The organism is Caulobacter sp. DWR2-3-1b2 (assembly GCF_049896345.1).
In the GTDB taxonomy this organism is placed as follows: Bacteria; Pseudomonadota; Alphaproteobacteria; order Caulobacterales; family Caulobacteraceae; genus Caulobacter.
In genome coordinates this window covers 607,791-1,050,166 of the sequence record NZ_JAFCUC010000001.1, presented here as the reverse complement: position 1 = coordinate 1,050,166, position 442,376 = coordinate 607,791, and the positions used below count along the sequence as shown (strand labels likewise).

The 442,376-nt window shown below is 66.9% G+C and carries 438 protein-coding genes, 4 tRNA genes and 6 pseudogenes (2 of these 448 cut by a window edge); 261 read left to right on the top strand and 187 right to left on the bottom strand.

The window, feature by feature from the left end; translation table 11 throughout:
- Both ACP694_RS05140 and ACP694_RS05135 read left to right on the top strand, forming a co-directional pair.
- Positions 1 to 917 carry the 3' portion of a magnesium transporter CorA family protein gene (locus tag ACP694_RS05140; RefSeq protein ID WP_426010937.1) on the top strand. The gene continues 43 nt to the left of window position 1, outside the view, so only the last 917 of its 960 coding nucleotides appear in the window; its start codon lies beyond the left edge, outside the window; it ends in the stop codon at positions 915 to 917.
- Between the two features lie 69 nt (positions 918 to 986).
- On the top strand, positions 987 to 2,258 hold the full coding sequence (locus tag ACP694_RS05135; protein ID WP_426010935.1) for a pentapeptide repeat-containing protein: 1,272 nt from the start codon (positions 987 to 989) through the stop codon (positions 2,256 to 2,258).
- A gap of 294 nt (positions 2,259 to 2,552) precedes the next feature.
- On the opposite strand, the gene ACP694_RS05130 is transcribed toward ACP694_RS05135, so the two are convergent.
- Complete coding sequence (locus tag ACP694_RS05130; protein ID WP_426010933.1) at positions 2,553 to 3,407, bottom strand: crotonase/enoyl-CoA hydratase family protein; 855 nt, start codon at positions 3,405 to 3,407, stop codon at positions 2,553 to 2,555.
- A 99-nt stretch (positions 3,408 to 3,506) separates the two neighbouring features.
- Between ACP694_RS05130 and ACP694_RS05125 the strand changes: the two genes are divergently transcribed.
- Positions 3,507 to 4,298 (top strand): SH3 domain-containing protein, encoded by a 792-nt coding sequence (locus ACP694_RS05125; RefSeq protein WP_426010931.1) that lies wholly within the window; start codon positions 3,507 to 3,509, stop codon positions 4,296 to 4,298.
- Between the two features lie 131 nt (positions 4,299 to 4,429).
- Here the strand turns inward: ACP694_RS05125 and odhB are convergent, their stop codons facing one another.
- From odhB to ACP694_RS05090, 7 genes are all read right to left on the bottom strand, one after another.
- Positions 4,430 to 5,665, bottom strand: coding sequence for a 2-oxoglutarate dehydrogenase complex dihydrolipoyllysine-residue succinyltransferase (odhB, locus tag ACP694_RS05120; protein ID WP_426010930.1), 1,236 nt, complete (start codon positions 5,663 to 5,665; stop codon positions 4,430 to 4,432).
- 60 nt (positions 5,666 to 5,725) lie between these two features.
- Complete coding sequence (locus ACP694_RS05115) at positions 5,726 to 8,689, bottom strand: 2-oxoglutarate dehydrogenase E1 component (protein ID WP_426010929.1); 2,964 nt, start codon at positions 8,687 to 8,689, stop codon at positions 5,726 to 5,728.
- Between the two features lie 168 nt (positions 8,690 to 8,857).
- Positions 8,858 to 9,742 carry a succinate--CoA ligase subunit alpha gene (gene sucD, locus ACP694_RS05110; RefSeq protein ID WP_426010927.1) on the bottom strand — a complete coding sequence of 295 codons (885 nt, stop codon included), beginning with the start codon at positions 9,740 to 9,742 and terminating at the stop codon, positions 8,858 to 8,860.
- The gene (gene sucC, locus ACP694_RS05105) at positions 9,743 to 10,942 is read right to left on the bottom strand and encodes an ADP-forming succinate--CoA ligase subunit beta (protein ID WP_426010925.1); all 1,200 of its coding nucleotides are present in this window, start codon (positions 10,940 to 10,942) and stop codon (positions 9,743 to 9,745) included.
- A 242-nt stretch (positions 10,943 to 11,184) separates the two neighbouring features.
- Positions 11,185 to 14,541: a glycosyltransferase gene (locus ACP694_RS05100; RefSeq protein WP_426010923.1), complete on the bottom strand. Its 3,357-nt coding sequence runs from the start codon at positions 14,539 to 14,541 to the stop codon at positions 11,185 to 11,187.
- 87 nt (positions 14,542 to 14,628) lie between these two features.
- The gene (locus tag ACP694_RS05095; RefSeq protein ID WP_426010921.1) at positions 14,629 to 15,333 is read right to left on the bottom strand and encodes a TetR family transcriptional regulator; all 705 of its coding nucleotides are present in this window, start codon (positions 15,331 to 15,333) and stop codon (positions 14,629 to 14,631) included.
- Positions 15,334 to 15,412: 79 nt separating this feature from the next.
- A complete protein-coding gene (locus tag ACP694_RS05090) occupies positions 15,413 to 15,967 on the bottom strand; it encodes a DUF2306 domain-containing protein (RefSeq protein WP_426010919.1) in 555 nt (184 codons plus the stop codon).
- An 86-nt stretch (positions 15,968 to 16,053) separates the two neighbouring features.
- Here ACP694_RS05090 and ACP694_RS05085 point away from each other — a divergent pair, with 86 nt between their 5' ends.
- Positions 16,054 to 16,869: a LytTR family DNA-binding domain-containing protein gene (locus ACP694_RS05085; RefSeq protein ID WP_426010918.1), complete on the top strand. Its 816-nt coding sequence runs from the start codon at positions 16,054 to 16,056 to the stop codon at positions 16,867 to 16,869.
- A 16-nt stretch (positions 16,870 to 16,885) separates the two neighbouring features.
- On the opposite strand, the gene ACP694_RS05080 is transcribed toward ACP694_RS05085, so the two are convergent.
- Together ACP694_RS05080 and polA are read right to left on the bottom strand one after the other, a co-directional pair.
- Complete coding sequence (locus ACP694_RS05080) at positions 16,886 to 18,814, bottom strand: methyl-accepting chemotaxis protein (protein ID WP_426010916.1); 1,929 nt, start codon at positions 18,812 to 18,814, stop codon at positions 16,886 to 16,888.
- Positions 18,815 to 19,108: 294 nt separating this feature from the next.
- The gene (gene polA / locus ACP694_RS05075) at positions 19,109 to 22,039 is read right to left on the bottom strand and encodes a DNA polymerase I (protein ID WP_426010914.1); all 2,931 of its coding nucleotides are present in this window, start codon (positions 22,037 to 22,039) and stop codon (positions 19,109 to 19,111) included.
- Positions 22,040 to 22,178: 139 nt separating this feature from the next.
- On the opposite strand from polA, the gene ACP694_RS05070 reads away from it, so the two are divergent.
- Positions 22,179 to 23,528, top strand: a complete 1,350-nt coding sequence (locus ACP694_RS05070) for an energy transducer TonB (RefSeq protein ID WP_426010913.1) — start codon at positions 22,179 to 22,181, stop codon at positions 23,526 to 23,528.
- On the opposite strand, the gene ACP694_RS05065 is transcribed toward ACP694_RS05070, so the two are convergent.
- On the bottom strand, positions 23,525 to 24,328 hold the full coding sequence (locus ACP694_RS05065; RefSeq protein ID WP_426010911.1) for an isocitrate lyase/PEP mutase family protein: 804 nt from the start codon (positions 24,326 to 24,328) through the stop codon (positions 23,525 to 23,527). The genes ACP694_RS05070 and ACP694_RS05065 overlap by 4 nt on opposite strands.
- A 279-nt stretch (positions 24,329 to 24,607) precedes the next feature.
- Between ACP694_RS05065 and ACP694_RS05060 the strand changes: the two genes are divergently transcribed.
- The 10 genes and pseudogenes from ACP694_RS05060 to ACP694_RS05015 form a co-directional block, all read left to right on the top strand.
- A complete protein-coding gene (locus ACP694_RS05060) occupies positions 24,608 to 24,802 on the top strand; it encodes a hypothetical protein (RefSeq protein WP_426010910.1) in 195 nt (64 codons plus the stop codon).
- A 55-nt stretch (positions 24,803 to 24,857) separates the two neighbouring features.
- Positions 24,858 to 25,595: a tRNA (guanosine(37)-N1)-methyltransferase TrmD gene (gene trmD, locus ACP694_RS05055; RefSeq protein WP_426010909.1), complete on the top strand. Its 738-nt coding sequence runs from the start codon at positions 24,858 to 24,860 to the stop codon at positions 25,593 to 25,595.
- 3 nt (positions 25,596 to 25,598) lie between these two features.
- Positions 25,599 to 25,994, top strand: coding sequence for a 50S ribosomal protein L19 (gene rplS, locus ACP694_RS05050; RefSeq protein ID WP_426010908.1), 396 nt, complete (start codon positions 25,599 to 25,601; stop codon positions 25,992 to 25,994).
- A 402-nt stretch (positions 25,995 to 26,396) separates the two neighbouring features.
- Entirely contained in the window at positions 26,397 to 27,329 is a 933-nt protein-coding gene (locus tag ACP694_RS05045) for an iron-containing redox enzyme family protein (protein WP_426010907.1), read from the top strand.
- Positions 27,330 to 27,473: 144 nt separating this feature from the next.
- Positions 27,474 to 28,928: a 3-isopropylmalate dehydratase large subunit gene (gene leuC, locus ACP694_RS05040; RefSeq protein ID WP_426010906.1), complete on the top strand. Its 1,455-nt coding sequence runs from the start codon at positions 27,474 to 27,476 to the stop codon at positions 28,926 to 28,928.
- The gene (gene leuD / locus ACP694_RS05035; protein WP_426010904.1) at positions 28,928 to 29,536 is read left to right on the top strand and encodes a 3-isopropylmalate dehydratase small subunit; all 609 of its coding nucleotides are present in this window, start codon (positions 28,928 to 28,930) and stop codon (positions 29,534 to 29,536) included. The genes leuC and leuD overlap by 1 nt, the downstream gene beginning before the upstream one ends.
- A 4-nt stretch (positions 29,537 to 29,540) precedes the next feature.
- Complete coding sequence (locus ACP694_RS05030) at positions 29,541 to 29,843, top strand: putative quinol monooxygenase (RefSeq protein WP_426010902.1); 303 nt, start codon at positions 29,541 to 29,543, stop codon at positions 29,841 to 29,843.
- Between the two features lie 12 nt (positions 29,844 to 29,855).
- Positions 29,856 to 30,908, top strand: a complete 1,053-nt coding sequence (gene leuB / locus ACP694_RS05025; RefSeq protein ID WP_426010900.1) for a 3-isopropylmalate dehydrogenase — start codon at positions 29,856 to 29,858, stop codon at positions 30,906 to 30,908.
- A 111-nt stretch (positions 30,909 to 31,019) separates the two neighbouring features.
- Positions 31,020 to 31,376, top strand: a complete 357-nt coding sequence (locus ACP694_RS05020) for a hypothetical protein (protein WP_426010899.1) — start codon at positions 31,020 to 31,022, stop codon at positions 31,374 to 31,376.
- Between the two features lie 67 nt (positions 31,377 to 31,443).
- Positions 31,444 to 31,778, top strand: a pseudogene (locus ACP694_RS05015) (AMP-binding protein); the annotation flags it as partial.
- 171 nt (positions 31,779 to 31,949) lie between these two features.
- Here ACP694_RS05015 and ACP694_RS05010 read toward each other — a convergent pair.
- Positions 31,950 to 32,582, bottom strand: coding sequence for a lysoplasmalogenase family protein (locus ACP694_RS05010; RefSeq protein WP_426010897.1), 633 nt, complete (start codon positions 32,580 to 32,582; stop codon positions 31,950 to 31,952).
- Positions 32,575 to 32,997 carry a YkvA family protein gene (locus tag ACP694_RS05005; RefSeq protein WP_426010896.1) on the bottom strand — a complete coding sequence of 141 codons (423 nt, stop codon included), beginning with the start codon at positions 32,995 to 32,997 and terminating at the stop codon, positions 32,575 to 32,577. Before ACP694_RS05005 ends, ACP694_RS05010 begins: the two co-directional genes overlap by 8 nt.
- Before the next feature lie 55 nt (positions 32,998 to 33,052).
- Between ACP694_RS05005 and ACP694_RS05000 the strand changes: the two genes are divergently transcribed.
- On the top strand, positions 33,053 to 33,835 hold the full coding sequence (locus ACP694_RS05000; RefSeq protein WP_426010894.1) for an SDR family NAD(P)-dependent oxidoreductase: 783 nt from the start codon (positions 33,053 to 33,055) through the stop codon (positions 33,833 to 33,835).
- Between the two features lie 42 nt (positions 33,836 to 33,877).
- Here ACP694_RS05000 and ACP694_RS04995 read toward each other — a convergent pair whose 3' ends face one another.
- From ACP694_RS04995 to ACP694_RS04985, 3 genes are all read right to left on the bottom strand, one after another.
- Positions 33,878 to 34,504, bottom strand: coding sequence for a CC0125/CC1285 family lipoprotein (locus ACP694_RS04995; protein WP_426010892.1), 627 nt, complete (start codon positions 34,502 to 34,504; stop codon positions 33,878 to 33,880).
- Between the two features lie 99 nt (positions 34,505 to 34,603).
- Complete coding sequence (locus tag ACP694_RS04990) at positions 34,604 to 35,236, bottom strand: LysE family translocator (RefSeq protein ID WP_426010890.1); 633 nt, start codon at positions 35,234 to 35,236, stop codon at positions 34,604 to 34,606.
- A gap of 43 nt (positions 35,237 to 35,279) precedes the next feature.
- Positions 35,280 to 35,684: an MAPEG family protein gene (locus ACP694_RS04985; RefSeq protein WP_426010888.1), complete on the bottom strand. Its 405-nt coding sequence runs from the start codon at positions 35,682 to 35,684 to the stop codon at positions 35,280 to 35,282.
- 164 nt (positions 35,685 to 35,848) lie between these two features.
- On the opposite strand from ACP694_RS04985, the gene ACP694_RS04980 reads away from it, so the two are divergent.
- From ACP694_RS04980 to ACP694_RS04970, 3 genes are read left to right on the top strand one after another with little or no spacing between them, the layout of a single operon-like run.
- On the top strand, positions 35,849 to 36,049 hold the full coding sequence (locus ACP694_RS04980; RefSeq protein ID WP_426010886.1) for a KTSC domain-containing protein: 201 nt from the start codon (positions 35,849 to 35,851) through the stop codon (positions 36,047 to 36,049).
- Positions 36,050 to 36,096: 47 nt separating this feature from the next.
- Complete coding sequence (locus ACP694_RS04975) at positions 36,097 to 36,312, top strand: cation transporter (RefSeq protein ID WP_426010885.1); 216 nt, start codon at positions 36,097 to 36,099, stop codon at positions 36,310 to 36,312.
- 15 nt (positions 36,313 to 36,327) lie between these two features.
- Complete coding sequence (locus tag ACP694_RS04970; protein ID WP_426010883.1) at positions 36,328 to 36,774, top strand: hypothetical protein; 447 nt, start codon at positions 36,328 to 36,330, stop codon at positions 36,772 to 36,774.
- A gap of 84 nt (positions 36,775 to 36,858) precedes the next feature.
- On the opposite strand, the gene ACP694_RS04965 is transcribed toward ACP694_RS04970, so the two are convergent.
- Together ACP694_RS04965 and mtgA are read right to left on the bottom strand one after the other, a co-directional pair.
- Complete coding sequence (locus ACP694_RS04965) at positions 36,859 to 37,404, bottom strand: GNAT family N-acetyltransferase (protein ID WP_426010882.1); 546 nt, start codon at positions 37,402 to 37,404, stop codon at positions 36,859 to 36,861.
- A gap of 9 nt (positions 37,405 to 37,413) precedes the next feature.
- Positions 37,414 to 38,121: a monofunctional biosynthetic peptidoglycan transglycosylase gene (mtgA, locus tag ACP694_RS04960; protein WP_426010880.1), complete on the bottom strand. Its 708-nt coding sequence runs from the start codon at positions 38,119 to 38,121 to the stop codon at positions 37,414 to 37,416.
- Between the two features lie 77 nt (positions 38,122 to 38,198).
- On the opposite strand from mtgA, the gene ACP694_RS04955 reads away from it, so the two are divergent.
- Together ACP694_RS04955 and ACP694_RS04950 are read left to right on the top strand one after the other, a co-directional pair.
- Complete coding sequence (locus ACP694_RS04955) at positions 38,199 to 38,864, top strand: nitroreductase (protein WP_426010878.1); 666 nt, start codon at positions 38,199 to 38,201, stop codon at positions 38,862 to 38,864.
- 73 nt (positions 38,865 to 38,937) lie between these two features.
- On the top strand, positions 38,938 to 39,681 hold the full coding sequence (locus tag ACP694_RS04950; RefSeq protein WP_426010876.1) for a copper homeostasis protein CutC: 744 nt from the start codon (positions 38,938 to 38,940) through the stop codon (positions 39,679 to 39,681).
- A 265-nt stretch (positions 39,682 to 39,946) separates the two neighbouring features.
- Here ACP694_RS04950 and ACP694_RS04945 read toward each other — a convergent pair whose 3' ends face one another.
- Positions 39,947 to 40,969: a WD40 repeat domain-containing protein gene (locus tag ACP694_RS04945; protein ID WP_426010874.1), complete on the bottom strand. Its 1,023-nt coding sequence runs from the start codon at positions 40,967 to 40,969 to the stop codon at positions 39,947 to 39,949.
- A 223-nt stretch (positions 40,970 to 41,192) separates the two neighbouring features.
- Between ACP694_RS04945 and ACP694_RS04940 the strand changes: the two genes are divergently transcribed.
- The gene (locus tag ACP694_RS04940) at positions 41,193 to 41,642 is read left to right on the top strand and encodes a biopolymer transporter ExbD (protein WP_426010872.1); all 450 of its coding nucleotides are present in this window, start codon (positions 41,193 to 41,195) and stop codon (positions 41,640 to 41,642) included.
- 154 nt (positions 41,643 to 41,796) lie between these two features.
- Positions 41,797 to 42,231, top strand: coding sequence for a biopolymer transporter ExbD (locus ACP694_RS04935; RefSeq protein ID WP_426010870.1), 435 nt, complete (start codon positions 41,797 to 41,799; stop codon positions 42,229 to 42,231).
- Positions 42,232 to 42,307: 76 nt separating this feature from the next.
- On the opposite strand, the gene ACP694_RS04930 is transcribed toward ACP694_RS04935, so the two are convergent.
- Both ACP694_RS04930 and ACP694_RS04925 read right to left on the bottom strand, forming a co-directional pair.
- A complete protein-coding gene (locus ACP694_RS04930; protein WP_426010869.1) occupies positions 42,308 to 43,420 on the bottom strand; it encodes a CobW family GTP-binding protein in 1,113 nt (370 codons plus the stop codon).
- A gap of 183 nt (positions 43,421 to 43,603) precedes the next feature.
- On the bottom strand, positions 43,604 to 44,230 hold the full coding sequence (locus ACP694_RS04925; RefSeq protein WP_426010868.1) for a hypothetical protein: 627 nt from the start codon (positions 44,228 to 44,230) through the stop codon (positions 43,604 to 43,606).
- A 208-nt stretch (positions 44,231 to 44,438) separates the two neighbouring features.
- Here ACP694_RS04925 and rplU point away from each other — a divergent pair, with 208 nt between their 5' ends.
- From rplU to ACP694_RS04910, 3 genes are all read left to right on the top strand, one after another.
- Positions 44,439 to 44,954, top strand: coding sequence for a 50S ribosomal protein L21 (rplU, locus tag ACP694_RS04920; protein WP_426010867.1), 516 nt, complete (start codon positions 44,439 to 44,441; stop codon positions 44,952 to 44,954).
- A 79-nt stretch (positions 44,955 to 45,033) separates the two neighbouring features.
- On the top strand, positions 45,034 to 45,306 hold the full coding sequence (rpmA, locus tag ACP694_RS04915; RefSeq protein ID WP_426010866.1) for a 50S ribosomal protein L27: 273 nt from the start codon (positions 45,034 to 45,036) through the stop codon (positions 45,304 to 45,306).
- Positions 45,307 to 45,508: 202 nt separating this feature from the next.
- Positions 45,509 to 46,042 carry a GNAT family N-acetyltransferase gene (locus ACP694_RS04910; protein ID WP_426010865.1) on the top strand — a complete coding sequence of 178 codons (534 nt, stop codon included), beginning with the start codon at positions 45,509 to 45,511 and terminating at the stop codon, positions 46,040 to 46,042.
- Between the two features lie 4 nt (positions 46,043 to 46,046).
- On the opposite strand, the gene ACP694_RS04905 is transcribed toward ACP694_RS04910, so the two are convergent.
- Entirely contained in the window at positions 46,047 to 47,006 is a 960-nt protein-coding gene (locus ACP694_RS04905) for a hypothetical protein (protein ID WP_426010864.1), read from the bottom strand.
- A gap of 214 nt (positions 47,007 to 47,220) precedes the next feature.
- Between ACP694_RS04905 and obgE the strand changes: the two genes are divergently transcribed.
- The 12 genes from obgE to ACP694_RS04845 all read left to right on the top strand — a co-directional run bounded on the left by obgE (position 47,221) and on the right by ACP694_RS04845 (position 59,740).
- A complete protein-coding gene (gene obgE, locus ACP694_RS04900; RefSeq protein WP_426010862.1) occupies positions 47,221 to 48,285 on the top strand; it encodes a GTPase ObgE in 1,065 nt (354 codons plus the stop codon).
- Positions 48,286 to 49,446: a glutamate 5-kinase gene (proB, locus tag ACP694_RS04895; RefSeq protein WP_426010860.1), complete on the top strand. Its 1,161-nt coding sequence runs from the start codon at positions 48,286 to 48,288 to the stop codon at positions 49,444 to 49,446.
- Between the two features lie 445 nt (positions 49,447 to 49,891).
- Positions 49,892 to 51,199 carry a glutamate-5-semialdehyde dehydrogenase gene (locus ACP694_RS04890; protein WP_426011297.1) on the top strand — a complete coding sequence of 436 codons (1,308 nt, stop codon included), beginning with the start codon at positions 49,892 to 49,894 and terminating at the stop codon, positions 51,197 to 51,199.
- Positions 51,165 to 51,830, top strand: coding sequence for a nicotinate-nucleotide adenylyltransferase (locus tag ACP694_RS04885; protein ID WP_426010858.1), 666 nt, complete (start codon positions 51,165 to 51,167; stop codon positions 51,828 to 51,830). Before ACP694_RS04890 ends, ACP694_RS04885 begins: the two co-directional genes overlap by 35 nt.
- Positions 51,831 to 52,099: 269 nt before the next feature.
- Positions 52,100 to 52,543: a ribosome silencing factor gene (gene rsfS / locus ACP694_RS04880; protein WP_426011296.1), complete on the top strand. Its 444-nt coding sequence runs from the start codon at positions 52,100 to 52,102 to the stop codon at positions 52,541 to 52,543.
- 68 nt (positions 52,544 to 52,611) lie between these two features.
- The gene (rlmH, locus tag ACP694_RS04875; RefSeq protein WP_426010856.1) at positions 52,612 to 53,076 is read left to right on the top strand and encodes a 23S rRNA (pseudouridine(1915)-N(3))-methyltransferase RlmH; all 465 of its coding nucleotides are present in this window, start codon (positions 52,612 to 52,614) and stop codon (positions 53,074 to 53,076) included.
- 100 nt (positions 53,077 to 53,176) lie between these two features.
- Positions 53,177 to 54,220 carry a murein hydrolase activator EnvC family protein gene (locus ACP694_RS04870; RefSeq protein WP_426010855.1) on the top strand — a complete coding sequence of 348 codons (1,044 nt, stop codon included), beginning with the start codon at positions 53,177 to 53,179 and terminating at the stop codon, positions 54,218 to 54,220.
- Positions 54,221 to 54,331: 111 nt separating this feature from the next.
- Entirely contained in the window at positions 54,332 to 55,726 is a 1,395-nt protein-coding gene (locus ACP694_RS04865; RefSeq protein ID WP_426010853.1) for a S41 family peptidase, read from the top strand.
- A 118-nt stretch (positions 55,727 to 55,844) separates the two neighbouring features.
- Entirely contained in the window at positions 55,845 to 57,032 is a 1,188-nt protein-coding gene (locus ACP694_RS04860; protein WP_426010852.1) for a divergent polysaccharide deacetylase family protein, read from the top strand.
- Entirely contained in the window at positions 57,029 to 57,529 is a 501-nt protein-coding gene (locus ACP694_RS04855; RefSeq protein ID WP_426010850.1) for an RNA pyrophosphohydrolase, read from the top strand. The genes ACP694_RS04860 and ACP694_RS04855 overlap by 4 nt, the downstream gene beginning before the upstream one ends.
- 28 nt (positions 57,530 to 57,557) lie before the next feature.
- On the top strand, positions 57,558 to 58,946 hold the full coding sequence (locus ACP694_RS04850) for an alpha/beta hydrolase (protein WP_426010849.1): 1,389 nt from the start codon (positions 57,558 to 57,560) through the stop codon (positions 58,944 to 58,946).
- 44 nt (positions 58,947 to 58,990) lie between these two features.
- The gene (locus ACP694_RS04845) at positions 58,991 to 59,740 is read left to right on the top strand and encodes an alpha/beta fold hydrolase (RefSeq protein WP_426011295.1); all 750 of its coding nucleotides are present in this window, start codon (positions 58,991 to 58,993) and stop codon (positions 59,738 to 59,740) included.
- 25 nt (positions 59,741 to 59,765) lie between these two features.
- On the opposite strand, the gene sugE is transcribed toward ACP694_RS04845, so the two are convergent.
- The 14 genes from sugE to ACP694_RS04775 all read right to left on the bottom strand — a co-directional run bounded on the left by sugE (position 59,766) and on the right by ACP694_RS04775 (position 69,903).
- Positions 59,766 to 60,089, bottom strand: a complete 324-nt coding sequence (gene sugE, locus ACP694_RS04840) for a quaternary ammonium compound efflux SMR transporter SugE (RefSeq protein WP_426010848.1) — start codon at positions 60,087 to 60,089, stop codon at positions 59,766 to 59,768.
- 227 nt (positions 60,090 to 60,316) lie between these two features.
- Positions 60,317 to 61,072: a hypothetical protein gene (locus tag ACP694_RS04835; RefSeq protein WP_426010846.1), complete on the bottom strand. Its 756-nt coding sequence runs from the start codon at positions 61,070 to 61,072 to the stop codon at positions 60,317 to 60,319.
- Between the two features lie 156 nt (positions 61,073 to 61,228).
- Complete coding sequence (locus tag ACP694_RS04830; protein WP_426010845.1) at positions 61,229 to 62,191, bottom strand: metallophosphoesterase; 963 nt, start codon at positions 62,189 to 62,191, stop codon at positions 61,229 to 61,231.
- A gap of 11 nt (positions 62,192 to 62,202) precedes the next feature.
- Positions 62,203 to 62,463, bottom strand: a complete 261-nt coding sequence (locus tag ACP694_RS04825) for an ATP synthase F1 subunit epsilon (protein WP_426010843.1) — start codon at positions 62,461 to 62,463, stop codon at positions 62,203 to 62,205.
- Complete coding sequence (locus ACP694_RS04820; RefSeq protein WP_426010841.1) at positions 62,463 to 62,714, bottom strand: hypothetical protein; 252 nt, start codon at positions 62,712 to 62,714, stop codon at positions 62,463 to 62,465. The genes ACP694_RS04825 and ACP694_RS04820 overlap by 1 nt, the downstream gene beginning before the upstream one ends.
- A gap of 59 nt (positions 62,715 to 62,773) precedes the next feature.
- Positions 62,774 to 63,034 carry an ATP synthase F1 subunit epsilon gene (locus ACP694_RS04815; protein ID WP_426010840.1) on the bottom strand — a complete coding sequence of 87 codons (261 nt, stop codon included), beginning with the start codon at positions 63,032 to 63,034 and terminating at the stop codon, positions 62,774 to 62,776.
- Between the two features lie 5 nt (positions 63,035 to 63,039).
- Entirely contained in the window at positions 63,040 to 63,615 is a 576-nt protein-coding gene (locus ACP694_RS04810; RefSeq protein WP_426010838.1) for a hypothetical protein, read from the bottom strand.
- Positions 63,615 to 65,228, bottom strand: a complete 1,614-nt coding sequence (atpD, locus tag ACP694_RS04805; RefSeq protein WP_426010836.1) for a F0F1 ATP synthase subunit beta — start codon at positions 65,226 to 65,228, stop codon at positions 63,615 to 63,617. Before atpD ends, ACP694_RS04810 begins: the two co-directional genes overlap by 1 nt.
- A gap of 58 nt (positions 65,229 to 65,286) precedes the next feature.
- Positions 65,287 to 66,165, bottom strand: coding sequence for a F0F1 ATP synthase subunit gamma (locus ACP694_RS04800; RefSeq protein ID WP_426010835.1), 879 nt, complete (start codon positions 66,163 to 66,165; stop codon positions 65,287 to 65,289).
- 7 nt (positions 66,166 to 66,172) lie between these two features.
- Positions 66,173 to 66,802, bottom strand: a complete 630-nt coding sequence (locus tag ACP694_RS04795) for a pseudaminic acid biosynthesis-associated methylase (protein WP_426010833.1) — start codon at positions 66,800 to 66,802, stop codon at positions 66,173 to 66,175.
- A 9-nt stretch (positions 66,803 to 66,811) separates the two neighbouring features.
- On the bottom strand, positions 66,812 to 68,344 hold the full coding sequence (atpA, locus tag ACP694_RS04790; protein ID WP_426010832.1) for a F0F1 ATP synthase subunit alpha: 1,533 nt from the start codon (positions 68,342 to 68,344) through the stop codon (positions 66,812 to 66,814).
- Positions 68,345 to 68,395: 51 nt separating this feature from the next.
- Positions 68,396 to 68,950 carry a F0F1 ATP synthase subunit delta gene (locus ACP694_RS04785; protein ID WP_426010830.1) on the bottom strand — a complete coding sequence of 185 codons (555 nt, stop codon included), beginning with the start codon at positions 68,948 to 68,950 and terminating at the stop codon, positions 68,396 to 68,398.
- 212 nt (positions 68,951 to 69,162) lie between these two features.
- Positions 69,163 to 69,414, bottom strand: a complete 252-nt coding sequence (locus tag ACP694_RS04780; RefSeq protein ID WP_426010828.1) for a hypothetical protein — start codon at positions 69,412 to 69,414, stop codon at positions 69,163 to 69,165.
- A gap of 153 nt (positions 69,415 to 69,567) precedes the next feature.
- Complete coding sequence (locus tag ACP694_RS04775) at positions 69,568 to 69,903, bottom strand: CC_3452 family protein (protein WP_426010826.1); 336 nt, start codon at positions 69,901 to 69,903, stop codon at positions 69,568 to 69,570.
- Positions 69,904 to 70,223: 320 nt separating this feature from the next.
- Here ACP694_RS04775 and ACP694_RS04770 point away from each other — a divergent pair, with 320 nt between their 5' ends.
- The 6 genes from ACP694_RS04770 (at position 70,224) to ACP694_RS04745 (ending at position 75,634) form a co-directional block, all read left to right on the top strand.
- A complete protein-coding gene (locus ACP694_RS04770) occupies positions 70,224 to 71,516 on the top strand; it encodes an acyl-CoA dehydrogenase family protein (RefSeq protein WP_426010824.1) in 1,293 nt (430 codons plus the stop codon).
- A 186-nt stretch (positions 71,517 to 71,702) separates the two neighbouring features.
- Positions 71,703 to 72,365, top strand: a complete 663-nt coding sequence (locus ACP694_RS04765) for a LemA family protein (protein ID WP_426010822.1) — start codon at positions 71,703 to 71,705, stop codon at positions 72,363 to 72,365.
- Positions 72,366 to 72,489: 124 nt separating this feature from the next.
- The gene (locus tag ACP694_RS04760; protein WP_426010821.1) at positions 72,490 to 73,260 is read left to right on the top strand and encodes a TPM domain-containing protein; all 771 of its coding nucleotides are present in this window, start codon (positions 72,490 to 72,492) and stop codon (positions 73,258 to 73,260) included.
- Positions 73,260 to 73,955, top strand: a complete 696-nt coding sequence (locus tag ACP694_RS04755; protein WP_426010819.1) for a TPM domain-containing protein — start codon at positions 73,260 to 73,262, stop codon at positions 73,953 to 73,955. The genes ACP694_RS04760 and ACP694_RS04755 overlap by 1 nt, the downstream gene beginning before the upstream one ends.
- A 101-nt stretch (positions 73,956 to 74,056) precedes the next feature.
- Positions 74,057 to 75,244 (top strand): acetyl-CoA C-acyltransferase, encoded by a 1,188-nt coding sequence (locus ACP694_RS04750; protein WP_426010817.1) that lies wholly within the window; start codon positions 74,057 to 74,059, stop codon positions 75,242 to 75,244.
- A gap of 255 nt (positions 75,245 to 75,499) precedes the next feature.
- Positions 75,500 to 75,634: a hypothetical protein gene (locus ACP694_RS04745; RefSeq protein ID WP_426010816.1), complete on the top strand. Its 135-nt coding sequence runs from the start codon at positions 75,500 to 75,502 to the stop codon at positions 75,632 to 75,634.
- A 12-nt stretch (positions 75,635 to 75,646) separates the two neighbouring features.
- On the opposite strand, the gene ACP694_RS04740 is transcribed toward ACP694_RS04745, so the two are convergent.
- Positions 75,647 to 76,111: a COG3650 family protein gene (locus tag ACP694_RS04740; RefSeq protein ID WP_426010815.1), complete on the bottom strand. Its 465-nt coding sequence runs from the start codon at positions 76,109 to 76,111 to the stop codon at positions 75,647 to 75,649.
- A 16-nt stretch (positions 76,112 to 76,127) separates the two neighbouring features.
- Between ACP694_RS04740 and ACP694_RS04735 the strand changes: the two genes are divergently transcribed.
- The 3 genes from ACP694_RS04735 to ACP694_RS04725 all read left to right on the top strand — a co-directional run bounded on the left by ACP694_RS04735 (position 76,128) and on the right by ACP694_RS04725 (position 78,837).
- Entirely contained in the window at positions 76,128 to 77,270 is a 1,143-nt protein-coding gene (locus ACP694_RS04735; protein ID WP_426010814.1) for a DNA cytosine methyltransferase, read from the top strand.
- An 80-nt stretch (positions 77,271 to 77,350) separates the two neighbouring features.
- Positions 77,351 to 78,337: a cysteine synthase A gene (cysK, locus tag ACP694_RS04730; RefSeq protein ID WP_426010813.1), complete on the top strand. Its 987-nt coding sequence runs from the start codon at positions 77,351 to 77,353 to the stop codon at positions 78,335 to 78,337.
- 50 nt (positions 78,338 to 78,387) lie between these two features.
- The gene (locus ACP694_RS04725; protein WP_426010811.1) at positions 78,388 to 78,837 is read left to right on the top strand and encodes a very short patch repair endonuclease; all 450 of its coding nucleotides are present in this window, start codon (positions 78,388 to 78,390) and stop codon (positions 78,835 to 78,837) included.
- Here the strand turns inward: ACP694_RS04725 and ACP694_RS04720 are convergent.
- The 3 genes and pseudogenes from ACP694_RS04720 to ACP694_RS04710 form a co-directional block, all read right to left on the bottom strand.
- Positions 78,834 to 80,489 (bottom strand): ATP-binding protein, encoded by a 1,656-nt coding sequence (locus ACP694_RS04720; protein ID WP_426011294.1) that lies wholly within the window; start codon positions 80,487 to 80,489, stop codon positions 78,834 to 78,836. The genes ACP694_RS04725 and ACP694_RS04720 overlap by 4 nt on opposite strands.
- Positions 80,490 to 80,849: 360 nt before the next feature.
- Positions 80,850 to 81,112 (bottom strand): annotated as a pseudogene (locus ACP694_RS04715) (DUF167 domain-containing protein).
- Positions 81,081 to 81,383 (bottom strand): YggT family protein, encoded by a 303-nt coding sequence (locus ACP694_RS04710; protein WP_426010809.1) that lies wholly within the window; start codon positions 81,381 to 81,383, stop codon positions 81,081 to 81,083. The pseudogene ACP694_RS04715 and the gene ACP694_RS04710 overlap by 32 nt, the downstream one beginning before the upstream one ends.
- Before the next feature lie 115 nt (positions 81,384 to 81,498).
- Here ACP694_RS04710 and ACP694_RS04705 point away from each other — a divergent pair.
- From ACP694_RS04705 to ACP694_RS04685, 5 genes are all read left to right on the top strand, one after another.
- Positions 81,499 to 81,574, top strand: a tRNA-Ala gene (locus ACP694_RS04705).
- A 341-nt stretch (positions 81,575 to 81,915) separates the two neighbouring features.
- Positions 81,916 to 82,410: a hypothetical protein gene (locus ACP694_RS04700; RefSeq protein WP_426010807.1), complete on the top strand. Its 495-nt coding sequence runs from the start codon at positions 81,916 to 81,918 to the stop codon at positions 82,408 to 82,410.
- Positions 82,411 to 82,791: 381 nt separating this feature from the next.
- Positions 82,792 to 85,005: a penicillin acylase family protein gene (locus ACP694_RS04695; protein ID WP_426010805.1), complete on the top strand. Its 2,214-nt coding sequence runs from the start codon at positions 82,792 to 82,794 to the stop codon at positions 85,003 to 85,005.
- Positions 85,006 to 85,066: 61 nt separating this feature from the next.
- Positions 85,067 to 85,516 (top strand): hypothetical protein, encoded by a 450-nt coding sequence (locus ACP694_RS04690; RefSeq protein ID WP_426010803.1) that lies wholly within the window; start codon positions 85,067 to 85,069, stop codon positions 85,514 to 85,516.
- 11 nt (positions 85,517 to 85,527) lie between these two features.
- Positions 85,528 to 85,914 (top strand): hypothetical protein, encoded by a 387-nt coding sequence (locus ACP694_RS04685; RefSeq protein WP_426010801.1) that lies wholly within the window; start codon positions 85,528 to 85,530, stop codon positions 85,912 to 85,914.
- Positions 85,915 to 85,984: 70 nt separating this feature from the next.
- Here ACP694_RS04685 and ACP694_RS04680 read toward each other — a convergent pair whose 3' ends face one another.
- The 4 genes from ACP694_RS04680 to ACP694_RS04665 form a co-directional block, all read right to left on the bottom strand.
- Positions 85,985 to 87,214, bottom strand: coding sequence for an argininosuccinate synthase (locus ACP694_RS04680; protein ID WP_426010799.1), 1,230 nt, complete (start codon positions 87,212 to 87,214; stop codon positions 85,985 to 85,987).
- Positions 87,215 to 87,320: 106 nt separating this feature from the next.
- Positions 87,321 to 87,683, bottom strand: a complete 363-nt coding sequence (locus ACP694_RS04675; RefSeq protein WP_426010797.1) for a hypothetical protein — start codon at positions 87,681 to 87,683, stop codon at positions 87,321 to 87,323.
- Positions 87,680 to 88,021, bottom strand: a complete 342-nt coding sequence (locus ACP694_RS04670) for a hypothetical protein (protein ID WP_426010796.1) — start codon at positions 88,019 to 88,021, stop codon at positions 87,680 to 87,682. Before ACP694_RS04670 ends, ACP694_RS04675 begins: the two co-directional genes overlap by 4 nt.
- The gene (locus tag ACP694_RS04665; protein ID WP_426010794.1) at positions 88,022 to 89,998 is read right to left on the bottom strand and encodes a potassium transporter Kup; all 1,977 of its coding nucleotides are present in this window, start codon (positions 89,996 to 89,998) and stop codon (positions 88,022 to 88,024) included.
- Positions 89,999 to 90,202: 204 nt separating this feature from the next.
- Between ACP694_RS04665 and ACP694_RS04660 the strand changes: the two genes are divergently transcribed.
- Positions 90,203 to 90,646 (top strand): Rrf2 family transcriptional regulator, encoded by a 444-nt coding sequence (locus ACP694_RS04660; RefSeq protein WP_426010792.1) that lies wholly within the window; start codon positions 90,203 to 90,205, stop codon positions 90,644 to 90,646.
- A gap of 1 nt (position 90,647) precedes the next feature.
- Here the strand turns inward: ACP694_RS04660 and ACP694_RS04655 are convergent, their stop codons facing one another.
- Positions 90,648 to 90,953: a hypothetical protein gene (locus ACP694_RS04655; protein WP_426010791.1), complete on the bottom strand. Its 306-nt coding sequence runs from the start codon at positions 90,951 to 90,953 to the stop codon at positions 90,648 to 90,650.
- 210 nt (positions 90,954 to 91,163) lie between these two features.
- Between ACP694_RS04655 and ACP694_RS04650 the strand changes: the two genes are divergently transcribed.
- The 4 genes from ACP694_RS04650 to ACP694_RS04635 all read left to right on the top strand — a co-directional run bounded on the left by ACP694_RS04650 (position 91,164) and on the right by ACP694_RS04635 (position 94,745).
- On the top strand, positions 91,164 to 91,553 hold the full coding sequence (locus tag ACP694_RS04650; protein ID WP_426010789.1) for a flavodoxin family protein: 390 nt from the start codon (positions 91,164 to 91,166) through the stop codon (positions 91,551 to 91,553).
- A 141-nt stretch (positions 91,554 to 91,694) separates the two neighbouring features.
- The gene (locus ACP694_RS04645) at positions 91,695 to 92,495 is read left to right on the top strand and encodes an SDR family NAD(P)-dependent oxidoreductase (protein WP_426010787.1); all 801 of its coding nucleotides are present in this window, start codon (positions 91,695 to 91,697) and stop codon (positions 92,493 to 92,495) included.
- 260 nt (positions 92,496 to 92,755) lie between these two features.
- On the top strand, positions 92,756 to 94,411 hold the full coding sequence (locus tag ACP694_RS04640) for a lysine--tRNA ligase (RefSeq protein ID WP_426010786.1): 1,656 nt from the start codon (positions 92,756 to 92,758) through the stop codon (positions 94,409 to 94,411).
- Positions 94,412 to 94,535: 124 nt separating this feature from the next.
- Positions 94,536 to 94,745: a hypothetical protein gene (locus ACP694_RS04635; protein WP_426010785.1), complete on the top strand. Its 210-nt coding sequence runs from the start codon at positions 94,536 to 94,538 to the stop codon at positions 94,743 to 94,745.
- 17 nt (positions 94,746 to 94,762) lie between these two features.
- Here the strand turns inward: ACP694_RS04635 and ACP694_RS04630 are convergent, their stop codons facing one another.
- Entirely contained in the window at positions 94,763 to 95,398 is a 636-nt protein-coding gene (locus tag ACP694_RS04630) for a S24 family peptidase (RefSeq protein WP_426010783.1), read from the bottom strand.
- A 189-nt stretch (positions 95,399 to 95,587) separates the two neighbouring features.
- Between ACP694_RS04630 and ACP694_RS04625 the strand changes: the two genes are divergently transcribed.
- The 4 genes from ACP694_RS04625 (at position 95,588) to ACP694_RS04610 (ending at position 99,494) form a co-directional block, all read left to right on the top strand.
- Positions 95,588 to 96,067: a MerR family transcriptional regulator gene (locus tag ACP694_RS04625; RefSeq protein WP_426011293.1), complete on the top strand. Its 480-nt coding sequence runs from the start codon at positions 95,588 to 95,590 to the stop codon at positions 96,065 to 96,067.
- A gap of 102 nt (positions 96,068 to 96,169) precedes the next feature.
- Positions 96,170 to 97,960, top strand: coding sequence for an acyl-CoA dehydrogenase C-terminal domain-containing protein (locus ACP694_RS04620; protein ID WP_426010782.1), 1,791 nt, complete (start codon positions 96,170 to 96,172; stop codon positions 97,958 to 97,960).
- 2 nt (positions 97,961 to 97,962) lie between these two features.
- Positions 97,963 to 99,126 carry an acyl-CoA dehydrogenase family protein gene (locus tag ACP694_RS04615; RefSeq protein WP_426010780.1) on the top strand — a complete coding sequence of 388 codons (1,164 nt, stop codon included), beginning with the start codon at positions 97,963 to 97,965 and terminating at the stop codon, positions 99,124 to 99,126.
- The gene (locus ACP694_RS04610) at positions 99,126 to 99,494 is read left to right on the top strand and encodes a hypothetical protein (RefSeq protein ID WP_426010778.1); all 369 of its coding nucleotides are present in this window, start codon (positions 99,126 to 99,128) and stop codon (positions 99,492 to 99,494) included. The genes ACP694_RS04615 and ACP694_RS04610 overlap by 1 nt, the downstream gene beginning before the upstream one ends.
- 11 nt (positions 99,495 to 99,505) lie before the next feature.
- Here the strand turns inward: ACP694_RS04610 and ACP694_RS04605 are convergent, their stop codons facing one another.
- A complete protein-coding gene (locus ACP694_RS04605) occupies positions 99,506 to 100,438 on the bottom strand; it encodes a hypothetical protein (RefSeq protein WP_426010777.1) in 933 nt (310 codons plus the stop codon).
- Between the two features lie 81 nt (positions 100,439 to 100,519).
- On the opposite strand from ACP694_RS04605, the gene ACP694_RS04600 reads away from it, so the two are divergent.
- The 3 genes from ACP694_RS04600 (at position 100,520) to ACP694_RS04590 (ending at position 104,748) form a co-directional block, all read left to right on the top strand.
- Positions 100,520 to 101,725 (top strand): acetyl-CoA C-acetyltransferase, encoded by a 1,206-nt coding sequence (locus ACP694_RS04600; protein ID WP_426010775.1) that lies wholly within the window; start codon positions 100,520 to 100,522, stop codon positions 101,723 to 101,725.
- An 18-nt stretch (positions 101,726 to 101,743) separates the two neighbouring features.
- Positions 101,744 to 103,930 carry a 3-hydroxyacyl-CoA dehydrogenase NAD-binding domain-containing protein gene (locus ACP694_RS04595; RefSeq protein ID WP_426010774.1) on the top strand — a complete coding sequence of 729 codons (2,187 nt, stop codon included), beginning with the start codon at positions 101,744 to 101,746 and terminating at the stop codon, positions 103,928 to 103,930.
- A gap of 191 nt (positions 103,931 to 104,121) precedes the next feature.
- Positions 104,122 to 104,748 (top strand): hypothetical protein, encoded by a 627-nt coding sequence (locus ACP694_RS04590; protein ID WP_426010773.1) that lies wholly within the window; start codon positions 104,122 to 104,124, stop codon positions 104,746 to 104,748.
- A gap of 54 nt (positions 104,749 to 104,802) precedes the next feature.
- On the opposite strand, the gene ACP694_RS04585 is transcribed toward ACP694_RS04590, so the two are convergent.
- The 7 genes from ACP694_RS04585 to hemC all read right to left on the bottom strand — a co-directional run bounded on the left by ACP694_RS04585 (position 104,803) and on the right by hemC (position 112,126).
- Positions 104,803 to 106,821, bottom strand: coding sequence for a TonB-dependent receptor plug domain-containing protein (locus ACP694_RS04585; protein ID WP_426010771.1), 2,019 nt, complete (start codon positions 106,819 to 106,821; stop codon positions 104,803 to 104,805).
- A gap of 26 nt (positions 106,822 to 106,847) precedes the next feature.
- A complete protein-coding gene (locus ACP694_RS04580; RefSeq protein WP_426010770.1) occupies positions 106,848 to 107,327 on the bottom strand; it encodes a hypothetical protein in 480 nt (159 codons plus the stop codon).
- A gap of 511 nt (positions 107,328 to 107,838) precedes the next feature.
- Positions 107,839 to 107,914, bottom strand: a tRNA-Thr gene (locus tag ACP694_RS04575).
- Positions 107,915 to 107,987: 73 nt separating this feature from the next.
- Positions 107,988 to 109,535, bottom strand: coding sequence for a heme biosynthesis protein HemY (locus ACP694_RS04570; protein WP_426010768.1), 1,548 nt, complete (start codon positions 109,533 to 109,535; stop codon positions 107,988 to 107,990).
- Positions 109,532 to 110,416, bottom strand: a complete 885-nt coding sequence (locus tag ACP694_RS04565) for a COG4223 family protein (RefSeq protein ID WP_426010766.1) — start codon at positions 110,414 to 110,416, stop codon at positions 109,532 to 109,534. The genes ACP694_RS04570 and ACP694_RS04565 overlap by 4 nt, the downstream gene beginning before the upstream one ends.
- 44 nt (positions 110,417 to 110,460) lie before the next feature.
- Positions 110,461 to 111,168 carry a uroporphyrinogen-III synthase gene (locus ACP694_RS04560; protein ID WP_426010765.1) on the bottom strand — a complete coding sequence of 236 codons (708 nt, stop codon included), beginning with the start codon at positions 111,166 to 111,168 and terminating at the stop codon, positions 110,461 to 110,463.
- Positions 111,169 to 111,172: 4 nt separating this feature from the next.
- Positions 111,173 to 112,126 carry a hydroxymethylbilane synthase gene (hemC, locus tag ACP694_RS04555; protein WP_426010763.1) on the bottom strand — a complete coding sequence of 318 codons (954 nt, stop codon included), beginning with the start codon at positions 112,124 to 112,126 and terminating at the stop codon, positions 111,173 to 111,175.
- 71 nt (positions 112,127 to 112,197) lie between these two features.
- Here hemC and tsaD point away from each other — a divergent pair, with 71 nt between their 5' ends.
- From tsaD to ACP694_RS04525, 6 genes are all read left to right on the top strand, one after another.
- Positions 112,198 to 113,316, top strand: a complete 1,119-nt coding sequence (gene tsaD / locus ACP694_RS04550) for a tRNA (adenosine(37)-N6)-threonylcarbamoyltransferase complex transferase subunit TsaD (protein ID WP_426010762.1) — start codon at positions 112,198 to 112,200, stop codon at positions 113,314 to 113,316.
- The gene (locus ACP694_RS04545) at positions 113,313 to 114,308 is read left to right on the top strand and encodes an NAD(P)H-dependent glycerol-3-phosphate dehydrogenase (RefSeq protein ID WP_426010760.1); all 996 of its coding nucleotides are present in this window, start codon (positions 113,313 to 113,315) and stop codon (positions 114,306 to 114,308) included. The genes tsaD and ACP694_RS04545 overlap by 4 nt, the downstream gene beginning before the upstream one ends.
- A 62-nt stretch (positions 114,309 to 114,370) precedes the next feature.
- Entirely contained in the window at positions 114,371 to 114,652 is a 282-nt protein-coding gene (locus tag ACP694_RS04540; RefSeq protein WP_426010758.1) for a YciI family protein, read from the top strand.
- Positions 114,653 to 114,658: 6 nt separating this feature from the next.
- Complete coding sequence (locus tag ACP694_RS04535) at positions 114,659 to 114,943, top strand: YciI family protein (protein ID WP_426010757.1); 285 nt, start codon at positions 114,659 to 114,661, stop codon at positions 114,941 to 114,943.
- On the top strand, positions 114,940 to 115,290 hold the full coding sequence (locus tag ACP694_RS04530) for a Rieske (2Fe-2S) protein (RefSeq protein ID WP_426010756.1): 351 nt from the start codon (positions 114,940 to 114,942) through the stop codon (positions 115,288 to 115,290). Before ACP694_RS04535 ends, ACP694_RS04530 begins: the two co-directional genes overlap by 4 nt.
- Positions 115,291 to 115,493: 203 nt before the next feature.
- The gene (locus ACP694_RS04525; protein ID WP_426010755.1) at positions 115,494 to 116,276 is read left to right on the top strand and encodes a class I SAM-dependent methyltransferase; all 783 of its coding nucleotides are present in this window, start codon (positions 115,494 to 115,496) and stop codon (positions 116,274 to 116,276) included.
- Positions 116,277 to 116,327: 51 nt separating this feature from the next.
- Here ACP694_RS04525 and ACP694_RS04520 read toward each other — a convergent pair whose 3' ends face one another.
- The gene (locus tag ACP694_RS04520) at positions 116,328 to 117,077 is read right to left on the bottom strand and encodes a creatininase family protein (RefSeq protein ID WP_426010754.1); all 750 of its coding nucleotides are present in this window, start codon (positions 117,075 to 117,077) and stop codon (positions 116,328 to 116,330) included.
- 155 nt (positions 117,078 to 117,232) lie between these two features.
- Between ACP694_RS04520 and acs the strand changes: the two genes are divergently transcribed.
- The 3 genes from acs to ACP694_RS04505 all read left to right on the top strand — a co-directional run bounded on the left by acs (position 117,233) and on the right by ACP694_RS04505 (position 122,861).
- Positions 117,233 to 119,191 carry an acetate--CoA ligase gene (gene acs, locus ACP694_RS04515; RefSeq protein WP_426010752.1) on the top strand — a complete coding sequence of 653 codons (1,959 nt, stop codon included), beginning with the start codon at positions 117,233 to 117,235 and terminating at the stop codon, positions 119,189 to 119,191.
- Positions 119,192 to 119,327: 136 nt separating this feature from the next.
- On the top strand, positions 119,328 to 119,921 hold the full coding sequence (locus ACP694_RS04510) for an SRPBCC family protein (protein ID WP_426010751.1): 594 nt from the start codon (positions 119,328 to 119,330) through the stop codon (positions 119,919 to 119,921).
- A 90-nt stretch (positions 119,922 to 120,011) separates the two neighbouring features.
- The gene (locus ACP694_RS04505; RefSeq protein ID WP_426010749.1) at positions 120,012 to 122,861 is read left to right on the top strand and encodes a M16 family metallopeptidase; all 2,850 of its coding nucleotides are present in this window, start codon (positions 120,012 to 120,014) and stop codon (positions 122,859 to 122,861) included.
- Between the two features lie 36 nt (positions 122,862 to 122,897).
- On the opposite strand, the gene mscL is transcribed toward ACP694_RS04505, so the two are convergent.
- From mscL to aroA, 5 genes are all read right to left on the bottom strand, one after another.
- Positions 122,898 to 123,317: a large-conductance mechanosensitive channel protein MscL gene (gene mscL / locus ACP694_RS04500; RefSeq protein WP_426010747.1), complete on the bottom strand. Its 420-nt coding sequence runs from the start codon at positions 123,315 to 123,317 to the stop codon at positions 122,898 to 122,900.
- 7 nt (positions 123,318 to 123,324) lie between these two features.
- Positions 123,325 to 123,609, bottom strand: coding sequence for an integration host factor subunit beta (locus ACP694_RS04495; protein ID WP_426010745.1), 285 nt, complete (start codon positions 123,607 to 123,609; stop codon positions 123,325 to 123,327).
- Positions 123,610 to 123,818: 209 nt separating this feature from the next.
- A complete protein-coding gene (gene rpsA / locus ACP694_RS04490) occupies positions 123,819 to 125,531 on the bottom strand; it encodes a 30S ribosomal protein S1 (protein WP_426010744.1) in 1,713 nt (570 codons plus the stop codon).
- 133 nt (positions 125,532 to 125,664) lie between these two features.
- A complete protein-coding gene (gene cmk / locus ACP694_RS04485) occupies positions 125,665 to 126,315 on the bottom strand; it encodes a (d)CMP kinase (RefSeq protein WP_426010742.1) in 651 nt (216 codons plus the stop codon).
- A gap of 159 nt (positions 126,316 to 126,474) precedes the next feature.
- A complete protein-coding gene (aroA, locus tag ACP694_RS04480; protein ID WP_426010740.1) occupies positions 126,475 to 127,806 on the bottom strand; it encodes a 3-phosphoshikimate 1-carboxyvinyltransferase in 1,332 nt (443 codons plus the stop codon).
- A gap of 115 nt (positions 127,807 to 127,921) precedes the next feature.
- Between aroA and ACP694_RS04475 the strand changes: the two genes are divergently transcribed.
- Both ACP694_RS04475 and ACP694_RS04470 read left to right on the top strand, forming a co-directional pair.
- Entirely contained in the window at positions 127,922 to 128,392 is a 471-nt protein-coding gene (locus tag ACP694_RS04475; protein ID WP_426010738.1) for a TIGR02300 family protein, read from the top strand.
- 186 nt (positions 128,393 to 128,578) lie between these two features.
- Positions 128,579 to 128,654: transfer RNA gene (locus tag ACP694_RS04470), tRNA-Ala, on the top strand.
- A 192-nt stretch (positions 128,655 to 128,846) separates the two neighbouring features.
- Here the strand turns inward: ACP694_RS04470 and cysQ are convergent.
- Together cysQ and ACP694_RS04460 are read right to left on the bottom strand one after the other, a co-directional pair.
- A complete protein-coding gene (gene cysQ, locus ACP694_RS04465) occupies positions 128,847 to 129,623 on the bottom strand; it encodes a 3'(2'),5'-bisphosphate nucleotidase CysQ (protein WP_426010736.1) in 777 nt (258 codons plus the stop codon).
- Complete coding sequence (locus ACP694_RS04460; RefSeq protein WP_426011292.1) at positions 129,623 to 129,811, bottom strand: DUF3553 domain-containing protein; 189 nt, start codon at positions 129,809 to 129,811, stop codon at positions 129,623 to 129,625. Before ACP694_RS04460 ends, cysQ begins: the two co-directional genes overlap by 1 nt.
- Positions 129,812 to 129,873: 62 nt before the next feature.
- Here ACP694_RS04460 and chpT point away from each other — a divergent pair, with 62 nt between their 5' ends.
- From chpT to ACP694_RS04445, 3 genes are all read left to right on the top strand, one after another.
- Positions 129,874 to 130,575 carry a histidine phosphotransferase ChpT gene (chpT, locus tag ACP694_RS04455; protein WP_426010734.1) on the top strand — a complete coding sequence of 234 codons (702 nt, stop codon included), beginning with the start codon at positions 129,874 to 129,876 and terminating at the stop codon, positions 130,573 to 130,575.
- A gap of 84 nt (positions 130,576 to 130,659) precedes the next feature.
- On the top strand, positions 130,660 to 131,037 hold the full coding sequence (locus tag ACP694_RS04450) for a response regulator (protein ID WP_426010732.1): 378 nt from the start codon (positions 130,660 to 130,662) through the stop codon (positions 131,035 to 131,037).
- Positions 131,034 to 131,861 (top strand): CheR family methyltransferase, encoded by an 828-nt coding sequence (locus ACP694_RS04445; RefSeq protein WP_426010730.1) that lies wholly within the window; start codon positions 131,034 to 131,036, stop codon positions 131,859 to 131,861. The genes ACP694_RS04450 and ACP694_RS04445 overlap by 4 nt, the downstream gene beginning before the upstream one ends.
- An 83-nt stretch (positions 131,862 to 131,944) precedes the next feature.
- On the opposite strand, the gene ACP694_RS04440 is transcribed toward ACP694_RS04445, so the two are convergent.
- From ACP694_RS04440 to ACP694_RS04425, 4 genes are all read right to left on the bottom strand, one after another.
- Positions 131,945 to 132,079 (bottom strand): entericidin A/B family lipoprotein, encoded by a 135-nt coding sequence (locus ACP694_RS04440; protein ID WP_426010729.1) that lies wholly within the window; start codon positions 132,077 to 132,079, stop codon positions 131,945 to 131,947.
- A gap of 68 nt (positions 132,080 to 132,147) precedes the next feature.
- Positions 132,148 to 133,857 carry a sensor histidine kinase gene (locus tag ACP694_RS04435; RefSeq protein ID WP_426010728.1) on the bottom strand — a complete coding sequence of 570 codons (1,710 nt, stop codon included), beginning with the start codon at positions 133,855 to 133,857 and terminating at the stop codon, positions 132,148 to 132,150.
- The gene (locus tag ACP694_RS04430) at positions 133,854 to 134,459 is read right to left on the bottom strand and encodes a sigma-70 family RNA polymerase sigma factor (RefSeq protein ID WP_426010726.1); all 606 of its coding nucleotides are present in this window, start codon (positions 134,457 to 134,459) and stop codon (positions 133,854 to 133,856) included. Before ACP694_RS04430 ends, ACP694_RS04435 begins: the two co-directional genes overlap by 4 nt.
- A 3-nt stretch (positions 134,460 to 134,462) precedes the next feature.
- Positions 134,463 to 134,648, bottom strand: a complete 186-nt coding sequence (locus tag ACP694_RS04425; protein WP_012284186.1) for a NepR family anti-sigma factor — start codon at positions 134,646 to 134,648, stop codon at positions 134,463 to 134,465.
- Positions 134,649 to 134,900: 252 nt separating this feature from the next.
- Here ACP694_RS04425 and ACP694_RS04420 point away from each other — a divergent pair, with 252 nt between their 5' ends.
- Complete coding sequence (locus ACP694_RS04420) at positions 134,901 to 135,701, top strand: response regulator (RefSeq protein WP_426010724.1); 801 nt, start codon at positions 134,901 to 134,903, stop codon at positions 135,699 to 135,701.
- 88 nt (positions 135,702 to 135,789) lie between these two features.
- Here ACP694_RS04420 and ACP694_RS04415 read toward each other — a convergent pair whose 3' ends face one another.
- The 4 genes from ACP694_RS04415 to ACP694_RS04400 form a co-directional block, all read right to left on the bottom strand.
- Positions 135,790 to 136,041: a hypothetical protein gene (locus ACP694_RS04415; RefSeq protein ID WP_426010723.1), complete on the bottom strand. Its 252-nt coding sequence runs from the start codon at positions 136,039 to 136,041 to the stop codon at positions 135,790 to 135,792.
- Positions 136,042 to 136,052: 11 nt separating this feature from the next.
- Positions 136,053 to 136,259, bottom strand: coding sequence for a hypothetical protein (locus ACP694_RS04410; RefSeq protein ID WP_426010722.1), 207 nt, complete (start codon positions 136,257 to 136,259; stop codon positions 136,053 to 136,055).
- 306 nt (positions 136,260 to 136,565) lie between these two features.
- Positions 136,566 to 137,030, bottom strand: a complete 465-nt coding sequence (locus ACP694_RS04405) for an OmpA family protein (RefSeq protein WP_426010720.1) — start codon at positions 137,028 to 137,030, stop codon at positions 136,566 to 136,568.
- Positions 137,031 to 137,114: 84 nt separating this feature from the next.
- Positions 137,115 to 137,456: a YMGG-like glycine zipper-containing protein gene (locus tag ACP694_RS04400; protein ID WP_426010719.1), complete on the bottom strand. Its 342-nt coding sequence runs from the start codon at positions 137,454 to 137,456 to the stop codon at positions 137,115 to 137,117.
- A gap of 132 nt (positions 137,457 to 137,588) precedes the next feature.
- Here ACP694_RS04400 and ACP694_RS04395 point away from each other — a divergent pair, with 132 nt between their 5' ends.
- Together ACP694_RS04395 and ACP694_RS04390 are read left to right on the top strand one after the other, a co-directional pair.
- A complete protein-coding gene (locus tag ACP694_RS04395; RefSeq protein WP_426010717.1) occupies positions 137,589 to 138,437 on the top strand; it encodes a diacylglycerol/lipid kinase family protein in 849 nt (282 codons plus the stop codon).
- Positions 138,434 to 139,285, top strand: coding sequence for a metallophosphoesterase family protein (locus ACP694_RS04390; RefSeq protein WP_426010716.1), 852 nt, complete (start codon positions 138,434 to 138,436; stop codon positions 139,283 to 139,285). The genes ACP694_RS04395 and ACP694_RS04390 overlap by 4 nt, the downstream gene beginning before the upstream one ends.
- Positions 139,286 to 139,299: 14 nt before the next feature.
- On the opposite strand, the gene ACP694_RS04385 is transcribed toward ACP694_RS04390, so the two are convergent.
- The 3 genes from ACP694_RS04385 to ACP694_RS04375 form a co-directional block, all read right to left on the bottom strand.
- The gene (locus tag ACP694_RS04385) at positions 139,300 to 139,917 is read right to left on the bottom strand and encodes a superoxide dismutase (RefSeq protein ID WP_426010714.1); all 618 of its coding nucleotides are present in this window, start codon (positions 139,915 to 139,917) and stop codon (positions 139,300 to 139,302) included.
- 76 nt (positions 139,918 to 139,993) lie between these two features.
- Positions 139,994 to 140,395 carry a hypothetical protein gene (locus ACP694_RS04380; protein ID WP_426010713.1) on the bottom strand — a complete coding sequence of 134 codons (402 nt, stop codon included), beginning with the start codon at positions 140,393 to 140,395 and terminating at the stop codon, positions 139,994 to 139,996.
- Positions 140,392 to 140,766 (bottom strand): hypothetical protein, encoded by a 375-nt coding sequence (locus ACP694_RS04375; RefSeq protein WP_426010711.1) that lies wholly within the window; start codon positions 140,764 to 140,766, stop codon positions 140,392 to 140,394. Before ACP694_RS04375 ends, ACP694_RS04380 begins: the two co-directional genes overlap by 4 nt.
- A gap of 185 nt (positions 140,767 to 140,951) precedes the next feature.
- Between ACP694_RS04375 and ACP694_RS04370 the strand changes: the two genes are divergently transcribed.
- Positions 140,952 to 142,868, top strand: coding sequence for an HWE histidine kinase domain-containing protein (locus ACP694_RS04370; RefSeq protein ID WP_426010710.1), 1,917 nt, complete (start codon positions 140,952 to 140,954; stop codon positions 142,866 to 142,868).
- A 32-nt stretch (positions 142,869 to 142,900) separates the two neighbouring features.
- On the opposite strand, the gene ACP694_RS04365 is transcribed toward ACP694_RS04370, so the two are convergent.
- Positions 142,901 to 144,097 carry a CaiB/BaiF CoA transferase family protein gene (locus tag ACP694_RS04365; protein WP_426010708.1) on the bottom strand — a complete coding sequence of 399 codons (1,197 nt, stop codon included), beginning with the start codon at positions 144,095 to 144,097 and terminating at the stop codon, positions 142,901 to 142,903.
- 121 nt (positions 144,098 to 144,218) lie between these two features.
- Between ACP694_RS04365 and ACP694_RS04360 the strand changes: the two genes are divergently transcribed.
- A complete protein-coding gene (locus ACP694_RS04360) occupies positions 144,219 to 144,824 on the top strand; it encodes a DUF4142 domain-containing protein (RefSeq protein ID WP_426010706.1) in 606 nt (201 codons plus the stop codon).
- Positions 144,825 to 144,830: 6 nt separating this feature from the next.
- Here the strand turns inward: ACP694_RS04360 and ACP694_RS04355 are convergent, their stop codons facing one another.
- The 3 genes from ACP694_RS04355 to ACP694_RS04345 are packed head-to-tail and all read right to left on the bottom strand — an operon-like array spanning position 144,831 to position 149,756.
- Positions 144,831 to 145,253 carry a PaaI family thioesterase gene (locus ACP694_RS04355; protein ID WP_426010705.1) on the bottom strand — a complete coding sequence of 141 codons (423 nt, stop codon included), beginning with the start codon at positions 145,251 to 145,253 and terminating at the stop codon, positions 144,831 to 144,833.
- Complete coding sequence (locus tag ACP694_RS04350) at positions 145,250 to 148,867, bottom strand: M1 family aminopeptidase (protein WP_426010704.1); 3,618 nt, start codon at positions 148,865 to 148,867, stop codon at positions 145,250 to 145,252. Before ACP694_RS04350 ends, ACP694_RS04355 begins: the two co-directional genes overlap by 4 nt.
- A gap of 10 nt (positions 148,868 to 148,877) precedes the next feature.
- Positions 148,878 to 149,756, bottom strand: a complete 879-nt coding sequence (locus ACP694_RS04345) for an ABC transporter ATP-binding protein (RefSeq protein ID WP_426010702.1) — start codon at positions 149,754 to 149,756, stop codon at positions 148,878 to 148,880.
- A 206-nt stretch (positions 149,757 to 149,962) separates the two neighbouring features.
- Here ACP694_RS04345 and ACP694_RS04340 point away from each other — a divergent pair, with 206 nt between their 5' ends.
- Genes ACP694_RS04340 through ACP694_RS04330 form a run of 3 tightly spaced genes read left to right on the top strand, consistent with a single transcriptional unit; the run spans position 149,963 to position 151,918 of the window.
- Complete coding sequence (locus ACP694_RS04340; RefSeq protein WP_426010701.1) at positions 149,963 to 150,649, top strand: fumarylacetoacetate hydrolase family protein; 687 nt, start codon at positions 149,963 to 149,965, stop codon at positions 150,647 to 150,649.
- Between the two features lie 8 nt (positions 150,650 to 150,657).
- Positions 150,658 to 151,299 carry a maleylacetoacetate isomerase gene (maiA, locus tag ACP694_RS04335; protein WP_426010699.1) on the top strand — a complete coding sequence of 214 codons (642 nt, stop codon included), beginning with the start codon at positions 150,658 to 150,660 and terminating at the stop codon, positions 151,297 to 151,299.
- Complete coding sequence (locus tag ACP694_RS04330) at positions 151,292 to 151,918, top strand: carbonic anhydrase (protein WP_426010698.1); 627 nt, start codon at positions 151,292 to 151,294, stop codon at positions 151,916 to 151,918. The genes maiA and ACP694_RS04330 overlap by 8 nt, the downstream gene beginning before the upstream one ends.
- Before the next feature lie 13 nt (positions 151,919 to 151,931).
- Here ACP694_RS04330 and ACP694_RS04325 read toward each other — a convergent pair whose 3' ends face one another.
- From ACP694_RS04325 to ACP694_RS04315, 3 genes are all read right to left on the bottom strand, one after another.
- The gene (locus ACP694_RS04325) at positions 151,932 to 152,918 is read right to left on the bottom strand and encodes a hypothetical protein (RefSeq protein WP_426010696.1); all 987 of its coding nucleotides are present in this window, start codon (positions 152,916 to 152,918) and stop codon (positions 151,932 to 151,934) included.
- A gap of 138 nt (positions 152,919 to 153,056) precedes the next feature.
- Complete coding sequence (locus ACP694_RS04320) at positions 153,057 to 153,323, bottom strand: VirB3 family type IV secretion system protein (RefSeq protein ID WP_426010694.1); 267 nt, start codon at positions 153,321 to 153,323, stop codon at positions 153,057 to 153,059.
- Between the two features lies 1 nt (position 153,324).
- A complete protein-coding gene (locus ACP694_RS04315; RefSeq protein ID WP_426010692.1) occupies positions 153,325 to 153,597 on the bottom strand; it encodes a TrbC/VirB2 family protein in 273 nt (90 codons plus the stop codon).
- Positions 153,598 to 153,969: 372 nt separating this feature from the next.
- On the opposite strand from ACP694_RS04315, the gene ACP694_RS04310 reads away from it, so the two are divergent.
- The 6 genes from ACP694_RS04310 to ACP694_RS04285 are packed head-to-tail and all read left to right on the top strand — an operon-like array spanning position 153,970 to position 162,686.
- Complete coding sequence (locus ACP694_RS04310; RefSeq protein WP_426010690.1) at positions 153,970 to 155,316, top strand: TolC family protein; 1,347 nt, start codon at positions 153,970 to 153,972, stop codon at positions 155,314 to 155,316.
- Positions 155,313 to 156,311 carry a hypothetical protein gene (locus ACP694_RS04305; protein WP_426010689.1) on the top strand — a complete coding sequence of 333 codons (999 nt, stop codon included), beginning with the start codon at positions 155,313 to 155,315 and terminating at the stop codon, positions 156,309 to 156,311. Before ACP694_RS04310 ends, ACP694_RS04305 begins: the two co-directional genes overlap by 4 nt.
- A gap of 3 nt (positions 156,312 to 156,314) precedes the next feature.
- Positions 156,315 to 159,428, top strand: a complete 3,114-nt coding sequence (locus ACP694_RS04300; protein ID WP_426010687.1) for an efflux RND transporter permease subunit — start codon at positions 156,315 to 156,317, stop codon at positions 159,426 to 159,428.
- Complete coding sequence (locus ACP694_RS04295; protein WP_426010685.1) at positions 159,403 to 160,074, top strand: winged helix-turn-helix domain-containing protein; 672 nt, start codon at positions 159,403 to 159,405, stop codon at positions 160,072 to 160,074. Before ACP694_RS04300 ends, ACP694_RS04295 begins: the two co-directional genes overlap by 26 nt.
- Complete coding sequence (locus ACP694_RS04290; protein WP_426010683.1) at positions 160,055 to 161,464, top strand: sensor histidine kinase; 1,410 nt, start codon at positions 160,055 to 160,057, stop codon at positions 161,462 to 161,464. The genes ACP694_RS04295 and ACP694_RS04290 overlap by 20 nt, the downstream gene beginning before the upstream one ends.
- Positions 161,454 to 162,686, top strand: coding sequence for an MFS transporter (locus tag ACP694_RS04285; RefSeq protein ID WP_426010682.1), 1,233 nt, complete (start codon positions 161,454 to 161,456; stop codon positions 162,684 to 162,686). The genes ACP694_RS04290 and ACP694_RS04285 overlap by 11 nt, the downstream gene beginning before the upstream one ends.
- A 102-nt stretch (positions 162,687 to 162,788) precedes the next feature.
- Here the strand turns inward: ACP694_RS04285 and pyrC are convergent, their stop codons facing one another.
- Complete coding sequence (pyrC, locus tag ACP694_RS04280) at positions 162,789 to 163,880, bottom strand: dihydroorotase (protein ID WP_426010681.1); 1,092 nt, start codon at positions 163,878 to 163,880, stop codon at positions 162,789 to 162,791.
- Positions 163,877 to 164,812: a LysR family transcriptional regulator gene (locus ACP694_RS04275; protein WP_426010679.1), complete on the bottom strand. Its 936-nt coding sequence runs from the start codon at positions 164,810 to 164,812 to the stop codon at positions 163,877 to 163,879. The genes pyrC and ACP694_RS04275 overlap by 4 nt, the downstream gene beginning before the upstream one ends.
- A gap of 107 nt (positions 164,813 to 164,919) precedes the next feature.
- Here ACP694_RS04275 and ACP694_RS04270 point away from each other — a divergent pair, with 107 nt between their 5' ends.
- The 7 genes from ACP694_RS04270 (at position 164,920) to ACP694_RS04240 (ending at position 170,724) form a co-directional block, all read left to right on the top strand.
- On the top strand, positions 164,920 to 166,479 hold the full coding sequence (locus ACP694_RS04270; protein ID WP_426010677.1) for an NADH-quinone oxidoreductase subunit L: 1,560 nt from the start codon (positions 164,920 to 164,922) through the stop codon (positions 166,477 to 166,479).
- 61 nt (positions 166,480 to 166,540) lie between these two features.
- Positions 166,541 to 168,919, top strand: a complete 2,379-nt coding sequence (locus ACP694_RS04265) for a YbcC family protein (protein ID WP_426010675.1) — start codon at positions 166,541 to 166,543, stop codon at positions 168,917 to 168,919.
- A 3-nt stretch (positions 168,920 to 168,922) separates the two neighbouring features.
- On the top strand, positions 168,923 to 169,150 hold the full coding sequence (locus ACP694_RS04260) for a hypothetical protein (protein WP_426010674.1): 228 nt from the start codon (positions 168,923 to 168,925) through the stop codon (positions 169,148 to 169,150).
- The gene (locus ACP694_RS04255) at positions 169,101 to 169,439 is read left to right on the top strand and encodes a phosphoadenosine phosphosulfate reductase family protein (RefSeq protein ID WP_426011291.1); all 339 of its coding nucleotides are present in this window, start codon (positions 169,101 to 169,103) and stop codon (positions 169,437 to 169,439) included. The genes ACP694_RS04260 and ACP694_RS04255 overlap by 50 nt, the downstream gene beginning before the upstream one ends.
- Before the next feature lie 56 nt (positions 169,440 to 169,495).
- A complete protein-coding gene (locus ACP694_RS04250; RefSeq protein WP_426010673.1) occupies positions 169,496 to 169,756 on the top strand; it encodes a hypothetical protein in 261 nt (86 codons plus the stop codon).
- A gap of 79 nt (positions 169,757 to 169,835) precedes the next feature.
- Complete coding sequence (locus ACP694_RS04245; protein WP_426010672.1) at positions 169,836 to 170,282, top strand: DUF6671 family protein; 447 nt, start codon at positions 169,836 to 169,838, stop codon at positions 170,280 to 170,282.
- A gap of 106 nt (positions 170,283 to 170,388) precedes the next feature.
- Entirely contained in the window at positions 170,389 to 170,724 is a 336-nt protein-coding gene (locus ACP694_RS04240; RefSeq protein WP_426010671.1) for a DUF6671 family protein, read from the top strand.
- 193 nt (positions 170,725 to 170,917) lie between these two features.
- On the opposite strand, the gene ACP694_RS04235 is transcribed toward ACP694_RS04240, so the two are convergent.
- Both ACP694_RS04235 and ACP694_RS04230 read right to left on the bottom strand, forming a co-directional pair.
- Positions 170,918 to 171,025 (bottom strand): hypothetical protein, encoded by a 108-nt coding sequence (locus ACP694_RS04235; protein WP_426011290.1) that lies wholly within the window; start codon positions 171,023 to 171,025, stop codon positions 170,918 to 170,920.
- A 242-nt stretch (positions 171,026 to 171,267) separates the two neighbouring features.
- On the bottom strand, positions 171,268 to 171,897 hold the full coding sequence (locus ACP694_RS04230) for a YoaK family protein (RefSeq protein ID WP_426010669.1): 630 nt from the start codon (positions 171,895 to 171,897) through the stop codon (positions 171,268 to 171,270).
- A 281-nt stretch (positions 171,898 to 172,178) separates the two neighbouring features.
- Here ACP694_RS04230 and ACP694_RS04225 point away from each other — a divergent pair, with 281 nt between their 5' ends.
- The 4 genes from ACP694_RS04225 to ACP694_RS04210 all read left to right on the top strand — a co-directional run bounded on the left by ACP694_RS04225 (position 172,179) and on the right by ACP694_RS04210 (position 174,369).
- The gene (locus ACP694_RS04225; protein ID WP_426010668.1) at positions 172,179 to 173,198 is read left to right on the top strand and encodes an Acg family FMN-binding oxidoreductase; all 1,020 of its coding nucleotides are present in this window, start codon (positions 172,179 to 172,181) and stop codon (positions 173,196 to 173,198) included.
- A complete protein-coding gene (locus ACP694_RS04220) occupies positions 173,195 to 173,392 on the top strand; it encodes a hypothetical protein (RefSeq protein ID WP_426010667.1) in 198 nt (65 codons plus the stop codon). The genes ACP694_RS04225 and ACP694_RS04220 overlap by 4 nt, the downstream gene beginning before the upstream one ends.
- Positions 173,393 to 173,539: 147 nt before the next feature.
- Entirely contained in the window at positions 173,540 to 173,974 is a 435-nt protein-coding gene (locus ACP694_RS04215; protein ID WP_426010665.1) for a hypothetical protein, read from the top strand.
- On the top strand, positions 173,944 to 174,369 hold the full coding sequence (locus ACP694_RS04210) for a hypothetical protein (RefSeq protein WP_426010664.1): 426 nt from the start codon (positions 173,944 to 173,946) through the stop codon (positions 174,367 to 174,369). The genes ACP694_RS04215 and ACP694_RS04210 overlap by 31 nt, the downstream gene beginning before the upstream one ends.
- Before the next feature lie 12 nt (positions 174,370 to 174,381).
- On the opposite strand, the gene ACP694_RS04205 is transcribed toward ACP694_RS04210, so the two are convergent.
- A complete protein-coding gene (locus ACP694_RS04205) occupies positions 174,382 to 174,768 on the bottom strand; it encodes a response regulator (RefSeq protein WP_426010662.1) in 387 nt (128 codons plus the stop codon).
- Between the two features lie 290 nt (positions 174,769 to 175,058).
- On the opposite strand from ACP694_RS04205, the gene ACP694_RS04200 reads away from it, so the two are divergent.
- Genes ACP694_RS04200 through ACP694_RS04190 form a run of 3 tightly spaced genes read left to right on the top strand, consistent with a single transcriptional unit; the run spans position 175,059 to position 178,212 of the window.
- Positions 175,059 to 177,575, top strand: a complete 2,517-nt coding sequence (locus ACP694_RS04200; RefSeq protein ID WP_426010661.1) for an ATP-binding protein — start codon at positions 175,059 to 175,061, stop codon at positions 177,573 to 177,575.
- Entirely contained in the window at positions 177,572 to 177,955 is a 384-nt protein-coding gene (locus tag ACP694_RS04195; RefSeq protein WP_426010659.1) for a response regulator, read from the top strand. Before ACP694_RS04200 ends, ACP694_RS04195 begins: the two co-directional genes overlap by 4 nt.
- Entirely contained in the window at positions 177,952 to 178,212 is a 261-nt protein-coding gene (locus ACP694_RS04190; RefSeq protein ID WP_426010657.1) for an Hpt domain-containing protein, read from the top strand. Before ACP694_RS04195 ends, ACP694_RS04190 begins: the two co-directional genes overlap by 4 nt.
- Positions 178,213 to 178,312: 100 nt before the next feature.
- Here ACP694_RS04190 and ACP694_RS04185 read toward each other — a convergent pair whose 3' ends face one another.
- Positions 178,313 to 178,681: a response regulator transcription factor gene (locus ACP694_RS04185; protein WP_426010656.1), complete on the bottom strand. Its 369-nt coding sequence runs from the start codon at positions 178,679 to 178,681 to the stop codon at positions 178,313 to 178,315.
- 436 nt (positions 178,682 to 179,117) lie between these two features.
- Here ACP694_RS04185 and ACP694_RS04180 point away from each other — a divergent pair, with 436 nt between their 5' ends.
- Positions 179,118 to 182,744 (top strand): PAS domain S-box protein, encoded by a 3,627-nt coding sequence (locus tag ACP694_RS04180; RefSeq protein WP_426010655.1) that lies wholly within the window; start codon positions 179,118 to 179,120, stop codon positions 182,742 to 182,744.
- Positions 182,745 to 183,980: 1,236 nt separating this feature from the next.
- On the opposite strand, the gene ACP694_RS04175 is transcribed toward ACP694_RS04180, so the two are convergent.
- Positions 183,981 to 184,724, bottom strand: coding sequence for an RHS repeat-associated core domain-containing protein (locus ACP694_RS04175; protein ID WP_426011289.1), 744 nt, complete (start codon positions 184,722 to 184,724; stop codon positions 183,981 to 183,983).
- A complete protein-coding gene (locus ACP694_RS04170; protein ID WP_426010654.1) occupies positions 184,625 to 184,960 on the bottom strand; it encodes a hypothetical protein in 336 nt (111 codons plus the stop codon). Before ACP694_RS04170 ends, ACP694_RS04175 begins: the two co-directional genes overlap by 100 nt.
- Positions 184,961 to 185,117: 157 nt before the next feature.
- On the opposite strand from ACP694_RS04170, the gene ACP694_RS04165 reads away from it, so the two are divergent.
- Complete coding sequence (locus tag ACP694_RS04165) at positions 185,118 to 186,272, top strand: IS30 family transposase (RefSeq protein ID WP_426010652.1); 1,155 nt, start codon at positions 185,118 to 185,120, stop codon at positions 186,270 to 186,272.
- Between the two features lie 298 nt (positions 186,273 to 186,570).
- On the opposite strand, the gene ACP694_RS04160 is transcribed toward ACP694_RS04165, so the two are convergent.
- A complete protein-coding gene (locus ACP694_RS04160; RefSeq protein WP_426010651.1) occupies positions 186,571 to 187,284 on the bottom strand; it encodes a DUF1223 domain-containing protein in 714 nt (237 codons plus the stop codon).
- 167 nt (positions 187,285 to 187,451) lie between these two features.
- Positions 187,452 to 190,139, bottom strand: a complete 2,688-nt coding sequence (gene acnA, locus ACP694_RS04155) for an aconitate hydratase AcnA (RefSeq protein WP_426010649.1) — start codon at positions 190,137 to 190,139, stop codon at positions 187,452 to 187,454.
- Between the two features lie 193 nt (positions 190,140 to 190,332).
- Between acnA and ccmA the strand changes: the two genes are divergently transcribed.
- Positions 190,333 to 190,962 (top strand): heme ABC exporter ATP-binding protein CcmA, encoded by a 630-nt coding sequence (gene ccmA / locus ACP694_RS04150; protein WP_426010647.1) that lies wholly within the window; start codon positions 190,333 to 190,335, stop codon positions 190,960 to 190,962.
- The gene (gene ccmB / locus ACP694_RS04145; RefSeq protein ID WP_426010645.1) at positions 190,959 to 191,624 is read left to right on the top strand and encodes a heme exporter protein CcmB; all 666 of its coding nucleotides are present in this window, start codon (positions 190,959 to 190,961) and stop codon (positions 191,622 to 191,624) included. Before ccmA ends, ccmB begins: the two co-directional genes overlap by 4 nt.
- A gap of 40 nt (positions 191,625 to 191,664) precedes the next feature.
- Here the strand turns inward: ccmB and ACP694_RS04140 are convergent, their stop codons facing one another.
- Both ACP694_RS04140 and ACP694_RS04135 read right to left on the bottom strand, forming a co-directional pair.
- Positions 191,665 to 192,552 (bottom strand): DMT family transporter, encoded by an 888-nt coding sequence (locus ACP694_RS04140; protein WP_426010644.1) that lies wholly within the window; start codon positions 192,550 to 192,552, stop codon positions 191,665 to 191,667.
- Positions 192,553 to 192,592: 40 nt separating this feature from the next.
- Positions 192,593 to 192,943 carry a DUF3147 family protein gene (locus ACP694_RS04135; RefSeq protein WP_426010642.1) on the bottom strand — a complete coding sequence of 117 codons (351 nt, stop codon included), beginning with the start codon at positions 192,941 to 192,943 and terminating at the stop codon, positions 192,593 to 192,595.
- Positions 192,944 to 193,100: 157 nt separating this feature from the next.
- Between ACP694_RS04135 and ACP694_RS04130 the strand changes: the two genes are divergently transcribed.
- From ACP694_RS04130 to ACP694_RS04110, 5 genes are all read left to right on the top strand, one after another.
- Positions 193,101 to 193,649, top strand: a complete 549-nt coding sequence (locus ACP694_RS04130; protein WP_426010641.1) for a Spy/CpxP family protein refolding chaperone — start codon at positions 193,101 to 193,103, stop codon at positions 193,647 to 193,649.
- 49 nt (positions 193,650 to 193,698) lie between these two features.
- Entirely contained in the window at positions 193,699 to 194,445 is a 747-nt protein-coding gene (gene ccmC / locus ACP694_RS04125; RefSeq protein WP_426010640.1) for a heme ABC transporter permease CcmC, read from the top strand.
- A gap of 4 nt (positions 194,446 to 194,449) precedes the next feature.
- On the top strand, positions 194,450 to 194,629 hold the full coding sequence (gene ccmD, locus ACP694_RS04120) for a heme exporter protein CcmD (protein WP_426010639.1): 180 nt from the start codon (positions 194,450 to 194,452) through the stop codon (positions 194,627 to 194,629).
- Positions 194,626 to 195,153 carry a DsbE family thiol:disulfide interchange protein gene (locus ACP694_RS04115; RefSeq protein WP_426010638.1) on the top strand — a complete coding sequence of 176 codons (528 nt, stop codon included), beginning with the start codon at positions 194,626 to 194,628 and terminating at the stop codon, positions 195,151 to 195,153. The genes ccmD and ACP694_RS04115 overlap by 4 nt, the downstream gene beginning before the upstream one ends.
- A gap of 81 nt (positions 195,154 to 195,234) precedes the next feature.
- Positions 195,235 to 195,504, top strand: a complete 270-nt coding sequence (locus ACP694_RS04110) for a hypothetical protein (protein WP_426010637.1) — start codon at positions 195,235 to 195,237, stop codon at positions 195,502 to 195,504.
- Between the two features lie 142 nt (positions 195,505 to 195,646).
- Here ACP694_RS04110 and ACP694_RS04105 read toward each other — a convergent pair whose 3' ends face one another.
- The 5 genes from ACP694_RS04105 to ACP694_RS04085 form a co-directional block, all read right to left on the bottom strand.
- Positions 195,647 to 196,960: a bifunctional folylpolyglutamate synthase/dihydrofolate synthase gene (locus ACP694_RS04105; RefSeq protein WP_426010635.1), complete on the bottom strand. Its 1,314-nt coding sequence runs from the start codon at positions 196,958 to 196,960 to the stop codon at positions 195,647 to 195,649.
- A 140-nt stretch (positions 196,961 to 197,100) separates the two neighbouring features.
- Positions 197,101 to 198,027 carry an acetyl-CoA carboxylase carboxyltransferase subunit beta gene (locus tag ACP694_RS04100; RefSeq protein WP_426010634.1) on the bottom strand — a complete coding sequence of 309 codons (927 nt, stop codon included), beginning with the start codon at positions 198,025 to 198,027 and terminating at the stop codon, positions 197,101 to 197,103.
- Positions 198,028 to 198,038: 11 nt separating this feature from the next.
- Positions 198,039 to 198,866, bottom strand: a complete 828-nt coding sequence (trpA, locus tag ACP694_RS04095; RefSeq protein ID WP_426010632.1) for a tryptophan synthase subunit alpha — start codon at positions 198,864 to 198,866, stop codon at positions 198,039 to 198,041.
- A 12-nt stretch (positions 198,867 to 198,878) separates the two neighbouring features.
- Entirely contained in the window at positions 198,879 to 200,111 is a 1,233-nt protein-coding gene (gene trpB / locus ACP694_RS04090) for a tryptophan synthase subunit beta (RefSeq protein WP_426010630.1), read from the bottom strand.
- 15 nt (positions 200,112 to 200,126) lie between these two features.
- Positions 200,127 to 200,768: a phosphoribosylanthranilate isomerase gene (locus ACP694_RS04085; protein WP_426010628.1), complete on the bottom strand. Its 642-nt coding sequence runs from the start codon at positions 200,766 to 200,768 to the stop codon at positions 200,127 to 200,129.
- 215 nt (positions 200,769 to 200,983) lie between these two features.
- Between ACP694_RS04085 and ACP694_RS04080 the strand changes: the two genes are divergently transcribed.
- Together ACP694_RS04080 and ACP694_RS04075 are read left to right on the top strand one after the other, a co-directional pair.
- Positions 200,984 to 201,913 (top strand): hydrogen peroxide-inducible genes activator, encoded by a 930-nt coding sequence (locus ACP694_RS04080; protein WP_426010626.1) that lies wholly within the window; start codon positions 200,984 to 200,986, stop codon positions 201,911 to 201,913.
- Positions 201,914 to 201,953: 40 nt separating this feature from the next.
- Positions 201,954 to 202,943: a TraB/GumN family protein gene (locus ACP694_RS04075; RefSeq protein WP_426010624.1), complete on the top strand. Its 990-nt coding sequence runs from the start codon at positions 201,954 to 201,956 to the stop codon at positions 202,941 to 202,943.
- A 383-nt stretch (positions 202,944 to 203,326) separates the two neighbouring features.
- On the opposite strand, the gene ACP694_RS04070 is transcribed toward ACP694_RS04075, so the two are convergent.
- On the bottom strand, positions 203,327 to 203,614 hold the full coding sequence (locus ACP694_RS04070) for a hypothetical protein (protein ID WP_426010622.1): 288 nt from the start codon (positions 203,612 to 203,614) through the stop codon (positions 203,327 to 203,329).
- Positions 203,615 to 203,886: 272 nt separating this feature from the next.
- On the opposite strand from ACP694_RS04070, the gene ffh reads away from it, so the two are divergent.
- The 4 genes and pseudogenes from ffh to ACP694_RS04050 all read left to right on the top strand — a co-directional run bounded on the left by ffh (position 203,887) and on the right by ACP694_RS04050 (position 207,004).
- A complete protein-coding gene (ffh, locus tag ACP694_RS04065) occupies positions 203,887 to 205,422 on the top strand; it encodes a signal recognition particle protein (protein WP_426010620.1) in 1,536 nt (511 codons plus the stop codon).
- Positions 205,423 to 205,432: 10 nt separating this feature from the next.
- Positions 205,433 to 205,951, top strand: a pseudogene (gene rpsP / locus ACP694_RS04060) (30S ribosomal protein S16); the annotation flags it as partial.
- Between the two features lie 273 nt (positions 205,952 to 206,224).
- Positions 206,225 to 206,803 (top strand): ribosome maturation factor RimM, encoded by a 579-nt coding sequence (gene rimM / locus ACP694_RS04055; protein WP_426010619.1) that lies wholly within the window; start codon positions 206,225 to 206,227, stop codon positions 206,801 to 206,803.
- A gap of 3 nt (positions 206,804 to 206,806) precedes the next feature.
- Entirely contained in the window at positions 206,807 to 207,004 is a 198-nt protein-coding gene (locus ACP694_RS04050; protein ID WP_426010618.1) for a hypothetical protein, read from the top strand.
- 1 nt (position 207,005) lies between these two features.
- Here ACP694_RS04050 and ACP694_RS04045 read toward each other — a convergent pair whose 3' ends face one another.
- Positions 207,006 to 207,860, bottom strand: a complete 855-nt coding sequence (locus ACP694_RS04045) for an acyl-CoA thioesterase (RefSeq protein ID WP_426010617.1) — start codon at positions 207,858 to 207,860, stop codon at positions 207,006 to 207,008.
- A gap of 79 nt (positions 207,861 to 207,939) precedes the next feature.
- Between ACP694_RS04045 and ACP694_RS04040 the strand changes: the two genes are divergently transcribed.
- Positions 207,940 to 208,857, top strand: coding sequence for a histone deacetylase family protein (locus ACP694_RS04040; RefSeq protein ID WP_426010615.1), 918 nt, complete (start codon positions 207,940 to 207,942; stop codon positions 208,855 to 208,857).
- A 269-nt stretch (positions 208,858 to 209,126) separates the two neighbouring features.
- Here ACP694_RS04040 and ACP694_RS04035 read toward each other — a convergent pair whose 3' ends face one another.
- From ACP694_RS04035 to ACP694_RS04025, 3 genes are read right to left on the bottom strand one after another with little or no spacing between them, the layout of a single operon-like run.
- Positions 209,127 to 209,297 carry a DUF2256 domain-containing protein gene (locus tag ACP694_RS04035; protein WP_426010613.1) on the bottom strand — a complete coding sequence of 57 codons (171 nt, stop codon included), beginning with the start codon at positions 209,295 to 209,297 and terminating at the stop codon, positions 209,127 to 209,129.
- Between the two features lie 9 nt (positions 209,298 to 209,306).
- Positions 209,307 to 209,726 carry a PaaI family thioesterase gene (locus ACP694_RS04030; RefSeq protein WP_426010611.1) on the bottom strand — a complete coding sequence of 140 codons (420 nt, stop codon included), beginning with the start codon at positions 209,724 to 209,726 and terminating at the stop codon, positions 209,307 to 209,309.
- Positions 209,723 to 210,223, bottom strand: coding sequence for a PaaI family thioesterase (locus tag ACP694_RS04025; protein WP_426010610.1), 501 nt, complete (start codon positions 210,221 to 210,223; stop codon positions 209,723 to 209,725). Before ACP694_RS04025 ends, ACP694_RS04030 begins: the two co-directional genes overlap by 4 nt.
- A gap of 41 nt (positions 210,224 to 210,264) precedes the next feature.
- On the opposite strand from ACP694_RS04025, the gene ACP694_RS04020 reads away from it, so the two are divergent.
- Positions 210,265 to 211,275, top strand: a complete 1,011-nt coding sequence (locus tag ACP694_RS04020) for a ligase-associated DNA damage response exonuclease (RefSeq protein WP_426010608.1) — start codon at positions 210,265 to 210,267, stop codon at positions 211,273 to 211,275.
- Positions 211,276 to 211,432: 157 nt separating this feature from the next.
- Here the strand turns inward: ACP694_RS04020 and ACP694_RS04015 are convergent, their stop codons facing one another.
- Positions 211,433 to 211,849 carry a PaaI family thioesterase gene (locus ACP694_RS04015; protein ID WP_426010607.1) on the bottom strand — a complete coding sequence of 139 codons (417 nt, stop codon included), beginning with the start codon at positions 211,847 to 211,849 and terminating at the stop codon, positions 211,433 to 211,435.
- A 94-nt stretch (positions 211,850 to 211,943) separates the two neighbouring features.
- On the opposite strand from ACP694_RS04015, the gene ACP694_RS04010 reads away from it, so the two are divergent.
- Together ACP694_RS04010 and ACP694_RS04005 are read left to right on the top strand one after the other, a co-directional pair.
- Complete coding sequence (locus ACP694_RS04010) at positions 211,944 to 212,666, top strand: hypothetical protein (RefSeq protein WP_426010605.1); 723 nt, start codon at positions 211,944 to 211,946, stop codon at positions 212,664 to 212,666.
- A gap of 36 nt (positions 212,667 to 212,702) precedes the next feature.
- On the top strand, positions 212,703 to 214,307 hold the full coding sequence (locus ACP694_RS04005) for a cisplatin damage response ATP-dependent DNA ligase (RefSeq protein ID WP_426010603.1): 1,605 nt from the start codon (positions 212,703 to 212,705) through the stop codon (positions 214,305 to 214,307).
- 38 nt (positions 214,308 to 214,345) lie between these two features.
- On the opposite strand, the gene ACP694_RS04000 is transcribed toward ACP694_RS04005, so the two are convergent.
- The 4 genes from ACP694_RS04000 to ACP694_RS03985 form a co-directional block, all read right to left on the bottom strand.
- Positions 214,346 to 215,569 carry a multidrug effflux MFS transporter gene (locus ACP694_RS04000; RefSeq protein ID WP_426011288.1) on the bottom strand — a complete coding sequence of 408 codons (1,224 nt, stop codon included), beginning with the start codon at positions 215,567 to 215,569 and terminating at the stop codon, positions 214,346 to 214,348.
- Positions 215,570 to 215,714: 145 nt separating this feature from the next.
- Positions 215,715 to 216,599: a hypothetical protein gene (locus ACP694_RS03995; RefSeq protein ID WP_426010602.1), complete on the bottom strand. Its 885-nt coding sequence runs from the start codon at positions 216,597 to 216,599 to the stop codon at positions 215,715 to 215,717.
- The gene (locus tag ACP694_RS03990; protein WP_426010600.1) at positions 216,599 to 217,372 is read right to left on the bottom strand and encodes a hypothetical protein; all 774 of its coding nucleotides are present in this window, start codon (positions 217,370 to 217,372) and stop codon (positions 216,599 to 216,601) included. Before ACP694_RS03990 ends, ACP694_RS03995 begins: the two co-directional genes overlap by 1 nt.
- A 62-nt stretch (positions 217,373 to 217,434) precedes the next feature.
- Positions 217,435 to 218,595 (bottom strand): DegT/DnrJ/EryC1/StrS family aminotransferase, encoded by a 1,161-nt coding sequence (locus tag ACP694_RS03985; protein ID WP_426010598.1) that lies wholly within the window; start codon positions 218,593 to 218,595, stop codon positions 217,435 to 217,437.
- Between the two features lie 142 nt (positions 218,596 to 218,737).
- Between ACP694_RS03985 and ACP694_RS03980 the strand changes: the two genes are divergently transcribed.
- Positions 218,738 to 219,721 carry a mechanosensitive ion channel family protein gene (locus ACP694_RS03980; protein WP_426010597.1) on the top strand — a complete coding sequence of 328 codons (984 nt, stop codon included), beginning with the start codon at positions 218,738 to 218,740 and terminating at the stop codon, positions 219,719 to 219,721.
- Here ACP694_RS03980 and ACP694_RS03975 read toward each other — a convergent pair.
- The 7 genes from ACP694_RS03975 to ACP694_RS03945 all read right to left on the bottom strand — a co-directional run bounded on the left by ACP694_RS03975 (position 219,651) and on the right by ACP694_RS03945 (position 224,570).
- Complete coding sequence (locus ACP694_RS03975; protein ID WP_426010595.1) at positions 219,651 to 220,826, bottom strand: cystathionine gamma-synthase; 1,176 nt, start codon at positions 220,824 to 220,826, stop codon at positions 219,651 to 219,653. The genes ACP694_RS03980 and ACP694_RS03975 overlap by 71 nt on opposite strands.
- Positions 220,827 to 220,838: 12 nt before the next feature.
- Positions 220,839 to 221,144 (bottom strand): type II toxin-antitoxin system RelE/ParE family toxin, encoded by a 306-nt coding sequence (locus ACP694_RS03970; RefSeq protein WP_426010593.1) that lies wholly within the window; start codon positions 221,142 to 221,144, stop codon positions 220,839 to 220,841.
- A 1-nt stretch (position 221,145) separates the two neighbouring features.
- On the bottom strand, positions 221,146 to 221,406 hold the full coding sequence (locus tag ACP694_RS03965) for a type II toxin-antitoxin system ParD family antitoxin (RefSeq protein WP_426010591.1): 261 nt from the start codon (positions 221,404 to 221,406) through the stop codon (positions 221,146 to 221,148).
- A 52-nt stretch (positions 221,407 to 221,458) separates the two neighbouring features.
- Positions 221,459 to 222,859: a pyridoxal-phosphate dependent enzyme gene (locus ACP694_RS03960; protein ID WP_426010589.1), complete on the bottom strand. Its 1,401-nt coding sequence runs from the start codon at positions 222,857 to 222,859 to the stop codon at positions 221,459 to 221,461.
- A 68-nt stretch (positions 222,860 to 222,927) separates the two neighbouring features.
- Positions 222,928 to 223,170, bottom strand: coding sequence for a hypothetical protein (locus ACP694_RS03955; RefSeq protein ID WP_426010587.1), 243 nt, complete (start codon positions 223,168 to 223,170; stop codon positions 222,928 to 222,930).
- A 131-nt stretch (positions 223,171 to 223,301) separates the two neighbouring features.
- Positions 223,302 to 223,955 carry a fructose-6-phosphate aldolase gene (fsa, locus tag ACP694_RS03950; RefSeq protein WP_426010585.1) on the bottom strand — a complete coding sequence of 218 codons (654 nt, stop codon included), beginning with the start codon at positions 223,953 to 223,955 and terminating at the stop codon, positions 223,302 to 223,304.
- 36 nt (positions 223,956 to 223,991) lie between these two features.
- Positions 223,992 to 224,570, bottom strand: coding sequence for a D-glycero-alpha-D-manno-heptose-1,7-bisphosphate 7-phosphatase (locus ACP694_RS03945; protein ID WP_426010584.1), 579 nt, complete (start codon positions 224,568 to 224,570; stop codon positions 223,992 to 223,994).
- A gap of 109 nt (positions 224,571 to 224,679) precedes the next feature.
- Here ACP694_RS03945 and ACP694_RS03940 point away from each other — a divergent pair, with 109 nt between their 5' ends.
- Entirely contained in the window at positions 224,680 to 225,837 is a 1,158-nt protein-coding gene (locus ACP694_RS03940) for an AGE family epimerase/isomerase (protein ID WP_426010582.1), read from the top strand.
- Here the strand turns inward: ACP694_RS03940 and ACP694_RS03935 are convergent.
- Complete coding sequence (locus ACP694_RS03935) at positions 225,821 to 227,137, bottom strand: mannose-1-phosphate guanylyltransferase/mannose-6-phosphate isomerase (RefSeq protein WP_426010580.1); 1,317 nt, start codon at positions 227,135 to 227,137, stop codon at positions 225,821 to 225,823. The genes ACP694_RS03940 and ACP694_RS03935 overlap by 17 nt on opposite strands.
- A gap of 103 nt (positions 227,138 to 227,240) precedes the next feature.
- A complete protein-coding gene (locus ACP694_RS03930) occupies positions 227,241 to 229,277 on the bottom strand; it encodes an NAD(+) synthase (protein ID WP_426010578.1) in 2,037 nt (678 codons plus the stop codon).
- Positions 229,278 to 229,454: 177 nt separating this feature from the next.
- On the opposite strand from ACP694_RS03930, the gene tkt reads away from it, so the two are divergent.
- The gene (gene tkt / locus ACP694_RS03925) at positions 229,455 to 231,419 is read left to right on the top strand and encodes a transketolase (protein ID WP_426010577.1); all 1,965 of its coding nucleotides are present in this window, start codon (positions 229,455 to 229,457) and stop codon (positions 231,417 to 231,419) included.
- Between the two features lie 86 nt (positions 231,420 to 231,505).
- Entirely contained in the window at positions 231,506 to 232,666 is a 1,161-nt protein-coding gene (locus ACP694_RS03920; RefSeq protein WP_426010575.1) for an AGE family epimerase/isomerase, read from the top strand.
- Here the strand turns inward: ACP694_RS03920 and ACP694_RS03915 are convergent.
- Together ACP694_RS03915 and ACP694_RS03910 are read right to left on the bottom strand one after the other, a co-directional pair.
- On the bottom strand, positions 232,663 to 233,802 hold the full coding sequence (locus ACP694_RS03915; protein WP_426010574.1) for a hypothetical protein: 1,140 nt from the start codon (positions 233,800 to 233,802) through the stop codon (positions 232,663 to 232,665). The genes ACP694_RS03920 and ACP694_RS03915 overlap by 4 nt on opposite strands.
- A 12-nt stretch (positions 233,803 to 233,814) precedes the next feature.
- Positions 233,815 to 234,768 (bottom strand): NAD-dependent epimerase/dehydratase family protein, encoded by a 954-nt coding sequence (locus tag ACP694_RS03910; RefSeq protein ID WP_426010573.1) that lies wholly within the window; start codon positions 234,766 to 234,768, stop codon positions 233,815 to 233,817.
- Between the two features lie 154 nt (positions 234,769 to 234,922).
- Here ACP694_RS03910 and ACP694_RS03905 point away from each other — a divergent pair, with 154 nt between their 5' ends.
- On the top strand, positions 234,923 to 235,852 hold the full coding sequence (locus tag ACP694_RS03905; RefSeq protein ID WP_426010572.1) for an NAD-dependent epimerase/dehydratase family protein: 930 nt from the start codon (positions 234,923 to 234,925) through the stop codon (positions 235,850 to 235,852).
- A gap of 50 nt (positions 235,853 to 235,902) precedes the next feature.
- On the opposite strand, the gene ACP694_RS03900 is transcribed toward ACP694_RS03905, so the two are convergent.
- Positions 235,903 to 236,967 carry a DUF4915 domain-containing protein gene (locus ACP694_RS03900; protein WP_426010571.1) on the bottom strand — a complete coding sequence of 355 codons (1,065 nt, stop codon included), beginning with the start codon at positions 236,965 to 236,967 and terminating at the stop codon, positions 235,903 to 235,905.
- Between the two features lie 202 nt (positions 236,968 to 237,169).
- Here ACP694_RS03900 and ACP694_RS03895 point away from each other — a divergent pair, with 202 nt between their 5' ends.
- The 6 genes from ACP694_RS03895 to ACP694_RS03870 are packed head-to-tail and all read left to right on the top strand — an operon-like array spanning position 237,170 to position 244,027.
- Positions 237,170 to 238,225: a glycosyltransferase gene (locus ACP694_RS03895; protein ID WP_426010570.1), complete on the top strand. Its 1,056-nt coding sequence runs from the start codon at positions 237,170 to 237,172 to the stop codon at positions 238,223 to 238,225.
- A gap of 37 nt (positions 238,226 to 238,262) precedes the next feature.
- Positions 238,263 to 240,464, top strand: coding sequence for a hypothetical protein (locus ACP694_RS03890; RefSeq protein WP_426010568.1), 2,202 nt, complete (start codon positions 238,263 to 238,265; stop codon positions 240,462 to 240,464).
- A gap of 41 nt (positions 240,465 to 240,505) precedes the next feature.
- A complete protein-coding gene (locus tag ACP694_RS03885; protein ID WP_426010567.1) occupies positions 240,506 to 241,456 on the top strand; it encodes an NAD-dependent epimerase/dehydratase family protein in 951 nt (316 codons plus the stop codon).
- A 36-nt stretch (positions 241,457 to 241,492) separates the two neighbouring features.
- Positions 241,493 to 242,563, top strand: a complete 1,071-nt coding sequence (locus ACP694_RS03880; RefSeq protein ID WP_426010565.1) for a kinase — start codon at positions 241,493 to 241,495, stop codon at positions 242,561 to 242,563.
- The gene (locus ACP694_RS03875) at positions 242,563 to 243,114 is read left to right on the top strand and encodes a dTDP-4-dehydrorhamnose 3,5-epimerase family protein (RefSeq protein WP_426010563.1); all 552 of its coding nucleotides are present in this window, start codon (positions 242,563 to 242,565) and stop codon (positions 243,112 to 243,114) included. The genes ACP694_RS03880 and ACP694_RS03875 overlap by 1 nt, the downstream gene beginning before the upstream one ends.
- A 16-nt stretch (positions 243,115 to 243,130) precedes the next feature.
- Positions 243,131 to 244,027 carry a GNAT family N-acetyltransferase gene (locus tag ACP694_RS03870; protein ID WP_426010561.1) on the top strand — a complete coding sequence of 299 codons (897 nt, stop codon included), beginning with the start codon at positions 243,131 to 243,133 and terminating at the stop codon, positions 244,025 to 244,027.
- A gap of 18 nt (positions 244,028 to 244,045) precedes the next feature.
- Here the strand turns inward: ACP694_RS03870 and ACP694_RS03865 are convergent, their stop codons facing one another.
- The 3 genes from ACP694_RS03865 to ACP694_RS03855 all read right to left on the bottom strand — a co-directional run bounded on the left by ACP694_RS03865 (position 244,046) and on the right by ACP694_RS03855 (position 246,371).
- A complete protein-coding gene (locus ACP694_RS03865; RefSeq protein ID WP_426010559.1) occupies positions 244,046 to 244,267 on the bottom strand; it encodes a hypothetical protein in 222 nt (73 codons plus the stop codon).
- A gap of 204 nt (positions 244,268 to 244,471) precedes the next feature.
- Positions 244,472 to 245,173: a TylF/MycF/NovP-related O-methyltransferase gene (locus ACP694_RS03860; RefSeq protein WP_426010557.1), complete on the bottom strand. Its 702-nt coding sequence runs from the start codon at positions 245,171 to 245,173 to the stop codon at positions 244,472 to 244,474.
- A 100-nt stretch (positions 245,174 to 245,273) separates the two neighbouring features.
- Positions 245,274 to 246,371, bottom strand: coding sequence for a DegT/DnrJ/EryC1/StrS family aminotransferase (locus ACP694_RS03855; RefSeq protein ID WP_426010555.1), 1,098 nt, complete (start codon positions 246,369 to 246,371; stop codon positions 245,274 to 245,276).
- A 161-nt stretch (positions 246,372 to 246,532) separates the two neighbouring features.
- Between ACP694_RS03855 and ACP694_RS03850 the strand changes: the two genes are divergently transcribed.
- Both ACP694_RS03850 and ACP694_RS03845 read left to right on the top strand, forming a co-directional pair.
- On the top strand, positions 246,533 to 247,312 hold the full coding sequence (locus tag ACP694_RS03850; RefSeq protein WP_426010553.1) for an ABC transporter permease: 780 nt from the start codon (positions 246,533 to 246,535) through the stop codon (positions 247,310 to 247,312).
- 7 nt (positions 247,313 to 247,319) lie between these two features.
- Positions 247,320 to 248,072, top strand: coding sequence for an ABC transporter ATP-binding protein (locus tag ACP694_RS03845; protein ID WP_426010551.1), 753 nt, complete (start codon positions 247,320 to 247,322; stop codon positions 248,070 to 248,072).
- Positions 248,073 to 248,091: 19 nt separating this feature from the next.
- Here the strand turns inward: ACP694_RS03845 and ACP694_RS03840 are convergent, their stop codons facing one another.
- Together ACP694_RS03840 and ACP694_RS03835 are read right to left on the bottom strand one after the other, a co-directional pair.
- On the bottom strand, positions 248,092 to 249,360 hold the full coding sequence (locus ACP694_RS03840; protein WP_426010549.1) for an HAD-IIIA family hydrolase: 1,269 nt from the start codon (positions 249,358 to 249,360) through the stop codon (positions 248,092 to 248,094).
- Positions 249,357 to 250,484 carry an NAD(P)/FAD-dependent oxidoreductase gene (locus ACP694_RS03835; protein ID WP_426010547.1) on the bottom strand — a complete coding sequence of 376 codons (1,128 nt, stop codon included), beginning with the start codon at positions 250,482 to 250,484 and terminating at the stop codon, positions 249,357 to 249,359. The genes ACP694_RS03840 and ACP694_RS03835 overlap by 4 nt, the downstream gene beginning before the upstream one ends.
- Positions 250,485 to 250,590: 106 nt before the next feature.
- On the opposite strand from ACP694_RS03835, the gene ACP694_RS03830 reads away from it, so the two are divergent.
- A complete protein-coding gene (locus ACP694_RS03830; RefSeq protein ID WP_426010545.1) occupies positions 250,591 to 251,793 on the top strand; it encodes a threonine ammonia-lyase in 1,203 nt (400 codons plus the stop codon).
- 102 nt (positions 251,794 to 251,895) lie between these two features.
- Here the strand turns inward: ACP694_RS03830 and ACP694_RS03825 are convergent, their stop codons facing one another.
- Complete coding sequence (locus ACP694_RS03825; protein ID WP_426010543.1) at positions 251,896 to 252,570, bottom strand: DUF1796 family putative cysteine peptidase; 675 nt, start codon at positions 252,568 to 252,570, stop codon at positions 251,896 to 251,898.
- Positions 252,571 to 252,637: 67 nt separating this feature from the next.
- The gene (locus ACP694_RS03820) at positions 252,638 to 253,507 is read right to left on the bottom strand and encodes a UTP--glucose-1-phosphate uridylyltransferase (RefSeq protein ID WP_426010541.1); all 870 of its coding nucleotides are present in this window, start codon (positions 253,505 to 253,507) and stop codon (positions 252,638 to 252,640) included.
- 198 nt (positions 253,508 to 253,705) lie between these two features.
- Here ACP694_RS03820 and ACP694_RS03815 point away from each other — a divergent pair, with 198 nt between their 5' ends.
- Positions 253,706 to 254,215 carry an FKBP-type peptidyl-prolyl cis-trans isomerase gene (locus tag ACP694_RS03815; protein ID WP_426010539.1) on the top strand — a complete coding sequence of 170 codons (510 nt, stop codon included), beginning with the start codon at positions 253,706 to 253,708 and terminating at the stop codon, positions 254,213 to 254,215.
- Between the two features lie 99 nt (positions 254,216 to 254,314).
- Positions 254,315 to 255,496 (top strand): acetylornithine deacetylase, encoded by a 1,182-nt coding sequence (argE, locus tag ACP694_RS03810; protein ID WP_426011287.1) that lies wholly within the window; start codon positions 254,315 to 254,317, stop codon positions 255,494 to 255,496.
- On the opposite strand, the gene ACP694_RS03805 is transcribed toward argE, so the two are convergent.
- Positions 255,456 to 256,475, bottom strand: coding sequence for a glycosyltransferase family 2 protein (locus tag ACP694_RS03805; RefSeq protein ID WP_426010537.1), 1,020 nt, complete (start codon positions 256,473 to 256,475; stop codon positions 255,456 to 255,458). The genes argE and ACP694_RS03805 overlap by 41 nt on opposite strands.
- Positions 256,476 to 256,547: 72 nt before the next feature.
- On the opposite strand from ACP694_RS03805, the gene ACP694_RS03800 reads away from it, so the two are divergent.
- On the top strand, positions 256,548 to 257,867 hold the full coding sequence (locus ACP694_RS03800) for a glycosyltransferase family 4 protein (RefSeq protein ID WP_426010535.1): 1,320 nt from the start codon (positions 256,548 to 256,550) through the stop codon (positions 257,865 to 257,867).
- Positions 257,752 to 258,366: pseudogene (rfbC, locus tag ACP694_RS03795) on the top strand (dTDP-4-dehydrorhamnose 3,5-epimerase). The gene ACP694_RS03800 and the pseudogene rfbC overlap by 116 nt, the downstream one beginning before the upstream one ends.
- Before the next feature lie 62 nt (positions 258,367 to 258,428).
- Here rfbC and queG read toward each other — a convergent pair.
- The 5 genes from queG to ACP694_RS03770 form a co-directional block, all read right to left on the bottom strand.
- The gene (gene queG, locus ACP694_RS03790) at positions 258,429 to 259,577 is read right to left on the bottom strand and encodes a tRNA epoxyqueuosine(34) reductase QueG (RefSeq protein WP_426010533.1); all 1,149 of its coding nucleotides are present in this window, start codon (positions 259,575 to 259,577) and stop codon (positions 258,429 to 258,431) included.
- Positions 259,558 to 260,244 (bottom strand): glutathione S-transferase family protein, encoded by a 687-nt coding sequence (locus ACP694_RS03785; protein WP_426010532.1) that lies wholly within the window; start codon positions 260,242 to 260,244, stop codon positions 259,558 to 259,560. Before ACP694_RS03785 ends, queG begins: the two co-directional genes overlap by 20 nt.
- Before the next feature lie 150 nt (positions 260,245 to 260,394).
- Positions 260,395 to 261,852 carry a D-glycero-beta-D-manno-heptose-7-phosphate kinase gene (gene rfaE1, locus ACP694_RS03780; RefSeq protein ID WP_426010530.1) on the bottom strand — a complete coding sequence of 486 codons (1,458 nt, stop codon included), beginning with the start codon at positions 261,850 to 261,852 and terminating at the stop codon, positions 260,395 to 260,397.
- Between the two features lie 66 nt (positions 261,853 to 261,918).
- Entirely contained in the window at positions 261,919 to 262,857 is a 939-nt protein-coding gene (locus ACP694_RS03775; RefSeq protein ID WP_426010528.1) for a cation diffusion facilitator family transporter, read from the bottom strand.
- A gap of 158 nt (positions 262,858 to 263,015) precedes the next feature.
- Complete coding sequence (locus ACP694_RS03770; protein WP_426010526.1) at positions 263,016 to 264,101, bottom strand: citrate synthase/methylcitrate synthase; 1,086 nt, start codon at positions 264,099 to 264,101, stop codon at positions 263,016 to 263,018.
- A 75-nt stretch (positions 264,102 to 264,176) separates the two neighbouring features.
- Here ACP694_RS03770 and ACP694_RS03765 point away from each other — a divergent pair, with 75 nt between their 5' ends.
- A complete protein-coding gene (locus ACP694_RS03765) occupies positions 264,177 to 265,325 on the top strand; it encodes a citrate synthase (protein ID WP_426010525.1) in 1,149 nt (382 codons plus the stop codon).
- A gap of 25 nt (positions 265,326 to 265,350) precedes the next feature.
- Here the strand turns inward: ACP694_RS03765 and gltB are convergent, their stop codons facing one another.
- Together gltB and ACP694_RS03755 are read right to left on the bottom strand one after the other, a co-directional pair.
- Positions 265,351 to 269,877: a glutamate synthase large subunit gene (gene gltB, locus ACP694_RS03760; protein ID WP_426010523.1), complete on the bottom strand. Its 4,527-nt coding sequence runs from the start codon at positions 269,875 to 269,877 to the stop codon at positions 265,351 to 265,353.
- A gap of 149 nt (positions 269,878 to 270,026) precedes the next feature.
- Entirely contained in the window at positions 270,027 to 271,472 is a 1,446-nt protein-coding gene (locus ACP694_RS03755) for an NAD(P)-dependent oxidoreductase (protein WP_426010521.1), read from the bottom strand.
- A gap of 248 nt (positions 271,473 to 271,720) precedes the next feature.
- Here ACP694_RS03755 and ACP694_RS03750 point away from each other — a divergent pair, with 248 nt between their 5' ends.
- Positions 271,721 to 272,530 carry an undecaprenyl-diphosphate phosphatase gene (locus ACP694_RS03750; protein ID WP_426010519.1) on the top strand — a complete coding sequence of 270 codons (810 nt, stop codon included), beginning with the start codon at positions 271,721 to 271,723 and terminating at the stop codon, positions 272,528 to 272,530.
- Between the two features lie 36 nt (positions 272,531 to 272,566).
- Here ACP694_RS03750 and ACP694_RS03745 read toward each other — a convergent pair whose 3' ends face one another.
- Positions 272,567 to 273,523 carry a complex I NDUFA9 subunit family protein gene (locus ACP694_RS03745; protein ID WP_426010517.1) on the bottom strand — a complete coding sequence of 319 codons (957 nt, stop codon included), beginning with the start codon at positions 273,521 to 273,523 and terminating at the stop codon, positions 272,567 to 272,569.
- Between the two features lie 143 nt (positions 273,524 to 273,666).
- Here ACP694_RS03745 and ACP694_RS03740 point away from each other — a divergent pair.
- The 10 genes from ACP694_RS03740 to ACP694_RS03695 all read left to right on the top strand — a co-directional run bounded on the left by ACP694_RS03740 (position 273,667) and on the right by ACP694_RS03695 (position 280,844).
- A tRNA-Leu gene (locus ACP694_RS03740) sits at positions 273,667 to 273,753 on the top strand.
- Between the two features lie 223 nt (positions 273,754 to 273,976).
- Positions 273,977 to 274,594 carry a ribonuclease D gene (locus tag ACP694_RS03735; RefSeq protein WP_426010515.1) on the top strand — a complete coding sequence of 206 codons (618 nt, stop codon included), beginning with the start codon at positions 273,977 to 273,979 and terminating at the stop codon, positions 274,592 to 274,594.
- A gap of 9 nt (positions 274,595 to 274,603) precedes the next feature.
- Positions 274,604 to 275,242 carry an LPS export ABC transporter periplasmic protein LptC gene (gene lptC, locus ACP694_RS03730; protein WP_426010514.1) on the top strand — a complete coding sequence of 213 codons (639 nt, stop codon included), beginning with the start codon at positions 274,604 to 274,606 and terminating at the stop codon, positions 275,240 to 275,242.
- 15 nt (positions 275,243 to 275,257) lie between these two features.
- Positions 275,258 to 275,836, top strand: a complete 579-nt coding sequence (locus ACP694_RS03725) for an LptA/OstA family protein (RefSeq protein ID WP_426010512.1) — start codon at positions 275,258 to 275,260, stop codon at positions 275,834 to 275,836.
- Between the two features lie 18 nt (positions 275,837 to 275,854).
- A complete protein-coding gene (gene lptB / locus ACP694_RS03720) occupies positions 275,855 to 276,613 on the top strand; it encodes an LPS export ABC transporter ATP-binding protein (protein WP_426011286.1) in 759 nt (252 codons plus the stop codon).
- Positions 276,614 to 276,849: 236 nt separating this feature from the next.
- Positions 276,850 to 278,358: an RNA polymerase factor sigma-54 gene (gene rpoN / locus ACP694_RS03715; RefSeq protein ID WP_426010510.1), complete on the top strand. Its 1,509-nt coding sequence runs from the start codon at positions 276,850 to 276,852 to the stop codon at positions 278,356 to 278,358.
- 69 nt (positions 278,359 to 278,427) lie between these two features.
- Positions 278,428 to 279,039, top strand: a complete 612-nt coding sequence (locus ACP694_RS03710; RefSeq protein WP_426010509.1) for an exopolysaccharide biosynthesis protein — start codon at positions 278,428 to 278,430, stop codon at positions 279,037 to 279,039.
- 51 nt (positions 279,040 to 279,090) lie between these two features.
- Positions 279,091 to 279,735, top strand: coding sequence for a ribosome hibernation-promoting factor, HPF/YfiA family (gene hpf / locus ACP694_RS03705; RefSeq protein ID WP_426010508.1), 645 nt, complete (start codon positions 279,091 to 279,093; stop codon positions 279,733 to 279,735).
- Between the two features lie 101 nt (positions 279,736 to 279,836).
- A complete protein-coding gene (locus tag ACP694_RS03700) occupies positions 279,837 to 280,307 on the top strand; it encodes a PTS sugar transporter subunit IIA (RefSeq protein WP_426010506.1) in 471 nt (156 codons plus the stop codon).
- Positions 280,308 to 280,388: 81 nt separating this feature from the next.
- Positions 280,389 to 280,844, top strand: a complete 456-nt coding sequence (locus ACP694_RS03695; RefSeq protein WP_426010504.1) for a hypothetical protein — start codon at positions 280,389 to 280,391, stop codon at positions 280,842 to 280,844.
- Positions 280,845 to 280,932: 88 nt separating this feature from the next.
- Here the strand turns inward: ACP694_RS03695 and ACP694_RS03690 are convergent, their stop codons facing one another.
- From ACP694_RS03690 to ppa, 3 genes are all read right to left on the bottom strand, one after another.
- The gene (locus tag ACP694_RS03690) at positions 280,933 to 281,199 is read right to left on the bottom strand and encodes a DUF1150 family protein (protein WP_426010503.1); all 267 of its coding nucleotides are present in this window, start codon (positions 281,197 to 281,199) and stop codon (positions 280,933 to 280,935) included.
- 81 nt (positions 281,200 to 281,280) lie between these two features.
- Entirely contained in the window at positions 281,281 to 281,706 is a 426-nt protein-coding gene (locus tag ACP694_RS03685; protein WP_426010501.1) for an Hsp20 family protein, read from the bottom strand.
- Positions 281,707 to 281,966: 260 nt separating this feature from the next.
- On the bottom strand, positions 281,967 to 282,500 hold the full coding sequence (gene ppa, locus ACP694_RS03680) for an inorganic diphosphatase (RefSeq protein WP_426010499.1): 534 nt from the start codon (positions 282,498 to 282,500) through the stop codon (positions 281,967 to 281,969).
- A 153-nt stretch (positions 282,501 to 282,653) separates the two neighbouring features.
- Between ppa and ACP694_RS03675 the strand changes: the two genes are divergently transcribed.
- The 12 genes from ACP694_RS03675 (at position 282,654) to pnp (ending at position 296,357) form a co-directional block, all read left to right on the top strand.
- Positions 282,654 to 283,118, top strand: coding sequence for a hypothetical protein (locus ACP694_RS03675; RefSeq protein ID WP_426010498.1), 465 nt, complete (start codon positions 282,654 to 282,656; stop codon positions 283,116 to 283,118).
- 169 nt (positions 283,119 to 283,287) lie between these two features.
- A complete protein-coding gene (rimP, locus tag ACP694_RS03670) occupies positions 283,288 to 283,905 on the top strand; it encodes a ribosome maturation factor RimP (RefSeq protein WP_426010496.1) in 618 nt (205 codons plus the stop codon).
- Between the two features lie 2 nt (positions 283,906 to 283,907).
- On the top strand, positions 283,908 to 285,608 hold the full coding sequence (gene nusA, locus ACP694_RS03665; RefSeq protein ID WP_426010494.1) for a transcription termination factor NusA: 1,701 nt from the start codon (positions 283,908 to 283,910) through the stop codon (positions 285,606 to 285,608).
- Positions 285,609 to 285,750: 142 nt separating this feature from the next.
- On the top strand, positions 285,751 to 286,401 hold the full coding sequence (locus tag ACP694_RS03660; RefSeq protein ID WP_426010492.1) for an RNA-binding protein: 651 nt from the start codon (positions 285,751 to 285,753) through the stop codon (positions 286,399 to 286,401).
- A 108-nt stretch (positions 286,402 to 286,509) separates the two neighbouring features.
- The gene (gene infB / locus ACP694_RS03655) at positions 286,510 to 289,656 is read left to right on the top strand and encodes a translation initiation factor IF-2 (protein WP_426010490.1); all 3,147 of its coding nucleotides are present in this window, start codon (positions 286,510 to 286,512) and stop codon (positions 289,654 to 289,656) included.
- 390 nt (positions 289,657 to 290,046) lie between these two features.
- Positions 290,047 to 290,562: a DUF2939 domain-containing protein gene (locus ACP694_RS03650; protein ID WP_426010488.1), complete on the top strand. Its 516-nt coding sequence runs from the start codon at positions 290,047 to 290,049 to the stop codon at positions 290,560 to 290,562.
- A gap of 8 nt (positions 290,563 to 290,570) precedes the next feature.
- Positions 290,571 to 291,116 (top strand): hypothetical protein, encoded by a 546-nt coding sequence (locus tag ACP694_RS03645; protein ID WP_426010486.1) that lies wholly within the window; start codon positions 290,571 to 290,573, stop codon positions 291,114 to 291,116.
- A 245-nt stretch (positions 291,117 to 291,361) separates the two neighbouring features.
- A complete protein-coding gene (locus tag ACP694_RS03640; RefSeq protein WP_426010485.1) occupies positions 291,362 to 292,150 on the top strand; it encodes a dienelactone hydrolase family protein in 789 nt (262 codons plus the stop codon).
- Positions 292,151 to 292,259: 109 nt separating this feature from the next.
- Complete coding sequence (gene rbfA, locus ACP694_RS03635) at positions 292,260 to 292,745, top strand: 30S ribosome-binding factor RbfA (RefSeq protein WP_426010483.1); 486 nt, start codon at positions 292,260 to 292,262, stop codon at positions 292,743 to 292,745.
- On the top strand, positions 292,746 to 293,678 hold the full coding sequence (gene truB, locus ACP694_RS03630) for a tRNA pseudouridine(55) synthase TruB (protein WP_426010481.1): 933 nt from the start codon (positions 292,746 to 292,748) through the stop codon (positions 293,676 to 293,678).
- A 14-nt stretch (positions 293,679 to 293,692) separates the two neighbouring features.
- Positions 293,693 to 293,962, top strand: coding sequence for a 30S ribosomal protein S15 (gene rpsO, locus ACP694_RS03625; RefSeq protein ID WP_056437057.1), 270 nt, complete (start codon positions 293,693 to 293,695; stop codon positions 293,960 to 293,962).
- Positions 293,963 to 294,206: 244 nt separating this feature from the next.
- Positions 294,207 to 296,357: a polyribonucleotide nucleotidyltransferase gene (gene pnp / locus ACP694_RS03620; RefSeq protein WP_426010479.1), complete on the top strand. Its 2,151-nt coding sequence runs from the start codon at positions 294,207 to 294,209 to the stop codon at positions 296,355 to 296,357.
- A 73-nt stretch (positions 296,358 to 296,430) separates the two neighbouring features.
- Here pnp and ACP694_RS03615 read toward each other — a convergent pair whose 3' ends face one another.
- Both ACP694_RS03615 and ACP694_RS03610 read right to left on the bottom strand, forming a co-directional pair.
- The gene (locus ACP694_RS03615; RefSeq protein ID WP_426010478.1) at positions 296,431 to 296,646 is read right to left on the bottom strand and encodes a hypothetical protein; all 216 of its coding nucleotides are present in this window, start codon (positions 296,644 to 296,646) and stop codon (positions 296,431 to 296,433) included.
- A gap of 525 nt (positions 296,647 to 297,171) precedes the next feature.
- A complete protein-coding gene (locus ACP694_RS03610) occupies positions 297,172 to 297,888 on the bottom strand; it encodes a ribonuclease T2 (protein ID WP_426010476.1) in 717 nt (238 codons plus the stop codon).
- Positions 297,889 to 298,133: 245 nt separating this feature from the next.
- Here ACP694_RS03610 and ACP694_RS03605 point away from each other — a divergent pair, with 245 nt between their 5' ends.
- From ACP694_RS03605 to ACP694_RS03590, 4 genes are all read left to right on the top strand, one after another.
- Positions 298,134 to 300,560, top strand: a complete 2,427-nt coding sequence (locus tag ACP694_RS03605) for a TonB-dependent receptor (protein ID WP_426010474.1) — start codon at positions 298,134 to 298,136, stop codon at positions 300,558 to 300,560.
- Positions 300,561 to 300,644: 84 nt separating this feature from the next.
- Positions 300,645 to 301,328, top strand: coding sequence for a Fe2+-dependent dioxygenase (locus ACP694_RS03600; protein ID WP_426010472.1), 684 nt, complete (start codon positions 300,645 to 300,647; stop codon positions 301,326 to 301,328).
- Positions 301,329 to 301,418: 90 nt separating this feature from the next.
- Entirely contained in the window at positions 301,419 to 303,773 is a 2,355-nt protein-coding gene (locus tag ACP694_RS03595) for an ATP-binding protein (RefSeq protein ID WP_426010470.1), read from the top strand.
- Positions 303,774 to 303,976: 203 nt separating this feature from the next.
- Positions 303,977 to 305,629 carry an MFS transporter gene (locus tag ACP694_RS03590; protein ID WP_426010468.1) on the top strand — a complete coding sequence of 551 codons (1,653 nt, stop codon included), beginning with the start codon at positions 303,977 to 303,979 and terminating at the stop codon, positions 305,627 to 305,629.
- A gap of 9 nt (positions 305,630 to 305,638) precedes the next feature.
- On the opposite strand, the gene ACP694_RS03585 is transcribed toward ACP694_RS03590, so the two are convergent.
- Positions 305,639 to 306,535, bottom strand: coding sequence for an NAD(P)-dependent oxidoreductase (locus ACP694_RS03585; protein ID WP_426010466.1), 897 nt, complete (start codon positions 306,533 to 306,535; stop codon positions 305,639 to 305,641).
- Between the two features lie 145 nt (positions 306,536 to 306,680).
- Between ACP694_RS03585 and ACP694_RS03580 the strand changes: the two genes are divergently transcribed.
- From ACP694_RS03580 to ACP694_RS03545, 8 genes and pseudogenes are all read left to right on the top strand, one after another.
- A complete protein-coding gene (locus ACP694_RS03580) occupies positions 306,681 to 307,232 on the top strand; it encodes a (2Fe-2S)-binding protein (RefSeq protein ID WP_426010464.1) in 552 nt (183 codons plus the stop codon).
- The gene (locus tag ACP694_RS03575; protein WP_426010462.1) at positions 307,229 to 309,421 is read left to right on the top strand and encodes a molybdopterin cofactor-binding domain-containing protein; all 2,193 of its coding nucleotides are present in this window, start codon (positions 307,229 to 307,231) and stop codon (positions 309,419 to 309,421) included. The genes ACP694_RS03580 and ACP694_RS03575 overlap by 4 nt, the downstream gene beginning before the upstream one ends.
- A 118-nt stretch (positions 309,422 to 309,539) precedes the next feature.
- Positions 309,540 to 309,719 (top strand): annotated as a pseudogene (locus ACP694_RS03570) (helix-turn-helix domain-containing protein); the annotation flags it as partial.
- Between the two features lie 124 nt (positions 309,720 to 309,843).
- Positions 309,844 to 310,107: a hypothetical protein gene (locus ACP694_RS03565; protein ID WP_426010460.1), complete on the top strand. Its 264-nt coding sequence runs from the start codon at positions 309,844 to 309,846 to the stop codon at positions 310,105 to 310,107.
- A 5-nt stretch (positions 310,108 to 310,112) separates the two neighbouring features.
- Positions 310,113 to 310,250, top strand: coding sequence for a hypothetical protein (locus ACP694_RS03560; RefSeq protein ID WP_426011307.1), 138 nt, complete (start codon positions 310,113 to 310,115; stop codon positions 310,248 to 310,250).
- A 71-nt stretch (positions 310,251 to 310,321) separates the two neighbouring features.
- Positions 310,322 to 310,669 (top strand): hypothetical protein, encoded by a 348-nt coding sequence (locus ACP694_RS03555; protein ID WP_426010459.1) that lies wholly within the window; start codon positions 310,322 to 310,324, stop codon positions 310,667 to 310,669.
- Positions 310,666 to 310,884, top strand: coding sequence for a hypothetical protein (locus tag ACP694_RS03550; protein ID WP_426010457.1), 219 nt, complete (start codon positions 310,666 to 310,668; stop codon positions 310,882 to 310,884). The genes ACP694_RS03555 and ACP694_RS03550 overlap by 4 nt, the downstream gene beginning before the upstream one ends.
- 84 nt (positions 310,885 to 310,968) lie before the next feature.
- On the top strand, positions 310,969 to 311,397 hold the full coding sequence (locus tag ACP694_RS03545; RefSeq protein WP_426010455.1) for a hypothetical protein: 429 nt from the start codon (positions 310,969 to 310,971) through the stop codon (positions 311,395 to 311,397).
- Positions 311,398 to 311,401: 4 nt separating this feature from the next.
- Here the strand turns inward: ACP694_RS03545 and ACP694_RS03540 are convergent, their stop codons facing one another.
- The gene (locus ACP694_RS03540) at positions 311,402 to 312,007 is read right to left on the bottom strand and encodes a nucleotidyltransferase family protein (RefSeq protein ID WP_426010454.1); all 606 of its coding nucleotides are present in this window, start codon (positions 312,005 to 312,007) and stop codon (positions 311,402 to 311,404) included.
- Between the two features lie 28 nt (positions 312,008 to 312,035).
- On the opposite strand from ACP694_RS03540, the gene moaA reads away from it, so the two are divergent.
- From moaA to moaC, 5 genes are read left to right on the top strand one after another with little or no spacing between them, the layout of a single operon-like run.
- Positions 312,036 to 313,082: a GTP 3',8-cyclase MoaA gene (gene moaA, locus ACP694_RS03535; protein ID WP_426011285.1), complete on the top strand. Its 1,047-nt coding sequence runs from the start codon at positions 312,036 to 312,038 to the stop codon at positions 313,080 to 313,082.
- Positions 313,083 to 313,084: 2 nt separating this feature from the next.
- On the top strand, positions 313,085 to 313,324 hold the full coding sequence (locus tag ACP694_RS03530; RefSeq protein WP_426010452.1) for a MoaD/ThiS family protein: 240 nt from the start codon (positions 313,085 to 313,087) through the stop codon (positions 313,322 to 313,324).
- Positions 313,321 to 313,761 (top strand): molybdenum cofactor biosynthesis protein MoaE, encoded by a 441-nt coding sequence (locus ACP694_RS03525; protein WP_426010451.1) that lies wholly within the window; start codon positions 313,321 to 313,323, stop codon positions 313,759 to 313,761. Before ACP694_RS03530 ends, ACP694_RS03525 begins: the two co-directional genes overlap by 4 nt.
- A 10-nt stretch (positions 313,762 to 313,771) precedes the next feature.
- Positions 313,772 to 314,326, top strand: a complete 555-nt coding sequence (moaB, locus tag ACP694_RS03520) for a molybdenum cofactor biosynthesis protein B (RefSeq protein ID WP_426010449.1) — start codon at positions 313,772 to 313,774, stop codon at positions 314,324 to 314,326.
- On the top strand, positions 314,323 to 314,793 hold the full coding sequence (gene moaC, locus ACP694_RS03515; RefSeq protein WP_426010447.1) for a cyclic pyranopterin monophosphate synthase MoaC: 471 nt from the start codon (positions 314,323 to 314,325) through the stop codon (positions 314,791 to 314,793). The genes moaB and moaC overlap by 4 nt, the downstream gene beginning before the upstream one ends.
- 6 nt (positions 314,794 to 314,799) lie before the next feature.
- On the opposite strand, the gene ACP694_RS03510 is transcribed toward moaC, so the two are convergent.
- On the bottom strand, positions 314,800 to 315,813 hold the full coding sequence (locus ACP694_RS03510) for an XdhC family protein (RefSeq protein ID WP_426010446.1): 1,014 nt from the start codon (positions 315,811 to 315,813) through the stop codon (positions 314,800 to 314,802).
- An 89-nt stretch (positions 315,814 to 315,902) separates the two neighbouring features.
- Here ACP694_RS03510 and ACP694_RS03505 point away from each other — a divergent pair, with 89 nt between their 5' ends.
- Together ACP694_RS03505 and ACP694_RS03500 are read left to right on the top strand one after the other, a co-directional pair.
- Positions 315,903 to 316,778 carry a bifunctional regulator KidO gene (locus tag ACP694_RS03505; protein WP_426010445.1) on the top strand — a complete coding sequence of 292 codons (876 nt, stop codon included), beginning with the start codon at positions 315,903 to 315,905 and terminating at the stop codon, positions 316,776 to 316,778.
- A 63-nt stretch (positions 316,779 to 316,841) separates the two neighbouring features.
- Positions 316,842 to 317,546: a glycosyltransferase family protein gene (locus tag ACP694_RS03500; RefSeq protein ID WP_426010443.1), complete on the top strand. Its 705-nt coding sequence runs from the start codon at positions 316,842 to 316,844 to the stop codon at positions 317,544 to 317,546.
- A 684-nt stretch (positions 317,547 to 318,230) separates the two neighbouring features.
- On the opposite strand, the gene ald is transcribed toward ACP694_RS03500, so the two are convergent.
- Positions 318,231 to 319,343, bottom strand: a complete 1,113-nt coding sequence (ald, locus tag ACP694_RS03495; RefSeq protein WP_426010442.1) for an alanine dehydrogenase — start codon at positions 319,341 to 319,343, stop codon at positions 318,231 to 318,233.
- A 120-nt stretch (positions 319,344 to 319,463) separates the two neighbouring features.
- Here ald and ACP694_RS03490 point away from each other — a divergent pair, with 120 nt between their 5' ends.
- From ACP694_RS03490 to ACP694_RS03460, 7 genes and pseudogenes are all read left to right on the top strand, one after another.
- A complete protein-coding gene (locus tag ACP694_RS03490; protein ID WP_426010440.1) occupies positions 319,464 to 319,937 on the top strand; it encodes an Lrp/AsnC family transcriptional regulator in 474 nt (157 codons plus the stop codon).
- Positions 319,938 to 320,019: 82 nt separating this feature from the next.
- Complete coding sequence (locus tag ACP694_RS03485; protein WP_426010439.1) at positions 320,020 to 320,841, top strand: carbonic anhydrase; 822 nt, start codon at positions 320,020 to 320,022, stop codon at positions 320,839 to 320,841.
- Between the two features lie 230 nt (positions 320,842 to 321,071).
- A complete protein-coding gene (locus tag ACP694_RS03480; protein ID WP_426010437.1) occupies positions 321,072 to 326,108 on the top strand; it encodes an alpha-2-macroglobulin family protein in 5,037 nt (1,678 codons plus the stop codon).
- A gap of 139 nt (positions 326,109 to 326,247) precedes the next feature.
- Positions 326,248 to 328,305: a penicillin-binding protein 1C gene (pbpC, locus tag ACP694_RS03475; protein WP_426010435.1), complete on the top strand. Its 2,058-nt coding sequence runs from the start codon at positions 326,248 to 326,250 to the stop codon at positions 328,303 to 328,305.
- Between the two features lie 312 nt (positions 328,306 to 328,617).
- Positions 328,618 to 329,666: pseudogene (locus ACP694_RS03470) on the top strand (IS630 family transposase); the annotation flags it as partial.
- A gap of 326 nt (positions 329,667 to 329,992) precedes the next feature.
- Positions 329,993 to 330,550 (top strand): hypothetical protein, encoded by a 558-nt coding sequence (locus tag ACP694_RS03465; protein ID WP_426010434.1) that lies wholly within the window; start codon positions 329,993 to 329,995, stop codon positions 330,548 to 330,550.
- Between the two features lie 579 nt (positions 330,551 to 331,129).
- Positions 331,130 to 331,456 (top strand): DUF2794 domain-containing protein, encoded by a 327-nt coding sequence (locus ACP694_RS03460; RefSeq protein ID WP_426010432.1) that lies wholly within the window; start codon positions 331,130 to 331,132, stop codon positions 331,454 to 331,456.
- 82 nt (positions 331,457 to 331,538) lie between these two features.
- Here the strand turns inward: ACP694_RS03460 and ACP694_RS03455 are convergent, their stop codons facing one another.
- Positions 331,539 to 332,285, bottom strand: a complete 747-nt coding sequence (locus ACP694_RS03455) for a Bax inhibitor-1/YccA family protein (protein ID WP_426010430.1) — start codon at positions 332,283 to 332,285, stop codon at positions 331,539 to 331,541.
- Between the two features lie 147 nt (positions 332,286 to 332,432).
- Here ACP694_RS03455 and ACP694_RS03450 point away from each other — a divergent pair, with 147 nt between their 5' ends.
- From ACP694_RS03450 to ACP694_RS03435, 4 genes are all read left to right on the top strand, one after another.
- Complete coding sequence (locus ACP694_RS03450) at positions 332,433 to 333,485, top strand: aldo/keto reductase (RefSeq protein ID WP_426010429.1); 1,053 nt, start codon at positions 332,433 to 332,435, stop codon at positions 333,483 to 333,485.
- 157 nt (positions 333,486 to 333,642) lie between these two features.
- Positions 333,643 to 334,179, top strand: a complete 537-nt coding sequence (gene thpR, locus ACP694_RS03445; protein WP_426010428.1) for an RNA 2',3'-cyclic phosphodiesterase — start codon at positions 333,643 to 333,645, stop codon at positions 334,177 to 334,179.
- A gap of 110 nt (positions 334,180 to 334,289) precedes the next feature.
- Positions 334,290 to 334,751 carry a DUF4126 family protein gene (locus ACP694_RS03440; protein WP_426010427.1) on the top strand — a complete coding sequence of 154 codons (462 nt, stop codon included), beginning with the start codon at positions 334,290 to 334,292 and terminating at the stop codon, positions 334,749 to 334,751.
- A 2-nt stretch (positions 334,752 to 334,753) separates the two neighbouring features.
- On the top strand, positions 334,754 to 336,151 hold the full coding sequence (locus ACP694_RS03435; RefSeq protein WP_426010426.1) for an FAD-containing oxidoreductase: 1,398 nt from the start codon (positions 334,754 to 334,756) through the stop codon (positions 336,149 to 336,151).
- Positions 336,152 to 336,190: 39 nt separating this feature from the next.
- Here the strand turns inward: ACP694_RS03435 and ACP694_RS03430 are convergent, their stop codons facing one another.
- The gene (locus ACP694_RS03430) at positions 336,191 to 336,571 is read right to left on the bottom strand and encodes a DUF2237 family protein (RefSeq protein ID WP_426010424.1); all 381 of its coding nucleotides are present in this window, start codon (positions 336,569 to 336,571) and stop codon (positions 336,191 to 336,193) included.
- 128 nt (positions 336,572 to 336,699) lie between these two features.
- Here ACP694_RS03430 and ACP694_RS03425 point away from each other — a divergent pair, with 128 nt between their 5' ends.
- Positions 336,700 to 337,578, top strand: a complete 879-nt coding sequence (locus ACP694_RS03425; RefSeq protein ID WP_426010423.1) for an HpcH/HpaI aldolase/citrate lyase family protein — start codon at positions 336,700 to 336,702, stop codon at positions 337,576 to 337,578.
- A gap of 13 nt (positions 337,579 to 337,591) precedes the next feature.
- A complete protein-coding gene (locus ACP694_RS03420) occupies positions 337,592 to 338,626 on the top strand; it encodes a hypothetical protein (RefSeq protein WP_426010421.1) in 1,035 nt (344 codons plus the stop codon).
- Between the two features lie 138 nt (positions 338,627 to 338,764).
- Here ACP694_RS03420 and ACP694_RS03415 read toward each other — a convergent pair whose 3' ends face one another.
- Positions 338,765 to 339,190, bottom strand: a complete 426-nt coding sequence (locus ACP694_RS03415; protein ID WP_426010420.1) for an HIT domain-containing protein — start codon at positions 339,188 to 339,190, stop codon at positions 338,765 to 338,767.
- Positions 339,183 to 340,232, bottom strand: coding sequence for a MaoC family dehydratase (locus ACP694_RS03410; RefSeq protein WP_426010419.1), 1,050 nt, complete (start codon positions 340,230 to 340,232; stop codon positions 339,183 to 339,185). Before ACP694_RS03410 ends, ACP694_RS03415 begins: the two co-directional genes overlap by 8 nt.
- A 146-nt stretch (positions 340,233 to 340,378) precedes the next feature.
- Between ACP694_RS03410 and mdh the strand changes: the two genes are divergently transcribed.
- On the top strand, positions 340,379 to 341,341 hold the full coding sequence (gene mdh / locus ACP694_RS03405) for a malate dehydrogenase (RefSeq protein WP_426010417.1): 963 nt from the start codon (positions 340,379 to 340,381) through the stop codon (positions 341,339 to 341,341).
- 104 nt (positions 341,342 to 341,445) lie between these two features.
- Here mdh and ACP694_RS03400 read toward each other — a convergent pair whose 3' ends face one another.
- Positions 341,446 to 341,880, bottom strand: coding sequence for a CBS domain-containing protein (locus ACP694_RS03400; RefSeq protein WP_426010416.1), 435 nt, complete (start codon positions 341,878 to 341,880; stop codon positions 341,446 to 341,448).
- 128 nt (positions 341,881 to 342,008) lie between these two features.
- Here ACP694_RS03400 and ACP694_RS03395 point away from each other — a divergent pair, with 128 nt between their 5' ends.
- The 4 genes from ACP694_RS03395 (at position 342,009) to xth (ending at position 347,199) form a co-directional block, all read left to right on the top strand.
- Complete coding sequence (locus ACP694_RS03395) at positions 342,009 to 342,515, top strand: DUF1993 domain-containing protein (protein ID WP_426010415.1); 507 nt, start codon at positions 342,009 to 342,011, stop codon at positions 342,513 to 342,515.
- 336 nt (positions 342,516 to 342,851) lie between these two features.
- The gene (locus ACP694_RS03390) at positions 342,852 to 345,275 is read left to right on the top strand and encodes a DNA translocase FtsK (RefSeq protein WP_426010414.1); all 2,424 of its coding nucleotides are present in this window, start codon (positions 342,852 to 342,854) and stop codon (positions 345,273 to 345,275) included.
- A gap of 203 nt (positions 345,276 to 345,478) precedes the next feature.
- On the top strand, positions 345,479 to 346,132 hold the full coding sequence (locus ACP694_RS03385; RefSeq protein ID WP_426010412.1) for an outer-membrane lipoprotein carrier protein LolA: 654 nt from the start codon (positions 345,479 to 345,481) through the stop codon (positions 346,130 to 346,132).
- A 260-nt stretch (positions 346,133 to 346,392) separates the two neighbouring features.
- Positions 346,393 to 347,199, top strand: a complete 807-nt coding sequence (gene xth / locus ACP694_RS03380; protein ID WP_426010411.1) for an exodeoxyribonuclease III — start codon at positions 346,393 to 346,395, stop codon at positions 347,197 to 347,199.
- Positions 347,200 to 347,313: 114 nt separating this feature from the next.
- Here the strand turns inward: xth and ACP694_RS03375 are convergent, their stop codons facing one another.
- The 6 genes from ACP694_RS03375 to ACP694_RS03350 form a co-directional block, all read right to left on the bottom strand.
- The gene (locus ACP694_RS03375; RefSeq protein WP_426010410.1) at positions 347,314 to 347,655 is read right to left on the bottom strand and encodes an endonuclease domain-containing protein; all 342 of its coding nucleotides are present in this window, start codon (positions 347,653 to 347,655) and stop codon (positions 347,314 to 347,316) included.
- 392 nt (positions 347,656 to 348,047) lie between these two features.
- Positions 348,048 to 348,764 (bottom strand): DNA polymerase III subunit epsilon, encoded by a 717-nt coding sequence (dnaQ, locus tag ACP694_RS03370; RefSeq protein ID WP_426010408.1) that lies wholly within the window; start codon positions 348,762 to 348,764, stop codon positions 348,048 to 348,050.
- A gap of 6 nt (positions 348,765 to 348,770) precedes the next feature.
- A complete protein-coding gene (gene coaE, locus ACP694_RS03365) occupies positions 348,771 to 349,394 on the bottom strand; it encodes a dephospho-CoA kinase (protein ID WP_426010407.1) in 624 nt (207 codons plus the stop codon).
- The gene (aroE, locus tag ACP694_RS03360; protein ID WP_426010405.1) at positions 349,391 to 350,254 is read right to left on the bottom strand and encodes a shikimate dehydrogenase; all 864 of its coding nucleotides are present in this window, start codon (positions 350,252 to 350,254) and stop codon (positions 349,391 to 349,393) included. The genes coaE and aroE overlap by 4 nt, the downstream gene beginning before the upstream one ends.
- Positions 350,251 to 350,850 (bottom strand): Maf family protein, encoded by a 600-nt coding sequence (locus ACP694_RS03355; protein WP_426010403.1) that lies wholly within the window; start codon positions 350,848 to 350,850, stop codon positions 350,251 to 350,253. Before ACP694_RS03355 ends, aroE begins: the two co-directional genes overlap by 4 nt.
- Complete coding sequence (locus tag ACP694_RS03350; RefSeq protein ID WP_426010401.1) at positions 350,847 to 351,749, bottom strand: pyruvate, water dikinase regulatory protein; 903 nt, start codon at positions 351,747 to 351,749, stop codon at positions 350,847 to 350,849. Before ACP694_RS03350 ends, ACP694_RS03355 begins: the two co-directional genes overlap by 4 nt.
- A 451-nt stretch (positions 351,750 to 352,200) precedes the next feature.
- Here ACP694_RS03350 and hemE point away from each other — a divergent pair, with 451 nt between their 5' ends.
- From hemE to rho, 4 genes are all read left to right on the top strand, one after another.
- Positions 352,201 to 353,229, top strand: coding sequence for a uroporphyrinogen decarboxylase (gene hemE, locus ACP694_RS03345; protein WP_426010399.1), 1,029 nt, complete (start codon positions 352,201 to 352,203; stop codon positions 353,227 to 353,229).
- Positions 353,226 to 354,284, top strand: a complete 1,059-nt coding sequence (gene hemH, locus ACP694_RS03340) for a ferrochelatase (protein WP_426010398.1) — start codon at positions 353,226 to 353,228, stop codon at positions 354,282 to 354,284. Before hemE ends, hemH begins: the two co-directional genes overlap by 4 nt.
- Complete coding sequence (locus ACP694_RS03335; RefSeq protein WP_426010397.1) at positions 354,281 to 354,748, top strand: CopD family protein; 468 nt, start codon at positions 354,281 to 354,283, stop codon at positions 354,746 to 354,748. Before hemH ends, ACP694_RS03335 begins: the two co-directional genes overlap by 4 nt.
- A 256-nt stretch (positions 354,749 to 355,004) precedes the next feature.
- Complete coding sequence (gene rho, locus ACP694_RS03330) at positions 355,005 to 356,426, top strand: transcription termination factor Rho (protein WP_426010395.1); 1,422 nt, start codon at positions 355,005 to 355,007, stop codon at positions 356,424 to 356,426.
- A gap of 91 nt (positions 356,427 to 356,517) precedes the next feature.
- Here rho and ACP694_RS03325 read toward each other — a convergent pair whose 3' ends face one another.
- Complete coding sequence (locus tag ACP694_RS03325) at positions 356,518 to 357,483, bottom strand: quinone oxidoreductase family protein (RefSeq protein ID WP_426010393.1); 966 nt, start codon at positions 357,481 to 357,483, stop codon at positions 356,518 to 356,520.
- A gap of 5 nt (positions 357,484 to 357,488) precedes the next feature.
- A complete protein-coding gene (locus tag ACP694_RS03320; RefSeq protein WP_426010392.1) occupies positions 357,489 to 358,202 on the bottom strand; it encodes a dienelactone hydrolase family protein in 714 nt (237 codons plus the stop codon).
- Positions 358,203 to 358,315: 113 nt separating this feature from the next.
- Between ACP694_RS03320 and ACP694_RS03315 the strand changes: the two genes are divergently transcribed.
- The 6 genes from ACP694_RS03315 to ACP694_RS03290 all read left to right on the top strand — a co-directional run bounded on the left by ACP694_RS03315 (position 358,316) and on the right by ACP694_RS03290 (position 364,369).
- The gene (locus tag ACP694_RS03315) at positions 358,316 to 358,573 is read left to right on the top strand and encodes a DUF6489 family protein (protein WP_426010391.1); all 258 of its coding nucleotides are present in this window, start codon (positions 358,316 to 358,318) and stop codon (positions 358,571 to 358,573) included.
- The gene (gene mnmE, locus ACP694_RS03310; protein ID WP_426010390.1) at positions 358,570 to 359,913 is read left to right on the top strand and encodes a tRNA uridine-5-carboxymethylaminomethyl(34) synthesis GTPase MnmE; all 1,344 of its coding nucleotides are present in this window, start codon (positions 358,570 to 358,572) and stop codon (positions 359,911 to 359,913) included. The genes ACP694_RS03315 and mnmE overlap by 4 nt, the downstream gene beginning before the upstream one ends.
- Positions 359,914 to 360,078: 165 nt before the next feature.
- Positions 360,079 to 361,935 carry a tRNA uridine-5-carboxymethylaminomethyl(34) synthesis enzyme MnmG gene (gene mnmG, locus ACP694_RS03305; RefSeq protein WP_426010388.1) on the top strand — a complete coding sequence of 619 codons (1,857 nt, stop codon included), beginning with the start codon at positions 360,079 to 360,081 and terminating at the stop codon, positions 361,933 to 361,935.
- A 4-nt stretch (positions 361,936 to 361,939) separates the two neighbouring features.
- Positions 361,940 to 362,593 carry a 16S rRNA (guanine(527)-N(7))-methyltransferase RsmG gene (rsmG, locus tag ACP694_RS03300; RefSeq protein ID WP_426010387.1) on the top strand — a complete coding sequence of 218 codons (654 nt, stop codon included), beginning with the start codon at positions 361,940 to 361,942 and terminating at the stop codon, positions 362,591 to 362,593.
- A complete protein-coding gene (locus tag ACP694_RS03295) occupies positions 362,577 to 363,389 on the top strand; it encodes a ParA family protein (RefSeq protein ID WP_426010385.1) in 813 nt (270 codons plus the stop codon). The genes rsmG and ACP694_RS03295 overlap by 17 nt, the downstream gene beginning before the upstream one ends.
- 86 nt (positions 363,390 to 363,475) lie before the next feature.
- Positions 363,476 to 364,369 (top strand): ParB/RepB/Spo0J family partition protein, encoded by an 894-nt coding sequence (locus ACP694_RS03290; protein WP_426010383.1) that lies wholly within the window; start codon positions 363,476 to 363,478, stop codon positions 364,367 to 364,369.
- Between the two features lie 261 nt (positions 364,370 to 364,630).
- Here ACP694_RS03290 and holA read toward each other — a convergent pair whose 3' ends face one another.
- From holA to ACP694_RS03270, 4 genes are all read right to left on the bottom strand, one after another.
- Entirely contained in the window at positions 364,631 to 365,683 is a 1,053-nt protein-coding gene (holA, locus tag ACP694_RS03285; protein ID WP_426010381.1) for a DNA polymerase III subunit delta, read from the bottom strand.
- An 11-nt stretch (positions 365,684 to 365,694) separates the two neighbouring features.
- The gene (gene lptE, locus ACP694_RS03280) at positions 365,695 to 366,207 is read right to left on the bottom strand and encodes an LPS assembly lipoprotein LptE (protein ID WP_426010379.1); all 513 of its coding nucleotides are present in this window, start codon (positions 366,205 to 366,207) and stop codon (positions 365,695 to 365,697) included.
- 3 nt (positions 366,208 to 366,210) lie between these two features.
- Entirely contained in the window at positions 366,211 to 368,796 is a 2,586-nt protein-coding gene (gene leuS / locus ACP694_RS03275; RefSeq protein ID WP_426010378.1) for a leucine--tRNA ligase, read from the bottom strand.
- 148 nt (positions 368,797 to 368,944) lie between these two features.
- The gene (locus tag ACP694_RS03270) at positions 368,945 to 369,472 is read right to left on the bottom strand and encodes a DUF3576 domain-containing protein (protein ID WP_426011284.1); all 528 of its coding nucleotides are present in this window, start codon (positions 369,470 to 369,472) and stop codon (positions 368,945 to 368,947) included.
- Positions 369,473 to 369,751: 279 nt separating this feature from the next.
- On the opposite strand from ACP694_RS03270, the gene ACP694_RS03265 reads away from it, so the two are divergent.
- Complete coding sequence (locus ACP694_RS03265) at positions 369,752 to 370,135, top strand: NtrZ family periplasmic regulatory protein (protein ID WP_426010377.1); 384 nt, start codon at positions 369,752 to 369,754, stop codon at positions 370,133 to 370,135.
- Here the strand turns inward: ACP694_RS03265 and ACP694_RS03260 are convergent.
- Positions 370,132 to 370,761 carry a thiamine phosphate synthase gene (locus tag ACP694_RS03260; protein ID WP_426010375.1) on the bottom strand — a complete coding sequence of 210 codons (630 nt, stop codon included), beginning with the start codon at positions 370,759 to 370,761 and terminating at the stop codon, positions 370,132 to 370,134. The two genes, ACP694_RS03265 and ACP694_RS03260, sit on opposite strands and share 4 nt — an antisense overlap.
- Between ACP694_RS03260 and ACP694_RS03255 the strand changes: the two genes are divergently transcribed.
- Positions 370,760 to 371,404: a YggS family pyridoxal phosphate-dependent enzyme gene (locus ACP694_RS03255; RefSeq protein ID WP_426010374.1), complete on the top strand. Its 645-nt coding sequence runs from the start codon at positions 370,760 to 370,762 to the stop codon at positions 371,402 to 371,404. The two genes, ACP694_RS03260 and ACP694_RS03255, sit on opposite strands and share 2 nt — an antisense overlap.
- Before the next feature lie 100 nt (positions 371,405 to 371,504).
- Here ACP694_RS03255 and ACP694_RS03250 read toward each other — a convergent pair whose 3' ends face one another.
- Positions 371,505 to 372,014 carry a L,D-transpeptidase family protein gene (locus ACP694_RS03250; protein WP_426010373.1) on the bottom strand — a complete coding sequence of 170 codons (510 nt, stop codon included), beginning with the start codon at positions 372,012 to 372,014 and terminating at the stop codon, positions 371,505 to 371,507.
- 64 nt (positions 372,015 to 372,078) lie between these two features.
- Between ACP694_RS03250 and ACP694_RS03245 the strand changes: the two genes are divergently transcribed.
- Positions 372,079 to 372,765, top strand: a complete 687-nt coding sequence (locus tag ACP694_RS03245; RefSeq protein ID WP_426010371.1) for a response regulator transcription factor — start codon at positions 372,079 to 372,081, stop codon at positions 372,763 to 372,765.
- 83 nt (positions 372,766 to 372,848) lie between these two features.
- Here the strand turns inward: ACP694_RS03245 and secB are convergent, their stop codons facing one another.
- Positions 372,849 to 373,343 carry a protein-export chaperone SecB gene (gene secB / locus ACP694_RS03240; RefSeq protein ID WP_426010370.1) on the bottom strand — a complete coding sequence of 165 codons (495 nt, stop codon included), beginning with the start codon at positions 373,341 to 373,343 and terminating at the stop codon, positions 372,849 to 372,851.
- 185 nt (positions 373,344 to 373,528) lie between these two features.
- On the opposite strand from secB, the gene timA reads away from it, so the two are divergent.
- Genes timA through ACP694_RS03220 form a run of 4 tightly spaced genes read left to right on the top strand, consistent with a single transcriptional unit; the run spans position 373,529 to position 376,457 of the window.
- Positions 373,529 to 374,128: a TIM44-related membrane protein TimA gene (timA, locus tag ACP694_RS03235; protein ID WP_426010368.1), complete on the top strand. Its 600-nt coding sequence runs from the start codon at positions 373,529 to 373,531 to the stop codon at positions 374,126 to 374,128.
- Positions 374,128 to 375,282, top strand: a complete 1,155-nt coding sequence (locus ACP694_RS03230; protein ID WP_426010367.1) for an MltA domain-containing protein — start codon at positions 374,128 to 374,130, stop codon at positions 375,280 to 375,282. The genes timA and ACP694_RS03230 overlap by 1 nt, the downstream gene beginning before the upstream one ends.
- 2 nt (positions 375,283 to 375,284) lie before the next feature.
- Positions 375,285 to 375,824, top strand: coding sequence for a Smr/MutS family protein (locus ACP694_RS03225; RefSeq protein ID WP_426010365.1), 540 nt, complete (start codon positions 375,285 to 375,287; stop codon positions 375,822 to 375,824).
- Between the two features lie 60 nt (positions 375,825 to 375,884).
- Positions 375,885 to 376,457, top strand: a complete 573-nt coding sequence (locus tag ACP694_RS03220; protein ID WP_426010363.1) for a DUF4337 domain-containing protein — start codon at positions 375,885 to 375,887, stop codon at positions 376,455 to 376,457.
- Between the two features lie 100 nt (positions 376,458 to 376,557).
- On the opposite strand, the gene ACP694_RS03215 is transcribed toward ACP694_RS03220, so the two are convergent.
- Genes ACP694_RS03215 through ACP694_RS03190 form a run of 6 tightly spaced genes read right to left on the bottom strand, consistent with a single transcriptional unit; the run spans position 376,558 to position 380,622 of the window.
- Positions 376,558 to 376,878, bottom strand: coding sequence for a phosphoribosyl-ATP diphosphatase (locus tag ACP694_RS03215; protein ID WP_426010361.1), 321 nt, complete (start codon positions 376,876 to 376,878; stop codon positions 376,558 to 376,560).
- The gene (gene hisF / locus ACP694_RS03210; RefSeq protein ID WP_426010359.1) at positions 376,875 to 377,657 is read right to left on the bottom strand and encodes an imidazole glycerol phosphate synthase subunit HisF; all 783 of its coding nucleotides are present in this window, start codon (positions 377,655 to 377,657) and stop codon (positions 376,875 to 376,877) included. The genes ACP694_RS03215 and hisF overlap by 4 nt, the downstream gene beginning before the upstream one ends.
- Entirely contained in the window at positions 377,657 to 378,391 is a 735-nt protein-coding gene (hisA, locus tag ACP694_RS03205) for a 1-(5-phosphoribosyl)-5-[(5-phosphoribosylamino)methylideneamino]imidazole-4-carboxamide isomerase (protein WP_426010358.1), read from the bottom strand. The genes hisF and hisA overlap by 1 nt, the downstream gene beginning before the upstream one ends.
- Positions 378,379 to 379,020: an imidazole glycerol phosphate synthase subunit HisH gene (gene hisH / locus ACP694_RS03200; RefSeq protein ID WP_426010357.1), complete on the bottom strand. Its 642-nt coding sequence runs from the start codon at positions 379,018 to 379,020 to the stop codon at positions 378,379 to 378,381. The genes hisA and hisH overlap by 13 nt, the downstream gene beginning before the upstream one ends.
- A 13-nt stretch (positions 379,021 to 379,033) precedes the next feature.
- Positions 379,034 to 379,624, bottom strand: coding sequence for an imidazoleglycerol-phosphate dehydratase HisB (gene hisB, locus ACP694_RS03195; RefSeq protein WP_426010355.1), 591 nt, complete (start codon positions 379,622 to 379,624; stop codon positions 379,034 to 379,036).
- A gap of 8 nt (positions 379,625 to 379,632) precedes the next feature.
- Positions 379,633 to 380,622, bottom strand: coding sequence for an adenosine kinase (locus ACP694_RS03190; protein WP_426010353.1), 990 nt, complete (start codon positions 380,620 to 380,622; stop codon positions 379,633 to 379,635).
- 104 nt (positions 380,623 to 380,726) lie between these two features.
- Here ACP694_RS03190 and ACP694_RS03185 point away from each other — a divergent pair, with 104 nt between their 5' ends.
- Positions 380,727 to 381,581 (top strand): ATP-grasp domain-containing protein, encoded by an 855-nt coding sequence (locus ACP694_RS03185; RefSeq protein ID WP_426010351.1) that lies wholly within the window; start codon positions 380,727 to 380,729, stop codon positions 381,579 to 381,581.
- A gap of 133 nt (positions 381,582 to 381,714) precedes the next feature.
- Here the strand turns inward: ACP694_RS03185 and nth are convergent, their stop codons facing one another.
- Positions 381,715 to 382,419: an endonuclease III gene (nth, locus tag ACP694_RS03180; RefSeq protein WP_426010350.1), complete on the bottom strand. Its 705-nt coding sequence runs from the start codon at positions 382,417 to 382,419 to the stop codon at positions 381,715 to 381,717.
- A gap of 65 nt (positions 382,420 to 382,484) precedes the next feature.
- On the opposite strand from nth, the gene ACP694_RS03175 reads away from it, so the two are divergent.
- From ACP694_RS03175 to ACP694_RS03165, 3 genes are all read left to right on the top strand, one after another.
- Positions 382,485 to 382,961 (top strand): DUF2244 domain-containing protein, encoded by a 477-nt coding sequence (locus tag ACP694_RS03175; RefSeq protein WP_426010348.1) that lies wholly within the window; start codon positions 382,485 to 382,487, stop codon positions 382,959 to 382,961.
- 52 nt (positions 382,962 to 383,013) lie between these two features.
- Positions 383,014 to 383,886 (top strand): methylated-DNA--[protein]-cysteine S-methyltransferase, encoded by an 873-nt coding sequence (locus ACP694_RS03170; protein WP_426010347.1) that lies wholly within the window; start codon positions 383,014 to 383,016, stop codon positions 383,884 to 383,886.
- 103 nt (positions 383,887 to 383,989) lie between these two features.
- Positions 383,990 to 384,355, top strand: coding sequence for a hypothetical protein (locus tag ACP694_RS03165; RefSeq protein ID WP_426010346.1), 366 nt, complete (start codon positions 383,990 to 383,992; stop codon positions 384,353 to 384,355).
- Between the two features lie 119 nt (positions 384,356 to 384,474).
- On the opposite strand, the gene hslU is transcribed toward ACP694_RS03165, so the two are convergent.
- Together hslU and hslV are read right to left on the bottom strand one after the other, a co-directional pair.
- Positions 384,475 to 385,773: an ATP-dependent protease ATPase subunit HslU gene (gene hslU / locus ACP694_RS03160; protein WP_426010344.1), complete on the bottom strand. Its 1,299-nt coding sequence runs from the start codon at positions 385,771 to 385,773 to the stop codon at positions 384,475 to 384,477.
- Positions 385,773 to 386,360, bottom strand: coding sequence for an ATP-dependent protease subunit HslV (hslV, locus tag ACP694_RS03155; protein WP_426010342.1), 588 nt, complete (start codon positions 386,358 to 386,360; stop codon positions 385,773 to 385,775). Before hslV ends, hslU begins: the two co-directional genes overlap by 1 nt.
- Before the next feature lie 31 nt (positions 386,361 to 386,391).
- Here hslV and ACP694_RS03150 point away from each other — a divergent pair, with 31 nt between their 5' ends.
- On the top strand, positions 386,392 to 387,144 hold the full coding sequence (locus ACP694_RS03150; protein WP_426010341.1) for a HesA/MoeB/ThiF family protein: 753 nt from the start codon (positions 386,392 to 386,394) through the stop codon (positions 387,142 to 387,144).
- Here ACP694_RS03150 and ACP694_RS03145 read toward each other — a convergent pair.
- Positions 387,134 to 388,120 carry a 2-hydroxyacid dehydrogenase gene (locus tag ACP694_RS03145; protein WP_426010339.1) on the bottom strand — a complete coding sequence of 329 codons (987 nt, stop codon included), beginning with the start codon at positions 388,118 to 388,120 and terminating at the stop codon, positions 387,134 to 387,136. The two genes, ACP694_RS03150 and ACP694_RS03145, sit on opposite strands and share 11 nt — an antisense overlap.
- Before the next feature lie 88 nt (positions 388,121 to 388,208).
- Here ACP694_RS03145 and ACP694_RS03140 point away from each other — a divergent pair, with 88 nt between their 5' ends.
- The 6 genes from ACP694_RS03140 to ACP694_RS03115 all read left to right on the top strand — a co-directional run bounded on the left by ACP694_RS03140 (position 388,209) and on the right by ACP694_RS03115 (position 393,839).
- Positions 388,209 to 388,736, top strand: a complete 528-nt coding sequence (locus ACP694_RS03140) for an SH3 domain-containing protein (protein ID WP_426010337.1) — start codon at positions 388,209 to 388,211, stop codon at positions 388,734 to 388,736.
- 94 nt (positions 388,737 to 388,830) lie between these two features.
- Entirely contained in the window at positions 388,831 to 389,346 is a 516-nt protein-coding gene (gene fabA, locus ACP694_RS03135) for a 3-hydroxyacyl-[acyl-carrier-protein] dehydratase FabA (protein WP_426010336.1), read from the top strand.
- A gap of 65 nt (positions 389,347 to 389,411) precedes the next feature.
- A complete protein-coding gene (gene fabB / locus ACP694_RS03130; RefSeq protein WP_426010334.1) occupies positions 389,412 to 390,629 on the top strand; it encodes a beta-ketoacyl-ACP synthase I in 1,218 nt (405 codons plus the stop codon).
- Positions 390,630 to 390,988: 359 nt separating this feature from the next.
- Positions 390,989 to 391,993: a hypothetical protein gene (locus ACP694_RS03125; protein WP_426010333.1), complete on the top strand. Its 1,005-nt coding sequence runs from the start codon at positions 390,989 to 390,991 to the stop codon at positions 391,991 to 391,993.
- Between the two features lie 55 nt (positions 391,994 to 392,048).
- The gene (locus ACP694_RS03120; RefSeq protein WP_426010332.1) at positions 392,049 to 392,951 is read left to right on the top strand and encodes a phytanoyl-CoA dioxygenase family protein; all 903 of its coding nucleotides are present in this window, start codon (positions 392,049 to 392,051) and stop codon (positions 392,949 to 392,951) included.
- 72 nt (positions 392,952 to 393,023) lie between these two features.
- Complete coding sequence (locus ACP694_RS03115) at positions 393,024 to 393,839, top strand: enoyl-ACP reductase FabI (RefSeq protein WP_426010330.1); 816 nt, start codon at positions 393,024 to 393,026, stop codon at positions 393,837 to 393,839.
- 37 nt (positions 393,840 to 393,876) lie between these two features.
- Here ACP694_RS03115 and ACP694_RS03110 read toward each other — a convergent pair whose 3' ends face one another.
- The 3 genes from ACP694_RS03110 to ACP694_RS03100 are packed head-to-tail and all read right to left on the bottom strand — an operon-like array spanning position 393,877 to position 397,220.
- Positions 393,877 to 394,485, bottom strand: a complete 609-nt coding sequence (locus tag ACP694_RS03110; protein WP_426010328.1) for a TetR/AcrR family transcriptional regulator — start codon at positions 394,483 to 394,485, stop codon at positions 393,877 to 393,879.
- Between the two features lie 17 nt (positions 394,486 to 394,502).
- On the bottom strand, positions 394,503 to 396,092 hold the full coding sequence (locus tag ACP694_RS03105) for a DHA2 family efflux MFS transporter permease subunit (RefSeq protein ID WP_426010326.1): 1,590 nt from the start codon (positions 396,090 to 396,092) through the stop codon (positions 394,503 to 394,505).
- A 24-nt stretch (positions 396,093 to 396,116) separates the two neighbouring features.
- Positions 396,117 to 397,220: an HlyD family secretion protein gene (locus ACP694_RS03100; RefSeq protein WP_426010324.1), complete on the bottom strand. Its 1,104-nt coding sequence runs from the start codon at positions 397,218 to 397,220 to the stop codon at positions 396,117 to 396,119.
- A 260-nt stretch (positions 397,221 to 397,480) separates the two neighbouring features.
- Here ACP694_RS03100 and ACP694_RS03095 point away from each other — a divergent pair, with 260 nt between their 5' ends.
- Positions 397,481 to 397,597 (top strand): hypothetical protein, encoded by a 117-nt coding sequence (locus ACP694_RS03095; RefSeq protein WP_426010322.1) that lies wholly within the window; start codon positions 397,481 to 397,483, stop codon positions 397,595 to 397,597.
- 17 nt (positions 397,598 to 397,614) lie between these two features.
- On the opposite strand, the gene dut is transcribed toward ACP694_RS03095, so the two are convergent.
- Entirely contained in the window at positions 397,615 to 398,073 is a 459-nt protein-coding gene (dut, locus tag ACP694_RS03090) for a dUTP diphosphatase (protein WP_426010320.1), read from the bottom strand.
- Complete coding sequence (gene coaBC, locus ACP694_RS03085; RefSeq protein WP_426011283.1) at positions 398,070 to 399,266, bottom strand: bifunctional phosphopantothenoylcysteine decarboxylase/phosphopantothenate--cysteine ligase CoaBC; 1,197 nt, start codon at positions 399,264 to 399,266, stop codon at positions 398,070 to 398,072. Before coaBC ends, dut begins: the two co-directional genes overlap by 4 nt.
- Positions 399,267 to 399,429: 163 nt before the next feature.
- Between coaBC and ACP694_RS03080 the strand changes: the two genes are divergently transcribed.
- Positions 399,430 to 399,993: a hypothetical protein gene (locus tag ACP694_RS03080; protein WP_426010318.1), complete on the top strand. Its 564-nt coding sequence runs from the start codon at positions 399,430 to 399,432 to the stop codon at positions 399,991 to 399,993.
- Between the two features lie 232 nt (positions 399,994 to 400,225).
- On the opposite strand, the gene ubiB is transcribed toward ACP694_RS03080, so the two are convergent.
- From ubiB to ACP694_RS03055, 5 genes are all read right to left on the bottom strand, one after another.
- Positions 400,226 to 401,731 (bottom strand): 2-polyprenylphenol 6-hydroxylase, encoded by a 1,506-nt coding sequence (gene ubiB, locus ACP694_RS03075; RefSeq protein WP_426010316.1) that lies wholly within the window; start codon positions 401,729 to 401,731, stop codon positions 400,226 to 400,228.
- Positions 401,732 to 401,945: 214 nt separating this feature from the next.
- The gene (locus ACP694_RS03070; protein ID WP_426011282.1) at positions 401,946 to 402,146 is read right to left on the bottom strand and encodes an RpiB/LacA/LacB family sugar-phosphate isomerase; all 201 of its coding nucleotides are present in this window, start codon (positions 402,144 to 402,146) and stop codon (positions 401,946 to 401,948) included.
- Positions 402,103 to 402,315, bottom strand: coding sequence for an RpiB/LacA/LacB family sugar-phosphate isomerase (locus ACP694_RS03065; protein WP_426010314.1), 213 nt, complete (start codon positions 402,313 to 402,315; stop codon positions 402,103 to 402,105). Before ACP694_RS03065 ends, ACP694_RS03070 begins: the two co-directional genes overlap by 44 nt.
- Positions 402,316 to 402,444: a hypothetical protein gene (locus ACP694_RS03060; RefSeq protein WP_426010312.1), complete on the bottom strand. Its 129-nt coding sequence runs from the start codon at positions 402,442 to 402,444 to the stop codon at positions 402,316 to 402,318.
- Positions 402,445 to 402,685: 241 nt separating this feature from the next.
- Positions 402,686 to 403,444 (bottom strand): class I SAM-dependent methyltransferase, encoded by a 759-nt coding sequence (locus tag ACP694_RS03055; protein WP_426010311.1) that lies wholly within the window; start codon positions 403,442 to 403,444, stop codon positions 402,686 to 402,688.
- A gap of 128 nt (positions 403,445 to 403,572) precedes the next feature.
- Here ACP694_RS03055 and mutM point away from each other — a divergent pair, with 128 nt between their 5' ends.
- The 5 genes from mutM to dnaA all read left to right on the top strand — a co-directional run bounded on the left by mutM (position 403,573) and on the right by dnaA (position 410,287).
- Entirely contained in the window at positions 403,573 to 404,451 is an 879-nt protein-coding gene (mutM, locus tag ACP694_RS03050; RefSeq protein ID WP_426010309.1) for a bifunctional DNA-formamidopyrimidine glycosylase/DNA-(apurinic or apyrimidinic site) lyase, read from the top strand.
- Positions 404,452 to 404,606: 155 nt separating this feature from the next.
- The gene (locus ACP694_RS03045; protein WP_426010308.1) at positions 404,607 to 407,213 is read left to right on the top strand and encodes an amino acid adenylation domain-containing protein; all 2,607 of its coding nucleotides are present in this window, start codon (positions 404,607 to 404,609) and stop codon (positions 407,211 to 407,213) included.
- Complete coding sequence (locus ACP694_RS03040; RefSeq protein WP_426010307.1) at positions 407,192 to 407,983, top strand: enoyl-CoA hydratase; 792 nt, start codon at positions 407,192 to 407,194, stop codon at positions 407,981 to 407,983. Before ACP694_RS03045 ends, ACP694_RS03040 begins: the two co-directional genes overlap by 22 nt.
- A 137-nt stretch (positions 407,984 to 408,120) precedes the next feature.
- Entirely contained in the window at positions 408,121 to 408,396 is a 276-nt protein-coding gene (gene rpsT / locus ACP694_RS03035) for a 30S ribosomal protein S20 (protein ID WP_426010306.1), read from the top strand.
- A gap of 421 nt (positions 408,397 to 408,817) precedes the next feature.
- Positions 408,818 to 410,287 carry a chromosomal replication initiator protein DnaA gene (dnaA, locus tag ACP694_RS03030; protein WP_426010304.1) on the top strand — a complete coding sequence of 490 codons (1,470 nt, stop codon included), beginning with the start codon at positions 408,818 to 408,820 and terminating at the stop codon, positions 410,285 to 410,287.
- 157 nt (positions 410,288 to 410,444) lie between these two features.
- Here dnaA and ACP694_RS03025 read toward each other — a convergent pair whose 3' ends face one another.
- Entirely contained in the window at positions 410,445 to 411,080 is a 636-nt protein-coding gene (locus ACP694_RS03025) for an alpha-ketoglutarate-dependent dioxygenase AlkB (protein ID WP_426010302.1), read from the bottom strand.
- 94 nt (positions 411,081 to 411,174) lie between these two features.
- Here ACP694_RS03025 and ACP694_RS03020 point away from each other — a divergent pair, with 94 nt between their 5' ends.
- The 3 genes from ACP694_RS03020 (at position 411,175) to dnaJ (ending at position 417,425) form a co-directional block, all read left to right on the top strand.
- Complete coding sequence (locus ACP694_RS03020; RefSeq protein WP_426010300.1) at positions 411,175 to 413,826, top strand: M1 family metallopeptidase; 2,652 nt, start codon at positions 411,175 to 411,177, stop codon at positions 413,824 to 413,826.
- 397 nt (positions 413,827 to 414,223) lie between these two features.
- Positions 414,224 to 416,119: a molecular chaperone DnaK gene (dnaK, locus tag ACP694_RS03015; RefSeq protein ID WP_426010298.1), complete on the top strand. Its 1,896-nt coding sequence runs from the start codon at positions 414,224 to 414,226 to the stop codon at positions 416,117 to 416,119.
- A gap of 154 nt (positions 416,120 to 416,273) precedes the next feature.
- Complete coding sequence (gene dnaJ / locus ACP694_RS03010) at positions 416,274 to 417,425, top strand: molecular chaperone DnaJ (protein ID WP_426010297.1); 1,152 nt, start codon at positions 416,274 to 416,276, stop codon at positions 417,423 to 417,425.
- Here dnaJ and ACP694_RS03005 read toward each other — a convergent pair.
- Positions 417,422 to 418,414 (bottom strand): virulence RhuM family protein, encoded by a 993-nt coding sequence (locus ACP694_RS03005; protein WP_426010295.1) that lies wholly within the window; start codon positions 418,412 to 418,414, stop codon positions 417,422 to 417,424. The genes dnaJ and ACP694_RS03005 overlap by 4 nt on opposite strands.
- Before the next feature lie 48 nt (positions 418,415 to 418,462).
- Between ACP694_RS03005 and mutS the strand changes: the two genes are divergently transcribed.
- From mutS to trpS, 4 genes are all read left to right on the top strand, one after another.
- A complete protein-coding gene (gene mutS, locus ACP694_RS03000) occupies positions 418,463 to 421,162 on the top strand; it encodes a DNA mismatch repair protein MutS (protein WP_426010293.1) in 2,700 nt (899 codons plus the stop codon).
- Positions 421,163 to 421,241: 79 nt separating this feature from the next.
- The gene (locus ACP694_RS02995; RefSeq protein ID WP_426010291.1) at positions 421,242 to 424,067 is read left to right on the top strand and encodes a [protein-PII] uridylyltransferase; all 2,826 of its coding nucleotides are present in this window, start codon (positions 421,242 to 421,244) and stop codon (positions 424,065 to 424,067) included.
- A gap of 1,573 nt (positions 424,068 to 425,640) precedes the next feature.
- On the top strand, positions 425,641 to 427,278 hold the full coding sequence (murJ, locus tag ACP694_RS02990; protein ID WP_426010289.1) for a murein biosynthesis integral membrane protein MurJ: 1,638 nt from the start codon (positions 425,641 to 425,643) through the stop codon (positions 427,276 to 427,278).
- Positions 427,279 to 427,535: 257 nt separating this feature from the next.
- Positions 427,536 to 428,570: a tryptophan--tRNA ligase gene (gene trpS / locus ACP694_RS02985; RefSeq protein WP_426010287.1), complete on the top strand. Its 1,035-nt coding sequence runs from the start codon at positions 427,536 to 427,538 to the stop codon at positions 428,568 to 428,570.
- A 117-nt stretch (positions 428,571 to 428,687) separates the two neighbouring features.
- Here trpS and ACP694_RS02980 read toward each other — a convergent pair whose 3' ends face one another.
- Positions 428,688 to 429,953, bottom strand: a complete 1,266-nt coding sequence (locus ACP694_RS02980) for a cytochrome P450 (RefSeq protein WP_426010285.1) — start codon at positions 429,951 to 429,953, stop codon at positions 428,688 to 428,690.
- Between the two features lie 135 nt (positions 429,954 to 430,088).
- Between ACP694_RS02980 and ACP694_RS02975 the strand changes: the two genes are divergently transcribed.
- From ACP694_RS02975 to trmB, 15 genes are all read left to right on the top strand, one after another.
- The gene (locus tag ACP694_RS02975) at positions 430,089 to 430,658 is read left to right on the top strand and encodes a NifU family protein (protein WP_426010283.1); all 570 of its coding nucleotides are present in this window, start codon (positions 430,089 to 430,091) and stop codon (positions 430,656 to 430,658) included.
- Positions 430,659 to 430,756: 98 nt separating this feature from the next.
- On the top strand, positions 430,757 to 431,344 hold the full coding sequence (locus ACP694_RS02970; protein WP_426010281.1) for a malonic semialdehyde reductase: 588 nt from the start codon (positions 430,757 to 430,759) through the stop codon (positions 431,342 to 431,344).
- 77 nt (positions 431,345 to 431,421) lie between these two features.
- Positions 431,422 to 432,066, top strand: coding sequence for a DUF1131 family protein (locus ACP694_RS02965; protein WP_426010279.1), 645 nt, complete (start codon positions 431,422 to 431,424; stop codon positions 432,064 to 432,066).
- 4 nt (positions 432,067 to 432,070) lie between these two features.
- Positions 432,071 to 432,733, top strand: a complete 663-nt coding sequence (locus ACP694_RS02960; protein ID WP_426010278.1) for a DUF1131 domain-containing protein — start codon at positions 432,071 to 432,073, stop codon at positions 432,731 to 432,733.
- Positions 432,730 to 433,371 (top strand): tRNA (adenosine(37)-N6)-threonylcarbamoyltransferase complex dimerization subunit type 1 TsaB, encoded by a 642-nt coding sequence (gene tsaB / locus ACP694_RS02955; protein WP_426010277.1) that lies wholly within the window; start codon positions 432,730 to 432,732, stop codon positions 433,369 to 433,371. Before ACP694_RS02960 ends, tsaB begins: the two co-directional genes overlap by 4 nt.
- Entirely contained in the window at positions 433,368 to 433,811 is a 444-nt protein-coding gene (gene rimI / locus ACP694_RS02950; RefSeq protein ID WP_426010275.1) for a ribosomal protein S18-alanine N-acetyltransferase, read from the top strand. Before tsaB ends, rimI begins: the two co-directional genes overlap by 4 nt.
- Positions 433,812 to 433,872: 61 nt before the next feature.
- Positions 433,873 to 434,280: a Fur family transcriptional regulator gene (locus ACP694_RS02945; RefSeq protein ID WP_426010273.1), complete on the top strand. Its 408-nt coding sequence runs from the start codon at positions 433,873 to 433,875 to the stop codon at positions 434,278 to 434,280.
- A 185-nt stretch (positions 434,281 to 434,465) separates the two neighbouring features.
- The gene (gene miaB, locus ACP694_RS02940) at positions 434,466 to 435,818 is read left to right on the top strand and encodes a tRNA (N6-isopentenyl adenosine(37)-C2)-methylthiotransferase MiaB (RefSeq protein WP_426010271.1); all 1,353 of its coding nucleotides are present in this window, start codon (positions 434,466 to 434,468) and stop codon (positions 435,816 to 435,818) included.
- Positions 435,815 to 436,759: a PhoH family protein gene (locus ACP694_RS02935; RefSeq protein ID WP_426010270.1), complete on the top strand. Its 945-nt coding sequence runs from the start codon at positions 435,815 to 435,817 to the stop codon at positions 436,757 to 436,759. Before miaB ends, ACP694_RS02935 begins: the two co-directional genes overlap by 4 nt.
- 17 nt (positions 436,760 to 436,776) lie before the next feature.
- Entirely contained in the window at positions 436,777 to 437,241 is a 465-nt protein-coding gene (gene ybeY, locus ACP694_RS02930; RefSeq protein ID WP_426011281.1) for an rRNA maturation RNase YbeY, read from the top strand.
- Positions 437,242 to 437,253: 12 nt separating this feature from the next.
- Complete coding sequence (locus tag ACP694_RS02925; protein ID WP_426010269.1) at positions 437,254 to 438,189, top strand: hemolysin family protein; 936 nt, start codon at positions 437,254 to 437,256, stop codon at positions 438,187 to 438,189.
- Positions 438,186 to 439,760 carry an apolipoprotein N-acyltransferase gene (gene lnt, locus ACP694_RS02920; protein WP_426010267.1) on the top strand — a complete coding sequence of 525 codons (1,575 nt, stop codon included), beginning with the start codon at positions 438,186 to 438,188 and terminating at the stop codon, positions 439,758 to 439,760. The genes ACP694_RS02925 and lnt overlap by 4 nt, the downstream gene beginning before the upstream one ends.
- Before the next feature lie 45 nt (positions 439,761 to 439,805).
- Positions 439,806 to 440,240, top strand: a complete 435-nt coding sequence (locus ACP694_RS02915; protein ID WP_426010265.1) for a helix-turn-helix domain-containing protein — start codon at positions 439,806 to 439,808, stop codon at positions 440,238 to 440,240.
- 126 nt (positions 440,241 to 440,366) lie between these two features.
- On the top strand, positions 440,367 to 441,590 hold the full coding sequence (gene metK, locus ACP694_RS02910) for a methionine adenosyltransferase (RefSeq protein WP_426010263.1): 1,224 nt from the start codon (positions 440,367 to 440,369) through the stop codon (positions 441,588 to 441,590).
- 118 nt (positions 441,591 to 441,708) lie between these two features.
- Positions 441,709 to 442,376, top strand: the 5' portion of a protein-coding gene (gene trmB, locus ACP694_RS02905) for a tRNA (guanosine(46)-N7)-methyltransferase TrmB (protein ID WP_426010261.1). Its footprint extends 13 nt past the window's final position; only the first 668 of its 681 coding nucleotides appear in the window; its start codon is at positions 441,709 to 441,711; the stop codon falls past the right edge of the window.

The window sequence follows — 442,376 nt, the reverse complement described above, 5'->3', positions numbered from 1 at the left end:
GCGGCTTAAAGCCCGACTGGCGGCTGCCCGACGACGCGGTGTGGATCGAGTTGGTCGATCCTACCCGCGCCGAAGAAGTGGCGGTCGAGAAATCGATCGGCCTGCTGCTGCCCACCCGCGAGGAGATGGCCGAGATCGAGGCCTCCTCGCGCCTCTATCAGGAGGATGGCGGCACCTTCATGACCGCCACGGTTCTGGCCCACGCCGACAGCGACCTGCCCACCGCCGCCCCCGTGACCTTCGTGCTGACCGGCCAGCGGCTGGTCACGATCCGTTATGTCGAGCCGAAAGCCTTCGCGGTGTTCGCCGCCCAGGCCGAGCGCCAGCCCAGCCTGTGCCCCAGCGGCGCCCAGACCTTCCTGGGCCTGCTGGACGCGGTGATCGACCGCACCGCCGACATTCTCGAGCGCACGGCGGGCGAGGTCGAGGTCCAGTCGCGGATCATCTTCAGCCGCCCGCGCGGCGCGGCGTTCGAGGCGATCCTCAACCGCTTGGGCCGGGCCCAGATCATCAATTCTAAGGCTCGCGACAGCCTGGTCAGTCTGGCCCGCCTGCTCAGCTTCGCCAGCCTGGCCGACCAGTTCGAGGGCGACCGGGAACTGCGCGACCACCTCAAATCGCTGCAACGTGACGTCCAGTCGATCACCGACCATTCCAACTACCTGTCGGGCAACATCACCTTCCTGCTCGATGCGGCGCTAGGCTTTATCAACATCGAGCAGAACGCGATCTTCAAGATCTTCTCGGTCTTCTCGGTGATGTTCCTGCCGCCGACCCTGGTGGCGGGGATCTACGGCATGAACTTTCAGCACATGCCGGAGCTCGCCTGGCTGCACGGCTACCCGTTCGCCATCTTCTTGATGATCGCCGCCGCCGCCGGACCGCTGCTGTGGTTCAGACGTCGCGGATGGCTTTGACTTTTCTGGGCAAATCGAACCTTTCCTTAAAGCCGACATGACAGGGTTCGGCGAAAAGAGCCCACCAGAATGTCCGCCGCCGCCCCCTCCGCTCAAGCCGGCCTGATCCGAACCCTTCCGCTTCGGGCGTTGAAGGCCATGGTCGAGGCCCACGCGCGCTACCTGAAGGGCCAGCCGGGCGGGACCCGGGCCAACCTCTCCTATGTCGATCTCGACAACGTCAATCTGGAAGGCGTCAATCTTTCGGAAGCCGACCTGACGGGCGCACGGCTGTCGGGCGCCCTGATGGCCCGCGCCGTCCTGACCCGCGCCACCCTCTACGGAGCCGACCTGCGCGACGCCGACCTGCGCGAAACCGACCTGTCACGGTGCGACCTGCGCGGGGCCTGCCTGCGCGGGGCCAACCTGTCGGGGGCCGACCTGTCGGGCTGCGACCTGCGCGAGGGCGTCACCGCCACCCAGGACGCCGCCGAGGGCTTCAAGATCCTCCAGCACCGCGCGCGGCGCGGCGAGTTGGACCATGCGGTGGCCCGCGGCGCCAACCTGGCCGGCGCCCAGATGAGCGGCGATTTCGCCCGGGCCGCCGACCTGACCGACGCCGACCTGACCGGCGTCAGCCTGCAGGGCGCGCGGCTCAACCACGCGATGCTGGACGGTGCCAACCTCTCGCGGGCCAATCTCTACAACGCCGACCTGAGCGGGGCCTCATTGCGCAAGGCCGTGCTGGTCGGCGCCGACCTGGCCGGGACCAGCTTCGAGGACGCCGACCTGACGGGGGTGCTGCGCGCCCCGCCGCCGCTGATCTATGTCGATGACGAGCCGCTGCACGACATTCTCGAACTGCACGAGTTGCACATCGCCACCCAGGGCCGCGACGGCGCGGCCGCCAGGATCCCGATGGTCGATTTCAGGCCGCTGAAGCGATTGAAGGGCCGCAAGCTCAGCGGTCTGTCGGCGCCGGGCGCGACCTTCTTCGGCATGGACCTTGAGGGCGTGCATCTGCAAGGCGCCAACCTGGCCGAGGCCGACCTGCGGGGCGTCAACCTGCGGGGAGCCGACCTGCGGGGCGCACGTCTGGTCGGCGCTCAATTGGCTCGGGCCGACCTGAGCGGCGCCAGGCTGGGTCCCCTGACCATCAGCCAGGGCCGGATCCTGCGCACCGACCTCAGCCGCGCCAACCTCCGTAACGCCAACCTGACCGGGGCCAGCGCCCGCCGCGCCCGCTTCATCGACGCCGATCTCGGCCGCTGCAAGCTGGACGGCTGCGACCTGACCAGCGCCGAGCTGCCGGAAGGGTTCGCGGGCTATCCGCCGCCCGATGCGGCGGTGAAGGCGCGCTGATAGGCGGGCCGCGCCCCCCCCGCGAGCGACATCGGCCGCCAGATTCGGACAGGCCTCCAGGATCCCCGATCCCGTCAATCTGCGCAGAGCGGTCACCATCATCCGGTCGCCAGCGCTGAAGACCCCGTCGAACCAGTCGCCGTCGTCCAGGCGCGCGGAAAGCTGGTTCAGCCGGTCACGGACGCGTTGATCGCGGCGTCAAATGCAGGCGGTTTCGGCAGTCCCGGATCCGCAGCTCTGCGGGCCTTGTCCGGGATGACAACCGTTACACGGCCTGAACAGCGCTCCCCAGAGCTACATGCGCTTTCGCAGCGGCACGAGGTCGGGATAGACCGGTTCGCGGCCCTGGGCCTTGGCCTGGAAGGCTTCCATCATGTGCGGCGGCGAGAACATGCCGGTCTGCCAGGTGGCGATATAGTCCAGCCCGTCCCGGATCGAATGGTCGCGGGCGTAGTTGATCATCACCTTGCTGCCAGCCACGGCCAGGGGCGACTTGCTGGCGATTTCGCGGGCGGTGGCCAAGGCGTGGGCGACCACCTCTTCGTGGGTGGCGAACACCTCGTTGACCAGGCCGATGTCACGCGCCCGCGCGGCGGGCAGCCGCCGGCCCGTATAGGCCAGCTCGCGCACCCAGCCCTCGGGGATCAACTTGCACAGGCGCGGGAAGGTGCCGACATCGGCGGTCATGCCGATATTGATCTCGTGGATCGTGAAGAAGGCGTCGGCGGTGGCGTAGCGAATGTCGCAGGCGCTGGTGAAGTCCACCGCCCCGCCGATGCAGCCGCCCTGGATGGCGACGATCACCGGCATCCGGGCCTCGTCCAGGCAGTTGAACGTGTCCTGCAGGTGATGCACGTGGCGGCGGAAGCTCTCGGCCGCCACGAAACGGTCGGCGGGTTCTCCCCCGGTCACCCCCTCACCGTCGGTGAACACCGACAGGTCCATGCCGGCGCAGAAATGCTTGCCGGTCGAGGAGATGACGATGCAGCGGGCGCGGGCGTTGTCATCGATGTCGCGAATGATCGCCGGCAGTTCGTTCCAGAACGCGCGGGTCATGGTGTTCAAGGCCTCGGGGCGCTTGAGGATCAGATGGGCGACACCCGCCTCGATCTCGACGTCAAAGCAGCTATAGTCCAACTTGTCGTGCACGTGCCTTCCTCCCTTATCGTTGATTAGTTGTATCACGAGAGCCAGGCGCGCCAACCAATCTCAAGCTTTCAACGCTTTTCAACCGAAGGAACATCGCCCATGACCAGACATCAAATCGCCGCCGCCCTCTCGGTCACGGCCATGCTCGGCTCGCTTGTCGCAGCCCCCGCCCCCGCCATGGCCCAGTCCAAAGGATTGGGCGGGCTGTTCTCCTGCGAAGGCTCGGGCAAGAAGCAAGAGGGCGGCGCCTTGGTCGGGGCCGGCCTCGGCGCTTTGCTGGGCAGCAAGATCAGCAAGAACGAAAAGACCCTGGGCGCCCTGGTCGGCGCGGCGGCCGGCGCGGCGGCGGGCTCCTATATTGGCTGCCGCATGCAGTCGACCGACACCGCCCTGGCCCAACAGGCCACCAAGCGCGCCCTGGAAGAGGGCCGCTCGCAGACCTGGAACAACCCGCGCACCGGGGCCTCGGGCCGGATCGACGTGGTGTCGTCGTCCTACGGCCCGCCGCTGAGCGGCGATGGCCTGCGCTTCGAGCGCAATGTCAAGGTGCTGGACAGCTATGACGCCGTGAGCGGCGACTATACCGCCCGCTCGACCGCCAACCTTCGGGCTGGCCCGTCCACCCGTTCGGCGGTGGTCGGCAAGCTGTCGGCCGGCGATCGGGTCGAGGTCCTGGGCGGCGTGCCGTCGAGCAACTGGCTGCTGGTCGGCCGCGGCGGCTATGGCGCCGGCTATGTCTCGACCTCGCTGCTGGCCCAGAATGGCTACGGCCCTGCCCCCGGCTGCCGGGTGATCGCCGCCTCGGTCAGCACCTCGGGCGATCGTCCGACCACGGAGCGCTACAGCGCCTGCAAGGATACGCGCGGCGAGTGGCAGCTGACCCAGGCCTAAAACTAGGGCCGCAGGCCCTTCTCTATCCGTCTTCCCGGCCTTCGCTGGGAAGACGGATAGAGGCAGACATGGAAACGGCGTGCGGGCCAGGCCCGCACGCCGTTTTCTTGATCAACCCTGAAGGCGGCCGACTACAGTTCGAGCAACAAACGCTGCGGATCTTCCAGGGCTTCCTTGACCTTGACCAGGAAGGTCACGGCGCCCTGGCCGTCGACCACGCGGTGGTCGTAGCTCAGCGCCAGGTACATCATCGGCCGGACCTCGATCTTGCCGTTCACCACCATGGCCCGCTCCTTGATCGCGTGCATGCCGAGGATCCCCGACTGCGGCGCGTTGAGGATCGGGGTCGACATCAGCGAGCCGTAGATGCCGCCATTGGTGATGGTGAAGGTGCCGCCCTGCATGTCGTCGATCGACAGCTGGCCGTCGCGGGCCTTCTTGCCCAGGGCGCCGATGGCCTTTTCGATCTCGGCCAGGCTCAGGGTGTCGGCGTCGCGGACGACCGGAACCACCAGGCCCTTCTCGGTGCCGACCGCCACGCCGATATCGTAGTGGTTCTTGTAGACGATGTCGGTCCCATCGATTTCGGCATTGACGTCCGGCACGGACTTCAGGGCGGCCACGACGGCCTTGGTGAAGAACGACATGAAGCCCAGCTTCACGCCGTGCTTCTTCTCGAAGATGTCCTTGTACTGACCGCGCAGGGCCATCACCGCCGTCATGTCGACCTCGTTGAAGGTCGTCAGCATGGCGGCGTTGTTCTGGGCTTCCTTCAGGCGACGGGCGATTGTCTGACGCAGGCGCGTCATCTTCACCCGCTCTTCGCGCTCATGGATGGCGCGCGGCGCGGCCGGGGCGGCGGCCGGAGCCGGGGCGTTGGCGCGGGTTTCGAGGGCGGCCAGGGCGTCGCCCTTGGTCACCCGGCCGTCCTTGCCGGTGCCGGCGACCTTCGACAGGTCCAGATTGTTCTCAGCGGCGATGCGGGCCGGGGCCGGGCTGACCGGGGCGACGGTGGTCGCAGCCGGGGCTGCGGCGGCGACCGGAGCGGGCGCCGGCGTCAGCGCGGGAACAGCGGCCGGAGCCGGAGCAGCAGCGGCAGGCGCGGCGGCGGCCGGAGCGGCGGTCGCGGCGGCGCCTTCGGTCACCACGCCCAGCACGGTTCCAGGAACCACGGTGGCGCCTTCCTCAGCGCCGATCGAGGACAACACGCCATCGGTCGGAGACACGACCTCGAGGCTGACCTTGTCGGTTTCCAGTTCGACGAGAAGTTCGTCCTTCTTCACCGCCTCACCGGCCTTCTTGGTCCAGCGCGCGACCGTCGCTTCGGTGACGGATTCGCCGAGGGCGGGGGTCATGATGTCGGCCATGTGGGGTTCCGATGTCTCTGGTTTGGTCGGCGGGTTCAGGGTCGAGGCGAAGCGAAGCGGTCAGGCGAACGCTTCGGTCAGGAAGGCTTCGAGTTCTTTCAGGTGGCGGCTCATCATGCCGGCGGCCGTGGAGGCCGAGGCGGGACGACCCACATAACGCGCGCGCTTGGCCTTGACGTCCAGCTTGGCCAGGCTGAGCTCGATCCACGGATCGACAAAGGTCCAGCCGCCCATGTTCTTGGGCTCTTCCTGGCACCAGACCAGCTCGGCGTTCTTGAAGCGGCCCAGCATGCCCAGCACCGACTTCAGCGGCCAGGGATAGAACTGCTCCAGGCGCACGATATAGACGTCGTCGCGGCCCGACTTGGCGCGAGCGTCGATCAGGTCGTAATAGACCTTGCCCGAGCAGAAGATGACGCGGTTGATCTGATCGTCGCTCTTCAGCTTGATCCCGCCGACGTCGCAGCCGGCTTCGGCCCCGTCGATCATCACCCGGTGGAAGCTGGAACCCTCGGTCATGTCGGCCAGGTTCGAGACGGCCTTCTTGTGACGCAGCAGGCTCTTGGGCGTCATGACGATCAAGGGCTTGCGGAACTCGCGGTGCATCTGGCGACGCAGGGCGTGGAAATAGTTGGCCGGGGTGGTGCAGTTGACCACCTGCATGTTGTCCTCGGCGCACGACTGCAGGAAGCGCTCGAGGCGCGCCGAGCTGTGCTCGGGACCCTGGCCCTCATAGCCGTGCGGCAGCAGCATGGTCAGGCCGCTCATCCGCAGCCACTTGCGCTCGCCCGAGCTGATGAACTGGTCGATGACCACCTGGGCGCCGTTCACGAAGTCGCCGAACTGGCCTTCCCAAAGGGTCATGGTGTTGGGGTCGGCCAGCGAGAAGCCGTATTCGAAGCCCAGAACCGCCTCTTCCGACAGGGCCGAGTCGATCACCTCGTAATGGGCTTGGCCGGGGCGGATGTTGTTGAGCGGCGTGTAATGTTCTTCGGTCGTCTGGTCGATGACGTCCGAATGGCGCTGGGTGAAGGTGCCGCGCACGCTGTCCTGGCCGGACAGGCGGACGGGGAAGCCCTCGTCGAGCAGGGTGGCGAAGGCCAGGTGCTCGGCCGTGCCCCAGTCAATGTTCTCGCCCTTCTCGATCGCCTCGCGGCGATTGTCGATCACGCGCTTGACGGTCTTGTGGGCGTTGATGCGGTCGGGAACGGTGGTGATCTGGCGACCGATCTCCAGCAGCCGGGTCGCGGCGACGTCGGTCTTGCCCTTGCGCTCTTCGTCCCCGGCCAAGGCCAGGCCCTTCCACTTGCCGTCCAGCCAGTCGGCCTTGTTGGCCTTATAGGCCTTGCCGGCGTCAAATTCCTTGTCGAGGAAGTTCTCGAACTCGGTGACCCAGCCCTCGGCCTCGGCCTGGGTGGCCACGCCCTCGGCGATCAGGCGGCGGCTATAGATTTCGCGGGTCGAGACGTGATCCTTGATCTTGGCGTACATCAAGGGCTGGGTCATCGTCGGGTCGTCACCTTCATTGTGACCGAACCGGCGATAGCAGAACATGTCGATGACCACGTCCTTGCCGAACATCTGGCGATATTCGGTCGAGACCTTGGCCGCGAAGACCACGGCCTCGGGGTCGTCGCCATTGACGTGGAAGATCGGGGCCTCGACCATCAGCGCCACATCCGAGGGATAGGGCGAGCTGCGCGAATAGCGCGGGTTGGTCGTGAAGCCGATCTGGTTGTTGACGATGAAGTGTATGGTGCCGCCCGTGCGGTAGCCCTTCAGGCCCGACAGGGTGAAGCACTCGGCCACCACGCCCTGGCCCGCGAAGGCCGCGTCGCCGTGCAGCAGCAGCGGCAGCACGTGGCCGCGGCCAGCGTCGGGCTGTTCGCGCAGGGCGAAGGCCTGCTTGGCGCGGGCCTTGCCGATCACCACCGGATTGACGATTTCCAGGTGCGAGGGGTTGGCGGTCAGCGACAGGTGGACGCTGTTATCGTCGAACTCACGGTCCGATGAGGCGCCCATGTGGTACTTGACGTCGCCCGAACCCTCGACGTCCGAGGGCAGGCTGGTGCCGCCCTGGAACTCGTGGAAGATCACGTGATAGGGCTTGCCCATCACGGCGGCCAGCACGTTGAGGCGGCCGCGGTGCGGCATGCCCAGCACGATGTCCTTCACGCCCAGCGCGCCGCCGCGCTTGATGATCTGCTCCAGGGCCGGGATGCAGGCCTCGGCGCCATCGAGGCCGAAGCGCTTGGTGCCGGGGAAGCGCTTGTGTAGGAAGCGTTCGAAGCCCTCGGCCTCGATCAGCTTCTTCAGGATGGCGATCTTGCCCTCCTTGGAGAACACGATTTCCTTGTCTCGACCCTCGATGCGCTCCTGCAGCCAGGCCTTCTCGGTCGGATCCGAGATGTGCATATATTGCACGCCGACATTGTCGCAGTAGGTGCGGCGCAGGATCGACAGGATCTCGCGGATCGACGAGATTTCCAGACCCAGCACGAAGTCGAGGAAGATCGGGCGATCGTAGTCGGCTTCGGCGAAGCCGTAGGTCGCGGGGTCCAGCTCGGGGGCCGAGGCCTTGGGCTCCAGGCCCAGCGGGTCGAGATTGGCGGCCAGATGGCCGCGCATCCGGTAGGCCCGGATCATCATGATGGCGCGCAGGCTGTCCAGCGTGGCGGCGCGAACGGCTTCCGACGACGAGCCCGGCGACTTGGCCTCGATGGCCTTGGTCATCTTGGCTTCGACGGCGGGCGCGACCGAGGGCCACTGGCCGTCGATCGCCGACAGCCATTCGGGACGCACGATCGGGGCGGCCTTGGGCGTCCAGGACGGATCCAGCGCGGCGCGCTTGACCTGGTCGGCCTGGTCCTGAAGCGTGGCGAAGAAGGCGGCCCAGGACGGCTCCACCGATCCGGGGTTCTCGGCCCACCGGGCATAGAGGTCCTCGACGAAGGCCGCATTGGCTCCGTAGAGGAACGAGGTCTCGGTCAAGACCTGATTGATGATACCCGCGTCGTCCGCCATCGTTTTCGCCTTAGATCCCTTACGGCACCGGTAGCCCAGGACCGTAAATATAGTCTCTCAATCACCCGGGCGCCCGCCATGTCCGGCGGGGCCCAGGTGATTTTTTCGGATCGTCGACTGGCGGTCGCAAAAAACCTGGGCCCCGCAGGGCGGGGTCTCGGTGTCGTTTTAGCCCTTGAGGACCTCAAGCAAGGTCTCGCCCAGACGGGCCGGCGAGGGCGAGACGCGGATGCCCGCGGCCTCCATCGCCGAGATCTTGTCTTCCGCGCCGCCCTTGCCGCCCGAGATGATCGCGCCGGCATGGCCCATGTGGCGGCCGGGAGGGGCCGTGCGGCCGGCGATGAAGCCGACCATGGGCTTGCTGCGGCCGCGCTTGGCCTCGTCGGCGATGAACTGCGCGGCTTCTTCCTCGGCCGAGCCGCCGATCTCGCCGATCATCACGATCGACTTGGTGGCTTCGTCGGCCAGGAACAGCTCCAGAATGTCGATGAACTCGGTGCCCTTGACCGGATCACCGCCAATGCCGACCGCCGTGGTTTGGCCCAGGCCCGCATTGGTGGTCTGGAACACCGCTTCATAGGTCAGGGTGCCCGAGCGCGAGACGACGCCCACGCTGCCGGCCGAGAAGATGCCGCCCGGCATGATGCCGATCTTGCACTGGTTGGGGGTCAGGACGCCGGGGCAGTTGGGGCCGATCAGGCGCGACTTGCTGCCTTGCAGGGCCTTCTTGACCTTGACCATGTCCAGCACCGGGATGCCTTCGGTGATGCAGATGATCAGCGCGATCTCCGCGTCGATGGCTTCCAGGATCGAGTCGGCCGCGAAGGGCGGCGGGACGTAGATCACCGAGGCGTCGGCGCCGGTGGCCTCCTTGGCTTCGCCGACCGTGTCGAACACCGGCAGGCCGATGTGCTGCTGGCCGCCCTTGCCGGGGGTGACGCCGCCGACCATCTTGGTTCCGTAGGCGATGGCCTGTTCGGAGTGGAACGTGCCCTGGGCGCCGGTGATGCCCTGGCAGATGACCTTGGTTTCAGAACCGATAAGGATCGACATTTAGCGAGCACCCTTCACGGCGGCGACGATCTTTTCGGCGCCGTCGGACAGATCATTGGCGGCGATGACGTTCAGGCCGCTTTCCGAGATGATTTTCTTGCCGAGTTCGACATTGGTGCCTTCCAGGCGCACCACCAGCGGAACCTGCAGGCCGACTTCCTTCACCGCGGCGATCACGCCCTCGGCGATGATATCGCAGCGCATGATGCCGCCGAAGATGTTGACCAGTATGCCTTTGACGGCCGGGTCGGCGGTGATGATCTTGAAGGCCGCGGTGACCTTCTCCTTGTTGGCGCCGCCGCCGACGTCGAGGAAGTTGGCCGGCTCGGCGCCGTACAGCTTGATGATGTCCATGGTGGCCATGGCCAGGCCCGCGCCGTTGACCATGCAGCCGATTTCGCCGTCGAGGGCGATATACGCAAGGTCATACTTCGAGGCTTCGATTTCCTTGGGGTCTTCTTCGCTCTCATCGCGCAGGGCGCGGATGTCCGGCTGGCGATAGAGGGCGTTGCCGTCGAACGACACCTTGGCGTCCAGAACCTTCAGGTGATCATCCGCCGTGACGATCAGCGGGTTCACTTCCAGCATGGCCATGTCCTTGGCCAGGAACGCCGTATAGAGCTGGGTGAGCAGGGTGGCGGCTTCCTTGGCCAGGCCGCCGGTCAGGCCCAAGGCCTTGGCCAGGGCGCGCGCGTGGGTCGGCCAGACGCCGGTCGCCGGATCGATCGAGAAGCTGTGGATTTTCTCGGGAGTGTCGTGGGCGACGTCCTCGATGTCCATGCCGCCTTCGGTGGAGGCGACCACCGAGACCATCGAGGTCTCGCGGTCGACCAGCAGCGACAGGTAGAATTCCTTGGCGATGGCCGCGCCTTCCTCGATGTAGAGGCGGTTTACCTGCTTGCCCTTGGGGCCGGTCTGGTGGGTCACCAGCACGCGACCGAGCATCTCGGCGGCGTTGGTCTTGACGTCTTCCACCGACTTGACGACGCGAACGCCGCCCTTGGCGTCGGGGCCCAGGCCCTCGAACTTGCCCTTGCCGCGGCCACCGGCGTGGATCTGGCTTTTGACGACAAACACCGAACCACCCAGCTTTTCAGCGGCGGCTACAGCCTCCTCGACGGTGAAGGCGGGGTAGCCGCGCGGAACGGGGACGCCGAACTCCGCGAGGACGGCTTTGGCTTGGTGTTCGTGAATGTTCATGAGGGACCGGTCTCGGGGCGACGGCTTCTGAAATGTGGCCGGGTTATAGGAGTGCTATTTGGCAGGCGCAACCGCGCGCGGACCGATTAGGCCGCTCATGTGAAAAAGTGGGCCGGCCTTGCCCAACCCCGACACGGCTTGGACTTTTCGGCGCACATCCGCTTTTCAGGAGGCCTGGCCGGTCCGCGGCGTCGCATAAAAGGTACCGCTACCAATAACTTGACCGAATGAAAACCTTGTCATCACCCGGCCCTCACCGTCGCCGAGCCCCGCCGCTCCAGCTTGCCCCAGCCGACCCGGCCGCCCCGCGCGGCGGTCAGCACCGACTTGACCACCACATAGTACATCAGCTGGCGATAGCCGAAGCGCTGCACGGGCAGGTACGGAAGGTCGGCCCAGGGCGCGCGCTTCTCCAGCGCCATGCCCAGCGCCCCGGCCGATAGGTCCACCAGGATGAACACCGCCCAATAGAGCAGGCCCCGGATGGTGTCGTCGGGTGACCATTCCACCGGGTGGGCGATGGCGCCGTACAGGCCGGAGATCAGCCCCCAGACCACCGCCAGATCAACCAGGGGGGCGGCGACGGCCAACAGGATCTGGAAAAGCCAGATCTGCGGCAGGGCCACAAAACCCAAGGCGGGTGTCTTGGGGCTGAACAGCGCCGCGCGATGCTTCCACACGCACTGAAGGGTGCCGAACGACCAGCGGAAGCGCTGCTTGAGCAGGCCCGCCACGGTGTCGGGGGCCTCGGTGAAGGCCTGGGCGGCGGGATCGAAGGCCACCTTCCAGCCGGCGCGCTGACAGGCGATGGTCAGGTCCTGGTCCTCGGCCAGGGTGTCCGAGGGATAGCCGCCCAGGTCGTCCAGCACGCTCTTGCGCCAGGCGCCGACCGCGCCCGGCACCACCGTCACCGCGCCCAGGGTCGCCAGGGCGCGGCGTTCGAGGTTCTGGGCGGTGACATATTCCAGGGCCTGCCAGCGGGTGACGGTATTGACCCGGTTGCCGACGATGGCGTTGCCGGCCACCGCTCCGATGGTCGGATCCTGGAACCAGCGCACCAGGCGCCCGATGGTCTTGGGCGGAAACAGCGTGTCGGCGTCCAGCGCCACCACATACTCGCCCTTGGCGACGGCCAGGCCGCGATTGACCGCCCGCGCCTTGCCGCCATTCGGAAAGCTCAGCAGGGTGACGCGCGGATTGTCGCCGTGGGCCTTGCGCACCTCGTCGGCGGTGGCGTCGGACGAGCCGTCGTCGAGCACCAGCACCTCGAGGTTCTTCCACTCCGACTCCAGGATCCGCGCCACCGAGGCGGCGATGACCTTCCCCTCGTTGAAACAGGGTATCAGCACGCTGACCAGCGGACCGGTTTCGGGATCGAGGTTCTGCGGGCTTTGATGCGTCGAGCGGTGAACCAGGGCCAGTCCCGCCAGGAACACCAACCGCGCCATGCCCAGGGCGATGGCGGTGATGAACAGGGCGGCCAAGCCCGCCTTCACCCCGCGAAACAGGCCAAAACCGACGCGGTCCAGCGCCAGGGCCACCGGGTCGCGATCGCTGACCGGCATGACCTGGGCTGGCGTCATCCCGGCCAGTTCGCCGACCGTCACCAGGCGGTAGCCCCGGGCGCGGATGGCGTCGATCAGGCCCGGCAGGGCCGCGACGGTCCGCGACCGGTCGCCGCCGGCGTCGTGCAGCAGCACCACCTGACCCGGCCGGTCGCCCGGATGGTCGAGCCGCTCCAGGGTGCGGTCGATGATCGTCTGGGGCGTTGGCTTCTGCCAGTCGTCAGGGTCGATGCGGAGGCCGGCGACCAGATAGCCCAGGGTCTGGGCGATCACCAGCGGCGCCACCTCGTGCGGGGTCGAAGGCTCGGCGTCACCGAAGAACGGCGGGCGGAACAGGCGCATCGAGCGGCCGGTGATCACCTCGAACAGGCGCTGGGTGGCGTTCAGCTCGACATCGGTCTGGGCGATCGGCGTCTCGCCGATATTGGGGTGGGTCCAGGTGTGGCTGCCCACGTCATGGCCCTCGGCGACCTCGCGCTTCACCAGATCGGGCCTCGTCTGCATGTTCTCGCCGATCACGAAGAAGGTGGCCGGGGCGTTCTTGTCCTTCAGGACCTTGAGGATCTTCGGCGTCCAGCGGCCGTCGGGGCCGTCATCGAAGGTCAGGGCCACCAGACCGGGCTTCTGGCCGTAGCGCTCGATCACATAGGAACTGGGTAGGGTGTCGTAGGTCTGGCCGGAGATCAGGCCGGTGTCGGGATCGAACTCCAGGGTGCGTTTGCCGGGCGTGGGCAGGGCCGAAACCCGCAGCACCTCGCCGCCGCCGTCGAAATCGACGCTCTGGCCGGCCGGGATGCGGGTCAGGCCGGCGGCCGAGACCTGCCCATAGGGCTTGCCCAGCACGCTCCAGACACCCGGATCCTCCATGCCCATCCGCCACAGGCCGTAGCCCCGCGGTCGCCACTGGTCGGTGACCTTGACCGCGTTGAACAGGGTGGTGGCGTCCAGGAACCAGACGACATGCTGGCCGCCGCCGTCGTCCTCATAGCCATAGGTCGGGTTCAGGGCGTCGTCGTCCATGTCGATGGTCGCGCCGGCGTCCTGGGCGTTGCGCATGGCCTCGTGGAAGGTGACCGCGTCACCGGCCGCCGGCTTGCCATCCTTTTTGATGGTCCAGTCGTAGCCATAGGCGCCCAGGGCCATGATCGTGCGGGCGGGATCCAGCTTGGCGAACCGCTTGGCCAGTTCGGACTCGTACCAGTCCTGGCCGGCGTTGGGTCCCGGATCGCCGAAGGCGTAGTGCTGGTCATAGGCCATCAGCACCAGGGTATCGGCGGCGTCCTGCAGACGCTTAAGCGGCCAGCCCTCCTCGTCGAACGGCGCGGTGACCCACACCTCGCGGCCCTGAGGCTTCAAGGCCGCGCGGGCCTCGTCCAGCAGCTTGGGATAGTTCGCCAGACCCTTGGGCCCCAGGTTCTCCAGGTCGAAGACATAGCCGCCATAGCCGCGCTTGACCGCCAGATCGGCCAGGGTGGTCACGAGCTTGTGGCGGGCGGCGGGATCAGCCAACAGGGCGTCGGCTAGCGGGCCGTTGAAGCTGGCATTGGCCGAGTTGTGGACCAGGGGAAGCACCGCAGGATGGTTGGGCGCGGCGGCGATCCGCGCCACGCCCTGCGGGTCGTCGTCGACTGTCACGTCGCCGGCCGAGCTCTTCAGCGCCACCCACTGGGGCGACACCACGTCCAGCTTGTCGATATTGCGCCGCAGGGACTCGCGGGAGTCCTCGTCCCAGCTGACATAGAAGCCGACGCTGATCGGCCGGGCCGGGCCGATCCCCGCCGCTGCGGCGGGGCGGGGAACCTTGCGCCAGGCCAGGGTGGGCTTCAGCCGATGGGCCGTTTCCTTGTGCAGCGACGACAGGATGTGCGGGTCCCGCAGGATCACCGACGGCAGGCGCGGGGCGAAGGCCAGGGTGGCCAGGAAGGCCGCGACGATCGCCGCCAGCGCCGACAGGCCGATCCCCAGGATCAGACGCATCCGCCGGTCCCGCTTGCCGGTGGGATCGTGGAAGATGTGCCGGTCGTCGCCGCTCATGGTCAGGGTTCCGCGTTCCTCAGCGCTCTTGTAGCCCGAAATGGGCGGAACGGTGGCGCTCCGTCGAACGGCGTCTATTCCGGAAAATCAAGGCTTCGCCGCCCGCGCGATCACCGCCTCGAAGCCGGCGGCGCAATAGGCGAACAGCCGGGCGCGTACCGCGCCGAGGTCGCTGGAATGGCACTGCCCCTCGGACAGCGAGTCGATGCGGCCAGTCTCCGACAGGGCCAGCATCATCGAGCCGGTCAGGAACTGGTAGCTCCAGTACAGGTCGCAATATTCAGCGTCCGGACGAACGACCTTCAGGGTTTCGACCAGGCGGTGGACGACGGGGTCGAAGAACCGCGCCATGGTCTCGCCGCCCCAGGCCGGAGTGTTGTTGACCTGGGCCACCAGGGCGAAATAGCTCTTCCAGCCCTGACCGCCGTCCTGCGAGATGCGCAGCAGCGGTTCGATGAAGGCCTCGATCACGCCCTCGACGGTCATATCGCCCGCATGAACCCTCTCATAGGCGTCCATCGACAGGCCGCGGGCGGTGTTGAGGATTTCGGCCCGGCGCAAGAACACCGCGTCGAACAGCTCGCGCTTGGCGCCGAAATAATAGTGGATCAGGGCGGTGTCGACGCCGGCCTCTGCGGCCACCTGGCGGATGGTCACCCCGTGGAAGCCGTGTCGCGCGAACAGCCCCTCGGCGGCGTCGAGGATGGTTTCCTTCAGGTCCCGGCCGGTGGCCTTGGAGGGACGGCCGCGCCCGGCCGTCTTGGCGCGAGGAGCTCGAACTGGCGACGTCATTTTTCTGCGATCCGCGCGTGGCTTGACCGTTCGTAGGCCCTGCCTTGGCCGGGTGGCAAGCGTGGCGCGCGCACCGTCCCTAGCCGAACACCATCTGCCACATCAGCCGACCGGGCAGGAAGGCGGCGGCCCCGGCGATCAGCAGGCCGCCGACGAACAGGCCGGTCATGGTCCGGCCGTGCAGGCGGACATTGTGCTTGCGGGCCGCGAACACCCCCATCGGCAGGGCGATCAGGGTCCAGCCGGCGAACAGATGCAGGAAGCTGAAGTTCCCGTTGGTGCGATGGATGAACAGCGACGAGATCGCCGCCGTGGCCATAGCGATGACCCAGACCCACCCGAGGGTGCGGTGCAGGGTGTCGCCCTTCAACCCCAGCATCAGCGCCACCCCCACCAACAGCGCCGTGCTGACCGCCGCGACATGAAGGCGGATCTGGATGGGCGCCATCGCCAGGAGCTCCAAATGCGGCGCATGCAGATGGCCTGGCAGGTGCAGGAAGCGGTTCGCGATGGCGGCGGGCCCGACGCCGTGGACCGCGCCGGCGGCGAGGATCAACACCACCGTAACGGCCAGGCCGATGAAGATCGTGCGCATGAAGTGAGCCGGACTGATGAACGGGCTTTGGTCGGACATCTTGTTTCTCCCGAAGCGATCAGGCCGTGGTAGGCCGATCAAGGCTGGTCCGGCTTAGGGCCAGCGGTTTGGGGGGTCATCGGCAGGTGCGTGAGAAAGCGTCGGGAGTTCGTGAACGGCGCCCGGGCGCCATTGGCGAAGCGCCAACGGACACCGCCAAGCATGGTCCGCTGGTCGCCTTCCTGAAGAGCTTCGCCCGGCCGATCGCCGTCGCGGCGGCGGCCGGCGCCTTCCTGGCCCTGATCGGCGCGCTCGGGAGCGGCGCCATGCCGATCGTCCCCCGCCTGGCCTATTGGATCGGCCTGTGTGTGCTGGGCGCGGTGCTGGGCAGCCTGGTCGCCCGTCTGGTCACGCGGTTGCGACCGGATATCGACGCGCCCTGGCTGCGGGGCCCTGTCATCGTCGCCGTGCTGACGCCGCTGTTCACCCTGCTGGTCTGGGTCGCCGGCGGTCGCCAGGCTCTGACCCCGCGCATCGTCGCCACCTATCTTGGCGCCACCCTGGTGGTGACCAGCGGCATGACAACCCTGATGCTGCTGGCCACCCAGCGGCGGGTCGAAACCCACGCCGCCCCGCCGGAAGCCGCCCCGCCCCGCTTCCTTGAACGCCTGCCGCCTCGCCTGCGCGGAGCCGAGATCCACGCCGTCGAGGCCGAGGACCACTATCTGCGGCTGCACACCTCCAAGGGACAGGACCTGATCCTGCTGCGCCTGTCCGACGCCGTGGCGGAGCTCGAGGGCATCGAGGGCGCCCAGACCCACCGCTCATGGTGGGTGGCCCGCGACGCGGTCGAGACCGCCAAGCGCGGCGACGGCCGCGCGACCCTCACCCTGAAGGGCGGCGTCGAAGTTCCGGTCAGCCGGGCCTATGCGCGGGGGCTGCGGGAAGCGGGATGGTTCTGAGTCTGACTTTGGCCGCCTAGAACTCTTCCCACTCGTCGGCCTTCATCGCGACGGCCGTGTTTCCGCGCGACGCGGGGGCGGAACGTCCTGGACGGACGGCCGTGTTGGGACGAGCGGGCGCCGGCGAGCGCCGGGCCGGTGCGAAGGCCGCTTCGGCGCCGACCTTGAAGCGCCCGACCAAGGCCGACAGTTCGGTGGCCTCGTCTTTCAGCGAGTGGGTGGCGGCGGTGGCTTGCTCGACCATGGCGGCGTTCTGCTGGACCACCTGGTCCATCTGGTTCACGGCGGTATTGACCTCGTGCAGGCCGGTCGATTGTTCGGTGGCCGAGGCCGAGATCTCGGTGACCAGGGCGTCGATCGACGCCACCTGCTCTACGATGCGGCGCAGGGCCTCGCCGGTCTGGCCGACCAGATTGACGCCGGCCTCGACCTGCTGGGTCGAGGTCGAGATCAGGGTCTTGATCTCCTTGGCGGCGTCGGCCGAGCGTTGGGCCAGGGCCCGCACTTCCTGAGCGACGACGGCGAAGCCGCGGCCCGCGTCACCGGCCCGGGCGGCTTCGACGCCGGCGTTCAGGGCCAGCAGGTTGGTCTGGAAGGCGATCTCGTCGATGACGCCGATGATCTGGGCGACCTGGGCGGACGAGGTCTCGATCTCGGTCATGGCGCTGACCGCCTGGCTGACGATCTTGCCGGATTTCTCGGCGTCGGCGCGGGCCACGGCGACCACGCTGGAGGCCTTCTTGGCGCCGGCGGCGGTCTTGCGGACGGTGGCGGTGATCTCGTCGAGGGCGGCGGCGGTCTCCTCCAGGCTGGCGGCCTGCTGCTCGGTGCGGCGCGACAGGTCATCCGAAGCGCTGGCGATCTCATCGGTCCCGCTGTTGACCCCGCCCGTGACGGCGGCGATGGCCTTCATCGCGTCCTGCATGCGGTCCGCGGCGGCGTTGAAATTGGCCTTCAGGCTCTCGGCCTTGGGCGAGAAGGGAATGACGATCCGGTGGGTCAGATCGCCGCCGGCCAGATGATCCAAGGCCTCGTTCAGGGCGCCGAAATTGACGGCGTCGCTGCGCTCGACCTGAGCCTTCTCGTCCGCCACGGCGGCGCGTTCGGTCTCGGTGGCGCGACGCTGGCTGGCGGCGGCGCCCTCGATGCCGATCTTCTCGATGGCGGCTTCCTTAAAGGTGAGGACGGCGGCGGCCATCTGCCCGATCTCGTCCTTGCGGCCGATCGCCGGAACCTCGACGCTGTTGTCGCCCGAAGCCAGGCGGCGCATGGCCGCGGTCATGGCGGCCACGGGTCCGACTATGGCGCCCGACAGCAGCAGGCCGCCCCCCAAGGCGATGGCGATGGTCACGGCGGCGCCGATGGCCAGGGCCAGGGTGGTTGCCAGCGAGGCCTTCTTCTGCGCGGCGGCCTCGGTGGCCAGCACGGCTTCGGAATCCTCGACGATGGCTTCGATGGTGTCCTCGACCGGCGTCACCGCCTGGTCGGCGACGCCGTCGTGCTTGACCAGTTCGACGGCCTGCGGGCGGGTCAGCGGATCGCGGCCCAGGGCCTCGCCCGGCTCGATGGCAAGCTTGCGATAATCGGCATAGGCGGCGTCGACCGCGGCGATGCGGGCCAGGTCGGACTCGTCGCCCTTGGCCAGGACGCGCAGCTTGTCGAGGGCGGCCATGAATTTCGGCTTATGAGCCTCTTCCAGGCGCTTGACGTAGTAATCGTCGCCAGAGAGCAGGAAACCGCGCAGCGAGTTCTCCTGCCGCGTCAGACGGAAGGCGGCGGTGTCAGCGGCGCGCAGCGACTCGTAGGCCTGCTCGGTGCGATCGACCGAGCTCTCGTACTCGTGCTGGTTCACATAGAGAGTGGCGGTCATCACGGCGATCGCGGTCAGCATGACGGCGAAAACCGTCATCAGCTTGTGGGGGATCTTTAAATCGCCAAAGTTCATGGCCGCTCTCCGGTGTTGGGCGGCGAGCACGGGAGCCTTCAGATCGACAGGTATCTAAACCGGCAGCTGAAGCGCCCGCGTCGCACGCCATTTGTGCGGAGAAGACGGTTTCCACGACCTTAACTGTACCGTGACCCAACGTCGCAGCGCCTGGTGGGACGGGTAGCGGAAATTACGATACCGGTAGCATTTCTATGTCTGAGCTTGCGTCTAGCGGGCATCGAGATTCCGCAGCGGAAGCACTCCACCCCAGGCGGTGAGGCGCACGTGCAAAAATAATTCGTGCAATAGCGCTTAGTGCGCCTCGTCCCAGTTGACGGCGGCTCTGGCCTCGACGGTCAGCGGCACCGAGATGTCCACCGCCGGCGCGGCCGCCCCCTCCATGACCTCGCGGGCGACAGCGATGGTGGCCTGCGCCTCGGCCTCGGGGGCCTCGAAGACCAGTTCATCGTGCACCTGCAGCAGCATCCGGGACGACAGCCCCGCGGCCGTCAGCGCGCTCGGCATGCGGATCATGGCGCGACGCATGACATCGGCCGCGGCGCCCTGGATCGGGGCGTTGATCGCCGCCCGCTCGGCGAACTGCCGGTGAGCCACCGACTTGCCGCCGATGTCGGGAATGTTGATCTTGCGGCCAAAGATGGTGGTGACATAGCCGTGCTGGCGCACAAAGGCCTTGGTCGTTTCCATATAGGCCTGGATGCCGGGGAAGCGCTCGAAATAGGTCTTGATATAGGCCCCCGCCTCGCCCTGCGGGATGGACAGCTGGTTGGCCAGGCCGAACGCCGAGATGCCGTAGACAATGCCGAAATTGATCGCCTTGGCCCGGCGGCGCACCTCGCTGGGCATGCCCTCGATCGGTACGTTGAACATTTCCGACGCGGTCATGGCGTGGATGTCCAAGCCCTCCTGGAAGGCGATCTTCAGCTGCGGGATGTCGCCGATATGGGCCAGCAGACGCAGCTCGATCTGGCTGTAGTCGGCGCTGATCAACACCTTGCCCGGCGCGGCCACGAAGGCCTTGCGGATCTTGCGGCCCTCCTCGGTGCGGATCGGGATGTTCTGGAGGTTGGGGTCCGAAGACGACAGCCGGCCCGTCGTGGTTGCCGCCAGGGCGTAGGAGGTGTGGATGCGATTGTCTCCGCCCGGCGCGATGGCGGCGATCAGGTTGTCGGTATAGGTGCCCTTCAGCTTCGAAAGCTGGCGCCAGTCGAGCAGCACGCGCGGCAGCTCGTGCTCCAGGGCCAGGCTTTCCAGCACGTCGCTGTCGGTCGACCACTGGCCGGTCGCGGTCTTCTTGCCGCCCTTCAGGGCCATTTCGCCAAACAGCACGTCGCCGATCTGCTTGGGGCTGCCGAGGTTGAACGGTCGGCCGACCAGTTCCTGGGCCTTGGCCTCGAACTGCGCCATGCGCATCGAGAACTCGTTGGACAGCCGGCGCAGGGTCTCGGGATCGACGCGAATGCCGTCGTTCTCCATGGCCGCCAGCACGGTGGGCAGCGGACGCTCCAGGGTCTCGTAGACCGTCAGCAGGCCCTCGCGCGCCAGGCGCGGCTTGAGCACAGTGTAGAGCCGCAGGGTGACGTCGGCGTCCTCGGCGGCATAGGCCGTCGCTTGATCGAGGGCGACGTGCTTGAAGCTGATCTGCGCCTTACCCGCGCCGGCCACCTGCTTGAAGGGGATCGGCTTGTGGCCCAGATGCAGCTCCGACAGCTCGTCCATGCCATGGCCGTGCAAACCGGCCTCCAGCACGTAGCTGATCAACATGGTGTCCTCGATCGGACCCACATTAATCCCGTAGCGCGCCAGCACGGCGATGTCGTACTTGGCGTTCTGGGCGACTTTCAGAACCGCGGGGTTCTCCAGCAGCGGCTTCAGCGCGGCGATCGCGTCTTCGAGTGAAACCTGCACCAGGTCGGCGGCGGCCTCCAGGGCCAGGCCGTCCTTCTCGCAGTGGCCGACTGGAATGTAACAGGCCTCGCCCGGCGAGATCGCCAGGGAGACGCCGCATAGGCCGGCCGTGGCCGAGGACAGGGCGTCGGTCTCGGTGTCGAAGGCGATGACGCCCTTGGCCGTGGCCTTGGCGATCCAGGCATTGAGGGTCTCCAGGTCCTGGATGCGCACATAGGCCGCGTGGTCGATGGACACGGGCTCGGCCACCGGATTGGCGGCCGCTCGCGCGGCGGCGGTCATGTAGGACACGCCCAGCACCGGCGCGGTCGGGGCGTTGGGGGGACGATCCCCAGATGGGCCCAGCGTACGCGGCGCGGCCGAGGCGTTGCCGTCGCCGACCCGGCGGGCCAGGGAGCGGAACTCCATCAGCTCCAGGAAGTCGGCCAGCACCTGCTTGTCTGGCTCGCGCACCGTCAGGTCGTCGATCGGCTCCGGCAAGGGCGTGTCGCAGTCGAGTTTGACCAGCAGGCGCGACAGGCGGATCTGGTCGGCATATTCGATCAGGGTCTCGCGACGCTTGGGCTGCTTGATCTCGCCGGCCCGTTCCAGCAGCGTATCGAGGTCGCCATATTCGTTGATCAACTGGGCGGCGGTCTTGATGCCGATACCGGGGGCGCCAGGCACATTATCAACGCTGTCGCCGCACAGGGCCTGAACATCCACCACCTTGTCGGGATAGACCCCGAACTTTTCGAACACCTGCTCGCGGTCGATGCGCACGCCCTTCATCGGGTCGAACATCGAGACGCCGTCGCCGACCAGCTGCATCAGGTCCTTGTCGGAGCTGACGATCACCGTCTCGCCGCCCAGCTCGCGCATCCGGCAGGCATAGGCGGCTATCAGGTCGTCGGCCTCGTAACCCGGCAGCTCGATAGCCGGCACGCCGAAGGCCAGGGTCGCCTCGCGCACCAGCGGGAACTGCGGGATCAGGTCCTCGGGCGGCGGCGGGCGGTGGGCCTTGTACTTGTCGTAGAGGGTGTTGCGAAACGTCTTTTCCGAATGGTCCCAGATCACCGCCAGGTGGGTGGGCGCGTCGCCCTGCATGTCGCGCAGCAGCTTCCACAGCATGTTGCAGAAGCCCTGCACCGCGCCCACCGGCAGGCCGTCGCTCTTGCGGGTCAGCGGCGGCAGGGCGTGATAGGCCCGGAACAGATAGGCCGAGCCGTCGACCAGGAACAGCCGGACGGTAGGACCGTCCTGGGTCAGGGGGCGGTCTGCCTCGGCCAGAGCGGCTTCAGCGGAGACGGCGGAATCGGCGAGCGTGTCGGTCATGGGGCCAAGATAGGCGGTCGAGAGGCGCGCGGGAACACCTCAGACGCCCAGCTTCATGCTGGCGCTTGCCGTGCCGACCGACTAGGCTCCACCCTAGGCTGCGAAACGTGGCGGCAGCTTAGCTCAACTCGGGGGATATATGAGGGCGGCACTTCTGACGGCGCTGGCCGTGGCGGCTTTGACGGGATTGGCGCCGACGCACGGCCGGGCGGCGGACGAGCCGCTAGCCCACCCTTCCTACATGCAGCGCGCCAAATCCGAGGATGTCGCCGCAGCCTATCCCAAGGCAGCCTTCGCCCAGAAGATTTCGGGCGATGTGGACCTCAATTGCACCGCTGACGCGGGCGGCCGATTATCCGGCTGCAAGGTGACCAAGGAAGAGCCCGCCGGCCTGGGCTTCGGTGACGCGGCCCTCGGGCTGTCGGCGAAGGATCGGGTCAAGGTCAAGGACGACAACGGCGCCGCGATTATCGGGCGACGGTTTGAGCGCAGCTACAGCTTCCTCGCGCCCGGCGATTCCAACCCCGACTGGCTGACCAAACCCTCCGCCGGGCAATTGATGGGCGTCTTTCCCGTCGCGGCGCGCGACAGGCCGCCGGCCAACGCCAGGGCGACAATCGTCTGCAAGGTCAATGAGGAAGGCTTCCTGCGCGACTGCAAGGTCGATCACCAGACGCCCGAGAACATGGGTTTCGGCGCGGCGGCGCTCGCGCTTTCGCCGCTATTTCGGCTGAAACCCAAGATCCGGGGCGGCAAGCCCGTGGAGACCGAGGCCACCATTCCCGTGGTCTGGGCAGGCTTCGAAAACATGCCCATGCCCAGCGGACCGGTCAAGAGCCTGGTGCTGGATCCGCCTTGGACCAGCACGCCATCGACTGCTCAGGTACGTGCGGCCTGGCCCGCCGACGCCAAAGGCGCGGTGACCGGCCAAGTCGCCCTGCGCTGCAACCTGAACAAAACCGGCGGCCTGACCTTCTGCAGCGTGCTGTCTGAAATCCCGACCGGCAAGGGTTTCGGCAAGGCCGCACGCTCACTGTCGCCGAACTTCAGGGTCGCCTTCGCCCCAGATCAGGTGAAGACGCTGAGCAGTTATACCGTCGATGTGCCGTTCCGTTTTCGCGATCCGGCGAGCCCCGACACCCGCAAGATCACCGCGCCCAAATGGACCCGAACCATGACCCCTGAGGGGATGGCGCTGGCCTATCCACGGGCGGCGATCAAGGCCGGGGTGAAGACGGGCCTTGGAGTGGTCGGCTGCGTAGTGGATATCCGAGGCGAGCTGACGGATTGTCAGGTGCGACACGAGGACCCTGTCGGTCTGGATTTCGGGGCTGCGGCGATCGAGGCGGCCAAGCTGATGGCGATGAATCCCTGGAGCAAGGAGGGCGAGCCGCTGGACGGCCTGCCGATCGTCCTGCCTATTCGGTTCAACTGGCAGGAGGCGGCTGCGGCGCCGCCTCCTGCCGCCCCGCCGGCCAAGAAGCCTTAGCCGAACCGCGCGTTGAGGTCGGGCAGGTCCCTGGCGAACGCCGCGTAGCCGGTGGTGTCGCCATCGACGAGGAAGGCCTTGGTCGCGCTCAGTATCGCGCCATAGGCCGCGCGGAACGGACCCGTCGCCGAGCTCAGCCGGCGCACGCCCAGCGCGGCGAGGCGCGTCGCCGGCGGCATGCCCGGTCGGCCCATGGCGTTCAGAGGCAGGGCGGTCGCGGCCGCGAGCGTCGAAAGCACGTCTTCCTCGATGGGCAGCGGCACGAAGATCCCGCTGGCGCCGGCCTCGGCGTAGAGCGCGGCCCGGCGCAACGTCTCGGCCAGGGCCGCCTCGCCCTGCGCCAGGCCGGCCAGATAGACGTCGGTGCGGGCGTTGATGAACAGCTTCACGCCGGCCGCCTCGGCGGCGGCCCGCGCCGTCTCGATCTTGCGGGCGTGGATGTCTGGATCGCGACGGCCGTCTTCGAGGTTGATCCCGACCGCTCCGGCCCCGATCACCGCCTTGACGGTCTCGGTCAGCTCGGTGAGGTCGTCGGTATAGCCGCCCTCGATGTCGGCGGTCAGCGGGACCTTGATCACCCGGCCGATGCCGGCGATCACATCGATCAGGGCCGAGACCGGCAGGGCGTCGCCGTCGGCATAGCCCCGCGCCCAGGCCACGGCGGCGCTGGAAGTGGCCACGGCGGCGGCCCCGGCGTCTTCCATCAGGGCCGCGCTGGCGGCGTCCCAGGCGTTGGGCAAGATCAGCACGTCCGGGCCGGCGTGCAGGGCGTGGAAACGGTCGGCGGTGGTCTGGGTCACGGGCGGGCTCACTGGCTGGACGGCGGGACTATGGTCCGGCACGGCGGCGTGCGTCTCGCGGAAATCGGACCCAATTGACCCGCTGCTGACAGGTTTCGGCGCCCTCGCCCGCCCTTGCGGCGCCGCCGCGAAATGCGGCGAACGCGTCGTAATGCCGCCTTGGCGAGGTCAATCGCTTCGCCTAGAGGCAGGAGGTCCGCCAAGGCCGCCTCCACGGGAACCTCCCCCGCTCCCGGGCTTTGGATTGAACGACCCGAAACGCAGGAAGACCCCTCGCCCATGATTTCATGGAAGAAGATCCGTGTCGGTGCGGCGCTCGCCGCCGCGACCCTGACCACCGCCGCCGTGCTGGCGGTGGCCCCCGTGCATCACGCCGCGCCGGCAGCCGACCCCACCCGCGAGCCGGTCAGGTTGACCCCGCCCTTGATGCCCGCCGAGGCCGGCAAGCCCCTGCCCAGGACCATCCTGACCTGATCGATGAGGGCCTGACCCTCTCGTCTTCGCGCACATGCGGCGCTACAGAGCGCCCATGCCGTTCACCGCCACCGTCTTGACCATGTTCCCCGAGGCCTTCCCCGGCCCGCTCGGCGTTTCGCTGATCGGCACGTCGTGGAAGGAGCAGGACCTGTGGCGTTTGGAAACACTGGACATTCGGGGCTTTTCCACAGATAAGCGCGGCTTCCTCGACGACACCCCCGCGGGTGGCGGCGCGGGAGCGGTACTCAAAGCGGACGTCATCGCCGCCGCGCTTGACAGCGTGGAGGTCGGTGAACGGCCGCTTTTGTACATGAGCGCCCGGGGTCGGCCCCTGACCCAGGCGCGTGTCAAGGAATGGTCGAAAGCTCCGGGCGTCATCGTCCTGTGCGGCCGTTTCGAGGGGGTGGACCAGCGGGTGCTCGACGCCCGGGGGTTCGAGGAGGTCTCGGTCGGAGACGCGGTGCTCGCCGGTGGCGAGGCGGCGGCGATGGTCGTGATCGAGGCGTGCGTTCGATTGGCTCCAGGGGTTCTGGGCAATTTCGAGAGCACGCAGGAAGAAAGCTTCGAGGACGGTCTCCTGGAGCATCCGCAGTATACCAGGCCGCGGACGTTCGAAGGACGGGATATCCCCGAGGTGCTGCTGTCGGGCGACCACAAGAAGGTGGCCCAGTGGCGGTCCAGTATGCGTGAAGAGACCACCCGCGAGCGGCGCCCCGATCTTTGGGAAGCGCATCTCGCCAATCAACAGGCAAAAGGCGGCCCGAAAACGGGTAAGCCCAAAGGAGATTGAGACATGGCTATCAATATCATCAAGGAACTCGAGCGCGTTGAATCCGAGCGTCTGCTCTCGGCCCGCGCCATCCCGGAATTCGAACCGGGCGACACCCTGCGTGTCAATGTCCGCATCAAGGAAGGCGAGCGCGAGCGCGTCCAGGCCTATGAAGGCGTCTGCATCGCCCGTTCGGGCGGCGGCATCCACGAGAGCTTCACGGTCCGCAAGATCTCGTTCGGCGAAGGCGTGGAACGTCTGTTCCCCCTGCTGTCGCCGAACATCGAAAGCATCGAAGTGAAGCGTCGCGGCGTCGTCCGTCGCGCCAAGCTCTATTATCTGCGCGACCGTCGCGGCAAGTCGGCCCGGATCGCCGAACGCGCCACCGTCCGCAAGGACAAGACCGTCATCGCCGAATAGGCCTGACCGTTTCTGCAAGATCGAACGAGGCCCCAGCGGAAACGCCGGGGCCTTTTTCTTCGAGCCCGCCCAAGGTCAAGCTTTAGTGCATCCGCACGTACATGTTGACAGAACATTGTTCTGGGGTGTTTGATGAATTACCCCCACCGCTTCGGCGACGGGCTTTCAGACCGCTCCCTTGCAGGGTGTGGCCGGCTTTAATGACCTCAGGTCTCGAAGCCAAATAACGATACGAGGGCGCGCCACCGAGCGCGCCCTCTTTCGTTGGCGTCTGCGACGCCGCCTCTGTCAGTCAAGTAACTCAGGAACACCTGGCCTGAAATCCCGTTACGTCTTCCCAAGATGAGTCTCGGCGCACCCTCGGTCGCCGTCTCGCCCCATGGATAGTCTACGGAGAGCAAGATGTTTGGTGGTCAACGCCTGGCGAACCTAGGTCTCTTCACCCCCGAATTTCCCGACGCCGAAGCCCTGCATCGCGGTCTGGCCCACTGGAACCATCGCCGAATGGCGGTGGCGACCCCCACCGCCGGCTGGCGCGCGGAAGTGGCTGAGGAAGCGCGCATGAAGCGGCTGGAAGGCGAGTTCGTCGAGCAGTTCCGCGCCTATATCGCGCCCATGGTCGCCGACCTGCCGACCGATCCTGACGGTTTCATCGGCTGGTTCGAGGACCTCAAGGCGTTTGGCCCCGGCCAAGGCGATCCACTGTTCGACTGGCTTGAGGTCGAGGCCAGCCTGGAGGACCTGAAGTGGTTCCTGACCCAGGAAGCCGCTGGCGAAGCCGGGTTCGACGACCTGGTCGCCCTGACCCAGGTCAAGCTGTCGGACCGCGCCAAGCTGGAACTGGCCCGCAACTACTGGGACGAGATGGGCCGCGGCAACGCCAATGGCATGCACGGCCCGATGCTGACCCGAACCACCGCGGTGCTCGGCCTGACGCCAACCATCGACTTCACCCTGTGGCAGTCCCTGGCCCTGGCCAACGCCATGACCGCCTTCGCCACCACCCGTCGCTACACCTACCAGTCGGTCGGCGCCCTGGGCGTGGTCGAGCTGACCGCCCCAGGCCGCGTGGCCCTGGTCGACGCCGGCCTCAAGCGGGTCGGCGTGGCGCCGGAGGTGCGCAAGTACTTCGCCCTGCACGCTGTGCTCGACGTCGAGCACTCCAAGGCCTGGAACGCCGAGGCCCTGATCCCGCTGGTCACCGAGAATCCCGACTGCGCCCGGCACATCGCCGAGGGCGCGGTGATGCGGTTGATCTGCGGCGAGCAGTGCTTTGATACCTACCGCGCCCACCTGTGGGCCCATGCCCACCCCCTGGTCTACGCTGCCGAATAGGCCATTCGAGGCAAGAAACTGCGCCACGGCGACTCGCACTGTGCCTCTGGGGGCACGAACGACCGCGAGCGCCGCGATCGACCTCGAATTTTGAGCGCTGGCCGCTTTACGCGCCCCCGCTCAAGGCCTAGACGCGCGGGTATCATGAGCTCCGCACCCAAGACCCTCCCCAAGACCCTCTACGACAAGATCTGGGACGCCCACGTCGTCAGTCAGCAGGACGGCGAGGCGATCCTCTATATCGACCTGCACCTGATCCACGAAGTCACCACGCCGCAGGCCTTTGCCGGCCTTCGCGCGGCGGGCCGCAAGGTGCGCCGACCCGACCGCACCCTGGCCGTGGCCGATCACAATATCCCGACGCAGGGCCAGGCCCTGGGCGTCGACGCGGTGACCGACGAAGAGGCGCGGCTGCAGCTCCAGACCCTGGCGCGCAACGTCCAGGACAACGGCATCGAGTTCTTCCCGATGGGCGACATCAGGAACGGCATCGTCCACGTGGTCGGTCCCGAGCAGGGCCGCACCCAGCCGGGCATGACCATCGTCTGCGGCGACAGCCACACCTCGACCCACGGCGCCTTCGGAGCCCTGGCCCACGGCATCGGCACCTCCGAGGTCGAGCACGTCCTGGCCACCCAGACCCTGCGCCAGGAAAAGTCGAAGAACATGAAGGTCCGCGTCGACGGCCAGCTTGGCCCCGGCGTCACGGCGAAAGATGTCGCGCTGGCCGTGATCGGCGAGATCGGCACGGCCGGCGGCACGGGCTATGTCATCGAATTTTCCGGCCCGGTCATCGAGGCCCTGTCGATGGAAGGTCGCATGACCCTGTGTAACCTGACCATCGAGGGCGGGGCCAAGGCTGGGCTAATCGCGCCCGACGACAAGACCTTCGCCTATATCCAGGGCAAGCCGTCGGCCCCCAAGGGCGCGGCCTGGGAGATGGCGCTGGCCCACTGGAAGAGCTTCGCCAGCGACGCCGCCGCCCATTTCGACCGCACCGTGGTGATCGACGGTTCGGCGCTCGTGCCGATGGTCACCTGGGGCACCTCGCCAGAGGACGTCATCCCGGTGACCGGCAATGTGCCCGACCCGGAAAGCTTCGCCACGCCCGGCAAGCGCGCCGCCGCCCACCGGGCGCTTGACTATATGGGCCTGACCGCCGGCCAGCCGATCAGCGCGGCCCGTATCGACCGGGTGTTCATCGGTTCCTGCACCAACAGCCGGATCGAGGATATGCGCGCCGCCGCTGCCGTGGTGCAGGAAGCCTTCCTGCACGGCCGCCTGGTAGCGCCCCACGTCACGGCCATGGTCGTGCCGGGCTCGGGCCTAGTCAAGGAACAGGCCGAGGAAGAGGGGCTGGACGCCATCTTCAAGGCCGCGGGCTTTGACTGGCGCGAACCGGGCTGCTCGATGTGCCTGGCCATGAACCCCGACAAGCTGCAGCCGGGCGAGCGCTGCGCCTCGACCAGCAACCGCAATTTCGAGGGCCGCCAGGGCCGCGCCGGCCGCACCCACCTGGTCTCGCCAGCCATGGCGGCGGCGGCGGCGATCGCCGGCCATCTGGTCGATGTGCGCACCTTCCTGACGGAGACCGTCTGATGCAAGCCTTCACTCGTCTCGACGGTCGCGCGGCGCCGCTGTCGCTGGCCAATATCGACACCGACCAGATTATCCCCAAGCAGTTCCTGAAAACCGTCGAGCGGGAGGGCCTGGCCAAGGGGCTTTTCTACGACTTCCGCTTCGACGGCGAGGGCCGCGAGAACGCCGACTTCGTGCTCAATCGGGCGGAATACAAGGGCTCGTCCGTGCTGATCGCTGGCGACAATTTCGGCTGCGGGTCGTCGCGTGAGCACGCCCCGTGGGCGCTGATGGACTTCGGCATCCTGTGCGTGATCTCGACCAGCTTCGCCGACATCTTCAACAACAACTGCTTCAACAACGGCCTGCTGCCGGTGGTGCTGAAGCCCGAGGAGGTCGCCCAGTTGATGGACGAGGCCAAGGGCGGCAACCACATGGTCAGCATCGACCTGGCCGCCCAGACGGTGATCTCGCCGTCGGGCCGGAGCTTCCATTTCGACATCGATCCCGTGCGCAAGGACAAGATGCTGCGGGGCCTGGACTTCATCGGCGAAACCCTGATGCACGGCGCCGATATCGATGTGTACGAAGGCAAGCGGGCGCTGGATCGGCCGTGGCTGGAAGCTTAGGGCAGTGACCCTGATCCTCGCCGGCACGATCCGCATCGCGCCCGAGCGCCTCGCCGACCTGCGGCCTCACCTGCAAGCCCAGGTCGAAGGCAGCCGAGCCGAACTCGGCTGCCTGGACTACGCCCTCAGCGAAGACCCGCTCGACCCCGGCCTGATCCGGGTCTACGAGCATTTCGTCGACGAGGCGGCCCTGGCCTTCCACCGCGCCAGTCCGCACATGGCCGCCTGGCGGCTAAGCTGCGCCGAGCTGGGCGTCCACGACCGCAACATGGCGTCCTTCGACGTCTCCGCCTATCGCGCCATCTAAGAGAGCCCTCCGATGTCCACGCTCCTGCTCCTGCCCGGCGACGGGATCGGCCCCGAGGTCTGCGCGCAGGTGCGCCGCGTGGCCACCGCCCTCACCCCGGATCTGAAGATTGACGAAGCCCTCTATGGCGGCGCCAGCTATGACGTGCACGGAACGCCCTTGACCGACGCGGTGCGCGACGCGGCCCTGGCCAGCGACGCGGTGCTGATGGGCGCGGTCGGCGGTCCCAAATGGAAGGACGCCCCGCGCCACCTGCGACCCGAGGCCGGCCTGCTGCAGCTGCGCAAGGAGATGGACGTCTATGCCAACCTGCGCCCGGCCTATTGTTTCGAGGCCCTGGCCGACGCCTCCAGCCTGAAGCGCGAGCTGGTTTCAGGCCTGGACATCATGTTCGTCCGTGAACTGACGGGCGGGGTCTATTTCGGCCAGCCGCGCGGCATCGAGGATCTCGGAAACGGCCAGAAACGGGGCGTCGACACCCAGGTCTACACCACCGCCGAGATCGAGCGCGTGGCGCGGGTGGCCTTCGAGCTGGCGCGCGGCCGAAGCAACCGCGTGGCCTCGGCCGAGAAATCCAACGTCATGGAAAGCGGCCTGCTGTGGAAGCAGGTGGTCACCGAGCTGCACGTCCGTGACTATGCCGATGTCGAGCTGGAGCACATCCTGGCCGACAACTGCGCCATGCAGCTGGTCCGCGCGCCCAAGCAGTTCGACGTCATCGTCACCGACAACCTGTTCGGCGACATCCTGTCGGACGCCGCGGCCATGCTGACCGGCTCGCTGGGCATGCTGCCCTCGGCTGCACTGGGCGCGGCGGGCAAGCCAGGCCTGTACGAGCCCATCCACGGCTCGGCCCCCGACATCGCCGGCCAGGGCGTGGCCAATCCCCTGGCCGCCATCCTGTCGTTCGAAATGGCCCTGCGCTGGTCGCTGGGCCGCCTTGAGGCGGCTGATGCGCTGCTGTCGGCGGTCAAGGCGGCGCTGGAAGGCGGAGCCCGGACACGGGACCTGGGCGGGGCGTTGACCACGGCTCAGATGGGTGATGCAGTGCTGCAGGGGTTCTAGGTTATGAAGCGGGCGCTAATGTGGATCGTTGCGGCGGCGGGCCTCGCCGGCTGCATCCGCGTTGAGGACGTCCGCCTGCCCCCCGACGCTGGAAGTCATGGAACGCCCGTCTTGTTCCAAGGCGCAGCCGACACGGTCTGCGTCTATGAGCCCCATCCGCCAGCGCTGGGGCGCCAGCTCAGCCATTCCGACCTCAAGGGCCTGCGCGCCCTGCTCGCCAAGCGATGCCCAGGCTGGCGTGACGAAGGCCTGACGGGTCATTGGGCGCCCTCGTTCGAGACCCTGGTCTTCCAGGTGCGCGACTGTCGGGTTGTCGCCACCCAGCGGGTCTTCGCCGGCGAGCGGATGATCGACACCGCGCAGGGGGACTTCTGCACATCCAAGGCCGATTTCGACATCGCGCCGACGGGCCAGCCTCCAACGCCAGTCTTCATCGACAAGGCCCGGGTTCGGCCTTACGCCGAATAGGCCCCAGGCCTTCCCTAACCTCTCCCAGGCCCCACCCTCCTCTCAACGATAAGAAGAGGGCGCGTCCATGATCCTGGGCCTGATGCAGACCACGCCGCTGCTGGTCAGCGGCATCCTGCGCTACGCGGCCAGCGCCCATGGCGGGCGCGAGGTGGTGTCCCATCTGATCGACCGCTCTGGCGCTACGACTATGAAAGCCTGGCCCGGCGCGCCGCCCAGGCGGCCAACGCCTTGACCCGGCTGGGCGTGAGGTCCGGCGACCGGGTCACCTCCCTGGCCTGGAACACCCACCGGCACCTGGAGCTGTTCTACGCCGTGCCCGGCCTGGGCGCGGTGCTGCACACCGCCAATCCCCGGCTGTCGGACGAGCAGATCGTCTTCACCATCAACCACGCGGCCAGCGTCCGGGCTGTGGGCGATCCAACGGTCGCCGTCGCGGGTCAGGTCCGCGCCAAGGCCGGCCGTCCATTTCGGGAAGGCTTCAGGCGGCTGAGCGAAAGCATAGACCTCGGCGGCAACCCGGGCGATCGATACGGTGATCGGACGGGCCTCGAACAGGGCCATCACGCTCTCCTACCGCAACATGCCGTAGGCGATCAGCGCCTGGCCGCCGAAGTAGAGGAACCATACCGCCCAAGCCGTCAATCGGGTCGATCCCGCAAGCTTGGCGCCCTTGAACAGGTCGAAGGACAGGACGGCGTCGGACGTCATGAAGGCCAGGGCCCCCAGCGCGGCGGGCCAGCGGGCGTGGGGCAGCAGCAGGCTCAGCGTCACCATGGCGACGATCGCGGCCACATAGGCCACGACCGCCGGCCGCAGCGCGCCGAGCGCGGGCCAGAGCCGCCACAGCATGACCGCTGCGGCCGCCACGACCAGCGGCGCCGTCGCCCAAAAGAGCGCGTCCACCGTCCCGCGCTCTTTCCAGAACAGCAGCGCATAGGCGACATGGCCAGCGAGGAAGGCGGCCAGGCCGAACGGCAGCCAGCGCTCGGGATCGCCGGCCAGGAAGGCGTCGCCCACCGCGCAGAGCGCCAGGGCGATGGCCAGCAGCGGTCCGCCACCCTGCCAATAGGCCAGCACCGCCAGGGCGCCAGTGGCCGCGGTTTTGACCACGGCGCGCATGAACGACGGCGGCCGCTCGACCAACAGCAGCCCATAGAAAAGCGCGCAGACGGCCGCCGCCGCCCACAATCCGCTGTCAGTCATCGTCGCCCATCTTGGTCAGGAAGGCCTTGGCAGCATCCTTGTGACGGGCCTTGAGGTTTCGGCCGACGATCGCGATGACCGCCGCGATCACTGCGGCGTCGTCGGTCAGGCCGACGGCCGGGAGGATGTCCGGAATGGCGTCGGTCGGCAGCACAAAATACGCCAGAGCGGCGAACATCATGCCCTTGGCCGAAGCCGGCGTCGTGGGATCCCGGGCGCACCACCAAAGCGACAGCGCCTCGGCCGCGAACGGCGCCTTGGAGGCCACCTTGCGGATCTTCGGCCAGAAGCCGCGCGTCACGCGCTGCTCATTGACCCGCACGGTCGCGGGGACCAGAGCCTTCCTGGGATCCAGCACGTCGTCCGGCTTGAAACCCGGATTGACGTCGGGGGATGGTTTGGCGTCGGCGCTCATCGGGTTAAACCGCTCCTCAAGGTTCCAGTTAAACGCAACCAAAGAGGAAACGTCCATGAAACTCGACAACACCGTCGCCGCCGTCGTCACCGGAGGCGGTTCGGGCCTCGGAGAGGCCACCGCCCGCGCCCTCGCCGCCCAGGGCGTCAAGGTCGCGATCTTTGACATGAACGAGACCACTGGCGAGAAGGTCGCCGCCGAGATCGGCGGCGTGTTCTGCAAGGTCAATGTCACCTCTGACGCCGACGTCGACGCCGGGTTCGAGAAGGCCCGCGCCGCCCACGGCCAGGAACGCATTCTCGTCAACTGCGCCGGCACCGGTAACGCCGCCAAGACCGCTGGCCGGGACAAGGCCACCGGCGAAACCAAACACTTCCCGCTCGACGCCTTCAACATGATCATCCAGATCAACCTGGTGGGCACCTTCCGCTGTATCGCCAAGTCGGCCAAGGGCATGCTGGACCTGGCGCCGCTGGAAGACGGCCTGCGCGGCGCGATCGTCAACACCGCCTCGGTGGCGGCGGAAGACGGCCAGATGGGCCAGGCGGCCTATTCGGCGTCCAAGGGCGGCGTGGTCGGCATGACCTTGCCGATCGCCCGCGACTTGATGAGCGAAGGCATCCGCGTCAACTGCATCCTGCCGGGCATCTTCAACACCCCACTGATGAACAACGCGCCCGAGGCGGTGAAGGCGGGGCTGGCGGCCTCGGTGCCGTTCCCCAAGCGCCTGGGCAACCCGGCGGAATACGCCCACTTGGCCCTGACGATGATCACCAACGACTATTTCAACGGCGAAGACGTGCGCCTGGACGGCGGCATCCGCATGGCGCCGCGATAGGCGCCAGCTTCCTTCTCCCCGCAAGGGGAGAAGGAAGGAAGGTTACTTCGCCACCGGCCGTTGAACGCTGGGCGTCAGGTTTTCCATGATCTGACGCGCGTCGTAGGCCCTCGGATCGCCACCCGGCTTGACGCCCTTGTGCATCACGATCTCGGCGCTGGCCTCGAACTTCTGGATGGTCCGGACCTCGGCCTGACTGGCGAAGAAGGGATCGCCCCAGTAGGGATCCCACGAACGCCAGCCACCGTAACCAGCGCCGTAATAGCGCCAGGCCGGACGCCAGTAGCCGTAGCCGCCGCCGCCGCCGCCGCCGCCGCCGTAATAGCCGAACGGACGGCCGAAGGGGTCACCTTCGATCACCGTGCGGGCGTCGCGATCGGTGCGGCGGTCGGCGGTCTCGAACCAGTCATAGCCCTGCTGGGTGGTGAGTTCGGCGGCCCGATACAGCAGATAGCGTTCGACGGTTTCCCGCGAGGTCAGGCTGTTGCCGGCGAAGGTGACCCGATAGCGGTCGCCCTCGAGGCGTTGGTCGGTGAAGCCGCCCGAGGCCGTCTGGCCGGGCAGGTTCGGCTGGTAGGGGGTGGCGGTGGCGCAGGCCGTCAAGAGGGCGGCGAGCGCCACGGCAGCGACCAGTCCGGCTTTTCCGGATATGGCCTTGCGAATCGTCATGGCGCGTTCCTTCGAAGGAGTCATTTCGTCCCATAAGACTCAATGCATGGCGCAGCTTTGTGGTTTCGCCAAGGCCGTAGCGTTTTAGCGACAACGCGATCAGCCGCGCGAGACGATCAGCCCGGCCGCCGTGATCAGCAGCACGCCGACCAGCAGGGCGAAGCCCCGGCGAAAGGTCGGCTCGTTCATCCGTGACGAAAGCGCCGCGCCGCCCAGGCCGTAAGCGCTCATGCTGATCAGGTCCATGCCAATGGTGGCCGCCGCGAACATCGCCAGTTGCGGAGCCAGCGGCCGATGGATGTCGATGAAGGGCGGCAACACCGCGCCGAAGAACAGCAGGATCTTTGGATTGGCGATCTGTACGGCGAAACCGTCGCGAAACGCCGAACGGCTCATCTGGAAGGCGCGATGCTGGCCGGTATGGTCCGCTGGCTTCAACCCCGACCGGATGGACCTGATCCCCAGCCAGACCAGATAGGCCGCGCCGGCCCAGGCCAACAGATGAAAGGCCTGGGGGAAGGCGATAATTAGGGTCGCCAGCCCCAGAGCCGCCGCAGCGAACCAGGTCAAGGTCGCGGCGTTCATGCCCGCCACGCCGAGCAGGGCCGCAGCCTTGCCCTTCTGCATTCCCGTGGCGATAGCGAACAGATTGGCTGGCCCCGGCGTGATGGCCATGACGAACATGGTCACCAGGAAGGCGCTGTAGCGGGCGGGATCGACGGGCAGAGGCATGGCTTGCCCTATAGCCAGACCGCGCCCGCCGGGAAAGCCGGCTCTAGTTGCCGACCACCATCAGGATCCAGATGACCCGACCCAGGGCGCCGAACAGCAGCACGGCGGTGGCCAGGGCCTGGATGGTGAACCCGGTCTCGCGCTTGCCCGGATCCGCCACATAGCCGATGGCGTAGACGATTCGCCCGACAATCCAGATCACGCCCAGCACAGCGGCGACCAGATCACTCCAATAAACGGCGAACAGCCAAAGCGACGGCAGGAACAGCGGCAGCCATTCCAGGGTGTTGGCCTGCACGCGGATATGCCGTTCCAGCACCGGATCACCGGTCATGGTGGGGGCGCTGATGCCGGTGCTTCTCCGGGCGCCCGCCACTCGCAGGACCATCCAGACATAGACGAGAAGAGCGACCAGCGTGACGATGGCGACCCAGGAATGCGGCTGCATGTGCGTTCTCTCCCCCAGCCCATCGAAGCGGGGCCTTGGCACCGGGGACTAGACCCTATTTCGCCGCGCCTTGCACCCTAAACGGCGCCAACCGTCCTTGGGAACCGCCGCCCTTCGCCGCGCGCTTTTATGGACAGACGCTCCTCATGCGGAGGCTTTCTGCCATGCGCGTTGACTCCACGGCGATCCGCCAAATCGACTACGAACCCGAGCACGGCAAACTGTTCGTCACGTTCAATGACGGCGACGAATACGTCTATGTCGGGGTGCCGCCCCGCGTCACCGAGGCCTTCGCCCGCGCCCCGTCCAAGGGTCGATTCTTTCAACGGATGATCCGCGACCGCTATCCCTACAACCGGGTGTAGACGCCGCGCTGACGGACCAGCGGCCCCCGCCGCCGCGTTCGGCCCGCATGGCCGCGACGGGATCTCATAAAGGTTCGACCACGGTCGTCTATGCGGCCTTGGCCGGGAACCTTGCGATCGCCGCCACCAAGTTCGTGGCCTTCGCCCTGACCGGCTCGTCGGCCATGCTGACCGAGGCCATCCATTCCAGCGTCGACACCGGCAACCAGGACTTGTTGCTCCTGGGCCTGGCTCGCGCGAAAAAGCCGCCTAGCGAGACCTAGCCGTTCGGCTACGGCATGGAGGTCTATTTCTGGGCCTTCCCGGTGCTGCTGGACGACGGAGCGGCCCTGGCCGGTCTGGCCATCGCGGCGATGGGCGTGGCCGGCTCGACCTATCTCCATCTGCCCTGGGCGGACGGGGCGGCCTCGGCGGCGATCGGGGTGCTGCTGGTGCTGGTGGCGATCTTCCTGGCCAGCGAAACCCGCAGCCTGCTCACCGGCGAATCCGCCTCGCCGCGCGTCGTCGAGGACGTCCGCGCCATGCTGGCCGCCGACCTGCGGATCGACAGCGTCGCCGGGGTGCTGAGCATGCATCTGGGTCCCAGCGAGATCCTGCTGGGCGTCACCCTGGACTTCTGCGACACCCTGACGGCGGTCGATATCGAGACAGTCGGGGATGATTTCGCCGTGGCGATCCGGGAAATCGATCCGAGGATCACGCGGGTGTTCGTGCGGTCGGGGTGAGCCCGGGCGGCCCATGCCCGGCCGCTGGAAGGCTGATTTTTACACCGCTCATCCCGGCATTCGCCGGGATGAGCGGTTCAGGGTTCAGCCGCGCTGCGCCTTCCACTCATCCGCCGTTTGCCCCCACAGCTCGATCGGCGCGTCCTGGAACGGCTCCGGCAGCCGTCCGATTTCCAGGAACCGCGAGCCGATCTTCTCCGCCACCCGCATCGAAGGCGTATTGGCCGGGTCGATGCAGTGGACGATCCGAGTCCATTCCAGCGTGTCGACCGCGAAGTCGACGGCGGCGACCGCGGCCTCCACGGCGTAGCCCTTGCCCTGGGCGCGGGGATGCAGGCTCCAGCCGACCTCGGTGCCAGGCCAGCCCTCCGGCGCCCACGGTCCGATCCGGCCCTGCCACAGGCCCGTGTCCTTCTCGATCACCGCGAACATGCCAAAGCCGTTCAGCGCCCACGACCCGGCCATGGTCGCCATGGCCCGCCAAGCCTGCGACCGGGTCATGACCCCGCCGATATAGCGAGCGGCCACGGGGTCGGCCATCAGTTCGGCCCAGCAGTCGAGGTCCTCGGCGGCCGGGGGCCGCAGGATCAGGCGTTCTGTCTCAAGGGTCGGCCCAGGGGCGATGGCCATGGCGTCCTCCTAGGCCACGCAGGCCGACAGGCCCTTGCGGCGCACAGCGCCGGAGGCCTTGCCGATCCGGCTGGAGCGTTTCTTGACATAGCGGCCGGGGTCGACCGCCTTCCACTTTAGTGGGCTAGGCAGGATGGCGGCCAAGCGCGACGACTGCAGCGGCGTCAACTGGTCCGCGCCGACCTTGAAATAGGCCTGGGACGCGGCCTCCGCGCCATAGAGCCCCGGGCCGTATTCGATGGAGTTCAGATAGACCTCCATGATCCGCTTCTTGCCCCACAGGGTTTCGATCAGCACCGTGAAATAGGCCTCCAACCCCTTGCGTACATAGGAGCGGCCCGGCCACAGGAAGACGTTCTTGGCGGTCTGCTGGCTGATGGTCGACCCGCCGCGAATCTTGCCGCCCTTCTCGTTATTGGCATAGGCCTTCTGCAGGGCCTCGATGTCGAAGCCATGGTGATCGCAGAACTGGGCGTCCTCGGCGGCGATCAGGGCGCGCGGCAGGGTCGGCGAGACCTGGTCGATCGAACGCCAATGGTGGCTCCAGCCCTTGCCCTGGATGGCGCGGATGATCATCAGCGGCGTGGCCGGCGGCGGCACGAAGCGATAGACGATCACCGTCAGCACCGGCCCAGCCACGAGCACGATGAACAGGGCCAGAAGACTGTTACGCATCAGAACCCGCACGGATCGCCTCTTGCCCAAGGGCTCTTGCATTGACGTTGCGGCCGGATGCTAGCCAAGCCGGGACCGTCTGTCGCGAGCCTTAGCGCGCATCGGCCAGGGAGCTCGCGATGAACGTCACCGAAGCCGTCGAACGCCGCATGTCGGTCCGGGCCTTCAAGCCCGATCCGGTGCCAGGCGACGTCGTCCGTGCGTTGCTGGAAACCGCCGCCCGCGCGCCCTCGGGCGGCAACCTCCAGCCCTGGACGGTGCACGCCCTCAGCGGCCAGCCCCTGGCCGAGTTCAAGGCCCTGGTCGCCGGCCGGCTGATGGACCGCGACGAGCCAGAATATGATGTCTATCCGCCGAACCTGTGGGAGCCTCTGCGCACTCGCCGCTACCAGGTCGGCGAGGACCTCTATGGCGCCCTCGGCATTCCCCGCGAGGACAAGCTGCGGCGTCTGCAGCAGTTCGCCTACAACGCCGAGTTCTTCGGGGCCCCGGTGGCGCTGTTCTTCTCGGTGCACCGCAGATGCGGGCCGCCGCAGTGGTCGGACATCGGCATGTACATGCAGAGCCTGATGCTCCTGGCGACGGAGCGAGGGCTGGATACCTGCGCTCAGGAATTCTGGTCGGTCTACGGCAAGCTGGTCGCCGACTTCGTGGCCTTGCCCGAGGACCACATGCTGTTCTGCGGCATGGCCCTGGGCTACCGCGACGAGGCCAATCCTGTGAATAACTGGCGTTCGCGCCGCGACCCGTTCGAGGCCTGGGGGGTGATGCGGGGGTTCGAATAGGGCCCCTCCCCGTTTCGCCCGGGTTGTGCTCCAAGAGGCCCTTCGAGAGTCCACCGGTCCTGACGAGGCGAAGATGTCCAAGCGCGTGATCCTGGAAGTCTGTGTTGATACGCCGGCCGGACTGGCGGCGGCGATCGCCGGCGGGGCCGACCGGATCGAACTGTGCTCGGCCCTCGCCCTGCAGGGCCTGACGCCCGCACCGAGCCTGATGGCCATCGCCGCCGAGGCCGAGATCCCGATCTATCCGATGCTCCGCCCCCGCCACGGCGACTTCGTCTATGACGACCGCGACCTGGACGCCCTGTTTCGCGACATCGACGCCGTCCGCGACGCCGGCCTGGCCGGGGTGGTGATCGGCGCCAACCTGGCGTCAGGTGAACTGGACGTCGAGGCGCTGTCGATGCTGGTCGCCCATGCCGAGGGCCTGGGCGTGACCCTGCACCGCGCCTTCGACCTGGTCCCCGACCAGGCCGCGGCGCTGGAGTCGGCGATCGACCTCGGCTTCGAGCGCATCCTGACGTCCGGCGGCGCCCACAACGCCCTGGCCGGGGCGGAGCGCATCGCCGCCTTGGTGGCGCAGGCGGACGGCCGCATCGCCATCCTGGCCGGCGGCGGGGTCAATCCCGCCAATGTGGCCGAACTGGTGGCGCGGACGGGGGTCACCGAGGTGCACGGCTCGTTCAGCGGGCCGATGACCATGGGCGTGGCCGGGGGCCATGACGGCCTGGCCTACAAGCTGGGCTTCGTGCCGGACGGACTAAGAGATACGCACGAGGCGACCGTGGCGGCGGTGGTGAAGGTGCTGGCGGGGCTGTAAAAAACACTCCGCTCAGGAGTGGAGGGGATTGGCGGCGCGTGAGGACCGGCGTATGCGCCTGTCCTCACGCCCTAGTGGTGAGATTCCGTCGCTTGGAACCCGCCCAAATCCTTCTCGGGAAAGGGATCGAGCGATTTCCAGAGGGACTCAAGCGTCGCGTTCTATCCACTAGTGGTGAGATTCAGTCGCTTGGAACCCGCCCAAATCCTTCTCGGGAAAGGGATCGAGCGATTTCCAGGGGGACTCAAGCGTCGCGTTCTATCCACTAGAACCGCGTGTCCATCGCCGGGATCGCGATGATACCCGCCTCGCCGTCCTCGTCGCCCCAGGCCAGCCTCGTCCCGTCGGCGGAAACGGCCAGCGAGCTGATCGCCGCGCCCTTCTCGGCCTTCAAGGTGTCGATACGGCCCGAGCGCATGTGCGCGCCCCAGATCTTGCCGTTGTCCTGGCCGGCGATGGCGACCGGCAGGGCCTCGACGCCCGCCACCTGCACCACCAATGAGTCGCGCGAGAAACCGATCTCGGCGGCCTCCTTGCCCATCGGACCGTTCGCGCCGGCGAACGGCCAGACCACCGCGCCATTGGCGCCGGCCGTGACCATCAGATTGCCCTTGTCGAAGAAGGCCAGGCTCTTGATCTTGGCCGGGTAGCCGCCCATCCGCATGTCCTTGCCGTCGCTCAGCCGCCAGCCATGCAGCTGGCTTTCCTGCATCGAGGAAACCAGGAACTTGCCGTCCGGGCTGAACATCGCGGCGATATGGCTGCCGGCCCACTTCATCACCGTCGGCTTCTGACACTCGATACGGGCCCACCACAGCGACACCCCGCCATAGCCGGCCGTGGCCAGGCGCTTGCCCTTCGGGTCGAAGGCCAGGCCCGAAACGGTCTTGTCGTGGGTGAACACCCGCAGGAACTTGGCGTCCGTCGCGTCGCGGACGTGGGCCTCCTTGCCGGCGGTGAAGGCGATCAGGTTGGAGGCGGCGCTGGTGGCGACATTCTCGATCCAGCGGCCCTTGACCTCGGCGATAACGGTGGCGACCACCTCGTCGCCCTCGACCCGGCTCCAGACCACCTTGCCGTCATCGCCGCCGGTGATCACGCCCCGGCCCGACGGGTGGACGGCGGCGGCCAGCACGGCGCCGTCATGGGCCTCGACGGTGACGAAACCGCTCTCCCCGTTTTCCTGGGCCTCCTCGAATCGAACGGTGCCGTCACCCAGGGCGAAGGTCGCGCGGTCGGCGCGGTCGAACAGGGCGGCGGTGACATAGGCGTCGAACGAATAGATCATCCGCGCGCCATACCCCGCCTCGCTCCGGGCGCCTAGTCGCGTGGAAAGCGAGCCGGGACCCGGCAAAGGCCCGCCTGAACGGTGTTCGGTTAAAAAGACTCACAAAAGGGGTTGCCATTGCGCCGCGTCGTCGGGCTTTACTTCGTCGCCCGTCTGAGCCAGACGTGGCCATCTAACAATTGCGGGACCGCGCCTGTTGCGGCCCTTGGGAGACAGTCAGGCTATGGCGGCTAAACTCTCCGGCGGTGGTGGCGGTCGCTACTCCCTGGGCCAGAACTCCGAAATCAACGTCACTCCGTTCGTCGACATCCTGCTGGTGCTGCTGATCATCTTCATGGTCGCCGTGCCGATGGCGACCGTGGCGATCAAGGTCGACCTTCCGCCGGCGGTTCCGCCGCGCCCTGAAGATCCGAAGCCGAAGGAGCCGGTCTTCATCTCGATCCAGAAGTCGGGCGCGCTCTATGTCGCGGAAAAGCAGACCAGCCTCGACACCCTGCAATACGACCTGGAAGGCAAGTTCACCGCGAACGGCCAAGGCGGCAGCAAGGAAGACCAACGCGTCATGGTTCGCGCCGACGCCGACGTCATGTACGCCGACTTCATGGGCGTGCTGAACCAGCTGCAGACCTCGGGCTGGTACAAGGTCGGCCTGATCAACGAAGACATCCACTAGGGTCCTTCGACGATCGCCTAAAATAAGAGGTCGGGCATCAGCGTCCGGCCTCTTTTATTTGCTTCCAGGTTTTTACGCCCGTAGTTTTATTGCTTTACAGGGTCTTGAAAGCGCTTAAACTACGCCTGTAAGTTCTTCTTGCAGGAGGCGGGCGATGGCGGCGAAACTTTCGGGCGGCGGCGGGCGGCATACGGTGCGCCACAACGCCGAAATCAATGTCACGCCCTTTGTGGATGTGCTGCTGGTGCTGCTGATTATCTTCATGGTCGCCGTCCCCCTGGCCACCACCGATATCCGCCTCGACCTGCCGCCAGCCTCCAACGAGCCCTCGCCGCGCGAGCCGGTGTTCATCGCCATCCAGGACGGGGGCGCGCTGTTCCTGGCGGGCCAGCCGACCAGCCTGAAGACCCTGGCCGGCGATCTCAGCGCGAAGTTCGTCGCCGAGGGTCAAGCCGGGGCCCGCAAGGAGCAGCGGGTGATGATCAGCGCCCAGGCCGATGTGCCCTATGAGGCGTTCATGGGCGTGATCAACGCGGTCCACACCGGAGGTTGGACCAAGGTCGGGATCATCAACGAGGATTTGCACTAGCCACTGGGATAGTGCGACGGCGCACTTGCCCCCACCTGGCGACTGCGTCGCCAGGTGGGGGCAAGTGCGTGAGCTACTAAGCCGCCGTCGCCTCGAACCCGGCCTTCAGCTCGGCCTCGTCCAGGTCGCGGCCGATGAACACCATCCGGCTGTAGCGCTTGTCCTTTTCCGTCCACGGCCGCTGGAAGTCGCCTTCCAGGATCATGTGCACGGCCTGGAACACCAGGCGGCGCTCCTCGCCCTGGACGTCGATGATGCCCTTGGCGCGCAGGATGTCGGGGCCGCGCTTGGCGAGCAGCTCGTTGAGCCAGACGGTGATCTTCTGGCCGTCGATCGGACGGTCCAGGGTCAGGGAGATCCCCTTCACGCCGTCATCATGGATGTCGCTCTTGGCGCCGTGGTCGTGATGGTCATGACCGCAATGCTCGTCATGCACGTGGCCATGGTCGTGCCCGTGATCATGATGGTCGTGACCGCATTGCTCGTCGTGAACGTGACCGGCCTCGCCATGGCCCGGGTTCAGAAACTCCGGCTCCAACTCGGTGATCCGCTCCAGGTCGAAGCTGTGCTTGCCGATGATGGCGTCCAGCGGGACATTGGAGCGTTGGGCGCGGTGGATCGGGGCCAGGGGGTTGATCCGCTTGATACGAGCCTCGACGTGGCGCAGGTCGTCCTCCGAGACGAGGTCCGTCTTGTTGAGCACGATCTGGTCGGCGAAGGCGATCTGCTCGACGGCTTCCTTGGAGTCGCCCAGGCGCAGCAGGATGTGCTTGGCGTCGACCACGGCGGTGACCGAGTCGAGATAGGTGCGGGCCTTGACATCCTCGTCGACGAAGAAGGTCTGGGCCACCGGGCCGGGATCGGCCAGGCCCGTGGTCTCGACGATGATGGCGTCGAAGCCGCGCCCCCCTTGTGTTTTTTGGCGCTTCATCAGGCCCTGCAGGACCCGGATCAGGTCGCCGCGCACCGTGCAGCAGACGCAGCCGTTGTTCATCTCGAACACTTCTTCATCCGCGCCGACCACCAGGTCGTTGTCGATGCCGACCTCGCCGAACTCGTTGACGATCACGGCGTATTTCTTGCCGTGCTCCTCGGTGAGGATGCGGTTGAGCAGGGTGGTCTTGCCGGCGCCGAGATAGCCGGTCAGCACGGTGACGGGGATCTTGCCGGAGGGAGCGGTGTTGGTCATGGGCGCTATTTAGGAGCTGTGAGGGCTGGGGGGAAGCGGTGGGCTCAATTGCCTGTCGTCGCCGCCCACATCCGTCTTCCCGGCGCAGGCCGGGACCCAGGTTCATCCCGAGCGTTTGGTGGGTTTCACCGGGGCCCCGGCCTTCGCCGGGGAGACGGAAAAGGAGTGAACCGATTGAGCCCTCTAGGTCTTCAGAAACGCCACCGCCGCGCCGATGGCGATCAGCGCCACGCCGAGGATGGTCTCCTCATACTGCTCCAGTCGCGCCAGGCCCAGGCGGTTGAATCCCGCCAGGCTCAGGCCCGTGAACAGCAGCATGCCCGCTGAGGTGGCCGTCAGCAGCACGGCGCTGAGCACCAAAAAGCCGGCCAACCCGTGCTGCATCCCCGCCAGGTAATAGGGGAGGAAAGCCTCGCAAGGCGACAGGGTCAGCAGGACCACCAAGGCGGTGATCGCCGCCTTGTCGGAGGCGAACTTGCGGCTGGCGTCAATCGTCGCGTGCCTGTGGCGGCCCCGCAGCAGATAGAAGGCCCCGAACGCCGCCATCAGCCCGCCGATGATCCAGTGGAAATAGCCGCCCAGATGAGGTTCGGCGACTAGGCCGGCGGCCACAACCGCCAGGCCCAGCACGATGGTCAGGCCCACATGGCCCAGGCCCGCCAGCAAGGTGACGCCCAGGGTGCGGCCCGTGCTCCACTTCTGCGCCCGCCCGACCAGCACGAATGGCAGCCAGTGCGTGGGCAGGGCCGCGTGCAGGAAGGCCACGGCGAAACCGGTGGCGGCGACGGAGGCGAAGAAGGTCGTATTCACCCCCGACCCTCTAGCCTGTTATATTGTAACACGCTAGCCTCAAATGACTCCCGCATCCCGCCCTCGGCGTTGCTAACCGGCCACGGGAATGTCTCATCTCGCCGTTGACTCAACGGGCGCCGGCTGTATAAGTCCGCCCCCTCGCCCGCTGGGTTTCCTGGCGGGCGTTCCCTATTTTGCGAACGCACGTTTCTTAAGGCGCTAACCTATGTACGCGGTGATCAAAACCGGCGGCAAGCAGTACCGGGTCCAAGCCGGCGATCTGCTGGTTGTCGAAAAGCTCGACGGTGAACCGGGCTCGGAAGTCGCTTTCAGCGAAGTCCTGATGCTTGGCGAAGGCGAGGCCGTGACGATCGGCGCTCCCCTGATTGAAGGCGCGGTCGTGACCGGCGCCCTGCTCGAAACCCGCAAGGGCGAGAAGGTCAAGATCTTCAAGAAGATCCGCCGTCAAGGCTATCGCCGGACCCGTGGCCACCGCCAGACCGAGTCGGTCGTGCGGGTGACCTCGGTCGCTGGCGGCGGCAAGGAAACCAAGTGGGAAGGCGTCATCGACCTGACCCCCAAGGTCATCCTCAACGCCCGCGCCCGCGGCCTGGGTGACGCCGCCGTTCCGGCGACGATCCCGACCATGCCGGTCAAGGCGCAAGCCGAAACCACCGCTCCCAAGCCGAAGCCCGCGCCGAAGACGGCCGCGACCGAAGCCGCCCCGGAAGCGCAAGCCTGAGACCCTCGCGGGTTTCAATAAACGATCAGCTCGATCAAGGTCTCATTTGAGAAACCGGATCAGGACCTAGGAGGCCACTATGGCTCACAAGAAATCAGGCGGCTCTTCGAGCAACGGCCGCGACTCCGCAGGCCGTCGCCTTGGCGTGAAGAAGTTCGGTGGCCAGAAGGTGCTCGCCGGCAACATCATCATCCGGCAACGCGGCACCAAGTTCTATCCGGGCGCCAATGTCGGCATAGGCAAGGATCACACCTTGTTCGCCCTGATCGAGGGCGCGGTGGGCTTTATCACCAAGCGCAATAACCGAACCTACGTGAACGTAGCGGCTCCGGTGGCCCAGGCCGCCGAATAGCGCGAACCGCGTAGAGACCGGGTCGCGCTTTCCTCAAGAAAGACGATCCGGACAGACGAACCCAAGCGGGGAGTCCGGAACGCCGGGCTCCCCGCTTTTGTTTTGTCCGCGCTGTGGATTTCCCCGCCCCAATTTGAACCCGGGTCTGAAATCCAGGCGTCACGGTCCTGACCTAGAAGGGCCGAGCACGGGAGGCGCGCTGATGTGCGTGATCGATAGAGGGCAGGTCATCAAGACATCGCGGCTGACGCTGCGCATGCCGATGATCGACGACGCGGCGCGGATCAGCGACCTGGCCGGTGACTTCGCCATCGCCCGGATGACCACCCGCATGCCCTGGCCCTACAGCCGCGGCGACGCCGATGGCTTCGTGGCCCGCTGCCAGTCCCAGGATCCCAAGCTGCACGCCACCTTCGCCATCGAGCTGGAGAACGAAGGCGTGGTCGGGGTGCTGGGTTTCTTCACGCCGGCGATCGGCCATCTGGAGGTCGGCTATTGGGTCGGCCGCCCCTACTGGGATCGCGGCGTGGCCACGGAGGCCGCTCAGGCCGCCCTGGCCTGGGCCAAGACCGACTGGCGCAAGAAGCTGGTCGTCGCCGGCCACTTCGCTGACAACCCGGCCTCGGCCCAGGTGTTGATCAAGGCGGGGTTCCTGTACACCGGCGTGGTCGAGCACAAGCCCTCGACGGCGCGCGGCGAGGTGGTGCCGACGCGGATGATGGTGTGGCTGGCTTAGCGGACTAGGCCGCCCGATGCGTCGCGACGACCTTCTGCGGGCCTTCGCGGAAGCGCTTTTCGGCGACGACGATGCGTTCGCAAAGGGCGTCCAGGTCGCTGAGCAGCGAATAGGTCGCGTAGATGGGGATCTCCATCATCGCCACCTGGGCCCTCGGCATGAACTCGCAGTACTTTTTCCAGGCGATGTGGGTGTCGCGGGCGTTCATGGCCCGCTGACCTAACGGGCTCCACAGGCCAAGGCCCATCAGTTCGTCCCGGCATTCCTTCATCACCGGCAGGGCGATGTAGAGGAACAGGAAGGTCGGGGTGGCGGCGCGGCCGAACTGCGGCTGCACCTGCATGTGCCAGATGCGGAAGGCCTCGAAGAAGCCGGCCTTGCGCGCCGAATCCGGCGGCAGCCACTGGAGGTCCTGGTTGATCAGATCCTGGGCCGAGCTGGCGCGCTTGAGCAGCTCGTCGGCGCTGCGGCCCTCGGCCATGGTCTTGGACAGGGCTTGGACCGGGATGGCCAGGCGCTTGGCGACATCGGGGAAGCTGACCTGGCGGCCGGCCATCGGCGTCCACTGGCCGAAATTGGGAGCATTCGGCGCCTTGGCCCGCTGGATCGCGGCGGCCTGGTGCAGGATCTGCATTTGCTCGCGGTTCCTCGACGCCTGGTTGCGATCGAATTCCGCTTCATGCGCCGCCTGTTCGTCCGGCGTCATCCAGCGCGCCCGGCCCGGGCCGTAGGTGCGCTCGTTGCGGTTCAGCAGGACAAGGCCGTGTTCAGGAGAGGGGCGTGGGCCGATGTCGGTGAGGAAGGATCGGAAGTCGCGCCAAGTCCCGGTCACGCCGGTGCCGCGGCTCATCAGGATGTTGCGATGCACCGAGGCTTCATTGGCGTACTTGCGGCAAAGAGTCGGCAGGGTCAGGTCAGCGAGATCCCGCTGCAATTCCTCTCTGACGTCCTGAATATTCGCCAACGCCAGCCTCCCTGCGCGATCGGACTCAGGCGGTTTCCCGCACAGGAACCTTTGTCGCACCGTCTGTTTTAATATTTCGTCACGACCGCGAAGGTCGGTTCGTGGGTCGCGGCGCCGCTTGCAGGCCGCGATTCTGGGTCGGCGAGGCCTTGGGAAGCCCACGAAAAGGCCGTTTCGGCTCGACGGGCAAGGCTGGTTGCGACAAAAGACGCTGATGAAATTCTTGGACCAGTGCAAAATCTATCTGCGCTCCGGCAACGGTGGCGGCGGGGCGGTCTCGTTCCGACGCGAGAAGTATATCGAATACGGCGGCCCCGACGGCGGTGACGGCGGCCGCGGCGGCGACGTCTGGATCGAGGCCGTCGATGGCCTCAACACCCTGATCGACTATCGCTACCAGCAACACTTCAAGGCCGGCACCGGCATCCATGGCATGGGTCGCGGCCGTCACGGCGCGTCCGGCGATGACGTGCTGCTCAAGGTCCCGGTCGGCACCCAGGTGCTGGAGGAGGACAAGGAGACCCTGATCGCCGACCTCGACACCGCCGGCATGCGCATTCGCCTGGCCAAGGGCGGCAACGGCGGCTGGGGCAATCTGCACTTCAAGGGTCCGGTCAACCAGGCGCCGAAATACGCCAATCCCGGCCAGGACGGTGAGGAGCTGTGGATCTGGCTTCGCCTGAAGTTGATCGCCGATGTCGGGCTGGTGGGCCTGCCCAACGCCGGCAAGTCGACCTTCCTGGCCGCCGCCAGCGCCGCCAAGCCGAAGATCGCCGACTATCCCTTCACCACCCTGACCCCCAATCTGGGCATGGTCGACCTGTCGACCAGCGAGCGCTTCGTGCTGGCCGACATTCCCGGCCTGATCGAGGGCGCCAGCGAGGGCGCGGGCCTGGGCACCCGCTTCCTGGGCCATGTCGAGCGCTCGGCGGTGCTCATTCACCTGGTGGACGGCACGCAGGACGATATCGCCTTGGCCTGGACCACGATCCGCGGCGAGCTGGAAGCCTATGGCGACGAACTGGCCGACAAGTCCGAGATCCTGGCGCTGAACAAGGTCGACGCCCTGGATCCCGAGACCCGCGAAGCCAAGCGTGCCGAACTGCAAGCGGTCTCCGGCGTCAAGCCGATGATGGTGTCGGGCGTTTCGGGCGAGGGCGTCACCGAGCTGCTGCGCGCCGCCTTCATCCAGGTGCGCATCCGTCGTGGCGAGACCCCCGTCGAGGCGGCGGTCGAAGAGGCGCCCGAAGCGGAAACCCCCGGCGGCTGGAACCCCTAGGTGTCGGCCCAAAATGCGACAGAGGGGGGGGGAGCGCTCAAGGCGGCCAGGCGGATCGTCTTCAAGGTCGGTTCGGCCCTGCTGGTCGACGCCGAGACCGGCGCGCCGAACCGCGCCTGGCTGAACGCCTTTTGCGGTGATCTCGCCGCCCTGCGGGCCCGGGGCCAGCAGGGGGTGGTGGTGTCGTCCGGCGCCGTGGCCCTGGGCCGCCGCCGCCTGGGCCTGACCTCTGAAAAGATGGGGGGACGCAAGTCTCTGACCCTGCCAGAGAAGCAGGCCGCCGCCGCCGCCGGCCAGTCGGTGCTGATGCGGGCCTGGGAGGAGGCGCTGGAGCCGCACGGCGTGGTCGCCGCCCAGATCCTGCTGACCCGCGACGACACCGAGACCCGTCGCCGCTGGCTCAACGCCCGCGCCACCGCCGAGACCCTGATCGCCCTGGGCGTGGTCCCCGTGGTAAATGAGAATGACACGGTGGTCACCGAGGAGATCCGCTACGGCGACAATGACCGGCTGGCGGCCCGGGTGGCCCAGATGGTCGGGGCCGACCTGCTGGTGCTGCTGTCGGACATCGACGGCCTCTACACCGCCGACCCGCGTCGCGACCCCGGAGCCCGCCATATCGAGCGGGTGACCGAGATCACCCCCGCCATCGCCGCCATGGCCGAGGGCGCCAACGCCGCCGCAGGCGTGGGCACCGGCGGCATGGCCACCAAGATCGCCGCCGCCCGCATCGCCCGAGCCGCCGGCTGCGCCACCCTGATCACCCTGGGCTCGCGCCCCCATCCCCTTCAGGCCATCGAGGCCGGGGCCCTGGCCACGGTGATCGAGGCCGTCGCGTCCCCCGCCGCCGCCTACAAGGCCTGGATCGCCGGGTCTCTTGCCCCCCAAGGCTGGCTGACCGTCGACGCCGGCGCCGCCGCCGCGTTGCAGACCGGCAAGAGCCTGTTGTGCGCCGGGGTCCGAGCCGTGGAGGGGCCGTTCGACAAGGGCGACGCCGTCCGGGTCCGCGACGAGACCGGGCGCGAGATCGCCCGAGGTCTGGTGCGCTATGACAGCGCCGACGCCCACCGCATCGCCGGCCTGCGCTCCGACGCCATCGAGGCCGAGCTGGGCTTCACCGAGGGCCCGCTGATCCATGCCGATGATTTGGCGGTGGGTTAACCGCTCGAGGCCCCCGCGAAGGGTCAGGCGGGGTAGGTGTTTTCTGGGCGCGCGCGCTCGTCCTGACGCGGTCAGCCGCGAGCATATGGAAAGGGTCGCGGAGCGCCGGACGACGTGGCTTACACAGGTCATGGCTCAAAGTGAGTCCGACGCGCGCGGTTGGGACCGTGAACACCGCTCCACATACCGCGCGGCAGCTCGCGAGTGGGCGGAACGGGTCAAGCGTCGTGCTTCTGCGCTTGAATTGACAAACGATGCGATCGCGACTGCCATATCTGCTTGCTGCCCGTTTGTTGGGGAAGACGTTATAGAGACCGCTTGATTTCGAGCCTGGCCTTGGCTCGGACCCATAGAGCTTTCCCCACCAGCCCCGCTAACACCCCCACCACCCTTTCCCCATTCCCCCACCGCCGCAAAGCGCCTAGGTAAGCCTCACTCTGAGCATATCGGGCGAGCCTATCCGGGATCGGATGAAGCGATGGACGACGCGGGCATGAGCTTGCAGGCGACGATGACGGCGATGGGGCAGGCGGCTCGGCAAGGGGCCGCGGCCCTGCGCGTCGCCACGCCGGACCAGCGCACCGCCGCCCTGCACGCCATGGCCGCCGCCATCCGCAGCGACGCCGTCGCGATCCTCGAGGCCAACGCGAAAGATCTGGCCAAGGCGGGAGCCGGCGGCCTGACCGCGCCGATGGTCGAGCGGCTGATGCTCAATCCCGAACGCCTCGAAGGCGTCGCCGCCGGGGTCGAGGCCGTGGCGGCCATTCCCGACCCGCTGGGCGTCGAGACCGCCCGCTGGACGCGGCCCAACGGCCTGGACATCGCCCGGGTTCGCACCCCGATCGGCGTGATCGCCATGATCTTCGAGAGCCGGCCCAATGTCACCGCCGACGCTGCGGCCCTGTGCGTGCGCTCGGGCAATGCGGTGATCCTGCGCGGCGGGTCGGAGTGCATCCACTCCAACCTCGCGATCCACGCGGCCATCGCCAAGGGGCTGAAGGCGGCGGGGATCTCGGCCGACGCGGTGCAGATCGTCCGCACCCCCGACCGCGACGCCGTCGGCGCCATCCTGTCGGGCCTGGACCGCACGATCGACCTGATCATCCCCCGGGGCGGCAAGAGCCTGGTGGCGCGGGTTCAGGCCGAGGCCCGCGTGGCGGTGCTGGGCCATTTGGAGGGATTGAACCACGTGTTCGTCCACGCCGCCGCCGACCCCAGGAAGGCCGTCGAGATCGTGCTGAACGCCAAGATGCGCCGCGTCTCGGTGTGCGGCTCGGCCGAGACCCTGCTCGTGGATCGGGCCGGGGCCAAGGCCCTGCTGCCGCCGATCGCCGACGCCCTGATCAAGGCCGGCTGCGAGCTGCGCGGCGACAGCCTGGCCCTGCAGATCGAGCCCGACATGAAGGCCGCCGTCGAGGCCGACTGGACCACCGAATATCTGGCCCCGATCCTGTCGGTGGCCGTGGTCGATGGGGTGGAGGGCGCGGCCGCCCACATCGCCGCCTATGGTTCGGGCCACACCGACGCGATCGTCACCGAGGATGAGGCGGCCGCCGAGCGGTTCATCGCCCTGGTGGACAGCGCCATCGTGCTGGTCAACGCCTCGACCCAATTCGCCGACGGCGGCGAGTTCGGGTTCGGGGCCGAGATCGGCATCGCCACCGATAAACTTCACGCCCGCGGTCCGGTCGGGGCCGAGCAACTAACGACATTCAAATATGTGGTTCGCGGGACCGGCCAGACTCGTCCCTGAGGCCGGCCGGCCCGCCGCGCAGAGGCTGGGGTTCCACTTGGAGCCCGGCATGCGCGTCGGCCTGTTCGGCGGCAGCTTCAACCCGGCGCACGAGGGCCACGCCCACGTCGCCGAGACGGCGCTGCGACGCCTGGATCTGGACCGGGTGATCTGGCTGGTTTCGCCGCAGAACCCGCTGAAGTCGGCGCATGAGACAAGGCCGCTGGCCGAGCGCCTGGCCGGCGCTCGGCGCTGGGCCCAAGGGGGCGGTTTGGGTGGCGGCATGATCGTCTCCGACGCCGAGACGCGTCTGGGCTCGAAATACACCATCGATACCCTACGGGTGTTGAAGGCCCGCTATCCGGGGGTGAAGTTCGTGTGGATCATGGGGGCCGACAGCCTGGCCACCTTCCATCGCTGGCGGGGCTGGACCCAGATCATGCGCGAGGTCCCGGTGGCGGTGATCTCGCGGCCCTGGGCTGCGCTGAAGGCCCGCACCTCGCCCGCCGCCCGCCGCTTCGCCTTCGCCCGACGTCCGGCCAGCGAGGCCGCGATCCTGGCCGACGCCGCGGCTCCGGCCTGGGTCTATCTGACGGGGCCCCTGAACTTCGCCTCGTCGACGGCGCTGCGGGGGCGGCAGACGCGGGGGTAGTTTCGTTCTCCCCTTGCGGGCGAGGGTGGCCTCGCGGAGCGAGGTCGGGTGAGGGGTCGATCGCCCTTTCGGCAGAAACGATCGCGCGCTCAATCGCGGCGGCTTTCGGTTGAGAGACCCCTCATCCGACCGCTTCGCGGCCACCGTCTCCCGCAAGGGGGAGAAGGACCATGACCGCCCGAATCGCCCCGATCCACGTTCCCCCTCATCTTTTCGAGTCATCCATGCTATGGGAGGGATTGCGCGACCCCCATCAAGGAGCATTTCCGCTGCGTAGCGACCCCGCGCCAAGTGCGCACGAGGACACGGCCTCCGCCGATACCTCGAAAAAAGCGACCTCGAGCACCGAGACCGCCCTGGACAAGAGCATCAAGGCGCTCGAGACCCTGATCCTGTCGCGTCTCGACGACGACAAGGCCCAGGACATCGTCCATATCGACCTGACGGACAAGAGCTCGGTCGCCGACAGCCTGATCGTGGCGTCTGGCCGGTCGCACCGTCACGTCGGCGCCCTGGCCGACCACATCATCCGTGCCCTCAAGGAAGAGGGCTTCGGCAAGGCGCGGGTCGAGGGCCTGCCGCATTGCGACTGGGTGCTGATCGACGCCGGCGACGTGGTGGTCCACCTGTTCCGGCCCGAAGTCCGCTCGTTCTACAACATCGAAAAGATCTGGGCCGTCGACGCACCGCACCGGATCGCGGCGGCAAACTAAGACGCCTCGCCCCTGACGTCACCGCTCGCCCGCCAAATCTCGCGTGTAGGGCGGTGACGGGATCGCCCATGAAGATCACCCTCCTCACCGTCGGAAAGCTTGGCCGCATGGTCGAGGCGCAGTTGGCCGTGGACTATGCGTCCCGGGCCACGGCGTCGGGCCGCGCCCTGGCGATCGGGCCGGTCGAGATCGTCGAGGTCGAGGCGCGCAAGCCCGGCAAGGCCGCCGAAGCCGAAGTGCTGCGCCCGCATCTGGAAGGCGCCCATGTCATCGCCTGCGACGAGCACGGCAAGGTGCGGCCTAGCCGGGCCTTCGCCGAGCACATCGGCCGGCTGCGCGACGACGGGCGCCGCAAGGTCGTGTTCCTGATCGGCGGCGCCGATGGCCTGGATCCCTCGATCCTGGCCGAGGCGAACGAGACCCTGGCCTTCGGGCCCCAGACCTGGCCCCACGCCTTGGCCCGCGTCCTGCTGGCCGAGCAGGTCTATCGCGCCGTCACCATCCTGGCGGGCTCGCCCTATCATCGCGATTGATTTTAATCCGCTGGTCCCGGCATTCGCCGGGATCAGCGGAGGTGGGGCAGGTCGGGAGAACCAGTTGTCGCTGCGACCCAATACAGGCATTGATCGGCCTATGCGCCGCGTCACGCTGATCACCACCAGCCTCCTGGTCGCCCTGCTGGGCGCCGGGGGTCTTGTCGCGGCCGCCCAAGTCGCTGGGGTCACCCAGCGCGCCAAGGACGAGCAGGCCGCCGCCGACACCCGCCGCGAGATCGTCGACCTGCGAGGCGAGCTGGACGCCCTGGGCCAGAGGCGCCTGGTCACCGGCGACGATGTCGGTGAGAAACGCGCCCGGCTGGAAGCCCTGCACCAGCGCGAATCGGCCCTGGTGGCCGAGCTGGGTCGCGATCGCGGGCAGCTGTCGCGGCTGCTCTCGGCCCTGCAGCTCTTCCGCCGTGATCCGCCGCCGGCCCTGCTGGTCAGCCCCGGTGACGCCCGCGACGCGGTGCGGGCCGCCATCCTGATCCGCGCCATGACCCCTGAACTCCAGAACAGGGCCGAAGGCTACGCCCGCCAGGCCCGCGCCGTCTCGGCCCTGCGCCGTGAGGCCGCGGCCGCCTCCGAGCAGCTGTTCACCGCCGAGAGCCTGGTCGCCGACCGCAAGGGCGAGCTGGAACGGATGATCGTCGAAAAGACCCAGCTGGAGCGCGCCTACGCCCAGGAGGCGATGACCGGAGACCAGGCCCAGCTGGGGGCCCTGACCGACGGCCTGGCCGTCAAGCCCGCCACGGGCCCCCTGGTGCTGACCGCGCCCACATCCGGCGTGATGACCCACCGGTTCGGCCAGGCCATGCCCCTGGGCGGCCGGGCCAACGGCCTGACGATCCGCACGGAAAAGGGTCACGCCATCGCCAGTCCCGCCGCCGCCACGGTCGAATACGCCGGACCGCTGAATGGCTGGGGCGTCGTCTTGATCCTGCGGGCTCAAGGCGCCTACCATCTGGTGTTGGCGGGAATGGACCAGATTTCCGTCGCCCCCGGACAATCTGTCGCGCCCGGTCAGGCGGTTGGCAGGATGGCCGGGCATGGATCTTCCGATCCGGAACTCTATTTTGAAGTGCGAGAAGATGGCGCTTCGGTCGATCCAGAGCGTTGGCTCAAGCAGGGGTCGCGATAAACGGCATTTTCAGCGATGATGGCCGTCAAATGAACAAAGGTTCCGCTACTACTGGCGGACAACAAGTTTGAACGCGGCGCGAGAGCGTCGTCAGGGAGCCTTCCAGGCCACATGCGCAAGTACCTGCTCATCGGTGTTTCGGCCTTCGTCCTCGGCGCGGGGACCATGGCCTATGTCAGCCCCATCGCCCAGGCGACCAACGCCACCAAGGGCGAGACCTACAAGATGCTCGAACTGTTTGGAGACGTGCTCCAGACGGTCGACACCCAGTACGTCTCCGAGGTCGACAACAAGAAGCTGATCGAGGCGGCGCTGGACGGCATGCTGACCAGCCTGGATCCGCATTCCGGCTATCTGTCGCCCGACAGCTTCGAGGACATGAACGACACCACCCACGGCGAATACGGCGGGCTGGGCATCGAGGTGACCAGCGAGGACGGCGTGGTCAAGGTGATCTCGCCGATGGACGGCACCCCCGCCGCGCGGGCCGGCATCCAGGCCGGCGACTATATCACCGCAGTCAATGGCCAGTCGGTGCTGGGCCTGACGGTCAACGAGGCGGTCAAGCAGATGCGCGGCGCGGCCGGCGAAGGCGTCACCCTGACCATCGCCCGCGACAAGACCGACCCGTTCGACGTCAAGCTGGTGCGCGAGGTGATCAAGCCCAAGGCCGCCATCGCCCGGATGGAAGGCGACTACGGCTATGTGCGCCTGCCGGGCTTCACCGAAAAGTCCACCGACGCCCTCAGCGCCTCGATCACCGACCTGAAGGCCAAGAACCCCAAGATGAAGGGGCTGATCCTCGACCTGCGCAACAATCCCGGCGGCCTGCTCGACCAGGCCCGGGGCGTGGCCGACCTGTTCCTGGACGGCGGCGAGGTGGTGAGCCAGCGCGGCCGCGACAAGCGCGACATCCAGCGCCTGAACGCCACCCCCGGCGACCTGCTGAACGGCCTGCCGATGGTGGTGCTGATCAACCAGGGCTCGGCCTCGGCGGCGGAAATCGTCGCCGGCGCCCTGCAAGACCGTCATCGCGCCGAGTTGGTGGGCATCACCAGCTTCGGCAAGGGTTCGGTCCAGACCGTGATCCCGCTGCGCGGCGGGGTCGACGGCGCCGTCAAGCTGACCACGGCCCGCTATTTCACGCCGTCGGGGCGCTCGATCCAGAAGACCGGCATCGAACCCGACCTGGAGGTGGCCCAGACCAAGGACCAGGCCCAGGACATCGCCAACCGCGTGTGGTTCAGTGAGGCCAGCTTCAAGAACGCCCTCAATGCCGACGAGGGCAAGACCCGCCAGGGCGTCCACACCCCGGCCGAGGCCCCGCCCCCCGGCTTCGACGAGAAGAAGGGCGACTTCCAGCTGGAACGCGGCTTGGCCGTGCTGAAGGCCGGCTCGGTCGAAGCCGTGCCCAAACTGCCCAAGCCCCAGGCCAAGATCGCCGAAGTCACGGCCAAGGCTGCGGCGGCGGCGGCGGGTAAAGGCCCGGCGGTGGAGAAGAAGTAGGGGGCTGGTTAAGAGACCCTCTCCCAGAAAGAGAGGGTTCCGAAATGGCCCGCTCCGCCCATTCCGTCGCACCCTTCGTTAACCATATATTCGGCGCTGACCGGCTAGCCTCGCGCCCATGGCCGTGTCGTTTTCCCGCAAGCCCGCCTTTAGCCACGCCGCCTCCGCCTTGGGCCGCGGTGACGCCCCGGACCTGCGCGCCAAGCTGCTGGCCGCGGCGGCCAATCCCTATATCGGGGCCAGCGCGGCGGCGTTCCTGTTCCTGCTGAGCCTGTGCGCCCTGATCCTGTTGACCGGCGACCCCAACAAGGGCTCGCCGCTGATCCGGGTGCAGCTGGCCAAGATCGGCGCCACGCTCAACGCGCCCCAGGGCTGGCGCGAGGCGCTGGTCAACGAATCCGACCACGAGGCGCCGCTGACGCCGGGCGCCCTGGACCTGTCGGCCCAGCCCTTCGCCGAGCATCCGGACGAGGCGACCATCACCGTGGCCGGCGACATCGCCGCGCCGCCGCCTGTCGCCGCGCCCGGGGGGCCGCTGCTCCAGGCCCCGTTCGCCGGCCTGTCGACGCCCGGTCCCGGCGGCGGCCTGCTGCCGGTGATCGCCGGCGACGGTCGCACCGCCGCCGAGGCCTATGCTCGCCCCTTCACCGCCGACGGGCGGCCGCGCGTGGCCCTGGTGATCGGCGGGCTGGGCCTCAACCCCCAGACCACCCGCGCCGCCATCGAGACCCTGCCGCCCGAGATCACCCTGTCCTTCGCCCCCTATGCCGAGGGCCTGCAGGGCTGGATCGACCTGGCCCGCAACCACGGCCATGAGGTGCTGCTGGAAGCCCCCATGGAGCCGGTCGACTACCCCGCCAATGATCCGGGCCCCTTCACCCTGATCACCGCCAATCGGCCGGAAGACACCGTCCGCAAGATGGAATGGCTGATGTCGCGGGCCACCGGCTATTTTGGACTGACCAACTATCTGGGCTCGCGCTTTGTCACCAATGACGCGGCCATGACCACCTTCACCCTGACCCTGAAGGCGCGCGGCCTGGCCTTCATCGACGACGGGCAGGCGTCCCTGCGCGGCGGTCCGATCCCCCGCGCCTCGGCCGACCGGATCATTGACGACGAACTGGCGGCAGGCGCCATCGACGGCCAGTTGAAGATGCTTGAGACCGGCGCGGCCGGGCGCGGCCAGGCCCTGGGCTCGGGGTTCGCCTATCCGGTGACCATCAACCAGGTGAAGATCTGGGCTGCGGGCCTGTCCGGGCGGGGTTTGCAACTGGCCCCCGCCTCGGCCATGGCCAAGCGATGAACGCCAGCCAGCCCGCCGACGACGCGTATCCCGATCATCGCCCCAATGTCGGCGTCGTGCTGTTTCATGCCGATGGCCGCGTTTGGCTGGGCAAGCGCCATAGGCAGCCCGCGCCATATAACTGGCAGTTCCCGCAAGGCGGCGTCGATGACGGCGAGGACCTGCTGGAGGCGGCGCGGCGCGAGCTAAAGGAAGAGACTGGCGTCGTTTCCGCCGACCATCTTGCCCAGACCGAGGGCTGGCTGATCTATGACTTCCCCACCGACTTCGCCTCGTCGAAGAAGGCGCGCGGGTTCAAGGGTCAGAAGCAGGTGTGGTTCGCCTTCCGCTTCACGGGCGAGGAGTCGGAGATCGACTTGGAGGCCGACGCCCACGTCGAGTTCGACGCCTGGCGATGGGCCACGCTCGACGAAACGCCCGAATTGATCGTACCCTTCAAACGCGCGGTGTACGAACAGGTCGTCGCCGCCTTCGGTGGGTACGCGCGCGGCGGCTGACGCCAGGCCGCGCTAGAGGTAGGGCGGCATGAGCAAGACCATTCTGATGATCCACGGCTTCGGCGCCGCCGGCGAAAGCTGGGCCCCGGTGGCAGCGCGCTTCAAGGCCGCCGGCTATGGCGTCGAAACCCCCACCATCCATGCCACCCTGCGCACCGTGGGTCCGCCGCCGGCCGGCCTGATCGGCAAGACCCTCGCCAACTATGTCACCGAGATGAGCGACCTGGCCCAGTCGATCGCCAAGCGCGACGGCGAAAAGCCGTTGGTGTTCGGGCACTCGATGGGCGGGCTGATCGCCCAGAAGCTGGCCGAGGCGGGGCTGGTGTCGGGAATCGTGCTGTTCGCCCCGGCCTCGCCGGCCGACGCGCGCAGCGGCCCGAAACTCGCGCCGATGTTCACCTTCCTCAACATCGCCATGACCTCCAGTCCCGAGACCAAGGCAGTCAAGATCTGGAAGATGGGCTTCAACTGGGGTGTGCTGAACCGGACGCCGCCCGAGCGCCACGAGGCGATCTTCGCCACCACGGTGCATGACAGCGGCCGGGCTCTTTCGGACCTGGCCTATCCCGATCGTGATCCGAACAAGACCGTGTCGATCGACTCCGCCAAGATCACCGCGCCGGTGTTGATCCTGGCCGGCGCCCGCGACCGCACCACGCCGATCGGGGACCTTCGCCTGGTCGGCAAGAAGTATGGCGGCGCCACCTTCAAGGAATATCCCGACAACGCCCACTGGCTGATCGACGAGCCCGGCAGCGACAAGATCCTGGCCGATGTGGACGCCTGGCTCGACGCCCGGGGCCTGGGCGCCCAAGCCCCGGTGACCAAGGCCCCGGTGACCAAGGCCGCCCCCGCGGCGAAGCTGGCCAAGGCTGAACCCGCCGTGACCCCGGCGCCCGCCGCCAAGCCCCTCGAGCCCCTCGAGCCCGCCCCGAGAGCCAAGGCGGCGCCCCAGGCCAAGCCCGTTTCCGCGCCCGCGCCCGCGCCCGCGACCGCGCCAGCGCCAGCGCCGCCCGCCCCCGCGCCGGCGGCCAAGGCGAGCCTAAAGGCTCCGGCCAAAGCCAAGTCGGTCGCCAAGCCCGCTCCAGCCCCGGCGTCCCCACCCGTCGCCAAGACTCCGCCCCCCGCCAAGCCGGCGCCCAAGGCTCCCGCAAAGCTCGCCGCGTCGCCTGTCCCCACGCCCGATATGACGGCCAAGCCCACGCCCGCCGCCAAGCCCAAGGCCGGGGCCAAGCCCGCCGCCGCCCCCGCTGTGACCAAGGCTCCAGCCAGGGCCGGCGCGCCGAAACCAGTCGCCAAGCCGAAGGCCGCCGCCCTCGCCAAGGCGCCGGCTCCGGTCAAGGCCGCCGCCAAGCCCAAGGTTCCCGCGACAAAGGCGACCGCCAAATCTTCACCCGCGCCGAAGAAGAGCGTGTAGGCTGAGCGTTCGGCGCTTTGGCCGAACGAGTGGGCGAGGCGCGCGTGGCGACTCCGGTGATCATGGTGCACGGCGCCTTCTGCGGCGGCTGGACGTTTGACACGTTCCGTCAACCGTTCGAGGCGGCGGGCCACGTCGTCCAGACCCCCGACCTGATCGGCCATGGCGACGGCGCCTCGGTCGCCGGCCGCTCGATGGTCGACTACGCCAAGCAAATCGCCGCCCTGTGCGAGTCCTGCGATGAGCCGCCCATCCTGATCGGCCACTCGATGGGCGGGCTGGTCGCCCAAATGGCGGCGGCCCGCGCCCCGGTGTCGCGCCTGATCCTGCTGGCCCCCTCGCCGCCCTGGGGCGTGACGGGCTCGTCGCTGGAGGAGGCCGCCTCGGCCGTCAGCCTCTATGCCCTGGGTCCGTACTGGCTACAGGCCGTGGCGCCCGATTTCGGCGTGGTTGAAAGCTACACGCTGGACCGCCTGCCGCGTGACGAGCGCAAGGCGCTGTACGCCAAGATGACCGCCGAGAGCGGCCGGGCGCTGTGGGAAACCCTGAACTGGTTCATGGACCCGTTCATGACCACCGGCGCCAGCCCCGTGGGCGTGCCGACTCTGGCGATCGCCGGCGGCAAGGACGTGATCCATCCGCCCGCCACCGTTCGCCAGACCGCCGCGCGGCTGGGCGGGTCCTGCGAGGTCTTCCCGACGATGAGCCACTGGCTGCCGGGCGAACCGGGCTGGGAAGCCGTCGCCGAAGCCTGCCTGGACTTCATTGGGCATGAAGGTCGCGTCGCGGCCTGACCTTCGGGGGATGTGGGCTTCGGCCTCAGTGGGCCGGCGTGAACAGCTTCAGCCCCAGTATGCCCGAGACGATGAGCCCCAGGCAGACCAGCCGGGCCGCCGTGGCTGGCTCCTTGAACACCACGATGCCGACGATGGCCGTACCGACAGCGCCGACCCCGGTCCACACCGCGTAGGCCGTGCCCAGCGGCAGGGACTTCAGCGCCCAGCCCAGCAGGCCCAGGCTGGCGACGAAACATGCGGCTGTCAACGCCATCGGGACCGGCCGGGTGAAGCCCTCGGTATATTTTAGGCCCACGGCCCAGCCGATCTCGAACAGACCCGCGATGAAGAGAATGATCCAGGCCATGACCGGCTCCTGAGTTCAGAGCGGGGTCGTCCCCGGAGACGCGAAAAAGGCGCGGGGTCGTCCCCGCGCCTTTCCTAGATAGTCTTGTCGCACTGGAGGGCAAGCCTCCGATCGGCGAAGGTCCTAGGGCATTTTTCGAGCGAAGTGGTTGCGGTTCGCGTGAAGAAAAATGCCTCAAAACAAAAGATGAGAGCTCACGGCCTGACGCAGTCAGGTCGGGAAATGCTCTAGCGGCTGGTGGTGCTGTAGAGCACCTGGGCCTGCTCGTAGTTCTTGCCCACCGAGCTGTCGTCCAGCTTCTTCAGGCGCATATAGACCAGGCCCGCGTGGCCGTCGGCCCAGGCGTCGTCCCACGAGACGGTGAAGCGCTTGAAGTCCGTGCCGATCGTCTGGTCGTTGCGGATCAGGCGCAGCTGCGGCTTGTTCTCCCAGGTCGCCCAGTCGTGCAGGGCGGTGGCGAGGGACTGGGCCTGCTCGACGGTCTGGGCGTACTGGATGGTGACGGTGCAGACGTTCTTGTTGGAGCCTGGATTGTCGATGGCGATCTGGTAGGGCTTGCCGATGTCGAGGACGAACTTCTCTTTCTTCTTCTTCATGCCCGCGGCCTTGGCCAGGCTCGGGAAGTCGCCGCCAACCACGAGGGGCTTGCAGACCCGGTCCAGGATGCTCAGCAGTTGCAGCGACACCGGATCGGTCGAGGGCGGCGGACGCACCGGCTCGACATAGGCCGGCTCGGCGCCGGCGACCGGGGCGGCGACCGGCGGGATGGCTTGGTCGGCCGGAGCGGGCGCGGCGGGGCTGGTGGCGGCCGGGGCCATCGGCATGGGCATGGGCATGGGCATGGGCGCAGCGGCCGGAGCCGGAGCCGGAACCGGGGTGGTCGCCGGCGCGGCGGTCGGAGCGGGCTGCTGGGCGACGGCGGTGGAGACCGCGCCCCCAACCAGGAAAATGGGTGCGATCAGGCTGGCGAGCGCGAGGCGCATGGTCGAGATATCCCCAATAGGCAAGAGGTCGGCATTAAAGCCGACAGGCGTTCCCTCGCAACCCTTATGGTGACCGATTAAGGCCGAGATTGGGTCACAGGTGTAATTTACTCGCCCAAGAGTGCGGCGTGACGCCTCAGGCGTGCAAACCAGGCGTCATTCCGATCGGAGGTCCTGGCCCTTGAGCGTGACCACGACGATCTCCGGTGGTGCGCGGAAACGTACAGGTAGGATCGACACACCCACGCCGCCCGTCACGAACAGGTTGCGCCCCCGATCAACATAGGCCCCGCAACCCCACTGGCGCGACGCCTGAGAGGCGTGGACCAGCCGCCCCATCACCGGCAGGTTGACCTGTCCGCAATGGGTATGGCCCGCGACGGTCAGGGCCACCCGGTCGGGCGCCTGGGCGAAGGGGTCGGGCCAGTGGCTCATAACCACCACCGGCTCGGATGTCGGCACGTTGGCCATGGCCACGGGATAGGACGGCGTCGCCCGCTTCGAATCCAGGTCGGCCAGACCTGCCACCCAGAACGGACCCTTGGTCCTGGCAACTCGCAAGGCGCGGTTCTCCAGCACATGAGCACCGGCCCGGACTAAGGCCTGCTCGGTCGCGCCGCCATCATACCACCAGTCGTGATTGCCCAGCACGGCGTAGACCCCCAGGCGGGGGTTGAGGCCCTGGAACGCGGAAATCCCGCGCAGGATTTCCGAACGCTGTGGCGCGGCCCGAGTGGCTGCGGACTCGTGACTGCCCGCATAGTCGCCCAGAAGCAGGACGACGTCGGGATGCTGCGCGTTCATCCGCGCCACCACCCGCGCAACGCGGGCCGGATCGACGTGGGGCGCGGCGACATGGGTGTCACTGATCAAGCCCAGGCGCACCGGCGGGCCGGTCCAGGTGCGCGACTCGATCGTCACCCTCCGCACGACCAGCAGATTAGGCTCGACCAGGAAGGCCCAGACCCCCAGCCCGTAGGCGACCAGCAACAGGCCAGCCACCGCCCAAGCCAGACGCAAACGGCCTGAGCGCCGCATGAACGCCCAGGCCGTGAAAACAATAGGTAATCCCGTCACCGCGCCAATCCAGGCCAGCAACATGATGCTGTGCCCGGTCATGCGTGAAACGCCTAGGCCGCCTCGACCGCGTGTTCGGCCAGGATGGTGAAGCCGTCCGGGCCCACGTCGGCGAAACCGCCCTGGATGTCGAACACTCGCACGGTGGAGCCGTCGCGAACCGTGACCTTGCCTTCGCGCAGGGTGGTCATGAACGGGGCGTGGCCCGGCAGGACGCCGAAATCGCCTTCCGCGCCGGGCGCATCGACCTGATCGACTTCGGCGGAGAACAGTTCGCGCTCGGGCGCGACGAGGGAGAAGTGCAGCTTGGCCATTATTCCACGATCTCCACGGCGCCCAGGGCGGCTTCGATGTCTTCGTCGGTCTGGATCTCGGTCCCGCAGAACGGGCAGAAGCGGATGGTGGCCAGCACGACGCCGCTCTCACCTTCCTCTTCGCGATGACCCAGGTTGAGCAGGATCAAACCGCTGTCATGCTCGATCAGCGAGGCCTCGGGGTCGGAAGACACCGCCTCCTCAAGCTCTTCGCAGCAGAAGTTCACGGTTTCGAATTCGGTGTCGGTCATGGGGTGGTCCATAGCATGAAGTCGGGATGTTTTCTTCTCCCGCGAGGGGAGAAGGAAGATCAGGCCGCTTCGACCGTGTGCTCGGCCAGTATGGTCAGGCCGCCCTCACCGACATCGGCGAAACCGCCTTGGATGTCGAACAGCTTGGTGCCGGCGCCGTTCTTCACGGTGATGCGGCCTTCGCGCAGCGTGGTCATGAACGGGGCGTGGCCCGGCAGGACGCCGAAGTCGCCTTCGGCGCCCGGCGCATCGACCTGATCGACCTCGCCGGAGAACAGTTCGCGCTCGGGGGCGACGAGTGAGAAGTGGAGCTTGGCCATGACGCTCAGCCGTAAGACATTATGGCGATCGTCACGGGGGCAGCGTCGCCCTCCGTCAAATCGCGCTTGAAGATCCGAATATTGATGTCCGAACCTGGACCAACCGATCGAGAATACATCCAGACCTCATTGCCAGCGCTCGGGCGCATATCCAGTTTCCAGCCCGAAGCGCCATCGCCTAAATGATCCAACAGCTTTTGTTCGATCCCTGGCGCATCATAGGCAGTCACCCGGCAAAAAGCCCGAGCGCCGCCCTGCACCGTCAAGAAACTGCTGCCGTAGACCTTGGCTTCCGTCGCTTCAAAAGTCTGAGAAAGAACCGAGCCCGAAAGAGCACGGGCGATCTCGGGATTTTTCTTGCCTGCCTTGGACTTGCTGAAGCCAGCCTTCTCGAACTGATCGCGAGCCTGCTCCGTGAACGGCGTGGGGCGTAGACCATCTGGGAAGGCCGCGAACGTCGCCTCGCACGCCGCGGCGCCCGAGATGAACGCATCCGCGCCTGAAGCCAGGTCCGCCGCGGATGCCGAACCGCCAGCCGCGAGAACCGCGACGACAGTCAGTATCCGGGCGAGGGCTCTCATCAGGCTTCGCCGGCCAGCTTTTCAGCCTTGGCCACCGCTTCCTCGATGGCGCCGACCATGTAGAAGGCGGCTTCCGGCAGGTGGTCGTATTCGCCGTCCACGATGCCCTTGAACGAGCGGATGGTGTCCTTCAGCGCGACGAAGGCGCCGGGGGTGTTGGTGAACTGCTCGGCCACGTGGAATGGCTGGCTCAGGAAGCGCGAGATCTTGCGGGCCCGGGCGACGGTCAGCTTGTCCTCTTCCGACAGCTCGTCCATGCCCAGGATGGCGATGATGTCCTTCAGCGACTTGTACTGCTGAAGCACTTCCTGGACCGAACGGGCCACGTTGTAGTGCTCTTCGCCAATGACCAACGGGTCCATGATCCGCGAGGTCGAGTCCAGCGGATCGACGGCGGGGAAGATGGCCTGGGCGGCGATGTCGCGCGACAGAACGGTGGTGGCGTCCAAGTGGGCGAACGAGGCGGCGGGCGCCGGGTCGGTCAAGTCGTCGGCGGGCACGTAGATGGCCTGGACCGAGGTGATCGAACCCTTGTTGGTCGAGGTGATGCGCTCCTGCAGGTTGCCCATCTCGGTGGCCAGGGTGGGCTGATAGCCCACGGCCGAGGGGATGCGGCCCAGCAGAGCCGACACTTCGGCGCCGGCCTGGGTGAAGCGGAAGATGTTGTCGACGAACAGCAGCACGTCCTTGCCTTCTTCATCGCGGAAATATTCGGCGATGGAGAGGCCGGTCAGGGCCACGCGGGCGCGGGCGCCGGGGGGCTCGTTCATCTGGCCATAGACCAGGGCGCAGCGGCTGCCTTCGGTGGTGCCGTTGATCTTTGGGTCCACATTGACGTTGGACTCGATCATCTCGTGATAGAGGTCGTTGCCTTCGCGGGTGCGTTCGCCCACGCCGGCCAGGACCGAATAACCGCCGTAAGCCTTGGCGATGTTGTTGATCAATTCCTGCATGGTCACGGTCTTGCCGACGCCGGCCCCGCCGAACAGGCCGATCTTGCCGCCCTTGGTGTAGGGGCACATCAGGTCGATGACCTTGATGCCGGTGACCAGCACTTCAGCGGTGTTGGTCTGCTCGGCGAAGGACGGGGCCTCGCGGTGGATCGAGCGGTACATGTCCGACTTGATCGGGCCCTGCTCGTCGATCGGCTCGCCGATGACGTTCATGATCCGGCCCAGGGTGCCGGGGCCGACCGGGACGCGGATCGAGTCTCCGGTGTCGCGCACGGCCTGACCGCGGACCAGGCCCTCGGTGGCGTCCATGGCGATGGCGCGGACGGTGTTCTGGCCCAGGTGCTGGGCGACTTCGAACACCAGGCGCTGGCCCGAGGCGATGTTGACGGTTTCCAGGGCGTTGAGGATGGCCGGCAGTTCGCCGGTGAATTCCACATCGACGACGGCGCCGATGACCTGCACCAGCTTGCCGGTGGCCGCGCCGATCGTGGCGGGCGCCTCACGGGTGCCGGCGACGGCGGGGGCGGCGGCCGGAGCGACGGGCTTGGCGGCCTTGGGGGCGGCCGGCTTGCGGGCCGGCTTGACGGTGGCGGCGACGGGGGCGCCCACGGTCACCGGGGTTTCGGCGGCGGCGGGAGCCTTAGCGGGGATCTTGGCCATGGCGTTCAGGGTCTTTCGTGCGGGCTCGTGCGGGCGTTTTTATGATTGGAAGTCAGGGTCAGACGGCTTCGGCGCCGGAGATGATCTCGATCAGCTCCTTGGTGATCTGAGCCTGACGGGAGCGGTTATATTCCAGGGTGTAGCGCTTGATCATGTCGCCCGCATTGCGCGTGGCGTTGTCCATCGCCGTCATCTGGCTGGCGTAGAAGCCGGCCATGTTGTCGAGCAGGGCCGACAGGATCTGGACCGTCAGGTTGCGCGGCAGCAGGGTCTCGAGGATTTCCTCTTCCGAGGGTTCGTACTCGTAGACCGCGCTGGCGCCGGTCTGAGCGGCGGCCCCGCCCTCGACGACGGCGGGGATCAGCTGCAGGGCGGTCGGGGTCTGGATGACCACTGACTTGAAGCGGCTGTAGAACAGGGTGACCACGTCCACGTCGCCGGCTTCATACAGGCGGGTGACGTGGTCGGCGATCGGCTGGGCGACCGCCAGGGTGAACTGGCGATAGGCCGACAGGTCGAAGTTCTCGACGATGCGGTCGGCATAGACGCGGCGAAGCTGGCCGGTCGCCTTCTTGCCGACGCAGACGATCTTCACGTCCTTGCCCTGGCGGATCAGGGTGTCGATCCGCTCGCGCGCGGCGCGGACGATCGACGAGGTGAAGCCCCCGGCCAGGCCGCGGTCGGCGGCGGCGACGACGATCAGGTGACGATCGTCGCGACCCGTGCCGGCCAGCAGCGGCGGCGCGCCGTCACCGGTCACGCTCGCCGCCAGATTGGCGATGACGTTCGACAGCCGGCGCGCATAGGGGCGCGCGGCTTCCGCAGCATCCTGGCTGCGGCGGAGCTTGGCCGCCGCGACCATCTGCATCGCTTTCGTGATCTTTTGCGTCGCCTTGACGCTTGAGATCCGATTGCGCATCTCCTTTAGGCTTGCCATCCGCCTATCAGACCTTCCTAAACAACCACCAGGTGCTGTCGTCCATCACGGTCGTTCTTCTCCAGAAGAACCCGTAATCGACCAACTGCAGATCTGGGAACATATCCATGTAGAGCGAGCCAAAATCGTTCTTGAACAGAAGATCTTGTTCGCCGCGGTAGGGTATCGTCTCGGCCTTCGGCGCGAAATACTCCGAGCAGAAGACGTACTTGGCGGCCACGCGATGCACTTCGCGCATCGTCGCTTCCAACTGGCTGGGATCGACGTGGATCAGGACGCCGGCCGTGAAGGCCATGTCCACAGCGCCGTCGGCCAACGGGATGCTGTGCCCGAAACCCTCGAAGAGCCGCTCGGCCGGCAGAACGCCGTTCTCGACCAGTTCCTTGCGGGCCGAAGCATTGGGCTCGATCGCCCACTGCTCCATGTCCGACACCGCCGCAAGGCCCAGGAGGTTGAGACCCACATTGGGCCCCACTTCCAGGACGCTCTTCGGCGGCGCGCCGACCATGCGCCGCATCACTTCACCCCAGACCCGCGCACGGCCGCGAACGGCCTCGGCGTTGGCGGCGCTACGTTGCGTGTAGCGGTCGCCAAATTCGCCGGACCATGCGTCCATGGATTTGGGGTGAGCGGCCATCGATCGCCTTTAGGCGAAGGTCGCCGAGAAGGTGTCGAGCACGCTTTTCAGCGTACCTTCAAGATCCTTGTCGAGGGCCTTCTTGGTGCGGATGCCGTCCAGCAGATCCTTGTGCTGGCTGTGCAGACGGGCCAGCAGTTCGCTTTCGAAGCGACGAACGCTGCTGGTCGGGATGGCGTCCAGATAGCCGCGGGTGCCGGCATAGATCACGCAGACCTGCTCTTCGACGGCCTGCGGGGAATATTGCGGCTGCTTCAGCAGCTCGGTCAGGCGCTCGCCACGGGCCAGCATCTTCTGGGTCGAGGCGTCGAGGTCCGAGCCGAACTTGGCGAAGGCGGCCATTTCGCGATACTGGGCCAGCTCGCCCTTGATCGCGCCGGCCACCTGCTTCATCGCCTTGATCTGGGCCGACGAGCCGACGCGCGACACCGAGATGCCGACGTTCACGGCCGGGCGGATGCCCTGGTAGAACAGGTCGGTTTCCAGGAAGATCTGGCCGTCGGTGATGGAGATCACGTTGGTCGGGATATAGGCCGAAACGTCGTTGGCCTGGGTTTCGATGATCGGCAGGGCCGTCAACGAGCCCGAACCATTGTCTTCGTTCAGCTTGGCGGCGCGTTCCAGCAGGCGGGAATGCAGGTAGAACACATCCCCGGGATAGGCTTCGCGGCCCGGCGGGCGGCGCAGCAGCAGGCTCATCTGGCGATAGGCGACGGCTTGCTTGGAAAGGTCATCATAGATGATCAGGGCGTGCAGGCCGTTGTCGCGGAACCACTCGCCCATGGCGCAGCCCGAGAACGGCGCCAAGTACTGCAAGGGCGCCGGCTCGGAGGCCGAGGCCACGACGACGATGGTGTAGTCCAGGGCGCCGCGCTCTTCGAGCGTCTTGACGATCTGGGCGACGGTCGAGCGCTTTTGGCCGATGGCGACATAGACACAATAGAGCTTGGCGCTCTCGTCCGTGCCGGCGTTGGCGATCTTCTGGTTCAGGATGGTGTCAATGGCGACGGCGGTCTTGCCGGTCTGACGGTCACCGATGATCAGCTCGCGCTGGCCGCGGCCGACCGGGATCAGGGTGTCGATCGACTTCAGGCCGGTCTGCACGGGCTCGTGCACCGACTTGCGAGGGATGATGCCGGGCGCCTTGACGTCGACGCGGCGGCGTTCGGTGGAGACGATCGGGCCCTTGCCGTCGATCGGCTCGCCCAGCGGGTTGACGACGCGGCCCAACAGGCCACGGCCGACCGGAACGTCGACGATCTCGCCGAGACGACGGACTTCGTCGCCTTCCTTGATGGCTTGGTCCTGGCCGAAGATCACGCAACCGACGTTGTCGCGCTCGAGGTTCAGGGCCATGCCCTTCACGCCGGCCTTCGGGAACTCGACCATCTCGCCGGCCTGGACGTTGTCCAAACCGTAGATGCGCGCGATGCCGTCACCGACGGACAAAACCTGGCCGACGTCCGAAACGGCGGCTTCTTCGCCGAAATTGGCGATCTGCGACTTGAGGATGGCCGAGATTTCGGCGGCGCGGATGTCCATGGCTGTCTTGGGCTCTCTGCGATTTTATATTTTGACGGCGCTTATAGAGGTTTAGGCGCGCTTCAGGGCGAATTTCAGGGAATCGAGCTTGCTGCGAAGCGAAGCGTCGAACAGGCGGGAGCCGACGCGCACCTTGATGCCGCCCAGGATGGACGGATCGACGAGCGTCGAGATTTCGGGAACCTTACCCAGCGAGGCGCTGACGGCGGCCGAGACGCCCTGCAGCTGGGCGGGGGTCAGGGCCTTGGCGGTGACGACCTCGGCGGTGACGACGCCGCGATGCTTGGCCGACAGTTCGATGAAGGCGGTGACGGCGCCCATCAGGTCGCCAGCCCGGCCGTTGAGGGCCACCAGGCCCAGGAACTTGGCGGTGAGGATCTGGAAGCCAGCCTTGGCGGCGACGGCGCGGAAGCCCTTGGCCTTGTCCTCGGCGGTGAAGGCCGGGCTATCGATCAGGCGGCGCAGGTCGGCGCTATCGGCCACCATCACGCGCAGCGATTTCAGGTCGGCCTCGACCTGGGTCAGCTGGTTGTTGTCGATCGTCAGTTCGAACAGGGACTGCGCATAGCGCTGACCCGCATCCGTCGCCTTGGTTTCGTCCGCCACTTGTTCCGCCCGGTGCGTTGCAAATCGCCGCGGACAAGAAGTTTAACCCTCATCCCGGCTTAAAGGCTTGAACGCGCTTTAGAAAAGCGCATTGAGGGCCGGCGCTGATGCGCCACCCCGTCCGAAGCCGCGAGCCTGATAACACGCGTCCTTCGCACTCGCAACCAAGGCCGATGCGTAAGGTTTGCGCATCCCTGGCAAAAGCGGCGAGGCTAGGTCTGGCTGACCCTGCGGAACACCGCCGAGGCCGCGGCGACCAGGGCGCCGTCGGCGGCGCGGACCTCGGCTTGGGCGAAAATCAGGCTGCGGGTCGAGCGCTCGATCCAGGCCTTGCTCGACGGCAGGTTCAACGCGTCCACTTGGGGCAGCCCGGCATAGTCGATGGTGATCGAGGTGGGCAAGGTCGCGGGGCCAGCGATCTCCCACAGGGCGTCTTCAAGCAAAGCAGCGGTTGAAACTGTCATGTAGCGTCCATGGCCCCGCTCCCTTTTAACCAAAAGGGGCACGCGAAGAAAAAGGGCGGCGGAACAGGCCCGCCGCCCCATCAGGCGAATGTTCGAGGAAATAGCCAGACAGGGCGAGCAAGCGCCCGTACGCGTCCAGGTACTGGGAAAAGCTTACTTGGCCGCCAGGGCGGAGCCGCCCTTGGCCGCGACATTGCAGCGGGTCAGGTCGTCGGCGTCCAGCGACTTGGTCTCGCCACCGAAGGCGGCGACGCGGCCGACTTCCTTGGCCAGGACCTTGCACGACCCGGCGGTCAGGGCCCGCGACGGGGCGGCGGTCGAAACGCATTCAGCGCCTTCGCAGACGAAGACCGCGCCGCCAGCGACGACCTTGGTCTTGGCGGCCAACGGGTTTTCCAGGGCGACGGCGATGCGGCCATCGGCCAGGGCGGCGCCGGCGAACATGGAAACGGACAGGGCGGCGCAAGCCGCCAGGGTGCGGAGCTTCATGATGAGCCCTCCAGACATGCGGGGAGTAGGAATGATCGATGATCGGCGAAAAGCGAGTTACTGGTCGTTCGATCCGGGGATGGTCAGCATCGGTATCCCCACCGGTGCTTCGGATCAGAACTAAGCACTGCTTAGATATCAGTGTTCAGGGATTGCGCAAGCGTATTTGTTTCGCATGAGCATTTTTTAATGAAACGGGCGTTTCAGTCCGGCGCCACTCGGCCAGCTGCCGCCAAGCCGGATGTTCCGCCACGTCAGGGTTGGCGGGGGAGCGTCGCGGGCGCACGTTCCGAAAAACGGCTTCTAAGGGAGGCGCCGCCATGGACTTCAACCTGCCGCCGGAACTGACGGCCTATCTGGCGACGCTCGACGCTTTCATCGAAGCCGAGATCGCGCCGCTGCAGGCCGAGCACGACAATGAGCGCTTTTTCGACCACCGCCGCGAATGGGCCCGCACCGATTGGGACGGCGGCGGCCTGCCGCGCCGCGATTGGGAGGAGCTTCTCGCCAAGGCGCGAGGCCTCGCCGACGCCGCCGGCCACTACCGCTTCGCCCTGCCCCGCGAATACGGCGGCCAGGACGGCTCCAGCCTGTGGATGGCGGTGATCCGCGAGCACCTGGCGGCCAAAGGCCTGGGTTTGTTCAACGACCTGCAAAACGAGCACTCGATCGTCGGCAACAATCCGTTCGTGCTGATGATCCGCGACTTCGGCCGGCCCGACCAGCAGCACCTGATCCCCGACATGCTGGATCGCCACGCCTTCCGCCCGACTTTCGGCCTCACCGAGCCCAACCACGGCTCGGACGCCACCTTCATGGAGACCCGCGCCGTCCGCGAGGATCACAACGGCGTCGCTGGCTGGCGGATCGACGGCGAGAAGATGTGGACCACCGGCATGCACGCCGCCACCCACTGCGCCCTGTTCGCCCGCACCAGCGGCGAGGACGGCTCGGCGCGGGGCATCACATGCTTCCTGGTGCCGGCCCATGCGCCCGGCGTGAAGATCGAGGAATATCTCTGGACTTTCAACATGCCGACCGACCATCCCAGGGTCAGCTTCACCAGAGTCTGGGTTGCGGACGACGCGATGTTCGGCGCCGAGGGCGGCGGCCTGGCCCTGGCCCAGCACTTCGTGCACGAGAACCGCATCCGCCAGGCCGCCTCCAGCTTGGGCGCGGCCAGCTTCTGCATAGAAGAAAGCATCAAGTACGCCCGCGCCCGCAAGCCGTTCGGCAAGCCGTTGGCCGAGAATCAGGCGATCCAGTTCCCGCTGGTCGAGCTGTCCACCCAGGTCGAGATGCTGCGCCTGCTGATCCGCAAGACCGCCTGGGAAATGGACCATATGTCCAAGCCCGAGGTGGAAAAGCGCCTCTCCGACAAGGTGTCGATGTGCAACTACTGGTCCAACCGCCTGGTCTGCGAGGCCGCTGACCAGGCCATGCAGGTTCACGGGGGCCTGGGCTATTCGCGTCACAAGCCGTTCGAGCACATCTATCGCCACCACCGCCGCTACCGGATCACCGAGGGGTCCGAGGAGATCCAGATGCGCAAGGTGGCCGCCTGGCTGTTCGGCTACATGGGACCGAGAAAAGCGGCGTTCGCGGACCTGTAGAGATGGGGACATGCCCTTGGGCGTGTCCCCATGCCGGGCGCGGAGCTTACGGGTGGGGACATGCCACAACGGCATGTCCCCACCCGCAGGTCGTCATCCTGTTTGCATCCACGCGCGCCCCGTTCTTAAGTGCGCTTCGACAAAGCGGCGCAATCGCCGCATCCAAACAGGCCTCGAGGGACTTCCATGCGGATGCTGAAAACGATCGCCCGTCTCGCCCCCGTCATTGCAACCGTTTTCGTGGGGGCCGCCCTGCTGGCCGGCTGCGGCGTCAACAAGATCCCCACCCAGGACGAGGCGACCAAGACCGCCTGGGCCGAGGTGCAGAACCAGTACCAGCGCCGGGCGGACCTGATCCCCAATCTGGTCGCCACTGTGAAAGGCTACGCCGCCCAGGAAAAGAGCGTGCTGGTCGAGGTCACCGAGGCCCGCGCCAGCGCCACCCAGGTCAAGGTTGACGCCTCGACGATCACCGATCCGGCCAAGTTCCAGGAATATTCCGCCGCCCAGGACAAGCTGTCGGGCGTGCTGGGCCGGCTGATGATGATCCAGGAAAGCTATCCGGACCTGAAGTCCAACCAGAACTTCCTGGCCCTGCAGAGCCAGCTGGAAGGCACGGAGAACCGCATCGCCATCGCCCGCCGCGACTACAATCAGACCGCCCAGGTCTACAACACCACCCTGCGCACCTTCCCCAGCGTGCTGTGGGCCAAGACCCTCTATAGCGGCCAGAAGCCGGCCCAGCTGTTCCAGGCCACGGCCACGGCCCAGTCCGCGCCCAATGTCGACTTCAGCGCCCCGCCGGCCCCGACGGTGAACACCGGGCCCGCGCCGGCCCCGGCCCAGTAAATTGCTTTCTTATTTCCACTCATCCCGGCGAAAGCCGGGACCCAAGCCGAGTCTCCGATCGGAGCGCCGCGTCACAACTGCCCGCCCGGCTTGGGTCCCGGCCTTCGCCGGGATGAAGGGATTTATGGGCGCGCTTTTGGCGGCGCTCGCCTTGCTCGCTGGACCCGCCCTAGCCGCCCCTACCTTCCCGGCCCTGAGTGGCCGTGTCGTCGATGCCGCCAATGTCCTGTCGCCCCAGGTCGAGACCGAGCTGACCACCAAGCTGCAGGCCCTCGAACAGACAACCGGCCGCCAGTTGGTGGTGGTCACTCTGCCCAGCCTCCAGGGCTACGACATCGAGGACTATGGCTACCAGTTGGGCCGGGCCTGGGGCATCGGCGAGAAGGGCAAGAACAGCGGCGTCATCCTTCTGGTCGCCCCCACCGAGCGCAAGGTGCGCATCGAGGTCGGCTACGGCCTGGAGCCAATCCTCACCGACGCCCTGTCCAGCGTCATCATCCAGAGCGCGGTCCTGCCGAAGTTCAAGGCCGGCGACCTGCAGGGCGGGATCGTCGACGGGACCGACGCCGTCATCCAGCAACTGGCCCTGCCCGAGGACGAAGCCAAGGCGAAAGCCCAGCAGGCCTTCGACGTGCCGGCCACCGAGCGGTCGAGCGGCGGCGGGTCGATCTGGCCGCTGATCATCGGCCTGTTCCTCGTCGTCTTCATCGTTAGCCGCCTGTTCCGAGGCCAGCGCGGTGGCCGGTCGTCCGGCCTGGGCGGCGCCCTGCCGTGGATCATTCTCAACGGCCTGCTGAGCGGCGGCGGAGGCCGAGGCGGCGGCGGCGGCGGCGGCGGCGGCTTCTCAGGCGGCGGCGGATCGTTCGGCGGCGGCGGATCGTCGGGGAGCTGGTGATGAAGACCCTTTCAGAAGCCGATCAGGCCCGCATCGCCCAGGCCGTGGCCGAGGCCGAGAAGACCACGGCCGGCGAAATCTTTTGTGTGCTGGCTCCCGAGGTCGGCGACGACCGTCAGCCGCCGCTGATCTGGGCGTTCGGCGCGGCGCTTCTTCTGCCGGCCCTGGCCCTGTTGGCCGGCTTCCGGCCCGAAATGCTGACCCGGCTGTTCGGCGGCTGGACCGTGGGACACGCCGCCGCCCATGACGCGGCGATCCTGTCGGCCCTGCTGACCTATGCCGCCCTGCAGGCGGCGACCTTCGTCGTGGCGGCCCTGATCCTGGCCATACCGCCGGTTCGCCGCGCCTTGAGCCCCGCCTCGGCCAAGGCGGCCCGCGTGCGCCAGGCGGCCATGGACTATTTCCTGGCCAAGGACCTCCACCTGACCCGCGACCGCACCGGCGTGCTGATCTTCGCCGCCCTGGCCGAGCACCGCGTGGAAGTGATCGCCGACGAGGGCATCTATGCGCTCGCGCCGAACGCCGTGTGGGACGAGGTGGTCGCCGACCTCACAGCCGGCCTCAAGCGCGGCGCGATCGCCGATGGCTTCGTGGCCGCCGTGGCGCGCACTGGCGCGATCCTGGCCGCTCACGTCCCGCCGCGTCCTGGCGACAGTAATGAGCTGCCAGACAGCTTGACGGTTCTGCCGCACTAAACGCCAAAGCACGCCTTCCCCAAGCGTCATCTTTCCCCCGCCCAAATCCGAGTCTAGGGTGGCCACAAATTCAAACTAACGTTTAAAGGGGAGTGCGCCCAATGCGCGAAGCGGTCATCGTCTCTTACGCTCGTACCGGTCTGGCCAAGTCCGCCCGAGGCGGCTTCAACAACACCCACGGCGCGGCCATGGCCGGCCACGCCATCCAGCACGCCGTGTCACGCGCCGGTCTGGAAGGCGCCGAGGTCGAGGACGTGGCCCTGGGCTGCGGCGGTCCCGAGGGCGCCACCGGCATGAATGTCGCCCGCAACGCCGCCATCTGGGCCGGCCTGCCGGTCACCACCTCGGGCCAGACCATCAACCGCTTCTGCTCGTCGGGCCTGCAGGCCATCGCCACGGCCGCCAACTATGTCCGCAACGACGGCGCCAATGTCGCGATCGGCGGCGGCGTCGAGTCGATCTCGCTGGTGCAGGGCGGCGGTCACATGAACCGCTTTCACATCACCGAAGAAAAGCTGATGCGCGAGAAGCCGGCCCTGTGGATGGCGATGATCGACACCGCCGACATCGTCGCCAAGCGCTACAATATCAGCCGCGAATACCAGGACGAATACGCCCTGCGCAGCCAGCAGCGGATCGCCGCCGCCCAGGCCAGCGGCCTGTTCGACAACGAGATCGTGCCGATGGCCACCAAGATGAAGGTGGTCGACAAGGTCACCAAGGAAGAGAGCCTCGTCGACTACGTGGTCACCAAGGACGAGTGCAATCGTCCCGAAACCACCCTGGAAGGCCTGGCCAGCCTGAAGCCGGTGATGGGCGACGGCAATTTCGTCACCGCCGGCAACGCGTCGCAACTGTCGGACGGCGCCGCCGCCGTGGTGATCATGGACGCCAAGGAAGCCGCCCGTCGCGGCCTGGAGCCGCTGGGCCTGTTCAAGGGCTTCGCCGTCGCCGGCTGCGAGCCTGACGAGATGGGCATCGGCCCGGTGTTCGCCGTGCCCCGTCTGCTGGAGCGCCATGGCCTGAAGGTCGACGACATCGACCTGTGGGAGTTGAACGAGGCCTTCGCATCGCAGTGCCTCTACAGTCGCGACCGCCTGGGCATCGATCCCGAGAAGTACAACGTCAATGGCGGCTCCATCGCCATCGGCCACCCCTTCGGCATGACCGGCGCCCGCTGCGCCGGCCACCTGCTGCTGGAGGGCAAGCGTCGCGGCGCCAAGCTGGGCGTGGTGACCATGTGCATCGGCGGCGGCATGGGCGCGGCGGGGCTGTTCGAGATCTTCTAGCCAGGGCGGGAACAACGATCGGGAACAGGCCGACGGGCATGTTCCCGATCCGTGAAAACGACGCCGCCGGGTTCGCGCCCGGCGGCGTTTTGCGTTTGGCTGTTCAAACCAAGGCCTGTTTCGTCAAGAGGAGAAGGCCGCGCGAGCGCAATTTTCCGGGGCGCGGCGGCGACCCTTGAACGCCGGATAATCGCAACCATCTTTGTTGCCGATCGACCATCCAACGTGGCCGAGGCACCTTCAGGACTCGCCGCCATGGCCGCCATCAAGTCGCTGTTCGCCCTGCTCGCCGTCGCCGCCGTGTCGATCGGCTTGCTGCTGCCGGTCCCCGGCGTCCACAAGGACGTCAACATGCAGGGCCGGTACGAGCTGATGGACGTGGCGAACTAGGCTCGCCGGCGCCTAGGGCTGCTGGGCCGCCAGCGCCGCCGGCCGATCCGCGCAGCCTTTCAGCACCTCGCCATTCAGCGTCGCCTCGGCGCGATAGGCGTATTTTCGATCCGACATGCCGTCCGAACAGGCCTCGGGCGTCAGCTTGATGACCATGTGGCCCACGCCCCACGCGCCGACGTCGTCCTCGACCTTCACGCCGGTGTTGGCCGCGGTGACCTCCGACTGATCGGGGCGCGACAGGCTCAAGCCGTCGGCCCTGATCTTTCCGCCCCAGAACGGCTCGGTCCCCACCAGGTTGAAGTCGCCGGAGAAGTCCGGGCCGGGCGGGGCTGTGGCTGGCGCATCGGCCGGAGCCGAGGACGCGCCCTCGGACGCCCCCATCGGCGCCTCACCGCACGCCGCAAGCAACAGGATCGAGCAAACGGCGACGGTGGGACGAAGCATGGTGGCGCTATCCTCATTGGGCCAGCTCACGCTAGACTCCTCCGCGATGAATCGGAACGGCTCTCCTACCTTCTACGAATTCTTCGCCGGCGGCGGCATGGCGCGCCTGGGCCTGGGCGAGGCCTGGACCTGCGCCTTCGCCAACGACTTCGACCCCGTGAAGGCGAAGACTTATCGCGAGAATCACGCAGACGCCGGCTCTTCCAATGGCGAGGGGCACTTCCACGAAGGCGACGTCTGGAAGATTGCGCCGGCCGACCTGCCCGGACAAGCCGACCTCGCCTGGGCCTCCAGCCCCTGCCAGGACTTCAGCCTGGCCGGGGCCCGCGCCGGTCTGCAAGGCGGCCGCTCCTCGGCCTTCTTCGGGTTCTGGAGGCTGATGGAGGCGCTGAGCGCTGAAGGTCGCGGCCCCGACACCGTGGTGGTCGAAAACGTGGTGGGCCTGCTGACCTCGCATGGCGGCGCCGACTTCACCACCCTGTGCCGGGCGCTGTCCGAGCAAGGCTACCGCTTTGGTGCGCTGGAGATCGACGCGGCGCGGTTCACACCCCAGTCACGGCCCCGGGTGTTCGTGATCGCCACGCGGCTGCCGGTCGAGGGCCTGTCCGGCGAGAGCGCCTTCCACACCCGCGCCGTGCGCGAAGCCCATGCCCGCCTGCCCGCCGATTTGCAGGGCGCCTGGACCTGGTGGGGCCTGGCTGCGCCGCCGGCCCGCAATACCGACCTGGCCGCCGTGCTTGAGACCGACGACCACATGGCCTGGCGAACCGACGTGGCCACCCGGACCCTCCTCGACCTGATGGCCCCAGCCCATCGCGCAGCCGTCGAGGCTCGCAGGGCCTCGGGCGAACGCGCGGTCGGCGCGGTGTTCAAGCGCATGCGCGGCGGCGAGCAGCGGGCCGAGGTGCGGTTCGACGGCCTGGCCGGCTGCCTGCGCACCCCGCGCGGCGGCTCCTCGCGCCAGACCCTACTGGTGATCGACCGGGGACAGGTCCGTTCGCGTCTTATCAGCCCCCGTGAGGGCGCCCGGCTGATGGGTCTGCCCGACAGCTATCGTCTGCCCAGGAGCCAGACCGCCGGCCTGCATGTGATCGGCGACGGGGTGGCGGCCCCGGTGGTGCGTTGGCTGGCGGAACAGCTTCTGACCCCGCTCGTCCTCAGGAAATCTGCGCGCCTCGCCGCCGAATGACCCGCTGACACGCCAAATCCCACGGCCTAAGGTGGGTTAAACCCAGGGCCGGCCCCAAACCTCCGACAGCGAGACTTCCCATGGACGACGCCTCCTCGACCTACGACGCAGCGCGGTTCAAGCGCAGCGGCCGCGGCAAGATTTACGACTCGATCCTCGATACGGTGGGCGACACGCCGCTGGTGCGCCTGCCCAACCTGACCGCCGAGCTGAAGCCCCAGGGCACGGTCGTGGCCAAGCTGGAATTCTTCAACCCGCTGGCCTCGGTCAAGGACCGGATCGGCGTGGCCATGGTCGAATATCTGGAGGCCAAGGGCCTGCTGCAGCCGGGCGGCGTCATCGTCGAGCCGACCAGCGGCAATACCGGCATCGCCCTGGCCTTCGTGGCCGCCGCCAAGGGCTACAAGCTGACCCTGGTCATGCCCGAGAGCATGTCGATCGAGCGCCGCAAGATGCTGCTGCTGCTGGGCGCCAAGCTGGAGCTGACCCCGGCCGAGAAGGGCATGCGCGGCGCCGTAGCTCGCGCCCAGGAGATCATCGACGCTACCCCAGGCGCGGTGATGCCCCAGCAATTTGAAAACACCGCCAACCCGTTGATCCACCGCGTCTCGACGGCGGAAGAGATCTGGAACGACACCGCCGGCGCCGTGGACGCCGTGGTCTCGGGCGTCGGCACCGGCGGCACCATCAGCGGCATCGGCCAGGTGCTGAAGGCCCGCAAGCCGGGCCTGAAAATGGTGGCGGTCGAACCGGAAGCCTCGGCAGTGCTGTCGGGCGGCGCGCCCGGTCCGCACAAGATCCAAGGCATCGGCGCCGGCTTCGTGCCGGGCATCCTGGATCGCGGCGTGATCGACGAGATCATCCAGGTCAGCAACGACGACAGCTTCGCCATGGCCCGCAAGGCGGCCGCCACCGAGGGCCTGCCGGTCGGCATCAGCTCGGGCGCGGCCCTGACGGCGGCTTTCGACCTGGCGATGCGCGACGAGTACGCCGGCAAGCTGGTGGTGGCGATCATCCCGAGCTTCGCCGAGCGCTACCTCTCGACCGCGCTGTTCGAGGGACTCTGATCTGACCCCGGGGGCGACGGTCGTCTGTCGCCCCCGCGCGTTACAAGGCCATGACCGCCACGACCACCGACGTTTATGACGCCGCCAAGCGCTCGGCGGTGATGGCGCGGGTGAAGAGCACCGGCACCAAGCCCGAGCTGCTGATCCGCCGGATCCTCACCGACCTGGGCGCGCGGTACCGCCTGCACCGAAAGGACCTGCCGGGCTCGCCCGACGTGGTGATGCCAGGACGCCGGCTGGCGATCTTCGTGAATGGCTGTTTCTGGCACGGGCACGACTGCGCGCGCGGGTCGCGAGTTCCCAAGGCCAATCGCGACTACTGGGTCGCCAAGGTGGCGCGCAACGTGGCGCGCGACCAGCGGAACCTCACTGACCTGACGGCGGATGGCTGGCGGGTGGAGACGGTGTGGGAGTGTCAGATGAAGGATCGGGAGGCGTTGGAGGGCAGGTTAGCGGAGGTGCTCAAGAAATCCTCCTCCTGTGGGGGAGGATTTGATTAAGCCGCCGCCGCGCTTATCACCCCCGCCGACAGCACTTCACTGAGCGCCGTATAGAGCTGGCTGGGGTCGATCGGCTTGGCGACGTGGGCGTTCATGCCAGCGGCGTGGCAGGCTTCCCAGTCTTTCGGCGTGGCGGAGGCGGTGACGGCGATCACCGGGATGTCGCGGTTGGGACCTTCGCTCGCCCGCAGTTGCCGGGTGGCGTCGCGGCCGCCCATGCCGGGCATGTAGATGTCCATCAAGATGACGTCGAACATTTCGGACTGCAGCAGCTCCAAGGCCCGCTCGCCGGATTCGGCCAGGGTGGGCTGGATGTCGAAGGATTGCAAAACCAGCTCGATGGCCCGGCGGTTGACCACGTGGTCGTCGACCACCAGCACCCGGGCGCCAGCGATCGAAGCGCCGGCGACGCGGTCGTCCGCGCGCTCGGCCGCTTCGACGCGGATTTCCAGCCGGAACTTTGAACCCTTGCCGGGCTTGCTGGTCACCGTCAGGTCGCCGCCCATCAGGCGCGCCAGCTCGCGGCTGATCACTAGGCCAAGGCCCGAGCCGCCATGCTCGCGCACCACGGCCGAGGCCAGTTGGTCGAACGGCGTGAACAGCCGGTCCAGTTGCTCTTCGCTCAGGCCAGGCCCGGTGTCGGCGACCACGACCTCGAAGATCAGCGCCTCGCCGTCTTCGCGCGCGGCCAGGCGCACGGTGACCGCGCCGCGCGGCGTGAACTTGATGGCGTTGGACAGCAGGTTGTTGAGTACCTGGCGCAGGCGCATGGGATCGCCGGCCACCCAACGCGGCAGATGCGCCGCGCCCTCGACCCGCAGACGCAGGCCCTTCTTTTGGGCGTCGGGGCGCCAAAGGCGCAGGGTGTCGGCCATCGATTGGCGCAGGTCGAACGGGACCTTTTCGACACCCATCCGTCCCGCGTCGAGACGCGACAGGTCCAGCAGGTCATTGAGCAGGGTGCGCATCATGGCGCCGGCGTCGCCGATCAACTGGGCGTGGGTCTTGGAGGCCGCGTCGGGCACGTCGCTGTGCAGGCGCGCGGCGCCGGCCAGGATGGCGCTGATCGGGGTGCGCAGCTCATGGCTGATCATCGCCACGAAGGCCGACTTGGCCGCCACGGCTTCCTCGGCCTCGTGCCGCCGACGCTCGGCCTCGTCCTTGGCGGCGGCCTCGGCATTCATGGCCTTCTCCAGGGTGCGGCCCGCCACCGCGACCGAGATGATCAGCAGGATGACGCCGAACCACAGGGCGTTGGCCAGGGGGGCGCCGGGATTGGCGGCCCTGGCCACGAACGGCACGATCATCAGATAGATCAGGTGGGGCGCGGCGGCCGAGATCGTCGCCGACCTCAGGCTGCTGTTGACGACGATGACATTGAGCAGGGCCCCGGCCAGCAGCAGGCCGCCCAGGGTGGGGGCGAAGCGCTCGTGCGAGGCGAACAGCGGCAAAGCGAGAAAACCGAAGATCGCCGAGGTGACGACCGGCATGATCCCCACCGCGATCCGCCGCCAGCCCTGGAAGCCGACCCCGGGATGCTTGATCGCCGCCTGGATCAGAAAAAGCTCCACCAGTTGGGCGCTCGCATAGACGCCGGCCCAGACCCAGGTCCAGGCGGCGCCGATGAAGACGTGCAACATCAGGGCGATCATCACGGTGGCGAGCACGCGCAGATAAACGTTGCCCCGCCGCGCGATCGCCGCCCGCACCTCACCCGACTGATGTTCGTTGATGCTCACGCCGCCCCCGGGTGATCCCGCGACCCCCGTCGCGCGATGGACCTAGCTCATAGCATAGAACGCTTTGACTAAGAGGGGATGAAAGCCGGCGTCTCATCGGCGCGCCTCTTGGCGCGTGGCGACCGAAACCAACCTGCTACGTTGCCCAACAGGGGCTTTTTGACCGCGAGCGCGACATAAGGTGAGATTCTCGACCGTTCCTTGTCCCGTGGTTCCAGACGGCGTGGCCGGGCGGACGCCGAACTTTCTCTGCAGCGACAACGGGTCGCAGCCTTAGATCTGCATCAGCTTAAGCCGCGCACCGGCGCCGGAGACAAGGGTGAGGGCCGATCCGGGCAGGTCCAGGGTCTTGGCGAGGAAGACCAGCAGGCCAGCGTTAGCGGCGCCCTCGACGGGCGGGGCGGCGACCCGCACCTTCAGATAGGGTCGTCCGCCGGCCTCGACCACTCAGCTGTCGACGCCGCTCTATCGCCGCGCGGGGTATGTCCGCACGGCGATGTGTGGCTAGCCCAGGACGAGGAGCGGCGGGGCCAGATAGACGTTGAACAGGATGCGGATCACCGTCAGGGCCAACCAGGCGACGACCGGGCTGAAGTCGATGCCCCCGAGCGGCGGGACCACGCGCTGGATCGGACGCAGCACCGGGTCGGTGACTCGCTCCAACATGGTCAGCACCTGGAAGACAAAGTGGTTGCGGGTGTTGATGATGTCGAACTGCACTAGCCAGCCGACGATCGCCCTGGCGAAGATGAAGAAGATGGCCATGCCGATAACGGTGTTGACCAACCAGACGATAGCCGAGCCCATGGGCGTTCCCTACGTGACGTTATGGAGACGCATGTAGCCCTTCGGCCGTATCGCGCCAAGGACGCAACACCGTGCTTGACGCATAAGCCGCCCCGCCGTATTCCCCCGCTTCCTTGGGGCCGTAGCTCAGATGGTAGAGCGCCTCGTTCGCAATGAGGAGGTCAGGGGTTCGATTCCCCTCGGCTCCACCAAGGACTGCTCTTAAGATACGAATTCTACTCAGCAACTCCATGCCAGGCGCTGCGCGATCCCACAGACTTCCCCTCATTTTTATCGCGCTAGAGTGACACCTCATGCGGCGGTTTGGAGCGGATAGGGGCCGGCGCCGTTCATCTATTGAGCTTGGCCGCGCAGCTTGGATTTAGTACCTTATAGACGAGCAGACACCTTTTCCTGATGCGCGGTCCCTCCAGGTCCGGGACGCTATCTCTGGCGCGCGCGCCACCATGGGCGGAACGGCCGTCACGAATTGTCGCGGGCGTCGATGCCATGCAGCCATTGAAGCCAAGGCGCGAGGACAGGGGCCGGCACGGTGACCACCGATCTTCTCTGGACGTTCGTCGCCTTGGCGCTGGCCCCCTGCATCGGGAGCTTCGCCGGCTACGGCGCCCTGGCCGCGATCGCGGTCGCCTACGAGAAGCTGCGCGGCCGGCAGGCATGGGGGACCGCGATCCGCGCCTCCTGGGCGCGATCGGCGCGTGGGTCGGATGGGGCGGACTGCCCTCGGTCTTGGTCTGGGCCTGCGGCGCCGGACTGGGCTTGGCGGCGTCGACATGACGCATCGTGGACAGAGGAGGCCTCGAACGGCCGATCCGCACACCTGTGGATTTCCACAGGCGCGTTGCCACTTCCTTCGGATGGCAGTCGCCCTTACTCGACGCTGCGGCGCGCCTGTTACGCAGCGACAACCGAAACAAAGAGGCTGCGCTGCTCCATTTCAAGCCTGTTCTCCAATGAAGCTGTATTGGTAACGGATTCGACGGGTCTGGATCGCGCCGAGGATGCGCTCGATCTCGACGAAGGTTAGTTCGAACTCAGCGTGCCGTTGGCGACGCAAGTGTCCGCACAGGGGATCGTACTTGGCCATCCATTCAGCATGACGGAACGCGCCATGCTCCCTAAGAGCGCCACTCGGCCGCAATGGTGGGCGAACGTGACTGACTCCGACATGACCCATTTTCAGCGCAAGGCCTGGCGCGAGGCGGGCTACGACGCCTTCCCTCGTCGGCGGGGATCGCGTGAGGTTTAGGCGATCGGGTCAGCGAGGCCCGGCAGTTCAGCATTTGCCCTCCTAGCTTCTCGCCCGCCGGTCGGCCGAACGCATCGCTGTCTGTTCGGTCTGGACAAGGCCCGCGCGGCGCCCGACCGTCCCTCGCCGGGGGCAGGGCCCAGGCTTGAGGGGTCTGTCGTGCATATCCATAAATTCCTGCTGATGACGACCGCCTGCCTGGCCCTGGCTGGCTCGGCCCTGGCGGCGCCCGGGACCGACCTGGCCCGCCAGCGCGCCATCGCCGCCCGGGTCGAGATCGTCCGCGACGACTGGGGGATCGCCCATGTCCACGGCAAGAGCGACAGCGATGCGGTGTTCGGCATGGTCTATGCCCAGGCCGAGGACGACTTCAACCGCGTCGAGACCAACTACCTGACCGCCCTGGGCCGCACGGCCGAGGCGCCCGTGGCGTTGGGGGGCGGCGAGAAGGCGGTCTGGCAGGACCTGCGGATGAAGCTGTTCGTCGATCCGGCCGACCTTCAGGCCCGCTACGCCACCAGCCCGCCCTGGCTGAAGGCGCTGATGGACGCTTGGGCCGACGGGCTGAACTTCTACCTGGCCACCCATCCGGCCACCAAGCCCAAGGTCATCACCCATTTCGAGCCGTGGATGGCGCTGAGCTTTACCGAAGGCAGCATCGGCGGCGATGTCGAGCGGATCTCGCTGGGCGAGCTGGAGGCGTTCTATGGCAAGCCCGTCGCCTTGGCCGAGACGCGGGCCCGAGAGGTCGCAGACGCCATGGCCTTCAAGGAGCCGACCGGCTCCAATGGGATCGCCATCGCGCCGTCGATCACGCAGGACGGCCACGCCCTTCTGCTGATCAACCCGCACACCTCGTTCTTCTTCCGCTCCGAACTCCAGATGACCAGCGACGCGGGGCTGAACGCCTATGGCGCGGCGACCTGGGGGCAGTTCTTCATCTATCAGGGCTTCAACGCCCATGCCGGCTGGATGCACACCTCCAGCACCGTCGATGTGGTGGATGAGTTTGCCGAGACGATTCAGAAGAAGGACGGCAAGCTGGTCTACCGCTATGGGACCGAGGAACGCCCAGTGACGGCAGCGACCGTCGAGGTCCCCTACAGGACCGCCAATGGTTTGCTGGCCAAGAAGACCTTCACCACCTACCGCACCCATCACGGTCCGATCGTCCGCGCCCAGGACGGCAAGTGGATCGCCTTCGCCATGATGTACCGTCCGGTCGAGGCGCTGCAGCAGTCCTATCTGCGCACCAAGACCAGCGACTATGCCAGCTTTCTCAAGGTGGCCGAGCTCAAGGGCAATTCGTCGAACAACACCCTGTTCGCCGACGACAAGGGCGAGATCGCCTATCTGCACCCGCAGTTCATTCCTCAGCGCGACGACCGCTTCGATTACACCAAGCCGGTCGATGGCGCCGACCCGGCCACGGACTGGAACGGCCTGCACACGCTGTCCGAAGCGCCGCATATGAAGACCCCACCCAATGGCTGGCTGATGAACACCAATAACTGGCCCTATTCGATGGCCGGCCCCTACAGCCCCAAGCAAGCCGACTTCCCGCGCTACATGGACACCGTGGGCGAGACACCGCGGGGCGTCCACGCCACCCTGGTGCTGAGCGGCCGCAAGGACTTCACCCTGCCCGGCCTGATCGCCGCAGCCTATGACCCCTATCTGACCGCCTTCGCCGAACTGATCCCGACGCTGGCCAAGGCCTATGACGCCACGCCCGACGGCGATCCGACCAAGGCCCGCCTGGCCGCGCAGATGGCGGCGCTGAAGGGCTGGGATTACCGGTGGTCGGCCACCTCGACCGAGACCTCACTGGCGGTCTTCTGGGGCGAGGCCCTGTGGGCGAAGTCGGCGGCCGAGGCCAAAAAGCAGGGCATATCGGCCTACAAGGCCATGGCCGAGGCGATGCCCGCCCAGAAGCTGGCGGCCCTGGCGGAGGCCTCGGATCGCTTGACCGCCGACTTCGGCGACTGGCGCACGCCCTGGGGCCAGATCAACCGCTTCCAGCGCAACGATGGGGCCATCGTCCAGACCTTCGACGACGCCAAGCCCTCGATCCCTGTGCCCTTCGCCTCGGCCCAATGGGGCTCGCTGGCCTCGTTCGGGGCCAAGCGCTATCCGGGGACCAAAAGGTACTACGGGACCAGCGGCAACAGCTTCGTGGCGGCGGTGGAGTTCGGCCCCCGCGTCAAGGCCATGGCCGTTTCGGCGGGTGGCGAGAGCAGCGATCCGGCCTCGCCCCACTTCGCCGACCAGGTCCCGCGCTATGCCGGCGGCGACCTGCGGGAGGTCTATTTCTATCCCGACCAGCTGGCGGGTCACACTGAGCGCCGCTACCGGCCAGGCGAAACGCGTTGACAACTTAGACTTGAGTTTGCCGCCTTAACATCTCATGATGGCAACTTCACAGGGGTTGCTCATGCTCGGCGCTCATGGATTCCGGATGGCCCTGGTCGGCTGCGCGGCGTTGGTCCTGGCCAGTTGCGCCGTGTTCGCCCCGCCTTATGACGCCACGCTCGACCAGAAGACCACCACCGCCTACGAGGGCGTGGCCAGGCTGGCGGCCGAGGCCGAGATGGGCCTCTATCAGGACAAGGCCACCTATACCGGCAAGATCGGAACCTATGCCGACATCCAAGCCGCCCTGGCTGTGGCGGCTATCCGCGCCGGCTCCGCGCCGGTCGGCGGCAAGCCGGCGGGGGAGGCACGCGACCTGACGGTGAGCTTTCTGAAGGGCTGCAGCGGCCAGGTCTCGGGCCTGGCGACCCTTCACAAGACCTTCGGTATCGTCACCGGCACGGGGGCGACGACGGCGATGATGGTCAGCTGCGACCAGGCGGCCAAGGCCGTCGGCGCGATGAAGAACTAAGGCGGGCTCCGATGACCGACTTCGCGTCCCTCGACATCGACAGCGTCGATCAGCTGGTCTCCGTGCTCGAAGATGAGCTGGGCGGCGTCTCGACCCAGTGGTGGAACACCAACAAGGGCGTGGTCGCCGGCTATCTGCGCAGCCTGGCCGAGGCGACGATGCAGACCCGGACCGCCCTGTTCAATCAGCAGATCCCGCCCGAAGCGGCCGACATGATCATCCACAACCAGGAACTGGCCTTCAACCAGACCCTGCAGTTCACGAAGTTCACGACCCTGGTGTTGGCGCAGCAGCTCCTGAACGCGGCGTTCAAGGTGATCGGCTGGGTGATCTTCAACAAGACGGGGATTAACCTGGCGCCCAACCTGGTGCAGCCGACGGATGGCGCCAGCGGCTGAGGCGCGCATGCTCCCTCTCCCAGAGGGAGAGGGAGAGGGCCCAGACGTTCGATCTATGCCCGAACCCGGCCTAGCCTTCGCGCTGGTCGCGCTTGGCCAGCACCCGCAGGCGCAGGGCGTTGAGCTTGATGAAGCCGCCGGCGTCGCGGTGGTCGTAGGCGACCTTGCCCTCTTCGAAGGTGACCAGGTCCTGATCATAGAGACTGTAAGGGCTTGTCCGGCCGATGATCGAGACATTGCCCTTGTAGAGCTTGACCCGCACCTGGCCGGTGACCTTGGCCTGGCTGTAGTCGATGGCCGCCTGCAGCATCTCGCGTTCGGGGGCGAACCAGAAGCCGTTGTAGACGAGCGATGCGTACTTCGGCATCAGCTCGTCCTTCAGGTGCATCGAGCCGCGGTCGAGGGTGATGCTCTCGATGCCACGGTGAGCCGCCAGCAATATCGTGCCGCCTGGGGTCTCGTAGACGCCGCGCGACTTCATGCCGACGAAGCGGTTCTCGACCAGATCCAGCCGACCCACGCCGTTGTCGCGGCCCAGTTCATTGAGCTTGGTCAGCAGGCTGGCTGGTGAAAGCGCCACGCCGTCGATGGCGACCGGGTCGCCCTTCTCGAAATTGATGGTGAAGACGTGCGGCTTATCGGGCGCGTCTTCTGGCGCAATGGTGCGCATGTGCACGAATTCGGGAGCCTCGACGGCCGGATCTTCCAGCACCTTACCTTCCGACGAGGAGTGCAGCAGGTTGGCGTCGACGCTGAACGGCGCCTCGCCGCGCTTGTCCTTGGTGATCTGGATCTGGTGCTTCTCGGCGAAGTCCAGCAGGGCCTCGCGCGACTTGAAGTCCCACTCGCGCCACGGGGCGATCACGTGGATGTCGGGCTCGAGCGCGTAATAGCCGAGCTCGAAACGGACCTGGTCATTACCCTTGCCGGTGGCGCCATGGCTGACCGCGTCGGCGCCGACCTTGCGGGCGATCTCGATCTGCTTCTTGGCGATCAGCGGCCGGGCGATCGAGGTGCCCAGCAGATACTGGCCCTCATAGACCGTGTTGGCGCGGAACATCGGGAAGACGTAGTCGCGCACGAACTCCTCGCGCACGTCCTCGATGAAGATGTTCTCCGGCTTGACGCCTGCGGCCAGGGCCTTGGCCCGCGCCGGCTCGATTTCCTCGCCCTGGCCCAGGTCGGCGGTGAAGGTCACGACCTCCGCGCCATATTCGGTCTGCAGCCACTTGAGAATGATCGAGGTGTCGAGACCGCCCGAATAGGCAAGCACGACCTTCTTCACGGGCTTGGCGGCCATGGGCGGGAGTCCTTTTAGAAAAACACAAAAGTCGGAGAAACAAGGCTCGCGGGGGCGTTTAGCGCGGTTTCGCGACGATTGAAACGCTAGCGTTGGCGCCAGACGCTCAGAGCTTGATCTGGCCTTCCTCGGCCAGCTGGTTGAGCGCGCGGCGGACCTGGGTCAGGTGGACCACCGCGAAGATCGCCGCCAGGATCGCCCGCACGCACAGCAGGATGATCGCCACGTCCAGCCCCGCCGGCTTGCGGCTCTCGGCCATCAGCCACAGGCTGAGCAGGAAGGTCGCGGCCGGCAGGGCGATCAGCGCCGCCCCGCGCGAGGCCCGCCACACCGTGGCCCCCGCCGGCGACCACAGCACCGGAAGCTTGACGTCCTTGCCGATCTTGCCCCAGGCCATCCGCGAGGCCCCGGCCATGATCGACAGCGACAGGATCCAAAGCACGTCGCCGATGACGCCCAGGAGGTTCACGAGCGTGTCTCAGCACGACGGGCTCTTTGACGTTTGACCGCCGCAAGCCATCCCGCTTGCATGAAGACTGTCCCAAACAGCCAAAAAATCACAAAGCCTGACGCGAGATCGAACGCCCCATCCTCACGGACGAAAGCAGGGATCAGGCCTCCACCCAGAACAGCCATCGAGAGCGGCCCCCAGATGTGAAGCCGGGAATTCTTTCGCGTGCACGATCCCCACTGGCGTGTCTGAATTTCCTCGAAGGGCTTGGTCAGACGCCACGCCTTGCCCGCCAGCATGGCGCACACCGCAACGACCGCGACCCAAACGCCTAGCAGGATCGCGCCTGCGGTCATCTAGACCGTCACCTGCGCGCCCAGCTCGACCACCCGGCCCGGCGGGATCTTGAAGAAGTCGGTCGGATTAGCGGCGTTCTTCATCAGGAAGATGAAGATCCGGTCCTGCCAGAGCGGCATGCCGCTATTGGCCGACGGCACGATCGAGCGGCGGCCCAGGAAGAAGCTGGTGGCCATGATGTCGAACTTCAGCCCCTGCTGCTTGCGCAACAAGGCCAGGGCCTTGGGCACATTGGGGCTTTCCATGAAGCCGTAGAAGATCTCGACCTTCTTGAAATCGGCGTTGATCGCCTGGGTGCGGATGCGGTCGTCCTCGGCCACCCGGGGGGTCTCGGCGGTACGGACGGTCAGCACCACATTGCGCTCATGCAGCACCTTGTTGTGCTTGAGATTGTGCATCAGCGCGACCGGGGTCATGTCAGGATCTGAGGTCAGGAAGATCGCCGTGCCGGGGCAGCGGTGCGGCGCGCGGGCCCGCAGGATCTCCATCAGGTCGACCAGGGGGACGGAGTCCCGGCGGGTCTTGTCGGTGAGGATCTGGCTGCCGCGCACCCAGGTGGCCATGATCGTGAACAGCGCCGCGCCGATCAACACGGGCAGCCAGCCGCCGGTGAAGAACCGCAAGGCGTTGGCTGACAGGAAGGTCAGGTCCAGCAGCATGAAAGGGATCAGGAAGGCCAGGGCGGCGGGGGTCTTCCAGTTCCACAGCCGGCGCATGACGATATAGGCCATGCAGGTGGTGACCACCATGGTGCCGGTCACCGCCAGGCCATAGGCGTGAGCCAGGGCCGACGAGGTCTGGAAGGTGAACATGATCGCCAACACTCCCAACAGCAGCATGGTGTTTAGCTGCGGCACGAAGATCTGGCCTGACTGGGTCTCCGACGTGCGCTTGATATCCTGGCGCGGCATCAAGCCCAGCTGGATCGCCTGCTGGGTCAGGGAAAAGGCTCCGGTGATCACCGCCTGGCTGGCGATGACGGTGGCCGCGCCGGCCAGCAACACCAGCGGCAGCCGCAGGAACTCGGGAGCCATCTCGAAGAACCAGTTCAGCTCCGGCATCGGCCGGCCTGCCGCTTCGGCGACGTCGAGGGTGTGGAGGGCGAAGGCGCCTTGGCCCAGATAGTTCACCGCCAGGCAGGGCAGGACGAAGAATAGCCAGGCGGCCTGGATCGGCCAACGCCCGAAGTGGCCCATGTCGGCCGACAGGGCCTCGGCCCCGGTGACGGTCAGGAACACCGCGCCCAGCACGATGAAGCCGGCCATGCCATGGTCGAACAGGAAGGCGACGGCGTAGTAGGGGTTGATCGCGGCCACGATGCCGGGATTGTCGGCCAGGTGATAGGCGCCCAGGACCAGCATCACCGCAAACCACACGGCGCAGACCGGGCCAAACAGCTTGCCGACCGTGGCCGTGCCCCGGCTCTGGATGAAGAACAGGCCCAGAAGCATCACGGTGGCGATGACCAGCACCACCTGGGTGGTGACGTGGGCCTCAAGCGCCGGAATGGTCCTCAAGCCCTCGACCGCCGAAAGCACGGAAATGGCCGGGGTGATCACCGCGTCGCCATAGAACAGCGCCGCGCCGGTGACGCCCAGCACGAAGACCAGCGTCGTGCGCCGCCCGATGGCCCGTTGCGCCAGGGCCATCAGCGACAACACCCCGCCTTCGCCCTTGTTGTCGGCGCGCATGATGAACAGCACGTATTTGACGGTCACGACGAGGATCAGCGCCCACAGGGCCAGCGACACCACGCCGAGAATCTCGGATCGGGTGATGCCGTCCTTGGCGGCGGCGTGCAGCGCTTCCTTGAAGGCGTAAAGCGGACTCGTGCCGATGTCGCCGAACACGACACCGACAGAGCCGACGGCCAGGGCCAGGAAACTATGACCTTTTACGGCATGGCTTGCTTGCGGAGGGACGTCACATGGGGCGGCGCTATTGGGAGCGGGTGCGCCAGAGGCTTCGGAAGCCATTCAATCCCTCCGGGGTCGCCCTCGCAAAACGCGGTGCGGAGCCCCATATCGGTCAAGCGGGGCGCGATACACCCAATCCTGCTCCGGTTCAATCGCGACCTGATCCGGTATAACAACGATAGTTTTCGCCCTAGGCGGTTTTTCGCCGCCGATAATTTTTGATTGAACGCGCGAGCGACGCCCTTAGGGTCCTGCCACAGAAAAATGTCCGACAGTCAGAAATTCCCCGTGGCGGCCCACGCCCTCGCCTATCTGGCGCACAAGAACGCCTTTTCGGCGGATCGCGCCGTGGCGAGCGCCGAACTGGCCGCCTCCGTCCCGACCAACCCCGTGGTGGTTCGCCGGGTCACCGCCATGCTTGGCAAGGCGGGACTGATCGGCGCGCGGGCCGGGGCCAATGGCGGCGCCTGGCTGCTGAAGCCGCCGGAACAGATCACTCTGGACGTGGTGTTGCGAGCCGTGAACGGCTGCGCCCACCTCGGCGTCGCGCCCAAGGGCGTCAAGGGCTGCCCGGTCGGCGAGAAGATTCCCGACGCCGTGCGCGGCGCCATGGCCGCCGCCGACACTGCCGTAGCCGAACGTCTGGCCCAGATCTCGGTGGCCGACCTGCTGTCGGGCGCGGCGAACGCGTCGTCGGTTGCGGCCTAGTCTAGAAGACGTCGGCCGCATTGGCGGTCGGCTTCGCGCCGGGCAGCGCGCGACGCACCAGGATCCAGACGCCTGAGCCGATCGCCGATATGCCAGCGTTCATGAACAGGCCGATCACGAGAAGAAAGGCCAGAACGCCCAAGGCCTGAGCGGGGTTGGTGGCCGCCTGGCCGTTCATGTTGAACATCCCCGGCGCCGTCGCCACCATCAGCAGCCCGAGGCCGGAGAACGCCAACTGACAGGTCGCCGCAATGGTGAAGGTCACCACGAACAACGCCCCAAACGACGCCGATCTCAGGTAGGACATTCAGATTTTTCCCTGGGTCAGCGATCCACCTCGTCACCCTGGCGGGTCACATCGGAATTGTCGAGCTTGGCGCTGTCACGCCGCCTGAAGCGGCCCTCAGAATAACTGCACCATTAACTGTTACTGATCTCCTGCCGTCGCCGGGACCGTGATTATGTAATCGCTACCGTTTCAGTTTCGAAACGGCCACCGGTATCACGGGCATCCGCCATGAGCAAAGTCGCCATCGTTTATCGCTCGGGTTACGGCCACACCGCCGTCCTGGCCGAAAGGGTCGCCGAAGGCGTCCGTGACGCCGGCCAGACCCCGGTCCTGCTGAAGATCGAAAACGCCGCCCAGGACTTCGCGCCGCTGATCGACAAGATCAGCCAGGCCGACGCCGTCGTCTTCGGCGCCCCCACCTATATGGGCGACGTCTCCGGCGTGTTCAAAGTCTTCGCCGACGCCACCGCCGCCCGAGATCACCCCGCCGGCCGGCGACCGCGAGACCGCCCGCCTGCTGGGCGTCCGCGTCGCCGAAGCGGCCGTGCGCTGGACGCGCGGCGCCCAGCCGGCGCTGAGCGAAGCCGCCTAGCCGACACCACCGTCCATCCTTCCTGATCCCCCAGTCCGAAGGACGGGCCTGGGGCGCTGAGCCCGAGCGCCCACTCGCTTCTTTCGTGCGTCAGGGACGCGCTTGCACCAAATCGGCCGCCGTGCTTCGTCTTGGCGACCCTTGACCTCGCTTGGACATAACCCCGCATGGCCCGCCGTCTCGCCCTGATCACCGGCGCCTCCGCCGGCATCGGGGCCGCCTTCGCCCGCATCTATGCCAGCCACGGCTATGACGTGGCCCTGACCGCCCGGCGGCTGGACCGGCTGGAGGCCCTGGCCGCCGAGATCCGCCTGCGGTTCGGCGTCGAGGCCTATCCGATCGCAGCCGACCTGGCCGACCCCGCCGGCGTTGACACGGTGCTGGCCGGGATCGAGGCCCAGGGCCGGGTCGTAGACGCCCTGGTCAACAACGCCGGCTACGGCCTGCCCGGGACCTATGCCGCCACCCGCTGGGAGGACCAGGCCGCCTTCCTGCAGGTGCTGCTGGTCTCGGTCTGCGGCCTGACCCACAAGGTGCTGCCAGGCATGGTCGAGCGCGGCTACGGCCGGATCGTCAATGTCGCCTCGCTAGCCGGCCTAACCCCCGGCGCGGCCGGCCACACGCTCTACGCGGCGACCAAGAGCTTCCTGGTGAAGTTTTCCCAGAGCCTGCACCTGGAAAACCAGGCAACGGGCGTGCATGTCTCGGCCCTGTGCCCCGGCTTCACCTGGTCGGAATTCCACGACGTCAACGGCACCCGCGCCCAGGTCAGCCAGTCGCTGCCGACCTGGCTGTGGCTGGGCGCTGACGAAGTCGCCGCCACCGGCTACGAGGCCGCCGAGGCCAACCGTGTCGTCTGCGTGCCCGGCGCGCCGAACAAGGCCATCGCCGTGCTGGCCAAGTTGATCCCGGACGACTGGGCCCTGGCGCTGATGGCCAGCCAGGGCGGGCGGTTTCGGAAGCTTTAGAGCATTTCCCGACCTGACTGCGTCAGGCCGTGAGCTCTAATCTTCTGTTTTGACGCATTTTTCTTCACGCGAACCGGAACCACTTCGCCCGAAAAATGCTCTAGGTTTGCGTTCTGCTCCCCTTTTCGGCCCCACAAGGGGAGGCGATCGCGCAACGATCGGTGCGGAGATTTGGGATTGTCGATCCGGGTTGTGGCGCCTGCGGACCAGACCTCACCCAAAACCTAGCCACCACCGACACTTCCCCCTATACCGCCCGCATGTTTGAAGGCTTCTCCCCCCTCGCCCGCGACGCTCGCGCCTGGCCGTTCGAGCAGGCGCGCGCCCTGCTGGCCCGCGTGCTGCGCCTGCGGCTGTCCGACGCCGAGCGCGATCTCGCCTCGGTCTTGATCAACAGCGGCAAGGCCAACGAAGCCGTCAAAATCTTCCCGGCCCTGGGCCGGGCGGTGATCCTGGAGACTGGTTATGGGCCCTCGGGCCTGCCGCATCTGGGCACCTTTGGCGAGGTGTCGCGCACGACCATGGTGCGCATGGCCTTCCGCGCCCTGACCGACGACGCCATCCCCACGCGCCTGATCGCCTTCAGCGACGACATGGACGGCCTGCGCAAGGTGCCGGACAATATCGAGAACAAGCAGCCGCTGATCGAGGACCTGGGCAAGCCGCTGACGGTTGTCCGCGACCCGTTCGGCACGCACGAGAGCTTCGGCGCCCACAACAACGCCCGCCTGCGCGCCTTCCTCGACGGCTTCGGCTTCGAGTACGAGTTCGTCTCCTCGACCGAGTGCTACAAGGGCGGCAGGTTCGACGAGACCCTGCTGACCGCCCTGGCTCGCTTCGACGCCATCCAGAAGGTCATGCTGCCAACCTTGGGCGAGGAGCGCCGCGCCAGCTATTCCCCGTTCCTGCCGATCAGCCCCTCGACCGGCCGCGTGCTGCAGGTCCCGACGCTCGAGCGCGACGTCGAGAAGGGCACGATCGTCTTCGAGGACGAGGACGGTTCCAAGGTCGAGGTCCCCGTCACCGGCGGCCACGTCAAGATGCAGTGGAAGCCCGATTGGGCCATGCGCTGGACGGCGCTGGACATCGACTACGAGATGAGCGGCAAGGACCTGATCGACTCGGTCAAGGCCTCAGCTCAGATCTGCAAGGCCCTGGGGGGCGTGCCGCCGGAGGGCTTCAATTACGAGCTCTTCCTCGACGAAAACTCGCAGAAGATCAGCAAGTCCAAGGGCAACGGCCTGTCGATGGAAGACTGGCTGCGCTACGGCGCGCCGGAAAGCCTGTCCTACTATATGTTCCAGAGCCCGAAATCGGCCAAGAAGCTGTTCTTCGACGTCATCCCCAAGGCGACGGACGAATATCTCCAGCAGCTCGACGCCTACCAAAAGCAGGAGCCGGCCAAGCAGTTGGATAACCCCGTGTGGCACGTCCATTCGGGCCGGCCGCCGCAATATGGCTCGCCGGTGTCGTTCAGCCTGATGCTGAACCTGGTGTCGGCCGCCAACGCCTCGGACAAGGCGATCCTCTGGGGCTTCCTGTCGCGTTATATTCCTGGCGCGACGCCGGAGGGCCAACCGCTGCTGGACCGCCTGGCCGACTACGCGATCAACTATTACGAGGACTTCGTGAAACCCACGAAGTCCTTCCGCGCGCCGAGCGATCAGGAACGCGCCGCGATCCTCGACCTGGCGACGCGGCTGAAGGCCCTGCCTGTCGGCTGCCAGGACGCCGAGCTGATCCAGAACGAAGTGTTCGCGGTCGGCAAGGACCACGCCTTCGACCCGCTGCGCGGCTGGTTCCAGGCGCTGTACGAAGTGCTGCTTGGCCAGAGCCAGGGTCCGCGCTTTGGCTCCTTCGCCGCGATCTTCGGCCTGGACCGCACCGTGGCGCTGATCGAAGAAAAGCTGGCCTAGGCAGGCACGCTGTTCGCGCCTGCGACACCGTGCCTCAACAGATGAACGAAGTCTGAACCCGCGGTTAAGGGTCTGTCCGCAATTGTGTGTCTAGTCTGTGGTTATCAGAACCAAGGTTAGACCGATGGCTTCCTTTACCCTTCGCCCTTTAGATCGTACCGAATTCGACTCGTTGCTCGGCGAACTGGCGTCTCAGTTTCCAGCGGCGCATGTCGAGGCGGCGCATAACGACAACTTCGCGTCCTACCGGGTCGATGTCTCTTGTGACGCGCCGTGGGAAGGCGACCTGACCGCCTGGTTGCAGACCAAGCACGGCGACTGCCCCCGTACTTAACGGTCGGCGCCGCGATCCTACTGGCTTGCCCAGAGGATGCGGGCGATCCACACCACCTCGGCCAGGTCCAGCGTAAGATCCTGGCCCTCTCGCGTCAGCGAAGCCAATTCCACGCTGCGGGCCGTGACCCGCGCCAGCTCCTTGACCAGCAGTTCGCCGCTCGCGGTCTTGACCACCACCCGGTCGCCACGGCGGGGCTCGACCGATGGCGAAACCAGAATGCGGTCGCCGTCGCGAAATAGCGGGGCAAGGGCGTCGCCGGTGATCTCCAGGGCATAGACCCCGTCCTCACCTAGTCCCGGAAAATCGATCTGGTCCCAGCGGGTCCCGACCGGCGCGCCCGCTTCGTCGAACACGCCGTCGGACCCCGCCTGGGCGAAACCGATCAAGGGCACAGCGCGCGGATTAGGCGGCCGGACCCGCTCTGTCAGGGCCGCGAATTCGGAAAATCCGACACCGGTGGCTTCCAGAACCTTGGCCAGGCTTTCGGTCGAAGGCCAGCGCGGCCGGGTGTCGCCCTCGCCGCGCTTGGAGCGGTTGAAGCTGGTGGGGTCGAGGCCCGCCATCTTGGCCATGGCCGAGGGGCTCATGTCGAAGCGCCTAGCCAAGGCGTCGATCGCGGTCCAGATTTCGGTGTGCGACAGCGACGACATAGGGCGTTCCTGAGCCTGGAAAGGCGTCCTGAAAATATGCCTACGCCCTAGGAATGTAAACCTAACCTCGGCAGGGTTAGTTGACGTTTACGTAAACGTTGACGTTGGATTGTCGCGGGCATATGGTGATCGTCGATAACCAACCGGCCCGTCCCCAGAAGTCGGGCCTGCCCAGGGAGGGTTTTGATGTTGGCCGACCTTCGACGTCCAGAACGCACTTTCACGATCCGACAGCTCTGCAACGAGTTCAAAGCCACGCCGCGGGCGCTGCGCTTCTATGAAGACAAGGGTCTGCTGACCCCGGCCCGCGAGGGCCTCAACCGCGTCTATTCCCACAAGGACCGCGTCCGCCTGCAGCTGATCCTGCGTGGCAAGCGCGTCGGCCTGTCGCTGTCGGAAATCCGCGAACTGCTCGACCTCTATGACGAGAACGATGACGGCGCGGCCCAGATGGCCCGCTCGCTGAAGAAGTTCAGGGAGCGCGCCAATGCGCTGGAACAGCAGCGCGAGGACATCGACGGCGCCCTGATCGAACTGCGCGAAGCTTGCGCCCGCCTTGAGCGGCGGCTTTCCGAAATTCGGCCCGACCTGCTGCCCCGCGCCGCCGACTATGACCAGGTGCTCCGCGCCCGGCTCGACGGTCACGGCGACGTCGCCCTCGGCAAATAGACTGCGTTTCCGCTCGCTTTGCACACGACCGCGATCGCGGGCGGATCCACATCCCTTGTCTTCGACCCGCCCTCTCCCGACCTGCCTGACCAGGACTGATTCATGACCTACCAGCCGCCCGTTCGCGAATACGCCTTCCTTCTGCGCGACGTGCTCAACATTGATCAGCATGGCGACCTGCCCAGTTTCGCCGACGCGTCGTTCGAGACGGTCGAGCAAATCCTCGAAGCCGCCGGCCAGTTCACCGGCGAGGTCCTGGCCCCGCTGAACCACATCGGCGACCAGCAGGGCTGCGTCTGGAACAGCGACTTCACGGTCAAGACCCCCGACGGCTTCGCCGCCGCCTACAAGCAACTGTGCGAAGGTGGTTGGACGGGCCTGGGGTCAGACCCGGCCTATGGCGGTCAAGGCCTGCCCCATGTCGTCAACCTGGCCTTCAGTGAGATGTCGAGCTCGGCCAACATGGCGTTCTCGATGTATCCTGGCCTGGCCCACGGCGCCTATTCGGCCATCCACACCGGCGGCAGCGACGTTCAGAAAGACCTCTACCTGCCCAAGATGGTCTCGGGCGAGTGGACCGGCACCATGAACCTGACCGAGCCGCACTGCGGCACGGACCTGGGTTTGCTGCGCACGAAGGCGGTTCCGGAAGCCGACGGCGCCTACCGCATCACCGGCCAGAAGATCTGGATCTCGGCCGGCGAGCACGACATGGCCGACAACATCGTCCACCTGGTGCTGGCCCGCATCGAAGGCGCCCCGGCCGGCGTCAAGGGCATCAGCCTGTTCATCGTGCCAAAATTCCTGCCGAAGGAAGACGGCTCGGTTGGCGAGCGCAACGACGGCGTCAAGTGCGTCGGCCTCGAAGAGAAGATGGGCATCCACGGCAACGCCACCTGCGTCATGCAGTACGAGGACGCCAAGGGCTGGCTGATTGGCGAGGAGAACAGCGGCCTGAAGCTGATGTTCGTGATGATGAACGAGGCCCGGCTCGGCGTCGGCCTGCAGGGCATCGCCCAGGCCGAGGCGGCCTATCAGGCCGCCGCCGCCTTCGCCAAGGACCGCCTGCAAGGCCGCTCGCTGACCGGCCCGAAGAACCCCGATGGCCCGGCCGACCCGATCATCGTCCACCCGGACGTGCGTCGCATGCTGTTGGAGAGCAAGGCCCTGATCGAAGGCGGCCGCGCCTTCCTGTTCTGGACGGCCCTGCACGGCGACCTGGCCCACCAGCACCCCGACGAGACCGTCCGCACCAAGGCCGAGGACTATATGGGCCTGATGACGCCGGTGCTGAAAGGCTACCTGACCGACAAGGGCTTCAAGATCTGTTCGGACGCCATGCAGGTTCACGGCGGCAGCGGCTTTACCGAGCACTTCCCGGCCAGCCAATATCTGCGCGATGTGCGCATTTCGCTGATCTATGAGGGCACCAATGGCATCCAGGCCCTGGACCTGGTGGGACGCAAGCTGGCCTCCAAGGGCGGCCGCGCCGTGATGACCTTCTTCCAGGAAGTCGACCAGTTCATTGGCGAAAACGACACCGACGAGGCCCTGAAACCGTTCGTGACCGCCCTGGCCGGCGTGAAGGCCCAGCTGCAGGACGGCACGATGTGGCTGATGCAAAACGGACTGCAGAACCCCGACAACGCCGGCGCCGCCTCCACCGACTACATGCACCTCTTTGGCCTGACCGGCCTGGCCTACATGTGGACGTTGATGGTCAAGGCCGCCAACGCCAAGATCGCCGCCGGCTCGACCGACCCGTTCTTCACCACCAAGATCGTCACGGCCAAATATTTCATCGAGCGCGTCTTGCCTGACGCTGGGGCGCATCTGGCCAAGCTGAAGACCGGCTCGGCCACCCTGATGGCCCTACCTGCGGAGGCTTTCTGATCATGGGCGTGCTCCAAGTCGAAAAGCCGGCCTTCATGGCTGAAGAAGACATCTCGATCTTCGAGGACGCGGTCGGCAAGTTCTTCGACGAACACGCCCCAGAGGCCGTGGTGGCGACCTGGCGCAAGAACCACGTCGTCGACCGCGAGATGTGGAACAAGGCCGGCCGAGCTGGACTGCTGGGCCTGACCGTTCCGGAAGCCTACGGCGGGGCCGGCGGCGACTATCGCCATGAGGCCGTGCTGATGGAACAGCTGGGCCTGAAGGGCGTCGATGGCTTCGGCATCAGCCTGCACAACGCCATCGTCGCTCCGTACATTCTCGTTTACGGCACCGAGGAGCAAAAGCAGCGCTGGCTGCCGCGCCTGTGCACCGGCGAGTTGGTCGGCGCTATCGCCATGACCGAGCCCGGCGCGGGCTCGGACCTGCAAGGGATCACGACCACCGCCAAGCAGGTCGGAAACCAGTATGTGATCAATGGGTCCAAGACCTTCATCACCAACGGCCAGACCGCCAACCTGATCATCGTCGTCGCCAAGACCGACGCCGCGGCCGGGGCGCGCGGCACCAGCTTGCTGATCGTCGAGGCCGACGGCGCTGAGGGCTTCGAGCGCGGCCGCAATCTCGACAAACTGGGCCACGATGCCCAGGACACCTCCGAGCTGTTCTTCAACGACGTCAAGATCCCGACCGAGAACCTGTTGGGCAGCGACGAGGGCCAGGGCTTCTTCCAGCTTATGGGCCAGCTGCCCCAAGAGCGGCTGAACATCGCCGTCCAGGGCATGGCCACCATCGAGCGGGCGCTGGAGCTGACGATCGACTACGTCAAGCAGCGCAAGGCGTTCGGCAAGGTGATCCTCGACTTCCAGAACACCCAGTTCGTGCTGGCCGAATGTAAGACCGAGGCGACCGTCGCCAAGGTGTTCGTCAACCACTGCACCGAGCGCCACCTGAAAGGCGAGCTCGACGCCGCCACCGCCTCGATGGCCAAGTACTGGGTCAGCGACCTGGAGAACAAGATCGTCGATCGATGCCTGCAGCTGTTCGGCGGCTATGGCTTCATGAACGAATATCCGATTGCCCGGATGTACCGCGACAGCCGCGTGCAGCGCATCTACGGCGGCACCAACGAGATCATGAAGCTGCTGATTGCTAGGACGCTGTGATGCTGTTCGCCGCCGCTCCCCCTGCCCCCGCCGTCGCGCCAGACGCTCGCTCGGCCATGGTCTGTGTGATCGCGGCCGGCCGCCGGCCGCTGAACTTCTCAGGCCAGCTGGTCGCGACCAAGCCCGGCTACAAGCCGCCGGCCGGCACGGCCTTCGATCTGCCGCTGACGGCGGGCAAGCCGCAGTGCAACCACCTGCTGCGTTCCAAGGTGGCGCAGTGGTCGCTGAGCGTGAACACGCCCGGCTTCACGGCCTGCAAGCTGCCGGTCCCGGAATTTGGCTACACCGTGACCTATTCGGCCCAGGCCGGCGCCCGGGGCTTGGCCTGCGCGCCGAAGTCTCGCGCCCCGATCGGGACGTGGAAATAGTGACCCGCGCCTCAGGCCTCGTTGACGCTGTTGGCCTTGATCTTGGCGGCCCCGCGGGCGTCCAGGTCCTGGCGCGTGGCCTCGAGGCTGAGCGGACCCAAGAGCGTGGCGTTCACCGCGTCCATGCCGGGCGCCGCCACGCCCGGCCTTCGGGCGATCAGGTAGCGCAGGCTCAGCCGCTCGTTGTCGGCGGCGTCGGGTTGGGTGCCGTGCAGGGTGCAGGCGTGCCACATGGCGGCATAGCCGGTCGTGCCGGTCAGCAGGTGCTGGCGGGTCTGGACCTCGTGGCCGCGACCGTCGCGATAGAGCCAGCCGTCACCCTTCTTCGTCAGGGCGTGCGGAAACAGCGTCCCGCCCAGCCTGTGGCTGTCCTCCAGCAGGAACAGCGGGGCGTCGTGCGTCCCGACGTCGTGCAGATAGATGTACAGGGTGATGAAGTCGGCTTCCCGGTCCTTGTAGTCGATCAAGTCCTGGTGGAAGTCGATGCCGTAGAAATAGGTGATGTCCCGGAACGGAGCCTTCACATAGGCGCCCAGGTTGTTGACCGGGTTGCCAGCGATGCGGGCCTTCAGCCAGTCGGGCACGACGCTGGACGGCACGCCGCAGATCAGCTTTTTGAGCAGGATTTCGTAGCCCTCGCCGAGCAGGGCTTCGAGCGCCGCGACGATCGCCGGGTCGTTCTCGACGAACGCCAGGTCGGCCTCGAACCGCTCCAGCAGGTTCCTGCCGGGCGCGGGATTGACCCCTATATATTGCGGATCGGCGTCGAACTGCGCTTCCGACAGGAAGAGGTCCGCATCGAAGGTCCGAAGGTCGCGAATCTTGGCCAGCAGTTCGCCGGCGCCCGCCGGGTCCACCCCGGCCTCGAACACATGATAACCGCGCGCGATGAAGTCGCTCACCACCGGGTGGGCTTCGTTCGTCGAACGCTCCGCTACCGTCATCGTCCTGGTCTCCAGATCACCGGAATCAGACGCTTTTTTGGTTAACGAACCATCCAAGACTACGCAGGAAGGAGCCATCAAATGGCCGACGCTTACATCTTTGACGCCGTGCGCACGCCGCGCGGCAAGGGTAAGAAGGACGGATCTCTGCACGAGATCACCGCCCTCTCCCTGGCCACCCAGGTTCTCGAGAACCTCCGCGATCGAAACGGCCTCGACACGTCCTATGTCGACGACGTCGTGCTGGGCTGCGTCGCTCCGGTCGGCGAACAGGGCAGCGACATCGCCCGCACCGCAGTGCTGACCGCCGACTATGCCGAGAGCGTGGCCGGCGTGCAGATCAACCGGTTCTGCGCCTCGGGCCTGGAAGCGGTGAACATGGCCGCGGCCAAGGTCGCCTCGGGCGAGGCCCAACTGACCATCGGCGGCGGCGTCGAAAGCATGAGCCGCGTGCCCATGGGCAGCGACGGCGGCGCCTGGCCCACCGACCCGTCCTCGGCCTTCAAGACCTATTTCGCCCCCCAAGGCGTCAGCGCCGACCTGATCGCCACCCTCTACGGCTTTAGCCGCGACGACGTCGACGCCTATGCGGTGGAAAGCCAGAAGCGCGCGGCGGCCTCCTGGGCCGACGGCCGCTTCAGGAAATCAGTGATCTCGGTCAAGGACCAGCTGGGCCTGACCATCCTGGATCACGACGAAACCGTGCGCGGCAATACGACCATGCAGACTCTGGCCGCGCTGAACGCCTCGTTCCAGGGCATGGGCGACATGGCCTTCGACGCGGTGGTGCAGCAGCGCTACCCGCAGGTCGAAAAGGTAAATCACGTCCACCACGCCGGCAACAGCTCTGGCATCGTCGACGGCGCCGCTGGCGTGCTGATCGGCACCAAGGAAATGGGTGAGGCCTTGGGCCTCAAGGCACGCGCCCGCATCAAGGGCGCGGCCTCAATCGGCAGCGAGCCCTCGATCATGCTGACCGGCCCTTCGCTGGTCACCGAGAAGTTGCTGAAGAGGCTGAAGATGGAGGTCAGCGACATCGACCTCTATGAACTGAACGAAGCCTTCGCCGCCGTCGTTCTGCGCATGATGCAGGCGCTGAACATCCCGCACGACAAGATGAACGTGAACGGCGGCGCCATTGCCATGGGTCACCCCCTGGGCGCCACCGGCGCGATGATCCTGGGCACCATGCTCGACGAGTTGGAGCGCTCCGACAAGGAAACCGCCCTGATCACCCTGTGCGTCGGCGCCGGCATGGGCACCGCCACCGTCATCGAACGCGTCTAGGATCTAGGATTTAGCATCATGGAAAACTTCAAGATCGAGGTCGACAGCGACGGGATCGCCCTCGTCACCTTCGACGTGCCCGGCCGGACGATGAACACCCTGACCGCCTCGGTGATCCGCGAGATCGGCGAAGTGGTCGAGGCCATCAAGACCGACGACGCCATCAAGGGCGCCGTGCTGACCTCGGGCAAGACCACCGGCTTCTGCGCCGGGGCCGACCTGGGCGAACTCGGCGGCGCCGAGGGCGGCATCGGTGGGGGTGATTTGAAGGCGGCCTTTGACGCCGGCTTCGCGCTGAACAAGGCCTTCCGCGCCCTGGAGACCGGCGGCAAGCCGATCGCGGCGGCGATCAATGGCCTGGCCCTGGGCGGCGGCCTGGAAATGACCCTGGCCTGCCACTATCGGGTGGTGGCCGACAATCCCAAGATCCAGCTGGGTCTGCCGGAAGCCAAGGTCGGCCTGCTGCCTGGCGGCGGCGGCACCCAACGGCTGGTGCGCCTGATGGGCGTGATGGCCGCGGCGCCGTATCTGCTGGAAGGCAAGTCGATGAAGCCGGACGAGGCCCTGGCCCTGAAGGTCGTCCACGAAGTGGTCCCCGCCGACCAGGTGATCGAGGCGGCCAAGACCTGGATCAAGACCAAGGGCGACGCCGTCGCCCCGTGGGACAAGAAGGACTTCAAGCTGCCCGGCGGCGGTCCCTACACCCCCACCGGAAGCCAGGTGTTCGTGATGGGCAACGCCATGCTGCGCAAGCAATCCTATGGCAACTATCCCGCCCAACTGAACATCATGAAGGCCGTCTATGAGGGCACCCAGGTGCCGTTCGACGCGGCCATCCGCATCGAGACCCGCTACTTCCTCAAGACCCTGATGTCGCCCCAGGCCAAGGGCATGATCCGCACCCTGTTCCTCTCGCTTCAAGAGCTGGGCAAGGGCTCGGGCCGCCCGGCCGGCGTGCCGCACTACGACGTCAAGAAGGTGGCCGTGCTCGGCGCCGGCATGATGGGCGCGGGCATCGCCTATGTGCAGGCCATGGCCGGCATCGAGACCGTGCTGATCGACCAGACGCAAGAAGCCGCCGACAAGGGCAAGGGCTATGCGCAGGCCCTGGTCACCAAGGCCGTGTCGCGCGGCAAGATGACCAAGGAGAAGGGCGAGGGCATTCTCGCCTTGATCCACCCGACCTCGGACTACGCCCACGTCAAGGGTTCGGACCTGGTGGTGGAAGCGGTTTTCGAGAACCGCGACGTCAAGGCCTCGGTGACCAAGCTGGCCGAAGTCCAGCTGGCCGACACCGCGATCTTTGGCTCCAACACCTCGACCCTGCCGATCACCGGCCTGGCCAAGGCGTCGGTGCGACCTGCCTCGTTCATCGGCATCCACTTCTTCTCGCCGGTCGACAAGATGGGCTTGGTCGAGCTGATCATGGGCGAGGAAACCTCGCAGGAGGCCCTGGCCAAGTCGATCGACTATGTCCTGAAGATCAAGAAGACCCCGATCGTCGTCAATGACAGCCGCGGCTTCTACACCTCGCGATGCTTCGGCACCTTCGTGCAGGAGGGCATGGAGCTGCTGTCCGACGGCTACGCCCCGGCCATCATCGACAATGTCGGTCGGGCCACCGGCATGCCGCGCGGTCCGCTGGAGATGCACGACGACGTCGCGCTGGACCTCTCCTACAAGATCGCCCAACAGACCAAGAAGGACCTCGGCGACAAGTACGAGGAGCGTCCCTTCACAGCGATCATCGAGAAGATGGTCGATGGCGAGGGCCGCTATGGCCGCAAGAATGGCAAGGGCTTCTACGACTATCCAGAGAACGGCCCCAAGACCCTGTGGAAAGGCCTGGCCGATCTCGCCCCGGTGAAGATCGCCGAGGTCGATAAGGCCGGCATCGAGGAAATCCGCACCCGTCTGCTCTACCGCCAGGCCGTCGAAGCCGCTCGCTGCTTCGAGGAGGGCGTCATCACCGACCCGCGTGAAGCCGATGTCGGGGCCATTCTGGGCTGGGGCTTCGCGCCCTGGACCGGCGGTCCGATCAGCCTGATCGACGGGCTTGGCGTCGCCAAGTTCGTCGAGGCCTGCGACGCCCTGGCCCAGAAGTACGGCGCGCGGTTCGCCCCGCCCCAGCTGCTGCGCGACATGGCCGCCAAGGGCGAGACCTTCTACAGCCGCTTCGGCGTCAAGGAGAAGGCCGCCGCCTAAACCCGGTAGGTTGCTGAAACACGGAAAGGCCCGGCGGCGACGCCGGGCCTTTTTCGTTGGAGCCGGGCGTCCATGTCAGGGTGGTCTCACGGCGGACATTGTCTCGCCGCACGGTGACGCTAGCTGGAACGACGACGCGGGGGCGTGAAGGAGCTGCCGATGCGCCCATGCGAGCGCCGTTTTGAGCGCTCATGCGCGTGAAACCCAGGACGCGTCGATGGCTGGGCGTCGGGGCCGCATCCCTGGCGCTGCACGGCCTGTTGGGCTGGGCTCTGTTGGCGGCGATCCCGCCCGGTCCCGTGCCGATCGAACCCCGCAGCGTCGTCGTCGAGCTGACCGCCGCCGCGCCCGCCAAACCACCCGAACCTCGCCACGAGCAATCCAAAAGCGACGACGCACCAGCCGTGGCGCCCGTCGCGGTTCCGGGCCTCGCCGCCCTACCCCCGCCCGTTGCTGCGTCGCCGTCCCCGCCGGCCCCACCCGCCCGCCAGATCGTCGCCCCGCCCGGCTTTACCGCGCGCGGGACCTTGACTGGCGGTGGTGAAGCCCTGCGCCAGGCGGCGCGTAGAAGCAGCTGCACTGAAGCCGATATCGTCAAGCTGACCACGGCCGAGCGCCAAGCCTGCGCCGAGGCCTTGGGCGCCCGGAACAAGAACGGCCCCGCCCTCTACGCCGCCATCGACCCGGAAAAGAAGGCGGGCTTCGACGGCGGTTGCAGGAAGGACGACGACTGGTGCCTCTACCGCGCCGGTAAAGGTCCCTATCCGGGCCTGTTTGCCGTTGGGAAGAAGAAGAAACGCCCTGGTTGGGACGACTGAACGAAAAAGGCCCCGTCTCTCGACGGGGCCCTTCTGCGCTTCGGAAGGTTGAGCTTACCAGCTCTTGCTGAGCGACAGGAAAATCCGGCGCTCGACTTCCAGGCCGGACGTCTGGCGCTGATGGCCTTCGGTCAGGTTCTGACCGCTGAGCGCAAGAGTCAGGCCTTGGTCGAAGGAACGGGCCACGCGGCCGCCCAGGGTGACATAGCCGTCGATCGGAACCAGCGCGCCTGCCGAAGCATAGCCGTCGTGGTCGCCGGTGTAGTGGGCGAAGGCGTCGGCCGACCATTGGGCGTTGGCCCAACCGAAGGCGACATTCCCGCGCACTTCCGGCGTGGTCGCTGAATAGGCGACCAAGCGGACCTGCGGCGTGAAGCCGGCGGCCGGCTGGTCGTCGACATCAGTGAAGGTCCAGTCACCGCTCCAGTGGTAGCCGCCGGCGATCTTGCCCGAGGCGGTCAGCTCGACACCCCACATCTTGCTGGCGCCGACATTGCGATAGCTGAGCAGCGGCATCACGCCCGGCACGGTCGGCATGACATCGATCTGGCCGGAGCTGGGCTGGCCCTTCACGTCCTCGGTCTTCTGGGTGAAGACGCTGACGCCGGCCCTGGCGTCCAGCAGACCCGGCAGGGTGCGCTCGTAGCCAATCTCGTAATTGGTGACGATCGACGGCTTCAGGGTCGGATTGCCGACGACGCCGATGGTGTAGGGACCGACCTTGACCCGCAATTGCACCGCGCCCAGGTCGACAAGGGTCGGAACCTGCACGCCGCGCGCAGCGGTCAGCTTGATGCTGTCGGCGTCGGTCGGACGATAGACGAGGCCGGCATTGTAGCTGGCTTCTTTGATCGAGCGGTCCCAATAGGCGTTGGTCACGGGCGGATAGCCGGCCGGGAACGTGCCTTCCCGCGACAGGTCCAGGCTGTCGTAGCGACCGGCCAGGGTCAGGGCCAGCTTGTCGCTGACGGCCCAGTTCCACATGCCCGAAACCGCCGCGACCTTGTAGCTGACCTTGCCGCCCGCCAGCGGGGCGGTGTTGACCTCGTTCTCGCGATATTCACCACCAATGCGGAAGGTGTGCTGAGCGCCGATCTTAAACAGGTCCTGGACGCTAGCCACGGTGATCTTGTTCTCGAAGCGGGCCTTTTGGCCGGCGACGGTCTGCTTGGCGGTCAGGTTGGTCTGATAGACCGAGCCCTGCAGCAAGCCGAGCTTGGTGTCCGAGGCCAGGGTCGCCTTGGCCGAGGTCGTGACGTACTTGCTGGGCGAATAGGCGTTGTTCGAGACCGCCTCGCTGATCTGGACGTTCGACCACGAGCCTTCGATGCGTAGTTCGGTCTTTTCGGTCAGCTGGGTGATGGTGTCGATGTTGGCCGAAACGCGGGCCGGGTTGGTCAGCAGGTTGGACGCCGTGGCGATGGTGTTCTTGTACTCGTCCATCTGGGCCGCGCCGGCCGACAGACGGGCGAAGAAGCGCTCGCCCAGCTTGACCGACTTGACCACCGACAGTTCGCCATAGCCGTTCGTGCCGCCGGTGATCGAGACCGAGCCGTCGTTGTCGAACTTCGGGTTCTGGGTAATGATGTTGACCACGCCGCCCACGGCGTTGAACCCGAACAGGGCGCTGTTGGGGCCTTTGACGACTTCGATCTGGCGGATCTCCGACAGCTGCACCGGCAGGGTCGCCCAGGCGGTGTAGCCATAGTGGTCCAGATAGACTTGGCGGCCGTTGATCAGCACCAGCAGGCGCGGCGACATCGCCTGGTCATAGCCGCGGACGCTGACGTCCGAGGCGCCAGCGCCCCAGTTCAGCACGTCCAGGCCGGCGACGCGGCTGAGGATGGTCGGCAGGTCGACGGCGCCCGAGCGCTTGATGTCGGCGGCGGTAATGATCTCCATGGCCACCGGAACCTCGGTCGAACGCTGCGGCGAGCCGGTGGCGCTGGTCGTCACCGGTTCGTTGAACAGCTGCTCCATCGCGCCGTAGTCGATCGACTGGGCATGAGCGGCCGTGGCGGCCATGGATAGGGCGAAGGTGGCCGAAACGCCGGCCAGAAGAGTCTTTTTCATGATTTTATCTCTGGGCTCGAGCTGGATCAGACTTCGCGGATCATCATGCGGAAGGCGGCCTTGAAGACCGCGCCCACGGCGGCGGCGGCCGCGCGGTTGACGACGATCTCGACCTTGGGGTCGGCCGAGACGCTCATCACGCAGTTGCCGCTGGTGGCGCACGAGGTGTCCGAGCCGATGGTGATCAGCTTCTTGGCCTTGGCGGCCGCGCCGACATTGACGCCGGTGGTCACATAGAGGGCGGCGACGCCGGACACGCCGGAGACGGCGCTGGCTTCAACCGGCTTGGCGGTCAGGGTCACGGCCCCGGCGCTCATGCCGCCGCCGATGGCGGCCATTACGGCGTTCTTTTCGGCGACCGAGGCAGGCTTGGACGGATCGAAGACAATACCCAGCACGGCCTTGCCGGTAGGACCGTTCTCCAGGAAGGTCAGGGCGCGACCGGCGACCTGGATGTCCTTGGTGGCGTCGGCGTGGGCGCTCAACGGCGCGACGCTCAGCGCCAAGGCACAGAGCGTGACAACGCTCCGAGTGTTTCTTTTCGACATTTCTTGCATCCCCTGCCCGAGCTTCTTCCGGGCTTCAAGGAGCGTCTAATGCCGCCAGACTTGTAAACAAGGCCGTAACAGTCTTCACATAACGCTGGTATCTTCTACGTCCTTCCGGGCCAATCCGGATATTTGCTACTAACCAATAGAAGTATATCGTCAGATCTATTCTCAATTTTTACAAGCAATACGTCGTGTATGGGCCGTTTTTGCGATGCAGCACGGTTTGTCTGGCTCAACAAAGGAAGATCCGGCTCCCCAACAACTTGCTATTCCTGGCCAAGGCCACGCTTGAACAGGGTCAGAACTTCCAGATGCGGAGATTCTAGTTGGGCAATGTCCGTCGACGGACATTTTGTCGCAACGTGCCGAAACTGCCTCGCTGCGGCTTCGGGACGCAGGTCGGACGCCGAAAATCCACCTGATCCGCGGCGCGGCCCAAGACAAATCCACAGGGAGCAAGAGAAGGTGGTGCCGCTTACAGGACTCGAACCTGTGACCCCCTCATTACGAATGAGGTGCTCTACCAGCTGAGCTAAAGCGGCGCGCTTCGTTCCAGGACGGGCCTGGGACCTGGTGTTCCCACCGCCCAAATCACTGGGCGGCGCGAAGAGGGGCCTATTTAGCGGCGCGCGGGCCACTTGCCAAGCGTCGGCGTGAACCAGCGTTGCGACGGGGCGCCGGACCGTCGGGTCCGCCGTCCGATCCGCCATCCAAAGAGACCCTGGTGTCGAAGACTCCGGGGTCGTCGGGGATCGGCATCAGGGCGCCACCAGTCTCGGCGGCGCGAACGAAAGGCGTGGATTCGGCATAGGCCGAGGGCAGCTGGGGCCGTTCGCTCATCGTGCGCTCGCGGCGCTCGAACCGCGGGTGGATCAGCTCGCCGGTCTCGGCGTAGCTGACGGTCAGCCGAGCCCAGTCCTCGCGGGCATAGGCGAAGGCCCGGCCCTCGGGGTCGAGGTCCGACCAGTCGGCTTCCTGCGGAGCGGCCGCGCCGCGGACGATCCAGGCGCGAGCCTCGTCGGCCTCGCCGTTGGCGTAGGCGACGCGCGACATCAGGCCGGCGATCCGCGCCGTCAGCGCTTCTTGCGGCAGCAGGCGCGCGGCGGCGCGGGCCGCCACCGGATCGCCGCCGACCAGGGCGCTCTCCACCTTCAGCAACTGGCTCTCTCGCGCCTCGGGCTTGAGGTTGGCCAGGGTCGCCAGGCGGGCGGACCGGACCTTGGGCGTCTCATTGGTCTTCAGGTCGCGATAGGCCAACCACAGGGCCGGATGGGGTGACAGCTTCCAGGCCGCTTCCAGCAGGCTGCAGGCCTTTGCGGCCTTGCCGTCGTCAGCCAGCAGGCGGGCGGCCATGACCACGCCGGGGGCGAAGTCGGGCTTCAGCCGGGCCGACTGAACGGCGAAGTCGAGCGCCTGGGTCAGACCCCTGGGATCGTCGGACTCTTCCAGGGCGGCGGCCGAGGCGGCCAGCAAGGCGGCGCGAGCCCGCTCGGCGACCAAGGGCGGCACGATCTTGCGCTCCAGCGCGCCTTGGACGAGATCAAGAGCGGCCTTCCAGTCTCCGACCTCCAGCCGCGCCTCCAGCAGGGCCCGCCAGGCCCAACGGGCGGTCTTGGCCAGACCATAGGCGGTCTCGGCATGGCGCAGGGCCAGGGTCTTGTCGCCTTCGGCCAAGGCGGTCTGCATCAGGCCGCGCAGGCCGGCCAGCCGCATCTCGGGAAAGCCGAGCATGGCGTTGTAGGCTTGGCGGGCGGCGACATGATCGCCCGCGGCCTCGGCGGCCTGGGCGGCCAGCACCCGGATCAGCGCGGGGGCGTCTTCGGCCAGTTCGGCGGCCTTCTGAGCCAGGCGGCGAGCCTCGGAGCCGTCGCCGGCGGCCACGGCCAGAAAGCCACGCGACAGGGCCTCGATCCCCTGCTTGCGCCTGGACTCGGCCTGGGCGCGGGCGGCGCGGCGCGGCGCCTCGACCACCCATAGCAGGCCGCGCCACAGGATGGTCGCGAGCAGGGCGGTGAACAGGGTCAGCAGGGCGGCGGCCACGGCGGTCATCTCGACCCGCCAGCCCATCCAGTCCAGGCTGGCCGCGCCCGGTTCGCCGGTCAGGGCGACCACCGCCACGGCGATGGCCGCGACGACGAAGAAGACGAACGCCGCGCGGATCATGGCGTCCCCACCGGGGCGGCCGCTGGGGACCGGGTCACCTGAACCAGGCCGGCCAGGGCGTCGGCGCGGAGGGCGGCGATGTGGCGATCGATCTCGACCCGGCGCTCCGCGGTGGCGCGCCAAGGCGCCAGGATGGTCTGAGCGCCTGCGGGCAGCGGCTCGATCGCCGCCAGCGCGCCTTCGATGTCGCCCTCGTTCAGCAGCTTCTGGGCCCGGCCGAGCAGGGCGTCCGGGGTCGAGCCCTGGGTCGCGCCGACCTGGCGGATCGAGACGATCCTCGACAAGGCGTGGCGCAGCTTGGCGAGGAAATCGCCCGCGCGTCCCGGATCGCGGGCGGCGACGTCCGCGCGGCCGGCCAGGGCCTCGAACTCGGCGGCGAGGCCCGATCGGGTGGGGGCGCCGGTCTGGGCCAGGCGGTTCAGGGCGCGCAGGTCGGACGACAGAGGCAACATGCGCCCCAACCCGGCCAGTTCCTGGCTGAAGGGCCGGGCCGTGCCGGCGGCGTCGGCCAGGGTGGCGGCGGCCAGGGCGGCGGCGGCGGCGTCGATCGCGCGCTGCTGGCCGTTTTCCAGGACGGCGAGACGCGCCTCCAGGCGCCCGATCTCGATATCGGGCGCGGGCGCGGCGGCTGCGACAGACGGAGGCAGGACGGGGTAGGTTGGGGGGGCCGATGCGATATCCGACACGGGGGCCGCCGGGGCTGGCGGCTTGGCATGGGGGAACGCCGTCGGGCCGAATCGCGACAGCCCCGCGCCCAGCGCCAGGCAGACCAGGCCGAAGACGACGACCGCCCAGACGCCCAGGCCCAGCCGGCGCCGGGGCGCATAGAGCGCCGGGTCGCGCGGCGCGACGATTTCAGCGGGGTCGGAAGCAGTGGTCATGAGTCCATTCGTGCCCCACGCCGCCGCGCCGCGCAATCGCTCAGCTACAGCGTGAGTAAGCTCAACAGCGCGGTTTCGGTCGGGCGCGGCGCGCACGTCACAGACCTTAGGCCTCCCGTAAGGCCCAACGCTCCAAGCGGCGCGGCGACCGCGGGCGACAGGCACAGGATCCTCAGACGCGGAGCGGGACAGTGAGCGAGCAGAGCCGCCAAGGTCCGCGCGGCTCGGGGCGAATACACCAGCGCCGCCGCGAGGGTGTCGATCGCCGCCAAGGTGGTCGGGGCGGGATCGCGCGCGACGGTCTCGTAAAGCGCCAGGCGGATCGCGGTGACTCCCGCCTCGGCGAGCGGCGCCACCAGATCTCCGGCCGGTTCCAGGGCGCCGGGATGGAGCACGACGCCGTCCAACTCGGCGGCCTCGCCAGCGATCAGCCACGCCAAGGCCTCGACGTCGCCTTCAGCGGACTCCACCCGGGCAAAGCCCGCCTCGCGGGCGGCGGCGGCGGTGCGGTCACCAACCGCGAACGCACGACGCGAGCGGTCAGGGCTGGCGCGGGCGAAAGCCGAGACGCCGTTGACGCTGGTGAAGGCCAGAGCCGCCACGCCCGTCAGGTCGATCACCGGCGACAGGTCGCGCACGGTCAGCAACGGATCGACCAGCGGTGTGAAGCCCATGGCCTCAAGACGAGCGGCGGTGGCCTCCGCGCCCGGCGAGGCCCGGGTGACCCAAATCCGCCGCGACTCGCCGGTCATGGCCCTACTCGGTGAGGATCAGGGCCGGACCGCCCTCGACCCGCACGGCGCCGCCCAGCTCCAACCCCAGGGCTCGGGCCTGGTCGGTGGCGTCGAGGCTGGACAGGGTGACCGAGCCCTCGCGGCGGAAACGGTGGGCGCCGTCCGGAGTCAGGGCCTCGACGATCATCGTCAGGGTCAGGCCCTCCAGCCGGGCATAGGCGCCGACCGCCGTGCGGCACGAGCCTTCCAGGGCGTAGAGCGCTCCGCGCTCGGCGGCCACGGCGAGGGTGGTGGCCTGGCAACGCACGGCCTGCAGCCAGGGCAGGTCGACATCCTCGGCGCGGGTCTCGATGACCAGGGCGCCCTGGCCCGGGGCCGGCGGGGCGGCGATCGGATCAAGCCAACTGCGCGGCAGATGGCCCAGGCCCAGGCGATTCAGGCCAGACTGGGCCAGCAGGATGGCGTCGGCCTCGCCACGCTCCAGCTTGGCCAGGCGGGTGTCGACATTGCCGCGCAGCATGACGATCTCGAGGTCCGGCCGCACGTGCAGGGCCTGGGCTTGCCTGCGTAGCGAGGCGGTGCCCAGGCGCGCGCCCTTGGGCAGGTCTTCCAGCCGCTCGGCGAAGTGGCTGATGAAGGCGTCACGCGGGTCCTCGCGCTCGGGCACGGCCGCCAGCACCAGGCCTGGCGGCAGCTCGGCGGGCATGTCCTTCAGCGAATGGATGGCGCAGTCGATGCGACCCTCGATCAGGGCCTCCTCGATCTCCTTGGTGAACAGCCCCTTGCCGCCGATCTCCATCAGCCGGCGGTCCTGGATGCGGTCGCCGCTGGTGACGATCGGGATCAGCTGGGCGAACGACTCGATGTCGTCGGGTCCCGCGCCGAGGGCGGCCGCGATGCGGGCCTGCATCAAGCCAGACTGGGCCAGCGACAGCTTGGAGCCGCGCGCGCCGATGCGGATGGGTTGCCGGGACACGGTGGGGGCGTTACCTGCAGAGCGATAAGAAGCCTTCGCTGCTACAGGAGCGGCGGGAACCCCGCAACCGAATGACCACCCTTAAGCAACCTGGCCCCACGCAATCGACCCTGACCGTCCTCGGGCTGGAGACCAGCTGCGACGAGACAGCCGCGTCCGTGGTGCGGCGCAGCGCGGACGGCCGCGTCGAGGTGCTGTCGTCGATCGTAGGCACTCAGTTCGAGCAGCATGCCCCGTTCGGCGGCGTGGTGCCCGAGATCGCCGCGCGCGCCCATGTCGAGGCCATCGACGGCGTGGTGGCCCAGGCGATGCGCGCGGCGGGGCTCGGTTTCGCGGACCTGGACGGCGTCGCCGCCACCGCCGGGCCGGGCCTGGTGGGCGGGGTGATGGTCGGGTTGGCGTTCGGCAAGGCCGTCGCCTTGGCCCGCGACCTGCCGCTGGTGGCGGTCAACCACTTGGAGGGCCACGCGGTCTCGGCGCGACTGGGGGCGGAGATCGCCTATCCGTTCCTGCTGCTGCTGGTCTCCGGCGGCCATTGCCAACTGCTGGAAGTGGCCGGCGTCGGGGCCTGCACGCGCCTGGGCACCACCATCGACGACGCGGCCGGCGAGGCCTTCGACAAGATCGCCAAGAGCCTGGGCCTGCCCTATCCCGGCGGGCCGGCCCTGGAAAAGCTGGCGACGAGCGGCGACCCCACCCAGTTCGACCTGCCGCGCGCCCTGCTGGGTCGCAAGGACTGCGACTTCTCGTTCTCCGGCCTGAAGACCGCCGCCGCGCGGCTGGCCGAGAAGGTCACCAACGACACCGAGCGCGCAGACCTGGCCGCCGCCGTGCAGTTCGCCATCGCCCGCCAGCTGTCGGAACGCACCGACCGGGCCATGAAGCTCTATGCCGCTAGCCATCCGGGCCAGGCCTTGCGCTTCGTGGTGGCCGGCGGCGTCGCGGCCAATAGCGCCGTGAAAGCCGCGCTGCGCAAGGCCTGCGGCGACAACGGCTTTTCCTTCGACGCGCCCCCCCTGGTCTATTGCACCGACAACGCCGCGATGATCGCCCTGGCCGGGGCCGAGCGGCTGGCGGCCGGGATTTCAGACGACCTGGACGCCGTGGCGCGTCCGCGTTGGCCGCTGGACGAGGCCGCAGCGTTATCCCATCCGAGCAACAACTTCGGCCGCAAGGGAGCCAAGGCATGACCTTCACGCACGCGGGCGTCATCGGCGCCGGAGCCTGGGGCACGGCCCTGGCCCAGGTCGGCGCCCGGGCCGGGCTGAAGGTCACCCTGCAGGCCCGCGAGGCTGAGGTGGTCGCCTCGATCGCCGTCCGCCACGAGAACACCATGTTCCTGCCCGGCGTGCTGCTGGACGACACGGTCATCGCCTCGGCCGACATGGCGGCTCTGGCGGCCTGCGACCTGATCCTGGCCGTGCCGCCGGCCCAGCACCTGCGCTCGGCGCTGACGGCCTTGAAGCCGCACCTGCAGCCCCGCGTCCCGGTGGTGCTGTGTTCCAAGGGCGTTGAGCAGGGCTCGCTCAAACTCATGAGCGAGGTCGCCGCCGAGGTGCTGCCGGACAATCCGATCGCCGTGCTGTCGGGTCCCAGCTTCGCCGGCGAGGTGGCGCGCGGCCTGCCCACAGCCGTCACCCTGGCCTGCGAGGACGAAGCCCTGGGCATGGCCATCGTCGAGGCCATCGCCATCCCGGCCTTCCGCCCCTATCTCGCCGCCGACGTCATCGGGGCCGAGGCCGGCGGGGCGGTCAAGAACGTGCTGGCCATCGCCTGCGGCATCGTCGAGGGCAAGGACCTGGGCCGCAGCGCCCACGCCGCCCTGATCACCCGCGGCTTCGCCGAACTGACCCGTCTGGCCGTGGCCCTCGGCGGCAAGGCCGAGACGGTGGCCGGCCTGTGCGGCCTGGGCGACCTGGTGCTCACCTGCTCCAGCCCGCAGTCGCGCAACATGAGCGTCGGCCTGGCGCTTGGGGCCGGCCAGACCCTGGAACAGGCCCTGGCCGGCAAGGTCTCGGTGGCCGAGGGCGTGGCCTCCGCCCCCGCCGTTCGCGCCCTGGCCCGCTCCCTGGGTGTCGAGACCCCGATCTGCGAAGCCGTCGCCGCCATCCTGGCCGGCGAGGTCGATGTCAACAGCGCGATCCTCGGCCTACTGTCGCGACCGCTGAAGGCTGAGGCCTAAACCACGATTGGGGACAGGCGCATGCGCCTGTCCCCAATCGGCATTCCAAAAGGACCCGCCCCATGCCGCTCTACGCCATCATCTGCAAGGACAAGCCCGGCGCGCTCGAGACCCGCCTGGCCACCCGCCCGACCCACCTGGACTATCTGAACAACAGCCCCAACCTGAAGCTGGCCGGCGCCCTGCTCGACGACGCTGGCGGTCCGATCGGTTCGCTCATCGTGGTCGAGGCGGACGACCTGGCCGGCGCCCAGGCTCAGGCCGATGGCGACCCCTTCACCGCCGCTGGCGTTTTCGAGAGCGTCGAGGTCCATCCCTGGCGGCTGGCGATCGGCAGCCTCTAAGCCGTCATGCCGCTCTTCGCCTTGCACTGCCTGGACCGCCCCCACGCCACGACGTTGCGCGCCGAAACGCGGCCCGCTCATCTGGACTATGTCCGCGCCCAGGCGGCCGAGTACCGGTTCGGGGCCTATCTGTTGGACGAGGGCGGGGCGATGTGCGGCTCGCTGATGGCGGTGGAGTGCGCGGACCTCGCCGCCGCCCGGCGCTTCTCGGCCAACGACCCCTATACGTTGGCCAAGCTGTTCGCGCGGATCGACATCCACGAGTGGCCGGTGGGGATCGACGCGCCGTGAACCCCGCCCGCCCCACGTCTGGCGCCGTGCTTTGCCTGCTGGACGAGATCGCCTCGCCGGGCGCGCGGGGGTTTCGCTTTCGCGAGGGCGACGCGGTGTTCGCCGGCTTCGTGGTGCGGCGTGGCGGAGCGGTGGTCGGCTATGTCGACAGCTGCCCGCATGCCGGCTGGCCATTGGCCGGTCCGAGCGGCCGATTTCTGACTCGCGACAATGACCTGATCCTGTGCGGCGGCCACGCGGCCCTGTTTCGCATCGACGATGGCGCCATGGTGGCGGGACCGTGTCAGAACGTGGCGCTGACGCCGTGGCCGGTAGACGTGCAGGATGGCCAGATCGTCACGCTCTGACTCCGCTCATCGCGGCGAATGCCGGGACTTAGATCCCATAGCGGTGTGGCTGATGGAGGGGCTCAGCGCTCTTGGCGTCAGGCCCAGCGCTACTCCAGCTGGGTCCCGGCATTCGCCGGAATGAGCGGTATTTGTTGAGAAAGAACCCGCCCTTAACCCGTTCCGCCTAGGCTTCTCGCCGACTGAAACCGGGAAACCGCGCCATGGCCGACGGGTCCAATCCGAATTTCGACGCCGAGCTGACCGACGCCCACGACGCGCGCGGCCTGGGTGACAAGCTGCGCTCGTTCGCCAAGGTCAATCCGCGCTTTGCTCCAGATTTGGCCCGCACCCTGCTGGCCAAGCGCGACCACACGGTGGTCGAGGCCTTCGACGCCCACAGCGAACAGGTTGGCTACGAGTTCACCTCGGGCTGGGCGTCCAATAACATTCCGTTCGTCACGCCCCTGCTGCGCGACTTCGCGGCCAAACGCGGCGACGCGCCGATCCGATACCTGGAGATCGGCGCCTATGAGGGCCGCAACCTGGCCTTCATGGACTGGCTGATCCCCAATCGCCTGGATGTCACGGTGATCGACCCCTGGTTCGACGAGGCCCTGAACCCGGAAGAGAAATACCACGCCGTCGAGCCGCGCTTTCACCGCAACATGGCCAAGACCTCGTTCCGGTCGATGACCGCCCGCAAGGGGTTCTCGACCTATGAGCTGCCGCGCATGCTGCAGGTCGGTGAAGGCTTCGACCTGATCTATGTCGATGGCAGCCACACCGCCTTGGCCGTTCTGATCGACCTGTGCTTCTGTGCCAGCCTGCTCAGCGTCGGCGGCCTGATGGTGCTCGACGACTACTGGCACGACATCAGCGAAATCGGCGGCCCCGGCGTCAAGCAGGCCGTGGACCAGTTCCACGGCGCGTTCGGGCGCTATTTCGAGATCACGGCGGTGTACCGCCAGGTGGCCCTGACCAAGATCAGCGAGATCCCGCGGTAGATGCGATTGGGGACATGCGCATGCGCACGTCCCCATCAGCGCCCACGATCCTTACACCCGCCCCTCCGCCGAGAACGCCGCGAGGTCGTCGATCAGCGACTTGGCCGCCTGGGCTACCAGCGCGCCGCCCTTTTCGGGCGTGGCCTGGGCCGGGTCGGAGCCCATGCGGCCGTCAGCGTAGCGGGCGCGGAAGTCCAGAGCCTCGCGGATCGGGCCGGTCGGGGCGATCCTGGGCTCATAGTCCGCCGACTTGATGCTACCTGGATAGGCCCACTGGGTCACGGCGATCTCGGACGGGGTCGCGTGGCTGCCGTGGCCGACCGGGAACTGCTGATTGGCCAGACTGAGCACGCCGCTCAGATCCCACCAATTCTTGAGCTTCAGCGCGAACGGCGCGCGTTCGCGCCGAAAGCTGTACTCGGCGTAGACCTCGGAAAACGCCGCTTCGATCGAGGCGACATTGCCGCCATGGCCGTTGAGGAAATAGATCTTCTCGAAGCCGTGGGCGCCGAGCGAGCGCACCCAGTCGCCGATCGCGGCGATGAAGGTCGTGGGCCGCAGGAAGATGGTGCCCGGAAAGGCCAGGTGATGCTGGGCCATGCCGACATTGAAGGTCGGGGCCACCAGCACGCTCGAAGAGAGTTTGCTGGCCTCGTGCGAGATGATCTCCGGGCACAACCAGTCGGTCCCCAGCAAACCCGTGGGCCCATGCTGCTCGTTGGAGCCGATCGGCACCACTACGGTCTTCGACGTCGCCAGATAGGCCTCGATCTCGGGCCAGGTCGAAAGGGCGAGCAGCATGGCTGGAACTCCGCGAGAGACTATCGATGCCTTAACGCCGATGCGGCGGCGATACAGAGAAATGGGGCGTGCCGCCAGAATCCCCAATGGTCTTCTTGCGTCGCTCCGCTCGCCGCGCATAACTCCGCCGCAACGAGATCAAGGGAGTGCAGGGCGTGAGCAACGGACAGGTTTTTCCGGTTTCCGACGACTGGGCGGGCAAGGCTCATATCGACGCCGCCGGCTATGACGCCGCCCTGGCGCGGGTCGAGGCCGATCCCGAGGCCTATTGGCGCGACCTGGCCGCCCGGCTGGACTGGATCACGCCACCGACCCAGATCAAGGACGTCTCGTTCGCCAAGGACGACTTCCGCATCCACTGGTACGCCGACGGCGTGCTCAACGCCTCGGTCAATTGCCTGGACCGCCACCTGCCGCATCGCCAGGACGAGGTAGCCCTGATCTTCGAGGGCGACGATCCGGGCGTGTCGTCGAAGATGAGCTATGGCGAGCTGCACGTCCAGGTTTGCAAGATGGCCAATGTCCTCAAGGACCAGGGTGTCCGGAAGGGCGACCGGGTGACCATCTACCTGCCGATGATCCCGATCGCTGCGGTGGCCATGCTGGCCTGCGCGCGGATCGGGGCGGTGCATTCGGTGGTGTTCGGCGGCTTCTCGCCCGACGCCATCGCCGGGCGGATCCAAGACTGCGCCTCGCACTTCGTGATCACCGCCGACGAGGCCCGGCGCGGCGGCAAGCGGGTGCCGCTGAAGGCCAATATCGACAAGGCGCTGGAGAGCTGCCCCTGGGTGGGCAAGGTGCTTATGGTCCGCTGGACCGGCGCCGACGTGCCGTTGGTGCACGCCCGCGACATCGTCTGGGACGACGTCCAGGAGGCCGCCTCGGCGGACTGCCCGCCCGAGCCGATGAACGCCGAGGATCCGCTGTTCATCCTCTATACCTCCGGCTCGACGGGCAAGCCCAAGGGCGTGCTGCACACCACCGGCGGCTACCTGGCCTGGGCCAGTTGGACCCATGAGGTCGTGTTCGACTACCGACCCTCTGCTCCAGGCAAGAACGGTGAAGTGTTCTGGTGCACCGCCGATGTCGGCTGGGTGACGGGCCACAGCTATGTGGTCTACGGCCCTCTGGCCAATGGCGGGACCAGCCTGATCTTCGAGGGCGTGCCCAACTACCCCACCCCGGCGCGGTTCTGGGAGGTGGTCGACAAGCACCAGGTCGAGATCTTCTACACCGCCCCCACGGCCCTGCGGGCCCTGATGCGCGAGGGCGACGACTGGGTGACCAAGAACGACCTGTCGTCCCTGCGCCTGCTGGGCAGCGTCGGCGAGCCGATCAATCCCGAGGCCTGGCTCTGGTACCACCGCGTGGTCGGCAAGGACCGCCTGCCAATCGTCGACACCTGGTGGCAGACCGAGACTGGCGGCATCCTCGTCTCGCCGCTGCCCGGCGCCACCGCCCTTAAGCCCGGCTCGGCCACCAAGCCCCTGCCCGGCGTCAAGCTGCAACTGGTCGACGCCGAGGGCCAGGTGCTGGAGGGCGCCACCGAGGGCAATCTGGTGATCACCGACAGCTGGCCGGGGCAGATGCGCACCGTCTACGGCGACCACGGCAGGTTCTTCGAGACCTATTTCAGCGCCTATCCGGGCAAGTATTTCACCGGCGACGGCTGCCGGCGCGACGCCGACGGCTATTATTGGATCACCGGTCGCGTGGACGACGTGATCAACGTCTCGGGCCACCGCCTGGGCACCGCCGAGATCGAGAGCGCCCTGGTGGCTCATGACACGGTCGCCGAGGCCGCGGTAGTCGGCTATCCGCACGACATCAAGGGCCAGGGCGTCTATGCCTATGTGACGCTGAAGTCGGGCGTCGAGGCGACCGACGAGCTGCGCAAGACGCTGATCCTCTGGGTGCGCCAGGAGATCGGACCGTTCGCCGCGCCGGACATCCTGCAATGGGCGCCGGGCCTGCCCAAGACCCGCTCGGGCAAGATCATGCGCCGCATCCTGCGCAAGATCGCCGAAAACGAACTGGGCAGCCTGGGCGACACCTCGACCCTGGCCGATCCGTCGGTGGTCGAGGATCTGGTGAAAAATAGAGCCAACGCCTGATGCGCGCCGGGGCGGAAACCGGCCGTAGCGTTTTCGAGCGAAGTGGATTCCGGTTCGCGTGAAGAAAATGCGCTAAGTCAAAATCTAGAGCTTTCGATCTGATGTAATCAGATCGGAATGCTCTAGGCTTCCGCCCATGCCCAGACTTGGTTTCGTCGTTGCCGTGATGATGCTGGCCTGTCCGGAGCTCGCCATGGCCGCGAACGCGACCAACGCCGATTGGGTGCGCCAGGTCGAACGCGGCGACATCGCCCTGGACGCCCATCCCGATGCGGGCGGCCGCGGCGGATCGGTGCGGGCGATGATCGACATAGACGCGCCGCCGGACGCTGTCTGGCGCACCATCCTCGACTGCCAGCGCGCCGCGCGCATGACCCCCAGCGTTCGGCGCTGCACGGTATTGTCGCGCGACCCCTCCGGGCGGACCGAGACCCGCGAGCACGTGATCAAGTGGAGCTTCCTGCTGCCGGCCTTCCATTCGGTCTCGCGCCTGGAACTGGATCCGCCCCGCAAGATCGTCTTCCGCTGCGTGGATGGCGACATCAAGGATTGCGAGGGCGCGTGGCTGCTGGAGTCGCGCAACGGCGGCAAGGCCACGCGCGTCACCTATCAGAACCGGGCCCGCGCCCCCTACGGCATGCCGTCCGGCCTGGCGGCCATGGCCATGCGCCGCGACGTGCCCGCCGCCCTCCGCGCCCTGCGCCGCGAGAGCGTGGCGGCGGCGCGGTGAATCGGCCGGCTTTCATGACAAGACGGTAAGCTTGGCGCCTCCGACACCGGTGATAGGGTCGCGCCTTCAGATTTCCGGAGCGTCGACCTCATGATCCGTCCCGCCGCCAAGGCCGCCCTCGTGGCGCTGGCTCTCTCCACGACCGCTCTTTCGCCGATCGCCCACGCCCAGACCAAGCCCACGGCCCCCGCCGCCGGCGTGACCGTGCCGCCGATCGTCTACGAGGAACGGACCCTGGCCAACGGCCTGAAGGTCTATACCGCCCGCGACGCCACCACGCCTAACGTGACGGTGCAGGTCTGGTACGGCGTCGGCAGCAAGGACGATCCCGAAGGCCGCTCGGGCTTCGCGCACCTGTTCGAACACCTGATGTTCAAATCGACGCGTAACATGCCCACCGAATATTTCGACCGGCTGACCGAGGACGTCGGCGGCTTCAACAACGCCTCCACCTATGACGACTTCACCAACTATTATGAGGTGGTGCCGGCCAACCACTTGCAGCGCCTGTTGTGGGCCGAAGCCGAGCGCCTGAGCTCGCTGGTCATCGACGACGCGGTGTTCAAGTCCGAGCGCGACGTGGTCAAGGAAGAGCTGCGCCAGCGGGTGCTGGCCAATCCCTATGGCCGGTTCTTCTCGCTGAACATCACCCAGGCCTCGTTCGCCCAGCACCCCTACAAGCGCCCGGGCATCGGCTCGATCGAGGAGCTGGACGCCGCCACCGTCGATGATGTCCGCGCCTTCCACGCCGCCTATTATCGCCCCGACAACGCCGCCCTGATCGTGGTCGGCAACTATGACGAGGCCCAGCTCAACGCCTGGATCGACCAGTATTTCGCGCCGCTGAAGACCCCGGCGTCGGCGATCAAGCCGGTCACCGTGGTCGAGCCGCCGCGCACGGGGGCGAAAATCGTCACCACCTATGGTCCCAACGTGCCGCTGCCGGCCGTGGCCATGACCTGGCTGGCCCCGGCCGCCGCCAATCCGGACGCTCCGGCCCTGTCGGTGCTCGACGCCATCCTGTCGGCTGGCAAGTCGTCGCGACTGTATGACGCCTTGGTTTATGACCAGAAGATCGCCCAATCGATCTTCTCCTCGACCAGCACCAACGCCCAGCCAGGGATCTTCTATGTCGGCGCGATCATGGCCGGCGGCAAGACGGTGGAGCAGGGCGAGGCCTCGCTGACCGCCCAGGTCACCAAGCTGCGCGCCGCGCCGCCGACGGCCGCCGAACTGGCCGAGGCCAAGGCTGGGCTGCTGGCCGACGCCGTCCGCAGTCGCGAGACCATCGATGGCCGCGCCTTCGCCATCGGCTACGCCCTGCGCACCGAGGGTGACGCCGCTCGCGCCAACACCGACCTAGCCGCCCTGCAGGCCGTCACCGCCGTCGACGTCCAGCGGGTGGCCAAGACGTATTTGGCCGACGATCGCAAGGTGACCGTCCGCTACCTGCCGGAGTCGGCCCGTCCGGCCGGGGCCAGGGACCCGTTCGACGCGCCCAAGCCGACGCCGTCGGTGACCTTCAACGGGGCCGTCACCAGCTTGGCGCCCGAGGCCGAACGCCTGGCCCCGCCCGTCGCCGGTGCGCCCGTCGCCCCGGTCCTGCCCTCGCCGGTCGAGAAGACTCTGGCCAACGGCCTGCGGGTGATCGTCGCCAAGTCCAGCGACCTGCCGCTGATCACCGCCGATCTGACCGTTCGCGGCGGTTCGGGCGCCGATCCAGCCGGCCTGGCGGGCGTCTCCAGCCTGACCGCCGAGCTGCTCACCGAAGGCACCAAGACCCGCACCGCCACCCAGGTGGCCGCCGCCACCGAGGCCCTGGGCGCCAATCTGGAAGCGGGTTCAGGCTGGGAAGCCTCGTCCCTGACCCTCAGTATCATCGCCGACAAGGCCCCTCAGGGCCTGGCGATCATGGCCGACGTGGCCGAGAACCCGACCTTCAAGGCCGACGAACTGGAGCGGGTGAAGGCCGAGGCCCTGGACGGCCTGTCGGTCAGCCTGCAGCGTCCCGGGGCGGTGGCCGGCTTCGCGGCGCCGACCGTGATCTATGCCGGATCGGGCTATGGCCACGTTGCCAGCGGCACACCGGGGTCTCTACCGAAGATCACCCGCGACTCTCTGGTCAAGACCCACGCCGCCTATTGGCGGCCCGACAACGCCATCCTGGTCCTGACCGGCGACCTGACCCCCGAGCAGGGTTTCGCCCTGGCCGAGACCGCGTTCGGCGGCTGGGTCAGGCCGGCCGGCGCCGCGCCCGCCCCGATCAAGGGTCCGACCGGCTATGCGCCGCGCAACCTGATCATCGACCTGCCGGGGGCCGGTCAGGCCGCCGTGGTGGTGGTCAAGCCGGCCATCCTGCGCAGCGACCCGCGCTACTATGCCGGCCTCGTCGCCAATGGCGTGCTGGGCGGCGGCTATTCCTCGCGCCTGAACCAGGAGATCCGCATCAAGCGCGGCCTCTCCTACGGGGCAGGGTCCAGCCTGTCGCCCCGCGCCGCGATCGGCGGCTTCTCGGCCAATGTCCAGACCAAGAACGAGTCGGCCGCCCAGGTGGTGACCCTGATCAAGGAAGAGCTGGCCCGGCTGGGCGACACCCCGGCCTCGACCGGCGAACTGGCGGCCCGCAAGTCGGTGCTGGTCGGCGACTTTGGCCGTGACCTGGGCACCTCGGAAGGCCTGGGTGGCATACTGGGCAATCTGGCGATCTATGGCGTGCCGCTGGACGAGATCCAGGTGTTCACGAGCAAGATCGAGGCGGTCTCGGCCGCCGATGTCCAGGCCTTCTCCAAGACCATGCTCGACCCGGCCCAGACCAGCGTCATCGTGGTGGGCGACGCCAAGACCTTCGGCGGCACGGTCAAGGCCGTGCTGCCGGGCGCCGTGGAAATCCCTGTCAGCCAGCTGGATCTCGACAGCCCGACCCTGGTGAAGGGGAAGTAGTGAAAGTCCTCCCCCAAAGGGGGAGGGCTTGGAAGGTCAGCCCTTGGCGGCGAGCAGGTCCCGGATCTCGGTGAGCAGCTTCTCTTCCGGTGTCGGGGCCGCCGGCGCCTCGGGCGCGGGGTCCTCAGCGTCGGCGCGGCGGATCTTGTTGACCAACTTGACCAGCAGGAACACCACCGTCGCCACGATCACGAACTGGATCACGGTGTTGATGAAGGCGCCGTACTGGATAGCCACCTTCTCGACGACCGTGGTGGCGGGATTCTCGGGCTTCAGCACCCATTCCAGCTTGGAAAAGTCGAGTCCACCCATCAGCAGGCCGATCGGCGGCATGATCACCTGATCGACCAGGCTCTTGACGATGCCGTTGAACGCCGCGCCGATGATGACGCCGACCGCCAGGTCGATGACGTTGCCGCGAGAGATAAACTCGCGGAACTCCTTCACCACGCTCATGCTGGACCTATTCGTCGGCGTTGAGGCGGCCGCGCAATTCCTTTCCGCTCTTGAAGAACGGCACGTGCTTGGCGCGCACGTCAACGGTCTCGCCGGTACGCGGATTACGCCCAGCGCGGGCCGGACGCGAACGCACCGACAAGGCGCCGAAACCGCGAAGTTCCACTCGGCCACCTTCCTCGAGCGCACCGATCATGCGCTCGAGAATGACGCCGACAACGCGTTCGACGTCTTTCTGGGTCAGGTGTGGATTCTCGTTCGCGAGCTTGGCGATGAGTTCGGACTTGATCATCGATATCCCCGACGCCCTAAGCGGCCCTGGGGAGAAGGGTCTGGCGCGCGTCCGACCTTTGCCCAAGGAACCCTGAGTCTTCAAGGAAAAGCTTCGGTTAACGGCGCCATTCGGTCGGCTGGACGACTGACTTGATCGAGGGTCGATAAAAGAAAACGGCGGCCGGATCACTCCGGCCGCCGTTGCTTCAGCTCAAAAAGAGCAGAAGACTATTCCTTCGGGGTCGCCCGCTCGCGAAGGGCGGCGCCCAGGATGTCGCCCAGCGAGGCGCCGGAGTCCGACGAGCCGAACTGCTCGATGGCTTCCTTTTCCTCGGCCATTTCCAGCGACTTGATCGACATCGAAACGCGGCGAGCCGCCTTGTCGATATTCACGATCTGAGCGTCGACGCGGTCACCCACGGCGAAGCGCTCGGGGCGCTGTTCCTGGCGATCGCGCGACAGGTCCGACTTGCGGATGAAGGCGGTCATCAGGGCGTCGTCTTCACCGAAGCGAACTTCGATGCCGCCGGTGGTGACTTCCGTCACCGTGACGGTCACGGTCTGGTTCTTGCGATAGGTGTCGCCCGACATCGGATCGCCACCCAGCTGCTTGATGCCCAGCGAGATGCGTTCCTTCTCGACGTCGACGTCGAGAACCTTCGCCTTGACCATGTCGCCCTTCTTGTAGCGCGACATCGCCTCTTCGCCCGACGCGCTCCAGTCGATATCCGACAGGTGCACCATGCCGTCGATGTCGTTGTCGAGGCCGATGAACAGACCAAACTCGGTCGCGTTCTTGACTTCGCCTTCGACGGTCGAGCCGATCGGATGGGTTTCGACGAAGGAATCCCAGGGATTGGCCAGGGCTTGCTTCAGGCCCAGCGACACGCGGCGCTTGGACGGATCGACGTCCAGCACGACCACGTCGACTTCCTGCGAGGTCGAGACGATCTTGCCGGGGTGGACGTTCTTCTTGGTCCAGGACATTTCGCTGACGTGGACCAGGCCTTCAACGCCGGCTTCCAGCTCAACAAACGCGCCGTAGTCGGTGATGTTGGTGATCCGGCCCGTGAATTTGGCGCCGACCGGGTACTTGGCTTCGACACCATCCCACGGATCCGACTGCAGCTGCTTCATGCCGAGGCTGATGCGCTGGGTGTCGGGGTTGATCTTGACGATCTGCACCTTGACGGTGTCGCCGACGGCCAGGACTTGCGACGGGTGGTTGACGCGCTTCCAGCTCATGTCGGTGACGTGGAGCAGGCCATCGATGCCGCCGAGGTCCACGAACGCACCGTAGTCGGTGATGTTCTTGACCACGCCTTCGCGGATTTCACCCTCTTGCAGCTGCGACACCAGTTCGGTGCGCTGCTCGGCGCGGGCTTCTTCCAGGATGGCGCGGCGCGAGACGACGATATTGCCGCGCGGACGGTCCATCTTGAGGATGGCGAAGGGCTGTTCCTTGCCCATCAGCGGGCCGACGTCGCGCACCGGGCGGATATCGACCTGCGAGCCGGGCAGGAACGCCGAGGCGCCGCCCAGGTCGACGGTGAAGCCACCCTTGACGCGGCCAACGATGGCGCCGAGCACGGGTTCGTTCTTGGCGTAGACGCCTTCCAGACGAGTCCAGGCTTCTTCGCGCTTGGCCTTTTCGCGGCTGATCACCGCTTCGCCGAGGGCGTTTTCCAGGCGTTCCAGGAAGACTTCGACCGAGTCGCCGACCTTGATGGTCGCCTTGCCGTTCTCGTCGACACCGAATTCCTTTTGCGGCACGCGACCTTCGGTCTTCAGACCGACGTCAATGATCGCGAAGTCCTTTTCAATCCCGACAACGATGCCTTTGACGACGGTGCCTTCCGCGAAGTCGCGGCCGCCCATGGAATCGTTCAACAGCGCTTCGAAATCGTCGCGCGTCGGGTTGAAGCTCATATCGTCAGCCATGCTGATGTTTAGTCTCGTGTTGAGGGAAGCCCTGCGGTGAGCAGCCGTCGAATGACGGTTCTCGGGATTCCGGGTGTGGGGTTTTTTGAGGCGGGTCCGGCGCTTCCAAAGCGGCGGCGAGGCGGGCGGTGGATTAGCCCGGGAAGTTCCCCGACCGGGCGCGCGCCGTCTCGACAATGCGGCGGGCCGCATCGAAGGCTTGGTCTATAGTCATTTCCGACGTATCAAGCAAGACGGCGTCGGCGGCCTGGGTCATCGGCGAATCGGCGCGGCCGCCGTCGCGTTCGTCGCGCTTCCTGATGTCGGCCAGGATTTCGTCATAGGCGACGGCCTCGCCCTGGCCGACAAGCTGCCTCCAGCGACGATCGGCGCGGATTTCGGCGGAAGCGGTGACATAGAGCTTGGCCGGCGCGGCGGGCGCGATGACCGTGCCGATATCGCGGCCGTCGATGACGCTGCCCGGCTCCTGGGCGGCGAACCGCTGTTGAAACTCGCGGAGCGCCTGCCGGACCGGGGTATGGACCGCCACTCGGCTGGCCAATTCGCCGGCGGCGCGGGTGCGCAGTTCGGGCTGTTCGAGTTCGGAAGGCCGCAGCGCCAGGGCCGCCGCCGTCGCGACGCTCACGTCGTCGAGATCACCGCCGTCTTGCGCCACCTTCAGGCCGACGCCGCGGTACAGCAACCCCGAGTCCAGCAGCGGATAGCCGTAGAGCTTGGCCAGGCGCGAGGCGATCGTGCCCTTGCCCGAGGCGGCGGGACCATCGACGGCGATGATGAAGGCCATGAATAGGCTCCGCTTTCGCTCCCGACGTACGGACGGAAGGGATTTAATCCGTCTCCCCGGCGAAGGCCGGGGCTCAGGTGAAACCCACGAGCCGCTCAGGATGAATCTGGGTCCCGGCCTTCGCTGGGAAAACGGTAGTGGGATGGCGTATCTAGCGCTTCAGGCGTCCTCGAGCGTTGCTCCCAGCCCGCGCATCATCTCCGCGAAGCCGGGGAAGCTGGTGGCGATCATGCCGGGCTCGTCGATCTCGACCGGCTGCTGGGCGGCCATGCCGAGGATCAGGTGGCTCATGGCGATGCGGTGATCGCCGTGGGTGTGGACGAGGCCGCCGCCGCGCACAGGATGATTGGCGCGCGCCGTACCGATCACCGTCATGCCCTCGGGCTCTTCCTCGACGGTGACGCCGCAGGCCTTCAAGCCCGCCGCCGTCAGGGCGATGCGGTCGCTTTCCTTGACCCGCATCTCGCCGATGCCGCGCATCACCGTGGAGCCCTCGGCGAAGGCCGCGGCCACCGCCAGGATCGGATATTCGTCGATCATCGCCGGGGCCCGCTCGGGCGGCACAACCACGCCCTTCATGTCGGGGGAGTAGCGGGCGGTGATGTCGCCGACCTGCTCGCCGCTGGCCTCGCGGATATTGGCGATCACCAAGTCCGCGCCCATCTCCTGAAGCGTCGTGAACAGGCCGGTGCGCAGGTCGTTGAGCATCACGCCTTCGACCGTCACTTGCGAGCCTGGGACGATCAGGCCAGCCACCAGCGGGAAGGCCGCCGACGACGGGTCGCCGGGCACCGCCACATGGGTTCCGGTCAGCTTCTGGCCGGCCGGCAGGCGGATGTGGCGGACATTGTCGCGGTCCTCCACGGTCACCTCGGCCCCGAAGGCGCGCAGCATGCGCTCGGTGTGGTCGCGGGTGGCTTCGGGCTCGATCACCTCGACCCCGCCCTCGGCGTGAAGGCCCGCCAGCAGCACGGCCGACTTCACCTGGGCCGAGGCCATCGGCAGGGTGTATTGCAGGCCGCGCAGGTTGCCGCCCTTCAGGGTCAGCGGCAGGCGGCCCTTGTCGCGGCCCAGCCAAGTCGCGCCCATCCGGGCGAGGGGATCCAGCACCCGGCTCATCGGCCGGCCGCGCAGCGACTGGTCGCCGGTGAAGGTGGCGCAGAGCGGAAAGCCCGCCGCCGCGCCCATGACCAGCCGCACGCCGGTGCCGGCATTGCCGCAGTCGACGACGTCCGACGGCTCGACGAAGCCGCCCTTGCCCTCGATCCGCCAGCGGCCGCCGCCCTCCTGTTCGACCCGCGCGCCGAACGATCGCATGGCCTGGGCGGTCGCCAGGACATCGGCGCCCTCCAGCAAACCCTCGACCGTGGTGGTCCCCGAAGCCAGGGCGCCCAGGATCAGCGAGCGGTGCGAAATCGACTTGTCGCCGGGCGCGCGGACCGTTCCGCGCAGGGGCCCGCCAGGGGTGCTCTTCAATCCAGCCGCCGTCATGCCGCCACCGGCCTCCCTATCATGAGCTTTTCGCGAGGGGATTGCTTTTGACAGCGGCTCCCTAGCATGGCAAGTGACCCGCCGCTTTCCCCATCTGGATCAAAGGGTCGCCAACTTGGCCAATCCCGAACTGGGCGCAAAACAAATTTGCCCCAACTGCCAATCGAAATTCTACGACCTGGGCCGCCGCCCGGCCCTATGTCCCAAGTGCGGCGAGTCGTTCGATCCTGAAGAGGCGCTGAAGTCGCGTCGGGTTCGCGCGCGCGCCATCACGCCGGACTATGACGCCGAGGACGAAAAACCCGTCGCTCCCGCCAAGGAGCCGGACGGCTACGAGGACGAGGTCGATGAGACCCCGGAAATCGACCAGGCGGTGGAAGCCGATGTGGTCGACGCCGAGGACGACACCGACCCGGTCGCGACCCCGGCCGCCGGCGCCGACGAGCTGGGCGTTGATTTCGCCGAGGACGAAGACCTGGCCGAGGACGAAGCCGACGACGTTCCGTTCCTTGAGGACGAAGACGAGGAAGACGTCCTCGACGACGAAATCGAAGGCCTGCCGGGCGCCGACGACGACGATCGCTAGGCCCTTTCATTGAAGATATTTTTCGGGAACGACGATCTCGAAAAATATCCGAAAAAATGTGCCGGGAGGGTTGATCCAAAAATCCTCCCGGCATAGGTTCCGCGCCTCTTCGGGGGCCACCCAATCGGGGCCGCCGCAGACACCGAGACATTCCGGGTTTTTCCACTTGGAAATCCTTGAACTCTTGGGGCTTTAGCTCAGCTGGTAGAGCGCTTGCATGGCATGCAAGAGGTCAGCGGTTCGACTCCGCTAAGCTCCACCAAAACGGCCGCTTCCCTAAAGGGAGCGGCCGTTTCCATGTCTGCGGTCCAGCTCCTCCTCCAGTGGGGGAGGTCTCGGCGAAGCCGACGGAGGGGGGAGTGGTCGGCAGGTGATCTCCTGCAGGATCTATGGCCCTAAACTCCCCCCACCGATCGCTTCGCGATCGCCTCCCCCACAAGGGCAGGACTTGACCCTAAGCCCCCCGCGCCACGAACCAGCCGTTGCGGAAGCCCTTGTCGGCCTTGCCATAGACAAACGGCCCGCCGTCCGGCGCGGTGAAGCGACCTCCGGCTGCGAGCAGGATGGCGTGGCCGGCGGCGGTGTCCCATTCCATGGTCGGGCCGTGGCGCGGATAGAGGTCGGCCGCGCCCTCGGCGATGCGGACCAATTTGATCGAACTGTCCATCGGCGCGCGCAGATCAAAGCCGTATTCGGCCGCAAGTTCGGTCGCGCGCTCTTCGCTCATGGTGTGGCTGACCAGGGCCAGGGCCTGGCCTTTCAGCCAAGGGCGGGCGCGCACGGCGACCTCGGCAGCGCCCGGTCCGTCGCGCTTGATCACGCCGTCGGCGGTCGTGAACCAAATCTCGCCCGTGGCGGGCGCGCAGATCGCGCCGGCCACGGGAACCCCGTTGTCGATCAGGCCGATATTGACCGTGAAATTGGGATCGCCGCGCACGAAGGCCTTGGTGCCGTCCACCGGATCGACCAGGAAGAAGCGCGGGCCAATGACGTCGGGCGCGCCGAACTCGCTGGCGTGCTCCTCGGAGATCGCCGGGATATCGGGAAAGCGTTCGGCCAGCAGGGTCAGGATCAGCCGCTCGCCAGCCCGGTCCGCCTCGGTGACCGGGCTTTCATCGGCCTTGCGGACCACGTCCAGATCGGTGCGCCAGAACGGCAGGATGACCTCGGCGGCCGCCTCGACGATGGTCGCCAGATATCGGCCCATGTCGGCCAAATCTTGAGTGCTCATTAGGTCCCTCTGGGGTCGTCGCCGACGAAGACCAGGCTGACGCGCGTCGCGTCCACCGTCTGCTTGCCGGCGTCCTCGAAATTGACGGTCACGCGATGGCCGATCACCGATTGCACCTGGCCCAGCCCCCAGTCGGGCTGGTCGGGATGGCGCACGAGGACGCCGGGCTCGAGAAACGGATCCATCACCCGCCCCTGATAGGCGACCGGTCCCGTTTGCCAAAGCCACAAATCACGCCAAAGATCGCGTCATGACCGAAGCCGACGCCCCCTCGCCCGCCCTGACCGACGCTCCCGCTCCGGAATTGAACGTCCCCAAGCTCGACATAGGGGGCCCCGACTTCGCCGCGATGGTCGCCGCGCGGCTCTGTCACGACTTCATCAGTCCGGCCAGCGCCATCGTCTCGGGCCTGGACCTGCTGGAGGACCCGTCGGCCCAGGACATGCGCGAGGACGCCATGAGCCTGATCGCCTCCAGCGCCCGCAAGCTGGCCGACCTGCTCCAGTTCACGCGCGTCGCGTTCGGCGCGTCTGCCTCGGCGGAGAACTTCGACTCCCGTGAGCTGGAAAAGTTGTCGCAGGGTGTGTTCGCTCATGTCCGCCCGACCATGGTGTGGGACATACCGGCCACTGTGCTGAACAAGGCCAGTGCGCGGGCCATTCTCAACATCGCCCAACTCGCGGCTAGCGCCCTGCCCGCTGGCGGGGTGGCGACGCTAAAGGCCGTGGTCCTGGACGGCCGTGTGGCCATCACCGCCGACGCGCTGGGCCCCCGCGCCCGGCTTCGCCCGGAGGTCTTGGCCGGACTGAAGGGCGAGGCCCTCGCCGAGGGGCTGGGCGGCCCCTGGGTGCAGGCGGCTTATCTTCACGCCTTGGTGCGCGCCGCCGGCGGCCAGGTCGGGGTCGAATTGGCTGAAGACCGGGTCAGCCTGGCCGCGTGGGTTCCCGCTTAGGCCCCTTCGCGACGATTAAGACCGGACATCGTCCGCAACGTCACTGCTCCTTAACCCCCGCCGCGCCAATCTGGGGGTCTTGAATTGGAGCATGCCGTGAAGACCTGCCTCGTCGTCGATGACAGTCGGGTGATCCGAAAAGTCGCCCGGCGCGTCTTGGAGGACATCGGCTTCGAGATCGCCGAGGCCGCCGATGGCGTGGAGGCCCTGGCCTGGTGCCGGGCGGCCATGCCTGACGCTGTTCTGTTGGACTGGAACATGCCGGTGATGAACGGGATCGAATTCCTGCGCCATCTGCGCCAGGAGCCGGGCGGCGACGCTCCGGTCGTGGTGTTCTGCACCGTCGAGAACAGCATCGAGCGCATCCGCCAGGCGTTGGACTGCGGCGCCAATGAATACATCATGAAGCCGTTCGACGGCGACATCATCACGGCGAAATTCGCCGAGGCGGGCCTGCTGTGATTCCCGAGGACATGGAGCTTCTGGCCGCCCTGGCCCGCCAGCGCGCCGGTCTGCGGATCGAGAGTGACAAAACCTACCTCGTTGAAAGCCGTCTCGGGCCGCTGGCCCGGCGTGAAGGCTTCGAGTCGATTGAAGCGATGATCGCCGCCCTGCGCGCCCATCGCGAGGACCGGTTGATCTGGGCCGTGGTCGAGGCCCTGACCCTCAACGAAACCGCCTTCTTCCGCGACCGCGAGACCTTCGCCCATCTGCGCGATACGCTGTTGCCGGCCCTATCGCGCCAGACTCGCGATCGCCCAATCCGAATCTGGAGCGCCGCCTGCTCGACCGGCCAGGAAGTCTATTCCCTGGCCATGACCGCAGCGGACGCGCGCGGCGTCGAGCCGGGCGCGCGCTTTGAATTCTTCGGGTCGGACCTTTCCGACCGCTGCCTGGAGAAGGCCCAGAGCGGGCTCTACACCCAGTTCGAGGTGCAGCGCGGCCTGCCGATCCGGCTGCTGGTCAAGCATTTCGAGAACGCCGATGAAATGTGGGCGATCAGCCCGCGTATCCGCCAGGCGGTGCGCTGGCGGCGGATCAATCTGATGGCCGACCTATCGCCTCTGGGCAAGTTCGACGCCATCCTGCTGCGCAATGTGCTGCCGGGGCTCGATCCCGGCGTCCACGCCCGGGTTATCGAGAGCCTGGCCGCGCGCCTCGAGGACGACGGCGTGCTGCTGATGGGCGAGGGTGAGAGCCTCACCGAGGTCACCGGGGCCGTACTGCCGGTCGCCGATCATCCCGGCCTGTTCACCCGCGACCCCAACTTCCGCGCAGCCGCCTAGGCGCCTCAGGCCCCGGCCCACCCGCGAAAAAGCCCGCCGGTCGACTGACCGGCGGGCTCAATCTTTAGTCCGCAGCTAGATGCTTACTTGGCGTCCTTGGCGGTGTCGCTGACGGCGTGGCCGGCCGACGAGACATCCTTGCCGGCGCCTTCGACGGTGTTGCAGGCGGCGACGGACAGGCTGGCGGCGATGGCGGCCAGGATGATGAGCTTGCGCATGGAAGTTCTCCGATGGTCGCCCGACGGGCGTCTGAAAGTGTTGCCCCTGCAGAACGTCTGCGGCGCCGCTAGGTTCCGCCTACGCTCTCGACCGGCGGCGCTTGCGGCGTCGGGAAAATCAGTCGCACCAGCAGGCCGCCAGCTGGCGAGGCCTCGAACAGAAGTTTCCCGCGCAGCTGCCGAGCGAAGGCGGTCATCAGGGTCCGCCCAACGCCTTCGACCGGACCCTTGGGCGCGCCGGGACCGTCGTCGCCGATCGCCAGTTCAGCCTCTTCGCCGCGCACGAAGAAATCGACGGTCAGCGTCCCGCCCCGCTCGCCCAGGGCGTGCTTCTGGGCGTTGGTGATGGCCTCGACCGCGAACAGGGCCAGGGGCGCAAGCCGGTCTGGATCGATGACCAGCGGGTCGGCATGCACCTCGGTGCGGATCGGCCCGCTACCCATCGAGTCGCCGGCCAGCAGCAAGGCGGTCAATTCCTCGAGGAACGGTCGCAGGTCCACCCGCTTGAGGTCGGGGCCCTGGTAGAGCGCGCGGTAGATCTGGGCCAGGGCGGTGATCCGCTGGCGGGTGTCGTTGAGGGCGGTGCGGGCGGCTGGGTCGGTCAGCGCCCGCTGCTGCATGTTGAGCAGCGAGGAGATGATCTGCAGGTTGTTCTTCACCCGGTGATGGATCTCGCGCATCAGGGCGTCCTTCTCGCCCAGGCTGTCGCGGAGGGACGCGTCGCGAGCGACGATGGCGGCGGCCATGTCGTCGAGCGTGGCGGCCAGTTCGCGGATCTCCGGCGGCGCCCGCTCGGCCTGCAGCGGCCGGACGGTGAAGCGACCCCGGGCATAGATGGCCGCCACCCGGCGCAGATAGACGATCCAGCGGATCACCGCCTGCTCGGTGGCGTAGAGCACCGCCGCCAGGGCGAGGACGAAAGCCAGCAGCGGGGCCAGCAGGCGCAACGCTGGATTCAGCCAGGCCCAGGAAGCCAAGCCGGGGGCCTTGGCCGACAGGATGACGAACACCTGCTCGCCGACTAGGGGCGCGGCGGAGAAGTCGCGATGGCCATGATCCGCGTCGAAGCCCGACCATAGGGCCGAGCCGGTTTTGGCGGCGCGGTCGCGCCAGGCCTGGGGCGGCGCGCTGAACGCCCGAGGATCGGTGGCGGCGAACACGTGGCCCTCGGAATCGGCCAGGGCCACCTCGGCGCCGCCAGGCAGATAGCGATTGGCGGTCTCCGGCTTCAGACTGGACAGGGTGAGGATGGCGGCCATGGCGCCGCCGAACTTTCCATTGGCGTCCTCGGCCCGCACAGCGGTCAGCACCGAAGGCTCGTCTGCATAGGACACCCCCGGCACGCTGGCCACGACCATGTGCGAGCCGGCCGCCAGGTTCTGAAACCAGGACCGACCCGAACGCGCGGCGTCGGGGGGGGTGGTCGCGGCGGCGCAAGACACCCGGCCATAGGCGTCGAAGCGGATCAGATTGGCATAGCCCGGAAGGTGGCTCTTCACCGTGTCGAGGCGCTGGGCGCAGGATAGCCCAACCGAACCCGGACCAAGCGTCTGCAGCAGAACGCCGGCCGCCTCAATGCGAGCGCGGGCGATCGCCGCGCTGCGCCCTGCCGCCAGTTCGAGACTTTGACGTCGAGAATCTGCCTCCGCCTTGAAGGCGAAGACCGACTGAAGAACACCCAGAACGAGGACGGGGAGGAGCGCGATGAACAGCGCGCCGGCCAACCGGACCCGAATGGAGCCGACGACGTCGGAACCGCGCCCGAGAGAAGACTTCACCGCAGGGTGCTCAGTCTCTCCGCGTCGGCCAGGATGGCGTACATGGCGTCGCCGGCGGCGCCACCGTCGCGGTCATAGGCGCCCGCTTCCAGAATGGCCTGCAGGGCGCGCCGGGCCCGGCTGACGCGGCTCTTCACCGTACCGACCGCGCAGCCGCAGATCTCGGCCGCTTCCTCGTAGGCGAACCCGCCCGCGCCCACCAGGATCAGCGCTTCGCGCTGTTCTGGCGGCAGCATGGCCAGGCTGAGCCGCAGCTCGTCCAACGCAACCGGGGCCTCGGGATCATCAACCGCCACGAGGGTGCGCTCGGCGGCCTCTTGATCAAGCTGGCTCTGGCGCCAGGAGCGACGCTTCTCAGAATAGAACTGGTTGCGCAGGATCATAAAGGTCCAGGCCTTCATGTTGGTGCCCAGCTGGAAGCTGGCCCGAGCGTCCCACGCCTTCATCATGGCGTCTTGCGCCAGATCATCGGCCGCGGTGGGGTCGCCGGTCAAAGTACGAGCGAAGGCGCGAAGATGCGGGATGAGCGTGACAAGTTCCTTCTTGAAGGCCACGTCACGGACCGGGTCGAAGGGCGACCGGCCGACTTGCGCTTCCGTCATGGTTCAACGCTCTCCCGAAGGCTTTTCTGCCTTGCGAAGGATGTCGAGGAATTCGTCGGGTACAGGCTCGTTCACGACCTCGTCGAACATCTGACGAAGCTTGACGCCGATAGCCTGCTGACGGAGCCGGGCTTCATCGAGGGCGGCGGCCCCCTTGCGATGATCTTCCATGGGTACGTGTTCAATCATGTCCTCGACGCCGATAAAACGCGACGCCCGCCCCCTGGCCGAATGAGTGTCCGCAGGATGACAACGTCGAATTCCGTATGAGGTTCCGCAAGCTTGAGCATATGGTGGCAAAACTAGTCCGCTCGAGGAACCCCGACGCGCCGCGAAATGGAACCGCGCAGGGCGCGCCGCGTTTAGTGCTCGATGGCGAACGGCGCAGCTTTGCCGCGACGGTCGTTTTTTTGTTCCCAAGACACTCAAACGGGAGGGGTCATGAGTCTTCTTGCCCGGCTAGCGCCGCACTTGCCTTATGTTCGTCGCTACGCTCGCGCGCTGACTGGCGACCAGACCACTGGCGATCATTATGTGCGCGTTGCGCTCGAGGCTCTGGCGGCCGGTGAAAGGTCGTTGGACGCCAATCTGTCGCCGCGCGTCGCCTTGTATCGCGTGTTCCATGCCATTTGGCTGTCCTCCGGCGCGCAGCTCGAAGCGCGGCGCGACGACGTCGTTGGTCATGGTGACGACGCCTCGCAGCGGCTGATGCGGATCGCTCCGCGTTCGCGGCAGGCGTTTCTGCTGACGGCGCTGGAGGGCTTCACCCCGACCGAGGCCTCGCAGATCCTCGACTGCGATTTCGCCGAGGTCGAGCGCCTGATTTCTGAAGCGCAGCAAGAGATCGACGCCGAACTGGCCACTGACGTCCTCATCATCGAGGACGAACCGGTGATCGCGGCCGATATCGAGGCCTTGGTGCGTGAGCTTGGCCACGACGTCATCGACATCGCCGCCACCCGCGGTGAAGCGGTCGAGGCCGTCAACCGCCGCACCCCGGGCCTGGTGCTGGCCGACATTCAGTTGGCCGATGGTTCGTCGGGCATCGATGCGGTCAAGGATATTCTGGCGCGTCTCGACGTGCCGGTGATCTTCATCACCGCCTTCCCCGAGCGCCTGCTGACCGGTGAGCGTCCGGAGCCGACCTTCCTGATCACCAAGCCCTTCCAGCCGGAAACGGTGAAGGCGGCGATCGGCCAAGCGCTGTTCTTCCATCCGCGCCGGACCCAGAAGGCGGCCTGATCTTTCAGGCCTGAAAACGAGGAAAGCCCCGGTTCGTCGCCGGGGCCTTTTTCGTATGCGTGTCGCTCGTGACGCAAATGCAAAGCGCTTAGCCAGCCGGCGTTTGCTTCACCGGTGTCTGGGGGGTGGAATAACGTCCGGCTTCCTGCGTGGTCTTGGCGCCGTTGTTGTGCTCGACGCTGGCCAGGTCGCCAGAGCGCATGGCCCAGGCCCCGAACAAGCCAATAGCAGCCAAGACGGTCGAGATGATCAGCACCCAGAACACGTGCTTGCCGCGGCGACCTTGACGGGCGCGGGTTTCGTTAAGGACGGGACCGGAACGGTCGAGATCGGCGGGCATGGCAGGCTTCCTTATCGCGCGGCGGAATATCCGCCCGAGCTGAGCTCGGCCGAACCGCCGTGTGCGGGGTTGTTGAAATGCTGGAGCACGCCGGCCGACGCCGCGATAACGACGATCACCGTCAAGGCGGTCATGCGGTTGCGGACGGTCTTTTGCCGACGCGTCGGCGCCTGGTCGAAAACCAGTCCGCCATGCTCGGCTTGGTAGGTGCGGATCACGACGTAACTCCCCAGCTTCGAGGCCGTATCGCCTTCGGGAAATCAACGTCTGGCTTTCGCCGCTGTTCCCTGCGGCAGTGGCCGAGTGATGGCCTCAAGAAAAATCGCGGAATAGGCGAGAAAATATTCATCGGGCGGGAACCGCCCCTTCTCGTTCACGTTTTCAATCTGCGGAGGCGGCGACGCCCCCCCGACTTGAGGCTAGCGCAAGTTAGCCTGTCGCCTCCGCACCCCACACTTCCAAGGCCTTAAGGCGGACCCTTGCGGATCCGCCCTTTGCTTTGGCGTAAGCGCGGCGAGGCGTGATCAGCCCCGCGGTCCGTTCAAATCGATCTTGACGTCGGCGCGGCGACGCAGAGGACGGGACTCGCCCGAGCCTGTCAGGGAGCCGCTATCGCCAGCAGCGGCGACGTCGATCTCCACATTGCGGAACCCGACCTTCGCCAAGGCGCCGGTGACCACGCTCGCCCGCGTCTTGGAGAGCGCCAGGTTGGCGTCTGCGGCCCCCACGGCGTCAGCCAGCCCCAGCACGCGGACGGAGTTCACCTGGCAGCCCTTGGCCATCGCGCCAGCGTTCTTGAGCACGGAGCGCGCTTCGCTAGTCAGGGCGCTGGACTGGCTCTCAAAATAGATCTCCACCGCGAAGTCTTCGCAGGCCGGCGGCGTCATCACGATATCGGATCGCGACTTGGGTCCGGAATTGCTGGCGCAACCCGCGGCTAGCCCGGCGGCGACGACAACACCAATCGCCGTCAGTTCGACTCTTCTCATCGCTTGCCCTCTCGTGCTGCGGCCACGCAAAAGGCGGCCGGCGCATGCCGACCGCCCTTTCCAGGTCTTTCAGGCGACCCCGACTTAACGGGGGCTGCCGTCTTCCCAGTAGTAACGACCGCTACGCGAGTCGTAGTAGTAGTACCGTCCGGCCCGCTCGTCATAGTACTGACGGCGATTGGCGTTGGTCGAACCGCAGCCGCCGTCCTCGCGACAGCCCTTGACGGCGCCTGCGGTGCCGCCGATGGCGGCGCCGATGGCGGCGCCGGTGCTGGCGCTGCCGCCGCCGACATTGTTGCCGATGACCGCGCCGGCGAGAGCGCCCAGAGCGGCGCCCCCGGCGGCGTTGCGTTCGGTGTTGCCGGTCGCGGTGCAGCCGCTGGCCAGCACACCGACGCCCAGCAAGGCGATCAAGGTCTTCTTCATTGTGGCTCTCCCGTTCGAGCTTGTCCCGAGAGGCAAACGGCGGGGCGAGGCCAACGGTTCCGGGAACCCTCGCAAAGCTGCGCCGTTTGCCAAGTCAATGTTTCCGCGCGTTGGCGCTTTTGGATGTTTCGCATGCGCGTTGAAGTGATCGTCAATACCGCCTCGGGCTCGGTGGGCAAGGACGCGCCGGCCCAGGCGGAAGCCATCCTCGCCGAACATGGCGTGGAGGGTCAGGTGCATGCGCCGACCGAACGGGAGCTAACCGCCTGCATCCGCGCGGCCATCGAGCGTCGCCCCGACGCTATCCTGATCGTGGCCGGCGATGGCACGGCCCGCGCGGCGGCCGAGATGTCGGGTCCCGACGGCCCGATGATCGCGCCCTTGCCGGGCGGCACGATGAACATGCTGCCCCACGCGCTATACGGCGCGATTTCCTGGCCCGAGGCCATGGCCGCCTGCTTGAAGAACGGCGAGGCCAAGATGATTTCCGGCGGCGAAGTCAGTGGCCGACTGTTCTTCGTCGCCGCCATATTGGGTAGTCCGGCCCTGTGGGCCACCGCCCGCGAGGCCGCCCGGGCCGGGCGCGCCGACCTGGCGCTGATGCGGGCCCGGCGGGCGCTGCGACAGGCCTTCTCCACCCGCCTGCGCTACGTCCTCGACGGCCGCCCCAAGGGCAAGACCGAGGCGCTGAGCCTGATGTGCCCCCTGGTCTCGGCCGACCTGCACGCCGACGAGCAGGCGCTTGAGGCTGCGGCCGTCGATCCGTCGAACGCCCTGGACATCTTCCGGCTCGGCGTCAGCACCGTGACCGGCAACTGGCGCAACGATCCGTCGGTGATCGTCGGCCGCTGCCGGGTCGGCAAGGTCTGGGCCGGCGGGCGGATTCCCGCTATCCTGGACGGCGAGCCGGTCCGGCTGGACGATACGGTCAGCATTCGCTTCCGCCCAAAAGCCTTCCGCGCCCTGGTGCCCGCCGCATGAGCCAAAGGCTGAAACTGGTCCAAGTCTCCGACATCCATTTCGGCGGCGAACACAAGGACGCCGTCGAGGCGGCGGTCGAACGCATCCATGCCGAGCGGCCCGACCTGGTGATCGCCGCCGGCGACCTGACCAAGGATGGGAAGACCACTGAGTTCGACGCCGCCAAGGCCTGGCTGGACCGGCTGCCTCGCCCGCAGCTGGTGACGCCAGGCAATCACGACACCCCGTTCGTCGGCCCCCGCGAGATTCTCAACCGCATCTTCGCGCCGTGGCGACGCTATGAGCAGCGGTTCGGCGAGCGGATGAACGGAGACTGGGACGACCCGCGCGTCACGGTGGTCAGCCTCAATTCCGCTCGCGCCTTCCAGCTCCGGCTGAACTGGTCGAAGGGCGCGGTGTCGCGCCGACAGATCCGCGAGGTTTGCGCGGCTTTGAAAGACGCCGCGCCGGACGCGTTGAAGATCGTGGTCTGCCATCATCCGCTGATCGAGATGCTGGGCGGGCCGATGACCGCCAAGGTGCGGGGCGGTACGGCGGCCGCCCTGGCCTTCGCCGGCGCTGGGGTGGATCTGGTGCTGACGGGCCACATCCACGCGCCTTTCGTGCACCCCTACCCGTTCTCGGACGGCTGCACCCAGGCGGTAGGCTCGGGCACCCTGTCGGTGCGCGAACGTGGCGTGCCGCCTAGCTTCAATGTCATCGAGGTCGACGACGGCGACATCAAGATCACGGCCCTGGCCTGGGAGCGCACTCAGTTCACGGTCTGGCGAACCTGGTCGGTCCCGCGCCGCTGCGTCCCATGTTCAAACGAAAACGGCGCGACCGAGGTCGCGCCGTTGAACGTTTAGTCGAGAGGCTGAGGTCAAGCCGGTTCGGGATAGGTCCAGGCCGCGCCGTCGCCCTTGGCCGCCGCGAACTGCGCATCGGCGAACGCCCAGTTGGGCAGGACGTCGAACCAGGCTTCCAGGAAGCCTTTACGGTTGTTCTGGTGGTCCAGATAGTAGGCGTGTTCCCAGACGTCGCAGACCAGCAGCGGGGTGACCCCGTTCTTGGTCAGGGTGTCGTCGGCGTCGTGGGTCGAGAGGATCACCAGCTTGCCGGCCTGGACGGCCAGCCAAACCCAGCCCGAACCGAAGTGACCGACGCCCTCGGCGACGAACTTCTCCTTCAGGCCGGACAGATCGCCAAACGCCTCGGCGATCGCGGCCGAAAGCTCGGCCGACGGGGCCGCCTGGTCGGCGCTCATGCAGTCCCAGAAGAACGCGTGGTTCCAGGCCTGGGCGGCGTTGTTGAACACCTTGCCGGGACCGGCCTCGCGGATGACCGCTTCCAGAGGACGCTTGTCGCCCTCCAGCAGCAGCCCGTTCAAGGCGTTCACATAGGCCGCATGGTGCTTGTCGTGATGGAAATGAAGCGTGTTTGCCGAGATCGTCGGTTCCAGGGCTTCATAGGCATAGGGCAGGTCGGGGAGTTTGAACATGATCGCTCCAGAGCAAGACGCCCCCGGGAGATGAGAGGAGGGGCGCGGAAAACCAAGGGGGGGCAGCCGTGGGCGACTAGCGCGGCAGCGGCTTCTGGGAGTCGAACAGCGCCTTGGCGACGATCGCCGCCAGGGCGGGGTTGCGGAAAGCAATCAAGCCCGCAGCCAAGCCGGCGCCGATCGTGAGGATCGGCCGCGCCTTGACCATCTCCAGCGCCTTCTCGGCGAAGAACAGCGCGTCCGGGGCCGGGGCCGACGACAGCCCAACCCCGACCTCCGCCTTGCGCGCCGCCAGCAGCCCGGCGATCCCGACGACCAGCGCGGCGACTGCGGCGACGATCGCGGCCCCGCCCGCCGCGCCCAGGTGAGGCTGGATCACGGCGTACAGGGCGAAGGCGGCGGCCACGACGCTCACAGCAGCGGCTGCGGCGATCGCCGCAGCCGCTGCCAGGGTGGTCAGGGTCTTTTCGAAGATCACTTGTTGTGGCCGCTACGATTTCCGGCCAGCAGAAGGCCCAGCAAGACGCCGACGCCGAGGCCGGCCAGGGTAGCGGTGATCGGACGCTCGCGAACCCGCTCGCTGACATAGCGACCGGCTTCATCGACCTGTTGGCCGGCGGTGTCGGTATAGGTGCGGGTCTGGGCGCGCAGGGTCTCGAGGCCCTGGGTCAGCGAATGCTCGATGCGCTTGGCGGCGTCGGTCAGGTTGGCCTTGGTGTCGGTGAAGTGGCTCTTGGCCGCAGCGGCGGCTTCGCCGAAGCTGCGTTCGGCGTGGTCGAGAGCGGCGCCGGCGCTCGACGAGGCCTTGTTGGCCTCCTTGATCGCGGGGTTCAGGCTGTTGTCGGACATGGGAGGTCTCCGGTTTCGCGGCTCGGGCTTCGGGGCGGACAGCGGCAAAGCTGCGCCCGCAAAACGCAAAGCCAGGGCGACAAGTTCCATTCTAGCGCCAAGGCTGAAGCTTCACCACATACGATCAGCGAGGCACGAGATTTATCGATCTCGCGCATCACGCGAACCCGGTCTATGGTCGATTCATGGACGATGCGGGCGGATCGCTGGCAGATGATCAAGAGGCGCAGCGACTGCGCGCCCTCGACGCCCTTCGCGCCATCGACGGCGATCCCTTCGACCCCCGGTTCGACCGGATCGTCCGCCTGGCCTTACGCCTGTTCAACGCCCCCAAGGCGGCGATCCGCCTGATCGGAAAGGACCGCGTCTGGCTGAAGGCCAGGATCGGCTTCCAGGATGGAGAAGAGGCCCGCCCCGCCACCCTCACCGAACGCCTGCGCGACTGCGGTGTCATCGCGCATGGCGACATCGCCGCAGTTCCCGACCAGACGATCCGTCCCTTCGCCGCCGACAGCCGGTTTTTTGCCTGCGCTCCGCTCACCGATCCCTCGGGCCAAGTGGTTGGCCTGCTGACCGTCGAGGATCCCCAACCTCGCGACGCGATCGACAATGGCCTGGTCGAGGCCCTGGCCGAGCTGGCGGCCCTGGCCATGGAAGAGCTGCTGCACGACGCTGAGACCGCCCGCAATATCGCCGAGCGCGCGCTCGACAGCGAGCGGATCGCCCTGGCTCTGGGCGCGGCCAATCTCGGCGAGTTCGAATGGGATATGAACGCCCATGTCATGCAGATCAGCCCCCGCATGGCGCGAATCATGGACACCCCGGTCGGCGATCGGGCCGCCCTGACCAGCCAGACGCTTTACGACTTCATCCATCCGGACGACCGCACTGCGGCGCGCGCCAGAGTCGAAGAGCAGTTGAGGGCTGGCGGCCGCTACGAGGTGGAATTCCGGCGGTTCGTGTCGCCCGCCGACCGCACGGTGTGGATCCGCGCCGCCGGGGTGCGGGTTCTTGACGGCGAGGACACCCCCATCCGCCATATCGGGGTGGTGCAGGATATCACCGCCCGCCGCGACGCAGACGATCAGCGCGAGAACCTGCTGACCGAGTTGGACCACCGCATCAAGAACCTGCTGGCGGCCGTGCAATCGGTGGCCGGCCAGTCGGCGCGCAAGGCCTCGTCGCTGGACGGGTTCCTCAAGGCCTTCACCGGCCGGCTAAAGGCGATGAGCTCGGCCCACGACCTGCTCAGCGCCGCCCGCTGGCGCGGCGCCACTCTGGCGCGGATCGCCGCCGCCGAGCTGGGAGGCCTCGCCCCCAACCAGACCCGCTGGGACGGTCCGGAGATGTTTCTGACCCCTCGCGCCGCGGCGGCCCTGTCGCTGACCCTGCATGAACTGGCGGTCAACGCCGTCAAGTTCGGTTCGCTGTCGACCGAGGCCGGCCGGGTCGAGGTGGTCTGGCGCGCCGCGCCGGGCGGCGGTTTCAATCTGGAATGGCTGGAGACGGGCGGCCCCCTGACCTCGCCGCCCGCCACCCGGGGCTTCGGCGCGACCCTGATCGAGGACGTCGTCGGCCGCGAGCTGAAGGGCCGCGCGACCATCGAATACCGCCGCAGCGGCGTCACGGCCATGATACACGCCGCCGCCGACGCCTTGGTCGATACCCCCGAGCCCGAGCCCGTCGCGCCGCAAGCCGAGCGAATCGTCGAGACCTTCCGCAGCGGCGAGGACACCTTCAAGGCCGGCGACATCGCGGGGCTCAAGGTGCTGATCGTCGAGGATTCGCTGCTGCTGGCCATGGAGCTGGAGGCGGGGCTGGAGGATTCCGGGGTCGAGGTGGTGGGCTGCGCGTCCGAGCTGTCGGAGGCCCTGCAGATGCTGGAGCTGACCTTCGACGCCGCCGTGCTCGACGCCGACCTGAACGGCAAGTCCGTGGCGCCTGTCGCCGAGGTTCTGCGCCGCGAGGGCCGGCCCTTCGTGTTCGCCACCGGTTATGCCGACAAGGCCGCGCCCATGGGCTTCGACGCCCCGATCGTTCGCAAGCCCTACAATGTCCACCAGATCGCGCGGGCCCTGGCTTCGGTGACGGGACGGGGGTGAAAGCCCAATTCCTGCCCCTGCGGGGGAGGACTTCAGATCACTCCCCGCGCCCGCAGCCCCGCGATCGCTTCCACCGACAGCCCCGCCACTTCGGCCAGCACCGCGTCCGTATGCTCGCCCAAGCCTGGCCCCGGCCAACGCACGCCGCCCGGCGTTTCCGACAGCTTCGGGAAGGCGTTCTGCATCTTGACGGTCCCGAACACCGGGTGGGCCACCTCGACGATCGACTCGCGGGCGATGAACTGCGGATCCTTCAGCATGTCGGGCGCGCGATAGACCCGGCCAACCGCCAGTCCGGCCTCCTCCAGCAGCGGCAACAAGGTCTCGATGTCGTGCTCGACCGTCCAGCCGGCGATGGTGGCGTCGAGCTGGACCTGGTTCGCGCCGCGCGCCGCGTGGTCGCGATAGCGCGCGTCGATCGCCAGCTCCGGCCGGCCCATGGCGTCGCACAGGCGCTTGAACAGGCTGTCCTGGTTGGCGCCGATCAGGATCAGTTCGCCGCTGCGCGTGGGATAGACGTTGGACGGGGCGATGCCGGGCAGGATGGCGCCGGACCGCTCGCGGACATAGCCTGACAGGTCATATTCGGTGATCAGGTTCTCCATCACCGTCAGCACGCTTTCATAGATCGCCGCATCCACCACCTGGCCTCGGCCCGTGGCGTGACGCGCGTGTATGGCTAGCATCACGCCCAGCGCCGCGTTGAGGCCCGCCAGGCTGTCGCCGATCGAGATGCCCGCCCGGGCCGGCGGGCGGTCGGGCTCGCCGGTGATGTGGCGCAGGCCGCCCATGGCCTCGCCGATCAGCGCGTAGCCCGCGCGGTGCGCATAGGGGCCGGTCTGGCCGAACCCCGAGACCCGAGCCATCACCAGGCCAGGATTGGTCTTGGCCAGGACGTCATAGCCCATGCCCCACTTCTCCAGCGTGCCGGGGCGGAAGTTCTCGACAACGACGTCGGCCGTATTGATCAGGGCGCGAGCCACGTCGCGGCCTTCGGGCGTGCGCAGATCCAGCGTCACGGACTTTTTGTTGCGGCCGATCACCGGCCACCAAGGCGAATGACCCTTGGGCTTGGTTCGGCCCCACTGGCGCATCGGATCGCCGACGCCCGGGTCTTCCAGCTTGATGACCTCGGCGCCGAAGTCGCCCAGCACCTGGCCGCAGAACGGCCCAGCGATCAGCGAACCCATCTCGATCACCCGAAGCTCGTCCAGAGGCGCCTTGGCCATGTTCTTCGTTCCCTCGACCATCACGGAACCATCACGGCCACGTGAAGTTGTATTGCCACGACGGCGCGGCGCGGCGCCTGAGCGATCAACGTTCTAGAAAAACGCGCAGGGAAAGAAAGCCATGACTCGCAAGCTTCTCATCGTTGGCGCCGCCTTCGCCGCCCTCAGCCTCGCCGCGTGCGGCCCCAAGGCCGACGACACCAAGGGCGCCGCGACGCCGGCCGAACAGGCCGCGACTCCGGACGCCAACCCGGCGGCCACTGTTCCGACCCCGTCGGACGAGACCAAGGCCGCCACCTTCGTCGCCAAGGCCGCCGCCACCGACATGTACGAAGTCGAAGCGTCCAAGGTCGTCGCCAAACGCTCGACCAACGCCGAGGTGAAGAAATTCGCCATGATGATGGAAAAGGCTCACACCAAGACTACGGCTGATCTGAAGGCCGCCATCGCCGCCTCCGGCGCGATGATCACCCCGCCGACCGCCTTGCCCGCCGATCTGCAGGACAAGCTGGACGACTTGAACAAGTCCAGCGACGGCGACTTTGACAAGACCTATGCCGACGATCAGGTCGATGTGCATCAAGCAGCCCTGAACCTAATGCAACGCTACGCCCAAGACGGCGACACCGCGGCCATCAAGGCCTTCGCCGCCGCCACGGCCCCTGCCGTTCAGGAACATCTGAACATGGCCGAAGGCCTGAAGAACGGCTTCGACAAGGCCAAATAGAACGGTTCAAGGAATCGCGTAGGCGACCGTCGCCTTGGCGCAGGCTCGCTCGCGCGATTCCGACCAGATCAGGACATCGGCCGTCGCGATGCGGCGGCCGAGCTTGAGCAGGGCTCCTTCCGCGTAGAGATCCCCCGGCTTGGCGCCGCGCAGGAAGTGGATGGTGAGAGACGTGGTCACCGCCATCGCCACCTCGCCGATATGGGCCAGCACCAGGGCGTAGCCCGCCGTGTCGGCCATGGCCATCTGGGTCGGCCCCGAAATCAGGCCGCCCGGCCGCAGCGCCCGGGTGGCGAACGCCTGACGCATCAGCACCCGCCCCGGCTCCGCCTCGACCACCTCCGGCAGATGCGCCCCGGCCTCGGGAAAAGCCTTGGCCAGGAAGGCGTTCAGAGCCGCCGCATCGAGCTTCAGCGCCGCCTCGCTCATTTCATATCGACCTTGATGACATTGTCATCACCGTTGCGGTCGATGACCACGTTGTAGGGATCCACCCCCGCCACCTTGGGGGCGACCTTGGTGACGAAGGTCAGGGTCTGGGTTCCTGAACGGATGGTCCGCCGCTCCATGGCGATCACCTTGTCGGGACCAAAGCCCTTCTTGCCCGGCTCCAGCGAGAACAGGCCGATGTCCATGGGCTCGCTCATTGGCGCCGCCTGTTCCCGACCGTGGCCCTCGGCATAGAGCTTTTTCGCGTCGATCATCAGAGTGACGTCGAACTGGCCGTCGGCACGCTTGCGGGCGCTGGCCGAGGTGGTCTTCAGGTCATACAGCGTGATCTTCTCGAACAGGTCGGTGATCAGAGCCTGCTTGTCGGCGGGGGCGTGGCGACGCAGGGCGGCCACCAGTTCTAGGGTGGTTGGGTAAGGCGGGCCCTTGAAGGCATAGCCGGTCAGCATCTCGCGCAGAGCGGCGTTGACGTTGTCCTCGCCGATCTCGTTGGCCAGCCGGTACATGACCAGCGAGCCCTTGTTGTAATAGATGTAGGGCTGCTCCTCGACGCGCTCGAGCGGCAGTTCCTCGATCACCTCGCCGCCCCGCGCCCGCAAATAGCGGTCCAGTTCATACTTCAGGAACTTGCGGATCATCGGCTCGCCGTAGGTCTTCTTCATGACCATCAGGGCCGAGTACTGGGCCAGGGTCTCGGCCAGAGCCGGCCCGCCCTGCTGGTCGGCGCCGATCAGCTGGTGGGCCCACCATTGGTGGGCGATCTCGTGCGCCCCGACATAGGTGACCATGTCGATCTTGGTCTGGTCCTGATACTTGGAGACAAAGCCGAGATTCTCCGACCACGGGATGGTGTTGGCGAACGACTGGGCGAAATTGCCATAGGCCGGGAACTCCAGATAACGCAGCTGGCGGAACTGGTAGGGGCTGAAATTAGCCTGGTCATAATCCAGCGACCGCTTCATCGAGTCCAGCATCCGCTCAACGTTCCAGGCATGGGCTGGGTCGTAATAGATCGACAGCTGCACACCCTTGTAGGGCTCGGTGCGCACCGCGTAGCGCGCCGACTGGATCGAGAAGAAGTGCAGGATCGGAGCCTCGGTCACGAACCGGGCTGTCCGCCGGTCGCCGGCTTTGGTCACCGGACCCGTCAGCTTGGCGCTTTCATGCCAGATACTCTCTGAGACCTTGTAGCCCGGCGCGATCGGCGTCTGATCGGCGTCGGTGGTGACGGTGATGTCGGCGGTCACCCAATCGCTATCACGACGCAGGCCGTTGAAGGCGCGCGAGGGACCATCGCCCAGCTTGGCCATGCGAAGCTCGGCCGGCAGACCGTATTTGCGGCGCTTGGTGCGATCCTTCAAAAGGCCTGCGCGGTCCATGCCCAGGGTCGGGGCCAGGCCCTGATCGTTGATGAAGGTCCCGTTGTCGACCATGCCTGTGTCGGCCCCGCTATTGGGGAAACCCAGCTGGACGCGTGCGGTGCTGAACGACATCGAGCGACGCTCGCCCGGCTGCATCGGCGTGTCGAAGGCGAAAATCCGGTAGTTAAAGCGTTCGAAGGTCTTTTTCGGCCGAGCCCCCTCGATCGACAGGGCCAGCACCTTCAGGTCGCGATCGAAGCGGATGTGGATTTCGCGCAGCGGCTTGTCGGTGCGGTTCTCGATCTCGTAGACACCCTTGGTGTCGATGCGCGGCATGCCAGGCCGAATGCTGACATCGAGAGTCACCGCGATGATCTTCGGCTGCGGCGTGTTCTCGAACGGCAGCAGGGCCTTTTCGTAGTCGGCCTGCCAGCGCTCGTTGCCGAGGCTGGTGCGGTACGGATTCCAGATATTGGTGTTCAGGTAGATGAACCCGCCCAGGCCTACGAACACCAGCAGGGCGCCGCCGGCGATCAGGCCGGGCCGCCCCATCAGCCGACGCGGCAAGGCCGCCAGGCGAGGCCGCAACCGGGTCTCGGTCCCTCGCCGCCAAAGGACATGGCTCAGCACCAGCAGTAGCACCGCGCAGGCCGCCCAGTAGAGCCGGAACCACCAGGCCCCCACCCAGAACCGGCTCAGTCCATTGAAGTCCGAGATCGGGACCATGGGCGCGCTGGCATAGAGATAAAGGTTGTGTTCCAGACCCCAGCTGGACGCCACGATCGTGCCGATGATGTAGAGCACCATCAGGCCCCAGCCGACGAACTTGTGCGGCGAGATGACTTGCAGGAACACCGCCAGCACGGCCACCAGCAAACAGTCGACAGTCTGCGGCAGCACCCACCAGACCAGGTAGTTTCCCAGTTCCAGATGGGTGTAGCCCTTGGCCAGCTGCATGCCGATCGACACCGCGACGCTGATCAGGAAGGTCGAGGTCAGGACCAAGGCGATGGCCAGGGTCTTGGGGGCCACGAAGGCCCAATCGGGGATCGGCGTGGCGTCGATCAGTTCGTGCGTCTTGCGATCCTGCTCGCGCCAGACCAGTTCGCCGGCATAGAAGGCGGCGATGATCATGGTCATGAATGGGAAGATGCCGTTCATGGCGCCGATCATGATCCGGGTGACCGGATAGACCGCCCCGCCATAGAGGCTGTCGTCCGTCGCGTACCAGAGATTGACCAGGGCCAGCACGGCGGCCAGGCCGACCAGGACCAGATAGGCGGGGCTCAGGAAAACCTGCTGGGCGTCCAGGCGGGCGCGAACCCACAGCTGCGTCCAGCGTGAGATCGCGTCGAAACGCGGCGGGGCATGGACCGTGGTTGTCGTGGGCGGTTGGACCTCCGCTTGGCTCTTGTCGCGCCGCCCTGTCGCGCCCTCGGTCTTGCGCGTGTCGAACAGCCAGTAGCCGGCCGCGAGAATGGCCAGGGCGAGCGCTGTCCACAGCAGGCGGTTGGCCAGCAGATAGCCCGTGAGCGGCGGGGTCAGGGTGTTGCGCTCGGCCGCCGTCCAGTAGAGCGTCGCCAGTCGGAAGGCGCCGCCGCCGAACGGGTCGAACAGGGCGGCGATCCGTTCCAGGCCGGGCTGGCGAAGGAATACGCCGCCCATGAACTGCAGGGCCATGAAGGCGATGACGCCGACATAGGTCCACATCATCGATCGCGTCACCGTGGTCAGGGCGAAGAAGATCGCCGAGGTCAGGAAGATCGCCGGCAAAGCCAGGGCCAGGTAGGCGAAGGCGTAGTGGCCGATCACGAAGGAGCCGAGGGTCTCCGGATCGACCCATGGCATCAGCGTGCCCAGAAGCATGCCGGCTGGAACCGCCAGGAAGGACAGGGCGGCGGCCGCGAAGGCGCCGGTAAACCGGCCATAGAGGTAGTCGAACTTCGACAGGCGCGTGGATCGAAGGATACCCGCAAAGCCGGTGTCGTCGTCGCGCACCACGATATTGGCCACGAAGGCCGTCGTGACGAACATGAAGACGAGGGCGAAGAACAGGTTACCGCCGGCGATCGCCGTCGCGGCGTTCTTGTGGACGTTGCCCGAGGATCCGATGTTGATATTGCTGGACGCCACCGTTCCAAACGCCATCAGGAAGAAGATGAATGTTCCCACCCAGAATACCGGCTGGCGCGCCTGGTAGCGGAACTCGAAGGCGGCGACTTTTCCGAACATGCCCACGCCCTTAGGCTGCTCGCCGGGTATTGGAGAGGGTGGAGAAGTAAACGTCTTCCAGACCGCCCTCCACCTGGGCGAAGCCCGCGCCGGGGTCTTGGTCGGCCAGGACGTGGATCACGGTGCGGCCGCCCAGCAGGCGGGTGGAAATGACCTGATACCGATCCTTGGCGGCTTCGAGGTCGGCCTTGTCGATGGTCTTGCGCCAGATCCGGCCGGCCAGTTGGGCCATCAACTCGGAGGGCGCGCCCTCGCGCACGATGCGGCCTTCGCAGATGATCGCCATGGCCGGGCAGAGGTCCGACACGTCCTCGACGATGTGGGTCGACAGGATCACCACCACGTTCTCGCCGATCTCGGACAGCAGGTTGAGGAAGCGGTTGCGCTCCTCCGGGTCGAGGCCGGCGGTCGGCTCGTCGACGATGATCAGGCGCGGATCGCCGATCAGGGCCTGGGCGATGCCGAAGCGCTGGCGCATGCCCCCGGAGAAGCCGGCGATGGCCTTCTTGCGCACGGTCCACAGATTGACCTGGTTCAGCAGGCTCTCGACGACGTCCTTGCGCTCCTTGGCGCCGGAAATGCCCTTGAGCACCGCCATGTGGTCGAGCATGTCGTAGGCGGAAACCCGGGGATAGACGCCAAAATCCTGAGGCAGATAGCCCAGTGTCCGCCGCAGCAGGTCAGGCGACTTGAGCACGTCGATGTCGCCGAAGCGGATGTGGCCGGAGGTCGGGGCCTGCAGGGTGGCGACGGTGCGCATCAGGGTCGACTTGCCCGCACCGTTCGGGCCAAGCAGGCCGTACATGCCGCGCGGGATCGTCAGGCTGACCTCGTCGAGGGCTTTCACGCCATTGGCGTAGACGTGGGTCAGGTTCTCGATGATCAGCATCGTTGGTCCAAGGTCCCTGCGATTCCGGGTCTGTCGGGTTTTCGCCACAATTGTCTCACCCGTCATGACTCGTCGTCGCCTGTCGGGGCAAGTGAAAGAACGTCTAGACGCGGGACTTGGGTAGGATGTTTCAGGAACATGTCCTGCGGAAGGCTTTTCACGGCGGCGGTCTTTTGGCGACGCGGGTTTGAGGTTAATCAGACGGCATGACCCACTTCGCCTTTCCCCCGCCCGCCCCGCCCACGGTCCCGGTCGAAGGGAGCGACGCGGTCTTTCCCGTAAGGCGCATTCTCTGCGTCGGCCGCAACTATGCCGCCCACCGGCGCGAGATGGGCGGCGACGACCGCGACCCGCCGTTCTTCTTCGCCAAACCCGCCGACGCGGTCGTGGTGCTGACAGCGCCAGGCAAGGTTCCCTACCCGCCAGCAACCCACGACCTGCACCACGAGATCGAACTGGTGGTGGCCCTGAAGTCGGGCGGCGCCAACATTGCTGTCGAGGCGGCGATGGACCATGTGTTCGGCTACGCGGTCGGCGTCGACCTGACCCGCCGCGACCTGCAGGCCGCCGCCAAGGCCAAGGGCCAGCCGTGGGACGCCGCCAAGGGCTTCGACGCCAGCGCCCCGATCACCGCCATCCGCCCGATCGACCAGGCCAGCGTCGACGGCGCCATCCGCCTGTCGGTCAACGGCCAGGAGCGCCAGCTCGGCCAGATCGCCGACATGATCTGGACCATCCCGGAAGTGATCGCCGAGGCCTCCAAACTTTGGACCCTGATGGCCGGCGACCTGATCTTCACCGGCACCCCCGAGGGCGTCGCCGCCATCGGGCGGGGCGACACGGTGACGGGCGAGGTCGAGGGCGTGGGCCAGCTTATCTTCACGGTAGTCTGAGGCGGCGCATGAAACTCACCCTGCACAGCGCCTGGCGGGCCAGCGCGCCCTATCGCGTTCGGATTGGCTTGAACCTCAAGGGGCTCGCCTATGAGGTCGCCCCCGTCGATTTGGTCCACAGCCAGCACCACGAAGCCGCCTATGTCGCGCTCAACGCCCAGCGGCTTTTGCCGACGCTCGAAGTGGACGGCAGGGCTCTGACCCAAAGCCTGGCGATCCTGGAATGGCTGGACGAGACGGTTCCCGAGCCTCGCCTGCTGCCTGCCGACCCGTTCGACCGCGCCGTGGTCCGCGCCATGGCCGAGATCGTCGCTTGCGACATCCATCCATTGAACAACCTGCGCATCCTGCGGGCCCTGACCGGACTGGGCGTCGAGGAGCCGGCGCGTAACGCCTGGGCCACGCGCTGGATCACCGACGGCTTCACCGCGCTGGAGCCCATGGTGGCCAAACATGGCCGAGGCTTCGCCTTTGGCGATGCGCCCGGCCTGGCCGATTGCTGCCTGGTTCCGCAGATCTATAACGCCGAACGCTTCAAGGTGGACCTGACGCCGTTTCCAGCGATCCGCGCCGTCGCCGCGCGGGCCGCCGAGCATCCGACCATCGCCGCCGCCCATCCCAACCTCCAGCCGGACGCCCTCCATGCTTGAAGACCTCAAGAACAACAATCTGGTCTGGTCGCTGCGCAAGACCGAGGCCGACCCGCAGTTCTTCAAGCGACTGGAAGGCCAGCAGAGCCCGGAATATCTGTGGATCGGCTGCAGCGACAGCCGCGTGCCGGCCAACGACATCGTCGGGCTGGACCCGGGCGAGCTGTTCGTCCACCGCAACGTCGCCAACCTAGCCCCGCCGCAGGATGCGAACTATCTCAGCGTGCTTCAGTTCGCGGTCGATGTGCTCAAGGTCAAGCACGTGATGGTCGTGGGCCACTATGGCTGCGGCGGCGTGGCGGCGGCGATCGACGGCCAGCGGCGTGGCCTGGTCGATCACTGGCTGCACCCGATCCGCGAGGTTCACGCCGAGCACAAGCACGAGCTCGCCGCCCTGCCGACGCAGAAGGACAAGCTCAACCGCCTGTGCGAGCTGAACGTCATCCGCCAGGTCCGCAACGTCGCCTCCGACGTCTTCGTCCACGACGCCTGGGCGCGCGGCCAACCCGTGTCGGTGCACGGCTGGGTCTATTCCCTGGCCAACGGCCTGGTGAACGACCTCGATGTCGGGATTTCCAGCCTGGAGGATTACGAGCGGGTGGCCAGCGGGCCGTGTTGATCGCCTCGTTAGATCAGGCGTGCAGGAACACGTAGGCATATAGCGGCACACAGAGGACCAGCAGCGTCCGCCCGGTCATCACCAGGCGCGACAACTTGCGATCGTTGAAGCTGTTGTGCCGTCCGCTGAACAGGAAGGGCATCGTTTTCCACGGGAAGTTTGACGAGACGCCGGCCCACAGGGATCTAGCCAGCGAGCCGGGATTCTCCAGGCGCTCAAGCCTGGACATCACCAGCACCAGCGTGATCCCGTAGACCATCCCGACCAGCCAGGCGACGAAGAAGATCGGCAACATCGTGTGGCCGACGTCGCCCTGATGCAAATCGAAGCGGAACGGCGTGGTCCCCGCCGTGCGGGTGAACATCAACGGCGGCTGGTCGCCCGGGTGGCCACGCTTGGCGCATTCGGACCCGAGGTGTTCATTGCGCGTCGGGCCAGGCCAGATGGCCGACATCGGCATCATGTCGCAAAGGTTCAGCGACGAGACGAGGGGCCGGCGCAGATCGGCGTAGGCCTGGCCGGGCAGGCTGCCGATCCAGGCCTCGACGGCGTTGACGTCCTCGACCTTGCAGACGAAGCCGACCCGGTTGATGGCGCTTTCGACCTCGCGAACCCGGTCGGCCAGCCGGTCGGGGTCGGTGTCCATTAAGGTCACCGTCGGCGTGAAATAGCCGATCGAGGCGTAGTCGCCACCGAGGATGACCAACGCCGCATCGGCGTCCATCGACTTGGCCGCCGCGTCGGGATCCTCCAGGACCGAGGGCTCCCGGGTGATGGCCTCCTTCAGCAGCGCCATGACGCCCTTGCGCTTGGCGAACCAGCGCTTGCGGACTGTGGTCACCGCCTTGAGGGCGTCTTCTCTTGTCGAGGGGCAGGAAGCGGCACACCCAGCGGTCGTTTTGCCCAGCTCGTTCAGGCGGTCCAGCAAGCCCGGCGAGGAGGTCGCCGGATAGGCGCGCACCGAGGTGGTTCGCACATAGCCGCCGCCCAGGCGCGGCACGAGGTCCCCCTGGAAATCGTCGTCCGTCAGGAAGGCGTCAAGATTAGGCCGGGGTCTCCGGCGCCTTAACGTAGTGGCGCTTGGTGGAGATGCGCTGGATAGGGTTCGGTCGCGCGCCGACGAAGGGCGCGCCCGTCGTCAGGCGTCCAGGTAGGGCCGTTGGCGGATGTGCCGCCCGAGGGCGTCGAAGAAGTAGGGGTCGCGCTTGTTGAGCCAGTGGCAGGCTCCGTGGATGGCCAGGCCGATCGGGATGCTGATCAGGGGAACCTGGAGGCCCAGCGCCAGGACGGCCGTCAGAGTGCCGTTCAGCACAGCGATCATTTGCGGAACGCCCGCGATCGTCACCGGCTCCGAAAGGGAGCTGTGGAAGGCGATCTCCAAACCCTCGATTTCCGACTGCGCCACCTCAGAACGCCGCTCCGGCGGTGGGGTTGAAGAAGGTGCTGACGAAGGTCGTGGCGGTGAAGGCGATGGCGATGATGCCGACAGCCTTGGCGACGGGACCGCAGAGCGACTGCATCACCGTGGTGAGCGGGCCCTCCAATGGCATGGCGGTGCCGCCACCAGCCGCTCCAGCTGGGGTGGCCAGAAACAGGCCGACACTGGCGGCGAGCATCACGGCATGGGCGGCTCGACCGAAACGAAGCGGCGCGGACGAGACATTTCGGATCGGATTCATGGGTGGGGTCTCCCGATGCCGACGCCCGCGAATGCCGGGCTACCCACGACTGAAACCCAAGGAAGTCTAGCTCAAACACTCTTTTTATCTAAAAAGTGCGTTCAGTGCGTTTTGCACAGTCCTGCCCGCTCCTGGCCCTCGAGCGTCACGGCGCGAGGGGAGGGACCATAGCGTTCACGTAGTAGGATGGCCTAACGGTGGCGAACCTCCGGCTTCCCCGGGCTGAGCGCCCAGTCTTTCTTGGGAATCGACAAGGTGCAGGCGTGACCGACCGAAGCCATAAGCGGACCAGCGACCGCCCGTCGCGGGGGCGCTCGTTCCGTGAAGTCGACTCTCATTGTCCTGCTCAGCGCCCTGTCTCTATCAGCCTGCGTGAGCTACGCGCCCGCGCCGGTGGAGCCGTCGGCCTTGGCAGTGGAGGCTCGGACCCGAACTCTGAATCTGGGGCAGGTTCGCGACAAGGTGGCGTCAATCGCTCCCGACGCGACCTGGAGCGGCCCCCGCCTGGATCGTCTGGCGCTCTTCGCGAGCGCGCTGCTCAATAACCCTGACATCGCCGCTTCGAGCGCGGGCGTCGACAGCGCCCTGGCAGCGGCCAAGGCGTCTCGCGTCGGCCCGGCCGCGACGTTCACGCTGAGCGCCGAGTACGCCCGCAGCGCGGCCGAAAGTTCCCCCTGGCTGCTCGGTGGGGCGCTCGACGTCCCCCTCGACCTGGGCGCCCGCCGCCAGGCCCGGCTAACCAGCTTCGATCTCGCCGTCGATATCGCGCGTTACGACCAGGCCGACAGAATCTGGTCGGTCCGCATGGCCGTCCGACGGGCGTTAGCCGATTACTTCATCGCGGAACGCCAGGCCGTCGCCTACGAGCGCGTAGCCCAGGTGCGGGCGCGCCAGCTGGCGGCGATGGAGAATCGGGTCAACGCGGGGGAAGCGTCGCGCGCCGAACTGGAGCGCGTCCGCGCTGATGGGGCCGACGCCGTTCGTCGCGCCGCCGACGCCAACAGCAATGCTCGCGCCGCCATCAAGTCACTTGCCGCCGCTTTGGGCGTACCATTCGAGGCCCTGAACGGGCTCGCCCTAACCTGGGCGGGTTTCGATGAGCCAACTGATGATCCCGGCGCGCGGGTGACGGACGATTCTCGCGTCGGGGCCATCCTGTCCCGGGCTGACGTGCTCAAGGCGGTAGCCGCCTATGATCAGGCCGAAGCCGACCTTCGCGCGGAGGTCGCACGCCAATACCCGGCGATCAGTATTGCGCCCGGCTACACCTGGGAGCGCGGTCTGGTGAAAATCCCAGTGTCCGTTGGTCTGGTATTGCCGCCCCTCGACCTCAATCGCGGCGCCATCGCGACCGCGCAGGCCAAGCGGACAGAAGCCGGACGGAAGCTGGAGGCCGTTGTGTCCACATCGCAGGCGGCCATCGACGCGGGATTGGCCGAGACCCACGCCGCGCGCGAGGCGCTCACTCGCGTGAGGCGGGTCGAACTCGTCGCTGCGGCCCGCCTTGCCGCCCAGGCAGATCGCGAATTGGCGCAGGGGGCCATCGACCGCACGGATTGGGCCGCCGCTCAGGCCGGCGCCCTTCTCGCCCGCATCTCCGAACTTGACGCTCTGGCCCGTGTGCACGCCGCCGACGCCAGTCTTGAAGACGCTCTTCGCGGACCCTTGGAAGGACCCGAGACGATGATCGTGAACACCGCCTCGAGGAGCCGCCCATGAGCCGTTACACCGCCGCCGGCTGGGCTGCCGTAGGCGCCGCGACGGCAGCGCTGGCGATTTTCGGCGCATCGGCGCATCGCACGGCGCCAAGCGCCTCGGTGGAGGAAGGAGTTGGGGGGACCGCGTCCCTGGCCACCCTCGTCGATGGCGAGGTTCGGCTCAGCGCCGCGCAACAGGAGCGGGCGGGCTTGCGCGTGGCGCCCTTAGCGGCCGGAGGCGCGCCACAGATCAAGCAGGGTTTCGCGCGAGGACTGGATGTCAGCACCCTCGCCGCGATCAATGCTGAAATTGCCACAGCGCGCGCGGCCGCCGTTGCCTCCAAGGCCGAGGCGCGCCGCGTTGTCGCTCTGGCCGCACAGGATCAGAGCGCGTCGGCGCGGGCGGTAGAAGCCGCCCGCGCCCAGGCCGCCGCCGATGCGGCGCGGACAGATCTCGCCGAACGCCGCGTCGGACTCGAATTCGGCGCGGGGCTGGCGCGACTGGATCTGGCCGCCCGTCAAAGGCTGCTGGGCGAGATCTCGGCCGGAAAGGCTGCCCTGGTGCGGATCGATGTCCCCGGCGCATCGTCGAGGGACGGCTCGCGGGTGATCGTCGCCGACGGCGGCATCACCGCTTCCGTCAGTGTGCTCGGTCCGGCGGCGGCGGCGGACCCCCGGCTGCAAAGCGCCGGCCTGCTGGCCATCGTCCGCGGTCCGATGGCACGGTCCGCCACAGTCGGGCGCGTGCTGGCCGCGAGCCTGGAACAGTCTTCCACAGAGTCCGGGGTCATCGTTCCTCGGGAAGCCCTGGTGCGATGGCGCGATGCCGTATGGGCCTACCGTCGCACGGCCCCGGGTGTGTTTGTCCGACGTGAGCTGGTGGACGCCCGTCCGATCGCGAGCGGCTGGTTCGTCACAACGGGCTTTTCCCCCGGCGACGTGGTCGCGGTGGGCGGCGGCGCGGGAACACTGCTCGCCATCGAACGCGGCGGCGAGCAGCCCGGCGAGAAAGACTAGCCAATGCTTTCGCTCATTGTCAGGGTCTGCCTGCGCCATCCCGGCATCGTGCTGCTGTGCGCCTTGCTGTTGCTCGGGTTCGGTGGCGCGACCGTCGTCTCGGCGCGCTATGATGTCTTTCCGGAGTTCGTCCCGCCCCAGGCGAGCGTCCAGACCGAGGCGACCGGCCTCACCCCCGAACAGGTCGAGGCCCTGGTCACCCGGCCGCTGGAGACCGTCATCAACGGCGCAAACGGCGTCGCTGCGGTCCGCTCGGAATCCATCCAGGGCCTGTCCGTGATCACCGTCATCTTCGTCGAGGGCAGCGATCCGTTTCGCGCACGCCAGGTCGTTGCGGAAGCCTTGAGCGAGGCGGCGGGTCGCCTGCCGGCCGGCGTCTCCGCCCCCAAGCTCAGCCCGCTTACCTCCTCGACCATGGATCTCCTGAAGATCGGCTTCACCAGCGACCGGTTGAGCCCGATGGCCTTGCGAGACCTCGTCCAGTGGACCGTGCGGCCACGGATGCTAGCCACACCTGGGGTCGCCCGAGCCACGATCTTCGGCGGCGACCAACGTCGGTTGGAGGTCCGCGTGCGGCCGACCGATCTGATCGCCCGAAACATCGCGCTCTCCGAAGTCGCGACCGCCGTCCAGGCCAGCACCCTGGTCCGCGGCGGCGGGTTCGCCGAAACACCCAGCCAGCGCATCCTGGTCGAACCCACCAACGGGGCGGTCACGGCCAAGTCCCTTTCAGGCGCACTTCTGCCCGCCGCCTCGGGCCTGCCGGTGAGATTGGGCGATGTCGCTGATGTCGTGGAAGCCCCGGCGCCGAAGTTTGGCGACGCCTTGATCATGGGGCGGGGCGGCGTGCTGATCGCGCTTTCGAGCCAGTATGGGGCCAACACGCTCGACGCGACGCGCGCTGCGGAGGCGACGCTGGCCGAGCTGCGACCCGCCCTGGAGGCGCAGGGCGTCAAGATCTACCCGAGCCTCCACAGGCCAGCGAACTTCATCGACTCTGCGCTGCGCGGCATCCGCACCGACTTGCTGATCGGGGCGGGCATGATCGGCCTGATCCTGTTGGTCTTCCTGCGAGATCTGAGGGTCGCATTCATCGCGTTTGTCTCCATCCCCCTTTCACTTCTCGCCGCGCTGATCGTGCTCGACCGGATGGGTCAGACCATCAACACCATGACCTTGGGCGGTCTGGCCGTGGCGCTCGGCGTGGTCATCGACGACGCCATCGTCGGGGTTGAGAACATCGTGCGCCGCCTTCGCGAGGACCGTTCGGAGTCCGACAGGTTAGGGATTATCGAGGCGGCATCGGTCGAGGTGCGAGCTCCGGTCGTCTATGCGACCTATGTCCTGGCGCTGACCATCGCACCCATCCTCTTCCTGACCGGCCTGCAGGGCGCGTTTTTCGGGCCACTTGCCTTCGCGTTCCTGTTGGCGACCCTGGCCTCCCTGGCGGTGGCCATCACCGTGACGCCCGCGCTGTCGCTGCTGCTCCTGCGTCGCGTCCGGCTGCATGGCGAACCGGGTTACCTAAGAAAACTGAAGAGCCTTCACGCTCGGGTCCTGGAGCCGATCTGCGCACGACCCCGCCTGGTCGTGGCCGGCGCCGCGCTAGTCGGGGTTCTGGCGTTAGGAGCCTTTTTGGTCTTTGGCTCTGAACTGCTGCCCACGTTTCGCGAGCGGCACTACGTGCTGCAGGTCAACGGGCCCGCCGGCGCGTCGATGGGATGGATGCGCGACCTTGGCGGTCGCATCACCAAGGACTTGTTGGCGATCCCCGAGGTGGCGACGGTCGAACAGCAGATCGGCCGCGCCGAGGCTGGAGAGGACACCTTTCCCCCGCACCGCAGCGAGTTCCATGTTGAGCTACGTCCCCTCGGCGGAGCCGGCGAGGACCGGGTTCTGGCGCGCATCCGAGAGGTTCTGGCGCAATATCCCGGTGTCCAGAGCGAGGCCCTGACCTTCCTGGGCGACCGCATCAGCGAATCCCTGTCCGGGGAGACGGCGAAGGTTGCGGTCAATGTCTATGGACCCGACCTCGACGTTCTCGATCGGGTCGCCGCCGATGTGGCTCGCGCCCTGCAATCGGTTCCCGGCGCGGCAGACGTCCAGGTGAAGGCCCAGCCCGGCGCCCCGACCCTGAAGATCGTTCTCGACCCGGATCGCATGGCGCTTCGCGGCGTGGCTCCGACCGATGCCTATGACGCCATCGAAACGGCCTTCCAGGGCCGCACCGTGGCGCAAGTCACCGGCGCCGATCGCATCACCGAGGTGGCCATCGTCCTCCCACCGGAGTTGCAGCGTGATCCGGAAGGCGTCGGAGCCTTGCTGGTGCGCACGGCGGACGGTGCGACGACCCCGTTGTCGGATGTCGCCACCATTCGCCTGGGCGAAGGACGCACCGTCATCAATCACGACGGCGGTCAACGCCGGCAGGTGGTTACCGCCAACCCGACCCAGGCCGATGTCTCCGGCTTTGTGCGCGACGCGCGCGCCCAGGTCGCGCGCACCGTCACCCTGCCGCCGGGTGTCTTCCTCGAATACACCGGTGTGGCCCAAGGCCAGGCTGCGGCGGCCCGCCAGATCCTGGTCAATGTCGCCGCAGCGTCGATCGGCATCACCGCGCTCCTCGTGCTGGCCTTCGGCGGCGGTCGGCCCGCCGGATTGATCCTTGCGGGGACACCGTTTGCTCTGGCTGGCGGCGTCGCCGCCGTGGCCTTGACCGGCGGCGTGCTCTCGCTGGGTGCTTTGGTCGGTTTCGTCACGCTGTTCGGAATCGCCGCCCGCAATGCCATTCTCCTTATCTCCCACGTCGATCACCTGGTGAGCGAAGAGGGCCAGCTCTGGGGATTGGCGACGGTTCTGCGCGCGACCCAGGAACGCGTGACACCAATCCTGATGACCGCCTTGGTCACTGGACTTGGCCTGGCGCCCCTAGCGCTCGAGGCGGGCCAATCCGGACGCGAGGTGCAGGGTCCCATGGCTGCGGTGATCCTCGGCGGATTAATCACTTCGACCCTGATGAGCCTGCTGCTGCTCCCGGCGCTCGTTCTCGCCTATCGTTATCCGCGGGGACCAACCCACGAGAGATCACGCAATGCGCCTGCTGCTGATCGAGGATGATGCTGAGACGGCCGCCTTCGTCTTCGAGGGCCTCAGCCTGCGTGGCCACGCCGTCGAGACGGTAATGGACGGCCAGGCCGGGCTGGCCACGGCGATGGCCGGTGGCTTCGACGTGATGATCATCGATCGGATGCTTCCCAGCCTGGACGGGCTGTCGGTCGCCAGGGCCCTGCGCGACGCCGGGATTGAAAAGCCCATTTTGATCCTGACGGCGCTGGGCTCGGTCGAGGATCGGGTCGCTGGCCTGGAAGGGGGGGGCGACGATTATCTGGTCAAGCCGTTCTCGATGCCGGAACTGATCGCGCGCGTTGACGCCCTTGGCCGCAGAAGCGCATCCGGTTCGCCCACCCGGTTGTCCATCGCCGATTTGACGCTCGACCGTCTGACGCGGGAGGTCCGGCGGGCCGGTGAGATGATTGACCTGCAGCATCGTGAGTTCCAACTGCTCGAAGCCTTGATGCTGCAGACGCCCAATGTGGTGACCCGCATCATGCTGCTGGAAGGCGTTTGGAAAATTCGCTTCGATCCGGGCACCAGCCTGGTGGAAAGCCACGTCAGCCGCCTTCGGGCCAAGATCGATCGCGCGGGAAGCCCGATGCTGATCCACACCGTGCGAGGAGAAGGCTATGCCGCTCGCGCGCCTTAGCCAGCTCTGGCGCTCGACCAGCTTTCGGATTTCCCTCATCCACGCCGCACTACTGGCCGCTGCAATCATCGGTGCGGTAAGCGGAGGCTGGATCGCGACCCGAGGCGCGGCCGAGCGCGAAGCCCATGATCGCATAGCCCTGGAGGTCCACGCCGTCACGCTTGAGATCCAGGCAGAGGGTCTGAAGGCCGCCGGCGACGCAGTGATGGCGCGTGCAGAACGACCCGGCGCGCTGGAATACCGTCTGGTTGATTCCGCCGGCCGTCATGTCGCGGGCGACTTGAGCGACCTGGGACCCAAGGAGGGTTGGAGGCGCCTCGACTTTGATGGATCCGCGCCCGGACTTGAGGGCAAGGACCGCCTTCTTATCCTGACCCAGCGCCTGCCAGATGGCGCGCGGCTCACGGTCGGAGAGGGCCTTGGGAGAGCCGAAGCGCTTCGCGATACGCTCTTTCGGACCCTGCTGTTGTGGGGCGGTTTGGCATTGGCCCTGGGGCTGGCGGCAGGGCTCTATCTGACACACCGAGCGCTTGAACGCATGAACGCCCTGGTTCGCACTGTGCGCGCTGTCGCCGACGGCAACCTGGCGGCCCGTGCATCCGACGCGAGACCTGAAGGCGATGACATTGGTCAGCTAGCCACGGGCGTCAATCAGATGCTCGATCGCATCGACGTCCTGGTGGCCGCCGTGCGCCGGGTTTCTGCCGATGTCGCCCATGATCTTCGAACCCCCTTGTCGCATGTCCGCCAGCGGCTCGACACGGCCACGACTGCCGCGACGCCAGAACTCCGAAACGCCGCCCTTCAGTCGGCCAAAGACGGCATCGACAGGGCCATGCGGATGTTCGACGCGATGCTTCGCCTGGCGGAGATTGACGCCGGCGCGGCGCGGGCGCGTTTCGCGACCGTCGACCTGGCGGATCTGACCGATCGTGTGGCCGACGCGTACCGAGCCGAGTTGGAGGCGTCGGGACGGACTCTGCTCGTCCAAGTCGCGGGGTCCTTGGTCGTCGAGGGTGACGCCGACCTCCTCACTCAGGCGTTGGCCAATCTGCTGGAGAACGTCTTGAAGCATTCCCGCGCGGGCGCCGCAGTGCAGGTGCGCCTCGTTGAGAAGCGGGAAGGGATCCAACTCAGCGTCGAGGATGACGGACCCGGTATCCCACCCGAGATGTTCGAGGTGGCGGTCCGCCCGTTCTCCCGGCTAGATCCTGCCCGCGCAGCGCCGGGCACAGGTCTTGGCTTGGCGATCGCCGCCGGCGTGGCTCGTCTGCACGGCGGGCGGCTGCTGCTTGAAGACGCACGGCCGGGATTGCGCGTAACCATGCTGCTGGCCAAGGGCCTCATGCTTTCGCAAGACGCCGCCTTTCGAGCCGCCGATGGAAACTGACAAGACCAAGGCATCCTGGCGCTCCGGCATCTCGGCTGTTCCAAGAGGGGTCTGGGCGCTCGGCCTGGTATCGATGTTCATGGATATCTCTTCAGAGATGATCCACAGCCTGCTGCCGGTGTTCCTCGTCGGAACCCTGGGCGCCAGCGTTGCTCTGGTCGGTGTCATTGAAGGCGTCGCCGAGGCCACGGCTTCGATCACCAAAATCTTCTCCGGTTGGCTGAGCGACCGGCTCGGTAAGCGCAAGCTTCTGGCCGTCATAGGCTACGGCCTCGGAGCACTGAGCAAGCCCATCTTTCCCTTGGCAGCGACCCTGCTGGAGGTGTTCGGCGCCCGTTTCGCAGACCGGATCGGCAAGGGCGTACGGGGCGCGCCCCGCGATGCGCTCGTCGCCGATCTGTCGCCTCCTTCCGTTCGCGGCGCCGCCTTTGGCGTTCGCCAGTCGCTCGACACCATCGGCGCGTTTACGGGCCCGCTGGTGGCGATGGCGCTGATGCTGGTGCTCGCCGGGAATATTCGCGCAGTCTTTGCGTGGGCAGTCGTCCCGGCCATCGTTGCGGTTCTGTTGCTGGTGTTCGGCGTTAAAGAGCTGAGAGCTTCCGCTGGCGCACACGGCGCAGCGCGGCCGCCCATTCAGTGGGCCGAGGTGAGGGTTATTGGGCCGGCGTTCTGGGGCGTGGTCGCCTTGGGCGTCGTGTTCACAATGTCCCGGTTCAGTGAAGCCTTCCTGGTTCTTCGAGCACAGGATGCCGGTTTGCCGATCGCACTTGTCCCCGTCGTTATGGTGGTCATGAATGTCGTCTACTCGCTCGCAGCCGCGCCGGCGGGAAGCCTGTCCGACCGGATCGACCGGCGACGGGTCCTCGCTGCCGGCCTGGTCTGTCTGGTCCTCGCAGATCTATTCCTGGCGCTGGGCGACGATGTCGCCAGTGTGCTAGTTGGGGTGGCCCTGTGGGGCCTGCATATGGGCCTCACCCAAGGCCTGTTGGCGGCGCTCGTCGTCGACACGGCGCCGACCCATCTGAGGGGAACGGCGTTCGGTCTCTTCAACCTTGCGGGCGGCGTGACCATGCTCGCGGCGAACACATTGGCCGGGGCACTTTGGTCGGCCTATGGGTATCAAGCGACGTTTCTGAGCGGCGGACTATTTGCCGGCCTCACGCTCGTCGGCTTGGTGGTGATAATCCGCCGCCAGCGGAATAGGTATTCGCCGCACGGCTGACGTGCTGCCATCATCATGCTGTTAAATCAGAACATTTAGACGCAGGGAACGCTGCGCTACGTTCAGCCTCGAGTGAGGTTACGGGTTTGGTCGCCAGAGGAACTATGACCTTGCAAGACCGAGAAATCGCCAGGGGAGCGTCTCGCCGGCATGAAACGGGATGAAGTCTTCGGAGGCTTCCACAAGCTTGGCGGGCACATTCACCGGCCAACGTTCGAGAATGATTTTATCGCTGTTTGGAGCAAGGCCATAGAAGGCCGGTCCGTGCTCCGATGCAAACCCCTCAAGGCGATGCAGAACCCCTTCCTCCTCGAAAGTCATGGCGTAACTCTCGATCGCGAACGGGGCGTTGAAGATGCCGGCGCATCCGCACGCTGATTCCTTTTGCGTGATGGAGTGCGGCGCGGAGTCTGTGCCCAGGAAGAACTTCGGCGATCCTGATGTTGCCGCCCGCCGCAGCGCGAGGCGGTGCGACTCTCGCTTCGCCACAGGGAGGCAATAGTGATGGGGGCGGATGCCGCCCTCAAACATCGCGTTGCGGTTAATACGCAGGTGATGGGGTGTGATGGTCGCCGCAAGGTTTGGGCCACAGGCTTCCACGAACGTCACGGCGTCGGCCGTCGTGATGTGTTCGAAAACCACCTTGAGTGCGGGAAAATCCGTGATCAGCTTCGCTAGGATGCGGTCGATGAAGACAGCCTCACGGTCAAAAATGTCGACATGGCGATCTGTCACCTCGCCATGGATCAGCAACGGCATGCCGATCCGCTGCATGACATCAAGCACGCGGTGGATCTTTTGGATGTCCGTGACGCCGTGATCCGAATTGGTGGTGGCGTACGCAGGGTAGAGCTTGCAGGCGGTGAATACGCCATCTGCAAAGCCGCGTTCGATTTCGCCAGCGTCGATGGTGTCGGTGAGGTAGCAGGTCATCAACGGCTCGAAGGCCAGGCCCGGCTCAACAGCGGCGAGGATGCGGTCTCGATAGCCCTTCGCGGCCGCGACAGTCGTGACCGGCGGATTGAGATTGGGCATGACAATGGCCCGCGCAAACTGCCTGGCCGTGTAGTTCACGACGGAGGCGAGTATCGCGCCGTCGCGAAGATGGACATGCCAGTCATCGGGGCGCCGAAGCGTCAGGCGCGCAGGGGGAGCCGGATTTTCTTCGTTCATTGGCTTGTCCGAGATCGTCATTCGCATGTCCTTGATAGGCGTGGCCGAGGATCAGAAGGCAACTGAGGCTCAGTGCCGCCGTATTTTGTCAGCAACTGCGCGAGGAGCTCATTGGGGAACCGGCGGTTCCGAATAATGGCGTAGAAGCTCTCGGTGAGTTGCGGGATCCGGCAATGCTCGACCAGCACCCCGGATGCCAACTCGTCGCGCACAACGATAGGCGGCACGAGCGTCACGCCTTCGCGCTCGCGGGCGAGCAGCCGCAGCATCGCCATGTCATCGACTTCGGCCAGGATGATGGGGCGAACGCCCGCCAGATCCAGCAGGCGATCGAAGCCGACCCTGATGTCGCTGTCCAGGCTCGGAAGAAGGATGGGCTCGCTGCGTAGATCCTCCGGAAAGCGGAATGCCGGCTTCCCCGATCTCGGCCGGCCGACCAGACTGACCGGCTGCTCATTGAGAAGGTGATTTCGAAACGGCGCCCGGGCGTCGCGTTGCGCGGCGCTGTTGGAGAGGACCACATCGATGGCATGGGCTTCGAGTTGGGCGAGTAGGTCGCGCGTTGTGCCGGAGCGCACGATCAGTTCCACGTCGGCGCGGCCGACCAGAGGACGCAGAAACTCCAGCTGGAAGTTGCGCGACAGGGTCGTGAGCGCGCCCACCCGCAGAACATGTCGATTGGCCAGAGGCCTACCCTCGAGGGTGCTCATCAGCTCGTCTCCCGCCTGGAAGACGGTGTTGGCATAGTCGAGCGCGATCTGGCCGGCCTCGGTCAGGACGAGCCGCTTGCCCACGCGGTCGAATAGTGTGTGGCCCATCTGGCGTTCGAGCTTCTGGATCTGAACCGAAAGCGCCGACTGCGACAGATTCAGCCGTTCGGCCGCCCGGGTCAGGCTGCCTTCATGCGCGACGGCCCAGAAATAGCGCAAATGGTTGAAGTTCAGGTTGGCCATATCGTTCTATAAAACAGAACGAAAACACCGGCACAATGAATTTTCCGGGCCGCACCGAACCGGCTAACTCCCGCTTGCGATCCGCACAACGCGCAAAGGGAAGTCCATTGCCAATCGATCTCTTGCCCTTGCTGGCGCCCGCAGCGCTGCTTCTGATCGCCGTCGTCGGCCTTATCAGCTGCGGGCGCCGGCCCCGCGTCCTGTCTCGGATCGCCGAAGCCTCGGCGCTCCTTGCTCTGGCCGTCGGCGTGATCTCGGCTGTCGTGCTGATCATACATGGGCCTGCGGATAGCCGCCTCATCGGGCTCTATGGTGTTGGTCTGTCCATCCGGCTTGATGCCGTCAGCGCCGTGATGTTCCTTCTGGTTTCGTTCATCGGCTGGGTCGTGGTGCGTTACGCTGCGACCTATCTGGACGGGGAGGCGCGGCAAGGCGCGTTCACCGGCTGGCTCTGTATGACGCTGGCTTCGGTGCTCCTGCTGGTGCTGTCGGGCAACCTCGTCCAGCTCGTCCTGGCCTGGGTCGCGACGAGCTTCTTTCTGCACCGGCTACTGCTGTTCTATCCGGACCGGATCGCGGCGCGGCGTGCGGCCGCCAAGAAATTTGTGACAGCGCGGCTGGGCGACGCGGCGCTGATCAGCGGCGCTGTGATGTTGGTGCTCGCCTATGGCACGACCGATATCGCGGCCATCTTGAGCGCAGCCCGCAGCGGAAGTGGCGGCGGTCTCGCGATCGGAGCCGCAGCCTTCTTGGCGGCGGCGGCACTATTGAAGTCCGCGCAGTTTCCGACGCATGGCTGGCTGACCGAGGTGATGGAAACCCCGACTCCCGTCTCGGCCCTCCTGCACGCGGGCGTCATTAACGCGGGCGGGTTTCTGCTGATCCGCTTCGCAGATGTGATGTTGCTGGCCCCCGCCGTCTTGGCGTTCCTTGTCCTGATCGGCGGCTTCACCGCGCTATTCGCGGGACTGGTGATGCTGACCCAGCCGGCCGTGAAAACCTCGCTGGCCTGGTCGACGGTCGCCCAGATGGGCTTCATGATTCTGGAGTGCGGGCTTGGACTCTTTCCGCTGGCCTTGCTGCACATCGTGGCCCATTCGCTTTACAAGGCCCATTCCTTCCTGGCCTCCGGCGGCGCGGTGGACTTGATCGCCGCCAATCGCAGACCCGGTCCCGTGGCTATTCCTAAGGCCGGTGCGGTAGGCCGCGCATTTCTGCTGGCGCTGGCGATCTATGCTGTCGTCGGGTTCTGTTTCGGCTTCCAGCACAAGTCCCCTCAGGCTATCGCGCTTGGCGCCATTCTGATCTTCGGCGTCGCCTACATGCTGGCCCAAGGTTTGGCGGACGCCGCGCCCAGAGCGTTGACCCAGCGCACCATCGGCTACGCCATCGCCACCTCCGTCAGCTATTTCGCGCTTCAAGTCTTCGCCGTCTGGCTGACCTCCGGCGTGTTGCCTGCCGCGCCGCCGCCAGGTCCGCTGCAATGGGCGCTGATCGTGCTGGCGGTTGTCAGCTTTGGCTTGGTGGCGATCGTCCAGGCGATGTTCCCGCTCTGGGCCTATCACCCAGCCGCTGCGGGCCTGCGCGTTCATCTTTCCAACGGTTTCTACGCCAATGCGGTGTTCGACCGGCTGCTGCGCGGCTGGCGGCTACGCAATGCAATTTGATCAGCTCGGAGGACGAAAAATGACGAATGCAGAGACTTCGAGCTGTCGTGATGGCCTGGAGTTGGACGCCGCCGCCGATCGCGCCGCCCGGGCGATCCCACCGCTCTGGCCACTAGCGTCAAGCGTTGCGGTCAATCCGTTCCTCGGCCAGATCGGCGAAAGCCTCGCCACAGTTGGCGCCAGACTGGAACGGGTCGCCGGAGCCCCCGTCACCATGCCGAGAAGCTGGTATCAGGAGCGGATCGCCAGCGGAGCCATCACCGACGCCGATCTGTTGGATGCTCTGGCAAGCGGCTCATCAGCGCTGCTTGCTTCAGACCTCGCGGCTCTGAAATCCATTGCGCAGGTCCCGAAGCCGAAGATCAGCGCGGCGCCGACCGTCGCGGACCTCGCGGCTGAGGTATCCGGGATTGACTGGCCGGGGCTGATTTCCGAGCGCTTCGGCGCCTGGGCGGCAGGATATTTCGACGAAGGACAGGCGCTCTGGGCCGCCCCGCGTGGGAAAGGCGCCTATGCCGCCTGGCGCGCCGTCGCGACCCACGATCTGACGCCCGAAATTGTCGGGCTTGCAGGCTTTGCGACCCGCGTCTCGGAGGCTCCGGAACGTGCGCCAGACGCAGTTGCAGGCGTGGTTTGCCGTCTCGCGCTCCTGCCCGAGGCCACGGAAACCTACTTCCACCAGATGCTCGTGACGCTCGGCGGCTGGGCGCAATATGCCCGTTATCGGCTTTGGCAGGCAGAACTCGGCGGCGGCGCGGACGCCACGATCACCGACTTTCTGGCCATCCGCCTGATCTGGGAAGCAGCCTTGTTCGACCGTTACGAGGACCAGATTGGAGTTCGGTGGAAGGCGGTCGTCGCTTTGCATGCGTCACCTGTCACGCCCACCGCCGACCATGTCGTCGATGCCATCCTGCAGGAAGCGTCTGAACGCGCCGCGCAACGGGCTTTGGCTGAAACGCTCGCGGCGCCAGGGACAGTCGCGACGGATAGTCGACCTCTGCTCCAGGCCGCGTTCTGCATCGATGTGCGGTCCGAAGTGTTCCGGCGGGCGCTGGAATTCGTCAATCCAAATATCCAGACGCTGGGGTTCGCTGGCTTCTTCGGGCTTACGGCCTCACATCGCCGCTTTGCGTCAGACGTGCAGGAACTTCGGCTGCCTGTCCTGCTGAACCCCGGCCTGACCACCTGCTCGGGGGGGCCGCAGGACGCTGCAGCAGATCAGTCTGCGCGGTTCAAGGCCCGCGCCAAGCGGGCCTGGGGTCGGTTCAAGCTGGCCGCCGTCTCATCCTTCGCCTTCGTTGAGGCGACGGGACCGGTCTATGCCGGCAAGCTCGTGAGCGATGCATTGGGGCTCCACGCCACCACGGCGCCGAACGATCCCGCCCCCCGTCTCGATCCCGCCCTCGATCTCGCCACGCGGACGACGGCCGCAGAGACGGTGCTGCGGGCCATGTCGCTCACGACCAACTTCGCAAGGCTCGTAGTGTTGGCCGGACATGGCGCAAACGTCGTCAACAACCCCCATGCCAGCGCACTTCATTGCGGCGCCTGCGGCGGCTATTCCGGAGAGGTCAATGCGCGGCTGCTGGCCGCCTTGCTAAACGAGCCGGAGGTTCGCGCTGGCCTCGTTCCGCAAGGCATCGAGATCCCGAGCGACACCCTTTTCCTCGGTGCATTGCATGACACGACGACGGACGCGGTCACGCTCTATTCCGAGGACCTCCCGTCCGAGGCGCATGGGCCTGACTTGACCCAGGCGAGGACATGGCTCGCTGCGGCAGGCAAGATCGCGCGCGGGGAGCGTGCCTTGCGCTTGCCCCGAGGGGCGGGGGAGGAGAGCCTTGCCAGGCGCAGCCGCGACTGGGCTGAGGTGCGGCCGGAATGGGCGCTGGCAGGATGCAAGGCGTTCATCGCCGCGCCGCGTCGGCGCACGACGGGCAAATCCCTGGAAGGGCGCACGTTCCTTCATGACTATGACTGGAAAGCCGACAAGGACTTCAGCGTTCTCGAGTTGATCCTGACCGCGCCCGTGGTCGTCGCGAGCTGGATCAGCCTGCAGTATTACGGATCGACCGTGGCGCCCCAGGTCTTCGGGGCTGGCAACAAGCTCCTGCACAACGTCACCGGCGGCATCGGCGTCGTTGAGGGCAACGGCGGCCTGATGCGCGTCGGCCTGCCCTGGCAATCGGTGCATGACGGCAAGCAATACATCCACGAGCCCCTGCGTCTGTCCGTCTGCATCGAAGCCCCGCGCGAAGCGATGACCGAGATCCTGAAGCGACATGACGGTGTTCGCGCGCTCTTCGACAACCGCTGGCTGCACCTCTTTGCGCTCGACGAAAATGGCCAGATGGCCTGGCGCTACGCCGGCGATCTCCAATGGTGCGCGATGCCTGTTGGGGCTGATCGGGCAGCGCCTCTGAAGATGGCGGTTTGAGCCGTGAAACTTGTCCGCTCTCACCTGTCCTGGCTGGAATCGGAATCCATCCACATCCTGCGGGAGGCCGTCGCCGAAACCCGCAACCCCGTCATGCTGTTCTCGGCGGGTAAGGATTCGACCGTGATGGCGCACTTGGCGCTGCGAGCCTTCTATCCATCGATAGCCACCGTTCCCATGGCTGCATGTCGACTCGACCAGGGCGTTCAGATCGCTGATCGACTTCCGTGACGATTTTGCGGCCAAGCACGGCTTCGAGCTCATCGCCTATTCAAATGAGGAAGGTCGCGCTGCGGGCATCAATCCCTTCGATCGTGGGAACCGTTACAACTTGGCCATGCGGACGGAGCCCCTCAAGACCACGCTCGACGCCGGCGGCTACGACGTCATCTCTGGCGGCGCTCGGCGCGACGAGGAAAAGTCACGCGCCAAGGAGCGCATCGTCTCGGTTTGCGGCGCGGGCCACGCACGGGAGCCGCGCCAGCAGCGTCCCGAGCTCTGCTCTACAACACCCGCCTGAGCAAGGATCAGACCGCCCGGGTGTTTCCGCTCTCAAACTTAACCGAGACGGATATCTTGGCCTACGCGCTGCTCCACAGAATCGAGCGGGCGCCGCTCTATTTCGCGGCGCCCCGGGTCGTGCAGCGCGCGGGAGCGTTCATCGTGGTCGGTGACGAGCGCCGTATGCGATTCCAGCCCGGCGACCAGATCCAGACCCGGACGGTCCGCTTCCGAACCTTGGGCTGTTGGCCCGTCACTGGCGCGGTGGAGTCCGATGCGACCGAGCTCGCTGCTGTCGTGGATGAAACCCCCGCGGGCTTCCTCGTCCGAGCGTAAGGGGCGGATCAGCGACGCAGAGGATGGCGGTTCGCTCGAACAGAAGAAGCAAGAGGGCTATTTCTGAACATGGCGGCTGATGATCGTCCTTACAAAAACACCGTCGCCGTCCTCGCCACGATGCACGGGAAAGAGCGCGCAATCGGTCCTGTGCTTGAAACAGGGCCTGGGTCTCAGGGTCAAGCTTGCGCTCGGCCTGGATACCGGCCACTTCGGCACGTTCAGCCGGGATATCGACCGGACAGGAACTCAGCTCGATGTGGCCAGGGCCAAGATCGCTGCGGCGTTCGACTATGCGCCCTACGCTCGCGTTGGCCTTGCCAGTGAGGGCAGCTTCGGCCCGCACCCCTACATGCCCTTCCTTGCACTCGGTCGCGAACTTGTCCTGCTGGTTGACCGTGAGCGCGGCCTCGAACTGACCGGGCACTTTTCTGGGCCTGAAACCAACTACGGCCGTGCCGTCGTCTCGGACATCGAAGGCGCGATCGCGTTCGCCGAGCGGTTGAAATTTCCTGAGCATGGCTGATCGTCATGGGCTGCGTTGCTGAAAAGCCCCCGCCTAGCCTTTCGTTGATCAAAGACGTTATCGACCATGCAGGTCTTGAAAAAGCTGTCGGTCACGTCGTCGCCAAATGCGGCGCCGCTTTCGTCGAAGGCGATATGCGCGCCACCGCAATCCGACCCGGATGCGGGCCATCGAGCGCGCGGCGAACGACCTCGTTCGCCGGTTTCGCAGTCAATGCCCGGCCTGCGCACATCCAGGCTTTGACGTTACCGATCGTGTTCCTGGTCTTCCTTGCGAAGGGTGCGGGGAGCCAACGCATGTGATCTGCTCGGAGGCCTTCACCTGCCAAGCTTGCGACTATCGGCAGGAGCGTAGGGCAACGAGCCCTATGACCGCAGAGGCGGGACGCTGCGGAATGAGCTCGACGCTCTCCCCGCAGGAGCCGCATGGTGGCTCATCGTGAGACAGTTGCTTACATCCTCCAGATGAGCTCACCTCAAGGTTTGCGCGCTAAAGTACGCCAAGAAGTACAAAGCAAGAACCTTGAATTACTACGCTGCTCGGCACAGCCGGTCGGCCGGATCGTTCAGCGGCCTAAACCCGCCAGCGCTCGCAGCGTCAGCCCATAGATAGTCACCCGTCAGACCGACATGAGCTCAGCTCATCGGCGACAGGTGCGCCAGAAGCTCATCGGGCGCGGCCACCTCCCGGTCGCGCAGATGCTCGACGGCGCGCTGCACATATAATGTGTTCCACCGCGCGATGGCGGCTTGGTGGGGTGTTGGAAGGCGGGGTCAGTGGCGTCAACCCGCACCTGGGTCAGCAGGCTCTATCCGACCCTCGGACGGCTGCTCTCGCCGGCCGTCGCCGCCCTGGCCATGGCCTTGTCTTCAGTCAGCGTAATCGGCAACGCCCTACGTTTCCGCAAAGTAAAGCTCCAGGCATAGCGGGGGTGGGGGGCTAATTGTCTCTCGGAGTTGCCGCCGTTGTCCAAATTCTCGGAACACTACGGGTCTTCGCGAGGGCTGATCTCACCATGACCGATACGGGCGATGGTTATGGAGAGTCCTACCGCAGCGATCGCCGCCGGCCACAGAGCCTTCAGGCCAAGGTGAGCATAGGCTGATGAGCCCAAGACGGCGCCGCCGACCAGGCCGCTCCAGAGCAAGAAATAAGGCGCCCAGGCCGTCTTGCTGCCGCCCGTGAATGCGATCGCCAAGCGTTGCCCAAGCTTGACAAGCGTACCGGTCATATAGGTCAAGCCGATGCTGACCTCGCCATCGCGCTCGAACACCGCGTTCTCGGCGCCCATGGCCAGACCCATGGCGACGATGGCGGCGTGCTTGAACCCGACAGCGTTGAGGCTCGCGGCTCCAAAAAGCAGCGCGGCGACAAATGACATGACGGCCGCGCGGCGGTGATGTTTCGCAAAATGGGCAACGAGCGACCCCAGGATCACGCCTAGAACGAAGGTGACGATCAGCGACGCCGCCAGGGCCGCGTTGGCGAGATTGCCAGTCAGGGCCACCGCGAGCCGGGTCGAATTTCCGCTCATGAATGAGACGAAAAATCCGCCCAATTCCATGAAACCCAAGGCGTCGATGTAGCCGGCGAGGCTCGCGAGGCAAATGGCCATCGTCCGGACTCTAAAATCGTAACCGGTCACTGGATTGTCCAAAAGGCTTGGTCGCGGATCGTGACGCGCAAAGTCCGGCGACCGCAAGCCACCGTTTGGTTGGTTTCATCCGTGAAGGCTTCTGACCTTGATTGCGATCAATGCGTTGATACGGCGCGGGGCGCCTTCCTCCGTGGATTGGAGGCCACGCGATGAGAAGGAGAGACATCTTGGCCGGGAGCGGCGCCGTGGCTCTGGCGGGCGTCGGCGCAGCCTGGTTGGGCGCTCGACGGATGGGCTCGATGGACGCCTATGTGGCTGCTGTCGCGGCGACAAGGTCGGAGCTCTCGGCTCAACCCGCACTGCCGGACATTATCCGATACGCGACGCTCGCGGCGAGCGGCCACAACACCCAGCCTTGGCGGTTTCGGCTCAGTCAAGGGCGGGTCGATATTCTCCCGGACACGGCGCTGCGCACGCCCATCGTCGACCCGGACGATCATCATCTTTTCGTCAGCCTCGGGTGCGCCGCCGAGAATCTGGCGCTTGCCGCCGCCGCCCGTGGGCTTCCTGGCGAGGTGGGCTTCGATCCGGCCGGCGATGGCTGCGCGGCGTTTAGCTTTGGCAAGGGGACAAGCCAAGGCTCGGCGCTGTTTGACGCCATTCCCGTCCGACAATCCACGCGTGCCGACTACGATGGACGGCCGGTCAGCGCGGCTGATCTGAGAACCTTGGCGGCTGCGGCGGCCGTTCCCGGCGTTAACCTTGTCCTGATCACCGATCAACCCCGCAGGGACAAGGTCCGGGACCTGATCGTGGCGGGCAACAGCGCTCAACTGGCCGATCCCGCCTTCGTGCGGGAACTCAAGCACTGGATCCGCTTCAACCCTCGTCAGGCCATCGAGACTGGCGATGGCCTGTTCAGCGTCTCAAGCGGCAATCCCGCGCTGCCGGACGGGCTGGGACCGATCCTGTTCGACGCGACCTTCACGGCCAAGGCAGAGAACGAAAAATATGCTCGCCAGCTGAAATCGTCGGCGGGCCTCGCGGTTTTCATGGCCCAGCAGGAGGATCATGATCATTGGATCCGCACGGGGCGGGCCTGCCAACGCTTCGCCCTTCAAGCCACGGCGCTCGGGCTCCGGCACGCTTTCGTCAATCAACCGGTCGAGGTGGCGAGTCTACGACCGGAGCTGGCCGACCTAGTCGGAATGCCGAGGCGGCGTCCCGATCTGCTGATGCGCTTTGGACATGGCCCCACGCTTCCGTTCTCGGCGCGGCGGCCGGCCAGGATCGCCGCCGCCGCCGGCGTCGCCACGTGATGACCGCACAAGGGCGCGGCGCGGCGATCATCCATAGCCTCCACACCCTCATCTACGGCGTGAGGGCGGCCTCGACCCTGATCTTGCTCTATATCGGGACCACCGGCCGCCATGCCGTCTGGCTATGGGGCGCGGCGCCGCTGCCGGCGATCAAGGTCGCTGTCTTGGTAGGGAATGCCTCAAATGCCCTTTGACCGGGGTCGTTGATCTGGCCCTACGCCTCGGCGCCGATCCCGTCGCGAACGCAGCCCGCTTGCGACTTGGGCAATCGGGACAGATGCGGCAGGACGCCGCCAAAGCCTGGATGCCGTTCGAGGCCGCTGCGCGCGGTGCGGCCGTTCGTGGAAGATCCCGAGCGCACCGTCGCCGTCGGCGGCACCATCCGGATCGCCAACGGCTGCAAGATCGCCCACGGCCGCGTGGTCGAGGTGGGCGCGCCGCGCAACATCCTGGCCCTGCTCCAGACCGTCGAATATCTGCGGGCCTTCCTGATGGCGCGGATCGCCTGGAGCAGGATCGACGCCCTGACCATCATCTCGGGGGCCTTCCGGCTCTTTCGGCGCCAGGCCGTGCTGGATGTCGGCGGCTACAGCCACGGCACCGTCGGCGACGGACATGGAGCTGGTCGTCAAGCTGCACAAGCATTCCCGGCGGCTTGGCAAACCCTATCGGATCGCCTTCACGCCCGAACCCGTCTGCTGGACCGAGGGGCCGGAGAGCTGGTCGGTGCTGGCGTCGCGGGGCGATGGAAACCGTCTTTCGCCGCCGCGACATGATCCTCAATCCGCGCTACGGGCGCGTCGGCATCATCGGCTTTGGGCACATTCTCCTCGTCGACGTGTTTGGGCCGATCGTTGAGATCTTCGGCTATGTGCTGATCCCGTCCTTCTGGCTCCTGGGCCTGTTGTCGCTTGACTATCTCTGGGCCCTCCTGGCCGTCACCTTCGGCTTTGGCGTGGTGATCAGCGTCGGCGCCCTGGCGCTCGAAGAGGTCGAGCTTCGACGCTTTCCCAACGGCAAGAGCCTGCTGATCCTGATGAGGGCGGCGGTGCTGGAGAATTTCGGCTATCGGCAGATCAACAATGTCTGGCGGCTTCGCGGACTTTGGCAGTTCATGACCGGCGCTCAAGGTTGGGGCTCGATGACCCGGACGGGGTTCAGATCTTCCTAGGCGGGGCGAGGCTCAGACGACAGGCGGCGTTTCGGGCGCGATGCGCAATTGCCGCTCGACCAACAGCGTCAGCAGGTGCTCATCGACCGGCTTCGCTAAGGTCTCGTGCGCGCCCATCCCTGCCGCCAGATTCAGGAGGCTGGCCGAAGGTAGGCGCACCGAGCCACCGCTGATGGCGATGATCCTCACCAAGGGCCAACGGCGACGAATCTCACCGATCGTTTCCACGCCTTCGCGCACAGGCATCAACAGATCGATGACAACCACGTCGAAGTCGGAGCGTTCGAGCGCGCGCACCGCGTTCGCGCCCTCTTCGGCCTCGACGCATGTATGCCCTGCGCTGGTCAGAAAGCCGCATAGCAGCGATCTCACCAGCGGGTCATCATCAACGATGAGCACTCGCCCCACGATCCCTCCATGGACAATCGATTGTTTTGACAACTGGCGCCGCAAGCCACGCTAGCGGAGCTTGCATAGAACGCAACAAATGGGGGTGTGACGCTAGGTCGCAGGAGCGCGCGCTTGCAGGACGGCATAGCGGTTGAGCCTCAAAAAGATTGGTCAGGGCGCACCGGACCCGTCGGGGGCCGGGGGCCAACGGTTCGTTAGCGTTGACATCGTAGACGATGGGCATGCGGCTAATGGCTTAGCGCTTGCGTCCGAGCTTCGTTTGCCGTTGGGAGCTGCTGATGTCGTTTGTCCCGCCTTTTTCCCGTTCGCCGGTCACCAAGGGTTTGCGGTTGCCCGCCGTGGTGGGATTGATCGTCGTTCCGCTCCTGTTGCTGACGGTGGCGCTTGAAATCCGGCGGGAGTTCGATCGGGGACGCGAGCTGCGCGCCGCCGTGAACCACTCCTACGAGAAGCGGCTGCAGATGCTGACGGTCTTCTCGCTGATGCAGGACGCGGAAACCGGCTCGCGCGGCTATGTCATCACCGGACAGAAACGGTTCCTGGAGCCCTACAACCACGCGGCCGAAGCCCTTGGGCAGGAACGGCGGCGGCTGCGGGCGCTGCAGGAAGACGAGCTGGGAACTCAAGGCGCAGATCGAGCCGAGCTTGGAGAACTCGACGCGATCGAAGCCAAGATCGACGCCAAGTTGGCGCGCGTGCGGTTGACGATCGCCGCGCGCGACACGCGCGGCGCGGCCGCCGCCCAGGCGATGGTTAGCAACGGGATCGGCAAGCAGCTCATGGACGAGCTGCGCGTTCTCATGGCGCAGATGGCAAGCGCTGAGCGACAGGCGCTGACCGAACGCGTCATCGCCGACGAAGAGCGGACACACGCGACCGAGCGCGTGACCCTGACGCTCTTCCTGATCCTCGGCGCGTTGTTGTTTGGGGCATTCGTCCTCATCCTGTTGCAAGGGAGGGGGCGACAGCGCCTTCTGGAGAAGGTCGAGCTGAATGCCGCCCGGATGACGGCGATCTTCGACAGCGCCCAGGACGGTCTGCTGACTTTCAACCTCTCGGGCACGGTCGAGAGCCTTAATCGCGCCGGACAGGGGATGTTCGGCTATGGGCCGGTCGAGACGCTCGGCCGAGACGCCTCGATGTTGTTCGATATTCCGGAGGATGGCCGGCTGTTCCTCGACCGTCTGGGCGGCGGGCGCGATCTGCGCGAGGGCCTCACGCGCGAGCTGCAGGCACGGCGCAACGACGGCTCCACTTTCCCGGCCGAAGTCTCGCTCGGACGATTTGATCTCGCCAGCGGCGCTTATGTGGTGGCTGCGGTTCGCGACATGAGCGAGCGGCGGCGCATCGAGCAGATGAAGTCCGAATTCGTCTCCACCGTGAGCCACGAATTGCGCACGCCCCTGACCTCGATCGCCGGCTCGCTGGGGTTGCTGGCGGGGGGCGCTGGGGGCGAGCTGTCCGAGCGCACGGGACGGCTGGTGGGGATCGCCCACGCCAACTCCCAGCGGCTGGTGCGATTGATAAACGACATCCTCGACACCGAGAAGATCGAGTCTGGCCAGATGACCTTCGCCATGGAGGCGATGGATGTCGTCGAGCTGGCACGGCGGGCGCTGGACGCCATGCAGGGCCTGGCCGACGAGCTTGGCGTCAAGCTGGTCCTGACCGCGTCCGAGGCCCTCACCGTCCGGGGGGACGCCGACCGCCTAGCCCAGGTTCTGACCAACCTGCTGTCCAACGCCGCCAAGTTTTCCCCCAAGGACGCGACGGTCGAGGTGAGCATCTCCCGCCTGGAGGCCGGGCGGGCGCGCGTCAGCGTGCGCGACCATGGGCCGGGCGTGCCGGAAAGCTTCCGCCAGCGGATCTTCTCGAAGTTCGCCCAGGCCGATGGGTCCGATACCCGGCGGCTGGGCGGAACGGGCCTGGGCTTGGCCATCTGTCGCGAGATCGTCGAGCGGCACGGCGGGCGAATCTTCTTCGACTCGCCTCCGGGGGAGGGCGCGACCTTCCATGTGGATCTGCCGTTGTTCGACGCGGGTCTCTCCCCCGTACTGGAACGCCGACAGATTTTGATCTGCGAAGACGACCCCGACGCGGCGATGGTGCTTTCGGAAATGGCGGCCGAGCTGGGGCTCGACGCCACGGTGGTCGGTACGCTGGCGGCTGCCGAGGCGGCGCTGCGTGAGCCGATCGGCTACATCGCCCTGCTGCTGGATCTGCGCCTGCCGGACGGCCACGGCCTGGACCTGCTGAAGCGACTGAGGTCTCGACCGGGGACCAGCACTTTGCCGGTCCTGATCGTGTCGGGTGAGGCCGCCTCTCCCCAGAGCCTGGACGTGCTCGACTGGCTCCAGAAGCCCGTCGATATCGAGCGCCTGAAGACAGCCCTGGCCAATGCGCGTCGCGGCGAGCTGGCCCGCTTGCTGGTGTTGCACGTCGAGGACGATCCCGACGTTCGGCAGATCGTCGCCACCGCACTGCGCGATCGTTGCGACATCATCGCCGCCGACAGCGTGAGGAGCGCTCGGCGCATCCTGCGCAATACCTCTCCTCAGCTCGCCATTCTAGACGTGGCGCTGGGCGACGGCTCGGGGTTGGACCTGCTGCCGGATCTTCGTAAGCAGGGGCGGCCGCCCGTGCCGGTCATTGTGTTCACCGCCCAGAGCCTGGACGACGGGCAGCTGACCGACTCGGTCGACGCCGTGTTGACCAAGTCGCGGTCAACACTGAAAGAGCTGAGCGAGCGGGTTCAATTGCTGGCGAGCCGACCGCCTGGGGAGGGAGCACGATGACCGGCCTGAAACTGATGTATGTCGAAGACGAGCCCGATATTCGCGAGGTAGCCGCCTTCGCCTTTGAACTCGATCCGGAGATAGAATTGCGCGCCCATTCCTCGGGGGCGGCGGCGCTGGGCGCCTTGGCCAGTGACCCGTGGCGACCCCAGGCGATCCTGCTGGATGTGATGATGCCCGACATGGACGGTCCAACGACCCTGGATCTGATCCGTCACGTGGCAGGGCTTGAAAAGACCCCGGCCATCTTCATCACCGCGCGCGCCCTGCCGCAGGAGCGAGCCGCGTTCATAGCCCGCGGGGCAATCGGGGTGATCACCAAGCCGTTCGATCCGATGACCCTGGCCTCCGACGTCCGCTCGATCGTGGCCGGCGCATGAGCGATCCCCTCGCGCCCCTGCGAGCCAAGTTCATCGCGCGTTGCGCTGAGGATCTTCTCGTGGTCGAGGAGGGCCCCGCCGCGTCCGATCTACCGCGCACCATCCACCGCATCGCGGGAGCCGCCGGCATGTTTGGCTATGACGCCTTGGGCGCGCTAGCGGGCCGCATCGACGAGCGTGCCCAGGCGGGGAAGGGCTTCGTCGAGCGTGAGCTGGCTGAATTGGCGGCGGCGCTAGCGGCGGTGGCGCGAAGCTAGATCATCGCGGAAGTGGCTGAAATCCATCCGAAAAGCTTTGGCGACCTGCTGCGCAGAGGCGCTGGCGCGGAGCGCCGCTGATGCGGCCGGCGCTTGAAGCCTATGGCTTGGGGTTGAGCATGGCCGCGACGCGCTTGGTCAGGACGTCGGGCGTAAAGGGCTTGACCAGATAGCCATCTGCGCCGGCGTCCATGGCCTCGCGGACGGTGGCGAGATCGCCCTTGGCGGTCATCATCATCACCGCGGCGTTCACCCGTTGGTAGCGGCGCAGCAGGCGCAGTAGGTCAACGCCTGTCATGTCGGGCAGCTGAATGTCGAGCAAGACGAGATCCCACTTCGAATTCTGCAGGGCCTTCAGGCCCAACTCGCCCGTGCCGACGGAGGAGGTGTTGTAGCCGAGTTGGGACAGCACGAGCTCGACGTACTGGCGCACCAGTGGATCGTCTTCGATGATCAGAACGGCGGCCATCACGTTGCTCTTTCGTCGGTGCTCAACGGTCAAGCCGCCGGTGTCCCCAAGCCAAAGTCTACGGGGTCGGATATGAGTCGCGCTACAACGTTACGGAGATTCCGGTCCCTTTCTTAGAGCACAGTCTGGCGAGCGCCGCCTGGATTTTGCTCGTCCAGCAATGTTGTTTACGTGGAGGTGTTGCGCGCTTGCTTGCGTTGGCTTGCGTGCGCCTCCGGTATGATAGCCATCATCGGCGGCTCGGTTCTTGGAGCGTGACCGGGACGGCCAGCCGCTGGGCTAGGGCTTTGCCGCATCGACAACCGCGCCGAACGGGGCCCAAAGCGATCCGGCGGCGACCACGGAGCGCCGGCGCGAGAAGGTGGCGCGCAGGAAGCGAATGTCGGCCAGGTTGCAAATTTGAAGGCGTAGGGCCGCTTCGTTTTGCCGCAGCGTAGTGACCGCGTCGTTAACGGGCGCCTGTTTTCATTGGGCGCATAACCGGCGCATGAGCGTCTCGATTGCCGAAACCGCCCGACTCGCCGCCCTGCGCTCTTTTAGGGTGCTGGACACCGATCCGGAACCGGGCTTCGACCAGATCACGGGCCTGGCGGCGCAACTGTTCGACGCGCCGATCGCTCTGGTGTCGCTAGTCGATGATCACCGGCAGTGGTTCAAGGCTCGCATCGGACTTGAGCCCTGTTCGACCTCCCGCGAGCTGGCGTTCTGCGCCCATGCCATCGAACTGGGCCCGCAGGCGATCATGGTTGTGCCCGACGCCTCGCGAGACCCTCGGTTCAGGCAGAGTGTCCTCGTCACCGGCGCGCCAAACATTCGATTCTACGCCGGTGCGGTCCTCACCGACCGCGAAGGCCATAACCTTGGCACCCTGTGCGTCATCGACACCAAGCCGCGGCCCAGGCCCTCCGACGCGGAACTTGCGCAGCTGCGCGCCTTGGCCGATCTCGTCGTCGAGCGATTGCACGCCGCCCGCCTGGAGCGGGCCTTTGCCGAGCAACAGCGCATGCTTGGACTGGCCGAGGCTATCTCCGGCGTGGGCCGCTTTCGGTATGAAGTCCACGGCGGGCGGGTGACTTGGTCCGATGAGGTTTATCGCCTCTATGGCGTGGATCCGGCTGGGTTCGATCCAGGGGCTGTCGATCTTTTGTCGTTTCACCCCCTAGAGGATCAGGCCGAGCTTCGCGAGGCCTTCGCCAACGCGCTGGCGACGGCGAGCGGCTATGATCTCGATGTCCGAATCCTGCGCCCTGACTCAACGATGCGTCGCGCGGTGGTTCGTTCCGCCGCCGAACTCGACGAGCGCGGACGCCTGACGGCCTTGTTCGGCGTCATCCAAGATGTCACCGAGCAGCAGGAGGCTATCGAAAAAATTCGCCGCAGCAAAAGCCTCTACAAGCTATTGACCGAAAACATCGGCGATGTGGTCACTCGCATCGCCTTCGACGGCTCCAGCAGTTATATCTCTCCGGCGATCCAGCGGCTGCTCGGCTATAGCCGGGAAGACATGGTCGGCCTGCCGGCCCACGCCTTCGTGCATCCCGCTGACCGCGCCGAGATACTCGGGATCTTCCAGGCGATGGCGGCGGGACGCGAGGACGCGGTGCTGCAGCATCGCGCCCTGCACCACGATGGGCATGAGGTCTGGGTCGAGAGCCGCTTCCACCTTGTCCGTGACGCGCTCGGCGCGCCCTCGGCCATGGTCGTGGTCATCCGTGACATAGCGGAGCGTCGCACGCTTGAGGCGCATCTACGCGCCAGCGAGGCGCGGGTTGGCCGGATCATCGCTGACGCCTATCAGGCGATCGTCACCATCGACGAAGCTGGCCTGGTGACCGATTGGAACCGCTTTGCCGAAGTGACCTTCGGCTGGTCGGCTCAGGAGGCCGTGGGGCAGAGCCTGGCGCGGCTGATCGTTCCCGAAGCCCAGCAAGACGCGCACTCCGAAGGCATGCAGCGCTTCCTCAAGACCGGCGTCGGCGTCGTGCTCGATCGACGGATCGAGGTGCCGGCGCGCCGGAAGTCGGGCGAGACCTTTCCGATCGAATTGGCGATCAGCGCCACCCAGGGCCCAGCCGGCTGGCAGTTCACGGCGCTGATGCACGACATTAGCGAGCGCACAGCGCAACTCGAGCTTTTCGAAACGTCCTTCCACTATGCGGCGATCGGCATGGCGCTGGTGGCGCCGGATGGCGGCTTCGTGAAGATCAACGGGGCCTTCTGTCAGTTGATTGGCTATGAAGAGGCCGAGATTCTGTCGCTCGATTTCCAGACCATAACCCACTCCGACGATCTGGAAGCCGACCTTGCTCTGCTTCAGCGGCTGGTGGCGGGCGAGATCACCAGCTACGCCATCGACAAGCGCTATATCCGCAAGGACGGCCAGATCGTCTGGGTTAGCCTGACGGCCAGCGCCATGCGCGAAGCGGACGGGTCGGTACGCCACTTCATCGGCCAGGTGCAGGATCTGACCGCCCGGATAGAGGCGCAGGAGGCGCTTGAGCAGCAAACCCTATCCCTGGCCGCAATGGCCACGCAGCTATCGTCGGCCAAGGATGCGGCCGAGGCGGCCAACCAGGCCAAGAGCGATTTCCTGGCCAATATGAGCCACGAACTGCGCACGCCGCTGACCGGCGTGATTGGATTCTCCCGTCTCCTGGCGGAGAGCGCCAATCTCACCGAGGAGGATCGCCACCGGGTCGGCATCGTCCGCGAGGGAGGCGAGTCCCTCAACACCCTGATCAACGATCTGCTCGATTTCTCCAAGCTCGAGGCCGGCGCGGTCGAGCTGGAAGCGCGCCCGTTCCTCGTCTGCGATCTGGTTTCCGAGGCGTTGGCGATGGTCGAACCACGCGCCGCCGAAAAGGGCCTCCGCCTGACCTTGACCGGCGATGACGCCGGAGTGCTGATCGGCGACAAGTTCCGGCTGCGTCAGGTGCTGCTGAACTTCCTGTCGAACGCGATCAAGTTCACCGCAGTCGGAGTAATCGTTGTCGACGTGCGGTGTCTCGCGATGGACAAGGGCCGGCAAGCCGTCCGTATCTCGGTCCGTGATAACGGCATCGGCATCTCGTCCGAGAAACAGGCGGCGCTGTTCAAGCGGTTCTCGCAGGCTGACAGCACGATCAGCCGCACCTACGGCGGGACTGGCCTTGGACTAGCGATCTCGCGCGAACTGATCGAGCTTATGGGCGGCGCCACCGGCTGCGACAGTGACGAAGGCGAGGGGGCGACCTTCTGGCTGGAACTGGCTTTACCCGTTGGCGTCCAGGCCGCGATCCAAACCGCGCAGCCCGTCGCGCGGGTTTTCTATCCTGGCCGGCTGGTGCTCGTCGTGGACGACGTCGCGATCAATCGCGAGCTCTGCCGCGTGCTGCTCGAACAGCTTGGCTGCGAGGTGATCCTGGCCGAAGACGGTCAAGCCGCGATCAATGCGGTTCGCGCCGAGCCGGTCGACCTCGTGCTGATGGACGTCCACATGCCGGTGATGGGCGGGATCGCCGCGACCCGGACCCTTCGCGCTGAAGGCTATCTGCAACTGCCGATCCTGGCCTTGACCGCCAGCGGCGGCGCCCACCAGATCGCGTCCTGCCTGGAGGCGGGCATGCAGGGTCATCTGCTCAAGCCGCTTTCGCCGGACCTGCTGGCCAAGGCGTTGGCACAGGCCTTTGATGGGGCTGAAGAGGCGGTGAGCCAAGCCGAGGCGAGCGAGCCCAGCCTCGCCGACGAGCTCTCGGCCTGCGCGGCCTTTGAGACCGCCATGGGTGCTGCGACGCTCACATTCGTAGCGATGCTGCAGGACCAGTTGCTAGAGCTGCTCGTGACCGATGATGTTGAAACGTTGCGTTGCGAAGCCCACCGGATCGCTGGCTCTGCTGGAACAGTGGGCATGGTTCGGCTGACGGCTGCTGCGCTGAGTCTCGAAGCGAGCTGCATGCCAGAAGCCGACACGACAAAAGCCCTTAAAACCGCACGCGCGGCGTTGACGACCGCACGGTCCGCGCTGGCGATCTGGCGAGCACGTTTGGAAGACGCCATTGCAAAGCCGGAGTCTGAAACCCAATGAGGTTTTACGGCGGCGAGATTTCCTCGACGGCGCACTGGCCCTCTGCGTCGCCGACACAGTGAACCCGTGTTCCGACCACCCCAAACCAATACGGGCTCACCTCATATGTGGACGACCCCCTCCTCGCAAGTTGATAGGCAGTCGTTTGGATCAGATCGCTTGCTTTCATATGTCCGGCCTTTTGAGGTGTCCGCATATGAACCCTGGCCAAGATGGTTTCCGCGATGAGAGTTCCAGACAAGGTAGCGGCCTCTTGAGGCCATTGCGGTGATCGGAATATTTCTCCTCGTGGATCGATCGATCACACCATCTGGCTTTTCAACACGCTAGCTGAACCGCAGGTGTACGTGACGTGACCCTGCTTTCTGCCCTCATTTGCCGGGGTCGTTTTCGGAGGGCTTGGTGGGTTTCCAGGTCACCGCCCGAGGCGGTCTTCCGGCACGGGGACAGCCCCCCTCGGGTTGGGGCGATTGGCGCCACGATCGGCGACCAGGAGGGCGGTGTCAGCCGGCCTTCACACGACCACGAACGCGGTGATGGCCACCGACATGATTACCGTCGGGCCGACGATCTAGGTCCAGAACGCTTTCATCATCGCGCGCTCGATCGCTACCGTCTGGGCATCGATAGCGGCGACAAGGCGGTCGCCAGATTGGGGCGTGGTCTGCGAAGGCGTCATGGGGCGGCCCTTTCAGATCCCGGACGTGGATCGCGCCCAAAATAAGAGTGTGTGTCCCTCTTTCGCTGTAGTGCCGATTTAAGGGGATTTTGGCGCTGATCTGACCGCCCAAAGACCCTCTTAAGGGGGTCCAAAACCAACCGATCGCGGCACGCGAGCGGAACCGCCAGCGAAGTTACAGATAATTACATAAAATTACGGATTATCGACAACATCTGTACAGATAATTACATTCCACAGATCGATTATCGATAAATCACGGCGCAAGTGGAGCCGATCGCGGAGCGCGCCCCCACAGGGTGCCGTAGCGAGCGATCGGCGCAGCGGATCCAGGTTACAACGCTAGCCTTCCTTGCGCCCCTCCAGAAAGCTCATGACCCCTGAAAACGCAGCAACTGCAAGCGTGACTTTCAGCCAAAGCAGCAGATATCCATGAAATATCTCGGACCTCGTGAACTCAAATCCCTGACTAAATAGAATATATGCGACACCTATCGCGCCCAAAGCGCAAAACCCCAACGTTACCTTTAGGGAAACAATTATTGCGCGGCGTATTTCTAGCATTTTTGACCACCATTTACGTTCTGACAGCCAGCTTTGGTTGGCTCCTTTATGAACCCGCCAACGGTCTTCTTGACTACAGATTTTACGATATCGCCAAGAGGACCTTCCAAACCAAGGGCTGCTGCATTGCTAGCTCCAGCATTACCCGTCAAAAACTCAACGCCTCCAGAGACGACCCCAGACAGCCCAGCATCAAAATAACTCCCTCCTTGTGCCTTTGAGGCGGCGGCGGAGGCTGAACCTACCGCGAGCGCTTTTGTTGTGCGACTTTGCCCACCGGTCGCGATCGCCGCCACAGACGTTGCCGCCCCCGAAACAGCCCCTTTGCGCGCGTCGGTCAATACTTGCCCCGGTCCGTGACCTTCAGCAGCTGAAAAGGCCCCATTTACGACGGCGCCAGCGCCGGCTCCGATCGCAACTTTCCCACAAGCACTGGGCGCGGCGGCACACCCATAGCCAGCAATGATACTCAGGCTGATCTTCATGCCAGGAAGATTCAAGAACGCGCGCGAATCCGCACCGCTCCAGCTCGCTTTGCCGCCCCCTGCCTCCCAATCAATTTTATAGGCGGTACCCGTCTCCGTGCCCGTCGGATCGCCATGGTTCATTGGGTCATTGCCGACATAGGCGTACCAGTTCAGGCCGTCCTCATATCCGATGGGGTCGGTTTGGAGAAACCGCCCCAACGTGGGCGAATAGGCGCGGGCCTTGTAATGATAGGCGCCGAAGTCGGGCAGCCAGACCTGGCCGATGAACTTGAAGCGGCCGCTGTTGCCCGCGCGGGAATGCCGTACTCGTCATAGGTGTTGGTGGTGGTGGTCACCGCAGCGGCGCTGTCGGTGGTGGCGATGATCGAGCCCTGCTGGTCGGCGGCCAACCAGCGGCGACTGGCGGCGGGCGGCGTGGCAGCGCCGCTCGCGCACCAGACCAGCGGCTCGTCGGCGCCGGGGCCGTGGAGGTAACGGCGCAACATGGCGCCTCGGATTGGGGCGACGGGCGCCGTGTTCGGCTCCCAAAAGGACGGTGTTAGCCGGCCTTCACCACGACCTGGACGGCGTCAAAAAGAGTGTGGGCGGTCTCAACCGGTCATCGCAACGGCTATGGATTGTAGCGGTTGAGGCGAGGTTGGGATGGGTCGTCGGGTTCGGTTGACGGATGGGCAGCGTCGGGAGCTCTGGGCGCGCTGGAAGCGCGGCGAGACCTTGGTGGAGATCGGCAGAGCGCTGGAGCGCTCCACGCCGAACGTGTTCAACATTATCCGGGCCAGCGGCGGGATCGGGCCGCAGGAGCGCCGAGAGCGTTCATCGGCGCTGACGGTGGCGGAGCGTGAGGAGATTTCGCGTGGGCTCGTCGCGGGGCTGTCTCTTCGGGCGATCGCTCGTGGGTTAAGGCGAAGCGCTTCGACCGTAAGCCGTGAAGTGACCCATAGCGGCGGGCGGCAGGGTTACCGCGCTCTGTCGGCGCAGCAGCGGGCGATCGCTTGCGCCCGCCGTCCCAAGCCATGCCTGCTGGCGCGGCGGCCCGATCTGCGGGATTTGGTCGCCGCCAAGCTGGAACAGAAGTGGTCTGCGCAGCAGATCGCCGGCTGGCTCAAGCGCAGCCATGGGCAGGAGAGCGCGATGCAGGTGTCGCACGAGACGATCTACAAGAGCCTGTTCATTCAGGCCCGAGGGGTCCTGAGGCGTGAGCTCCTGGGTGCGCTGCGATCCCGGAAACTGATGCGGCGGGCGCACGGGGCCCGGTCGCAAGGCATGAAGCGCAGCCTGATTCCTGAGGCGGTCTCGATCCGCGAACGGCCCGCCGAGGCCGAGGACCGCGCCCTGCCAGGCCACTGGGAAGGCGATCTGTTGATGGGGGGCGTCTCATCGCAAATCGCCACGCTCGTCGAGCGGCGGTCGCGCCTGGTGCAACTCGTGCGCATCGGCGCCAAGACCAGCGAGACTGTCGTGGACGCCCTCGCCCGCCAGGTTCAGGCCCTGCCCGATCACCTGATGCGCACCCTGACCTGGGACCGCGGCTCGGAACTGACCCAGCATGCCCGCTTCACCATGGCCACCAACGTCCAGGTCTATTTCTGTGATCCCCACAGCCCCTGGCAGCGCGGCAGCAACGAAAACACCAACGGCCTGCTGCGGCAATACTTCCCCAAGGGCGCGGACCTGTCGGCCATCACCCAGGAGCAACTCGACGCCGTCGCCCTCGAAATCAACAACCGCCCTCGCAAAACCCTCGACTTCCAGACACCCGCCGAAGTATTCGAAAGAGCCGTTGCGATGACCGGTTGAGACCGCCGTGTCCCCGTTTTCTAGCGATGAGGTCACGAAGATCGGGAACATCCTCAAACGCTTCGAGGAACAAACATAGAATGACCTCCAGCTGCGGAGACACCTTCAGAATCCCAAAGTCACAGGCCTGCAAGCAAGGCCTCATTTCATGTGCGATTCCCCTGCCCTGTGGGGGAGGTGTCGGCGCAGCCGACGGAGGGGGGAGCGTATTGGCAGGCGGCCGGTTCCAGGATTGACGATCCTCGAACTCCCCTCACCGATCGCTTCGCGACTGCCCTGCCCACAAGGGGAGGACTTGCTACTTCGTGTCTTCCTGCAGGACCCCGATCACCCGGCCCCCCTTGGCGCCCTGGACGATGACGACGGTCTTCAGCCCCTCGTCTGCGGCCTTGGACAGGCGATACAGCTTGGGTCGGCCATTCCACGGACCCAGCTTGACCAGTTCGCGCACCACGTTGCGGTGAACCAGGGTCTGGCCGCGATTGTCGCCGCGCTTGACCACGATATCCTGCTCCCGCGGATCATAGCGCACCAGCCAGACCTCGCCGCCGCCGCGCGGGGCGGGTCCCGAGCCGACCGCGACGCGCGCGCCGGCCCCGACAAATTCCATGTCCGGCGGATTGAACGGAGCCTTGGCCGCCGCCTTGACCAGGCTCTCGACCGCCTCAGCCTTGGCGCCGGAAGCCTGCTCGCGGCCTGCGATCACCACCTGCGGGGTCGGCACGTCGCGTTGCGAGAACTTCTGGGCGTAGGCGCGCTGGCGGGCGGCGAAGGCCGGCTTGGCGAAGGTGTCGGTCCAGCCCAGATAGTCCCAGTAATCGACCGAATAGGTCAGGGCCAGCACGCCCTTGTCGTCGGCAAGGTCGGCGACGACCTGGTTGGCCTTGGCGCAGGACGAGCAGCCCTGGGCGGTGAACAGCTCGACCACCACCGGCGGCTGGGCGGCGAACGCCGGCCCCGCCGCAAGACTGGCGAAGGTGGCGGCGACGAGAGAGAGAAAGGCCTGACGCATGTGCGCGCACTTAAGCCAAGATCGCGCCTCGTGACCGTTCACGAGGCCGTGAAGGCGGCTTTTCACGGGGAAAAGCATCCCGACGCGCGAAAAGCTCAAAGAAAAAGCCGGGCCCAACGGACCCGGCTCTCTCATTCGCAGGCTCGAGAACCCAAAACGCTCTGGCGTCAGTCAGCCTTGGCCAGGTTGCGCAGCACGTAGTTCAGCACGCCGCCGTTCTTGAAATATTCAAGCTCGGTCGGGGTGTCGATCCGGCAGCGGACCGGGAAGCGGGCGATGCGGCCATCGGTCGGGCGATAGAGCTCGACGATCAGTTGCTTGCGCGGCGACAGATCCTGAAGGCCACGGATCGAGACGATCTCCTCGCCGGTCAGTTCCAGCTTCTGCCAGCCCTCCTGCAGGAACTGCAGCGGCAGGACGCCCATGCCCACCAAGTTCGAGCGGTGGATCCGCTCGAAGCTTTCGCAGATCACCGCGCGGACGCCCAGCAGCTTGGTGCCCTTGGCGGCCCAGTCGCGCGACGAGCCCGTGCCATATTCCTTGCCGCCGAACACGACGGCCGGACGGCCCTCGGCCTGGTACTTCATGGCCGCGTCATAGATCGACATCACCTCGCCCGAGGGGAAGTGCTTGGTCACGCCGCCTTCGATGTCCGGGGTGATCTTGTTGCGGATCCGGATGTTGGCGAAGGTGCCGCGCATCATCACCTGGTGGTTGCCGCGACGCGCGCCATAGCCGTTGAAGTCCAAGGCGTCGACGCCGTGGGCGATCAGATACTCGCCCGCCGGGCTGGTCTTCTTGATCGAGCCGGCAGGGCTGATGTGGTCGGTGGTGATCGAGTCGCCGAACACCGCCAGGACGCGCGCTTCGACGATGTCGACGACCGGAGCCGGCGTCATCGAGATGTTGGGGAAGTAGGGCGGGTTCTGCACATAGGTGCTGTCACCTTCCCAGGCGTAGGTCTGGCCGCCGGAGATCTTGATCCCCTGCCAGTTCTTGTCGCCCTTGAAGACGTCGGCGTAGCGGGTGGCGAACATCTTCTCGGTGACCGCCTTGCGCTGAACGGTGGCGATCTCTTCGTTGGTCGGCCAGATGTCCTTCAGGAAGACGTCATTGCCTTTCTTGTCCTGGCCCAGCGGCTGGGTGGTCAGGTCGATCTTCATCGAGCCGGCCAGGGCGTAGGCCACCACCAGCGGTGGCGAGGCCAGATAGTTGGCGCGAACGTCGGGGTTCACCCGGCCTTCGAAGTTGCGGTTACCCGAGAGCACGCTGCAGGCGACCAGGTCGGCCTCATTGATCGACTTGCTGACGTTTTCCGGCAGCGGGCCAGAATTGCCGATGCAGGTGGTGCAGCCGTAGCCCACGAGGTTGAAGCCCAGGGCGTCGAGGTGCTTGGTCAGGCCGGCCTTGGCCAGATAGTCGGTGACCACCTGCGAGCCAGGGGCCAGCGAGGTCTTCACCCAGGGCTTGGTCTTCAGGCCCTTGGCCACCGCGTTCTTGGCCAGCAGGCCGGCGGCGATCAGGACGCTAGGGTTGGAGGTGTTGGTGCACGAGGTGATGGCCGCGATGACCACGTCGCCGTGACCGACGTCGAAGTTCTCGCCCGTCACCGGCACGCGCAGGTCGACGCTGTCGGCCTTGCCGAACTCACCAGCCAGGCTCTCGGCGAACTTGACGGCCGACTCGGTCAGCAGCACGCGGTCTTGCGGACGCTTGGGGCCGGCCAGCGACGGCAGGACGGCCGACAGGTCCAGTTCCAGATGGTCGGTGAACACCGGCTCGGCGACGCCGGGCTCCCACCACAGACCCTGTTCCTTGGCATAGGCCTCGACCAGGGCCACGCGGGCGGCGTCGCGGCCGGTGCCCTTCAGATAGGCGATGGTCGCCGCGCTGATCGGGAAGAAGCCGCAGGTCGCGCCGTATTCCGGGGCCATGTTGGCGATGGTCGCCTGGTCTTCCAGGGTCAGGGTGGCCAGGGCCTCGCCGTAGAACTCGACGAACTTGCCGACCACGCCCTTCTTGCGCAGCATCTGGGTGACGGTGAGCACCAGGTCGGTGGCGGTGGCGCCTTCCGGCATGGCGCCGGTCATCTTGAAGCCGATGACTTCCGGGATCAGCATCGGAATCGGCTGGCCCAGCATGGCCGCCTCGGCCTCGATGCCGCCCACGCCCCAGCCCAGGACCGACAGGCCGTTGACCATGGTGGTGTGGCTGTCGGTGCCGACGACGGTGTCGGGATAGGCGAGGGTCTCGCCCTCGGCTTCGCTGGTCCACACGGTCTGGGCCAGATATTCGAGGTTCACCTGGTGACAGATTCCGGTGCCGGGGGGCACGACGCGGAAGTTGTTGAAGGCCGACGAGCCCCAGCGCAGGAAGCGGTAGCGCTCGAGGTTGCGCTCATATTCCTTGGCGACGTTGTCGCCGAAGGCGTGCGAGGAGCCGAAATTGTCGACCATCACCGAGTGGTCGATGACCAGATCGACGGGGTTCAGCGGGTTGATCTTGGCCGGATCGGCGCCCAGCGACACCATGGCGTCGCGCATGGCGGCCAGGTCGACGACGGCGGGAACGCCGGTGAAGTCCTGCATCAGCACGCGGGCCGGGCGGAAGCTGATCTCGTGCTCGACCGCGCCCTTGTTATTGACCCAGCTGGCCACGGCCTTGAGGTCGTCTTCGCGCACCGAGACACCGTCCTCGTAGCGCAGCAGGTTCTCCAGCAGCACCTTCATCGACACGGGTAGCTTGCTGGTGTCGACCAGACCGGCTTCCTCGGCGGCGCGAAGGCTGTAATAGACGTAGGTCTTGCCGCCGACGACGAGTTCGCGGCGGGTTTTGAGGCTGTCTACGGACGCCATTGTGAAGGATCCCTTCTCTGTCCACGGCCGCCGGAAAACCACTCCCGGGATCGCGCGCTCGAGGCGGACCCACAGCGTCCATCCCCGCGCCGCGTACATCCCATCCAGGTTGGAGGGTGACGGCCGAGGGTCTCTTAGCCTTGGTCTGCGTCAACGTCCATGCACAGGGCAGGGTCTTGAGGGCTTTGGACCCATGTTGAGAACTATTCGCATCAAGGACCTAGGTCTTGTTCGTGGCGAGCGGCGGCTGTTCTCGGGCCTGAACCTTGAGATTCAGGCGGGCCAGGCCGTGGCCCTTACGGGACGAAATGGCGCGGGCAAGACCAGTCTGCTGCGCGCCGTGGCGGGACTTCTGAGATCGGCGGAAGGGACTATTCTGTTCGAGGGTGAGGCGGGCGAGCTGGAGGCCGAGGCGGCCCGGGCCGAGGGCCTGCACATGGTCGGCCATCACGACGGCCTGAAATCGACCCGCTCGGCCTGGGAGGAGCTGCTGTTCCAGACTCTTTGGACCGGCGGGTCGGAAGCGTCGGCGCGCGCGGCCGCTTCGAAACTCGACCTCGACCGCCTGCTCGACCTCGAGGTCCGCCGCCTGTCGGCCGGCCAGCGTCGGCGGGTCGCCCTGGCGCGGCTGCTGGCCAGCCCCCGCTCGCTCTGGCTGCTGGACGAGCCGATGGCCCCGCTGGACGCCGGTCACCGCGAGGGATTCGGCGCCGTGATGGCCCAGCACCTGGCCGGCGGCGGCATGATCCTAGCGGCGGTGCATGATCCGCTCCCTGTGCCTTGCCGGGTCGTGGAGATCGGCGCCCAGGACATGCGAGGATGAGGGCGTTCCTGATCCTGCTGCGCCGCGAGCTGGCCCTGGCCTGGGGCAAGGGCGGCGGACCCCTGCTGGCCCTGGCCTTCTATGGCTGCGTGGTCACCTTGCTGCCTTTGGCGGCCGGCCGAGCCCCCGAACGGCTGGCGAGCCTGGCCCCCGGTATCGCCTGGCTGGCCCTCGCCCTGGCCGCCCTGCTGTCGCTGGAGCGGCTGTTTGAGCGCGACTTCGAGGACGGGGCGCTGGACCTGCTGGCGCTCGGTCCCGCGCCGCTGGAAGCCGTGGCCGTGGCCAAGTGCCTGGCCCATTGGCTGGCGGCCGGCGCGCCCCTGGCCCTGGCCGCGCCCGCCGCCGCCCTGGGCCTGGGGGCCTCGCCGCACATCATCCCGCTGCTGATCCCCTGCGCCCTGGCCGGCGGCCTGGCCTTCTCGTTCCTCGGGGGACTGGGGGCCAGTTTGGCTCTGGGCAGCAAGCGCGGCGGCCTGCTGGTGGCGGTGATCGTCCTGCCACTCTACGTGCCGCCGGTGATCTTTGGCGCCGGGGCGCTGGACGCCCTGGCCGGCGGCCTGCCCTGGACAGGCGGGCTGTTGCTCTTGCTGGCCTATTCGGCAGCGGCGGTGGCGCTAAGTCCAATCGCCATGGCGGCGGCTTGTCGCAACGCCCTGGATTAGGGCGCGGAGTTCGGCCCAACCAAAACCCGCGACGCACCCCCTAGATCGGCCCGGCGCTCGCCGTGACCGGCGCTTCGCGCTGCTCGCCCAGCACCACGATGAAGCTGCCGGCGATGATCATCAGGCCGCCGGCCCCCAGGGCGAAGGTCAGGTGGTCGCCAAACAGCATGACCCCCAGGCTGGCGCCCATCAGCGGCTCGATATTGATGAACACGCCGGCGCTGGCGGCGTCGACGCGGGCCGCGCCAAACGACCAGGCGGCGGTGGCCAGCAGGGTCGCCAACACGCCCTGGCCGACCACGGCGGTCCAGACCAGGGGGCTGAGGCCCAGCTTGGGCGGGCCGTGCATCAACAGGGCGATCGGCAGGACCGTGAAGGTGGCGACGATCACCGTCACCGCCGGTATGGCCATCGGGGTCGGCGACGGCGGCGCGCGGCGTAGCACGAGCAGCCAGGCCAGGAAGATCAGCAGCGAACCCAGCGACAAGGCCACCCCCAGCGGCGAGCCCGCCCCGTCCGGCTTACCGGCGATCAGGGCCGCGCCGAGGGTCGCGGCGGCGACACCCAGCCAGGAGGCGCGGCTGACCTTCTCGCCCAGCAGCCTGGCGCTGATGGCGATCAGGGCCGGCATCGCGCCGACCAGCAGGGCCGCAAGGGTGACGCTGACATGGGCCAGGCCCTCGAACTGCACCATGAAGGCGATGCCATAGAAGGCGCCGGCCGCCAGGATCACCGGCGAGCGAAACAGCGCCCGGGTCTCGGCCCTGGCCAAGGCGAAGGGGGCAGCCGCGATCGCCGCCGTCGCGAACCGCAGCAGCACCATGTGGGCGGCGTCGGTCTCGGTCAGGATGAACTTGCCGAGCGGAAAGCCCAGGCCCCAGCAGGCGCCGGCCAAGGCGAGCGCGAGAAAGGCGACGCGTTTTTCCATCAGGGCCTCTTGCCGGAGTTCGGGCGCCGGCGCCACGCGGCTAGAGCTTCAGCCCAAACCTTGGCCCCACGGCGGTCATCAACAGATAGAGCCCGATGGTCACGCCACACCCTGTCAGCAGCGCGGGCCAAAAGCCGATCCCGCGACGCAGCAGGGCCGGAACGATCAGAAACATCGGCAGCGACGGCAGCACATACCAGAAGGTCGCCTCCACATGGGTGGCCATCCGCCCGACGTCGTGGATGTCGCGCCACAGCCAGATCATGCCCAGGATCGAGATCAGCGGCAGCGACGCCACAAAGGCGCCGAAGCCGGGCTGGCGCTTTGCGATCTCCGAGACCAGGGCGATGATCACCCCGGACAGCGCGGCCTTGGCGATCAGATAGAGCATAGAAGGGGCCTCCGGTTGGAACGGCGAGTGTCGCCCGCTATCAAACGCTTGCGCCGGCCGCGTTCGTCAATCCTGCAACATTGGCGGGTGGTTCTGACATTCCCACGTTACACGGCGGCGGGAGGTTGCGATCAGGGACGTCACTGGAGCCATCAACATGCGCCTTTCACCAAGCCGCCTGGCCATCATGGCCGGGGTCGCACTCAGCCTTTCCGCCGCAGTCGCCGTCGCCCAGAACGGTCCGCCACCGCCCGGTCCGCCCCCGATGATGGATGATGGTCCCGGTGGCCCCGGCGGTCCGATGATGCGCCATCATCGCTTCGATCCGGAGGCCCAAGCGCAGCACCTGCGCGACGTGCTGCAACTGCGCGCCGACCAGGACGGCGCGCTGAAGGCCTATCTGGCCGCCACCGCGCCCAAGGATCATCGCGAGGAGGGGCCCGGTCCAAAATCCGACGACGGTCCGCCCAAACGCCTGACCACGCCCGAGCGCCTTGACCGGGAGACCGAGTTCCTGGCCCGCGCCAGGGCGCGCATTGACGCCACCCGAAGCTTCTACGCCGCGATGTCGCCCAGCCAGCAGAAGGCCTTCGACGCCCTGGGTCCGATGGCGGGCGACCATGGCCCGATGATGCGCCATGTCGAATTTCGCCACTTGAAAGCCGGCCCAGCCGGCCGGCCGCCCGCGCCGGGCAAGGCCGACTGACCTCGCGGTTGGGATTGCGGGCGCCCCTCAGGTCTTCTAATGCACCGGTATGGGCGCCCGTGAACCTCACCACCCGCTGGACTTCCTGACCAACCCCGAGCGGTTCATGGTCTTTTCGCGCTGGGCCGCGCCGATGTTCGGCGCCGTCGCCACAGTGCTTGCCGTGGCTGGCTTGGTTTTGACCTTCGCCGCCCCTGAGGACTATCAGCAGGGCGACACCGTGCGGATGATGTTCATCCACGTGCCGGCCGCGGTCATCAGCATGTTCGTCTATCTGTGCCTGGGGATCGCCAGCCTGCTGTCCCTGGTGTTCCGCCACGCCCTGGCCGACGCCGCCGCCGTGGCCTGCGCGCCGCTGGGCGCGGCCTTCACCGTGCTGGCCCTGGCCACCGGCTCGCTGTGGGGCAAGCCAATGTGGGGAACCTGGTGGGTGTGGGACGCGCGCCTGACCTCGGTGCTGGTGCTGCTGCTGTTCTATCTCGGCTATCTGGCCCTGCGCTCGGCGCTGGAGGACGAGGCCAAGGCCGCCCGCGCCGCCGCCATCCTGGCCCTGGTCGGCCTGATCAACCTGCCGATCATCAAGTTCTCGGTCGCGTGGTGGAACAGCCTGCACCAAGGCAGCTCCACCCTGATGGCCAAGCCGGGCGACGCCCTGCCGGCGGTCTATGCCTGGCCGATGCTGATCATGACCCTGGCCTATCTGGCGGCCTTCGGGGCGCTGTGGCTGGTGCGGATTCGCGCCGGGGTCTGGCGGCGCAAGGCCCGCGCCTTGGCGCTGCAGGCGGCGGAGGGCTAGCGGCATGCAGTTCGATTTCGACGCTGGCAAATACGCGATCTACCTCTGGCCAGCCTTCGCCCTGACGGCCATCGTCTTCGTCTGGATGATCGCCGACAGCCTGGTCTCGGCCCGGCGCTGGCGGCGTGAGGCTGAGCGGCTGCAGGCCCTGCGCGACGCTCGCCGCGAGGTGGGCCCGTCGTGAAGCGCTGGATCGGCTTTACGCCCTTGATTGTGCTGATCGCTTTGGGCGTGCTGTTCGCCGGCTACGCGTTGAAGCACGACCCCCACGTTCAGCCGCACGCCCTGGTCGGCAAGCCGGTTCCGGCCCTGTTCCTGCCCGATCTCGACAACGGCTCCCTGGTCGCGGTGCACGATGCGCCCCCTCGCCAAGGTGTGGCCGGCCCGCGCCTGATCAACTTCTTCGCCTCGTGGTGCGCCCCGTGCCGCGTGGAGCAGCCGCAGCTGATGGCCTTGAAGGCGCGCGGCGTGACCGTGGTCGGCGTGGCCTACAAGGATGATCCCGCCCGCACTCGGGCGTTCCTGGCCGAACTGGGCGATCCGTTCGCGGTCAAGCTGGTCGATCGCAACGGCCGGGCCGGGATCGAGTTCGGGGTCACCGGCGTGCCCGAGACCTTCCTGGTCGGGGAGAATGGCAAGGTCTTGGCCAAGCACAGCGGGCCGCTGACCGACGCGAATGTCCAGGACTTGCTGGCCAAACTGCACTGAAAGATCACTCAGAACCGCGACCATTAACCGCGTGTTGACCATGCTCGCCGACTTTGCATTAACCATGATAGAGTCGCGCTCATGAGTACGATCCGCCCTGCCGGCTTGCAGCCCGTCCCGCAACGACCCGCCCAGGGCTCGACGGGCGTTGGCGGCTCGCGCGCGGCGGCGTTCTTCCAGGCGGCCGTGGCCGAGGCGGCGCCGACCCGCGCGGCCATCCCGCCGATCGCCGTCCAGCTGCAGACCCAGGCCCAGCCGCAACGTCAGGCCCCGGCGAGGCCGTTCGTGCAGCCAAGCGAGGCGCCGCAAAAGGTTCTGCGTCCGGGCTCGCTGTTGAACATCCTGGTCTGATTTCCTTCTACCCTTGCGGGAGACGGTGGCGGCCGAAGGCCGACGGATGAGGGGCCGCACCGCGGTTCGCGGCTGATCTCATCAACAACCCTCACCCGACCTCGCTGCGCGAGGCTGCCCTCTCGCGGAAGGGCAGAGGGGATCAGGTCGGCCAGGTCTCCGGGCTCATCGCGAGCACTTCGCCGGCCAGGTACAGCGACCCGCAGATCAGCACGTGCGGCGTCGGTTCGATCGCTAGCGCCTTGTCCAGCGCCGCGCCCAAGCTGTCGCAGGCGCAGGCCCGCAGTCCGGCCAGCTCGGCGGCCGCAGCGGTCTGGGCGGCGCTGGCGGCGGCGCCACCCTCGAAGGCCACCGAAAAGACCTTGGCCTTCAACGGCGCGAACGGCGTGAAGAAACCCGTTGCGTCCTTGTTGGCCAGCAGGCCGGCGACTAGCGCCACGGGGCGGCCGTCCCGGGCGGCCAGGTCGCCCAGCGCCCGGGCCACGGCCTGGCCGGCATGGGGGTTGTGACCGCCGTCCAGCCACAGATCGGCGCCGGCCGCCTTGGCGCGCTCGGCCAGGGGGCCGGCGGTCAGCCGCTGGAAGCGGGCCGGCCAGATCGCGCCGGCGACGCCCTGGGCTATGGCCGCTTCGTCGATGCGCGGGTCGTTCAGAAGCAGGATCGCGGCCACCGCCAGGCCGGCATTGGCGAACTGATGGTCACCCGGCAGGGTGGGGGCCGGCAGGTCCAGCAGGCGGTCCTGCATCTGCACCAGCAGCCGACCCCGCTCGTTCCAGGCGTCGAAGTCCCGGCCCATCAGGGTCAGGGGGGCCTCGGCGAGATCGGCCTTGCGCTCGACGACCCGTTCGGCCTCTTCGGCCTGACGGGCCGAGACGACGGGCGTGTTCGGCTTGATGATCCCGGCCTTCTCCCGGGCGATGGCTGACAGGGTGTCGCCGAGGAATTCGCGGTGGTCGATGTCGATCGGAGCGATGACGCTGAGGGCTGGGCTGACCACGTTGGTGGCGTCCAGCACGCCGCCGAGGCCGACCTCCACCAGGCACAGGTCGGCGGGGACCTCGGAGAAGGCCTGGAAGGCGGCGGCGGTGGTGATCTCGAAGAAGGTGATTGGCAGGCCGGCATTGGCCGCCTCGACCCGGTCCAGCACTTCGGCAAGGTGCTCGTCGGTGATCAGGCTTCCGGCCAGGCGGATCCGCTCAGCGAACCGCACCAGGTGAGGTGAGGTGAAGACATGGACCCTCAAGCCCGCCGCCTCGGCGATGGCGCGCAGATAGGCTACGGTCGAACCCTTGCCGTTGGTGCCGGCCACGTGGATCACCGGCGGCAGCCTGGTCTGCGGCTCGCCCAGCGCCGCGCACAGCCGGCGCATGCGCACCAGCGACAGGTCGATCAGCTTGGGATGCAGGGCCTGCAGCCGCGCCAGCGCGGCGTCATGGGCGCGGAGATGGTCGGTCATGTCTCTGAACCTTCCCTCCCCGTCATGCGGAGGGTGGCCCCGAAGGGGTCGGGTGGGGTTTGATGAGTCTGCGGCAGTGAAGCCCCACCCACCACTTCGTGGTCCCCCTCCCCATGACGGGGAGGGAAAAGCTCTTTGCACTACGCAGCTTTCAGCGAACGCCCCATCATCAGCGTGCCGAGGATCGAGCCCAGCACCGCCGGCAGGTCCTTGCGGGGCGTCACGCGGTCGACCATGCCCTTTTCGACCAGATATTCCGAGCGCTGAAACCCCGGCGGCAGGGTCTCGCGGATGGTCTGCTCGATCACCCGGGGGCCGGCGAAGCCGATCAGGGCGCCCGGCTCGGCTAGGTGGACATCGCCGAGCATGGCGTAGGAGGCGGTGACGCCGCCGGTGGTCGGGTCGGTGAGGACCACGACGTATGGCAGGCCGGCGTCCTTCATCTGGTTGATGGCCAAGGTGGTGCGGGCCATCTGCATCAGGGACAGGGCCCCCTCCTGCATCCGCGCGCCGCCGGCGGCGGTGAAGGCGATCAGCGGAACCTGGCGCTCGATCGCGGCCTCGGCGGCGGCGATGAAGCCCTCACCGGCGGCCATGCCCAGCGAGCCGCCCATGAAGGCGAAATCCTGGACCAGAACCACGGCCTTCGCGCCACCGACCACGCCGAAGGCGATGGCGATGGCGTCCTGTTCGCCGGTCGCCTTGCGGGCGGCGGCGAGGCGCTCCTTGTAGGGCTTGCCGTCGGAGAACTTCAGCGGGTCCTCGAACACCGCCGGGGTTGGCAGGACCTCGTATTCGGCGTCGTCGAAGGTGAACTTGAAGCGGGCCTCGGGGCCGATGCGCATGTGGCGTCCGGCCGGGGTGACCCACAGGGCCGCCTCCAGGTCGGAGCGGTAGATCATCTCGCCGGTGTCGGGGCACTTGACCCACAGGTTCTCGGGTGTCTCGCGCCTGGCGAACGCCCCGCGCACGCCGGGGGCGATGCGCGACAGCCAGCCGCCGCGTCGTTCGGCCCCGACCTTGGTCTTGTCGCCCTTCTTGGGGCCCGGAGTTTCAGCCATAGCCATAGCCTTTAGCCTCACGCCATTTCGAGTCGCGCCGATCGCACAGCCTTAGCCAGCTCCGACGCCTTGAGAAGAACCTTCTCGGTCACGTTTTCGTTCAACTGGGCGGCCGCCTCGATTTCGTCCACCAGGGCCGAGCCGACCACCGCCGCGTCGGCCACGCGGGCCACGGCGGCGGCTTGTTCCGGTGTGCGGATGCCGAAACCGACGGCGACCGGCAGGCCCGAGGCATTGCGCAGCCGGGTCACGGCCAAGGCCACATTGGCGGGGTCGGCCGACTTGACGCCGGTCACGCCCGCCACCGAGACGTAATAGACGAAGCCCGAGGTGCGGCGGATCACCATCGGCAGGCGCTTGTCGTCGGTGGTGGGGGCGGCCAGTCGGATCAGGGCGATGCCCTCGGCCTCCAGGGCGTCCGACAGGGGGTCGGCCTCTTCCGGCGGGCAATCGACGATGATCAGGCCATCGACGCCGGCCGTCGCAGCGGCGGCGGCGAAGGCTTCGAACCCGCGATTGAGCACCGGGTTGAGGTAGCCCATCAGGATGATCGGCGTGTCGTTGTCGCCCTGGCGGAAAGCGGCGACCAGGTCCAGCGTGCCCTGCAGCGTCATGCCCGAGCGCAGGCCACGCTGGGCGGCGCGCTGGATGGTCGGACCCTCGGCCATCGGGTCGGAGAACGGGAAGCCCAGCTCGATCAGGTCGGCCCCCGCCCCCGGCAGGCCCTTGAGCACGCTCAGCGTGGTGGCGGCGTCGGGATCGCCGGCCATGATATAGGTCACGAAGCCGGCGCGGTTCTCAGCCTTCAGGGCCGCGAAACGGCGGTCGATACGGTCGTTGGTCACGTCAAATCGCCCCTAGATCTTCCGCCCGAGAGCCTCGGCCACCGTGAAGATGTCCTTGTCGCCGCGGCCGCACAGATTCATCACCACGATCTTGTCCTTGCCCAGCTCGCGAGCGATGTCGCCGACCCGGGCCAGGGCGTGGGCCGGCTCGAGCGCCGGGATGATGCCTTCCAGCTGCGAGCACAGCATGAAGGCGTCCAGCGCCTCCTGGTCGGTGGTCGAGACATATTCGGCCCGGCCGATCTCGTGCAGGAACGAGTGCTCCGGCCCGATGCCTGGATAGTCCAGGCCCGCCGAGATCGAGTGGGCGTCGATGATCTGGCCGTCGTCGTCCTGCAGCAGATAGGTGCGGTTGCCGTGCAGCACGCCCGGACGGCCGCCGGTCAGGGAGGCGGCGTGCTTGTCGGTGGAGACGCCATGGCCGGCCGCCTCGACGCCGATCAGCCGCACGCCCTCGTCGGCCAGGAAGGGGTGGAACAGGCCGATGGCGTTGGAGCCGCCGCCGATACAGGCCACCACGGCGTCGGGGAGCCGGCCTTCCATCTCAAGGATCTGGGCGCGGGCCTCGATGCCGATCACGCTCTGGAAGTCGCGGACCATCACCGGATAGGGGTGCGGCCCGGCCGCCGTGCCGATCAGGTAATAGGTGTCCTCGACATTGGTCACCCAGTCGCGCATCGCCTCGTTCATGGCGTCCTTGAGGGTGCCGGTTCCCGAGGTGACGGGGCGCACTTCCGCGCCCAGCAGGTTCATGCGGAAGACGTTGGGCTTTTGCCGCTCGACGTCGGTGGCGCCCATATAGACCACGCACGGCAGGCCGAAGCGGGCGCAGACGGTGGCGGTGGCCACGCCGTGCTGGCCGGCCCCGGTCTCGGCGATGATCCGGGTCTTGCCCATGCGCATGGCCAGCAGGATCTGGCCGAGGGCGTTGTTGATCTTGTGCGAGCCGGTGTGGTTCAGCTCGTCGCGCTTGAAATAGATCTTGGCCCCACCGAAATGCTCGGTCAGGCGCTCGGCGAAATAGAGCGGGCTGGGCCGGCCGGCATAGTGGGTGTTGAAGCTGGTCAGCTCGGCCTGGAACGCGGGATCGGCCTTGGCGGCGGCATAGGCCTCGCCCAGTTCCAGCACCAGCGGCATCAGGGTCTCGGCCACATAGCGGCCGCCGAACTCGCCGAACCGGCCATTGGTGTCGGGATAGGCCGAATAATCGTTGGGCTTGGCGGGGGCGTTCGTTGGGACGTTCAAAGGACCATCCAGGGTTCAGACGCGTTTCACGGCGTCCAGGAACGCCGTGATCAGAGCCGGGTCCTTTAGGCCGGGACCTCGCTCCACGCCAGAGGAAACGTCTACCAGGGGCGCCGCCGAAGCCTTGACCGCTTCTGCGACGTTCCAGGGATCCAGGCCCCCGGCCAGGAAATGCGGCCGCGAAAAGCGCCGGCCTTCCAGCAAGCTCCAGTCGAACCGCGCGCCGGTGCCACCGGGCAGGACCGAGCCCTCCACGGGCCTGGCGTCGAACATCAGGTGCTCGACGACGCCGTCGAAGGCGGCGGCCTTGTCGACATCGGAGGCCGACGAGACCGAGAAGGCCTTGATCATCCCGGCCCCGGAGCGGGCGCCGATCTCCCGGACCCGGGCCGGGGTCTCGCGGCCGTGCACCTGGATCAGGTCGGGCTTGAGGGTGGCCATCAGCCGGTCGATCAGGGCGTCGTCGGGATCGACGGTGACGGCCACGGTCTTGACCGGCCCCTGGCGCAGTGCGGCGGCCAGACGGGCGGCGGCTTCGGGGGTGAGATTGCGGGGGCTCTTGGCGAAGAACACGAAGCCGACGAACGCCGCGCCGCCGTTCACGGCGGCGGCGAGCGTCTCGGGGGTAGAAAGCCCGCAGATCTTGGCGCTAGTCATGAGGCGGAGGTACGGTGGGGAGGGATGTTGTGCAAGGGGCGGTGGCTCACGCCAGGTCGCGAGTGTCGGGGTCGAGGCCGAAAGCAGTGGCGGTGCTCTCCAGGAGCGGCGCTCTTGCCAACCGCCTCCCCTGGGAGACGGTCTCTAACCATCGCCGCCATAGACCTAGACCCTCCCGTTTCGCTAATTGATAGACCCCACCTATATACCCCCTCATGCTCCCCACCCTGCGCCAGCTCCGCTACCTCAAGCTCCTGTCCGAGCACGGCTCGTTCAGCCGGGCCGCCGAGGCCTGCCATGTCACCCAGCCCACCCTGTCGGCCGGCATCCAGGAACTGGAGAAGATCCTGGGCGCGCCGGTGGTCGATCGGGCCCGGTCGGGCGTGATCCTCACCGCCGCCGGCCAGGAGGCCGTGCGCCGGGGCGAGGCGATCCTGGCCCAGGCCGAGGATCTGGTGCAGGCGGCGCGCGGGGCGGGCCAGCCCCTGGCCGGGCGGTTCAAGCTGGGGGTCATTCCCACCGTCGCCCCCTATCTGCTGCCGCGCGCCCTGCCCGCCCTGCGCGACCAGTTCCCCAAGCTGAAGCTCTATCTGCGCGAGGACCTGACCCACCGGCTGATCGCCGCGCTGAAGTCCGGCGCCCTGGACGCCGCCCTGATCGCCCTGCCCTATGACATGACCGGTCTGGACTGGGCCCATGTCGAGGATGACGAGCTGCTGGCCGCCGCCCCCGCCAACCATCGCATGGCCGCCTTCGAGCGGGTCGATCCCGAGAGCCTGAGGGGCGACGACATGATCCTTCTGGAGGATGGTCACTGCCTGCGCGACCACGCCCTGGCCGCCTGCGGCTTGGAGCCGCCGCGCAACGTCAATCTGGACGACGACGAGAGCTTCGCCGCCACCTCCCTGCCCACCCTGGTGCAGATGATCGGCTCGGGCCTGGGGGTGTCGTTCCTGCCGTCGATGGCCGTGGCCGCGGGCCTGGCCGAAAACGCGCCGGTCACCATCCGGCCGCTGAACTCCGACCATTCCAGCCGCGAGATCGTGGTGGCCTGGCGCAAGGGCTCCAGCCGCTCCACCGAGGGCCGGCTGCTGGCCGAGACCCTGGCCGCCCTGCCGCCCGCCGTGCTTTCGCCACGGCATTAGAGTACCCATCTCCGCAGAGTCCGACGTGCTGGAGACCGGGATGACGCGAACCTCATCGGCCCTGGCGGCCCTGGCCGTGCTAGTCTTGGCCGCGCCCGCCGCCCAGGCCCAGACCCCGCCGCCCCAGCCCATCGAACTCTTCCCGCAGGATCCAGGCAGCGCCGTGGTCTCCGAACTGCTGGTGGTCGCCAAGCCGCCCGGCCCGGCCCTGTGGCTGGTCGAGAAGGGCGGCGCCAAGCTCTATGTGGTGGGCTCGGCCCCGCCCCTGCCGCATCAGCTGAAGTGGGACAGCCCCCGGCTGAACCGCGCCCTTGACCAGGCCAGCCTGGTGCTGGTCCCGCCCGAGGCCTCGGTCGGCCCGCTGCAGATCACCAAGTTCTTCCTGACGGCCGGCGGCGGCGTTCGCCAGCCCATGCTGGGCAAGCGCCTGGAAGATCGCCTGCCGCCGGACCTCAGGGCGCGGTTCGTCAATATCCGCGAGCAGGCCAGTCGCACGGGCGTTCCTTACAAGGACTGGAAGCCGGCGGTGGCCGGTTTCATCCTGATGTCGGACTTCCGCCAGGCGGCCGGCATTTCCGAAGCCAAGCCGGTCAGCACCATCGAGCGGCTGGCCAAGACCAAGGGGGTCAAGGTCAAGGCGATGAGCCAGTACCGCCTGGGGCCGGTGTTGAGCGTGGTCGGCAAGCTGTCCGACGACCAGCAGCTGGCCTGCCTGCGCGATATCCTCTCCGAGACCGAATATGACGCCGCCCACGCCACCACCATCGGCGCCGACTGGGCCGTGGGCGACCTGGCCAGCGTGCGCGGTCGCTATTCCGCCTCCGCCGCCCAGCGCTGCCTGCTGCGCGCGCTCGGTGGGGCCGCCCTGCTGGATCAGCAGATTTCCGGTTCGGCCCAGGCCCTGACCGAGGTGCTGGGGCGGCCGGGGGTGACGGTGGCGGTGGTCGATTTGGCGTTCCTGCTGCCGGCCAACGGCGTATTGGACCGTCTGCGCGCGGCCGGGGCGACGGTGACGTCGCCGGCGGAGTAGGCGGCGGCTCACGAACTTGCCCCTTACGGATCGCTTCGCGATCGTCTTCCCCCATAGGGGGAAAAGCTCAGGTGAGTGCGCGAGGCTCCGCCCCTTATGGGGGCGGACAGACGGCGAAGCCGTCAGGTGGGGGCAAGTAGGTGTGATCCCACGCCCCTTCTCCTCACCCGCAACGCGGGGGAGGTGGCGCGATGCGAATAAGCATCGTGACGGAGGGGGCGTCACGGCGGCGGCCGACGCCCCCTCCGTCCGCTTCGCGGCCACCTCCCCCGTTGCACGGGTGAGGAGAAGAGCGCCACGGCCAAACCCTCGCCGGGGCGGATGGGGCTGAGGCAGGAGGATATGTTTGGAGCGTTCGTCTGCGACTTCACAACAAACTACAGCTAAGGCAGTTGATCCCATACAATGGAGCCATAACCCTTCGCGTCGATCCAAGCCTTTGCTTCTGCGAGCGTTAGGTGTGAGGTGATTTCGCCCTGCTGATAATACAGGACTCCATTTGGACCCAAAGGGGCTGGCTTTTCGCCAGGCTCTAGCCAGTTTTCAGCCTCTGCAAGCGCGTAGCTAGCATCGTGATCTTTAGCGATAATGGCAATACGCGTCGGCACCGTTCCGTCGTAAAGGAACGTGCCTCCGGTCACGTACTTGCCTTGGTAATCGTTCAAAGCCATCGATCAATTTTGCTTCCGAGCGCCCGTGCGCGCAATCGGTAACAGGCATCGGGCTTTTGATCCAACCGAACGCCCCCACCCCCTCTTTGACTCCCCCCTCCCATTCGTGCATAAGCGCGCCCTTCCGGCGCTTCATCAGCAGCGCCTCTACCGTCACGACCCCAGCCTGCTAGCGCAGGGCCCATCTGGACGAGGCCGGTGAGGACCCCCATCGACGTGATCGTCCATGGGGGCTGATCGCGTTTGGTCATTGGTTTTCACTAGGGCTACCCATGTTCGACGGCCTTACAGATCGGCTCTCCAGCGTTTTCGACCGCCTCGGCGGTCGTGGCGTGCTGTCCGAGAAGGACATCGACGAGGCGCTGCGCGAGGTCCGCGTCGCCCTGCTCGAGGCCGACGTGGCCCTGCCGGTGGTCAAGGACTTCATCACCAAGGCCAAGGAAGCCGCTTCGGGCGAGGCGGTCATCCGCTCGGTCAAGCCGGCCGACCAAGTGGTCAAGATCGTCTATGACGGCCTGGTCGACATGCTGGGCGGCGAAGAGCCGGTCGGCCTGAACCTGGCCCTGAACCCGCCGTCGGTGATCCTGATGGCCGGCCTGCAGGGCTCGGGCAAGACCACCACCACCGGCAAGCTGGCCCTGCGGCTCAGCAAGTTCGACCGCAAGAAGGTGCTGGTCGCCTCGCTCGACACCCGCCGCCCGGCCGCCATGGAACAGCTGGCCCTGCTGGCCAAGCAGGTTGAGGTCGAGAGCCTGCCGGTCGTCGCCGGCCAGAGCGCCGCCGACATCGCCAGGCGCGCCCTGCTGGCTGCCAAGCTGGGCGGCTATGACGTCCTGATCCTCGACACCGCCGGCCGCACCACCCTGGACGAGGCGATGATGAGCGAGGCGGCGGAAATCGCCCGCATCGCCCAGCCGTCCGAGACCCTGCTGGTCGCCGACAGCCTGACTGGCCAGGACGCCGTCCGCACCGCCAAGGCGTTCCACGAACGCCTGCCGCTGACCGGCCTGATCCTCACCCGCGCCGACGGAGACGGCCGCGGCGGCGCCGCGCTGTCGATGCGCCACGTCACCGGCCTGCCGATCAAGTTCCTGGGCGCCGGCGAGAAGATCGACGCGCTCGACGTGTTCGACGCCCGCCGCGTGGCCGGCCGGATCCTGGGGCAAGGCGACGTCGTTGCTTTGGTCGAGAAGGCCACGCAAGACCTCGACGTGGCCGAAGCCGAGCGCATGGCCAAGAAGCTGGCCAAGGGCCAGTTCGACCTCAACGACCTGTCGTCTCAACTCTCGCAGATGCAGAAGATGGGCGGCATGGCCGGGATCATGGGCCTGTTGCCTGGCGTCCAGAAAGTCAAGAAGCAGATCGCCGAGAGCGGTATCGACGACAGCGTCTTCCGTCGCCAGCAAGCGATCATCAGCGCGATGACCAAGCTGGAGCGCAAGAAGCCCGACATCCTGGCCGCCTCGCGCAAGCGCCGTATCGCGGCCGGCTCGGGCGTCGACGTGGCCGAGGTCAACCGCCTGCTCAAGCAGCACCGCCAGATGGCCGACATGTTCAAGGCGATGAGCAAGGACGGCGGTCGCGGCATGGCCAAGATGGCCGGCATGCTGGGCGGCGGCGACATGTCCAAGCTCAAGGCGATGGGCGGCGGCAAGATTTCCCAGCCTAGTTCCAATTCCGCGGGAGGCCTCGGCGGCCTTCCGGGGCTCCCCGGTCTTCCGGGATCCGGGGGCGGCGGCGACGCCAAGCCCAACCTCCTCTCCGGTCTGGGCGGCCTGCCCCCCGGCTTCAATCCATTCAAGAAATAGGACTACCGATATGCTGAAGATCCGTCTCGCCCGTGGCGGCGCCAAGAAGCGCCCCTATTACTCGATCGTCGTCGCTGACAGCCACTCGCCCCGCGACGGCCGCTTCATCGAGAAGGTCGGCACCTACAACCCGCTGCTCAAGAAGGACGACGCCTCGCGCGTGACCCTGAAGGTCGAGTCCATTCAGGGCTGGCTCGCCAAGGGCGCCCAACCGACCGACCGCGTCGCCCGATTCCTCGCCGCCCAAGGCCTGGTCGAGTGGACCCACGGCAACAACCCCGAAAAGGCCAAGCCGGGCAAGAAGGCCCAGGAACGTGACGCCGAGCGCACCCAGCGCGACGCCGACCGCGTGGCCGCCGAGGCTCAAGCCAAGGAAGACGCCAAGGCCGCCGCCGCCGAAGCCGCCGAAGCGGCCGCCGCCGCTGCTGCTGAAGCCGCCGCTGCTCCGGAGCCGGAAGCCGTCGCTGAAGAGGCCCCGGCCGAAGAAGCGCCGGCCGTTGAAGCCGCCGCTGAAGAGGCTCCGGCCGCTGATGAGGCCCCGGCTGCTGAAGAGGCCCCGGCCGCTGATGAGGCTCCGGCCACTGAAGAGGCTCCGGCCGCTGATGAGGCCCCGGCTTCTGAAAAGACCACCGAAGCCTAAGGCTTCGGACGTCGTCGCCCTGGTTTTCGGACCAGGGCGACGACACCTCTACCATCTCCCCGGCGAAGGCCGGGGCCCAGGTGAAGCCCACGAGTCGCCCAGGATGGATCTGGGTCCCGGCCCTCGCCGGGAAAACGGTGATGGGTTAAGGCGTTTCTCACCATGACCCAGTCTCCTGACACGAACCTGATCCTCGTTGGCCGCGTCGCTGGTGCCTTTGGCGTGCGCGGCGAGCTGAAGATCGCGACCTATACCGAAGCCCCCCTGACCCTGACCAAGTTCAAGGCCCTGACCCGCCAGGACGGCTCGCCCGCCCTGACCGTTGAGACCGCGCGGGTGGTCAAGGACGGCGTCGTGGCGCGCTGCGCGGGCGTCGACACCAAGGAAGCGGCCGACGCCCTGCGCGGCCTGCGCCTGTATGTCCCCCGCGCGGCCCTGCCCGAGCCGGACGAGGACGAGTTCTACCTGGCCGACCTGATCGGCCTGCCGGTGCGGCATGTCGCCACCAACGCCCTGCTGGGCAAGATCAAGAGCGTCCAGAACTTCGGCGCCGACGACCTGCTGGAAATCGACCCCGCCCTGGGCGGCCAGACCTGGTACCTGCCCTTCACCCGCGCCGCCGTGCCGGAGGTGAAGATCGCCGAAGGCCTGGTGCTGGCCGATCCGCCGGCCTTGGTGGGTGAGCCGGAAGGGCCTGAAGAGGCGGTCGAGGACGACGACACCGAGCGGCACTACGACTGAGTATTGACAATTGCGGCAGGTGACCAAGCTTCTCGCCGACGCCAGCAAGGCGCTGCCGCCAAGACGCAGGCCGAGGCGGGCGAGATCGAGGTGCGGCTATTGGTCCGCAAGCTGCAGTTAGTCATCAAGGCCGAGCGGGCGATGACCGGCGGTGACCTCGATCGATCCATCGGCGTTCTTGAGCGCCTCGGCGCGGCCTAACCTACTTCCGCACCCGCATCAGGCACTCCTGGGCTACGGAGGCGACCAGCAGGCCCTCGCGGCTGAACATCTGGCCGCGCACCAAGCCGCGCCCCTGCGAGGCCGAGGGGCTGTCCTGGGCGAACAGGGTCCAGGCGTTGAAGTCGAAGGGATGGTGGAACCACATGGCGTGGTCCAGGCTGGCGGCCTGCAGGCCGGGGCTGGTCCAGATCAGGCCGTGCGGACGCAGGGCGCTTTCCATGAAAGCCATGTCCGAGGCGTAGGCCAGGGCGCATTGCTGCAGGCGCACGTCGTCGCCCAGCGGCGCCTTGGCCCGCATCCAGACCTCCTTGGTCGAGGACTTCGGCGTCGGCTTGGTCGGGTGCTGCGGATCCACCCAGCGCAGGTCGATCGGGCGCGGATATTCGGCCATCTTGACGAAGCGCGGATGAACCTCGTCGCCGAGCGAGCGAAGGTATTCGGCGTCGGTCGGCAGGGTCTCGGGATCGACGCTCGACGGCATCGGCGCCTGGTGCTCCAGCCCAGCCTCCGGGGTCTGGAACGAGCAGGAGAGGTTGAAGATCTGCTCGCCGTGCTGGATCGCCGCCACCCGCCGGGTGGTGAAGGTGCCGCCGTCGCGGGCCCGCTCGACCTCGTAGAGCACCGGCGCGTTCACATCGCCGGGCCGGATGAAATAGGCGTGCAGCGAGTGGCAGACCCGCTCGGGCACGGTCTTGTAGGCCGCCATCAGCGCCTGGGCGATGACCAGGCCGCCAAAGATACGGGGAAAGCCGTCATTGGGGCTGACGCCCCGGAACAGGTTCACCTCGATGGCTTCGAGGTCGAGGATTTCGGCGAGGTTCTCGGGTGTGCGCATGGCGGTTGGTTAAGCGCCAGCGGGCGCGGGGGCAAGTCGCGACCTTGCGTCACGTGCGCGCGCTCCCCATCGTTGCGCCATGGCCACGCCGTTCCCGCCGATCATCCACCACCCCGCCTTCCGCGCCGAGATGCCAGCGGGACACCGCTTTCCAATGGACAAGTTCTCGCGCCTGGCCGCTGTGCTCCAGGCCGAGGGGCTCGCCGGCCCGGCGGGTTTCATCCGTCCCGAGCCGATCGACGAGGACAGCCTGCGGCTCGTTCACGACGAGGCGTATGTACGCGGCGTCATCGACTTGACCTTGCCCGCCGACGTGGCGCGGCGGATCGGCATGCCCAACACCGACTCCGTGGCCACTCGGGCCCGCGCCGCAGCCGGCGGCACCTTGCTGGCCGCGCGCCTGGCCTTGGAGCACGGGATCGCCTGCAACACCGCCGGCGGCAGCCACCATGCCCAGGCCGATACGGGGGCCGGGTTCTGCGTGTTCAACGACGTGGCGGTGGCGGCAAGGCGGCTACAGGCCGAGGGCGTCGTACGCCAGGTGCTGGTCGTCGATCTCGACGTTCACCAGGGCGATGGCACGGCGCGGATCTTCGAGGGCGATCCCAGCGTCTTCACCTTCTCGATGCACGCCGAGAAGAACTTCCCGGCCCGAAAGGCGGCGAGCGACCTCGACGTCAACCTGCCCGACGGCACGGGCGACGCGGATTATCTGGAGAGACTGGAAGCGCTCCTGCCGGAGCTGCTGACGCGGGTGGCGCCCGACCTGGTGTTCTTCAACGCCGGGGTCGATCCGCACGCGGACGACAAGTTGGGGCGTTTGAGTTTGAGCGACGGGGGGCTCGCGCGGCGCGAGGCGTTCGTCCTGGGCTCATGTCTGGAAAGGGATATCCCGGTGACCGGGGTGATCGGTGGCGGTTATGACGCCGACATCGATCGTTTGGCGCATCGTCACGCCCTTCTCCACCGGGCGGCCCGAGAGGCTCTGAAAGCCTGAAGGGGCGCTAGCCCGGTGGAGCTAAGCGGCGATCATTCAGAAGCTCGTGGAGATGGAGCCAGCGATCACGACGAGGGGCAGAAGGGCCAGGATCAGGCTGGCGAAGGCGGAAACGTTGTTGGTCGAGAAGGTCATGGTCTTGGTTCCCTGAAAGGTCCGGCGCGACGACCGCGTCCGGTGATCAGGGGTATAGGCGCGGCGGATGGTGAACACCCGTTACCTTTGCTTCATGAAGCGCTTTTAAGAAACGTTGATGCAGATAATCGGCATTACAAAGGTGTAACCTTATTGGCGCGGCACTTATCGGAGCAATATTTTACCTCGTCCCAGACCCGCTCCCATTTGCGTCGCCAGGTGAAGGGCCGTTTGCAGGTCACGCACACCTTGGTCGGCAAGTCGCCCTTGCGCGTTACAGTCCCGCGATTGACGTGGCGAGCCATGGCGGAGAGTCAGTCCTCGGCCGAGGACAGCAGGAAATGACCGCGCAGGGCGGCGATCGGCGCGGCCCGCTGCTCCTGCCACGCCTCGACATGGACATTGGCGATCCGGCGGCCGACCTTCTTGATCTGAGCGCGGGCGAAGGTGGTCAGGGGCCGGCCCGAGCGTAGATATTCGATCGACACGTCGATGGTGCGCGGCTGGCGCTTCAGCGGCTCGGCCACCGACAGCTGGGCCAAGGCGGTCATCTCCATGAAGGCGCCCAGCACACCGCCGTGGATGGCCGGCAACATCGGATTACCGACGATGTGGTCGGAGAACGGCAGGATGGCGGTCATCTCGTCGCCGGCCAGCTCGGCGCGCATGCCGATGAAGCGGGCATAGGGGATCGAGCCGAGCATGGCGATCAGGCGGGTGTCGGCGTCGCTCATTGGGCCGACTCCGCCTTGTCGCGCGGCGGCTTGAAATTGGCCCCCGGCTTCTTGCCGGCGCTGGAATCGAGCATGAAGGCGGCCTGGGCGGCGGCGATCGGGTCGTCGGGGTCGTCTTCATAGGCCACGGCCCGGACGAAGGCGACCGAGCGGGTCACCTTGTAGCAATGGGCCCGGGCCAGCACGTCGCGTCCCGGCTGGGCCGGCCGCATGTAATCGATGCGCAGGTCCAGGGTGGCGATCGAGGTCCATTCGGTCAGGGCCGCGTGCACCGCCTGGCCGCTGGCGTGGTCCAGCAGGGTGGTGACCACACCGCCGGCAATGACGCCGGTTTCCGGGTCGCCGACGATCTCGGGCCGGTAGGGAACCTTGAGGATCGCCACCGCCTCGCCGATCTCCAGGGTCTGGAAGCCCAGGGCCCGGGCCTGGGGGCTGCCCTCGTTCATGGTGTTGGCGATCAGCCGATGCTGGTCGGCGGAACTGAAATCATTGCTCATGGGATAGGTTTATAGCCGGGCGCGTTCCCATATCCACCGTGATGAAACCGCAAGACCTGCTCTGTCCGAGGCCCGCCGGGCTCTACTGCCCGCCCGGAGGCTTCTATATCGACCCCGTCCGCCCCGTGGACCGGGCGGTGATCACCCATGGCCACGCCGACCACGCCCGCGCCGGCCATGGCTCGGTCGCCGCGACGCCGGAGACCCTGGCGATCATGGCCGAACGCTATGGCGAGGACTTCGCCGCCAATCGCACGCCGATCGCCTATGGCGAAAGCTTCACTCACAACGGTGTCGAGGTGGGGCTGGTCCCCGCCGGCCACGTGCTGGGATCGGCCCAGGCGGTGGTCAAGTGGAAGGGCATGACCATCGTCGTCTCCGGCGATTACAAGCGCCGCCGCGACCTGACCTGCGCGGCCTTCGAGCCCGTGCCCTGCGACGTGTTCGTGACCGAGGCCACCTTCGGCCTGCCAGTGTTTCGCCATCCGGACGACCGGGGCGAGATCGCCGCCCTGCTGAAGTCGGTCGAGCAATTTCCCGAGCGCTCCCACCTGGTCGGCGCCTATGCCCTGGGCAAGGCCCAACGGGTGATCGCCCTGTTGCGCGAGGCGGGCTGGGACAAGACCATCCATGTCCATGGCGCCATGGAGCGGCTGAACCGTCTATACGAGCGCCACGGCGTCGATCTCGGACCCCTGGAGCCGGCCACCACGGGCGGCGCCAAGAAAGACTTCGCCGGAGCGATCATCATCGCCCCACCCTCGGCCCTGGCCGACCGCTGGTCGCGGCGATTTCCCGACCCGGTCGATTGTTTCGCCAGCGGCTGGATGCGTGTGCGGGCGAGGGCGCGCCAGCGCGGTGTCGAATTGCCGCTGATCATCTCCGACCATGCCGACTGGGACGAACTGACCGCCACCCTCGACGAGCTGCGCCCCGGCGAGGTGTGGATCACCCACGGCCGCGAGGAGGCCCTGGAGCGCTGGTGCGAGCTCGCGGGCATCCCGGCCCGGGCGCTGCGGCTGGTGGGCTATGACGAGGAAGAGGGGGAGTAAATTACCCTTCTCCTTTTGCGGGAGAAAGGTGGCTGCCGAAGGCCGACGGATGAGGGGTCGCGCAGACGTCGACCACCGTGCGCGGCGGCGATAACCTTCGACCCCCCACCCGACCCCGCTCCGTGGGGCCACTCTCTCCCGCAAGGGGAGCGGGAAATCACGACACCTTGAACGTCGCCCGCGCCCGCGCCACCGGCTTGCCATTCGCCGACACCGTCGCCTCGGCATAGCACAGGCTCTTGCCCGGCTTGATGAAGTCGGTGTCGAACACCAGCCATTGGCCAAGCTTGGCGGCCGCCAGATAGTCGAGCCCCAGCGAGACAGTGATCAGCCCGTTGCTGGGGATCTTCAGCCTGGCCAGCATTACCCCGCACGACAGGCCCATGGCGTTGTCGGCCAGGGCGGCGATCAGGCCGCCGTGCGGACCGCCGCGCGAATTGGTGTGCGGCTCGCGCACCTCTACCGCCAACAGCCAGCGATCGTCGCGAATGTCGGCATAGATCGGCTCCCATGGCGTGGTCAGCGGGCTCTTGCGAGGATGCGGCGTGAACGGGTCGGGCGGCTGGAAGGTCATGACCGGGCTCCGGGCTGGCCAACTTCAAACAGATGTTTGAATTCTTCGCAAGCCGCTTGACCGTGCTAGCGTCGCCGTGGACAGGGGGATGCGCATGGGCAAGGCAAGCCGGCCGTTGAAACTCGACGCCGACAAGGTGGTCGCCACTCTCGACCATCTGCGCGTGCGGATCGCCGAGCGGTTCCCGGACTCGGGCCTGGCCGAGGTCAGCGCGCAATTGACCGCCACCGCCCGGGTCACCGCCCAGCGCGCCCACCGGCTCTCGCGACCTTATCTCTTCCTGCGCACCCTGGTGACGCTGATTGGCGTGGGGGCGCTCGGCCTGGAAGCGGCGCTGATCGCCCGCCTGGACTGGCTGGCCAGCCTGCGCGGCGCCAGCACCCTGACCCTGGCCCAAGGCCTGGAGCCTGCGGTCAATCTGGTGCTGCTGTCGGGCGCGGCGATCTGGTTCCTGCTGTCGCTGGAGGCCCGCTGGAAGCGCTCGCGGGTCCAGAAGGCCCTGCACGAGCTGCGGTCCTTCGCCCACGTCATCGACATGCATCAGCTGACCAAGGACCCCACCCTGGTGCTGGGCCCGCGCACCGCCTCCTCGCCCGCCCGCGAGATGAGCCGCTTCGAACTGGCCCGCTATCTCGACTACTGCGCCGAGATGCTGGCCCTGACCGCCAAGCTGGCGGCGCTCTATGCCGGCGAAAGCAACGACTCCATCGTCATCGCCGCCGTCAACGACATCGAGACCCTGGCCTCCGACCTGGGCCGCAAGATCTGGCAGAAGATCATGATCCTGGGTCAGCTGGACGAGACGCGGGCCGAGTAGGCTTGAACTTCAGCGCCAGAGCGACATTTCATTCCCATGCGCGCCTTCGCCCACCTCCTCGACCGCCTGTCCCTGACGAGCTCGCGCAACGCCAAGCTCACCCTGATCAAGGACTTCCTGGGCGAGACACCCGATCCGGAGCGCGGCTGGGTGCTCGCCGCCCTGACCGGGGCCCTGTCGTTCAGCGCCGCCAAGCCGGCCTTCATCCGCAAGGCCATCGAGGCGCGGATGGACGCCCAGCTGTTCGCCTGGTCCTACGACTATGTCGGCGACCTGGCCGAGACCGTAGCCCTGGCCTGGCCGGAGCGTCCGGGCGCCAATCGCGAGCCGGATCTGTCGGACGTGGTGGAGGCCCTGCGCACCGCCTCGCGGGCCGAGGTGCAGCGGTTGATCGAGGGCTGGCTGGACGCGCTCGACGCCGACGGCCGCTGGGCGCTGCTGAAGCTGATGACCGGCGGCCTGAGGGTGGGGGTGTCGTCGCGCCTGGCCAAACAGGCCTGCGCCGATTTCGGCGGGGTGGAGATCAGGGTGATCGAGGAGGTCTGGCACGCCATGACCCCGCCCTATGGCGACCTGTTCGCCTGGCTTGAGGGACGCTCCGAACAGCCCTCGCCCGACGCGCCGGGGCGGTTCAGGCCGGTGATGCTGGCCCAGGCGATCGACGAGGCGGTGGACTTCGCAAAGCTGGACCCCGCCGCCTACGCCGCCGAGTGGAAGTGGGACGGCATCCGTGTCCAGGCGGTCAGCGAGCGCGGCGAGCGGCGGCTCTATACCCGCACCGGCGACGACATCTCGGCGACCTTTCCCGACGTACTGGAGGCCCTGACCTTCGAGGGGGCCATCGACGGCGAGCTGCTGGTGATGCGCGATGGGGCGGTGGCCAGTTTCGGTGATTTGCAGCAGCGGCTGAACCGCAAGAGCGTCGATCCCAAGCAGCTAGTCGCCTATCCGGCGGGCATTCGCGCCTATGACCTGCTGCTAGACGGGGAGACCGACCTGCGCGGCCTGCCCTTCGCCGAGCGTCGCACGCGACTGGAAGTGTTCATCGCCCAGGCCGCTAGCCCGCGCATCGACCTGTCGGCCGTCCAGCCCTTCGAGACCTGGGAAGAACTGGCCGCGCTACGCGCGTCGCCGCCGGAGGGCGATCCGATGATCGCTGAAGGCCTGATGCTCAAGCGCTGGGACAGCGTCTATGAGCCGGGCCGCCCCAAGGGGCCGTGGTTCAAGTGGAAGCGCGATCCCCGGCTGATCGACGCGGTGCTGATGTACGCCCAGCGCGGCCACGGCAAGCGGTCAAGCTTCTACTCCGACTACACCTTCGGCGTCTGGCAGGAGGATGAAACGGGCACGCGGCGCCTGACGCCGGTCGGCAAGGCCTATTTCGGCTTTACCGACGAGGAGCTGAAGCAGATCGATAAGTTCGTGCGCGACAACACCCTTGAGCGGTTCGGCCCCGTGCGTTCGGTGCGCGCCGATTGGGACTTCGGCCTGGTGTTCGAGGTGGCGTTCGAGGGGCTGCAGCGCTCGACGCGGCACAAGTCCGGCGTGGCCATGCGCTTTCCGCGCATCAACCGCATCCGCTGGGACAAGCCCTCGCGCGAGGCGGATGAACTGCCCACCCTGGAGCGGATGCTGAATTGAATTTTCTATCCCGGCAGTCGCCGGGACGAGCGAGTAACTCAGTGTCCCGCTCCGGCCATCGCATCGGCCGAACCTGCTCCCGACTGGAACATCCGGCCCTTCTCGGTGATCAGCACCGCGATCAGCCCGGCGATGCCGAAGCCGGCGAAACCCAGGGTCAGGGGCACGGTCGTGCCGTCGAACAGTTGGCCGATATAGAAGCCGAACAAGGCCCCGCCGATGGTGGTGATGAACCCTTGCACCGAGGCCGCCGTGCCGGCCAGATGGCCGAGCGGCTCCATGGCGATCGCGCCGAAGTTCGACATCACCATGCCGAAACAGAACATCATCCCCGCCTGTAGCAGCGAGAACGTCCAGAGGGTCTCATGGCCGCTCAGGGCAACCAGGGCGTGGACCACCGCGAAGGCGATGTAGCCCAGCAGCGACACGTGCGAGACCATCCGCATGCCGAAACGTCCGACGATCTGGGAATTGACCAGCGATGAGACGGCGATGCCGCCGGCGATGGCCGCGAAGATCAGGGTGAACAGCTTGCCCGCCCCCAGCACCTCGACAAAGACCTGCTGGGCGGAATTGAGGAACCCGAACAGCCCGCCCAGCACCAGGGTGGAGGCCAGGGTGTAGCCGACGGCGACGCGGTTGGTCAGGCATTCCTTGAAGGCCGCCAAGACCGGGCCCACGGCCAGGGGCGTGCGGTCTTCCGGGTGCAGGGTCTCGGGCAGCTTGAGCGCCGCCCACACGATCACCGCCGAACCGAAGATCGACAGGATGCCGAACACCCAGGGCCAGGGCGCGACCAGCAGGATGGCCTGGCCCACCGACGGGGCGATGATCGGCACGCCCAGGAAGACGATGAACGACAGCGACATCACCTTGGCCATCTGCCGCCCGCTATAGCAATCGCGGACGATCGACACCGACAGCACCCGCGTCGCCGCCGCCCCGACGCCGCACAGGGCGCGGGCGATCAGCAGCATCTCGAACGAGGTGGCGAAGGCGCAGGCGGCGGCGAACACCACATAGATCGCCAGGCCGACCAGCAGCACCGGCTTGCGCCCGAAGCGGTCGGCCAGCGAGCCATAGACGATCTGGGCCGCGCCGAAGCCCAGCAGATAGGCGGTGAGGATCCATTGCCGCTGATTGGCCGAGGCCACGCCCAGGGCCTGGCCGATCTGCGGCATGGCCGGCAGCATCGAGTCGATGGCCAGGGCGTTGGTGGCCATCATCGCGGCGATCAGGGCGACGAACTGGCCAAAGCCCATGCCGGGATGCGGCCCAGGTCGGGGGGCGGGCGCGGTGGTGGACATGACGCTCTCTCACAGGCCGGAACGCCGAAGCGCCGGCCGGCGCGAGACGCGATGGGGGCGATATAGGCCACGGCGGGCCGTGCGCCAACGCCGCTTCGATCTAGGGGACCATCTGGAACTGGATGCTCACCGTCTGGTCGTCTCCCGCCTTGGAAGCGCCCTCCGCCGATTGGCCGACGCTGGCCACCCGCAGCAAGGGCTGCGAAGCGCCCTGTTCCGGAGGTGCGTTACGCAGCTTGGCCAGCAGAGGCTGGGCGCCGGTCAGGGCTTGGTGGAAGACGGCCGCGCGCTGCAGCGCCAGGCTCGCCGCCATTTGACCTTCTGGCGTGAACACGTCGAGGCTGGTCTGGCTGAGCACATTGACCACCATCAGGCGCGGGCCGCCGGGCGTGCAGCCTGCGCTGGCCGGCGCGCCGTAGCCCAGGCAGGGCAGTCGACGCGCCAGGGTCACCGCGACCTGGCCGGCCACCTTCCCTCCCTCCGGCGACAGATTGGCCGAGCCCGGTAGGAACAGCTTTTCGGCCTTGAAGTTCAGTGACCCGCTCGCAGGATCGCCGGACACCGGCGCGCCAGCGTCCCGCAGGTCCGCGTCGAGCGAATCCAGCAGCACCCGGCGCGCGTCGACGGTCGCGATGGCTTGGGCCGAAGCCTGGGCGGGTTGCGCGAACGAAAAGCAGCGGCGCTCCGTGGGGGTTCCGCTGTCGCCGTCGCTGAGCAAGGCTTCGGGGACGCACAGCACCCGGGCCTGGTAATCGACCTCCAGGTCGGCGTTGCGCGACTTGAGATTGCCTGCGGTCTGCAGCAGAGCGGCGGTCTCGGGCTGTTTGGCGCCGACCAGCTTGGCTGTCGAAGCACGGAACTCGAACGCGAAATAGCTGAGCATGATGATGAAGATGAAGATCACCCCAACCATCATGTCAGTCATCGACACATAGTAGCTTTCCCCCTCCTCCACATCGACCGCCCGGCTGCGCTTGCGGCGCATCAGACGTGGCCCGTCCGCGACGCTGGCGTGTTGGACCGGGCCAAGGCGGCCTCGATGCGACCCAGCACCGCGAGTTGCTCCAGCATCACCTTCTCGGGCGGCGCGAAGCGGACGCAGGCGTCGAGGAGCGCGAAGAGGTGAGATTCCAGCGCCTCGATCGCCTGCCGACGGCGACGCGCGGCCAGTCGCAGGATGATCGAGGCCAACACCCCGGCGATCGAGGTCCAGAACTTTGTGGCGGCGATGGTCAGCAGGTTGATCAAGGCGCCCTGCATGGCCGCGCCCTCGGCCGCCGCGCCGTGGGGCGCCATGGCCGCAGTGGCCTCGGTCAGGGCCGCGACAATGCCCATGAAGGTGATGACCAGGCCGATGGCCACCATCAGATTGGCCCACCATTCGAGGGTGCGGGCGGGCGCGTCAGCATGGTCGAAGACGTCTGCGGCATGGATCGAGGCGGCCAAGCGACCATCCTCCGTGGGCGTTAGCTGGCTATGATAGTGCGCCCAGCCAAGCTCAAGGACAGGGTTGGCCATACCGCCGAAGCGCTGGTCGATCGCTCCAATCGCTTTGGCGAAGGCTTTCTGGCGATCACCTTGCAATTCCTCCAGCAGCTCGATGCGGCGACGGAAATCGTCACGCAGCGGGACATACTCAAAATGGCCCGACTGGAAGATCAGGCCGATGGCGAAGACCAGGATGGCGCCGGCCATCATCAGGGCCGCGCCCGGCGTGCTGAACACCGCGACCACGAAACTCGTCACCGGATCGTGCATCTGTACCCCGCACGCTGCCCGCCGCCACAATAGTTCCGCGTGCGGCGGGAACGGGGCGCAGCTTAGCCATTGAACGCCCGGATCGCGTCGATGATCCGCTGCTGGTCCGCCTCGCCCAGATAGGGATGCATTGGCAGGGCCAGCACGGTCTCGGCCTTGGCCTCGGTCACCGGCAGGCCGCCGACCCCGCGCGGGAAAGCGGCGTAGGGCGCCTGGACATGCATCGGCACCGGATAATAGACCGCCGTCGGCACGCCCTGGGTCTTCAGGTGCGCGGCCAGGCCATCGCGGTTTCCGTGCTCGATCACATACTGGGCCCAGACAGAGACGCCGCCGGCGATCACGCCCGGCGTCGCCAGCACCGCGCCCTTCAAGCCCTCGGCGTAGCGATGGGCCACGACTTGGCGCAGGTCGATCTCTTCCTGGAAGATCGACAGCTTCTCGATCAAGATCGCCGCCTGTATCGTGTCCAGCCGGGAGTTCATGCCGATGCGGGTGTTCAGATACTTGGTGTCGTGTTCGAAGGTGCGGCCCACAAGGTCGGAGGCCACGGCCTTTCCGTGCACCCTAAGGCTGTCCATAAGGTCCCACAGGTCCTGGTCGTTGGTCAGCACCGCGCCGCCGTCGCCATAACAGCCCAGGGGCTTGGCCGGAAAGAAACTGGTGGTGGCGACGTCTGCCCAGTGTAGCGGGTGCTTGCCGTCCAGGGTGCAGCCAAAGCCTTGGGCGCTGTCGGAGATCAGCTTCAGCCCTTCGCGGTCGCAGATGGCCTTGATCGCGGGATAGTCGGCGGGCTGGCCGAAAAGGTCGACGGCGATCACCACCTTGGGCGCCAGCTTGCCGTCGGCCTTCACGCCGGCGATGGCCGCTTCCAGCTTGGCGGGGTCGAGGTTGAAGGTGTCTTCCAGGATGTCGACGAACACCGGCGTCGCCCCGACCCATGGCACAACCTCCGGCGTCGCGGCGAAGGTGAAGGACGGGCAGAACACCGCGTCGCCAGGCCCGATACCCCAGGCCATCAGCGGCAGGGCGATGGCGTCGGTGCCGTTGGCGCAGGACAGGGCCAGCTTGGCCTGGCCGAACACCGCGAGCCTGGCCTCGAATTCTCGTACCTGCGGACCCATCACATAGGCGCCGCTGTCGAGGACGCTGGCGATCGCCGCGTCGATTTGCCCGCGGATTCGGCGCTGTTGCGCGGCGAGGTCGATGAAGGACATGCTCATGGGCGGCGCTCTTAGAGGCGGATCGGCTCGAGTTCGAGCCAATTGATGTAACCGACTGTTTCCTCGCCACGAAGCGCTACCGTCACAACAGGTCCGCGCGAGCCGCGTTGACCGCTCGCCGCCGGGGCGCCATCGAGGGACCATGCAAACCAAGCCGGCCGCCGTTCCGCCCAACATCACCCTCCCCGCCATCGCCAATGTGAAAGCCGACGAGACGATGTTGGGGCATTTTCTTGATTGGCTGGGCAAGGTGGCGGTGAACCTGGTGGTCGCCGCCCTGATCCTGGCGGCCACCTTCTGGATCGCCGGCTGGCTGGCGGGCGTCGTTCGCCGGTCCCTGGCGCGGGTGCATCGCAACAACCCCGACCCCACCCTTGAGACCTTCGGCGCCTCGCTGGTGCGCTATGCCGTGGTCGCGGTGGGCCTGGTGGCGGTGTTGCAGCAGGTGGGCGTTCAGGCCACCTCGATCCTCGCCGTGCTGGGCGCCGCCTCGCTGGCCATCGGCCTGGCTTTGCAGGGCGCGTTGTCGAACGTGGCGGCCGGGGTGATGATCCTGCTGTTTCGCCCCTACAAGGTCGGTGATCTCATTGAGACCTCGACCCGCCAAGGCACGGTCAAGGCGCTGGATCTGTTGTTCACCGAGATCGCCACGCCGGACAACATCAAGGTGATGATCCCCAACAGCAAGGTGTTCGGCGATGTCATCCTGAACTACTCGGCCCACCGCAATCGCCGAGCCGACGTGGTGTTCAAGGTTCCGCTGAAGACCGACCTGGTCGCGGTGTTGCAGAAGATGCGCGAGCGGGCCGAGGGCGATCCAAGGGTGCGCAAGGATCCGGCTCCGATGATCGAGGTCGTCGATCTGACCGAGGCCTTCGCCCAGGCGGCGATCCGCGTCTGGACCGCCAGGGAGGACTATGGACCGGTCAGGACCGACCTGATGCTGGCCGCCCACCTGTGGGCCGAGGACCCGACGCGGGACCTTGCGCCACCCCGTCCCTCCAAGGCGCCGGACCCGTCGCCGGTCATGCCCGGCGACACGGGTCAACACCTGTTCAGGCTGAGAGCGCCTCGGAAAGGTCGGCGATCAGATCCTCGCAGTCCTCGATCCCCACCGACAGCCTGATCAGGGTGTCGGAAATGCCCAGGGCGGCGCGCTGGTCGGTTGGGATCGAGGCGTGGGTCATGATCGCCGGATGCTCGATCAGGCTCTCGACCCCGCCTAGGCTCTCGGCGAGCGTGAAAAGACGGGTGCGTTCCAGCATCCGCTTGGCGGTGTTGACGTCGCCCTTCAGCTCCACCGAAATGATGCCGCCAAATCCGCCCAGCATCTGGCGCTTGGCCAGTTCGTGCTGCGGGTGGCTGGGCAGGCCCGGATAGATCACCCTGGCGACGTCGGCGCGGGTCGACAGCCACTTGGCGATGGTCATGGCGCTGTCGCAGGCCCGCTGCATGCGCAGGGCCAGGGTCTTGACGCCGCGCAGGGCCAGAAAGCTGTCGAACGGCCCCAGCACCGCGCCGACGGCGTTCTGCAGGAACTTCAGCTTCTCGGCGACCTCGGCGTTGTCGCCGACCACCGCCACGCCCGCCACCACGTCGGAATGGCCGTTCAGGTATTTGGTGGCCGAGTGCATGACCACGTCGAAGCCCAGCTCCAGCGGACGCTGCACGAACGGGCTGGCGAAGGTGTTGTCGGCGACGGTGATCAGGCCATGTTGCTTGGACAGTTGGGCGATGGCCGCCAGGTCGGCCAGGCGCAGCATGGGGTTGGTGGGCGTCTCCACCCAGATCATCTTCGTCTCGGGGGTAATCGCCGCCTCGATCGCCGCCAGATCGCCCATGTCCACGAAGCTAAATCTCAGCCCGGCCGAGCGCTTGCGCACCTTGTCGAACAGCCGGAACGAGCCGCCGTAGAGGTCGTCGCTGGCGATCACGTGCGCGCCGGTGTCGAGGATCTCCAGGATCGTCGAGGCCGCCGCCAGGCCCGAAGCGAAGGCGAAACCCGCCGTACCGCTCTCCAGATCGGCGATGCAGCGCTCGAAGGCGAACCGGGTCGGGTTGTGGCTACGGCTATATTCGAAGCCCTTGTGCTCGCCGGGACTGGACTGGACATAGGTCGAGGTCGCGTAGATCGGCACCATCACCGCCCCTGTCGTCGGGTCGGGAAACTGGCCGCCGTGGATCGTGCGGGTGGCGAAGGCCAAGCGGTTCTTGCCGGGGATGTCGGTCATGGAAACTCGGTGTCAGAGAGATTTGAGAATGTCAGCCAAATCGCGGGCGCCATGCAGCATGCGCGTGATCACAGGCGGCTTTCGAGTTGGATCGGAGACCAGGACATAAGGAAACCCTTTCATCCTGAAGAGCCGAAAAGGTGGCCGTACGAGATCAGGTTGTTCCTGACCGAGATGAGCATTTCGACCCAAGGCGTCAGCGGCGGCGAGCATGACGTCCGTCAGCTTGAGCGCGGCGTGCGGACTATCGCCAGAGATCCAGTTTGCTGCGGCGAGAAGCTCACGCCTAGCTTGGGGCGCGATCGTCGCTGGCGCCATCTTACTCGACGACTTCCTTGGCGGCCGCCTCAATGGCGGCCTTCATTTCCGCCGCAACCTCGGCGGCTGTAAAGCAACCATCGCGATCAGCCTCCGCTATTGCCTCGTCCAGCGAGGCGTTCAACCGCTCGCGCTGCACTTCTTGTTCCTGAAGCAGCGTAAGGGCCGCCTTGACGACAGCGCTGACATCTTCATAGCGACCCTCTGCGACGCAATCGCGGGCGAATTGCTCTAGATCGGGCTTCAGCGTGATTTCCATCATCGGGCCTTTCCTCGATGGAAGCATGAACCGATCGGAACAAATCCGCAACGGCCTAGCTGGCCAGCCTCAGGTGGTTGATCAGGTCCACGCGGGTGATCACGCCGACGAACTCGTCGCCGTCGCAGACCAGGGCCACCTCGTCGCGGTCGAACACCTCGGGCAGGGCGTCGACGCCCTGGGTGGTCTGCAGGGTGTTGACCGCCTTGGTCATCGCCGCCCCGACCAGGGTCTTGAACTTGGGCCCACGGCTATCGTCGGGACCCTCGACGGCGGCCAGAACGTCGCTCTCGTCGAGAATGCCTACCAGCTTGCCGTGATCGACTACCGGCAGTTGGCTGATATCGCCGCTGCGCATGCGGTTATAGGCGGTCATCAAGGTGTCGTCCGGGCCGATGGCCACCACTCCGCCGTCGGCATAGCGCTTGGCGATCAGGTCGCGCAAGTCGCCGTGCAACTCGCGCTGGTCGAAGCCGTGGGCGGCCAGCCACATGTCGTTGAACATCTTGGTCAGGTATTTGGCGCCGGTGTCGCACACGAACGTCACCACCCGCTTGGGCTCGGTCTGGGCCTGGCAGTAGCGCAGGGCCGCCGCCAGCAGGGTGCCGGAGGACGAGCCGCCGAGGATGCCCTCCTTCTTCAGCAGCAGACGGGCGGTGTCGACGCTCTCGCGGTCGCTGATCGAATAGGCCGTCTTGACGAAGTCCATCTGCGCATTGACGGGGATGAAATCCTCGCCGATGCCCTCGACGATCCACGACCCGGCCTCGCCATGGGTCCCGGTCGCCACATAATCGCAAAGGATCGAGCCGACGGGATCGGCCAGCACCATTTGCGTCTTCGGCGAATGCTGGGCCATGAACCGGCCGATGCCGGTCAGGGTGCCGCCCGAGCCGACCCCCACCACCACAGCGTCGACGTCGCCGCCCATCTGCTCGAAGATTTCCGGTGCGGTGGTGGTCTCGTGAGCCAGCGGATTGGCCGGGTTCTCGAACTGGTTGACATAGATCGAGCCAGGGATCGACTGGGCCAGGGTCTGGGCCATGTCCTGGTAATATTCCGGGTGGCCCTTGCCGACATCGCTGCGGGTCAGGCGCACGTCCACGCCCATGGCGCGCAGGTGCAGGATCTTCTCACGGGCCATCTTGTCCGGGACGATCAGGATCAGCTTGTAGCCCTTCAGCGTCGCCACCTGGGCCAGGCCCAGGCCGGTGTTGCCGGCCGTCGCCTCGATGATGGCCCCGCCGGGCTTGAGGCTGCCGTCGGCCTCGGCCGCTTCGATCATCGAGCGCGCGACGCGATCCTTGATCGAGCCCCCGGGGTTCTGGTTTTCGAGCTTCAAGAACAGTCGGCAGAGGCCGGTGTCGAGGTTGTGAACCTCCATCATCGGCGTCCGGCCGATCAGATCCAGCGCGGAACCGACGACCGGGGGAAGAGCGGATTTGGGGTCGTTCATGGCGCAACTCGGCGACAGAGAGAAATGATCTCCCTATCTAGGCCGGTTTCTTGAAACCGCCAACGTCGTTACGCGAAGCGCGGCTCCGCCGACGTCAAATGATTTAGCCCCCACTCGCTGGCGAACTTGCGGCTGACCGTCTCGTCCTCGAACACCACCTTGCGAAGTTCACCCGCCAGCTCTGGAGCGTTGTGGATCATCACGAACGGGAAACCGTTGCGCGACAGGAAGGCCTGCACGAAATTGGAGAACCGCAGGGCCTCGTCGGCGGAGGCGATGCAGATTTCAACAGCGATGTCGGCGACGTTCATGGCGCGCTCCCGCGTGGGTACTGAGACCCTAACGCACGAACTCGCAATTGCGAACCGCCTTCGCAGTCGCAAAAAGCAACGGCCCCGAAATCCTCCGGGGCCGCGCAGAAATCGAACAGGATTTGACGGTCCTACAGGATCGATTGCCCGGTTCCGGCCCAATCCTTCAGGAATTGCTCCAGGCCCTTGTCGGTCAGGGGATGCTTGAAAAGGTCGGCGAAGGTGGCCGGGGGGATGGTCACCACATCGGCGCCGACGATGGCCGCGTCCTTGACGTGGGCGACATGGCGCACCGAGGCGGCCAGGATTTCGGTCTCGTAGCCGTAGTTGTCGTAGATCGTGCGGATGTCGCGGATCAGGTCCATGCCGTCGAAGCCATAGTCATCCAGCCGGCCGATGAACGGCGAGACATAGGTCGCACCGGCCTTGGCGGCCAGCAAGGCCTGGGTCGCCGAGAAACACAGGGTGACGTTGGTCAAGATGCCCTCGCTGGCGAAGGCGGCGGTGGCGATCAAGCCGTCGCGGGTTAGCGGCACCTTGACCACGACATTGGGCGCGATGCCGGCAAGCTTCTTGCCCTCGGCGATCATCGCCTCGTGGGTGGTGGCGGCGACCTCGGCGCTGATCGGGCCGGGCACCAGGTCGCAAATCTCTGCGATCACTTCCAGCATCGGCCGGCCCGACTTGGCGATCAGCGTCGGGTTGGTGGTCACCCCGTCCACCAAGCCCGTCGAGGCCAGGTCGGCGATGATCTTGGTGTCGGTGCTGTCGAGGAAGATCTGCATGGGCCTGCGCTTCTTGTTTTGGAGTTTGGGTTGGGTTTATCCGCCCGGGGGCGGCGCGCCAACCGGGAAAGTCCCTAGCGGTCGGCCTCGGGGAGGCGCGGACCCAGGGACTCGCGCAGGAAGTCCAGCAGGTCGCCCCCCCCTGAACCGCAGTCCCTCGACCCCGGCTCGCCGCGCGGCCTCGACATCGGACGCCTTGTCGCCGACCAGCACCGTCTCCTCCGGCGCCAGTGACCAGTCGGTCAGGCCGCGCAGAATCATGCCGGGATTCGGCTTGCGATCGGGATGGTTGGGATGGCGGCAGCGCTCGACCATGCCGTGCCCGTGATGCGGCGCGACGTAGAAGGCGTCGATCCGGGCGCCGACTTCCGCCAAGTCCGCCTGCATCGCAGCGTGAAAGCCTTCAACCTGAGCTTCAGTGAAATAGCCGCGCGCCACGCCCGACTGGTTGGTGACCACCAGCACTTTCACCCCCGCCGCGTGAAGGATCGCGACGGCCTCGCGGGCCCCTGGAATCCAGTCCAGCTGAGCAGGCTCGAAGACATAGCCGTGATCGAGGTTCAGCACCCCGTCGCGGTCGAAGAACACGGCTTTCAGTGGTGGCTTGGCGGACATGGTTCCGCCTTACGCCAGGCGGCCCGAAGCGACAGGGCGATCACCTTGGCGAAGGGGTTGGCGAATTCCGGGGCGCATCCTAGAACGGCCTTGCCTGCAGGAGACCCCGATGACCCAAGATTTCGCCCGCCTTGTTCGCCTGCGTGATCAGCTGAAGGTCTGGGCTCTGGAGGCGGCGTTCCCGCTGTGGTGGACCGTCGGGGCGGACCATGTGCAGGGCGGGTTCTTCGAGAAGATCGCGCTGGACGGCGCGCCCGTGGAGGCCCCGCGCCGGGCCAGGGTGCAGCCGCGGCAGATCTATTCCTACGCGGTGGCGGGCCTGCTGGGCTGGGAGGGCCCGTGGAAACAGGCCCTGACCCATGGCCTGGACTTCTATCTGTCCAGGTACCGCCGCCCCGACGGCTTCATGCGCACTCTGGTGGCCAGCGACGGCTCGCCGCTGGACGACACCGTCGATCTCTATGACCAAGCCTTTGGGCTGTTTGGCCTGGCCATGGCCGCCCAGGTATTACCCCAACGGACCGACCTGCCGAGGCTGGCCACAGCGCTGCGCGACGCCCTTTACGCCACCCTCAAACACCCGATCGCGGGGTTCGAGGAAAGCGTTCCACGCACCCTGCCCTTGCTGTCCAACCCCCACATGCATCTGTTCGAGGCCAGCCTGGCCTGGATAGAGGCGGGGGGCGACGCCGCCTGGCGGGCAATGGCCGATGAGATCGCCGAACTCGCCCTCGCCAAATTCATCGATCCGGTCAGCGGCGGGCTCCGAGAATACTATGACGGCGACTGGAACCCGGCGTCGGGCGTGGCCGGTCGGATCATCGAGCCCGGCCACCAATTCGAATGGGCGTGGCTGCTATTGCGGTGGGGCCGGCTTGCCGGCCGTGACGACGCTATCGCCGCGGCCCTGCGGATGATCGCCATCGGCGAGGGGCCGGGTGTCGACCCGGCGCGCGGCGTGGCGATCTTCGCCCTGCTCGACGACATGAGCGTCCATGACGACATCGCTCGCCTCTGGGCCCAGACCGAACAGATCAAGGCCGGCGTGCTGGCCGCCCAGGTCACGGGCGACGCGCACTGGTGGACCACGGCCGCGAACGGCGCCGAAGCGCTGCTGAAATATCTCGACACGCCCGTGCGGGGGCTGTGGCGCGACAAGCTGCGGGCGGACGGGACCTTCGTCGACGAGGCCGCGCCGGCCAGCTCGTTCTACCACATCGTTTGCGCGATCCTGGAGCTGGACCGAGCGGTCAGCGCCAGACCGTGATCAGGACGACGCTGGCCGTCGCCGACTTGACCAGCGTGGGTGAGCGCAGGTCCTCGCGGGCGCCGGCGGCGAAGACCGCAGCCTCGGCGACTAGCTCGCCATCCAGAACCTGAATGGAGCTGGTCGGCAGGCTGACGACCGAGCCGGCCTCCATGCGCCAGACCTCGACCTCCGCCTTGGCGGCCTTGGTCAGGGGCTGACGTTCGACGCCGCCGCTGAAGGCAATAGCATGGCGGTGGGCGATGTCCCGACCGCCGGCCTTGAGGATGTCCACCAGGGTCTTGACGCCTTGGGCGTCGTCGCGACGGCAGACCAGCACCGCGTCGGGCTCGGCGACGATCAGCAGGTCCTCAACCCCGATCGCTCCGACAAACGGGCCTGTCGAGCGGGCCAGAACGCCCTTCGAATTGATCAGATGGACGTCGCCGCTCGCGGCGTTGCCCTCGGCGTCTCGGGCTGAAGCCTCCCAGATCGCGTCCCACGCGCCGAGGTCGGACCATGTGAAGGCCGCCGGGGCCACTGCGGCGCGGGTCGTGCGTTCCATGACTGCGTAGTCGAGCGACTTCTTGGTCGTGCGGCCGAACGCCTCGCGATCCAGGCGCAGACGTACGCCGTCGCGCTGGCCGCGCTCGACCGACGCCATCGCCCCCTGGCCAATCTCGGGTTCGAAGACCGCCAGTTCGTCCAGCAGGGTCTGGGCGGTGAAGGCGAAGTTGCCGCTGTTCCAGTAATAGCCTTCCGCCACATAACGCTCGGCGGTCTCGCGGTCGGGCTTCTCGACGAAGGCGGCGACCGACATCACGCCATCGGGCAGGGGCGCGCCGGGCTTGATATAGCCGAAACCGGTCGCTGGGCTGGTGGACTCGACGCCGAAGGTGACGATCAGCCCGGAACGCGAGGCCTGGATGGCCACCAAGGCCGCGTCACGGAACTTCTCGGGCTCGGCAATATGGTGGTCGGCGGCCAGCATCAGTATCACCCCGTCGGGGGACAGCGACTGGACATAGGCCGCCGCTGCGGCGATGGCCGGCGCGGAGTCCCGGGCCTCGGGCTCGATGATCACCGTCAGCTTGACGTTCAGCTCCAGGGCTTGCCGCTCGACCAGATCGGCCATGCCCTCGCCGGTCACCACCACGATCTCTTCGGTCCCCGGCAGGTCCATGACCCGCAAAATCGCGTCCTGGAAGCTGGAGCGATCGCCGATCAGCTTGAGAAACTGCTTGGGACGGTCAGCGCGCGACGCGGGCCAAAGACGCGTGCCAGAGCCTCCGCAGAGGATAACAGGATAGATGGCGGTCAAGACGTCCCCCGAATTTCGACGATGTGATCGCGCGGCAGCCGTCAGTTACCACATCGCCTTCGCCAAAATGAGCTGTTCTAACGCTTGACGCCGCTTTCAGGTCCTAGTCCGGCATTCCGCCGCGCAATTCCGCCAGCCAGGCGTCGGCCGTGGCGTCTGAAGGCATGCGCCAGTCTCCGCGCGGCGACAGGGCCCCGCCGGACGAGATCTTTGGCCCGTTGGGCATGGCAGAGCGCTTGAACTGGTTGGCGAAGAACCGCTTCAGGAACAGCGCCAGCCAATGCTTGATCTCCGCCAGGTCATGGGCCCTGCGCGCCGCGTCCGGCGTGCCAACCGGCCAGGCGCCGGCGGCCGCGTCATGCCAGGCGCTCCAGGCCAGGAAGGCGATCTTGGACGGCGCCATGCCGTAGCGGGTCATGTAATAGAGGTTGAAGTCCTGCAGGGCGTAGGGGCCCACAAAGCTTTCGGTAGCCTGGGTCACTTCACCCGGCACCAGTTCCGGCGAGATCTCGGTGGCCAGTATGTCCTCGAGCAGGTCGCCGGTCGCCTCGTCCACGTCGTCAGAGGCCGCCACGAAGCGGATCAGGTGCTGAATCAGGGTCTTGGGCACGCCGCTGTTGGGGTTGTAGTGGCTCATCTGGTCGCCGACACCATAGGTGCACCAGCCCAGGGCCAGCTCCGACAGGTCGCCGGTGCCCACCACCAGCCCGCCATTCTGGTTGGCCAGTCGGAACAGATAGTCGGTGCGCAGGCCGGCCTGGACGTTCTCGAAGGTCACGTCATAGACCGCCTCGCCCCGGGAAAACGGATGGTCCAGGTCCTTCAGCAGCTGCTGGGCGGCGGGGCGGATGTCGATCTCGGCGGCGGTGACGCCCATGGCGTTCATCAGCGCCCAGGCGTTGGACTTGGTGCGGTCCGAGGTCGCGAAGCCCGGCAGGGTGTAGGCCAGGATGTTGGTCCGAGGCAGCTTCAGCTGGTCCATGACCTTGGCGGCGACGATCAGGGCCTGGGTCGAATCCAGTCCGCCGGACACGCCGATCACCAGTCTGGACAGACCTGAGGCCTCGACCCGCCGCGCCAGGCCCTGGACCTGGATATTGTAGGCCTCGTAGCAGTTCTCGGCCAGCTTGGCCGGGTCGGACGGGGTGAACGGAAAACGCTCCACGGTCCGCTTTAGCGCGAGGTCGCCGGCCGGCGGCGTGAAGTCAAAGGGGACGATCCGGAACGGCGTCAAGGGCGGGCTGAGCGTCGCGGCGTCGCCGAAGCTGACGACGCGCATGCGCTCCTGGCGGATGCGGCCGACATCGACGTCGGCCATGGCCACCACCGCCTCGGTCGAGAAGCGCGGGCTCTGGGCCAGCAGGTTTCCCAACTCGTGGATGTCCACATGGCCGTCCCAGGCCAGATCCGACGAGCTCTCGCCCGCCCCGGCCGCCGAATAGACATAAGCGGCGATGGCCCGGGCCGACTGGCTGGCGCACAGCAGGCGGCGGGTTTCGGACTTGCCGATCGTGATGTTGCTGGCCGACAGGTTCAGCAGGATCTCGGCCCCGGCCATGGCCTGGGCGGTGCTGGGCGGGGTGGGCGTCCAGACGTCCTCGCAGATCTCGATCCCGACCGTGAAGGCGACGTCACCCACCGCGCGCAGCAGAACGTCGGTCCCGAACGGAACGGCCTGGCCCGCGAGGTTGAGCGTGCGGCCCGTGACGCCGGCCCCCGGCGTGAACCAGCGGCGCTCGTAGAATTCGCGATAGTTGGGCAGGAAGCTCTTGGGGATCACCCCCCGCACCCGCCCGCCCTGGATCGCCACGGCGGTGTTGTAGAGCCGGCCATTATCGCGCAGCGGCGCGCCGACCACGAACAGCGGGGCCAGGTCCTTGCTGGCCTCGGCCAGGGTGGTGATGGCCGTTTCGACGGCGTCCAGCAAGGCGTCCTGCTGCAGCAGGTCGTCGATGGCGTAGCCAGTCAAGCCCAGTTCCGGAAAGACGATGACCGCCGCGCCGGCCGCGTCGGCCTCGCGCACCAAGGCCAGCGCGCTCAGGGCGTTGGCGGCCGGATCGGCGAGCTTGACCTTCGGCGTCGCCGTCGCGACGCGGACGAAGCCGTGGCGATAGGGCGAGAAGAACGACAGGTCCGCCAAGGGTTGAGCCTTCGGTTGCGGCCGCGATCTGCGGGCGTGGCTATCAGGTAACGGCGCGCGCCCGGCCGGGCAAGGGAGAGCGCGCCCGAGGCCGGCTTTGCTTGACCCCATCGGCCTCGCGTGCCACGTGCGGGCCGCGCAGACCCCCGACACAAAAGCATCAAAAGAGCCTGTCCCATGCCTGTTTCGCCCGTCAAAATGGCCGATGCGATCCGCGTTCTGTCGATGGACGCCGTCCACAAGGCCAAGTCCGGCCACCAAGGCATGCCGATGGGCATGGCCGATGTGGCGACGGTGCTGTGGAGCAAGTTCCTGAAGTTCGACGCGAGCCAGCCCGACTGGGCCGACCGCGACCGCTTCGTGCTGTCGGCCGGCCACGGCTCGATGCTGCTCTATGCTCTGCTGCACCTGACCGGCTTCAAGGCCGTGACGATGAAGGAGATCGAAAACTTCCGTCAGTGGGGCTCGATGACCCCGGGCCATCCAGAAGTCCACCACACGCCCGGAGTCGAATGCACCACGGGCCCGTTGGGCCAGGGCCTGGCGATGTCGGTCGGCATGGCCATGGCCGAGGCCCATCTGGCGTCGCGTTTCGGCAAGGACGTCGTCGATCACCGCACCTGGGTGATTGCCGGCGACGGCTGCCTGATGGAGGGCGTCAGCCACGAGGCCATCAGCCTGGCCGGGCGGTTTGGCCTGTCGAAGCTGACCGTGCTGTTTGACGACAACAACACCACCATCGACGGCGAGGCGACGATCGCCGAGACCGGCGACCAGATGGCCCGCTTCAAGGCCGCTGGCTGGGCGGTCAAGGCCGTCGATGGCCACGACCACGGCAAGATCGCCGCCGCCCTGCGCTGGGCCACCCGGCAGCACAAGCCGACCCTGATCGCCTGCAAGACCCTGATCTCCAAGGGCGCGGGCCCCAAGGAAGGCGACCCCCACAGCCACGGCTACACGCTGTTTGACGATCAGATCAAGGATGCCCGCGAGGCGATGGGCTGGACCGACGGCCCCTTCACGACGCCCGCCGATGTCGCCTCCGCCTGGAAGGCCGTCGGCCGTCGCGGCGCCAAGGCCCGCAAGGCCTGGGACGCGAAGCTGGCCGCCTCGGACCATGTCGCCGACTTCACCGGCGCCATGGCCGGCCAGCTGCCGACCGGAGCCTATGACCGCATCGACGCTCATCTGGCCGAGGCCGCCAAGACCAAGCCGGGCAACGCGACCCGCGTCCATTCCGGCGCGGCCCTGGACCAGCTGATTCCGGCCATTCCCGAGATGATCGGCGGCTCGGCCGACCTGACGGGCTCCAACAACACCTTCGTCAAGGGCATGCGGCCCTTCGACAAGCCCGACTATGACGGCCGCTACGTGCACTACGGCGTGCGCGAGTTCGGCATGGCCGCGGCGATGAACGGCATGGCCCTGCACGGCGGGGTCATCCCCTATTCGGGCACCTTCCTGGCCTTCGCCGACTATAGCCGCCCGGCGATCCGCCTGGGCGCGCTGATGGGGGCCAAGGTCATCCACGTGATGACCCACGACTCCATTGGCCTGGGCGAGGACGGCCCGACCCACCAGCCGGTCGAGCAGGTGGCCTCCCTTCGGGCCATCCCCAACCTGCTGGTGTTCCGCCCCGCCGACGCGGTCGAGACCGCCGAATGCTGGAAGATCGCCCTGGACCAGGCCGCCACTCCGTCGGTGATGTGCCTGTCGCGCCAGAAGGTCCCCGGCGTGCGCGGCGACGCCACCGAAAACCTGTCGGCCAAGGGCGCCTATGAGCTGCTGGCCGCCGAGGGCGGCGAGGCCGTGGTGACGATCTTCGCCTCGGGCACGGAAGTCTCGATCGCCGTGGCGGCTCGCGACATCTTGCAGACCCAAGGCAAGCCGACCCGTGTGGTCTCCACCCCATGCTGGGAGCTGTTCGAGCAGCAGCCGGCCGATTATCGCCAGGCGGTGATCGGGACCGCCCCCACCCGCATCGCCGTCGAGGCCGCCATCCGCATGGGCTGGGAACGCTTCATCGGCGAGGATGGCAAGTTCGTGGGCATGACGGGGTTCGGCGCGTCGGCGCCTTTCGAGCGCCTCTACAAGGAATTTGGCATCACCGCTGAGGCCGTAGCGGCGCGCGCGGCAGATTGAAGGGCGCAGGAATCGGCGGCGATCCTCGCCTCTGGACGCGGCGAGCAACCCGATGCAAACAGGCGCCGCCGCCATAGGAGATGCCCTTGTCCGCCCCAGAGACCGCCATCGATGTGCCGTTCGCCGACATCCGACGCTGGATGTTCGACCAGGCTCTGCCCTTCTGGGCCGAACAAGGCGTCGATCACGAGAATGGCGGCTTCCTAGAACAACTCGACTTCGAGGGCCGCGACACAGGCGTCGATTTCAAACGTACACGGGTCACCTCCCGCCAGATCTACGTGTTCGCCCACGCCGCTGTGTTGGGCTGGACGCCCGGCAAGGCGCTGGCCGACCAAGGCGTAGCGTTTCTGAAGAAGGCGTGGCTAGGGCCGGACGGCGGCTGGGCCCGTCTTCTCAACCGTCAAGGCGAGGTGCTCGACACGACGCCGGACCTCTATGACATCGCATTCGCTCTATTTGCCCTGGGTTGGCACGTCCGCGCCACAGGCGACACCGCGTCCGCCGCCCTTGCCTTGCAAACCCTCGATTTCCTTGACGCACACATGCGTCCCAGCCAGGGTCGTGGCTTCCTGCACGAGAAGCCGGCCAAGGGCAGGCGGCTGCAGAATCCTCACATGCACCTCATGGAAGCCGCGCTGGCCTGCCTTGAGGCGACCGGCGACGCGCGCTACGCCGTCTTGGCCCAGGAGCTGGAGAGCCTTTTCCGCGACCGGCTCTTCGACCCCGAAACCCAGACCCTGGCGGAATATTTCGACGACGACTGGAATCGCGCGTCCGGTGACGAAGGCCGGATCGTCGAGCCGGGCCACCAGCTAGAATGGGCTTGGATATTGGCCAATCTTGAGCGACTGACCGGCGCCAAGACAGGCGACCTGGTCAGAGGCCTCACCGATTTCGCCGAGCGCCATGGCGTGGATCCTGAGACGGGCGTCACCTTCAACCAGGTTCGGGACGATGGCGTTGTGCTTGATCGCGGCTCGCGCACCTGGCCCAACACCGAGCGGCTAAAGGGCCATGTGGCGCGTTTCGAACAGTTAGGCGAAGACCCCCGGACGGCCCTGGCCAGTTCCAGCCGCGTGCTGCTAGATCGCTACCTGGGCTACGGTCGACCGGCGCTCTGGATGGATCATTTTGGTCCAAACGGCGAACATCGCGTGAACTTCGCGCCAGCCTCGACGCTCTACCACGTGTTCCTGGCCTTCGCCGAGGTTCTGCGGATCGAGCCGCGTCTGGCGGCGCTCTAAAGGCCCAGCTGCGTCACCAGGCTCTCAGCCGAGTTGAAACCAATCCAGTCGGCCTCGGCTTTGGTCGGGACGAAGGGCGAGGCGCCCACGCCAGCGGCGTCGGTCAATATCTGGGCCGCCGCGGCGAGATCGGTGAAGTCGGCTGGGAAGTAGCGCGTCAGCCCGACGCGGGCGGCTTCGTCGCCCATCCAGCCGTCCAGCGGGCCAACGACCGCGCAGCCGACCGCCAGCCCGGCCGCGAAGATGCCCGAGGTTCCGGCGCGATAGATGACCGGATCATAGGGTGTCAACAAGACGGCGCAGCCTGCCAGTGCAATGTGGAACTCCTGGCTGGAAAGCGGGGCTTCCAGCAAGGTGATGCGCGGCGCGGCGCGCAGCGCGGCCAGAGCTCGCGCGATCTCCGGGTCAGGCGCGTCATCCGGGTGACCATAGACCTGGACCACAAAGCTCAAGGTCGGGTCGGCCGACAACGCCGCGGCGAAAAGACCCGGCAGGTGCTGAAAACCCTTTTGGCGACGCATCGCCCCGAAAAAGCCTACGATCCGAGGCTTGGGCGCGACCCCGGACGCGGCCTGGACTGGGATGGGCGCCAAGCGAATCTCCGCAGGCGCGAGGGGGGCAAGCAGGGTTCGCAGGGTCTCGCTGTCGGCGAAAAGCGCGATACGCGGATCGGAAGCCGGCGCCAGGGCCCGCCGGACAGCCTCGACCGCGGCTGGATCGTCGTAATGGTCATAGCGCAAGATCACCGCCAGCCGGCCCTTGCCGAACCTGGAGAAGGCCAAGGCAATTCTGGCGATTTCGTCATAGGGCGCAGTGTGAACCAACCACAGGGTCGGGCCGCTCCGCGCGAAGAGGCGCTCGTACCGCATACGCTCGAGTCGCTCCCGCAGCGGCAGGAGCCGTGCCCGGACCCGCGTCGCCAGAGAGCGATCCGGAATCGGCGCCCGCCGCGTCGGCAGAACCGCGAGAGTTTCGCCAGGCAAACCGAGCTCCTCGGTCGGCGGCGGGCAAATTACCCGCACCGTCGCCCCTCGGCTGATGGCCGCGCGCGCGACCATCAGCGTATATTCATGCTCGTGGCCGACGCGGTTCGTCAGGCCAGGCGCCAGGATCGTCAGTCCGGACAAAGGCGCCACGTGTTTCGCCGATCACAAACGCAGGCCGTCGCCGGCTTCGGCGTAGTTCTCCTGGAACCACGCGTAGGTCTTGACCAGGCCTTCGCGCAGGCCCGTGGGGCAGTCGATGCCCATCTCGCGCATGCGCTTGACGTCGAAGATCTTGATTAGCTGACCCTCGGGCTTGTCGTGGTCCCAATTGATCTTCGCTTCGAGACCCACGACCTCGGCGACGGTTTCCGCCAACTCGCGAATGGTCGTGGTCGCTCCGTGCGAAAGGTTGACCGGACCGGGCACGTCCGTGCGGTCGAGAAACTGGGGAATGGCCCTGGCCACGTCTTCGGCATAGACAAAATCGCGCTGGGCGATGCCGCGACCCCAACAGGTGACTTCGCTCACGCCGTTCAGCTTGGCTTCGTGGAAGCGGCGCAGAAACGCCGGGATCACGTGGCTCTCGCCATTGCGATAGTTGTCGAATTCGCCGAACAGGTTGCCGGGCACCAGAACGGTCGAACTGATGCCATGCTGGGCCTCGTAGGCCTTGGCGGCGACGATACCCATCTTCTTCGCGGCCGAATAGGCGGCGGAGTCGCCCTGCGGATAGCCTTCCCACATCTGGTCCTCGCTGATCGGCGAGGTGGCGGTGCCGGGATACGAACAGCCGCCCATGGTGTAGACGATGCGCTTGACGCCGGTTTGGGCGGCAGCCTCGTACATGTTCGAGACCAGGGTGATGTTGCGCCAGTAGAAGTCGGCGGGCCAAGAGCGATTTGCGCCGATCCCCCCGGAATAGGCCGCCAAGTGGATCACCGCGTCGGGGCGAATTTTGTCGAGTAGCGCGCGGGTGGCTTCGAACTGCGTGAGATCTCCATCCACGCTGGACGCTCCGACGATCTCCCGGTCAGGATAGGCTTCGCGCAATACCGGCATCATGTGGCGGCCGAGAAAACCGGTCGCGCCGGTGACAAGAATCTTGCGTTGGGTCATCAGGCGCCTTTCGTCAGCGCATTTCGCGCGCGCCGCCTATGACAGACCCCACCGTCCGGGGTCAACGGACACGAAGAGGCGCGTTGTTGACAAGCCTGACGCGGACGGCCAATAGCCACGCGCTTTTCGACATTATTTGGAAGAGAGACATCGCATGCGCGTACTCATCACCGGAGGCGCCGGCTATATCGGCTCCATCCTCACCCCGACCCTTCTTGAAATGGGGCATGAGGTCACGGTGCTCGATACGTTCGCGCGTGGCGACACCGCTCTGGCGGCGTGCTGCCAATACGAAGGCTTCACGCCTGTGCGCGGCGACGCTCGCGATGAGCGCTTGCTGGACGAGTTGACCCCCAAGGCGGACGTAATCATTCCGCTCGCCGCGCTGGTCGGCGCCCCGCTGTGCAAGGAAGATCCGATCGCCGCACAGACGCTCAACCAGGACGCCGTCGTGGCCCTGGCCAAGCGCAAGGGCGAGGGCCAGATGATGGTGTATCCAACCACCAACTCGGGCTACGGCGTCGGCATCGCCGGTCAGTTCTGCACCGAAGAGACCCCGCTGAACCCTCTGTCGTTGTATGGCATCACCAAGATGGCCGCTGAAAACGCCGTGCTCGAGCAGGGTGGTGTTTCTTTCCGCCTGGCGACCGTGTTCGGCATGGCGCCGCGCATGCGGCTAGACCTGCTGGTCAACGACTTCGCTTGGCGCGCGGTCACAGACCGAGCCGTGGTAATCTTCGAAGGTCACTTCAAGCGCAATTACATCCACATTCGCGACGTCGTGAAGGGCTTTCTGCACGGGATCGAGAACTACGAAACCATGGGCGGCCAAGCCTATAATCTAGGCCTGTCATCGGCCAATCTCTCCAAGCTGGAACTGTGCGCCAAAATCCAGGAGCACGTGCCCAACTTCGTGTTCCTGGAAGCGCCTATCGGCGAGGATCCCGACAAGCGCGACTACATCGTGTCGAACGCAAAGCTCGAAGGAACCGGCTGGACCCCCGACTGGACGCTAGATCGGGGCATCCCCGAACTGCTGCGCGGCTACAAGACCATCCGCAACTCGCGCTACGCCAACGTCTGACCTGCAGGGCCGCGATCGGCGCTCACGCCGCTCGCGGCCCTTGGTCTCGGTCAGAACGCGCTCGCCGCCGTCTGAAACCGCGCGGTCATCGCAGAGAGCGTGTCGGCCCAGTCGGGCCGCCGTACGCCTCGCGGCGCGGGTGCGATGGCGAACACTTCCGATCCGGCATGCAGGATCGACGATATCTTCACCGCGCTTGTCTTGCGGTCGATAACATACAGAAGACTCTCATCGACGTGCAGCGCCTCGCGCTCGATCGGCACCGTAACGCCTAAATGTCTCGACCGCCTGCGGTGCGCGCTAGCCCCGACGATGACGTGCCGGGGCGTAACCATTAGCCCCCTAAGATAGCCGCGCAGGCGCGCCACCGGCGCGGCGCCTTCCCCGGGGGTGTGCCGCCAAACCGTCGAGGTGGCGGACTCGCACCACCAGAAGGCCAAACCCTCGGCAATCAGGGAATGAGGCTGCGCGATCCCTGACACCAGAATTTCGCCGCTCACGCAATCGACGATGAAGCCGCCGCGCGCCGATCGCCAACCTGCCCCCGGCTTAACGCCGAACGCCGTGGCTAGAACGCGCCCCCCCACGACCGCGACCGAATTGACGTGCTGAGTGTCGGCGCCGGTGTCGCTAGCCCGCCACAGGGTCTTGGTTGGTTTGCCGGGGCGCAGCCAAGCGATCCGATCGTGGCCGGTGTCCGCCACCACCAAGCCCCCCCGCCACGACCTTAGGTCGTGCCCGTCGGCGATCTCGGGCAGGTCCTCAGCCTGGCTCGGGGCCAGGGTTTCGTCATAGCGCGTCAACCAAGTTCCGCCGCCATAGACCTGTTCCATGGCCAGCATACCACCGGGGACACGGATCAATCCGTCGGTGCCGTTGAAGGCCGGTCGGCTTGGCACGCCGTGACCCACCCAACGAAAGTAGCCGCTATCAGGATCCAGCACCGCCAGCCCGTGTCCTGCCGGCCAAGTGTTGCAGAACGAGATTAGGACGCTACGCGACCGCGAATGGGTGACTCGATCAGCAAGAACAAATTCGCTTTCAACTAGGTGACCCGAAAAAACGCGGCCTTTATCTACCTCAAGAACGGAGGGAATATCAAAGATTGAATCCATAGTGTCTTGCTCTTCACTCAAACTATTCTAGTATAGATACTTTTAGGTCAAACAAATCCAGGCCAGAATTGCAACCGTCATTTGACGCTCCTAACCATATCGGATAAAGCGAGCGTCGGTCACGATGTTGGGGGCTTGAGTGGCAGAAATCATTGGCATTTCGGACGTTAGCGTAGGGTACGGATCGCCGGAGGTGCCTGCGTTGATGGACTCGATCTGCAAGCTGTTCGGCAAGCGCGGCCTGCTCATTGAGCCCGACGAGATCGCCCGCCCTCCGGTCGAAATGCCGTGGGGTCCCGCATTTGAGCTCAAGCGCGTCTCGTCTGACTATCCGGACCACAGTCCGATGTGGCAACGCGCATACCTTTCGCAAGCCCTGCGCATGGTGGAAAAATACAACCCAAAGCTTTTGGTGGTTTTCGGCTCCAGCGTCTTCACCAGCCTGATCGGTCTCAAGCGCCGTCCCCAGCGGATCATCTACCATGCGTACGAATTCATCTCGAACCTCCAGGAAGCCGATATCGACGCGCACCGCCTGATGCTTGCTGACGTCGACCTGATGGTGACGCCCGACGTCGAACGGCTGGTCTATGACGTGCGCACGGTGCAAACTCAGCCGAAGGTGGCGACCGCGATCTACAATGTCGCCGACGTCAGTTATCCTGCGGCCGTGCACAGCCTGCCGGCCGACCAGCGCAACGGCCGGTTTCTCTGGTACGGAACCCTTCACCGCCATCAGGCGCTAGCTGATCACTTCACCTCGGAACTGGTTCGCGAGTATCAGTTCGATCTGTTCGGGCGTATCACGGATCCGAACGCCGGCGAGGTGGAAGCCGCCCTGCGCGACGCGCACAACATTCGTTATTTTGGCGTGGCTCCTGCGGAAGAGTTGAATGCGCGCCGGGCCGAGAACATCTTTTCCTTCGTGTGGTGGAATCCAGAGATTTCGCCGGGACATTACTATCTCCCCTCGAACCGTTTCTTCACCTCGATCCAGGCCGGCGTGCCGCCGATTTGCGCGCCGCACCCTCAGTGCGTTGAACTGGTCGAGCGCTATGGCTGTGGCATGATCATGGAAGATTGGTCCCTGTCAGCTTTCGCCCGGGCCCTGGCGCGGGCGCAGCGGATCTATGGCACCAGCGCCTATGCGGATTTGGTCCGAAACTGCGAGATCGCGGCTCGCGACGAACTTAACTGGCCACGCCAGTTCGCTCGCGTCGAACCGCATATCCGCCAAGCCCTGGCCGGGGTGCTGTGATGACCACGTTTGAAACGATTGGCCGGATGGGCTCGCAATGCCGCGGATAATCTTCACCGACAAGCTCATGAGGTCGAGCGGCGGCCACCATCTGGAATACTGCCTGAGGTTGGTCGAGGCGTTCGTCGCCCAAGGCTATGAACCCGTCTTTCTCGCCAATCGCGAGTTCAAGGGGGCGCGCCCGCCCGGCCTGAAGGCCGTCATTGAGTTTGATTTCAATCGTGTGATCTTGGGCCAGGAGATGCGCGCCAAGCGTAAGCTTGAGCGTGAAAAGGATAGGCGTCGCCACACTCGGCGGATGCGGGAACGCTTTTATTTCTCACGTCTTGGCATCGCTCACCTGGCCCTGAACGAAATGCGGCGGGGCGCTTCCCTGCAGTCGGAACGCGGCCTGATCGTTGGCGCCTTTCTGATCGGTGCAGCCGCCTTGGCCGTGCGCCTCATCGGACTCGTCGTCTGGGTGATGACTTGGCCCTATCGCGTCGCGATGCGTGGCCTGCAGTGGCTGTCTGCCCGCGGTCGCCGGACGCGCCTCGCCAACGCACTGCGCGCCCGCTGGGAAGTGCTGACGGCGCGCCTGGCGGTGAAGGAACCCCTCAGGCTCCTTCGCGCGGTCTTACAGTCACGGGACGGGCCGGAACAGGCGCTGGTCGCCTCGATCGGACGCGCCCTCACGCGCCTTGAGCCGACAGAGAACGACATCATCTTCTGCACCACCACGGTGGTGTCTGACCTCAACATCTATCTGAAGGTGCTGGAAGCCTTCCCCAGGACGCGCAAACTCCACTGGAACTTCGTTTTCCGGGAACCGATCTTCCTCAACCAGGGGCCGAGCTACGTTGTCGGCCAGAACCAGCGTAGCCTGCGAACCAGGCTGATCTCCTTCGACAGCCGGAAAGACGTGCGGACAGGTTGGTGGGTCGATACTGACGAACTCGCCGAACAATACTCGCACCTGGGTGTTTTCCAGTTCCAGGCTCTGCCGATCCCCATGCCCAAGGCCTTATCGGACTTTGTTGACGATCCGCTCCCGGACGACCGCCCGCTGACGATCGGCTATCTAGGCGACGCGCGGCCCGAAAAGGGCTATTGCGACCTCTCGAACGCCATGCGGGACCTCTCGGCGACCCATCGTTACTGGCTGCGCCAACTCTATCGGATGGCCGACTTGGACGAGAGCGAGGCGCGAGCTCTTCTCCTGCCCAACCGTCCCTCGCCCGATGCGCGCGACGCGATGCTCAAGCGGCGAACCGCCCATCGCTACGAAATCGACCGCGCGAAGCTGAGGTCTGACCCGACCGACAATCTCAAGCACGCTCCGCGGTTCGCGATGCTTGCCCAAAGCAATTTTAACGTGCCCGACGGCATCGATCAGACCCGCTCGGAGCGTTACCGCTTGATGGCGCAAGACGACGTCGGCGTGAAGCTGATCCTCTCGCCGCCCAGTTCGGCCGAATATGTCGCGAACGTGAGACGCAGCGATCTCTTCATGCTGAACTATCGGCATCCACTCTATCACGCGGGCAGCTCGGGCGTGTTTGCCGAGGCTATCATGGCTGGCAGGCCGGTCCTGGTCAGCGACGACACCTGGGGTGGCCGGCGCCTGCGCACGTCTCTCGAATATGTTACCCATCTCAAGCAATTAACCGTGGACCACCAGTCCATCGAGATCGAGATCGCCGCGTCAAAGCATTCGTCGTACGGCCTGACCTGGCGAGTCCTGCCCAGAACGGTCAGCCACCTTGTTTCAGTCTGCGACTTCACGCAGCGCGCGGTCACTGATCAGTTGGCCTGGGTCGCGGAGTTCCGCACCGTCGACGGAACTGTCATCCTTCGCCGTCGCCTCCTGTGCAGCCGCCAGGGCGCCGCCGTCGCCATCGTGGAAGTCCCCGAACAAGCCGTCCTGGTGCGGTCGCGTATTGAGCGCTTGAACCCGCTGTTGCAGCCCAGCGACTGGTCCGTGCGCACCTTCGGCCTTGACCTGCGCGCGTTCGACGCCCCATTGGCGGCGGTCGGCATGGTGGTCAGCGATCCGGAAGAAATCGCGCCGGCCCTCGCCGAGATCGGTCGCCACTATGCCCACTACAGGCAAGGGGCGGCGAGCTTCGCCAGATCATGGGCCGCCGAGAACGACGCCAATCTTCTCGCCAAGCAGGTGGTGGATCACGCCCGCGACCTGCTCCTGCCAGCGGCCCCAGAGCCCGCGGCGGAGCCCAAGCTGCTCGATAACGCCGCCTGATCCGCGTCCCGCCCAGCAATCGCCGTCCAGCGGATATCCAGATGACCCATCAAACGATCCTCGTCACCGGCGCTACCGGCCTGCTCGGCCGGCACGTGGTGCCCCTCCTCGAGCAGCGTTTTTCAGATCGGACCATTATGGCGGTCGGTTCGGAGGCAGGGGACCTGTCGCGCCTCGACCATGCGCTGGGCCTGATCCGCGATACCCGGCCCGACTGCATCGTGCACCTCGCGGCTTACGGAGGCGGTCAAGAGTTCAACCGGGCCTGGACCGCCGACTGTCTGTTTCAGAACGCGTCGATGACCTTGAATCTGTATGAGGCGGCCAGCCAAAACGGGGTCAAGAAGATCGTCTATCCTGTGTCCTTCGACAGTTACCCTGCGCGGTGCCTCTCCCCTGTGGCGGAAAGCCAGCTGTGGGCCGGCTACAACCCGGCCAACTACGCCGGTCACGCCATTGGCAAGCGCCTCGGCGCTGCCGCAGCCGACGTCTATCGCTACCAATATGGAATGGACAGCGCGGTCCTGATCCTGGGCGAACTTTATGGTGAACAAGACAATTTCCGCGCCCAGGAAACCGCCACGGTCGCCTCGATCATCCGCTGCATGACGGAGGCGGAACGGTCCGGCTTACGCAAGATCAGCCTCCCGGCCTCCGACGACGTCCTGTACGATCTGGCCTATGCCGGCGACGTCGCCGCCTTGATCCCCTGGTTCATTGATAATGACAGCCCGCGCCCGGTGAATGTTTCACAGGGCGTCGGCTATAGCGTCAGCGACATCATTGAAGCGGTGCGCGAAGCGACGGGCTATCGCGTCGAGGTCGACCTGACGGAGCCGTCGGTCGACGCGCTCTCGCCGCACCTGATGAACGTCAGCGCGTTAGCCGAACTGGGCCTTTCATGCCCAACGCCCCTCAAGACTGGCATCAAGCGCACCGTTCAGTGGTATCTAAACAACTTGGATGCTCCAAAACATGGCTTCCGCGCATAATTTAGCGACACGGACATCTGATCTGGGAGTCTTTGGTTGATTATCGTCAGAACACCGCTGCGCATCTCCTTCTTCGGAGGCGGCACCGATCATCCGAGCTGGTTCAAGACTTACGGTCCCGGCGCCGTGCTGTCGACAACCATAGACAAGTACGTTTACATCACGCTGCGCCACCTGCCGGCGGTATTTGATTTCAACTACCGCGTCTCCTGGCGAATGCTGGAGCAGGCCGCGACGATCGCTGAAATTCAACATCCGGTCGTCCGTGCGGTGCTGACCCACTATACCGACCCGGACGACGCCGGATACGAGATCGCCTATAATGCTGATCTTCCGGCCCGGTCCGGTCTGGGTTCGTCATCCGCCTTCACCGTTGCGGCCTTGCACGCCCTGATGCGCCACCAAGGCAAGACGGTCTCCAAAATGAGTCTCGCCCAAGAGGCCATTCGGGTAGAGCAAGAATATCTTCAAGAACCAGTCGGCTCCCAAGACCAGACGGCCGTCGCCTTCGGCGGCTTGAACCGCATCGACTTCGAAGCCAACGGAGATCTAGGCGTGCGTCGCCTGGAGCTGTCCCTGAACCGGCAGATGGAGCTGGAAAGCCGCCTAATGATGTTTTTCACCGGCTTCACTCGTGACGCCAGCGCTATTGAAATAGCCAAGGTCCAGACCTTTGGCGATCAGCGCGAGCGGATGGAGAAGCTGTACAAGATGGTCGGCGATGGCGAGGCCATCCTGCTCGACGAAGGGTCCCCGATAGACGATTTTGGTCGGCTGCTACACGAGGCTTGGGTGGAGAAGCGCGGCCTGTCGGCCGGCGTATCGAGCGGGCCGATCGACCGGATGTACAACACCGCCCTGCAGGCCGGAGCCCTGGGCGGAAAGATTCTCGGGGCGGGGGGCGGCGGCTTCATGCTGTTGTTTGTTCCGCCTGAGGCGCAGCCTGACGTGCTGTTCGCCATGTCCAACCTCAAGCTCGACGATGTGCGCAGGCCAATCCACATCCCCTTTCGCTTCGAGCGCGACGGTAGCCAAGTCGTGCTGCACCAGCCCCAACTGACGGCAAACTACGAGCGGATGCCGATCCGGCCCGCGCGCGAGGCCTGATGGCCAACGCCCTCGAAGCCGCGGGCGCTACTCGCCTGGCTGTCGTCGGGGCTTGGTTGTTTCGCCCCACGCGTTTCGAAGACAGTCGAGGTTGGACCTGCGAAGTCATCACCGAGGCTCTCTGGCGAACGGCGGGTTGGCGGGGCTTTGTCCAGGAAAACCAGAACCACGCGGTGCGCAAGGGTACGGTGCGAGGCTTTCACTATCAGGCCGGCGCCAGCGCCCAGGCGCGGATCTTGCGTGTGGTACAGGGCGCGACCTATTCGGTGGTGCTGGATTCGCGGCCCGAGTCTTCGACCTATCGCCGCTGGGACGCGGCCCTGCTTACGGCGCGGGACGGCGACGTGATGTACGTGCCACCCGGATGCGCCCATGCGGTCCAGACGGTCGAGGACGACACTTCGACAAGCTGGATGACAGACGCGCCGTTCGACCGTTCAGCCGCAGCGGGCGTGTTGTGGAACGATCCCGCCCTGGCCATTCCCTGGCCACTGGGCGACGCGGCCTTGGTCGGCGACCGCGACGCGCGCTTCCCACCGGCAGCGCCGTGACCTTGGAGCCTTTCTCGTGACCGAAGTCCATTTCCGCCTCGCCCGCGACGAGCCGGGCGACGCGAAAGCCTTCCGCGCGCTCTCCAACAGCCTATACGCACGAAAGATCGACGAACGGTACTATCGTTGGCAGTTCTTCGACTGTCCCCACGCCCCGTTGCTGATGACCGGCTGGGCCGGCGAGCGCATGGTGGCCGCCTATGGCGTTCACGTGATCTCTAGTGGGGTCGAGGTCGCTGGCATGAGCCTGGACATCATGATCGCCGACGACCATCAGGGCTGCGGCCTCATCGCCCCTCTCGCCCAAGCCGCGATCGATGAGGCCCGTCGGCGCGGCGCCCTTCGGCTGGCGGTGATCGGCAACGCCCGGGCTCGCGATGCCATGAGCCGTCGTTTGGGCTGGAAGACCTGGCAGGTGTTGGCCGACTGGACCCGGCTCACCGCCGGGACAGACTCGGCGCCGGCCGAGCCCGTGGCGCGCCCTCCTCCGGCGTCGTTGGCGCCCGGCGCGCGAACCTTCTATCCGCGGGACGAAGCGACCTTGGCCTGGCGCACGGAACACAGCCCGCGCTACGACTATACGTGGCTAAGGGCTGGCCCCCCGGAGGCTCCACAAGGCTGGTCCGTGATCAAACTGTTCCGCGATCCGGTCAGCGGCGAGGGATTCGGCGACATCGTTGGCCTGTTCCTCTCGCAAGTCGGCGGTTCTCCAGAACCCATTCTCCAGGCGACGCTTGCCTGGCTGGACGCTCAAAACGTCGGCCAGGCTGCCTTTTATCCCGCCGGCCTCGCCGAAAACGCTGCCGCCGAGGCGCTCGGGTTCACCGCGTCCCGTCGCGAGCGCTACCTTTGCGGCGAGGGTGACGCCCTCCCCGGATTGAACATTGGAATGCTGGACGTCGACGTCTATTAGGCCGCCACAGCGCGAGGCTCAACGGGCGGAGGACGGCGGTTCGTTGGCCGGATAGGTGCCGGGTTGGGCTGGAATATCCTTCATGACGGCGGGACGCTCCCTCGTGGGAGCGGGCTCTGGAACCCACGGCTTGAAGATCAAGACCAGGGCAACCGCAAGCATGAAGACCGCGAGGACCGCCCATTCCTTTTTCTTCCACGACGAGCGCTGACGCGGAACAGTCGGTTCAGGGTCGGACATAGGGCGGTTCTCCACTCTGTCCGAAACGAACTCGCCGCATGTTCGATGCATGATTTCCGGATGAATGTTCACGCCGGGCTGGTTGTCCGTGACCGTCGGTCGTAATGGGCGTCTTGTCACCGAAAGCTGACGACCGCCCGGCGCCTGAGGAGGCTCGAACTGAACCGATATCTCGGTGGTTCGACCTCCCCCGGAGCGGGGCTTTTACGTCTTGGAGACTCGCATATACAGGCGGCCGATTGAGAAGAAACCCAGGCTTTCAAACGTGTAGCCGGACGTCGGCGCCCATTCGAAAAAGGCCTTGGTCTCACCCTTTTCCGGATTGAAGGTCCAATCGTCGAAAACCAGGATCGCGCCGTCAACCAATTTTCCGCTCAGGTAGGACAGGGTATCGACGGCGGATTCGTACAGGTCTCCGTCGACGCGGGCATAGGCGATCTGGTCCACTTGGGCTTCGGGCAAGCCGATCGTGTCGCAGAACCAACCTTTGATGAGCTTGAGGTGCGGCCGCTCGGCCAGGCGGAGACGCTGAGAAACCTGGGTCAGCGGCGCATTATATTCGCCTTCCGCCCAGCCCATGCCTTCATCGGCTTCCGTCGGGGCTGGAAGACCCTCGAAGCTGTCGAAACCCAACACGGGACGGGCCATGCCCATCCCGTCCATGGTGTTCATCAGGAACTCCAACCAACGGCCCTCGAAGACGCCGAACTCGACGACCGCGCCGGGGACCTGCTCTTCATGCAATTGCTTCAGCAGAGCCGCAGCGTATTCGCGCTCCACCACACACATGGCATCGTTGATGCGAGCGCCCCACATCGTACCGATGGGGAAACTCGAAGCTGGCCATGTATTCGGGGCAAAGGTGCAGCCCGTCATTAGACTGGAGGCGATTTGTTCGTAACTCATACTGGTATTGCTCCAAACGATTGGATCCGAATGACCGGGCGTATTCCGAAATTTTTGCCGCAAAAGCTTTAGGCGATGCGAGAAAGATTTTCGCAAGATCTTACCACCCCGACTTTACGGATTCCACGACCTTAGCCACGTCCTCGTCACTGAGGTCTTCGTGAATCGGAATATGGATCTGTTCGGCGTCAAAACGGGCAGCGCCTTCAAGATCTTCACGCAATCCGCCCAGAATCGGGTGCTTGTCGATTCTGCGGTCCACGACCGTGATCGGCACATCGCGCGACTTCATCGCCCGCCCGAAGTCTTCACGTCGCTCGACCAGGATCGGGAACAGCCAGAACCCCCCCTCGCTGTCGGCACGGCGGCGAATGTGGCGCAGGCCAGCGACCTGAGCCAGTTCGTGCAGATAGGTTGCCCCGATCTCGCGGCGGCGGCTCAAGCGGGCTGGGTGGTCAGGCAAATTCCCGACGCCCAAGGCAGCGGCGATATTGTTCATGTGGTACTTGTAGCCGAGGATGTCGATCGCCACGCTGCGCTCGCCGATGTCAGTGACCGGCGTGCGGGTCTTGTCGATCCCGAACCAGCGCCGGCGGGTGAGCAGGATGGCGTCCTCCTCGGACTGGACGGCGATCGCGCCGCCATCTCCCGTGGTCATCCCCTTGATCGCCTGGAATGAGAAACAGGTCAGGCGCGACAGCGTACCGACCATCCGGCCTTTGTAGACCGCTCCGAATGCGTGAGCCGCATCCTCGATAACGGCGATCCCCGCTTCGGTGGCGATCGCGTTCAACGTATCCATGTCGCAAGGCTCGCCGCCCCAGTGCACCGGAATGACGGCCTTGGTGCGCGCCGTGATCTTGCGTCGCACCGAGGCCGGGTCGATATTTCCCGTCTCAGGGTCGATATCGGCGAAAACCGGGGTCGCCCCCGCATGCAGGACAACCAGGCCGGTGGCCACGAAGGTTTGAGGCGGAATGATCACCTCGTCACCCGGTCCAATTCCCAGATGGATCAACGCCAGATGTAGCGCCGAGGTCGCGCTGTTGGTGGTCACGACGTGCGGGGCGCCGAGATAATCAACTAGATCCGCCTCGAACTCCTTGACGACCGCCCCCTCGTTTAGGAAGCCGGACCGAAGAACCTGGACGACCCGCTCAATTGCTTCATCTGACACTTTTGTAGTGAAGAAATTCATGGCTCGATCCACTGGCGCGCCGGCTTGTCCGGCCTGGGTTTCGTGCACGTGCCACATCGCGGACGACGTGACAATCGGTGGCGCGACGGGTTGCGCCCTGTCGCCTTGGCGGATAAGCGTCGCTCGCGCGCCTAGGCTTTCTACCGTACCCAAGGACATACATGCTCGCTGCCGCAGACGAATTTGCCGCCATATTCACCCGGTGGCGCGTCTGGTTCCTCATGGCGAACCAGGATATCAGCCTAAGATATCGACGGTCTTTGCTGGGCCCGTTCTGGATCAGCTTGGCGATGGCCTCATTGATCATCGGCTTAGGCTTGCTTTACAGCCAGATCTTTCACCAGCCGTTCAAGGAATATGTTTCCTTTATCGCCGCCGGACTGGTCGCCTGGACGCTGTTGTCGGGCTTGCTGCTTGAGTCCTGCAACGTGGTTATGGAGTCCGACAGCCACCTCCGGGCGCTGCCGCTCCCCCTATCGCTGTTTGCCGCGCGCATGGTTTTTCGCAACCTGATCATCTTTGGACACAACCTCTTGGTTGTGGTCCTGATGCTCTTCATTTTCCAGCACCGCATTTCACCCTTGATCGTGCTGGCGCTGCCCGGGCTGGCGATCATGCTGCTGTTCGGTTTCGGCGTCGCGCTTATCCTGGGCCCCCTGAGCGCCCGGTTCCGTGACATTCCGCAAGTGATGGCCAGCTTCGTTCAGCTCGCCTTTTTCCTGACGCCGATCTTCTGGCGCGCCAGTCAGCTAAAAGCCAGCAACCCGGTGGTCGTCCTCAACCCCCTCTTCCACTTCGTCGAGCTGATCCGCCAACCTCTGCTGGGCCACGTCCCGACCTTGCTGAATTGGGGCGTCGCCTTGGCTGTAACGGCCGTCAGCCTGGCGCTTGCCCTCGTCGTTCAGGCGTACACCCGCCGCAAGCTTTTCCTGTGGCTTTGAGACCCCAATGGCCCGCATCAATCTTGATCACATCGACTTCAACTACCCTGTCTACCAAGTCGCGGGGCGCTCGCTGAAGCTGTCCGCCATGCGTAGGATTAGCGGAGGCCCTTCAGGAGTGGTGCAGGTGCGCGCCATCCGCGACCTAAGCTTGCAGCTCGAAGACGGAGACCGACTGGGCCTGATCGGACGCAATGGGTCAGGCAAGTCCACGCTTTTGCGCGTGGTCGCTGGCCTTGCGCATCCCCAACGTGGCCGGGTCGATATCCAAGGCCGGGTCGTGGCCCTAATCGACAAGGGCCTGGGCATCAACCCCGAGCTATCGGGCGAAGCCAATATCGAGTTGCCGCTGCGTTTTCTGGGCGCGACCGAGGCTGAGATCAAGCACGCCCGAACCTGGGTGCCCGCGTTCACAAATCTCAACGAATTCATCCACCTGCCCTTCCGGACCTATTCGGAAGGCATGAAGGCTCGGCTGACCTTCGCCTTGAGCACGGTGATCGACGCCGATATCCTTGTGCTCGATGAATGGCTGAGCGCCGGCGACATCAACTTCGTTGACAAGGCTGAGGCCCAGCTGACCAGCATGCTGAACCGCACGCGGATCCTGGTGTTCGCCAGCCATTCTCTCGAACTGATCCGCCATACCTGCACCAAGGTGCTCTGGATGGACGGCGGACGTATGGTTCGCTTCGGCGAGCCTGACGAGGTGATTGACGAATACACCGTGGCCATGCGGCAAGCTGAAGCCGCCATGTAAGCCGCCGTTAGCGGGGGCGTCAGGCCCCCGCGATGGCTGCGCGGACTAAGACGTCGAGCGCGCCTCCTTCATATTTCACGCCGCGTACGCCCGCAGCCTTGGCGGCCTCGATGTCGCTGTCTTGGTCGCCGATCATCACGGAGCGCGCCGTATCCGCTTGCCAGTCGGACAAGGCTACGCGCAGCATGCCCGGGTTCGGTTTGCGCCAAGGATGATCGGCGTCGCGATAGGTGTCCACGATCGCCTCTGGATGGAACGGGCAGTGATAGAAGCCGTCGATATGTGCGCCGGCCGCGGCGAGCTCGCGCTGCATGTGGGCGTGGAACGCGCGCATCTGGTCTTCGGTGTAGAGCCCACGAGCGATGCCGGACTGGTTTGTCACCACCAAGGCCAGCCAACCGGCGTCGTTGATGGCCCTCACCGCCGCTACGGCGCCCGGCGTCCAGCGCAAGTCTTGGATGCGGTGCGTGTAGCCGGTGTCCACGTTCAAGGTGCTGTCGCGATCCAGCAATACGGCGGGCCGACGGGTGACGCGCGGCAACTCGTCCCGACCTTGTTGCAGGGTTTCGGGCAGGCCGATGTCCAGAAAATAGCCCTCGAAGGTCGCGCAACCCAGCCGGCCTGCCGCGGCGGCCTGTAGGAAGACGTCCGACTCAATCGAGCAAGGTAGCGGTCCCAGATAATCCAAAACCGACCGCCTGAGAAGGTAGACTCCGCCGGAGATCCAGGCCCCATCGGCCAGCGTCTCGTCCTTTTCGCGAAAACTCAGGATGCGGCCGTCGCGCTGCTCGGTCGCGCCATAGCGCCGCGCGTCTCCAACCCAGCGAAGAGCCAGAGCCCCCAGGTCACCAGGCCGCAGCACGCTGGTGAGAGCCAAGTAGTTGAAGTCGAAGAACGAATCGCCGTTCAACATCAGAAATACTGGGTCTAACCGGTCGCGAACATGAACCAACGCGCCGCCCGTGCCAGCGGGTTCGGGTTCGCGCACGACGATGATTTCACATTCACCGATCCGCTGACCGTCGTATCGCTGCTGCACCTGGTCACCCAGATGGCCCGCGATGAGCAGAATTTCGCTTATGCCGTGGCGCGCGACATTCGTGAGCAGATAGTCCAAAAAGCGCCGGTCGCCATCGATCTGCAGCAGCGGCTTGGGCGTGTTCCGGGTCAGACCACCAAGGCGCGTTCCCTTGCCCCCAACCAGGATCACAGCCTGCCTCATGGTTCTTCCTTCGCTTTCGGATGAGGCCATCCGGCCTACATCATGGGTGAATTTGGCATCCGTCATGCCAGAGTCGCGGCGACGAGACGCGCAATCGACAAGGCGCTCGTCAAGCCTGGCGACTCGATCCCGAAGAGCTCCACCAACCCCTCTCGGCCATGCGCGCCCGGACCGTCGATCCTGAAATCCGCGGCTGGCTCGCCGGGACCGCTTAGCTTGGCGCGGCACCCGGCATAGTCGGCGACCAAGGCGCCGTCAGGCAGTCCCGGCCAATAACGGCGCACGGCCGCGTAGAACGAATCGGCCCGCGCGATATCAACCGCGTAGTCCACGCGACCAGGGTCGTCGCCTGGCAGCCACTCGACGTCGGGCCCAAAGCGCATTCTCCCCGCCAAATCGAGGGTCACGTGGACGCCCAGCCCACCGTCCACGGGCGCGGGATAGATTAGTCGAGAGAACGCTGGCCGACCCGCATAACCAAAGTAGGATCCCTTGGCCAAGCGCAGGGCCGGCACGGGGCGGCTGAAGCCTTCGAGGGTCTGCGCCAGGCCGACCGCGCCCAGGCCGGCGGCGTTGACGAGCCGAGCGCACACGACCAACGTCGGAGCCGGGCCGCCCACCGTAACCTGGAAGCCCCCAGCAGCGCGCGCCTCGATCCTCGTAACCGGCGCGTTAAAGGCGACCACGCCGCCGAAATCCTCCAATTCGCCACGCAGGCTAACCATGAACCCGTGACTGTCGATGATGCCGGTCTGGCTTGAGAGGCTAGCGAGGGTGCAGTTCAGGTCCGGCTCAAGCGCCCGAGCCTGAGCGACTGTCAGCATCTCCATCCCCTCGACATCGTTTCTCAAGGCCTGGTGGTGAAGCGCTTCGACCTTGTCGTTCTCATTTACATCGGTAGCGACGATGAGCTTGCCGCACCGACGATGGTCCACGCCGCGCTCAGCCAAATAAGCATAAAGCAGGTGGCGGCCTTCGAGGCACAAGGTATGCTTCAAGCTGCCTGTCGGGTAATAGATCCCGGCGTGAATGACCTCGCTATTGCGCGACGAAGTCTGCGTGCCGATCGCTCGCTCGGCTTCCAGCACGACGACGTCTCGCCGCCCCTGCCTGGCCAGAGCCGCTGCGCAAGCCAGGCCGACCACGCCAGCCCCGATCACAAGCGTGTCGACCTCGAAGGATTCTATCATGCGTGGGCGATATAACAGACGTTGGCGCGGAGGTGAACGTGCATGCGCCGTTGCGGCGCGAGGGGAGCGCGACTAGGTTCCTGCCTTCAAAAAACCCGGCGGCCCAATGACCCTGTCAATTGAAACGATCCGCGCCGCCGCCGCCCGCCTCGCCGGCCAGATCGAGCGCACGCCGTGCCGTTACTCTCGGACCCTGTCCAAGATCACCGGCGCGGAAGTCTGGGTGAAGTTCGAGAACCTGCAGTTCACGGCCGCCTACAAGGAGCGCGGCGCGCTCAACAAGTTGATGCTGGTGTCGGACGCCGAGAAGGCCAAGGGCGTGATCGCCGCCAGCGCCGGCAACCATGCTCAGGGTCTGGCCTATCACGGCGCCCGGCTGGGCGTGCCGGTGACCATCGTCATGCCGCGCACCACCCCCTTCATCAAGGTTCAACACACCCGCGACTTCGGGGCCACGGTGGTCATAGAGGGCGAAAGCTATGACGACGCGAACGCTCATGCCCGCAAGCTGCGCGACGAGCAGGGCTTGACCTTCGTCCACCCGTTCGACGACTACGATATCATGGCCGGCCAAGGCACGATCGCGCTGGAGATGCTGGAGGACGCCCCTGATTTGGAGGTCATGCCCGTGCCGATCGGCGGTGGTGGCCTGATCAGCGGCGTGGGCACGGCGGCCAAGGCCATCAAGCCCGATATCCGTATCATCGGCTGCGAGCCGGCCATGTATCCGTCCTTCACCGCCAAGATGCGAGGCATCGAGGCTCACTGTGGCGGCCAGACCATCGCCGAAGGCATTGCCGTCAAACAGGTGGGGCAGCTGACCTACGGGGTCGCGCGACCGCTGATCGATGACGTGCTGCTGCTGGAAGAGCCGCATATCGAGCAGGCCGTGGCCCTTTACTGCAATGTCGAGAAGACAATCGCCGAAGGCGCGGGCGCGGCCTCGCTGGCCGCCCTCCTGGCCTATCCCGAGCGGTTCCGCGGCAAGAAGTGCGGCCTGATCCTGTGCGGCGGCAATATCGACACCCGCCTACTGGCCTCGGTGTTGACTCGCGAACTGGTCCGCGCCCAGCGCCTGGTGTCCTTGCGCATCGTCGGCGACGACCGACCAGGTCTGTTGTCAACCGTCGCCAATGTGATCGGCACGGCGGGCGCCAACATCATCGAGGTCAATCACAACCGTTTGGCCCTGGACGTGCCGGCCAAGGGCGCAGAGTTCGATATCACCATCGAAACCCGCGACGCCCAGCACACCCAGGAGGTCATGAACGCCTTGCGCGATAAGGGCTATCCGCCGAGGGCGGTGTAGAGAGATGTTTCGTCCCGGACTTCGATGGCCGGATCAACATCTTGCAGGCTCGCGCCTTAACTTTTTCAGCCGTGAGCCGCCGGACTCTCGTGGCTCTGACGTCTAGGCCTCTTGCCGAACGTAGGCGCCGCGCACCTTCCGGGCTTTGTCTGGGCGCGGCGCGTATTGGCCCAGTATGGCGTCCCATTGAGCGTCGTCGCCTTCCCACGTCCCGCTCTCCGAAACCTCGATCCGGTGAAGGTCGATCCGCTCATCCAAGGCGACATCGGCGTGGAGCGGCCAGATCGAGTCGTGATTGACAACGGCCAGCCGGAAGTCGCGCGACATCGCTTCCAGCGCGACAGCCAGCGCGTTGAGCTTGGAAAACGGCATTGGCTCGTCTGCAAGATAAGGATTTGCGTCGGCTGAATGCGCGAAGGTTCCAAAGCGTATGAAGGTGACCGGACCCATTCGGGCTTGGGCTCTGAAGTTCCGCAATTTGTGCAACAGCTTAGCGCGCGTGGAGAGCAGGGCTTCAACACTGAAGACTACAAGCCCATCCTTGTCGCGGATGAATTCATGATGATAGGAGACGCCATATCGCGCGCAGATTGCCGATTTCCCGTTTGACCGGGTCTTGACATCGCGCGCCAGCCCCTCTCCGTCATCCTCGATGATCTTGATCGTCCCGTCGATCGGGCTGACTAACCAGTCGAATGGGCTAGATGTCTTGCAACCGGTATAGCGCTGAATCTGATGCGCTACTTGACAATAGCCGCCAACACTCAAGAATTGCATGGCTAAACCCGCACCGCGCCCCGCCGGACTAACGCTCCGGCAAGACGGATGGTTCCTACCCGTGCGGTTAGCCGCAAAGCTCCCGGATCATCGCCCGGGCGGCGTCGGCCAAATCCGGACGCTTCAGCGCCATCGCCACATTGGCGCGCAGCAGGCCGATCTTGTCGCCGCAGTCATAGGTTTCGCCCTCGTATTCCAGGGCGTGGAAGTCCTGCGACTTGAGCAGGGTCAACATCGAGTCGGTCAGCTGGATTTCGCCGCCAGCCCCCTTGCCCTGTTGGGCCAGCAGGTCGAAGATTTCCGGTTGCAGGATGTAGCGGCCCGAGATGAACAGGTTCGAGGGCTCGGTCCCCTTCGGCGGCTTCTCGACCATGCCGGTCATGCGGTTGAGGCGGCCCTCCTGGCCGTCCAGCGCCACGATGCCGTACTGGTGGGCCATGCCCTCGGGGGCCGGCTCGACGACGACGATGTTGCCGCCCTTCTGGTCATAGGCCTCGATGGCCTGGGCCAGGGCCGGAACGCCGGCCGACATCACCATGTCGGGCAGCATGACAGCGAACGGCTCGTCGCCGATGACGTCACGGGCGCACCACACCGCGTGGCCCAGGCCCAGTGGGGCCATCTGGCGCACGAAGCTCATCTCGCCGGGTCGAGGCAATTCGCCGAGCAATTCTTCAAGCAGGGCGGTCTTGCCCTTGGCGGCTAGGGCGGCCTCCAGCTCGACCTGATGGTCGAAATAGTCCTCGATCGCGCCCTTGTTGCGGCCCGTCACGAAGACGAAGTGCTCGATGCCCGCCTTGCGACCTTCCTCGACGACATAGGACAGGATCGGCCGGTCCACGACGTTCAGGAGTTCCTTGGGCGTGGTCTTGGTGCAGGGCAGAACCCGGGTGCCGAAACCGGCGACGGGGAGAACAGCCTTGCGGACGGGTTTCATGAAAGCCTCGTGAGCGGTCATTGGGTAGAGGGTTTCTAGGGCGGGTCGCGCGTCTGCGCCACCACTGTTCGGTGACCGGGCGTTGCAAATCGCGCGCTGTTGAAAATCGGCGCGCCTCTCGCGCTCGAGCGCCCGTGGATTCCGCGACGGCGCAAAATGGTCTAGCAGGGAGCGGTATTGTCGCCGGAGTTTCCCGTCATGGTCCGCACCCTCAGCCTCATCCTCGCCCTGGGGGCCGCCCTGGCCCTGTCGGCCTGCGGGCCCAACGGCCGGCAGAAGCATAGTCTGGAGACCGCCAACGCCTTCATGGCCGCCAACGCCAAGCAGCCTGGCGTCGTCACCCTGCCCGACGGCCTGCAGTACAGGGTTGTCCGCTCAGGACCGGCCGAGGGCGGCAAGCCCGCGCCGATCGACGAGGTCACCGTCAACTACGAGGGCAAGCTGGTGGACGGCTTCGTGTTCGACAGCTCCTACGCGCGCCACCAGCCGGAAACCTTTCCCCTGCAAGGCCTGGTTCCGGCCTGGCAAGAGGCGCTTGTGATGATGCGACCCGGCGACGAATGGACCCTCTATGTGCCGCCGAGCCTGGGCTATGGCGCTGAGGACAAGGGTCCGATCCCCGGAAACAGCGTCATGATCTTCCGCATCGAGCTGGTCGCCGTGGAGTCCATGAAGATCCAGGCGCCCAAGGAACACGCCCCCACCTAGGCCGACCCAGTCGCGACCTGACCAAAGCAATACACGCGAATGACTCCTCCAAGCGTCGCTGCGGTAGGCGAGCGCCGCAGCTCAGGCTAGTGTCCCGTGATGGTCTCCTCCCCAGAAGCGCTTTCGGCCCGCGCCGTCGATATCCTGGCCACGCTGGTGGCTTTCGACACCACGTCGCGTCGTTCCAACCTGGCCCTGATCGAATGGGTGGAGGCCTATCTGTCCGACCTGGGCGTCGCCTCGCGGCGGGTGCCCAACGCGGACGGGACCAAGAGCAACCTGCTGGCCAGCATCGGTCCGGCCGTTCCGGGCGGCGTGGTGCTGTCTGGCCATACCGACGTGGTGCCGGTCGATGGCCAGCCCTGGACCAGCGACCCTTTCGTCCTGACCTCGCGCGGCGGCCGACTCTATGGCCGGGGAACCTGCGACATGAAGGGGTTTCTCGCCCTGGCCCTGGCCGCCGCGCCCGACCTGGCGGCCGCCACGCTCGACCGCCCTGTCCACCTGGCCTTCTCCTATGACGAGGAGGTCGGTTGCTTGGGCGCGCCCGACATGATCGCGGTGATCGCCACCGAATTGCCCCGTCCCGCCCTCGTGGTGGTCGGCGAGCCCACCGACATGGTGGCGGTGCGCGGCCACAAGGGTATCGCCAGCTTCCGCGTCACGGTCACCGGACGCGAGGCCCACTCCAGCCTGACCCATCTGGGCGTCTCGGCCAACATGTTCGCCGTCAAGCTGATGAGCCATCTGGTCGATCTGTCGGAGCGGCTGGAGCGCGAGGCCGACCCGGACTCGCCGTTCATGCCCAAGGGCGCCAGCCTGACGGTCGGTCAGGTGAACGGCGGCACGGCAGTCAACATCCTGGCGCGCGAATGTGTGTTCATCTTCGACCTGCGAATGCCGGCCGGTCTGAACGCCCAGACGATCCTATCCGACTTCTTCGCCCTGACCAAAACGCTGGACGCTCAGATCAAGGCCAAGGCCCCCGAGGGCGGCGTGGTGGTCGAGACCCGCTCGATGACCCCGCCCTTCGCGCCGGAGATCGACGGCGTCGCCGAGACCTTCGCCCGCCGCATCGCCGGCGACAATGGCCCGCCCCGCGTCGTGCCCTACGCCGCCGAGGCTGGCCAGTTCCAGGGGGCGGGCTTCTCAACCGTGATCTGCGGCCCCGGCTCGATCGACCAGGCCCACCAACCCGACGAATTCGTGGAAATCAGCCAGATGGAACGCGGCGCGACCTTCATGCGCCGGTTGATCGAGGACCTTTCCAAGGCCGGATGATCAGCCGGCGGCCAATGAAGGCTACGGGATCGATGCTCATGACCCGCAGGATCTCCCACGAGCCGACCTTGCGGCCGGCCTGGATCTGCCGTCGCGACGCCCAGATCCCAGCCAGCGCCTCGCGCTTCAGCGCCGCGCGGATGCCGCGCACCGCCGGTCCGGCGTCGCCACGCCGGAGATGCAGCAGCAGCAGTCCCGAGGTCACCGCCACGTGCAGCGGTGCGGTCAGCCAAAGCAGCAGCGGCGGGGTGTTCTTGATGAAGGTCCACACCCGATTGCGCGAGCCGTGGAAGACGGAGAAGTCCGAGCGGACGCCGGTGGTCGCCGAGCCGACATGGTCCACCCGCGCCTTCGGAACCAGAAGGGTCGCCTTCCCGGCCAGCCGCAGCCGATAGCCGAGATCAACGTCCTCGCAGTAGCAGAAGAACCGCTCGTCGAAGCCGCCCAGAGCCTGGAACAGCGCTCGGTCGATCAACGTCGCCGCGCCGCAGGCCGAGAACACCTCGCCCTCCGCCAGGGTCGCGGGCAGCTTTCTCCGGTAGCCGCCCCGGAACGGGATGCCGGACGAAGTCATGTTGTCGCCCGCCCCGTCCATCAACTCGGTCTCGTCGGCCACCAATTGCACGGTCGCGAACGAGCGAATGTCGGGGTGGCGGCGCGTGGCCGCGACGAGGGCCTCCAGCCAGTCCGGATGTGGATAGGCGTCAGGATTGAGCAGCGCCAGCCAGCGTCCCCGCGCCGTGCGCGCCGCCAGGTTGTTGCCAGCCGCAAAGCCAAGATTCGCACCGGGTTCAAGAAAACGTATCGCTGGGTTGGCCGCGACGGCGGCCTGAGGCGCGCCGTCCGTCGAGGCGTTGTCGACCAGCAAAATCTCGAAGTCAGTGAAAGTCTGGCCTTGCAGACCCGCCAAGCAGCGCTCAAGCGTCGCGCCGCTCTGATAGGAAACGAGGAGAATGCTGATAAGCGGCGGCGGGCCCATGAACGAACAGTCTATTGAATGCGAGTGGGAATTCTGGCTAACACAGCCCGACCGCGCCAAGGTACATTGATCGTGTGGAAACAAATCAAAGCTCTGGTGTGGCGGCGCCTGCCGGATATCTGCGAGGCGATTTCCGTTCGCCTGCCGGCGATACGCGCTTACCGCCGCTTCGGCTGGCGGCGTAAGCGCTCGACCTCCGGCGGTCCTATCGTCGTCGCCGGGTTTCATGGGGCGGTGCTGGGCCTGGGAGAGGCCGCCCGTGGCGTGGTCTCGGCGCTGGCTTCCACTGGAATGGCCGCCACCGCCTGGGACGTTTCGGAGCGCCTGGGTCATCCGCGCCAGCTCGATCATGGCGACGTCGCCACCCCACTTGGCGGGCCCGGCGTGATGATCGCTCACCTTAACCCGCCAGAGCTGATGCAGCTGATCGCCGCCGACTCGACGCCGTTCGAGGGCAAGCACGTTATCGGCTATTGGGCGTGGGAGCTGGCCGCCATCCCAGCTCTGTGGAGGCCGGCCTTTCGTTATGTCGATGAGATTTGGGCGCCCTCTCGATTCACAGCCGAGGCCATCCAGCGCGCCGCGCCGCGCGGCATGAGGGTGCGGATTGTGCCCCATTTCGTGTCCGTGGACCAACGACATCCGGCGCGGGCCCGATTTGGCCTGGATCCGGATCGGGTGATCGTGCTCTGCGCTTTCGACCTCCGTTCCACCCTGGCTCGCAAGAATCCCCTCGCTGCCTTGGAGGCTTTCCGCTTCGCCGCCGCCGACGCCCGCGCGCCCGTGACCCTGGTCTTTAAGACCGTAGGGGGGGCCGAGGCGCCGGAGGCCCTGGCCATGCTGCGGGCGGCGATCGGCAATACACCGGATGTGGTGTTGATCGAAGAGATCCTGACCGTCGCCGATCGCGACAGCCTGCTGGCCAGTTGCGACATTCTCCTGTCCCTGCATCGCTCCGAGGGTTTCGGCCTGCTGTTGGCCGAGGCGATGGCGGCGGGCAAGGCCGTAGTCGCCACGGGCTGGTCAGGCAATATGGACTTCATGGACGACTCGACCGCAGCCTTGATCCCATATTCCCTGGTCCCCGTTGATGATCCGCAAGGCATCTATCGCAAGGGCCTATGGGCACAGGCTGACGTGGCGGCGGCGGGTAAGGCCCTAGCCGAACTGATCGACGACCGCGCCCGCCGCGAGGCTCTGGGCGCCCGCGCCCGGAACGCCGCGCGCGACCAGCTCGCGGTGCGCGTCGTCGCCGACAACATGCGCCGCGCCCTCGATGGCTGGGGGCCTCCATCGACATCGCGGCCACATGACCTTGACGGACCTGTTCATGACTCTCGGCCAACTCCCGACCCCAGACGTCCTCTTGATCACGCCCCAGCGGCGCAATGACGAACGCGGCTGGTTTTCCGGGACAATTCGTCAATCTCTGCTGCAAGAGGCGGGCTTTACGGGGCGCGCTTTCGTACAGGACAATCACGCGTGCTCGACCAAGCGCGGCGTTGTGCGAGGCCTGCACTTCCAAAAGCCGCCGTATGCACAGGACAAACTGGTGCGCTGCGTACGCGGCGCGATCTTCGATGTCGCGGTCGATATCCGGCGCGGTTAGCCGACGTTCGGACATTGGGTTGGCGCGGAACTCTCGGCGTGCAACGACCACCAGTTGCTGGTCCCCAAAGGTTTTGCTCATGCCTACTGCACCCTGAACGACGACCGCGAGGCGCTCTATAAAGTGACCAACTATTACCAGCCCCAGGCCGAGGGCGCGCTCCGCTGGAACGATCCGGCGCTGGGCATTGACTGGAAGCTCCCGGCGGTCGAAATCACCGTCAATGCTCGCGACGCAGCGGCGCGCCTTCTGACCGACCTCGCCACACCCTTCGTGTACTGAACACAGCAGCAATCGGTTCCTGATCGGCGCGCCATGCGCTCGTCGGGATGACGGGTCGCCGTTCAATCGCCCTGACGTACAGCGCTCGCCCACTCCATCCTCACCGCCTCCACGTCTTCAGCCGCGGCGCCCGCCAGCCGCGCGAACGCGAACGCGTCCAATAGTCGTGCAGCCGCCCACACCGCCGCGCCGCGCACGGTCGGCGAAGGGTCCCCCAGCAGAGGCTCGACCACCGCCATTAGTCTCGCCTCGCCGCTATTGCCGATAGCGTACAGCACGTTGCGCACGAAACGGTCGCGGCCGATGCGCTTGATCGGGCTCTTGCTGAAGAGGGCCCGGAACGACGGGTCGTCGAGGCCGGCCAGCGCCGCCAGCGATGGCCCCTTCAGCGTCTCGCGCGCGTGGAAGGCCGCCTCGCTGGAAAGCTGGGCGAACTTGTTCCACGGGCAGACCGCCAGACAGTCATCACAGCCATAGATCCGATTGCCCAGCGCTTCACGGAACGCGACCGGGATGGGCCCGGCAAGCTCGATGGTCAGGTAGGAGATGCAGCGCCGGGCATCCAGCTGATAGGGGCTGGGAAAGGCGTTGGTCGGGCAGATGTCCAGGCAAGCGCTGCACGAGCCGCAGCGGTCGCGTTCGGGCGGATCGGCGGGCAGGTCGAGCGTGGTCAACACCGATCCGAGAAACAGCCACGAGCCGAACTGTCGCGACACCAGATTGGTGTGCTTGCCCTGCCAGCCCAGGCCGGCGCGCTGGGCCAGCGGCTTTTCCATAAGCGGCGCGGTGTCGACGAAAACCTTCACCTCGCCGCCGAACCGGCCGTGCATCCAACGGGCCAGGGCCTTGAGGCGCTTCTTGATCACCTCGTGATAGTCGTCGCCCTGGGCATAGACCGAGATCGCCGCGCGGCTCGGGTCCTCCAAGGCGACCAGGGGGTCGTGGTCGGGGCCGTAATTGACGCCCAGCACCACCGCCGTCCGGGCGTCGGTCCACATGGCGGTGGGGTGTGAACGCCGGTCCAGCGTCTCCTCCATCCAGCCCATGGCCCCGTGGAAGCCCTCGGCGACGAACTCGCGCAACCAGCCGCCATTGGGCCAAGCCTCGGAGGCGCTGGCGAAGCCGCAGGCGTCGAAACCCAGCCGCAGGGCCTCGGCGCGGATTTCGTCTCGCAGCGCGGAGTTGAGGTGGCTAGAAGTCGAGATCGTCATAGTGCGCGGCCGGCGCGAGGCCGGGCCAGCGGTCGGCCAGGATGGGCCGGAAGGCCGGCCTCGACTTGAGCTTCATGTACCAGGTCTTGGTCGCCGGGAAGTCCTTCCACGGCACGTCGCCGAAATAATCGATCACCGACAGGTGGGCGGCGGCGGCGAAGTCGCCCAGGCTCATCCGCCGGCCGGCCAGCCAGTCGCGGGTGTTGAGCAGCTCCTCGATATAGACCAGATGCTGGCGCAGGGCGTCGCGGCCCCGGCGCAGCGACGACAGGTCCGGCGCGCCCAGCCGCAGCAGGCGTTTCTCCATCTTCTCGTGTAGCAGGAAGCCGTTGACCTCGTTGTCGAACTTGCGGTCGAACCACTGCATCAGGCGGCGCGCCTCGGCCCGCTCGCCCGGCTCGCGGCCCAGCAAGGCGGGTTCGGGCTCCTGCTCCTCGATATGCTCGAGGATGGCGCGGTTCTCGGCGATCACCGTGGTGCGCTGGTGCCTGGTCTCGACCAGCACCGGCGGCACACCCGACGGGTTGAGCTTGAGGAATTCGGCCGGGCCTTCCCAATAGCGAACCTGGACCTCGACGAACGGCAGGCGCTTCTCGCCCAAGGCGAGACGCACCTGGCGCGAGGCCGGGTCCAAGGGGAAATGGTGAAGGGTACGTTCGACGCTCATGCCCACGCGCATTCAGGCTGCATCGTTTGATCGATGCGCCGTTTTGCTTAACAAGAACTTGCTGAACGCCGGTTGTTGGCCAAGTTAAGGGCCAAATCGAGACTATTCCACCTCAAGCTTGACCTTGGACCGCGCCGTTAACTCTTGAGATCAGGCCGGCGCGTTCATCCGGCCAATCAGGTTGGTGGTGCTCTGGCCCGCCTTCAGCTCGGCCAGAACCACCCGGCCGCCATAGCCCAGCACCACGTCGGAACCGACCACGGTCTCCACCGTATAGTCCGCCCCCTTGACCAGCACGTCGGGGCGGAAGGCCTTGATCAGGCCCAGCGGCGTCTCCTCGTCGAACAGCACCACCAAGTCCACCGACGACAGCGAGGCCAAGACGGTGGCGCGCGCACCCTCCTTCTGAACCGGACGGGTCGGGCCCTTCAGGCGCTGGACCGAGGCGTCGGTGTTGAGGCCGACGATGAGGCGATCGCAAGCGGCGCGAGCCTGGGCCAGCAGGGAGACGTGACCGGGGTGCAGCAGGTCGAAACAGCCGTTGGTGAAGCCAACCCTCAGGCCCCGCGCCCGCCAGCTGGCGACGACCGCCAGGGCGCCGTCGCGGTCGGCGATCTTGTCCTGGCCCGGATCGCCATGGGCCCCGAGGGCCAGGCCGACCAGCTCGTCGGCGGTGACCACGTCGGTGCCGATCTTGGCCACCACCAGGCCCGCAGCGAGGTTGGCGAGGCGGGCCGCGTCGAGTGGGGCCGCGCCCACGGCGAGCGCCAGCGCCAGGGTCGCGGCCACGGTGTCGCCCGCGCCGGAGACGTCGAACACCTCCAGCGCGGTGGCCGGCAAATGGACCGGCGCCGCGCCGCGCACGGCCAGGGTCATGCCGGCCCCGCCCCGTGTCACCAGGGCGGAGGCCAGGTTCGGGGCGGCGGCCAGGATGGCGTTGGCGGCCTCGGCGGCGGCCTCGTCGCCGGACCCCGTGACTCCCGTGGCCTCGGCGGCCTCGCGGCGGTTGGGTTTCACCAAGGTGGCGCCATCATAACGCGACAGGTCGCGGCTCTTGGGATCGACGATCACCGGCTTGCCGGCGGCATTGGCGGCGGCGATGGCGGCGCGCAACACCGGAACGCTGAGCACGCCCTTGGCGTAGTCCGACAGCACCACCACGTCGACCTGGCGCAGATGGGCGTTGAACGCCGCCAGCAGGACCGTGGCGTCGGCGTCGCCGCGATCTTCGCGGTCGGCGCGCAGCATCTGGTGCGAGCCGGAGATGTAGCGGGTCTTCTCGGTGGTCCGCCGCTTGGGATCGACGATCAGGGCGGAGTCGAAGCTGGCCTCGCGGTCGATCAGGTCGGTCAGGGTCCGCCCGGCGTCATCGTCGCCGATCATCCCGACCAGCACTGCCCGGCCACCCAGGGCCGCAACATTGCGGGCGACATTGCCGGCCCCGCCCAGCATCACGGTCTCGCGCTCGACGGCGATCACCGGCACCGGCGCCTCGGGCGAGATGCGGTCCACCGCGCCATAGACAAAGCGGTCGAGCATGACGTCGCCCAGCACCAGCACGGTGGCGCCCGCGAAGGCTCTCGGCAGCTTGGCCAGGATGTCGTCCATCGGGTCTTCGCTCGTCTCGTCGTGGAAGAGGCCATTTGGCCCTGCGAGGCCGTCTGGGCAAGTCTTCTACAGCGAGGCGGCTTCGCTGAACGCGCCGCCGTGCGGCTCGGCAACGCCGCGCGGATCGGGATGGATCAGGATGTCGGCGGTCGGAAAGGCCGCCAGCACCCGCGCCTCGGCCTCGACCATCAGGGTATGGACCACGACCAGGGGCGTCTCGGCGTCGAAATCCATGTGGGCCTGGATGTGGATGTGGGGGCCCGAAGCCCGGGTTCGCAGCTGGTGCACGCCGCTGATGCTCGGGTCAGCCGTGAGGAGGGCGAGGATCCGCGCCCGCTCGTCGTCGGGCAGCTCGCGGTCCATCAGCTGGTGCGACGCCTCGCGGAACACGCCGATGGCGCCCCAGACCAGCCACAGGGCGACGACCAGGCCGGCGGCGGAGTCCACCCAGGCCCAGTGCAGGAAGGCCGCCGCCGCTATGCCGACAAGGCTGACGGCGTTGGAGGCCAGGTCGGCGGCGTAGTGGGCCTTGTCGCTCGCCACGGCCACCGACCGGGTGCGCTTCATCACTTCGGATTGGGCGCGGATCAGGCCAAGGGTCAGCAGGATCGACACCGCCATCACCCCGACGCCCAGCACGCCGGCCTCGACGGGCTTGGGGTGCAGCATCGACCGCAGGGCCTCCTGACCGATCAGCGCCCCGGACGCGAAGACCAGCCCGGCCTGGGTCAGGCTTGAAAAGGCCTCGGCCTTGCCATGACCGAAGCGATGCTCGGCGTCGGGCGGCTCGGCCGCGTAGCGCACGGCGTAGAAGGTGACCAGCGAGGCGATCAGGTCCAGGCCGCTGTCGGCCAGGGAGGCGAGCATCGCCACCGAACCGCCAGCGATCCAGGCGACGCCCTTGATACAGATCAGGATCGTCGCGCAGCCGACCGACAGGGCGGTGACCTGACGGGTCAGTGTGAGGCCTTCGGCGGCGCTCAGGGCGGGGTGCGGGGCGGACATGATCGTTGTGTAGCAAGGCCCGCCGCGCAGCCCCAGCGCGAACGACTCGCGCGAGATGTTCGCAAGGCCGCGGGCGCGGATGGGGGACACACACCCAACCCACGACCTTGCAAGCACGGCCGAGACGACGGGATGGGTGTGTGTCCCCGTCTGATCCCCTAAGCTGCGGCCTTCGTCGGGGGCCCCACATAGACCGATTGCGGACGGATCAGCTTGCCCGTCGCCAACTGTTCGCGGGCATGAGCGATCCAGCCGGCCGTGCGGCCCATGGCGAAGACGCAGGTGAAGGCTGTCGGCGGCAGGCCCAGGGCCTCGAGGAGCAGGGCGGTGTAGAACTCGACATTGGTGTCCAACGGTCGGTCAGGCTTGCGTTCACGCAGCATGCGCAGGGCGGCCTGCTCGACGGCCTCGGCGAAGGCCAGACGCCCGGGGACAGCGTTCGAGGTCAGGGCCAGCTGGCGGATCGCCGCCTTCAGGGCGTCGGCGCGGGGGTCTCGGACCCGATAGATGCGGTGGCCGAAACCCATCAGCCGATCGCCCCGGTTCAGGGCCGCCACGATCCAGGCCTCGGCGTTGGCGGGCGTCCCAATGGCGTCGAGCATGTCGATCACCGGACCAGGCGCGCCGCCGTGCAACGGACCCTTCAGAGCCGACAGTCCGGCCAGGACCGCCGAGGTCAGGCCCGCGCGGGTGGACGCCACGACCCGGGCGGCGAAGGTCGAGGCGTTGAGGCCGTGGTCGCAGACGGTGACCAGATAGGCGTCCAGCGCCCTGGCCTCCCCTTCCGTGGCCGGCGCGCCCCGCGTCATTCGCAGCACGTCGGCGGCGTGCGACAGGGCAGCGTCAGGAGCGACCGCTTGCTGACCGGTGGCGACCCGCATCACGGCGGGTGTGAACACGGCTGGGGCGGCGATCAACAACAGGGCCGTGTTGAGGTCGTCGCCGTCGGGCAGACGGGCGATCAGGGCGCGGACGGCTTCGACCGGATCGCGCCTGGCCAGGTGTTCGTCGAGCGCCGCCACTTCGGCGAAGGCGCTGGCGCGGGCGGCGCCCAGAGCACGCGCCAAGTCCGACGGCAGGCTGTCGAAGAACCCATCAAGCAGCAGGTGGGCGACGTCCTCGAACGTGGCGCGGTGGGCGAGGTCTTCGACGGCATAGCCTCGGATGGTCAGGCGTCCGGCCTGGCCATCAACGTCGGAGAGCACGGTATGGGCGGCGATCACGCCTTCTAGACCTTCGGACATGGAGAGGTCTCCTTTCGCGCCTAATCCGCGTGCCCAGACCTTGATCGTCAATCTTGATCAATGTAATCAATATATATGGCCGATTGGATCGACGCGGAACAGGCGATGGCGACGCTGGGGGTGAGGGCCCAGACGCTGTACGCCTATGTCAGCCGGGGCCGGGTGGCCGCCGCCGCCCATCCCGACGATCCGCGCCGCAGCCTGTACCGCGCCTCCGATGTCGCCGCCCTAGCCGCCAAGAAGGCCCGGGGCCGCCGGGCCGCCGATGTCGCGGCCGAGGCCATCGCCTGGGGTGAGCCGGTCCTGCCCTCGGCGATCACCACGGTGATCAATGGCCGGCTCTATTATCGCGGCCAAGACGCGGTAGACCTAGCGCGGATGCATAGCCTGGAGCAGGCGGCCCGCCTGTTGCGCGGCGGCCATGGCGCGCCGCTGAAGGGGCCCGAGCCGAAAAAGCCCAAGAAGGGCGACACGCCACGCGCCCGGCTGTTCTCGACCTTGGCCGTCCGCGCCGGAATTGATCCCCCGGCCCGAGGGCGCGCGCCCTTGGCCCTGGCCATGGAGGCGGCCGGTCTGCTGGAGGCCGCCGCCGACGCGGTGGCCGGGGCAATCGGCGACGGCTCGATCCACCAGCGCCTGGCCGACGCCTGGGGCCTCGACGCCCAGGGCGCCGACCTCGTGCGCCGCGCGCTCGTCCTGCTGGCCGACCATGAGCTCAACGCCTCGACCTTCGCGGTCCGCGTGGCCGCCTCGACCGGCGCCTCGCTGGCGGCGGCGTCCCTGGCCGGGCTGGCGGCGCTGTCGGGGCCGTTGCATGGCGGCATGGCGGCGCGGGTCGAGATGTTCGTCGAGGATGCCGATCGGCGCGGACCTGGGCGGGCGGTGGCCGAGCGGTTGGCGCAGGGCTCGGCCATGCCCGGCTTCGGCCACCCGCTCTATCCCGACGGCGACCCGCGCGCGGCGGCCCTGTTGGACGCCCTCAAGGCACCGCCATTGCTGGCCGACCTGCGACGCGAGACCGAGGCCGCCACGGGCCTCCTGCCCAATATCGATTTTGCCCTGGTGGCGATGAGCCGGGCCCTCGCCCTCCCCATCGATGCGCCTTTCAGCCTGTTCGCGGTGGGGCGGATGGCGGGGTGGCAAGCGCATGCGATCGAGCAGCTGCAGACCGGGCAGTTGATCCGGCCCCGCGCCCGATACGTGGGGGTGCGGCCGGCGAGCTAAATCCTCTCCCTCTGGGGGAGGAGCTTTAAGCCCGCTCGTGAACCGCCTGCTCGGCCACCAGGGGCTGGGGCAAGCGCGAGACCATCTCCTTGGGGCAAACCTGCCAGAACAGGTCCCGCACCCGGTCCCAGTCGCGCAGCAGGCTGGCGGCGAAGGCCGAGTCCGTTTCGGAGGCGTGTTCGGTCACCAGCGAGCGCAGAACGCCTTCCCAATAGGGCGAGGCAAGGCGCTGGACGACGATGCTGTCGGGGTTGATATGGCCCTCGAAGCGGCCGTGCTGGTCAAGAACGAAGGCCATGCCGCCGGTCATCCCGGCCCCGAAATTACCGCCCGTCGGACCCAGGATCACCACCTGGCCGCCGGTCATGTATTCGCAGCCATTGGTCCCGCAGCCCTCGACCACGGTGGTGGCCCCGGAGTTGCGGACCGCGAACCGCTCGCCGGCCTGGCCCGCCGCGAACAGCCGCCCCGAGGTGGCCCCAAACAGCACGGTATTGCCCAGCAGGGTGTTTGTCTCGGGGGCCGCCAGGCCCCGCGCGGGCTTGATGACGATGGTCGCGCCCGACAGGCCCTTGCCGACATAGTCATTGGCCTCGCCGGTCAGCTCGATGCGCAGACCCTGGACCGCGAAGGCCCCCAGGCTCTGGCCGGCCGAGCCCTTGAGCTGGACGGTCAGGTGGCCGGCGGGCAGGCCGGTCATGCCGAACTTGCGCACGATGTGACTGGAGGTGCGCGAGCCGATCGAGCGGGCGGTGCTGCGAACCGTATAGGTCAGCTGCATCTTCTCGCCGCGCTCCAGCAGCGGCGCGGCGTCGCGGACGATCTGGGCGTCCAGCGTGTCGGGCACTTGATTGCGACCGCCCTCGACGGTGCAATAGGGCTTGTTGTGACCGGGGTCGGCCCGGACCAGCAGCGGGTTCAGGTCGAGGTCGTCGAGATGCTCGCCGCCCCGGCTGACCTGGGCCAGCAGGTCGGTGCGACCGACGATTTCCAGCAAGCTCTTGAAGCCCAGGCCGGCCAAGATTTCGCGCACCTCCTCAGCGATGAAGCTGAAGAGGTTGATGACCTTCTCCGGCGTGCCGGTGAACTTGGCGCGCAGGGCCTCGTCCTGGGTGCAGACCCCGACCGGGCAGGTGTTGGAATGGCACTGACGCACCATGATGCAGCCCATGGCCACCAGGGACGCGGTGCCGATGCCGAACTCCTCGGCGCCCAGCATGGCGGCGATCACCACGTCGCGGCCGGTGCGGATGCCGCCGTCCGTGCGTAGCACCACCGAGTGGCGCAGGTTGTTGAGCGTCAGGACCTGATTGGCCTCCGACAGGCCCATCTCCCACGGACCGCCGGCATATTTCACCGAGGTCTGCGAGGACGCGCCGGTGCCGCCGACATTGCCGGCGACGAGAATGACGTCGGCCTTGGCCTTGGCGACCCCGGCCGCGATGGCCCCGATGCCGGTGGCCGCCACCAGCTTGACCGTGACGCGGGCGATCGGGTTGATCTGCTTCAGATCATAGATCAGCTGCGCCAGGTCTTCGATCGAATAGATGTCGTGGTGCGGTGGCGGGCTGATCAGCATGACACCGGGCGTGGCGTGGCGGAGACGTGCAATCATCTCCGTCACTTTAAAGCCCGGCAATTGGCCACCCTCGCCGGGCTTGGCGCCTTGGGCGACCTTGATCTCGATTTCCCGGCATTGGTTCAGATATTCGGCGGTGACGCCAAACCTTCCTGAGGCCACCTGCTTGATGGCGCTGTTGGGGTTGTCGCCATTTGGCAAGGGCTTGTAACGCGCCGGGTCCTCGCCGCCCTCGCCCGACACCGACTTGGCCCCGATGCGGTTCATGGCGATGTTCAGCATGCCGTGGGCTTCCGGGCCCAGGGCGCCCAAGCTCATGCCCGGCGTGACGAAGCGCTTGCGGATCTCGTTGACGCTCTCGACGTCGTCGGTGGAGATCGGGTTGCGGTCCGAACGCCAGTCCAGCAGGTCGCGCAACTGCACGGGCTTCTGCGTGCGCAGGCCGTGCGACCACCGCCGATAGAGTTCGAAATCGCCGGTGTCGCAGGCGCTCTGCAGGGTGTGGATCAGCCGCGCCTCGAAGGCGTGGGTCTCGCCCGAACGACGCAGCTTGTAGAGGCCGCCGACCGGCAGGGTGACCGCCGCGCTGTCCCAGGCCTTGCGATGCAGCTCGACCGCCTTGCTCTCCAGGCCCGCAAGGCCGATCCCCGAGATGCGCGACGGCATGCCGGGGAAGAACTCGGCGGCCAAGGCGCGCGACAGGCCGACGGCTTCGAAATTGTAGCCGCCGCGATAGGACGAGATGACGCTGATGCCCATCTTGGAGATGATCTTCAGCAGCCCGGCCTCAATGGCGGTCTTGAAGTTGATGCAGACGTCGCGCAGCGACTTGTCGCCGAGCAGGCCGCGCTCCAGCCGATCCTGGAAGCTTTCCTGGGCCAGGTAGGCGTTGACCGCCGTGGCGCCGACGCCAACCAGCACCGCGAAATAGTGGGTGTCGAGGCACTCGGCCGAGCGGACGATGATCGAGACGTACGACCGCAGGCCCTTGGCGACCAGGTGGGCGTGAACGCCGCCGGTGGCCAGGATCATCGGCAGCGCCACGCGGCCCTGGGCTGAACCCTCATCGGTCAGGACGATGGCGCCGCAGCCGCGCAGCACGGCGTCTTCCGCGTCGGCCCGGATGCGGTCGAGATTGGCGCGCAGGGCGTCGCCGGGGCGAGCCTCCGGCGCGGGCAGCGGCATGGTGCAGTCGATGACCACCACGCTCTTCTCGCCCAGCAGGCCGTGGATACGCTCGTACATGCCGGTGGTGAGCACGGGGCTCTCCAGCACATAGACATCGGCCTGGGCCGCGTCCTGCGCGAGAATGTTGCCGAGGTTCTTGAACCGGGTCTTCAGGCTCATGACGCCGGTCTCCCGCAGGGGGTCGATCGGCGGGTTGGTCACCTGGCTGAAGTTCTGGCGGAAGAAGTGGCTGAGCGGCCGGTACTTTTCCGACAGCACGGCCAGGGGCGCGTCGTCACCCATCGAGCCGACGGCCTCCTTGCCCTCCTCGACCATAGGGGCCAGGACCATTTCCAGGTCCTCCAGCGAGAAGCCGGCGGCGGCCTGGCGGCGGGTCAGCTCCTCGCGGCCGTATTTGCGTGGCTCGGGGCCGGGGCCGATCTCCTTTTCGAGATCGACCATATTTCCCAGCCAATCCGTATAGGGATGGCGGCCGGCCAGTTCGTCGATGATGGCGTCTTCGCCGTAGAGCTTGCCCTCGGCCAGGTCGATGGCGATCATCCGGCCGGGCGAGATGGCCAGCTTGCGGGTGATGCGGCTCTCCTCGACGCCGCACATGCCGGCCTCGGAGCCCATGATCACCAAACCGTCGTCGGTATAGGCCACGCGCAGCGGGCGCAGGCCCGAGCGGTCCTTGCCGGCTACGACCCAGCGGCCGTCGGTGGCGCACAGGGCGGCCGGGCCGTCCCACGGCTCCATCACCGCGTTGCAATAGGCGTAGAGCGCCTGGTGCGGGGCGCTCATGTGCGCGTTGGCGGCTTCCGGCATCAGCAGGGCCTTAGTCATCGGCGCGTCGCGGCCGGCCCGGACCAGCACCTCGAAGGTGTTGTCAAGATTGGCGCTGTCGGACCCGCCCGGCTGGATCACCGGCTTCACGTCGTCCCCGAACTCACCGAAGGCGTCGGCCGCCATCTTGATCTCGTGGGACTTCATCCAGTTGATGTTGCCCTTGATGGTGTTGATCTCACCATTGTGGGCCAGCATCCGGAACGGCTGGGCCAGGCGCCATTCGGGGAAGGTGTTGGTGGAATAGCGCTGGTGGAAGATCGCCACCGCGGCGCTGAAGCGTTCATCCTTGAGGTCGGGATAGAACTCGTCGATGTGCTCGGCCAGAAACATACCCTTGTAGATCAAGGACTTCGCCGAGAACGAACACAGGTAGAAGCCCTGCAGGTTTTGGGCGTGGACGCGCTTTTCGATGCGCTTGCGGCACAGGAACAGGGCGCGCTCCAGGGCCTCACCCTCCAGGCCGGCCGGCGCGGCCAGCATGATCTGCTCGATCTCGGGCCGGGTGGCGTTGGCCTTCTCGCCGATCACCGAGGTGTCGACGGGCACCTGCCGCCAGCCATAGATATAGAAGCCGAAACGCAAGGCCTCGGCCTCGACGATGGTGCGGCAGGCCTCTTGGGCGGCGAGATCGGTACGCGGCAGGAAGACCTGGCCCACGGCGATCGGGCCCTGGCGCAGGGCGTGGCCGGTGCGGCGGACCTGGTCGACGAAGAAGTCCTGCGGCACGCTGACCAGCACGCCGGCCCCGTCGCCGGTCTTGCCGTCGGCGTCGACCGCGCCCCGGTGCCAGAGGGCCTTCAGGGCCTTGATCGCCAGCTCTACGACTTCGCGGCGCGGCTGGCCGTCGATGGCGCAGACCAGGCCGACACCGCACGCGTCGCGCTCGGTCGAGGGGTCATAGGCATGGCCGTCGATCAGGGCCTGGCGGTTCTTCAGATAGAGGTCCATCTGGGTCATCGTCTTGTCTCTCGCTCCTTCTCCCTTTGCGGGAGAAGGTGGCCGAAGGCCGGATGAGGGGTCGAAAGCCCTATCGGATAAGCCGGTGTGACCCCTCACCCGGCCGCTCTGCGGCCACCCTCTCCCGCAAGGGGAGAGGGAAACCAAGATTACTCCGCCGCGATCGAGATCGCAGCGCCCTTGGCCTGCAGATACTTGTGCATCGCGTCGGCGGCGTCGCGGCCGTCCTTGATGGCCCAGACCACCAGGGAGGCGCCACGCACGATGTCGCCGGCCGCGAACACGCCGTCCAGATTGGTCATCTGGTGGCGGACATCGGCCTTGACCGTGCCCCAGCGGGTGACCTTCAGGTCGGGCGCGGAAAACAGCTCCGGCAGGTTTTCCGGCTCGAAGCCCAGGGCCTTGATCACCAGCTGGGCGGGGCGATCGAAGTCGCCGCCGTCGATTTCCTCCGGCGATTGGCGTCCAGAAGCGTCCGGGGCCCCCAGGCGCATGCGGATGGCGCGCACGCCTGTCACGCCGCTGGCCTCGCCCATCACGGCGCGCGGGGCGGCCAGCCATTCGAAGACCACGCCCTCTTCCTCGGCGTTGGACACTTCGCGCATCGAGCCCGGCATGTTGGCCTTGTCGCGGCGATAGAGGCAGGTGACCGAGGTCGCGCCCTGGCGGATGGCTGTGCGCACGCAGTCCATGGCGGTGTCGCCGCCGCCGACCACGACCACGTCCTTGCCCTCGGCGTTCAGCTCGCCGCTGTCATAGGCAGGAACATCGTCGCCGAAGGTCTTCTTGTTGGAGGCGATCAGATAGTCGAGGGCCGGAACCACGCCGGCGCTGCCGGCGCCGGGGGCCACCAGGTCGCGGGCGGCATAGACGCCGGTGGCGATCAGCACGGCGTCATGCTGTGCGCGCAGCTCCGGCAGCGTGGCGTCGCGGCCGGCCTCGAAGTTCAGCCTGAACACCACGCCGCCGTCGGCCAGGCGCCTCGTGCGGCGCTCGACGACGTCCTTTTCCAGCTTGAAGCCGGGGATGCCGTAGATCAGCAGGCCGCCGGCCCTGTCGTGGCGGTCATAGACGGTGACGGCGTAGCCCTGTTCCCGAAGCAGCTCGGCCGCCGACAGACCGGCCGGACCGGCGCCGATGATCCCGACCGACTGGCCACGGTCCGGACCCGCCACCAGCGGCTTGACCCAGCCCATCTCCCAGGCCTTGTCGGCCAGGTAGCGTTCGACGGAGCCGATCGTCACCGTGCCGTGACCCGATTGCTCTATGACGCAGTTGCCTTCGCAGAGGCGGTCCTGCGGGCAAATCCTGCCGCAGACCTCGGGCATCGAACTGGTGGCTTCGGAGAGTTCGTAAGCCTCCTGGATCCGGCCCTCGGCCGTCATCCGCAGCCAATCGGGAATGTTGTTGTGCAGGGGGCAGTGGGTTTGGCAGAACGGCACGCCGCATTGCGAGCAACGCGCGGCCTGCTCGGTCGCCTTGGCGTCGATGAAATCGGCGTAGATCTCGTGGAAATCACCACTGCGCTCTTCCGCCGCCCGCTTTTCAGGCGTGCGACGGGCGACCGTGGTGAATTTCAGCATGCGTTCGGCCATGCGACTTCCCTCGTCCCCGCTTCCAGGGAAAAACTTGCGTGCGGTGGCGTCATACAGACTCTTGGCGGCAAGATGAATGCATTAGTCAAAATTATGGACGATTATAGCCACGTTGACTGAGTAAGTCGTGCGAGCGACTCTTAGCTGGGCGCTCTAATAGTCCACTTTATGGATAAACCGATTGTTTACCGTGTCGGGCGCACGCCAGACACCTTGATTCAAGGGGCCCTGGCCCTCGGGGGACTAAGATGCCGGATTGGCTGACAGCGATCGTTCTGGGCCTGGTCGAGGGCCTGACCGAATTCATTCCCGTCTCGTCGACCGGACACCTGCTGCTGACCAAGATCGCGCTCGGCCTCACCGACACCAGCTGGGACACCTTCATCGTGCTGATCCAGCTGGGCGCGGTGCTGGCGGTGGTCGCCCTTTACTTCCAGCGCCTGTGGACGGTGGTGATCGGCCTGCCGACCAAGCCAGAAGCCCGCCGCTTCGCGCTCAGCGTGATCCTCGGCTGTATCCCGGCCTTCGCCGCTGGCCTGGCCCTGCACGGGGTGATCAAGCACCTGTTCGACAACCCCTATATCCCGCAGATCATCTGCGTGTCGCTAATCGTCGGCGGGGTGATCCTGCTGATCGTCGACAAAAAAGCCCCCGCCCCCCGCGAGATGGACGGCATGGCCCTGAACCTGAAGACCGCCTTCTTCATCGGCCTGTTCCAATGCCTGTCGCTGTTGCCCGGAGTCTCGCGCTCGGGCTCGACCATCGTCGGCTCGATGCTGCTGGGCGTCGATCGCAAGGCCGCCGCCGAGTTCAGCTTCTTCATGGCCATCCCGATCATGGTCGGGGCCTTCGCGCTCGACCTGCTCAAAAACTACAAGGACATCGACACAAGCCAGGCTGGGATCATCGCCATCGGCTTCGTGGTGTCGTTCCTGTCGGGCCTGCTGGTGGTGAAGTACATGATCGACTTCGTCGGCAAGCGCGGCTTCACCCCTTTTGCGTGGTGGCGGATCGTGGTGGGGGTCGTGGGGCTGGGGCTGATCTACATTCCGCGCTAAGCGCTAAAAGCCCTCTCCCAGAGGGTTTTCTTTTCCCTAGAACGCCCCCGTCGGGACCTCGGCATATTGGCCGCCCTTGCGGTAGCGGTAGAGGTAGGATGGGACCACCGACTCGACGGTGGTCGGAACCACGCCCATCTCGGCCAGGCCCGGCAGGCCCTTGTCCGCCACATTGTCGGCCTTCAGCGACTCGACTTGGTCGCTGGTCAGCGGCGGGGTCAAGGGCGACAGGTCGCCGACCTTGCCGATGAAGCTGGCGGCGAACCACGGGATCGGCGCCAGGAGGCGGTTCCGGCCCGTCTCGCGCAGGATCATCTCCAGCAGCTGCTTGAAGCTGTAGACCACCGGGCCGCCCAGCTCATAGGTCAGGCCCTCGGCGGCCGGGCTGGCGACCGCCTTGGCCACTGCGGCGGCCACGTCGCCGACATAGACCGGCTGGAATTTGGTCTCGCCGCCGCCGATCAGCGGCAGGGCGGGGAACAGGGCGGCCATCTGCCCGAACTTGTTGAAGAACTTGTCGTCGGCTCCGAACACGATCGACGGCCGGATCACCACCGCGCCGGGGAAGGCCTCGCGCACAGCGGCCTCGCCCGCCGCTTTCGTCCGGGCGTATTTCGAAGGCGCGTTCGCATCGGCGCCGATGGCCGAGATCTGCACCAGGCGCTTGACCCCGGCGGCCTTGGCCTGCTCGGCGACCGTCTTGGCGCCCATGACATGCAAGGTCTGGAATTGCTGTCGGCCGGCCTCGAACAGCACGCCGACCAAGTTCACCGCGGCTTCCGCGCCGTCCAGCGCCCGGGCGACCGAGTCGACGTTGCGCAGATTGGCCTGCACCACCTCGATCTGGCCGACATCGCCCAGCATCCGCATCTTGTAGGCCAGGTTGGGGTTGCGCACCGCGACGCGGACCCGGTGGCCCGCCTTGGCGAGCTGCCTAACGACCTGGCCGCCGACGAAGCCGGAGCCGCCGAACACCGTGACCAGACCCTGCATGTTCTACCTCGTCCTAAACCCGTGGTCGGGGGATAGACGAGAGCGAGCCCATTCGCAATGAAATGCGCAACTAAGCGATTGACGGGATCAGAACCTTTGCATAAACGTCCCGGCCTCGCGGCGATCCACGGATTGCCTTGCGGGCCCAGGTGGCGGAATTGGTAGACGCGCTGGCTTCAGGTGCCAGTGACTGTAAGGTCGTGGAGGTTCGAGTCCTCTCCTGGGCACCACCCCCTACCAACCTTCGCGAGAAGGTCGGGGTGGCGCCGAACGAAAACCCGGCATCACAAGTTGAGTTTCACCCGCTTGGGGGGTTGAGACGGGCTGGCGGTCGCGGCGCCCAGGCGTTAGATATCCTGTTCATCCGGCCGACAGGGTCGGCGCCCCATATTCAGGCGTGTCGGGAAATTCGGGCGTCCGCGCGACGAAACCGAGGCGCGGAGACCACGAGACTTGGCCAACTTCCTGCATGAAGGCGATCTGCCGGGCGACGTCTTCGCCGGCGCGACCGCCATCGCCATCGATTCCGAGACCATGGGCCTGCGGCTGGGCCGCGACCCGCTGTGCGTCATCCAGCTGTCGTCGGGCGACGGCGACGCCCATGTGGTGCGCCTGGATCGCTCGACCTATGACGCGCCCAACCTCAAGCGCCTGCTGACCGATCCGGCGGTTGTGAAGCTCTTTCACTTCGGCCGCTTCGACATCGCCATGTTCCTGTTGCACCTGGGTGTCATGACGGCGCCCGTGTATTGCACCAAGATCGCCAGCAAGCTGGCCCGCACCTACACCGACCGCCATGGCCTCAAGGACGTGACGCGCGAACTGGTCGGGGTCGAGCTGTCCAAGGTCCAGCAGAGCTCGGACTGGGGTGCGGCGACGCTGTCGCCCGAGCAGTTGGCCTATGCCGCCTCCGACGTGCTGCATCTTCATGCCCTGCGCGAGCGGCTGAACGCCATGCTGGTCCGCGAGGGCCGCATGGACCTGGCCAACGCCGCCTTCGACTATCTTCCCCACCGCGCGGCCCTCGACCTGGCCGGCTGGGAAGATGTCGACATCTTCGCCCACACCTAAGGACGAAGCATGACCACCCTTGACGCGGACCGGGGCGCATACAGGCGGGACCTAAGCCGTTGGCGCAATCGCTCGCGTCGCGTGCGGCTGGCCCGGGTCCTGTTGCCGATCGCCATCCTGGCGATTCTCGCCAGCGTTGGCGGCCAGGTGGCCTGGCGCAGCTTCACCGGCGGGGACCGCCGACCGGCCGAGAGCAAGGCGCAGATTCGCATGATCTCGCCGCGCTTCCAGGGCCAGTCCAGCGACGGCCGGCCCTTCCTGATTACCGCCCGCTCGGCGGTGCGCGACGAGGCCGACCTCAAGCGCGTGTTCCTCGACGCCCCGACCCTGACACTGGGCGTCGGCAGCCCCGTCCCGACCCGCTCGACGGCCGATCGGGGGATCTATCGCGAGGATACACTGAAGCTCCAGCTGTTCGGCAATGTTCGCATGGACGACGGGGCCGGCTACCGCTTCGCCTCGAACGAGGCGATGGTCGACACGCGCACCGGAAACATCACCGGCGAAACCACGCTGAACGGCGAAGGCCCAACTGGACAGGTGCAATCCAACGCCTACTCCGTATATGACAAGGGCGACCGTATCGTCTTCCGGGGCGGCGTGAAGACGCGGCTCGATCGCAAGACGGGCGAGGCGGCCCCAGAATAGATGAGGACGTGGTTGATGAATCGATGGATGGCGCCGGCGGTGATCGCCCTCAGCCTCGCGGGGACCAGCCTTTCGGGCGGCGTCGCCCTGGCGCAGGTCGGATCCAACAGTTCCAGCGCGCCGGTCGATATCTCCGCCGACGAGCAGGAAGTCATCACCAGCCAGTGCAAGACCATCTTCCGAGGCTCGGTCGAGGTTCTGCAGGACAAGTCCCGCATGCGCGCCGCGACGATGACGGTATTCAATCGCCGCAAGACGCCGGGCAAGACCTCGACGGGTCCGGGTCCAGGCGGCAATGCCGACTGCGGCGACGTGGATCACGTCGTGGCCGACGGCAATGTGTTCTACGTGACGCCCGAACAGACCGTGCGCGGCGACCACGCCGTCTACGACTACGCCACCGACACCATCGTGGTGACCGGCGACGTCGTGGCTGTCCAGGGCCAGGATGTGGCGCGCGGCGACCGCATGACCATCAAGACCAAGACCAATGACGTGAAGATGGAATCCAACGCCACGGGTCGCGGCAAGACCCGCGTGCGCGCGGTGATCTATCCCGACCAGAACAAAAAGCCCGCCGTCGCTAAGCCGTAGGATCAAATGGCGTTCACGATGCAATATCTGGGGGCCGACAAGACGGCCGGCGACGGCCTTTTCGTCGATGCGATCGGCAAGTCGTTCGGCGATCGTCCGGTCGTCAAGAGCGTGTCGCTGACCCTCAAGCGCGGCGAGGTCGCGGGCTTGCTGGGCCCCAACGGCGCGGGCAAGACCACCTGTTTCTACATGATCACCGGCTTGGTCGCCGCAGACTACGGCTCGATCTTCCTGGACGGCGAGGACATCACCGGCCAGCCGATGTTCCAACGGGCCCGCATGGGTGTCGGCTACCTGCCCCAGGAAGCCTCGATCTTTCGCGGCATGACCGTCGAGCAGAACGTCATGGCCGTGGTCGAGATGCGCCAGAAGAACCAGCGCCAGGCCCGCGAGCAGGTGACCAGCATCCTGGAAGAGCTGCGCATCACCCACATCCGCAAGTCGCCGGCCGTCGCCCTGTCGGGCGGAGAGCGGCGCCGGGTGGAAATCGCCCGCGCGCTGGCCAGCGAGCCGTCGTTCATGCTGCTGGACGAGCCCTTCGCCGGCATCGATCCCCTGGCGATCGCCGACATCCGCGAGGTCATCGGCTATCTGAAGGGCCGCGGCATCGGCATACTGATCACCGACCACAATGTCCGCGAGACGCTGGACATCATCGACCGCGCCTCGATCATCCATGCTGGCGAGGTGCTGTTCGAAGGCTCTCCCCAGGAGATCGTCGACAATCCCGAAGTGCGCCGGGTTTACCTGGGCGACAGTTTCGCCGAGCGCGGCTAGGCATATCCTGCGGCCCGCGACCCCGCGATGGTCGGGGCGGACGGCGATCCGGTCCTAAGGATCGCGTTCACCAATGCCGTGTCCGACACGCATTCGGGCCTCTCGGACAAGAAAACCGACGATATCTCGGGACGAGATGGTCGCAGCGGCACGCTTTTTGCTGACGTTGGCGCCCCGTTAACCAGACTGCTCTTCAATGGTGATCGACACCGGTTCGATTTGCCCAGGAGGGCGCCTTGGCTCTCGGCCACAGATTGGAGCTTCGACAAGGCCAAGGCCTCGTCATCACGCCGCAGCTTCAGCAGGCCATCAAGCTGCTGCAGTTGTCGAACCTCGAACTCGACGCCTTCGTCGAGGCCGAGCTCGAGCGTAATCCCCTGCTCCAGCGCGAAGATGGCCCAGTCGAGGCCGAGCGCGCGTCCGAAGCCCCCGAAGGCGCGACCGAGAACCTCGGCCTGGACTCGGTGTCCGACAGCGCCGCCAGCGGCCAGATGGACGCCACGCCCGACGACGTCTCGCCCGGCGAGCGCGCCACCGGCGATGGCCCAGACTCGGAAAATGGAGCCGAGCAGGCCGGCGGGGCCATCGACTGGTCGCGCACCGGCGGCGGCGGCAATTTCGAGAGCGACGACAATTACGAAAGCGCCCTTACCCGGCCCCCGACCCTGACCGAGCACCTGACCGGCCAGCTGTCGGTGGCGGGTCTCTCCCCCGCCCAGAACGTGGTGGCCCGGGTGCTGATCGACGCGGTGGACGAGACCGGCTATCTGCGCGCCGACCTCGGTGAGGTGGCCGAGCGCCTGGGCTGCGAGCTTGCCTTCGTCGAAGGGGTTCTGGGCGCCCTTCAGGGCTTCGAGCCAGCCGGCGTCCTGGCCCGCGATGTGCGCGAGTGCCTGGCCCTGCAGCTGAAGGACGTCAATCGCTACGACCCCTGCATGGCCGCCCTGCTGGACAATCTGGACCTGCTGGCCAAGCGCGACATGAATGGCCTGCGCAAGATCTGCGGCGTCGACGACGAGGACCTGCGCGAAATGATCGCCGAGATCCGCGCCCTGACCCCCCGCCCCGGCGCGGCTTTCCACTCCGACCCGCCCCAGACCCTGGTGCCCGACGTCCATGTGCGTGAGACGCCCGGGGGCCTGTGGCATGTCGAGCTCAACACCGACACCCTCCCCAAGGTGCTGGTCGACCAGCGCTACCACGCCCGGGTCAGCAAGGGCGCGCGCAGCGACCAGGAAAAGAGCTTCGTCTCCGACTGTTTCGCCACCGCCAACTGGCTGGTAAAAAGCCTGGACCAGCGGGCCAAGACCATCCTCAAGGTCTCCAGCGAGATCGTCCGCCAGCAGGACGGCTTCCTCGCCTACGGCGTCGAGCACCTGCGGCCGCTGAACCTCAAGACCGTCGCCGACGCCATCGGCATGCACGAGAGCACCGTCAGCCGGGTGACCTCCAACAAGTACATGGCCACCCCGCGCGGGGTGTTCGAGCTGAAATACTTCTTCACCTCGGCCATCCAGGCCACCGAGGGCGGCGAGGCCCATTCGGCCGCCAGCGTCCGCCACAAGATCAAGGGCCTGGTCGAGGCCGAGCGCAGCGAAGCCGACGTCCATTCCGACGACGCCATCGTCGAGATCCTCAAGGGGGCCGGCGTCGACATCGCCCGCCGCACCGTGGCCAAGTACCGCGAGGCCCTGCGAATTCCCTCCTCGGTCGAGCGTCGACGGCTGATCAAGGAAACCGCGTAAAAAGGATCGATGGCGCATAGCCACGAAGGCCGCGCTCTGCGTTTCTAGAGACGCGACCAAAGGCGAAGCATGACGACCCAGAGTTTGTCCGACGTGATCGAGGGGTTTGGCGAGGACACACGCCCCGTTCTGACCGTCGGCCAGATGCTGGAGCAGTTCGATAGCCGCGCCTTCGGGGCCATGCTGTTCGTGTTCGGACTGCTCAACTGCCTGCCCCTGCCGCCAGGCTCCTCGACCATCCTCAGCCTGCCGATCTTGCTGCTGGCCCCGCAGATCGCCTGGGGCTCGGATATTCCATGGCTGCCGCGCAAGCTGGTTCACCATCCCCTGAAACGCGACGACCTGCGAGGCCTGTTCCGTAGGCTGACGCCGATCGTCCGGCGGATGGAGCTGGTCACCCGCCCGCGCCTGGAGATGTTGTTCGCGCCGGCCGGCGAGCGGATGATCGGCGTGGTCTGCACCCTGCTGGCCATGGTGCTGGTGCTGCCGATCCCCCTGGGCAACCTCGCGCCGGGCGCGACGGTGGCGGTGCTGTCTCTGGCCCTGCTGCAGCGTGACGGCCTGCTGGCCTTGGCGGGCTATCTGATGGCGGCGGTCAGCGTCGGCCTGCTGGTGCTCAGCGCCGGTGTCGTCATGGCTGCGGTCGAACGCCTGCTAGACATGTTTTCAGGGCTGTTTTAAGTCGCCTTGGCGGCGCTTGACACCACGTCAGGACAGGCGCGTTGTTACCGCATGCAAGTCCAAATCTCCGGCAAGCATGTCGACGTTGGCGAGGCTCTGCGAGCGCGAGTCTCCGACGAAATCACCCTGAGCATCGGTAAGTATTTTGATCGCGGCGGCGACGCCGAAGTGATCATCAGCAAGGAGGGCTACGCCTTCCGGGTCGATTGCTCGGTCAAGCTGGCTTCGGGTCAGCAACTGATCAGCCACGGGTCGGGAGGAGACGCACACGCGGCCTTCGACGCCGCCCTGGCCAAGATCGAAACGAGGGTTAGGCGCTACAAACGACGATTGAAAAGCCACTCCATCGCCGCCAACGCCAAGGCGGCCGAAAACGCGGCGATGTACGTGCTGCGGGCCCCCGAAGACGACGATGCCGACGAGGACGACTGGAGTAGCGAGGACGACCATCCCGCCGGCGCGCCGGCCGCGATGATCATCGCCGAGAGCCAGGGCTCCCTGAAGACGATGACCGTTTCCATGGCGGTCATGGAACTGGACTTGACCGAGTCCCAGGCAATCGTGTTTAGGAACGCCGCACACGACGGATTGTCAGTGGTCTATCGGCGGCCAGACGGAAATATTGGCTGGATCGATCCCGAACGGACGCAGGTGAAGGCCCCCGCGCTGAACGGACACGGGCCAGCCGCAAGCTGACAGAACCTCGGGTTCGTTGGTGCGTTTCGGAAGGTCCGCATTTTGCCGAATCTCTCGGAACGACGGCTCGGTGCGACCGATAACGAAGCGAGCTGGCGGCCATGACGATCGGCGATCTACTGGATCCAGGCGCAGTGATCCTGCGGGTCAGCGCCTCCAACAAGCGTCAGGTCTTGGGCGTCATCGCCGACGTTGCCGCCCGCGTCCTGGGCGTCGACGCCGGTGAGGCGCTCGAGGGCCTGATCGATCGTGAGACGGCCGGTTCGACCGGCGTAGGCCAGGGCGTGGCTATTCCCCATGCGCGCGTGAAGGGCCTGGACCGGGTTCGCGCGGTGTTCATGCGCCTGGAGACGCCGGTGGCGTTCGGGTCGGTGGACGACAAGCCCGTGGACCTGCTGGTCACCCTTTTCGCCCCCGCCGACGCCGACTCCAGCCACCTGAGGGCCCTGGCCCGGGTGTCGCGACTGATGCGCCAGCCCGAGACGCGGCAACAACTGCGCCAAGCGCGCTCGGCCGACGCGGTGTATCTGCTGCTAGCCCCGGCGCAGGAGAGCAAGCCGACGGCGGCTTGAGGGGCGGTTGCGAGCGCCCAAATTTGTCTGTAAAAGGCTATACTTCCAAAACTTGGTCAGCGGCCCTGGAAGCTCACTTCGATGATCAGAACACTTCTTCTTGCTTCGAGTGTAGCGCTCGCACTCGGCGCATCCGCTAGGGCTCAAATTCCACAGACCGAGCCGCTGGCTGAGGGCCGCCCGTGTACCTCTAGCGATCTTGTGGGTCTTTGGGAAAGCCGGGTCGTTACACCAAATTCGACCACGAAGGCGTTGTCTAAATGGATTTCGCTAGACTACATGCGTTTTTCGCCTGACGGAAAGATGATGTATTACGGCGCGGGAAAACCCGAGGCTGACATCCAAAAGATTCAAAAGAACCTCGACCAATATGATGCCGTAGATGGCGTCAACTATGATGGCAGGGTATTTACTCCTGGTTTCCTCTTAATCACCCGAGATGGACAACCCTTCCAGGGCTTCACCTGCACCATGGTGGACGCTGCACAGGGCGAGCCAACGATGATCTTGAGCCAGTTGGGGGGATGGCGCCTTTGAGGCGTTTGCAGCGTCGACTCGATTAGGCGCGCCGCTCCCAAACCGACCCAGATGTCTCTCGGGTCGGCTCGGAACTTACCGACGGGGGCTAATGCACCGAGACCGGCGCCAGCTCGTGCGCCAGGGCGGCGGCCACGGCGGAGTCCTTGTCGGTCAGCACGGCCAGGCGGGCGCCGTCGGCGCGGAACACGGCGTAGAGCGTCTGGTCGGGCGACAGGTCAAAGTCGCTGACCCCGTCCGGCGCGTCCTCGAGGATTTCCGCCGCCTTGATGGGCCGCACATAGACCAGGTCGGGCGCGCCAAGCGCCGCGAAGGCTTCGGCGGAGAAGAACGGGGTATGGGGGTCAGGTGTCATTAAGACCAACTCCTTTGAAAATGGGAACGCCCCGCGACGCAGGTCGGTTCAGACCGCGCGCTGGAACGAGTGCCGGAAAGGTCAGCCGACCGACCGGATGGGAATGCGGCGAACCAGCCGTTCAGGCTCCGGCCGGGCGAGATCGACATGCAGCAAGCCATGCTCGAGCGTGGCGGCCGTGACCTCCATGCCGTCGGCCAGCACGAAGGTGCGCAGGAAGCCCCGCGCCGCGATGCCGCGATGCAGATAGGCGCGGTCGGTCTCGGACTTGCCGTCCGCCTCGCGCCGTCCGGCGACCACCAACTGGCCGCCTTCGACGGTGACATGCAACTGATCGGGCGAGAAGCCAGCGACCGCCAGGGTGATACGCACCCCGCCGTCGTCAGACTGCTCGACATTGTAGGGCGGATAGCTTTCGGCGGCGGCCTTTGCCGCGCGCTCGATCAGGTCTCGAGTGTGTTCGAAGCCCAGCAGGAAGGGGCTGTCGAACAGGATGGCGCGGGTCATCGCGAAGTCCTCGCTCAAGCGACTTCGTGCGCGAGAACCAGGCCCGGGATCGGCGCCCCGCCTCGCGACGTCCAGCTTAGGTGGCGATGGGCGACGGTGGGTTCAAGAGCCGTAAGCGCCTGCCCCCGTGGGACCCCACAGGGGGAGGGCGCACCGAAGAGGTCTGGTGGGGTTTGATGGGTCAAGGGGGCGGCGAAGCCCCACCCACCACTTGGTGGTCCCCCCTCCCCATTAAGGGGAGGGAAAGAACCTGTGCTAATTCAGTAGCTTTCGTCGTGGCGCTTGATCGCCGTACGGATGATCTCGGCGGTTTCTTCCAGGTCGGCCCAGCCGCTGATCTTGGTCGACTTGCCCTTTTCCAGGTCTTTATAGTGCTGGAAGAAGTGGGCGATCTGCTCGGTGAGGATCACCGGCAGGTCGCGCCAGCTGTTCACGCCCGTATAGAAGGGGTGGAGCTTGTCGACCGGCACGGCCAGGATCTTTTCGTCCGAACCGGCTTCATCGACCATCATCAGGGTGCCGATCGGGCGGCAGCGGATGATCGCGCCCGGCACCACCGGGGTCGGACCCACCACCATGATGTCGGCGGGATCGCCGTCGTCCGCCAGGGTGTGGGGAATGAAGCCGTAATTGGCCGGATAGAACATCGCCGTGTGCAGGAAGCGATCGACCATCAGGGCGCCGCTGGCCTTGTCGATCTCATATTTCACCGGCTCGCCGCCTTGCGGGATCTCGATGACGGCGTTGAGGTCATAGGGCGGGTTCACGCCGGTGGCGATCTTGGAGAGGTCCATTGTGACTCTTCTTTGGGATTTAGGTCCGCTGGAGAGGCGGCCTGCGCGGGCGACTGTATAGGCCACAAATGTTGCGGTGCGGAAGCCGTTACGGCGATGGATGCGGCCAGGCTCGTTATCTACACTGAATTCATGATCTTTCGCCGCCTCCTCATGATCTTGCTGATCACCGCCCTGGCGCCGGCCGTCGCCGCAGCGCAGGCCGAGGATTGGCATGTGAAGCTCCGGGCCCAAGCGGGCCTGTCCGCGAGCAGCGCGAAAGGCGAGGTCCGGATCTTCAACGAAGCCCGGCTCGCTGGCGGTGGCGAGACCAGTCTGGTGGCGCGTCGCGAGGGCAAGGGCCGCTGGACGGTGTCGCGCGTGATGAGCTTTCTCACTACCGAGGAGCACCACTGGCGTCTTACCGCGCTGGAAGGGGCGGCGCTGGATGTCGCGCTCGACGATCCCGCCGTCCTCGTCGAGACGCCTGCCCCTACAGACCACTATTATTGTCTGGATCCGCCGTCGACCCAGCTGAACATCCATTGGCGCGGCCGGGCGGGGGGGATCTCGAAGGACTGTGAGACGTGGGGCGCGCTCGCGCGGGCTCAGGCGCTCCTGACGGAGGGTCACGAGTAGGGACTTCCAACCGCGCAAACATCGCGCTATATAGCTCCTACATCGTCCGTCAGCGCTGATAGCGCTTTCGAGCGGCGGCCCGAAAGGCTGCCGCTTTTTCTTTGGCCGCTCGCCAGCTAGGCTTTAGCCAGCAAGGTTTTGGGCGGCCGCCAGTGAGTTGAGAGACCCTTTGCGCGGCAAGACGCAAGAAGACCGTAGTCTGATCGAACTGCTCGATCCCGTGGCCGATTCCGTCGGCTACGAACTGGTGCGCCTGCGCCTAATGGGCGGGGCCGAACAGCGCCGGCTGCAGATCATGGCCGAGCGGCCTTTGCTCGAAGATGGCAGCGGCGGCGACATGAACGTCGAGGACTGCGCCAAGCTGTCGCGCGCCATCTCCGAAGTGATGGACGCCGCCGACCCGATCAGCGGCGAATACACCCTGGAAGTCTCCAGCCCCGGCGTCGATCGCCCCCTGACCCGGCTGAAGGACTTCGACACCTATGCCGGCCTGGAGGTCCGCCTCGAGCTGGACCGCGTCGCCGAGGGCCGCAAGCGCTTCAAGGGCGAACTGGCCGGCGTCGAGGATGGCCAGGTGGGCCTGAACATCGAGGGCGAGGACGACACCACCGTCTATTTCCCGTTCGACTGGATCGTCGACGCCAAGCTGGTGCTGACGGACCAACTGATGAAGCGGGGCGCCGACCAGCGCGCCGCCCGCGTCGGCGAAGGCGCTGACGCCGACAACGAAGACCTCGGCGACGACGCCGAAGACGACATTGACCTGTCCGAAAGTGAAGAGGACTGACCATGGCCATCGGCATTTCCGCCAACCGCCTCGAGCTGCTGCAAATCGCCGACGCCGTCGCGCGCGAAAAAGGCATCGAGAAGGAAGTCGTCATCGAGGCGATCGAGGACGCTCTGCAAAAGGCGGCCCGGGCCCGTTACGGCGCCGAGCACGATATCCGGGTGAAGATCGACACCAAGACCGGCGAGACCAGCCAGAAGCGGGTCATCGAGGTCGTGGCTGATGACTTCGAGCTGGAAGGCGAGATCGGCAAGGTCCAGCTGTCGTCGGCCAGGCGCACCTGGCGCGACGCCGAGGTGGGCAAGATCTACGAGGAAGATCTGCCGCCGTTCGAGATCGGCCGCGTCCAGACCCAGATGGCCCGCCAGGTCGTCATGCATAAGGTCCGCGAAGCCGAGCGCGAGCGCCAGTACGACGAGTACAAGGATCGCGCCGGCGAGATCGTCAATGGCAGCGTCAAGCGCGTCGAATACGGCAACGTGATCGTTGACCTCGGCCGCGGCGAAGGCATCATGCGCCGCGACCAGTCGATCCCGCGCGAGAACTTCAACGTCGGTGACCGCATCCGCGCCTACATCTACGACGTCCGTCGCGAGACCAAGGGCCCGCAGATCATGCTGTCGCGCGCCCACGGCGGCTTCATGGCCAAGCTGTTCGCGCAGGAAGTGCCGGAAGTCTATGACGGCGTCATCGAGATCCGCGCCGTGGCCCGCGACCCGGGCTCGCGCGCCAAGATGGCCGTGATCTCCAACGACAGCAGCATCGACCCCGTTGGCGCCTGCGTCGGCATGCGCGGCTCGCGCGTCCAGGCCGTTGTGGCCGAGCTGCAGGGAGAGAAGATCGACATCATCCAATGGTCCGAGGACGAAGCGACCTTCATCGTCAACGCCTTGGCCCCGGCCGAGGTGTCCAAGGTCGTGATGGACGAGGAAGACGAGCGCGTCGAAGTCGTGGTGCCAGATGAGCAGCTGTCGCTGGCCATCGGCCGTCGCGGCCAGAACGTTCGACTCGCCTCGCAGCTGACCGGCTGGCAGATCGACATCATGACGGAGGCCCAGGAGAGCGAGCGCCGTCAGAAGCAGTTCACCGAGACCACCGCCCTGTTCCAGGAAGCCCTGGACGTCGACGAGGTCATCGCCCAGCTGCTGGTCACCGAAGGCTTCGCCACGGTGGAAGACGTCGCCTATGTCGAGCCGCACGAAATCGCCGCCATCGAAGGCTTCGACGACGAGACGGCCGAGGAGCTTCAGACTCGGGCCCGCGAATATCTCGACAAGGAAGCCGCGGCGCTCAACGCCAAGCGCGTCGCGCTGGGCGTTGAGGACGGCGTGCTGGAGGTCGAAGGCGTCACCTTGCCCATGGCCGTGGCCTTGGGCGAAGGCGACGTGAAGTCGGTCGAGGACCTGGCCGGCCTGATCCCCGACGACCTGCGTGGCTGGTTCGAGACCAAGGACGGCGAACGCACCCGCGAAGCTGGCATTCTCGACAGCTTCAACCTGTCGCCGGAAGACGCCGAGGCGCTGATCATGCGCGCCCGCGTCTTAATGGGCTGGGTCGAGGCTCCGCCGGAGCCGGAATATATCGAAGAAGAGGTCGAAGACGCGGGCGAAGCGCCGGCCGAGGCCTCGGACGAGATCACCGAAGACGCTGAGCCGGCTGAAGAGACCGAGGACGCGACTGACGACGAGACCAAGGAAGACTAGAAACTTCCGTTTCCCCGACGAAGGTCGGGGCCCAGGTGAAAGCCCATGAGCCTCTCAGGGTGAATCTGGGTCCCGGCCGGAGCTTATCCTCGGGCGCGCTTGCGCGACCCGCAGGCCGGGAAGCGGTTGATGACGAGCATTGATGACAGAGCCCGACGCCCCCAAGACCCACGCCGAAGCTTCGCGCCAGCGCAAGGACATCGTCCTGGGCGAGGCGACCGACGAGGCGCGCCTGGTGCGGTTCGTGATCGGTCCCGACGGGGCGGTCGTGCCCGACGTGGCGCGCAAGCTGCCGGGTCGCGGCATGTGGGTGGACGCCACGCGCGAGGCGGTGACCCTGGCGGCCAAGAAGGGCCTGTTTTCGCGCTCGGCCAAGACAAAGCTGTCGGCTCCGGCCGACCTGGCCGACCAGGTGGAGCAACTGCTGGTTCGGCGCGTTCTCGACGGGCTGGGTCTTGCACGGCGCGGCGGAAACATTATCTCGGGCTTCGAAAAGGTCTGCTCGGCCCTGGCGTCGGGCAAGACCGCTTGGCTCATCGAGGCGTCAGACAGCGCCGCCGACGGCCGGCGAAAGATTCTCACCGCCGCCTACAAGGCCCCGAACGACCCGAAAATCCTCGGTATGTTCTCATCCGACGAATTGGGTTTGGCCTTGGGCGGGGAGAATGTGATACACACGGCGCTTCTTGCCGGGCGCGGCACTGATCGCTGGACATTGGATGTCGAGCGGTTATCAGGCTTCCGCCCACTCTCCCCTCCGAGTTGGTCGGCGAGTTGGCGTGAGGAGCCTTGAGATAAGGGCCCGGAAACGCGCTTCCTTTGGGAGGTACGTCCAGGCCCCGTTCTCATATGGATCTAACGGTTTTGGCCAGCCTCAGCTGGCGGAAGTACAAGCGAGCGCATGAGCGACGAGAACGATAACGGTCGGCCTGGTTCCAACCCCGGGGGCAGAGCGCCCATAACGCTGAAGCCCCGCCAGGGGTCTGTCAGCGCCGGTGTAGTGAAGCAGAGCTTCAGCCACGGCCGCACCAAGACGGTGGTGGTTGAAACCAAACGCGTGCGTCCGCACGCGGCTCCGGCAGGCAACCTCGCCGCGCCGTCCTCGGCCGAGCGTCACAACGCCGCGCCGCGTCAGCAGTCTTCCGGCGGTGGCGGCTCTTCGGCTGGCGGCCTGTCGCAAGGCGAGATGCTGGCCCGTCAGCGCGCCATCGAGGCCGCTCGCGAACATCAGGAACGTCAAGCCGGCGAACGCCGCGCCGCCGAGGCTCGCGCCACGGCCGCCGAGGCCGCCGCGAGCGAAACCGCCGCTAAGGCCGCCGCGACCGCCAAGGTCGCCGCGACGCCGACTCCTGCTCCGGAGGCGCCTGCGGCTCCGGTCGCCGCCGCTCCGGTCGCGCCCACCCCGGTCGCCCCCACCCCGGTCGCCCGCGTGGTCGCCGCGCCTGCTGCTCCGGCTCCGACGGCCGCCGCGGCTCCTGCTCCGGCCTCGGCTCCCGCAGCGCCGCGCGCCGAGGCCCCGCGCCCCGCTGCACCGGCGGCGCGCGGCGACGCGCCCCGTCCCGCGGCGCCGGCCGCCGGCCAGACCCGCACCTACGAGCCCAGCCGCGATCGCCGCGACGACCGCACCTCGACCACGACCTATCGTCCGGGTCCGGGCGGCGAGCGTCCACCGCAAGGCGATCGTCCCCAGGGAGACCGTCCGCAGGCCGACCGGCCATTCAACCAGCGCGCTCCGCGCCCGGATGGTCCCTATAACCAACGCACGCCGCGTCCCGACGCTGGCGGTCCCCGCCCCGAAGGCGCCGGCGGTTTCCGCAACGACCGTCCGCAAGGCGACCGCCCCCAGGGGGATCGTCCGCAAGGCGATCGTCCCCAGGGCGACCGTCCGACCCAGACCGTCCGCTATTCGGCCCTGGCCCCGCGCCCGGCCCCTGGCGCCCGTCCGGGTCCTGGTGGTGCGCGCGGCGCCCGTCCGGGCGTTCCCGCCTCGGCTCCGGCCACGCCAGAAATCCAGCGCGCCACGCGTTCGGCCCCCCGCCCCGGCGGCGAGGCCGCGCGGCGTCCGGAGGATGACGACGATCGGCGCAAGGCCGCCGCGCCCGGCAAGGCCGTGTCGCGCGCCAAGGGCGCTCCGATCCGCCGCGAAGGCCGCCTGACGATCCAGACCGTGGCCGGCGATGGAGACTCCGCCGATCGCATGCGCTCGCTGGCCTCGGTTCGCCGGGCCCGTGAACGTGAAAAAGAAAAGCGCCGCGGCGGTCCCGCCGATGTCGTGAAGGTTAGCCGCGAAGTGATCATCCCCGACGTCATCACCGTTCAGGAGCTGTCCAACCGGATGGCCGTGCGCGGTGTCGAGATCATCAAGTTCCTGATGCGTCAGGGCGTGATGCTGAAGATCAACGACGTCATCGACAACGACACCGCCGAACTGGTGGCCACCGAATTTGGCCACACCGTCCGCCGCGTTTCGGAAGCCGACGTCGAAGAAGGCTTCATCGGCGCCGAGGACATCGACGACCACCTGGAGTCGCGGCCCCCGGTGGTCACGGTCATGGGTCACGTCGACCACGGCAAGACCAGCCTGCTGGACGCGCTGCGCAAGGCCGACGTGGCCGGCGGCGAGCACGGCGGCATCACCCAGCACATCGGCGCCTATCAGGTTCGCCTGGAAAATGGCCAGAAGGTCACCTTCCTCGACACCCCAGGCCACGCGGCTTTCTCGCAGATGCGGGCGCGCGGCGCCAATATCACCGACCTGGTGATCCTGGTGGTGGCTGGCGACGACGGCGTCATGCCGCAGACCATCGAGGCCATCAAGCACGCCCGCGCTGCGGAAGTGCCGATCATCGTGGCCGTCAACAAGATGGACAAGCCGGGCTCTGACGCGACCCGCGTCATCAACGAGCTGCTGCAACATGAGATCGTGGTCGAAAGCCTGGGCGGCGAAACCCAGATCGTCGAGGTCTCCGCCAAGACCGGCCAGGGCCTGGACGAGCTGATCGAGCGCATCCTGCTGTTGGCTGAGGTCATGGACTTGAAGGCCAACCCCGATCGCACCGCCGACGGCGTGGTGATCGAGGCCAAGCTCGACAAGGGTCGCGGCGCGGTTTCGACCGTGCTGGTCAAGCGCGGCACGCTGAAGCGCGGCGACATCGTCGTGGCCGGCAGCCAGTTCGGCCGGGTTCGCGCCCTGCTCAACGAGCGCAATGAGCAACTGAACGACGTCGGGCCTTCGACCCCGGTCGAGATTCTCGGCCTGGACGGCGTGCCTTCGCCCGGCGACCCCTTCGCGGTCGTCGAGAACGAAGCTCGGGCTCGTGAATTGACCGAGTACCGCATCCGCCTGAAGCGCGAGAAATCGATGCATCCGGTTGGCGCGGGCGCCACCAGCATGGCCGACATGATGGCCAAGCTGCAGGACAAGAAATATCGCGAGCTGCCGCTGGTCATCAAGGCTGACGTGCAGGGCTCGGCCGAGGCGATCATCGGCTCGCTGGACGCCATGTCGACCGACGAGGTCCGCGCGCGGATCATCCTGTCGGGCGCCGGGGCGATCAGCGAAAGCGACGTGATGCTGGCCAAGGGCGCCGGCGCGCCGCTCATCGGCTTCAACGTCCGGGCCTCGGCCCAGGCGCGGGCGCTGGCCGAGCGCGAAGGCGTCGAGATCCGCTACTACGCGATCATCTACGACCTGCTGGACGACATCAAAGGCGTGCTCTCGGGCATGCTGGCCCCGATCCAGCGCGAAACCTTCCTGGGCAACGCCGAAGTGCTGCAAGCCTTCGACATCTCCAAGGTCGGCAAGATCGCCGGTTGTAAGGTCACCGAGGGCGTGGTCCGCAAGGGCGCCAAGGTCCGGATCATCCGCAACGACATCGTCGTTCTGGAACTGGGCACCCTGCAGACCCTCAAGCGCTTCAAGGACGAGGTCCCCGAGGTCCCGTCCGGCCAGGAGTGCGGCATGATGTTCGCCGGCTTCCAGGACATCAAGGTCGGCGACACCATCGAGTGCTTCACCGTCGAAGAGATCAAGCGCCAGCTGGACTAGTCGTCGGATACAGCTTCAGCTTAAAAGAGAAGGGCGCGGACGCGAGTTCGCGCCCTTCTTGTATTTGGGGTGCGGCGTGGCAATTACGGGCGAAGTTTGGCGCGGGAGTTTCGGTGACGGAGGACGTCGACGCGCTGGTCCTGTGTTGCTCGCGCTTGTCCTCTTGTGCAGCGTTTCCGCCTGCGGGACACCTCGCCCGACGATCCGGCCGTTGGCGGAGTCGCCAGATCACCTTGAGGTCTGTCCTTCAGCTGCGCCGTCATGCCGCTGTCAGATCCGCGATGGATCGTTGAAGGACTGCCCCAGCGTGTCCGTCACAGGCGGCGGCGTCGAGCCTCACTAGCGACCCCGGCCTGGAATTCGCCCGATTTCGGGCCTAACCGTAACGCCATGCGCATCCGGACCCTCCTGACCCTGACCCTTGCGACCGCCGCCCTCAGCGGTTGCGCCACCGTCAGCCGCTATGACGCGGCCGGCGACGTCCACGCCCTGCTGGTGGCGATCCGCAACAACGACCATGCCGCCTTCGACGCCCGCGTCGATCGCTCGGCGCTGAAGGCCCAGATCGAGAGCCGGCTGGTGCGCGAGGCCCGCTCCTCGAAGATGAGCGGCGGGCTGCAGGCGGCGATCATCGCCCTGGCAGCCCCGGCCGCCGACATCGCCGGCGCCGCCCTGGTCCAGCCCGAGACCTTCCGCTATGCCGCCAACTATTACGGCTACACGCCTGACCGCCCGACCCCCGACCGCATCGCCATCGCCGCCGCCCTGCGCCCGCTGGACAGCGACCATGTCTGCGCGGCCAAGACCAAGACCGGGCCCTGCCTGCTGACCTTCACCCTGGAGGGCGGCACGTGGCGGCTGTCGGGCTTCGACGCCGAGGCCGTCAACCTGCACTTCAGCCGGTGACGCCAGCGATGCGGGGGCGCGCCGTGCTGCTCGGCTTGGCCCTGAGCGCCTTGGCCACCGCCGCGCACGCCGAACGCAAGATGTATTCCTTCGACCCGATCTCGGCCGACGCCAAGCGTCTGACCGGCGCCGGCCTGACGGTGCTGTTCGACAGGAAGCTGACCGGAACCCGGGTGCTGAAGGTTCTGGCCACCGGCGTGCCGGTCCAGGCCCGGCTGATCGGCGGCCATCAGAAGGATCTCGCCCCTGGCGGGTTGAAGGCCATGGCCGGGGTCGACGCCGACGCCGGCCTCTATGAGATCGACCCGAAGTTCGAACAGGGCCGGGTCTATATCCGGGCCTTTTGTCCCGGCGCGAAGCGGTTGTGGCTGAGCTTCAGCCGGCTGGCCACCTATCGCGACCTGCGCGTCCAGGCGTTCGGCGACGACCCCAAGGGCGGAGCGACGCGGGTGTGCGGCACCCTCGACTTTTCGTTCCGCGGCGAATGGAAACTGCCCAACGGCAAGGGGCCCGATCCAATGGATGACTGGGCCGACGACAAAGGGCCGGGCTAGGGCATTTCCCGACCTGACTGCGTCAGGCCGTGAGCTTTAATCTTCTGTTTTGACGCATTTTTCTTCATGCGAACCGGAATCACTTCGCTCGAAAACTGCTCTAGCTGGGCGGTTTTCGCACCCCTTAATCTCTCTGCATCCCGACTTTCGTCGGGATGCAGGGAAGAAGTGGGCGCGCTCCGGGACGCGACATCAAGCCGCTGTTTCATGCCATGGTCGCCCGACGAGGCAGGGGGTGAGCGACCATGAGCGACGCGTTGGCGGACTTTACCCTGTTCGACTTCGACGACGGCCGTTGGACACGGCCCGTCTACCGCATCGGCTCGGGCCCGGCGGTGATCGTCATCCACGAGATCCCCGGCCTCCACCCCGGCGTATTGCAGTTCGCCCGCGACGTGGCGGCAGAGGGTATGACCGTGTTCTGCCCCAGCCTGTTCGGCGAACCCGGCCGGCCGGTGACCACGGGCTACGCGATGAGGGTGATCGCCAAGACCCTCTGCGTGCGCCGCGAATTCACCGCCTGGGCGGCTGATCGCTCCAGCCCCATCGTCGACTGGCTGCGCGCCCTGGCCCGCCAGGTCCATGCCGAGTGTGGCGGCAAGGGCGTCGGGGCGGTGGGCATGTGCTTCACCGGCGGCTTCGCCCTGGCCATGATGACCGAGCCCTCGGTGGTGGCCCCGGTGATGTCGCAGCCCTCATTGCCACTGGGCAAGAAGAACGCTGCGGCGCTGGACGTGTCGCCGGACGAACTGGCCGTGGCCAAGGCGCGTATGGAGGCCGAGGATTTGACACTGCTGGCCCTGCGGTTCGCGGGCGACGCCCTCGTGCCCTGCGCCCGCTTCGCCACCCTGCAGCGAGAACTGGGCAACCGGGTCGAGGCCCACGTCCTGCCCGACGCCTCGGCGCGCGGCGGCTCCGGCCGTGACCCGCATTCGGTGCTGACCCTGCACCTCAATCGCCATGATCCGGACGGCGAGACGATGAGGGTGCATCGACGCGTGCTGGCCTTCTTCAAGGACCGCACGGGGGCCTGAGGCGCGGTCACGCTGGACTTTTGCCGGCCACGCGCCTAGACACCCCGCCTTCCTGTTTCCACCCCGCGCCCGGCGTTCGATCCGCCGGCCGGGCGGCAAGGCCTTCGTCATGAAGAACAAGATTTTCAAACCCACCAAGGGCGTCAGCGCCGGCCCGTCTCAGCGCCAGCTGCGGGCCGGCGAGTTGATCCGCCATGCCCTGGTCGACATTCTGCGCGAGGAGACGCTGCAGGATCCCGCTCTCGCCAACATCTCGGTGACTGTCACCCAGGTGCGGATGAGCCCCGACCTGCGCCACGCCATCTGTTTCGTCGAGCCGCTGGGCGCCGGGGTGATGAACATCCACGTGCCCGAGCCCTCCTCGCCGTCGCGCACGTCCGTCGTGCCCGGCAGCCCCGCCGAGGTGGTGGCGGGCCTCAACCGCGTGACCAAGTTCCTGCGCGGTCGGCTCGGCCATGGTCTGGGCATGCGTTTCACGCCCGACCTGAAGTTCGTTCATGACGAAAGCTTCGACAACGCCAAGCGCATGGACGCCCTGTTTGACAACCCCAAGATCCAGGCCGACCTCCTGCCGGTCGAAGCCAAGGAAGACTGAGTGGCCCGCCGCAAGAAGGGCGACGCCATCTCGGGCTGGATCTGTCTCGACAAGCCCTATGACCTGACCTCGACCAGCGCCGTGTCTCGCGTGCGCCGGGCGTTCAACGCCCAGAAGGCGGGGCATGCCGGCACGCTGGATCCGTTGGCCACCGGCATTCTTCCATTGGCCCTGGGCGAGGCGACCAAGACCGTCCCGTTCCTGGTGGACGCCGACAAGGCCTACCGCTTCACGATCGCCTGGGGCCGCTCGACCACCACCCTGGACCGCGAGGGTGAGACCACCGACAGCAGCGACGTGCGGCCCACGCGCGAGCAGGTCGAGGCCGTGCTGGCCCCGTTCATCGGCCAGATCGACCAGATCCCGCCAAACTATTCGGCCATCAAGGTCGATGGCGAGCGGGCCTATGACCTGGCCCGCAGCGGCGTCGCGTTCGAGCTGAAGACCCGCAAGGTCAATGTCCACGGCCTGCGCGTGACCGATGCTCCAGACGCCGATCACATCGAGCTGGAGATGGAGTGCGGCAAGGGCACCTATGTCCGCGCCATCGTCCGCGACGTGGCCGCCGCCCTCGGCGCCTGCGGCCATGTCGACCAGCTTCGCCGGACGCGAGTCGGCCGGTTCACCGAGCAAACGGCGATAGGCCTGGAAACCCTCGAGAATTTAAGCTATGAGGCCCGCCTGTCGGAGGCATTGCTTCCGGTCGAGACCGCGCTGGACGACATCCCGGCGCTGGCCGTGACCGATGAAGACGCCTTCCGGCTTGCGCAAGGACGCGCCATCGTTCTGCTCCCAAGGCAGGTGGAATCGCTGAAAGCCGTGCTCACGCGCGGCGATCGCACCGTTTCCGCCATGTCGGGACAGAGGTTGGTGGCCTTGTGCGAGATGCGCGCCGGATCGCTCAATCCGGTGCGGGTCTTCCAACTCACCTGAGCGGAGACACACCGATGTCGATCACTGCCGAGCGCAAGACCGCTCTTATCGCCGAACACGCCCGCACCGAGGGTGACACCGGCAGCGCCGAAGTCCAGGTCGCGATCCTCTCCGAGCGTATCGCCAACCTGACCGAGCACTTCAAGACCCACAAGAAGGACAACCACAGCCGTCGTGGTCTGTTGATGATGGTTTCCCAGCGTCGCAGCCTCCTCGACCACCTGAAGAAGTCTGATCTGGGCCGTTACACGGTCCTCATCGAAAAGCTGGGTCTGCGCCGCTAGTTCTGGCGCCGTCGGCCGCCTCGCTCACGCGGGGCGGCCGAACGCTTTTTAAGGCCTCCGTTTCAAGACAGGCTGAAACGAAGGCTGCTGTGGATCCGTTTTCGAGCGGATCCGGACGTAAGCCGAGGATCACGATCCCCGGACGCCTGTCGCACTGGATGAGGAAACCTCGGGACCGCCATTCGGCCGCCCGACCCTGTCCGTCCTGAGGGAAATGGGTCCTTCGGAACCGAAAGAAGCAAATATGTTCGAAATCATGCGCAAGACGATCGAGTGGGGCGGCAAGACGCTGGTCCTCGAAACCGGTCGCATCGCCCGTCAGGCCGACGGCGCCGTTCTGGCCACCATGGGCGAAACCGTCGTCCTGGCCACCGCCGTGTTCGCCAAGAAGGCCAAGCCCGGCCAGGACTTCTTCCCCCTGACCGTCAACTATATCGAGAAGACCTACGCAGCCGGCAAGATCCCAGGCGGCTTCTTCAAGCGCGAAGGTCGTCCGTCGGAAAAGGAAACCCTAGTTTCCCGCCTGATCGACCGTCCGATCCGCCCGCTGTTCGTCAAGGGCTTCAAGAACGAAGTCCAGGTCGTCTGCACCGTGCTGCAGCACGACCTTGAGAACGATCCCGACATCGTCGCCATGGTCGCCGCCTCGGCCGCCCTGGTGATCTCCGGGGCCCCCTTCATGGGTCCGATCGGCGGCGCCCGCGTCGGTTACGTCAACGGCGAGTACATCCTGAACCCGACGCTCGAAGAGCTGAAGGAAAGCAAGATGGACCTGGTCGTGGCCGGCACCGCCGACGCCGTGATGATGGTCGAATCCGAAATCCAGGAGCTCTCGGAAGAGATCGTCCTCGGCGGCGTCAGCTTCGCCCACAAGGGCATGCAGGCCGTGATCAACGGCATCATCGAACTGGCCGAACACGCCGCCAAGGAGCCCTTCGACTTCCAGGCGGAAGACACCGACGCTCTGAAGGCCGAAGTGAAAAAGGCCGTCGGCAAGGATCTGGCCGAAGCCTACACCATCCGCGCCAAGGGCGACCGCGTCGCGGCCCTGTCGGCCGCCAAGTCCAAGGCCACGGAAAAGTTCGCCAAGAGCGACACCAATCCGGCCGGCATCGATCCGCTGAAGCTGGGTTCGGTGTTCAAGGAACTAGAAGCCGACATCGTCCGTCGCTCCATCCTCGACACCGGCATCCGCATCGACGGTCGCACCGTCGACAAGGTGCGTCCGATCCTGGGTGAAGTCGGCATCCTGCCGCGCACCCACGGTTCGGCCCTGTTCACGCGCGGCGAAACGCAAGCCATCGTGGTCGCCACCCTGGGCACCGGCGACGACGAGCAGTTCATCGACGCCTTGGAAGGCACCTACAAGGAAGCCTTCCTGCTGCACTACAACTTCCCTCCCTTCTCGGTCGGCGAGACGGGCCGGATGGGCAGCCCAGGCCGCCGCGAAATCGGCCACGGCAAGCTGGCCTGGCGCGCCCTGCGCCCGATGCTGCCGGCCAAGGAAGACTTCCCCTACACCATCCGCCTGGTCTCCGAGATCACCGAGAGCAACGGCTCGTCCTCGATGGCCACGGTCTGCGGCGCCTCGCTGGCCATGATGGACGCGGGCGTTCCGCTGATCCGTCCGGTCTCGGGCATCGCCATGGGCCTGATCCTCGAAAAGGACGGCTTCGCCGTTCTGTCCGACATCCTGGGTGACGAAGACCACCTGGGCGACATGGACTTCAAGGTGGCCGGCACCAGCCAGGGCCTGACCTCGCTGCAGATGGACATCAAGATCGCCGGCATCACCGAAGAGATCATGAAGCAAGCGCTGGCCCAGGCGAAGGGCGGCCGCGAGCACATCCTCGAGGAGATGAACAAGGCCATGGACGCCCCTCGTGAAGAGGTCGGCGACTACGCCCCCAAGATCGAGACCATCACCATCCCGACCGACAAGATCCGCGAAGTGATCGGCACCGGCGGCAAGGTGATCCGCGAGATCGTCGCCACCACCGGCGCCAAGGTCGACATCAACGACGAAGGAACGGTCAAGGTCTCGGCCTCGGACGGCGCCAAGATCAAGGCCGCGATCGACTGGATCAAGTCGATCACCCAGGAAGCTGAAGTCGGCGCGATCTATGACGGCAAGGTCGTGAAGGTCGTCGATTTCGGCGCCTTCGTGAACTTCTTCGGCGCCAAGGACGGCCTCGTCCATGTCAGCCAGATCAGCAACGAACGGGTGGCCAAGCCCTCGGACGTGCTGAAGGAAGGCCAGATCGTCAAGGTCAAGCTCCTCGGCTTCGACGATCGCGGCAAGACCAAGCTGTCGATGAAGGTCGTCGATCAGGAGACGGGTGAAGACCTGTCCAAGAAGGACGCCGTGAGCCCGGAGGACGCCGTCAACACCTAAGGGTGAGACGGTCTCTGAAGTGAACTAGCAGGCGGGCGGCTCCGAGAGGGGCCGCCCGTTTTGCGTTTGGGGCTCAGAAGATGTGACGCTTGGTGACGCACCAATTTACGGGCCGAAACCTAAACACGCCCCAGAACTCGCAGGTTCGACTGCGGCCAACGAGGCTGTTGCCAGCATAAACATCGACGATCGTGCGGACGCCGAGGAGCGAATAGCGCGGCTTGTTCAGATAAATCGCCGGCTTGCCAGCGTCGAAAATCTCCCCATGGAGGGCGGTTTCGTAGGACACTGTCTTGGCCGCACGATTAAAACTGGACCACTGGCAATCTAGCGGTCCGCCTCGGCGGGTCGTCGCCCAGCCCGACCTCAGTTCATCGGTATAGTGTCGCCTCAGAACGCTCGCCAGCAGGCGGCAGTCAGAGGCCGAAGCGATGGGGGCCTTACGCGCCCACTCGGTTTCGGGCGGAGCGAACCAAGCCAGAAGTCCAGCGACGATGCAGCAGCTGACGATAAGAATCGCGGTTCGCACGAACTTCCTACGATGCTCGGCCAAAACGATCTTCCTGCGCCCGCCCGTGGGGGCAGACCCCACCTTAATTCCTTGGTGGATGGGAGCTCTGGGGTCAGGCCTTAAGGCGGGGCCTGTCCGCCAGGGCGGATCAGAACAGCCACCACCGAAAGCCACTTCGGCAAAAACGGTTGTCATCCCGGACAAGCAAAGCGTAGATCCGGGACCGCCGGAAGCGCGGCGTTCACGCGTCGGTCCGGATCTTCGCGCCGCGCGCTCGTCCGGGATGACAACCGTTTTCGTGGCTCACCCCCTCGGCGTCACCCGGATCGTCACCGCATCCGGCGTGCCGTTCCCGCCCCGACATGCCGCCAGCTTGAACGTCAGGTCCATACAGACCCACACCTCGGTGAGGCGGTTGTCCTTGTTGACCCGCACGTTGAGCCCCTCGCGGGTCATGCCGCGATTGTCTTTCAGGAAGGCCTCGCGCACCTGACCGGCGGTCATCACGCCCTCGACCGAAGGTTTCAGATCCGGAACCGTCAGGCGCGACCGAACCGCCCGCGCCTTCTTGAAATAGGCCTCCGGCGTCTCCCATTGGCAGGTCCCGTGCGCCTGCCATTCGTGCTGCAGAAGCCAGGGCGAAGGGGTCATGCACAGGTTTGCCTTGACCGTCGCCACGCTCAGCGACGGGCTGGGCCGGCAGTAGCGGGGGTGGGCCTTGTCGGGCCCATTGGGCCACAGGCCGTGGACGGTGAAGCCAAAGCGGTTGGTCTGGCACTGGATGGCCTTGTCCGACTCCGGGATGCCCGAGCGGCAGGCCTCGGGCGACCAGTAGAGGGCCAGCAGATAGGCGGCGGTCGGGATGTCGGTATGGATCTGGTCGGCGGGCGGGATATCGGGCCCGACCGGGGTCACGTCCCGGGGAATGGCGCAGGCTTTCAGGTCCGAGGCCTGGGCCGCGCCGGCCAAGGCCAGGGCGGCGAGGGCCGTGGTCAGGACCTGAGTGAACTTCAACGACATGCGGGTTCCAACGCTGACTTGCGCTCCTCTCTAGCACGCCTCGACCCACCCTCAATTCCACGGAGCCTAGATAAGATTTCCTTCTCCCCTTGCGGGAGAAGGATCTTCAGCAGGGCGGTGACGGGGCGAGACCAGAAGATTTCTGCGAATGATTATCATTGCGCGTCTGCAAAGCTCCAGCTAAGAACGCGTCGCAATTACGACAAAGGGCCGCGCTCCTCCGACGGCCTGACGGGGTTCTACACATGCAAAAGCTTATCAAGCCCGCCGCGAGCGGCGTCCGCAGCCAAGCGCGCCGCGCCCTGAGCGCCGGGGCCGTCGCCGGCCTCGCGGGCCTTACCCTAGGCGCGGGCTTGGCCCACGCGGCGCCCGACGCCGTCCTCAATGCCGACGATCTGGCGGTCGCGGCCGCTCCGGCCGCTCCGGCCGCCGACGCCGCCACCGAGGTCTCCGGCGTCAAGGTCGAGGGCCGCAAGCAGCGCGCCGAGTCGCCGAAATACACCGCCAAGCCGCTCGACACGCCCCAGACCGTGACCATCGTCTCGCGGGGCGTCATCGAGGCCCAGAACCTGCTGTCGCTCCGCGACATCCTGGCCACCGTGCCCGGCATCACCTTCGGGGCCGGCGAAGGCGGCGGCGGCTTTGGCGACAGCATCAATCTGCGCGGCTATTCGGCCAATAACGACCTGACCATCGACGGTGTGCGCGACAGCGCCCAGTACAGCCGCAGCGACCCGTTCAACCTGGAACAGCTGGAAGTCGTCAACGGCGCCAACGGCGTCTATTCCGGCTCCGGCTCGGTTGGCGGCACGATCAATCTGGTGACCAAGCGCCCCAACCGCCGCGACTCCACCACCGTCACCGGCGGCGTCGGGACCGACGGCTATCTGCGCGGCACGCTCGACGCCAACCATCTGGTGACCGACGACATCGCCGTGCGCCTGAACGTCATGGCCCACCAGAACGACGCCCCGGGCCGCGATGTGGAGAGCTTCGAGCGCTGGGGGATCGCGCCGTCGATCACTTTCGGCCTGACCGGCCCGACCCAGTTCACCATCCTCTACAGCCACCAGGAAGACACCAACACCCCGCAGTATGGCGTGCCGTTCTACAATGGCCGCGCGGTGCCCGGCGTCGATCCGTCGAACTATTACGGCTACAGCAATGTCGACACCCAGGAGCAGCAGGTCGACGTGCTGACCGGGATCATCAAGCACCAGTTCAGCGACACCCTGTCGGTCCGCAACCTCTCACGCTACCAGGAAGTCACCCAGCTGACGGTCGTCGACCCGCCGCAGGGCGTGTTCTGCCTGGCCAACGGCCAGAAGCCGGTGGCCTGGAGCCAATCGACCACGGCGACCAACATCACCGGCTTCACGGCCTGCCTGCCTGCCGACCCGGCTCCGGGCCTGTACCAGCCGAGCGGCCCGCGCGGGAACCTGCGCGATTCCAAGAACACCCTGCTCTACAACCAGACCGACGTGACGGCGAACTTCAATACCGGCGGCGTGGCCCACAGCCTGGTGGTCGGCGCGTCGTTCCTAAGCGAGGACTATCACCTCGACAGCGGCAACGTGCTGCGCAACCCCGACGGCACGGCCACTGTCCTGCCGCTGATGTCCATCGCCGACCCGAACGCGACCTATGCCGGAGCGCGCAACTATGTTCGCACCAGCATCCAGGACGGCGAACGCCATAATCAGGCGGCCTATCTGTTCGACAACGCCCAGCTGAACCCGCAGTGGGCGGTGAATTTCGGCCTGCGCTACGAGCGTAACCAGGGCGAGAACCGCAGCGACGCCTATTCGGCGACGGCGGTCGGCGCGATCCCGAAGGGCGCGGTGACCCCGGGCCTGACCTTCCGCAGCGACGACAACCTGTTCTCCTACCGCCTCGGCCTGGTCTACAAGCCGATCCCCAACGCCAGCCTCTATGTCGCCTACGGCAACTCCAAAACCCCATCGCAGTCCACGGTGAATGGCGCCGGCGCCTGCGCGGCCGCCACCTGTACGGTCGAGCCGGAGGAGGCCAAGAGCTACGAGCTGGGCGCCAAATGGGACATCTTCCAAAGCCGCCTGTCGCTGACCGCCTCGGTGTTCCGCAACGATCGCACCAATTACAAGGTCGCCTCGGGCGACCCCACCGTGCCCGACCAGCAATTGGACGGCAGCGCGCGGGTCGATGGCGTGGCGCTGGGCGCTTCAGGCCGCCTGACCGACAAATGGTCGGTGTTCGCCAACTACACCTATCTCAAGAGCGAGGTGCTGCAGGGCGTTTCCGACTTTAACGCCGCCGCAGGCCTGGATTTCACCAAGGGCGACGAGATCGCCAATGTCCCCGACCACGCCTTAAGCCTGTTCACCACCTATGACCTGCCGCACGATATCCAGGTCGGCTACAGCCTGTCCTACCAGGGCAAGACCTATCTGAGCCAGCACGGCCAGATCACCGGCAGCACCCCGCCTCAGCGCACGACGATCCCGCTGGTCATCACCGACGACTACTGGCTGAGCCGCGCGACGGTGTCCTGGAAGGCGACCAACGCGCTGGAGCTGCGGCTCAACGTCAACAACCTGCTCGACGAGAAGTATTACAACCGGGGCCGCAACAACGGCTGGGCCACACCCGGCGATCGTCGCAACGCGACCCTGACCGCCAACTATCGGTTCTGATCCTCCCCTTCATGAACCGATAGCGCCCCGCCTGGGACCCATCCCCAGGCGGGGCCTTGATTTGTCTGCTAAGGAGCGCAGGCCATGATGCTCCAAATCCCCGACGTGCTGACCTCCGACCAGGTCGCCCACTGCCGCGCCGTGCTCGACGCGGCCGCGTGGATCGACGGCAACGCCACCTCGGGCTTCCAGGCCGCGATGGCCAAGAACAACCAGCAGCTGCCGCAGGACGGCGCGGCGGCCCGCGAGATCGGGGCGATCATCGTCCAGGCGCTGGAGCGCCATCCGCTCTTTGTCTCGGCGGCCCTGCCCCGGACGATCCTGTCGCCGATGTTCAACCGCTATGGCGAGGGCATGGGTTTTGGCGACCACATCGACAATGCGGTGCGCCGCGATCCCGTCACCGGCCAACGCCTGCGCACCGACCTGTCGGCGACGCTTTTCCTGAGCGATCCGGACGACTATGACGGCGGCGAGCTGGTGGTCGAGGACGCCTATGGCAGCCACATGGTCAAGCTGCCGGCCGGGGGGCTGATCCTGTATCCGGCCTCCAGCCTGCATCACGTGACGACGGTGACCCGCGGCGTGCGCTCGGCCAGCTTCTTCTGGATCCAGAGCCTGGTGCGCGACGACGCCAAGCGCGGCCTCTTGCTGGACATGGACGTCGCCATTCAGCGGCTGTCGGGCGCCGTGGGGGCGACCAATCTCGCGGTGCTGTCCCTGACCGGGACCTATCACAACCTGCTGCGGATGTGGGCCGAGGTGTGAAATACGCGGCCAGCGACCAATGTTCGCCGACGCCAACCATAAGTTTACCCTTGAGCTTCAACGTCCTGGCGACCGTTTCCCGGAGCCGCGATGTCCCCGCCGTCCAAGACCGCCGATGGCGCCGCCGACCTTGCCCGCGAGGCCGAGCTGGCGGCCGCTCGCGTCACCCACGATCTGCTCTCAGCCGCCGGCATCGGTGTCTGGAGCTACGAGCCGCAAGCGCAACGTATCGAGTGGTCGCGCGACATCCTGGCCGCCACCGGACTGAGCGCGGATGAGGTGGCGCTGCCCGAACAGTTCTTCGATCGCCTCGATCCGGTCGAGGGCCAGGCACTGCGAGTGGCGTTCGACGCCGCCGTGCGCACCGGCCAGGGCGGCACCGTCGAGCACCGGCTGCGCGGGGCCGGCGACCAATGGTTCACCTACCGCGCCACTTTCAGCACCGAACCGCGCGCCGACGGCCTCCATGCGCTGAAAGGCATTTCGCAGAACGTCACCGACGTGGCTTTGACCCGCGACGCTGCGGTCTGGGGCGAGCGCCAGGCCCGCAAGCTGGTCGAGGAGGCGCCGTTCGCCGTGGCGCTCTATGACCGCGACCTGCGGCTGCAAGTGGTCAGCCCCCGGTTCCTCGAGATCTTTCAGGCCATCGAGGCCGAAGTGATCGGCCGGACCCTGCACGACCTGACCTATGGCCAGCGCAAGCGTTTCGTGAAGGCCGTGGAGCGAGCCCTGACCGGCCAGACCGTGGTGCGCCGCGAAGACCAGCTCCGCGATGGCCTGGGCCTCACCCACACCCTGCGCTGGGAAGCCCGGCCCTGGCGTGACGCTGATGGCGCGATCGCCGGGGTGATTACCTACATGGACGACGTCACCGCCCTGTCGCAAGCTCGGCGCGAGGCGCGGGCCAACGCCCGGCGGCTACGGGTGGCGCTGGGCGCGGCCCAGGCCGGGGTCTATGAGATCGATCATGCGAGCAAGACGTTCTGGGGCTCGCCCGAGTTCCACCGCATCCTCGGTCGCCGGATCAATTACGAGGACGTGCGCAGCGCTGTCTGGCCCATGATCCACCGCGAAGACGTGGCGGCGGTCTACGCCGCGTCCGAGGCCTCGCTGGGCCGGGGTTCGCGCGGCGCTCGGGCTTTCGACGCCCGCGTGATCATCGGCGACGGCGAAGAGCGCTGGATCCGCATCTTCCACGAGGTGCGCCAGGATGCGTCTGGCCGGGTGCGCAAGGCCTTCGGCCTGATCCTCGACATCGACGAGAAGAAACGCTCCGAACTGGCCCTGGTCGAGGCCGAACGCGCCGCCCAGGCCGCCAGCGAGGCCAAGGCCCAGTTCCTGGCCAATATGAGCCATGAGATCCGCACCCCGATGAACGGGGTCATGGGCGTCATGCACTTGCTCAAGCGGGCCGCCTTGCCCGAGGACGCCCAGGAGTTACTCGGCGAGGCCCTGGCCTGTGGCCGCATGCTCTCGACCCTGCTGGACGACGTCATCGATTTCTCGCGCATCGAGGCGGGGCGGTTGGATGTAACCCGCGAGGCGGTCGATCCCAGCGAACTGGTCCGGAGCGTGGCGCGACTGCTGCGCGGCCAGGCCGAGCACAAGGGACTGGCCCTGCACGTCGACGCGCCGGATGTCGGCTTGATCCTCACCGACCCCAACCGTCTGCGCCAGGCGCTGTTCAACCTGGTCGGCAATGCGGTGAAATTCACCCTGGCCGGCTCGGTGACCCTGAGGGTGCGCCGGGCAGACGACGAAGACGGGCCGCGCGTGGCCTTCGAGGTCATCGACACCGGGGTCGGCATCGCGGTCGAGGCCCAGAGCCGGCTGTTCGAGCGCTTCCAGCAGGCCGACGCCAGCACCACCCGGCGGTTCGGCGGGTCGGGCCTGGGCCTGGCCATCACCCGACGCCTGGCGGAAATGATGGGCGGCGCGGTCGGCTTTTCCTCTCACGAGGGTGTCGGCTCGACCTTCTTGCTGACGATCGCCGCGCCGCCGGCCCAGGCGCTGGTCGCCGACGATGCCATGGCCGATAACCTCTTGCAGGGCCTGCGCATCCTGGTGGTCGAGGACAACGCCACCAACCGCCTGGTCGCCCGCCGCATCCTCGAGCAGCTGGGGGCCGAGGTCGAAACGGCCGACGACGGTCTGGACGGCGTGGCCGCTGCCCGTCACCGGGCGTTCGACCTGATCCTGATGGATGTGCAGATGCCGGGCATCGACGGGCTGGAGGCTGCGCGGCAGATACGGGCCCTGCCGGGCGCCGCCGCCCGGACGCCGATCATCGCCCTGACCGCCAATGTCATGTCGCACCAGCGGACCGCCTATCTGGCGGCCGGCATGGACGGCGTCGCCGCCAAGCCCATCGTCCCCGCCGCGCTCATCGGCGAGATCGTGCGGCTGGCGGGTGAGGATATGGGCGAAGAAGTAGCTGTGGCTTAAGTCCTCACGTTCCTCTCCCTGTGGGAGAGGCGATCGCACAGCGATCGGTGGGGGGAGTTGCGCCAGGTCGGTTCTGGCGACGGATGTCGTATCACTCCCCCACCGTCGGCTTTGCCGACACCTGCCCCACAGGGGGAGGAACGGACTTCCCAGTCCGTCGAAAACCGCTAATGCTCCTCCACAGAATGACGGGGGAAACACGGATGGCCACGACGGAAGATCGCGCCTCGATGCGCACGGTGGTCGCGGCTTCGTCGGCGGGCACGGCCTTCGAGTGGTACGACTTCTTCATCTTCGGCAGTCTGGCCCAGGTCATTTCCAAGACCTTCTTTACCGGCCTTTCGGACACGGCCGGCTATGTCGCGGCCCTGGCCCTGTTTGGCGTCGGCTTCGCCTTTCGGCCGCTGGGCGCGCTGGTGTTCGGCAAGATCGGCGACCAGGCCGGACGCAAGGGCGCCTTCCTGGCCACGGTGCTGCTGATGGGCGGCGCCACCTTTGCCATCGCCCTGCTGCCGACCTATCGCCAGGCCGGGATCATCTCGCCCATTCTGCTGATCCTGCTGCGCTGCGTTCAGGGCTTCGCCTTGGGCGGCGAGTATGGCGGAGCGGCCATCTACGTCGCCGAGCATTCGCCGCCGAAGGAGCGGGGCTGGTCGACCTCGTGGGTGCAGACCTCGGCGGCCTTTGGCCTGTTCGGCGCCCTGTTGGTGATCTTGGTGACCCGCTGGCTCCTCGGCGTGCACGCCGGACCCGAGGCCTTCGACGCCTGGGGTTGGCGCATCCCGTTCGCCGTGTCGATCGGACTGCTGGGCATCTCGGTCTGGATGCGGTTGAAGCTCAGCGAAAGCCCGGCCTTCGCCAGGATGAAGGCCGACGGCGAGGCGTCCAAGGCCCCTTATGCCGAGGCTTTCGGCCAGTGGAAGAACCTCAAGCTGGTCCTGCTGGCCTTCTTCGCCATGATGTCGGCCCAGGGCGCGGTCTGGTACACCAGCTTCTTCTACATCCAGACCTTCATGGAGAAGTTCCTGAAGGTCTCGCCCGTGACGATCAACGGCCTGATGATGGCCGCCACCGCGGTCAGCGCCATTTTCTACGTGCTGTTCGGCTGGCTGTCGGACAAGGTCGGCCGCAAGCCGGTGATGCTGGGCGGCATGACCCTGGCGCTGATTTTCTATTTCCCGGGCTTCCACCTGTTGGAGCGCGCCGCCAACCCGGCGCTGGCCGAGGCCACGGCGCGCGCGCCGGTGACGGTGACCGCCGATCCCAAGGATTGCGCTCTGCAGTTCGATCCCGTGGGCAAGGCCGCCTTCGTCTCGTCCTGCGACATCGCCAAGAGCGCCCTGGCCAATGCGGGGGTGTCCTATGCCAACCGCCCAGGCTTGGCGGGATCGGCGGCGATCGTCCAGATCGGCGAGACGCGGATCGTGTCCCAGAGCGCCAAGGGCCTGCCCGCCAAGGACGCCAAGGCCGTCAAGACCACAGGCGAGGCCGCGATCAAGGCGGCGTTGGCGAAGGCCGGCTATCCGGCCAAGGCTGATCCGGCGCGGATGAACTGGTGGGGCATGTTTGGCGTGCTCTTCGTTTTCGTGATCGCCGCCACGGCCTTGTTCGGCCCCCTGGCCGCCTGTCTTGTCGAGCTGTTCCCGACCCGGGTGCGCTACACGGCTCTATCGCTGCCCTATCACATCGGAACCGGCTGGATCGGTGGCTTCGTGCCATTCAGCGCCTTCGCGATCGTGGCGGCGACGGGCAACATCTATGCTGGACTCTGGTACCCCGTCGGCTTCACGCTGATCAGCGTGCTCGTGACGCTGTTCCTGCTGCCCGAGACCAAGGACCGGTCGCTGGATCAATAGCGGGGAGCATCAACCCGCCGGCGCCGCCATCAACACCTCGACCGCCACCGAGGCGGCCGCCAGGGCCTGGATGACCGCAGGGTCGACTGGCGCGACGACCAGCCTAACGATCTGCTTGCCCTCCTGGGCCAGCGCGACAAGCGCCTCGGCCGAGACCTCGCCGGGCGGCAACCGGTGGACGTCGCGGCGGAGAAGAAGCAGCACCTCTGGCGCGGCGCCGTCGTCGGCGATCAGCACATCGGCCGCGCCCAGAGCCCGGACCGCGCGCAAGGTCAGCAGGTCGGCGGGCCCCTTGCCGGCAATGAACCGCACCTTGCCCTCGCGACCGACGCCCTTGGCCAGGGCCTGGCGAAACAGCTGGCCGGCCTTTTCCATGTCGCCCGCCATCGCCGCCTGAGCGGCCTCGCCGACCACGGCGTCGCGCAGAAAGGCCCGGCGCTCGTGCATCGCGGGCAGGGCGCCGCGCACCTCGTCCTGGAACTTGCGCAGCAGGGCGGCGACCCGGCCCGTGCCTTCCGGCACCTGGACCTCGATGTCGTTGCGCAGCTTGGTGGCCAAGGTCGGGGAGGAGCCGCCGGTGCCGACGGCCATCACCACCTCGCCGCGGTCGATCACCGCCGGAGTGTTGAAGTCGCTCATCGCGGGCTTATCGACGACATTGACCAGCACGCGAGCGGCACGCGCCGCGCCGGCGGCCGCCTGAAGGAACACCTCGTCGTCCCCGGCGACGAAGGCCAGGGTCGCGCCGACATAGGTTCCGGGCAGGAAGGCGGCGGGACCGTCGACCCGCACCACGGTCGCCGGCGAGCCCTCGAACAGCCGGGCCTTGTTGTCGGCGGCCTCGCCGACGCCGGCGATCACCACCTTGCGGCCGGCCAGGGGGAAATAGGCGGGAAAGGAATCCAAGGGCGTGGGTCCTGACAGCGAAGCGAACGTCGTGGCCACGCTAGCCTGACTGGACCAAGATTTCACTGGCGGGTTTGGGTCTGAGCGGTGTTAGAACCGCGATGCCGGGTCGGCGGGCCGGTTTTCGTGGGGGAGGCGAGCGCCTATGACGGCCACTCTGGACATCAATGGCAGGACGGTCACCGTCAAGGCCGACCCCGAAACTCCACTGCTGTGGGTGCTTCGCGACGAACTTGGACTGACGGGCACCAAGTTTGGCTGCGGCATGGCCCAGTGCGGGGCCTGCACGGTTCACGTCAACGGGGATCCCGTGCGCTCGTGCGTAACGCCGATCGCCACGTTGAACGGCGCCAAGATCGCCACCATCGAGAGCCTGGGCGGGACGCATCCGCTGCAAAAGGCCTGGGTGGTCCACGATGTGCCGCAGTGCGGCTACTGCCAGTCGGGCCAGATCATGTCGGCCGCAGCCCTGCTGGCCCAGACCAAGTCGCCCAGCGACGAGGACATCGACAACGCCATGAGCGGCAACATCTGTCGCTGCGGCACCTATCAACGCATCCGCGCCGCCATCAAGGACGCCGCGGGCTTGGCCTCGGCGCCGCTGGTCAATGCGCCCGCCGCGACGACCGCCGCCAACGAGATCGACGCCGAGATCGCCGCCGCTTCGGGTTCGACCGGCCGAGGAGCGAACCCATGAACGCCCCTTTCAGCAAGCTGATGCGTAAAGAGGGCGTCAACCGACGCGACGTCGTGGTGGTCAGCGCCACCTTGGTCGGCGGATCACTGATGGTGGGCTGCTCGCCCGCCGACCTGATGAGCGCGGGATCCAAGGTCGATGTCGGCGCTTTTGGGCCGTTCATCCGCTTCGATCCGGACGGCGCGGTGACGGTGCTGTCCAAGCACATCGAATTTGGCCAAGGCAACCATGCGGGCCTGGCGGCCTTGGTCGCCGAGGAACTCGACGCCGACTGGGCTCGGGTGAAGGTCATGCACGCCCCCGCCAACGCCAAGCTCTACGCCAATGGCGGCATGGGCGTTCAACTGACCGGCGGCTCGTCGGCGATCTCCAATTCGTGGGAACAGCTGCGCAAGGCCGGGGCCGGCGCGCGGGCGATGTTCGTGCAAGCAGCCGCGGCCAAGTGGAACGTCCCGGCCGGCGAGATCACCGTCAAGGATAGCTTGGTCAGCCACGCTGGCGGCAAGTCCGCCCCGTTCGCCGCCCTGATCGCCGACGCCGCCAAGATCGCGCCGCCCGAAACCCCGGTCCTCAAGGATCCCAAGACCTTCACCCTGATCGGCACCGACCGCGTTCGCCGCAAGGACAGCCTGATCAAGAGCAACGGAACGGCGCGCTATACCCAGGACGTCCAGTTGCCCGACATGTTGGTGGCGGTGGTGGCGCACGCCCCACGCTTTGGCGGCAAGGTGAAGAGCTTCAACGCCGACGGCGCCAAGAAGGTGGCCGGCGTGGTCGAGGTTTACCAGATTCCGACCGGTGTGGCCGTGGTCGCCGACACCACCTATGCCGCCCGCATGGGCCGCGAGGCGCTGAAGGTCGAGTGGGACCTCGACAAGGCCGAGAACCGCGACTCCAAGACCATCGCCGCCCAGTGGCGCGACATCGCGGCCGGCAGGGGACCGTCCGACCTGAAGTGGGAGGCCTTCGATTCCAAGGGCGACGCCGCAGCTGCGGCCGGCGGCAAGGACGCTTTCGAGACGACCTACGACTTTCCGTATCTGGCCCACGCCACCATGGAGCCAATGAACTGCGTGGCCCAGGTGGACGGCAACAGGGTCAAGCTGACCCACGGCTCCCAAAGTCCGACTCTGGACCAATTGGCCGCCGCCAAGATCGTCGGGACGCTGCCGGGCTCGGTCGAGGTCGAGACCCTCTATGCCGGCGGATCGTTCGGCAGGCGCGCCAACTTCCAGTCCGACTACGTCGCCGAGTGCGTGCACATCGCCAAGAAAGTCGGCGGCAATCGGCCGGTGAAGCTGGTCTGGACTCGCGAGGACGACATGCAGGCCGGCTATTTCCGGCCGATGGTCCACCATGCCGTCCGGGTCACGCTCGACAGGGACGGCTACCCGGCGACCTGGCGCCATCGCATTGTCAGCCAGTCGATCATGAAGGGCTCGCCGATGCCCTCCAAGGGGCCGGACCAGACCGCGATCGAGGGTGCGTCGGGCTCGCCCTATCTGAAAGCCACCCCTGTCGTCGACGCCCAACTGGCCCTGCCGGAGGCCGGCGTGCCGGTGCTGTGGTGGCGTTCGGTGGGGGCTACCCATACCGCCTTCGTGATGGAGCACACCATCGACCAACTGGCCCGCAAGGCCGGCAAGGATCCGGTCGAGTATCGGCGGGCCCTATACGTCAAGGCGGGTCCCGAGGCCGCGCGGCATCTTGCGGTGCTGAACCTCGCCGTCGAGAAGGCCGGTCCGACCTCGACGCCCGGCTGGACGCGCGGCGTGGCGGTGCACGAAAGCTTCGGCTCTGTCGTCGCCCAAGTGGCCGAGGTCAAGCTGGTGGACGGTCATCCGCGGGTCGGCCGGGTGGTCACCGCCATCGACTGCGGCGTCGCCGTCTCGCCCGACCAGATCGCCGCCCAGATGGAAGGCGGCACGTGCTACGGCCTGTCGGCGGCGCTCTATGGCGAGGTCACCCTGACGGGCGGGGCGGTCGACCAGAGCAATTTCGACACCTATCGCGTGCTGCGGATGAACGAGGCGCCGACGGTCGAAACCCACATCTTGCCGTCCGCCAATCCGCCGAGCGGCGTCGGCGAGCCCGGAACGCCGGTGATCGGACCGGCCGTGGCCAACGCCTTGCTAGCGATTTCCAAGACGCCGACGACGCGACTGCCGCTGGTTTCGGCCGGGGCTTAGAGCTTTCCAGCTCACCTATCGGGGCAAACCGCGATCTTTTTGATGTGTCGCGTCCTTAGGGGGCGCGCCTGTGCAACTGTGGCTGGACGTAACGCGAGCGCCGACACATTTTAGCGCCATGGTGGATGCTGGCGATAACTTGGGGTTCGAGAGACTGACCCCGCGGGAGCGGGAGATCCTGCGTCTCATCGCCCAGCATCGCCAGGGCAAGGAGATCGCCCGGCTGCTGCGGCTGTCACCCAAGACCGTCGAGATGCACGTGCTCAGCGCTCGACGTCGGGTCGGGGGGCTCGGCCGCCGCGACGCCGCCCTGGCCTTCGTCGCTTGGGAAACCGACCCCGGTAATGACTACCGTAAGCAATCGGCCACGCTAGCCACGACCGGCGCAGAGGTCTTCTCTCGTTCCAACAGCGAGAGCAGCCATGATGAAACCTTCCATGCCGGGTCCGACACCGCCGCCAGCATTCTTCATAGCCAGTTGGCAGTCGCTGGAGGAGGGATTGACCCTCATGGCCGGGACGCCCGAGCGGGGGCGGTTGGTGCCGGAAACGGTGTCGGCGTTGCGCAAGGCCCAGGCGGCGGGGGATCCGCCCAGCAAGCTGCTGCTCCGGGTGCTGGCGGCGACGGCCTTCCTGGCCGACGACACGCCCCTGCGGAATCTGGAAGGAGCTGGCGCCATGACCTGACTCCTTTGCAATGGCTGGGTCTGATCCTGGTCGTGGCCGCGCTAGGCGGAATCCTGCTCGGCATGGTCACCATGGGCGCCCATGAATTCCTCTATGCCCTTCAGCGATTCCGCGAGGGCTGGAGCCCGCCTCCGGCGCACTGACGCCGATCGTCTCGACACAAGTTCATCGACTTCAACGTGCGGGGGGCCCCGCGCGAACGGGAGAGTCATGCATGAAAAGAACCGATGCAGCCCGCGCAGGAGCTGAAAAGCTGATGCGCGCCGAAGCGGCGATCGACGCCGCCCTCCGCGAAACCGCCGAACTGATGGGCCTGCTGCCGTCGCTGCGACTGGAAGCTCGTCTTTCGGCCGTGATTGGCCAGGCCGCCGTCGCCAATCTCGGCGAGACCCTGGCCTATATCGTCTCCGCCCGCCGTACCATCATCGAGGCTCATGGCGCGCTCAACACGGTGCGGAGCCAGATCGGCTGTGGCGCCTTGGCGATGGGCGACATGGACAAGCCGCCGGAAGTGCCCCGCACCTCGGGCCTACGCGCTCTGGACGGAGGCCGCGCCGCGTGAGCACCGCCCAGACTGCTTCGTCGGACACCATCCACGACGAACTGAACGAGTTCCGTCGCCACCTGCGGACCCTGGGGCCTGTCCAGCGCCGGATTCTGTCCGTGCTCATGCCACAACTGATCGCGCTCGAAGAGGCTGGCGACGCCGACGGCGCGCTTAACATCATCGAAGAGGTCAAGGCCATCCTGTGGGAAGGGCGCCGAACCCGACACTGATCCTCGCATACCTCAGGTTGCTTATCGCGAGGCGGGGCTTGCTGCATGGTGACGCTCAGGTTTCAGTCTGAGCGTTGCCCCGCCTTGCAGATTCACACGCTTTTTTCGTTGGGCCTGGCCACGGTGGTCTGCGGCGCCGCTATCGGCTTCGGCGACTACAGCGCGCGTCGTATTGGCCTGGCGGCGGGGCTGGCCTGGGCGGGGTCGCTGCTCGTCCACGGCAACGACGCCTATAATGTCGACCTGGCGATCATGGCGATCGACACCGCGACCCTGGTCTATTTCGGCTTCATCTCCATCCGGGCGAGGCGACTCTGGACCATCATAGCGTCGGCGTTCCAGGCGATCGTCGTGGCGTCGCATGTGGCGACGACGATCGACCTGCGCGTGACCCTGGGCACCTTCTATATGAGCATGGCGATGTGGAGCTACGGCATCCTGGCCTGTATCGCCTTCGGAACCTGGGCCGGATGGCGCGCCAATCGCCGAGCGACCGCCGACACGGAATTCTGACCTCTCAGCCGAGATCCTTGCGTCGATCGATGTCGAAGAAAACCCCGACATCGAGGGTGTCGATCAGCTTCAGCCGCGTTCCGGACCGCGCCAGCACGCCCTGCGCGCCCAGATCGCCGGTCAGGCCCAGCAAGGCGGCGAAGTGGCGCCGCGCGAACAGAACCGGGTGGCCTCGCTGAGCGCCCACGCGCGGCGCGGCGGCGTCGAAACCGTCGCTCAAGGCGGCAGCCAGGGCGCGCGGAACCGCTGGCGGTATGCGTGGCATGTCTCCCAGGAAGACAAAGACGCCGTCGGTGTCGGCCTGCAGGGCGGCGACCGCCGTCCGCAGCGACGCCCCCATGCCATCCGCAGCGTCAGCCACAGTGACCACGCGCAGTTTGGCCTCGCGTCCCAGGGCGCGGGCATGGGCCTGGGCGGCGTCCGCCAGGTCCGGATCGCCGTCGGTGGCCAGGATGACGCCGCGCACGGGGGCCGCGAACGCCGCGTCGAGAGCGCCTGCAATCAACGGGCGGCCCTCGAAGGTCGCGGTCAGCTTGCGTCCACCAAACCTGCGGCCAGCCCCGGCCGCCAGAACGATCGCCTCCAACCGCGTGCTTTCACTTCCCGCCATGCCGCCCCGCGCCTATCTTAAAGACCGCATGACGCCCTATGACGCCAGTCCCGCGCAAGCGCTCTCGACAGAGTCCCGCTCGCAGCCCCGCCTGATCGACGGTTTTGGCCGCGCGGTGGCCTATCTGCGCGTCTCGGTCACCGACCGGTGCGACCTGCGCTGCACCTATTGCATGGCCGAGCACATGACCTTCCTGCCCAAGGCCGAAGTGCTTTCGCTCGAGGAACTGGATCGCCTGTCCTCGGCTTTCGTGGCGCTGGGCGTGCGCAAGCTGCGGCTGACCGGCGGGGAGCCGCTGGTGCGCAAGGGGATCATGACCCTGGTCGAGCGGTTGTCGCGCCACCTGGCGACCGGCGCGCTGGACGAGCTGACCCTGACCACCAACGGCACCCAGCTGGCCCAGCATGCGGCCGACCTGGCGCGACTGGGCGTGAGGCGGGTCAATGTCTCGCTCGATACGCTCAAGCCCGAGCTGTTCCGCAAGTTGACGCGGGGCGGCGATCTTTCGAAGGTATTGGCCGGGATTGACGCGGCCCTGGCGGTGGGCATCGAGGTCAAGATCAACGCCGTTGCCCTCAAGAACGACAACGCCGCCGAACTGCCGGCTCTGATCCAGTGGGCCCATGGCCTGGGCGCCGACATGACCCTGATCGAGACCATGCCCCTGGGTGAAATCGACGAGGACCGCACAGCCCAGTATTTGTCGCTTAAGGACGTGCGTCGCGATCTGTCGTCGTTCTGGACCTTGACCGATCTGGCCTACGCCACCGGCGGTCCGGCGCGCTATGTGCGGGTCGAGGAGACCAGCGGCCGCCTGGGTTTGATCACGCCGCTCAGCCACAATTTCTGCGAGGCCTGTAACCGGGTTCGCCTGACCTGCACCGGCACGCTGCACACCTGCCTGGGCCGGGATGACGCCAGCGATCTGCGGGCGGTGATCCGCGCCGGGGCCGACGACGCGGCGCTGGACCAAGCGATCTTCGCGGCGATCGGCGCCAAGCCGGAGGGGCACGACTTCCAGATCGACGGCGCGGGCCCCGCCGTGGCGCGGCACATGTCCACAACGGGCGGCTGAGCGTGGCGCGGGTGCTGCTCTTTGGACGCTTGGCCGACCAGGCCGGCTGGCGCGACCGGGTCGTTGAGGCTTCGTCCCTGACCGCGTTGCGAGATGCTCTCGCTGCTGTCGATCCGAGCCTGGCCGAGGCGCTCTCCGGCCCTGGCGTCCAGGTGGCCGTCGACAAGGCCATCGTCCGGGGCGAAACGTTCCTGGCGGCGAGCGCCGAGGTGGCCTTCCTGCCGCCGATGAGCGGCGGATGATAACCCTCACCTCCGAGCCGTTCGAGCCGGGCGCCGCGTTGACCACGTTCTGCGCCGGCCGGAACGAGACCGGTGCGGTGGCCAGCTTCACTGGCCTGGCGCGCGCCGAGCGCGGCGCGGCCCTGGCGCTGGAGCTTGAGGCTTATCCCGGCTTCACCAACGCGGCGATCGCCGCCTTCGCCGAAGAGGCCAAGGCGCGGTTCGCCCTGCAGGACTATGTCATCGTCCACCGCACTGGGCGCCTCGCGCCGGGTGAGGCGATCGTCTTCGTGGCCACCGCCGCCGGCCACCGCCGCGCCGCCTTCGAGGCCTGCGATTTCCTGATGGACTATCTCAAGAGCCGCGCGCCCTTCTGGAAGAAGGAGCACGGCCCCGGCGGCGGGCGCTGGATCGAGCCGACGGCTCAGGATAGGACCGACGCTCAGCGTTGGGACTAGGAGAGAACAGATGTCGGCAGCGGGTCTCACCCCAGGTGGCGGTATCAAGCCGGACCTTCCGTTTACGCCGGTGCGCGTGGCGATCCTGACCATTTCCGACACCCGCGACGAAGAAAGCGACACCTCCGGCCAGGTGCTTGTCGAAAGGGTCAAGGCCGCAGGCCATGAATTGGGCGGCCGGGCGGTGGTGCGCGACGATGTCGAGCAGATCCGCCAGACGGTGCGCGACTGGATCGCCTCGGGCCAGGTCGACGCCATCGTCACCACCGGCGGCACCGGCCTGACCGGCCGCGACGTGACCCCGGAAGCCCTGGAGCCGCTGTTCGACAAGAAGATCGACGGCTTTTCGGTGGTGTTTCACATGGTCAGCTATCAGTCGGTGGGCCTGTCGACCCTGCAGTCACGGGCGACGGCGGGCCTGATCGGCGGGGTCTTCGTGTTCTGCCTGCCGGGCAGCAACGGCGCGGTGCGCGACGGTTGGGACAAGGTCATCGCCGCCCAGCTCGACAGCCGCCACAAGCCTTGCAACATGGTCGAGCTGATGCCCAGGCTGTTGGAACAGTGACCCGCCTGACCCACATCGATGACCAGGGCCGGGCGCGGATGGTCGATGTCTCGGACAAGGCCGCGACGGCCCGCGAAGCGATCGCCGTCGGCTTCGTACGGATGACCGCCGAGACCCTGGCCCTGGCCATCTCCGGGACGGGTCGCAAGGGCGATGTTCGCGCGGTGGCCGAGATCGCCGGCGTCATGGCCGCCAAGCAGACCTCGAACCTCATCCCTTTGTGCCACCCCCTGGCCCTGTCCAAGGTCGAGGTGTCGGTCGAGCCGGCCGAGGACGGCCTGGCGGTGCGGGCCCGCGTCAAGACGACTGGCCCGACCGGCGTCGAAATGGAGGCCCTGACCGCCGTGTCGGTGGCCTGCCTGACGATCTACGATATGCTGAAAGCCGCCGAGAAGGGCATGGTTATCGAGGCCGTGCGCCTGATCGAGAAGACCGGCGGCAAGTCGGGTGACTGGCGAGCCGAATAGGCCAGCCTAACCCGCCGCCCTCCTGGCCAAGGCCGGCTGCCCGTGGCGGGTGGCCATGATCTCGCCGATCACCGCCACGGCCACCTCGAACGGCGCCTTGCCGCCAAGATCCAGCCCGATCGGCGCGCGCAGCTTGGCCAGGTCGCGTTCACTGACCCCCGCCGCCCGCAGCCGGTCCAGCCGCTCGCCCAGCCGTCGCCGCGCTCCCAGCAGCCCGACATAGGGCGCGGCCGAGGGGAGGGCGGCCAGCAGGGCGGCGTGGTCGATGTCCAGGTCGTGGCCGCAGATCGCGACGGCGGTCCAGGCGTCCAGGCCTATGGCGTCCAGCGCGGTTGGCACGCTGTCGCGGCGATACCGGACGCCCGCGAGCGGCGGCGGGGTCAGGGGGCCCTTGGGCCGCACCAGCGTGGTCTCGAACCCTGACTGGGTCCCCAGGCTGGCCACGGCCAGGGCCGTCGGGTCGCCCCCCAGCACGACAAGGCGAGGGGCCGGATCGAAGGCTCGGGCGAAGGCCTCCGGCCAGGGCGCGGTGAATTCGGGCGAGGGGCCGCAGACCCGTCGCCCGCCGTCGCTGATCCAGATCGCCGGCCGCCGCTCGGCCCAGAGGGTCAGCAACATGCGGGCGGCTGGATCGCCAGGGTCGATGCGCTCGACCAGAATCTCGACCCGGGCGCCGCACAGCAGGCGGATGTCCGGCCAAGGACTGCCCTCGCCATAGACCAACCGTCGCGGTTGGCCGTCGGCCAGGCAGGCGCGGGCATGGTCCTCGACATCGGCCTCGATGCAACCGCCCGAAAGAAAGCCGGCGCGCGAGCCCTCGCTGAACACCATCTGCGTGCCGATGGGTCGCGGGCCGCCTTCGCCCAGGGAAATAATTGTCGCCAGCGCCGCCGGGCCGTGGGCCAGGGCGGTGGCCAGCGCTGGACGGATATCCTCGCAAAGGCCGTACAGCGGCCAATCTCCGGCGATTTCAAAGGTCAGGTCGAGCACTGGATCAAGGGGCTTCATCGCGGACGACATTAACCCCTCGGCAAGTTTCCAGAAACGCCTTCTTCAAACCTTGGCGCGTAGTCTTCCCGACACTGGTGTTCCAATCCGCACGGATTTCCATGTCGCTTTCGGTTTCAAAACTTGGTCTTGCCGCCGCTCAGTTCGGACTGGACGGCATGAGCGCGTCGCCGCGCGCTCGGTCGCCGGAGACCGAAGCCCGCGACATCCTGGGCATCGCCGCCCGCGCTCAGCTGTCGGTGCTCGACGTCTCGGGCAATCATGGCCGCGCCGAGTCGGTGCTGGGAGACCTGATCCCGCGCCCCGTGCCGTTCCGTGTCACCATTCCCGCCGCCCGCGCCGATCGCGGCCCCGACTTCGTGGAAGCCGAGGCCCGCGCCTGCCTGCGCCGCCTGGCGATCGAACGCGCCGACGCCATCATCGTCTCCTCGCCGTCGGAACTGTTCGGCGTCCACGGCGCCGCCGTCTGGGATCGCCTGGCCCGCCTGCGCGACGAGGGGCTGTTCGCCAAGATCGGCGTCGCCGCCCACGCCAGCGACGATCCGGTGGGAGTCGCGCGCCGCTTCAAGCCCGACATTCTTCAAGCTCCAGCCTCCTTGCTCGATCAGCGCCTGCTGGCCGACGGCTCGCTGGCCCGCATCGCCGGTCTCGGGATCGAGGTTCAGTTGCGCTCGATCTTCTTGAACGGCCTGCTGTTCCTGCCGCCCGACCGCGTTCCGGCCCAGCTGAAGGGGGCCTCTGGCCGCCTGTCACGGGTGCGCCGGATGATCGCCGAGGGCCGTTCCGACCCCCTTCAGGCCGCCCTGGGCTTCGCCCTGTCGCGTCCCGAAGCCAGCGCCGTGCTGGTCGGCGTGACCTCCGCCGCAGAACTGTCGGCCGTGGTCGCCGCCGCCTCCAGCCCGCCGCCCGACCTCGACTGGGACGACATGGCCATCGACGATCCGGTGGCGCTCGACCCGCGACGTTGGGTCGCCTGACGGCCAGGCGAATCAAAGCCCAGCCTTCAGAAGAAGCTGGGAAATATGAGGGAGCCGAACGCCATGATCCTCGCCGTCGTCCAAGCCCGCATGGGCTCCAAGCGCCTGCCGGGCAAGGCTGTCGCCACCCTGCAAGGCGAGCCGATGATCCTGCGCCAGCTCGAGCGGCTGCGGGCCTGCCGGCGCCTCAACAAGATCATCGTGGCCACCAGCGGCGAGACCGATGATGACGGTCTGGCCGGCCTGGTGGTGTCGCGCGGATACGCCGTCTATCGCGGCGCGGGCGCCGACATTCTCGACCGCATCGCCCGTTGCGCCGAGGCGGCCGGTCCGGTCACCCACGTGGTGCGGATCAAGGGCGATGCGCCCTTCGTCGACGCCGGGGTGATCGACCAGGCGATCCACCTGGCCCAGACCAGCGGGGCGGCCTATACCTCCAACCGCGTGCAGCGCACCTATCCGGCCGGGCTTGAGGTTGAGGTGATCACGGTGGAGGCCCTTCGCGCCGCCGCCGCCGAGGTGCGCGACCCCCTGGCCCTGATCTCGCCGACCGCCGCCATTCGCCAAAGCCCCGACCGCTTCAGCCAGGCCCATTTGAAGGCCCGCCGCGACTGGTCACACCATGACTGGCGCGTAAAGACCCCGGCCGACCTGGCCTTCGCGCGCTCGATCTATGACGCGCTCTACGCGGCCGACCCCGGCTTTGCCATGGGCGACGTGTTGGACTTGGTGGAGAGCCACCAGGATCTCGGACGCTTTGCGGCTTAATTCCTCCCCCTGTGGGGGAGGTGGTCGCGCAGCGACCGGTGGGGGGAGTTTCGGATAGTCGATCCAAGCTGTGGCCATCGGCCGATCACTCCCCCCTCCGTCGGCTTCGCCGACACCTCCCCAACGGGGGGAGGACTTCACGCGGGGGGCCGCTGAAGCGTTTGGGGAGGGTGCGAAGCGCCCGGGCTCCGCCCGGAGGTTTTGCAGATTTGATACCGTTTCGACGAAGACGAGCGCTTCGCGCGGCCTTCAGACGGGAGCCATCGGCGCGCGGGGTCTTAACCCGCTTCCGAAGTGGGCCCCCGGCGGGCGGAGAGTTGGCTACCCTCCGGACCGTGCGGGCGATTTCAGCCCGCACCTGTCGGCTTGTCCGCCTGCCTTGGGCGCCGGAGCTTCGTCGCGACCAAGGCGAGCCTGCTCCGAACCGACCTGGGGCGTCTTCCGAAGAAGACACGGCGGCCAAGCCTACCCGCTCGACCACTGCCCACCGCCCGTCAGGTCGCCGGCCGACGTCCCTCCCCGTGCGATGGGGTGAGAGCATTATGGGGGCGCCCAAAAGGGGTGAGCGTCAAAAAGACCGAGAAAGTTTAGAGTCCTGAATTCATGAGGCTTTAGCCTTCGTGCGCCGAGCGCCTACGACTGCTGACGGCGACATGCGCATGTCCCCAAATCGCGTCGCGTCGTCTAGGTCCAGGCCCCATAAGGATCCACCGACGGCTTGCCCAGCGCCTGCGCCACGGCGGGGTGGGTCAGCTCTCCCGCCAGGACGTTGAGGCCCTTGGCCAGGTGGATGTTGCTCTTCAGCGCGTCCAGGCCGTGGTCGGCCAGGGCCAGGCCGAAGGGCAGGGTGGCGTTGCCCAAAGCTTCGGACGACGTGCGCGGCGCGGCGCCCGGCATGTTGGCCACGCAATAGTGCACCACACCGTTGACGATATAGGTCGGGTCGGCGTGGGTGGTGGCGTGACTGGTCTCGAAACAGCCGCCCTGGTCGATCGACACATCGACCAGCACCGAGCCGGGCTTCATCTGCTTGAGGTGCTCGCGGCGCACCAGCTTGGGGGCGGCGGCCCCGGCGGTCAGCACCGCGCCGATGATCACGTCGGCCTTGAGGATCTCCTCCTCGACGGCGGCGAAGGTCGAATAGCGGGTGAGGATGCGGCCCTGGTACAGGTCGTCCAGCTCGCGCATGCGGGGGATAGAGCGTTCCAGCACCACCACCTCGGCGCCCAGGCCGGCGGCCATCCGGGCGGCGTTGGAGCCGACCACGCCGCCGCCCAGCACCACCACGCGGGCCGGGGGCACGCCGGGGACGCCGCACAGCAGCAGGCCCATGCCGCCATTGTGCTTGAGCAGGGTCTCGGCCGCCGAGAAGACGGCGATGCGGCCGGCCACTTCCGACATCGGGGCCAGCAGCGGCAGGCCGCCCTTGGCGTCGGTGACGGTCTCATAGGCGATGGCCGCGCAACCGCTGGTCAGCAGGCCTTCGGTCTGGGCCGGGTCGGGCGCCAGGTGCAGGTAGGTGAACAGGATGTGGCGAGGCGTCAGGCGCTCCCACTCGATCTTCTGCGGTTCCTTGACCTTGACGATCAGCTCCGCGCCTTCGAACACCGCATCGGCGTCCGCCGCGATGGTCGCGCCGGCCTTGACATAGACGTCGTCGGCATAGCCCGCGCCCAGGCCAGCGCCGGACTGCACGAGCACCGAATGGCCGTGACCGACATATTCCCGGACGGCGGTGGGGGTGAGGCCGACGCGATGTTCGCCGGGCTTGATTTCGGAAGGCACGCCAACGCGCATGATAGTCTCCTCCTAAGGGCTTTTGACGCTGGTTTACGCCCGTGCGCCCGCAGGTTCCTGGGGCATTTCATGCGACGAGAACCATGGTATGCAGGAATCCTGCGCCACGGAGCCCTCACGGTGAAAAAAGCTGCGGTCATCCTCGACGCCTTCGATCGAAAGCTGCTGACCCTGCTGCAGCGTCGCGGCCGAGCCAGCTATGTGGAAATGGCCGAGGCGGTGAATCTTTCCGAATCCGCCTGTCTGCGTCGCGTGCGGGCCCTGGAGGAGGGCGGGGTGATCGGTCGTTACGCGGCGGTGATCGACGAGCGCGCGGTGGGCCTGCCGCTCAGCGTCTTCGTCACCGTGACCTTGTCGTCTCAGGCCGAGGCGACGCTCAGCGCCTTCGAGAAGGCGGTGTCCCACGTGCGCGAGGTGGCCGAGTGCTACCTGATGACTGGCGGCTCGGACTATTTGCTAAGGCTGGTGGTGGCCGATGTCGATGACCTGGAGCGGGTGCACGCGCGAGAGCTGACGCGCATCCCCGGCGTGGTTCGGGTCAGCTCGTCGATCGCCATGCGCACAGTGGTCAAACGTGTCGAATTGCCGCTTTGAAACCAACCTTTCGTTGCGGCGGGGTTAACCTTCCCCTGCCAGGACTGGTCTCCACCAATCGCGGTTCTTGTCGGGGGATGAGATGGTTTCGAGACGACTCCTGCTAGGGGCTTTGGCGTCCGGCCTGGCCGTGCCCGTCATGGCCTGGGCCGAGGGCGATACGCCGTCGGTTCTGACCCGCAAGGGCCGCCGCACGCGCCGGGCGCTGAAGTCCCAGCCCTCCGACAAGGCCGCGCTCGATAAGGTGTTGGCCGAGGTCAAGCCGCTCGAGGGCGCCGAGCCGGTCGAGGCCGTGCATGTCGAGCCGCCGCGGGTCAGTCCCGACGAGGCCCTCGGCCGGCTCAAGCAGGGCAACGCCATCTTCTCGCGTGGCGGGGCCAGTATCGCCCTGCCGGGCGCGGCCCGGATCGCCGAGATGGCGGCTGGCCAGAAGCCGTTCGCGGTGATCGTCGGCTGCAGCGACAGCCGCGTCGGCCCCGAACTGATCTTCGACTGCAATCTGGGCGAACTGTTCGTGGTCCGTGTGGCTGGATCGACAGTGGGCCAGGAGGGCCTGGGCTCGATCGTCTACGCCGTCGAGCATCTGGGCGCGCCGCTGGTGGTCGTGCTGGGTCACACCAAGTGCGGCGCGGTCGGGGCGGCGGTCGATGTGGCCACCAAACATATCGACCTGCATGGTGCGCTGCTGAACATGGTGCTGCCGATCTTGCCGGCGGTGCTGGAGGCCCAGGAGCGCCACCCAGCCGACCTGCAGGACGCCGCCATTCGCCAGAATGTCCGCGACACCGCCGCCCGCCTAAAGGTCGCCGACGGGGTGCTAGCGGCCAAGCTGGCCGAGGGTCGTCTCAAGATCGTCTCGGCTTGCTACGACCTTTCCACCGCTCAGGTCGCGTTCGACGCTTAAAATCCTTCTCCCCCTGAGGAGAAGGTGGCGGCCCAAGGCCGACGGATGAGGGGTCGCGCGCAGCTTTCCGCAGCAGGCAGCCGACTCTTTCATCGACCCCTCACCCGACCTCGCTCCGCGAGGCCACCCTCTCCCGCAAGGGGCGAGGGAAAGTGCTCGCTGATCCGTTGACCCCTTCCCCGGCTTAGGTTCAAGTCCACCCCAATACGCGCGAGTTGGGGGACTACGGGATGTCGACGGACGAGACGCCGCCGGTGAGCGGACGCGAAGCCATCGCCGCCCGTTGGGCCCAGTTCAAGAGCAAGATTCCGCCAAGCCTGAAGTCGCCCCTGGCGGCCGTGGCGCTGGGCGCCCTGGTCGTTGGCTTCGGCGGCGGCTTCGCCGTGGGAAAGGTCTCCGATCTCGGCTGGTTCGGTGGCAAGTCGGCCGCGACGGCCACCGCGCCCAAGGCTCAGGCCTGGTCGCTGTTTGGCAAGCCCCGCTCCGCCAACGCCCCGCGTCGCGGCGTTCCCAAGCCCGAGGGCTTCGCCGTCTGGCAGAGCCGCATCGACAGCTCCGGCGCCGCGCCGATGGCCTGTATCCGGATGAGCAAGGCGCTCGACCCGTCCAAGCCCTATGCCGACTTCGTGCTGCTCTCGCCCGATATCGGCCACCAGCCGGCCGTGCGGGTAAAGGATGACGAGATCTGCGTCGGCGGCGTCGGGTTCACCGACCATCGCGTCACCCTGCTCAAGGGCCTGCCCGGCCGCAACGGCGAGACCCTGGGCGCCAATGCCGATGTCGACTTCACCTTCGGGGAGAAGCCGCCCTATGTGGGCTTCGCCGGCGACGGCGTGATCCTGCCGCGCGAGGAATCCGACGGCGTGGCGCTTGAGACCATGAACGTCTCCAAGCTGGCCATCGAGGTCTGGCGGGTGTCGGACCGCAACCTGGTGCGCAAGTCGATCAGCGCCCCCGACCCGACCGGCGAGGGCGACTATGCCAGCGACTATGGCGACGACAGCCCCGACGACGAGGGCCGCCAGGTCTGGAAGGGCGTCATCAAGGTGGATAGCGCGGCTGGCCAGAAGGCGACCACCGTCTTCCCGCTCGGCGCGGTGCTGAAGGAAATGAAGGCTGGCGGCTATGTGATCAAGGCGCGCGATGCCTCGGGCGGCCGCAAGCCGGAAGGCGACGAGGAGCCGGCTCCGGCCCAGGCCCGCCGCTGGATCATGTTCACCGACATGGCGCTGATCGCCTATGATGGCGACGAGTCTCTCGACGTCGTGGTCCGCTCGCTGAAGACCGCCAAGACCCTGTCGGGCGTGCGCGTGGCCCTGGTGGCCAAGGACGGCGAGGACTTGGCGCAGGCCAAGAGCGACGCCGACGGCCGGGTGCGCTTCCCCCGCGCCCTGATGGACGGCGAGGGCGCGTCGCATGCCAAGATGGTCATGGCCTATGGAAACGATGGCGACTTGGCGGTGCTGGACCTGGACCGCTCGCCGGTCGACCTGTCCAAGCAGGGCGTGGGGGGCCGCACCGAATCGGACGGCGGGCGGGCCGTGGCCAGCGACATCGACGGCTTCCTCTACGCTGATCGCGGCATCTATCGCCCTGGCGAGACCGTGCACCTGACGGCCATGGTCCGCGACCGGCTGGCCAAGGCGGTCAATGACCGCAAGGGCTATATCCTGGTCAAGCGCCCCTCGGGCGTCGAGTTCCGTCGCTACGCCTTCAGCCGGGCCGACGCCGGCGCCGTGCTGGCCGACATCGCCCTCCCGCGCAGCGCGCCACGCGGCCGCTGGACCGCCGTGCTGATGATGGAGGGCGTCGAGGCGCAGGCGGGATCTCTGAGCTTCAGCGTCGAGGACTTCGCCCCGCAACGCCTGGCGGTGACCGCCACGGGCCAGGAGTCCGTACCGATCGCCGGCGGCCAGGCGCGACAGATCGACGTCTCGGCCCGCTTCCTCTACGGCGCGCCGGGCGCGGGTCTGCAGACCCAGGGCGAGGCGCGGCTGAAGATCGACAGCGATCCGTTCCCGCAGTTCAAGGACTTCCAGTGGGGCGACGCCCTGACGCCCTTCGACGAGAAGTTCATCGAGCTGGGCACGACCGTCACCGACGGCGACGGCCACGCCATGCTGAACCTGGGGACGAGCGACGCGGCCGACACCGCCCAGCCGCTGGTGGCCTCGGTCACCGCCTCGGTGTTCGAGCCCGGCGGCCGTCCGGTGCGCGAGAACCTCGAGCTCAAGGTGCGCGGCAAGCCGGTCTATTACGGGGTCAAGGTCGAGCAGGGCGACGCTGGGCGCGGCGATCCGCCGGTCGGCCTGGAGATGATCGCGGTCAACGCCGCCGGCGTCCGCGTCGGCGCGACGGCGACCTACACCCTGATCAGCGAGAACTGGAGCTATGACTGGTTCCAGCAGGACGGTCGCTGGCAGTGGCGGCGCACCAGCCGCGACGCGGTGGTGGCCAAGGCCACGGTCAATATCGGCGCCGGCCAACCCGCGCGCTTCAACCGCCGCCTCGGCTGGGGCGACTATCGCCTGGTCGTCGAGGGGGCCGATGGCAGCAAGACCGTCACCAAGTTCTCGTCCGGCTGGGGTTCGCCCGCCAAGGAAGGCGAGGCGCCCGACTTCGTGCGGGTCAGCGCCGGGACCAAGAGCTACAGCCAGGGCGACACGGTGGAAATCGCCATCAAGTCACCCTATGCCGGCCAGGTGCAGGTGGCGGTCGCCACCGATCGCCTGATCGACTTCAAGACCCTCAGCGTTGGCGAGAACGGCACGACCGTGAAGCTGAAGACCTCGGCGGCCTGGGGTGGCGGGGCCTATGTGCTGGTCACGGTGATCCAGCCGCGCGACCCGGTCAGCTCGCCCAAGCCCAAGCGGGCGCTCGGCCTGATCTATGTGCCGCTCGATCCCAAGGGCCGCAAGCTGACGGTGGATATCGGGACGCCGGTGAAGCTGGACTCCAAGGCGCCGGTCGAGATCCCGATCAAGGTGCAAGGCCTGGGCTTTGGCCAGAAGGCCAAGGTCACCATCGCGGCCGTGGACGAAGGCATCCTGCGCCTGACACGCCAGGACAGCCCCGACCCGGTGAAGTGGTACTTTGGCAAGCGGGCCCTGACCCTGAACTATCGCGACGACTACGGCCGCCTGCTCGACCCGAACATGGGCGCGCCGGCCAATGTCAATTTCGGCGCCGACGAACTGGGCGGCGAAGGCCTGACGACCACGCCGATCAAGACCGTGGCCCTGTGGTCCGGCATCGTCGAGACGGGGCTGGACGGCAAGGCGGTGGTCAAGCTGCCGGCCGCCGACTTCAACGGCGAGTTGCGGATCATGGCCGTGGCCTGGACCGACACCGCCGTCGGCTCGGGCGCCAAGGCGATGACCGTGCGCCAGCCCGTGGTCGCCGACCTCAACCTGCCGCGCTTCCTGGCCCCCGGCGACAAGCCGATGGCCACGCTGGAGCTGCACAATGTCGAGGGCAAGGCCGGGGCCTATACGGTCGAGGCCTGGTCCACCAACGGCATCGCCGTGGCCTTCAAGAAGATCATTACCCTGATGCTGGGCCAGCGGGTCGCCGAGAAGATTCCCTTCCTGGCGCCCAATGTGACGGGCATCGGCAAGATCGGCTTCAAGGTGGCCGGGCCGGGCTTCAACACCAGCAAGGACTACCCGATCCAGACCCGCCTGGGCTGGGGCGACGTGGTGCGCACGACGACCGAACTGGCCCAGCCGGGCGAGACCTATACGCCCGACTATCGGCTGATGTCGGGGCTGGCGGCCGGCGACGTGACGTTGCAGGTCAGCTATTCGCCGATCCGCGGCTTCGACCCGGCGGCGATCGCCGTGGCCCTTCAGCGCTATCCCTATGGCTGCACCGAGCAGCTGGTCTCGACGGCCTATCCGCTGCTCTACGCCCAGAGCGTGTCCAGCGATCCCAAGCTGAAACGCAACCCGGCCATACTGGCCGCGGCGGTGGGCAAGCTGCTGGACCGCCAGACCCTGGACGGGGCCTTCGGCCTGTGGCGGGTCGGCGACGGCGAGGCTGACGCCTGGCTGGGCGCCTACGCCACCGACTTCCTGGTCGAGGCCAAGGGCCAGGGCATAGCGGTGCCCGACGAGGCGATGGACAAGGCGCTGAACGCCATGCGCCAGATCAGTCGTCCCGACAGCTGGACCTCGATCTCCTACCGCACCGAATATCCAGAATGGTGGGCCGCCAATCCCGACGCCTCGAAGAAGGCGACGGAGCGCATGCGCCGCCGGGCCTCGGCCTACGCCCTCTACGTGCTGGCCAAGGCCGGGCGCGGCGACCTGGCGCGGCTGCGCTGGTGGCACGACGTGCAGATGAAGGACGAGGACCAGCCTCTGGCCAAGGCCCAGGTGGCGGCCGGCCTGGCCTTGATGGGCGACCAGGCGCGGGCCCGCTCGGCCATGCGCCAGGCGGTCAAGTCGCTGGGCTGGCGCGACGAGAGCGACTGGTACCAGAGCCCGCTGCGCGACGTCGCCGCCGTCACCGCCCTGGCGGCCCAGGCCGGCCAGATGGACGTGGCGCGGCAGCTGCAGGGCCGGCTGGAGAACGTGGTCAAGGATCCGGACGCCCTCAACACCCAGGAGCAGGCGTCGCTGCTGTTCGCGGCCAGCCAGCTGCTGAAGGCCTCGGGTCCGATGACCATCGACGCCCAGGGCGCTGTGGCCCTGCCGCCGGCCGGCGGTTCGCCGCGCTGGGCCGTGGGCAAGCCGACCGACGCTCACTTCACCAACCAGGGCAAGGGCGCCCTGTGGCGGACAGTCAGCGTTCGCGGCACGCCGATCCTGGCGCCGGGCGCGGCCAGCAACGGCTTGTCGGTGGGCAAGCGGCTGTTCTCGATGACCGGCGGAGCGATTGATCCCAGCCAGATTCATCAGGGCGACCGGGTGATCGTGCTGGTTTCCGGCCGCTCCATGCAGGCCCGCTCCACCGCCTTGGTGATAGACGACGCCCTGCCGGCCGGCTTCGAGATCGAGACCATGCTCGGCGCCGACGACGCCGGGAACGGCCCGTTCAAGTTCCTGGGCGAACTGACCAATCCGGATGTCCAGGAAAGCCGCGACGACCGCTACATCGCCGCGCTCGACCTGGCGGGCAACAAGCCGTTCGCCATGGCCTATGTGGCGCGGGCCGTGACGCCGGGCGAATTCTTCCTGCCTGGGGCGATCGCCAAGGACATGTACCGGCCGAGCCTCAATGCGCGCTCTGACGCGGGGCGGATCAACGTGGCGCCGGGAGGGTAGGGAGCCACTTGCCCCCACCTGACCGCTTCGCGGTCTGTCCGCCCCATAGGGGGCGGAGTTCGCGCCAGGGCGCTCTTCCCCCTATGGGGGAGGAGCGCCGAAGCCGCGGAGGGGGCAAGTCCGCCGCCGAATAGCGTCCATGTTCACCATCCCCCGTCTGACCCGCCTTCTCGTCGCCTTCGTCGCCGTCCAGGCCGCGCTCTTCGCCCTGAGCGCCGCCTTGCCGCCAGACATGGCGCGGGCCAAGCGCTCGTCACCCGTCGTGCTCGATCATCGCGGCGCCTGGCTGCGCGCCTTGCCAGTGGAGAACGGCCGCTGGCGGGTGCGGGCCGACCTCCAGCGCACGGACCCGACGTTTCAAAAGCGCCTGATCGCCGTCGAGGACGCGCGGTTTTACGGCCACCTCGGTGTCGACCCCTTCGCTTTGGCCCGCGCCATAAGTTCGGCGCTGATCCATGGCCACATCAGCTCCGGCGCCTCGACCCTGACCATGCAGACCGCCCGGCTTCTCGAGCCGCGCCCGCGCAACCTGGGCTCCAAGCTGATCGAAATGGTCCGCGCCGCTCAGCTGGAGTCGCGGTTGACCAAGCGCGAGACCCTGGCCCTCTACCTGACCCTGGCCCCCTATGGCGGTAATCTGGAGGGCGTTCGGGCCGCCAGCCTGGCCTATTTCGGCCATGAGCCGACCAGCCTGACCGACGGCGAGCAGGCCCTGCTGATCGCCCTGCCGCAATCGCCCGAGGCCCGCCGCCCCGACCGTCGGCCCGAAGCCGCCCGCCTGGCCCGCCGCGCCGTGCTCGACAAGATGGTCAAGGCGCGGGTGCTGACCGAAGCGGCGGCCAGCGAGGCCGACGCCGAACCTTTGCCCAAGCGCGGGGCCTTCCCGACCCTGGCCTGGCACTTGGCCGGCGACTTGGCCGCCGCAGCGCCGGCCAGCCAGCCCAGCGTGGTCTCGACCATCGACGCGGGGCTGCAGACGCGGCTGGAGCCGATGGCCGCCGCCGTGGCCGCCGCCCAGGGACCGGACGTCACCGCCGCCATCCTGGTGGTCGAGATCAAGGGCCGCGCCGTGCGGGCCCTGGTCGGCTCAGCCGGCCGCGACCGACCGGGGGGCTGGATTGACCTGACAGAGGCCGTGCGCTCACCGGGTTCGGCCCTCAAGCCCTTCATCTACGCCTTCGCCTTTGACGACGGGACCCTGGCGCCCGACACCCAGATCGACGACGCCGCCACCCGCTTCGCCGACTACCAGCCCGAGAACTTTGACCACGTCTTCCACGACAAGGTGACGGCCCGCGAGGCCCTGGCCTATTCGCTGAACGTCCCCGCCGTCGCCACCCTGGAAAAGGTCGGTCCCGAGGTGTTCGCCACCCGTTTGGAGAGCGCGGGCGTCAGGCTGGTGCGTCCCAAGACGGCGATCAAGGCGTCGGGCCTGGCCCTGGCCCTGGGCGGGGCGGGGATCACGCCGCGCGACATGGGCGTGCTCTACGCGGCGCTCGGCGACGGCGGTGTGGCCAAGCCCCTGGCCTTCACCCAGGCCGAGGCGAAGGCACGCGAACACAGCGGCGGAACCCGCATCGTCCGACCCGAGGCGGTGGCCCAGGTGCTCGACATCCTGCGCGAGGCCCCCGCGCCGCGTGGCCGTGCGCCCTCGGCCCTGACCAAGGGCGGACCGGCCATGGCCTTCAAGACCGGCACCTCCTACGGCTTCCGCGACGCCGTGGCCTGCGGGGTGGTCGGCGGCTATGTAATCATCGTTTGGACCGGCCGGGCCGACGGCGGCGCGCGGGGCGGACTGACCGGACGCGACGCCGCCCTGCCGCTGTTGTTCGACGTCGCCGACGTGGTCGGGGCGCCGGCCATCGCCCCACGCCCCATCGCCCCGAAGTCCGCGCCTGGCGCCCTGCAGCGGCTGCAACAGGCGTCGGAAGGCCCCCGCCTGATCTTCCCGCCCGACGGGGCGACGGTTCAGGTCGACGCGGTCGGCCCCCGGTCGCGGGGCCTGGTCATGGCGGCCGGCGGCGATAACCTCACCTGGTACGTGGCCGGCCAGCGCCTGGCCTCCGACCCGGTCAGCGGCAAGGTGATCTGGCGCCCCACCGCGCCGGGCTTCTATCGGCTGCGGGTGGTCGACGACCAGGGCCGCGCGGCTGCGGCGCGGGTGCGGATCAAAGCCCCGAGCATCGCGGCGAAGTAAGGAGTGAAACGATGAAGACTATCGCCTTCAGGGCGGCGCTGCTCGCCCCCGGTTTCAGCGCGGCGTCCTGTGCCTCGTGGGGCCATTGCCGCCTCGGAGAGCGGCGCGTCACTTGGGCGACAGGGCATGAAACCTCGCCGGAGGGCGTGGACGCCCTTATGGTTGCCTCACGTGCCAGCCGACCAGGGTCGGCCGACTGCTCCACGGCGAGAAGCGGATTCCTAATACCAAAAGCCGCTAGCTCTGGCTCCGACAGGATTCCCTGACTGGCCGGACAGTGATTCACTCTCCTGATTGCAAGGGAGATCGTGGATGTCCGCCATCAAGCTTCGGGTCGATTATGACGCGGCGCGGACCCGTCAGCTGGCGGCGCGGGCCAAGGATCCAGATCAGGTGCGGCGCCTGCTGGCGCTGGCGGCGGTTTATGAAGGCCGCAGTCGAGCCGAAGCGGCTGAGTTGGCCGGCATGGACCGGCAGACGCTGCGGGACTGGGCGCTGCGGTTCAACGCCCTGGGTCCCCGAGGGCTTGATCAACCGTCCGCCGCCAGGGGCGCGGCGCTGTCTGTCGGCGCAGCAGGAGCAGGCCCTGGCCGCCCTGGTGGAGGCCGGTCCTGCGGCGGCGGGACTGAAGGGCGTGGCGCGCTGGCGGTGTTGCGACCTACAGGCGATGATCGCCGAGCGCTTCGAGGTGCAGGTGCACGAGCGTACGGTGGGCAAGCTGCTCAAGCGGCTGGGCTTTTCGCACATCACCACCCGTCCCCAACACTATCGGCAGGACGTCCAGGCCCAGGTGGATTTTAAAAAACTTCGCAGGGGCGTTGGCGGGCATTCAGTCTGGCCTGACGCCCGGCACGCCTGTCGAGGTCTGGTTCCAGGACGAGATGCGGGTCGGTCAAAAGACCCACCGCACGCTGGTCTGGGGCAAGACCGGGACGCGGCCCCGCCAGATCGCCGACCTGCGGACCGGTTGCGCCTATCTGTTGGGGGCCATCTGCCCCGCGCGTGGGGTGGGCGCGGCCTGGGCCTGCGAGAAGGCCAACACCGCCGCCATGCAACTCCAGCTCGACGAGATCGCCCTGCAGGTCGCCCCAGGCGCCCATGCCGTGGTCGTCCTCGACCAGGCCGGATGGCACACCACCCAAAAGCTCAGACCGCCCGGCAACCTCACCCTGCTGCCCCTGCCGCCACGCTCACCCGAGCTCAACCCCGCCGAAAACGTCTGGCAGTATCTGCGACAGCGCTTCCTCTCCAACCGGGTGTTCGACGACGACGACGCCATCGTCCAAGCCATCTGCGAGGCCTGGAACAGCCTCATCGACGAGCCAGACCGCATCAAATCCATAGGACATCGCCAATGGGCCAAACGGGCCGCGGCCTCGGGCGCTCTGGACAAGGGGATGGAGGACATCGTCGCCGACGACCTGACGGTGACGTCGGAGGAGGTGATCCGGACCGACGCGGTGTCGGGGGCGCAGACCAAGGTCGTGACCTTCGCCGTCCGCACGCGCCGCGTGCGGGCCTCTGCGTCGGACGCGCTGGCCGGGCTCGATCCGCAAACGCTGGAGTATGTGGTCAACACCAAGTCGCAGCACGCCGGCCTGGTGGTGAAGGGCCTGACGATGACGATGACGATGACGATGACCGTCTGGTTCAGGCTGTCCGGCTGATCCGCGCCGAGAAGCGCACTGTGCTGCCCCTGAAGACCTGCGAGGAATCGGCCTGGCAGACGGTCGCCGAGCCCATCTGGCGAGCGACCTGGGACGCCGAGGTCGCCGGCGCCGATCCCTGGCACACGCGCGAGCTGGCCCTGGTCACCGGGCTGCTGCTGCCGGTGTGGAGCAGTCAGCCGAGCAAGCGGACCTTTGTCCGCCGTTTGAAGGCTCCGGACGGGCGGCGCTGGCTTGGGCGGGTTCTGGACCCCACGGATGTCACCAAGCTGAAGATCGCGCTTGGGATCAGCGACGTCGCCACGGCCGTCGGCTCCGGCGACAACGCGGCCAGTATGGTCCTGGGCGAGAACAGCTCCATCGCCCTGACGGGCGGGTTCTGGCTTCGGCGGGCCAAGGTGATGGACCGCTACCGCCTTGAGGTGGTCGGCGCCGGCTCCCAGCGCGCGATGTTCCAGGTGCTCGTAGGTTGTCGCGTCTGGGAGTGTGGCGGGTCATCGCAGGGCCTGGACCCCGAGCCCAAGGCGCCAGGGATGCGGGAGCGATTGCAAGAGGCCGTGGATCCGTCCTGTCGATGAGGGCACGAACCCGTCTGGCTGTTGTGACCTCGCCACCGCCCGGCGTCCCGAGACGGTCAACGGGCCGATGGGCTCCGCACCCCCGCTTCTCGCTGACGATCCGCAAGCCGGGGGGTTCGACGCAGAGACCCTGGTCACCATCGCCGCCGAAGCTATGCCACTCGGTGGGACACGATCACGCGCGATCAAGGTCGTTGTCATTTCGCGACGCTTCATGTCCAGGATATGGCCAGATGCCGGCCCGGCGCACACACGAAAACCCCGCGTGGAGAGGGGCGCCACGCGGGGTCTCGGGGTTTGTCATAGAGGGGTCTGTCGGCTGACCGGCCCGCGATAGAGGGGGCTGGGGGGGCTGTTCAGGACCTGAACCGCAGGAGTTCCGATCAGCCGACACCGTTAAACTGATGGGGCAAACAGGCGCTCGAAAGTCCGAATTAAGGTCATTCCGTGGCGGCGCGTGGCGAGCCGGAGACTTCGAAGAGGTCTGTAGCGCCATTGCAACGCTTGGAGGCGCGGACCTTGGCAAGACCTATCTGCGACACTCGCCATCGGGCCTGATTTGGGTTTAGGATTCGTCCGATGGCCCTGGATTCTCGCCCCGTCGCCGGCGTCGTGTTCTTCGAGCGTCGAGAGATCGACCAGCTCCTGCGGCTCTATGGCCGCATGGTCGCGGCCGGCGAATGGCGCGACTACGGCATGGGCGGGACGAGCGATCATGCAGCCTTCTCGGTGTTCCGCCACGCGGCCGAGGCTCCGCTCTACCGCATCGAGAAACACCCGGCCCTGGCCCGCAAGCAGGGGCAGTGGGCGGTGATAGGCCAGGGCGGCCTGACCCTGAAGCGCGGCCACGACCTGGCCCAGGTGCTGCGGATGTTCGACAAGGGCCGGTTCAAGGTGGTGGATTGAGGGGGCGTCTGCAGCGCTAACAGCCCAACAAAAAAGCCCCGGCGGTTTCCCGCCGGGGCTTCTGTGGTTTTAGACCGCTGGATTAGCGGCGGCTTCCCATGAAGTAGAGCAGGAAGCGGAACAGATTGATGAAGTCGAGATAGAGGTTCAGGGCGCCGAAATTGGTCGCCACCGACCTGGCCGTCTCGTCGCCGCCAACCTCGTAATAGGTCATCTTCAGGCGCTGGGTGTCATAGGCGATCAGGCCGGCGAAGATCAGCACGCCGATGGCGTTGATCGCGAAGACCAGCGCGCCCGACGGGAAGAAGATCGACAGCAGCGAAGCCAGGATCAAGCCCACCAGGCCGATGATCAGGAAGCTACCGAAACCGGTCAGGTCCTTCTTGGTCGTATAGCCTACCAGGCTCAGGGCGCCGAAGGCGATGGCGGTGACCAGGAAGGTCTGGAACACGCTGGCGCCGGTATAGAGCAGCACTACAGTCCCAAGCGAGGCGCCGATCAACGACACCACCGACCAGTAGATCACGCCGGCGGTGCGGGCGTTGATCGACTTCATCACGAAGCTGGAGAACAGCAGGATGCCGAGCGGCGCGAACGCCACGACGGTGCCGAGCAAGGTATAACCGACGCGGTTGTTGGTGACCTGGAACATCAGGTCGCGGACCGGCGGGTACGAGCTGGTCAGATAGGCCAGGGCGGCCGACAGCAGGAGACCCAGGCCCACCTTGTTGTAGACGCCGAGCATGAAACTGCGCAGGCCGGCGTCAACCGACATGTCGGCGCCGGCTCCGGGAAGCGGTCGCGCATAATCGCGGTTGAAGTCGTTCATCGCGGGAAAACCCTTCGAAAATTGCCACGTCCGTTGTGGACGCACCCTGAATATCGGGGCGAAGCCAGGATCATGCAAGATGTTGCGCTTCCCGTGGCGCTTGGCGATCCCTAGAAAGATTTTCTAGACCCTTTCCAGAGAGGCGACATGGATTACGTGGAACTCGGCCGGACCGGCATCCAGGTCTCGCGCTGCTGCCTGGGCACCATGACCTGGGGGTCGCAGAACCCGGAGGCGGAAGCCCACGACCAGATGGACTACGCTTTGAGCCAGGGCGTGACCTTCTGGGACACCGCCGAGATGTATTCCAGCCCGCCCACCCCCGAGACTCAGGGCAATACCGAGCGCCATATCGGCTCGTGGCTGGCCAAGACCGGAAAGCGCCAGGAGATCGTGCTGGCCTCCAAGGTCGCCGGTCGCGGCAGCGCCTTTGGCGGGCTGAGCTGGATGCGAAAAGATGGCGGCTCCACCCGCCAGACCCGCGCCCAGATCGACGAGGCGGTCGAGGGATCGCTCAAGCGGCTGAACACCGACTATCTCGACCTCTACCAACTGCACTGGCCCGACCGTCCGGTGCGGGTGTTCGGCGGCCAAACCTTCAAGGACTATGAGCAGGACTACGAGGCGTTCGGCGACATCCTCGAGGCGCTGGGCGCCCACGTGAAGAAGGGCACGATCCGGTCGATCGGCGTCTCCAACGAGTTTCCGTGGGGCGTGATGCGCTTTCTGGCCGAGGCGGAAGGTAGGGGTCTGCCGCGCGTCGCCTCGATCCAGAACGCCTATCACCTGGCCAACCGCACCTTCGAATACGGCCTGGCCGAGATCGCCATGCGCGAGCAGGTCGGCCTGCTGGCCTATTCGCCCCTGGCCCAGGGCGCCCTGACCGGCAAGTACCTGAACGGCGGCCTGCCCGAGGGTTCGCGCAAGGCGCTCTACAACCGCATGCAGCGCTATGAAGGCCCCGGCGCCGAGGAGGCGATCCGCGGCTATGTCGAGCTAGCCGCCCAGTTCGGCGTCGACCCGGCGGTGCTGGCCCTGAAGTTCTGCGACACCCGCCAATTCGTCACCGCCACCATCATCGGCGCCACCTCGATGGACCAGCTGAAGACCAATATCGGCGCATTTGATCTGAGCTGGACCGATGAGATGGAGAAGGCGGTCAACGCCTTGCATGCGCTGCAGCCGAATCCCTGTCCGTAGGCTCTGGACCTCCCCCTGTGGGAGGCGATCGCGCAGCGATCGGTGGGGGGCGTTTTAGGGCCTTCGATCCGGGTTGTGGTCGCTTGCCGATCACGCCCCACACCGTCGGCTTCGCCGACCCCTCCCCCACAGGGGGAGGACCGGGTAAGACGGTCCCATGATCCGCCTGTTCACCGCTGTCGCCATCCCCGCCGAGGTCGGCGATCACCTGCTGCCCCGGCGGCACGGGATCGAGGGCGCGCGCTGGCGTCCGCGCGAGGCGTTCCACATCACGCTGAAGTTCATGGGCGACGTGCAGGAAACCCAGGCCGCCGACCTTGACGAGGAACTGCAGGGCGTCGTTGCCCCGGCCCTCGATCTGTCCCTCGACAGCGTTGGCCACTTTGGCGAAGGCGCGGAGATCCATGCCGTCTGGGCGGGGGTCGCCGAGAGCCCCGACCTGCGTCGGCTGGCCAAGGCCAATGAGGCCGCCGCGCGCCGGGCGGGGCTGAAGCCAGAGGCCCGGCTCTACACGCCGCACGTCACCCTGGCCTATCTGAAGCGTCCGCCCGTCCCCGAGGTCGCCGCCTGGATCCAGGCCAACAGCCTGCTGGGCTCGCCGCCGTTCCGTATCGACCGTTTCGGCCTCTATTCCAGTTGGCGAACCAGCCAGGGCTCGGCCTATCGGCTGGAGGCGGAGTACCCGCTGGCCTGAAGACGCGCGGCGTCCGGAAGCGCGAAACGTTCTAGACCCAAGGCCCGCTTGCGGTTTTGCTCGACCCAGCGCCAAATCAAGCCGACGCTCGCCGAAACAGGAGCCTTCGCATGATCCTCTATGTCTTCGCCCTGCTGATTGGCGTGATCGCCGGCCTGCGCGCCATGACCGCTCCGGCCGCCGTCGCCTGGGGCGCTCACCTCGGACTGATCGACCTGCAGGGCACGCCCCTGGCCTGGCTGGGCGGGACAATCGCCACCTGGATCTTCACCGCCCTGGCGGTGCTGGAGTTGGTCGGCGACCAGCTGCCCAAGACGCCCAGCCGCAAGGTTCCGCCGCAGTTCATCACCCGCATCGTCAGTGGCGCCTTTTGCGGCGCGGCGGTCTGCCTGTCGTCGGGCGGCTGGATCGGCGGGGCCATCGCCGGCGCGGTCGGCGCGGTGATCGGCACGCTGGCTGGCGCGGACGCGCGCGGACGCCTGGCCAAGGCGTTCGGCAAGGACCTGCCAGCCGGTCTGCTGGAAGACGTCATCGCCGTCGGCGGCGCGGCCCTGATCGTCTCGGCCCTCTAGGCATGGCGACCCAGAGTTTCGACGCCATCATCATCGGCGCCGGCCAGGCGGGGCCTCCACTGGCCGAGCGCCTGACCAAGGCCGGCCAGACCGTCGCCCTGGTCGAGCGCAAAGACCTGGGAGGCACCTGCGTTAACACCGGCTGCATGCCGACCAAGACCCTGGTGGCCAGCGCCTATGCCGCCCACCTGGCCCGCCGCGCCGCCGACTTCGGCGTGACCTTGGGCGGTCCGGTCGGCGTCGACATGCGGCGGGTGCACAACCGCGCCCAGGCCGTGACCCTCACCGCCCGCGGCAATCTGCGAACCTGGATCGAGGGGATGAAGGGCTGCACTCTGATCGAAGGCCACGCCCGCTTCGAGTCGGCTGACACGGTGCGGGTCGGCGACGAGTTGCTGACCGCCCCGAAGATCTTCCTGAATGTCGGCGGCCGCGCCAATGCGCCGGACATGCCAGGCCTGGACCAGATTTCTTACCTGACCAATGTCGGGATGATGGCGCTCGACACCCTCCCACGCCACCTGGTGATCATCGGCGGCAGCTATATCGGGCTGGAGTTCGCCCAGATGTACCGGCGGTTCGGCGCCGAGGTGACGGTGGTCGAGATGGGTCCGCGCCTGATCGGCCGCGAAGACCCGGAGATTTCCGACGCCGTACGCGAGATCCTGGAAGGCGAGGGGATCAGCGTCCGGCTCAATTCCGAATGCATCAGCTTCGCGCCCAATAAGACAGAAGGGGGCGACGAGGGCGTCTGCGTCCATGTCACCTGCGAGGCCGGCGCGCCGCAGGTGGTCGGCTCGCACGTGCTGCTGGCCATCGGGCGCAAGCCCAATACCGACGACCTGGGCCTGGACAAGGCCGGGATCGATCTCGACAAGCGCGGCTATGTGGTCGTCGATGACCAACTGCGCACCAATGTCCCCGGCGTCTGGGCGATGGGCGACTGCAACGGCAAGGGCGCCTTCACCCACACCGCCTATAACGACTTCGAAATCATCGCCGCCAATCTGCTAGAGGGCGATCCACGCCGCGTGAGCGACCGCATCCCCTGCTACGCCCTCTACACCGACCCGCCCCTGGGCCGCGTGGGCATGACCGAGGCCGAGGTTCGCGCCACCGGCCGACCGGCCCTGGTCGGCCAGCGTCCGATGACCCGCGTCGGCCGAGCCGTCGAAAAGGGCGAGACCCTGGGCTTCATGAAGGTGGTGGTCGACGCCGAGACCCAGCTGATCCTCGGCGCGGCGATCCTCGGCCTGAACGGCGACGAGGTGATCCACGGGATGCTCGACCTGATGTACGCCAAGGCCCCCTACACGGTGATCCAGCGCGCGGTGCACATCCACCCGACGGTGTCGGAACTGGTCCCGACCATGCTGGGAGAGCTGAAGCCGCTGGTTTGATCCTCGACTGGGGACACGCACAAGTGCATGTCCCCGTTCTTACACCGCCGCGTTGTCCTTCAGCACGCCCAGCGGAACCACCGCCAGCATCTCCTCGTGGCTGGCTTCCAGCACCACCGGCGGGGCGACGCCGGCGTCCAGCGCTTCCTTCCAGCGGCCGGCGCACAGGCACCAGCGGTCGCCGGACACCAGACCCTGGAAGGCGTAGTCCGGGCGCGGGGTCGACAAGTCGTTGCCGGCGGCCTTGGAAAAGGCCAGGAATTCGTCGGTCATCACCGCGCACACGGTGTGCAGGCCCAGGTCGTGCGGCCCGGTCTCGCAACAGCCATTGCGGTAGAAGCCGGTCACCGGGTCGAGCGAGCAGGGCTTCAGCTCCTGGCCCAGGACATTCTTGGCGGTGTCGTCATAGCGCGTGGTCATGGCGTCAGCTTAACCCCGTTCTGGGGAATCTGGACACGGTTCTACCATCAGCACGCGTGACGTCTTCCGGCGCCGGCCACTTGATGCTTAAGAGGACGGGCAAGACCAGGAATTCGAGCGGGAGCCTCATGTCCGACATCGCCCGGCCGCGCCGCAGCGCCCTCTACATGCCGGCCTCCAACGCCAAGGCGGTGGACAAGGCCCGCACCCTGGACGCCGACGTGATCATCCTCGACCTCGAGGACGCCGTGGCGCCGGACATGAAGGACGCCGCCCGCGAGGCCGCCGTGGCGGCGGTCAAGGCCGGCGGTTTCGGCCCGCGCGAGATCATCATCCGCACCAACGGCCTCGACACCCCGTGGGGCGCGGCCGACCTGAAGGCCGCCGCCGAGGCCGGCCCGGACGCGATTCTTGTTCCGAAAGTCAATGACGCCGCCGACGTCCATGCCTACCAGGCCGCCCTGCACGCCGCCCCGATCCACACCAAGCTTTGGACCATGATTGAGACGGGCAAGGCCGCCTTCCACCTGTGGGAGATCGCCGCCGCCTCCAGAACCACCCGCCTGACCGGCTGGGTGATGGGGGTCAACGACCTGGCCAAGGAGATGCGGGCCCGCCAGACGCCCGGCCGCCAGGCCTTTCTGCCGATCCTGTCGCTGTCGGTCGCCGCCGCCCGGGCCCACGGCCTGACCATCCTGGACGGCGTGCACAACGACATCGATGACCTGGAGGCGCTGGACGCCGTCTGCGGCCAGGCCGTGGATTTCGGCTTCGACGGCAAGACCCTGATCCATCCCAAGCATCTGGAAATCTGTAACCGCGCCTTTTCCCCCACGGAGGGCGAGATCGCCTGGAGCCAGGTGGTGATCGCCGCCTTCGCCGCGCCGGAGAACGCCGGCAAGGGCGCGCTGCGGGTCGAGGGCAAGATGGTCGAACTGCTGCACCTGGCTCAGGCCCGCCGGCTGGTGGCGGTGGCCGCCGCCATCACCGAACGTTCGGCGGCCTAGAGATCGAAGCCTGATGCGCGCGCTCCTGATCTCCCTCCTGGTCTTCGCCGCCGCTCCGGTCCTCGCCCAGGAGGCGCCGGTCGCGACCGCGCCCCCAGCCGCTTCGGTCGCGCTCCCCCAGGACCGCGCCGTTCCGGTCGTCGCCGCGCCGCCGGCCCCCGACACCGCGACCTCGGCCGACCAGGCCGTCGATCCCCTGGCCGATTTGATCGCCCAGAGCGGTCCCCAGACCACCGACGAGGAGGAGCCCGCCGCCCAGGCGCCCCTGCCGCCGCACAAGCCCACCGTCCTGCCGATCCCGCTGCCGGAACCGCCGGTCGACGAAATCCCCGGACATGCCGTGCCCCAGGGCAACTACGTGCCGATGGCCGAGGCCTATGACCTGCGGATCAAGGGCTCGATCGTCGCCGCCCAGGGCCTTCAGGGTCCGCTCGACGGCGGCTGGACCATTACCGGCCCGGACGGGACCACGCTCTACGACCTGCAGATCGTCGATGCGGTTGGCGGCTATGGCGCGCTGGAAGGCGCCTGGCGCGACGTCCGCCGGGTCGGGGCCGTCGGCTCAACGGGCCTGATCGATTTCGTCGACCGCTCGACCGGCGACTTCCTCACCCGATTTTCGCCGCGTTCTGGACAGCTGACGACCCTGGACCTGAGATCACGCGGCGACGGAGGCTGGGCGGGCAAGCTGAACGAGAACGGCGTCGAACTCCCCGTCACCGCTCGCCGTGTCGCCCAGGCCACCCTGCCGGCGGGCTATGTGGCCCAGGGCCGAGGCCCGGTCATCTGGCCCCGCCCGGTCTCGGCCGCCCCGCGCGCCGCAGCGCCGGAACGGGCGGCGTCCTGCTCGATCCGGGGCAAGAAGGGCAAGGCCCTCAAAGCCGCCAAGGCCAGGTGCGCCGCCGTCGCCAAGAAGGGCGGCAAGGACAAGGCCAGCGCGGTCAAGGGCAAAAAGGGGGCGAAGGGCAAGGCCGTGGCCGGCAAGGGCAAGAGCTCGGCGAAGGGCAAGGCGACGGCGAAGAAGTCGGCGAAGAAAAAGAAGCGGTAGCTTATTTATCCGCTCATCCCGGCGAATGCCGGGACCCAGATGGAGGGGCTTTGTGGCGGACGCCAACAGCGCTAAGCCCCTCCAATCAGCCGGACCGCCAAAGGATCTGGGTCCCGGCATTCGCCGGGATGAGCGGATTTATAGGGACAACGCCGTCTTCGCCGCCGCAATCGCTCGATTGAGCGCATCTGGCGCATAGGCCACACCCGCCGAATGTCCCCACACCGGACCCGGCCAGGCCGGATCACCTACCCGCCGGCCTAGCACATGGACGTGCAACTGCGGGGTGACATTGCCTAGCGCCCCAACATTGAGCTTGTCGATCGCCAGGTCCATCATCTCCGCCACCGCGCGAACGGCGCCGCCAGCCTGGATGGCTTCCTCGATCAGCACCGCGCGGTCGGCGGCCGGCAGATCCTCCAGCTCCCGCGTTCCCTCGACACGCGGGATCAGCACCACCCACGGATAACGGGCGTCCAGCTGCAGGCGCGCATGGCATAGCGGCAGATCGCCCAAAGCGGCCGAAGTGGCCACGATGGCCGGATCGAGGACGAACTCAGCCACGTTTCGGAACCGCCGCCCAGTAGTCGAAGTCGAGGATCACGCCCGGCGCATAGACGCCGGCCGCGTCCTTGTCGGGGAAGTCGGCGCAGGGGCGATCGACCGTCGCCACCAGCCGCAGGCGTAACGCGCCGACCGAGCGGCTGAGGTCGGCCTTGTCGAGCACCTGGCTCCAGGCGAACACCGTGCCGCCGGCGAAATAGGGGCTGACATGGCGGCCGCCATTGATCGCCAGGATCAGGCCGGCGTTTTGCAGGCCGTTGAACGACAAAGCCTTGGCGGTCGAGATCACCACCCCGCCATAGACCAGCCGCCGGCCCGACGGGTCCTTAGACCGTTCGAACTGGTTGAAATGGACCTTGGCGGTGTTCTGCCAAAGGCGCGTGGCCATCTGCGCCTCGGCCTCCTCGACCACCATCCCATCGACATGGTCGATCTTCTCGCCGATCGCATAGTCCTCGAAGGCATGATGCGCGCCGGCCAGGGCGAAGTCGTACTTGCCGAAATCCAGGCCGGGCGGCGGCGTCAGGTGCTCGGCGGCCGCGGCGCTCGCCAGCACCGGCGTGACCTGCCCCTCGACCACCGCCGCCGGATCGCGCTTGCGCACCATCACCCAGCGCACATAGCTGAGCACCGCCACCCCGCGCTGGTTGGCGCCGGTGGTGCGGACATAGACGACGCCCGTCTTGCCGTTGGAGTTCTCCTTGAGCCCGATGACCTCGGACCGGGCCGTCAGGGTGTCGCCGGGATGGACCGGCGCTAGGAACCGGCCCTCGGCATAGCCTAGGTTGGCGACGGCGTTCAGGCTGATGTCGGGCACGGTCTTGCCGAACACGATGTGGAAGGCGATCAGGGGATCGACCGGCGCGGCGGAGAGCCCGCAATCGGTGGCGAAAACGTCCGACGAGAACAGCGCGAAACGCGGTCCGTACAGCGCCGTATACAGCGCCACATCCCCCGCCGTGACGGTGCGCGGGGTGGCGTGGACAATCACCTGGCCCAGGCGGAAGTCCTCGAAATAGTTCCCCGGATCGGTCTTGCTCATCCCCGCGTCTCCCCAACGGCGTCACGAGCCGTTGTTCACACAGTCTTGCCGCACTGCGGCGAAACGGGAAAGGGGGCTTGAGGCCGGGCCGTTGCGGGCGTAGACCGCGCCCGACATTTCTCGTCCACAGCCTTGATGGAGACCCCATGGCTCGCGCGAAGATCGCCCTCATCGGCGCCGGCATGATCGGCGGCACCCTGGCCCATATCGCGGCGCGCGAAGAGCTGGGCGACGTGATTCTGTTCGACATCGCCGAGGGCACGCCCCAGGGCAAGTCGCTCGACATCGCAGAAGCCTCGGCCGTGTTCGGCAAGGACGTCGTCCTGAAGGGCGCCAATTCGTACGAAGAGATCGCCGGGGCCGACGTCTGCATCGTCACCGCCGGCGTCCCGCGCAAGCCGGGCATGAGCCGCGATGATTTGCTGGGCATCAATCTGAAAGTCATGAAGGCCGTCGGCGAGGGCATCAAGGCCCACGCCCCCGACGCCTTCGTGATCTGCATCACCAACCCGCTGGACGCCATGGTCTGGGCCCTGCAGCAGTTTTCGGGCCTGCCCAAGGAGAAGGTCATCGGCATGGCCGGCGTGCTGGACTCCGCGCGCTTCGCCTATTTCCTGGCCGAGAAGACCGGCGTGTCGGTCGAAGACATCCACGCATGGACCCTGGGCGGCCACGGCGACGACATGGTGCCGATGGTTCGCCACTCGACGGTCGGCGGTCTACCGCTGCCGGAACTGGTCAAGCAAGGCTGGATGACCCAGGAAGAGCTCGACGGCATCGTCAAGCGCACCCGTGGCGGCGGCGGCGAGATCGTCGCCCTGCTGAAGACCGGCTCGGCCTTCTACGCCCCGGCCGAAAGCGCGATCGCCATGGCCACCAGCTACATCAAGGACAAGAAGCGCGTCCTGCCCTGCGCCACCTTCCTGACCGGCCAATACGGCCTGGAAGGCCTCTATGTCGGCGTGCCGGTGGTGATCGGCGCCGGCGGCGCGGAACGGGTCATCGAGTTCGAAACCAATGACGAGGAAAAGGCCATGTTCGCCGCCTCGGTCGCTTCGGTGAAGGGCCTGATGGAAGCCTGCAAGGCGATCGACAGCTCGCTGGTCTAAGCTTTTAGGGCTTTCGGATACGAGAAAGGGCGGCTCCTCGCGGGCCGCCCTTTTGCGTTGTGGCAAGGTTGGGGACATGCCCATGGGCATGTCCCCAACAGTGATTACTGCGCCGCCTCGCCGCCCTCTTGGGAAATGTCTTCCAGCGTCTTGCCGACCTGCTTGGCGCCGTAGTCCTTGGCCACGTCGCCCAGCGACAGGATGCCGGTCAGCTTGCCCGCGTCGTCGAGCACGACCAGGCGGCGGATCTGGTGGCTGGCCATCTTGGCGGTGGCGTCGGCCAGGATGTCGTCTTCCTTGACGCTGTAGACCTCGCCGTCGCTCATCGCCTCGGAGATCGGCGAGTCGAAGCTGCGGCCCTCGGCGACCACGCGCAAGACGATGTCGCGGTCGGTGACCAGGCCGATCACCTTGCCGTCTTCATCGACGATCGGCACGGCGCCGGTTTCGACATGGGCCATCACTTGGGCGACCTTGCGCACGGTGTCGGTGGGGGCGGCGGTGGAGACCTGGCCGGTCATCGCGTCGCTGACTTTCATGGGGAAGTGCTCCTGGAGGGAGTGAATGGGACCCTGACAGAACCCCGAGGCGAGCAGCCCGTTCCGTCGCGGCGCTTCCCGACGAACCCCGACGCAGGCTAAGTCCGCTCCACATCCAGGAGCTCCTCATGTCGATCACCATTCACCAGGCCAGCGTTCCGGTCTTCGTCCAGGGCCTCAAGGGCTTGAAAGGCGTGCTGACCAAGGCCGCCGCCCATGTTGACGCGAAGAAACTCGACCCCGACGCCCTGCTGAAGGCCCGGCTGTTCCCCGACATGTTCCCGCTGCTGCGCCAGGTTCAGATCGCCACCGACTTCGCCAAGGGCTGCGCCGCGCGCCTGGCCGGCGAGGAGGTTCCGGCCTGGGACGACGTCGAGACCGATTTCGCCGGCCTGATCGCCCGCGTCGACCGCGCCATCGCCTATGTCGAAGGCCTGGACTCCGCCCTGTTCGAAAACGCCGAGGACCGCGACATCATGCTGACGCGCCGCGGCGAGACCAGCGTGGTCAAGGGCCTGGCCTATCTGCAGACCCAGGCCCAGCCGAACTTCTTCTTCCACCTGACCACCGCCTACGCGATCCTGCGCAAGAACGGCGTCGAGGTGGGCAAGAAGGATTACCTCGGCTCCGCATGATGTGTCGGCGGCGACCCCTCAAGGCCGCCGCCGGAACGCCCACACCAAGGTCGCCATGGCCGTGATCACCCCGCCGACCGCCGAAAACACCACCGCCAACTGGCCCAATAACTGCTGATCCATGACTCCACCCACTGACCCCCCTACCAACGGCGGGCTACGGGCCAGAGTGACTCCACGGGACGACGACTCCGGACGTATGTTCCGCTTTTGTTCTCGTCCATTGAAGTCCTTTAAACCGCGACTCCAAACCACACCGATCGGCCGGCGAGGTAAACGCCCCTTAACCCTCTTGGCCCAGACTCGGCGGGTTCTACGAGTGCAAGGTGACTGTCCATGGCGCGAGCGGCGCGGCGATCGAGTGTTGGACTGGTTTGGGACGCTATCCGCTATGGCTGGAGCCAGCCCTGGTCGGCGCGCTTCCGGGGCGGGGTGGTCTGCGTGGTCGGGGCGGGTCTGCTGCTGTCGGTCGCCACCTACAACGCCACCGATCCAAGCCTGAACGCCGTTACCGGTCAGCCCGCGACCAACGCCCTGGGCGGAGCCGGCGCGGCCCTGGCCGACATCGTCATGCAGTCTCTGGGCCTCAGCGGCTGGGTCGCGGCCCTGCTGATGCTGGTGTTCGGCATGACCCGCGTCTCGCAGCCCGACCCTTCCGCCCATCGCGGCGATCTGCGGCTGCGCGCCCTGGTCGGCGGCCTGGGCCTGCTGGCCCTGGCCGGTCTTTTGGCCGCGCCACCCTATCCCGCCGCCTGGCAGTTGGCCCGCGGCCTGGGCGGGTTCTGGGGCGACGGCCTGCTGAACGCTGTGGCCGGCCTGCTGGCCTTCGCCCGCCTGCCCGGCGCAAGGATCATCGCCGCCCTGCTGCTGGCCCTCGGCGCCGCCGTGGCCCTGGGCTACGCCATCGGTTTCCGCCGCTTTGACCCCGACGCCATCGCCGAGACCCTGAGCGGCCTGATGCCGCGCGAACGGGCGCCCCTGGCCCTGGCCCCTGAACCGCAACCCGAGGCCGCCGCCCGTCCCCGCGCCCCGCGCCGGGCCGCGCCGGTGATCGAAGCCGACCCTGAGACCGCGCCCGTCGCGGCGCGCCGCGCCGCCAAGCCGGCCAAGGCCGCGCCAGCCCCGGCCGACGAAGACGCCTTCGCGCCCAGCTTCGAGCCCCGTCCCATGGCCATCGCCCAGCCCAAGGTTCCGGGCAGGGTCAATAGCCGCGAACAGCGCGAACAGCAGAAGGCCTTCGACTTCGAAGCCGAAGGCGGGTTCCAGCTGCCCGAGCTGGCCATGCTGGCCAAGCCCAAGCCGCGCTCGGCCGAGTTCGACGAAGAGGCCTTGCGCCAGAACGCCCGCCTGCTGGAAAGCGTGCTGGCGGAGTTTGGCGTGCGCGGCCAGATCGACCAGATCCGCCCTGGCCCGGTGGTCACCATGTACGAGTTGGTGCCGGCCGCCGGCACCAAGACCGCCCGCGTCGTGGCCCTGGCCGACGACATCGCGCGCTCGATGAGCGTCATCTCCTGCCGCGTCGCCGTGGCCCAGGGCCGCAACGCCATCGGCATCGAGATGCCCAATTCCCGCAAGGAAACGGTCTATCTGCGCGACCTGCTGTCCAGCGCCGACTATGACAAGGCCAGCCACGCCCTGCCCATGGCCCTGGGCGAGACGATCGGCGGCGAGCCCTATATCGCCGACCTGGCCAAGATGCCCCACCTGCTGATCGCCGGCACCACCGGCTCGGGCAAGTCGGTCGGCGTCAACGCCATGATCCTGTCGATCCTCTACAAGCTGTCGCCCGAGCAGGTGCGGTTCATCATGATCGACCCCAAGATGCTGGAGCTCAGCGTCTATGACGGCATCCCCCACCTGCTGGCGCCCGTCGTCACCGACCCCAAGAAGGCCATCGTCGCCCTGAAGTGGACGGTGCGCGAGATGGAGGATCGCTATCGCCGGATGTCGAAGATCGGCGTTCGCAACGTCGCGGGCTATAATGAAAAGGCCAACGAGGCGGCCGCCAAGGGCGAACATTTTGAACGCACGGTTCAAACGGGGTTCGATGATGGCGGCCGGCCGATCTACGAGACCGAGAAAATCCGTCCCGAGGCCATGCCCTATCTGGTGGTGGTGATCGACGAGGTCGCCGACCTGATGATGGTGGCCGGCAAGGACATCGAGGGCCTGGTCCAGCGCCTGGCTCAGATGGCCCGCGCCGCCGGCATCCACCTGATCATGGCCACCCAACGCCCGTCGGTCGACGTCATCACCGGCACCATCAAGGCCAATTTCCCGACCCGGATCAGCTTCCAGGTGACCAGCAAGATCGACGCCCGCACCATCCTGGGCGAGCAGGGCGCCGAGCAGCTGCTGGGCCAGGGCGACATGCTCTACATGGCCGGCGGCGGCCGGATCACCCGCCTGCACGGGCCCTTCGTCAGCGACGGCGAGGTCGAGGCCGTGGCCAAGTTCCTGCGCGACCAGGGCATTCCCAACTATCTGGAAGAGGTCACCGCCGGCGGCGACGAGGAACAGGAAGAGGCTGTCGAGGGCGCCTTCGCGGGCGAGGGCGGGGCCAACGACCTCTATGACCACGCCGTGGCGGTGGTCACCCGCGACCGCAAGGCCTCGACCAGCTATATCCAGCGCCGCCTGCAGATCGGCTACAACCGCGCCGCCTCCCTGATGGAGCGGATGGAAAAGGAAGGCGTGGTCGGCGCCGCCAACCATGCTGGCAAGCGCGACATCCTCGCCCCGCCGCCGCCGCCGATGTAGCCGACGATCGTAATGCTGACGGGGACATCCGCATTCGCATGTCCCCGACCGCGCGCCCTGAAACCTTGGCCGTTTAGCGGCGTTTCCCCTCGCCCGAACCGCCCGAACCTGAACAGCGCTTCATCCCAGCGCCTGAAAAGGGTCGCGCGATGGCCTTTCGCTGGTCGCAAGGGCAGGGCAAAGGTTGGAGACTAGGAGATCGCATGACCACCACCACCCCGACCCGTCGCTTCGTTCTCGCCGCCACTGGCCTCGGCCTGGCCGCCGCCATGGGCGCCGCCGCCTTGGCCGCCCCGGCCCCAGCCGCCCCGCTGTCGGCTCAGGACAAGGCGCTGGTCGATCAGGCCTCGGCCTATATCCAGACCCTGGGCTCGGCCAAGGGCCGCTTCGTCCAGACCGACGCGCGCGGAACCCAGACCCAGGGGACCTTCTACCTGCAGCGCCCCGGCAAGGCGCGATTCGCCTATGACGGTCCGACAGGTCTGCTGGTGGTCAGCAACGGCTCCAGCGTCAACATCTTCGACAGTCGCCTGAAGACCTTCGAAAGCTATCCGCTGAGCCGCACGCCCTTGGCCCTGTTGCTGGCTCGCGAGGTGCGCCTGGATCGTGGCGTCACCATCACCGAGGTGCGCAAGCTCAATGATGGCTTCACGATCGTCGCCCAGGACGCCAAGCACCAGACCCTGGGCCGCATCAGCCTGGACTTCAGCAACACTCCCGCCCTGATGGGCTGGACGGTCACCGACGCCAAGGGCGGCGAGACGCGCGTGCGGCTGGTGGATTTCGAAAAGACCTCAGGCCTGGACCCGAAACTTTTCGTGCTTTCCGATCCTCGCCGCCGCGTGGGTAAGCCCTAGTTGTATTTTGAGCGATTTAGCGCCTCGAAATGCGACAATTTGACAACATGCAAGTTGTTAACGCGATTGTTCTTGACTTAGGCCGTGGCCGTGGCAGATTTAACACGCATGGCGAAGAGCGCCCGACCCGCCCTTCGCAACCGTGCCGGATCTATCCCCTCCCGGCGGCGGCATGAGAGACCCAACTTTCGCCCGGACGCGTGATGCGTCCGGGCGTTTTTCGTTGCCGGCCCCCGAACTGAACCTCTAGAGGGAGCGGCATGCGCCTTCGTATCGCCACCTGGAACGTCAATTCCGTCCGCCTCCGCGCCGAGCAGGCCGCCCGTTTCGTCGATGAGCAGGGGCCCGACGTGCTGTGCCTGCAGGAGATCAAGTGCCAGGAGGGTGAGTTCCCGCGCGAAGCCTTCGCCGCCATGGGCCTGCCCCACCTGAAAATCATGGGCCAGAAGGGCTGGCACGGCGTGGCCATCGCCTCGCGCCTGCCGATCGAAGACTCACAGCCCCTGAACGCCTGCCGCGAGGGCCATGCCCGCTGCGTCTCGGGCACGGTAGCCGGCGTCGAGATCCATAACTTCTATGTCCCGGCCGGCGGCGACACGCCCGACCGGACCGTGAACCCCAAGTTCGACCACAAGCTGGACTTCTACCAGACCCTGACCGCCGAGATGCAGAAGCGCGACCCCAAGGCGCCGCTGATCCTGACCGGCGACCTGAACGTGGCGCCCGGCGAAAACGACGTCTGGAGCCATCGCCAGATGTCAAAGATCGTCAGCCACACGCCGGTCGAGCTGGAAGCCTTCGCGGGTCTCGTGGACTCGATCGGTTTCCTGGACCTGCCGCGCCTGGCCACGCCCGAGCCGGAAAAGCTGTTCAGCTGGTGGAGCTACCGCGCCGCCGACTTCCGAAAGTCCAACCGCGGCCTGCGCCTGGACCACATCCTGGCCAGCCCCGGCCTGCGCGATGCGGCTTTCATCGACGGCAAGGTGTCGTCGCGGGTCCACGACACGGTCCGCGAATGGGAGCGCCCCAGCGACCACGCGCCAGTGACGGCGGATCTGCTGGTCTAGGGCGGCTTTCTGGATCAGCGCGAGCTTCTGCTTTCAACCCGTTGCGGACCAAAGGAATCCCTCTCTCTTCGAGAGAGGGAGGGGCCCGCCGCGCAGCGGTGGGAGGGTGAGAGGTTACACCCTGTCTGATCGGAGCACGGCCAGGATGTCGTCCGCAGTGCCGCCGGGATCAGCCAGGACACGCTCGTTGTTGAATCTCAGAACCAGGTATCCGAACAGCTCAAGGGTCTGGGTGCGACGGGAGTCGTAACCCTCGCGTCCCGCGTGGGCGGCGCCGTCCAACTCGATGATGAGCTTGGCCGACTCGCAAACAAAGTCCGCGAAATAGCGGTCGATCGAGACCTGTCGCAGAAACTTGAACCCACCCAGCCGGCGGTTGCGGACAAGTTTCCACATGACCTTTTCGGCCAAGGTCTGGTTTTGGCGAAGACGACGGACGGTGGCGGTCGCATCCATGACGACAGCTTGAGCGGAGGCGTTGGGCGAGTTCAACGAGAGAAATCGGGATTTCCGGATGCGGTGAAACCTCTCACCCTCCCACCGCTTCGCGGCGGGCCCCTCCCTCTCTCAAAGAGAGAGGGGTTCAGGACGACCGACCTCGACCCTTCTCTGACTTTCGGAATGTCTGCTTCCTGGCGACCGCCCGCATCCGCCCCGGATGCGGCCACGCCTTAAAGCCTTGGTGGATCGGAGCTCTGGCGTCTGACGATGTCAAGGTTTCAAGGCGAGTCCATGCAACAGGCCGGTCCTACTCTCCGCGCCGGCTAGGCTGGGGGGGTTGGCGATGCTTCGCGGCCCAAGTCGACGCGAACGGAGCGCGATTGGAGACCCGCTCTCCGCTGGCGGGCTTACCCTTCGGCCGCGGCGCCGACCCCGAACTGGATCCAGACGGCCTTGTCCTTGAAGTTCTTCTGGATGAAGGCCAGGTGAACCTCGCGTTCTTCCTCGGTCGAGCGCGGGGCCAGGGGCCGGGCTCGCGAGCCGTAGGAGCCGGCCCGGGCGGCCGAGACAGCGTTGATCGCCACCACCGCCGTCAGTTCCAGGGCCCGTTCCTTACCGCCTTGCAGTTCGAGATAGACCTCGGCCAGCAGGTGGGCGTCGATCAGGGCGCCGTGCTTGTCGCGGCTGTCGAGGCTGATCTTGAAGCGTTTGCACAGCGCGTCGAGCGAATTGTACATGCCCGGAAAGCGCTTCTTGGCCATGGCCAATGTGTCGACCCAGCGGCTCTCCGGCAGCGGCCCGCGGTTGCACTTCTCCAGCTCGAAATTGACGAAGCTGCGGTCGAAGGCGGCGTTGTGGGCGATCACCGGGCTGTCGCCGACGAACTCCAGGAAACGGTCGGCGATGTCGTGGAACTTGGGCTTGCCGGTCAGGAACTCGATCGAAAGACCGTGCACCTTCTGGGCCTCGGCCGGCATGTCGCGCAGCGGGTCGCAATATTCGTGGAACGACCGCCCGGTGGGCATGAAATCGACCACCTCGATGCAGCCTATTTCCACCAGCCGGTCGCCGGTCTTCGGATCAAAGCCGGTGGTTTCGGTATCGAGGATGATTTCCCGCGCCATCGGACTCTAATGAGCGTGTTCGGCGCCGCCTTCAAGCGGAGCCACGGCGCGAAGACGAGCCAGGATGTCGCGGACCTGGCCGCGGGCGTGGTCCAGGCCCTGCCCCGTATCGATCACGAAGTCGGCCCGCGCGCGCTTTTCGGCGTCGGGAGTCTGGCGCGCCAGTATGGCCTCGAACTTGGCGGGCTCCATGCCGGTCCGGGCCAAAACCCGCTCCCGCTGCATGCCGACCGGGGCCGAGACCACCACGACCTTGTCGACCTTCTTGTCGCCACCGGTCTCGTAGAGCAGGGGAATGTCGAGCACCACGATGTCGGCGCCCTCGCTTTCCGCCTCCTCGAAGAACCCGACGCGGTCGGCGCCGACCAGGGGATGCACGATCGATTCCAGGATCTGCAGGGCTTCAGGATTGGCGACCACCGCCTGGCTCAAGCGGGTTCGGTCGATGGCGCCGTCGATCACCACGCCTGGAAAGGCCGCCTCGACCGGAGCCACCGCCGCCCCGCCGCTGGCATAGAGCGCATGCACGGCGGCGTCGGAATCGTAGACCGGCACACCCTCATCGGCGAACATCTTCGACGTCGTCGACTTGCCCATGCCGATCGATCCGGTCAGGCCCAGGATGATCATCGGGCGGCCTCGCCCAGCCGCGCCAAAGCCAGGGCGCGGACGTCTACCGAGATCGGCGGTTTCACCCCGAAAAACGCCTCGAAGCTGGGGACGGCCTGGCGCAACAGCATCTCCAGGCCATCCACGGTGCGCCGACCGGCCGCCTCGGCGCGTCTCAGGAATTCCGTGTGCAGGGGCTTGTAGACCATGTCCACGACCACGGCGTTTTTAGGTGTCAGCTCCAACCGTGCCGCGGGTCCGGGTCCGCCGCCCAGGCCCAGCGACGTAGCGTTGATCACCAGGCCGGCTTGGCCGAGCAGAGCCTCGAGTTCACCGTCCGACACCGCCTCGACCACGCCGCCGATGGAACGGACGATGGCTTCGGCCCGAGCCACGGTGCGGTTGACGATGCTGATCCTCGGCGCGCCCGCCAGGGCCAGGGCGGCGGCCGCGCCGCGGGCCGCGCCGCCCGCACCGAGGATGATCACCGGCGATAGGGCCAGATCGAACCCCGGGGCCTGGGCCGCGATCGCCTGGATCAGGCCTGGACCGTCGGTATTGTCGGCGCGGATGGTTCCGTCGGCCTCGAAGATCAGCAGGTTGGCCGCGCCGGCCACTCGGGCCAGGTCGCTGCAATGGTCGGCGCAGGCCAGGGCCTGTTCCTTGAAGGGGATCGTGACATTGAGGCCGCGGATCGCGCCGCCCCTCAGGCCCTCGACGAAAGCCTCGAAATTCTCCTCGCCCGGCGCGAAGGGCACGTACGCGGCGTCCAGGCCGGCGGCGGCGATCCAGGCGTTGTGGATCACCGGGCTCATCGAGTGGCGGATCGGCTGGCCGCAGACGCCAGCGACGATCGCGGCTCCCGTCGTGGTCGCGCTCATGTCGGGAGGGCTCCGTGCAGCCTGAGGAAGTCGAACAGGCCGGTGACCGGCAGGCCCAGTATGGCGAAATAATCGCCGTCGATCCGCTCAAACAACTGCACGCCTTCGCCCTCCAGCAGATAGCAGCCGACCGACCACAGGATGTCGGGGCTGTTGCGTTGCAGATAGCCGTCGAGCCAGGCGTCGCTGAAGTTTCGCACCGACAGCCTGGAGGTCTCGACGATCCGCCAGATCGGTTGGCCGTCGCGCGCCACGACCACGGCCGAGTGCAGCTTGTGGACCTTGCCCCGCATCTGGATCAATCGCGCGCGGGCCGCTTCGACCGTATCGACCTTGTCGATCAGCGCGCCGTGCAGTTCCAGCGTCTGGTCCGAACCGATGACCAGGCCGGGCCGCTTGGTCGAGACCTTGAACGCCTTCAATTCGGCCAAGGCGTCAGCCACTTCGCGGGGGCTGGCGCCCTCGGCCAGCAGTCCGGCCTTGGCGGCCTCCTCATCGACGCCCGAACCAACGGCTTCGAAGGTCACGCCGGCGTTGCGCAGGATCGCCATCCGCGCCGCGCTCTTCGACGCCAGGGTAATGGGTGGTGAGCTCATCCCAGAACCTCGACCTGGCCACGGCCGCCCGACAGCAGGTTGATGATCGCCGCCGCCGTCTCCTCGACCGAGCGGCGGGTGACGTCGATGATCGGCCAGCCCTGTTTCTCGAACAGTCGGCGCGCGGCGATGATTTCGGCGCGCACCGCGTCGGTCTCCACATAGTCGCTCTCGCGGTTCTCCTTCAGCGACAGCAGGCGGTTGCGACGGATCTGGATCAGACGCTCGGGCGTGGTCATCAGGCCGACGATCAGGGTGTTTTTCAGGGTGAACAGCTCTTCGGGCGGCGGACGACCCGGCACCAACGGCACATTGGCGGCCCGCACGCCGCGGTGGGCGAGGTAGATGCAGGTCGGGGTCTTGGAGGTGCGCGAGACGCCCACCAGGATGACGTCGGCCTGGGTCAGGTCCTGGCCGCCTTGGCCGTCATCATGGGCGATGGCGTAGTCCAGCGCCTCGATCCGGTCAAAATAGTCATTGTTGAGGGCGTGCTGGGCCCCGACCCGGGTGGAGATCCGGGCGCCCAGATAGCGCGACATGGCGCTGACCACGGGATCGAGGGCGGCGATGCAAGGCATTTCCAAACGCCGGCAACCCTCTTCAAGGGCCGCGCGCAGGGTCGGGTCGATGATGGTGTGCATCACCACCCCCGGCGCCCCGCCGATTTCCTTCAGGGCCCGGTCCAATTGGCGCGTGGAACGGACAAGCGCGTAGATGTGTTCGATCGGCAGGATGTCGGTGAAGCGCGCGCAGACCGCGCGGGCCATGGCGTTCAGGGTCTCGCCCGTCGAGTCCGACACCAGGTGGATATGGAAGTAGGTGGCGAACCGCGGCGCGGCCCGCTCGCTCTCACCGGGGCCGGTTTCCTGTGGATCATCCGTTAACGGTTGCTTAACCACGTGCCTTGCCTCTGGGGATGAACGTGGGTGAATCCCGCGCCGCTACGGCCCTTGCCGCACCCCCTGTGTTAAACGGTCACGTTGACGCCGGACAATCCCCAGTCTCAGTTTGCACCCACAAGGGTGATGTCGCGATTCTCCGAAGCGCGGGATGAGTCCGCGCTCAGGGTTAGGACGCTGTTCACCATCTTAACGTTTCGTTAGGGATTTCGAAGCGCTAGCGGATTATCCCCACAGTTCACAGGCTCACGCCCACATGTGGGTCATGTTGGGACGGATCTGCGACGGGCGGGGGGCATGGTGCATCGCAACGGGGTTTTCCCCGTTAGGCACTTGCCCATCACCTTCTGCAAACTTCCTTAAAAACTTATTAAAAGAATGAAGAAGGGAAGAGAGACCTCCGGGGAGATACGGGCTTGAGCCCGAGCGCCTGACGGGATTTAACACCCTCATGACCACGCCTCAAAAGCCCAAGCTCCTTTCCGTCCTGGATGGCCAGAAGGCTGAGCGACCGCCGGTGTGGTTCATGCGCCAGGCGGGGCGTTATCTGCCGGAGTACCGGGCGGTGCGCGCCACCGAGCCGACCTTCATCAATTTCTGTCTAAATCCGGAAAAGGCCGCCGAGGTCACGCTGCAGCCGATGCGGCGGTTTCCCTATGACGCGGCCATCGTCTTCGCTGACATCCTGCTGATCCCCCAGGCCTTGGGCCAGAAGGTGTGGTTCGAGGCGGGTGAGGGTCCCAAGCTGGGCGAGCTGCCATCGATTGAGTCGATGGCCGAGCTGACCGGACAGGCGGGCCAGGCGCTGGGCGCGGTGGGCGAGACCCTGAGCCGCGTGCGAGCCGCCCTCGAGCCGGAGCGCGCCCTTATCGGTTTCGCCGGCGCGCCTTGGACGGTGGCGACCTACATGATCGAAGGCGGTTCCAGCGACCGCTCTGGCGCGCGAACCTTCGCCTACCAGAATACCGAGATCCTTGACCGACTGATTCAGGTGCTGGTCGATGCGACGATCGATTACCTGGCCATGCAGGCGGCGTCCGGCGCCCAGGTGCTGAAGCTGTTCGAGAGCTGGGCCGAGGGCTTGTCCGAGCCGCTGTTCGAACGGCTGGTGATCAAGCCGCACACCGCCATCGTCGAAGGCCTGCGGGCTCGGGGCGTGACCACGCCGGTGATGGGCTTCCCGCGCGGGGCAGGCGCCTTGGTCGAGCGCTATGCTCGCGTCACGCCGGTGCAGGGCGTGGCGCTGGACACCCAGGCCTCGGCCGAGCTGGGCCAGACTATCCAGAAGACCAAGACCATCCAAGGCGCGCTGGATCCGCTGCTGTTGCGGGCCGGCGGCGACGCCCTGCTGGCGCGGGTCGATCAACTGCTCGAGCAGTGGGGTGATGGCCCCTACATCTTCAACCTGGGGCATGGCATCCTGCCCGACACGCCGATCGCCCATGTCGAAGCAGTACTAGCCCGGGTCACTGGCAAGTGAGCCCCCTTAGCGGGAACAGGCGCAAGATCGCCGTCGTCCTGTTCAACCTGGGCGGCCCGGACGGCCAGGACTCGGTGCGGCCGTTCCTGTTCAACCTGTTCCGTGACAAGGCGATCATCGGCCTGCCCGCGATCGCGCGCTATCCTCTGGCGGCGCTGATCTCCACCACACGCACCAAGCTGGCCCAGGCCAATTACGCGATCATGGGCGGGGGTTCGCCCCTGCTGCCGGAAACCGAAAAACAGGCGAGCGCGCTGGAAGCCGACCTGGCCGCCCGTTTCCCAGACGCCGAGACCCGATGTTTCATCGCCATGCGCTACTGGAAGCCGCTGACCGACCAGACCGCAAAGGCGGTGAAGGCCTTCGCCCCGGATGAGGTCGTGTTGCTGCCGCTTTACCCCCAGTTCTCGACCACGACGACGGGCTCTTCATTGCAGGCCTGGAAGAAGGCCTATGCGGGACCGGGCCGAATCTCGACCGTCTGTTGCTATCCGACACACGAGGCTTTCATCCAGGCCCATGCCGAGCTGATCCAGGCCGCCTATGACAAGGCTGGCCGGCCCGGGCCAGCCCGTCTGCTGTTCTCGGCCCATGGCCTGCCGGAAAAGGTCATCCTGGCCGGCGATCCCTACCAGCAGCAGATCGAAGCCACCGCCGCAGCAGTCATGGCGCGGCTCGGCGCGGGTTGGGACTGGCGGGTGACCTATCAGAGCCGGGTCGGCCCGATGAAGTGGATCGGTCCGTCGACCGAGGAGGAGATCAAGGCCGCCAGCGAGCAGGGCCTGGCCCTGGTGATCACGCCGATCGCCTTTGTCTCCGAACATATCGAGACCCTGGTCGAGCTCGACCACGAATATCGCGACGTGGCCATCAAGGCCGGCTGCCCCGCCTATGTCCGGGCGCCCGCCTTGGGCGTCACGCCGAAGTTCATTGGCGGTCTGGGCCAGATCGTCCAGAACGCGCTTGCCGCCGCCGAGCCCATCGTCACCGCCTGCGCCTGGCGTTGTGGCGGCGATCGAACCCAATGCCCCAACAAGCAGGGAGCCCAGGCGTGATCGATTTGCTGGCGCCGTACTTCAACCTGATCCGCGGCCTGCACATCATCTTCGTTATGGCCTGGATCGCCGGTATGCTGATCCTGCCGCGTCTGTTCATCTATCACATGAGGGCCACGCCAGGCTCGGACATGGACGGGGTGTTCAAGCTGGCCGAGCTGCGGACCATGAAGATCATCATCAACCCGGCGATGATCCTGGCCCTGCTGATGGGCCTGTTGCTGGGCATGATCGACAGCGAGCGCCTGGGCCACGACTTCGTCCTGCAGCCCTGGGCCCTGACCAAGATCGCCGCCCTGATCTTCCTGTTCGCCTGGCACGGCTTCATGTCGAAATCCCGCAAGCGCTTCGCGGATGGGACCAACACCCGTTCGGAGAAGTTCTGGCGGATGACCAATGAACTGCCGTTCCTGGCGGCGATCGTCATCGTGCTGTCGGTGACGACGAAGTTCCTGAGCCACTGACGCCCGCGGCTCCGCTTGACCCGGCGGTCCTGCTGTGGTTCCCATCCAAAAGGCGCGGCGCCCAGGTTCCGCGATCCTGACCTCTACGGGCTGGTGCTCGTCCTGATGCGCCCCTGGAGCCTGGCTCCGAAGTCCGTTCCCCAGATCCGATACGCGCCGTCGTCATGGCGCGACCCCTCGCCGCCCCTCGCGACGAGACCATCAGAACCAAGGCACGGCTCGCGGTTTCGCGGGCCGCGCGACGTTGAGTGTCACCATGACCGACCAGACCGAAAACCAGAACGACAGCGCCAACGAGGCTGAAGAGCCGATCGTCGATACGACGACCCTGGCCGCCTCGGTCGATCCGCAGGGCGATGACGCCGGCGGCGACGAAGAATCCGAAGTGGGCGCCACTGTTGCGGCGATGGGCCTGAAGACCATGTCCCTGCAGGAACTGAAGGAGAAATCCCCAGCCGACCTGCTGGCCTTCGCCGAGACCTTCGAGGTCGAGAACGCCAACTCCATGCGCAAGCAGGACATGATGTTCGCGATCCTCAAGACCCTCGCCGAGGAAGGCGTGGAAATCTCGGGCTCGGGCACCATGGAAGTTCTGCAGGACGGGTTTGGCTTCTTGCGTTCACCGGAAGCTAATTATCTTCCTGGTCCAGACGATATCTATGTGTCGCCCTCGCAGATCCGCAAGTTCGGCCTGCGGACCGGCGACACCATCGACGGCGCCATCCGCGCGCCGCGCGAAGGCGAGCGCTACTTCGCCCTGACCGGCGTGACGCTGATCAATTTCGAGAGCCCCGACAACGTCAAGCACAAGATCCACTTCGACAACCTGACGCCGCTCTATCCCGAAGAGCGACTCAACATGGAACTGCCCGATCCGACCATCAAGGATCGTTCGGGCCGGATCATCGACATCGTGGCGCCGCTGGGCAAGGGGCAACGCTGCCTGATCGTGGCCCCGCCGCGCGTCGGCAAGACGGTGATGTTGCAGAACATCGCCAAGTCGATCGAAACCAACCATCCGGAAATCTACCTGATTGTCCTGCTGATCGACGAGCGCCCGGAAGAAGTCACCGACATGCAGCGGACGGTGAAGGGCGAGGTCATCGCCTCGACTTTCGACGAGCCGGCGACCCGCCACGTTCAGGTGGCCGAGATGGTCATCGAGAAGGCCAAGCGCCTGGTCGAGCACAAGCGTGACGTCGTCATCCTGCTGGACTCGGTCACCCGTCTGGGTCGGGCCTACAACACCACCGTCCCGTCGTCGGGCAAGGTGCTGACCGGCGGCGTCGACGCCAACGCCCTGCAGCGTCCCAAGCGCTTCTTCGGCGCGGCGCGGAATGTGGAGGAGGGCGGCTCGCTGTCCATCATCGCCACCGCCCTGATCGACACCGGTAGCCGTATGGACGAAGTGATCTTCGAAGAGTTCAAGGGCACCGGCAACTCGGAAATCATCCTGGACCGCAAGGTCGCTGACAAGCGCATCTTCCCGGCCATCGATGTGCTGAAGTCCGGCACCCGTAAGGAAGAGCTGATCACCCCGCGCGACCAGCTTCAAAAGACCTATGTGCTACGCCGTATCCTCAACCCGATGGGCGCTTCGGACGCCATCGAGTTCCTGCTCGAGAAGATGCGCCAGTCGAAGACCAACGGCGATTTCTTCCAGTCGATGAATACCTAGAACCCATTGTCGCACGTGAAACATCAGGGGCGGCGGGATTGGTCCCGTCGCCCTTTTTCAATCTTCGTCCGTGCGTTCTGACGCGCGCCGGTCACGGGATCAGCAAGGTCGCGCCCGTCGTCCGTCGACCTTCCAAAGATTCGTGCGCGGCCCGGGCCTCGGCGAGTGGGAAGCTCTGGCCGACCTTGATCTTCACCTCGCCCGACGCCAGCACGGCGAACAGGGCCGCAGCGCTTTCGTCGAGCTCTTCGGTCGTTACGATATAGTCGAACAGCCTGGGCCGGGTCAGGAACAGCGACTTGCCCGCCAGCTCCAGCGGGGTGATCGCGGGCGCTGGCCCGGAAGCGTTGCCGAAAGTGGCCAGAACGCCGCGTCGACCTAGGCTCTTGAGGCTGGCCTCGAAGGTGTCCTTGCCGACGCCGTCATAGACGATGGCTACACCCTGGCCGCCGGTGATCTCGGCGACCCTGGCCGAGACGTCCTCCTGGCCGTACAGGATCACATGGTCGGCGCCGTGATCACGGGCGAGGGCGGCCTTGGTCTCGGACCCAACCGTCGCGATGACCGTCGCGCCCAGCGCCTTGGCCCACTGGACCAGGATCGACCCGACGCCGCCGGCGGCGGCATGGATCAGCGCGGTCTGACCCGCTTCGATCCTGTGGCAGCGCCGAACCAGGAACTCGGCGGTCATACCCTTCAGCAGTACCGCCGCCGCCGTTTCGAGGCTGACCGTGTCCGGGACCTTTACCGCTCGGTTGGCGGGAACCACGGCGGCCTCTGCATAGGCGCCGAGCGTGCCGTTATAGGCGACGCGGTCGCCGACGACGAACCGGGTAACGCCGTCTCCAACTGCCTCGACGATCCCCGCCGCCTCAAGACCCAGCACAGCCGGCATCTTCATCGGATAGAGGCCGCTGCGGTGATAGGTGTCGATGAAGTTCAGCCCCACCGCCTGGTGCCGGACCAGGATCTGGCCAGGCCCAGGCGAAGGGACCGGGAGATCGACGCGCTCAAGCACCTCGGGACCGCCGGCGCGGGCGGCTTGTATGGCCAGCATGACGGTCAGCCCAGCTTGGACTTGAAGAAGGACAGGGTGCGCGCATTGGCCCTACCCGCGGCGCTCGCGTCGTAGTGCTCGCCGCCCACCCGGGCAAAGGCGTGATCGCAACCGGGATAGGTTTGAACCTCGATCTGCAGATGGTCCTTCAGCGCGCCCAGGATCACCTTCTGCGCTTCCTTCGGCACGAATTGGTCTTCCTCGGCGATGTGCATCAGCAGCGGACGGGCCAGTTTGTCAGCCTCGCCGACATGTTTCTCGATTCCGACGCCGTAATAGGCGACGGTGACGTCGCTGTCGGTGCGGGCCGCGGTCAGGAAGGCCAGCAGCCCGCCCAGGCAGTAACCGAGCGCTCCGACCTTGCCATTGACGGCGGGCAAGGCGCGGGCGGCGGCGATGGTCGCGGCGATGTCCGAGACGCCGGCCTCGACGTCGAAGGCGTTATAGAGCTCGAAGGCCCGCTTCCATTCGGCTTCGCTCTGGTCGGTGATGTCGATACCCGGTTCGATGCGCCAGAAAAGATCGGGGCAGATGGCCATGAAGCCCTGGGCCGCGAGGTTGTCGCAGACATCGCGCATGACCTTGTTGACACCGAAGATTTCCTGGATGACGACGATCGCCGGCGCCGGCGCCGGCGCCGGCGCCGGCTCGGCCGAAGGGCGCGCCACATAGGCCGAGAAGGCGCCGTCCGGGGTGTCGATCGTGAGGGTCTCACTCATGGGGGCTCTCCGTATCCGCAAGGCGTCGATGGGACTTTCGACCAAAGCGCTCTAACGTGGTCCGACGCGCCTGACGCATAACAATGTCGTGCCCTACCCGAAGGGAACCAACCATGAAGATGACTATCGAGATCGATTGCACGGCTGTCGAGGCGCGAGCCTTTCTCGGCCTTCCCGACGTGACGGCGCTGAATGACCATATGGTCAAGGAGATGCAGAGCCGCATGGATGCGAACATGGCCATGCTGGCGCCCGAAGAGCTGATGAAGAACTGGATGGCGTTCGGTAGCGGCGCCCAGGACCAGTTCCGCAAGCTGATGACGGCGGCGGCCGGCGCCGCGGTCGGGGGCATGGGCGGCAAGCGCGAATGAACGACACGATCTACGCGCCGGCCACCGGCGCGGGGAAGGCGGCGGTGGCCGTCATTCGGGTGTCGGGCCCGCGTTCCGGCGGCGCCGTCCGCGCCCTGGCGGGAGCCCTGCCCAGGCCGCGTCGGGCGGCGCTACGACAGCTGAGCCATGCTGGCGTCGCCCTCGATGACGCTTTGGTTCTGTGGTTCGAGGGCCCTGCGAGCTATACCGGCGAGGACGCCGCCGAGTTTCACGTGCATGGCGGCCGCGCCGTGGTCGAGGCTGTGCTGCAGGCCTTATGCGCCGAAGGCCTGCGACTGGCGGAGCCGGGCGAGTTCACGCGCCGCGCTTTCGAGAATGGCAAGCTGGACCTGACCCAGGCCGAGGGCGTGGCCGACCTCATTGACGCCGAGACCGAGGCGCAGCGCCGTCAGGCGCTTGGGCAACTGGGTGGCGCGCTGAGCGAGCGCTATGAGACGTGGCGGGAACTCCTCGTCCAGACGCTGGCCATGTTGGAGGCCGCCGTGGATTTTCCTGACGAAGATCTCCCCGAAGATGTCGCGGGGCGTGCGCGCCCAGGCCTAGAGCTTCTTGAAGCAGAGATTGGCGTGGCGTTGAGCGACGCCGCGCGAGGTCGCCGGGTTCGAGACGGCTTTCGCATCGCGCTCGTCGGGGCTCCGAATTCCGGCAAGAGCACCTTGCTCAATGGCCTGGCGGAACGCGACGCCGCCATTGTCACCTCAACGCCAGGGACCACGAGAGACATCATCGAGGTCCCGATGATCTTGGGCGGCTACAAGGTCCTGGTGGCGGACACCGCGGGTCTACGGGCCACTGAAGACACCATCGAGGCCGAGGGCGTTCGCCGGGCTCAAGCCTGGGCGCGCGAGGCCGACCTGCGACTATGGGTCGTCGACGCTTCGATGTTCCACGTGAAACAAGGCGACGACTACGACGTCACCCGCCCCGGAGACTGGGCGGTGATCAACAAGATCGACATCGTCGACAAGGCTCGGCTCGGCGAGGTGCGTGATGCCCTGTCCGCCCGGGGGTTCCTTGTCGTCGAGATGGCCGCCCGGAAGCCAGGGGGCGTGGAAGCCGCGCGAGCGGCGTTGGCGTCCCACGTGGTTGACGCTCTGTCTGGCGCGGAGTTCCCCGCCGCGACGCGCATCCGTCACGCCGAAAGCCTGACCGAGGCCCGCCGCTTTATACAACGCGCCCTGTCCGATGTTGGTCTGGAGGTGGAGCTCGCGGCAGAGGACGTCAGGCTCGCCGCGCGCGCCCTGTCCCGCATCACGGGCCGGATCGATCCCGAGGATGTTCTCGACCGCGTGTTTTCAAGCTTTTGCATCGGCAAGTGATGTTCCACGTGAAACATCGCCTTGAACCATCCACAGCCTAATCACAGATGTATGGCGACTGTTTCACGTGGAACAGCCGCGACCGACTCGCCCACGCGGTGAGTCCCGCGTATAGGGTACTCTACGCCCCCCTGAGACGGGGGCGTTCGCATTGAGGCGCGCCGCTTGTCCAACACCTGGGATGTCATTGTCATCGGCGGCGGTCACGCTGGCTGCGAAGCCGCCTCTGCGTCGGCCAGGGCCGGCGCGCGCACGCTGTTACTGACCCACAAGCTCGAAACCGTCGGCGAAATGTCGTGCAACCCGGCCATCGGCGGGCTGGGCAAAGGCCATCTGGTGCGCGAGATCGACGCCTTGGATGGCCTGATGGCGCGGATGGCGGACAAGGCCGGCATCCAATATCGACTCCTGAACCGCTCCAAGGGGCCCGCCGTGCGCGGCCCCCGTTCCCAGATCGATCGTAAGCTCTATCGCGAGGCGGTGCAGGCCGAGCTGTTTTCCCACGTGAACCTGGACGTGATCGCCGCCGCCGCTGAGGACTTGATCGTCGAGGGCGGCGTCGTCGCCGGTGTGGTTGACGGGGAGGGCGGCGCCTATCGCGCGCCGCGCGTCGTGCTGACCACGGGCACCTTCTTGAAGGGCGTGATCCACCAGGGCCAGACTCGCACCCCGGCCGGCCGTGTAGGCGACGCGCCTTCGATCGGCCTGTCGGACCGGCTCTACGCGCTCGGCTTTGACATGGGCCGCCTCAAGACGGGCACGCCCGCGCGGCTGGACGGCAAGACCATCGCCTGGGATCGCCTGGAAATGCAGGCCGCCGACGAGGACCCCGAGCCGTTCTCGTTTCTCAATTCCACGGTGGACGTGCCCCAGATCCAGTGCGGCATTACCTATACGACCGCCGAGACCCACAAGATCATCGCCGACCGCCTGGGCGAATCCGCCGTTTATGGCGGCCGTGCCACCGGGATCGGCCCGCGCTATTGCCCCTCGATCGAGGACAAGGTCGTCCGCTTCGCCGACAAGACCAGCCACCAGGTCTTCTTGGAGCCAGAAGGCCTGGACGACGACACGGTCTATCCGAACGGCATATCGACCTCGGTCTCGCCCGAGACGCAATTGCTGTTCCTCCGCACCATGCCGGGCCTCGAGACCGTCGAGGTCATCCGGTATGGCTATGCGATCGAGTACGACTATGTCGACCCGCGCGAGCTCTACCCGACCCTTGAGGCCAAGCGCCTGGCCGGACTCTACCTGGCGGGTCAGATCAACGGCACGACGGGTTATGAGGAAGCGGGCGCCCAAGGCCTGGTCGCCGGCCTGAACGCCGCGCGGGCGGGGCAGGGCAAGGAGCCCGCGATCTTCGCCCGCGATGAGGCCTATATCGGCGTGATGATCGACGACCTGGTCACCCGGGGCGTCACCGAACCCTATCGCATGTTCACCAGCCGCGCCGAGTTTCGCCTGGTGCTGCGGGCCGACAACGCCGACCAGCGCCTGACCGATCGCGGCCTTGAACTGGGCTGCGTGGGGAAGGACCGTGCAGCCGCCTGGTCCATGAAGAAGGCCGAGCTTGCGGCCGTTCGGGCCTTTGCCCGTTCGGTCAATCTGACGCCGGCCGCCGCCGTGAAGGCCGGCTTCAAGGTTAATGCCGACGGCCAGCGCCGCGACGTCCTGGCCATGCTCGCCCTGCCGGAGGTTACGCTCGACGGCCTGACCTCGGTATGGCCGGAGATTTCCACGTGGAGCCCGATGGCCCGCGAGCAGATCGAGATCGAGGCGGCCTATGCCGGCTATCTCGACCGCCAACGCATCGACGCCGAAGCCTTCCGCAGGGAAGAGGATCTGCGCCTGCCGGGCGATCTGGACTACGCCTTGGTGGGCAGTCTGTCGAACGAGGTGCGCGAGAAGCTGCAGCGCGTCAAACCTCTCACCCTGGGCCAGGCGGCCCGTATCGAAGGCGTGACGCCAGGAGCCCTGACGGCGCTGCTGGCCCATGTGCGGCGCGCCCGTGCAGCCTGATCCCATGACCGACCTGATCATCGAACCGCTCGAGCCCCTCGACGCAGCCGCCTTCCAGCGGTTAACGGCATGTAGCGAGGCCCAGCTGTCCGACCTGCGGCGTTTTCAAGCCCTGCTCACCGAGTGGAACGCCGTGATGAACCTGGTGGGGCCGGCCTCGCTACCAAACTTCTGGAACCGCCATGCCTGGGACAGCGCGCAACTTCTGAAGCTGGAGCCCGAGGCCAGAATCTGGGCCGACCTGGGCGCCGGCGCTGGCTTGCCGGGCGTGGTGCTGGCGATCCTGTTGAAGGACACGCCGGGCGCCAAGGTCCATCTGATCGAGAGCATGACCAAGCGTTGCAAGTTCCTGCACGCGGTGGTCGATGACCTGAAGCTGCCCGCTGAGGTTCATAACGGTCGCGCCGAGGAGCTCGACCTCAAGGTCGATGTCGTCACGGCTCGGGCCTGCGCGCCGATGGTCAGACTTCTGGGTTACGCCCAGCCCTACCTGAAGCGCGGCGCGACGGGCTGGTTCCTGAAGGGACAGGATGTCGATGCGGAACTGGTCGAGGCCGCGACCTATTGGAAATTCGAGTCCGACCTGCGGCCCTCCCTGAGCGACCCGCGAGGCCAGATCGTGCAAGTGAAAGGGCTTAAAAGTGTCCGTAAAGTCTGACCAACCGCTGCGCGTCCTGGCGATCGCCAATCAGAAGGGCGGGGTCGGCAAGACCACCACCGCGATCAATCTGGGCACGGCCCTGGCGGCCTGCGGCGAACGGGTGCTGCTGATCGACGCCGATCCGCAGGGCAATTGCTCGACGGGCCTGGGCATCACCCGCATGCAGCGCAAGACCACGCTCTATGACGTGTTGATGGGCGAGAAACCGGTCGTCGACGCCGCGGTCCGCACCGAGCTGCCGGGCTTGGACGTCATTCCCGCCGACGCCGACCTGTCGGGCGTCGAGATCGAGCTTGGCCAGGTAGCGCGCCGGTCCTACCGTTTGCGCGACGCCCTGGAGCCGCTCCGCGCCGGCGGCCCCTACACCTATGTGCTGATCGACTGCCCGCCCTCGCTGAACGTGCTGACCGTCAACGCCATGACCGCCGCCGACGCCGTGTTCGTGCCGCTGCAGTGCGAATTCTTCGCTCTGGAGGGCCTCACTCAGCTGATGCGAACCATCGAACGCGTGCGCGGCAGCTTGAATCCCAAGCTGGAAATCCAGGGCGTGGTGCTGACCATGTACGACCGCCGCAACAGTCTGTCCGACCAGGTGGCGCGGGATGTTCGGCAACACTTTGGCGACAAGGTCTATGACGCGGTCATACCCCGCAACGTCCGGGTGTCCGAGGCACCGTCGTTCGGTAAACCCGTGCTGCTCTATGATCTGAAATGCGCCGGCAGCCAGGCTTACCTGCGTCTGGCGCGCGAAGTGATCACGCGTGAAAAGTCACGGTTGGCCCAAGCGGCGTAGAGCCCGCTTGAGGATAACCAGCCAAGTCATTGTCTGAGTTGAATGTTGAGCGCGTGCGGGAGTCGGTTGTGGTGGGAGAGCCGGGGATGTCTGAAGGTCGTCGTGGTCTGGGTCGGGGCCTGTCGGCTCTGCTCGGCGAGGTCGAATCCGCGCCCGCCCAGGCCCCCGGTGATACCGTGGGAGGGTCGCGCGAAGCCCCGATCGAACTGATCCGCCGTAACCCCAACCAGCCGCGCCGGACATTCCGCGAGGATGACTTGGTAGAACTTTCGGACTCGATCCGCGAGAAGGGCGTGCTGCAGCCGATCCTGGTCCGCCCCGCCGCTGGCGCCCCAGGCGAGTATCAGATCGTCGCCGGCGAGCGCCGCTGGCGAGCCGCGCAACGCGCCGGCCTCAAGACCATCCCGATCATGATCCGCGAGTTGGACGATTTGGCGGTGCTCGAGATAGGCATCATCGAGAACGTCCAGCGCGCCGACCTCAACGCCTTGGAAGAGGCGCTGAGCTACAAGGTGCTGCTAGAGAAGTTCGGTCGCACCCAGGAAGCGATCGCCCAGACCGTCGGCAAGAGTCGCAGCCACGTCGCCAATACCCTGCGCCTGCTGAACCTGCCCGACGCGGTGCAGTCCTACGTGACCTCGGGTGAACTGACCGCCGGCCACGCCCGCGCCATCGCCTCGGCTCCGGATCCGACGGCGCTGGCCAAGGAAGTCATCGCCAAGGGCCTGTCGGTCCGCGACGCCGAGGCCCTGGCCCGCCGGACCCCGCACGCCGCCGGCGAAGTTCGCGCCAAGTCGGCCGGTGGTCGTCCCGCGAAGTCGAAGGACACCGACACGCAGTCGCTGGAAGCCGACCTGTCGTCGCTGCTCGGCCTCGATGTCGAGATCGACGACCGTGGCGGGGCCGGCGCCCTGACGATCCGCTATGCGACGCTCGAGCAACTCGATGACCTCTGCGGTCGCCTGACCCGCGCCATCTGACTCCGAAAACGGACCCGTCTGTCGCGCATGGAGCGGACCTTTGCCGTGGTCCTGCCGGCTCTGTTTTCGACAGGCGAGATTGATCTGGTCGCAAACGGGCGACAACCTATTGATCCATAGGTATTATTCTGAGGAAATGGCGTGAAATTGGTCGCCGTCGGATCTGTCGTTTTCCACAGTTTTGAAGATCTAGAACTAAGCTGAAGCTTGACGGCGCGAGCGACTCCTAGTCTGGCGCTGACCTTTTACCCCAGCGGCTTGCTACAGCCCCAGCCGCCGCGCCTTGCCGGCGATCTGCAGGGCCAGACGCTCGGAAATCAGCTGGTCGGGCGAGCCGGAGGTCTTGCAGGCCTTGTCGGCGGCCAGCACCTCGGCCTGGACCATCAGCAGCTGGTCCAGCGTCCAGGCGCGGGCCTGGCGCAGGAATTCGCGCTCGGTCTTCCAGAACACGCCCGACGCCTTGGCGGCGGCGGCCAGGTCGATGCCGTTTTTGTGCAGGGTCAAGGTGCGGCGCAGGCGGCCCAGATGGTAGCCCATGGCTCTCACCGCTGCGGGTCCGCCCTCACCCTCGGCGGCGGCGCGGCGCAGGCCGGCCTGGGCGGGACCCAGGCGGCCGCCAAAGGCGTCGACGGCGGCGTCGCCCAGTGAGGCCTCGGGCTCGACCCCCAGGAAGTCGGTCAGGTCGGCCGGGGTGGCCACAAAGCCGCTGCCCGGGTTCAGATAGAGCGCCAGGCGCTCGATCTCGGCCCGGGCCACGCCGCGCTCCTTGGGCAGGCGCGAGACGAACAGGTCCAGAGCCTCGCCGTTCAGACTGACCTTGTCCTTGGCCAGGGTCTCGCGGGTCAGGCGGGCCAGGTCTCCGGCTTCGTCCTCGTAACAGGGGATAACCGCCGCGCCGGTCGACTTCTCGGCGGCCTTGCGCAGGGCCGAGTTGCGGTCGAGCGCCCCGGCTTCGATCAGGAACAGGGCGTCCGGGTTGAGCTGGCCCTCCACATGGCGGGCGAGGGCCTCGGCGGCCTGTTTGTCGGGTCCAGCCTTCTCGCCCGTCAGCCGCAAGCGCACCAGGCGGCGCCCGCCCATCATCGACAGGGCCGACAGCTCGTCCTCCAGCTTGCCAGCCTGGCTGTCGAGATCGCTCTCGGTCAGCTGGGCGGTGTCGAAGGGATCGTCGGGCCGCTCGAACAGGCGCTTGGCCAGTTGGTCGGCGCGATCGCGCACGACTCCTCGATCACGGCCATAGATCACCACGGCCCGGATCTCGCGGGACGGGTCCTTCAGGAAGCGTTCGATGTCCGGTCGCTTCGACAGGATCATGGGCTAGGATCCTAGGCCTTGGCCTTGCCCGCCAACCAGACGGCCAGGTCGAGCTGGATCTTGCGCGCCACCTCGGTCGCCGCCCGCTCCTGCCCGTCCTGCTGAGCCGCGATGGCGGCATAGGGCTGGTCGGCGGAGTCGTAGGTCACTGCGGCGTTGGCCGTGCCAGCGCGCACCGTCAGGCCGGTCTTGGCGTCCAGCAGCTGCCAATAGGCCGTCAGGTTCAGCTCGTAGCGGTTGGCCACGTTGTCGACGCGCACGCCGCGGGCGTAGCGCATCTCCTTCAGCGTGAAGACCAGCTTGTGCGAGGGCAGGACATTGACGTCGCGCGCCAGGGCGTCGTCCAGCTGCTCGCGCACCAGATAGCCTGAGCGGCCTTCGGGCGCGACCACCTCTATGGCGCCCAGGCCCTTGGTGACGATCTGCGGTCCGTACAGGGGCGTGAAGCCGCAACCCACCAGGGCCACGGCGGAGGCGGCGATCAGGGCCGCCGGAAAGATCTTTAAGAGCGGAAAGCGGTTCATCGATCAGCCAGCCACGATGTTGACGATACGGTCTTTCACCACGATCACCTTGCGAACAGTCAGGCCCCCAAGGTGGGCCAGGACGGCGGCGTCCGCCAGAGCGATTTTCTCCACCTCGGCCTCGGCCGTCCCGGCCTTGACCTTGATTTCGCCGCGACGCTTGCCGTTGATCTGGATCGGCAGCACGCGCTCGTCGTCGGCCGCCAGGGCCGCGTCGGCCTTGGGCCACGGCGCGTCGACCACCATGCCGCTTTCGCCCAGATGGGCCCAGGCCTCTTCTGCCAGGTGGGGCGTGAAGGGTGAGATCAGGCGCGCCAGGATTTCCAGCGCCTCGGCGCGGGCGGCCAGGACACCCTGAGACGCGCCCTCGGCCGGGGCGGCCTTCAGCATGTTCAGGAACTCATACAGACGCGCCACGCCGCTGTTGAAGCGGAAGCCCTCGATCGAGTCGGTGACGAAGCCGATCAGGCGGTGCGCGCCCTTGCGCAGGGCCAGGGCGGCGGCGTCGCTGTCATCATGGGCGAAATCGCCCGCTGGCTGGCTGTCAAACTCATTCCACACGCGGTGGGTGAATCGCCAGGAGCCTTCGACACCGCTGTTGGTCCACTGCACGTCACGCTCGGGCGGGCTGTCGCTCATCACGAACAGGCGGGCGGCGTCGACGCCGTAGGCCTCGAAGATGTCCTCGGGGGCGACGACGTTCTTCTTGGATTTCGACATTTTCTCGATGTCGCCGATGGTGATCGGCTCGCCGGTCGTGGCGTGGGCGGCCGAGCGTGCATTGCCCTCGACGGTGATACGGATGTCCGAGGGCTCGACCCACTCCCCGGTGGCGTTCTTGTAGGCCTCGTGGGTGACCATGCCCTGGGTGAACAGGCCAGCGAACGGCTCCTCCACCGACAGCAGGCCCTCGTCCTTCAGCGCCCTGGTGATGAAGCGGGCATAGAGCAGGTGCAGAACCGCGTGCTCGACGCCGCCGATATATTGATCGACCGCCATCCAGTGGTCGGCCGCGTCCTTGTTGATCGGTTCGGCCGCGGTCGGGTCGGTGAAGCGGGCGAAGTACCAGGAGCTGTCGACAAAGGTGTCCAGCGTGTCGGTTTCGCGCTCAGCCTTGCCGCCGCAGGTAGGGCAGGTGGTGTGACGCCAGGTCGGATGTCGCAGCAGCGGATTGCCCGGCTTGTCGAAGGCGACGTCGTCGGGCAGCACCACCGGCAACTGATCTTCCGGCACGCCGACGGGGCCGCAGGCCGAGCAGTGGATCACGGGGATCGGGCAACCCCAATAGCGCTGCCGCGAGACGCCCCAGTCGCGCAGGCGATAGACGGTCGCGCCCTGGCCTTGGTCCATGGCCTCGATGCGCGCCACCGCCTCGGTCTTGGCCGCCTCGATATCCAGACCGTCCAGGAATTCGGAATTGAAGATCGCGCCGGGGCCGACATAGGCCTCCTTGCCGACGTTGAAAGTCGCGGCGTCTTCGCCCGGCGGCAGCACCACCGGCAGGACGGGCAGGTCGTACTTGCGGGCGAAGTCCAGGTCGCGCTGGTCATGGGCCGGGCAGGCGAAGATCGCGCCCGTGCCGTAGTCCATCAGGATGAAATTGGCGATCCAGACCGGCAGGGTCTTGCTGTTGTCCAGTGGGTGGACGACCCGCAGCCCGGTGTCGCGGCCCAGCTTCTCGGCGCCTTCGATATCGGCCTCCGACGTCCCGCCCCGGCGGCACTCGGCGACAAAGGCGGCCACAGCGGGGTCGGCCGCCGCCAGTTGCTCGGCCAGCGGATGCTCGGGAGCGATGCCCACGAAGCTGGCGCCGAACAGGGTGTCAGGGCGCGTGGTGTAGACCTCCAGGCCGGTGGCATGACCCTCGGGCGCGACACCGTCGAACTTGAAGGTGAACCGCAGGCCCTTGGACCGGCCGATCCAGTTCTCCTGCATGATCCGGACCTTCTCGGGCCAGCGATCCAGGGTCTTGAGGCCGTCGATCAGGGCGTCGGCATAATCGGTGATACGCAGGAACCACTGGGTCAGCTTGCGCTTCTCCACGGTCGCGCCCGAGCGCCAGCCCTTGCCGTCGATGACCTGCTCATTGGCCAGGACGGTCATGTCGACCGGATCCCAGTTGACCGAGGCTTCCTTGCGATAGACCAGGCCGCGCTTCAGCAGGCGCAGGAACCAGGCCTGCTGTTTGCCGTAATAGGCCGGGTCGCAGGTGGCGAACTCGCGCGACCAGTCGATTGAAAGGCCCAGAGCCTTCAATTGCTCGCGCATGGCGGCGATGTTGTCGTAGGTCCAGGCCTTGGGGTGGACGCCGCGCTCCATTGCGGCGTTCTCGGCCGGCATGCCAAACGCGTCCCAGCCCATCGGATGCAGCACGTTGAAGCCCTGGGCGCGCTTATAGCGGGCCACGACGTCGCCCATGGCGTAGTTGCGCACATGGCCCATGTGGATGCGCCCCGAGGGATAGGGGAACATCTCGAGCACATAGTATTTCGGACGCGCGTCGCGGGTGATCGGCGTCAGGAAGGTGTTGGCGTTCGCCCAGGCGGCGCGCCACTTGGGCTCGGTGTCTTTGGGATTGTAGCGGGCCATGAAACCAGACTGTAGGTGCGGGGCGTCACGCCTCTGGCGTAATCCGCGGAAGTCTTAAGCGGTTTCGGCCCAGGCGCGCCTTGTAAAAGTGCGAACGGGAGCCTTTTGTCACGCGGACAAAGGGCTCCCACGAAGAACCAGGGAAGCCCTAGTTCTTGATGTTGGAAAGGCGAAGCTGACGGGCTCGCGTCAGGATGGCGTTCTCGACGTCGGTCGCCGTCTGCTCGGTGGCCGTGCTGTCGCTCCAGGTCCCGCTGGCGTCCTTAACCTGCTTGAAGATCGTGACGTTCAGGCCGTCGGCCCGAAGGCGAGTGTCAAGGATGTAGACCGTGGCCTTGAAGCGCTCGTCCGGCTTTTCTGGATTGGAGTACCAGTCGGTGACGATCACGCCGCCGTAAGGGTCGGCCGAGGCCAGGGGCATGAAGGCCAGGGTGTCCAGGCTGGCGCGCCACAGGAAGCCGTTGACGCCAATCGCGCCCGAGGCGGCCGGGGCCTGCTTGGAGCGTCCGAGATTGAAGGGGTTGAAACCCGGCTCATCGCTTTGGCTGGTGAAGGTCCTGGGACCCTTGGTGCTTCCGCAGGCGGATACGCCCACGACAACCGACAACGCCAGAACGCCAGCGGCGACGCCGCGCAACACCGACCCACGCTCAAACGCCATAGTACCTCGCTCCAATGTCTCGCCGACGCGATCGCGCATCCTGGCGCGCCCCCGCAGCCGGAAGCGGTCTATAGCATGGTCGCGCCGCGTCAAAACAGGAATCGCGTGGCAGGACCGCCACAGGCGCCCGCTGAATCGACTCTTGCGACGCTTGCTCCGATCCAAGGGCGGTTGACCGCGTTGTACTCAGGCCTTTAATCGATTTTCAGGGAACCCAATCCTATATGTCGGTTGACCTATATCGGGTCCGGGTTGGGTTAGGTTCGAGTAGCGATGTTCGCGGCACGGTATTTCATGGCTGGGGCTACGGCGTTGATCCTGTTGGGATCGACGACGATGGTCCATGCCCAAAGCAAGCCTCGCGCGGACTTCACCGTCAAGAACGACTTCAGCAAGCCCGCCCAGATCGCGCCCTTTGCGCCGGAAGGCCCGAAGCAGTCCCTGAAGTGGGACGCCAAGAAGGGCAAGTGGGGCCTCAAGCTCGACCTCGACCGGCCGCTTAATCGTGAGATGGAGCTGAAGGACGTCCAGGCAGGGGCCTATTACAGCGTCACCCCGTCGATCCGGGTTGGCGGCGCCGTGGCCTTGGGCGACAACAACCCCGCCCTGAACGCCCGCAAGAACGAGATCCAGGAAACCGCGCCCCGCGTGAAACTGGAAACCGCCTTCAAGTTCTAGGCGCCGAAGGCTTCCACTGCTGCTATTCCGATGATCCCGCTATCCAGCAATTGGTCGACCGTGCTCGCCCGCACGCCGCCCAAGGCATAGACCGGCGTCGGGACGGCCGCGACGATCCGTTTCAGCGCCTCAACGCCGAGCGGCGGACCGGCCGAGGGGCTGGCGCTGGAGAAGATCGGCGACACCACCAGCGCATCCGCCCCCGCCGCCGCGCCCGCCCGCGCCGCGTCCTCGCCATGAGCGGCCACGGTCAGCCACCAATGGGCATGACGCGCGCGAATCGCGGGAAGTTCGGCAGTCATGCGTTCCGGCAGGTGCAGGCCGTCGGCGCCGAGCCGTTCGGCCAGCTCAGCGTTCGCGCCGATCAGCAAAAGGAGGCCGCGCCGGTAGGTGATTTGCCTGAGTTTTTGGCCCCGCGCCTCGGCGTCCGGAGCGCCAAAGGCTCGAAACACCACAGCGGCGCCGGGAGGCAGGCGCTCGGCTACGCCTTCGGGATCGGGCGTGCGCAGCGGATCGGTGAAGAACAGGAGGCGCGGGGCCGGCTTTCCGCGCACGAGCCATGGGCGAAACCGCGTAGCCGTTCTAAACAGGACCTCCATCTCGTCGATCGCGCGCCTTGAATCCATGTCTGACGTCTACTCCTCGGTCCAATCCCGCATCCAGGCCGCCGCGCTCGCAGCCGGCCGACCGGCCGACGCCGTGACCTTGGTGGCGGTGTCCAAGCTGCAGCCCTGGGACCATATCGCCCCCATTCTCGACGCGGGCCAGCGGGTGTTCGGGGAAAATCGCGTTCAAGAGGCCATGGGTCGCTGGAGCGAACGACGATCCGCGGTCGAGCTGCGGCTGATCGGACCCTTGCAAAGCAACAAGACCCGCGACGCCGTGGCTTTCTTTGACGTCATCGAAAGCCTCGACCGCGAGAAACTGGCCCGTGCCCTGGCGGGCGAGATCCAGAGCCAGGGCAAGGCGCCGCGCCTGTTCGTCCAGGTCAATACCGGCGAGGAGCCGCAGAAGGCCGGCGTGCTCCCCGATCAGGCCGAGGCCTTCGTCGCCCTCTGTCGGGGCCTGGATCTGCCCGTGGACGGGCTGATGTGCATTCCGCCAGCCGACATGGATCCCACGCCGCATTTTCGGATGCTGGGCGAGATCGCGGCGCGCAACGGCCTGTCCAAGCTCTCGATGGGCATGAGCGACGATTTCGAGATCGCCATCGCCTGCGGCGCCACCTCGGTCCGCGTGGGTTCGGCGCTGTTTGGGACGCGCGCCTAGAGCATTTCTCGACCTGACTGCGTCAGGCCGTGAGCTCTAATCTTTTGTTTTGAGGCATTTTTCTTCACGCGAACCGGAACCACTTCGCTCGAAAAATGCTCTAGTCGGCGATGATCTCCACCGCGTCGCCCGGTTTGGCCTCCGCCAGCAGCGCCTCGACATCGGCCCGCGCCAGGGCGACGCAGCCTTCGGTGCCTGGATAGTCGTCCCGCGCCAGGTGCAGGAAGATCGCCGAACCCAGGCCGTCGACCGGCGGATCGTCGTTGTGGCCGAGCACCAGGACCAGATCGTAGATCTCGTCATCGCGCCACATCCGCTCGGCGCTGGCCGGATAGGGCAGGGTCACCGGTCGATTATAAGCCCCATCGCCCAGCGCGTCGCACCAGCCATCGTGGCGTGCGATGGGCGCGGCGGGCAGGGCGGTGGTCGGGCCGTTTGGATAGGCATCCGGCCGATAGAGCACGCGGCGGATCGGCCAGGCGCCCAGCGGGCTCCGATTATCGCCCTCGCGCTTGTCGATCGCCGCGATCACCCCGGCCTTGCCCAGCGCGCAGCGCACGGTGTAACCGTTCAGCGTCATCTGGCCGTCGGCATGGGCGCGAAAGGTCATCGAGCGGCGGCTTGTCCAGAAGCGCCCTTGGCGCCGGGTGCCGCAGCGGTGCATGTTCCCGCTCATGGCGCAACGCAAAACCCTTCTCCTGGTCGATGACGACGATGATCTGCGCGGCGCGCTCGCCGAGCAATTGGCCCTTCACGAGGAGTTCACCGTCGCCGAGGCTCCGACGGCCGGCGATGGCGTGCGGATGGCCCGTGAACTCAAGCCCGACCTGGTTTTGCTGGACGTTGATCTTCCCGACATGGACGGCCGCGAGGCCTGCCGGCTGATGCGCAAGAACGGGGTCACCGCCCCGGTGATCATGCTGACGGCGGCGGCCAGCGACAGCGACACCATCCTAGGGCTGGAGTCCGGCGCCAATGACTATGTCACCAAGCCCTTCCGCTTCGGTGTGCTGCTGGCCCGCATCCGCGCCCAGCTGCGCAGTTACGAGGCCTCGGAAGACGCCCTGTTCCGGATCGGGCCCTACGAGTTCCGCCCGTCCGCCAAGCTGCTGATCGACGAGAAGCAGAAGAAGGTCCGGCTGACCGAGAAGGAAACCAACATCCTGAAATACCTCTACCGCGCCGGCGCCAAGCCGGTGTCGCGCGAGGAACTGCTGACCGAGGTCTGGGGCTACAACGCCGGGGTCACGACCCACACGCTGGAGACCCACGTTTACCGCCTGCGCCAGAAGATCGAGCCCGACCCAGCGATGGCGCGGATCTTGATCACCGAGATGGGTGGGTACCGACTTCAGCCTTGATTGGCGCCTGTCCCATTTCCAGCAAAAAGCCCCTGTCGCTGTGCGCGACCGGGGCTTTTTCCAATTCAGCGATCCGCCTGAAATCAGGCGTTTCCGATCACTACGCCCTCGGCTTGGGCCTTGCGGGCCGCATAGACTCCGGCGAAGTCGATCGGGTCGATCAGGAAGGGCGGGAAGCCGCCCTCACTGGTGACATCGGCGATCAGGCGACGGGCGAACGGGAACAGGAAGCGCGGGCACTCGATCAGCAGGACGGGTTCCAGATCGGCTTCCGAAACGCCGCCAATGTGGAACAGGCCGCCGTACAGGACCTCGACATGAAAAACCGGCTGTTCGTCGCGCGTGGCGCGGGCCGACAGCTTCAGGTCCACCTCGAACAGGCCGTCGGTGCGGCCCCGGGCGTTCATCTCGACGCCCATGTCGATGGCGGGCGGCGGGCCGCCGGCGCGCAGCGAGTCGGGGGCGTGCGGGCTCTCAAATGAGAAGTCGCGCACGAACTGGGCGATGATGCGGATGCCGGTTTCCGTCCCTGCGGTGTCGTCCTGCGGGGCGGTCGGAGCGGCGGTCGTGTCGGTCATGGGCGATAAATCCGTATTCGGCGTCGAAATTGGCCGCTAGGAGAGAGCGGGGCTGCTAACACGCGGGCGACTGGCACGCAACGCCGGGCGCCTGTCGCGCGAGCCCGTCTGTCCTATATAGGATAGATGTCCCGGCTGGGCGCCCGTCTTGGCCGCCCGACCCTGGTGAATGAGCGGAAACTGTCGTGTTTGAATGGATTATCCTCGCGGTTCTGGCCGCGGTCATCCTCTACCAGCTCTACGCCACCCTGGGTCGCCGGGTTGGACGTCAGCCCGAGGACGCCCCCGCCGCCGTGCCGGCTAGCGCCCTGCCGCATGACGTCAAGAGGCCCGAAGTGGCCGGCGAGGCGCTCAGCGGCCTGGCCGCCCTGCGCGCCCGGCAGTCCGATTTCGATATCGGCCACTTCCTGAGCGGATCTCGGCAAGCCTATGAGCTGATCGTCAAGGCCTTTGCCGCCGGCGATCGCGAAACGCTCAAGCCGTTGCTGGCCGAGGACGTCATGGCCAATTTCGAAGGCGCCATCGCCGCCCGCGAAGCCGAGGGCCGCACCGAAAAGGCCGAGTTCCTGGCCTCTCCGCGCACCGATCTGGACTCCATCACCGTAGAGGGCGACGTCGCCAAGGCGGTGGTGCGCATCTTGGCCGAGGTTCGCACCCGCTCGACCAGCGCCGCTGGCGAGGCGGTCGACGATCGTCGCACAGCCGACCTCTGGACCTTCCAGCGCGACCTGAAGAGCAAGAACCCCAACTGGACCCTGGTCCGCGTCGACGTCGCGGAGGCCTGATGCCGCGTCTTTGGGGGGTTCGAGGAGGCTTGGTCGCCGCCTTCGCCGTCCTGGCGCTCGCGGCCTGCGCCACCACGGCGCCGATCAAGCCGACCGGACCCGTCGCCGTGGGGCATGGGTCGGTCGAGACGACGCCGACCGCGCCCGGAAGCGTCGTGGCGTTCGCCGACCTGGCCGGCTGGTCGCAGGAAGACCACCTCGGCGCCCTGGACGCCTTTCGCCAGGGCTGCGGCGTGGCCACGGACCCTGCCATGGCCGAGGTCTGCCGCAAGGCCCGCGCCGATCGCCCGGCCGACGACGCCGAGGCGCGCCGCTTCCTGGAAATCAATTTCCGACCCGAGCAGATCCCCGGCCAGGGCACGCTGACCGCCTATTTCGCCCCGGAATCCGCGGCGCGGATGTCGCGCTCGGCGGAGTTCAGCGCCCCTCTTCGGGGCAAGCCCGTCGACCTGGTGGTGTTGGACCTGGGTCAGTTCGAACCCGGCTTCGCGGGCAAGAGGGTCACCGGCCGGGTCGAGGGCGGCCAGTTCGTGCCCTATCCCGACCGCGCCGCCATCGAGGCTTCGACCGAAAACCGGCCCCTGGCCTGGATGCGGCCGGAGGAGCTGTTCTTCTTGCAGATCCAAGGCTCGGGCGTGCTGATCCTGCCGGACGGCCGCCGCGTGCGCGCCGCCTTCGCCGGCAGCAATGGCCGGCCCTTCGTCGGCATCGCCACCGCCATGCGCGAACGCGGGCTGCTGCCCGACAACAACACCTCGGGCGACGCCATCCGCACATGGCTGGCCGACCATCGCGGCCCCGAGGCCGACGCCATCATGCGGCTGAACCCTCGCTACGTGTTCTTCCAGACCTTGGCCGATGATGGCAAGCAGGCGGTGGGGGCGGCGGGGATCCCGCTGCCGGCTGGCCGCGCCATCGCCATCGACCCCAGCAAGCATGCGATGGGCGAGCTCTACTGGCTCGACGCCAGCGCGCCCAAGCTCAGCGGCGCCTTCCCCGCCTACCGCCGCCTGGCGGTGGCGCTCGACGTGGGGGGGGCGATCAAGGGCGACGTGCGGGCCGATCTCTATGTGGGCACGGGCGCGGCGGCCGGAGCCGAGGCCGGGCGCGTGCGCCATGAGCTGCGGCTCTATCGGTTGGTTCCTCGGGGCTAGCGATGAAACGGCCGCCCCGCCAGGACGAGATGCGCCTGTGGGGCATGGTCACCGCCACGGTGAAGGCCAAGGCGACCCAGAAGGCCGTTGGTTGGGCCCCCAAGGCCGAAAAGTCGCTGGCCCAGCCCACGACGCTCCAGCCGCTTGCCCCGCTCCTGCTCGACCCTCACAGCCTCAAGCCGGCGGGAAACAAGCGCTCGCCCGGTCCGCTCGAGGGCATCGAACCCAACCGCAAGCGCAAGATCGCCCGCGAGCACACGCCGTTGGAGGCGCGCCTCGACCTGCACGGCCTGGATCAGGACCGCGCCAAGCCGGTGCTTGAGGCCTTCCTGCGCCGCGCCTGGCAAGACGGCCATCGCGCCGCCTTGGTGATTACCGGCAAGGGGCGGATCGGGCAGGGCGTGCTCCGGTCACGTACGCCTGAGTGGCTGGCCGGCCCCGCCCTGCGCGACATCGTGGCGGGCGTCTCGCCGGCCGACAAGCGCCACGGCGGCGATGGGGCCTTCTATGTGGCGCTGAAGCGGCGGCCGCCTAGGGTCTGAACGCGCCCAGCGGTCGCCACGATTGTGGCGCCAAGCTTCGCCGCACTTCCGGAGACGCGCATGGACATCGAGATCGGGGCCGAGGCCAAGGACAAGAGCTTCAACCGGCGCGTGGCGATCACCGTGGTGTCCCTGTCGATCTTCATGGGCCTGTGCGGGGTCAAGGACGGCAACATCGTCCAGGCGATGCAGCAGGCCCAATCGGATGGCGTTGACGCCTGGAACGAGTACCAGGCCACCAAGACCAAGCGCCACATCGACGAAACGGCCCAAACCCAGGTACGGCTGCTGGCTCTGTCCGCTGGCGCGCGCCCGCTGGCGGCGGTCGATGTCGAGGTCCTGCGGCTAGGGACCGAGATCGCCAAGTACAAGGCGGAGGTCCCTATGCTCAAGGCCAGGGCCGAGGGGTTTTCCGCTCGATATGACGCGCTCAACGTCCATGACGATCAGTTCGATGCTTCCGACGCCCTGATCTCGATCGCCGTCTCCATCGCGGCCGTGGCGGCGTTGGTGGAGATCTCGGCGGCGCTCTGGGCGTCCTGGGCCTTCGGAGCGCTTGGCGTCATCATGGGCCTAGCGGGCTTCCTGGGCTGGAGCCTGCACTCGGCGCTCCTCAGCAAGCTGCTGGGCTAGAGCATTTCCCGACCTGACTGCGTCAGGCCGTGAGCTCTAATCTTTTGTTTTGAGGCATTTTTCTTCACGCGAACCGGAACCACTTCGCTCGAAAAATGCTCTAGGCGCGCGACGCCTTTTCGGCCAAACCCGATGTCCCTTCGCGGCCAGCCAATTTCTCGGCCACGGCGTCCAGTGAAACCCCGGAAGCCGCCAGCAGCACCAGCCAATGGTACAGCAGATCGGCGCTCTCGCTGGCCAAAGCGTCCGGACCCTGGGCGACGGCGGCGATCACCGTCTCGACGGCTTCCTCGCCCAGCTTCTTGGCGGCCAAGGCCGGGTCGGCCAGCAGCTTGGCGGTGTAGGACACCGACGGGTCGCCACCCTTGCGGGCCTCGATCGTGGCGGCCAGACGCTCAAGCACCTCGAACAATCGGCTCATGCGGCCCCCTGCAGGTCGTCCAGGCGCACGGCGATGCCGGCGGCGGCCATGGCCCGCTTGGCCTCGCCGATGCTGATCTCGCCGAAGTGGAAGATCGAAGCGGCCAGAACGGCGGCGGCATGGCCGTCGCGAGCGGCCTCGACCAGGTGTTCGGTCTTGCCCGCCCCGCCCGAGGCGATCACCGGCACGGTCACCGCCCCGGTCACGGCCTTGAGCAGAGGAATGTCGTAGCCGATTTTGGCCCCGTCGCGGTCCATCGAGGTCAGCAGGATCTCGCCCGCTCCCCGCTGGACGCACAGGGCCGCGTACTCGACGACGTCGAGGCCGGTGTCCCGGCGGCCGCCATAGGTCCAGACGTTCCACCCCGACCCGTCGGGGCGGGCCTTGGCGTCGATGGCCACCACCACGCACTGGGCGCCGAAGGCGTTGGCCCCAGCCGACACCAGGGCAGGGTTCTCGACGGCCGCGGTGTTGATCGACACCTTGTCGGCCCCGGCCAGCAGCAGGCGGCGCATGTCGGCCACCTCGCGCACGCCGCCGCCCACCGAGACCGGCATGAAACAGACCTCGGCGGTGCGGGAAATGACGTCCAGCAGCAGCCCTCGGCCGTCGCTGGAGGCGGTGATGTCCAGGAACATCAGCTCGTCGGCCCCCGCCGCGTCATAGGCGCGGGCCTGCTCCACCGGGTCGCCGGCGTCGCGCAGGGCCACGAAATTGACCCCCTTCACCACCCGGCCGTCCTTGACGTCGAGACAGGGAATGATTCGGGTCTTCAGCATCAGGCGGCCGCGATGGTCAGGGCTTCGGACGGCTTGATGGTGCCGGCATAGAGCGAGCGGCCCAGGATGGCGCCGGCGATCTCCACGCCCTCGCGGGCCTTCAGGCGCTCGATGTCGGCTGTCGAAGCGACGCCGCCCGAGGCGATGACCGGGATCGACACGGCGTCGGCCAGTTCGCCCACGCCGTCGACATTGACCCCCGTCAGGGCGCCGTCGCGGCTGATGTCGGTGATGATCAGGGCGGCCACGCCCACGTCTTCGAAGCGTCGCGACAGGTCGATGGCCGACAGGTCCGACAGGCCAGTCCAGCCGTCGATGGCCACCTTGCCGTCGCGCACATCGACAGCCACGGCGATCTGTTCGGGCCACAGGCGGGCGGCCTTGCGGACCAGGTCTGGGTCATGGACGGCGATGGTGCCCAGGATGACGCGCGAGACGCCGGCCTCGATCCAGGCCTCGACGCCTTCGAGGGTCCGAATGCCGCCGCCCAGCTGCACCGGAATGGAGATCGACTCCAGAATCGACTGAACGGCGATGGTGTTGATCGACTTGCCCTGGATAGCCCCGTTCAGGTCGACCACGTGCAGCCACGAGAAACCATCCTTGACGAAACGCTCGGCCTGATCGACCGGCGAGGTGTTGAAGACCGTGGCCTTCTCCATGTCGCCGTGCAGCAGACGCACGCACTGGCCGTCCTTCAAGTCGATGGCGGGATAGAGGATCATGGGCGCCATTCCAGGAAGTTGGCGAGCAGGGCGAGCCCCGCGGCTTGGGATTTTTCGGGGTGGAACTGTACGCCGGCCACGTTGCCCTTGGCCACGGCGGCCGTGAACGGGCCGCCGTGATCGGTGGTCGCCAGGACGTCCTCGGGGTTCGAAGGCGTCAAGGCGAAGGAGTTGGCGAAGTACATGTGGGCGCCGTGCTCGACGCCGGTAAAGAGCGGGTGGGCATGGGCGAGCGAGATTGCGTTCCAGCCCATGTGCGGGATGGTCAGGCCGGGGTCGTGGGGTTCGAGCTTCTTCACTTCGCCGGCGATCCAGCCGAGGCCGGGGGTGACGCCGAACTCCAGGCCCCGCGAGGCCAGCAGCTGGTGGCCCACGCAAATGCCCAGGAACGGCGCGCCCTTGCCGTGCACGGCCGCGTTCATTGCCTCGTAGACCCCCGAGGCGTCGAGGCCAGCGCGGCAAGACGCGAAGGCGCCCACTCCGGGCAGCACCACGCGGTCGGCGGCGGCCACAATGGACGGGTCGGCCGTCACGACGATGTCAGCGTCGATGGCGTGACGGCGGGCCGCCTCGCGCAGGGCCTTTTCGGCCGAGCGCAAATTGCCCGACCCGTAATCGATCAGGGCGACGGTCTGCATGAGATCAAATTCCCTACAGCACGCCCTTGGTGGAGGGGGCCAGGCCGCCGGTCTTGGGGTCGATCTCGACCGCCTGACGCAGCGCCCGGGCCAGGGCCTTGAAGCCGCTTTCGGCGACGTGGTGCGTGTTGTCGCCGTACAACGTCTCGAGATGCACGCAGGCTCCCACGTTCATCGCGAAGGCGTGGTGGAATTCCTTGAACAGCTCGGTGTCCATCTCGCCGACCTTGGGCCGCTTGAAGTCGACCTTCCAGATCAGATAGGGCCGGTTCGACAGGTCGATGGCGCAGCGCGTCAGGGTCTCGTCCATCGGGATATAGGCGTGACCGAAGCGTCGGATGCCCTTGAAGCCATCCAGAGCCTTGTTTATCGCCAGGCCCAGCACGATGCCGGTGTCTTCCACCGTGTGGTGCATGTCGATGTGCAGGTCGCCAGTGGTCTCGACCTTGAGGTCGAACCCGCCGTGGCGCGCGAAGCTCTCCAGCATGTGGTCGTAGAACCCGATGCCGGTCGAGATCGTCGAGGCGCCGGTCCCGTCGAGGTCGATCCAGACCCGGATCTGGGTCTCTTTCGTCTCGCGGACCACTTCAGCGGTGCGGGCCATGGTCGTCCTTAAATTCCGTTTTGGGCCGCGAGATCCCGCAGGCTGACCTGCGGGCGTGGACCGTAGTGCGCGATGACCTCGGCGGCGGCCAGGGCGCCCAGCTGTCCGCAGACGGGCAGCGGGTGGCCCTGGGAGAGGCCATAGAGGAAGCCCGCCGCGTATTGGTCGCCGGCGCCGGTAGTGTCTATGACTTTTTCGACGGGATAGGCCGAGATTTCGTGCAATGCCCCGCCGGAGGCTACCACCGAGCCGTGTTCGCTGCGCGTGACGGCGGCGATCTCGACCTTGCCGGCCAAGGCCTTCACGGCGGCGTCGAAGTCGGTGGTCTGGAACAGGGCGCAGACTTCCGAGGCATTGGCGAAGACGATGTCGCACTGGGTGTCGATGAAGCCCAGCAGGGCCTCGCGGTGACGCTCGACCACGAAACTGTCGGACAGGGTGATGACGATCTTGCGCCCCGCGCCATGGGCCAGGCCGGCGGCCTTGGCGAAGGCGCGGCGGGCTTCCAGCGGATCGAATAGATAACCCTCCAGATAGACGTACTGCGCCGCTTCGATGATCGCCGGGTCGACGTCGGCGGCGGTCAGCTCGACACAGGCGCCCAGATAGGTCGACATGGTGCGCTGGGCGTCTGGCGTGACATTGATCAGGCTCTGGGCCGTCGCGGGCCCTTCCGCCAGGGGCGGGGTGTTGAAGGTGGCGCCAATGGCGCGCATGTCGTGGGTGAAGACGCGGCCCAGCTGGTCGTCGGCGACCTTGCCTATGAAGGCGGCCTTGCCACCAAAGCTGGCGACGCCGGCCACGGTGTTGCCCGCGCTGCCGCCCGACGCCTCGATGCCCGACGCCATCACGTCATAAAGGATAGAGGCCCGCGCCACGTCAATCAGGGCCATCGAGCCCTTGACCAGGCCTTGTCGCTCCAGGAAGGCGTCGTCACACTGGGCGATGACATCGACGATAGCGTTACCGATGGCGGCGACGTCGTAGAGGGCGGTCATAAAAGGTCTTTTCCGAAAGGGCGACGCGCGCGGAGTACCGGATCGAGGCGCGCAAGGCAACGCGAGCCTTGCCCGAAGGATCGTGTCGCTCTACCGCCAAGGGCATGACCGACGTTCTGATCCTCACGCCCGCCGCCGACGAAACCCTGTTCGCCCACGCCTGGACCCCATTGTTCGAGCGTCTCGCGGCGCCGCTGCGGGCGCGCGGCCTGGACGTCGAGCACGCCAGCTGGGTCGAACCGCTCGACCCGGCCCGAGCCCGTGTGGTGTTGCCGCTGCTGACCTGGGGCTATCACCTGCGCGCGCCGCTGTGGTTCGAGCGGCTCGACGCCCTTGAAGCCACTGGCGCGCGCCTGGCCAATCCAGTGTCGGTGTTGCGCTGGAACACCACCAAGACCTATCTTGCCCAACTGGCGGCGAAGGGCGCGCCGGTGGTGCCGACCATCGCTCTGGATCGCTTGTCGCTCGAGGACCTGGATCGGGCTCGCGAGGTGTTCGGCGTCGACGTGCTGGTGGCCAAGCCGCAGATCTCCGGCGGATCGCAAGACACCGTTAAGCTGCGCCACGCCGACGGTTTGACGGGCTGCACCACTGGTCCGGCGCTGATCCAGCCGTTCCTTCCGGCGGTGGGCGAGGAGGGCGAGCTTTCGCTGTTCTATTTCGACGGGGTGTTCAGCCACGCGGTGACCAAGGTAGCGACCGGCGGCGACTTCCGCGTCCAGCCGCAGTTCGGCGGCCAGGTCAGCGGCGTCGCGCCCGAACCCGAGGCGCTGCACGCGGCGGCGATGGTGCTCAAGGCGGCCGGGACGCAGTTGACCTACGCCCGGGTCGACCTGATCCGAGGTCTGGACGGTACGCCCCAGCTGATGGAGCTGGAGGTCATCGAGCCGGACCTGTTCCTGCGGCACGCCCATGATGGCGGCGCGGCGTTCGCGGCGGCGGTGGTTAGGGTGCTCTAGCCCACTGACTTGCCCCCACCTGGCGGCTTCGCCGCCTGTCCGCCCCATAGGGGGCGGAGCTCGAAACGCGGGGCTCTTCCCCCTCTGGGGGAAGACGGTCGCGAAGCGACCCTTAGGGGCAAGTGTTCGCCGCTTAGGCGCCCAGAAACAGCTCCCGCGACGGACATAGATCCGCGATCCGGCACACCTCGCACTTCGGCTTCCGCGCCACGCAGACATACCGCCCGTGCAGGATCAGCCAGTGATGGGCCCGGGTCTTGTAGCGATCCGGCACGATTCGCATCAGATCGTCCTCGACCGCGTCCGGCGTCTTTCCGGCTGACAGCTTCAGCCGGTGCGAGACGCGGAACACATGGGTGTCGACGGCGATCGCCGGCTCGATATCCAGTTCATTGAGCACCACGCTGGCGGTCTTGCGGCCCACGCCGGGCAGGCTTTCCAGAGCCTCGCGGTTCAAGGGCACCTCGCCGCCATGATGGTCCATCAGGATGCGGGCCGAGGCGATGACGTTCCTGGCCTTGGTGCGGTAGAGGCCGATCGAGGCGATGTAGCCGATCAGGCCTTCCTCGCCGAGCGCCAGCATCTTGGCGGGACTGTCTGCGACCTGGAACAGCGGACCGGTCGACTTGTTGACCTGAACGTCCGTCGCCTGGGCCGACAGGGCCACGGCGGTCACCAGGGTGTAGGGGTTGGAATAGTTGAGCTCGGTCTTGGGATGGTCTTCCAGGCTTTCGAACCGCGAGAACAGCACCTCGATCCGCGCGCGCTCGGCCGGCGTTAGGCGCTTGGCGACAGGGCGTTTTCTGACGAACGGCTTGGTGGACGCGGGCTTGGCCATGGGCGGCGACCATGCCGTGATGCGCGCCTCTCGCCAAGCGTCGGGGCCGCCCCTAAATCAAGCCCATGTCCGCGCCGCTATATCTTGACGCCGTGATCAAGCCCAACCGGTCGATGAACCGGCAGGGTCTCTATGTGCTGCTTGGCGTGCTGACCGCCTTCAACCTGATGGTGGGGATCTTCCTGTTGATCCTGGGCGCCCCGCCGGTGCTGCCGTTCCTGGGACTGGACGTGCTGGCCATGGGCCTGGCCCTCCGCGCCAGTTTCCGCGCCGCCGAGCGTTCAGAGCGCGTGCGGGTCACGGCCGAGGCGGTGACCGTCAGCCGCGAGGACGAGAAGGGCGCCCGCGTGATCTGGACATCGCCCACCGCCTTCACCCGGGTCGGCGTCGAGCAGGCGGGCGAGCACGAGGCGCGGGTGCGGCTGATGATGTCGCGTCGGCGCCTGACGCTGGCCCGGGCGCTGAGCCCGCTCGAGCGTGTCGATTTCGCCCGGGCGCTGGAGCGGGCGATCCTCGACGCCCGGGCCGAACGCTATCGCTAAACGGCGCAAGAACCGGGCGGACGGCGGCGGCGGGGCGCACTATCTTCTCGCCATGCCGCTCGATGTTTCCCCCTCCCAAGCTATCGCCCATCTGACCGAGCGGTCGGCGGACTATGATCGCATGGCCAAGGCCCTTTCCTGGCTGGCCGACCGCTGGCAGGAGCGTCCGTCGCTGGACGAGGCCGCCGACGCGGTCGGCCTGTCGCCATTCCATTTCCAGCGGGTGTTCAGCCGCTGGGCTGGGGTCAGCCCCAAGATCTTCGTCGCCGCCATCGCCCATGCCGAGGCTCGGCGATCGCTGGAGCAGGGCGTCAGCGTGCTCGACGCGGCTTATGACGCCGGCCTGTCCGGCCCTTCGCGCCTGCACGACCTGTTCATCGCCCAGGAGGCGGTGACGCCGGGCGACGTGCGGCGTCGGGGCGAGGGGCTCCATCTGGCCTGGGGCTGGGCGCCGACCCCCTATGGCAAGGGCCTGTTCGTCATGGCCCCGCGCGGCCTGGCCGGCCTGGCCTTTTCCGATGGCGACGATGAGGCGACCTTCGCCGATATGCACCGGCGGTTCCCCGCCGCCGACTGGCGCCGCGATGACGAGGCCTCGGCCCGCACGGCGGTCCACGCCTTCGCCGGTGGTGACCAGCCCCTGCCGGTGGTGCTGATCGGCTCGCCGTTCAACATCCAGGTCTGGAAGGCCCTGTTGCGCATCCCTGCGGGCCAGACCGGCAGCTATGGCGAGATCGCGGCCTGGGCGGGCAGTCCGCGCGCTTACCAGGCCACCGGCGGCGCGATCGGCGCCAACCCTATCTCGCTGCTTATCCCTTGCCACCGCGCCATCGCGAGGGACGGCCGGCTGACCGGTTACCATTGGGGGTTGGGTCGCAAGGCGGCGATGCTCGGCATGGAGGCCGTCGGCGCGTCTTTGCGGTAACGCTTGGCGTCGTTACTGCGGAGCTTCAGCGGGTTCCCTTGGCGGAAGCCCCAACTAGGAGAATGCGCCGCTTAACGATGATTGAACTGGGGCGGAGAAACCCATGTTGAGCCTGCGTCAACGCATACGCGACGTCGTTGCGCCCCTCATCAAACTCAGCGGCAAGCTTCTTCACCGAAGCCCCGACCTGACCCCCGAATGCCAAGCCATGCTTCGGGAAATGGCCATCGGGCCGCCCAGACACTCGCAGTGGAACGAGCTGCTGGCCTTCCGTGACCGGCGGTTCCGCGAGGCCTACCGAGGCGACTTGGTGACGCCGGCTCAAACCCGCGAAGAGAACTGGTCCCTGTCCGAGATCGGACTGGCCAGCCTCCTCACGCATAACGAGCCGCCGCGAATCGTCGATCTGGGCGCGCAAGGCCCGGGGCGGCCGGAAAACACCCAAACCTTCCCGTCGAAATTCGCCTGACGCGCAGCGCGCGCGCCTAGAGCATTTCCCGACCTGACTGCGTCAGGCCGTGAGCTCTGATCTTTTGTTTTGACACATTTTTTTCACGCGAACCGGAACCGCTTCGCTCGAAAAATGCCCTAGAGGATGAACCGGCTGAGGTCTGCGTTCGCAGCCAAGGCGCCGATGCGTTCCTGCACATAGGCCGCGTCGACCGTGACCGTCTCGCCCGAGCGATCGCCCGCGCTGAAGCTGATCTCCTCGACCACCTTCTCCAGGATCGTCTGCAGCCGCCGGGCGCCGATGTTCTCGACGGAGGCGTTGACCGCCACGGCGGCGTCGGCCACAGCGTCGATGGCGTCGTCGGTAAACACCAGGGTCACCCCCTCGGTCAGGATCAGCGCCTGGTGCTGGCGGATCAGATTGGCTTCCGGCTCGGTGAGGATACGGCGCAGGTCATCGCGCGTCAGGCCCTTCAGCTCGACACGGATCGGCAGGCGGCCCTGTAGCTCCGGCAACAGGTCGGACGGCTTGGCCACGTGGAAGGCGCCCGAGGCGATGAACAGGATGTGGTCGGTCTTGACTGGTCCGTACTTGGTCGAGACCGTCGTGCCCTCGATCAACGGCAGCAGGTCGCGCTGAACGCCCTCCCTGGAGACGTCGGCGCCCCCGCGCTGACTCGAAGACGCCACCTTGTCGATCTCGTCCAGGAAGACGATGCCGTGGTTCTCGGCCAGTTCCAGGGCCTCTTGCGTCAGGGCCTCCTGGTCGAGCAGCTTGTCGCTTTCCTCGGCGATCAGCGGCGCGTGGGCGCCGGCGACCGTGGTCTTGTGGGTCTTGGTGCGACCGCCGCCGAACGATTTCATCATCTCTGACAGGTTCAGCACCGAGGCGCCCGGCTGGCCGGGGATCTCGAACATGCCGGCTCCCGCGCCAGTGTCGGCCAGCTGCAGCTCCACTTCCTTGTCGTCCAGTTCGCCGGCTCGCAGCTTCTTGCGGAAGCTTTCGCGGGCGGCGGTTGATCCGGGGCCTGTCAGGGCGTCGAGAATGCGCTCCTCGGCCGCCGCCTCGGCCTTGGCCTTGACCCCGGCGCGGCGCTTGTCACGAACCATGGCCAGGGCGCTTTCCACCAGATCGCGGATGATCTGATCGACGTCGCGGCCAACATAACCGACCTCTGTGAACTTGGTGGCCTCGACCTTCAGGAACGGCGCCTGGGCCAGCTTTGCCAGCCGGCGGGCGATCTCGGTCTTGCCGACGCCGGTGGGGCCGATCAGCAGGATGTTCTTCGGCGTGATCTCGTCGCGCAGGTCGTCGGGCGTGCGCCGGCGGCGCCAGCGGTTGCGCAGCGCCACGGCGACAGCCTTCTTGGCCTCCAGGTGGCCGACGATGTAGCGGTCGAGTTCGGAGACGATCTCGCGGGGGGAAAACTCGGTCATCAGAGGCTCTCCACCGTCAGATTGCCGTTGGTGTAGACGCAGATCTCGGCGGCGATGGCCATCGAACGTCTGGCGACATCGTCAGCGGTCAGGTCTTGGTCGATCAGGGCCTTGGCGGCCGCCAAGGCGTAGTTGCCGCCCGAGCCGATGGCCGCCACCGAACCGCCGCCGGTGCTCTCGCCGGGTTCGAGCACATCGCCCACGCCGGTCACCGTGAAGATCGAGTCCGCGTCGGCCACCAGCAGCATGGCCTCAAGCCGGCGCAGATAGCGGTCGGTGCGCCAGTCCTTCGCCAGGTCTACGCAGGCGCGGGCCAGCTGGTCGGGATACTGTTCCAGCTTGGCCTCAAGCCGCTCGATCAGGGTGAAGGCGTCGGCCGTGGCCCCGGCGAACCCGGCCACGACCTTGCCGCCGGCCAGGCGGCGGACCTTGCGGGCGTTGCCCTTGACGACGGTTGGGCCCATGGAGACCTGTCCGTCGCCGGCGATCACGGTCTGCCTGTTCTTGCGCACCGCCAGAATGGTCGTGCCGTGCCAATCTGGAAAAGAGTTGGCGGGGAAAGAATTGCTGTTTTTCATGTCCCGCATCTGGCGAGGCGCAGCAGAGATATCAAGCGCGATGAGCTTTTCACCGGCCGAAGTCGAACGCTACGCCCGCCATCTGGTGCTGCGCGAGATCGGCGGGCCGGGCCAGCAGAAGCTGAAGGCCGCGCGGGTGCTGGTGGTCGGGGCCGGGGGCCTGGGCGCGCCGGCCGCGCTCTACCTGGCCGCCGCCGGGGTCGGAACCCTGGGCCTGGTCGACCCTGACACCGTCTCGCTGTCCAACCTGCAGCGCCAGGTCTTGTTCGCCACCGGCGACATAGGTCGGTCCAAGGTCGAGGCGGCCGCCGAACACTTGAACGCTCTGAACCCCCACATTGCCGTCGAAAACCACCCGGTATGGCTGAACCAAGCCAACGCCGAGGCGCTCGTCTCGCGGTATGACTTGGTGCTGGACGGCACGGATGACTTCGCCAGCCGCTTCGCCGTCAGCGACGCCTGTCTGGCGACGGGCAAGCCCTTGGTCAGCGGCGCTCTGGGCCGCTGGACTGGCCAGGTCGGGGTGTTCGACGGCCAACCCTGCTACCGCTGCCTGGTGCCTGAAACCCCGCCCGACGCCGAGACCTGCGCCCGGGTTGGCGTGGTCGGCGCTCTGGCGGGCGTGATCGGCGCGATGATGGCGCTGGAGGCGGTGAAGGTGATCACCGGCGCCGGCGACCCCCTATCGGGCCGCCTTCTGATCTATGACGCCCTGGCGGCCGAGACCCGCACGGTCCGGATCGGCGCGGATCCGGAATGTACGAGCTGCGCGGGCGAGCCGGCTACAGCATAGACGGAATGACCCGGTCGGGCGGCCGGTGGCCGTCCATGAAGGTCTTCACGTTGACGATGACCTTTTCGCCCATGTCGATGCGGCCCTCGACCGTGGCCGAGCCCATGTGGGGCAAGAGCACGACATTGGGCAGTTTCAGGAGCTTGGGATTGATGGCCGGTTCGTGTTCGTAAACGTCCAGACCGGCGCCGGCGATCTCGCCGCGCGCCAGCATGTTGGCCAGGGCGCCTTCGTCTATGACTTCGCCCCGGGCGGTGTTGACGATGATGCTCTGGGGCCGCAACAGTTTGAGCCGGCGGGCCGACAGCAGGTGGTAGGTGGCGGGGGTGTGCGGGCAGTTGACCGAGATGAAGTCCATCCGGGCCAGCATCTGGTCCAGGCTCTCCCAGTAGGTGGCCCCGACCTCCTCGGCGATGCGCGGGCTGACCGGCTTGCGGTTGTGATAGTGGACCTGCATGCCGAAGGCCTTGGCGCGGCGGGCCACGGCCTGGCCGATGCGGCCCATGCCGATGATCCCCAGGCGCTTGCCCCACAGGCGGCGGCCCAGCATCCAGGTCGGCGACCAGCCGTGGAAGCCACCCGCCTTGACCACTTCGGCGCCTTCGACGACCCGGCGCGAGGTGGCCATGATCAGGGTCATGGTCAGGTCGGCGGTGTCCTCGGTCAGGACGCCGGGGGTGTTGGTGACGATGATGCCGCGCGCATTGGCGGTGGCGACGTCGATATTGTCGACCCCGGCCCCGAAATTGGCGATCAGCTTGAGACGGTCGCCCGATCGAGACAGCAGGCGCGAATCGATCCGGTCGGTGATGGTGGGCACCAGGACGTCGCACTGGCCCATGGCCTCGACCAGTTCATCGGCCGTCAAGGCTTTGTCGGTGACGTTGAGTTGCGTGTCGAACAACTCGCACATTCGCGTCTCCACCGGATCGGGCAGTTTGCGGGTAACGATGACTTTGAGCTTGCGAGCTGACATGAGCGGTTCGAAAAGCCTTCCCCCCCGTTGGGCGTTCCTGACGGGTGTTTGAAATCAGTAGCAAAGGGGCCGGGTGCGGCCAAGCAAGATGCCGACGAATCGCAAACATCGTTCGCTCGGCCGCCTGGCCCTGATCCTGCTCGCCCTGGTAGGACTGACGAGCATGGCGCGCGCCCAGGCCCCGAAGATCACGCCATCGGGCATGGAGGTGCCGCGCTACGTCTCGCTCAAATACGGCGAGGTCAATGCCCGGGTCGGCCCGGACGAGGAGCATCGGCTGCTGTGGATCTACAAGGCCAAGGGCCTGCCGGTGCAGGTGGTGGCCGAAACCCGGGAATGGCGGCGGATCTGCGATCCCGAGGGCAATCTGGCCTGGGTTCACCGACGGACCACCGACGGCCGACGCACCGCCATGCGCGTCCAGACCACGCCCCTGCCGTTGCGCGCCCAGCCCAAGGGCAATGCGCGGATCACCGCCTATCTGGCTGGCCACTCAACCGCCAATCTCGACAAATGCGAAAAGGGCTGGTGCCGCCTGAAGGCCGACGGCGAGGCCGGATGGGCCCCGGAAGGGGAAATCTGGGGGGCTTCTTCCCAGGTCCAGTGCAAGCCCTAGCGGCGAATCGAGACCGTCGCGGAGCGTCAGGCGTTCACAGGCGTTACCGAAAGTAACATTGAGGCGCGGCCCACCGTCGTGCTAGGGCGGGACCATGCAACAGAGTTCCTACACTTTCGACGAGCTTCTGGCCTGTGGCCGGGGCGAGCTGTTTGGCCCCGGCAACGCCCAACTGCCCGTGCCGCCGATGCTGATGTTCGATCGCATCGTGCGGATCGAAAAGGACGGCGGCAAGTACGGCAAGGGCTATGTCGAGGCCGAGTTCGACATCAATCCCGACCTCTGGTTCTTCGCCTGCCACTTCATCGGCGACCCGGTCATGCCGGGCTGCCTGGGCTTGGACGCCATGTGGCAGCTGGTCGGCTTCTTCCTGGGCTGGTCGGACGCGCCCGGCCGCGGCCGGGCCCTGGGCGTGGGCGAGGTCAAGTTCACCGGGCAGGTGACGACGGGCGTCAAGAAGGTGACCTACAAGATCGACTTGAAGCGGGTGATCATCCGCAAATTGGTCATGGGCATCGCCGACGGCGTGCTGGAAGCCGACGGTGTGGCCATCTATGAAGCCAAGGACCTGAAGGTCGGGCTGTTCACCGCGGAACAAATGGCGTCGTGATCCACCTGTAGGGTGGCCGCCTAGAGCCGTCCCTTTTGGATCGTGGGGAAGAAAGAGGATTGTTCATGCGTCGCGTCGTCGTCACCGGACTGGGGATCGTCTCGTCCATCGGCAACAACGCCAATGAGGTGCTCGCCTCACTGCGTGAAGCCAAGTCGGGCGTGGTCGCCGCGCCGGACTATGCGGAACTGGGTTTCCGCTGCCAGGTGCACGCCACGGTCAAGCTCGACTCGTGGGAAGCCCTGGTCGATCGTCGCGCCGCGCGCTTCCTGGCGCCCGGCACGGCCTATGCCCACATCGCCATGGAACAGGCGATCGCCGACGCCGGTCTTGAGCAGTCCGAGATCTCCAACGAGCGCACCGGCCTGATCGTCGGTTCGGGCGGCCCGTCCACGCGGGTGATCGTCGAGGCGGCCGCCACCACCCGGGAGAAGGGTCCAAAGCGCATCGGCCCGTTCGCGGTGCCCAAGGCGATGAGCTCGGGCCCCTCGGCGGTGTTGTCCACCTGGTTCAAGATCCGCGGGATCAACTATTCGATCAGCTCAGCCTGCGCGACCAGCGCTCACTGCATCGGCGCGGGCGCCGAGCAGATCCAGATGGGCAAGCAGGACATCGTCTTCGCCGGCGGCTGCGAGGAGCTGGACTGGACCCTGTCCAACCTGTTCGACGCCATGGGCGCGATGAGCAGCAACTTTAACGACCGCCCCGCCGTGGCCAGCCGCGCCTATGACAGGGACCGCGACGGCTTCGTGATCGCCGGCGGGGCCGGAATCGTGGTGCTTGAGGAATATGAGCACGCCAAGGCCCGCGGCGCGAAGATCTATGGCGAAGTCGTCGGCTACGCCGCCAATTCCGACGGCTTCGACATGGTCGCGCCGTCGGGCGAGGGCGCGGCGCGCTGCATGAAGATCGCCATGGCGCAGGCCGGCGACCGGACCATCGACTATCTGAACCCGCACGGCACCTCCACGCCGGTGGGCGACAGCAAGGAGATGGGCGCGGTCCGCACGGTGTTTGGCGACAAGGCCCCGCTGATCTCCTCGACCAAGTCGCTGACCGGCCACAGCCTGGGCGCGGCCGGGGCGCAGGAGGCGATCTATTCGATCCTGATGCTCGACAACGACTTCGCCGCCCAGAGCGCCAATATTGAAAACCTCGATCCCGAGTTCGCCGACCTGCCGATCCTGCTCGAACGGTCGGACAGGCCGCTGACCACCGTGATGTCCAACAGCTTCGGCTTTGGCGGCACCAACGGCACACTGATCATCGCCAAGGCTAACTGACGAGCACCATATGTCGCGACAGCGGTGGGGCTGGCTAGCGACCCCGCCTCCCTCGCGGATATCAGGGCGCGGCTGGTGCGCGCCGTCGAAGGCTCCGCCGTGTTTAACCCCGCCTGTTTCGCTCGTGATCTCGAGACGGCGTTCGAGACGGCGCACGCTCGCCATCAGCAGGGTCTTCCGGCCGTTGGCTTCGAAGTCGGCTGACGCCCCGCCCGCCCGCTGCTAGACTATTTTTCGAGCGAAGTGGTTCCGGTTCGCGTGAAGAAAAATGCCTCAAAACAAAAGATTAGAGCTCACGGACTGACGCAGTCAGGTCGGGAAATGCTCTAGCTACGGATACGAGCAAGTGGGACCCCTCGATGACCTATGAGGCGCCGGACCAGCCGTCGATCAGCCCTGCCGCACGGGTGTCGCGACGCCTGGTCGTGGTTGGCGAAAGGATTTGGACCGACACGCTTCCTGGCGCGGTCCTGAACGCATGGGGCGCCGCCGTCCTGCCGCATGCGGCGGACCGTCTGCTGGCAGAGGCCTGGATGGCGGCCTCGAAATGTCTCGCCGATCAACTGACGACCGACGATCGCTTCACCGCAGACCGCCTGGCCGAGGCGGTGCGTGCGGGCGCCATGCCCTACGCGGTGGTCGGCGACAGCCACAGCCGTATCCTGGTGCGGCGCGCCCGGCGGGGGCGCCGGTGGCTGCTGCCGATCCACCGGTTGCTGACCGGCGCTTCGGCGCGGGGGTTGAGTTCGACCGAGTCCCGGAGCGGGGCGGGCGAGCAGCTTGGTCGCGATATCGCGCCCCTGCTACGCGCCGCGCCGCGCATCCTGCTGATGTTCGGCCAGGTTGATGTGGAGTTCGTGCATCCCTATCGCCGATTTCGGGCTGGCCGCACGGCCTTCGACCCGATCGAACTGGCCGCCTTCCTTGACGAAACGGTCGAACGTTATGTCGACGCCCTGGCCCGGCGTATCGCCGCGGCCGATCGAGAGCGTATCGACCTAGTCTCGATCCTGCCCCCTGCGCTAAGCGATTTGGCCTGGCGGCGCGGTTATCGCAACGCCCATATCGCCCAGCTGCACGGCGAGGCCGACGGGCGGATCGATCTGGCCGGCCTTGAGATTCCCGTCGCGGCGGCTCGCGTGACCGCCCACGCCGATTTCAACACCCGGCTGGCCGCCGCCGCGCCGGCGCTGGGTTTTGGCTATCTGGACCTGTTCGCGCCGCTGATGGCTGGGCCAATGGTGGATCCCGCCTTCCAGGGTCCGGCCGCTGGCCAAGATCACCATCTCGACTACCACGCCACGCGCGAGGTCGTGCTCGACCGGCTCTGGCCATGGCTGGGGCGCCAGGCCAAGGCCGGTTGATCCGCCGTGGAGGCGTGGGCTATGATTCCTGCGCCATCGGGTGGGGCCAGTAGCGATGCGTTTTAACGTCCAGCCTTCCACGCCTTGGGTCGAGACCGACCAGGTCGAGGCCTATCTCGACGCGGTCGGGGCGAACCCGGCGCAGCGCCGCTTCATGACCGACCTGCATCGCGACGGCGTGGCGATCATCGACCTGGGTGCGGAGGGCCCGGCCCTGTGCGACCGGGTCGTCGCGGAAACCCAGACCTTCTTCACCCCTGGTGTCCGGCGGGCCCAGGACGCCTGGCGGCGATCGCCGGCGGTGAGGGTGCTGTCCAATCTGCCGGTGATCGAGTCGATGCTGGCCCTGGCCTATGGCCGCGAGCCCTTCGCGTTTCAGACCCTGAACTTCCTGGTTGGCAGCGAGCAGCACGCCCATGCCGACGCGGTGCACTTTCACAGCGAGCCACAACGCTTCATGTGCGGGGTGTGGTTCGCGCTGGAAGACGTCCACGCCGACGCCGGGCCACTGTTCTACCACCTGGGCAGCCACAAGCGGCCGGTCTTCGGCATGCGCGAGGCCGGGGTCACGGATCGCGCCCCGGCGGCGGGTGACTACGAGACCTTCTACGTACCCGCCTTCGCGCGGGAACTGGAAAGCGCGCCGACCGTGGCTTTGCTGAAAAAGGGCCAGGCCCTGGTCTGGACGGCCAATGTGGCGCATGGCGGTACGGCGATCACCCGCGAGGGCGCGACCCGCCGCTCGCTGGTCACCCACTATTATTTCGAAAACTGCCTCTACTACACGCCGATGTACTCCTCGCCGGAGGAGGGGCGGTTTCATCTGCGCCTGCCCGCCAACCTCAAGACCGGCGGTTGGGTCTGGCCCCGGCGTGACGGCAAGCGGGCGCGGCTGAAGCTCAGGACCGTCGCCAGCGCCCTGAAGGAAGCCGTCCTGCGCGCCGTCCACGTCGCCTAGAGCCCTGCCGGGGTTCCTCCGCGCGGTGGGTCCTGCTAGCTAGCGGGTCAAGGATTCCTGGAGAGCCAACCGATGGCCGACGAATACGCATTCCCCAAGGGCGAGCTAATGGCGGGCAAGAAGGGCCTGGTCATGGGCGTGGCCAACCACAACTCCATCGCCTGGGGCATCGCCTCGCAGCTCGCCGCCCAGGGCGCCGAAATGATCTTCACCTATCAGGGCGAAGCCCTGGAGCGCCGCGTGCGGCCGCTGGCCGAGAGCATCGGCGTCACTACCCTAATCCCGGCCGACGTCACCGACGACGCCTCGATGGACGCGGCCTTCGCGGCGATCGAGGAGAAGTTCGGGACGATCGACTTCGTCGTCCACTCGGTGGCCTTCGCCAACAAGGACGAGCTGAAGGGCTCGTTCGTCGACAACACCACCCGCGAGGGTTTCCTGCTGGCCCTGAACATCTCGGCCTTCAGCTTCGTCGACGTCGCCAAGCGCGCGGCCAAGATCATGCCGAACGGCGGGTCGCTGATCACCATGACCTATCTGGGCTCTGAGCGGACCATCCCGAACTACAACACCATGGGCGTGGCCAAGGCCGCCCTGGAAGCGGCGACCCGCTATATTGCCCGCGACCTGGGCCCCAAGGGCATCCGCTGCAACGCCATCTCGGCCGGCGCCATGCGCACTCTGGCCCTGGCGGGCATTGCCGGCGGCCGCGGCATGATCGCCCAGGGCCGGGCGTTCAGCGCCATGAAGGAAGACACCTCGATGGAGGGCGTCGCCGGCGCGGCCCTGTGGCTGGTGTCAGATCTGGGTCGCTCCACCACAGGCGAGGTGGTTCACGTCGATGCGGGCTTCCACATGATGGGCATGCCCGACGAGGCCGAGGCCTAGGACAACGGGCCCTCGCCGGTCGGGCGGGGGCCTTTGCTTATCGAGCATAGGCCCGCATGAAGCGCCTCGCCGCCTCGGCTGCGAGGGCCGCGAACGCCTCGGTGGTGTTTTCGGACGGCAGGCCCAGCAGGCTGCGCAGCTGGTGGTGGCTCATGACCATGCCGCCAAAGAATTCGGCCGCCTGTTCAGGGTCAGGCACGTCCATCCTGCCCAGGCGGTTTTCCGCGTCCAGGAACGCCGCCAGCTGCCGACGGGTCTGGCGGGGGCCGGCCTCGAACACCTCGCGCGCCACGTCGGGCATTTCGACGGCGCCCTGGATCACCACGCGCATGATGGCGTAGCTCTTGCTGGTCGCCACCGTCTCCAGCATCGAACGAGCGAAGGCCTCCAGGGCCTCGCGCGGATTGTCGATGGCGCCGGGATCGCGTAGCGGGGCGGTGATCACCGCCACCCTCCGGGCCATAAGGGCGCGCACCAGTTCGGCCTTGGAGCCATAGTGGTTATAGACGGTCTGTTTGGAGACCCCCGCCAGCTTGGCGATGGCCTCCATCGGCGCGCCCAGGCCACGTTGACCGATCACCTCGACGGCGGCGTCGAGAATGGCCTCGGTCTTGGCGACGTCGATCTGTCCCGCAACTCTAGGCATTGGCGACTCTCGACATGTCAGTGCGCGTCCGAGGGCGGGGATGGGGCGTTCTTGGCCGGCTTGGCCAGCAACGACACCACTGCGGCGATGAAACAACCATAGGCTAGCAAGGTGAAACTATCACCGAAGGCCAGCACCGTGGCCTGCTGCTGAAGCATGCCGCCAATCGCCTTGCGGGTTGCCCCATCCGGGTCGGAAACGCCAAGCTGCGCCATCCGCGCGGCCAGACCTTCCATCATGCTGGCCATCCGCGGGTTGCCCTGGCTGACCAGGTCCGACAGGCCCATATAGTAAAGGGCCGTCTGGTTGGTGATCGCCGTGGCCAGCAGGGCCAGGCCTACGGCGCCGCCGGTGTTGCGCGCCAGGTTCACCAGGCCGGAGGCGTTCTTGACCATGTTCTGGGGCAGGGTGCTCATGGTCACCTGCTGGGTGGCGATCATGGCGATCATCACACCCACGCCGCGACAGGCCTGCACCCCGGCGAACTCCCAGAAGCCCCAGTCCTTGGTCACGCCATGGGCCATGTACATGCCGAAGCCAGCCAGCATGAAGCCGATGAACATCGGGATGCGCGGGTCCATCTCGCGCACCAGCCGCCCGGCGATAGGTCCGGTGGCGAACATCGACAGGCCCGAGACCACCATGGTCGTGCCGACCTCCGACGCCGAATAATGCCGCACCCGGCCCAGGAACTGCGGCAGCAGGAAGGTGCCGCCGAACAGGCTGGCCCCCGACACCGCTGTCATGGCCACGCCGATCGTGAAATTACGATTGGCGAACGCCCGCAGCTCGACGATCGGATTGCGATAGGTCAGCGACCGCCAGACGAAGGTCACGCCAGTGATGACGGCCACCACGGTCAAGGCCAGTATGCCGCTGTCCTCGAACCAGCCGTCCTTTGAGCCTTCCTCCAGAACGAACTGCATGCTCATCAGGAAGGCGGCCATCACCGCCAGGCCGAACCAGTCGAAGCCCTTGGACAGGCTGGGATCGCCCTTGTCGAACTGGCCCCAGCGCGCCACGCCGAACAGCACGATGACGCCGATCGGCGCATTGATGAAGAACAGCCAGCGCCAGGAGAGCCACTCGGTCAGGTGACCGCCCAGGGTCGGGCCGACGGTCGGCGCCAGGGTGACGATCAGGCCCATGATCACACTGGCGGTGATCCGCTTCTCGGGCGGGAAGGCGGTGAAGGCCACGGCGAACACGGTGGGGATCATCGCCCCGCCGATGAAGCCCTGCAGGGCCCGGGTCAGGATCATCATGTCGATCGACGAGCTAAGGCCCGTCAGCACGCTCATGACCATGAAGCCGGTGCACGAGATCAGATAGACTCGCTGGGTGCCCCACAGCCGCGACAGGTACCCCGACAGCGGGATCATCACGACCTCGGGGATCAGATAGGCGGTCTGGATCCAGCTGACCTGGTCGGCGCTGGCGCCCACCCCGGCCTGGATCTGCGGCAGCGAGGCCGCGACGATCTGGATGTCGAGGATGGCCATGAACTGGCCAATGACCATCGCCCCGAAGCCAAGCATCAGCTTGCCCCAATCCACCTCGGGGGCGGGTTTGGGAATGGAAGAGACGGGAAGGGCGGCGTCGGCCATGTCTGGGTTCCGAACCCGGACGCGCTAGCGCGCCACGCCCTGCTGGGCCAGGCGCGGGGCCGGTTGGCCGGCCTCGGCGAAGGACGGGCCCGAACGGTCGCGCACGTCAACCTTGACGTCGACCGACAGACCAGGCCGCAGGGCCGAGCCCAGGATGGACTTCTCGACCACGATCTTCACCGGCAGGCGCTGGGTGATCTTGGTGAAATTGCCCACGGCGTTCTCGACCGGGATCAGGGCGAACTCCTGGCCGGTGGCCGGGGCGAAGCTGTCCAACTTGCCGTGGATCACCTGCTTGCCGAAGGCGTCGGCCTTGATCTCGACCGGCTGGCCGACCCGCAGGCGCGAGACCTGGGTCTCCTTGAAGTTGGCGACGATATAGCCTTGGCCGACCGGCACGATCGACATCAGGGCCACGCCGGGCTGAACAAGCTGGCCTGGCCGCACCGACCGGGCGCCGACCACGCCGGCCACGGGCGCGCGGATCACCGCGCGGTCCAGGTCGATGCGGGCGGAGGCGACGGCGGCGCGGGCGGCGGCCGCCTGGGCCACGGTCTGGGCGCGGGCCGAACCTAGCGACTGGGCCGAGCGGCGCTCGGCCTCCAGCGCCGCCTGGGCGCTCTGAACGGCTGCCCCGGCTTGGGCGGAGCTGGCCTGGGTGGTCTGGACCTTCTGGGTCGAGACCCAGCCCTGCTTGGCCAGCACGTTGTAGCGGTCAAGGTCGGCCTTGGCGCGGCTGGCGTCGGCCTGGGCGCTGGCCACGCCGGCGGCGCGCTGGGCGATCATCGCCTGTTCCAGGGCGGCCTTGTCATCGACGCCGGTGATGGCCGCTTCCAGTCCTTCGGCATTGGCGACGGCCTGATCGAGGCGGGCTTGCAGGGTGGCGGTGTCGATACGGGCCACGACCTGGCCGGCCTCGACCCGTTGGTTGTCGGCCACCAGCACCTCGGCCACGTAGCCCGAGACTTGCGGGCTCACCTGCACGGTGTCGGCCTGGACGAAGGCGTTGTCGGTGGTCTCGTAGCGCTGCTTGTCGACGAACCACAACCCGCCGCCGATGATCAGCGCCACGGCGGCGATCCCGCCGACGACCAGGGGAATAAGCTTCTTGTTCGACGCGGCGGCCATGGTCCAAATCCCGAAACAATCGGATGATCGAGGGTGGCGATATATCGAGCCACCGCCCTCAGCAAGGGATAAATGGACGCACCCGTCCAGAAATCAACCCCACGCTGATCGATGTTCACGGATCGCCAAGAGCGGGCCTTGGCCGCGATTTCCCGTAAAGGACGAATCACGACATGTTTTCTGGGCGTCCGTGCAACCGCGCGGAGGGGGCACGCGTATTTTCAGTAGCGGATGGGTCACCCGCGCTAAAGGACGAGCCGATGAACGCCGACAACCCGCTCTCGATGTTTCGCCCGGTTCTCTGGCTCGCTGCGGCCGCCTTCGCCACCGGGTTTGGCGGTTATATGATGATCGCTCAGGCTGCGAACGGTGGATAAGCCGTCGCTCGTTTGATCTATTTAGCGCCGGTCGAACCGAAACCGCCGGCCCCGCGCGCCGTCTCGTCCAGGCTGGCCACCAGGCTCCACGAGGCCTGGGTCACTGGCGCGATCACCAGCTGGGCGATGCGGTCGCCGCGACGGATGGTGAATTCTTCTTCCCCCAGATTGATCAGGATCACCTTCACCTCGCCGCGATAATCGCTGTCGATGGTGCCGGGGGTGTTGAGACAGGTGACGCCCGACTTGGCGGCCAGGCCCGAGCGCGGCCGCACCTGGGCCTCGAAGCCGCCGGGAACGGCGAAGGCCAGGCCAGTCGGAGCCATGACCCGGGCGCCGGGCTTCAGCACGATCGGCGCGTCGTCCGCGACGGCCGCCCGCAGATCCATGCCGGCCGCACCGTTGGTTTCATAGGCTGGCAGGGGCAGGCCATGGGCGTGGGCCAGCTGGACGACGGGGATGCTCGGAACGATCATGAAAGGCTCTCGGCTATGCGTTGGGCGAGGTCGTGGGCCACGGCGTCCTTGGCCGCGCGGTCCCAGCGTTCGGTCTTGTCCTTGGAAATCAGCAGCACGGCGTTTTCGTCGCCGCCCATCACGCCAGGCTCGGTGACGTCATTGGCGATGATCCAGTCGCAGCCCTTGCGCGCTAGCTTGGCGCGGGCGTGCAGTTCGACATCGTTGGTCTCGGCCGCGAAGCCGATCACCAGCTTCGGGCGTCTCGGCCCGGAGGCGGACAGGGTGGCCAGGATGTCGGGGTTCTCGACAAAGGTCAGGGCCGGCGGGCCGCCCCTATCCTTCTTGAGCTTGGTCCCGAACACCTCGTCGATCCGCCAGTCGGCGACGGCGGCCACGAACACCCCGACCTCGGCGGGCAGGGCGGCCTGGCAGGCGGCCAGCATGTCACGGGCGGTCTCGACATCGACGCGATCGACGCCCATCGGCGTAGGCAGGGCGACTGGGCCGCTGACCAAGGTGACGCGCGCGCCCAGCTTGGCCAGGGCGCCGGCGATCGCGTAGCCCTGCCGACCGCTGGAGCGGTTGGTGATGCCGCGCACCGGGTCGATCGGCTCGAAGGTCGGGCCAGCGGTGACCAGGGCGTGTTTGCCGGCCAAGGGTTTCGCGGCGGGACCCGCCAGGGCGTCCATGATGGCGGCGAAGATCGCCGGTGGCTCGGCAAGGCGACCGGGGCCGTATTCGCCGCAGGCCATGACGCCGTCGTCAGGGCCAACCAACAGCACGCCGTCGGCCCTTAGGGTCGCCAGGTTGCGCTGGGTGGCGGGGTGCAGCCACATCCGCACGTTCATGGCTGGGGCCATCAGCACCGGCTTGTCGGTCGCCAGCAGGGTGGTCGAGGCCAGGTCGCCGGCCAGACCGTGGGCGGCCTTGGCGATCAAGTCGGCCGTCGCCGGCGCCACCACCACCAGGTCCGCCGAGCGCGATAGCTCGATATGGCCCATCTCGGCCTCGTCGGTCAGCGAGAACAGCTCGCCATAGACCTTGTCCTCGGAGAGGGCCGACAGCGACAGGGCGGTGACGAACTCCGCGCCGGCCTTGGTCAGGATCGGCCGCACGGCCACCCCGGCCTTGCGCAGCAGCCGCGTCAGCTCCAGCGCCTTGTAGGCGGCGATACCACCCCCGACGATCAGAAGAACCCGCTTGCCGTTCAATGGATCTGTCACGTCGGCCTCCAGCGCTCGTCCGCCCAGACGCGCATAGAGCGACACGGCCCGTAGCGTAAGCCCCCTTGCGCAAAATCCTTAATGAGGACTCGACAGCCGTTCTTTCTTCGTTCTTAATCGCTCAGGTAGAGCAAAGATCCGGAGATCGATCATGGCGGTACGGTTTGCGTCCTGGTTTTCAGCCCTCGCCTTGACGGCTCTGGCGGCGGCCACCGCCGGCTGCGACGGTGGCGCGTCGGCGGTGAAGGCCCCCAAGGCAGGCGATGTCGCCTTGGCCGAACCGGCGTCGGACCGCGACGCGCCCGCCTATGAGAGTCGAACGCCGCGCACGGATCCGCGCGACGCGCCGGTGCGCAAGGTGGCGGGCAAGCCGATGTGGGCGGCCAACCGCACCCGCACGGCGGAAGAGGCCGCTCAGCGCGGTTTCGAACGCTTTGGCGCGGAATTCGCGGCGGCCGATGTCGATGACTACGTCCGCAAGACCCACGCCTTCGTCGGCCATCCGCCAGCCGGAGCGGAGACGCTGAAACGGGCCAATGGCGACACCCTGATCTACGACTCCAAGGGCAATGTCTTTGCGGTGGTCACCAAGGCGGGTGCGCCACGCACCATGTTCAAGCCGGACGACGGCGAAGCCTATTGGGCCCAGCAGAAGGCCGGCGAAAATCGGCGCTCGACGGCGTCGCGCGATCGGACCGCGAGCGACAACGGCTAGGCGGTAGGTTCACGACGAGAGCCGTGGGTTGGTCGGCCTGGAACGGCGAAGCGTCGATCCAGGACCAGGGGCTGCACGCAACGCCCTTGGACGGCGGCAATTGGGTCCCTCTCCCGGCGGGAGAGGGGGGCCGACGCGAAGCGTCGGGAGGGTGAGGGATTACGCTGCTCACGGTCCATCCTAGACCTCAGGTGGCCGGATTGGATGTCGCGAGACAAGCGAGGTCTCGGCCTTAGCCCAGCCAAATCCCCGCGGCAAACGCCAGGCCGGCTACCGCCACGCCGGCCAGGAACCACAACAGTGGCGGGCCGGAGCGAGTCTGGACCACCGCCACCGCCGGAACCCCGGGCGCCTCGGCCAACCGGGCGATGGCGCGGAGGGCGCGCAGGGCCTCGTCTGCGAAGTCCCGGACCTTGGCGGCCGGCGACAGCTCGCGGGCGATCCAGCGGCGCACAACGGGATCGGCGGCGGCCCACAGGTCGTGGGTCGGATCGATACGTCGGGCCACGCCCTCGACGGTGACCATGGTCTTCTGCAGCAAAACGAGCTCCGGCCGCAGGGCCATGTCGAACAGGGCGGTGATCTCGAACAGCTGGGCCAGCAGCTTGCCCATCGACACCTGGCGGGCGTCGCGGCCGAACACTGGCTCGCCCACGGCCCGCAGGGCCTGGGCGAAGGCGTCGCGATCCTGGTGGGCCGGCACATAACCGGCGTCGAAATGAATGGCCGCCACCCGCGCATAGTCGCGATTGAGGAAGCCGTAGAGGATCTCGGCCAGATATTTGCGCTCGGCGGGTCCCAGGCGCCCCAGTATGCCGTAGTCGACCGCGACGATGGAGGCCGGGGCCGCGACGAACAGATTGCCCTCGTGCAGGTCGGCATGGAACAGGCCGTGGTCCAGGGCCTGGGCCAAGAACCCGCGGGTCACGGCCTCGGCCAGGGCCTTGCGGTCCAGGCCTTCCAGCGTCAGGGCGGCGGGATCCGATAGCGCGACGCCGGGCGCCCAGGAGAGGGTCAGGAACCGCTTGCCGACCCCGTCCCATACCACGTCGGGCGCCCGCATATAGGGATCGGCCTTCATCGCCTCGCCTAGCTCGGCGCAGCCAGCGGCCTCGAATCGCAGGTCAACTTCCAGGTCAAGCGCGCGGATCACCACCTCGACGAATTGGCGCGGGCGCAGCCGGCGGGCGGCCGGCGCCCAACGCTCGGCGAGGTCGGCGGCCAGGCGGAGGGCGGCGCTATCTTGGGCCACGCGCAGCTCGATACCGGGCCGGAGGACCTTCACGGCCACCTTCGTGCCGTCCAGCAGGGTGGCCGGATGAGCCTGGGCCAGGGAGGCGGCGGCGACCGGCCCCTCGAAGCTTGCGAAGACGGTCTCCAGCGGCCGGCCTAGGCCGCGCTCGATCTCGGCGCGGGCAACCGACAACGGAAAGGGCGCCAGGCGATCCTTCAGGTGCGACAGGTCCTCGGCGAACGGACCGCCGAAGATGTCGGCGCGGGTCGACAGGAACTGGCCAACCTTGATGGCCGCCGGTCCTTCGCGTTCCAGCACCCGCGCCAGGCGCTCGCCGGGCCGGCCTTGCCGCGCCTTGCCGCCGGCGAAGATCCGCAGCGCCCGGCCCGCCCACTTCGCTGAAGACGGCAGGACGGGCTCGACCTCGCGCGGGATTAGGGCGTCGGCTCGGACCAGGGCCCAGCCCACGGCGATCAGGCGCAGGGACGCGGCGACGCGGCTCATGCGGCGAGGGTCTCGGTTGGCGAACGGCGGGCGGGCGCGGAAGCGTTCATGTCCCGGCCTGAAAGCCCCCTCCGCGCGCTCCGGTCAAGACCGCTTTCGCCGCCGATCGGCCGCGACCGGCGAAAAGCGGCGCGCGAATGCCCTTCAGAGCGAATGAAGCCGGCTCGCCCCCCACCTCGGACGCTTGGCGCCCGCTTGGCGGCAGCTCCGCCCGTCACGGCAGAGCGGCTGAAACAGGGGGCGCGCCGAGCTTCCTGAAGCGCGGGCCATGGCGGCCGCTGACGAACTCGGCCTCAAGGAAAGCCGTGACGCAGGCCTTGGCCGTGTCGAGCCCCACCAGGCGGGCGCCGAGAGCGATGACGTTGGCGTCGTTATGTTCGCGGCTGAGCGCCGCAGAGATGGGCTCGCTGACCAGCGCGCAGCGGCAAGCCGCATGGCGATTGACCGCAATGGCGATGCCTGCCCCCCGAGCCGCCGAGCGCGACGCCGCGCTCGGCCCGTCCGTCCGCGATATGCTCGGTAAGCTTGTAGCCATAGTCGGGGTAATCGACCCGCGCAGCGCCATCAGAACCCAGGTCCGCCACCTAATCGCCTTCGCCCGTCAGCCACCCGGCCAGTTCGGCCTTCAGTTTGAGCGCGGCATGATCCGAAGCGATGGCGATGCGCATGGAATCCGGTTCCTTGTCCCGGTTGGAGGTCGAAGCGGCCAGCAAGCCCCTTGCCCGCCATCAAGGGTGCCGCGACAGCTGCGAAGCCTCGAAATCCGCATCCGCCTCGGATGTGGCTGCGCCTCAAAGCCTTGACATCGCCAGACGCCAGAGCAAGCTCGCCATCAAGGTTTTAAGGCGAGGCCTCGCCGACGCGGGCGAATTGGGAAGGGGCACAACGCCAACCAATCCAGGCAAACCTATAACCGGGTGCGCTAGCGCCAGAGCCTGTGGAACCCCCTCGCCCCTAAACCGCCCAGCCCTGGTGCATCGCCGCGACGCCGCCGGTGAAGTTGGTGATCGTCACCCGTTTGAAGCCAGCGGTCTCCATCATCGATGCGAAGGTCTTTTGGTCGGGGAAACGGCGGATGCTTTCGACCAGGTACTGGTAGGCGTCGCGATCCTTGGCCAGCCACTCGCCGAACTGCGGGATCAGCTTGAAGCTATAGGCGTCATAGGCCTTCGCCAGGGCTTCGGTGACCGGCTTGGAGAATTCCAGACAGAGGAACCGACCGCCGGGCTTTAGCACGCGCCGCGCCTCGCGCAGGGCCGCGTCGATGTCGGTGACGTTGCGGATGCCGAACGAGATCACATAGGCGTCGGCATAGGCGTCGGGCAGGGGCAGGGCCTGCGCGTCGCCCACGGTCCAAGTGATCTCGGGCGCGCCGCCCTTCTCGATCCCCGCGCCAATCATCTCGGCATTGTAGTCGATGATGTTGATCAGGGCGTCGGGACCGCCACGGCGCTCCTGGGCCGCCCGCGTCATCTTGGCGAAGCGGCGGGCCATGTCGCCGGTGCCGCCGGCGCAGTCGATGATGACCTCGCCCGGCTGGGGATTGAGGCGCGCGGCGACCGCGTCCTTCCACAGGCGATGGACGCCGCCGCTCATCACGTCGTTCATCAGGTCGTAGTTCTTGGCGACCCGGTCGAACACGCCCCGCACCAGCCCGGCCTTGGCCGAGGCCTCGACGTCCTTGAATCCGAAGGTGGCGGAAGCCTTGGTCATGCGATCGCTCGAAAGGGGCTGGGTCTTCGCGCTCTTATAGCGGCCCGCGGCCGTCCGTCACCGGTTTTGCTTGTTCCGCGCGCGGGAAGGCCGATATCTGGCGGCCCCCACCCTTCCAGAGGTTTTCCTTGCCCGAACTGCCCGAAGTCGAGACCGTGCGGCGCGGCCTGGAGCCGGTGCTGAGCGGCGCCCGCCTGGCCCGCGTGCGCGCCAACCGTCCCGACCTGCGCTTTGCCTTGCCCGACGGCTTCGTCCAGCGCCTGACGGGCGCCAGCATCCTGCGATTGGACCGCCGCGCCAAGTACCTGCTGGCCCCACTGGACCGCGGCGACACCCTGGTGATGCACCTGGGCATGACCGGACGGTTTGAAATCGCCACGCCGGCGGGCGCGACCAGGCCCGGCGACTTCGCCCACGCGGTGACGCGCGACGAGAAGCATGCCCATGTGGTGTTCGAGACCGAGGGCAAGGACGGGAAGGCGGGGGCGGTGGTCACCTATTACGACCCCCGGCGCTTTGGCTTCATGGACCTGATCGCCACCAACGCCCTCGACCGCCACCCCTGGTTCGCCGCCATGGGTCCGGAGCCGCTGGGCGAGGCCTTCTCAGCCAAGACCCTGGTCGCCGCCTTCGCGGGCCGCAAGCAGGGGCCCAAGACCCTGCTGCTCGACCAGAAGACCGTCGCCGGCCTGGGCAATATCTATGTCTGCGAGGCCTTGCATCGTGCGCGCATCTCGCCGTTCAAGGCGGCCGGCACGATCGCCGGCAAGCGGCTTGGGCCCCTGGTCGCGGCGATCAAGGCCGTGCTGGCCGAGGCTGTCGAAGCCGGCGGCTCGTCCCTGAAGGATTTCGCGGCCACCGACGGGGCGCTCGGCTACTTCCAGCACCGCTTCCGGGTCTATGACCGCGCGCGACAGCCCTGCCCCACGCCTGGCTGCGAGGGCGTGATCGCCCGCGAAGTCCAGGCCGGCCGCTCGACGTTCTTCTGCCCGGTCTGCCAGGTTTGAGCCGGGGCGCCATTGCGGCGCTTGGGCATGCTGGCCGAGGACCTCCTTCGGCCGTAGATTGGGCCGGCTAGCCGATCGGCTCTCACGCAACGGTTTGAGCTCTGCGCTGTTTAACCCACGCCTTGACGGTGGGGGCGTTTGGGATCCGTCCGACCATGAACAAGCACGCCCCGACCGTGACCGCCCGATTGGAGCAGATGTTTCACGACCAGGCGACGTGCACGCCAGACGCCCCCGCCATCTACTTTCGGGGTCAGGTCGTCAGTTACGGTGATCTGGATGAAACGGTCGAACGCCTGGCCCGCGGTTTTTCCGCTCATGGTGTGGGTCCAGGCGTGCTCGTGGCGATCAGCCTGCAACGCACACCATGGATGGTCGCGGCGCTTCTCGCGACGATGAAAGCCGGAGGGGCCTATTTGCCCCTAGATGCCCGAAACCCACCGGAGCGCACGCGGTTCATGCTCGACGACAGCGGATGCGCCTTGCTGCTCGTGGACAGCGCCTCCCCGCCAATGGAGGGCTTTGGCGGGGTCGTCCTGGAGCTATCGGGTGGCGCGTTGATCCAGAGGGCGTCTGGGGCGCCGATCTCGAACCTGGCCCCGTCGAGCCTGGCCTATGTGATCTATACGTCCGGCTCCACCGGAGCGCCCAAGGGCGTGATGCTGGGGCACGGGGCCGCCCACTTGGTCCGCTGGGCCGAGCGGGCCTATTCCTTCGAGCAGCGCGCGCGGGTCGCCGCGACGACCTCGCTCGCGTTCGACCCCTCGATCTTCGAGATCTTCATGCCTCTTTGCACGGGTGGTGCGATCGTCCTGAAGCAGAACGCGCTTGAACCCTTCGCGCCGGACGAGCAGCCGACGATGCTGGACACCGTGCCGTCCGTGCTGGCCGAGCTGTGCCGGATGGACGCCATTCCGCCTAGCGTTGGCGTGCTCAATGTCGGCGGCGAGGCCCTGACCAGCGCGCTCGTTCGCGAGGTCTATAGTGACCGGCCGGCGATGGTGCTGGACAACCATTATGGACCGACGGAAGCCACGACCGTGGCGACGGTCGCGCGAATTCCACGCGACCTCACCGGCGAGCCCTCGATCGGGCGACCCGTGCGCGGCGCGACAATCCTGCTGCTGGACGTCGCGGGCGAGCCCGTTCCCGAGGGCGAGACCGGCGAGATCCACATCGGCGGGCCGGGCCTGGCGCTTGGCTATCTGAACCGGCCCGATCTAACCGCCGCCCGCTTCCTCCAAGGCCCCGCCGGTCGGCTGTACCGGACGGGCGATCTCGCCTGTTGGCGCGACGGCGCGCTGCATTTCGGCGGGCGGCTGGACGAACAGGTCAAGATTCGCGGCTTTCGCGTCGAGCTGGGTGAGGTCGAGTTGGCCCTGATGCGAATTCCCGGGATCGAAAGGGCGTTGGTCGTTGTTCGGCCCGCCTCTGGGCGCTCGCAGTTGATCGGTTATGTTCAGGCTCGGCGGGCCTTAACGCCGCTGACCGTGCGAGCGGCGCTGGCGGATTGGCTGCCCGACTACATGCTGCCAGCGCGGATCATCGTGGTCGACGCATTCCCCCTGCTCGTCTCGGGCAAGATCGATCATGGCCGACTGCCGGAGCTGGACGACGCCCCTGCGGACAATGGGCCCCCGCCGTCGCGCGGGGAAAAGCCGATCATCCACGTCTTCGAAGAAGTGCTGGCCCGTCGCGGCGTCGGCCCGGAAGACTCCTTCTTCGACCTCGGTGGAGACTCGCTGGCGAGCGTGCAGGCCGCCTTGCGGCTCGAAGAGATGCTCGGCTATGAGGTGCCCGCCGCCCTGATCCATCAGTCTCCCACGCCCCGCGCCCTGGCGGGCTCGCTGGACCATGGGCGCGTGCGCACCGAGGGCCATGTCAGCCTGCTCGCGCCGGGCGGTCCCGGGCCGCCGCTGTTCTGCATGGCCGACCTGTTTGGCCATCCGTTCAACTATCTGAGTCTGGCTCGCCGCTTGAGCGCGGAACGCCCCGTCCACGGCGTCGCGCCGGGACCGCTGCAGAGGGCGTTCACCGAGGGTGGCGACCTGCCCAGCATGACCCGCAGTTTCGTGGCCGAACTGCGCGGCGCGCGGCCGCAGGGTCCGTATCTGATCGCCGGCTATTCGGCGGGGGGGATGCTGGCGCTCGATGTCGCCTGCGCCCTGGAGCGCGAGGGCGAGACGGTTCGGCTCATCCTGCTCGATTCGTCCCTCCAAGGCCGGCGGCCTTCGCTGGACTTCGTCAAGCGTTGGGCCCTCGCCCAGGCGCGGGGCGTTTTCGCGGCGCGCACCCTCGGCGCTGCGGCTGAGCGCGCGGCGGCCCTGCTGAGCGCCTTGACCGGACGGAAGGCGCGCGGCGCCCCGCCCGATTGGATACCCAGATCGCAGGTCGCCTTCGCCGCGCGCATGATCCGGCTGAGCGCGGCCTACAGGGCGCAGGCGTTTTCCGGTCCCACCCTGGTCATCAGGGCTATGGAGCAAGGTCCCCTGGAGCAGTTGCACGATCACGATGGCCTGCTGGGATGGTCCGAGGTGCTCACCGGGCCGGTGGTCCAGGCGCCGGTTCTAGGCGGTCACCATGATTTCCTGCGCGAACCGTGGGTGGATGAGACAGCGCGCGCGGTCAGCCGCTTCCTGTCGAGCTTCGAAATAGCCCCGCAGGGCCGCAGGCTCGCTTCTGGGACTCCTCAACGCGGCCGGCCCCTCTATAACAGCGGCGCTCAACAGGAGACCCGCCGATGGCCGCCTACCAGACCCTGATCGTCGAGACCCACCCGGAGGCCGCGCCCGGCGTCGCCCTGATCCGCCTGAACCGGCCCGACGCGCTGAACGCCCTCAACACCGCCCTACTGGCCGAGCTCGCCCAGGCGCTGGCGGCAGCCCAGGCCGACGACGCGGTGGGCTGCATCGTCATCACCGGCTCGGCCAAGGCCTTCGCGGCCGGCGCCGACATCAAGGAGATGTCGGACAAGACCTACGCCCAGATGTTCAAGGACGATTTCTTCGCGGCCGGCGCGCGGGCCCTCGAGATCACCCGCAAGCCGATCATCGCCGCCGTCGCCGGCTACGCCCTGGGCGGCGGTTGCGAGCTGGCGATGATGTGCGACTTCATCCTGGCCGCCGACACCGCCAAGTTCGGCCAGCCCGAGATCAATCTCGGCGTCGCCCCCGGCATTGGCGGCACCCAGCGCCTGACCCGGCTGGTGGGCAAGTCCAAGGCCATGGACATGATCCTGACCGGCCGGATGATGGGGGCCGAGGAGGCCGAACGCGCCGGCCTGGTGTCGCGGATCTTCCCGGCGGACACGCTGATCGATGAGACCCTGGCCGTCGCCCGCAACATCGCCGCCCAGTCGCCTCTGGCCGCCGCCATGAACAAGGAGCTGGTCAACGCCGCCTACGAGACGACCCTGAGCACCGGGATCGCGCTGGAACGACGCCTGTTCCACTCGCTGTTCGCCTTCGACGACCAGAAGGAAGGCATGGCGGCCTTCGTCGAGAAACGAAAGCCGGCCTTCAAGGGCACGTGAACGGCTGTTTAGGGTCGCCGCGAGATTCTCGGCCTTGAACGGATTGACCCCCGGCCCCCCTTCCCGTATATCCGCGCGCTCTTGATTTTTCCTGCTTCGCGGCTGCCCGCGCGGCTGTCCGTTTGAAGGTCCGAACTATGGCCAATAATCCCGGCGCCAAGAAAGCGATCCGCAAGATCGCTCGTCGCACCGAAGTGAACACCGCTCGCCGCTCGCGCGTTCGCACCTATCTTCGCAAGTTTGAAGACGCGCTGTCGGCCGGCGACGCCGCCGTCGCTAAGGCGGCTTTCATCGAAGCGCAGTCGGAACTGATGCGCGCCGTCTCCAAGGGCGTCGTGCACCCCAACACCGGCTCGCGGAAGGTTTCTCGCCTCGCCGCCCGTCTGAAGAAGCTTGATCAGGCAGCTGCCTAATCCGGCTTCTCGCCGAACGAAGTTCGGTTAGAAAAATCAAAGACTTAGAGAAGCCGATCGAGGAAACTCGGTCGGCTTTTTCTATGCAAGTTTTGCGCACTCAAGATTGTCCCCGAGACATTTCCAAGAGCGTTCATCGGGTCCTGAATTTATATTCCCTTGCCGGGCGAGGACGTCTGCCGAGTCAACAGAAATATCCGCCGACGGACTCAAGTTTTCCGTTTGACCGGCAGGGGCCGCTGGCTAGTTTAAGGATCTCAACGGCCTTCCAGTCCATGGAGATCACTGGCGGCGGCGGAACCCTTGCGTTCGCCGATCAACCCCCTGTGTCTGCGTGACTGGAACGCCCTGAGAGACGCGGTCGTGCGCCATGGGGGGCGGCGATCGGGGTAACACGACATGTACGCGAGGCGGTAAACCGATGACGATCAAAGGCGGGGTAGTGAGCCAGGAGTTTTCGGCCGCGTTCTCGACGGTGGCTTGCGAGTCCGCGGGCGTCGTCTGGAACAGGGTCTGCGTGGTGCTGAAACGCGAACTGGGCGACGCCGCCTTTGGCTCGTGGATCGCGCCCGCCGCTTTGCGTGAAAGCCACGGCGGCGACGTGGTGCTGGTCACCCCGACCGGTATCGCCCGTGACTGGATCCGTCGCAGCGCCTGGCGCCGCGTCAGCGAGCTTTGGGCCGCCAATGATGCGCCGGCCCGCCGCCTGGACCTGAAGTCGCGCCTGGAATTCGAGGCCGCCGTCGGTGTCGCCGCGAGCGGCGAGTCCAAGGTCGAGCCAATCGAGATCGCCCTGCCCGTATCCAGCGACGTGCCGGACCGGTCCCCGACCAATGGCTCCAAGCCGTCGCCAGTCCAAGGGCTGCAGGAACGCTTCACCTTCGACACCTTCGTGCCGGGGCCGGCCAACGAGTTCGCCCACGCCGTGGCGCGCCGGGTGGCCAGCTGGGCCGACGGCCACTTCAATCCGGTGCTGTTCCACGGCCCCTACGGTTTTGGCAAAACCCACCTGCTTAACGCCCTGGCCTGGGAGGCCATGCGCCAGGCCCCGACCAAGCGGGTGGTCTATCTGACCGCCGAGCGCTTCCTGTCGACCTTCGTGCGGGCGGTGATGGATCGCCAGACCGCCGCCTTCAAGGAAGAGCTGCGCGGCGCTGATCTGTTGATCATCGACGACGTGCACTTCATCGCCGGCAAGCAGTCCAGCCAGGAAGAGCTGTTCCACACCCTGACCGCCCTGGTTGAAGACGGCCGCCGGGTGGTGTTCTCCTCGGACCGGGCGCCCGCCGCCATGACCGAGATGGACGCCCGCCTGCGCTCGCACCTGTCGGCGGGCCTGGTCTGCGGCCTGGAGCCGGCCGACCGCGCGCTGCGCATCGGCATCCTGGAGCGCAAGCTGCAGGCCCTGTCGCGCCAGCACGGCTTCGAGCCCACCTTGCGCGCCGAGGTGCTGCACTTCCTGGCCGACCGCTTCACCGACAGCGTCCGCGAGCTGGAAGGCGCGCTGAACACCTTGTCGGCCCGGGCCGGCGAAGGCGTTTCGCGGCTGACCCTTGATGAGGTCCAGGCGATCCTGCGGCCGCACCTGCGGGCCGGCGAGAAGCGCATCACCATCGACGACATCCAGAAGGCCACCGCCGACCACTACGGCATGAAACAGGCCGACCTGCTGAGCGAGCGCCGCAACCGCGCGATCGCCCGTCCACGCCAGGCCGCCATGTGGCTGGCCAAGCAACTAACCACCCGCTCGCTGCCCGACATCGGCCGGCGGTTCGGCGGCCGCGACCACACCACCGTCCTGCACGCCGTCCGCCGCATCGAGGCCCTGCGGGTGGATGATCCGGTGCTGAGCCAGGATTTGGAAACTCTGACCCGCAAGTTGCGGGGGTAGGATCGATCAAGGGCCGTCCCGCTGGGGCGGCCCTTTTTTCGTGGCTCACTGACTTGCCCCCACCTGGCGACTGCGTCGCCTGTCCGCCCCCGTAGGGGGCGTGGCCCCGCACATTCTGAGGTCCGCCCCCTATGGGGGCGGACAGACCGCGAAGCGGTCAGGTGGGGGCAAGAGGGTGAGCCACCGTCGCTCTTCTAAGCGTTAGATTGATCCGTCCGCCGCCGGGGATCAGGCTCGACGACCCCGGCAGGATTCGGTCCACCCCATGGAACGCCAGCCGCGCCGGGCCTGACAGCCGGCAGATGTCGCCCGACGACAGCCGCAAGCTGCGGGTCGGGTCCTTGCGCGCGGTCCCGCCGATCCGGAACACCGCGGTGTCGCCCAGCGAGACCGACAGCACCGGAAAGCGCGGATCGGCCTCGTCGCGGTCTTGGTGCAGACCCATCCGGGCATCGCCCCGATAGAGGTTGATCAGGCAGGAGTCCGGCGGCGTTTCCGGATCGCCCAAGGCAGCCCACAGGTCGAGCAAGGCCACGGGCAGGGTTGGCCAGGGCGCGCCCGTGCCCGGATGGCGGTCGGCATAGCGGTAGCCGGCCTTGTCGCTGGTCCAGCCCAGCGGTCCAAAGGCGCTCATCTTCACGCTCATCGCCTTGCCATAGGCGGTGGCGTAGTTGGCCAGGGGCGCCGCCTCGGTCGCCGCTAGGGCCAGGCGCGTCAGATCGGCCTGGGCCTTGGGGTCCAGACACCCAGGCCATAGGTCGAAACCCGGCAGAACGCTGATCGGTCTATTCATTACGGAGATTTAATGCGCCAGACGCGTTTGAACAGTGTTGGTCTGCGCCCCTCGGCGTTGGAGCCGAACAGTTTTTGCAGTTTCAAGGCCGACAATGCGCAAACTTCTTTCCACAGCGGCCGCCGCCGCGCTCGTTTTCGCCGCCGGTTCGAGCCTGGCCGCGACCCCCGCCTCCAGCAAGCCGGCGCAGATCACCGCCGCCAATGTCACCACCCAGCTGCCGCGCGGTGTCGTGCCGAGCCACTACGACCTGGCCTTCACGCCCGACGCCGACAAGCTGACCTTCACCGCCTCGGTCAAGATCAATATCGACGTGGTGACCCCGAGCAAGGCCATCACCCTGCAGGCCGCCGACCTGGCCTTCGCCAAGGTCGAGCTGGCCGGCGCGGGCGCCGCCAAGGTCACGGTCGACGCCGAGGCCCAGACCGCCACCTTCACCTTCGACAAGGTCATCGCCAAGGGCGCGCACGTCCTGGCCATCGACTATAGCGGCAAGATTTACAAGCAGGCCGCCGGCCTGTTCGCCCTGGACTACGACACCGACCAGGGCAAGAAGCGCGCCCTCTATACCCAGTTCGAGAATTCCGACGCCCGCCGGTTCATTCCCTCGTGGGATGAGCCGTTCTTCAAGGCCACCTATGACGTCCAGGTCATCGTCCCGACCGGCCAGATGGCCATCGGCAACATGCCGATCGCCAAGACCCAGGAGCTCGGCGTCGGCAAGTCCAAGGTGACCTTCGCCACCTCGCCCAAGATGTCGACCTACCTGCTGTTCTTCGGCCTGGGCGACTTCGACCGCGCCACCGCCAAGGTCGGCGACGTCGAGATGGGCGTGATCACCAAGAAAGGCGACCTGGCCAAGGCCGACTTCGCCCTCAAGTCCTCGGGCCCGATCCTGGCCTGGTATAACGACTATTTCGGCGCCCCCTATCCGCTGCCCAAGCTGGACCACATCGCCGCGCCCGGCCAGAGCCAGTTCTTCAGCGCCATGGAAAACTGGGGCGCGATCTTCTATTTCGAATACGCCCTGTTGGAAGACCCGGCGATCTCGACCCAGGCCGACCGCCAGGAAATCTACACCACCGTGGCCCACGAGATGGCCCACCAGTGGTTCGGCGACCTGGTCACCATGCAGTGGTGGGACGATCTTTGGCTGAACGAAGGGTTCGCCTCCTGGATGGAAGGCCGGGCTACCGAGCACTTCCACCCCGAATGGAACACGCAGCTGGCTTCGGTCGGCGGCCGTGAATACGCCATGGGCCTGGACTCCCTGGTCACCACCCACCCGGTCGTCCAGCATGTCGAGACCGTCGACCAGGCCAGCCAGGCCTTTGACGGCATCACCTACCAAAAGGGCCAGGCGGTCATCAGCATGCTCGAGGCCTATGTCGGCCCCGACGCCTGGCGCGATGGCGTGCGCCGCTACATCAAGGCCCACGCCCACGGCAACACCACCACCGACGACCTGTGGAAGGAAGTCGAGGCCGCGGCAGGCAAGCCCATCACCGCCATCGCCCACGACTTCACCCTGCAGCCGGGCGTGCCGCTGATCACCGTCGAGACCGGCGCCTGCGCTGGCGGCAAGACCCCGGTCACCCTCACCCAAGGCGAATTCAGCCGCGACAAGCCGACCAAGACCCCCATGGCCTGGCGCGTGCCGGTCTCGGCCCAGGTCGTCGGGTCCAGCACGGTGTCCAGGACCCTGGTCGAGGGCGGCAAGGGCGCGCTCAGCGTCGCGGGCTGCGGCCCTGTGGTCGTCAATGCCGGGCAGTCCGGCTATTTCCGCACCCTCTATGCGCCCAAAACCTTCGCCGGCGTCTCGGCCAGCTTCGCCAAGCTGCCGGCCATCGACCAGCTGGGGGTCATCTCCGACGCCTGGGCCCTGGGCCTGAACGGCCAGCAGACAGTGACCGACGCCCTGGACCTGGCCCTGGCCACGCCGCTCGACGCCGATCCGCAGGTGTGGGGCAAGGTCGCGGGCGTCCTGACCAGCGTCAACGGCATGTACGACAGTGCGCCGGCGGACCGGCCAGCCTTCCGCAAGCTGGCCATCGCCCGCCTGTCGCCGGCGTTCACCCAGGTAGGCTGGACGGAAAAACCGGGTGAAGCCGCTCCGGTCGCCACCCTGCGGTCAGACCTGATCAGCGCGCTCAGCGCCCTGGGCGAACCGGCGGTGATCGCCGAGGCCAAGCGCCGCTACGCCGCTGACAAGACCGACCCGACCGCCGTACCCGGCCCGCTGCGCAAGCGCATCCAGGCCACCGTGGCCCGCCACGCCGACGCGGCGGCCTGGGACACCCTGCACGCACAGGCCAAGGCCGAGAAGACCCCGCTGATCCGCGACCAGCTCTACACCCAACTGGCCTCGGCCGAGGACGACGCCCTGGCCGCCAAGGCCCTGGAACTGGCGCTGACCGACGAGCCGGGCGAGACCCTGTCGTCCAACATGATCTCGCGCGTCGCGGGTCTGCACCCCGACCTAGCCTTCGATTTCGCTGTCGCCCACAAGGACGCGGTGAACGGCAAGGTCGACGCGGCCTCGGCGACCAAGTTCATTCCGGGCCTGGCGCGCGGTTCGGCCGATCCGGCGATGATCGGCAAGGTCACCGCCTACGCGGCTGCCAACCTGCCGGCCGCCTCCCGTGGCGAGGCTGACAAGTCGGTGGCTTCGATCACCGACCGTATCAAGTCCCGCAAGGCCGCCCTGCCGCAAATCACGGCCTGGGTCGCCAAGCACGGCGGCTGAGCATCGACCTAGAACGCGCGCTCTGAGCGGGTTCAGCGAACGCGAGTTGAGGCTTTCGCGCCTCGTTCTCGCCCTATACGACGGGATGGCCGCGCTTTTTTTGGCGCGGCCTTTTCGCCTGGAGTCGCGATTCCCCTTCTTTCCATGCGGGATTGGGCTTGCAGGCTGGTACCTATCCCCCATATCCGCCTTCGAAGCGGGGTTGACGGGCTTGTCAACTTCGATTGAACGAACGCTTTCCGTTATAGACGTCGGCCTTGGCCGTCGTTTTTGAGCGGCAAGGATTTGGATCAACCGTTAGAACGCGACCAGACGGGGACGGCTCGAGAAAAACCGGGGCGCTTGCCTTAAGGCCCTTGTCACCGCCGTCCGCCATTCAGGAGCTGCAGGTCTCAACATGAGCAAGATTATCGGTATCGACCTTGGCACCACGAATTCGTGCGTGGCCATCATGGACGGCAAGACCCCGAAGGTGATCGAGAACGCCGAAGGCGCTCGCACCACCCCGTCGGTGGTCGGCTTCCTCGAAGACGGCGAGCGCCTCGTTGGCCAACCCGCCAAGCGCCAGGCCGTCACCAACCCGACCAACACCCTTTTCGCGATCAAGCGCCTGATCGGCCGTAACTTCGCCGACCCCGTCGTGGCCAAGGACAAGGCCATGGTCCCCTACGATATCGTCAAGGGCCCGACCGGCGACGCCTGGGTGAAAGCCCATGGCAAGGACTACTCGCCGCAGGAAGTCTCCGCCTTCATCCTGCAGAAGATGAAGGAAGCGGCCGAGAGCCATCTGGGCGAGCCGGTGACCAAGGCCGTGATCACCGTTCCGGCCTATTTCAACGACGCCCAGCGTCAGGCGACCAAGGACGCCGGCAAGATCGCCGGCCTGGAAGTCCTGCGCATCATCAACGAGCCCACCGCGGCGGCCCTGGCCTACGGCCTGGACATGAACGAAGGCAAGAAGATCGCCGTCTATGACCTCGGCGGCGGCACCTTCGACGTCTCGGTCCTGGAAATCGGCGACGGCGTCTTCGAGGTGAAGTCGACCAATGGCGACACCTTCCTGGGCGGCGAGGACTTCGACCTGCGGATCGTCGACTACCTGGCCGACGAGTTCAAGAAGGAGCAGGGCGTCGACCTGCGCAAGGACAAGCTGGCCCTCCAGCGCCTGCGCGAAGAGGCTGAAAAGGCCAAGAAGGAGCTGTCCTCGACGGCTCAGTACGAAGTCAACCTGCCCTTCATCTCGATGAACGCCTCGGGTCCGCTGCACCTCAATATCAAGCTGTCGCGCTCCAAGCTCGAAGCCCTGGTGGAAGACCTGATCACGCGCACCATCGGTCCGTGCGAACAGGCCCTCAAGGACGCCGGCCTGAAGAAGAGCGACATCGACGAAGTGATCCTGGTCGGCGGCATGAGCCGCATGCCCAAGGTCCAGCAGGCGGTGCAGGACTTCTTCGGCCGCGAGCCGCACAAGGGCGTCAATCCTGACGAAGTGGTCGCCCTGGGCGCCGCCGTTCAGGCCGGCGTCCTGCAAGGCGACGTCAAGGACGTGCTGCTGCTGGACGTGACGCCCCTGACTCTGGGCATCGAAACCCTGGGCGGCGTGTTCACCCCGCTGATCGAGCGCAACACCACCATCCCGACCAAGCGCTCGCAGACCTTCTCGACCGCCGACGACAATCAGTCGGCCGTGACCATCCGGGCGTTCCAAGGCGAGCGTCCGATGGCGGTGGACAACAAGTTCCTGGGTCAGTTCGACCTGCAGGGCATTCCGCCGGCCCCGCGCGGCGTGCCGCAGATCGAGGTGACCTTCGACATCGACGCCAACGGCATCGTCAATGTTCACGCCAAGGACAAGGCGACCAACAAGGAGCACTCGATCCGCATCCAGGCCAATGGCGGCCTCTCAGACGCAGACATCGAGCGCATGGTCCAGGAAGCCGAGGCCAACAAGGCTTCGGACGAGAAGAAGAAGTCGCTGGTCGAAGCCAAGAACCAGGGCGAAGCCGCTCTGCACTCGACCGAAAAGGCCTTCGCCGAACATGGCGACAAGGTCGGCCCGACCGAGAAGTCCGACATCGCGACCGGCATCGCCGAACTGAAGACGGCCCTGGAAGGCGAAGACGCCGAGGTTATCAAGGCCAAGACCCAGGCTCTGCTTCAGGCGTCGATGAAGCTGGGCGAGGCGATGTACGCCGCTCAGCAAGGCAATGGCGAAGGCGATGAAGCCGCCGCCGATGATGGCGTCGTCGACGCCGAATTCGAAGAGGTCGACGACTCCAAGCCGTCGGCGTGACCATGGGTCGCGGGCTGGACCTCCTAAGCGAAGTCCCGCCCGCGGCGCCTTTCGGGAACAAGGCTCCTGCCCGCCGCTTGTGGCTGGGCAGGAGCGCTCCCACCTCCCTATTCAACATGGCCTCCTTATTTCACATGGCTGGTGATCGACCCTGATGCGCGACTATTACGAAGTCCTGGGTGTGGCCCGCGGCTGCGATGACGCCGCCCTGAAGGTCGCCTTCCGCAAGATGGCGATGGAGCACCATCCCGACCGCAACGGCGGTTGCGAGGATGCCTCCTCGCGCTTCAAGGAAATCAACGAAGCCTATTCGATCCTGTCGGACGCCCAGAAGCGGGCCGCCTATGACCGCTTCGGCCATGCCGGGGTCAATGGCCAGCAGGGCGGCGGCGGTTTCGGCGGCGGCGACGCCAATGACATCTTCAACGACGTCTTTGGCGACGTGTTCGGCGAGATGTTCGGCGGCGGTCGCCGCCAGGCCAGTAACGGCCCCCAACGCGGCCAGGACCTGCGCTACGACTTGGAGATCTCCCTGGAGCAGGCCTATGCCGGCGCCGAGGTCGAGATCAAGGTTCCCGCCGCCATCACCTGCGAGGTCTGCGACGGCTCGGGCGCCAAGCCCGGCACCAGCCCGACGGTCTGTGGCACCTGCGGCGGCGCCGGCCGCGTGCGGGCCACTCAAGGTTTCTTCGCGGTCGAACGCGCCTGCCCCCGCTGCGGCGGTTCGGGCCGGCTGGTGCTCGATCCTTGCGTCAACTGCCACGGCCACGGACAGGTGCGCCGCGAGCGCATCCTGTCGGTCCGCGTCCCGGCCGGCGTCGATGACGGCGCCCGGATCCGCCTGGCCGGCGAAGGCGACGCCGGCGCCCGCAGCGGTCCGCGCGGCGACCTCTACCTCTTCCTGTCGGTGATCCCGCACGAACTGTTCGAGCGCGATGGCCTGGACCTGTTGTGCACCGTGCCCGTGCCGATGACCGTGGCCGCCCTCGGCGGTGACATCGAGGCCCCCTGCCTGCTGGGCGGCGAGACCTGCGACGGCAATTGCCGCATCACCGTCAAGGTCCCCGAAGGCGCCCAGACCGGCAAGACCGTCCGCCTCAAGGGCAAGGGCATGCCGTCCTTGCGCAGCCGCCAGCGCGGCGACCTGGTGGTTGAACTGTTCGTCGAAACCCCAACCCACCTGTCGGCTCGGCAGAAGGAACTGCTCGTCGAGTTGGCCACCCTCAGCAGCGAAAAACAGAACCCCAAGTCCGCTAACTTCGTCGGCAAGGCCAAGCGGTTCTGGGAAGAAGTGACGGGGAGCTAGGGCGCGTTTTTCGACTTGGGCTTCAGCCCGTTGATTAAACGTAACATCTCCTCGACATGTTCGGCCTCGGCGATGCGGGCTTCGGCGACTTGCCGCCCGGCGTCGAAGGTTTCAAACCGTTCGTGGGCGAGCCGTTTGGCTTTCTCCGCCGCGATTCGGCCGGCGTTGAGCAGGACGTCACGGTCGTTGAAGGTCAGGAATGCGTCGAGGCGAGCGGCCCATTCCGCCATGGTCATCGGCTTTCGGCGTGTGGCCTGATCCTCGGCGAAGTCCAGGAACATCGTCACGACGCGGTTTAGGTCGCTCACCTCATCGGCGACCAGGTAGTTCTTGGCGGTGTCGACGTCGCCCTTACGGACCCGCCCGCCTTTCCAGCTCTGCAGTCCCATGTTCGGCGCCGGCGGGTCCGCCCTGACAACGATCAGCTCGCTGGCGGTCTTGCCGGTGACGGCGTGCAGCATCTTGTTCTGGACGGTCGCGAAGAGTAGCTGGGCGGTCTGGGATCGGCCATCATAGTCAGTGGCGGTGGCGTAGACGTCCCGAACCTTCTGATAGAACCGCTTCTCCGACGCCCGGATATCGCGGATCTTTTCCAAAAGCTCGTCGAAATAATCGAACGGACCCGGGTCACGCAGTCGTTGCTCATCGAGCACGAACCCCTTCACGAGGTACTCGCGCAGCCTGATCGTCGCCCACTGGCGGAATTGGACACCCCGTGGCGAACGCGCGCGATATCCAACAGCAAGAATGGCTTCAAGACTGTACCAGAGCGTCCCGTAGGCCTTGCCATCAGCGGCAGTTGTCAAGGATTCCTTGACAACTGAAGTCTCCATCAGTTCGCCCTCCGAAAACAGGTTGCGCACGTGCAGCGAGACGTTCTGTTTCGTCGTCGCGAACAGGTCCGCGATTTGAGCCTGCGTGAGCCACACCGTTCCGTCGGCCGCCCCTCGAATCCGGCGCGTAAAAGCGTCGGTACAAATCATGAACATGATACATCGCACTTCTGCGATTCAGCGGCAAACGTTAAGTCTTTGAGGATGAACGCCCCTGCCTCCACCACAATCCAGACCTATGACGCCACCGGCGCGACGCCGGTGATGCAGCAGTTCTTCGAGATGAAGGCGCGGCAGCCGGACGCCCTGATCTTCTTCCGGATGGGCGATTTCTACGAGATGTTCTTCGACGACGCCTACGGCGCCGCCGCGGCCCTCGGCATCTCTCAGACCTTTCGTGGCACGCACAATGGCCAGCCGATCCCGATGGCCGGGGTGCCGCAGCACGCGGCCGAGGCCTATCTGTCCAAGCTGATCCGCCTAGGCTTCAAGGTCGCCGTCTGCGAGCAGATGGAAGACCCGGCCGAGGCCAGGAAGCGTGGCTCCAAGTCGGTGGTTCGCCGCGACATCGTCCGGGTGGTGACGCCCGGCACCCTGACCGAGGACGGCCTGCTGGACGCGCGCGGCGCCAACCGCCTGGCCGCCGTGGCCATCCGGGCCGGTCAGGCGGCCGTAGCGGCCGTGGAGCTGTCGACCGGCGAGGTCGAGTGTTTCCTGGTGGCCCGCGACGCCGTGGGGGCGATCCTCGCCGCCCTGGCCCCGTCCGAGACCCTGGTCGCCGACCGCCTGCTGGCCGACGAAGATATGGCCCAGACCCTGAAGATTTGCGGCGGCCTGGTTCAACCGATGCCGTCAGCCCTGTCGGAGCCCCAGGCCTCGGAGACGCGGGTCAAGCGGCTGTATGGCGTCGACACCCTCGACGGGTTCGGCGGACTCTCGTCTGCCGAGATCGGCGCCCTGGGCTTGATCGCGGCCCATCTGGAAATGACCCAGGCTGGCAAGCTGCCCGCCCTGCGCGCGCCGCGCCGCGCCGCCGAGGCCGACGTGATGTCGATCGATCCGGCCACCCGCGCCAGCCTGGAGATCGACCGCACCCAGGGCGGCGACCGCAATGGCTCGCTGCTGGCGGTCATCGACCGTACCGTCACCGCCGCTGGCGCCCGCTTGCTGACCGCCCGCCTGGCCAGGCCGCTGCTTGACCCCCGCGCCATCGACGCCCGCCTGGACGCCGTCGAATGGTTCATCGACCACCGACCCCTGCGCGAGCGTCTGCGCGAGGTGCTGAAAGGCGCCGGCGACATGGCCCGCGCCCTGTCGCGGCTGGCGCTGGGCCGGGGCGGCCCGCGCGACCTGGGTTGCCTCAAGGACGGCCTCAAGACCGGTGAGAAGCTGGCCGGCATGGTCGGCGGCTCGGGCGATCCGCTGTCGCCCCCGCCGGCCGAGCTGGAGCTGGCGCTGAAGGCCCTGACCCCAGCGCTGCACGACGGCCTGTCGCGCCTGCTCGATCAGCTGGAGATTGGCCTGGGCGCCGACCTGCCCGCCCTGGCCCGCGACGGGGGCTATGTGGCGGCCGGCGTCCGCCCCGAACTCGACCAGGCGCGAGGCCTGCGCGACGACAGCCGCCGTGTGGTCGCCGCCTTGGAGACCCGCCTCTGTCAGGACAGCGGCGTGCCGCTGAAGATCCGTCACAACGGCGTGCTGGGCTATTTCGTGGAGGCCACGGCCGGCAAGGCCGACCCGCTGTTCCAACCGCCATTGAACGCTACCTTTATCCACCGTCAGACCCTGGCCAACCAGGTGCGGTTCACCACCGTCGAGCTGGCCGACCTTGACGCCCGCATCGCCCAGGCTGCCGAGCGCGCCCTGGCCATGGAGGTGGCGGCCTTCGAGGACTGGCGCGCCGAGGCCTGCCGCCTGGCCGAGCCGATCCAGCTGGCCGCCGAGGCCCTGGCGAAGCTGGACGTCGCCGCCGCGCTGGCCGAGTGGGCCGAGGACAGCGGCGCGGTGCGCCCCATGGTCGACAAGTCCCTGGTCTTCGAGGCCAAGGCCGCCCGCCACCCGGTGGTGGAGGCCGCCGTCAAGCGGGCCGGCGATCCCTATACGCCTAACGACTGCTGCCTGGACGCGGCGGGCGAGGCCGGGGCGCGGCTGTCGATCGTCACCGGTCCCAACATGGCCGGCAAATCGACCTTCCTGCGCCAGAACGCCCTGCTGGCGATCCTGGCCCAATCCGGCTGTTACGTGCCGGCCAAGAGCCTGCGCCTGGGCGTGGTCGATCGGCTGTTCAGCCGGGTCGGGGCTGGCGATGATTTGGCCCGCGGCCGTTCCACTTTCATGATGGAAATGGTCGAGACCGCGGCCATCCTGACCCAGGCCAGCCCACGCAGCCTGGTGATCCTCGACGAGATCGGCCGGGGCACGGCCACCTATGACGGCCTGGCCATCGCCTGGGCCTGCGCCGAGGCCCTGCACGACACCAACCGCTGTCGCGCCCTGTTCGCCACCCACTATCACGAGCTGGCCACGCTGGAGACGCGCCTGGCCCATGTCTCCAACCTGTCGCTGCGGGCCAAGGAGTGGAACGGCGATCTCGTCTTCCTGCACGAGGCCGCAGCCGGTCCCGCTGACCGCTCCTATGGCGTCCAGGTGGCCAAGCTGGCAGGCGTGCCGCCGGCGGTGGTGGCACGGGCCAAGGCGGTGCTCGACCGCCTGGAAAGCAAGACCGAATCACCGGCCAGGCTGGACGACCTGCCGCTGTTCGCCGCCTTCGCCCCGGCTTCGGCGCCTGCGCAAGTGGCGCCCAGCCGCACCGATGCGGCGTTGCAGGACCTGGATGTCGATGGCATGAGCCCGCGCGAGGCGCTGGACGCGCTTTATCGTCTTAAGGCTCTGCTCAAGCCCTGACATCCTATAGTGAGAGCACGCTGATCGCCGGTACCGGCTGTCTCTTCGCGATCACGCGCCTGGACACCATATAGCCCTCATGCCCCGCCGCCTTCGCCCCACGCCCCTGGAACATGTCGTCGACGGCCACGCCCTGCGCGCCCGGCTGTCGGCCGCCGCCCTCGACCTGATCGGCGACGAGGCCGCCCAGCGCACCCGCGCCATCGAGATCCTCAAACAGGCGCTGTTTCGCGGCCGGATGATCGCCAAGGAGCGGCTGGAGAACGGGGCCGGTGGCCTTGAAACGGCGCGCCTGCTCAGCGGCGTCACCGACGAGGTGATCACCGCGCTCTACGACTTCACGACGGTCCACGTGTTCCGGGCCCGCAACCCCACCGAGGGAGAGCGCCTGTGCCTGCTGGCCGTGGGCGGCTATGGCCGGCGCACCCTGGCGCCGTTCTCGGACATCGATCTGCTGTTCCTGCGGCCCTACAAGGTGACGCCGCACGTCGAGAGCGTCATCGAATATATGCTCTACGCGCTGTGGGACCTGGGCTTCAAGGTCGGCCATGCCTCGCGGACGGTGGAGGAGTGCGTGCGACTGTCGCGCGAGGACTTCACCATCCGCACCACCATACTGGAAGCCCGCCGCCTGACCGGCGACGAGCGCCTGGGCGATGACCTCAAGCGGCGCTTCCGCGACGACGTCATGAAGGGCACCGGCGCCCAGTTTGTGGCCGCCAAGCTCAAGGAGCGCGACGACCGCCAGGCCCGGGCCGGGGCCAGCCGCTACATGGTCGAGCCCAACGTCAAGGAGGGCAAGGGCGGCCTGCGCGACCTGCACACCCTGATGTGGATCGCCGAATACCTGCATCCGGTGGATCGTCCCGAGGATGTCTTCAAGCTGGAGGTGTTCGACCGCCGCGAGGCCAAGGGCTTCATCCGCGCCTTCGATTTCCTGCATGCGGTCCGCGCCCACCTGCACTTCACCACGGGTCGCCCCGAGGAACGCCTGACCTTCGATCTGCAGCCCGAGATCGCCCGCCGGATGGGCTATGGCGACCGAGGCGACGCGCCCGCTGTCGAGCGCTTCATGCGCCGCTATTTCCTGGTGGCCAAGGAGGTCGGAGCCCTGACCCGCGCCTTCTCGGCCAAGCTGGAGGCCGAGCACTTCAAGCACGAGCCCAAGGGCATTTCCCGCTTCCTGCCCGGCGGCGGCCGCCCCAAGCGCAAGGCGCTGGACGTGCCGGGCTTCTACGAGGACGGCGGCCGGCTCAACATCGCCGGCCCCGAGGTGTTCGAGAACGACCCGGTCAATCTGATCCGGCTGTTCAAGACCGCCGACGAACGCGACCTTGACCTCCACCCCGACGCTTTCACGGCGGTCACGCGCAATCTCAACCTGATCACCTCGAAGGTCCGGCGCGATTCCCACGCGACCAAGGCCTTCCTCGACCTGCTGGCGCGGGGCAAGCGGTCCTACCGCACCCTGACCCTGATGAACGACGCCGGCGTATTAGGCCGCTTCATCCCGGAATTTGGCCGTATCGTCGCCCAGATGCAGTTCAACATGTACCACTCCTACACGGTGGACGAGCACACCCTGCGGGCTGTCGGCCTGATCGGCGACATGGTCGCGGGGCGCCTGGTCGACGACCATCCGCTGGCCGTGTCGATCCTGCCGCTGATCGAGGATCGCGAGGCCCTGTTCCTGGCCATGCTGCTGCACGACACCGGCAAGGGCGGGGTGGGTGGCCAGGAGAAGGCCGGCGCCCGCAGCGCCCGCTCGGCGTGCGAGCGGCTGGGCGTCGACCGGCTGAAGGTCGAGCTGGTGGCCTGGCTGGTCGAGAACCACTTGGTGATGAGCGACTTCGCCCAGAAGCGCGACGTGGCCGATCCCAGCACCGTCGCCGCCTTCGCCCGCATCGTCGAGAATCCCGAGCGCCTGCGCCTGCTCCTCGTCATCACCGTCGCCGACATCCGCGCCGTGGGGCCGGGCGTCTGGAACGGCTGGAAGGGCCAGCTGCTGCGCGAGCTCTACAACGCCACCGAGGCCGTCTTCCGGGGCGGACGCGGCAGCGACGCCGCCGCCAGCGTCAAGCGCCACCAGGAAGCCGCCGCCGAGGCGGCCCGCGAAGCGTTGGTTGAGGCCGACCCGGCGTCCAAGGGCTGGGCCCAGGCCATGGAGGCCGCCTATTTCGGGGCCTTCTCGACCCAGGACCTGCTGGACCACGCCGCCCTGGCCCGCCGCGCCGCCATCCAGGGCGGGGCCGCCGCCGAGGGCCGGGTGCCGGTCGGCGCCAACGCCGCCGAGATCGTCATCGCCGCCCAGGACCGGCGCGGCCTGTTCGCCGACCTCGCTTTGGCCATCTCCGCCTTGGGGGGGAATGTGGTCGGGGCGCGGGTCTTCACCTCCCGCCAGGGCCAGGCGCTGGACGTCTTCCATGTGCAGGATGTCACCGGCGCGCCCCTGGGCTGCGAGAACCCCCGGGTCCTGCGCCGCCTGGCCGACGCCCTGGAGGCCGCAGGTCGCGGCGAGCCCCTGGTCATGGAGGCGAGGCGAGGCGGCGAGCAGTCGCGCACGGCGGCCTTCTCGATCGCCCCCACCGTGGTGGTCGACAACGAGGCCTCCAACGAGGCCACGGTGGTCGAGGCCTCCGGCCGTGACCGCCCCGGCCTGCTCCACGCCCTGGCCCACACCCTGGCCGAGAATGGCCTGTCCATCCAGTCGGCCCATATCGACGGCTATGGCGAGCGAGCGGTCGACGCCTTCTATGTCCAGACCGCCGAGGGCGGGAAGGTGGTCGACGCCAAGAAGGTCACGGTGCTGAAGGCCGATCTGCTGGCGGCGCTGGAGCAGAACGAGGCGGGCGCGCTGAGCGCGCGGCCAGGGCTGAAGCGGGCGCGGGCGAGCGTGGCGCGGTAGGGGGGTTTGTTATGACTATCAGGTTGTCACGTAGGCTTGGTTTGGCTCTACTCTTGGTGACCGGCTGCGCGCCGGCAGGCGAGGCTTCTTCGGCACAAACCAACCCAGCCGGGCAATGGGAACCTGAGTGTTCCATTCAAGCCGATGGCCCAGACCAACCCGCTCTGCGAGAGCAGCTTTGGACCGAAAGAAAAGCCGCTGAGCCTCTGTGCCTGTTTATCGGCGCCATGGCCTGGGCCCCTTACGATAAAGATAGGGCGGCGGAACTATACGCACTCGCCATGGTGCGCCGACGCTATGACTTGGGGCGCTGTGTCCACCCGCCAGGAGGGCCGGTGTCTTCTATGATGGCGGCGATGAGGATGGGTGCGGGCGACAAGCTGCGAGAGGCGGGCATCGTGGTGGGGCGAACAGCAATCCGTCCGCTAGCGCTAGATCCCGAGATGTACAAGTACCGCACGGATCATCTAGCCACGATGTGCGAAGGCCCCGTCAAGCCGAGCAGTTCATGGCCTGATGTGGAGGCTCAGATGCGACGGGAGATAGAAAGCGTCTCGTCTCGAAAATAGCATCCGGCCCGGATGCGGCCACGCCTTAAACCTTTGGTGGATTGGAGCTCTGGCGTCTGACGATGTCAAGGACCGCCTCTGGCGGCCGCGTCGCGGCGGCGCTCGGCGCCGTCCTTGACATCGTCAGACGCCAGAGCAAGCTCGCCATCAAGGTTTCAAGGCGCGGCCTCGCCGTTGGCGGAGGGTGGGGGGGGCTAGTGACGGCTTCTGCTCACCCGTGAAACGGGGGAGGAGAAGGGGGTCTTCGGCGGAGGTCGATGCTTAGCGTACAGCGAATCGAGTTCAACGATTTCAACGCCCTAAATTTTCTCGACCGAACTTATCCCCACCCCCTCGAACCGCCCGTATCCTAGTCTCACCTGAAAGCACGGGAAGGGCGCACGTACGGCGACCGTTGCGACTTTCGGGGGTGGTCGAGCGGGAAGCGTTCGTCGGTGGCCTTGAGTGGCGACTTCGCGACGGTCCAGGGCAGGTTCCCCTTAGTCGGGACGAAGCCCTGGCGGTGAAGGATCGGCGGACGCGGCAGGCGTGGGCTGAAATCGCCCATGCGGTCCGGGATGTGCCAGCATCCCGCCCGTCGGGGGCCTCCATCGGAGCGGGTTAAAATCCGCTATCCGAAGGCTTCCGGATAACGGTCCCCGCGGAGCGCTCGTCTTCGTCGAAACGGTACATCTACTGCAAAACCTCCAGGCGGAGCCCGGGCGCTTCGCACCTTTCCCACATCAGCTCATGGCCTATGGCGTGAGATCACACCCACTTGCCCCCACCTGGCGGCTTCGCCGCCTGTCCGCCCCCATGGGGGGCGGAGCCTTCGCGTGGCGCTCGCCAGGAAGCTCTTCCCCCTCTGGGGGAAGACGACCGCGAAGCGGTCCGTAGGGGGCAAGGGGTCGCCGTACTGAAAATCCTTTGGAAATCCTTCCCCGACCGCCCCCGAACCGCGCCAACCTCTCGCCCGCCCCAAGCCCTAGCTTGACGCCCCCTCATCCAGCCCGCAGAAGCCCTTCGTGACCGACACCGCGCCCCCCGAACAAACCCCGACCGAAGCTGTCGCCGCCAAGAAGCCCGGCGGCCTGCTGCGCTCGTCGATGATCTATTCGGGCCTGACCCTGGTCAGCCGGTTCATGGGTTTCGCCCGCGACCTGGCGGTCTCGTATCGCATGGGCGCCAGCGCCACCCCGGCCGCCGACGCCTATCAGACCGCCCTGGCCTTCCCGAATCTGTTCCGCCGGTTCTTCGCCGAGGGCGCCTTCGCCGCCGCCTTCGTGCCCGCCTACACCAAGTCCCTGCAGGCCGACGGCGAGGAGGTTGCCGACATCCTGGCCGCCGACGCCATGGCCACCCTGGCGGCGGCAACCATCATCATCACCGTGATCTGCCAGCTGGCCATGCCCTGGCTGATGATGCTGATCAGCCCCGGCTTCGCCGCCGAGCCCGAGAAGTACAAGCTGGCGGTGCTGCTGACCCAGATCACCATGCCCTATCTGCCGTGCATGGCCATCGTCGCCCACCTGTCGGGCGTGCTGAACGCCCGCGACCGCTTCGTGCTGTCGGCGGGGGCGCCGGTGCTGCTGAACATCGCCACCCTGATCTTCATCCTGCCCCAGACCACCGCCGTCGATGCGGCCAAGTGGGGCTCGGTCGGGGTGATCGTCGCCGGCGTCGCCCAGGCGGCCCTGCTGACCTGGGGGGTCAACAAGTCCGGCGCCAAGGTCCATTGGCGCCTGCCGCGCCTGACGCCCGAGGTGAAGGCCCTGATCGGCAAGGCCATTCCCGGGGCCCTGGCGGCCAGCGCCACCCAGGTCAATATCTTCATCTCCGGCGCCCTGGCCAGCCATGTGCCGGGCGGCCGCTCGTGGCTGGCCACCGCCGATCGCCTGTACCAGCTGCCGCTGGGCCTGGTGGGCGTGGCGATCGGGGTGGCCCTGCTGCCGCGCCTGTCGCGCGCCGTGCTGTCGAAGGACACCGCCGACGCCCAGGGCGCCATGGACCAGGCCATCACCCTGGCCATGGCTTTGACCCTTCCCGCCGCCGCCGCCCTGACTGCCATGCCCGGCTTCCTGTCGGACGCCCTCTATACCCGCGGCCAGTTCACGGCGTTCGACGCCAGCCAGACGGCCTCGGCCCTGTTCTTCTACGGCCTGGGCACCCCGGCCTTCGTGCTTCAGCAGCTCTATTCGCGGGCCTTCTTCGCGCGCGGCGACACCAAGAGCCCGATGCGGTTCGCCCTGATCTCGGTGGCCGTCAATGTGGGCGTCGGCATCGCCCTGTTCCACATGGTGGGGGTGAAGGGCATAGCGGCGGCCACCGCCATCGCCTCGTGGCTGAACGTGGCGCAGATGGCCTTCGGCCTATCGCGCAAGGACCATTATAACCCCTCTCTGCAGACCTGGTCGCGGGTGGCGCGGATCCTGGCGGCCAGCGTCGTGATGGGGCTGGTCCTGGCGGCGGCCTCGCATTGGCGGCCGCTGATTGAGGCGCCGCTGGTGGCCCTGGGCCTGAAGGGCCATGTGATTGGGGCCAAGGAGGTCGCCTTGCTGCTGACCGTGCTGGTCGGCGCGGCGCTCTATCCGCCGCTGGTCTTCCTGTTCGGCGGGGTGACCCCGGCGGAGCTGAAGGGCGTGCTGAAGCGGGGCAAGGCCTAGAGGCTGTCGGGGACAGGCCCTTGGGCGTGTCCCCGAGTCTGGGCGCGGCGCTTGCTGATGGGGACACGCCGCAAGGGCATGTCCCCGGCTCGGGTCTTGCCCTTGAACCCCCGGCCCGCTAACCAGCATCCATGGCTTCGATCGGATCTTCCGCGCCGCGATGGCGCCGCTTCATCTGACCCCGATCGCCGTGCGGCGCGCACGGCCAGCGCATTTGCGCGTCCGCCCTATCCGTTACCCGTTCCAAGGCTGCAGCCATGACCGACCACACCCCCGTTCCCTACACGGGCGCCGCCCGCGTGCTCTCCGGCGTCCAGCCGTCGGGCGCCCTGCACCTGGGCAATTATCTCGGCGCCCTGGTGAAGTTCGCCAAGCTGCAGCACGAGATGGACACCTTCATCTTTGTGGCCGACCTGCACGCCATCACCGTCTGGCAGGCGCCGGAGGCGTTGGCCCAGCAGACCCGCGAGATCGCCGCCGCCTATCTGGCCGCCGGCCTCGATCCCATGAAGGCGACGATCTTTCCGCAGTCGGCGGTGCGCGAGCATGCCGAGCTGGCCTGGATCTTCCAGTGCGTGGCCCGTCTCGGCTGGCTGGACCGCATGACCCAGTTCAAGGAGAAGAGCGGCAAGCACAAGGAACGCAGCTCGGTGGGCCTCTACACCTATCCGGTGCTGCAGGCCGCCGACATCCTGGTGTACAAGGCTACCCACGTGCCGGTGGGCGAGGACCAGAAGCAGCACCTGGAACTGACCCGCGACATCGCCGCCAAGTTCAACCACGATTTCGGCGTTCAGGGCTTTTTCCCGCAGCCCGAGCCGCTGATCCAGGGGCCCGGGGCGCGGGTCATGTCGCTCCGTGACGGCTCGGCCAAGATGAGCAAGTCCGACCCGTCGGACTATTCGCGCATCAACCTGACCGACGACGCCGACACCATCGCCACCAAGGTAAAGAAGGCCCGCACCGACCCCGAGCCGCTGCCCGAGACCCTGGAAGAGCTGGCGACCCGCCCCGAGGCCGACAACCTGGTCGGCATCTTCGCGGCCTTGTCGGGGACGACCAAGGCGCAGGTGCTGGCCGACTATGTCGGCAAGGGCTTCGGAACCTTCAAGCCGGCCTTGGCCGACCTGGCGGTCGAGAAACTGGCCCCGGTCGGCGAGACCATGCGCAGGTTCCTGGCCGACCCGACGGAGATCGACCGGATCCTGAAGGCCGGAGCCGAACGGGCGAGCGAGGTCGCCGCGCCGACGGTGGCTGAGGTGAAGAAACTGGTCGGGTTCTGGGGGGCTTAGACGCCCTGCGTCCTTCGAGGCTCGGCTTCGCCTCGCACCTCAGGATGAGGAATTCAGAGCAACTAAGCTCCTCATCCTGAGGCGCCCACGGAGTGGGCCTCGAAGGACGCACCGCATTTAAAGCCGGCTCGGGATCCGCACCGGCAGGGTCTCATACCCCTTCACGAAGCTGGAATAGACCCGCTTCGGCTCGCCCATCACCTCGATCTTCGGGAATCTGGCGAGGATTTCCTCCCAGATGATCTTCAGCTGCAGTTCGGCCAGACGATTGCCGACGCAGCGGTGGATGCCGAAGCCGAACGACAGGTGGCGGCGGGCCTGGGGGCGGTCGATCAGGAAGGCGTTCGGATTGTCGATCGCGGTCTCGTCGCGATTGCCCGAGACGTACCACATGACGACCTTGTCGCCCTTCTTGATGGTCTTGCCCGACAGTTCGAAGTCCTCCAGCGCGGTGCGGCGCATATAGGCCAGGGGCGTCTGCCAGCGGATGATCTCGGAAACCATGTTGGGGATCAGGCTGGGGTCGGCGCGCAGTTTGGCCTCTTCCGCCGGGTTCTGGCTGAGGGCCAGCAGGCCGCCGGTGATCGAGTTGCGGGTCGTGTCATTGCCGCCGACGATCAGCAGGATGATGTTACCCAGATATTCCAGCGGCGGCATGTTCCGCGTCGCCTCGCCATGGGCCAGCATCGAGATCAGGTCGGAGCCCGGCTCGGTGGCATTGACCCGCTCGTTCCAGAGATTGGTGAAATAGGCCAGGCACTCCATCAGCTCCTCCCGGCGCTGCTCCTCGGTGTCGACGATTCCGGCGCCGGGCACCGCGGTCGAGACGTCGGACCAGCGGGTCAGCTTGCGGCGTTCCTCCCAGGGGAAGTCGAACAGGGTGGCCAGCATCTGGGTGGTCAGCTCGATCGACACCTTGTCGACCCAGTCGAAGGTCTCGCCGATCGGCAGGCCGTCGAGAATCTCGCCCACTCTTTCACGAATAGTGCCCTCCAGGGCCGCCAGGTTCGCCGGCGAGACGATCGGGCTGACGGTCTTGCGCTGGATATCGTGCTTGGGCGGGTCCATGGCGATGAACATCGGCAGGACGAAGTCCTCGTCGAAGTTGCGGATCGTGATGCCGCCCAGGCTGCTGTCGGACGAGAACACCTGGTGGGTGGTGTCGACCGTCATGATGTCGGCATAGCGGGTGATCGACCAATAGGGCCCGTGCTCGCTGTTGGCGCAGTAATGGACGGGATCCTCGGCCCGCAGCCGCTCGAACCAGGGCCAGTGGGCGTCGGCCTGGAACAGGGCCGGATCGGCGACGTCAAACTGGTCGAGCGGCGTGGCATAGGCCTTGGCCCGCGCATCACCGGATAGATCGATTGCCCCGTCGCTCATGGCGCGCTCCTTAAAACACTTGTTTTGATCATGGAGCCACAACGCCGATCGTTTGTCACGATGACGTAAGCGGCAGCCAATCTTCCTGAATAGGGGGCTCTTGTCGCGAGGCTCTTGCGGGTCCATTTCTCCGTCATGTTCATCCAGACCGAAACCACCCCCAATCCCGAGGTCCTGAAGTTCCTGCCCGGCCGCGAAGTGCTGGGTGAGGGCGCGCGGGAGTTCAAGACGGAGGAGGAGGGCGACGCCTCACCCCTGGCCGAGGCTCTTTTCCGGCTGGGCGACGTCAACCGGGTGTTCTTCGGTCCCGATTTCCTGACCGTGACCAAGGCGGAGCACGCCGAGTGGCCGCATCTGAAGGCGCCGATCCTGGCGGCCATCATGGACCACTTCACCAGCGGCCGGCCGTTATTGCTTGATGCGGCCGAGAGCGGTCACGACAATGACGGCGTCTATGACGAGGAAACGACCCAGATCGTCGCCGAGATCAAGGAGCTGCTCGACACCCGCATCCGCCCGGCCGTGGCCCAGGACGGCGGCGACATCGTCTTCAACCGGTTCGAGCCGGCCACCGGCGTGGTGTGGCTGCACATGCGCGGAGCCTGCTCGGGCTGCCCGTCCTCGTCGGCCACGCTGAAGTCCGGGGTCGAGAACATGCTCAAGCACTATGTGCCGGAAGTGACCCGGGTCGAGCAGACGCTCTAGCGACCCAAAAAAACTTCGCGGCCTCGCGCTTGCGAGCGCGCGCGCGAGTGCATACTGTAACTATAGAAGTTGCTGATAGCGCACTTGAGGACTGTCCCATGGCCAAGCTCGACACCGCCGCCCTTTCCCAGCTGTTCACCGAGGCGCGGACGCGGAACGGCTGGAAGCCCGACGCCATCCCCGAGGCGCTTCTGCGCGAGCTGTACGACTTGGTGAAGTTTGGCCCGACTGCGGCCAACACCACGCCGGCAAGGTTCATTTTCGTTCAGACCCCGGAAGCCAAGGCCAAGCTGGCGGCGCTGTCTTCGGGCTCCAATGGCCCCAAGATCCTGGCCGCCCCGGTCACCGTCATCGTCGGCTACGACCTGGACTTTCCCGAAACCCTCGACAAGCTGTTCCCCAATGCGCCGGGCGCGAAAAACTGGTTCGGCGACCCGGCGGCCAAGGAAGTCGGCGCGCTGCGCAACAGCTCGCTGCAGGGCGGCTATTTCATCCTCGCCGCCCGGGCCCTGGGCCTGGACGTCGGGCCGATGTCGGGCTTTGACAATGCCGGGGTCGACGCGGCCTTCTTCGCGGGGACCAATATCAAGTCCAACTTCCTCGCCTCGATCGGTTACGGTACCGACGAAGGCCTGTTCCCGCGCAATCCGCGCCTCGACTTCGAGGAAGCCGCGCAGATCATCTGATCTTCTCAGGCCCGTCTCCGGCTTCGCCGGGAAGACGGGCTTGGGTGCGGATCGAACCCAGTGCTAAAAGACGCGCCATGACCCAGCGCCTCGCTCAGATCGCCGCCCCGCTCCTGCTGCTCGCCGCCTGCGGCCCCGCCAAGCAAGCGCAGACCACCGCCCCGCCGCCCTCGGCCGAGACGCCGAAATCCGGCCCGGTGGCCGTCGCCACCGTCCCCTATAATGGCGGTCCGCTTGAAGTGCGCGCCGACGGCGTCGGTCCGATCACCGGCGCCACGGCCTTCGACATGCCGACCATCGCGGCCCTGTTTCCCAAGGCGGTGGTCAAGAGCGCCTTCATCCACACCGGCGAAGGGCCTCCCGGCCCGATCATCACCGTCGAGCAGGACAATGTCCCGCTGATGGAGATCGGCAAGGGCCCCGACGGCGGCATTGGCGAGATCCGATTGGCCGGCGGGCCGGTCCGGGGTCCGAAGGGCGAAGCCCTTCTCGGAAAATGGGCCGACCTGTCCTTCGACATCGCCCAGTGCCGAGCCGGCGAGGGCCGCACCGTCAACCAGACCGTCTGCGTGCGTCCCGAGGCGCCGAGCGTCGCCTACGTGTTCGGCGCGCCGGGCTGGACCAAGGGCGGCCTGCCGCCGGTAGAGACCCTGAAGGCCAAGGGCCAACTCAACGAGTTCGTCTGGCGCCCGGCCGACAACGCCGCCGTCGGCGCGGCCTGAGGTCATGGCGCCGCGATACGCTCTGCTGGCCGCGACCCTGCTGGCGCTGGCCGCCTGCGGGCCGGCCAAGAAGAGCGGAACCGCCCCAACCAAAGCCCCCGCGGCGGCGGCCGAGGCCCCCGCCCTGGTGACGCGCAAGACCGCTGACGGCCGGATCGACCGCTTCATGCCCCATGTCGGCGGACCGTTGGCGCTGGACGAATTTTCCGTCGGTCCGCTCATGGCCCAGACCGAGTTTTCGATGGAGGCGGTAAAGCCGCGATTCCCAAAGGCCACGGTCCAAGGCGTCTTCATGCGGCAAGATGGAGCGCCCTCGACGCTGATGGGGATCACCGTCACCCAAGGCGGCGGCGTCATCGAGATCCAGGGCAACCCGGGGACCGTGCTGGTGGGCGACATCCGCGTTACGGGCGGGACCCCGGTCGGTCCGCGCGGCGAGACTCTGAGGATGAAGTTCGCCGACGCCGACATGGATTACGAGCGTTGCCGGATGGGCGAGGGCCGCGATCGCCATACGGTGATCTGCTTCCAGCCTGGCGAGGCCGTGCTGCGCTACGTGTTCGACGTGCCGGGCTGGACCACCGATGTCCTGCCGCCCCTCGACGCCCTGCGCCAGAAGGCCTTGCTGAGCGGGTTCATCTGGAAGGGCGGGGCGCCCGCCATATGATCCTCGCCGTCGATACCTGCCTCGGCGCCAGTTCGATCGCCGTGCTGGAGGGCGATGTCGTTCGCGCCGCCCGCAGCGAGCCGATGACTCGCGGCCATCAGGAGCGCATCGCCGTCCTGGCGCGCGAGGTGATGGCCGAAGCCGGCGTCAAGTTCCCCGACCTGACCCGCATCGCCGTCACCGTGGGCCCTGGCTCGTTCACCGGGCTGCGGGTCGGACTGTCCTTCGCCAAGGGCCTCGCCACGGCCCTCTCGATCCCCTGCGTCGGCATCAACAGCCTGGAGGCCCTGGCCGCCACGACCGGCGCGACAGGCTTCGTAGCCGCCGCGCTCGACGCCAGGATGGGGCAGGTCTATCTGCAGATCTTCGACAGCGGCAAGGCCCTGATGGCGCCCGACGCCCTGGAGGTCACGGTCGCCATCGCCCGCCTGGCCGAGCTCTATTCCGGCGGTCCCGCCACCCTGATCGGCTCGGGCGCGCCCATGATCGCCGACGTCCTGCCGGGCGCCACCGTCCTGATTCCGGCCTTCGCCGACCCTGTCGCCATCGCCTGCCTGGCCGCAACCCGCCCGGCGCCGAGCCACTCGCCCCGGCCGCTCTATCTGCGCGCGCCCTACGCCGTGGCGCCCGCCGCATGATCCTGCGTCCCGTCGGGCTGGAAGCCTGTTTTACCTTGGCCGACCTGCACGACCGGGCCTTTCCGAGGCCGTGGAGCGCCGAGGAATTCGAGACGCTGCTCAACGGCCCTGGCGCCTTCGCGGTGCTGGGTGAGGGTGACGATCCAAAAGGCTTCATCCTCTGCCGGGCCGTGGCGGGCGAGGCCGAGATCCTGACCGTGGCGGTCGATCCCGCCGCCCGCCGCCGCGGCTGGGGCTCGGCCCTGGTCGAGATGGCGGCCGGCGTCGCGAAGGAAGCCGGCGCCTCCGAGATGTTCCTGGAAGTTGCGGCCGACAATCTCGCGGCGATCAGGCTCTACGAAACAACGGGTTTCGACCGCGTCGGCCTGCGAAAAGGCTATTATCCCCATCTGGATGGCGCCAAGGACGCGTTGGTGATGCGCCGGGTGCTTAACACCTAGCCGCCGAGCGCCTATCCTGGCCCCGAATCCCGCCTTGATTCATCTTTCCGGAGACGCCGCCTTGGACCGCCTCGAAAAGCTCTGCATCGAAAAGGGCATGCGCATGACCGATCAGCGCCGGGTCATTGCCCGCGTGTTGTCGGGCGCTGTTGATCATCCAGACGTCGAAGAACTGCACCGCCGCGCCCACGCCGTGGACCCGCACATCTCGATCGCCACGGTCTATCGCACCGTGCGGCTGTTCGAGGAGAGCGGCATCATCGAGCGCCACGACTTCCGCGACGGTCGATCGCGCTATGAAGAGACTCCCGACCACCACCACGACCACCTGATCGACATGAAGACCGGCAAGGTCGTCGAGTTCGTGGACGAGGAGATCGAGGCCCTGCAGAACGCTATCGCCCAGCGGTTGGGCTACAAGCTGATCGACCACCGGCTGGAGCTTTATGGGGTCCCGCTGGAGGAGTGATCGGGTTTTTCAGGTCCCCCCCTGTGGGGGAGGCGGCCCGAATGGGCCGGTGGGGGGGAGCAGGCCCACTCTGGCAAACTCCCCTCTCCGTCGGCTTCGCCGACACCTCTCCCACGGGGAGAGGACTTTCTGGGTGTGTCCCCCGCGTCCTTGCGCCAGCGCCCCCTCGCGCTCATAACGCCCCGATGAGCGAGACCCCGCAAAAGCGCCTCTATATCAAGACCTACGGCTGTCAGATGAACGTCTATGACAGCGAGCGCATGGCCGATGTCCTGCGGCCGCTGGGCTATGGGATTGTCAGCGAGCCCGAGGGCGCCGACCTGGTGGTGCTCAACACCTGCCATATCCGCGAGAAGGCCACCGAGAAGGTCTATTCGGAGCTCGGCTATATCAAGCAGATGAAGGCCCGTCGGGCCGAGGCCGGCGGGACCATGACCATCGCCGTGGCCGGCTGCGTGGCCCAGGCCGAGGGCCAGGAGATCATGCGGCGACAGCCGGCCGTCGATCTTGTGGTCGGGCCCCAGGCCTATCATCAGCTGCCCGAGCTGATCGCCCGCGTTCACCGGGCGACCGGCGAGCGCCTCAGCGCCGACTTCGCCGCCGACGAAAAGTTCGACGCCTTGCCGGCCGAGCGCCAGGTCAATGGCGTGACCGCCTTCCTGACCGTGCAGGAGGGCTGCGACAAGTTCTGCACATTCTGCGTGGTGCCCTATACCCGCGGCGGCGAGTGGTCGCGGCCGCCCGGGCAGATCGAGGACGAGGCCAAGCGCCTGGCCGACCAAGGCGTGCGCGAAGTCACGCTGCTGGGCCAGAACGTCAACGCCTATGACGGCGGCGGCTATACCCTGGCCAAGCTAGTGCGGCGTCTGGCGAAGATTCCCGGTCTGGATCGCATCCGCTACACCACCAGCCACCCGCGCGACATGGGCGACGACCTGATCGAGGCCCATGCCGAACTGCCGGAGCTGATGCCCTATCTGCACCTGCCGGTGCAGGCCGGATCGGACAAGATCCTCAAGGCCATGAACCGCGACCACACGGCCGAGAGCTATGTGCGGCTGATCGAGAAGATCCGCGCCGGCCGGCCCGACATCGCCATGAGCGGCGACTTCATCGTCGGCTTCCCCGGCGAGCGCGACGGCGATTTCGACAAGACCCTGGAGCTGATCCGCGAGGTCGGCTTCGCCTCGGCCTTCTCGTTCAAATATTCGCGCCGGCCCGGCACGCCCGCCTCGGCCATGCCCGGCCAGGTGGACGAGGCGGTCAAGGCCGAGCGGCTCGAGCGGCTTAACATCCTGCTCGACGAACAGCAGAAAGCGTTCAACGCCGTGCAGGTCGGCAAGACCATGCCGGTGCTGTTCGAGAAAAAAGGCCGCAACTCCGGTCAAATCATCGGCCGCAGTCCCTATCTTCAGTCGGTCCATGCGTTAGGTCCTGACAGCCTGCTGGGCCAGATCGTCCCCGTCCGTATCGAGTCGTCGGCCAAGATGAGCCTGGGCGGCGTGCTCGAGAGCCAACCTCTGCTGGAGTCCGCTTGAGCCGTACGCCTGAGTTCCTGCCTCTGTCCGACACCGCCGTCCGCGCCGTTTCCGGCCCCGGCGGGCGTCACGCCGCCCTGATCGAGGACGCCTTCAAGGTGTTGATCGAGACGCCCGGCGGCGGCGTCACCCTCACCGGCGACGTCAAGGGCCGCACGGGCGCCAAGCGGGCGTTGCGCGACGTCTCGGAGCGGGCCGACGCCGGCGAGGACATCGTCGAAGCCGACATCCGCGTCGCCGTGGGCGAAGCCCAGAGCACCGGCGGTCAAGCCTCGCCCCGCAATGTGCGCAAGGGCTCGGTAGCGCCCAAGACCAAGGCCCAGGCCCGCTACATGGAAGCCATGGGCAGCCATCCGCTATCGTTCGGCCTTGGCCCGGCCGGCACCGGCAAGACCTTCCTGGCGGTCGCCCATGGCGCGGGCATGCTGCTGCGCGGCGAGGTCGACCGGCTGATCGTCACCCGTCCCGCCGTCGAGGCCGGCGAAAAGCTCGGCTTTCTTCCGGGTGACCTGAACGAGAAGGTCGATCCCTACATGGCCCCGGTCTGGGAGGCCCTGACCGACATCATGGGCGCCGAGCAACTGCGCCGCCGCCGCGAGAAGCTGGAGATCGAGGTTGCCCCGATCGCCTTCATGCGCGGCCGCACGCTGGCCCATGCGTTCGTCATCGTCGACGAGGCCCAGAACTGCTCGCGCCTGCAGATGAAGATGGTCCTGACCCGTCTGGGCGAGAACGCGCGGATGGTGGTGACCGGCGACCCGACCCAGGTCGATCTGCTGAACCCTCGCGATTCCGGCCTGGCCCATGCGGTGTCGATCCTCGAGGGCGTCGAGGGCGTGGCGGTGTCGCGCTTTACTTCGGCCGACGTCGTGCGCCACCCGCTGGTCGAGCGGATCGTCAAGGCCTACGACGCCGACGCCCTGCAGAGTACGCCGCGCTGATGACCCTCACGGTCGACATCGAGATCGAGGACGAAGCCTGGCTCGCCGCCGAGCCCGAGGCCGAGGCCCTGGTCTGGCGCGCCGCCCAGGCGGTGCTCGACGCCCATCAGGACATTGAGGGCCACGGCATCGTCATCCTGCTGGCCGACGACGACAGCGTCCAGGTGCTGAACCGCGACTTCCGCCAGAAGGACTATCCGACCAACGTCCTGTCCTTCCCGGCGCCGACGGAAGGCAATCCGGAAGGACTGATCGGCGACATCGCCCTGGCGTTCGGGGTCTGCCAGCGCGAAGCGGCCGAGCAAGGCAAGCCACTTGCGCACCACTTGCAACATCTGGTGGCGCACGGGGTGCTTCATCTCCTAGGATATGACCACGAGAGCGACGACCAGGCCCAGGCCATGGAGGCGTTCGAACGCGAGATCCTCGCCGGATTGGACGTTCCGGACCCCTATGCCGAGCCGCCGTCTCCACAGGGATAACCAAGACCGGGCATGCCCAGCGACGACCAGAGTTCCACGCCCGCCGGTCCAGCTCGCTTGAGCCGGGGCGTGCGGGCGTTCTTCCGCAAGATGCGCAAGGACCTGGCGGGGCGCGGCGTGCCTGGCCTGGCCGAGGTCTCGCGCCCGGCCGACCCGGCCCTGGTCCACGAGGTCGACATGGTCGACCAGGCCGAGGCCTTTCAGAGCCTGCGGGTCGCCGACGTCATGACCCCGCGCGCCGACATCGTGGCCGTCGAGGTCTCTGCCCCCTTTGACGCCGTGGTGGCCCAGTTCACCGAGGCCGAGCACTCGCGGATGCCGATCTATCGCGAGACGCTGGATGACCCGGTCGGCGTGATCCACGTCAAGGACGTGTTCCGCCTGCTCGCCAACGAGGACAAGCGTCCGGCCCCCAGCGACCAGGTCCTGCACCGGCTGCGCCGAGAAGCGCTCTATGTGCCCGCCTCGATGCGGGCGGCCGACCTGCTGCTGCGCATGCGCACCAGCCGCATCCACATGGCCCTGGTCATCGACGAGTTCGGCGGCACCGACGGCTTGGTGACCATGGAAGACTTGATCGAGGCGGTGGTCGGGGAGATCGACGACGAGCATGACGACGCCCAGGTTTCCAGCATCGTCGCCCGGCCGGGCGGCCTGTTCGAGGTCGACGCCCGCGCGCCGCTGGAAGATTTGGAAGCCGTCCTCGACCGCGACCTGGCCCCGCCGGACATGGAAGAGGACATCGACACCGTCGCGGGTCTTGTCGTCGCCCTGGCCGGCCGCGTGCCCCAGCGCGGTGAGGTGATCGCCCATCCGGCCGGCTTCGACCTGGAAGTCGTGGAAGCCGATCCGCGCCGGGTGCGCCGCGTGCGGGTGCGCCCTGCGGTAAGTCTCGATCAGGCCGCCGGGAACGCCGCGGCCGAACCTGGCCGCGTGGCCGCTTCGTGAACCTGCCGGCCTGTCCGAGGCTGACGCCGTGGCGAGCGCGGGGCCTGGCCCTGCTCGCGGGCCTGGCCGCCGCCTTGGCCCATCCGCCGTTCGGGGTCTTGCCGGGGGTCCTGGGCTACGCCGTTCTGCTCTGGCTGCTCGACGCCATCGAGGGACCTCGACCGTTGCGCGCGGCTTTTTTTCGCGGCTGGTTGATGGGGCTGAGTTATTTCGGCCTAGGCACCTGGTGGATCGCCGAGGCCTTCATGGTCGACGCCGCGAACCAAGGCTGGATGGCGCCGTTCGCCGTGGCGGCGATGGCGGCTGGGATGGCCCTGTTCTGGGGTCTGGCGGCGGTGCTCTACCGCTGGCTGGCGCCGGCCGGCGTGCGGCGGGTGCTGGTGTTCGCCGGAGCCTTCGCGGCCCTGGAATGGACTCGAGGCCACATCCTGACCGGCTTTCCCTGGAACCTGCCGGGCGAGACCTGGAAGGCGGGTTCGGCCTTATCCCAGTTCGCGTCCGTGGTCGGCGCCTACGGCTTGACCTGGATCACACTGGCGATCGCCGCCGCCCCGGCGGTGTGGCGCGAGGGTCGGCGCGGACGCCTGGCCGTCGGGAGCGCCGCCGCTGTGCTGGCGGCGCTCTGGCTCTATGGCCTGGCAGCCATTTCGGCCACGCTGATACCGACGGCCCACCCCAGCGTCCGCATCGTCCAGGCCGACATTGAGCAGGAGGCCAAGTGGGACGCCGGGCGCTTCGCCCAGATCGTTCAGGCCTATGTCGCGCTAACCGCCAAGCCCTATGGCGGCAGGCCCGCCGACATCGTGGTCTGGCCCGAGGGGGCTCTGCCGGCCGCCATCAACGACTACATGGCGCCTGGGAGCTGGGTGCGGCAGGCCATCGTCGATGCGCTGAAGCCGGGCCAGCTCCTGTTGATCGGCGGCTATCGCTATGACGGACCGCCAGACAAGCCCGTCTACTTCAACAGCCTGGTCGCCCTGCGCCGTGAGGCCAGCGACGTCGTGGTGGTCGGGATCTACGACAAGCACCGCCTGGTGCCGTTCGGCGAGTACCTGCCGGCCGATGCTCTGATGACCCGGCTGGGCGTCAAGAGCATGGCCCATCTGGGCGACGGCTTCGCCACCGGCCCTCGGCCGGCGCCCTTGCGGATCGCGCCCGACCTGCTGATCCAACCGCTGATCTGCTACGAAAGCCTGTTCCCGCTCCTGGCCAAGCCGGCTCCCGGCGTCCGCGCCATCGTCAATGTGTCGAACGACGCCTGGTTCGGCGTAACCTCTGGCCCCCGTCAGCATTTAAACCTGGCGAGCTATCGCGCCATAGAAACCGGCGTTCCCATCATCCGCGCCACCCCGACGGGCGTATCTGCGTTGATCGATGCGCGCGGCCGCGTGGTCGGCCAACGCCTCAACCTGGGAGAAACCGGCGTTATCGACGGCCTTTTGCCGGAAAAACTTCGCTCGACCCCGTTCTCAAAGTTCGGGCACTGGTCCTTCGCTTTGCTACTTTTGCTTTCGTTGGTGAACGTTGTTCCCCTGAGAGCAGGTCTGGGCTTGGAAAAGTCGCCGAACTGAAACAGACAGGGTTATCAAACCGTAACTTCAGTGATTGACGACGGCATGAACACGACTCCTGATCAAGAACGCCTCCCCAATCCGGTCGACCTGCACGTCGGCGCTCGCATCCGCATGCGCCGCAAGATCCTCGGCGTAAGCCAGGAGCGTCTGGCCGACGACCTGGGCCTGACCTTCCAGCAGGTCCAGAAATACGAGCGTGGCGCCAACCGCGTCAGCGCCAGCAAGCTGTACGAGATCGCCAAGAGCCTGCAGTCGTCGGTGTCGTACTTCTTCGAGGGCCTGGCCGATCCGACCGACGTGGAAGGTTTCCAGGAAAACGGCTCTGAGCAGTTCGTGCACGATTTCCTGATGACCCCCGAAGGCCTGGAACTGGCCGCGCTGTTCCCGCGGATTAGCAAGTCCCGGGTTCGTCGGCGCATCTTGGACCTCGTGCGTTCGATGGCCGAGGATCCGGTCGAGGAAGACGCCGGAGCCTGATCGGCGCGCTGTTCCGCGCGAAACCTCTCGCGGCCGCTTGCGGACATAAACATATCTTTATATGTTCCTGGCTCAGTCCGCCGGACAGACCGTCCGCGCGGGCGGCGTCATGTCCGGAGCTGACCCTTGAGCCGTTCTTCCTACATCTTCACCAGTGAAAGCGTTTCCGAAGGCCATCCGGACAAGGTCGCCGATCGGATCAGCGACACTGTCGTCGACGCCTTCCTGACCGCCGATCCCGAGGCGCGCGTCGCCTGCGAGACTCTGGTCACCACCAACCGCATCGTGCTGGCTGGCGAAGTCCGGGCCGGCAAGCCGGGCGGCGACAAGTCCGCCAACAAGGCCCTGACCAAGGATATCCTGGGTTCGCTGGAGTCCAAGGTCCGCGCTGCGGTCAAGGACATCGGCTACGAGCAAAAGGGCTTTCACTGGCAGAAGGCGAAATTCGCCAACTATCTGCACGGTCAGTCGGCCCACATCGCCCAAGGCGTGGACGCTTCAGACAAGAAGGACGAAGGCGCCGGCGACCAGGGCATCATGTTCGGCTATGCCAGCACAGAGACGCCGGAGCTGATGCCGGCCACCCTGCAATACAGCCACAACATCCTCAGCCGCCTGGCCCAGCTGCGCCATTCCGGCGAGCTGTCGGAGCTCGAGCCGGACGCCAAGAGCCAGATCACCCTGGAATATGACGCCACCGGCAAACCGGTCCGCGTCGTCTCGATCGTCGTGTCGCACCAGCACAAGAAGAAGATCGACGGCAAGGCCGCCACGTCCAAGCGCGTGCTCGACCTGATCAAGCCGCACATTCTGCCGATCTTCCCGGACGGCCTGATTACCAAGAAGACCCAGTGGCTGGTCAACCCGACCGGCCGCTTCGAGATCGGCGGGCCCGACGGCGACGCCGGCGTCACCGGCCGCAAGATCATCGTCGACACCTACGGCGGCGCGGCCCCGCACGGCGGCGGCGCCTTTTCGGGCAAGGATCCGACCAAGGTCGACCGCTCGGCCGCCTATGCCTGCCGCTACCTGGCCAAGAATGTGGTCGCGGCCGGCCTCGCCGAGCGCTGCACCATCCAGATCGCCTACGCGATCGGCGTGGCCCAGCCCGTCTCGTTCCACGTCGATCTGCACGGCACGGGCAAGGTTGATCCCGAGGTTCTGGAAAAGCTGCTGCCGCAACTGATCGGGGGCGCGACCCCGCGCTCGATCCGCGAGCACCTGCAGTTGAACAAGCCGATCTACGCCCGCACCGCCGCCTACGGCCATTTCGGCCGCACGCCGGACAACGAAGGCGGCTTCTCCTGGGAGAAGACCGACCTGGTGTCGGAACTGAAGGGCCTGGCTTAAGGCTTCGACCCAACGTGGGGACAGGCGCATGCGTCTGTCCCCAACCGTATCAGCGGGCCCCGATCATCCGATCGGGGCCCGTTTCATTTGCGCGCTCATTTCGGCTAAGACCCCGCCCATGACCAACCCCATCCAGCCCCACGGGCCGCTGCGCTCGTTCGGCCGCCTCAAGTCGCGACCGGTGAAGCCGCGCCAGCAGGCCCTGCTCGACACCCTGCTGCCGACCCTGACCATCCCGACCGCGCCGTTCCTGCCCCGCGACCTGATGCCGGAGGTCACGCAAGTCTGGCTGGAGATCGGTTTTGGCGGCGGCGAGCACATGGCCGCCCAGGCCGGCCGCCGCCCCGACGTGCTGGTGATCGGCGCCGAGCCCTTCGTCAACGGCGTGGCCAGCGCGGTGCGGCATGTCGAGGAGCAGGGGCTGGGCAATGTCCGCATCCACGAGGGCGACGCCCGCGACGTGCTGTCCTGGTTGCCCGACGCCTGCCTGGACCGCCTGTTCGTGCTGTTCCCCGACCCCTGGCACAAGGCGCGACACAACAAGCGCCGGCTGATCCAGCCTGCGGTGGTGGCGGAACTGGCGCGGGTGCTGAAGCCGGGCGCGGCCTTCCGCTTCGCCACCGACTGGGCCGACTATGCCGAGTGGACGGTCGAGCGGGTGCTGGCCGACCCGGCCTTCCGCTACGCCGACGTTTCAGCCGACCGCAACGCCCCGCCCGTCGACCACGTCACCACGCGGTACGAGGAAAAAAAGCTGGGCGACTGCCCGCCGCTGTTCCTTGATTT

What these genes read in the sequence shown, in the direction of transcription:
- ACP694_RS04045 (WP_426010617.1), bottom strand. Translation starts at nt 207,860, where the DNA reads ATGCGCACACCCGAGAACCTCGCCGAAATCCTCGACCTCGAAGCCATC.
- ACP694_RS04035 (WP_426010613.1), bottom strand. Translation starts at nt 209,297, where the DNA reads ATGGCTCGCCACGTCAATCGCGGGACTGTAACGCGCAAGGGCGACTTG.
- ACP694_RS05135 (WP_426010935.1), top strand. Translation starts at nt 987, where the DNA reads ATGTCCGCCGCCGCCCCCTCCGCTCAAGCCGGCCTGATCCGAACCCTT.
- trmD (WP_426010909.1), top strand. Translation starts at nt 24,858, where the DNA reads ATGCCGTTCACCGCCACCGTCTTGACCATGTTCCCCGAGGCCTTCCCC.
- ACP694_RS03450 (WP_426010429.1), top strand. Translation starts at nt 332,433, where the DNA reads ATGGATTACGTGGAACTCGGCCGGACCGGCATCCAGGTCTCGCGCTGC.
- ACP694_RS04030 (WP_426010611.1), bottom strand. Translation starts at nt 209,726, where the DNA reads ATGAGCGACGCCGACACCCGCCTGATCGCCATGCTCGGCTCGATCCCC.
- ACP694_RS04660 (WP_426010792.1), top strand. Translation starts at nt 90,203, where the DNA reads ATGTCCGACAGTCAGAAATTCCCCGTGGCGGCCCACGCCCTCGCCTAT.
- ACP694_RS04775 (WP_426010826.1), bottom strand. Translation starts at nt 69,903, where the DNA reads ATGAAGCTCCGCACCCTGGCGGCTTGCGCCGCCCTGTCCGTTTCCATG.
- ACP694_RS04010 (WP_426010605.1), top strand. Translation starts at nt 211,944, where the DNA reads ATGGGCAAGGCAAGCCGGCCGTTGAAACTCGACGCCGACAAGGTGGTC.
- miaB (WP_426010271.1), top strand. Translation starts at nt 434,466, where the DNA reads ATGAGCGAGACCCCGCAAAAGCGCCTCTATATCAAGACCTACGGCTGT.
- ACP694_RS03785 (WP_426010532.1), bottom strand. Translation starts at nt 260,244, where the DNA reads ATGAGCGTCGAACGTACCCTTCACCATTTCCCCTTGGACCCGGCCTCG.
- ACP694_RS04365 (WP_426010708.1), bottom strand. Translation starts at nt 144,097, where the DNA reads ATGGCCAAGGCGCCTCTGGACGAGCTTCGGGTGATCGAGATGGGTTCG.
- ACP694_RS03045 (WP_426010308.1), top strand. Translation starts at nt 404,607, where the DNA reads ATGAACAAGCACGCCCCGACCGTGACCGCCCGATTGGAGCAGATGTTT.
- ACP694_RS03595 (WP_426010470.1), top strand. Translation starts at nt 301,419, where the DNA reads ATGTCCCCGCCGTCCAAGACCGCCGATGGCGCCGCCGACCTTGCCCGC.
- ACP694_RS05115 (WP_426010929.1), bottom strand. Translation starts at nt 8,689, where the DNA reads ATGGCGGACGACGCGGGTATCATCAATCAGGTCTTGACCGAGACCTCG.
- ACP694_RS03290 (WP_426010383.1), top strand. Translation starts at nt 363,476, where the DNA reads ATGTCTGAAGGTCGTCGTGGTCTGGGTCGGGGCCTGTCGGCTCTGCTC.
- aroA (WP_426010740.1), bottom strand. Translation starts at nt 127,806, where the DNA reads ATGACGGCGGCTGGATTGAAGAGCACCCCTGGCGGGCCCCTGCGCGGA.
- ACP694_RS03395 (WP_426010415.1), top strand. Translation starts at nt 342,009, where the DNA reads ATGTCGATCACCATTCACCAGGCCAGCGTTCCGGTCTTCGTCCAGGGC.
- ACP694_RS03610 (WP_426010476.1), bottom strand. Translation starts at nt 297,888, where the DNA reads ATGTCGTTGAAGTTCACTCAGGTCCTGACCACGGCCCTCGCCGCCCTG.
- ACP694_RS04570 (WP_426010768.1), bottom strand. Translation starts at nt 109,535, where the DNA reads ATGATCCGCGCGGCGTTCGTCTTCTTCGTCGTCGCGGCCATCGCCGTG.
- ACP694_RS04760 (WP_426010821.1), top strand. Translation starts at nt 72,490, where the DNA reads ATGGGCGCGCTTTTGGCGGCGCTCGCCTTGCTCGCTGGACCCGCCCTA.
- ACP694_RS04980 (WP_426010886.1), top strand. Translation starts at nt 35,849, where the DNA reads ATGCGCGTTGACTCCACGGCGATCCGCCAAATCGACTACGAACCCGAG.
- ACP694_RS04405 (WP_426010720.1), bottom strand. Translation starts at nt 137,030, where the DNA reads ATGAGAAGAGTCGAACTGACGGCGATTGGTGTTGTCGTCGCCGCCGGG.
- dnaQ (WP_426010408.1), bottom strand. Translation starts at nt 348,764, where the DNA reads ATGGCGCGGGAAATCATCCTCGATACCGAAACCACCGGCTTTGATCCG.
- ACP694_RS04160 (WP_426010651.1), bottom strand. Translation starts at nt 187,284, where the DNA reads ATGCGTCAGGCCTTTCTCTCTCTCGTCGCCGCCACCTTCGCCAGTCTT.
- ACP694_RS04385 (WP_426010714.1), bottom strand. Translation starts at nt 139,917, where the DNA reads ATGTTCAAACTCCCCGACCTGCCCTATGCCTATGAAGCCCTGGAACCG.
- sugE (WP_426010848.1), bottom strand. Translation starts at nt 60,089, where the DNA reads ATGGCCTGGATCATTCTCTTCATCGCGGGTCTGTTCGAGATCGGCTGG.
- ACP694_RS03830 (WP_426010545.1), top strand. Translation starts at nt 250,591, where the DNA reads ATGACCCTGTCAATTGAAACGATCCGCGCCGCCGCCGCCCGCCTCGCC.
- lptC (WP_426010514.1), top strand. Translation starts at nt 274,604, where the DNA reads ATGACCACCCTTGACGCGGACCGGGGCGCATACAGGCGGGACCTAAGC.
- ACP694_RS03510 (WP_426010446.1), bottom strand. Translation starts at nt 315,813, where the DNA reads ATGTCGTCCGCGATGAAGCCCCTTGATCCAGTGCTCGACCTGACCTTT.
- ACP694_RS02965 (WP_426010279.1), top strand. Translation starts at nt 431,422, where the DNA reads ATGACCCAGCGCCTCGCTCAGATCGCCGCCCCGCTCCTGCTGCTCGCC.
- ACP694_RS03985 (WP_426010598.1), bottom strand. Translation starts at nt 218,595, where the DNA reads ATGAGCATGTCCTTCATCGACCTCGCCGCGCAACAGCGCCGAATCCGC.
- ACP694_RS03860 (WP_426010557.1), bottom strand. Translation starts at nt 245,173, where the DNA reads ATGAGTTACGAACAAATCGCCTCCAGTCTAATGACGGGCTGCACCTTT.
- ACP694_RS04560 (WP_426010765.1), bottom strand. Translation starts at nt 111,168, where the DNA reads ATGACCGGCGAGTCGCGGCGGATTTGGGTCACCCGGGCCTCGCCGGGC.
- ACP694_RS03600 (WP_426010472.1), top strand. Translation starts at nt 300,645, where the DNA reads ATGATGCTCCAAATCCCCGACGTGCTGACCTCCGACCAGGTCGCCCAC.
- ACP694_RS04860 (WP_426010852.1), top strand. Translation starts at nt 55,845, where the DNA reads ATGGCCGTGTCGTTTTCCCGCAAGCCCGCCTTTAGCCACGCCGCCTCC.
- ACP694_RS04425 (WP_012284186.1), bottom strand. Translation starts at nt 134,648, where the DNA reads ATGATTGAACACGTACCCATGGAAGATCATCGCAAGGGGGCCGCCGCC.
- ACP694_RS03710 (WP_426010509.1), top strand. Translation starts at nt 278,428, where the DNA reads ATGACGACCCAGAGTTTGTCCGACGTGATCGAGGGGTTTGGCGAGGAC.
- ACP694_RS04400 (WP_426010719.1), bottom strand. Translation starts at nt 137,456, where the DNA reads ATGAAGAAGACCTTGATCGCCTTGCTGGGCGTCGGTGTGCTGGCCAGC.
- ACP694_RS03140 (WP_426010337.1), top strand. Translation starts at nt 388,209, where the DNA reads ATGCCGACGAATCGCAAACATCGTTCGCTCGGCCGCCTGGCCCTGATC.
- ACP694_RS03500 (WP_426010443.1), top strand. Translation starts at nt 316,842, where the DNA reads ATGATCCTCGCCGTCGTCCAAGCCCGCATGGGCTCCAAGCGCCTGCCG.
- ACP694_RS04545 (WP_426010760.1), top strand. Translation starts at nt 113,313, where the DNA reads ATGACCTTCACGCACGCGGGCGTCATCGGCGCCGGAGCCTGGGGCACG.
- ACP694_RS03540 (WP_426010454.1), bottom strand. Translation starts at nt 312,007, where the DNA reads ATGGCGGGAAGTGAAAGCACGCGGTTGGAGGCGATCGTTCTGGCGGCC.
- ACP694_RS03745 (WP_426010517.1), bottom strand. Translation starts at nt 273,523, where the DNA reads ATGCAGGGTCTGGTCACGGTGTTCGGCGGCTCCGGCTTCGTCGGCGGC.
- ACP694_RS05045 (WP_426010907.1), top strand. Translation starts at nt 26,397, where the DNA reads ATGTTTGGTGGTCAACGCCTGGCGAACCTAGGTCTCTTCACCCCCGAA.
- ACP694_RS03675 (WP_426010498.1), top strand. Translation starts at nt 282,654, where the DNA reads ATGATCTTGCTGATCACCGCCCTGGCGCCGGCCGTCGCCGCAGCGCAG.
- ACP694_RS04655 (WP_426010791.1), bottom strand. Translation starts at nt 90,953, where the DNA reads ATGTCCTACCTGAGATCGGCGTCGTTTGGGGCGTTGTTCGTGGTGACC.
- ACP694_RS03020 (WP_426010300.1), top strand. Translation starts at nt 411,175, where the DNA reads ATGCGCAAACTTCTTTCCACAGCGGCCGCCGCCGCGCTCGTTTTCGCC.
- polA (WP_426010914.1), bottom strand. Translation starts at nt 22,039, where the DNA reads ATGACCGACACGCTCGCCGATTCCGCCGTCTCCGCTGAAGCCGCTCTG.
- ACP694_RS03875 (WP_426010563.1), top strand. Translation starts at nt 242,563, where the DNA reads ATGGCCAACGCCCTCGAAGCCGCGGGCGCTACTCGCCTGGCTGTCGTC.
- leuB (WP_426010900.1), top strand. Translation starts at nt 29,856, where the DNA reads ATGTCCACGCTCCTGCTCCTGCCCGGCGACGGGATCGGCCCCGAGGTC.
- tsaB (WP_426010277.1), top strand. Translation starts at nt 432,730, where the DNA reads ATGATCCTCGCCGTCGATACCTGCCTCGGCGCCAGTTCGATCGCCGTG.
- ACP694_RS03265 (WP_426010377.1), top strand. Translation starts at nt 369,752, where the DNA reads ATGGCTGGGGCTACGGCGTTGATCCTGTTGGGATCGACGACGATGGTC.
- ACP694_RS04375 (WP_426010711.1), bottom strand. Translation starts at nt 140,766, where the DNA reads ATGTCCGACAACAGCCTGAACCCCGCGATCAAGGAGGCCAACAAGGCC.
- rfaE1 (WP_426010530.1), bottom strand. Translation starts at nt 261,852, where the DNA reads ATGGACGACATCCTGGCCAAGCTGCCGAGAGCCTTCGCGGGCGCCACC.
- queG (WP_426010533.1), bottom strand. Translation starts at nt 259,577, where the DNA reads ATGACGATCTCGACTTCTAGCCACCTCAACTCCGCGCTGCGAGACGAA.
- ACP694_RS04990 (WP_426010890.1), bottom strand. Translation starts at nt 35,236, where the DNA reads ATGCCTCTGCCCGTCGATCCCGCCCGCTACAGCGCCTTCCTGGTGACC.
- ACP694_RS03055 (WP_426010311.1), bottom strand. Translation starts at nt 403,444, where the DNA reads ATGACCAAGGCTTCCGCCACCTTCGGATTCAAGGACGTCGAGGCCTCG.
- ACP694_RS04355 (WP_426010705.1), bottom strand. Translation starts at nt 145,253, where the DNA reads ATGAGCGAGGCGGCGCTGAAGCTCGATGCGGCGGCTCTGAACGCCTTC.
- ACP694_RS02975 (WP_426010283.1), top strand. Translation starts at nt 430,089, where the DNA reads ATGTTCATCCAGACCGAAACCACCCCCAATCCCGAGGTCCTGAAGTTC.
- rlmH (WP_426010856.1), top strand. Translation starts at nt 52,612, where the DNA reads ATGAAGATCACCCTCCTCACCGTCGGAAAGCTTGGCCGCATGGTCGAG.
- ACP694_RS03575 (WP_426010462.1), top strand. Translation starts at nt 307,229, where the DNA reads ATGAACGCCCCTTTCAGCAAGCTGATGCGTAAAGAGGGCGTCAACCGA.
- ACP694_RS04185 (WP_426010656.1), bottom strand. Translation starts at nt 178,681, where the DNA reads ATGGCCGCCGTTCTGATCATCGAAGACGATCCACTGGTGCGCCAGTAC.
- ACP694_RS03400 (WP_426010416.1), bottom strand. Translation starts at nt 341,880, where the DNA reads ATGAAAGTCAGCGACGCGATGACCGGCCAGGTCTCCACCGCCGCCCCC.
- ACP694_RS04620 (WP_426010782.1), top strand. Translation starts at nt 96,170, where the DNA reads ATGACCTACCAGCCGCCCGTTCGCGAATACGCCTTCCTTCTGCGCGAC.
- mtgA (WP_426010880.1), bottom strand. Translation starts at nt 38,121, where the DNA reads ATGCAAGAGCCCTTGGGCAAGAGGCGATCCGTGCGGGTTCTGATGCGT.
- ACP694_RS04390 (WP_426010716.1), top strand. Translation starts at nt 138,434, where the DNA reads ATGAGCCAAAGGCTGAAACTGGTCCAAGTCTCCGACATCCATTTCGGC.
- ACP694_RS03960 (WP_426010589.1), bottom strand. Translation starts at nt 222,859, where the DNA reads ATGAACGACCCCAAATCCGCTCTTCCCCCGGTCGTCGGTTCCGCGCTG.
- ACP694_RS04525 (WP_426010755.1), top strand. Translation starts at nt 115,494, where the DNA reads ATGGCCGACGGGTCCAATCCGAATTTCGACGCCGAGCTGACCGACGCC.
- ACP694_RS04110 (WP_426010637.1), top strand. Translation starts at nt 195,235, where the DNA reads ATGAGTACGATCCGCCCTGCCGGCTTGCAGCCCGTCCCGCAACGACCC.
- ACP694_RS03565 (WP_426010460.1), top strand. Translation starts at nt 309,844, where the DNA reads ATGATGAAACCTTCCATGCCGGGTCCGACACCGCCGCCAGCATTCTTC.
- ACP694_RS05010 (WP_426010897.1), bottom strand. Translation starts at nt 32,582, where the DNA reads ATGACTGACAGCGGATTGTGGGCGGCGGCGGCCGTCTGCGCGCTTTTC.
- ACP694_RS04005 (WP_426010603.1), top strand. Translation starts at nt 212,703, where the DNA reads ATGCGCGCCTTCGCCCACCTCCTCGACCGCCTGTCCCTGACGAGCTCG.
- ACP694_RS03580 (WP_426010464.1), top strand. Translation starts at nt 306,681, where the DNA reads ATGACGGCCACTCTGGACATCAATGGCAGGACGGTCACCGTCAAGGCC.
- ACP694_RS03855 (WP_426010555.1), bottom strand. Translation starts at nt 246,371, where the DNA reads ATGAATTTCTTCACTACAAAAGTGTCAGATGAAGCAATTGAGCGGGTC.
- ACP694_RS04285 (WP_426010682.1), top strand. Translation starts at nt 161,454, where the DNA reads ATGGAAACTGACAAGACCAAGGCATCCTGGCGCTCCGGCATCTCGGCT.
- ACP694_RS03420 (WP_426010421.1), top strand. Translation starts at nt 337,592, where the DNA reads ATGCGCGCGCTCCTGATCTCCCTCCTGGTCTTCGCCGCCGCTCCGGTC.
- ACP694_RS04230 (WP_426010669.1), bottom strand. Translation starts at nt 171,897, where the DNA reads ATGGCCATTTGCCTCGCGAGCCTCGCCGGCTACATCGACGCCTTGGGT.
- ACP694_RS04300 (WP_426010687.1), top strand. Translation starts at nt 156,315, where the DNA reads ATGCTTTCGCTCATTGTCAGGGTCTGCCTGCGCCATCCCGGCATCGTG.
- ACP694_RS04070 (WP_426010622.1), bottom strand. Translation starts at nt 203,614, where the DNA reads ATGGCTTTGAACGATTACCAAGGCAAGTACGTGACCGGAGGCACGTTC.
- ACP694_RS02995 (WP_426010291.1), top strand. Translation starts at nt 421,242, where the DNA reads ATGCCCCGCCGCCTTCGCCCCACGCCCCTGGAACATGTCGTCGACGGC.
- ACP694_RS04430 (WP_426010726.1), bottom strand. Translation starts at nt 134,459, where the DNA reads ATGACGGAAGCGCAAGTCGGCCGGTCGCCCTTCGACCCGGTCCGTGAC.
- ACP694_RS04815 (WP_426010840.1), bottom strand. Translation starts at nt 63,034, where the DNA reads ATGGCCAAGCTCCACTTCTCACTCGTCGCCCCCGAGCGCGAACTGTTC.
- ACP694_RS03040 (WP_426010307.1), top strand. Translation starts at nt 407,192, where the DNA reads ATGGCCGCCTACCAGACCCTGATCGTCGAGACCCACCCGGAGGCCGCG.
- ACP694_RS04645 (WP_426010787.1), top strand. Translation starts at nt 91,695, where the DNA reads ATGGCCCGCCGTCTCGCCCTGATCACCGGCGCCTCCGCCGGCATCGGG.
- ACP694_RS03940 (WP_426010582.1), top strand. Translation starts at nt 224,680, where the DNA reads ATGACCCAAGATTTCGCCCGCCTTGTTCGCCTGCGTGATCAGCTGAAG.
- ACP694_RS03250 (WP_426010373.1), bottom strand. Translation starts at nt 372,014, where the DNA reads ATGACCTTTCGCGCCCATGCCGACGGCCAGATGACGCTGAACGGTTAC.
- mutS (WP_426010293.1), top strand. Translation starts at nt 418,463, where the DNA reads ATGAACGCCCCTGCCTCCACCACAATCCAGACCTATGACGCCACCGGC.
- ACP694_RS03485 (WP_426010439.1), top strand. Translation starts at nt 320,020, where the DNA reads ATGGTTTCGAGACGACTCCTGCTAGGGGCTTTGGCGTCCGGCCTGGCC.
- ACP694_RS04240 (WP_426010671.1), top strand. Translation starts at nt 170,389, where the DNA reads ATGCGGCGCCGCTTTCGTCGAAGGCGATATGCGCGCCACCGCAATCCG.
- ACP694_RS03480 (WP_426010437.1), top strand. Translation starts at nt 321,072, where the DNA reads ATGTCGACGGACGAGACGCCGCCGGTGAGCGGACGCGAAGCCATCGCC.
- ACP694_RS03765 (WP_426010525.1), top strand. Translation starts at nt 264,177, where the DNA reads ATGGCCGATTGGATCGACGCGGAACAGGCGATGGCGACGCTGGGGGTG.
- ubiB (WP_426010316.1), bottom strand. Translation starts at nt 401,731, where the DNA reads ATGAGCCGCGTCGCCGCGTCCCTGCGCCTGATCGCCGTGGGCTGGGCC.
- ACP694_RS04985 (WP_426010888.1), bottom strand. Translation starts at nt 35,684, where the DNA reads ATGCAGCCGCATTCCTGGGTCGCCATCGTCACGCTGGTCGCTCTTCTC.
- sucD (WP_426010927.1), bottom strand. Translation starts at nt 9,742, where the DNA reads ATGTCGATCCTTATCGGTTCTGAAACCAAGGTCATCTGCCAGGGCATC.
- ACP694_RS04510 (WP_426010751.1), top strand. Translation starts at nt 119,328, where the DNA reads ATGCCCAGACTTGGTTTCGTCGTTGCCGTGATGATGCTGGCCTGTCCG.
- ACP694_RS03725 (WP_426010512.1), top strand. Translation starts at nt 275,258, where the DNA reads ATGAATCGATGGATGGCGCCGGCGGTGATCGCCCTCAGCCTCGCGGGG.
- ACP694_RS03825 (WP_426010543.1), bottom strand. Translation starts at nt 252,570, where the DNA reads ATGCAATTCTTGAGTGTTGGCGGCTATTGTCAAGTAGCGCATCAGATT.
- ACP694_RS04350 (WP_426010704.1), bottom strand. Translation starts at nt 148,867, where the DNA reads ATGTTCGGAAAAGTCGCCGCCTTCGAGTTCCGCTACCAGGCGCGCCAG.
- obgE (WP_426010862.1), top strand. Translation starts at nt 47,221, where the DNA reads ATGAAATTCTTGGACCAGTGCAAAATCTATCTGCGCTCCGGCAACGGT.
- ACP694_RS03150 (WP_426010341.1), top strand. Translation starts at nt 386,392, where the DNA reads ATGAGCTTTTCACCGGCCGAAGTCGAACGCTACGCCCGCCATCTGGTG.
- ACP694_RS05005 (WP_426010896.1), bottom strand. Translation starts at nt 32,997, where the DNA reads ATGAGCGCCGACGCCAAACCATCCCCCGACGTCAATCCGGGTTTCAAG.
- coaE (WP_426010407.1), bottom strand. Translation starts at nt 349,394, where the DNA reads ATGATCATCCTGGGCCTGACCGGATCGATCGGCATGGGCAAGTCGACG.
- ACP694_RS04665 (WP_426010794.1), bottom strand. Translation starts at nt 89,998, where the DNA reads ATGGCTTCCGAAGCCTCTGGCGCACCCGCTCCCAATAGCGCCGCCCCA.
- ACP694_RS02980 (WP_426010285.1), bottom strand. Translation starts at nt 429,953, where the DNA reads ATGAGCGACGGGGCAATCGATCTATCCGGTGATGCGCGGGCCAAGGCC.
- ACP694_RS03750 (WP_426010519.1), top strand. Translation starts at nt 271,721, where the DNA reads ATGCCGGATTGGCTGACAGCGATCGTTCTGGGCCTGGTCGAGGGCCTG.
- ACP694_RS03815 (WP_426010539.1), top strand. Translation starts at nt 253,706, where the DNA reads ATGGTCCGCACCCTCAGCCTCATCCTCGCCCTGGGGGCCGCCCTGGCC.
- ACP694_RS04835 (WP_426010846.1), bottom strand. Translation starts at nt 61,072, where the DNA reads ATGCGCCTCGCGCTCGCCAGCCTGATCGCACCCATTTTCCTGGTTGGG.
- ccmD (WP_426010639.1), top strand. Translation starts at nt 194,450, where the DNA reads ATGCAGTTCGATTTCGACGCTGGCAAATACGCGATCTACCTCTGGCCA.
- ACP694_RS04535 (WP_426010757.1), top strand. Translation starts at nt 114,659, where the DNA reads ATGCCGCTCTTCGCCTTGCACTGCCTGGACCGCCCCCACGCCACGACG.
- lptE (WP_426010379.1), bottom strand. Translation starts at nt 366,207, where the DNA reads ATGAACCGCTTTCCGCTCTTAAAGATCTTTCCGGCGGCCCTGATCGCC.
- ACP694_RS04710 (WP_426010809.1), bottom strand. Translation starts at nt 81,383, where the DNA reads ATGGGCTCGGCTATCGTCTGGTTGGTCAACACCGTTATCGGCATGGCC.
- cysK (WP_426010813.1), top strand. Translation starts at nt 77,351, where the DNA reads ATGGACGACGCCTCCTCGACCTACGACGCAGCGCGGTTCAAGCGCAGC.
- ACP694_RS04825 (WP_426010843.1), bottom strand. Translation starts at nt 62,463, where the DNA reads ATGGCCAAGCTGCACTTCTCCCTCGTCGCGCCCGAGCGCGAACTGTTC.
- argE (WP_426011287.1), top strand. Translation starts at nt 254,315, where the DNA reads ATGGTCTCCTCCCCAGAAGCGCTTTCGGCCCGCGCCGTCGATATCCTG.
- ACP694_RS04015 (WP_426010607.1), bottom strand. Translation starts at nt 211,849, where the DNA reads ATGACCTTCCAGCCGCCCGACCCGTTCACGCCGCATCCTCGCAAGAGC.
- ACP694_RS03110 (WP_426010328.1), bottom strand. Translation starts at nt 394,485, where the DNA reads ATGCCTAGAGTTGCGGGACAGATCGACGTCGCCAAGACCGAGGCCATT.
- ACP694_RS04020 (WP_426010608.1), top strand. Translation starts at nt 210,265, where the DNA reads ATGAAACCGCAAGACCTGCTCTGTCCGAGGCCCGCCGGGCTCTACTGC.
- ACP694_RS03215 (WP_426010361.1), bottom strand. Translation starts at nt 376,878, where the DNA reads ATGAGCCGATTGTTCGAGGTGCTTGAGCGTCTGGCCGCCACGATCGAG.
- dnaJ (WP_426010297.1), top strand. Translation starts at nt 416,274, where the DNA reads ATGCGCGACTATTACGAAGTCCTGGGTGTGGCCCGCGGCTGCGATGAC.
- ACP694_RS04995 (WP_426010892.1), bottom strand. Translation starts at nt 34,504, where the DNA reads ATGACGATTCGCAAGGCCATATCCGGAAAAGCCGGACTGGTCGCTGCC.
- ACP694_RS04650 (WP_426010789.1), top strand. Translation starts at nt 91,164, where the DNA reads ATGAGCAAAGTCGCCATCGTTTATCGCTCGGGTTACGGCCACACCGCC.
- ACP694_RS03095 (WP_426010322.1), top strand. Translation starts at nt 397,481, where the DNA reads ATGAACGCCGACAACCCGCTCTCGATGTTTCGCCCGGTTCTCTGGCTC.
- ACP694_RS04395 (WP_426010717.1), top strand. Translation starts at nt 137,589, where the DNA reads ATGCGCGTTGAAGTGATCGTCAATACCGCCTCGGGCTCGGTGGGCAAG.
- ACP694_RS03145 (WP_426010339.1), bottom strand. Translation starts at nt 388,120, where the DNA reads ATGTCAGCTCGCAAGCTCAAAGTCATCGTTACCCGCAAACTGCCCGAT.
- ACP694_RS04755 (WP_426010819.1), top strand. Translation starts at nt 73,260, where the DNA reads ATGAAGACCCTTTCAGAAGCCGATCAGGCCCGCATCGCCCAGGCCGTG.
- ACP694_RS03975 (WP_426010595.1), bottom strand. Translation starts at nt 220,826, where the DNA reads ATGACCGACATCCCCGGCAAGAACCGCTTGGCCTTCGCCACCCGCACG.
- ACP694_RS04200 (WP_426010661.1), top strand. Translation starts at nt 175,059, where the DNA reads ATGTCGTTTGTCCCGCCTTTTTCCCGTTCGCCGGTCACCAAGGGTTTG.
- ACP694_RS03025 (WP_426010302.1), bottom strand. Translation starts at nt 411,080, where the DNA reads ATGAATAGACCGATCAGCGTTCTGCCGGGTTTCGACCTATGGCCTGGG.
- ACP694_RS04370 (WP_426010710.1), top strand. Translation starts at nt 140,952, where the DNA reads ATGGACGATGCGGGCGGATCGCTGGCAGATGATCAAGAGGCGCAGCGA.
- rho (WP_426010395.1), top strand. Translation starts at nt 355,005, where the DNA reads ATGACCGACCAGACCGAAAACCAGAACGACAGCGCCAACGAGGCTGAA.
- ACP694_RS04640 (WP_426010786.1), top strand. Translation starts at nt 92,756, where the DNA reads ATGTTTGAAGGCTTCTCCCCCCTCGCCCGCGACGCTCGCGCCTGGCCG.
- ACP694_RS03440 (WP_426010427.1), top strand. Translation starts at nt 334,290, where the DNA reads ATGATCCTCTATGTCTTCGCCCTGCTGATTGGCGTGATCGCCGGCCTG.
- ccmC (WP_426010640.1), top strand. Translation starts at nt 193,699, where the DNA reads ATGGGCGCCCGTGAACCTCACCACCCGCTGGACTTCCTGACCAACCCC.
- ACP694_RS04360 (WP_426010706.1), top strand. Translation starts at nt 144,219, where the DNA reads ATGACTCGCAAGCTTCTCATCGTTGGCGCCGCCTTCGCCGCCCTCAGC.
- tsaD (WP_426010762.1), top strand. Translation starts at nt 112,198, where the DNA reads ATGACCACCCTTAAGCAACCTGGCCCCACGCAATCGACCCTGACCGTC.
- cmk (WP_426010742.1), bottom strand. Translation starts at nt 126,315, where the DNA reads ATGGCCTTCATCATCGCCGTCGATGGTCCCGCCGCCTCGGGCAAGGGC.
- ACP694_RS02925 (WP_426010269.1), top strand. Translation starts at nt 437,254, where the DNA reads ATGCCCAGCGACGACCAGAGTTCCACGCCCGCCGGTCCAGCTCGCTTG.
- rimI (WP_426010275.1), top strand. Translation starts at nt 433,368, where the DNA reads ATGATCCTGCGTCCCGTCGGGCTGGAAGCCTGTTTTACCTTGGCCGAC.
- moaB (WP_426010449.1), top strand. Translation starts at nt 313,772, where the DNA reads ATGTCGGCAGCGGGTCTCACCCCAGGTGGCGGTATCAAGCCGGACCTT.
- ccmA (WP_426010647.1), top strand. Translation starts at nt 190,333, where the DNA reads ATGTTGAGAACTATTCGCATCAAGGACCTAGGTCTTGTTCGTGGCGAG.
- ACP694_RS03700 (WP_426010506.1), top strand. Translation starts at nt 279,837, where the DNA reads ATGACGATCGGCGATCTACTGGATCCAGGCGCAGTGATCCTGCGGGTC.
- ACP694_RS03770 (WP_426010526.1), bottom strand. Translation starts at nt 264,101, where the DNA reads ATGTCCGAAGGTCTAGAAGGCGTGATCGCCGCCCATACCGTGCTCTCC.
- odhB (WP_426010930.1), bottom strand. Translation starts at nt 5,665, where the DNA reads ATGGCCGACATCATGACCCCCGCCCTCGGCGAATCCGTCACCGAAGCG.
- hisF (WP_426010359.1), bottom strand. Translation starts at nt 377,657, where the DNA reads ATGCTGAAGACCCGAATCATTCCCTGTCTCGACGTCAAGGACGGCCGG.
- ACP694_RS04940 (WP_426010872.1), top strand. Translation starts at nt 41,193, where the DNA reads ATGGCGGCTAAACTCTCCGGCGGTGGTGGCGGTCGCTACTCCCTGGGC.
- mdh (WP_426010417.1), top strand. Translation starts at nt 340,379, where the DNA reads ATGGCTCGCGCGAAGATCGCCCTCATCGGCGCCGGCATGATCGGCGGC.
- ACP694_RS04290 (WP_426010683.1), top strand. Translation starts at nt 160,055, where the DNA reads ATGCCGCTCGCGCGCCTTAGCCAGCTCTGGCGCTCGACCAGCTTTCGG.
- ACP694_RS04810 (WP_426010838.1), bottom strand. Translation starts at nt 63,615, where the DNA reads ATGAGAGCCCTCGCCCGGATACTGACTGTCGTCGCGGTTCTCGCGGCT.
- ACP694_RS03525 (WP_426010451.1), top strand. Translation starts at nt 313,321, where the DNA reads ATGATAACCCTCACCTCCGAGCCGTTCGAGCCGGGCGCCGCGTTGACC.
- ACP694_RS04330 (WP_426010698.1), top strand. Translation starts at nt 151,292, where the DNA reads ATGCTTGAAGACCTCAAGAACAACAATCTGGTCTGGTCGCTGCGCAAG.
- hisA (WP_426010358.1), bottom strand. Translation starts at nt 378,391, where the DNA reads ATGGCGCCCATGATCCTCTATCCCGCCATCGACTTGAAGGACGGCCAG.
- ACP694_RS03805 (WP_426010537.1), bottom strand. Translation starts at nt 256,475, where the DNA reads ATGGGCCCGCCGCCGCTTATCAGCATTCTCCTCGTTTCCTATCAGAGC.
- ACP694_RS03430 (WP_426010424.1), bottom strand. Translation starts at nt 336,571, where the DNA reads ATGACCACGCGCTATGACGACACCGCCAAGAATGTCCTGGGCCAGGAG.
- ACP694_RS03190 (WP_426010353.1), bottom strand. Translation starts at nt 380,622, where the DNA reads ATGACCGCCCTCTACGACGTCGCCGCCATCGGTAACGCTATCGTCGAT.
- rpsA (WP_426010744.1), bottom strand. Translation starts at nt 125,531, where the DNA reads ATGGCTGACGATATGAGCTTCAACCCGACGCGCGACGATTTCGAAGCG.
- ACP694_RS03695 (WP_426010504.1), top strand. Translation starts at nt 280,389, where the DNA reads ATGATCAGAACACTTCTTCTTGCTTCGAGTGTAGCGCTCGCACTCGGC.
- ACP694_RS04140 (WP_426010644.1), bottom strand. Translation starts at nt 192,552, where the DNA reads ATGGAAAAACGCGTCGCCTTTCTCGCGCTCGCCTTGGCCGGCGCCTGC.
- ACP694_RS04495 (WP_426010745.1), bottom strand. Translation starts at nt 123,609, where the DNA reads ATGATCAAGTCCGAACTCATCGCCAAGCTCGCGAACGAGAATCCACAC.
- ACP694_RS04965 (WP_426010882.1), bottom strand. Translation starts at nt 37,404, where the DNA reads ATGGCCATCGCCCCTGGGCCGACCCTTGAGACAGAACGCCTGATCCTG.
- dut (WP_426010320.1), bottom strand. Translation starts at nt 398,073, where the DNA reads ATGATCGTTCCGAGCATCCCCGTCGTCCAGCTGGCCCACGCCCATGGC.
- ACP694_RS03590 (WP_426010468.1), top strand. Translation starts at nt 303,977, where the DNA reads ATGGCCACGACGGAAGATCGCGCCTCGATGCGCACGGTGGTCGCGGCT.
- ACP694_RS04780 (WP_426010828.1), bottom strand. Translation starts at nt 69,414, where the DNA reads ATGACAGTTTCAACCGCTGCTTTGCTTGAAGACGCCCTGTGGGAGATC.
- ACP694_RS04105 (WP_426010635.1), bottom strand. Translation starts at nt 196,960, where the DNA reads ATGACCGACCATCTCCGCGCCCATGACGCCGCGCTGGCGCGGCTGCAG.
- ACP694_RS03845 (WP_426010551.1), top strand. Translation starts at nt 247,320, where the DNA reads ATGGCCCGCATCAATCTTGATCACATCGACTTCAACTACCCTGTCTAC.
- ACP694_RS04315 (WP_426010692.1), bottom strand. Translation starts at nt 153,597, where the DNA reads ATGAATCCGATCCGAAATGTCTCGTCCGCGCCGCTTCGTTTCGGTCGA.
- pyrC (WP_426010681.1), bottom strand. Translation starts at nt 163,880, where the DNA reads ATGACGATCTCGGACAAGCCAATGAACGAAGAAAATCCGGCTCCCCCT.
- ACP694_RS03435 (WP_426010426.1), top strand. Translation starts at nt 334,754, where the DNA reads ATGGCGACCCAGAGTTTCGACGCCATCATCATCGGCGCCGGCCAGGCG.
- ACP694_RS03005 (WP_426010295.1), bottom strand. Translation starts at nt 418,414, where the DNA reads ATGTTCATGATTTGTACCGACGCTTTTACGCGCCGGATTCGAGGGGCG.
- ACP694_RS04210 (WP_426010664.1), top strand. Translation starts at nt 173,944, where the DNA reads ATGGAAACCGTCTTTCGCCGCCGCGACATGATCCTCAATCCGCGCTAC.
- ACP694_RS03165 (WP_426010346.1), top strand. Translation starts at nt 383,990, where the DNA reads ATGTTGAGCCTGCGTCAACGCATACGCGACGTCGTTGCGCCCCTCATC.
- ACP694_RS03650 (WP_426010488.1), top strand. Translation starts at nt 290,047, where the DNA reads ATGCGCATCCGGACCCTCCTGACCCTGACCCTTGCGACCGCCGCCCTC.
- atpD (WP_426010836.1), bottom strand. Translation starts at nt 65,228, where the DNA reads ATGGCCAAGATCCCCGCTAAGGCTCCCGCCGCCGCCGAAACCCCGGTG.
- hisH (WP_426010357.1), bottom strand. Translation starts at nt 379,020, where the DNA reads ATGCAGACCGTCGCCCTGATCGATTACGGGTCGGGCAATTTGCGCTCG.
- ACP694_RS04135 (WP_426010642.1), bottom strand. Translation starts at nt 192,943, where the DNA reads ATGCTCTATCTGATCGCCAAGGCCGCGCTGTCCGGGGTGATCATCGCC.
- ACP694_RS04225 (WP_426010668.1), top strand. Translation starts at nt 172,179, where the DNA reads ATGGACGCCTATGTGGCTGCTGTCGCGGCGACAAGGTCGGAGCTCTCG.
- dnaA (WP_426010304.1), top strand. Translation starts at nt 408,818, where the DNA reads ATGACGATCAAAGGCGGGGTAGTGAGCCAGGAGTTTTCGGCCGCGTTC.
- ACP694_RS04750 (WP_426010817.1), top strand. Translation starts at nt 74,057, where the DNA reads ATGCGCGAAGCGGTCATCGTCTCTTACGCTCGTACCGGTCTGGCCAAG.
- ACP694_RS03260 (WP_426010375.1), bottom strand. Translation starts at nt 370,761, where the DNA reads ATGGATTCAAGGCGCGCGATCGACGAGATGGAGGTCCTGTTTAGAACG.
- xth (WP_426010411.1), top strand. Translation starts at nt 346,393, where the DNA reads ATGCGCCTTCGTATCGCCACCTGGAACGTCAATTCCGTCCGCCTCCGC.
- ACP694_RS03885 (WP_426010567.1), top strand. Translation starts at nt 240,506, where the DNA reads ATGACCCATCAAACGATCCTCGTCACCGGCGCTACCGGCCTGCTCGGC.
- ACP694_RS03230 (WP_426010367.1), top strand. Translation starts at nt 374,128, where the DNA reads ATGCCGCGTCTTTGGGGGGTTCGAGGAGGCTTGGTCGCCGCCTTCGCC.
- ACP694_RS04590 (WP_426010773.1), top strand. Translation starts at nt 104,122, where the DNA reads ATGCGCGTGAAACCCAGGACGCGTCGATGGCTGGGCGTCGGGGCCGCA.
- ACP694_RS04345 (WP_426010702.1), bottom strand. Translation starts at nt 149,756, where the DNA reads ATGCTGATCATCGAGAACCTGACCCACGTCTACGCCAATGGCGTGAAA.
- ACP694_RS03660 (WP_426010492.1), top strand. Translation starts at nt 285,751, where the DNA reads ATGACAGAGCCCGACGCCCCCAAGACCCACGCCGAAGCTTCGCGCCAG.
- ACP694_RS04735 (WP_426010814.1), top strand. Translation starts at nt 76,128, where the DNA reads ATGAATCGGAACGGCTCTCCTACCTTCTACGAATTCTTCGCCGGCGGC.
- ACP694_RS04935 (WP_426010870.1), top strand. Translation starts at nt 41,797, where the DNA reads ATGGCGGCGAAACTTTCGGGCGGCGGCGGGCGGCATACGGTGCGCCAC.
- ACP694_RS04800 (WP_426010835.1), bottom strand. Translation starts at nt 66,165, where the DNA reads ATGGCAAGCCTAAAGGAGATGCGCAATCGGATCTCAAGCGTCAAGGCG.
- nusA (WP_426010494.1), top strand. Translation starts at nt 283,908, where the DNA reads ATGGCCATCGGCATTTCCGCCAACCGCCTCGAGCTGCTGCAAATCGCC.
- ACP694_RS03385 (WP_426010412.1), top strand. Translation starts at nt 345,479, where the DNA reads ATGACCACCACCACCCCGACCCGTCGCTTCGTTCTCGCCGCCACTGGC.
- rpmA (WP_426010866.1), top strand. Translation starts at nt 45,034, where the DNA reads ATGGCTCACAAGAAATCAGGCGGCTCTTCGAGCAACGGCCGCGACTCC.
- ACP694_RS04725 (WP_426010811.1), top strand. Translation starts at nt 78,388, where the DNA reads ATGACCGCCACGACCACCGACGTTTATGACGCCGCCAAGCGCTCGGCG.
- mnmE (WP_426010390.1), top strand. Translation starts at nt 358,570, where the DNA reads ATGAACGACACGATCTACGCGCCGGCCACCGGCGCGGGGAAGGCGGCG.
- atpA (WP_426010832.1), bottom strand. Translation starts at nt 68,344, where the DNA reads ATGGACATCCGCGCCGCCGAAATCTCGGCCATCCTCAAGTCGCAGATC.
- gltB (WP_426010523.1), bottom strand. Translation starts at nt 269,877, where the DNA reads ATGACCCAGATGGACCTCTATCTGAAGAACCGCCAGGCCCTGATCGAC.
- ACP694_RS03775 (WP_426010528.1), bottom strand. Translation starts at nt 262,857, where the DNA reads ATGTCCGCCCCGCACCCCGCCCTGAGCGCCGCCGAAGGCCTCACACTG.
- ACP694_RS03410 (WP_426010419.1), bottom strand. Translation starts at nt 340,232, where the DNA reads ATGAGCAAGACCGATCCGGGGAACTATTTCGAGGACTTCCGCCTGGGC.
- ACP694_RS05090 (WP_426010919.1), bottom strand. Translation starts at nt 15,967, where the DNA reads ATGTCCGACCAAAGCCCGTTCATCAGTCCGGCTCACTTCATGCGCACG.
- ccmB (WP_426010645.1), top strand. Translation starts at nt 190,959, where the DNA reads ATGAGGGCGTTCCTGATCCTGCTGCGCCGCGAGCTGGCCCTGGCCTGG.
- ACP694_RS03325 (WP_426010393.1), bottom strand. Translation starts at nt 357,483, where the DNA reads ATGCTGGCCATACAAGCCGCCCGCGCCGGCGGTCCCGAGGTGCTTGAG.
- ACP694_RS04595 (WP_426010774.1), top strand. Translation starts at nt 101,744, where the DNA reads ATGGAAAACTTCAAGATCGAGGTCGACAGCGACGGGATCGCCCTCGTC.
- ACP694_RS04275 (WP_426010679.1), bottom strand. Translation starts at nt 164,812, where the DNA reads ATGGCCAACCTGAACTTCAACCATTTGCGCTATTTCTGGGCCGTCGCG.
- rsmG (WP_426010387.1), top strand. Translation starts at nt 361,940, where the DNA reads ATGACCGACCTGATCATCGAACCGCTCGAGCCCCTCGACGCAGCCGCC.
- ACP694_RS04340 (WP_426010701.1), top strand. Translation starts at nt 149,963, where the DNA reads ATGACCCACTTCGCCTTTCCCCCGCCCGCCCCGCCCACGGTCCCGGTC.
- ACP694_RS03115 (WP_426010330.1), top strand. Translation starts at nt 393,024, where the DNA reads ATGGCCGACGAATACGCATTCCCCAAGGGCGAGCTAATGGCGGGCAAG.
- ACP694_RS03840 (WP_426010549.1), bottom strand. Translation starts at nt 249,360, where the DNA reads ATGACGGATGCCAAATTCACCCATGATGTAGGCCGGATGGCCTCATCC.
- fabA (WP_426010336.1), top strand. Translation starts at nt 388,831, where the DNA reads ATGCAACAGAGTTCCTACACTTTCGACGAGCTTCTGGCCTGTGGCCGG.
- ACP694_RS05080 (WP_426010916.1), bottom strand. Translation starts at nt 18,814, where the DNA reads ATGAACTTTGGCGATTTAAAGATCCCCCACAAGCTGATGACGGTTTTC.
- ACP694_RS05125 (WP_426010931.1), top strand. Translation starts at nt 3,507, where the DNA reads ATGACCAGACATCAAATCGCCGCCGCCCTCTCGGTCACGGCCATGCTC.
- ACP694_RS03965 (WP_426010591.1), bottom strand. Translation starts at nt 221,406, where the DNA reads ATGATGGAAATCACGCTGAAGCCCGATCTAGAGCAATTCGCCCGCGAT.
- ACP694_RS04970 (WP_426010883.1), top strand. Translation starts at nt 36,328, where the DNA reads ATGGAGGTCTATTTCTGGGCCTTCCCGGTGCTGCTGGACGACGGAGCG.
- ACP694_RS04305 (WP_426010689.1), top strand. Translation starts at nt 155,313, where the DNA reads ATGAGCCGTTACACCGCCGCCGGCTGGGCTGCCGTAGGCGCCGCGACG.
- ACP694_RS04565 (WP_426010766.1), bottom strand. Translation starts at nt 110,416, where the DNA reads ATGACCACTGCTTCCGACCCCGCTGAAATCGTCGCGCCGCGCGACCCG.
- rplS (WP_426010908.1), top strand. Translation starts at nt 25,599, where the DNA reads ATGGCTATCAATATCATCAAGGAACTCGAGCGCGTTGAATCCGAGCGT.
- ACP694_RS03865 (WP_426010559.1), bottom strand. Translation starts at nt 244,267, where the DNA reads ATGTCCGACCCTGAACCGACTGTTCCGCGTCAGCGCTCGTCGTGGAAG.
- leuD (WP_426010904.1), top strand. Translation starts at nt 28,928, where the DNA reads ATGCAAGCCTTCACTCGTCTCGACGGTCGCGCGGCGCCGCTGTCGCTG.
- holA (WP_426010381.1), bottom strand. Translation starts at nt 365,683, where the DNA reads ATGATCCTGTCGAAGCGACCGGACATCGAACGCTTCCTGAAGGACCCG.
- acnA (WP_426010649.1), bottom strand. Translation starts at nt 190,139, where the DNA reads ATGGCGTCCGTAGACAGCCTCAAAACCCGCCGCGAACTCGTCGTCGGC.
- ACP694_RS04295 (WP_426010685.1), top strand. Translation starts at nt 159,403, where the DNA reads ATGCGCCTGCTGCTGATCGAGGATGATGCTGAGACGGCCGCCTTCGTC.
- ACP694_RS04165 (WP_426010652.1), top strand. Translation starts at nt 185,118, where the DNA reads ATGGGTCGTCGGGTTCGGTTGACGGATGGGCAGCGTCGGGAGCTCTGG.
- ACP694_RS04945 (WP_426010874.1), bottom strand. Translation starts at nt 40,969, where the DNA reads ATGATCTATTCGTTCGACGCCTATGTCACCGCCGCCCTGTTCGACCGC.
- ACP694_RS05095 (WP_426010921.1), bottom strand. Translation starts at nt 15,333, where the DNA reads ATGACGTCGCCAGTTCGAGCTCCTCGCGCCAAGACGGCCGGGCGCGGC.
- ACP694_RS03755 (WP_426010521.1), bottom strand. Translation starts at nt 271,472, where the DNA reads ATGGCCGAACGCATGCTGAAATTCACCACGGTCGCCCGTCGCACGCCT.
- ACP694_RS04885 (WP_426010858.1), top strand. Translation starts at nt 51,165, where the DNA reads ATGTGGTTCGCGGGACCGGCCAGACTCGTCCCTGAGGCCGGCCGGCCC.
- ACP694_RS03890 (WP_426010568.1), top strand. Translation starts at nt 238,263, where the DNA reads ATGCCGCGGATAATCTTCACCGACAAGCTCATGAGGTCGAGCGGCGGC.
- pbpC (WP_426010435.1), top strand. Translation starts at nt 326,248, where the DNA reads ATGTTCACCATCCCCCGTCTGACCCGCCTTCTCGTCGCCTTCGTCGCC.
- ACP694_RS03120 (WP_426010332.1), top strand. Translation starts at nt 392,049, where the DNA reads ATGCGTTTTAACGTCCAGCCTTCCACGCCTTGGGTCGAGACCGACCAG.
- ACP694_RS03455 (WP_426010430.1), bottom strand. Translation starts at nt 332,285, where the DNA reads ATGAACGACTTCAACCGCGATTATGCGCGACCGCTTCCCGGAGCCGGC.
- ACP694_RS03080 (WP_426010318.1), top strand. Translation starts at nt 399,430, where the DNA reads ATGGCGGTACGGTTTGCGTCCTGGTTTTCAGCCCTCGCCTTGACGGCT.
- ACP694_RS03910 (WP_426010573.1), bottom strand. Translation starts at nt 234,768, where the DNA reads ATGACCCAACGCAAGATTCTTGTCACCGGCGCGACCGGTTTTCTCGGC.
- ACP694_RS04085 (WP_426010628.1), bottom strand. Translation starts at nt 200,768, where the DNA reads ATGACTAGCGCCAAGATCTGCGGGCTTTCTACCCCCGAGACGCTCGCC.
- ACP694_RS04910 (WP_426010865.1), top strand. Translation starts at nt 45,509, where the DNA reads ATGTGCGTGATCGATAGAGGGCAGGTCATCAAGACATCGCGGCTGACG.
- moaA (WP_426011285.1), top strand. Translation starts at nt 312,036, where the DNA reads ATGACGCCCTATGACGCCAGTCCCGCGCAAGCGCTCTCGACAGAGTCC.
- ACP694_RS03390 (WP_426010414.1), top strand. Translation starts at nt 342,852, where the DNA reads ATGGCGCGAGCGGCGCGGCGATCGAGTGTTGGACTGGTTTGGGACGCT.
- ACP694_RS04000 (WP_426011288.1), bottom strand. Translation starts at nt 215,569, where the DNA reads ATGGGCTTTGGCCAGTTCGTCGCCCTGATCGCCGCGATGATGGCCACC.
- dnaK (WP_426010298.1), top strand. Translation starts at nt 414,224, where the DNA reads ATGAGCAAGATTATCGGTATCGACCTTGGCACCACGAATTCGTGCGTG.
- hslV (WP_426010342.1), bottom strand. Translation starts at nt 386,360, where the DNA reads ATGCGGGACATGAAAAACAGCAATTCTTTCCCCGCCAACTCTTTTCCA.
- trpS (WP_426010287.1), top strand. Translation starts at nt 427,536, where the DNA reads ATGACCGACCACACCCCCGTTCCCTACACGGGCGCCGCCCGCGTGCTC.
- ACP694_RS03425 (WP_426010423.1), top strand. Translation starts at nt 336,700, where the DNA reads ATGTCCGACATCGCCCGGCCGCGCCGCAGCGCCCTCTACATGCCGGCC.
- ACP694_RS04585 (WP_426010771.1), bottom strand. Translation starts at nt 106,821, where the DNA reads ATGAAAAAGACTCTTCTGGCCGGCGTTTCGGCCACCTTCGCCCTATCC.
- ACP694_RS04865 (WP_426010853.1), top strand. Translation starts at nt 54,332, where the DNA reads ATGCGCAAGTACCTGCTCATCGGTGTTTCGGCCTTCGTCCTCGGCGCG.
- ACP694_RS03900 (WP_426010571.1), bottom strand. Translation starts at nt 236,967, where the DNA reads ATGGATTCAATCTTTGATATTCCCTCCGTTCTTGAGGTAGATAAAGGC.
- ACP694_RS04025 (WP_426010610.1), bottom strand. Translation starts at nt 210,223, where the DNA reads ATGAGCAATGATTTCAGTTCCGCCGACCAGCATCGGCTGATCGCCAAC.
- ACP694_RS04820 (WP_426010841.1), bottom strand. Translation starts at nt 62,714, where the DNA reads ATGACCGACACCGAATTCGAAACCGTGAACTTCTGCTGCGAAGAGCTT.
- ACP694_RS03685 (WP_426010501.1), bottom strand. Translation starts at nt 281,706, where the DNA reads ATGACCCGCGCCATCCTGTTCGACAGCCCCTTCCTGCTGGGCTTCGAA.
- ACP694_RS03555 (WP_426010459.1), top strand. Translation starts at nt 310,322, where the DNA reads ATGAAAAGAACCGATGCAGCCCGCGCAGGAGCTGAAAAGCTGATGCGC.
- ACP694_RS04600 (WP_426010775.1), top strand. Translation starts at nt 100,520, where the DNA reads ATGGCCGACGCTTACATCTTTGACGCCGTGCGCACGCCGCGCGGCAAG.
- thpR (WP_426010428.1), top strand. Translation starts at nt 333,643, where the DNA reads ATGATCCGCCTGTTCACCGCTGTCGCCATCCCCGCCGAGGTCGGCGAT.
- fsa (WP_426010585.1), bottom strand. Translation starts at nt 223,955, where the DNA reads ATGCAGATCTTCCTCGACAGCACCGACACCAAGATCATCGCCGACCTG.
- ACP694_RS03990 (WP_426010600.1), bottom strand. Translation starts at nt 217,372, where the DNA reads ATGCACGATCCGGTGACGAGTTTCGTGGTCGCGGTGTTCAGCACGCCG.
- ACP694_RS05000 (WP_426010894.1), top strand. Translation starts at nt 33,053, where the DNA reads ATGAAACTCGACAACACCGTCGCCGCCGTCGTCACCGGAGGCGGTTCG.
- ACP694_RS03125 (WP_426010333.1), top strand. Translation starts at nt 390,989, where the DNA reads ATGACCTATGAGGCGCCGGACCAGCCGTCGATCAGCCCTGCCGCACGG.
- ACP694_RS03850 (WP_426010553.1), top strand. Translation starts at nt 246,533, where the DNA reads ATGCTCGCTGCCGCAGACGAATTTGCCGCCATATTCACCCGGTGGCGC.
- ACP694_RS04080 (WP_426010626.1), top strand. Translation starts at nt 200,984, where the DNA reads ATGCTCCCCACCCTGCGCCAGCTCCGCTACCTCAAGCTCCTGTCCGAG.
- ACP694_RS04195 (WP_426010659.1), top strand. Translation starts at nt 177,572, where the DNA reads ATGACCGGCCTGAAACTGATGTATGTCGAAGACGAGCCCGATATTCGC.
- ACP694_RS03820 (WP_426010541.1), bottom strand. Translation starts at nt 253,507, where the DNA reads ATGAAACCCGTCCGCAAGGCTGTTCTCCCCGTCGCCGGTTTCGGCACC.
- ACP694_RS05070 (WP_426010913.1), top strand. Translation starts at nt 22,179, where the DNA reads ATGAGGGCGGCACTTCTGACGGCGCTGGCCGTGGCGGCTTTGACGGGA.
- chpT (WP_426010734.1), top strand. Translation starts at nt 129,874, where the DNA reads ATGACCGAAGCCGACGCCCCCTCGCCCGCCCTGACCGACGCTCCCGCT.
- ald (WP_426010442.1), bottom strand. Translation starts at nt 319,343, where the DNA reads ATGCGCGTTGGCGTGCCTTCCGAAATCAAGCCCGGCGAACATCGCGTC.
- ACP694_RS04130 (WP_426010641.1), top strand. Translation starts at nt 193,101, where the DNA reads ATGCGCCTTTCACCAAGCCGCCTGGCCATCATGGCCGGGGTCGCACTC.
- hisB (WP_426010355.1), bottom strand. Translation starts at nt 379,624, where the DNA reads ATGGCCCGCACCGCTGAAGTGGTCCGCGAGACGAAAGAGACCCAGATC.
- ACP694_RS02915 (WP_426010265.1), top strand. Translation starts at nt 439,806, where the DNA reads ATGAACACGACTCCTGATCAAGAACGCCTCCCCAATCCGGTCGACCTG.
- rimM (WP_426010619.1), top strand. Translation starts at nt 206,225, where the DNA reads ATGACCCAGTCTCCTGACACGAACCTGATCCTCGTTGGCCGCGTCGCT.
- ACP694_RS04040 (WP_426010615.1), top strand. Translation starts at nt 207,940, where the DNA reads ATGGCCACGCCGTTCCCGCCGATCATCCACCACCCCGCCTTCCGCGCC.
- ACP694_RS04830 (WP_426010845.1), bottom strand. Translation starts at nt 62,191, where the DNA reads ATGACCGGGCACAGCATCATGTTGCTGGCCTGGATTGGCGCGGTGACG.
- secB (WP_426010370.1), bottom strand. Translation starts at nt 373,343, where the DNA reads ATGACCGACACGACCGCCGCTCCGACCGCCCCGCAGGACGACACCGCA.
- ACP694_RS02970 (WP_426010281.1), top strand. Translation starts at nt 430,757, where the DNA reads ATGGCCAAGCTCGACACCGCCGCCCTTTCCCAGCTGTTCACCGAGGCG.
- ACP694_RS04540 (WP_426010758.1), top strand. Translation starts at nt 114,371, where the DNA reads ATGCCGCTCTACGCCATCATCTGCAAGGACAAGCCCGGCGCGCTCGAG.
- rpsT (WP_426010306.1), top strand. Translation starts at nt 408,121, where the DNA reads ATGGCCAATAATCCCGGCGCCAAGAAAGCGATCCGCAAGATCGCTCGT.
- pnp (WP_426010479.1), top strand. Translation starts at nt 294,207, where the DNA reads ATGTTCGAAATCATGCGCAAGACGATCGAGTGGGGCGGCAAGACGCTG.
- ACP694_RS04690 (WP_426010803.1), top strand. Translation starts at nt 85,067, where the DNA reads ATGCTCGGCGCTCATGGATTCCGGATGGCCCTGGTCGGCTGCGCGGCG.
- ACP694_RS03505 (WP_426010445.1), top strand. Translation starts at nt 315,903, where the DNA reads ATGTCGCTTTCGGTTTCAAAACTTGGTCTTGCCGCCGCTCAGTTCGGA.
- ACP694_RS03315 (WP_426010391.1), top strand. Translation starts at nt 358,316, where the DNA reads ATGAAGATGACTATCGAGATCGATTGCACGGCTGTCGAGGCGCGAGCC.
- ACP694_RS04855 (WP_426010850.1), top strand. Translation starts at nt 57,029, where the DNA reads ATGAACGCCAGCCAGCCCGCCGACGACGCGTATCCCGATCATCGCCCC.
- ACP694_RS04745 (WP_426010816.1), top strand. Translation starts at nt 75,500, where the DNA reads ATGGCCGCCATCAAGTCGCTGTTCGCCCTGCTCGCCGTCGCCGCCGTG.
- ACP694_RS04075 (WP_426010624.1), top strand. Translation starts at nt 201,954, where the DNA reads ATGACGCGAACCTCATCGGCCCTGGCGGCCCTGGCCGTGCTAGTCTTG.
- ACP694_RS04630 (WP_426010783.1), bottom strand. Translation starts at nt 95,398, where the DNA reads ATGTCGTCGCTGTCGCACACCGAAATCTGGACCGCGATCGACGCCTTG.
- ACP694_RS04720 (WP_426011294.1), bottom strand. Translation starts at nt 80,489, where the DNA reads ATGATCGCCCTGATGTTGCACGTCTTCATCGGCGCCGCCTGGACCTGG.
- hpf (WP_426010508.1), top strand. Translation starts at nt 279,091, where the DNA reads ATGCAAGTCCAAATCTCCGGCAAGCATGTCGACGTTGGCGAGGCTCTG.
- ACP694_RS04440 (WP_426010729.1), bottom strand. Translation starts at nt 132,079, where the DNA reads ATGCGCAAGCTCATCATCCTGGCCGCCATCGCCGCCAGCCTGTCCGTC.
- fabB (WP_426010334.1), top strand. Translation starts at nt 389,412, where the DNA reads ATGCGTCGCGTCGTCGTCACCGGACTGGGGATCGTCTCGTCCATCGGC.
- ACP694_RS03375 (WP_426010410.1), bottom strand. Translation starts at nt 347,655, where the DNA reads ATGGATGCGACCGCCACCGTCCGTCGTCTTCGCCAAAACCAGACCTTG.
- ACP694_RS04100 (WP_426010634.1), bottom strand. Translation starts at nt 198,027, where the DNA reads ATGGCTATGGCTGAAACTCCGGGCCCCAAGAAGGGCGACAAGACCAAG.
- rpsO (WP_056437057.1), top strand. Translation starts at nt 293,693, where the DNA reads ATGTCGATCACTGCCGAGCGCAAGACCGCTCTTATCGCCGAACACGCC.
- ACP694_RS04770 (WP_426010824.1), top strand. Translation starts at nt 70,224, where the DNA reads ATGGACTTCAACCTGCCGCCGGAACTGACGGCCTATCTGGCGACGCTC.
- ACP694_RS03945 (WP_426010584.1), bottom strand. Translation starts at nt 224,570, where the DNA reads ATGTCCGCCAAGCCACCACTGAAAGCCGTGTTCTTCGACCGCGACGGG.
- ffh (WP_426010620.1), top strand. Translation starts at nt 203,887, where the DNA reads ATGTTCGACGGCCTTACAGATCGGCTCTCCAGCGTTTTCGACCGCCTC.
- ACP694_RS04190 (WP_426010657.1), top strand. Translation starts at nt 177,952, where the DNA reads ATGAGCGATCCCCTCGCGCCCCTGCGAGCCAAGTTCATCGCGCGTTGC.
- ppa (WP_426010499.1), bottom strand. Translation starts at nt 282,500, where the DNA reads ATGGACCTCTCCAAGATCGCCACCGGCGTGAACCCGCCCTATGACCTC.
- ACP694_RS03980 (WP_426010597.1), top strand. Translation starts at nt 218,738, where the DNA reads ATGCAAACCAAGCCGGCCGCCGTTCCGCCCAACATCACCCTCCCCGCC.
- ACP694_RS04975 (WP_426010885.1), top strand. Translation starts at nt 36,097, where the DNA reads ATGGCCGCGACGGGATCTCATAAAGGTTCGACCACGGTCGTCTATGCG.
- ACP694_RS03690 (WP_426010503.1), bottom strand. Translation starts at nt 281,199, where the DNA reads ATGACACCTGACCCCCATACCCCGTTCTTCTCCGCCGAAGCCTTCGCG.
- ACP694_RS04605 (WP_426010777.1), bottom strand. Translation starts at nt 100,438, where the DNA reads ATGACGGTAGCGGAGCGTTCGACGAACGAAGCCCACCCGGTGGTGAGC.
- ACP694_RS05060 (WP_426010910.1), top strand. Translation starts at nt 24,608, where the DNA reads ATGATTTCATGGAAGAAGATCCGTGTCGGTGCGGCGCTCGCCGCCGCG.
- ACP694_RS03970 (WP_426010593.1), bottom strand. Translation starts at nt 221,144, where the DNA reads ATGGCGCCAGCGACGATCGCGCCCCAAGCTAGGCGTGAGCTTCTCGCC.
- ACP694_RS03100 (WP_426010324.1), bottom strand. Translation starts at nt 397,220, where the DNA reads ATGGCCGCCGCGTCGAACAAGAAGCTTATTCCCCTGGTCGTCGGCGGG.
- aroE (WP_426010405.1), bottom strand. Translation starts at nt 350,254, where the DNA reads ATGAGCGCGACCACGACGGGAGCCGCGATCGTCGCTGGCGTCTGCGGC.
- ACP694_RS04610 (WP_426010778.1), top strand. Translation starts at nt 99,126, where the DNA reads ATGCTGTTCGCCGCCGCTCCCCCTGCCCCCGCCGTCGCGCCAGACGCT.
- ACP694_RS04170 (WP_426010654.1), bottom strand. Translation starts at nt 184,960, where the DNA reads ATGTTGCGCCGTTACCTCCACGGCCCCGGCGCCGACGAGCCGCTGGTC.
- ACP694_RS03245 (WP_426010371.1), top strand. Translation starts at nt 372,079, where the DNA reads ATGGCGCAACGCAAAACCCTTCTCCTGGTCGATGACGACGATGATCTG.
- hslU (WP_426010344.1), bottom strand. Translation starts at nt 385,773, where the DNA reads ATGACCGAGTTTTCCCCCCGCGAGATCGTCTCCGAACTCGACCGCTAC.
- ACP694_RS03255 (WP_426010374.1), top strand. Translation starts at nt 370,760, where the DNA reads ATGTCTGACGTCTACTCCTCGGTCCAATCCCGCATCCAGGCCGCCGCG.
- ACP694_RS04870 (WP_426010855.1), top strand. Translation starts at nt 53,177, where the DNA reads ATGCGCCGCGTCACGCTGATCACCACCAGCCTCCTGGTCGCCCTGCTG.
- leuC (WP_426010906.1), top strand. Translation starts at nt 27,474, where the DNA reads ATGAGCTCCGCACCCAAGACCCTCCCCAAGACCCTCTACGACAAGATC.
- maiA (WP_426010699.1), top strand. Translation starts at nt 150,658, where the DNA reads ATGAAACTCACCCTGCACAGCGCCTGGCGGGCCAGCGCGCCCTATCGC.
- ACP694_RS04685 (WP_426010801.1), top strand. Translation starts at nt 85,528, where the DNA reads ATGACCGACTTCGCGTCCCTCGACATCGACAGCGTCGATCAGCTGGTC.
- ACP694_RS03220 (WP_426010363.1), top strand. Translation starts at nt 375,885, where the DNA reads ATGGACATCGAGATCGGGGCCGAGGCCAAGGACAAGAGCTTCAACCGG.
- ACP694_RS03460 (WP_426010432.1), top strand. Translation starts at nt 331,130, where the DNA reads ATGGCCCTGGATTCTCGCCCCGTCGCCGGCGTCGTGTTCTTCGAGCGT.
- ACP694_RS03175 (WP_426010348.1), top strand. Translation starts at nt 382,485, where the DNA reads ATGTCCGCGCCGCTATATCTTGACGCCGTGATCAAGCCCAACCGGTCG.
- ACP694_RS04520 (WP_426010754.1), bottom strand. Translation starts at nt 117,077, where the DNA reads ATGCTGCTCGCCCTTTCGACCTGGCCCGAGATCGAGGCCTATCTGGCG.
- ACP694_RS03170 (WP_426010347.1), top strand. Translation starts at nt 383,014, where the DNA reads ATGCCGCTCGATGTTTCCCCCTCCCAAGCTATCGCCCATCTGACCGAG.
- ACP694_RS03185 (WP_426010351.1), top strand. Translation starts at nt 380,727, where the DNA reads ATGACCGACGTTCTGATCCTCACGCCCGCCGCCGACGAAACCCTGTTC.
- ACP694_RS04245 (WP_426010672.1), top strand. Translation starts at nt 169,836, where the DNA reads ATGATCGTCCTTACAAAAACACCGTCGCCGTCCTCGCCACGATGCACG.
- cysQ (WP_426010736.1), bottom strand. Translation starts at nt 129,623, where the DNA reads ATGAGCACTCAAGATTTGGCCGACATGGGCCGATATCTGGCGACCATC.
- sucC (WP_426010925.1), bottom strand. Translation starts at nt 10,942, where the DNA reads ATGAACATTCACGAACACCAAGCCAAAGCCGTCCTCGCGGAGTTCGGC.
- ACP694_RS03605 (WP_426010474.1), top strand. Translation starts at nt 298,134, where the DNA reads ATGCAAAAGCTTATCAAGCCCGCCGCGAGCGGCGTCCGCAGCCAAGCG.
- ACP694_RS03320 (WP_426010392.1), bottom strand. Translation starts at nt 358,202, where the DNA reads ATGAGTGAGACCCTCACGATCGACACCCCGGACGGCGCCTTCTCGGCC.
- ACP694_RS04955 (WP_426010878.1), top strand. Translation starts at nt 38,199, where the DNA reads ATGAACGTCACCGAAGCCGTCGAACGCCGCATGTCGGTCCGGGCCTTC.
- ACP694_RS04680 (WP_426010799.1), bottom strand. Translation starts at nt 87,214, where the DNA reads ATGGCCGCCAAGCCCGTGAAGAAGGTCGTGCTTGCCTATTCGGGCGGT.
- ACP694_RS04765 (WP_426010822.1), top strand. Translation starts at nt 71,703, where the DNA reads ATGCGGATGCTGAAAACGATCGCCCGTCTCGCCCCCGTCATTGCAACC.
- rbfA (WP_426010483.1), top strand. Translation starts at nt 292,260, where the DNA reads ATGAAGAACAAGATTTTCAAACCCACCAAGGGCGTCAGCGCCGGCCCG.
- ACP694_RS04950 (WP_426010876.1), top strand. Translation starts at nt 38,938, where the DNA reads ATGTCCAAGCGCGTGATCCTGGAAGTCTGTGTTGATACGCCGGCCGGA.
- ACP694_RS05100 (WP_426010923.1), bottom strand. Translation starts at nt 14,541, where the DNA reads ATGAGCGGCGACGACCGGCACATCTTCCACGATCCCACCGGCAAGCGG.
- ACP694_RS04615 (WP_426010780.1), top strand. Translation starts at nt 97,963, where the DNA reads ATGGGCGTGCTCCAAGTCGAAAAGCCGGCCTTCATGGCTGAAGAAGAC.
- ACP694_RS03225 (WP_426010365.1), top strand. Translation starts at nt 375,285, where the DNA reads ATGAAACGGCCGCCCCGCCAGGACGAGATGCGCCTGTGGGGCATGGTC.
- ACP694_RS04420 (WP_426010724.1), top strand. Translation starts at nt 134,901, where the DNA reads ATGAGTCTTCTTGCCCGGCTAGCGCCGCACTTGCCTTATGTTCGTCGC.
- leuS (WP_426010378.1), bottom strand. Translation starts at nt 368,796, where the DNA reads ATGGCCCGCTACAATCCCAAAGACACCGAGCCCAAGTGGCGCGCCGCC.
- ACP694_RS03645 (WP_426010486.1), top strand. Translation starts at nt 290,571, where the DNA reads ATGCGGGGGCGCGCCGTGCTGCTCGGCTTGGCCCTGAGCGCCTTGGCC.
- mscL (WP_426010747.1), bottom strand. Translation starts at nt 123,317, where the DNA reads ATGAGCGTGGTGAAGGAGTTCCGCGAGTTTATCTCTCGCGGCAACGTC.
- ACP694_RS03995 (WP_426010602.1), bottom strand. Translation starts at nt 216,599, where the DNA reads ATGCGCCGCAAGCGCAGCCGGGCGGTCGATGTGGAGGAGGGGGAAAGC.
- infB (WP_426010490.1), top strand. Translation starts at nt 286,510, where the DNA reads ATGAGCGACGAGAACGATAACGGTCGGCCTGGTTCCAACCCCGGGGGC.
- ACP694_RS02960 (WP_426010278.1), top strand. Translation starts at nt 432,071, where the DNA reads ATGGCGCCGCGATACGCTCTGCTGGCCGCGACCCTGCTGGCGCTGGCC.
- ACP694_RS04415 (WP_426010723.1), bottom strand. Translation starts at nt 136,041, where the DNA reads ATGCCCGCCGATCTCGACCGTTCCGGTCCCGTCCTTAACGAAACCCGC.
- ACP694_RS03105 (WP_426010326.1), bottom strand. Translation starts at nt 396,092, where the DNA reads ATGGCCGACGCCGCCCTTCCCGTCTCTTCCATTCCCAAACCCGCCCCC.
- ACP694_RS04505 (WP_426010749.1), top strand. Translation starts at nt 120,012, where the DNA reads ATGATCCGTCCCGCCGCCAAGGCCGCCCTCGTGGCGCTGGCTCTCTCC.
- ACP694_RS03905 (WP_426010572.1), top strand. Translation starts at nt 234,923, where the DNA reads ATGCGCGTACTCATCACCGGAGGCGCCGGCTATATCGGCTCCATCCTC.
- ACP694_RS04670 (WP_426010796.1), bottom strand. Translation starts at nt 88,021, where the DNA reads ATGACCGCAGGCGCGATCCTGCTAGGCGTTTGGGTCGCGGTCGTTGCG.
- ACP694_RS03640 (WP_426010485.1), top strand. Translation starts at nt 291,362, where the DNA reads ATGAGCGACGCGTTGGCGGACTTTACCCTGTTCGACTTCGACGACGGC.
- ACP694_RS03835 (WP_426010547.1), bottom strand. Translation starts at nt 250,484, where the DNA reads ATGATAGAATCCTTCGAGGTCGACACGCTTGTGATCGGGGCTGGCGTG.
- nth (WP_426010350.1), bottom strand. Translation starts at nt 382,419, where the DNA reads ATGGCCAAGCCCGCGTCCACCAAGCCGTTCGTCAGAAAACGCCCTGTC.
- ACP694_RS03955 (WP_426010587.1), bottom strand. Translation starts at nt 223,170, where the DNA reads ATGAACGTCGCCGACATCGCTGTTGAAATCTGCATCGCCTCCGCCGAC.
- lptB (WP_426011286.1), top strand. Translation starts at nt 275,855, where the DNA reads ATGCAATATCTGGGGGCCGACAAGACGGCCGGCGACGGCCTTTTCGTC.
- rplU (WP_426010867.1), top strand. Translation starts at nt 44,439, where the DNA reads ATGTACGCGGTGATCAAAACCGGCGGCAAGCAGTACCGGGTCCAAGCC.
- ACP694_RS04850 (WP_426010849.1), top strand. Translation starts at nt 57,558, where the DNA reads ATGAGCAAGACCATTCTGATGATCCACGGCTTCGGCGCCGCCGGCGAA.
- tkt (WP_426010577.1), top strand. Translation starts at nt 229,455, where the DNA reads ATGCCTGTTTCGCCCGTCAAAATGGCCGATGCGATCCGCGTTCTGTCG.
- ACP694_RS04635 (WP_426010785.1), top strand. Translation starts at nt 94,536, where the DNA reads ATGGCTTCCTTTACCCTTCGCCCTTTAGATCGTACCGAATTCGACTCG.
- ACP694_RS04930 (WP_426010869.1), bottom strand. Translation starts at nt 43,420, where the DNA reads ATGACCAACACCGCTCCCTCCGGCAAGATCCCCGTCACCGTGCTGACC.
- ACP694_RS04795 (WP_426010833.1), bottom strand. Translation starts at nt 66,802, where the DNA reads ATGGCCGCTCACCCCAAATCCATGGACGCATGGTCCGGCGAATTTGGC.
- ACP694_RS03355 (WP_426010403.1), bottom strand. Translation starts at nt 350,850, where the DNA reads ATGAGCTCACCACCCATTACCCTGGCGTCGAAGAGCGCGGCGCGGATG.
- hemE (WP_426010399.1), top strand. Translation starts at nt 352,201, where the DNA reads ATGACCACGCCTCAAAAGCCCAAGCTCCTTTCCGTCCTGGATGGCCAG.